This is a genomic window from Shewanella oncorhynchi, assembly GCF_012584455.1.
In the GTDB taxonomy this organism is placed as follows: Bacteria; Pseudomonadota; Gammaproteobacteria; order Enterobacterales; family Shewanellaceae; genus Shewanella; species Shewanella oncorhynchi.
Genome location: NZ_JABAEB010000002.1, coordinates 57,672 through 519,044, shown reverse-complemented (window position 1 = coordinate 519,044; position 461,373 = coordinate 57,672). Strand labels below are relative to the sequence as shown.

366 protein-coding genes, 1 tRNA gene, 1 other RNA gene and 1 other annotated feature (1 of these 369 cut by a window edge) are annotated in these 461,373 nt (G+C 45.4%); of the genes, 223 read left to right on the top strand and 145 right to left on the bottom strand.

Annotated elements, in window-relative coordinates; genetic code table 11:
- Nucleotides 1–436: 436 nt before the first annotated feature.
- Genes HGO26_RS04485 through HGO26_RS04475 form a run of 3 tightly spaced genes read left to right on the top strand, consistent with a single transcriptional unit; the run spans nt 437 to nt 3,680 of the window.
- Complete coding sequence (locus HGO26_RS04485; protein ID WP_168823576.1) at nt 437–703, top strand: OadG family transporter subunit; 267 nt, start codon at nt 437–439, stop codon at nt 701–703.
- Between the two features lie 11 nt (nt 704–714).
- The gene (oadA, locus tag HGO26_RS04480; RefSeq protein ID WP_168823574.1) at nt 715–2,541 is read left to right on the top strand and encodes a sodium-extruding oxaloacetate decarboxylase subunit alpha; all 1,827 of its coding nucleotides are present in this window, start codon (nt 715–717) and stop codon (nt 2,539–2,541) included.
- A gap of 8 nt (nt 2,542–2,549) precedes the next feature.
- Complete coding sequence (locus tag HGO26_RS04475) at nt 2,550–3,680, top strand: sodium ion-translocating decarboxylase subunit beta (RefSeq protein ID WP_168823572.1); 1,131 nt, start codon at nt 2,550–2,552, stop codon at nt 3,678–3,680.
- 166 nt (nt 3,681–3,846) lie between these two features.
- Here HGO26_RS04475 and HGO26_RS04470 read toward each other — a convergent pair whose 3' ends face one another.
- On the bottom strand, nt 3,847–4,014 hold the full coding sequence (locus HGO26_RS04470; RefSeq protein ID WP_168823570.1) for a hypothetical protein: 168 nt from the start codon (nt 4,012–4,014) through the stop codon (nt 3,847–3,849).
- A gap of 231 nt (nt 4,015–4,245) precedes the next feature.
- On the bottom strand, nt 4,246–5,499 hold the full coding sequence (locus HGO26_RS04465; RefSeq protein ID WP_168823567.1) for a dicarboxylate/amino acid:cation symporter: 1,254 nt from the start codon (nt 5,497–5,499) through the stop codon (nt 4,246–4,248).
- A gap of 291 nt (nt 5,500–5,790) precedes the next feature.
- Here HGO26_RS04465 and HGO26_RS04460 point away from each other — a divergent pair, with 291 nt between their 5' ends.
- From HGO26_RS04460 to HGO26_RS04440, 5 genes are all read left to right on the top strand, one after another.
- Entirely contained in the window at nt 5,791–6,216 is a 426-nt protein-coding gene (locus HGO26_RS04460; protein ID WP_168823565.1) for a YqaA family protein, read from the top strand.
- Between the two features lie 181 nt (nt 6,217–6,397).
- Nucleotides 6,398–9,250, top strand: a complete 2,853-nt coding sequence (locus HGO26_RS04455; RefSeq protein ID WP_168823563.1) for a M16 family metallopeptidase — start codon at nt 6,398–6,400, stop codon at nt 9,248–9,250.
- A 185-nt stretch (nt 9,251–9,435) separates the two neighbouring features.
- Nucleotides 9,436–11,085, top strand: coding sequence for a glutamate--cysteine ligase (gene gshA / locus HGO26_RS04450; protein WP_168823561.1), 1,650 nt, complete (start codon nt 9,436–9,438; stop codon nt 11,083–11,085).
- Complete coding sequence (locus HGO26_RS04445) at nt 11,082–11,546, top strand: hypothetical protein (protein ID WP_168823560.1); 465 nt, start codon at nt 11,082–11,084, stop codon at nt 11,544–11,546. The genes gshA and HGO26_RS04445 overlap by 4 nt, the downstream gene beginning before the upstream one ends.
- Nucleotides 11,547–11,712: 166 nt before the next feature.
- A complete protein-coding gene (locus tag HGO26_RS04440) occupies nt 11,713–12,330 on the top strand; it encodes a transglycosylase SLT domain-containing protein (RefSeq protein ID WP_168823558.1) in 618 nt (205 codons plus the stop codon).
- A gap of 193 nt (nt 12,331–12,523) precedes the next feature.
- On the opposite strand, the gene HGO26_RS04435 is transcribed toward HGO26_RS04440, so the two are convergent.
- The 4 genes from HGO26_RS04435 to dauA form a co-directional block, all read right to left on the bottom strand.
- Nucleotides 12,524–13,777, bottom strand: coding sequence for a GGDEF domain-containing protein (locus HGO26_RS04435; RefSeq protein WP_106649726.1), 1,254 nt, complete (start codon nt 13,775–13,777; stop codon nt 12,524–12,526).
- Between the two features lie 163 nt (nt 13,778–13,940).
- Nucleotides 13,941–15,044 carry a 5-(carboxyamino)imidazole ribonucleotide synthase gene (gene purK, locus HGO26_RS04430; protein ID WP_168823556.1) on the bottom strand — a complete coding sequence of 368 codons (1,104 nt, stop codon included), beginning with the start codon at nt 15,042–15,044 and terminating at the stop codon, nt 13,941–13,943.
- Nucleotides 15,044–15,535, bottom strand: coding sequence for a 5-(carboxyamino)imidazole ribonucleotide mutase (purE, locus tag HGO26_RS04425; RefSeq protein WP_168823554.1), 492 nt, complete (start codon nt 15,533–15,535; stop codon nt 15,044–15,046). The genes purK and purE overlap by 1 nt, the downstream gene beginning before the upstream one ends.
- A gap of 268 nt (nt 15,536–15,803) precedes the next feature.
- Nucleotides 15,804–17,567 (bottom strand): C4-dicarboxylic acid transporter DauA, encoded by a 1,764-nt coding sequence (dauA, locus tag HGO26_RS04420; protein ID WP_168823552.1) that lies wholly within the window; start codon nt 17,565–17,567, stop codon nt 15,804–15,806.
- A gap of 232 nt (nt 17,568–17,799) precedes the next feature.
- Here dauA and HGO26_RS04415 point away from each other — a divergent pair, with 232 nt between their 5' ends.
- The 4 genes from HGO26_RS04415 (at nt 17,800) to HGO26_RS04400 (ending at nt 21,822) form a co-directional block, all read left to right on the top strand.
- A complete protein-coding gene (locus tag HGO26_RS04415; protein ID WP_168823549.1) occupies nt 17,800–19,671 on the top strand; it encodes a vWA domain-containing protein in 1,872 nt (623 codons plus the stop codon).
- A gap of 45 nt (nt 19,672–19,716) precedes the next feature.
- Entirely contained in the window at nt 19,717–20,322 is a 606-nt protein-coding gene (locus tag HGO26_RS04410; protein ID WP_168823547.1) for a sigma-70 family RNA polymerase sigma factor, read from the top strand.
- On the top strand, nt 20,315–21,049 hold the full coding sequence (locus HGO26_RS04405) for a hypothetical protein (protein ID WP_168823545.1): 735 nt from the start codon (nt 20,315–20,317) through the stop codon (nt 21,047–21,049). The genes HGO26_RS04410 and HGO26_RS04405 overlap by 8 nt, the downstream gene beginning before the upstream one ends.
- A gap of 236 nt (nt 21,050–21,285) precedes the next feature.
- Nucleotides 21,286–21,822 carry a hemerythrin domain-containing protein gene (locus HGO26_RS04400; protein ID WP_105249947.1) on the top strand — a complete coding sequence of 179 codons (537 nt, stop codon included), beginning with the start codon at nt 21,286–21,288 and terminating at the stop codon, nt 21,820–21,822.
- Between the two features lie 311 nt (nt 21,823–22,133).
- On the opposite strand, the gene HGO26_RS04395 is transcribed toward HGO26_RS04400, so the two are convergent.
- From HGO26_RS04395 to HGO26_RS04375, 5 genes are all read right to left on the bottom strand, one after another.
- Entirely contained in the window at nt 22,134–22,319 is a 186-nt protein-coding gene (locus tag HGO26_RS04395) for a DUF3545 family protein (protein WP_006080618.1), read from the bottom strand.
- Nucleotides 22,320–22,535: 216 nt separating this feature from the next.
- The gene (gene pgi / locus HGO26_RS04390; RefSeq protein ID WP_168823543.1) at nt 22,536–24,173 is read right to left on the bottom strand and encodes a glucose-6-phosphate isomerase; all 1,638 of its coding nucleotides are present in this window, start codon (nt 24,171–24,173) and stop codon (nt 22,536–22,538) included.
- A 19-nt stretch (nt 24,174–24,192) separates the two neighbouring features.
- Nucleotides 24,193–25,149, bottom strand: coding sequence for a transaldolase (gene tal, locus HGO26_RS04385; protein WP_028760931.1), 957 nt, complete (start codon nt 25,147–25,149; stop codon nt 24,193–24,195).
- Nucleotides 25,150–25,399: 250 nt separating this feature from the next.
- Nucleotides 25,400–26,524: an OmpA family protein gene (locus tag HGO26_RS04380; protein ID WP_168823541.1), complete on the bottom strand. Its 1,125-nt coding sequence runs from the start codon at nt 26,522–26,524 to the stop codon at nt 25,400–25,402.
- Between the two features lie 238 nt (nt 26,525–26,762).
- The gene (locus HGO26_RS04375) at nt 26,763–29,129 is read right to left on the bottom strand and encodes a phosphoketolase family protein (protein WP_105249944.1); all 2,367 of its coding nucleotides are present in this window, start codon (nt 29,127–29,129) and stop codon (nt 26,763–26,765) included.
- A gap of 428 nt (nt 29,130–29,557) precedes the next feature.
- Between HGO26_RS04375 and HGO26_RS04370 the strand changes: the two genes are divergently transcribed.
- Together HGO26_RS04370 and yaaA are read left to right on the top strand one after the other, a co-directional pair.
- Complete coding sequence (locus HGO26_RS04370) at nt 29,558–31,000, top strand: alanine/glycine:cation symporter family protein (protein WP_113941318.1); 1,443 nt, start codon at nt 29,558–29,560, stop codon at nt 30,998–31,000.
- Nucleotides 31,001–31,129: 129 nt separating this feature from the next.
- On the top strand, nt 31,130–31,903 hold the full coding sequence (yaaA, locus tag HGO26_RS04365) for a peroxide stress protein YaaA (protein WP_168823539.1): 774 nt from the start codon (nt 31,130–31,132) through the stop codon (nt 31,901–31,903).
- A gap of 65 nt (nt 31,904–31,968) precedes the next feature.
- Here the strand turns inward: yaaA and HGO26_RS04360 are convergent, their stop codons facing one another.
- Nucleotides 31,969–33,372: a M28 family metallopeptidase gene (locus HGO26_RS04360; RefSeq protein WP_168823537.1), complete on the bottom strand. Its 1,404-nt coding sequence runs from the start codon at nt 33,370–33,372 to the stop codon at nt 31,969–31,971.
- Nucleotides 33,373–33,508: 136 nt separating this feature from the next.
- Here HGO26_RS04360 and HGO26_RS04355 point away from each other — a divergent pair, with 136 nt between their 5' ends.
- Nucleotides 33,509–33,805: an ArsR/SmtB family transcription factor gene (locus HGO26_RS04355; protein WP_006084975.1), complete on the top strand. Its 297-nt coding sequence runs from the start codon at nt 33,509–33,511 to the stop codon at nt 33,803–33,805.
- A 63-nt stretch (nt 33,806–33,868) separates the two neighbouring features.
- Here the strand turns inward: HGO26_RS04355 and rpsT are convergent, their stop codons facing one another.
- Nucleotides 33,869–34,135, bottom strand: coding sequence for a 30S ribosomal protein S20 (gene rpsT / locus HGO26_RS04350; RefSeq protein ID WP_011790375.1), 267 nt, complete (start codon nt 34,133–34,135; stop codon nt 33,869–33,871).
- Nucleotides 34,136–34,387: 252 nt separating this feature from the next.
- Between rpsT and murJ the strand changes: the two genes are divergently transcribed.
- From murJ to HGO26_RS04290, 12 genes are all read left to right on the top strand, one after another.
- On the top strand, nt 34,388–35,947 hold the full coding sequence (murJ, locus tag HGO26_RS04345) for a murein biosynthesis integral membrane protein MurJ (RefSeq protein ID WP_113941315.1): 1,560 nt from the start codon (nt 34,388–34,390) through the stop codon (nt 35,945–35,947).
- A gap of 65 nt (nt 35,948–36,012) precedes the next feature.
- Nucleotides 36,013–36,948, top strand: coding sequence for a bifunctional riboflavin kinase/FAD synthetase (gene ribF / locus HGO26_RS04340; protein WP_105249940.1), 936 nt, complete (start codon nt 36,013–36,015; stop codon nt 36,946–36,948).
- Nucleotides 36,949–36,980: 32 nt separating this feature from the next.
- On the top strand, nt 36,981–39,803 hold the full coding sequence (gene ileS / locus HGO26_RS04335; protein WP_131525272.1) for an isoleucine--tRNA ligase: 2,823 nt from the start codon (nt 36,981–36,983) through the stop codon (nt 39,801–39,803).
- A gap of 9 nt (nt 39,804–39,812) precedes the next feature.
- Complete coding sequence (lspA, locus tag HGO26_RS04330) at nt 39,813–40,328, top strand: signal peptidase II (RefSeq protein WP_028760922.1); 516 nt, start codon at nt 39,813–39,815, stop codon at nt 40,326–40,328.
- Nucleotides 40,325–40,747 (top strand): FKBP-type peptidyl-prolyl cis-trans isomerase, encoded by a 423-nt coding sequence (gene fkpB, locus HGO26_RS04325; protein WP_028760921.1) that lies wholly within the window; start codon nt 40,325–40,327, stop codon nt 40,745–40,747. The genes lspA and fkpB overlap by 4 nt, the downstream gene beginning before the upstream one ends.
- A 1-nt stretch (nt 40,748) precedes the next feature.
- Nucleotides 40,749–41,705 carry a 4-hydroxy-3-methylbut-2-enyl diphosphate reductase gene (ispH, locus tag HGO26_RS04320; protein WP_168823535.1) on the top strand — a complete coding sequence of 319 codons (957 nt, stop codon included), beginning with the start codon at nt 40,749–40,751 and terminating at the stop codon, nt 41,703–41,705.
- A gap of 183 nt (nt 41,706–41,888) precedes the next feature.
- Entirely contained in the window at nt 41,889–42,476 is a 588-nt protein-coding gene (pilV, locus tag HGO26_RS04315) for a type IV pilus modification protein PilV (RefSeq protein ID WP_168823590.1), read from the top strand.
- A gap of 11 nt (nt 42,477–42,487) precedes the next feature.
- A complete protein-coding gene (locus HGO26_RS04310) occupies nt 42,488–43,456 on the top strand; it encodes a PilW family protein (RefSeq protein ID WP_028760918.1) in 969 nt (322 codons plus the stop codon).
- Nucleotides 43,457–43,468: 12 nt separating this feature from the next.
- Nucleotides 43,469–43,930: a PilX N-terminal domain-containing pilus assembly protein gene (locus tag HGO26_RS04305; RefSeq protein ID WP_105249936.1), complete on the top strand. Its 462-nt coding sequence runs from the start codon at nt 43,469–43,471 to the stop codon at nt 43,928–43,930.
- Nucleotides 43,931–43,932: 2 nt separating this feature from the next.
- A complete protein-coding gene (locus HGO26_RS04300) occupies nt 43,933–47,439 on the top strand; it encodes a pilus assembly protein (protein ID WP_168823533.1) in 3,507 nt (1,168 codons plus the stop codon).
- 11 nt (nt 47,440–47,450) lie between these two features.
- Nucleotides 47,451–47,843, top strand: a complete 393-nt coding sequence (locus tag HGO26_RS04295; protein ID WP_028760915.1) for a type IV pilin protein — start codon at nt 47,451–47,453, stop codon at nt 47,841–47,843.
- A complete protein-coding gene (locus HGO26_RS04290; protein ID WP_113941310.1) occupies nt 47,840–48,145 on the top strand; it encodes a TapY2 family type IVa secretion system protein in 306 nt (101 codons plus the stop codon). The genes HGO26_RS04295 and HGO26_RS04290 overlap by 4 nt, the downstream gene beginning before the upstream one ends.
- Nucleotides 48,146–48,236: 91 nt before the next feature.
- Here HGO26_RS04290 and HGO26_RS04285 read toward each other — a convergent pair whose 3' ends face one another.
- Both HGO26_RS04285 and HGO26_RS04280 read right to left on the bottom strand, forming a co-directional pair.
- Nucleotides 48,237–48,731, bottom strand: a complete 495-nt coding sequence (locus HGO26_RS04285) for a GspH/FimT family pseudopilin (protein ID WP_028760913.1) — start codon at nt 48,729–48,731, stop codon at nt 48,237–48,239.
- Between the two features lie 143 nt (nt 48,732–48,874).
- Nucleotides 48,875–49,387 carry a GspH/FimT family pseudopilin gene (locus tag HGO26_RS04280; protein WP_168823531.1) on the bottom strand — a complete coding sequence of 171 codons (513 nt, stop codon included), beginning with the start codon at nt 49,385–49,387 and terminating at the stop codon, nt 48,875–48,877.
- Between the two features lie 241 nt (nt 49,388–49,628).
- Here HGO26_RS04280 and glnB point away from each other — a divergent pair, with 241 nt between their 5' ends.
- A complete protein-coding gene (gene glnB, locus HGO26_RS04275; protein ID WP_028760911.1) occupies nt 49,629–49,967 on the top strand; it encodes a nitrogen regulatory protein P-II in 339 nt (112 codons plus the stop codon).
- 196 nt (nt 49,968–50,163) lie between these two features.
- Nucleotides 50,164–51,453 carry an NAD(P)/FAD-dependent oxidoreductase gene (locus HGO26_RS04270; RefSeq protein WP_028760910.1) on the top strand — a complete coding sequence of 430 codons (1,290 nt, stop codon included), beginning with the start codon at nt 50,164–50,166 and terminating at the stop codon, nt 51,451–51,453.
- A 48-nt stretch (nt 51,454–51,501) separates the two neighbouring features.
- Here HGO26_RS04270 and HGO26_RS04265 read toward each other — a convergent pair whose 3' ends face one another.
- Entirely contained in the window at nt 51,502–52,518 is a 1,017-nt protein-coding gene (locus tag HGO26_RS04265; RefSeq protein ID WP_131525952.1) for a LacI family DNA-binding transcriptional regulator, read from the bottom strand.
- A 388-nt stretch (nt 52,519–52,906) separates the two neighbouring features.
- On the opposite strand from HGO26_RS04265, the gene HGO26_RS04260 reads away from it, so the two are divergent.
- The 3 genes from HGO26_RS04260 to HGO26_RS04250 all read left to right on the top strand — a co-directional run bounded on the left by HGO26_RS04260 (nt 52,907) and on the right by HGO26_RS04250 (nt 57,948).
- The gene (locus HGO26_RS04260; protein WP_168823529.1) at nt 52,907–55,585 is read left to right on the top strand and encodes a TonB-dependent receptor; all 2,679 of its coding nucleotides are present in this window, start codon (nt 52,907–52,909) and stop codon (nt 55,583–55,585) included.
- A 96-nt stretch (nt 55,586–55,681) separates the two neighbouring features.
- Nucleotides 55,682–56,386 (top strand): SapC family protein, encoded by a 705-nt coding sequence (locus tag HGO26_RS04255; RefSeq protein ID WP_168823526.1) that lies wholly within the window; start codon nt 55,682–55,684, stop codon nt 56,384–56,386.
- 20 nt (nt 56,387–56,406) lie between these two features.
- The gene (locus HGO26_RS04250; RefSeq protein ID WP_168823524.1) at nt 56,407–57,948 is read left to right on the top strand and encodes a tryptophan halogenase family protein; all 1,542 of its coding nucleotides are present in this window, start codon (nt 56,407–56,409) and stop codon (nt 57,946–57,948) included.
- 54 nt (nt 57,949–58,002) lie between these two features.
- Here HGO26_RS04250 and HGO26_RS04245 read toward each other — a convergent pair whose 3' ends face one another.
- Both HGO26_RS04245 and HGO26_RS04240 read right to left on the bottom strand, forming a co-directional pair.
- A complete protein-coding gene (locus tag HGO26_RS04245; RefSeq protein WP_168823522.1) occupies nt 58,003–59,529 on the bottom strand; it encodes a tryptophan halogenase family protein in 1,527 nt (508 codons plus the stop codon).
- A 14-nt stretch (nt 59,530–59,543) separates the two neighbouring features.
- Entirely contained in the window at nt 59,544–60,461 is a 918-nt protein-coding gene (locus HGO26_RS04240; protein WP_168823520.1) for a sulfite exporter TauE/SafE family protein, read from the bottom strand.
- 495 nt (nt 60,462–60,956) lie between these two features.
- Between HGO26_RS04240 and HGO26_RS04235 the strand changes: the two genes are divergently transcribed.
- From HGO26_RS04235 to nagP, 8 genes are all read left to right on the top strand, one after another.
- Nucleotides 60,957–61,970 carry a substrate-binding periplasmic protein gene (locus tag HGO26_RS04235; RefSeq protein WP_131525463.1) on the top strand — a complete coding sequence of 338 codons (1,014 nt, stop codon included), beginning with the start codon at nt 60,957–60,959 and terminating at the stop codon, nt 61,968–61,970.
- Nucleotides 61,970–63,457 (top strand): methyl-accepting chemotaxis protein, encoded by a 1,488-nt coding sequence (locus HGO26_RS04230; RefSeq protein ID WP_168823518.1) that lies wholly within the window; start codon nt 61,970–61,972, stop codon nt 63,455–63,457. The genes HGO26_RS04235 and HGO26_RS04230 overlap by 1 nt, the downstream gene beginning before the upstream one ends.
- A 28-nt stretch (nt 63,458–63,485) precedes the next feature.
- Nucleotides 63,486–66,284: a family 20 glycosylhydrolase gene (locus tag HGO26_RS04225; protein WP_168823517.1), complete on the top strand. Its 2,799-nt coding sequence runs from the start codon at nt 63,486–63,488 to the stop codon at nt 66,282–66,284.
- Nucleotides 66,285–66,506: 222 nt separating this feature from the next.
- Entirely contained in the window at nt 66,507–67,442 is a 936-nt protein-coding gene (nagK, locus tag HGO26_RS04220; protein ID WP_168823515.1) for an N-acetylglucosamine kinase, read from the top strand.
- Nucleotides 67,443–67,459: 17 nt separating this feature from the next.
- The gene (gene nagB-II, locus HGO26_RS04215) at nt 67,460–68,458 is read left to right on the top strand and encodes a glucosamine-6-phosphate deaminase NagB-II (protein ID WP_028760900.1); all 999 of its coding nucleotides are present in this window, start codon (nt 67,460–67,462) and stop codon (nt 68,456–68,458) included.
- A gap of 117 nt (nt 68,459–68,575) precedes the next feature.
- Nucleotides 68,576–69,730 (top strand): N-acetylglucosamine-6-phosphate deacetylase, encoded by a 1,155-nt coding sequence (nagA, locus tag HGO26_RS04210; RefSeq protein ID WP_168823513.1) that lies wholly within the window; start codon nt 68,576–68,578, stop codon nt 69,728–69,730.
- A 157-nt stretch (nt 69,731–69,887) separates the two neighbouring features.
- On the top strand, nt 69,888–71,042 hold the full coding sequence (gene nagX, locus HGO26_RS04205; protein WP_168823511.1) for a transmembrane glucosamine N-acetyltransferase NagX: 1,155 nt from the start codon (nt 69,888–69,890) through the stop codon (nt 71,040–71,042).
- Between the two features lie 328 nt (nt 71,043–71,370).
- A complete protein-coding gene (gene nagP, locus HGO26_RS04200; protein ID WP_168823588.1) occupies nt 71,371–72,669 on the top strand; it encodes an N-acetylglucosamine MFS transporter NagP in 1,299 nt (432 codons plus the stop codon).
- An 82-nt stretch (nt 72,670–72,751) separates the two neighbouring features.
- Here the strand turns inward: nagP and HGO26_RS04195 are convergent, their stop codons facing one another.
- The 4 genes from HGO26_RS04195 to aptA form a co-directional block, all read right to left on the bottom strand.
- Nucleotides 72,752–73,474 (bottom strand): TorF family putative porin, encoded by a 723-nt coding sequence (locus HGO26_RS04195; protein ID WP_168823509.1) that lies wholly within the window; start codon nt 73,472–73,474, stop codon nt 72,752–72,754.
- Between the two features lie 183 nt (nt 73,475–73,657).
- Complete coding sequence (locus tag HGO26_RS04190; RefSeq protein ID WP_168823507.1) at nt 73,658–74,023, bottom strand: cupin domain-containing protein; 366 nt, start codon at nt 74,021–74,023, stop codon at nt 73,658–73,660.
- Between the two features lie 30 nt (nt 74,024–74,053).
- Nucleotides 74,054–75,544 (bottom strand): CoA-acylating methylmalonate-semialdehyde dehydrogenase, encoded by a 1,491-nt coding sequence (locus HGO26_RS04185; RefSeq protein WP_168823505.1) that lies wholly within the window; start codon nt 75,542–75,544, stop codon nt 74,054–74,056.
- A gap of 69 nt (nt 75,545–75,613) precedes the next feature.
- Nucleotides 75,614–76,951, bottom strand: coding sequence for an omega-aminotransferase AptA (aptA, locus tag HGO26_RS04180; RefSeq protein WP_168823503.1), 1,338 nt, complete (start codon nt 76,949–76,951; stop codon nt 75,614–75,616).
- Nucleotides 76,952–77,231: 280 nt separating this feature from the next.
- Here aptA and HGO26_RS04175 point away from each other — a divergent pair, with 280 nt between their 5' ends.
- The 6 genes from HGO26_RS04175 to HGO26_RS04150 all read left to right on the top strand — a co-directional run bounded on the left by HGO26_RS04175 (nt 77,232) and on the right by HGO26_RS04150 (nt 82,503).
- Entirely contained in the window at nt 77,232–78,728 is a 1,497-nt protein-coding gene (locus HGO26_RS04175; protein ID WP_168823501.1) for an aldehyde dehydrogenase, read from the top strand.
- 412 nt (nt 78,729–79,140) lie between these two features.
- Nucleotides 79,141–79,548 (top strand): hypothetical protein, encoded by a 408-nt coding sequence (locus HGO26_RS04170; protein WP_168823499.1) that lies wholly within the window; start codon nt 79,141–79,143, stop codon nt 79,546–79,548.
- 106 nt (nt 79,549–79,654) lie between these two features.
- Nucleotides 79,655–80,050 carry a hypothetical protein gene (locus HGO26_RS04165; protein WP_105249914.1) on the top strand — a complete coding sequence of 132 codons (396 nt, stop codon included), beginning with the start codon at nt 79,655–79,657 and terminating at the stop codon, nt 80,048–80,050.
- A gap of 261 nt (nt 80,051–80,311) precedes the next feature.
- Nucleotides 80,312–80,725, top strand: a complete 414-nt coding sequence (locus HGO26_RS04160; protein ID WP_105249913.1) for a septal ring lytic transglycosylase RlpA family protein — start codon at nt 80,312–80,314, stop codon at nt 80,723–80,725.
- Nucleotides 80,726–81,030: 305 nt separating this feature from the next.
- The gene (locus tag HGO26_RS04155) at nt 81,031–81,888 is read left to right on the top strand and encodes a sulfurtransferase (protein WP_168823497.1); all 858 of its coding nucleotides are present in this window, start codon (nt 81,031–81,033) and stop codon (nt 81,886–81,888) included.
- A 108-nt stretch (nt 81,889–81,996) separates the two neighbouring features.
- Nucleotides 81,997–82,503, top strand: coding sequence for a DUF2937 family protein (locus HGO26_RS04150; RefSeq protein WP_168823495.1), 507 nt, complete (start codon nt 81,997–81,999; stop codon nt 82,501–82,503).
- Here HGO26_RS04150 and HGO26_RS04145 read toward each other — a convergent pair.
- On the bottom strand, nt 82,487–83,794 hold the full coding sequence (locus HGO26_RS04145) for an NAD(P)/FAD-dependent oxidoreductase (RefSeq protein WP_168823493.1): 1,308 nt from the start codon (nt 83,792–83,794) through the stop codon (nt 82,487–82,489). The genes HGO26_RS04150 and HGO26_RS04145 overlap by 17 nt on opposite strands.
- 236 nt (nt 83,795–84,030) lie before the next feature.
- On the opposite strand from HGO26_RS04145, the gene HGO26_RS04140 reads away from it, so the two are divergent.
- The 10 genes from HGO26_RS04140 to gabT all read left to right on the top strand — a co-directional run bounded on the left by HGO26_RS04140 (nt 84,031) and on the right by gabT (nt 96,485).
- On the top strand, nt 84,031–84,579 hold the full coding sequence (locus tag HGO26_RS04140) for a cupin domain-containing protein (protein ID WP_028760885.1): 549 nt from the start codon (nt 84,031–84,033) through the stop codon (nt 84,577–84,579).
- A 700-nt stretch (nt 84,580–85,279) separates the two neighbouring features.
- The gene (locus HGO26_RS04135) at nt 85,280–86,041 is read left to right on the top strand and encodes a gamma-glutamyl-gamma-aminobutyrate hydrolase family protein (protein WP_168823491.1); all 762 of its coding nucleotides are present in this window, start codon (nt 85,280–85,282) and stop codon (nt 86,039–86,041) included.
- A gap of 2 nt (nt 86,042–86,043) precedes the next feature.
- A complete protein-coding gene (locus HGO26_RS04130; RefSeq protein WP_168823489.1) occupies nt 86,044–87,399 on the top strand; it encodes a glutamine synthetase family protein in 1,356 nt (451 codons plus the stop codon).
- A 599-nt stretch (nt 87,400–87,998) separates the two neighbouring features.
- The gene (locus HGO26_RS04125; protein ID WP_028760882.1) at nt 87,999–89,099 is read left to right on the top strand and encodes a polyamine ABC transporter substrate-binding protein; all 1,101 of its coding nucleotides are present in this window, start codon (nt 87,999–88,001) and stop codon (nt 89,097–89,099) included.
- Between the two features lie 177 nt (nt 89,100–89,276).
- A complete protein-coding gene (potA, locus tag HGO26_RS04120; RefSeq protein WP_028760881.1) occupies nt 89,277–90,413 on the top strand; it encodes a polyamine ABC transporter ATP-binding protein in 1,137 nt (378 codons plus the stop codon).
- Complete coding sequence (locus tag HGO26_RS04115; protein WP_028760880.1) at nt 90,410–91,315, top strand: ABC transporter permease subunit; 906 nt, start codon at nt 90,410–90,412, stop codon at nt 91,313–91,315. The genes potA and HGO26_RS04115 overlap by 4 nt, the downstream gene beginning before the upstream one ends.
- A complete protein-coding gene (locus HGO26_RS04110; RefSeq protein ID WP_168823487.1) occupies nt 91,312–92,127 on the top strand; it encodes an ABC transporter permease subunit in 816 nt (271 codons plus the stop codon). The genes HGO26_RS04115 and HGO26_RS04110 overlap by 4 nt, the downstream gene beginning before the upstream one ends.
- Before the next feature lie 262 nt (nt 92,128–92,389).
- Nucleotides 92,390–93,676 carry an NAD(P)/FAD-dependent oxidoreductase gene (locus HGO26_RS04105; protein WP_168823485.1) on the top strand — a complete coding sequence of 429 codons (1,287 nt, stop codon included), beginning with the start codon at nt 92,390–92,392 and terminating at the stop codon, nt 93,674–93,676.
- Between the two features lie 50 nt (nt 93,677–93,726).
- A complete protein-coding gene (gabD, locus tag HGO26_RS04100) occupies nt 93,727–95,175 on the top strand; it encodes an NADP-dependent succinate-semialdehyde dehydrogenase (protein WP_168823483.1) in 1,449 nt (482 codons plus the stop codon).
- A 32-nt stretch (nt 95,176–95,207) separates the two neighbouring features.
- The gene (gene gabT / locus HGO26_RS04095) at nt 95,208–96,485 is read left to right on the top strand and encodes a 4-aminobutyrate--2-oxoglutarate transaminase (protein WP_028760876.1); all 1,278 of its coding nucleotides are present in this window, start codon (nt 95,208–95,210) and stop codon (nt 96,483–96,485) included.
- A gap of 142 nt (nt 96,486–96,627) precedes the next feature.
- Here gabT and HGO26_RS04090 read toward each other — a convergent pair whose 3' ends face one another.
- Both HGO26_RS04090 and HGO26_RS04085 read right to left on the bottom strand, forming a co-directional pair.
- Nucleotides 96,628–97,638, bottom strand: coding sequence for an LLM class flavin-dependent oxidoreductase (locus tag HGO26_RS04090; RefSeq protein ID WP_168823481.1), 1,011 nt, complete (start codon nt 97,636–97,638; stop codon nt 96,628–96,630).
- Nucleotides 97,639–98,150: 512 nt separating this feature from the next.
- Nucleotides 98,151–99,716, bottom strand: coding sequence for a peptide MFS transporter (locus tag HGO26_RS04085; protein ID WP_105249902.1), 1,566 nt, complete (start codon nt 99,714–99,716; stop codon nt 98,151–98,153).
- 419 nt (nt 99,717–100,135) lie between these two features.
- Between HGO26_RS04085 and mak (HGO26_RS04080) the strand changes: the two genes are divergently transcribed.
- Both mak (HGO26_RS04080) and HGO26_RS04075 read left to right on the top strand, forming a co-directional pair.
- Nucleotides 100,136–101,032: a fructokinase gene (mak, locus tag HGO26_RS04080; protein ID WP_028760873.1), complete on the top strand. Its 897-nt coding sequence runs from the start codon at nt 100,136–100,138 to the stop codon at nt 101,030–101,032.
- Between the two features lie 231 nt (nt 101,033–101,263).
- Entirely contained in the window at nt 101,264–103,384 is a 2,121-nt protein-coding gene (locus HGO26_RS04075) for a methyl-accepting chemotaxis protein (protein ID WP_168823480.1), read from the top strand.
- A gap of 243 nt (nt 103,385–103,627) precedes the next feature.
- Here HGO26_RS04075 and HGO26_RS04070 read toward each other — a convergent pair.
- The 5 genes from HGO26_RS04070 to rpsU all read right to left on the bottom strand — a co-directional run bounded on the left by HGO26_RS04070 (nt 103,628) and on the right by rpsU (nt 108,407).
- A tRNA-Ile gene (locus HGO26_RS04070) sits at nt 103,628–103,704 on the bottom strand.
- Between the two features lie 255 nt (nt 103,705–103,959).
- Nucleotides 103,960–105,798, bottom strand: coding sequence for an RNA polymerase sigma factor RpoD (gene rpoD / locus HGO26_RS04065; RefSeq protein WP_105249892.1), 1,839 nt, complete (start codon nt 105,796–105,798; stop codon nt 103,960–103,962).
- Between the two features lie 135 nt (nt 105,799–105,933).
- On the bottom strand, nt 105,934–107,658 hold the full coding sequence (gene dnaG / locus HGO26_RS04060) for a DNA primase (RefSeq protein WP_168823478.1): 1,725 nt from the start codon (nt 107,656–107,658) through the stop codon (nt 105,934–105,936).
- Nucleotides 107,659–107,741: 83 nt separating this feature from the next.
- Nucleotides 107,742–108,185, bottom strand: coding sequence for a GatB/YqeY domain-containing protein (locus tag HGO26_RS04055; RefSeq protein ID WP_028760869.1), 444 nt, complete (start codon nt 108,183–108,185; stop codon nt 107,742–107,744).
- A 6-nt stretch (nt 108,186–108,191) separates the two neighbouring features.
- On the bottom strand, nt 108,192–108,407 hold the full coding sequence (rpsU, locus tag HGO26_RS04050; RefSeq protein ID WP_006080725.1) for a 30S ribosomal protein S21: 216 nt from the start codon (nt 108,405–108,407) through the stop codon (nt 108,192–108,194).
- A 215-nt stretch (nt 108,408–108,622) separates the two neighbouring features.
- On the opposite strand from rpsU, the gene tsaD reads away from it, so the two are divergent.
- Nucleotides 108,623–109,639, top strand: coding sequence for a tRNA (adenosine(37)-N6)-threonylcarbamoyltransferase complex transferase subunit TsaD (gene tsaD / locus HGO26_RS04045; protein WP_131523062.1), 1,017 nt, complete (start codon nt 108,623–108,625; stop codon nt 109,637–109,639).
- An 83-nt stretch (nt 109,640–109,722) separates the two neighbouring features.
- On the opposite strand, the gene plsY is transcribed toward tsaD, so the two are convergent.
- Nucleotides 109,723–110,334 (bottom strand): glycerol-3-phosphate 1-O-acyltransferase PlsY, encoded by a 612-nt coding sequence (gene plsY / locus HGO26_RS04040; RefSeq protein ID WP_028760867.1) that lies wholly within the window; start codon nt 110,332–110,334, stop codon nt 109,723–109,725.
- Between the two features lie 268 nt (nt 110,335–110,602).
- On the opposite strand from plsY, the gene folB reads away from it, so the two are divergent.
- The 4 genes from folB to HGO26_RS04020 all read left to right on the top strand — a co-directional run bounded on the left by folB (nt 110,603) and on the right by HGO26_RS04020 (nt 113,305).
- Nucleotides 110,603–110,953: a dihydroneopterin aldolase gene (folB, locus tag HGO26_RS04035; RefSeq protein ID WP_105249889.1), complete on the top strand. Its 351-nt coding sequence runs from the start codon at nt 110,603–110,605 to the stop codon at nt 110,951–110,953.
- A 68-nt stretch (nt 110,954–111,021) separates the two neighbouring features.
- Complete coding sequence (gene folK / locus HGO26_RS04030) at nt 111,022–111,525, top strand: 2-amino-4-hydroxy-6-hydroxymethyldihydropteridine diphosphokinase (protein ID WP_168823476.1); 504 nt, start codon at nt 111,022–111,024, stop codon at nt 111,523–111,525.
- An 18-nt stretch (nt 111,526–111,543) separates the two neighbouring features.
- Nucleotides 111,544–112,344, top strand: coding sequence for an undecaprenyl-diphosphate phosphatase (locus HGO26_RS04025; RefSeq protein ID WP_168823474.1), 801 nt, complete (start codon nt 111,544–111,546; stop codon nt 112,342–112,344).
- Between the two features lie 118 nt (nt 112,345–112,462).
- A complete protein-coding gene (locus HGO26_RS04020; RefSeq protein WP_168823472.1) occupies nt 112,463–113,305 on the top strand; it encodes a putative RNA methyltransferase in 843 nt (280 codons plus the stop codon).
- Nucleotides 113,306–113,926: 621 nt separating this feature from the next.
- On the opposite strand, the gene HGO26_RS04015 is transcribed toward HGO26_RS04020, so the two are convergent.
- Together HGO26_RS04015 and HGO26_RS04010 are read right to left on the bottom strand one after the other, a co-directional pair.
- A complete protein-coding gene (locus HGO26_RS04015) occupies nt 113,927–114,193 on the bottom strand; it encodes an Lpp/OprI family alanine-zipper lipoprotein (RefSeq protein ID WP_006080732.1) in 267 nt (88 codons plus the stop codon).
- A gap of 233 nt (nt 114,194–114,426) precedes the next feature.
- Nucleotides 114,427–115,677: a multifunctional CCA addition/repair protein gene (locus tag HGO26_RS04010; protein WP_168823470.1), complete on the bottom strand. Its 1,251-nt coding sequence runs from the start codon at nt 115,675–115,677 to the stop codon at nt 114,427–114,429.
- A gap of 178 nt (nt 115,678–115,855) precedes the next feature.
- On the opposite strand from HGO26_RS04010, the gene HGO26_RS04005 reads away from it, so the two are divergent.
- Nucleotides 115,856–117,529, top strand: coding sequence for an ExeA family protein (locus HGO26_RS04005; protein ID WP_168823468.1), 1,674 nt, complete (start codon nt 115,856–115,858; stop codon nt 117,527–117,529).
- Nucleotides 117,529–118,611: a general secretion pathway protein GspB gene (locus HGO26_RS04000; RefSeq protein ID WP_168823466.1), complete on the top strand. Its 1,083-nt coding sequence runs from the start codon at nt 117,529–117,531 to the stop codon at nt 118,609–118,611. Before HGO26_RS04005 ends, HGO26_RS04000 begins: the two co-directional genes overlap by 1 nt.
- A gap of 107 nt (nt 118,612–118,718) precedes the next feature.
- On the opposite strand, the gene nhaD is transcribed toward HGO26_RS04000, so the two are convergent.
- The 4 genes from nhaD to HGO26_RS03975 form a co-directional block, all read right to left on the bottom strand.
- Nucleotides 118,719–119,966: a sodium:proton antiporter NhaD gene (nhaD, locus tag HGO26_RS03995; protein ID WP_168823464.1), complete on the bottom strand. Its 1,248-nt coding sequence runs from the start codon at nt 119,964–119,966 to the stop codon at nt 118,719–118,721.
- A 797-nt stretch (nt 119,967–120,763) separates the two neighbouring features.
- Complete coding sequence (hemL, locus tag HGO26_RS03985; RefSeq protein WP_168823462.1) at nt 120,764–122,056, bottom strand: glutamate-1-semialdehyde 2,1-aminomutase; 1,293 nt, start codon at nt 122,054–122,056, stop codon at nt 120,764–120,766.
- A 26-nt stretch (nt 122,057–122,082) separates the two neighbouring features.
- Nucleotides 122,083–123,102: an aspartate carbamoyltransferase gene (locus HGO26_RS03980; RefSeq protein WP_105249881.1), complete on the bottom strand. Its 1,020-nt coding sequence runs from the start codon at nt 123,100–123,102 to the stop codon at nt 122,083–122,085.
- Nucleotides 123,103–123,298: 196 nt separating this feature from the next.
- Nucleotides 123,299–125,023 (bottom strand): chloride channel protein, encoded by a 1,725-nt coding sequence (locus HGO26_RS03975; RefSeq protein ID WP_168823460.1) that lies wholly within the window; start codon nt 125,021–125,023, stop codon nt 123,299–123,301.
- A gap of 74 nt (nt 125,024–125,097) precedes the next feature.
- Here HGO26_RS03975 and HGO26_RS03970 point away from each other — a divergent pair, with 74 nt between their 5' ends.
- Entirely contained in the window at nt 125,098–125,901 is an 804-nt protein-coding gene (locus tag HGO26_RS03970) for a DUF6776 family protein (protein ID WP_168823458.1), read from the top strand.
- Entirely contained in the window at nt 125,894–126,244 is a 351-nt protein-coding gene (gene erpA, locus HGO26_RS03965) for an iron-sulfur cluster insertion protein ErpA (protein ID WP_006080742.1), read from the top strand. Before HGO26_RS03970 ends, erpA begins: the two co-directional genes overlap by 8 nt.
- A 115-nt stretch (nt 126,245–126,359) precedes the next feature.
- Here erpA and HGO26_RS03960 read toward each other — a convergent pair whose 3' ends face one another.
- The 5 genes from HGO26_RS03960 to HGO26_RS03940 all read right to left on the bottom strand — a co-directional run bounded on the left by HGO26_RS03960 (nt 126,360) and on the right by HGO26_RS03940 (nt 131,052).
- Nucleotides 126,360–126,809: a hypothetical protein gene (locus tag HGO26_RS03960; RefSeq protein ID WP_168823456.1), complete on the bottom strand. Its 450-nt coding sequence runs from the start codon at nt 126,807–126,809 to the stop codon at nt 126,360–126,362.
- Between the two features lie 31 nt (nt 126,810–126,840).
- A complete protein-coding gene (locus HGO26_RS03955; protein WP_028760853.1) occupies nt 126,841–127,221 on the bottom strand; it encodes a DUF2750 domain-containing protein in 381 nt (126 codons plus the stop codon).
- A gap of 164 nt (nt 127,222–127,385) precedes the next feature.
- On the bottom strand, nt 127,386–128,081 hold the full coding sequence (aqpZ, locus tag HGO26_RS03950) for an aquaporin Z (RefSeq protein WP_168823454.1): 696 nt from the start codon (nt 128,079–128,081) through the stop codon (nt 127,386–127,388).
- A 434-nt stretch (nt 128,082–128,515) separates the two neighbouring features.
- Nucleotides 128,516–129,625: an anhydro-N-acetylmuramic acid kinase gene (locus HGO26_RS03945; protein WP_168823452.1), complete on the bottom strand. Its 1,110-nt coding sequence runs from the start codon at nt 129,623–129,625 to the stop codon at nt 128,516–128,518.
- A 20-nt stretch (nt 129,626–129,645) separates the two neighbouring features.
- Nucleotides 129,646–131,052: a peptidoglycan DD-metalloendopeptidase family protein gene (locus tag HGO26_RS03940; protein ID WP_168823450.1), complete on the bottom strand. Its 1,407-nt coding sequence runs from the start codon at nt 131,050–131,052 to the stop codon at nt 129,646–129,648.
- A 126-nt stretch (nt 131,053–131,178) separates the two neighbouring features.
- On the opposite strand from HGO26_RS03940, the gene tyrS reads away from it, so the two are divergent.
- A complete protein-coding gene (gene tyrS / locus HGO26_RS03935) occupies nt 131,179–132,372 on the top strand; it encodes a tyrosine--tRNA ligase (RefSeq protein WP_168823448.1) in 1,194 nt (397 codons plus the stop codon).
- A 99-nt stretch (nt 132,373–132,471) separates the two neighbouring features.
- Here tyrS and HGO26_RS03930 read toward each other — a convergent pair whose 3' ends face one another.
- The 8 genes from HGO26_RS03930 to gltB form a co-directional block, all read right to left on the bottom strand.
- Nucleotides 132,472–132,900, bottom strand: a complete 429-nt coding sequence (locus HGO26_RS03930; RefSeq protein WP_028760848.1) for a hypothetical protein — start codon at nt 132,898–132,900, stop codon at nt 132,472–132,474.
- Between the two features lie 126 nt (nt 132,901–133,026).
- Nucleotides 133,027–133,518 carry a nuclear transport factor 2 family protein gene (locus HGO26_RS03925; RefSeq protein WP_028760847.1) on the bottom strand — a complete coding sequence of 164 codons (492 nt, stop codon included), beginning with the start codon at nt 133,516–133,518 and terminating at the stop codon, nt 133,027–133,029.
- Between the two features lies 1 nt (nt 133,519).
- On the bottom strand, nt 133,520–134,146 hold the full coding sequence (locus HGO26_RS03920; RefSeq protein ID WP_105249873.1) for a trimeric intracellular cation channel family protein: 627 nt from the start codon (nt 134,144–134,146) through the stop codon (nt 133,520–133,522).
- The gene (locus tag HGO26_RS03915) at nt 134,143–134,520 is read right to left on the bottom strand and encodes a DUF2721 domain-containing protein (RefSeq protein ID WP_012088590.1); all 378 of its coding nucleotides are present in this window, start codon (nt 134,518–134,520) and stop codon (nt 134,143–134,145) included. Before HGO26_RS03915 ends, HGO26_RS03920 begins: the two co-directional genes overlap by 4 nt.
- A gap of 56 nt (nt 134,521–134,576) precedes the next feature.
- The gene (locus HGO26_RS03910) at nt 134,577–135,566 is read right to left on the bottom strand and encodes a cobalamin biosynthesis protein CobD/CbiB (RefSeq protein WP_168823446.1); all 990 of its coding nucleotides are present in this window, start codon (nt 135,564–135,566) and stop codon (nt 134,577–134,579) included.
- A gap of 22 nt (nt 135,567–135,588) precedes the next feature.
- Nucleotides 135,589–136,299, bottom strand: coding sequence for a 5'-methylthioadenosine/adenosylhomocysteine nucleosidase (locus HGO26_RS03905; protein WP_028760844.1), 711 nt, complete (start codon nt 136,297–136,299; stop codon nt 135,589–135,591).
- Between the two features lie 323 nt (nt 136,300–136,622).
- On the bottom strand, nt 136,623–138,029 hold the full coding sequence (locus tag HGO26_RS03900) for an FAD-dependent oxidoreductase (RefSeq protein ID WP_168823443.1): 1,407 nt from the start codon (nt 138,027–138,029) through the stop codon (nt 136,623–136,625).
- A 6-nt stretch (nt 138,030–138,035) separates the two neighbouring features.
- Nucleotides 138,036–142,484: a glutamate synthase large subunit gene (gene gltB / locus HGO26_RS03895; RefSeq protein WP_168823441.1), complete on the bottom strand. Its 4,449-nt coding sequence runs from the start codon at nt 142,482–142,484 to the stop codon at nt 138,036–138,038.
- Nucleotides 142,485–143,072: 588 nt separating this feature from the next.
- On the opposite strand from gltB, the gene mnmL reads away from it, so the two are divergent.
- The 3 genes from mnmL to oxyR all read left to right on the top strand — a co-directional run bounded on the left by mnmL (nt 143,073) and on the right by oxyR (nt 145,766).
- Complete coding sequence (gene mnmL, locus HGO26_RS03890) at nt 143,073–144,002, top strand: tRNA modification radical SAM protein MnmL/YtqA (RefSeq protein ID WP_168823439.1); 930 nt, start codon at nt 143,073–143,075, stop codon at nt 144,000–144,002.
- A gap of 204 nt (nt 144,003–144,206) precedes the next feature.
- Nucleotides 144,207–144,572: an Hpt domain-containing protein gene (locus tag HGO26_RS03885; protein ID WP_028760840.1), complete on the top strand. Its 366-nt coding sequence runs from the start codon at nt 144,207–144,209 to the stop codon at nt 144,570–144,572.
- A 282-nt stretch (nt 144,573–144,854) separates the two neighbouring features.
- On the top strand, nt 144,855–145,766 hold the full coding sequence (gene oxyR, locus HGO26_RS03880) for a hydrogen peroxide-inducible genes transcriptional activator OxyR (RefSeq protein ID WP_105249867.1): 912 nt from the start codon (nt 144,855–144,857) through the stop codon (nt 145,764–145,766).
- A 54-nt stretch (nt 145,767–145,820) separates the two neighbouring features.
- On the opposite strand, the gene HGO26_RS03875 is transcribed toward oxyR, so the two are convergent.
- Nucleotides 145,821–146,888 (bottom strand): adenylate/guanylate cyclase domain-containing protein, encoded by a 1,068-nt coding sequence (locus tag HGO26_RS03875; RefSeq protein WP_105249866.1) that lies wholly within the window; start codon nt 146,886–146,888, stop codon nt 145,821–145,823.
- A 122-nt stretch (nt 146,889–147,010) separates the two neighbouring features.
- Nucleotides 147,011–147,682, bottom strand: coding sequence for a DNA mismatch repair endonuclease MutH (mutH, locus tag HGO26_RS03870; protein ID WP_168823435.1), 672 nt, complete (start codon nt 147,680–147,682; stop codon nt 147,011–147,013).
- Between the two features lie 690 nt (nt 147,683–148,372).
- Between mutH and rppH the strand changes: the two genes are divergently transcribed.
- The 10 genes from rppH to HGO26_RS03820 all read left to right on the top strand — a co-directional run bounded on the left by rppH (nt 148,373) and on the right by HGO26_RS03820 (nt 157,112).
- The gene (gene rppH / locus HGO26_RS03865) at nt 148,373–148,897 is read left to right on the top strand and encodes an RNA pyrophosphohydrolase (protein ID WP_006080762.1); all 525 of its coding nucleotides are present in this window, start codon (nt 148,373–148,375) and stop codon (nt 148,895–148,897) included.
- Between the two features lie 23 nt (nt 148,898–148,920).
- Nucleotides 148,921–151,155, top strand: coding sequence for a phosphoenolpyruvate--protein phosphotransferase (ptsP, locus tag HGO26_RS03860; RefSeq protein ID WP_105249864.1), 2,235 nt, complete (start codon nt 148,921–148,923; stop codon nt 151,153–151,155).
- A gap of 59 nt (nt 151,156–151,214) precedes the next feature.
- Complete coding sequence (locus HGO26_RS03855; protein ID WP_028760835.1) at nt 151,215–152,015, top strand: sulfite exporter TauE/SafE family protein; 801 nt, start codon at nt 151,215–151,217, stop codon at nt 152,013–152,015.
- Nucleotides 152,016–152,057: 42 nt separating this feature from the next.
- Nucleotides 152,058–152,867, top strand: a complete 810-nt coding sequence (lgt, locus tag HGO26_RS03850) for a prolipoprotein diacylglyceryl transferase (protein ID WP_168823433.1) — start codon at nt 152,058–152,060, stop codon at nt 152,865–152,867.
- A complete protein-coding gene (gene thyA / locus HGO26_RS03845; protein ID WP_105249861.1) occupies nt 152,864–153,658 on the top strand; it encodes a thymidylate synthase in 795 nt (264 codons plus the stop codon). Before lgt ends, thyA begins: the two co-directional genes overlap by 4 nt.
- A gap of 117 nt (nt 153,659–153,775) precedes the next feature.
- Complete coding sequence (nhaA, locus tag HGO26_RS03840) at nt 153,776–154,945, top strand: Na+/H+ antiporter NhaA (protein ID WP_168823431.1); 1,170 nt, start codon at nt 153,776–153,778, stop codon at nt 154,943–154,945.
- A gap of 2 nt (nt 154,946–154,947) precedes the next feature.
- Nucleotides 154,948–155,334 (top strand): hypothetical protein, encoded by a 387-nt coding sequence (locus HGO26_RS03835; RefSeq protein WP_105249860.1) that lies wholly within the window; start codon nt 154,948–154,950, stop codon nt 155,332–155,334.
- Nucleotides 155,335–155,448: 114 nt separating this feature from the next.
- A complete protein-coding gene (gene nhaR / locus HGO26_RS03830; RefSeq protein ID WP_028760830.1) occupies nt 155,449–156,357 on the top strand; it encodes a transcriptional activator NhaR in 909 nt (302 codons plus the stop codon).
- 85 nt (nt 156,358–156,442) lie between these two features.
- Nucleotides 156,443–156,691, top strand: coding sequence for an FAD assembly factor SdhE (locus HGO26_RS03825; protein ID WP_211085810.1), 249 nt, complete (start codon nt 156,443–156,445; stop codon nt 156,689–156,691).
- A complete protein-coding gene (locus HGO26_RS03820) occupies nt 156,672–157,112 on the top strand; it encodes a protein YgfX (protein WP_168823428.1) in 441 nt (146 codons plus the stop codon). Before HGO26_RS03825 ends, HGO26_RS03820 begins: the two co-directional genes overlap by 20 nt.
- A 34-nt stretch (nt 157,113–157,146) precedes the next feature.
- Here the strand turns inward: HGO26_RS03820 and nadB are convergent, their stop codons facing one another.
- Nucleotides 157,147–158,760: an L-aspartate oxidase gene (gene nadB / locus HGO26_RS03815; RefSeq protein ID WP_168823426.1), complete on the bottom strand. Its 1,614-nt coding sequence runs from the start codon at nt 158,758–158,760 to the stop codon at nt 157,147–157,149.
- A gap of 190 nt (nt 158,761–158,950) precedes the next feature.
- Between nadB and rpoE the strand changes: the two genes are divergently transcribed.
- From rpoE to HGO26_RS03755, 12 genes are all read left to right on the top strand, one after another.
- The gene (rpoE, locus tag HGO26_RS03810; RefSeq protein WP_028760826.1) at nt 158,951–159,529 is read left to right on the top strand and encodes an RNA polymerase sigma factor RpoE; all 579 of its coding nucleotides are present in this window, start codon (nt 158,951–158,953) and stop codon (nt 159,527–159,529) included.
- Nucleotides 159,530–159,570: 41 nt separating this feature from the next.
- Entirely contained in the window at nt 159,571–160,197 is a 627-nt protein-coding gene (locus HGO26_RS03805; RefSeq protein ID WP_168823424.1) for a sigma-E factor negative regulatory protein, read from the top strand.
- 12 nt (nt 160,198–160,209) lie between these two features.
- A complete protein-coding gene (locus HGO26_RS03800) occupies nt 160,210–161,142 on the top strand; it encodes a MucB/RseB C-terminal domain-containing protein (protein WP_028760824.1) in 933 nt (310 codons plus the stop codon).
- A 10-nt stretch (nt 161,143–161,152) separates the two neighbouring features.
- Nucleotides 161,153–161,626, top strand: a complete 474-nt coding sequence (locus tag HGO26_RS03795) for a SoxR reducing system RseC family protein (protein ID WP_105249858.1) — start codon at nt 161,153–161,155, stop codon at nt 161,624–161,626.
- A 166-nt stretch (nt 161,627–161,792) separates the two neighbouring features.
- A complete protein-coding gene (gene lepA / locus HGO26_RS03790) occupies nt 161,793–163,583 on the top strand; it encodes a translation elongation factor 4 (protein ID WP_028760822.1) in 1,791 nt (596 codons plus the stop codon).
- 183 nt (nt 163,584–163,766) lie between these two features.
- A complete protein-coding gene (gene lepB / locus HGO26_RS03785; protein WP_168823422.1) occupies nt 163,767–164,684 on the top strand; it encodes a signal peptidase I in 918 nt (305 codons plus the stop codon).
- Between the two features lies 1 nt (nt 164,685).
- The gene (gene rnc / locus HGO26_RS03780; RefSeq protein WP_012088603.1) at nt 164,686–165,366 is read left to right on the top strand and encodes a ribonuclease III; all 681 of its coding nucleotides are present in this window, start codon (nt 164,686–164,688) and stop codon (nt 165,364–165,366) included.
- Nucleotides 165,363–166,379, top strand: coding sequence for a GTPase Era (gene era, locus HGO26_RS03775; protein WP_028760819.1), 1,017 nt, complete (start codon nt 165,363–165,365; stop codon nt 166,377–166,379). Before rnc ends, era begins: the two co-directional genes overlap by 4 nt.
- Before the next feature lie 28 nt (nt 166,380–166,407).
- On the top strand, nt 166,408–167,118 hold the full coding sequence (gene recO, locus HGO26_RS03770) for a DNA repair protein RecO (RefSeq protein WP_168823420.1): 711 nt from the start codon (nt 166,408–166,410) through the stop codon (nt 167,116–167,118).
- Between the two features lie 70 nt (nt 167,119–167,188).
- A complete protein-coding gene (gene pdxJ, locus HGO26_RS03765) occupies nt 167,189–167,926 on the top strand; it encodes a pyridoxine 5'-phosphate synthase (RefSeq protein ID WP_006080782.1) in 738 nt (245 codons plus the stop codon).
- Nucleotides 167,926–168,309: a holo-ACP synthase gene (acpS, locus tag HGO26_RS03760; protein ID WP_028760816.1), complete on the top strand. Its 384-nt coding sequence runs from the start codon at nt 167,926–167,928 to the stop codon at nt 168,307–168,309. The genes pdxJ and acpS overlap by 1 nt, the downstream gene beginning before the upstream one ends.
- 209 nt (nt 168,310–168,518) lie before the next feature.
- Nucleotides 168,519–169,043, top strand: coding sequence for an Mpo1 family 2-hydroxy fatty acid dioxygenase (locus HGO26_RS03755; RefSeq protein ID WP_168823418.1), 525 nt, complete (start codon nt 168,519–168,521; stop codon nt 169,041–169,043).
- A 140-nt stretch (nt 169,044–169,183) separates the two neighbouring features.
- Here HGO26_RS03755 and HGO26_RS03750 read toward each other — a convergent pair whose 3' ends face one another.
- Nucleotides 169,184–170,458 (bottom strand): HlyC/CorC family transporter, encoded by a 1,275-nt coding sequence (locus HGO26_RS03750; protein WP_113940661.1) that lies wholly within the window; start codon nt 170,456–170,458, stop codon nt 169,184–169,186.
- 99 nt (nt 170,459–170,557) lie between these two features.
- Nucleotides 170,558–171,346 carry a cytochrome C assembly family protein gene (locus HGO26_RS03745; RefSeq protein ID WP_028760813.1) on the bottom strand — a complete coding sequence of 263 codons (789 nt, stop codon included), beginning with the start codon at nt 171,344–171,346 and terminating at the stop codon, nt 170,558–170,560.
- A gap of 289 nt (nt 171,347–171,635) precedes the next feature.
- Here HGO26_RS03745 and ffh point away from each other — a divergent pair, with 289 nt between their 5' ends.
- From ffh to HGO26_RS03690, 11 genes are all read left to right on the top strand, one after another.
- Nucleotides 171,636–173,009 (top strand): signal recognition particle protein, encoded by a 1,374-nt coding sequence (ffh, locus tag HGO26_RS03740; RefSeq protein WP_006080787.1) that lies wholly within the window; start codon nt 171,636–171,638, stop codon nt 173,007–173,009.
- 217 nt (nt 173,010–173,226) lie between these two features.
- Nucleotides 173,227–173,478 (top strand): 30S ribosomal protein S16, encoded by a 252-nt coding sequence (gene rpsP / locus HGO26_RS03735; protein WP_006080788.1) that lies wholly within the window; start codon nt 173,227–173,229, stop codon nt 173,476–173,478.
- 20 nt (nt 173,479–173,498) lie between these two features.
- Nucleotides 173,499–174,029, top strand: a complete 531-nt coding sequence (gene rimM, locus HGO26_RS03730; RefSeq protein ID WP_006080789.1) for a ribosome maturation factor RimM — start codon at nt 173,499–173,501, stop codon at nt 174,027–174,029.
- Between the two features lie 15 nt (nt 174,030–174,044).
- Nucleotides 174,045–174,791, top strand: coding sequence for a tRNA (guanosine(37)-N1)-methyltransferase TrmD (trmD, locus tag HGO26_RS03725; protein WP_028760810.1), 747 nt, complete (start codon nt 174,045–174,047; stop codon nt 174,789–174,791).
- A 34-nt stretch (nt 174,792–174,825) separates the two neighbouring features.
- A complete protein-coding gene (gene rplS / locus HGO26_RS03720) occupies nt 174,826–175,179 on the top strand; it encodes a 50S ribosomal protein L19 (protein WP_006080791.1) in 354 nt (117 codons plus the stop codon).
- 260 nt (nt 175,180–175,439) lie between these two features.
- Nucleotides 175,440–176,531, top strand: a complete 1,092-nt coding sequence (locus tag HGO26_RS03715) for a 3-deoxy-7-phosphoheptulonate synthase (protein ID WP_168823416.1) — start codon at nt 175,440–175,442, stop codon at nt 176,529–176,531.
- Between the two features lie 27 nt (nt 176,532–176,558).
- Nucleotides 176,559–177,698, top strand: a complete 1,140-nt coding sequence (tyrA, locus tag HGO26_RS03710) for a bifunctional chorismate mutase/prephenate dehydrogenase (RefSeq protein WP_113940659.1) — start codon at nt 176,559–176,561, stop codon at nt 177,696–177,698.
- A 216-nt stretch (nt 177,699–177,914) separates the two neighbouring features.
- Nucleotides 177,915–179,579 carry a hydroxylamine reductase gene (gene hcp / locus HGO26_RS03705; protein WP_168823414.1) on the top strand — a complete coding sequence of 555 codons (1,665 nt, stop codon included), beginning with the start codon at nt 177,915–177,917 and terminating at the stop codon, nt 179,577–179,579.
- 74 nt (nt 179,580–179,653) lie between these two features.
- Entirely contained in the window at nt 179,654–180,829 is a 1,176-nt protein-coding gene (locus HGO26_RS03700) for an FAD-binding oxidoreductase (RefSeq protein ID WP_168823412.1), read from the top strand.
- A 156-nt stretch (nt 180,830–180,985) separates the two neighbouring features.
- Nucleotides 180,986–181,321, top strand: a complete 336-nt coding sequence (locus HGO26_RS03695; protein WP_105249849.1) for a hypothetical protein — start codon at nt 180,986–180,988, stop codon at nt 181,319–181,321.
- Between the two features lie 43 nt (nt 181,322–181,364).
- Nucleotides 181,365–182,660 (top strand): cation:proton antiporter, encoded by a 1,296-nt coding sequence (locus tag HGO26_RS03690; RefSeq protein WP_168823410.1) that lies wholly within the window; start codon nt 181,365–181,367, stop codon nt 182,658–182,660.
- Nucleotides 182,661–182,834: 174 nt separating this feature from the next.
- Here HGO26_RS03690 and HGO26_RS03685 read toward each other — a convergent pair whose 3' ends face one another.
- Both HGO26_RS03685 and hpf (HGO26_RS03680) read right to left on the bottom strand, forming a co-directional pair.
- Nucleotides 182,835–184,829 carry a chorismate mutase gene (locus HGO26_RS03685; protein WP_168823408.1) on the bottom strand — a complete coding sequence of 665 codons (1,995 nt, stop codon included), beginning with the start codon at nt 184,827–184,829 and terminating at the stop codon, nt 182,835–182,837.
- A 41-nt stretch (nt 184,830–184,870) separates the two neighbouring features.
- Nucleotides 184,871–184,987 (bottom strand) — a sequence feature (Phe leader region).
- A gap of 1,599 nt (nt 184,988–186,586) precedes the next feature.
- Complete coding sequence (hpf, locus tag HGO26_RS03680) at nt 186,587–186,943, bottom strand: ribosome hibernation-promoting factor, HPF/YfiA family (RefSeq protein ID WP_105249847.1); 357 nt, start codon at nt 186,941–186,943, stop codon at nt 186,587–186,589.
- A gap of 299 nt (nt 186,944–187,242) precedes the next feature.
- Between hpf (HGO26_RS03680) and HGO26_RS03675 the strand changes: the two genes are divergently transcribed.
- Nucleotides 187,243–187,935 (top strand): cytochrome b/b6 domain-containing protein, encoded by a 693-nt coding sequence (locus HGO26_RS03675; RefSeq protein ID WP_168823405.1) that lies wholly within the window; start codon nt 187,243–187,245, stop codon nt 187,933–187,935.
- A gap of 73 nt (nt 187,936–188,008) precedes the next feature.
- Here HGO26_RS03675 and HGO26_RS03670 read toward each other — a convergent pair whose 3' ends face one another.
- Complete coding sequence (locus HGO26_RS03670; RefSeq protein WP_028760800.1) at nt 188,009–188,458, bottom strand: c-type cytochrome; 450 nt, start codon at nt 188,456–188,458, stop codon at nt 188,009–188,011.
- A 190-nt stretch (nt 188,459–188,648) separates the two neighbouring features.
- Here HGO26_RS03670 and trpR point away from each other — a divergent pair, with 190 nt between their 5' ends.
- Entirely contained in the window at nt 188,649–188,924 is a 276-nt protein-coding gene (trpR, locus tag HGO26_RS03665; RefSeq protein WP_028760799.1) for a trp operon repressor, read from the top strand.
- 56 nt (nt 188,925–188,980) lie between these two features.
- On the opposite strand, the gene HGO26_RS03660 is transcribed toward trpR, so the two are convergent.
- Both HGO26_RS03660 and slyD read right to left on the bottom strand, forming a co-directional pair.
- Complete coding sequence (locus HGO26_RS03660; RefSeq protein ID WP_168823403.1) at nt 188,981–189,352, bottom strand: hypothetical protein; 372 nt, start codon at nt 189,350–189,352, stop codon at nt 188,981–188,983.
- Between the two features lie 237 nt (nt 189,353–189,589).
- The gene (gene slyD, locus HGO26_RS03655; RefSeq protein ID WP_028760797.1) at nt 189,590–190,246 is read right to left on the bottom strand and encodes a peptidylprolyl isomerase; all 657 of its coding nucleotides are present in this window, start codon (nt 190,244–190,246) and stop codon (nt 189,590–189,592) included.
- Nucleotides 190,247–190,886: 640 nt separating this feature from the next.
- Between slyD and thrA the strand changes: the two genes are divergently transcribed.
- The 5 genes from thrA (at nt 190,887) to HGO26_RS03630 (ending at nt 200,399) form a co-directional block, all read left to right on the top strand.
- Nucleotides 190,887–193,355 carry a bifunctional aspartate kinase/homoserine dehydrogenase I gene (thrA, locus tag HGO26_RS03650; RefSeq protein WP_168823401.1) on the top strand — a complete coding sequence of 823 codons (2,469 nt, stop codon included), beginning with the start codon at nt 190,887–190,889 and terminating at the stop codon, nt 193,353–193,355.
- Nucleotides 193,352–194,314 (top strand): homoserine kinase, encoded by a 963-nt coding sequence (gene thrB, locus HGO26_RS03645; protein ID WP_168823398.1) that lies wholly within the window; start codon nt 193,352–193,354, stop codon nt 194,312–194,314. Before thrA ends, thrB begins: the two co-directional genes overlap by 4 nt.
- A gap of 71 nt (nt 194,315–194,385) precedes the next feature.
- Entirely contained in the window at nt 194,386–195,669 is a 1,284-nt protein-coding gene (gene thrC / locus HGO26_RS03640; protein ID WP_168823396.1) for a threonine synthase, read from the top strand.
- A 240-nt stretch (nt 195,670–195,909) separates the two neighbouring features.
- Nucleotides 195,910–196,767 (top strand): substrate-binding periplasmic protein, encoded by an 858-nt coding sequence (locus HGO26_RS03635; protein WP_168823394.1) that lies wholly within the window; start codon nt 195,910–195,912, stop codon nt 196,765–196,767.
- 347 nt (nt 196,768–197,114) lie between these two features.
- A complete protein-coding gene (locus tag HGO26_RS03630) occupies nt 197,115–200,399 on the top strand; it encodes a S41 family peptidase (protein ID WP_168823392.1) in 3,285 nt (1,094 codons plus the stop codon).
- Nucleotides 200,400–200,505: 106 nt separating this feature from the next.
- Here HGO26_RS03630 and HGO26_RS03625 read toward each other — a convergent pair whose 3' ends face one another.
- The 5 genes from HGO26_RS03625 to HGO26_RS03605 form a co-directional block, all read right to left on the bottom strand.
- Nucleotides 200,506–200,946, bottom strand: a complete 441-nt coding sequence (locus tag HGO26_RS03625; RefSeq protein WP_168823390.1) for a flagellar biosynthesis anti-sigma factor FlgM — start codon at nt 200,944–200,946, stop codon at nt 200,506–200,508.
- Between the two features lie 224 nt (nt 200,947–201,170).
- Nucleotides 201,171–201,608 carry an OsmC family protein gene (locus HGO26_RS03620; RefSeq protein ID WP_028760789.1) on the bottom strand — a complete coding sequence of 146 codons (438 nt, stop codon included), beginning with the start codon at nt 201,606–201,608 and terminating at the stop codon, nt 201,171–201,173.
- An 87-nt stretch (nt 201,609–201,695) separates the two neighbouring features.
- Complete coding sequence (locus HGO26_RS03615) at nt 201,696–202,046, bottom strand: DUF3325 domain-containing protein (protein ID WP_113940646.1); 351 nt, start codon at nt 202,044–202,046, stop codon at nt 201,696–201,698.
- Entirely contained in the window at nt 202,043–203,716 is a 1,674-nt protein-coding gene (locus HGO26_RS03610) for a PepSY-associated TM helix domain-containing protein (protein WP_168823389.1), read from the bottom strand. The genes HGO26_RS03615 and HGO26_RS03610 overlap by 4 nt, the downstream gene beginning before the upstream one ends.
- Before the next feature lies 1 nt (nt 203,717).
- On the bottom strand, nt 203,718–204,092 hold the full coding sequence (locus tag HGO26_RS03605; RefSeq protein WP_168823387.1) for a DUF3649 domain-containing protein: 375 nt from the start codon (nt 204,090–204,092) through the stop codon (nt 203,718–203,720).
- 428 nt (nt 204,093–204,520) lie between these two features.
- Here HGO26_RS03605 and HGO26_RS03600 point away from each other — a divergent pair, with 428 nt between their 5' ends.
- Nucleotides 204,521–206,089 carry a methyl-accepting chemotaxis protein gene (locus tag HGO26_RS03600; protein ID WP_105249832.1) on the top strand — a complete coding sequence of 523 codons (1,569 nt, stop codon included), beginning with the start codon at nt 204,521–204,523 and terminating at the stop codon, nt 206,087–206,089.
- A gap of 248 nt (nt 206,090–206,337) precedes the next feature.
- On the top strand, nt 206,338–206,694 hold the full coding sequence (gene hpf, locus HGO26_RS03595) for a ribosome hibernation-promoting factor, HPF/YfiA family (protein ID WP_028760784.1): 357 nt from the start codon (nt 206,338–206,340) through the stop codon (nt 206,692–206,694).
- A 93-nt stretch (nt 206,695–206,787) separates the two neighbouring features.
- Here the strand turns inward: hpf (HGO26_RS03595) and HGO26_RS03590 are convergent, their stop codons facing one another.
- Together HGO26_RS03590 and HGO26_RS03585 are read right to left on the bottom strand one after the other, a co-directional pair.
- Nucleotides 206,788–207,438 carry a response regulator transcription factor gene (locus tag HGO26_RS03590; protein ID WP_168823385.1) on the bottom strand — a complete coding sequence of 217 codons (651 nt, stop codon included), beginning with the start codon at nt 207,436–207,438 and terminating at the stop codon, nt 206,788–206,790.
- 29 nt (nt 207,439–207,467) lie between these two features.
- Complete coding sequence (locus HGO26_RS03585) at nt 207,468–208,646, bottom strand: histidine kinase (protein WP_168823383.1); 1,179 nt, start codon at nt 208,644–208,646, stop codon at nt 207,468–207,470.
- A gap of 183 nt (nt 208,647–208,829) precedes the next feature.
- Between HGO26_RS03585 and HGO26_RS03580 the strand changes: the two genes are divergently transcribed.
- Nucleotides 208,830–209,321: a DUF2141 domain-containing protein gene (locus HGO26_RS03580; RefSeq protein WP_168823381.1), complete on the top strand. Its 492-nt coding sequence runs from the start codon at nt 208,830–208,832 to the stop codon at nt 209,319–209,321.
- Nucleotides 209,322–209,335: 14 nt separating this feature from the next.
- Nucleotides 209,336–211,000: a carotenoid oxygenase family protein gene (locus tag HGO26_RS03575; RefSeq protein ID WP_168823378.1), complete on the top strand. Its 1,665-nt coding sequence runs from the start codon at nt 209,336–209,338 to the stop codon at nt 210,998–211,000.
- A gap of 62 nt (nt 211,001–211,062) precedes the next feature.
- On the opposite strand, the gene HGO26_RS03570 is transcribed toward HGO26_RS03575, so the two are convergent.
- Nucleotides 211,063–211,785 (bottom strand): YebC/PmpR family DNA-binding transcriptional regulator, encoded by a 723-nt coding sequence (locus HGO26_RS03570; protein WP_028760779.1) that lies wholly within the window; start codon nt 211,783–211,785, stop codon nt 211,063–211,065.
- A gap of 435 nt (nt 211,786–212,220) precedes the next feature.
- Between HGO26_RS03570 and HGO26_RS03565 the strand changes: the two genes are divergently transcribed.
- Nucleotides 212,221–213,789 carry a methyl-accepting chemotaxis protein gene (locus tag HGO26_RS03565; RefSeq protein ID WP_168823376.1) on the top strand — a complete coding sequence of 523 codons (1,569 nt, stop codon included), beginning with the start codon at nt 212,221–212,223 and terminating at the stop codon, nt 213,787–213,789.
- 332 nt (nt 213,790–214,121) lie between these two features.
- Nucleotides 214,122–214,346, top strand: coding sequence for a TIGR02922 family protein (locus tag HGO26_RS03560; protein ID WP_028760777.1), 225 nt, complete (start codon nt 214,122–214,124; stop codon nt 214,344–214,346).
- A 182-nt stretch (nt 214,347–214,528) separates the two neighbouring features.
- On the opposite strand, the gene HGO26_RS03555 is transcribed toward HGO26_RS03560, so the two are convergent.
- On the bottom strand, nt 214,529–215,110 hold the full coding sequence (locus HGO26_RS03555; RefSeq protein ID WP_168823374.1) for a TetR/AcrR family transcriptional regulator: 582 nt from the start codon (nt 215,108–215,110) through the stop codon (nt 214,529–214,531).
- Between the two features lie 133 nt (nt 215,111–215,243).
- Between HGO26_RS03555 and HGO26_RS03550 the strand changes: the two genes are divergently transcribed.
- Nucleotides 215,244–216,311 carry an alkene reductase gene (locus HGO26_RS03550; RefSeq protein ID WP_028760775.1) on the top strand — a complete coding sequence of 356 codons (1,068 nt, stop codon included), beginning with the start codon at nt 215,244–215,246 and terminating at the stop codon, nt 216,309–216,311.
- A 71-nt stretch (nt 216,312–216,382) separates the two neighbouring features.
- Here HGO26_RS03550 and HGO26_RS03545 read toward each other — a convergent pair whose 3' ends face one another.
- Nucleotides 216,383–218,800: a Lon protease family protein gene (locus HGO26_RS03545; protein WP_168823372.1), complete on the bottom strand. Its 2,418-nt coding sequence runs from the start codon at nt 218,798–218,800 to the stop codon at nt 216,383–216,385.
- 519 nt (nt 218,801–219,319) lie between these two features.
- Between HGO26_RS03545 and HGO26_RS03540 the strand changes: the two genes are divergently transcribed.
- Nucleotides 219,320–222,040, top strand: a complete 2,721-nt coding sequence (locus HGO26_RS03540; RefSeq protein ID WP_168823370.1) for a putative bifunctional diguanylate cyclase/phosphodiesterase — start codon at nt 219,320–219,322, stop codon at nt 222,038–222,040.
- A gap of 98 nt (nt 222,041–222,138) precedes the next feature.
- Nucleotides 222,139–223,377, top strand: coding sequence for a DEAD/DEAH box helicase (locus tag HGO26_RS03535; protein ID WP_168823368.1), 1,239 nt, complete (start codon nt 222,139–222,141; stop codon nt 223,375–223,377).
- Between the two features lie 185 nt (nt 223,378–223,562).
- Here the strand turns inward: HGO26_RS03535 and ssrA are convergent.
- Together ssrA and smpB are read right to left on the bottom strand one after the other, a co-directional pair.
- Nucleotides 223,563–223,918, bottom strand: a transfer-messenger RNA (tmRNA) gene (gene ssrA, locus HGO26_RS03530).
- 71 nt (nt 223,919–223,989) lie between these two features.
- Nucleotides 223,990–224,481, bottom strand: a complete 492-nt coding sequence (smpB, locus tag HGO26_RS03525) for an SsrA-binding protein SmpB (RefSeq protein ID WP_006080832.1) — start codon at nt 224,479–224,481, stop codon at nt 223,990–223,992.
- A 278-nt stretch (nt 224,482–224,759) separates the two neighbouring features.
- On the opposite strand from smpB, the gene HGO26_RS03520 reads away from it, so the two are divergent.
- A complete protein-coding gene (locus tag HGO26_RS03520; protein ID WP_028760728.1) occupies nt 224,760–225,197 on the top strand; it encodes a type II toxin-antitoxin system RatA family toxin in 438 nt (145 codons plus the stop codon).
- Complete coding sequence (locus HGO26_RS03515) at nt 225,187–225,519, top strand: RnfH family protein (protein ID WP_106651167.1); 333 nt, start codon at nt 225,187–225,189, stop codon at nt 225,517–225,519. The genes HGO26_RS03520 and HGO26_RS03515 overlap by 11 nt, the downstream gene beginning before the upstream one ends.
- Nucleotides 225,520–225,616: 97 nt before the next feature.
- Here HGO26_RS03515 and HGO26_RS03510 read toward each other — a convergent pair whose 3' ends face one another.
- Nucleotides 225,617–226,108 (bottom strand): outer membrane protein assembly factor BamE, encoded by a 492-nt coding sequence (locus HGO26_RS03510; RefSeq protein WP_247651454.1) that lies wholly within the window; start codon nt 226,106–226,108, stop codon nt 225,617–225,619.
- Between the two features lie 428 nt (nt 226,109–226,536).
- Here HGO26_RS03510 and HGO26_RS03505 point away from each other — a divergent pair, with 428 nt between their 5' ends.
- The 4 genes from HGO26_RS03505 (at nt 226,537) to HGO26_RS03490 (ending at nt 231,497) form a co-directional block, all read left to right on the top strand.
- Nucleotides 226,537–227,328 (top strand): SAM-dependent methyltransferase, encoded by a 792-nt coding sequence (locus HGO26_RS03505; RefSeq protein WP_168823363.1) that lies wholly within the window; start codon nt 226,537–226,539, stop codon nt 227,326–227,328.
- A gap of 58 nt (nt 227,329–227,386) precedes the next feature.
- On the top strand, nt 227,387–227,599 hold the full coding sequence (locus HGO26_RS03500; protein WP_168823362.1) for a hypothetical protein: 213 nt from the start codon (nt 227,387–227,389) through the stop codon (nt 227,597–227,599).
- A 63-nt stretch (nt 227,600–227,662) separates the two neighbouring features.
- Nucleotides 227,663–229,396: a GGDEF domain-containing protein gene (locus tag HGO26_RS03495; RefSeq protein WP_168823584.1), complete on the top strand. Its 1,734-nt coding sequence runs from the start codon at nt 227,663–227,665 to the stop codon at nt 229,394–229,396.
- A gap of 331 nt (nt 229,397–229,727) precedes the next feature.
- Nucleotides 229,728–231,497, top strand: coding sequence for a monovalent cation:proton antiporter-2 (CPA2) family protein (locus tag HGO26_RS03490; protein WP_168823360.1), 1,770 nt, complete (start codon nt 229,728–229,730; stop codon nt 231,495–231,497).
- A gap of 92 nt (nt 231,498–231,589) precedes the next feature.
- On the opposite strand, the gene HGO26_RS03485 is transcribed toward HGO26_RS03490, so the two are convergent.
- On the bottom strand, nt 231,590–234,034 hold the full coding sequence (locus HGO26_RS03485; RefSeq protein WP_168823358.1) for a TonB-dependent receptor: 2,445 nt from the start codon (nt 234,032–234,034) through the stop codon (nt 231,590–231,592).
- Nucleotides 234,035–234,892: 858 nt separating this feature from the next.
- Between HGO26_RS03485 and aceB the strand changes: the two genes are divergently transcribed.
- The 3 genes from aceB to HGO26_RS03470 all read left to right on the top strand — a co-directional run bounded on the left by aceB (nt 234,893) and on the right by HGO26_RS03470 (nt 238,911).
- Nucleotides 234,893–236,542 carry a malate synthase A gene (aceB, locus tag HGO26_RS03480; protein WP_105249792.1) on the top strand — a complete coding sequence of 550 codons (1,650 nt, stop codon included), beginning with the start codon at nt 234,893–234,895 and terminating at the stop codon, nt 236,540–236,542.
- A 140-nt stretch (nt 236,543–236,682) separates the two neighbouring features.
- Nucleotides 236,683–238,008 carry an isocitrate lyase gene (aceA, locus tag HGO26_RS03475; RefSeq protein WP_028760720.1) on the top strand — a complete coding sequence of 442 codons (1,326 nt, stop codon included), beginning with the start codon at nt 236,683–236,685 and terminating at the stop codon, nt 238,006–238,008.
- Nucleotides 238,009–238,542: 534 nt separating this feature from the next.
- Nucleotides 238,543–238,911, top strand: coding sequence for an acyl-CoA thioesterase (locus tag HGO26_RS03470; RefSeq protein ID WP_006080843.1), 369 nt, complete (start codon nt 238,543–238,545; stop codon nt 238,909–238,911).
- A gap of 80 nt (nt 238,912–238,991) precedes the next feature.
- Here the strand turns inward: HGO26_RS03470 and HGO26_RS03465 are convergent, their stop codons facing one another.
- The 3 genes from HGO26_RS03465 to yiaY all read right to left on the bottom strand — a co-directional run bounded on the left by HGO26_RS03465 (nt 238,992) and on the right by yiaY (nt 241,851).
- Nucleotides 238,992–239,198: a hypothetical protein gene (locus HGO26_RS03465; RefSeq protein WP_028760719.1), complete on the bottom strand. Its 207-nt coding sequence runs from the start codon at nt 239,196–239,198 to the stop codon at nt 238,992–238,994.
- Between the two features lie 288 nt (nt 239,199–239,486).
- Nucleotides 239,487–239,852, bottom strand: coding sequence for a hypothetical protein (locus HGO26_RS03460; protein WP_028760718.1), 366 nt, complete (start codon nt 239,850–239,852; stop codon nt 239,487–239,489).
- An 850-nt stretch (nt 239,853–240,702) separates the two neighbouring features.
- Nucleotides 240,703–241,851, bottom strand: coding sequence for an L-threonine dehydrogenase (gene yiaY / locus HGO26_RS03455; protein WP_028760717.1), 1,149 nt, complete (start codon nt 241,849–241,851; stop codon nt 240,703–240,705).
- Nucleotides 241,852–242,452: 601 nt separating this feature from the next.
- Between yiaY and betI the strand changes: the two genes are divergently transcribed.
- The 6 genes from betI (at nt 242,453) to HGO26_RS03425 (ending at nt 249,074) form a co-directional block, all read left to right on the top strand.
- Nucleotides 242,453–243,058 carry a transcriptional regulator BetI gene (gene betI / locus HGO26_RS03450; RefSeq protein ID WP_168823356.1) on the top strand — a complete coding sequence of 202 codons (606 nt, stop codon included), beginning with the start codon at nt 242,453–242,455 and terminating at the stop codon, nt 243,056–243,058.
- Nucleotides 243,049–244,512, top strand: a complete 1,464-nt coding sequence (gene betB, locus HGO26_RS03445) for a betaine-aldehyde dehydrogenase (RefSeq protein WP_168823354.1) — start codon at nt 243,049–243,051, stop codon at nt 244,510–244,512. The genes betI and betB overlap by 10 nt, the downstream gene beginning before the upstream one ends.
- 9 nt (nt 244,513–244,521) lie before the next feature.
- Complete coding sequence (gene betA, locus HGO26_RS03440; protein ID WP_168823352.1) at nt 244,522–246,207, top strand: choline dehydrogenase; 1,686 nt, start codon at nt 244,522–244,524, stop codon at nt 246,205–246,207.
- A 351-nt stretch (nt 246,208–246,558) separates the two neighbouring features.
- Complete coding sequence (locus tag HGO26_RS03435) at nt 246,559–247,776, top strand: BCCT family transporter (protein ID WP_168823343.1); 1,218 nt, start codon at nt 246,559–246,561, stop codon at nt 247,774–247,776.
- Nucleotides 247,777–247,790: 14 nt separating this feature from the next.
- The gene (locus HGO26_RS03430; RefSeq protein ID WP_168823341.1) at nt 247,791–248,495 is read left to right on the top strand and encodes a TorF family putative porin; all 705 of its coding nucleotides are present in this window, start codon (nt 247,791–247,793) and stop codon (nt 248,493–248,495) included.
- Nucleotides 248,496–248,597: 102 nt separating this feature from the next.
- Nucleotides 248,598–249,074: a MarR family winged helix-turn-helix transcriptional regulator gene (locus HGO26_RS03425; protein WP_006080852.1), complete on the top strand. Its 477-nt coding sequence runs from the start codon at nt 248,598–248,600 to the stop codon at nt 249,072–249,074.
- 128 nt (nt 249,075–249,202) lie between these two features.
- Here the strand turns inward: HGO26_RS03425 and HGO26_RS03420 are convergent, their stop codons facing one another.
- On the bottom strand, nt 249,203–249,832 hold the full coding sequence (locus HGO26_RS03420; RefSeq protein WP_168823339.1) for a peptidylprolyl isomerase: 630 nt from the start codon (nt 249,830–249,832) through the stop codon (nt 249,203–249,205).
- Between the two features lie 566 nt (nt 249,833–250,398).
- Here HGO26_RS03420 and malQ point away from each other — a divergent pair.
- The 9 genes from malQ to HGO26_RS03375 all read left to right on the top strand — a co-directional run bounded on the left by malQ (nt 250,399) and on the right by HGO26_RS03375 (nt 269,172).
- Nucleotides 250,399–252,825: a 4-alpha-glucanotransferase gene (gene malQ, locus HGO26_RS03415; RefSeq protein ID WP_168823336.1), complete on the top strand. Its 2,427-nt coding sequence runs from the start codon at nt 250,399–250,401 to the stop codon at nt 252,823–252,825.
- A 127-nt stretch (nt 252,826–252,952) separates the two neighbouring features.
- Nucleotides 252,953–255,187 carry a 1,4-alpha-glucan branching protein GlgB gene (gene glgB / locus HGO26_RS03410; protein WP_168823334.1) on the top strand — a complete coding sequence of 745 codons (2,235 nt, stop codon included), beginning with the start codon at nt 252,953–252,955 and terminating at the stop codon, nt 255,185–255,187.
- A 1-nt stretch (nt 255,188) separates the two neighbouring features.
- Complete coding sequence (gene glgX / locus HGO26_RS03405; RefSeq protein ID WP_168823332.1) at nt 255,189–257,405, top strand: glycogen debranching protein GlgX; 2,217 nt, start codon at nt 255,189–255,191, stop codon at nt 257,403–257,405.
- Nucleotides 257,398–259,932, top strand: coding sequence for a glycogen/starch/alpha-glucan phosphorylase (locus tag HGO26_RS03400; protein WP_131522996.1), 2,535 nt, complete (start codon nt 257,398–257,400; stop codon nt 259,930–259,932). The genes glgX and HGO26_RS03400 overlap by 8 nt, the downstream gene beginning before the upstream one ends.
- A 183-nt stretch (nt 259,933–260,115) precedes the next feature.
- Nucleotides 260,116–261,378, top strand: coding sequence for a glucose-1-phosphate adenylyltransferase (glgC, locus tag HGO26_RS03395; protein ID WP_006085131.1), 1,263 nt, complete (start codon nt 260,116–260,118; stop codon nt 261,376–261,378).
- 103 nt (nt 261,379–261,481) lie between these two features.
- Complete coding sequence (locus HGO26_RS03390) at nt 261,482–263,101, top strand: glycogen synthase (protein ID WP_168823330.1); 1,620 nt, start codon at nt 261,482–261,484, stop codon at nt 263,099–263,101.
- Between the two features lie 128 nt (nt 263,102–263,229).
- Nucleotides 263,230–266,277, top strand: coding sequence for an EAL domain-containing protein (locus tag HGO26_RS03385; RefSeq protein ID WP_168823328.1), 3,048 nt, complete (start codon nt 263,230–263,232; stop codon nt 266,275–266,277).
- Between the two features lie 129 nt (nt 266,278–266,406).
- Nucleotides 266,407–267,825, top strand: a complete 1,419-nt coding sequence (locus HGO26_RS03380) for a DEAD/DEAH box helicase (RefSeq protein ID WP_168823325.1) — start codon at nt 266,407–266,409, stop codon at nt 267,823–267,825.
- 240 nt (nt 267,826–268,065) lie between these two features.
- Nucleotides 268,066–269,172: a CobW family GTP-binding protein gene (locus tag HGO26_RS03375; protein ID WP_168823323.1), complete on the top strand. Its 1,107-nt coding sequence runs from the start codon at nt 268,066–268,068 to the stop codon at nt 269,170–269,172.
- 78 nt (nt 269,173–269,250) lie between these two features.
- On the opposite strand, the gene HGO26_RS03370 is transcribed toward HGO26_RS03375, so the two are convergent.
- Entirely contained in the window at nt 269,251–270,012 is a 762-nt protein-coding gene (locus tag HGO26_RS03370) for a substrate-binding periplasmic protein (RefSeq protein ID WP_168823321.1), read from the bottom strand.
- A gap of 391 nt (nt 270,013–270,403) precedes the next feature.
- Here HGO26_RS03370 and HGO26_RS03365 point away from each other — a divergent pair, with 391 nt between their 5' ends.
- A complete protein-coding gene (locus tag HGO26_RS03365) occupies nt 270,404–270,928 on the top strand; it encodes a DUF3087 family protein (protein WP_168823319.1) in 525 nt (174 codons plus the stop codon).
- A 100-nt stretch (nt 270,929–271,028) separates the two neighbouring features.
- Here HGO26_RS03365 and HGO26_RS03360 read toward each other — a convergent pair whose 3' ends face one another.
- Complete coding sequence (locus tag HGO26_RS03360; protein ID WP_028760700.1) at nt 271,029–272,570, bottom strand: MFS transporter; 1,542 nt, start codon at nt 272,568–272,570, stop codon at nt 271,029–271,031.
- 400 nt (nt 272,571–272,970) lie between these two features.
- On the opposite strand from HGO26_RS03360, the gene HGO26_RS03355 reads away from it, so the two are divergent.
- The 4 genes from HGO26_RS03355 to HGO26_RS03340 all read left to right on the top strand — a co-directional run bounded on the left by HGO26_RS03355 (nt 272,971) and on the right by HGO26_RS03340 (nt 277,278).
- Complete coding sequence (locus HGO26_RS03355; protein WP_028760699.1) at nt 272,971–274,326, top strand: MATE family efflux transporter; 1,356 nt, start codon at nt 272,971–272,973, stop codon at nt 274,324–274,326.
- Nucleotides 274,327–274,714: 388 nt separating this feature from the next.
- Nucleotides 274,715–276,226, top strand: coding sequence for a BAR domain-like protein A BdpA (bdpA, locus tag HGO26_RS03350; protein ID WP_113941018.1), 1,512 nt, complete (start codon nt 274,715–274,717; stop codon nt 276,224–276,226).
- A gap of 121 nt (nt 276,227–276,347) precedes the next feature.
- The gene (locus HGO26_RS03345) at nt 276,348–276,815 is read left to right on the top strand and encodes a DUF6386 family protein (protein ID WP_247651453.1); all 468 of its coding nucleotides are present in this window, start codon (nt 276,348–276,350) and stop codon (nt 276,813–276,815) included.
- A 109-nt stretch (nt 276,816–276,924) separates the two neighbouring features.
- On the top strand, nt 276,925–277,278 hold the full coding sequence (locus tag HGO26_RS03340) for a hypothetical protein (RefSeq protein ID WP_247651452.1): 354 nt from the start codon (nt 276,925–276,927) through the stop codon (nt 277,276–277,278).
- 11 nt (nt 277,279–277,289) lie between these two features.
- Here the strand turns inward: HGO26_RS03340 and HGO26_RS03335 are convergent, their stop codons facing one another.
- From HGO26_RS03335 to nadK, 7 genes are all read right to left on the bottom strand, one after another.
- On the bottom strand, nt 277,290–278,468 hold the full coding sequence (locus HGO26_RS03335; protein ID WP_168823313.1) for an AAA family ATPase: 1,179 nt from the start codon (nt 278,466–278,468) through the stop codon (nt 277,290–277,292).
- 634 nt (nt 278,469–279,102) lie between these two features.
- The gene (locus HGO26_RS03330) at nt 279,103–279,672 is read right to left on the bottom strand and encodes a LutC/YkgG family protein (protein WP_168823311.1); all 570 of its coding nucleotides are present in this window, start codon (nt 279,670–279,672) and stop codon (nt 279,103–279,105) included.
- A gap of 1 nt (nt 279,673) precedes the next feature.
- Nucleotides 279,674–281,068: a lactate utilization protein B gene (locus HGO26_RS03325; RefSeq protein ID WP_168823309.1), complete on the bottom strand. Its 1,395-nt coding sequence runs from the start codon at nt 281,066–281,068 to the stop codon at nt 279,674–279,676.
- Nucleotides 281,069–281,078: 10 nt separating this feature from the next.
- Nucleotides 281,079–281,822, bottom strand: coding sequence for a (Fe-S)-binding protein (locus HGO26_RS03320; RefSeq protein ID WP_006085148.1), 744 nt, complete (start codon nt 281,820–281,822; stop codon nt 281,079–281,081).
- A 310-nt stretch (nt 281,823–282,132) separates the two neighbouring features.
- Complete coding sequence (locus HGO26_RS03315; protein WP_168823307.1) at nt 282,133–284,937, bottom strand: FAD-binding and (Fe-S)-binding domain-containing protein; 2,805 nt, start codon at nt 284,935–284,937, stop codon at nt 282,133–282,135.
- A 77-nt stretch (nt 284,938–285,014) separates the two neighbouring features.
- Nucleotides 285,015–286,658 (bottom strand): L-lactate permease, encoded by a 1,644-nt coding sequence (locus HGO26_RS03310; protein ID WP_049821741.1) that lies wholly within the window; start codon nt 286,656–286,658, stop codon nt 285,015–285,017.
- Between the two features lie 1,016 nt (nt 286,659–287,674).
- A complete protein-coding gene (gene nadK / locus HGO26_RS03305) occupies nt 287,675–288,553 on the bottom strand; it encodes an NAD(+) kinase (protein ID WP_081729057.1) in 879 nt (292 codons plus the stop codon).
- 100 nt (nt 288,554–288,653) lie between these two features.
- Between nadK and grpE the strand changes: the two genes are divergently transcribed.
- Nucleotides 288,654–289,274 carry a nucleotide exchange factor GrpE gene (gene grpE, locus HGO26_RS03300; RefSeq protein WP_168823305.1) on the top strand — a complete coding sequence of 207 codons (621 nt, stop codon included), beginning with the start codon at nt 288,654–288,656 and terminating at the stop codon, nt 289,272–289,274.
- 127 nt (nt 289,275–289,401) lie between these two features.
- On the opposite strand, the gene dxs is transcribed toward grpE, so the two are convergent.
- The 3 genes from dxs to xseB are packed head-to-tail and all read right to left on the bottom strand — an operon-like array spanning nt 289,402 to nt 292,415.
- Nucleotides 289,402–291,270 carry a 1-deoxy-D-xylulose-5-phosphate synthase gene (gene dxs / locus HGO26_RS03295; protein ID WP_168823303.1) on the bottom strand — a complete coding sequence of 623 codons (1,869 nt, stop codon included), beginning with the start codon at nt 291,268–291,270 and terminating at the stop codon, nt 289,402–289,404.
- A 21-nt stretch (nt 291,271–291,291) separates the two neighbouring features.
- The gene (gene ispA / locus HGO26_RS03290) at nt 291,292–292,173 is read right to left on the bottom strand and encodes a (2E,6E)-farnesyl diphosphate synthase (RefSeq protein ID WP_168823302.1); all 882 of its coding nucleotides are present in this window, start codon (nt 292,171–292,173) and stop codon (nt 291,292–291,294) included.
- 2 nt (nt 292,174–292,175) lie between these two features.
- Nucleotides 292,176–292,415: an exodeoxyribonuclease VII small subunit gene (gene xseB / locus HGO26_RS03285; protein ID WP_006080884.1), complete on the bottom strand. Its 240-nt coding sequence runs from the start codon at nt 292,413–292,415 to the stop codon at nt 292,176–292,178.
- Between the two features lie 313 nt (nt 292,416–292,728).
- Between xseB and pomA the strand changes: the two genes are divergently transcribed.
- The 3 genes from pomA (at nt 292,729) to thiI (ending at nt 296,338) form a co-directional block, all read left to right on the top strand.
- The gene (gene pomA / locus HGO26_RS03280; RefSeq protein ID WP_028760689.1) at nt 292,729–293,496 is read left to right on the top strand and encodes a flagellar motor protein PomA; all 768 of its coding nucleotides are present in this window, start codon (nt 292,729–292,731) and stop codon (nt 293,494–293,496) included.
- A gap of 3 nt (nt 293,497–293,499) precedes the next feature.
- A complete protein-coding gene (locus HGO26_RS03275) occupies nt 293,500–294,432 on the top strand; it encodes a flagellar motor protein MotB (protein ID WP_028760688.1) in 933 nt (310 codons plus the stop codon).
- 451 nt (nt 294,433–294,883) lie between these two features.
- Nucleotides 294,884–296,338, top strand: a complete 1,455-nt coding sequence (thiI, locus tag HGO26_RS03270; protein ID WP_028760687.1) for a tRNA uracil 4-sulfurtransferase ThiI — start codon at nt 294,884–294,886, stop codon at nt 296,336–296,338.
- Nucleotides 296,339–296,473: 135 nt separating this feature from the next.
- Here the strand turns inward: thiI and HGO26_RS03265 are convergent, their stop codons facing one another.
- Complete coding sequence (locus HGO26_RS03265; protein ID WP_028760686.1) at nt 296,474–296,710, bottom strand: hypothetical protein; 237 nt, start codon at nt 296,708–296,710, stop codon at nt 296,474–296,476.
- Nucleotides 296,711–296,937: 227 nt separating this feature from the next.
- Here HGO26_RS03265 and HGO26_RS03260 point away from each other — a divergent pair, with 227 nt between their 5' ends.
- The 4 genes from HGO26_RS03260 to rlmM all read left to right on the top strand — a co-directional run bounded on the left by HGO26_RS03260 (nt 296,938) and on the right by rlmM (nt 300,179).
- Complete coding sequence (locus tag HGO26_RS03260; protein ID WP_105249769.1) at nt 296,938–297,849, top strand: transcriptional regulator GcvA; 912 nt, start codon at nt 296,938–296,940, stop codon at nt 297,847–297,849.
- On the top strand, nt 297,830–298,504 hold the full coding sequence (locus HGO26_RS03255) for an alpha/beta family hydrolase (RefSeq protein ID WP_168823300.1): 675 nt from the start codon (nt 297,830–297,832) through the stop codon (nt 298,502–298,504). Before HGO26_RS03260 ends, HGO26_RS03255 begins: the two co-directional genes overlap by 20 nt.
- A 28-nt stretch (nt 298,505–298,532) precedes the next feature.
- Nucleotides 298,533–298,925, top strand: a complete 393-nt coding sequence (locus HGO26_RS03250) for a DUF423 domain-containing protein (RefSeq protein ID WP_011918954.1) — start codon at nt 298,533–298,535, stop codon at nt 298,923–298,925.
- Nucleotides 298,926–299,093: 168 nt separating this feature from the next.
- On the top strand, nt 299,094–300,179 hold the full coding sequence (gene rlmM, locus HGO26_RS03245) for a 23S rRNA (cytidine(2498)-2'-O)-methyltransferase RlmM (protein WP_011846285.1): 1,086 nt from the start codon (nt 299,094–299,096) through the stop codon (nt 300,177–300,179).
- A gap of 220 nt (nt 300,180–300,399) precedes the next feature.
- On the opposite strand, the gene HGO26_RS03240 is transcribed toward rlmM, so the two are convergent.
- Nucleotides 300,400–301,407, bottom strand: a complete 1,008-nt coding sequence (locus tag HGO26_RS03240) for an isocitrate dehydrogenase (protein WP_113941031.1) — start codon at nt 301,405–301,407, stop codon at nt 300,400–300,402.
- A gap of 254 nt (nt 301,408–301,661) precedes the next feature.
- On the opposite strand from HGO26_RS03240, the gene HGO26_RS03235 reads away from it, so the two are divergent.
- Nucleotides 301,662–304,496 (top strand): S9 family peptidase, encoded by a 2,835-nt coding sequence (locus HGO26_RS03235; RefSeq protein ID WP_168823298.1) that lies wholly within the window; start codon nt 301,662–301,664, stop codon nt 304,494–304,496.
- Nucleotides 304,497–304,595: 99 nt separating this feature from the next.
- Here HGO26_RS03235 and HGO26_RS03230 read toward each other — a convergent pair whose 3' ends face one another.
- The 5 genes from HGO26_RS03230 to HGO26_RS03210 form a co-directional block, all read right to left on the bottom strand.
- On the bottom strand, nt 304,596–305,018 hold the full coding sequence (locus HGO26_RS03230; protein ID WP_028760680.1) for a DUF3192 domain-containing protein: 423 nt from the start codon (nt 305,016–305,018) through the stop codon (nt 304,596–304,598).
- A gap of 110 nt (nt 305,019–305,128) precedes the next feature.
- Entirely contained in the window at nt 305,129–305,935 is an 807-nt protein-coding gene (gene xni, locus HGO26_RS03225; protein WP_168823296.1) for a flap endonuclease Xni, read from the bottom strand.
- A 20-nt stretch (nt 305,936–305,955) separates the two neighbouring features.
- Complete coding sequence (gene ppnN, locus HGO26_RS03220) at nt 305,956–307,311, bottom strand: nucleotide 5'-monophosphate nucleosidase PpnN (RefSeq protein ID WP_028760679.1); 1,356 nt, start codon at nt 307,309–307,311, stop codon at nt 305,956–305,958.
- A gap of 56 nt (nt 307,312–307,367) precedes the next feature.
- On the bottom strand, nt 307,368–308,924 hold the full coding sequence (locus HGO26_RS03215; protein ID WP_105249767.1) for a GGDEF domain-containing protein: 1,557 nt from the start codon (nt 308,922–308,924) through the stop codon (nt 307,368–307,370).
- A gap of 151 nt (nt 308,925–309,075) precedes the next feature.
- A complete protein-coding gene (locus HGO26_RS03210) occupies nt 309,076–311,238 on the bottom strand; it encodes a tetratricopeptide repeat protein (RefSeq protein WP_168823294.1) in 2,163 nt (720 codons plus the stop codon).
- 134 nt (nt 311,239–311,372) lie between these two features.
- Between HGO26_RS03210 and HGO26_RS03205 the strand changes: the two genes are divergently transcribed.
- Nucleotides 311,373–313,184, top strand: a complete 1,812-nt coding sequence (locus HGO26_RS03205; protein ID WP_168823292.1) for a M61 family metallopeptidase — start codon at nt 311,373–311,375, stop codon at nt 313,182–313,184.
- Nucleotides 313,185–313,354: 170 nt separating this feature from the next.
- Here HGO26_RS03205 and rdgC read toward each other — a convergent pair whose 3' ends face one another.
- The gene (rdgC, locus tag HGO26_RS03200; protein ID WP_113941038.1) at nt 313,355–314,269 is read right to left on the bottom strand and encodes a recombination-associated protein RdgC; all 915 of its coding nucleotides are present in this window, start codon (nt 314,267–314,269) and stop codon (nt 313,355–313,357) included.
- Nucleotides 314,270–314,560: 291 nt separating this feature from the next.
- Here rdgC and HGO26_RS03195 point away from each other — a divergent pair, with 291 nt between their 5' ends.
- From HGO26_RS03195 to HGO26_RS03175, 5 genes are all read left to right on the top strand, one after another.
- Nucleotides 314,561–315,529 (top strand): porin, encoded by a 969-nt coding sequence (locus HGO26_RS03195; protein WP_168823290.1) that lies wholly within the window; start codon nt 314,561–314,563, stop codon nt 315,527–315,529.
- A gap of 186 nt (nt 315,530–315,715) precedes the next feature.
- Nucleotides 315,716–316,405 (top strand): phosphate regulon transcriptional regulator PhoB, encoded by a 690-nt coding sequence (gene phoB, locus HGO26_RS03190; RefSeq protein ID WP_006085167.1) that lies wholly within the window; start codon nt 315,716–315,718, stop codon nt 316,403–316,405.
- Between the two features lie 80 nt (nt 316,406–316,485).
- Nucleotides 316,486–317,784 carry a phosphate regulon sensor histidine kinase PhoR gene (phoR, locus tag HGO26_RS03185; protein WP_105249762.1) on the top strand — a complete coding sequence of 433 codons (1,299 nt, stop codon included), beginning with the start codon at nt 316,486–316,488 and terminating at the stop codon, nt 317,782–317,784.
- Between the two features lie 228 nt (nt 317,785–318,012).
- Nucleotides 318,013–318,984, top strand: a complete 972-nt coding sequence (locus tag HGO26_RS03180; protein WP_113941039.1) for a PstS family phosphate ABC transporter substrate-binding protein — start codon at nt 318,013–318,015, stop codon at nt 318,982–318,984.
- A 613-nt stretch (nt 318,985–319,597) separates the two neighbouring features.
- A complete protein-coding gene (locus tag HGO26_RS03175; RefSeq protein ID WP_168823288.1) occupies nt 319,598–321,451 on the top strand; it encodes a leukotriene A4 hydrolase C-terminal domain-containing protein in 1,854 nt (617 codons plus the stop codon).
- Nucleotides 321,452–322,467: 1,016 nt separating this feature from the next.
- Here the strand turns inward: HGO26_RS03175 and HGO26_RS03170 are convergent.
- Complete coding sequence (locus HGO26_RS03170) at nt 322,468–322,953, bottom strand: glutathione peroxidase (RefSeq protein WP_106651117.1); 486 nt, start codon at nt 322,951–322,953, stop codon at nt 322,468–322,470.
- Nucleotides 322,954–323,104: 151 nt separating this feature from the next.
- On the opposite strand from HGO26_RS03170, the gene HGO26_RS03165 reads away from it, so the two are divergent.
- From HGO26_RS03165 to HGO26_RS03155, 3 genes are all read left to right on the top strand, one after another.
- Nucleotides 323,105–324,475, top strand: a complete 1,371-nt coding sequence (locus tag HGO26_RS03165) for a magnesium transporter (RefSeq protein ID WP_168823286.1) — start codon at nt 323,105–323,107, stop codon at nt 324,473–324,475.
- A 91-nt stretch (nt 324,476–324,566) separates the two neighbouring features.
- The gene (locus HGO26_RS03160) at nt 324,567–325,085 is read left to right on the top strand and encodes a GNAT family N-acetyltransferase (protein ID WP_168823284.1); all 519 of its coding nucleotides are present in this window, start codon (nt 324,567–324,569) and stop codon (nt 325,083–325,085) included.
- Between the two features lie 166 nt (nt 325,086–325,251).
- Entirely contained in the window at nt 325,252–325,791 is a 540-nt protein-coding gene (locus tag HGO26_RS03155; RefSeq protein WP_168823283.1) for a YfaZ family outer membrane protein, read from the top strand.
- A gap of 62 nt (nt 325,792–325,853) precedes the next feature.
- Here HGO26_RS03155 and HGO26_RS03150 read toward each other — a convergent pair whose 3' ends face one another.
- A complete protein-coding gene (locus tag HGO26_RS03150) occupies nt 325,854–326,705 on the bottom strand; it encodes a DMT family transporter (RefSeq protein WP_168823280.1) in 852 nt (283 codons plus the stop codon).
- A 245-nt stretch (nt 326,706–326,950) separates the two neighbouring features.
- Between HGO26_RS03150 and HGO26_RS03145 the strand changes: the two genes are divergently transcribed.
- On the top strand, nt 326,951–328,624 hold the full coding sequence (locus HGO26_RS03145; RefSeq protein ID WP_168823278.1) for a diguanylate cyclase: 1,674 nt from the start codon (nt 326,951–326,953) through the stop codon (nt 328,622–328,624).
- Nucleotides 328,625–328,787: 163 nt separating this feature from the next.
- Here the strand turns inward: HGO26_RS03145 and HGO26_RS03140 are convergent, their stop codons facing one another.
- From HGO26_RS03140 to HGO26_RS03120, 5 genes are all read right to left on the bottom strand, one after another.
- Complete coding sequence (locus tag HGO26_RS03140; protein WP_168823276.1) at nt 328,788–331,910, bottom strand: NAD(P)-binding protein; 3,123 nt, start codon at nt 331,908–331,910, stop codon at nt 328,788–328,790.
- A 237-nt stretch (nt 331,911–332,147) separates the two neighbouring features.
- Nucleotides 332,148–332,309 carry a hypothetical protein gene (locus HGO26_RS03135; RefSeq protein WP_006080915.1) on the bottom strand — a complete coding sequence of 54 codons (162 nt, stop codon included), beginning with the start codon at nt 332,307–332,309 and terminating at the stop codon, nt 332,148–332,150.
- Nucleotides 332,310–332,597: 288 nt separating this feature from the next.
- Nucleotides 332,598–333,989 carry an RsmB/NOP family class I SAM-dependent RNA methyltransferase gene (locus HGO26_RS03130; protein ID WP_168823274.1) on the bottom strand — a complete coding sequence of 464 codons (1,392 nt, stop codon included), beginning with the start codon at nt 333,987–333,989 and terminating at the stop codon, nt 332,598–332,600.
- A gap of 235 nt (nt 333,990–334,224) precedes the next feature.
- A complete protein-coding gene (locus tag HGO26_RS03125; protein ID WP_168823272.1) occupies nt 334,225–334,893 on the bottom strand; it encodes a glutathione S-transferase family protein in 669 nt (222 codons plus the stop codon).
- A 66-nt stretch (nt 334,894–334,959) separates the two neighbouring features.
- Nucleotides 334,960–335,586, bottom strand: coding sequence for a glutathione S-transferase (locus HGO26_RS03120; RefSeq protein WP_168823270.1), 627 nt, complete (start codon nt 335,584–335,586; stop codon nt 334,960–334,962).
- A 196-nt stretch (nt 335,587–335,782) separates the two neighbouring features.
- On the opposite strand from HGO26_RS03120, the gene HGO26_RS03115 reads away from it, so the two are divergent.
- Nucleotides 335,783–336,379, top strand: a complete 597-nt coding sequence (locus tag HGO26_RS03115; RefSeq protein WP_168823268.1) for a TetR/AcrR family transcriptional regulator — start codon at nt 335,783–335,785, stop codon at nt 336,377–336,379.
- A 94-nt stretch (nt 336,380–336,473) separates the two neighbouring features.
- On the opposite strand, the gene HGO26_RS03110 is transcribed toward HGO26_RS03115, so the two are convergent.
- Complete coding sequence (locus HGO26_RS03110) at nt 336,474–337,187, bottom strand: DUF2461 domain-containing protein (RefSeq protein ID WP_168823266.1); 714 nt, start codon at nt 337,185–337,187, stop codon at nt 336,474–336,476.
- A 350-nt stretch (nt 337,188–337,537) separates the two neighbouring features.
- Between HGO26_RS03110 and HGO26_RS03105 the strand changes: the two genes are divergently transcribed.
- Nucleotides 337,538–339,757 carry a TonB-dependent receptor domain-containing protein gene (locus tag HGO26_RS03105; protein WP_168823264.1) on the top strand — a complete coding sequence of 740 codons (2,220 nt, stop codon included), beginning with the start codon at nt 337,538–337,540 and terminating at the stop codon, nt 339,755–339,757.
- A 134-nt stretch (nt 339,758–339,891) separates the two neighbouring features.
- Complete coding sequence (locus tag HGO26_RS03100) at nt 339,892–340,455, top strand: PhnA domain-containing protein (RefSeq protein ID WP_011790067.1); 564 nt, start codon at nt 339,892–339,894, stop codon at nt 340,453–340,455.
- 98 nt (nt 340,456–340,553) lie between these two features.
- On the opposite strand, the gene HGO26_RS03095 is transcribed toward HGO26_RS03100, so the two are convergent.
- Complete coding sequence (locus HGO26_RS03095; RefSeq protein ID WP_168823262.1) at nt 340,554–341,759, bottom strand: MFS transporter; 1,206 nt, start codon at nt 341,757–341,759, stop codon at nt 340,554–340,556.
- Nucleotides 341,760–341,989: 230 nt separating this feature from the next.
- Between HGO26_RS03095 and HGO26_RS03090 the strand changes: the two genes are divergently transcribed.
- Nucleotides 341,990–342,568 carry a MarR family winged helix-turn-helix transcriptional regulator gene (locus HGO26_RS03090; protein WP_168823260.1) on the top strand — a complete coding sequence of 193 codons (579 nt, stop codon included), beginning with the start codon at nt 341,990–341,992 and terminating at the stop codon, nt 342,566–342,568.
- Between the two features lie 124 nt (nt 342,569–342,692).
- Nucleotides 342,693–343,706 carry a succinylglutamate desuccinylase/aspartoacylase family protein gene (locus tag HGO26_RS03085; RefSeq protein ID WP_028760658.1) on the top strand — a complete coding sequence of 338 codons (1,014 nt, stop codon included), beginning with the start codon at nt 342,693–342,695 and terminating at the stop codon, nt 343,704–343,706.
- 19 nt (nt 343,707–343,725) lie between these two features.
- Here HGO26_RS03085 and HGO26_RS03080 read toward each other — a convergent pair whose 3' ends face one another.
- A complete protein-coding gene (locus tag HGO26_RS03080) occupies nt 343,726–345,753 on the bottom strand; it encodes a methyl-accepting chemotaxis protein (protein ID WP_168823258.1) in 2,028 nt (675 codons plus the stop codon).
- A 207-nt stretch (nt 345,754–345,960) separates the two neighbouring features.
- On the opposite strand from HGO26_RS03080, the gene HGO26_RS03075 reads away from it, so the two are divergent.
- The 3 genes from HGO26_RS03075 to HGO26_RS03065 all read left to right on the top strand — a co-directional run bounded on the left by HGO26_RS03075 (nt 345,961) and on the right by HGO26_RS03065 (nt 347,878).
- On the top strand, nt 345,961–346,587 hold the full coding sequence (locus tag HGO26_RS03075) for a fumarylacetoacetate hydrolase family protein (protein WP_168823256.1): 627 nt from the start codon (nt 345,961–345,963) through the stop codon (nt 346,585–346,587).
- Between the two features lie 30 nt (nt 346,588–346,617).
- A complete protein-coding gene (locus tag HGO26_RS03070; RefSeq protein ID WP_168823254.1) occupies nt 346,618–347,229 on the top strand; it encodes a Crp/Fnr family transcriptional regulator in 612 nt (203 codons plus the stop codon).
- A gap of 139 nt (nt 347,230–347,368) precedes the next feature.
- Nucleotides 347,369–347,878, top strand: coding sequence for a YgjV family protein (locus tag HGO26_RS03065; RefSeq protein WP_028760654.1), 510 nt, complete (start codon nt 347,369–347,371; stop codon nt 347,876–347,878).
- A 129-nt stretch (nt 347,879–348,007) separates the two neighbouring features.
- Here HGO26_RS03065 and HGO26_RS03060 read toward each other — a convergent pair whose 3' ends face one another.
- The 4 genes from HGO26_RS03060 to HGO26_RS03045 all read right to left on the bottom strand — a co-directional run bounded on the left by HGO26_RS03060 (nt 348,008) and on the right by HGO26_RS03045 (nt 353,314).
- Nucleotides 348,008–348,250 carry a hypothetical protein gene (locus tag HGO26_RS03060; protein ID WP_168823252.1) on the bottom strand — a complete coding sequence of 81 codons (243 nt, stop codon included), beginning with the start codon at nt 348,248–348,250 and terminating at the stop codon, nt 348,008–348,010.
- 194 nt (nt 348,251–348,444) lie between these two features.
- Entirely contained in the window at nt 348,445–351,186 is a 2,742-nt protein-coding gene (locus tag HGO26_RS03055) for a family 20 glycosylhydrolase (protein WP_168823250.1), read from the bottom strand.
- A complete protein-coding gene (locus tag HGO26_RS03050; RefSeq protein WP_168823248.1) occupies nt 351,183–352,025 on the bottom strand; it encodes an ROK family protein in 843 nt (280 codons plus the stop codon). Before HGO26_RS03050 ends, HGO26_RS03055 begins: the two co-directional genes overlap by 4 nt.
- Nucleotides 352,022–353,314 carry an MFS transporter gene (locus HGO26_RS03045; protein WP_168823246.1) on the bottom strand — a complete coding sequence of 431 codons (1,293 nt, stop codon included), beginning with the start codon at nt 353,312–353,314 and terminating at the stop codon, nt 352,022–352,024. The genes HGO26_RS03050 and HGO26_RS03045 overlap by 4 nt, the downstream gene beginning before the upstream one ends.
- A gap of 517 nt (nt 353,315–353,831) precedes the next feature.
- Between HGO26_RS03045 and HGO26_RS03040 the strand changes: the two genes are divergently transcribed.
- The gene (locus HGO26_RS03040; protein ID WP_168823244.1) at nt 353,832–354,806 is read left to right on the top strand and encodes an AraC family transcriptional regulator; all 975 of its coding nucleotides are present in this window, start codon (nt 353,832–353,834) and stop codon (nt 354,804–354,806) included.
- A 9-nt stretch (nt 354,807–354,815) separates the two neighbouring features.
- On the opposite strand, the gene HGO26_RS03035 is transcribed toward HGO26_RS03040, so the two are convergent.
- Entirely contained in the window at nt 354,816–356,366 is a 1,551-nt protein-coding gene (locus tag HGO26_RS03035) for a tryptophan halogenase family protein (protein ID WP_168823242.1), read from the bottom strand.
- A gap of 66 nt (nt 356,367–356,432) precedes the next feature.
- Nucleotides 356,433–359,069: a TonB-dependent receptor gene (locus tag HGO26_RS03030; RefSeq protein WP_168823240.1), complete on the bottom strand. Its 2,637-nt coding sequence runs from the start codon at nt 359,067–359,069 to the stop codon at nt 356,433–356,435.
- 342 nt (nt 359,070–359,411) lie between these two features.
- Between HGO26_RS03030 and HGO26_RS03025 the strand changes: the two genes are divergently transcribed.
- The 3 genes from HGO26_RS03025 to HGO26_RS03015 all read left to right on the top strand — a co-directional run bounded on the left by HGO26_RS03025 (nt 359,412) and on the right by HGO26_RS03015 (nt 362,075).
- Nucleotides 359,412–360,551: a polysaccharide deacetylase family protein gene (locus tag HGO26_RS03025; RefSeq protein ID WP_168823238.1), complete on the top strand. Its 1,140-nt coding sequence runs from the start codon at nt 359,412–359,414 to the stop codon at nt 360,549–360,551.
- A gap of 213 nt (nt 360,552–360,764) precedes the next feature.
- A complete protein-coding gene (locus HGO26_RS03020; protein WP_105249748.1) occupies nt 360,765–361,541 on the top strand; it encodes a hypothetical protein in 777 nt (258 codons plus the stop codon).
- Between the two features lie 129 nt (nt 361,542–361,670).
- Entirely contained in the window at nt 361,671–362,075 is a 405-nt protein-coding gene (locus HGO26_RS03015) for a DUF3224 domain-containing protein (RefSeq protein ID WP_168823236.1), read from the top strand.
- Nucleotides 362,076–362,343: 268 nt separating this feature from the next.
- Here HGO26_RS03015 and HGO26_RS03010 read toward each other — a convergent pair whose 3' ends face one another.
- Both HGO26_RS03010 and HGO26_RS03005 read right to left on the bottom strand, forming a co-directional pair.
- Nucleotides 362,344–362,898 carry a BON domain-containing protein gene (locus HGO26_RS03010; protein ID WP_168823234.1) on the bottom strand — a complete coding sequence of 185 codons (555 nt, stop codon included), beginning with the start codon at nt 362,896–362,898 and terminating at the stop codon, nt 362,344–362,346.
- A 274-nt stretch (nt 362,899–363,172) separates the two neighbouring features.
- Nucleotides 363,173–363,628: a glutamyl-tRNA reductase gene (locus HGO26_RS03005; protein WP_168823232.1), complete on the bottom strand. Its 456-nt coding sequence runs from the start codon at nt 363,626–363,628 to the stop codon at nt 363,173–363,175.
- Between the two features lie 246 nt (nt 363,629–363,874).
- Between HGO26_RS03005 and HGO26_RS03000 the strand changes: the two genes are divergently transcribed.
- From HGO26_RS03000 to HGO26_RS02990, 3 genes are all read left to right on the top strand, one after another.
- Entirely contained in the window at nt 363,875–365,245 is a 1,371-nt protein-coding gene (locus HGO26_RS03000; protein ID WP_168823230.1) for a sigma-54 interaction domain-containing protein, read from the top strand.
- Nucleotides 365,246–365,354: 109 nt separating this feature from the next.
- Nucleotides 365,355–366,431, top strand: coding sequence for an L-dopachrome tautomerase-related protein (locus tag HGO26_RS02995; RefSeq protein WP_168823228.1), 1,077 nt, complete (start codon nt 365,355–365,357; stop codon nt 366,429–366,431).
- Between the two features lie 220 nt (nt 366,432–366,651).
- The gene (locus HGO26_RS02990; RefSeq protein WP_168823226.1) at nt 366,652–367,311 is read left to right on the top strand and encodes a hypothetical protein; all 660 of its coding nucleotides are present in this window, start codon (nt 366,652–366,654) and stop codon (nt 367,309–367,311) included.
- A gap of 50 nt (nt 367,312–367,361) precedes the next feature.
- On the opposite strand, the gene HGO26_RS02985 is transcribed toward HGO26_RS02990, so the two are convergent.
- The 10 genes from HGO26_RS02985 to HGO26_RS02940 form a co-directional block, all read right to left on the bottom strand.
- Nucleotides 367,362–369,041 carry a diacylglycerol kinase family protein gene (locus HGO26_RS02985; protein WP_168823224.1) on the bottom strand — a complete coding sequence of 560 codons (1,680 nt, stop codon included), beginning with the start codon at nt 369,039–369,041 and terminating at the stop codon, nt 367,362–367,364.
- A gap of 144 nt (nt 369,042–369,185) precedes the next feature.
- Nucleotides 369,186–369,380 carry a hypothetical protein gene (locus HGO26_RS02980; RefSeq protein WP_028760637.1) on the bottom strand — a complete coding sequence of 65 codons (195 nt, stop codon included), beginning with the start codon at nt 369,378–369,380 and terminating at the stop codon, nt 369,186–369,188.
- A gap of 23 nt (nt 369,381–369,403) precedes the next feature.
- Nucleotides 369,404–369,580, bottom strand: coding sequence for a DUF1328 family protein (locus HGO26_RS02975; RefSeq protein WP_028760636.1), 177 nt, complete (start codon nt 369,578–369,580; stop codon nt 369,404–369,406).
- 528 nt (nt 369,581–370,108) lie between these two features.
- Nucleotides 370,109–372,880 (bottom strand): leucine-rich repeat domain-containing protein, encoded by a 2,772-nt coding sequence (locus HGO26_RS02970; RefSeq protein ID WP_168823221.1) that lies wholly within the window; start codon nt 372,878–372,880, stop codon nt 370,109–370,111.
- A gap of 1 nt (nt 372,881) precedes the next feature.
- The gene (locus tag HGO26_RS02965) at nt 372,882–374,282 is read right to left on the bottom strand and encodes a KAP family P-loop NTPase fold protein (RefSeq protein WP_168823219.1); all 1,401 of its coding nucleotides are present in this window, start codon (nt 374,280–374,282) and stop codon (nt 372,882–372,884) included.
- Nucleotides 374,283–374,660: 378 nt separating this feature from the next.
- The gene (gene pfaD, locus HGO26_RS02960) at nt 374,661–376,307 is read right to left on the bottom strand and encodes an eicosapentaenoate synthase subunit PfaD (protein WP_168823217.1); all 1,647 of its coding nucleotides are present in this window, start codon (nt 376,305–376,307) and stop codon (nt 374,661–374,663) included.
- A gap of 119 nt (nt 376,308–376,426) precedes the next feature.
- Nucleotides 376,427–382,432 (bottom strand): beta-ketoacyl synthase N-terminal-like domain-containing protein, encoded by a 6,006-nt coding sequence (locus HGO26_RS02955; RefSeq protein WP_168823215.1) that lies wholly within the window; start codon nt 382,430–382,432, stop codon nt 376,427–376,429.
- Entirely contained in the window at nt 382,429–384,684 is a 2,256-nt protein-coding gene (locus HGO26_RS02950; RefSeq protein ID WP_168823213.1) for a PfaB family protein, read from the bottom strand. Before HGO26_RS02950 ends, HGO26_RS02955 begins: the two co-directional genes overlap by 4 nt.
- Nucleotides 384,681–392,816, bottom strand: a complete 8,136-nt coding sequence (locus HGO26_RS02945) for a type I polyketide synthase (RefSeq protein WP_168823211.1) — start codon at nt 392,814–392,816, stop codon at nt 384,681–384,683. Before HGO26_RS02945 ends, HGO26_RS02950 begins: the two co-directional genes overlap by 4 nt.
- The gene (locus HGO26_RS02940) at nt 392,813–393,682 is read right to left on the bottom strand and encodes a helix-turn-helix domain-containing protein (protein ID WP_168823209.1); all 870 of its coding nucleotides are present in this window, start codon (nt 393,680–393,682) and stop codon (nt 392,813–392,815) included. The genes HGO26_RS02945 and HGO26_RS02940 overlap by 4 nt, the downstream gene beginning before the upstream one ends.
- A gap of 679 nt (nt 393,683–394,361) precedes the next feature.
- On the opposite strand from HGO26_RS02940, the gene HGO26_RS02935 reads away from it, so the two are divergent.
- Both HGO26_RS02935 and HGO26_RS02930 read left to right on the top strand, forming a co-directional pair.
- Nucleotides 394,362–395,231: a 4'-phosphopantetheinyl transferase family protein gene (locus HGO26_RS02935; RefSeq protein WP_168823207.1), complete on the top strand. Its 870-nt coding sequence runs from the start codon at nt 394,362–394,364 to the stop codon at nt 395,229–395,231.
- A gap of 88 nt (nt 395,232–395,319) precedes the next feature.
- Nucleotides 395,320–395,865, top strand: a complete 546-nt coding sequence (locus HGO26_RS02930; protein ID WP_105249737.1) for a hypothetical protein — start codon at nt 395,320–395,322, stop codon at nt 395,863–395,865.
- A gap of 171 nt (nt 395,866–396,036) precedes the next feature.
- On the opposite strand, the gene HGO26_RS02925 is transcribed toward HGO26_RS02930, so the two are convergent.
- Nucleotides 396,037–398,025 (bottom strand): alkyl/aryl-sulfatase, encoded by a 1,989-nt coding sequence (locus HGO26_RS02925; protein WP_168823205.1) that lies wholly within the window; start codon nt 398,023–398,025, stop codon nt 396,037–396,039.
- 123 nt (nt 398,026–398,148) lie between these two features.
- Between HGO26_RS02925 and HGO26_RS02920 the strand changes: the two genes are divergently transcribed.
- Nucleotides 398,149–399,090: a LysR family transcriptional regulator gene (locus HGO26_RS02920; protein ID WP_168823202.1), complete on the top strand. Its 942-nt coding sequence runs from the start codon at nt 398,149–398,151 to the stop codon at nt 399,088–399,090.
- 82 nt (nt 399,091–399,172) lie between these two features.
- On the opposite strand, the gene queF is transcribed toward HGO26_RS02920, so the two are convergent.
- Nucleotides 399,173–400,030 (bottom strand): NADPH-dependent 7-cyano-7-deazaguanine reductase QueF, encoded by an 858-nt coding sequence (gene queF, locus HGO26_RS02915; RefSeq protein WP_105249734.1) that lies wholly within the window; start codon nt 400,028–400,030, stop codon nt 399,173–399,175.
- 59 nt (nt 400,031–400,089) lie between these two features.
- On the opposite strand from queF, the gene syd reads away from it, so the two are divergent.
- Nucleotides 400,090–400,740 (top strand): SecY-interacting protein, encoded by a 651-nt coding sequence (gene syd / locus HGO26_RS02910; RefSeq protein WP_028760624.1) that lies wholly within the window; start codon nt 400,090–400,092, stop codon nt 400,738–400,740.
- 95 nt (nt 400,741–400,835) lie between these two features.
- Here the strand turns inward: syd and HGO26_RS02905 are convergent, their stop codons facing one another.
- Together HGO26_RS02905 and HGO26_RS02900 are read right to left on the bottom strand one after the other, a co-directional pair.
- On the bottom strand, nt 400,836–401,609 hold the full coding sequence (locus tag HGO26_RS02905; protein ID WP_105249732.1) for a Zn-ribbon-containing protein: 774 nt from the start codon (nt 401,607–401,609) through the stop codon (nt 400,836–400,838).
- Nucleotides 401,609–401,992, bottom strand: coding sequence for a hypothetical protein (locus HGO26_RS02900; protein WP_168823200.1), 384 nt, complete (start codon nt 401,990–401,992; stop codon nt 401,609–401,611). Before HGO26_RS02900 ends, HGO26_RS02905 begins: the two co-directional genes overlap by 1 nt.
- Before the next feature lie 164 nt (nt 401,993–402,156).
- On the opposite strand from HGO26_RS02900, the gene HGO26_RS02895 reads away from it, so the two are divergent.
- Complete coding sequence (locus tag HGO26_RS02895) at nt 402,157–402,564, top strand: DUF3192 domain-containing protein (RefSeq protein ID WP_028760621.1); 408 nt, start codon at nt 402,157–402,159, stop codon at nt 402,562–402,564.
- Nucleotides 402,565–402,575: 11 nt separating this feature from the next.
- Here the strand turns inward: HGO26_RS02895 and HGO26_RS02890 are convergent, their stop codons facing one another.
- Nucleotides 402,576–402,809 carry a DUF2789 domain-containing protein gene (locus HGO26_RS02890; RefSeq protein ID WP_028760620.1) on the bottom strand — a complete coding sequence of 78 codons (234 nt, stop codon included), beginning with the start codon at nt 402,807–402,809 and terminating at the stop codon, nt 402,576–402,578.
- A 149-nt stretch (nt 402,810–402,958) separates the two neighbouring features.
- On the opposite strand from HGO26_RS02890, the gene HGO26_RS02885 reads away from it, so the two are divergent.
- Together HGO26_RS02885 and HGO26_RS02880 are read left to right on the top strand one after the other, a co-directional pair.
- The gene (locus tag HGO26_RS02885; protein ID WP_131523813.1) at nt 402,959–403,597 is read left to right on the top strand and encodes a GNAT family N-acetyltransferase; all 639 of its coding nucleotides are present in this window, start codon (nt 402,959–402,961) and stop codon (nt 403,595–403,597) included.
- Nucleotides 403,590–403,895 (top strand): Mpo1-like protein, encoded by a 306-nt coding sequence (locus HGO26_RS02880; protein ID WP_168823197.1) that lies wholly within the window; start codon nt 403,590–403,592, stop codon nt 403,893–403,895. The genes HGO26_RS02885 and HGO26_RS02880 overlap by 8 nt, the downstream gene beginning before the upstream one ends.
- Before the next feature lie 1,781 nt (nt 403,896–405,676).
- Here HGO26_RS02880 and HGO26_RS02875 read toward each other — a convergent pair.
- Together HGO26_RS02875 and HGO26_RS02870 are read right to left on the bottom strand one after the other, a co-directional pair.
- Nucleotides 405,677–406,063, bottom strand: a complete 387-nt coding sequence (locus HGO26_RS02875) for a DUF3301 domain-containing protein (protein ID WP_028760616.1) — start codon at nt 406,061–406,063, stop codon at nt 405,677–405,679.
- Nucleotides 406,060–407,073, bottom strand: a complete 1,014-nt coding sequence (locus HGO26_RS02870) for a DUF3549 family protein (RefSeq protein WP_168823196.1) — start codon at nt 407,071–407,073, stop codon at nt 406,060–406,062. Before HGO26_RS02870 ends, HGO26_RS02875 begins: the two co-directional genes overlap by 4 nt.
- Before the next feature lie 163 nt (nt 407,074–407,236).
- On the opposite strand from HGO26_RS02870, the gene HGO26_RS02865 reads away from it, so the two are divergent.
- Nucleotides 407,237–407,557, top strand: a complete 321-nt coding sequence (locus HGO26_RS02865) for a YqcC family protein (RefSeq protein WP_028760615.1) — start codon at nt 407,237–407,239, stop codon at nt 407,555–407,557.
- Nucleotides 407,544–408,389, top strand: coding sequence for a tRNA pseudouridine(65) synthase TruC (gene truC, locus HGO26_RS02860; protein WP_168823193.1), 846 nt, complete (start codon nt 407,544–407,546; stop codon nt 408,387–408,389). Before HGO26_RS02865 ends, truC begins: the two co-directional genes overlap by 14 nt.
- 121 nt (nt 408,390–408,510) lie before the next feature.
- Here the strand turns inward: truC and HGO26_RS02855 are convergent, their stop codons facing one another.
- The gene (locus tag HGO26_RS02855) at nt 408,511–408,705 is read right to left on the bottom strand and encodes a hypothetical protein (RefSeq protein ID WP_105249725.1); all 195 of its coding nucleotides are present in this window, start codon (nt 408,703–408,705) and stop codon (nt 408,511–408,513) included.
- A 121-nt stretch (nt 408,706–408,826) separates the two neighbouring features.
- On the opposite strand from HGO26_RS02855, the gene HGO26_RS02850 reads away from it, so the two are divergent.
- The 4 genes from HGO26_RS02850 (at nt 408,827) to HGO26_RS02835 (ending at nt 413,860) form a co-directional block, all read left to right on the top strand.
- A complete protein-coding gene (locus HGO26_RS02850; RefSeq protein ID WP_168823192.1) occupies nt 408,827–409,291 on the top strand; it encodes a flavodoxin in 465 nt (154 codons plus the stop codon).
- On the top strand, nt 409,243–410,724 hold the full coding sequence (locus HGO26_RS02845; RefSeq protein WP_168823190.1) for a PTS transporter subunit EIIC: 1,482 nt from the start codon (nt 409,243–409,245) through the stop codon (nt 410,722–410,724). The genes HGO26_RS02850 and HGO26_RS02845 overlap by 49 nt, the downstream gene beginning before the upstream one ends.
- 165 nt (nt 410,725–410,889) lie before the next feature.
- Nucleotides 410,890–411,756 (top strand): formyltetrahydrofolate deformylase, encoded by an 867-nt coding sequence (gene purU, locus HGO26_RS02840; protein WP_168823582.1) that lies wholly within the window; start codon nt 410,890–410,892, stop codon nt 411,754–411,756.
- 172 nt (nt 411,757–411,928) lie between these two features.
- On the top strand, nt 411,929–413,860 hold the full coding sequence (locus HGO26_RS02835) for an HD domain-containing phosphohydrolase (protein ID WP_168823188.1): 1,932 nt from the start codon (nt 411,929–411,931) through the stop codon (nt 413,858–413,860).
- A gap of 135 nt (nt 413,861–413,995) precedes the next feature.
- Here the strand turns inward: HGO26_RS02835 and dapD are convergent, their stop codons facing one another.
- Genes dapD through map form a run of 3 tightly spaced genes read right to left on the bottom strand, consistent with a single transcriptional unit; the run spans nt 413,996 to nt 418,291 of the window.
- Nucleotides 413,996–414,820 carry a 2,3,4,5-tetrahydropyridine-2,6-dicarboxylate N-succinyltransferase gene (dapD, locus tag HGO26_RS02830; RefSeq protein WP_028760609.1) on the bottom strand — a complete coding sequence of 275 codons (825 nt, stop codon included), beginning with the start codon at nt 414,818–414,820 and terminating at the stop codon, nt 413,996–413,998.
- A 21-nt stretch (nt 414,821–414,841) separates the two neighbouring features.
- Nucleotides 414,842–417,427, bottom strand: a complete 2,586-nt coding sequence (gene glnD / locus HGO26_RS02825; RefSeq protein WP_168823186.1) for a bifunctional uridylyltransferase/uridylyl-removing protein GlnD — start codon at nt 417,425–417,427, stop codon at nt 414,842–414,844.
- 33 nt (nt 417,428–417,460) lie between these two features.
- Nucleotides 417,461–418,291 (bottom strand): type I methionyl aminopeptidase, encoded by an 831-nt coding sequence (gene map / locus HGO26_RS02820; protein ID WP_226058787.1) that lies wholly within the window; start codon nt 418,289–418,291, stop codon nt 417,461–417,463.
- A 283-nt stretch (nt 418,292–418,574) separates the two neighbouring features.
- Between map and rpsB the strand changes: the two genes are divergently transcribed.
- The 17 genes from rpsB (at nt 418,575) to tilS (ending at nt 438,578) form a co-directional block, all read left to right on the top strand.
- Nucleotides 418,575–419,303 (top strand): 30S ribosomal protein S2, encoded by a 729-nt coding sequence (gene rpsB, locus HGO26_RS02815; RefSeq protein ID WP_028760607.1) that lies wholly within the window; start codon nt 418,575–418,577, stop codon nt 419,301–419,303.
- A gap of 120 nt (nt 419,304–419,423) precedes the next feature.
- Nucleotides 419,424–420,275, top strand: coding sequence for a translation elongation factor Ts (tsf, locus tag HGO26_RS02810; RefSeq protein WP_028760606.1), 852 nt, complete (start codon nt 419,424–419,426; stop codon nt 420,273–420,275).
- Between the two features lie 68 nt (nt 420,276–420,343).
- Entirely contained in the window at nt 420,344–421,081 is a 738-nt protein-coding gene (gene pyrH / locus HGO26_RS02805; protein WP_006080981.1) for a UMP kinase, read from the top strand.
- Nucleotides 421,082–421,102: 21 nt separating this feature from the next.
- Entirely contained in the window at nt 421,103–421,660 is a 558-nt protein-coding gene (gene frr, locus HGO26_RS02800; RefSeq protein WP_012088724.1) for a ribosome recycling factor, read from the top strand.
- An 81-nt stretch (nt 421,661–421,741) separates the two neighbouring features.
- Entirely contained in the window at nt 421,742–422,569 is an 828-nt protein-coding gene (gene uppS, locus HGO26_RS02795; protein WP_028760605.1) for an undecaprenyl pyrophosphate synthase, read from the top strand.
- Between the two features lie 20 nt (nt 422,570–422,589).
- Nucleotides 422,590–423,447, top strand: a complete 858-nt coding sequence (locus HGO26_RS02790) for a phosphatidate cytidylyltransferase (RefSeq protein WP_131523803.1) — start codon at nt 422,590–422,592, stop codon at nt 423,445–423,447.
- A gap of 4 nt (nt 423,448–423,451) precedes the next feature.
- Nucleotides 423,452–424,642 (top strand): 1-deoxy-D-xylulose-5-phosphate reductoisomerase, encoded by a 1,191-nt coding sequence (gene ispC / locus HGO26_RS02785; protein ID WP_168823184.1) that lies wholly within the window; start codon nt 423,452–423,454, stop codon nt 424,640–424,642.
- A gap of 39 nt (nt 424,643–424,681) precedes the next feature.
- Nucleotides 424,682–426,052 (top strand): sigma E protease regulator RseP, encoded by a 1,371-nt coding sequence (gene rseP, locus HGO26_RS02780; protein WP_168823182.1) that lies wholly within the window; start codon nt 424,682–424,684, stop codon nt 426,050–426,052.
- A 31-nt stretch (nt 426,053–426,083) separates the two neighbouring features.
- The gene (gene bamA / locus HGO26_RS02775) at nt 426,084–428,567 is read left to right on the top strand and encodes an outer membrane protein assembly factor BamA (RefSeq protein WP_168823180.1); all 2,484 of its coding nucleotides are present in this window, start codon (nt 426,084–426,086) and stop codon (nt 428,565–428,567) included.
- Between the two features lie 64 nt (nt 428,568–428,631).
- The gene (locus HGO26_RS02770; protein ID WP_028760600.1) at nt 428,632–429,129 is read left to right on the top strand and encodes an OmpH/Skp family outer membrane protein; all 498 of its coding nucleotides are present in this window, start codon (nt 428,632–428,634) and stop codon (nt 429,127–429,129) included.
- A gap of 3 nt (nt 429,130–429,132) precedes the next feature.
- On the top strand, nt 429,133–430,158 hold the full coding sequence (gene lpxD, locus HGO26_RS02765; protein WP_105249717.1) for a UDP-3-O-(3-hydroxymyristoyl)glucosamine N-acyltransferase: 1,026 nt from the start codon (nt 429,133–429,135) through the stop codon (nt 430,156–430,158).
- Nucleotides 430,159–430,189: 31 nt separating this feature from the next.
- Complete coding sequence (gene fabZ, locus HGO26_RS02760; protein WP_006080990.1) at nt 430,190–430,654, top strand: 3-hydroxyacyl-ACP dehydratase FabZ; 465 nt, start codon at nt 430,190–430,192, stop codon at nt 430,652–430,654.
- Nucleotides 430,651–431,421: an acyl-ACP--UDP-N-acetylglucosamine O-acyltransferase gene (lpxA, locus tag HGO26_RS02755; protein ID WP_028760598.1), complete on the top strand. Its 771-nt coding sequence runs from the start codon at nt 430,651–430,653 to the stop codon at nt 431,419–431,421. The genes fabZ and lpxA overlap by 4 nt, the downstream gene beginning before the upstream one ends.
- Nucleotides 431,422–431,662: 241 nt before the next feature.
- Nucleotides 431,663–432,841 carry a lipid-A-disaccharide synthase gene (lpxB, locus tag HGO26_RS02750; protein WP_168823178.1) on the top strand — a complete coding sequence of 393 codons (1,179 nt, stop codon included), beginning with the start codon at nt 431,663–431,665 and terminating at the stop codon, nt 432,839–432,841.
- Nucleotides 432,841–433,473: a ribonuclease HII gene (rnhB, locus tag HGO26_RS02745; protein ID WP_168823176.1), complete on the top strand. Its 633-nt coding sequence runs from the start codon at nt 432,841–432,843 to the stop codon at nt 433,471–433,473. The genes lpxB and rnhB overlap by 1 nt, the downstream gene beginning before the upstream one ends.
- Nucleotides 433,474–433,623: 150 nt before the next feature.
- Entirely contained in the window at nt 433,624–437,097 is a 3,474-nt protein-coding gene (gene dnaE, locus HGO26_RS02740) for a DNA polymerase III subunit alpha (RefSeq protein WP_168823174.1), read from the top strand.
- 41 nt (nt 437,098–437,138) lie between these two features.
- Complete coding sequence (gene tilS / locus HGO26_RS02735; RefSeq protein ID WP_168823172.1) at nt 437,139–438,578, top strand: tRNA lysidine(34) synthetase TilS; 1,440 nt, start codon at nt 437,139–437,141, stop codon at nt 438,576–438,578.
- Between the two features lie 140 nt (nt 438,579–438,718).
- On the opposite strand, the gene dgcS is transcribed toward tilS, so the two are convergent.
- Nucleotides 438,719–439,609 carry a diguanylate cyclase DgcS gene (gene dgcS, locus HGO26_RS02730; protein ID WP_105249714.1) on the bottom strand — a complete coding sequence of 297 codons (891 nt, stop codon included), beginning with the start codon at nt 439,607–439,609 and terminating at the stop codon, nt 438,719–438,721.
- 170 nt (nt 439,610–439,779) lie between these two features.
- On the opposite strand from dgcS, the gene HGO26_RS02725 reads away from it, so the two are divergent.
- Nucleotides 439,780–441,726: a monovalent cation:proton antiporter family protein gene (locus tag HGO26_RS02725; protein WP_168823170.1), complete on the top strand. Its 1,947-nt coding sequence runs from the start codon at nt 439,780–439,782 to the stop codon at nt 441,724–441,726.
- 110 nt (nt 441,727–441,836) lie between these two features.
- Here HGO26_RS02725 and cspE read toward each other — a convergent pair whose 3' ends face one another.
- Nucleotides 441,837–442,046, bottom strand: a complete 210-nt coding sequence (cspE, locus tag HGO26_RS02720; RefSeq protein ID WP_006080998.1) for a transcription antiterminator/RNA stability regulator CspE — start codon at nt 442,044–442,046, stop codon at nt 441,837–441,839.
- 565 nt (nt 442,047–442,611) lie between these two features.
- On the opposite strand from cspE, the gene HGO26_RS02715 reads away from it, so the two are divergent.
- The 8 genes from HGO26_RS02715 to HGO26_RS02680 all read left to right on the top strand — a co-directional run bounded on the left by HGO26_RS02715 (nt 442,612) and on the right by HGO26_RS02680 (nt 453,782).
- The gene (locus HGO26_RS02715) at nt 442,612–444,486 is read left to right on the top strand and encodes a DUF885 domain-containing protein (protein WP_168823168.1); all 1,875 of its coding nucleotides are present in this window, start codon (nt 442,612–442,614) and stop codon (nt 444,484–444,486) included.
- Between the two features lie 262 nt (nt 444,487–444,748).
- The gene (locus HGO26_RS02710) at nt 444,749–447,970 is read left to right on the top strand and encodes a DEAD/DEAH box helicase (protein ID WP_168823166.1); all 3,222 of its coding nucleotides are present in this window, start codon (nt 444,749–444,751) and stop codon (nt 447,968–447,970) included.
- Nucleotides 447,971–448,020: 50 nt separating this feature from the next.
- On the top strand, nt 448,021–448,785 hold the full coding sequence (locus HGO26_RS02705) for a phosphatase (protein ID WP_028760589.1): 765 nt from the start codon (nt 448,021–448,023) through the stop codon (nt 448,783–448,785).
- Between the two features lie 6 nt (nt 448,786–448,791).
- Nucleotides 448,792–449,964 carry an SDR family oxidoreductase gene (locus HGO26_RS02700; RefSeq protein ID WP_168823164.1) on the top strand — a complete coding sequence of 391 codons (1,173 nt, stop codon included), beginning with the start codon at nt 448,792–448,794 and terminating at the stop codon, nt 449,962–449,964.
- A 359-nt stretch (nt 449,965–450,323) separates the two neighbouring features.
- Nucleotides 450,324–451,130 carry a 3'(2'),5'-bisphosphate nucleotidase CysQ gene (cysQ, locus tag HGO26_RS02695; protein WP_168823162.1) on the top strand — a complete coding sequence of 269 codons (807 nt, stop codon included), beginning with the start codon at nt 450,324–450,326 and terminating at the stop codon, nt 451,128–451,130.
- A 61-nt stretch (nt 451,131–451,191) separates the two neighbouring features.
- Nucleotides 451,192–452,121 (top strand): fructokinase, encoded by a 930-nt coding sequence (mak, locus tag HGO26_RS02690; RefSeq protein WP_168823159.1) that lies wholly within the window; start codon nt 451,192–451,194, stop codon nt 452,119–452,121.
- A gap of 218 nt (nt 452,122–452,339) precedes the next feature.
- The gene (locus HGO26_RS02685) at nt 452,340–453,041 is read left to right on the top strand and encodes a YdcF family protein (RefSeq protein WP_168823580.1); all 702 of its coding nucleotides are present in this window, start codon (nt 452,340–452,342) and stop codon (nt 453,039–453,041) included.
- Nucleotides 453,042–453,098: 57 nt separating this feature from the next.
- On the top strand, nt 453,099–453,782 hold the full coding sequence (locus tag HGO26_RS02680) for a DUF2982 domain-containing protein (protein WP_168823158.1): 684 nt from the start codon (nt 453,099–453,101) through the stop codon (nt 453,780–453,782).
- Between the two features lie 106 nt (nt 453,783–453,888).
- Here HGO26_RS02680 and HGO26_RS02675 read toward each other — a convergent pair whose 3' ends face one another.
- From HGO26_RS02675 to galU, 6 genes are all read right to left on the bottom strand, one after another.
- Nucleotides 453,889–456,186 (bottom strand): OmcA/MtrC family decaheme c-type cytochrome, encoded by a 2,298-nt coding sequence (locus HGO26_RS02675; protein WP_168823156.1) that lies wholly within the window; start codon nt 456,184–456,186, stop codon nt 453,889–453,891.
- A gap of 477 nt (nt 456,187–456,663) precedes the next feature.
- Complete coding sequence (locus tag HGO26_RS02670; protein ID WP_113938944.1) at nt 456,664–457,638, bottom strand: LysR family transcriptional regulator; 975 nt, start codon at nt 457,636–457,638, stop codon at nt 456,664–456,666.
- Between the two features lie 318 nt (nt 457,639–457,956).
- Nucleotides 457,957–458,406, bottom strand: coding sequence for a bactofilin family protein (locus HGO26_RS02665; RefSeq protein WP_113938943.1), 450 nt, complete (start codon nt 458,404–458,406; stop codon nt 457,957–457,959).
- A gap of 111 nt (nt 458,407–458,517) precedes the next feature.
- Entirely contained in the window at nt 458,518–459,000 is a 483-nt protein-coding gene (gene napF, locus HGO26_RS02660; RefSeq protein ID WP_168823154.1) for a ferredoxin-type protein NapF, read from the bottom strand.
- Between the two features lie 91 nt (nt 459,001–459,091).
- Nucleotides 459,092–460,105, bottom strand: a complete 1,014-nt coding sequence (gene galE, locus HGO26_RS02655) for a UDP-glucose 4-epimerase GalE (protein ID WP_028760579.1) — start codon at nt 460,103–460,105, stop codon at nt 459,092–459,094.
- The gene (gene galU, locus HGO26_RS02650; protein WP_168823151.1) at nt 460,105–461,013 is read right to left on the bottom strand and encodes a UTP--glucose-1-phosphate uridylyltransferase GalU; all 909 of its coding nucleotides are present in this window, start codon (nt 461,011–461,013) and stop codon (nt 460,105–460,107) included. Before galU ends, galE begins: the two co-directional genes overlap by 1 nt.
- Before the next feature lie 321 nt (nt 461,014–461,334).
- Between galU and phhA the strand changes: the two genes are divergently transcribed.
- On the top strand, nt 461,335–461,373 hold the start of the coding sequence (gene phhA / locus HGO26_RS02645) for a phenylalanine 4-monooxygenase (protein ID WP_168823149.1). 762 nt of this gene lie beyond the right edge of the window; only the first 39 of its 801 coding nucleotides appear in the window; it begins with the start codon at nt 461,335–461,337; its stop codon lies off the right edge, out of view.

Below are 461,373 nucleotides of genomic sequence, written 5' to 3'. Positions count from 1 at the left end.
TCCTATGCTCGTTGTTTTCAATTTAGGAATCATTTTTTAGCCTAAGATATCACTTCAGCTTAAATCCAATATTATGCTTGTTTTACTATGGAATATTGAATTAATCGCTCGATTTATGAGGATTAATAACTTGCTGTCTGTGGATTTACTTAATATTGGTAAGACCAATTTACACTGATATGGTTTTTTTGTTATCAATTGGTTATGTTCGTAGCAGGTTGAGTTCAGCTGGTTTTCTTGTTGTGTGATTAGTTAGCTTTGAAATGTGATTTTTTATTCGATTTTTCTGGTTGGTGGTCGCTATGTGTCTGTTTACGGAAGAACCATCGTTTGTGAGCAGTTCATTTGATGAATTTTGAACTTGTAATGCGATAGCGATGATTTTGGGGCAATCGCGCTGTTGATAGGGATCTAGAGAGGAAGGGGTAGGGGAGCTATGGAGGATGTAACACAATCTTTATTGGATGCCGTTGGCATTATGTTTTTGGGGATGGGCTTAGTTTATTTATTTTTAAGTGTACTAATCCTTGGGATTCATTTGGTTGCGCGTTGGTGTGCAGTCGATGCTGCATCTGCACGTTTTGCTAAAAATCATGCTAAGAGTCAGCAGAGGGTAGCGGAATCTGATGCTAAACCTTTAGATCCAAGCTTGGTCGCTGCGATTTCACTAGCGGTAAAGCAGTATCGTTCACAGATTAAGTAATGGGGAGCAGTATGACTTTTGTATCTAATTCTACGACAGCAGTGGCTAAGCCATTATTTTTAACTGATGTCGTATTGCGGGACGCACATCAATCCATTTTAGCGACGCGCTTACGCATTGATGACATGTTACCGATAGCGCCACTACTCGATAAGATCGGCTTCTGGTCACTGGAATCTTGGGGCGGGGCGACTTTTGATGCCTGTATTCGTTATCTTGGTGAAGATCCCTGGGACAGAATTCGTGAGTTGAAAAAGGCAATGCCTGATACGCCGCAGCAAATGCTGCTGCGTGGCCAAAACTTATTAGGTTATCGCCATTATGCCGATGATTTAGTCATGCGTTTTGTTGAGCGTGCCCATACCAATGGCGTCGATGTATTTCGTATTTTTGACGCAATGAATGATGTTCGTAATCTCGAAACTGCGGTGAAAGCGGTGCGCCAAGTTGGTGGCCATGCGCAGGGGACGATCTCATACACCACAAGTCCAGTGCATACCATAGAGACTTGGGTTGATATGGCAAAACGTCTCGAAGATATGGGATGTGATTCTTTGTGTATCAAAGATATGGCGGGGTTGCTTAAGCCGATGGAAGCGTTTGAGCTTATCAGTCGACTCAAATCCCAAACGCAACTCGTGTTATCTATGCATTGCCATGCGACGACAGGATTAAGTACCGCCACTTATCAGAAAGCCATTGAAGCGGGTATCGATGTGCTCGATACGGCAATTTCGTCGATGAGTCAAACCTATGGACATACTGCAACTGAAACCGTTATCGCTATGGTGGAAGATACTGAGCGTGCAACGGGTTACGATATGGTGTTGCTTGAGGAGATTGCCGCTTATTTCCGTGAGGTGCGCAAGAAGTACGCTAAGTTTGAAGGCGCGCTGAAAGGCATCGATTCGCGGATCTTACGTGCACAAGTGCCTGGTGGCATGCTGACCAATATGGAGAGCCAACTAAAGGAACAAGGCGCGGCCGATAAGATGGACTTGGTCTTGGAAGAAATTCCCCGCGTGCGTGCTGACTTAGGTTTTTTGCCCTTAGTGACACCTACATCGCAGATTGTCGGCTCGCAGGCGGTCATTAATGTGTTGATGGGTGAGCGTTATAAGTCACTGACTAAAGAGACTGAAGGCGTGCTTAAGGGCGAATATGGCACGACACCTGCGCCAGTCAATGCCGCATTGCAAGCGAGAGTCTTACAAGGAGCCGAAGCCATTACATGTCGCCCTGCTGATTTATTAACGCCAGAGCTGGCTAAATTACGGCTTGAGTTAGCTGATAAAGCACAGGAACAAGGCATTCGCCTATCTTCAGAGCATGACGATGATGTGCTGACATATGCACTCTTCCCACAAATAGGATTGCAGTTCTTAAAGAATCGTGATGATCCGAGCGCCTTTGAGCCTAAACCTGAATTGACTTCGGTACTTGCTGCTTCTAATGCTGCGGATCGTGGTCCTGAAACCTACACGGTAACTGTCGAAGGGCAAGAGTACGTAGTTGAAGTCGCCACAGGCGGTGAGATCTCGCAAATTCAGCCACAGGGCCAAAGTGTTCATGCTGTGCAAGTTGTGACTGAGAGTACAACACCTGCAACAAGCCATGGTGAAATCAGGCTTGAAATGAGCGCGCCTTTGTCGGGCAACATCTTCAAAGTGCATGTTTCTCCAGGCGATAGAGTGTGTGAAGGCGATGTCGTGATCATCCTTGAGGCGATGAAGATGGAAACTGAAATTCGTGCACAGGGCGATGGCATTATCGCTAAGATTTGGGTGAAAGAAGGTGACTCAGTGTCTGTGGGTTCTCAATTACTGGCCTTGGCGTAGGAGTCATAATGGAAGGTTTAATAGCTTTTTGGGCCGAGACAGGTATCGCTCACTTTACTGGCGGGCAAGTGTTAATGATGGCCGTGGGCGCTTTGCTCTTGTATCTCGCCATCGTGCGTGGATTTGAGCCTTTGCTATTGTTGCCCATTGGTTTTGGTGCAGTGCTGGCGAACATTCCCCATGCGGGATTTACCGAAGAAGGTGGCATGCTGTATTACGCCTATCATGTGGGGATTGAGACTGGGGTGTTCCCACTGTTGATCTTTATGGGCGTCGGCGCGCTGACCGACTTTAGTGCCTTAATTGCCAATCCTAAAACTCTGTTGTTAGGGGCGGCTGCGCAGTTTGGGATTTTTGCGACACTGATTGGCGCAATCGCGCTGAACTTAGTGCCGGGATTTGAGTTTACCATGAAGGATGCGGCGGCCATTGCGATTATTGGCGGTGCCGATGGACCAACGGCGATTTTCCTTGCCTCAAAACTGGCGCCTGAGTTATTGGGTGCGATTGCGGTAGCGGCCTATTCCTACATGGCGTTAGTCCCTATTATTCAACCGCCGATCATGCGGTTACTGACAACTCAAGCCGAGCGCGAAATTAAAATGGAGCAGTTGCGCGAAGTCAGTAAGAAGGAAAAGATCATTTTCCCTTTGATGGTACTGGGATTAACGATTCTCTTCCTACCTGCAGCCACGCCGTTAGTGGGTATGTTTTGTCTTGGTAACTTGATGCGCGAATCGGGCGTGGTGGATAGATTATCGAAAACGGCGCAGAACGAGCTTATCAATATCGTTACGATTTTCTTAGGGTTAGCTGTCGGTTCTAAGTTATCTGCCGATCAATTCCTGCGGCTTGAAACCTTAGGAATTTTGGTATTGGGAGCTTTAGCATTTGGCATTGGTACTGCTGCAGGTGTATTGATGGCAAAACTGATGTGTAAGTTGTCGGGTGGTAAGATTAATCCGTTGATTGGTGCCGCAGGGGTGTCGGCTGTACCTATGGCAGCACGAGTCGTGAACAAGGTTGGATTAGAGGCCAACCAACACAACTTCTTGTTAATGCACGCCATGGGTCCCAATGTGGCGGGAGTGCTAGGTTCTGCTGTGGCTGCGGGGATTTTACTTGCCGTGCTGGGTTGATGACAGAGTGGGTTAACTGATTGGGCTTGACTGAGTGGGTAAATTTAGCGGGTTTATCTTCGAATTTATTCTAGTCGTTAACGCTGTTTTATCACTAAGGCCAACTCAGTATTGAGTTGGCTTTTTGTTAAGTCACTAATTTAGAAAATGAATCCTTGGTATTAACCTAAGCCGTTAACCAGAGTAATGCCATAAGGATTAAAATCAGCCCGCCACCTATACCGATAATGTAGATAAAACCTCGTCGGCCTTGTTTTAGTGTGAGTTTGTTGGCTTTTAAAAATAACGCCCAAAACAAACATAGGATCAGCGGGATAAGGAAGAGTCTCGTCATTGTCTGTTCTGCTAAAGTGTGAGTTAGAGTGGTTTTAGAGTCTAACAGCTTGATCTTATTTGAGTAACTTATTTTGCAGGAGATGAGGACTGTTAGGGTTGATTGGGGCTTTAAAGCCGACGGATTAAAGGCCGTTTGCAGGATAATAAAAAAGACCGCCGAAGCGGTCTCTTACTGTGGTCAATGGTACTGATGATTTAGCTTAATACTTTTTATACAGTATTGTTATTGCTACGAACTTACTGGTGTAACGTCTTGATTGTCGTTCGAATAGAACTGTACTTCATCGAGTTCATTTTCGGATTTACCAATCACAACAGCAGTCATCATATCGCCCGTCACGTTAGTTGCTGTGCGGATCATATCGATAATACGGTCAATCGCGGCGATAAAGGCAATGCCTTCTAGTGGCAGACCAATCACACCTAAGGTGACGGTTAACATCACCATCGCACTTCCTGGTACGCCAGCGGTACCAACAGAAGCCACTGTCGCAGTCACGGCGATCATCACATAGTCCAGTGTGTCGAGCGGAATATTGTAAATTTGAGCGATGAAGATAGCGGCTATCGCAGGGTAAATACCCCCACAGCCGTCCATATTCATGGTCGCACCTAATGGCATCACAAAGGCACTATAACGCTTTGATACGCCCATGGTTTCGACTGCGCGAGTACTCGCAGGTAAAGTACCAAAACTTGAGGAAGTACTAAAGGCGACTAACTGTGCTGGCATAGCTTTACGGAAAAATTGCAGTGGGCTTAAACCACCAACAAACTTCACTAACCCGCCATAAACGAAGATGATGTGGATAAAGGCGGCAATGTAGATAGCCCCGATAAACTTACCTAAAGGTAGTAGAGTCGATAAACCGTATTCACCGACAACCCAAGCCATTAAACCAAACACACCGATAGGGGTTAGTTTTAAGACCATGCGAGTCAGTTGGAACATGACTTCAGCACCTGCTTCAATGGTGCGTTTTAATGGCTCTGCTTTCTCGCCGACTTTATTGATAGCTATACCTACCAAAGCTGCAAACACGATAATTTGCAGTACATTGCCTTCAGCGAGTGAAGCAAAAGGATTGACAGGGATCATGTCGAGCAACACTTGTGCGAAACCGGGAATATTACGCTCGCGTACTTCAGTCGTTGTGAGTTGCATGGTGCCACCCATGTCGATCATTGAGCCCACAGCTAAGCCGATCAGAGAGGCGATTGTGCCTGTCAGCATGAACATACCCAAAGTTTTCAAGCTCAGGCGTTTCAGACTGGTTTGCGAGTTGAGCGATGTGATACTCACGACAATGGCACAAAATACCAAAGGCGCGACCAACATCTTAATGGCCCCAATGAACAGATCACCTAATGGTTTTAGCACTGTGGCGTTTTCACCTAAAATAACGCCAACGAGCGCACCTAAAATAAAGCCTGCTAAGACTTTTTGCCAAAACGGAATGCGGCTAATGGTTTGAAGGATCATGCATATTCCAGAAAAATAAATTAAGAGTGAGCCAATAGGCCTGCGATGATAGGATTCGTATTTAACGAGTTGAGCGTGATGTTAACGCGCGCTCAGTCATGCGCATGGTTATTGCCTGCCATAGTTAACTATTGTATCGACAGAGCTAGGGTTATAACAAACCGTTTTTCTTATAACTTATTGTGATAAGTGAGTTTGTTGTAAAAAGATTAAGTTAAACATTCAATTAACCCATGGCAAACCTCATCACATTGAATACAAAAAGAGAGATTTATCATTGAGTAAGCCATTATGACTGAGTTAGGCATTATGTTCTCCGGCGCTTTTTTAGCGGCGACTTTGTTACCGGGGGGATCTGAAGTCTTACTCGTGGCGCTATTAAACAAAACTCCAGAGGCTTGGGTTGCGCTGGTCGTGGTGGCCAGTATTGGTAACACGTTGGGCGCGATGACTAGTTTCTATTTAGGCCGCTTAGGTCGCCTCGCAAAATCACCAGAAGCGTTAGCGACAGGTAAACACGCAAAGGGGCTCACCTTGATTGAACGCTACGGCGTGTGGGCGTTGTTACTCTCATGGGCACCGGTTGTCGGCGATATTCTCTGTTTATTGGCGGGTTGGTTGAGGCTACCGCTAATACCTTCTTTGGTGATGATTTTAATCGGTAAAACAATTCGTTACTTAATTGTTGCCGCTGCCGTGCTGCAATGGATGGCATGATGGCGCTAGGATGCATTTAATGGTCAAGGGCGGGGAGTGTTTTTCCGTTTAGACTGAATTTACTGTATAGATAGGAACTTAGTGTCAATTTTGCGAGTCATAAATCCCAATGCTTAATCATTTAAGCGCACTATGACTAAACGCAGCACTATGATTATGAAGCTGTATTTTTGGCCCATTGATGTATGAGGGGAATGTTTTGAAGAAATGGATATTAGCGGTCGCAATTTCTGCCGCACTTGCGGGTTGTGCATCTGAAACGACTACGGCGAACTTGCCCGCAGGCGTTAAACTTATCGAAAATGTGCAATTGGCCGATTCGCAAGTAGGGATCCCCTACAAAAAGTACCAATTAGCCAATGGGTTAACGGTTATTTTACATCAAGATGATTCCGATCCCTTAGTGCATGTTGACGTCACTTATCATGTGGGCTCTGCTCGCGAATTAGCTGGGCGTTCGGGATTTGCGCATTTATTTGAACACATGATGTTCCAAGGCTCGCAGCATGTTGCCGATGAACAGCATTTTGAAGTGGTTACCGAAGCCGGTGGTACCCTAAATGGCACGACCAATACCGACAGAACCAATTACTTTGAGACAGTACCCAACAATCAATTAGAAAAAATGTTGTGGCTCGAGTCGGACCGTATGGGCTTTTTGTTGCCCGCACTCACTAGTGAAAAATTCGAAGTGCAGCGCGAAACCGTCAAAAACGAGCGCGCACAACGTATCGATAATCAACCCTATGGCCGCATGAGTGAGCGTTTTAGCCAAGCTATGTATCCTGTCGGTCATCCTTATTCTTGGCCTGTAATTGGTTGGCCGGACGATCTTAATCGCGCCACGGTTGACGATGTTAAACACTTTTTCCAACGTTGGTATGGTCCTAACAATGCGACCTTGACCATAGGTGGCGATTTCGATGAAATGCAAACCTTAGCTTGGGTCAATAAATATTTTGGTGAAATCCCCCGCGGTCCAGAAGTCTCGTTAGAGCAAAAGGCGCTGGTTAACTTAGACAAGACGCGTTACCTCTCCATGGAAGATCAAGTGCACTTGCCTTTGATCCGTATTGGTTTTCCAACTGTATACGCTAGACATTCAGATGAGGCCGCGCTCGATCTGTTAGCCAATATTTTAGGTGGTGGTAAAACATCCTTATTATATAAAAACTTGGTGAAGGACGGTTATGCGGTGCAGGCTAATGTGAGTCATCCTTGTCAAGAGCTTGCGTGTCAGATGTCGATTTATGCTTTAGCCAATCCTGAAAAGGGCGGCAAACTGGCGGATCTGGAGCAACGTATTCTCGACTCGATTAAGGAGTTTGAGCAACGTGGCGTTACCGATGACGATCTGCAAAAAGTCAAAGTGCAGTTTGAGGCTGATACTATTTATAGCCTGCAGAGTGTTTCTGGCAAAGTGTCGACTTTAGCGATGAACCAAACGCTGTCGGGCAATCCGAACATGATTGCCTCAGATCTGAATCGTTATGCCAATGTGACCAAAGACGATGTGATGCGCGTGTTTAAGCAATACATTAAAGATAAACCTATGGTGGTTATGAGTGTGGTGCCGCAGGGAATGACGTCACTTATTGCCCATGCGGATAACTTCACGCCTGCAACGTTGCCGATTGCACACTCTGCGGTAGAGGGGGATTTGCCCAAGCCTGAACTTGTTTCAAGTTTTGATCGGACTAAGATGCCTGCATCTGGCGTTGCACCTATGCTAAAAGTACCTAAAATTTGGACAAAAACCTTAGCCAATGGCATCGAAGTCATGGGCACTCAAAGTACTGAAACACCAACAGTTGAGTTAATTGTTTATCTCAATGGTGGCCACAGACTCATACCCGTCGAAAAAGCAGGCTTAGCAACGCTGACTGCGGAAATGCTTAATGAATCGAGCCAGAAGCGCAGCAGTGAAGCACTATCACAAGCCTTAGAAATGCTAGGTAGTAGTGTCGACTTTAGTGCGTCTGAATATCAAAGTTCGATCAAAGTATCGGCTCTGACAGCACATTTAGATGAGACGCTGGCGATTATGGAAGAAAAGCTGTTTCAGCCAGCATTCAGCGAAGCTGACTTTGCGCGAGTGAAACAGCAGCAATTACAACAGATCCAGCATATGCAGTCCGATCCTAGCTATCTGGCTGATACGGCGTTGTCGTCCTTGTTATACGGTAAAGACAATGCGTTAGGTGTGAATGATCTTGGCACGCTCGATTCTGTCGCGGCGCTTACGTTAGCCGATGTAAAAGCGTTTTATGCCCAGCAGTATCAAGGCGGCAACGCTAAAATTGTCACTGTTGCTAATTTATCTGAATCTGCATTGCTGCCTAAATTAGCGGGATTAAACCAGTGGAAAGGAGAAGCAGCTGTGGTACCGCCACTTAAGCCACTCCCTGCATTAAAAGGCGGCACAATTTATGTGATTGATAAACCTGGTGCGGCGCAATCGGTAATCAATATTGCCAAGCGCGCATTACCTTACGATGCCACAGGCGATTATTTTAAATCCTATCTGATGAATTATCCGTTAGGCGGCGCATTCAATAGCCGTATCAACCTAAATTTACGTGAGGATAAAGGTTATACCTATGGTGCTCGCACTCGTTTTACAGGCGGTGCTGAAGTGGGCGATTTTGTCGCATCAAGTAACGTTCGCAGTGACGTGACGGCGAAAGCACTCATTGAGTTTGTAAAAGAAATCAGTGCTTATCAGCAGCAGGGTATGACAGATGCTGAACTTGCCTTTATGCGTAATTCAGTCTCTCAAGGGCAAGCCCTTGATTATGAAACACCGTATCAAAAAGCGGGCTTTATGCGGATGATCCAACGTTACCAATTGAGTCAAGATTTTACGACTCAACAGGACAAGATCATTAATACTGTAACAAAAGATGAACTCAATGCCCTCGCGGCTTCCGAGCTAGATATCAATAAAATGGTGATTCTGGTGGTGGGAGATAAAGCGACAATTGAAGCGGATTTAGCTGTATTGGGCTATCCAATTGAAACTTTAGTATTGTAAATTAGTATTTCGCCCTTATATAGGTAGATAGACGGGGGCATTAGTTAACGACTATTTGCCCTATATTTACCGGATTTACATCGAAAGACGGTGACAGCATTAGCTGTCACCGTCTGCTTTTAATCATACAAGGTGTGAATTTGGCTTGCCCCACAGACAGGTTTAGATTTATTTTGAGGCATATTTTGCAAGATAAGCCTCAAAATAAAGGTCTGACTGTTAACCTTGTCGCGATAGCGAATCACCAATTAGAGAAGCGCAAATTGAAGTCATTCAATGAATTAGTACAACATCTCTCGGACGCCAATGGGCGCACCGCACTCTTGGGTATGTTACGTGGCATAGAACGTGAGGCGTTGCGGATTGATGAGTTTGGTTATCTCGCTACAGACTCGCATCCCGAAGCCTTAGGCTCGGCGTTAATGCATTCACGTATTACGACGGATTACAGTGAAGCCTTGCTCGAGTTTATTACGCCAGTAAATCACAATGTTGAGCAACTTCTCACTGGGTTAACTGAGACTCATGCCTTCAGCGTGCGCCACTTAAATGGTCAGCGTTTGTGGCCCGTGAGCATGCCTTGCTATGTGAAAGATGAGCAACAGATCCCCGTTGCCCGCTATGGCTCATCGAATACTGGCATGATGAAAACCTTGTATCGTAAGGGGTTAACCTATCGTTATGGTGCCCTGATGCAGATCATCTCTGGGGTGCACTTTAACTTTTCGGTATCGCAAGAATTATGGCAAAGCCTGTATGAGTTAAGTGATAAAGAGTTAACTTACGATGATTTTATTTCCGAATCCTATTTCGGCTTGATCCGTAACTATCGCCGTTTAGTGTGGGTACTACCTTATTTATTTGGTGCCTCGCCAGCGTTATGTAGCTCCTTCATTAAAGATCAAAAAACCGACCTCAAGTTTGAAAAAACGGGCCATGGAACTCTGTATCTGCCCTATGCTACTTCGTTGCGTATGAGTGATTTAGGCTACACCAACAAAGAGCAAGAAGATCTAAATATCAGCTATAACTCTTTGCCTGAGTATCTGGCTGGCGTGAATGCTGCCACTAAAATGCCTTCAGCAAACTTTGCGAATATCGGCGTTAAAGTCGATGGTGAGTATCGTCAACTTAATGCCAATGTATTGCAGATTGAAAACGAGTTCTACTCGCCAATCCGTGCGAAACGGGTCACACGTAGTGGCGAGAAACCGTCTGAAGCTTTGGCCCGTGCTGGGGTGGAATACATTGAAGTGAGAGCGCTGGATGTTAATCCATTTAGCCCAGTTGGCATTGAGGCGACACAAGTGCGTTTCCTCGATTTATTCTTACTCTATTGTTTATTAACGCAGTCGCCTAAGTCTGAGGCGAGCGAAGAGGCGAGATTAAGCGCAAATCTTAAAGCTGTGGTGCTTGAAGGCCGTAAACCAGGGCTTGAGTTATTAACTGCAGACGGTTCACGTTCGCTTAAATCTTGGTTAGAAGAGTTGTTTGATGCCTTGCAACCTTTGGCTGTATTGCTCGATGGTGAGGGGACGGATTATCAAGTGGCTTTGGCCCATTGGCGTAAAGCGGCTGAAGATCCGAATTTAACCCTGTCGGGACAAGTACTTCAAAACGTGATCAACAAGGGCCAAGATCATGGTCAGTGGGTAATGACGTTAGCGCAGCAATACTACCAATACTTTATCGATTATCCCTTGTCGAGCGAGACCATAGCGCAGTATCAAGCTGAAGCATCCAGTTCGCTTAACAAGCAAGCTGAACTAGAGGCGGCGCAGAGTGCAGTTTCATTCGATGATTATCTGGAAGATTACTTTGGAGTGAAGCCGTGAAAGAGGGGTTATTCTCTTTCACTGGCCTACGTGCCCGCGCAGCTTTGATTGTGTTCAGTGCCTTGTTATCTGGCTGCGCCGCGTCACCTGAAGACCCACTGGGCTGTGGTACTGTGTCGGGTTATTTGCAGCCCGATGCCAGTACTCACTGGTATCGAGTTGTGGTGACCCATTTAAACGGGCAGGCAGTCGTTTCTAAGCCTAATTATCAGTTAGCGCCTGGCGAATATGAATTTACCGTTGCGGAGCTGATTGATGATCCAAGTTTGTCAGTCACGCTTGCCGCGCGGACACCCAAAGTATTCAAGCTCAATGTCGAAAGTCATCAGCGTTATCATATCGGTGCGTTATTTCACACCGATAAGCGCTATATGGGTAAAGACACTGCGTATTGGGAACCCGGCGTGTGGCAGCAAGAAGATCATGAGTGTCAGTTTGAGCTGAGTCCCGAAACGAAATAGCCAAAGTGTTAAGTTCAAGTGGTAAGCCAGCAACATACGATTTAAGTCATATTGATTTAGCCCCTAGCGTTGAGATCTTCTAAGCGCAAAAAGGCTTTTTATGCTTGCCTCAGCCTGAGTCTATGACATCATGGCGCGAGCTAACTCTCCAAAGAACATGATATTAATGAATAAATCCTCCGTTATCTTACTCTGCGCAAGTCTCGGCATCTTGTCAGGTTGCGCGACATCTCCGCCTAAGTCTCCCGAAAATTTGTGTGAGATATTTCAAGAACACCGAGATTGGTACGATGCCGCTAAAGATGTCCGTGATAAATGGGGTGTGCCAGTGCATGTGCCGTTAGCTATGATGTATCAAGAGAGCTCATTCAAGCACAATGCCGCGCCACCGATGGAATACTTTTTAGGTTTTATCCCTATTGGCCGTGCCAGTGATGCTTATGGTTATGCGCAGGCTAAGACCATGACGTGGGATGATTATGTGCGTGAGACGGGAAACAGTTGGTCGAGCCGCAGTGATTTCGATGATGCCTTGGATTTTATGGGCTGGTTTATTAGTAAAACCCATAAGATAAATGGCGTATCTAAATGGGATGCGCGGGCGCAGTATCTTAATTATCACGAGGGCTGGGGCGGTTATCGCCGTGGCAGTTATAAATCTAAGGCGTGGTTAGTGAAAGTGGCGAACAAGGTGGATGCGAGGTCGAAACGCTACGCGGCTCAATATAAAACCTGCCAAGAAGATTTAGATTCATCTTGGCTGTGGCGTTTATTTTTGGGTTAAGATTACGTTTTTATATCATTGTCAGCCACTTAAGTGATAATGGCTGACTGTCGGTGTTCAATTTAGATATTTAATCGAGATAGCTAATCGAGATAGTAAACTCAAATCTTAAACTCAGATATTCAACTCCGACGCTTACTGATTGTTGATATTAGCCTTTTGACATCGGCTGCAGCAACTGACTTCAATTGATTTATTGCGCTTTCACTGCGAAGGTTTCTAATGCCTGAATGGCTTTTTTCTTCGCACGCTTTTGCTCATACATAGCATGATCTGCAGTCTTAAAGGATTGATACCAATCGGCTTCGAAGGGGGCAATACCAAAACTAAAACCTAGGCTAAGCTCTGAACCTTGATTCAAGGTTTTGCGCATATCATCTAAGTCCTGTTCAATTTGAGCTAACGGCCCATGGCATAAAGCGACAAACTCATCGCCACCAAAACGGGAAATAATGCCTTTATTTTGCCAATAGGTGAGCATGGCGGTGGCTGTTCGCTTGATGGCAACATCACCCATCTGGTGCCCATAGGCATCATTAATGGACTTGAGATTGTCCATATCGATAATAATTAAAAAACTGCCTAAGTGAGGTTTGTGCTGCCAGTGGTGCAGTTCATCTTCAAAATTCTTTCGATTATAAAGTCCTGTTAATGGATCAAAATTGGCGAGTTTAGTGATCTGCAGTGACTTCTGATAGAGCGCAATGGCATTGCTAGCTTCGTGAGTTAGGATAGAGACAAGATTGCGGTCGTAATCGCTAAAGGCGCCAAGGCTACTGCTATCGAGATTGAGCATGGCATACAGTTTGCCATCAATACGAATAGGGCTAGACAGGGTTGAGCGTATCGGCTGCTTCGACACTGAGAGTAACACTTTTTGATCATCTTCCGTTAAGGTGCTAGCCGCATTGATATTCTTCATATCATTGATGACCACCACTTGATCGCATCTCCCTTCAGTGAGTCGATATTCAAAAGTTTGCTCTAAGGTAAAATCCAGTTGTCTGAGCTTTGCTAAATCGAGCCCCACGACAGATTCAAAATACAGTTTATTATTCACCTCGTTGATTTTAATGATGCTGCCCATTTCGGCACCATTAATCACGTACACGGCTTTATTGAGTAAGGCGTCCAGAAAGGCATGCTCATTTTTATAATGGCTCGAGAGATGGGCGAGTTCATAGATGGCATCGTTGATGGTGACGACTTGCTCTAAATGCTGCCATAGTCGAGTTAAACGACCCTGATGCAAATAGTAAATTAGGCTGTAGGCAAAAATATAAATGATGCAAACAAACAGTAAGGGCAGGATAGTCCAATTTTCTGTGGGTGCATTAAAGATAAACAGCAGGATGAATAGACATATCGGCACTATAAGCAGTAGCAGATGATAGCGATAATCTAAGCGATCTATGGTCTTACGTTTGAAATTATCCCTTAATTTCACTCGACTATTCCTTTATCTGTGTCATTGCTAGTAATCATTGAATGCTATACATCACTAACGTATTCACACTGAGTTCAGTTAAGTATATAACGAAAATTGAAATATAAACTGATATGAAACTGTGAACAATTTCATATCAGTGATTTTGGTACTAAATACTGAATTAACGCGAATTTTCTGCGTATTCGGCCAATATCCAAGCTAATGGTGCTTGGTATTGGATTGGCATCCAAGTTTGCAGTGCGGCTATGCTCTGGTTGAGCACAGTTTGATTTGGCACTGATAGGTTTAAATGTCCGACTTTACGACCCGGGCGAACTTCTTTGTTGTACCAGTACAACTCAGCATTGGGCAAACTTAACCAGCGAGGGTCATTATCGATACCGATAAGGTTGACCATAACACACTGAAAATTCACTTGTGGCTGTGGGATCGCAATTCCGCAAAGTGCTCTAAGATGCAGCTGGAATTGATCCATATGGGTTCCGGCTTGAGTCCAATGGCCAGAGTTGTGCACTCGCGGCGCCAGCTCATTCACCAATAACTCATCACCAACACGGAAGCATTCCATCGCCATCACGCCAACGTATTCAAGCTCGTGCATAATGGCGCTGAGCATAGCTTCGGCTTGGGCTTGTAAGGGGCTTAAGCGTGCCAGTGGCGAAATCGACGCCATTAAAATGCCGTCCTGATGCAAGTTCAGCGTCAGCGGATAAAACACACATTCGCCTTTGCGAGTACGCACGCCAACCAATGATACTTCTTCATCAAAATTAATCGCTTGCTCAGCAATCGCAAGGTTACGCCAATCGTTTGGAATATCACCCGCTTCGGCTTCTTTTAGCCAATGTTGACCTTTACCGTCATAACCCCCAGTACGGCGTTTCATCAAGACTCTAGGACCATAGTGCTGATACAGGGTATCGACTTGGGTGTTATCGTCAACTAAGGTCCAAGGCGCTGTGGGAACACTGAGCTGGTCGAGTAGACTTTTTTGGCTAAAACGGTCGGCTAAACGGCTAAATACCGGACCATTAACAAAATGGGGGTGTGAGCTGAGTTGTAAACTCAGGGCGGACTCTGGCCACTGTTCGCGCTCGGCGGTAATAATGTCGTGGGGCGCGAGTGGTAGAATGTCATCCGTAGGCGTCATGATATCGACGGCGTTAACTTCAATCGCTAATGGCTCACCAGCGTGGGTCAACATGGCGCCCAGCTGACCATTACCTAATACCCAAACCTTAGGTTTAGTGTTTGTCTGGGTCATTAGACTTCCCTCGGGTCTGGATTGTCCAGTACCGCACGGGTCTGTTCTTCTCTGAAAGCGTCAACACGAGCCGCTAATTCTGTATCGTTATTCGCAAGGATTTGGCAGGCCAATAATCCCGCATTGAATGCGCCCGCTGTACCTATGGCTAAGGTGCCGACGGCGATGCCTTTTGGCATTTGAACGATAGACAATAAGCTATCCATACCTGACAGGGCTTTACTTTGGACTGGTACACCTAATACGGGTAAGCGAGTTTTAGAGGCGATCATACCGGGTAAGTGCGCTGCACCACCGGCGCCACCAATGATGATTTTAAAACCACGTTCGGCGGCAGAGGCTGCAAACTCCATGAGTTTATCTGGCGTTCTATGGGCGGAAACCACTTCAACATGATAAGGCACTTGCAGTTTATCCATTATCTCAGCGGCGGCTTCCATCGTGGGCCAATCACTTTTAGAACCCATAACAACAGCAACAAGGGCTTGCATGATAACTCCTTAACTCACTAATTTTAATTATATTTTGACCTTGTTTCAGGTCTAGGTACAGTTGATGCTTGTCTAGCCGTCATCGGTAGCTAGCATCATGGCGCTGAATAATACCATGATCCTAGCGATTTCTGCCCGTTTTTGCGTGTGAAAAAACGTCTTTCGCGGCGATGAATAGGTGAGGTGATGGAGCAATAAAAAAGACCAACACTGAGGTTGGCCTTTGAGATAAGTCAGCAACATTAAGCCCTGAGATCGTGCTACTGGTTTACTGTGTCTGCTTCTCCGCAGTGATTTCAGTTTGCTGAGTGATAACTGGCGCTTCTGTCATTGCCTCACGTAGGGTCGAGTAAAACTTCAATACACCTTCAATTGGCTGGATCTTCGCTCTCGCCAGTGTTCGGATGGGCTGGAACTGCAGATCGGCGATAATGAGCTTAGTCTTATTCGCTTTGCATTTTTCAATCAGCTTCGTCAGTGCGGCTAATCCTCCCGCATCCAGAATAGATACTCCATCGAGATAAAGCACTATCACTTGTTTATCTTCGGTGAGACTCGCGATTTCGGAGAAAATGCGGTCAGCAGCAGCGAAGAATAGCGGCCCGTTAATTTTAAGGACAGCCCAATCGGCAGGTAGCTCTTGATCCACATAACGCTTGTTGGTGCTGATATCGTAAAGCTTTGTCATCTCGGCAATTTCTTTCATAAACAGTAAGGCAGCAAGGATAATTCCCACACTGATGGCTATCACCATGTCGAAAATAACCGTTAATGAAAAACAACTGACAAAAACCATGATATCGCTGGTGGGCGCAGTTTTAATTAAATGTAGTGCCTTGTGGGCTTCACTCATGTTCCAAGCCACAACAAGTAGCAGGGCTGCCATGGCTGACATGGGCAAATAAGCTAATACGCCCGCTAAGGCGACTAAACCAATTAAGACTACTATGGCGTGGATCATGGCCGCTATCGGGCTCTGAGCTCCCGCTTTGACGTTTGCCGCGCTACGGGCAATTGCTGCCGTTGCCGGAATACCACCAAAAAACGGCGTGATGATATTACCTATACCTTGCCCTAGTAATTCACTGTTGGCACTGTGACGTTTACCTGTCATGCCATCGAGCACCACTGCACAAAGTAGCGATTCAATTGCACCTAACATGGCAATGGCAAAGGCGGCTGGTAATAAGGCTTGAAAGGTCGCGAGATTAAACTGAAAGGCTTGGCCATTCGCGCCAGCTTGCAGCCAAGGCCATTCGAAACTGGGTAATACGGCAGGAATTCCCATGCCTGTGGTGCCATCACTCAGTTGATAGTGAAAACGGGTTCCTATGGTTTCTATATCTGCACCCATGGCATTGAGAACCAAGGCGAACATAGTGCCGAGTATAATAGCTGGAAGGTGCGCTGGCACGGGTGTTTTGAGTTTTGGCCAAAGTAGCATAGTCGCTAAGGTCGCGGATGCTACCAGTAGGCTAGGTAAATGCACCGAGGGTAGGGCTTGAGCTAATGTCATCAACTTAGCCAGATATTGCTCTGGCATCTGGGCTATATCGAGTCCGAAAAAATCTTTGAGCTGCAAGGTAGCGATGACGACACCTATCCCCGCGGTAAAGCCTAAGGTAACGGATTCAGGGATATACAAAATTAATCGGCCAAGTCGCAGCATTGCCATGCCGACGAGTATCATTCCGGACATCACAGTCGCGATTAATAATCCTGCTAAACCAAACTGTTGGGCTATCGGATAGAGCAATACTACGAATGCCGCTGTCGGGCCTGACACGCTATAACGTGAGCCGCCAGATATGGCGATAATAAAACCGCCGACAATCGCAGTGTATAAACCGTATTGAGGTGCAACTCCACTGGCAATGGCTAATGCCATTGCTAACGGTATGGCAATAATGCCGACAGTGAGACCTGCAAGAAGATCTTGCCCAAAACGTTTAAACGAATACTTATCCTTCACGCAAGCTTCTGTGAGTGCGTGGGCGATTCTTAGGGAAAACAAATGAGCTGAGTGTGACACGAGTGGGTCCCATAGCGAGGCGAGTAACAAGCTTCTATTTTAGTGACCTGATACAAGACGCAGTGTGAGCTTGATTGCAAAAACGATTGAAAATACTTTGTTTTGTATAAATAGTGTGCTTGGAGGCTGTTTGATTCTCATTTAAGAGTGGTTTGTAAAATATTTTGATACTTTAACCCTTTTAGTCATTTGCGCCGTTTACAGCCTTAGGTCAACATCAAAGGCATTCAACATGAAAACAATATACTCCCAGAAAACCATTGCACATTCCTTATTACCTTGGGGAAACGCCAGCATATCGGCGAGCAATAGCGCAGCTTTATTCTTAGTCATGCTGAGTTTAACGGCCTGTGGCGGTAAAGGCTCTGAGGCTCAACAACGACAAGCGGAGCTGCAAGCCGAACAGAGTCATAAAGAAGTGTCACTGCGCCGTGCTGAAATGCGTGATGCTACTCAGATTGAGATGGCCAGAGTCGCGGCGCCGATGCAAATGTCTACCCATGGTGCAGTGATGGGAATGAACATAGCCCCAATGCCGTCAGACTATGCCGCGATTCCGTTAGCACAAAATAAATTCGAGCCGCTGGTGCAAAATGGCATCATGGTGGCAGGAGAAATCCCAGTATCGACTTTTTCCATCGATGTCGATACTGGCAGTTATGCCACCTTAAGGCGGATGCTGAGGGAAGGGCGCTTGCCTGAGAAAGGCACTGTCAGAGTTGAGGAAATGCTCAATTATTTTTCCTACGATTATCCCTTACCTGCTAAAAATGCCGCGCCGTTTAGCGTTACGACAGAGCTTGCTCCATCCCCTTATAACGATGACATGATGCTGTTACGGATTGGTCTTAAAGGATATGACTTACCTAAATCTCAATTAGGCGCGAGTAACTTAGTCTTTTTGCTCGATGTGTCAGGTTCTATGGCATCTGCCGATAAATTGCCTTTACTGCAAACTGCACTCAAGTTGCTGACGGCGCAATTAAGCGCGCAGGATAAAGTCTCTATTGTGGTTTATGCAGGGGCTGCTGGTGTAGTGCTCGATGGCGCGTCGGGGAATGACACTCAAACTTTAACCTATGCGTTAGAGCAATTGAGCGCAGGTGGTTCAACCAATGGTGGGCAAGGAATCACACAAGCCTATCAATTGGCGAAAAAGCATTTTATCCCCCATGGTATTAATCGAGTCATCCTCGCGACGGATGGTGATTTCAACGTTGGTATGACAGATTTTGATGATTTGATTGCCTTGATTGAGAAGGAAAAAGATCATGGTATTGGCCTGACAACCTTAGGGTTCGGTTTGGGAAATTACAACGATCAACTCATGGAGCAATTAGCGAATAAGGGCAATGGCAACTATGCCTATATCGATACCCTGAATGAAGCTCGAAAAGTGCTGGTGGACGAGTTAAGTTCAAGCTTGTTCACTATTGCTAAAGACGTCAAAGTGCAAGTGGAGTTTAATCCGGCCTTAGTGTCTGAGTATCGTCTAATCGGTTATGAGAATCGTGCTTTAGCACGGGAGGATTTCAACAACGATAAGGTGGATGCGGGCGAAATTGGCGCGGGTCATACAGTGACTGCCTTATATGAATTAAGATATGTTGAAGCAGGGCAGATGGCGAATGATAAACTCAGATATGGCGTTGATGCTCAAACGGGGCAAGAAAAATACAGCCGTGAAGAAATCGCTTTCCTTAAACTGAGATACAAGCTGCCAGAGCAAACACAGAGCCAGTTACTGAGTTATCCTATCAGGTTAGACCAAAATGTTAAGCTGTTAGAACAAGCGAGTGATGATTTTAGATTTGCAGCAGCGGTTGCAGGATTAGGGCAATTACTGAATGGCAGCCATTATCTACATCAATTTGATTATACTAAGTTAAGCCAGTTAGCACGTTCGGCATTAGGGGACGATCCTTTTGGATATCGCCATGAGTTTGTGCAATTAATGGAAACCGCCGCGGCCATAGAGCAATCTAATCATGTGCCGATTAAGAAGGTATTCGATGGTACGGATAAACCTTTTCCTCCCCAAGATAAGCTTCATGGCGAGCCAGTGAGAGACAAGAGCAATACGCGCAATGAGAGATTACAATAGTAAAAGTAAATTCGTGGGGCTAACCCCAATGATGAGGAATTTCCCGTGGCATTAGCAATAGCGCAATTATCAAACCATGAGCACTCAGATGAGCAATTGATGTTGTGCTATGCCAAGGGCGATTCAAAAGCATTTGAACAGTTATACCTGAAGCACAAAGGTGCACTCTATCGCTATTTTGTACGCCAGTTAGGTGATAAGCAGTTAGCTGAAGATTTGTATCAAGAAACCTGGGGGCGGGTGATCCGCGCTGCGGCTAACTACGAAGCCAGTGCTAAGTTTACTACCTGGTTGTATCGTATCGCTCATAACTTATTGATTGATCATGTGCGGGCGGTTAAGCCCGTGGATTTAGTCGCTACTGATGAAGATGATGTAGGACTCGATACTTTTGTGGCGGGTGAGCAAGATAAACCCGATGTGCAGTGGCAAGAAGCGCAAAAGAGCTTATTGCTAAAGACCTGTATCGCACTGTTACCCCAAGTTCAGAAAGAGGCATTTATCCTGAATATTGAAATGGGTTTTACGGCTGCCATCATTAGCGACATTGCGGGCGTGACCTTAGAAGCGACTAAAAGCCGTATTCGTTATGCTTACCAAAGCCTAAAAGATTGTGTCAGCGCGAAATGGCAGGAGGCGGGTCATGAGTAATTCTTCTTCAAGTGCTGATGAGCGCGCATTACAACAGGAAGTGCTGGCTTGGTATCGCCAGCAGGCCTTAGAGGTTCCACCGCGGCAACTCGATCAAGATATCTTACAGCTGGCGCAAACTCACTTAGCTGAAATGCATCAAAGCAAAATAACCGCCGTTGAAGCGCCAAGTTCCGTCTGGCGACGCCATCCTTGGGCGTTATCGAGCGCGGCATCGTTAGTGCTTGTTGTTGGTCTGCTGGTGCTGAATCGACCTCAAGTCGAAGATGCACTTGCTCCAAGTCCTATGGTGATGAGTGCCCCTGCGCCACAAACGATGGCAAGAATGGCTGATACTGAAGCGATGCAATCTTTAAACATGCAAACAGAAGCCGTGGCTGAACATAAAAGACAGACGGAAATGCAGCAAGCTAAAGCCGCATTGGGAGCAACTGAGCAGCAGGATGCAATTAGCCCCGCTATCGCTGCAAGGTCTATGAATGCACCAAAATTATCTGAGTCTGCTGAAATCAATCAAGTGTCATTGACTGAGTATTTACATCGGTTACAAGTCCTTATCGAAGCGAAGGAGACTGAGCAAGCATTCGTGCTGGAACAAAAACTGCTCAAGGATTACCCGTATCTTGCAGTTAAGGATGTCGATGAAGCGCAGCTAATCGAATCGCAGCAAGTATTAAGACTTGAGTTTAAAAAGCTACAACAGCAATTACATCAGCTTGCCAAATGACTATGTGGTTGTGGTATTTACGAATAAAAAAGTGATTAGAAATCGCAAAGTGGTGAGATAAACAGCTAAATTTCCCTGAAATATGCCGAGACGTGCTAATGTTTGTGGTCTGTTTACTGTTTGGTATGTGATTTACTTGATCAACATCATAAAGTGAACAGGTTTTAGCCTGTTATATTGGTGTTAGTTCACGACTTGGCTAGTATCAATAGTCAGACCCATATTCAGGAGGCATTATGCTTAAAAGACTCATGCATGATCATAAACATATAGCTGTATTGCTAAATGTTTTAAAAAACAAGCAGATGAAACTATCCGAAGGTGAGTCAATCAACTTCAGCGTCGTGCGCGATATTGTTGAATATATGCAAGGATATGCTGAACGTTGCCATCATCCCATTGAAGACATTATTTATGCCTACTACCTAGCCCATAAAACGAACGATACTATCGATAAATTGAGTGCCGAACATGAGTCGGTGATCCAATCCTCGGCCACCTTGATGGCGACTTTAAACTTGATCCTCAGTGATATTGTGGTTGCACGCGAGAAACTGATTGTTGATTTTGCAGAGTATGTCGCATTGCAAGAGCGACATATGCAGATGGAGGAACGGGAAATATTTCCTTTGTTAGCCAAAAGTTTAACTGAGCAAGATTGGCAAGTTATTGAGTTAGAGTGTCAGAAATCGCTGATCGATGATCCTTTGTTTCTTGATCGAGAGCAGAAAGAATTTGAAGATTTACGGGTTTATCTCACAGCGTCTGACTAATACTCTTTAGTTTATTGGGCCCATGTTGTCGGCTTAAGCTGGTGTTTTTATACAGCTAAGGAGCACATCTTTTATTCAGACAGCTATGTCTCGTGAGCCAAAGTTGGTTGGGATTTGTAAAGTATTATCGGTGTCGATGACGTTCGGTGCCATCGTAAGCTACTGTTGTTGATTTATTTTTTAAAATTCCTGCTCGTAAGACCATACCCCGCTTATATTCTGTTTGCTCCAATAGTTGTAAATAAAAAAAGCGCCGAAGGGCGCTTTTCTATTCATGTTTGAAATGATAACTAGCTCATATAAACATGTAATTACAACTGGATAGCATCAATGTCGTAGTTAAAGTTATTATCGATTTCTTGGAGTTCTTTGAGCAAACGATGCTTATCTTTTAACGCTTCGATCTCACGCCATTTACGTTTTTTATTGGAGCCTCGCGAACGATCGGGTCTTTCAACGACTTCATCTAGCGCACAACCATAATCTAAACGATCCATGGCAACCTCCTGTTGTTGTATGTTTTGTCAGCGATTAAATAACATATTTTTAAAACAGGGTGCAAGAATTATGTTTCATTTGTGTTAAGTTGAAATGAACTTTGAGTGATATGTCATTGATGTTATATGCAGAAGTAGAGCGGAGTTAAGCAGGAAAATTTAATAAAAAGAACAGGGTAGAATTAAAAAGCCAGCAATTGCTGGCTTTTTGTTCGATTAGATTTTGCCTTGTCGATAAAGGTTAATCAATGCGTTGCTTGAGGCATCTAAAGCATCGGAATCTTGCTCTGCGCCAATGCGTGCTAACACATCGTTACCGAGATTCTTACCGAGTTCTACACCCCATTGATCGAAGGAGTTGATATCCCAAATAGCACCTTGAACGAAGGTTCTATGTTCATACAAAGCAATTAAAGCGCCTAGGGTACTTGGAGTGAGCTTATCCATAAGTAAGGTATTGCTCGGCTTGTTACCAGGCATGACTTTATGTTGAGCGATCAGTTGCTTCTCTGTGGCGGATAATGCGCTATTAGCAAGTTCGGCTAAAGCTTCATCAAAAGTACGACCTTGCATTAAGGCCTGGGTTTGACCGAAGCAGTTTGACGCTAATTGGTCATGGTGCTCACCGATAGGATTATGGCTTTGCAGCGGCATAATGAAATCGGCAGGGATCAGTGCGGTACCTTGATGTAATAGCTGGTGGTAGGCATGTTGGCCATTTGTGCCTTCGCCCCCCCAAATGACGGGACCTGTGCTGTAGTCAACATCAGTACCATTTAAGGTGACTGACTTACCGTTACTTTCCATATCGAGCTGCTGGAAGTAAGCGGGTAGGCCTCGCAGATAATGATCGTAGGTTAATACGACATGGGACTGAGCATTAAAGAAGTTTCCGTACCATAGGGAGAGTAATCCCATGATAACCGGCATATTCTCAGTCAGTGGCGCTGTGGCGAAGTGCTCATCCATCTGATGCGCACCCGTGAGTAGAGCCCTGAAGTTATCCATACCGATCAAAAGTGCAATCGGCAAGCCAATCGCTGACCAGAGAGAGTAACGGCCACCAACCCAATCCCACATAGGGAAAATATTGTTTGCATCGATACCAAAATCTGTCGCTTTTGCCACGTTTGAAGTGACTGCGACAAAGTGTTTTGCCACATCAGACTGCAAACCGCCTTTCGCCAGGAACCAGTCTCTTGCGGTGAGGGTATTAGTTAAGGTTTCCTGTGTCCCGAAAGATTTGGATGACATGATGAACAAGGTCGTTTCAGGATCCAGTAACTTCAGCTTCTCACTAATAGAAGTCCCGTCGACGTTTGCCACAAAGTGACAATTTAATTCGGGGTTCCAATAAGGGCGCAACGCTTGAGAGACGATTTTGGGGCCTAGGAAAGAGCCGCCAATACCAATACTTACAATATCGGTTATCGCTTTACCTGTGTAACCTTTCCATTGACCTGACGTCACTGAGCTCACAAACCCTTGCATCTTATCTAGAGTTTGTTGAACTTCAGGAACTATGTCTTGACCCTCGGCAATAATCGATTGTTCTGCAGTACTACGAAGCGCTGTGTGCAGTACGGCGCGCTTCTCTGTGGTGTTAATGATTTCACCTGCAAACATCGCTTTGATTTTTGCTTCAAGTTGGCTATTGCTTGCCAACGCAAATAACAGATCCAGCGTTTCCGCTGTTGCTCTGTTTTTAGAGTAATCTAGTAATAAACCACAGGCTGATAGCGACATTTTATTGAAACGTGCCGCGTCAGTTGCAAACAATTCCCGCATATGCGGAACATTTTTACTGTGTGCTGATAAAGCTTGCCATGTTGAGCTTTGGGTCAAGAGTGTCATTTCACCGTCTCCAGAGTACTTAGTTCGCGAGCTTAGCCGTGAGCATGACTTCGAGCTTACCTTGGTCTATCGCAAAGTTTCGAATGCCTTCGGCAAGCTTATCAACCGCCATTGGATCTTGGTTAAAGTCCCAACGGAATTGTGCTTCAGTCAATGGGGGTTCTGCAGCGACAGTGGTCGTTGCTGCAACCAGTTTAGGTGTGATGTCAACTTGCGAATTAGCCAGTTCTTCTAATAGAGAAGGGCCAATGGTCAGACGATCGCAACCTGCTAGCTCAATAATTTCACCGATATTACGGAAACTTGCACCCATAACAACAGTGTCAAAACCGTGTTGTTTGTAGTAGTTATAAATTTCAGTCACTGAAATGACACCAGGGTCATTTACGGCATTGTAATCTTTACCCGTATCTTTTTTGTACCAATCAAGTATGCGGCCTACAAAAGGAGAAATGAGATAAGCACCCGCTTCGGCACACGCACGCGCTTGAGCAAAGCTAAATAGTAGGGTTAAGTTGCAGTTGATGCCTTCTTGCTCTAGTTCTTTAGCGGCACAAATGCCTTCCCAAGTCGAAGCGAGTTTGATCAGAATGCGTGATTTATCTACACCCGCTTCTTTATATAGGCGAACCAATTTATGGGCTTTAGCGATTGATTTTTCTTTATCGAATGATAAACGGGCATCAACTTCAGTTGAAATACGGCCTGGAACGAGTTTCAGTATTTCTACGCCGATATTGACCGCTAGTTTGTCGCTGGCATCATCAAGTTGCTGCACGAGATCGGTACTTTGTGATTTTGCCCAGTCGATAGCGTTATCTATAAGGGATTCATATTCAGGAATTTGAGCCGCTTTCAAGATGAGTGATGGATTAGTGGTCGCATCTTCAGGTTGGTAGCGTTTAATCGCTTCGATGTCGCCTGTGTCAGCGACGATAGTGGTATATAACTTGAGTTGCTCTAATGTATTGGCCATGAAAAACATCCTTCTCAGGTAGCAGTTTTAACTCGGAATTCACTGATGACTATTAGAAGCGATTTTGCCAACTTTTCCAACCTTGAATGTAAAAAAATTACAAAAATGACAATTTTATGTCTATTAAGGTATGGCTCGAGCTACGGGCTATCATCTTGGCTGCAGTAGAGGGCGTCGCTTGTCCTAGTGTATACCCCACAAAAACAAAAAGTCGCTGCAAGCAGCGACTTTTTTACTTCAGTAAGTACTATTACTTCAGAACAGGTTGTTTTGTTGTGGTAGTCACGATAGCTTCGATGCGACGGTTCGCAGCGTGAGCTTCTTTTGAATCACCAGCAACCAATGGCTGAGTAACACCGTAACCGTTAGAAGTTACGCGGCTTCCGCTGATACCATATTTCTCTATAAGAATCTTGGCAACGGCGTCAGCACGTTTGTCAGACAATTCCATGTTGTATTCTGGTTTACCTACATTTGAGGCATGACCTGCGATTTCAACAGTGAAAGCTGGGTTTTTGTTCAAATAGTTAGCTAATCTTTCGATGTCTTTGTAGTAAACATTTTTAACTACAGCAGAATCGTTAGCAAACTGGATTGAACCTACGTCTTCTTTGTTCTTCACGTTTTCATAGATAGTACAGCCAACAGAGTCAACTTTGTGAGTTGCTGGTGTTGCTGGACATTGATCTTTGTCATCGTAAACGCCATCGTTGTCCGAATCAACCGGTGCTGCTGCAACGACTGCTGCGGCAACTGGAGCTACAACAGCAGCAGAACCGAAGCGGTAGCTTAATTCTAAGCCCCAATAGTTGCTATCTGCATTGACTGGAACTACGGCACTGGCACCAGCATTGTCATCTAAGCCTTCATAACGGCGATATTTAGCTTGCAACTTCAAGTTGTCAGTGAAGTTGTAGCCAACACCTGCACCTAAGTAAGGTGCAAAGTCAGAATCACTGTAAGAAGTGGAATTGCCATTGAAGTTTTGGCTGTTTTCAAGGCTATAGTACATCACACCGGCTTCAGCTGATAAGCTCCAACGGTTAGCCAAAGGCCAAATACCCACTAAGCCTAATGTTGAACCTTTAACGCTGACATCATTACTGATACCTGCTTCAGTCCAATCTGCATTACCTAAATCACGGAAGCCGATTTCAGCACCGAAGTAATCGTTGAACATGTAGCCTGCGAAAACATCCCAAGCGTATGGACTGTCTTCACCGTTCTGAGTGGCAACGTGCTCATAGTTATTAACGCCTAAACCGGCACCAACATACCAAGGTGTAAGTTCCTGAGATGCGCTGGCTGCGAGTGGAAGCAGAGATGTCAGTAATACTACTTTTAATGTGTTCTTCATCATTTTATTTACGTCCATTGATTATGATTCTCCACCAATATGCTTTGCTGGTTTTGTGCAAAACATTGCTAGCACTTAGTGTGGGGATCCTTTGATATTTTAGCCAGCGGTTAATTATCACTTGGTTTGTTAACTTTTTCCAGTATTAAGATCAACCTTTTAAAGGTTGTCATTCTGTAACTGGTATTTTTAATGCAAAAAAGGCACTCCGAAGAATGCCTTTAAATTACAATCTAATGTTAATTAGATGTTTCTATTAGCGTGTCCATACCCAATTTTCGATTTCTACTGGGTCTACACCATTCGCTTTAATATAGTTGCGGTGGTCAACTAATCTTTGCAGCATATCAGTGGTAATAGAGACGTGCATAGTTTCATCAATAACACCCTGTTGGAACAGCTTGTAAGCCATATCAATTACAAGGTGATAGCGTGATGTACCGTTACGAACACCCATATCAAATGGCGTTGTTGTTGAACCTTCTTCTTCGTAGCCTTTAATTCTGAAGCGACGGCTGCCTTTGTAATCAAAAATTAACTTTTTGATTGTATTTGGGTAACCATGGTAGTTGAATACCACGCCTTTATCTTGAGTAAATATTTCGTCCATTAACCAAGGTTTTTCTTTAAATTTACGGCTACCTAAGCCATCACTGCTTAATTCAGTGACACTAACGAAGCGGATTTTCACTCTTGGAAGGAGTTCTCTGATTAATACTAGAGAAGCCATACATTCTTGAGTGACATAATCACCACAACCTGCCAGCACAATATCGGGATTCTCATCTGAGGCAAAATCCCACACCATTACGCCGTCTTTTGTTTGTTTACGCGCTTCTTCCAAGCTTAGCCATTGTGGTAACTCTTTTTTACCTGCAACCAGAATATTGAGTTTGTCACGGTCTGCGAAGGCTCGCTCTGTATAAACCAATGTGCTGTTGGCATCTGCGGGTAAGTAAGCCGAGATTATTTTTGGATGTTTCTCCAGCATAGCCCCAAGGAAAGATGGGTTTTGATGTGAATAGCCATTATGATCTTGGCGCTCAAGTAATGAAGATAATACGACATTACAGGCTGGCAGTGGCTTACGGAAATGTACGCCTTGGCTGGCGTAGACATATTTACAGTACTGATCGGCCATCGATGAGATAACTTGTGAGAATGCTTCGTAGGTGGGCAGCATGCCGTGGCGGCCTGTTACTGTGTAACCATGTAGCATGCCAAAAAGTAAGTTTTCAGAAAGCAGTTCAATGACTCGACCTTCACGGGACATATCTTCATCCCAACTCTCAATTGGCCACTGCCATGCACGATCGGTTTCTTCAAATACAGCTTGTAGTTGATTTGAATAGGTTTCGTCAGGGCTAAAGATACGTAGATTACGTTGGTCGCGGTTTAACTTGAATGCATCACGCATCCATTCGCCCATTTTTAACATTGAATAGCCACGTTGACCACGCGGTACTTCTGGGCCATAGCTGAGTTTTTCAAGATCTGGATTGGTTAATGCTCTAACAACTTCTCCGCCATAGGTTAAATGTTGACGGCCACAGGCAAGTTGTTTGGGTGGGATTAATGAACAAATGTCGGCATCAAAAATCAGTTCGCCTTTTTCATTCATTTGATAGAGTTCTTGGAAATCGTAACTGGCAAGCCAATTATCCAGTGCATCTAAATGGCCCTTATCAGTAGCACATTTATTGACGATTACTTGATGCGATTCGCAGTTACCTTCTAATTTCTTACCTTTATATTCACTGACACCAGTCCAACCTTTGGCTGTGCGCATTAAAATGACTGGCCATTTTGGTTTAACTACGTCTTCGCCACTGCGTGCTCGACGTTGAATGTCATTGATCATGGTATAAGCGGTATCCATGGCATTTGTCATCTGCACATAGATATCTTCTTCTAATTCGTTATCAACTATGATGGGGAAATAGCCAAGACCACGGAATTCAAGATCCAGTTCTTCATGGCTCATACGTCCCATGCGGGTAGGACCGGAAATCTTATAGCCGTTAATATGCACAATTGGCAATACTGCACCGCTGGTCGCTGGTGAAACTAAGCGGTTTGCATACCAAGATGCGGCTAATGGTCCCGTTTCTGCTTCGCCGTCACCAATTAAGACGGTTGCGATCAGATCTGGATTATCTAATACTGCTCCCCAGCCTACTGAGAGTGAGTAGCCTAATTCGCCACCTTCAAGAATTTGTCCAGGTGCTTCAGGGTTTGCATGTGAAGGATAACCATAAGCGGCAGAAAACTTCTTACAAATATCTTCGATGCCAGTTTCATTGTAGGGAATAGTTTCTGGGTAGAAATGACTTAAAGAGCCTTCAATGAATAAGTTTGCTTGTACAGCGGGAAAACCATGGCCTGGACCGACTAAATAGATAAAAGAGCGGTTATGTTTCACTATCAAGCGGTTAATGTTGGCATAGACAAAGTTAATACCTGGGCAGGTACCCCAATGGCCAAGTAAACGTGGCTTGATATCAGTATGGGCAAGTGGACGTTTATGTAAGACGTTTTGTTTGAGGTAAATTTGCGAGGTCGCAAGAAAGTTTGTCGCTCTGACATACTTTTTCAGAGCATTGATTTCATGTATTTGTGTCATGTTAAGCCTCACTAAAACAAACAAGAGATGATTGAAGTTTCTATGGGGTTACTATATTTGTAGTTTTATTACAAAAATGTGCCCTACATCCAAATTTTAAAAGTTGTTTTTGCTGTTAAAAATAATAGCGTAACTTCGCTCTTTTGTTAATCTAGCTTTAACAGTAGCTTAGCTAGTGTTGTAAGACGTGATATCAATGACGTTTAACTGTGCAAACGCGAGCTTGATCACATGAGCAATTTCGAATACTGTGCTATTTTGCTGCGTTGAATTCGGTAGCCGTGATGTTGTAAATTCACGGAAGGATAATTTGAAAAAATAAATCTACCGAAATTCTTACCTTTAACTTGGAAGGATTCATTCACCACAGATGTTGTACCTTTAATTGCAATTAGAGGAGCATTTGCTACGGGAAGAAGTAAAATAATATGTTAGAAACCATAGTTAATTTTTTGAATGCGCTACTTTGGGGTAAGTTGTTAGTATATGGACTAGTAGGAGCTGGTCTCTATTTCACCATTAGACTTGCCTTTATTCAGTTAACCCACTTTAAACATTCCATCAAAGTTATGACCATGAGTCGGCAAGGTTGCGATAGCGGTCTTTCTTCATTTCAAGTCTTTTGTACAAGTATGGCTGCACGCGTCGGTGCTGGTAATATGGCCGGTGTTGCTGTTGCTATTGGTGCTGCGGGTCCAGGTGCAGTATTTTGGATGTGGCTTATCGCTATTTTAGGTATGGCGACTGCTATGGTTGAATCAACCTTAGCGCAGGTTTATAAAGTCCGAGATCATAATGGCCAGTTCCGCGGTGGTCCTTCCTACTACATGGAAAAAGGATTGGGTCAGAAATGGATGGGCATTTTATTTGCTGTCTTTTTGATCATTGCTTTTGGTTTAGTATTCAATGCAGTACAAGCTAACACTATTACCGGTGCCATGGAGCGAGTATTTGGTTTTAATCCAACCTATGTAGGGATTGGGCTAGTTATTGCCAGTGGATTTGTGATTGTCGGTGGTCTACGTAAAGTCGCGCGAGTATCTGAATTTCTTGTCCCCATTATGGCCTTAGCCTACATTCTTGTAGCCTTCATTATCGTTATTTTCAACCTAGAACAATTACCTGCGATTATTAGCTTAATTGTGAAAAGTGCTTTTGGTTGGCAAGAAGCTGCCGCTGGCGGCGTGGCTTATACTGTCGCGCAGGCAATGCAAGCGGGTATTGCTCGTGGACTTTTCTCGAACGAAGCGGGTATGGGCAGTGCGGCGAATGTCGCGGCAAGTGCATCGCCTAACCCTAATCATCCAGCATCCCAAGGTTTTGTGCAGATGATGGGTGTGTTTGCGGATACTATCGTTATCTGTACTGCAACGGCTGCGATAATCCTGCTATCAGGGGATATTGGCTCGAGTGATGATGGGATTCGATTAACCATTAATGCCATGTCTGCACACGTTGGCGACTGGGGGGGCGCATTTATTGCGGTGGCTATTTTCTTATTCTGCTTTACATCCATCATAGCCAATTACTCATACGCTGAAACAAATGTGATGTACTTAATGGGAAATAGTACCAAAGCACTGCCTTTATTCCGTTTGTGTGTGCTTGGCATGGTCATGTTTGGTGCCGTCGCTAAGATAAGTTTAGTGTGGAACTTGGCTGACGTTTCGATGGGGTTGATGGCGACGGTAAACATTGTTGCTCTATTACTATTATCGGGTCTGGCAATTCGCGTTATCAATGATTATCGCGAACAGATCAACGCGGGTAAGACTCCAGAATTCGATCGTAGTAAATTTCCTGAGTTGATGGATCAGCTTGATGATGATATTTGGCAAGATACCAGTCTTGTGCCGGCTAAAAAGCTTTAATTAGCCTAGCGTATCGACAATAGGCATTACTGATTGTTGTAATCGAAAAGACCACGCTGTTAAAGCGTGGTTTTTTTATGCTCGTTCAGTATCATAGGCATATATTTTTGTTTCTGTTGGGAGTTTTTGATGTTGATATTGGTTTCGCCGGCGAAGACCTTAGATTTTGAACAGCCGCCACTGACGCAGGTGTATTCACAACCTGATTTTTTAACTTATAGTCAGGAGTTGATCCAAGTGTGTCGGCAATTGACCCCTACAGACATCGCCACTTTAATGAAAGTGAGCGATAAAATTGCGGGTTTAAATGCGGCACGTTTTGGGGAGTGGCGGCTAGATTTTAGTTTAGATAATGCAAAACAGGCCATTTTTGCTTTTAGAGGCGATGTGTATACTGGCTTTGATGCTGATACATTGTCTGAAGATGAAATTGCTCGAACTCAGTCACAACTACGTATTTTATCTGGACTTTACGGTTTGCTCAGACCGCTGGATTTAATTATGCCTTATCGTTTAGAAATGGGCACGGCACTTTCTAATCCTAAAGGTAAAAACCTATATGAGTTTTGGGGAGAGACGTTAACTCAAGCGGTAAATGAAACGCTTGCTGAAACGAGTAGTGATATTATTGTCAATCTTGCATCTAATGAATATTTCAAAGCAATAAAGCCTAAAAAACTTCAAGGGCAATTAATTTCACCCATATTTAAAGATTGTAAAAATGGTCAATATAAAGTGATCAGTTTTTTTGCTAAGCGTGCTAGAGGCATGATGGCGAGATATCTCATTACGCATCAAATTAACACTTTAGATGAATTAAAAGCATTTAATGTTGCTGGTTATTATTATAGTGAAGAGCAGAGTTCCCCAACAAATCCAACATTTTTACGTGAAGAGCAATAGCGAAATATCGATAAGATGTTAATTGATAGAGAACAGCTAATGCTGTTCTCTATATCATTGATGGCCTATTTTTCAGATTGGGTGGCTAAAGGCGTTAATGTCACCGTTGAATTTGCCATGATATAAGCAAATTGTGCGTAGGCGGCGACGTTTTGAGCCAATGCGGCAGGGTCGATTTTATCTAAGGTATCATTCGGTGTGTGATGATAATCGAAATAATCGTGGCCATCTTGCCTCAAGGATGCAACTGGAACACCTAAGGCAGGGAGCATAGATACGTCTGGCCCACCAGAAGCTTGGTTATTGCCCAGTGCAACGCCATTGAATGACATAGGGCTGAGCGCTTGCTGTACTTCTGTGAATATGTTCTCATTCACTTTAGTATCGATTTGATAAATTCTACCGGCCCCAAAATCAGACTCTGCAGCTATGTAGTGCAGCGGTAATTCAGCTTTATGAGCCTCTGCATACGCTTTACCGCCAACGAGCCCAACTTCTTCAGCGGCATATAGCACGACTCTAACAGTGCGAGCGGGTTTTATGGGGAGATCTTGAATATGCTTGGCTGCAGCCGTCACAATGGCGACACCAGCGCCATCATCAATCGCGCCAGTACCCTCATCCCAGGAATCTAAATGAGCACCAATGAGCACTATTTCATTGGGCTTACTACTGCCCGTTACTTCGGCAATGACATTGTAGGAAGTATTAAAACCTAAGTTTTTTGGCGACATATGCAATTCGAGCAGGGCATTAGGATCGCGTTTTAGCAATGCACCAACCAAATCTGCATCGGGATTTGACATGGCAGCCGCGGGGATCTTAGGCACGCCATCTTGGTAGCGCATGATGCCAGTATGGGCCATGCGGTCATGATCTGTGCCAATAGAGCGGATCACGATAGCAACTGCGCCTTTTTGTGCTGCAGCGATTGCCCCTTTCGAGCGGCCACCAACGCTTTTACCATAACCTTCACCAGTGATATGGCGCTCTGTTTTTTGGTCAATAAAAACAATCTTACCTTGCACCTCTTCAGGCTTGGCTTGTTGTAATGCCTCTAGGCTATCAAAGCGCGCGATTTTAGCTTGTATACCTCCAGCAGGAGTCGCAATACTGCCACCAAGCGCAGTAATGACCAACGGCTGTTCTACAGGGACGGTGATTTTGGCTTTGGCTTCACCGCGCTCCCAAATTGGCACTTGTACGGCTTCTTTATAAACACGGTCAAAACCAAGGCTGGTCAGTTTATTTATCGCCCAGTTAACGGCGAGGATATCTTTTGGGCTTCCAGCAAGTCTTGGACCCACTTCAACCGTGAGTGACTCGACTAAGTCATAGCTTAATTGCGAAGATAATGCTGCCTGTTGTAATTGAATGACTTCATTAGGGGCAGTTTCTACTTGAGTTTGGCACGCACTTAACCCCCCGATTAAAAGACTCGAGAGAAGTGTAGTTTGATAGGGCTTCATTAGATTTCCTTTATTTTTATTAAGCATGTCCCATTTTTAAAAACAATCTAGCAAAAAGTGTGCTTTATGTCCCGACTATATCCGTAAGGCGACGCTATATTAGCGCAGGGGTTAGTTTTAGGAGAGAAAGTGCGTAATGAATATTGAATTAATGCAGGAGCGAGCCGATCATGCCGTAGTGCTATTAAAGGCACTCGCGAACGAACGCCGTTTATTTATTCTTTGTTATTTATTGAATGAAGGAGAAATGTGCGTTGGCGAAATGAATAAAAAATTAGGCTTAAGTCAATCGGCACTATCACAACATCTTGCTTGGTTACGCAAAGATAATTTAGTAACCACACGCAAAGAAGCGCAAACGGTATTTTATTCACTCAAGAGTGATGAAGTACGGGAGATGATTCACTTATTGAACAACATTTATTGTCATTAATAGTGTTTTTCAGATATAAAAAAACCGGCAATTGCCGGTTTTTTTCATTTGCTATGTTATAGATTAAGCAGCGATTGCTTTGATCTTAGCGTTCAAACGTGCCTTTTGACGAGCGGCTTTATTCTTGTGAATAAGACCTTTAGTCGCCATACGGTCAACGATTGGTTGTGCAACAGCAAAAGCTTCTGTTGCTGTTTTGTGATCGCCTGCTTTAATTGCAGCGATTACTTTTTTAACGTATGTACGTAACATTGAGCGACGGCTGGCGTTATGCTGACGACGCTTTTCAGATTGAAGCGCGCGCTTCTTTGCAGACTTGCTATTAGCCAAGGTGCAACTCCTAAAAACTGGATTTGATACTTTTAAAGGCCGAGGAATATGCCTGCATTTAGTCACTTTGTCAATGACTATGATTGAATATTCATCATAAAGATAAATTAATCCAACCTGCCTTGGCTATCTTCGACCCAACTCGTGTAATATGTGGCGCAATTCTAGCAGCTATTACCGCAGTGTGACAGAGCCTGAATCGATTTTTTGAGATGTATCACCTAATCAATTCGATATGGGTCTGGGGGACGTTTGAGTAGAAAATTATTAAAATCTGGCCTGATTGTTAGTGCTATGACATTGATATCCCGAGTTTTAGGTCTAGTTAGGGATGTGGTTGTTGCTAATTTGATGGGCGCAGGGACAAGTGCTGATGTGTTTTTCTTTGCAAATAAAATTCCTAATTTTTTACGCCGTTTGTTTGCTGAAGGGGCTTTTGCACAGGCGTTTGTACCTGTTTTAACTGAGTACCAAGAGAAACATACCGCAGAAGAGACTCGTGATTTATTGAGTAAAGTTGCGGGCACATTAGGTTTGTTAGTGACAATAGTGACCCTTTTGGGGGTGGTTGCATCACCTGTGTTGTCAGCTTTATTCGGTGGTGGTTGGTTTATCGCTTGGCTTAACAACGAGCCAGATGGTGCTAAATTTGAACTTGCTACCGTTGTGCTTAAAATTACTTTTCCTTATCTGTGGTTTATCACATTTACGGCATTAGCGGGCTCAATTTTAAATACCCGAGGCCGTTTTGCGGTATCGGCTTTTACACCCGTTTTTCTCAATGTGGCAATTATTGCGGCGGCTATTTTCTATGCGCCTACATCGACCCAGCCTGAGGTTACCTTGGCTTGGGGCGTTTTTTGTGGTGGTTTGATTCAGTTCCTATTTCAAATTCCCTTTTTGTTGCGTGAAAATGCGCTCGTCAAGCCTTCTTGGGGCTGGCATCACCCGGGTGTGGTGAAAATCAGAACTTTGATGATCCCTGCATTGTTTGGCGTGTCTGTCTCACAGATTAACCTGCTATTTGATACATTTATCGCCAGTTTTTTGATGACGGGTTCAATAAGTTGGCTCTATTATGCCGACCGTTTACTCGAATTTCCCTTAGGATTGTTTGGGATCGCGATTGCTACTGTGATTTTACCTGCGCTGTCACGAAACCATGTGAATGACGAAGGTGCGGGCTTTGGCAAGACGATGGATTGGGGGATTAAAGCGATTCTACTGCTAGGTCTACCGGCTATGATGGGATTGATCGTGCTCGCAAAGCCCATGTTGATGGTATTATTTATGCGCGGTGCTTTTTCATTGCATGATGTTGAAATGGCTTCCTATAGTTTGATGGCTTATGGCAGTGGTTTGCTTAGCTTTATGCTGATTAAGGTGCTTGCTCCTGGCTATTACTCTCGTCAAGATACCAAAACACCTGTGCGTTATGGCATTATTGCCATGATCACAAACATGGGCTTTAACTTACTGTTTGCTATTCCTTTTGGGTATGTTGGACTGGCGATTGCGACTTCGATGTCAGCATTACTTAACGCCACATTACTATACCGAGGCTTGCATTTAGCTGGCGTTTATCGTGTTTCTAGGCCGACTATGGTGTTTTTTGCTAAAGCCGTGGTCTCTACAGCCTTGATGGTGGTAGTCTTGTATTACTTTTTGCCTTCACAACAAATTTGGTTAGATTGGCATTTGTTCGATCGTGCGAAAGCCTTGATAGGCTTAATTTTAGTTGGGGCCGTCAGTTACTTATTGTGCCTGCTTTTGCTCGGAATTCGTCCTTGGTCAATTAAACGAGGAGCTTGATTGCTGATTCTCATCGCTAGCTGTTATATAATCAGCCGATTTGCGCTTGGCAGTTGTCTAACGTTATGGAATTAATCCGCGGTATACATAACATTTTGTCATCCCACCACGGGTGTGTATTGACTATAGGTAATTTTGACGGCGTCCATCGTGGTCATGCACAAGTGATTGCGAACTTAGTGCAGAAGGCGAAGCAGTTATCGCTGCCATCGACATTAATGACGTTTGAGCCTCAGCCGCAAGAATTGTTTAGCGGCGACAACGCGCCGGCTCGTTTAAGTTTATTACGTGATAAAGTCATTTTACTCGATGAACTCGGGGTTGAGCGGTTAGTGTGTGTTAACTTTAATCGCACTTTTGCTAATCAACCTGCAGAGCATTTTATTGAAGAATTGTTGGTCCGCAAACTGGGTGTCAAATACCTCGTCGTCGGTGATGATTTTTGTTTTGGTCAAGGCCGTAAAGGCAATTTTGAAATGCTAGTGCAGGCGGGTATCCAATATGGCTTTACCGTGGTCAGCACTCAAAGTTTTATGCTGGGCTCGCAAAGAGTGAGCTCGACTGCTGTGCGTGAACAATTGGCGAAGGGCAATCTTGAACAGGCGAGACGCCTATTAGGACATCCTTTTACCTTGAGTGGCCGTGTAGCGCATGGGCAAAAAATTGGCCGCACAATTGGTTTTCCCACCGCGAATATCGCCTTAAAGCGCAATGTTGTGCCGGTACGCGGTGTGTTTGCGGTTAAATGTTATTGGGATAACAGCGATATTTATGAGGGCGTCGCCAATATTGGGTTTCGCCCGACAGTGAACGGTCAAGTGTGTCAGCTTGAGGTGCATCTTTTTGATTTTGAAGGTGACATTTACGGCAAACATGTTGAAGTCGAGTTGGTGGCTAAACTCCGAGATGAGCAACCTTTTGACTCATTGGATGCGCTAAAAAAACAGATTTTAAATGATGCAAATGAAGCCAGAGCTTTATTTGGTAATGATGCAGGCTGAAATTTATCAGTTTAATTAACGGTATAGGATCAATGAGCGACTATAAATTTACTTTGAATTTGCCGGAAACAGAGTTTCCGATGCGTGGTAATTTGGCAAATCGCGAGCCAGAGATGTTAGAGCGCTGGACAAAAGACGGTTTGTATCAACAGATCCGTGATAGCCGAATTGGCCGTACTCCCTTCATTTTGCATGACGGCCCACCGTATGCGAATGGCAGTATTCATATTGGTCACTCAGTTAATAAAATCCTCAAGGACATTATTGTTAAGTCAAAAACTATGTCTGGTTTTGACGCACCTTATGTACCAGGTTGGGATTGCCATGGTTTACCTATTGAGCTGAAAGTTGAGCAAAAAGTGGGTAAGCCAGGTCAAAAAATCTCTGCGGCAGAATTCCGTGAGGAATGCCGTAAATATGCTGCAGAGCAAGTTAACGGTCAACGTGAAGACTTTATCCGTTTAGGTGTGCTGGGTGATTGGCAAAATCCGTACTTAACGATGGATTTTTCAACGGAAGCTAATATCGTTCGTTCTTTATCGAAAGTGATTGAGAGTGGTCACTTACATAAAGGCGTTAAGCCAGTGCATTGGTGTACTGATTGCGGTTCTGCCTTAGCTGAAGCTGAAGTGGAATACGAAGACAAAACATCACCCGCTATCGATGTGGCGTTTGTGGCTGCCGATAGCAAAGCTGTTGCGGCTAAGTTTGGGGTAAGCGATTACTCACATCCTGTCTCTATGGTGATTTGGACTACCACGCCATGGACTCTGCCTGCGAACCGTGCCTTGTCTTTAAGCCCTGAGTTAGATTACAGCTTAGTTGAATTCGAAAAAGACGGTGTTACGCAAGCGCTTATTTTAGCTGAAGTATTAGTCGAGTCTTGCCTGACTCGCTATAACGTAGAAAGCCATACCGTGCTTGGCTCTGCCAAAGGCGCTGCGCTTGAGCTTGTCCGCTTTAATCACCCGTTCTTGGATTTTGATGTGCCTGCAATTTTAGGCGATCATGTCACTACTGATGCGGGTACCGGTATCGTTCATACTGCACCGGGTCATGGTCAAGACGACTTTGTTGTCGGTCAAAAGTACGGTTTAGAAGTGGCAAACCCTGTTGGCGACAACGGCGTGTATAAGCCTGACACTGAGTTTTTTGCTGGCCAACATGTCTTTAAAGCCAACGATAACGTCGTAGCTTTGCTGAGAGAAAAAGGCGCCTTGCTGAATCACGTGGCTTATCGTCACAGCTACCCACATTGCTGGCGCCACAAAACACCGATCATCTTCCGTGCGACACCGCAGTGGTTCATTTCTATGGATAACCATGGCCTGCGTACGCAAGCATTGAAAGAAATCGAGCAGACTCAATGGATCCCTGATTGGGGCCAAAGTCGTATCGAAAAAATGGTTGAAAACCGCCCTGACTGGTGTATCTCACGCCAACGTACTTGGGGTGTGCCTATCACGCTGTTTGTGAACCGAGAAACCGAAGAGTTACACCCTGATAGCGTGTCGCTGATGGAACGCGTGGCGAATCGTATCGAACAGCAGGGTATCCAAGCTTGGTGGGATCTTGATACCGCAGAATTGCTGGGTGATGAAGCGGAACAATACCGTAAAGTCACTGATACTTTGGACGTTTGGTATGACTCTGGCTCAACCTTCTCATCAGTGGTAGCCGCACGTCCTGAATTCCACGGACACGGGGTTGACTTGTATCTTGAAGGTAGCGATCAACATCGCGGTTGGTTTATGTCATCTTTGATGATTTCAACCGCAATGAATGGCAAAGCACCGTATAAGCAAGTGCTTACCCACGGTTTTACCGTCGATGGTAAAGGCCGTAAGATGTCAAAATCTATTGGTAACGTGATTGCACCACAAACGGTAACCAACAAATTAGGCGCCGACATTCTGCGTTTATGGGTTGCGGCAACAGATTACAGCGGTGAGATGACGGTTTCAGACGAAATCTTAAATCGCAGTGCCGATGCCTATCGTCGTATTCGCAACACTGCGCGTTTCTTATTAGCCAACTTAAACGGTTTCGAGCCCGCTAAGGATTTAGTGGCCGTTGAAGATATGGTGGCGTTAGATCGTTGGGTTGTTCGCCGTGCCGCTGCGCTGCAACAGGAAATCATCGAAGCCTATGATCAATATAACTTCCATATAGTGACTCAAAAACTGATGCAGTTTTGCTCGGTTGAGTTAGGCAGTTTCTATTTGGATATCATTAAAGACCGCCAATATACGGCTAAGCAAGAAGGCCATGCGCGCCGTAGTTGTCAATCGGCGCTGTATCTGATCTCTGAGGCCATGGTGCGTTGGATTGCGCCAATTTTAAGCTTCACTGCTGACGAAGTATGGCAATTACTGCCTGGCAAGCGTGATGCTTATGTCTTTACCCAAGAATGGTATCAAGGTTTGAAATCAGTCACCTTAGCGACTGATTTGAGCGATGACTATTGGCAGCAGTTACTAACCGTGCGTAATGAAGTCAACAAAGTGATTGAACAAGCGCGTCGTGACAAACGTATCGGTGGCTCATTAGAAGCTGAAGTGACCTTGTTTGCTGATGCTACCTTGACTGAGCAATTAACTCATATCGGCGATGAGTTGAGATTTGTGTTGTTGACCTCTGAAGCCAAAGTATTGCCTTTAGCCGATGCGACATTGGAAGCGGTTGAGACTGAGTTGGCATCACTGAAATTAGTGGTCGCATCAAGCACTGCTGAGAAATGTGAGCGTTGTTGGCACCACAGAGAAGAGGTTGGCACTATTGAGGCTCACCCAACACTTTGTACTCGCTGCGTAACCAATATTGAAGGTGACGGCGAAGTTCGTCAGTTTGCGTAAAGGATCTGTATGCCATTAACTTGGAAAGACAGTGGCTTACGTTGGTATTGGGTAGCTGTATTGGTGTTTTTAGCCGATCAGCTATCTAAGCAATGGGTCTTAGCCAATTTTGATTTGTATGAATCAGTGAAATTATTGCCCTTCTTTAATTTCACTTATGTACGTAACTATGGTGCAGCTTTTAGTTTTTTAAGTGAAGCCGGAGGTTGGCAGCGCTGGCTTTTTACGATTGTTGCGATTGGATTCAGTACGTTATTGACTGTGTGGTTGCGTAAGCAATCGTCTTCTTTGTGGAAACTGAATCTAGCTTACACCTTAGTGATTGGTGGTGCTTTAGGTAATTTAGTCGATCGATTGATGCATGGTTTCGTGGTTGATTTTATCGATTTTTTCTGGAATAAGAGCCATTATCCAGCATTCAATATTGCCGACGCTGCTATTTGTGTCGGTGCAGTGCTGATTATTTGGGATGCATTTGTAAGCGATAAGTCTGAAGCTGATAGCGCTGAAGGGGTTAAAAAGTGACTGTGACACGTTCATTATTATGCCACATGAACATTGTGCTTGCTGATGGCTCAACTGCCGATAGCACTAAAGCCTCGGGTAAACCGGCTCGATTAAATGTGGGTGATGGTACTTTAAGTCCTGCATTTGAGGCGCAGCTGGTGACGCTTGCTGAAGGTGATAAGCACAGTTTCACGCTTGAAGCGATTGATGCCTTTGGCGAGTCCAATCCTGATGCTATCCATTATCTAGATCGAAGCCGTTTTCCGGCTGACATGAGTTTAGAGGCTGGCGTGATTGTGAGTTTTGCTGGCCCAGGTGGTAGTGAGATCCCAGGTATTGTCCGTGATGTTGCGGGTGATTCCATCACAGTCGATCTTAATCATCCTCTGGCAGGACACAAGATCACTTTTGAACTGGACGTAGTAAAGGTATTTTAAGATGAAACTCGATCCTACTAGCCCAAGTTTAAATATTATGCTCGCTAACCCGCGCGGTTTTTGTGCGGGTGTTGATCGTGCTATCAGTATTGTTGAACGGGCGTTGGAATTATTTTCGCCTCCTATCTATGTTCGCCATGAAGTCGTGCATAACCGCTATGTCGTGCAGAATCTGAAGGATCGCGGTGCGGTTTTTGTCGAAGAGTTAGATCAAGTGCCGGATAACAACATTGTTATCTTCAGTGCCCATGGTGTATCTCAAGCGGTGAGAGAAGAGGCTAAGGCGAGAGGGCTGAGAGTCTTTGATGCGACGTGTCCCTTAGTGACTAAAGTACATCTTCAGGTGACGCGTGCCAGCCGCAAAGGTATTGAGTGCATCCTGATTGGCCATGAAGGGCACCCTGAAGTCGAGGGTACTATGGGACAATACGATAATCCTAATGGTGGAGTTTATCTGATTGAATCGCCTGCGGATGTTGAAGCTTTGGAAGTGCGCGATCCCAATAATCTCTGCTTCGTGACACAAACTACTTTGTCTGTAGATGATACTTTGGACATTATTGTTGCGTTACAGAAAAGGTTTCCCTCTATAGAAGGTCCGCGAAAAGACGATATTTGTTATGCAACGCAGAATCGTCAAGATGCGGTACGCAATTTATCTGCGGACGTTGATTTATTGATTGTTGTTGGCTCAAAGAACAGCTCTAACTCTAATCGTTTACGCGAGCTAGCATTGAAAACAGGAACTCAGTCTTATCTAGTGGATACTGCAGATGATGTTGAGTCTAGTTGGTTTGATAATGTTACACGTGTAGCCGTCACCGCAGGAGCTTCAGCCCCCGAGGTTTTAGTCCAACAAGTGGTTCAAGCAATCGCTAAACTTGCTCCTAGTGTTGTGACTGAAGTTGAAGGGCGTAAAGAAGACACTGTTTTTGCTGTGCCAGCCGAATTACGTTAAATCTGCGTACTGTTTAATCGACAATAACAAAGAGGCTATAAGCCTCTTTTTTATTGTCTTAAATTCATTCAAAGCATAATGATGTCAATGCTTATGTGCTAATGTTACTGGCTACTTACATTTTACTCATCTATTATTAACTGTTGGTAATTTTTATCGTAATACTAAGATTTTAAAAGGTAAATAGCTGAAAAGCTTGTCAAAAATATGTCTAAAATCGAAAGGTTGACACAAAGGGAATTTCAACGGGGCTTCTCATTAATTGAAGTGCTTGTTGCGTTAGTGATCTTAGTCATTGGCTTAATTGGTATTTTTAATCTGCATATTGTTGCAAAGCGTGGCAGCTTTGAATCCTTTCAGCAAACTCAAGCCTCCTATTATGCAAACGACATAATTAATCGAATGAAGCTGAATAGAGCGCAGCTGGGTAATTACGCTGGTGAGTATACTGGCTCTCTTAATAAACCAGGCAATGTTTGTGACGTTGCTGTTGGCGCAGTGAGTATATGTACTCCAGAAGAGACTGAAGCTTGGGATCTTTACCAGTGGGAACAGAGTTTTATGGGGGCTGCTGAAGTTATGGATAGCCAGAATGTTGGTGGGTTAGACTCTCCAACAGCATGCATTAATGTAGATGGTTCAACTGTAACGGTCGCAATTGCGTGGAGAGGGATCCGAGAGGGCGCGGGTACAAGTTATTCTGGGAGTGAATGTGGAGAAGATATTGGTACGCGTAGGCGGCTTTTTATTCTTTCGACAATGATTATTTAGGTTAACTATGTATGGATAATTTAAAAAACTGTGAGAAAGGGATGTCGCTGGTTGAGCTAATGGTCTCTATGGTCATTGGCTTATTTCTCACTCTTGGGCTTTTTGGCATGTTTAGTATGTCTTCTTCCAATGTGATCACAACGAGCCAGTTTAACCAATTGCAAGAAAATGGACGAATTGCTTTGTCACTAATGGAAAGAGACATTAGTCAGTTAGGTTTTATGGGGGACATAACGGGAACTGATTTTGTACTTGGAACCAATATGACCTTGAGGGATGGTGTTGCAAATGATTGTATTGGTGCAGGCGTAAATAACGGTACTTTACCTAATGCTGAACCTGCACACTTTAGGCGTCTATGGGGATATGAAGAGGGCGAGAGTGGGGATACATTAAGTTGCTTATCAGGTGTGAATCAGAATACGGATGTCATTCAAATTAAAAGATTAGTTGGCCCACCAGTGACTAATCCCAATGGCGAGCGTTTTTATATGGCTGCAACTTCGAGTGAAGCTGTGATGTTTAAAGGCGGTAATCCTCCCAATCCAGTACTCGAAAATGCTCGTTTTTGGGAATATCAGCATCATATTTATTTTATTAAAAATGATGGTTCTGTACCTGTTCTACGCCGAAAAACATTAACCAAGAATAATGGCATGAATAACGAAGAGCAGTTAGTTGAAGGCATTGAGAATATGCGTATTCTTTATGGTTTTGATAGTAATGGAGACGATACCGCCGATAGTTTTATGCCAGCAGAAAATGTAACCACATTAATGTGGGACAACGAATTATTTCAAAGACTTGTTGCCTTAAGGGTTTTCTTGTTGGTTCGCGCTATTGATGAAGATAAAAGTTACACCAATGAAACTACTTACACTCTGGGCGATAAGGAAATTAAAAATTTGAATGATCATTATCGACGCAAGATAGTTTCGACGACTATGGTGCTTGCAAATCCAGTGTTAATTAGAAATTAGAAGGTTGGTAAGATGAAAAAGCAAAAAGGAATTGTATTATTTTTTGCACTTATCATATTGTTGCTTATGACTATTATTGGTGTCGCTTTGGCTGTTAATTCGACCCAATCTATGCGTATGTCTGGAGCAGGATCAGAACGTATAGAGGCTAAGTCTGTTGCTGATGGTGGCTTAGAGGCGGCAATCGAAGCCAATAAAGGTGCTAGCTTAGCCAAACTATCTGAGATTTCATCTGTGGTTGAATTTGGTTCTAACCAAACGTTAACGCCAATTCCTTATGAAGTTGATGCTGCAGGTAATGTTGTCATTAGTGCAAAAGATGTTGGATGCCAGCGGAGTACAAGGCCAAATAGTGGTAATTTAATCAGCTGTCGGCGTGTTGAGATTAGTAGTACAGCAGAATTTGGTAGAGATAAACTGGGCCAACTCACTGTTGTCGCAGGTGTGGAGCAAGAAGTTTTAACTGGGAGTTAGATATGATTATTAAAAAGCTGGCTTGTTCTATACTACTTGCGCTGACTTTTGTGTCGGCTTTCTCCTTTAGTGACGATACTGAGTTATATGTAAAAGAATCAACAACTCGAACGGGCGCAAGACCTAAAGTGCTCGTTATATTTGATAACTCAGGAAGTATGTCGACTGAAGAAATTACTCAGGTTGTAGATTATGACCCTAACTATGACTACCCAGCCGTAAGTGGTTCTGGGTATAGTGATACTCTTATTTATTATGCTGTTGGCGGTGGAGGATTACCCACCCCTGATACTAGCTCTGATAAGCGTAATTTTAAAGCTAGTTTAAATGGATGTAGTCAAAGCAAAGCTGCATTAGCAGAGTTTGGTCGTTTTACTGGGTATATAAGAGAGTTCACATCAAGTGGTACTACTGGTGTTTGGAAAGAACTACCTGAAACAAACGGTACAGCAATAAAAGTAATTGATTGTTGGGAAGATATTTCTCAAATAAATCCGAGTAATTCATCATCATATCCTAATGGATTTCCTGCTAACGGGGTAACAACGGGGTCAGGTAGTAAAAAGAAAGCGTATCCATATTTTACTTCCTCACTACCAGGAACAACTTGGAGCAATGCTTTAGCCGCAGCCAATAATACTGACTTTGGTGTTGGACAACCTATTACTTTGTACACTGATAATTACCTAAGATGGTACGGATTATCTAAAGCGGGAAAATTACCAACGGTAAAAGTTTCAAGACTAGAAATTGCGAAGAAAGCGATTTCTAATATTATTAGTTCAACTCCAACAGTGGATTTTGGACTTGCTGTATTTAATTATAATTATCCAAATGAAGGTAATCGAGACGGTGGTCGAATTGTATCTGGCATTACTCAGATGACGGATAGTACGCGTGCGAGTTTATTAACTACTATTGATAATTTGCTGGCAAAAACAAATACACCACTATGTGAGACTATGTATGAAGCTTACCGTTATTTTGCCGGTAAGGGCGTTAAATATGGTCATAGTGATACAGATTATGGCTCTTATGTTGGAAATAAACCACCGTATGACAGCTTAGTGGAGAAGAGTGGTAACTACGCAAGTCCATTTAAAGTATGTACGGATATTGCTTATGTTATCTATGTCACTGATGGCTCTCCAACAGTTGATAAAAATGCGAATAATGACGTTATTAGTTTAACTGCCACAGGAAGTAAAGAAGGAGATTACTCTTCATTTTCTAAAAATCTAGATACAGCAAGCTATTTGCCCGCATTAGCTAGTTATATGTTTAATAACGACTTAATTAACAAGTTGGACAGTTCAAATACTGAACAAATGCAGAATGTTCGTACTTATACTATTGGTTTTAGTAAAGGTGCAGAAGATGCCGCACCTTTACTTGCTGAGACGGCTAAAAGAGGTGGTGGTTTATATTTTGCTGCTCAAAACAGTCTTGAACTACAGAATGCACTTAATGATGCGTTATCAAATATTTTGAATATTGATTCAAGTTTTACATCTCCAAGTATTGCTAGTAATAATTTTGATAGGACTCAGACATTTGATGCCGCTTATTACGCTATGTTTCTCCCAGGCAAAGGACCTCGTTGGAGCGGTAATTTAAAAAAATTAAAAGTAACCGCAGATGGAACATTGGTTGATAGTAAAGGGAATGCAGCTATAGCAGATAACGGCAATATTAAAGATGGTGCCTGTACTATATGGTCGGATTGTGTTGCGCAAAAGGATGGAAATAAAGTTGAAGTCGGCGGAGTCGCGGCACAAATCAGAAAGCAAGAAGTTAGGAATATTGTAAGTAACTTAAATGGGTCCTCCAGTTTAACGCCTTTAACACTTGCTAATGCACAAACTGCAGCAGGCGGTGATGCTGCGCTAGCTAGCTATATGAGAACTAGCGTAGATGAGCTTGCTAATACGTTAAATTGGCTTAATGGGATAGATGTCGACGACGATAATAAAGATGGTAGTACGACAGATAAACGTAATGATGTTATGGGTGATCCTCTTCATTCTAAGCCACTTGCACTCAATTTCGGCACAAAAAGCGCGACTGATATTCGTATCATGCTTGGCACTAATCAAGGTGTTGTGCATATGTTTAAAGATGCGGGCGAATCTGTATCAGAGACTTGGGGCTTTATTCCCTATGAGTTATTGCCTAATTTAACAGAACTGAGAAGTAATGATCCTTCAGGTGTACACACAGTATACGGAATGGATTCATCTCCAGTTGCTTACACAGAAACTGATGCTGAGGGTAAAGTGATTAAAGCATGGGTCTATATGGGGATGCGTCGAGGTGGCTCGTCTTATTATGCCCTCAATGTGACAAACCCTGATAGCCCTTCTCTAATGTGGACTATTAATCCATCAACGGATGGTTTTTCTGATCTTGGACAAACATGGTCTGAGCCTATAGTGACGAAAATCGTTGGTTATGAAAAGCCTGTACTCATTTTTGGTGGTGGCTACGATGTTAGTTTTGATGCAACTCCTTCATCTTCTCCGGTAGGTCGTGCGGTTTATATTGTCGATGCAGAGAAGGGAACTTTGATTCATTCATTTGGTGGCTCTGCATCGGGTGCAACAGCACTTTCGGGAATTCAGGATAGCATTCCAAACTCAGTCGCCGTACTTGATAGTAATAATGATGGGTATACAGATAGGATTTATGCCTCCGATGTCGGTGCAAATGTCTGGCGTATTGATCTTCCAAGTGCAAGTAAGTCGAGTTGGAGTGCATTTAAATTTGCTTCTTTAGGTGGTACTGATAGTAATAATCGCCGTTTTTATGCAGAACCTGTTGTAGCACAAACGATGTTTACTAATTTATCCGAAGTTAAGGTGACAACAGAGAGTGGTACTACTACGACTAAAACTTATCAAAATGTTCCCTATGATGCGGTGGTGATTGGAAGTGGAACGCGACCCCACCCATCATCTACTGATATCAATGATATGTTTTTTACATTGCAAGATCGTAATGTGGTGACTAAGAGTTTTACTGGCGGTGATGTTCCCGAGGCGATCACAATCAATGATCTCTATGATGTGACTTCTACTGCACCTGCGTCTGAAGCCGACAACATAAGTTTCGGTAAAAAACTCGGCTGGTTCTATGATTTTAGTGGTCTAGGTGAAAAGAGTTTAACAGCTGCCTTGATTGTCCAAGGCAAAGTTTATTTCACTTCTTATTCTCCCCCTGCTGACTCGGTTGCCGATAACGTGTGTTTAGTGTCTGGTTCTGGCAAGTTATATCCGTTCGATTTGCACAAAGGAACGAGATCCTTTTCTCAATTATATTATGAACTGGGTGAACGTGTACCGGATACACCGCAGATTGTTATTCCTGCACCTGAATCCGGTAAAGATCCCTATATCTATATTATTGGAGTTGGTAAAGGTGAGAAAAATGAAAATGGGGATTATACAGGTACAATCAACGTTGCTTCTGGGTTAGGTGTTAATAAAATTTATTATCATATAAATGAATGAGTTATTAATTTATGAAGGTTCAACTTAAAGGTTTTACCCTGATAGAGGTGATGATCGCCGTCGTGATCATTGGTATTTTGGCATCGATTGCATACCCTTCTTATACGCAATACATTGCTCAGAGTGCAAGATCAGAAGGGTTAGCTGCTTTGATGCGTATAGCAAACTTGCAGGAACAGTATTATCTCGATAATAAAAAATATGCTACTGATTTAACAAAACTTGTAGGGGCAAACCCTTATATCACTGAGCATAAACATTACTCTGTATCATCAAGTGGTGAATCAAGCTTTACGATTAAGGCAGTTGCTCAAGGGGTTCAGGCTAGCCGTGATGCCTCGTGCTCTTCTTTAACAATATCAGATACTGGGGCAAAAGGTCCGAGTGCGGAGTGTTGGAAATGAAATTAATAAACCTCTTTATAACGGTGGCTTTCTTACCAAGCTTAGTTTGGGCTGACTCTGGAGCAACAGTCAGCGAACAAGACTTCAAATGCTACATTACATCAAAGAAAAGTGCTGAGATTGCCTTCTATCATTGGAAGAGTAGTGAAATGAATGTGAGAATGGCTAGCCTTGTTGGTACTACTCGCCAATCAAATGATGGATCGAAATATTACATCTATAGTGTTGAGGAGTGTGTCGCATTAAACGCTGAATTTACTAATACTAAGGCACAAGTTTTGGATAAGTTAACACCTAGATAAACATCAGCATGTATTTTTAAATGTTAACAACGAACGATTTAAGGATAATATTATTTTAGGGTAGTGAACGGTAGATTTAGTCTCCCATAGTTTATGTGCAGCTTTTCCCATCTGCGCCCTCTTTTATTAAACCTGAAGTGCTAATGTTGATGCTTTTAGAATTGTCACTTTGCCCATTTGAACAATAGATAATTGATGTTTCAACTGAGACTAAACCATCGGGTGTAAAATCAATTTTTTTATCGGCGGGCCCTGATAGGGAAATTACATCGTGTGTATTGAAACTATCGATCACTTTCAATACATTCTTGGCACCTCCATTGTCAATATATACACTGAACCCCTTATTCCAGTCTGTGCCGCATGGTGATGCCGCGTATGGGCAGACTGTTACTGTTGCGCCATAGTTGACAGCTTGGTTTCTTGCAAAAGCAAACACATCACTAATTTTTCGTATTTCATTAGCGCTGCGTGTCCCTTCGTATAGCGACGTAAGTGATGGAACCCCTATGGCTAGTAGGATTGCTGCTACGGCAATTGTGACCATCAGTTCGACTAAGGTAAATCCTCTTGAAATAATTAACATGTAGCTATCCTCGTTAAAACTTAGCTAAGTATATGCGAGGAGACTCTAATGGTCAGTATCTATTCTATATTTTCAATATACCCAATAAATTGATTTTCTTGCTTTTATATAATTAAATTTAAATAGGGAGTATATATTTAAATTTAATCGCAATTGATATTTTTTGCGGTAGAAAGGCGAACTCTACCCGCCTGATTAACAACGATTGCACGGGAGTTTTTACTATCAGTTGTTCGTGGGCAATACTTGAAAGTACCATTACTTCCAGAAGCTAACCCATCAGGTTGAAATTTTATCGAACTTTTATTGTATGTTAAAAAATCTTTCGAATCGAATTCATCAATGACCTTAATAATTTTATCGTTAGCATCGAAGCTTTCGACTACACCTGTATCAATGAAAATTGTTAATCCCTTTTGCCAATCTTGAGTGCATTTTCCATTTACGAGTGGGCATGCTGTGACCCTATAACCATAACTAACAGCTGTATTTCGCGCAAATTGAAGTGTCTGCTGGATAGTTTTAATATTGGTATCAGCTCTTATCTGATCGCTGAGCTCGGTCAAGGAAGGAGCTCCAACTGTTAACAAGATTGTTGAAATCGATATCGTAGTGATAAGTTCTATCAGGCTAAAGCCTTTTCGATGGAAGTTCATAACAGATCCTTGTTATTTTACGCTTGCATCCCGCGAGCGAGTTAGTGCTGGTTAGAATGTAAGTATAAAATCTGAGGCAATATTCATAGTACTTTTTTTAGACTTTTATGTGCTAAAAGCGATTTTATAGAAACTGTGTTTTATGAGTAAAGCACTACATTCACTTCAATATTGACGTAACCCCGTGTAAGCTAGTGTTATTCTGTTTGTTTATGTTATTGCAAGGGATGAGGAATTTTTAATGAAAAAAGTTGAAGCCATTATTAAGCCATTTAAGTTAGATGATGTGCGCGAATCACTTGCAGAAATTGGTATCACTGGGATGACGGTACTGGAGGTTAAGGGTTTTGGTCGTCAGAAAGGGCATACAGAGCTGTATCGTGGTGCCGAATATATGGTGGATTTTTTGCCAAAAGTAAAAATAGAGTTAGTGATCCAAGACGATCTGCTCGACCAAGCAATTGATGTCATTGTTGAAACGGCCCGTACTGGCAAAATTGGTGATGGCAAAATTTTTGTCACAGATGTTGAACGTGTTATCCGTATTCGAACGGGTGAAGAAAACGAAGAAGCGGTATAAACTGCTTACGAACGATTCTAAAGGGCCTAGTTGCCCTTTTTTGTTGCCTAAGCATATGGAAAAACTAAATAGTACTGCTGGGTTTCTGAAATATCTTTAATGGAAAATCGCCTGTTTTACTCAACTAATGTAGTTATCTCTTATCTGTAACATGGTATAACTTAGCCTCGCAAATGAGTTTTATGAGGTTGTCATTTTGGCTACAAAAAGAATAGTGATCGTGGGTGGTGGTGCTGCTGGTTTAGCGCTTGCATCGAAGTTGGGCCGTAAATGGGGCGGTAGTGATGTCGTCGATGTGTGCTTAATTGATAAAAGTCCTATTCATATATGGAAGCCTAAATTACACGAAGTCGCTGTTGGTGTGATAGATCAATCTATTGAAGGTTTACTCTATCGCGATCATGGACTTAAAAACGGTTATCGCTATATTCGTGGTGAGATAGAGCAGTGTGAGCCGGATGCTAAATCGATTCAGTTAGCCGCAGTCTATAATGATGAAGGCGAGTTGCTCTTAGAGCAGCGACAAATCGATTATGATTTTTTAGTGCTTGCATTGGGTGGAGTTTCTAATAGTTTCAATACATTAGGTGCTGATGAGCATTGTATTTTCTTAGACAGTCTTGAAAATGCCAATTTATTTCATCATAAATTACTCGACGCTTTACTCCAATTAAATGAAACGCAAGAAAGAGTCAGCATTGGTATTGTCGGTGCGGGTGCGACAGGTGTTGAATTGGCAGCAGAGCTTCATCATGTCATTGAGTCTGTTAAAGAGTACGGTTATCTGAACATCGCGAAGCATCATCTTGATGTGCATTTGATTGAAGCGTCACCCAAAATCCTTCCTCAATTACCAGAGCGTGTAAGCGCTAGGGCTCAAGCTGTTCTTGATCAGATTGGTATACGTTTACATATCGGTGTTCAAGTTAAAGAAGTGACTCGTGATGGTTTCATTACCCAAGATGGCGATGTTATTAAAGCAGGCTTAAAAGTATGGGCTGCCGGTGTCAAAGGGCCAAAAGCATTTCAGCATTTTGCAAAACTGCCCATTACTCCGCGAAATCAGGTAGAAGTTGATGATTGTATGCGAGTGAAAGGTCATCAAGATATCTACGCCCTTGGCGATTGCGCTCTATTGATCCAAAGTTCTGGCCAGCCTGTTCCACCAAGGGCGCAAGCAGCAGCTCAGATGGCTGATACCTTGTTTGATAATATCGTTAATCGATTACAAGGTAAGCCTGAAAAGGCCTTTATTTATAAAGATTATGGCTCATTAGTGTCTTTAAGCCGCTTCTCTGCGGTAGGCAATTTAATGGGGAACCTACGCTCTGGCACTTTCTTTGTTGAAGGCCATATAGCAAGATTGATGTATATCTCTTTGTATCAGAGGCATTTAGCCAGCCTTTATGGTTGGTTTTCGGCAATTGTGTATCGAGTGGCACAAAAGTTATTGAAGTGGCAGCGTCCAAAGCTCAAATTACATTGATTTCTATGTGATTTAGGAGATAGAAAGAGAGCAAATATGCTCTCTTTTTTATTGTTTAGGAATTGCCGACGAGTCACGAATGATAGGTTCAGGAGTAAAGGTTCTAGAATATATGGCATCTTGCTCGCGACGTTTTGCTATTAATAATTCAGTAGCAACCTGAGCTATTTCTGCGTTTGGCTGATGTACTGTGGTAAGTTTAGGCCAGGTTTGACGTGAGAATGGGCTATCTTCGAAACCGACAATTGATAAATCAACGGGTATGTCTAAACCCGCTAAACGAGCCGCAAAAAGTGCACCAGCGGCAATTTCATCGTTACAAGCAACAATCGCCGTAGGGCGATTTTTTAGTTTGATGAGCTTGTTAGCACCATCAACACCGGACTCAAATGAGTACTTCCCTTCAATTATGTAGTTTTCATTCAGCTTTAGGTTGTTTATTGTTAATGCCTGTTTAAAACCAAGTAATCGCTCTTTGGTGGATTCATGGTGTAAATCTCCGCTTAAAAAAGCGATATGCTTGTGACCTAAATCAATCAGATGCTGGGTGATTTGTACTGCACCGAATTTATCGTTGACTAAAATAGTCAACCCATTCTGATCGTTGTCCTTTTCTCCCGCAATAATGCGCACATAGTTAGCATCAATTTCAGTGAGTGCTTTGAGTACTTTAGGATCTTCTGACAAGGGCGGTGTCAGTACTAATCCAGCGAGCCTAGAATATTTGACTAGTGCTGTAAGCTCATCACATATGGTCTCTGATTTGGCATTGCAAGGGTGGATGACAAGTTCATAGCCCTTGTCTTTACAGGCTGACAAAATCCCATTTTGCATATCAATAATATAGTAAGCGTTTGGATTATCGTAAATAAAACCAATAGCATAGGATTTAGTTCCTGCTAGATTTCTTGCTGCTAAATTAGGTTGGTAGTTAAGTGCTTTTATCGCCTCGTTCACTTTGTCAACGGTGGCCTGCTTCACTGAAGGTTCGTTATTGGTTACACGGGATACTGTCTTGATAGACACTCCAGCATATTTAGCTACGTCGTTGATAGTGACTTTCATTGATGTAAAAACTCTTTGTCTAAGGTCGCGAGGGGTTTAACTGTTCTATGAACGTAAATTCTTTACCAGCAATTTACAAGCTTACATTTTTTATCAGTTTTTTCTGACTTATACATCTTATAGTGCGAGCTTTTGATGTGCTTAGCAATCCTGAATTGTTACAAATTGGCGTTAATTTATCATTGTTACAATTATGCTTGGAGTTGTAAATTTACGTCATAATATTAAAGCTCATGTTTTATAATGATTTTTAATAAAAATACTGATTCAACATTCTGCTTTATGACATTTTTTTGCTTCCATCGTTATTTTGTTGTGGCAAGGCTGTTAATTATTGTGTAATGTTTGCACCAGACATGACAGCGTTGTCATTCCTCGGGGAATGGTTATGAATACTAAAACGATAATAAAGTTATGGAAGGGAAACGAGATGCGACCATCAACCTTTAAGAAAACTGTACTAGCTACAAATATTGCTATCCTACTTGGCAGTGCTGTATCCATCAGCGCTGTTGCTGCAGACGCCGTGGCAACCACCGCAGCACCTGATAATATTGAAAAAATTGAAGTTCGCGGTATTCGCGCTTCCCAGCAAGCTAACTTAAATGCTAAACGCTTCTCAGACAGTACTGTGGATGCGATTACTGCTGAAGACATTGGTAAATTTCCGGATAAAAACGTTGCAGAATCTCTGCAACGTATTCCTGGTGTCACGATCCAGCGTCAATTTGGTGAAGGCGCGGGTGTTTCAATTCGTGGTGCGGGTCAAGATCTGACTTTGACGACTCTGAATGGACAAAACGTAGCTTCAACAGGTTGGTTTGTTCTTGAGCCAGCAAAACGTTCATTTAACTATGAATTATTACCATCTGAATTAGTTGGTAACTTAGAGGTCTATAAATCATCTCAAGCGGACTTAGCTGAAGGTGGTGTGGGTGGTACTGTTGTAGTTAATACCCGTAAGCCATTGGATATGGATTCAATGACTTTCTTTGCTTCTGCTGAAGCTCAATATCAAAGCGATTCGGGTGAAACAGATCCACAATTTTCAGGCTTAGGTAGCTGGAAGAATGATGATGAAACTTTTGGTGTATTAGTTTCTGGCGTTATGCAAAATCGTAGCTTGCAGCGTCAAGGCGATGAAGCTTTTTGGGAATGGGGTGCTGGCCCTGTCGCATTTGAACAAGAGCGCGAACGTTCAGCTATTGCTGCAACATTTCAGTATGCCCCGTCTGATTCATTAAACTTTGTGTTTAACGCGATGGACATGCAAATGGCCGCGGACAACACCAACTACGCATTATGGTTTACGCAAGCTGACACTTCATGGTCAGGTGCTCCTGGTTCTGGTGCTTGGGATAACACGGAATGGATTGGTGGCTGCGGTTTATGTGGTGGTGATAAGCCAGATGCATCACAGTCAGGTTCTCAAGTTGCAGGCCCTGTTAACTTAGCATATTGGCAAGCTCGTCCTCGTGAAGCGACAATGAAGTCTCAAGTTTTCGACTTGAAGATGGAATATAGCGGTGATGGATATCAGTTTACGACTCAAATCGGTGATACAAGTTCTACTGGTGGTACCGATTTTGAAATGGTTGTTGAAGATGGTCTGGGTGGTACAGCATTAAATGGTGCGACTTACGACTTTACCAATGGTCATCAAACTTGGGATTTAAATGGTTTTGATACAGCTACTTATGATCCTGGTTCGCTTGCAATGGGTACTGGCAGTAACTTTAATAAAACACCAAAAACAGATGATGAAACTTATATTCAAGCAGATATTAAGTTTGATGTAGATCTAGGTGTGGTTAATGCCATTAAAACGGGTCTGAAATATGCGAAGCATAATACAACTAGTCGACGTTTTGACTTTGTACAAGCCGATGACTTTAATCCTGTCATATCAACAGCAGGCTTAAATACTGGTACTTTTGCTGTAGGTACGAGTGAATACGATATTATTCGTTTTGATCCAGATGCACTAAAAGATTGGGCTAAATCGAGCATCATCGGTGAGACTGAAGATTTTGGTTCATACCGTGAAATTGATGAAGATAACTATGCTGCTTATGTGATGGCTAACTTTGCATCAGAAGGTGTACGCGGTAACTTTGGTGTGCGTTATGCGGGTACTGAAGCGACCTCAACGTACTATGTTGATGGTAAGAAAGCCGATGCTTCAGCTAATTATGGGGAATGGTTACCAAGCTTAAACGTAGCATTCGACTTAGCACCTGATCTCATATTGCGCGCATCAGCGGCTCGAGTTATGGCTCGTCCACAGTATGATGACATGTATGTTAACCCTAACGTTTTAGGTGCAAATGATGATGTGCCTAATAACCAAAAATGGGTTGTTGGTAATATCGGGTTAAAACCATTTATTGCTAATCAAATAGACTTAGGCATTGAATGGTATTTCAATGAAGAGTCATTACTTTCTGCGGCTTTGTTTATGAAGGATGTTAAAAACTTCGTAACCTTTAGTGAGTACCATGCAGATAGCGCCGATATCCCATTTACTGGCACGTTAAAACCTGATGAAGTTGCTGGTGGTTGGACTGTGCAAGAGAAAGCCAATGGCGAATCGGCGACAATCCAAGGTTTAGAGCTGCAATATCAACAAGACTTTGGGAACGGCTTCGGCTCAATTGTTAACTACACTTATACTGATAGTGAAACTAGCCCAAATACATATACAGATCGCAACCCGTTCTTAAGCGATAGTTCAAAGCACTCATATAACTTAACTGGTTATTTTGAAAACGATTTGTTCCAAGTTCGTTTAGCATATAACTGGCGTAGTGAATATATGATCCGTGAAACTGGTTCATACGGTAATCGTTTACACGATGCATTTGGTAGCTTGGACTTGAGTGCAATTTGGCATGTTACTGATTATATGGATATTAAACTTGATGGTAATAACCTGTTAGAAGAAGGTTCACGTCAGTTTGGTAACAATCAGTTCCAATCTAATCTAAGTGGTTTTACAGATGGCTTCCCTGTATTTGAATACAACATGGCCCGCCGAATTACATTAGGCGCTAGCGTACGATTTTAATCTCGATTTAACTCATGTATAAATGAAAAAGGGAGCTTGCTCCCTTTTTTTATATCTCAATAATATTCAATCAGAAGAAGCCCTCAAGGAGCTCATATGACTAATTCAATCACCCCACTTGACTCAGCAAAACATGCGCACCTGAAAGTGACTCCTACCACTTATGAACATGTTGCTGCGCAACACTTACTACCCATTTCAATTTATGAGTTTGCTTTTGCTGCTGTAGATGCTCCTGTTGTTTTTGTTAAAAATAGTGAAACAGGAGAATATCAGTCCGTAATTATGCTTGGATTAAAACCTGGACAGAATTTGAAGCAAAAAGATGGTAAATGGTTAGGGCTGTATATTCCAAATATACTTAAAAACTATCCGTTTGGTTTAATGTTGAGTGCTGAACAGCAGGATAAAGTATGGGTGGGGATACGAGAAGAAAGCGCTCATGTGAGCACTGATAAGGGAAATGCATTGTTTGAAGGTGGAGAGGAAACTGCGTTTTTAAGATTGCGTAAAGACAGTATTATAAAAAACTTCGAACAAGAGCAAATGAGTAAGGCAATTATTGCATTTTTTGCTCAAAAAGAATTATTTTCTCCCCAAAGTCTTACCGTTGACATCAAAGGCGAAAAACGCAGCATAAATGGTATCTATTTCATCGACGAAGCTAAGTTAAATCAACTCAGCTCAGATGAGTTCTTAGATATCAAGCAACGAGGCCTTTTAGCTCCAATTTACAGCCATTTGAACTCATTACATCAAATTAATCGCCTAGCGAAAGAAGAAATCGAGTTGAGCGTTTAAGTAATCAGCAGGCATAGGTCATGACTTCAATAAAAGAAATAAAGAGTGTCGTCATTGTTGGTGGCGGAACTGCAGGTTGGATTTCTGCCTGCCATTTAGCTAAAAAGTTGAATGCTAGAACACCTAAAATACAAGTTATGTTAGTTGAGTCCCCGAACATTCCTACTATAGGCGTTGGTGAAGGGACAGTGCCTATGTTACGCGAAACATTAAAGTATTTGGGTATTCGAGAAGATGAGTTTATTCGTTGCTGTGATGTAACATTTAAGCAGAGTGTTAAATTCATTGATTGGAATAAACCCAATTCAGGGGAGTACTATCACCATTTATTTGATTATCCCTACTTTAAAGATTTCACTTCAACTTGGCTCAATAAATCTCTTTCAGATAGAGGCCGCTACGCTGATCTTGTGTCAGTTCAAGGTCATTTGATTGATGCGGGATTTGGTCCTAAAGCGATGACACTGCCTCAATATCGAGGGGCTATGCATTACGCGTATCATCTCGATGCAGCAAAGTTTACCAAGATGTTGACCAAATTTGGTGTTGAACAGTTAGGCGTTAAACATCTACTTGCAGAAGTTATTGATACAAAAATAGACGCTCAGGGAAATATCTTAGAGTTACATACTGATAACGCTGGTATATTGACTGCGGACTTGTATGTTGATTGTACTGGATTTAGTGCTCAACTCATTGGCAGCGCATGTAACGTTCCCTTCGTTGATAAGAGTGACATTTTGTTTGTCGACTCAGCATTAGTTGTGCAGCTTCCTTATGAAGATAAATATACGCCTATCCCTTGTTTCACTAAATCAACAGCACAAGAGGCTGGCTGGATATGGGATATCGGTTTGTCTGAACGTCGTGGTGTTGGTTATGTGTATTCCAGTCAATATTCATCAATAGAGCAAGCTGAGAGTGTATTGCGGGAATATCTTGGTAAAGCAACAGAACACGTCTCGTTTCGATACATACCGATGAAGGTGGGGTATAGAGAGAAATCGTGGCAAGGTAACTGTGTGGCGATTGGTTTGTCGAGTGGTTTTGTTGAACCTCTAGAAGCGACTGGTCTGCTTATGTTTGATGCGACAGCCAGAATGTTAGCCGAATGTTTTCCTGCTAATACTGACGTTATGCCACTTGTGGCTAATCGTTATAATCAGCGCGTATCGAATGCTTGGAATCGGGTGATTGATTTTATCAAACTTCATTATGTCATAGCTAAACGAATGGATACGCCATTTTGGGTTGATAATAAAAATGAAATAAGTATTCCAGACACATTAAAAGAACATTTAGAATTGTGGCGCTATCACATACCGACTGCCTATGACTTTACTTCTACGCTAGAATTTTTCAATTTAGAAAATTATTTATATGTACTCTATGGCTCAGACTTTGAGTCAAAATTAGAGAGGAAATTAAATGATGAAGAGAAAAGGCTTTTCACGGTAATGACCGAGAAATTAGGCAAGCAGGTTACATTACTCAAATCGCAATTATTACCCCATAGAGAGTTAATTGAACGTATTAAGTTGTATGGCATCCAACTTAATTAATGGTTGAATTAAATGGTAAGTAGAGCAAGATTTTTAATCTTGCTCTTTATGATTTTAAATATTTTTAATTTTCGCTAAGAATTCTTGATGTGATAAAGATTGCTCTTTTGCTCTAAACTGTTGTGTTTTTAAGTTGTCGAGTATTCTTGATATTTCATTTTTTGGACAAGGTATATGGATTTCAGGAATATGCTGCATACCATAAAGTACGTAGCGATAATTCTCATCTGTAAAAACTGAACTATATCCATTAGCAAGATCGACATACTCACAAACTTTGTCTTTCCATAGTGTCATTTTTTGTTCTAGAGCAGGGATGAATACTGAGCTTTGTGCTGCTTTTTGCCAGAATTCATTATCATCTCTATCAGTTAAACAGTAATGAAGTACGATAAATTGTCTAAGATCGGTATACAATCCGTTCATTGCGATATTATATGACGTCCTTATCGCTTGGGAGGGATTAGATGAAGTTAAATGCGTCGCTAGCAATCTTGCTCCTAAGTTTATAAGATGCAAGCCTGTCGATTCTAAGGGTTCAATAAATCCACCTGCGAGCCCCATTGCAATACAATTTCCAACCCAAAATTCACGTCTACAACCTATCTTCATATCTAAGTGAACAGTTCTTATGATCTCTTGTTCATCGCCAAGATAAGCTTTTAATTCAGCCTCAGCTTGCTCCCTCGTTAGACTACGTCCATCGTAGACATAACCCGTTCCTTGACGATTCGTTAGGTCAATTTCCCAAGCCCAACCATGACTAAGCGCTGTTGCTGTCGTATAGGCTCTAGGTAGCTGGTGAGGCAGATATTCCCGCTGCATTGCAACGGCTTTATTGCAAGGTAATTCGGTTTCGAATGATTGCCAGTTATCATTCTTTAGGCTTTGAATTAAAAGCCCTTTAAAGCCTGTACAGTCTATAAATATGTCACTCTTGAATGAGCCTTGATCAGTTACAACCTCTATGATGTTGCCATCATTAACCAGAACGTCCGTTACATTTGCTTCAACATGATCTACCCCTGCTTGGGTGGCTTTGCGCTTTAAAAAGGCCGCCATAAGTGTCGCGTCTAAGTGGTAACCATAGGGGACAATACCTTGATATTGATTCAAGTATTGCGTTTTAGGACTTAAGTTATTTTGCATTAAGCTAAATGAAAGACTTGTTGCTTCAGCAAAGGGAGTGATGTTTGATTCATTAATCTGATTATTTAAAATCCAAGCACTTGCATTATCAATTTTCCCAGATGGTTTTTGTTGCTCAAATGGATGGAAATATTCATGCATTTTACCATCGACTGGTTTCATCCAGTTACGAAATAATATGCCAGTCTTTAATGTTGCGTTTGTTTCTCTAAGTAGTTCATTTTCATCTAATCCCATAGCTGCAAAGAAGAATCGTAGACTATGAACGGTAGCTTCACCAACGCCAATAATACCAATTTCTTTACTTTCGATAAGTCTAATATCAATGATATTAGACGAATGGTTATATAACTTACTCAAGTAGAGAGCCGTCATCCAGCCTGTGCTACCGCCACCGACAATCGTGATACTTTTTAGCGGAGAATTATTCATCTTAATGTTTCCTATTAACTCGCCAACATGACGCTACCCGTCAAAATGATCCAAATGGAGAAAAAGAGTTTTAATACTTTTACTGGGAGAAAGAGCGCTAATTTACGAGCGAGTAATCCTCCGATAATGGCGCCAGGGCCTGCGAATAACACTAGCTCAAAGAGGGCATGGCTATTTGTTGAAAAAATATGGATAGGGCTTGCTGACCAGACTGTAATCGCAGAAACAACAACGCCAGTGGCGACCGCCATTTTGGCGCATAGTCCCCTTAGCATGAGATAAATGACGACTAATTCACCGACGCCTACCGATAACCAAGCTGTGATAATACCGCCGAAATAGCCAATGAGAGCGAGCCAAAGAAAATCGACCGGCATTATAGAGCGAGTGATTTGTGTGCTACTTTTGCTACTGATAATGATGGCGATACCAAGCACTATCGAGAAAATGCTAAAGCTGGTGTGTAGCGAAGAGGGCGAATTGAGTTGTAGTAATTGGCTACTCCAGAAACCTAAGACAGAAAAGAAGGCGGTAAGTAATGATGCTTTTACAAAACCAGACCATGCATCATCTTCTCGGTGGTGCTTTTTATAATGCAGTGACCATGAAATTGCGCCTGCTGTCATGCCAAAGCATTGGATCATAAATGAAGTCGCAACACTTTGAGACTCACTAAAGTTGAGGCTCGAAAATACCGGAATAAAGATGACTCCACCGCCAGCTCCTGTCGAGTTTGCAAATATCGCTCCTGTGATTCCTAGAAAAACGAAGCGTCCATATTCTTGGATAAGATCAAATAGCGAATGAAAATGGCTCGCCCAAAATAACCAAGCTCCACAGAGTAGTAATATCAAACTGAGATTTAGGTAATATCGATTTAAGCGCGGAGCAGGCTGGGTATTATTGGGCACAAGTGTGTTAATGGGATTCATCAATAGCTACCGTGATCTTTGTCATGTTATCGCTATGTTATCAATGAAAGACAGCGTTGTCACATAAGCTTGAATAAATAAAATAAACATTTTAAGTATTTGAATAATTTGCATTAATTATGTCTATTCATAAAAAATAACAATAATTGTCAAAAAAATGTAGAAATCCTGTTCTTTCTTGTGTACTTTAATAATGACAGCGCTGTCATCTGCTTGTGTGACGCGTTGTTTGTAAGGTCTGCATGAGAGGATGAGGTCTCCTTATCATGTGTTTGGCAGGAGTATTGCTGTCGGGCGGCGATACGTTTGTCTTTGATATTTTGATAGTCTCTCCCCAGAAACTAGCGTGGGCTGGGTACTGTAAGCAGTGCCCAGCCATTTTTTTAGGATGTTTTTACGGTATTACTCAACTGCCTACCTCAGCACTTGAACGTTAGCGGCATAGATAAATAAAACTCACTGGTATAAACCAGATAATAAAAGAGGCTGCAATTTATGGCGATTCATTTAACGGCTGCGATGCGTGTCATTGCAATTGGCATGTCGAGTGTCATTGGCCATGTCGCACTCATCATGACAAGAAGAACGGTTTGCATCCCCCTGTTTATAATAGCATTAGCGTTTTTTTCGGCATTTTCCTCTTTTGCTGTATTTGCTGCCGACACAGCCACAAATAATTTAGCTTCAAATTCTGATGTGTCTAAATCGTCTGCACAGGTTTCAAAAACAATCACCACCGCGATACAGCAGGAATGGTTGCTAAAGTTACTTGATGAAGCACTGCGGCGCTCGGATTCGGGTTATCAAGCGCAAGAAATGTCGACTCAAATGAATCAAAAGCGCAAGGTTGAAGAAGCACTCGCTGGGACTGTCGACGTGTTTTGGAGCATGACCTCAAAAGAATTGGAAGAAACAGTGCTTCCCGTGCGCATTCCATTGTTTAAAGGGTTACTCGGTAATCGGCTGCTGATTATCCGTAAATCGGATGAGGCACGATTTGCTAATGTGAAAACCATGGCGGATTTTAGGCAGTTAAAGGCGGGGCAAAATCGTTATTGGCCCGATGCCACGATTTTAGAAGCCAATGGATTACCCGTCGTCACTAGCTATCAGTACACCAATTTATACCCCATGTTAGAAGGCGGGCGTTTCGATTATCTTGCCCTCGGCGCCCAGGAAATTGGCGAAGAACTCGCAAATCACCCCGATCCCGCACTTAAGGTCGATAGCCATATCCTGCTGCAATATCGCTCGCCAGCTTATTTCTTTGTTTCCCCTAAGCGCCCCGAACTTGCTGCGGCCATTTTAGCCGGGCTTGAAAGTATGGTAAGCGACGGCTCTTTTGATGAGATGTTTAATCGCGAGCTTAAAATTGAGCAGCTGTACCGTGAGGCTAAGTTTGAACAAAGGGTGATTATCCGTCTTGATACACCTGATTTAAGTCCATTAACACCAATAGAACGCACAGAATTATGGTTAGATCTTTTTAGTATGCAAGGTGCAAAATAATGAAAACATTAGCCTTAAAAGTACAGATTGGATTAGCGGCAGCGATTTTTATGATTGTTAGCGTTCTGTTCGGTGCATCTTACTGGTTGGCGAGCGATAAATTGGCCGCCAGTGAAACTGAGTTCGAAGAAAATACCGTCGCCAATTTGCAAGTCACTATGGCGCAGCCCATCTTCACCTACGACTATGAGCAGATCCGTGCAGTGCTATCTGTGATGCTTAAATCTGCGCAAATTTATCATATTGTCGTGAGTGACCATCGCGGTAAAGTGTTAGCCGAGAGTCAACAGGCTCAAACAGTGGCCGATGAGTATCTAGTGAAACGTGAAATTCAATTTGCTGATCAAGGTAACCCAACGGGCCAATTGGCTATTCAGTTTTCTATGTTGCCTATTCGCGCTCAGTTGTCAGATTTACTCTTAGGTTATTTCTTGCAGGCGTTGTTAATTCTCGGTGGCAGTTTATTTGTTATCTTCATTATTCTTAAACGTTTAGTGATTAATCCACTTGGGAATGTGGTCCGTGCTATGGAAGAAATTGCCAGCGGTGACGGCGATTTATGCCACAGATTACCCGTTGAGAGTCAGGATGAGATTGGTCAGCTTGCCAAGGCATTTAATGGTTTTGTTGAGCAAATTCACGGCACGATTTCCAGAGTGCACGAAACCTCAGGGCAATTACTGGGTGATGCCAAAGCGCTGGGGTCACTGTCGCAAACCAATAATGATCGCGTGCAAACCCAATTAAAAGAAACCGAGGCGGCAGTGACGGCTGTAACTCAGCTGAGCGCCAGTGCCAATGAAGTCGCCATTAATGCGAAACGCACCGCGGACGCGGCGAGTCAGGCCGATAAAGCGGTCGATGACAGTCAGCGTCAGTTCGATTCGGGATTAGACATTACTCGTAAACTGGCATCTGAATTAGCTCGCTCGGCATTGTTCGTTTCACAGTTACAGCAAGAAACGCAAAAGATTGATGAAGTCGTTGTAGTCATCAACAGTATTGCTGAACAGACCAACTTACTGGCGCTTAATGCTGCGATTGAAGCGGCGAGGGCGGGTGAACAAGGGCGCGGTTTTGCTGTGGTTGCCGACGAAGTGCGTACGCTGGCGAGCCGAACCCAACAGGCAACTGGTGAGATCCAGAAGATGATCCAGCAGGTCCAGAGCCGAGTGGCCGAAACAGTCACTGTGATGAAAGCGAGCCAAGCCCTCTCAACTCAGGGCGTTAACCGCTCGGAAGAAATTAAGTTAGTACTCACTAAAGTGACTGATTTAGTCTCAAATATCAGTAATATGAACATCGAAGTTTCCCATGCGGCACAGGAGCAAACCTGCGTCACCGAAGCGATTTCTCGTACGTTAAATGATCTTGCCAATGTCTCAGGTTCAGCCTCACTCGATAGCGAGCACTTAGCGCACTCGAGCGAGCGACTGTTTCACCAAGGGGAAAGACTGCGGACGTTAGTAACTTCCTTCAGATTGTAGCCATTTCTGGAGCTAGATAAGGATAATCATGAATAAAACACTTTCAGCAAGCGCCATTTTACTGGCTTTAGGATTAGCGGCTTGTTCCGAGGCGCCTGTGACGCCTTCCGCAGCGTCAGCCGATAAGGCTGTAGCTCAAACACAGCAAGCTCAGGACGCATTAACTCAAGCGCAGTTACAACAACTCGGGGATTCGTTAGTCGTAACTTATCGTGTTGTGACCAATGTGCCAGACGATAAGTGCTTAAAAGATAAAGCCGATGGTCGCTGTTTTGTCGCTCAAATTGATTTCGTGCCCGGTATGGATTTAGCCAGCCAAGATTGGGAAATTTATTTAAGCCAAATGCGCCCAGTGCAATCGGTTGAAAGCGGTGAATTGACGATAACGCACGTTAAAGGCGATTTACATCGTATTACGCCAACGGCTGCTTTTAAGGGATTTGTTAAAGGCGAGAAAAAGCAACTGACGTTCCGTGGTGAGCCGTGGCAATTGGCTGAAACCGACGCTATGCCAAACTATTACCTCGCAGCAAAAGGATTAGAACCCGTCATTATCGCCAGCACTCAAGTGGGTAAAGATGCCGAAACGGGTTTAGAGACGCGTCCGTATGTTGAAGGGTTTACGAATTTTAAAACCCAATATCAACGCACTGAAACGGATAAACTCGCGCCAGCCGATGCCGCGCAATTATTTAAAGCCAATCAAAGCGTGAGTGAAGATGCCGCCTTGGCTGTGGATACCATTATCCCAACGCCACAAAAGGTGAAGATCCATTCAACTGATACACCAGTATCCCTTGCTGGTGGTATTAAGCTCGAATATCAGCAAGATAACCCAGAGCAAAAGAGTCAAGTTGCGGCAGCGGTGGCACGTTTAGCTCGCCTGGGTGTGGCTGAATCTGCGAGTGGCATTATCGTGAAATTTGCCAGCCAAAAAGGGGATGAGGGTCGTTATCGCTTAGATATTCAGCCAACTGAAATTGTGATCGCTGCCAATGATTCGGCGGGCTTCTCTTACGGTTTGTCATCATTAGCAAGCCTTGTGGATGTGAATTCGCTGAAAGTGAATGCCATGACCATTGAAGACAGCCCACGTTATCCGTTCCGTGGTATGCATATTGATGTGGCACGTAATTTCCACAGCAAACAATTGTTGCTGGATTTGCTCGACCAAATGGCGGCTTATAAGCTCAATAAACTGCATTTACACATGGCTGACGATGAAGGTTGGCGTTTAGAAATCGATGGTCTGCCTGAATTAACCGACATTGGCAGTAAACGTTGCCATGATTTAGATGAAAATTCCTGCTTATTACCGCAGTTAGGCAGTGGACCGTTTGGCGATACTAGTGTCAATGGCTATTACACTAAACAAGATTATATCGACATAGTGAAATATGCTGAGGCGCGTCAAATTCAAGTGATCCCATCAATGGATATGCCGGGTCATAGCCGCGCCGCGATTAAAGCGATGGATGCGCGTTTTCGTCGATTACAGGCTGAAGACGTAGAGCTTCAAAACACGGGCAAAGTGCAGGTTGTCCCTGTGCAGGAAACGGCAAATCAAGCCAGCACAGCGGTAAAAGCGTTAGATGCGGGCGATCGTCAATTGCAAGCTGAAGGGCAAACCACTGCAGCTGAGCAATATTTGTTATCCGATGCAAACGACAAAACGGTTTATTCTTCAGTGCAATATTACGACGACAATACGCTTAACGTGTGCATGGAATCGACCTATCAGTTTGTCGATAAAGTGATTGATGAAATAGCCAAGTTACACCAAGCCGCGGGTCAACCATTGACGCGTTACCACATTGGTGCCGATGAAACGGCGGGAGCTTGGAAACAATCACCCCAATGTTTAGGATTTGTCGCCAATAACGATAAAGGTGTTAAGTCGATAGATGACTTAGGCGCTTATTTTATTGAACGAATTTCGACTATGTTAGCGGCAAAAGGCATTGAAGCAGCAGGATGGAGCGATGGTATGAGCCATGTTCGCCCTGATAAAATGCCCGCTAAGGTGCAGTCTAATATTTGGGATGTGATTGCCCACAAAGGTCATTCGCGCGCCAATCAGCAGGCGAATCTCGGCTGGGAAACCGTACTTTCTAATCCTGAGGTATTGTACTTTGACTTCCCCTATGAGGCCGATCCTAAAGAGCATGGCTATTACTGGGCGAGCCGCGCGACCAATAGCCATAAAGTCTTTAGCTTTATGCCTGATAATTTAGCCGCTAACGCCGAGCAATGGACCGATATTGAAAATCAGCCATTCGAAGCGGATGACAGAATAAAACTTGATGAGGCGGGTAACAAAGTCTCGGGTCCAAGGGAGAAAGGCAAACCCTTTACTGGCTTGCAAGGGCAGGTTTGGAGTGAGTCGATTCGCAGTGACGATACGATTGAATACATGGTGTTTCCGCGTTTGTTGATGCTGGCTGAGCGTGCTTGGCATCAAGCTGCGTGGGAAGTGCCTTATCAGTATCAAGGCGCTGTGTATAACCAAAGCTCTGGGGCTTTTACCTTAGCCATGCGTGATGCACAGGCAAAGGAGTGGCAACAACTTTCGAATACCTTGGGCCATAAAGAGTTTATCAAGCTAGATAAAGCGGGGATTGATTATCGCGTACCGACGGTTGGCGCCGAGATCCGTGACGGTAAACTGTTTGCTAATATCGCCTATCCCGGCCTTAAACTCGAATACCGTAGCCTCAATGGCCAATGGCAAGCTTATCAAGCGGGATTGGCGGTCACTGCACCGATTGAGATCCGTGCCATTGCGGCCGATGGTATTCGTAAAGGCCGAAGTTTAATCGTTAACTAAATCGTTTTTATATCTGGCTGTATTTTAAAGATAAAATACAGCCTTTTTGTTTTTCTGTGTCAGTGATTGCCTAAATTTGATTTTAGATCATAAATCACTTAAAAAAGTAAATGACAACGCTGTCATTTTTACTGTAACATTGAGTTAACTAAAGTTGAGCGCTGTATTAACGGCAAATAATAAGCAACGGTAGCGCTGCATTGATAGGTGAAGAGGGGTGTCATGGGGTTAGTCCAGACAAAAGATCAACCACTGTTTATAGGTGTAGATGGAGGCGGTAGTAAATGCCGAGCCACCATCTACTGCGCAGACGGTACCGTTTTAGGGACAGGTGTTGCAGGACGTGCAAATCCACTGCATGGTCTCACACAAACATTTGAATCCATTGAAGCATCGACTCGCCTGGCGTTGCTAGATGCGGGCATGAACGAGAGCGAAAGTCACTTGCTGGTGGCGGGTCTTGGTCTTGCTGGCGTAAATGTACCTAGGTTATATCAAGATGTTATCAACTGGCAGCATCCTTTTGCAGCCATGTATGTCACTACCGATTTGCATACCGCTTGTATTGGTGCCCACCGCGGTGCCGATGGCGCTGTGATCATCACGGGTACTGGCTCTTGCGGTTATGCCCATGTTGGTGATACCAGCTTGAGTATTGGTGGTTATGGTTTTGCCTTGGGCGATAAGGGCAGCGGTGCTTGGCTTGGATTAAAAGCCGCCGAACACGTGTTGTTAGCACTCGATGGCTTTGCCGTACCAACCCGATTAACTGATATGCTGTTGAATGAGTTTGGTGTCACCGATGCGCTAGGCATTGTCGAAAATCTAGCGGGTAAATCATCAAGTTGCTACGCCGCATTAGCCAGAAGCGTACTCGATTGTGCCAATGAAGGTGACGCAGTCGCGACTGCCATAGTGCAAGAAGGTGCTGATTATATTAGCGAAATGGCGCGTAAGTTATTTAGCTTAAATCCGGTGCGTTTTTCGATGATCGGTGGTCTTGCTGAGCCTTTACAAGCTTGGCTCGGTGCCGATGTGGTCGCTAAGATTTCAGAAACCTTAGCACCACCCGAACTCGGTGCTATGTATTTCGCCCAGCAAGAATTTAATAAGTCGTTGTCAGTGCACATAGGCACTGAAGCCAAATCCTGTATTTGAACGTGAAGGTAAAAGACATGACAAACACTATTATGGAACAAGAAGCACGCACTGCACCGCAAAAAATTGCGGGTCAATTAGAAGCTAACGCTGACATCATGCAGCAGTTAGGTGAGAAACTGCGCGCCTTCGCCCCTCGTTTTGTGATGATAGTAGGTCGCGGCTCATCGGATCATGCGGGAGTGTTCGCTAAATACTTATTTGAGATTGAAGCGGGTGTACCGACCTTCGCCGCCGCACCTTCAGTGGCGAGTGTGTATGGTAAAACCTTGAAACTCGAAGGCGCGTTAGTCATTGTGATTTCACAATCTGGCCGGAGCCCTGACATTTTGGCGCAGGCGCGTATGGCAAAAAATGCCGGTGCTTTCTGTGTTGCCTTAGTGAATGATGAAAGTGCACCGATTAAAGATATCGTCGATGTCGTTGTGCCTTTACGTGCCGGCGAAGAAAAAGCCGTTGCCGCGACTAAGAGTTACCTCGCGACGTTGTCGGCGATTTTACAACTTGCCGCCGCTTGGACTCAAAGCGAATCGCTTGCTAGCGCCGTCGCTTCTTTACCCCAAGCGCTGCAAACGGCGGTGGACGCTGAGCCACAACTCACGCCAGAATCCGTTGCCGACGTGAAGAACTTAGTCGTACTCGGCCGTGGTTTAGGTTATGCGGTATCCAAGGAAATCGCGCTTAAGCTAAAAGAAGTGTGTTCAATCCATGCCGAAGCGTTCAGTAGTGCCGAGTTCCTCCACGGTCCTGTGACTTTAGTTGAGAAAAAACTCACTATTGTTGATGTGTGCATTGGCGATGAATCTTACGCTAGCCATATCGAACAGATTGAAAACGTGAGCCAACGCGGCGCCGATTTAGTGCATCTGAATCAAACCTCGACGGACATTCACCCTCGTGTTGCTCCGTTAGCGTTATTACAACGATTCTATATCGATGTGGCTGCGGTTGCGATTGCCCGCGGTATCGATCCCGATCAACCTGCTGGCCTTAAAAAAGTGACCCAAACGCTTTAAGCGGCAAAGTTTAAGAGGTCTAGGTAGGCTGCACGATTAAACATCTGCAGCTAAGCCACGCGGTTAAACTAATTTAAGCCTTAAGCTAACCGCGTTATTTATTGAAAGAGGTTTGCGATGAAAATCACCTTGATCGCTGAGCGTATTTTTGATGGTGAATATTTCCATCAAGATGTGCCTGTGACTGTTGAAGACGGGCACATTCTGGCGTTTGATACGGTTGTTGGCGCGAAGGAAATCCGCCAAGCCGGAACGCTGGTGCCTGGTTTTATCGATGTACAAGTGAACGGCGGCGGTGGGGCGTTATTCAATGCCAATCCGAGTGTTGATTGTATTGAGACTATCGGCCGTGCCCATGCGCGTTTTGGCACGACAGGATTTTTACCCACACTTATCACCGATGATGTCAGCGTGATGGCCAATGCGGCCGATGCCGTGGCTGAGGCTTTAGTCAAAGGTAGCGCTGGCGTTTTAGGGGTGCATTTTGAAGGGCCACATTTATCTGTACCTAAAAAAGGTGTGCATCCACAGGGCTTTATTCGCGAAATCACAGAGGCTGAACTCGCCGTATTTTGTCGTCAAGATCTGGGGATTAAAGTGGTCACGCTTGCGCCTGAGAATGTGTCACCAGAGGTGATCCGCACGCTTGTCGCCTCGGGCGTTAAGGTGTGTTTGGGTCATTCTAATGCCGACTACGATACTGTGGTTGCGGCATTAGCGGCAGGCGCGACGGGCTTTACCCACCTTTATAATGCTATGTCTCCTCTGGGCTCCCGTGAGCCAGGCATGGTTGGCGCGGCGATTGAGAGTGAAACCGCTTGGTGTGGTTTGATTGTCGATGGTCACCATGTGCATCCCGCTGCGGCAAAGGTTGCACTAAGGGCAAAACCGAGAGGCAAAATGATGTTAGTCACCGATGCTATGCCGCCTGTCGGTATGGACGATGAGACTAGCTTTGAGCTTTTTGGTACTCGAGTGTTAAGAGTCGGCGATAGATTAAATGCCGTGACCGGTGAGCTGGCGGGTTGTGTGCTCGATATGGCGACTGCGGTCAATAATACGGTGAACTTGTTAGGTTTACCTTTGGCAGAAGCCTTGAGAATGGCGGCGTTATATCCCGCACAGTTCCTCGGGATTGACCATAAGGCTGGCCGTTTAGCACTGGGACATAGGGCTGACTTTGTCTTGCTCGATGCGCATAACAAAGTGCAGGCAAACTATATTGCGGGACGGGCCGTCTATTCAGGACAGACGATAGGGGCACACCCTTAAATCGCTTTCGCAGTTTAGGTGATGTGTAACAATTGGCCCTTGTCGTATTTTGATGACAGGGGCTAAGTTTTTTTATTGTACAGCACTCATTTTAAACAGTATTAGTTTTGCTCAACTTTTATAAAAGCTTTTAATAACAATAATAAAGGATGATGGCATGGGGACTACACAGACAAACGCAATTGTGCCAGTAAAGGTGAATAAACCTAGGTTGATGTCTCTGGATGCACTGCGCGGCTTCGATATGTTTTGGATTTTGGGCGGTGAGGCCCTGTTTGGTGGCTTGCTTATTTTAACGGGCTGGGCAGGTTGGCAATGGGGCGATGAACAAATGCACCATAGCCAATGGCATGGTTTTCACTTCTACGATTTGATTTTTCCGTTGTTTATTTTCCTCTCTGGTGTGGCCTTAGGTTTATCTCCCAAACGTTTAGATAAATTACCGATGAAGGATCGATTACCTGTGTATCGGCATGGGATTAAACGACTCTTTTTATTGCTGCTACTGGGCATTTTATATAATCACGGTTGGGGTACGGGCGCGTCTGCCGATCCTGAAAAAATTCGCTATGCCAGTGTGTTAGGCCGAATCGCCTTTGCATGGTTCTTTGCCGCATTACTGGTGTGGCATACGAGTCTACGAACCCAAGTTATTGTCGCCTTGGGCATTTTGCTCGGTTATGGCGCAATGCAACTTTGGTTGCCTTTCCCCGGTGGACAGGCGGGCGTGCTCTCGCCAACGGAATCCATCAATGCCTATGTCGATTCTATGTTATTACCCGGCATAAGCTATCAGGGGCGCACGCCTGATCCTGAAGGTTTACTGTCGACCATCCCCGCCATAGTCAATGCGTTAGCAGGTGTGTTTGTCGGCCACTTTATTGTTAAATCCCATCCTAAAGGTGAGTGGGTCAAAGTGGGATTACTCGCCGTAGCAGGTGGTGCTTGCTTAGCCTTAGGTTGGCTGTTGGATCTTATTATTCCGGTCAATAAAGATCTGTGGACCAGTTCATTTGTGCTGGTGACGTCGGGCTGGAGCATGCTCCTGCTGGCGGTATTCTATGCCTTAGTCGATGTGCTTAAGTGGCAAAAAGCCGCCTTTTTCTTTGTGGTGATAGGCACCAACGCCATCATTATCTATTTAGCGTCGAGTTTAGTGGATTGGAAATATATCGCCCAAAGCGTGTTTGGAGGCTTAGTCGCTGGCTTGCCTGAAAGTGCTCAAGCATTAGCTGCGGTTATCAGCTTACTTGTGGTGCAGTGGCTGGTGTTATATTGGATGTATCGCCGCAATATTTTTGTCAGAATTTAGTCAGTTTGCTTAATCGCTTGAGATAAGCCGCACGCACTCAGTGTCTGCGGCTTTTTTTACATTATTTTCTGGATGTGAGTCATCACTTACTTATAACTTAGCTGTCGGCCAATTAATGATTACGAGGGAATATTCGCGAGAATTTATTAAATGACAGCGTTGTCTTTTTGTGTTATTTGTTTTAACATCACTGAAACAATGGTGCGTTTGGATGATAACATTAGCCATTGCGGACGAGTCGCGATACGGATATTCGGGAACTTAGGCATTAATTTAAACCCCGTTATCACCTAAATAATTAATTACTATAAGAAGCAGGTTTATGGAAATGACACTCGATAAAAGCCAGCAGAAAAGCAGCTTTCTCCCCATGGCCATAGTGGCCGCTCTCTTTTTCATCCTCGGATTCGCCACTTGGTTGAATGGTTCTTTGATGCCTTATTTGAAACAAATATTGCAACTCAATCCCTTTCAAGCGTCGTTGATCCTGTTTTCTTTCTACATTGCAGTGACCTTTACTGCCTTGCCATCCGCTTGGCTTATTCGCAAAGTCGGCTATAAGAATGGTATGGCGATAGGCATGGGCGTGATGATGTTGGCGGGCTTACTGTTTATCCCTGCTGCGGAAACACAAATATTTGCCCTATTCCTTTTCGCCCAATTAGTGATGGGCGCAGGCCAAACCCTATTACAAACTGCGGTTAACCCTTATGTGGTGCGTTTGGGGCCTGAAGAATCTGCGGCCGCCCGTGTCAGTGTGATGGGTATTTTGAATAAAGGTGCGGGTGTGATTGCGCCTTTGGTGTTTTCGGCGTTGATTTTAGACAGCTTTAAAGACCGTATTGGTACTGAGCTAACTCAAGTACAAATTGAAGAAATGGCTGACGGTTTAGTATTCCCCTATTTAGGCATGGCCATTTTTATCGGTATCTTAGCGCTCGCGGTAAAAAAATCACCTTTGCCAGAGTTGTTGAATGAAGATGAAGCTGCTGAAAATACTGATAAAGGGCAACTTAAAGCGGCATTATCTCACCCTAACTTAGCCTTTGGCGTGTTAGCGCTGTTTGTTTATGTTGCTGTAGAGGTTATTGCTGGCGATACCATTGGTACATTTGCTTTGTCTTTAGGCATAGAGTCATACGGTGTTATGACTTCCTATACTATGGTGTGTATGGTGTTGGGTTATTCTTTAGGTATCCTGTTAATTCCTCGTTTTATTTCACAACCTAAGGCTTTGATGGTGTCGGCCATTCTGGGTTTGTTACTGACATGCGGTGTTTTGTTTGGTGATAATAATTCCTACGCTATTGCTAATGTTTTGTTAGTGCCTTTTGGTGGTGTGGCGCTGCCCGATACTTTGTTGATGATTGCTTTTCTTGGGTTAGCTAATGCGATTGTTTGGCCTGCGGTGTGGCCGCTAGCTTTGTCTGGTATGGGGAAATTGACCAGTACAGGTTCTGCGCTTCTCATCATGGGGATTGCAGGTGGCGCCTTTGGTCCAGTGTCTTGGGGCTTAATGAGTTCGGCGACAGATATGGGCATGCAGGGCGGTTATATTGTGATGTTGCCATGCTACTTGTTCATTCTGTTCTACGCGGTGAAAGGCCATAAGATGCGCAGTTGGTAGTCAAGTCTGTTTGAACAGCTAAAAAGAAGCCCTCGATGATGAGGGCTTTTTTGTGTTTTAGTTGGACCAAGCTAAGGCGAAATTAGAACGCGTAGCTTACGCTCGCAAGCACGGTATCTGAGTTTTTAAATGCACCGTCAGAGACTTTTTGGTCACCGCTGAGATCTGTGCCTAACCAAGCGAGAGAAAGCCCAAAGCCTGCCAATTCGGTCGATACGCCAACAGAGTAATCTGAGTAGCTATCAAAACCTTCACCATCATCTAAGGCATCACCCACGTTATAGCCGTAGTGCAGATCGATACTCCAGTTTTCAACAAATTCGTAGGAGTAGTTTAGTTCTCCATAGTGATAATCTAAGTCAGTACCACCGTAATCATTGGTAAACCAATAGGCTAGGCGAAAGCCCTTAAATTCCATACCCGTAATCACTTCGAAATAACCTATATCACTCTCGCCTGAGTAGTTATAACGGTTAAGGGTGATGTCGTAGGTCAGATCTTCGTTGATCTCACCACCATAGGCGACATAGAAATCGTATTCGATTGCTGGGCCGTTATAACCTGGCTCATCAAAATCCACGTTACTTGCCCAAGCGCCGACAGAGAAACCCGAATCGAAGCTCCAATCGATACCACCTTGCAGGGCAGGATCGCCAGCGGTTTGTGATACGCCGCGAAAACGATAGTCGTTAGTAAGACTAATTTCCCCAGTCACTTCGGCGGTGGCAATGCCGGAGAATAGGGTCGTGGTTAGCGCGAGTCCGACAAGCTGTACCAGCCGTTTTTTTTTCAGATTATTATGCACGGTATTTCTCCCATTTTCTTTGTTGACTCGGACGTGTTACTGGCGACCATGGTTATTCAATCGCGCCAGTGCATCCGTTGGTTTGCCAAACAACAGCCTAGGAAAACCCGTTGCTGTGACCTCATGGCGAGTTATTGCTAAGATAACTTAGCTTTTTTGAGGCTAACATCAGCCTCGTCGATCTCACTTTTGTTCGAAAATGACGTAAACCTTGCGGCAGGGCTCCACGACTTCCCAAGTGCCTTGAAAACCCGCGGGTATGATAAACCTGTCACCCACAGTGAACGTCTGCGATTGACCTTGAAGATCGGTGACAACACTCATCCCTTCGAGGATTTCGCAGTACTCGTATTCAGTGTAGTTTATTTTCCAAGCGCCTGATTCACTTTGCCAAATTCCACTGTGAAATTGATCACAAGGGCTAGAATAATGATTCTCTAATCCTTGAGTTGGGTTGCCTGCTAACAACTTTTCCGCCGGTAACTGATAGGTTTCGACGGGTGTTTGCGCCGTAGCAAAGCGAATAATGGCGTTGATACTTACAGTCATTTGCGATTTCCTTGTTGAGCTGACATTCGGCTATTTCATCGTTGGCATCACAAACTCAGCTTGAGTCTGTTTACCTACGGGCCAGCGGGCAGTAATTGCCTTACGCTTGGTATAAAAACGCACGCCATCGGGGCCATGCATATGCAGCGGCCCAAACAGTGATCGCTTCCAACCGCCAAAACTGTGGAACGCCATCGGCACCGGGATCGGCACGTTCACTCCAACCATACCGACTTGTACGTGGTGGCAGAAATGCCGCGCCGCTTCACCACTTTGGGTGAAAATAGCCGTGCCATTACCAAATTCGTGTCGGTTAATCAGCTCAAGCGCCGTTGGGTAATCTTTCACGCGCACAATCGCCAGCACTGGGCCAAAGATTTCTTCGCGGTAGATGCTCATTTCAGGCGTGACGTGGTCGAACAAACAGGCGCCGAGGAAATAACCCTGTGGATTTTCTTCAACACTCAGTTTACGGCCATCGACCAGCAGCGCTGCGCCTTCTTGAACACCGGCTTCAACATATTGGGTGACCTTAGCAAGGTGCTGCTTTGAGATCAGCGGGCCCATTTCCATCTCTGGCACCAGGCCGTTGCCGATTTTTAAGGTTTGAATTTGCGGTAGCAGTTTTTCCACTAACGCGTCGCCCACATCGCCTACCGCCAGCACGACTGAAATTGCCATACAACGCTCACCAGCACTGCCATAAGCGGCGCCCATTAAGGCGCTCACGGCTTGATCTAAATCCGCATCTGGCATGAGTAACATATGGTTTTTCGCGCCGCCTAAGGCTTGCACGCGTTTGCCATGTTTAGAGGCTGTGCTGTAGATGTATTCGGCAATCGGCGTTGAGCCCACAAAGCTCACCGCTTGCACATCTTTATGGGTGAGTAAGGTATCGACGGCTTCTTTGTCGCCGTTAATCACGTTAAACACGCCATCGGGAAGACCCGCTTCTTTAAGCAGCTCGGCAATACGTATCACCGAACTTGGGTCTTTTTCCGAGGGTTTCATAATAAAGGTGTTACCGCAGGCAATCGCGATTGGGAACATCCACATGGGAACCATCACGGGGAAGTTAAAGGGCGCTATGCCTGCGACAACACCTAAAGCTTGATTAACTGACCAAGAATCGACACCGCCACCGACTTGCTGGGTGTGTTCACCTTTAAGCAAGTGCGGAATACCACAGGCAAATTCGACCACTTCGAGACCACGGATCAACTCGCCCTTAGCATCGTCTATCACTTTGCCGTGCTCGCGGGTGATAAGCTGCGCCATTTCATCTAGGTTCTGCTCAACTAAGGCTTTGAATTTAAAAAGCACTCGAGCACGGTTGAGCGGCGTGACTTGCGACCAGGTTTCAAAGGCATTTTTTGCGATTGCGATGGCTTCGCCGACTTCGGTTTCGCTTGCCAGTGAGACTTGGCCACGTAGCTCACCCGTAGCGGGTTCAAAAATATCTTGGGTTCTTATACTGGCAGGGGTGTGCTGACCATTAACAAAATGAGTGATCTTGAGCATAGTTAACCTTTGAAGTTCCCCGCCGCAGCGGGGTGTTAAATGTGAGAGTGGAACGAACCGCTGGTGCTATTATCCAACAGCGTTAATGGCATCGATTAGGCTATTAACCATTTGGTCAATCTCGCGTTTATCGACAATCAGTGGCGGTGACATGGCAATGATGTCGCCCGTGGCTCGCACTAAAGTGCCGTGGCGGAAGCAGTGTTCAAACACGCCGTAACCCCGTTTACCCGCGCCTTGAGCGTTAGGGGAGAATTGAATCCCCGCCACTAAGCCTGTGTTGCGGATATCAATCACATTCGGCAACCCTTTGAGGCTGTGCACGGCGTCTTCAAAGTAGCGCTCAAGCTCAAAACTACGTTCGAATAATTGCTCATTCTCATAAATTGATAGGGTGGCAAGTGCCGCTGCCGCGGCCACGGGATGACCTGAATAGGTGTAGCCGTGGAAGAACTCAATCAGTTCATTGGGGCCTTGCATGCAAGTGTCGTGGATAAAATCTTGCACGAATACTGCGCCCATTGGAATCGCGCCGTTATTGATGGCTTTAGCAGTGGTGATAATGTCTGGAATAACGCCCCAACGCTGACTCGCAAAGGCGGCGCCAACGCGGCCAAAAGCTGTGATGACTTCGTCAAAAATCAATAGGATGCCATGCTTTTTAGTGATTTCTCGCAGGCGTTTTAAGTAACCTTGTGGCGGCAATATTACCCCTGCAGAACCCGACATAGGTTCAACGATTACGGCGGCAATATTCTCGGCGCCATGCAGGGTCACTAGTTGTTCTAATACTTCGGCTTTTTCAGCGCCAAAGTGTGAGAGTCCGCGGGTAAATGCCGCATTTTGGATATCTAAGGTATGAGGTAAGTGATCGACGCCTTGCAGTAATTGGCCGCTAAATGCCTTGCGGTTATTGCTTAATCCACCCACAGAGATGCCGCCAAAGCCGACACCGTGGTAACCCATTTCGCGCCCGATAAAGCGGGTGCGTGAGGCTTGACCATTGGCTCTGTGATAGCAAAGTGCCATCTTAAGCGCAGTATCGACGGACTCAGAACCTGAGTTAGTAAAGAAGACTTTGTTCAATCCCTCAGGACTGAGCTCGACTAACCGCTCGGCAAGTTCAAAGGCAATAGGATGACCCATTTGGAAGGAGGGCGCGTAGTCCATCTCTTTAATTTGTTTGCTGACCGCTTCGCTGATTTCCTTGCGACCATGGCCTGCGTTACAACACCATAAACCGGCGGTGGCATCTAATACCTTATTACCATCAATATCCGTGTAATACATGCCTTCCGCTTTGGTGAGTAACCGCGGGTTGGTTTTGAATTGGCGGTTGGCGGTAAAAGGCATCCAGAAATGTTCAAGTGAGGGTGCGCTTGAGGAATTGAGCGGCAAATCGGCCATAGTGTCTACCTTGTCCTGTATTTTCAGGTCTTGTTTTAGGGTGGCTAATATTTGCTATGCTATGTTAGAAATAATGAACATGGAAGAGCCGTGTGCAGTTATTTGTGGCAAAAAAGCTATTTTTGTAAAAAATATTGAATTTTATTGCTTAAACAGCGTAACCTGAAACTCGGATTATGACTGTGATGATGTTTAGCATTTGCGTTAAAGTCGTCACAGACCACTATTTTCTTGTCGATGAACGATAAACCACACCTATACGAATGATTAAGAGGTCATCATGAGCACACCGAAGAAACGCAGCGAATGGGAAAGTCTGGCTGCCAGCCTGTCTATTAATGGTAAGGCGTTTATCAATGGCGAATACCAAGATGCCGTTTCGGGTAGCACCTTTGATTGTATTAGTCCTATTGATGGTCGCTTGTTGGTAAAAGTGGCGAGTTGCGATCTTGCAGATGCTAATCTTGCGGTTGCTAATGGCCGCAGCGTATTTGAGTCTGGTGTTTGGTCGCAGCAATCTCCGGTAAAGCGCAAACAAGTGATGATACGTTTCGCCGAGTTACTGGAAGAAAATGCCAATGAACTCGCGCTGTTAGAAACCCTCGACATGGGTAAACCAATTCGTTTCTCCAAAGCGGTGGATGTGGCGGGGGCTGCCCGTGCGATTCGCTGGTCTGGCGAAGCGATTGATAAAATTTACGATGAACTTGCGCCAACGGCTCACAATGAAATTGGCATGATCACCCGTGAGCCTGTGGGGGTTGTGGCCGCGATTGTTCCGTGGAACTTTCCAATGCTGATGGCGTGTTGGAAGCTCGGGCCCGCGCTGGCCACGGGTAATAGTGTGGTGTTAAAACCCTCTGAAAAGTCACCCTTAACGGCTATCCGTATGGCGCAATTGGCTATTGAAGCTGGGATCCCACAAGGCGTACTCAACGTGTTGCCAGGATTTGGTCATACCGTGGGTAAAGCCTTAGCGTTGCATATGGATGTGGATACGCTGGTTTTCACAGGTTCCACCAAAATTGCCAAGCAATTAATGATTTACGCTGGTGAGTCGAACATGAAACGCGTGTGGCTAGAGGCGGGAGGCAAGAGCCCTAATATCGTCTTTAATGACGCGCCAGATCTCAAAGCCGCTGCTGTTGCTGCTGCCGAAGCCATTGCTTTTAACCAAGGTGAAGTTTGCACCGCAGGTTCGCGTTTGCTGGTGGAGTCCGGGGTGAAAGATGAGCTTATCGCGCTTATCGCAGAGGAGCTAGCTTCATGGCATCCAGGGCATCCACTCGACCCCGCCACTGTGAGCGGCGCCGTTGTTGATAAACAACAGTTAGACACAGTGCTCAGTTACATTAAAGCGGGTAAAGATGAAGGTGCAACCTTAGTCCACGGTGGCTGCCAAGTTATGGCCGACACTGGCGGTGTGTATGTGCAGCCAACGGTATTTTCTAACGTAAACAATCAGATGAAAATTGCCAGTGAAGAAATCTTTGGCCCAGTGTTATCTGTTATTGAATTTAATGGCATGGAAGAAGCGATATCAATCGCCAACGATACCATCTACGGTTTAGCCGCTGGCGTGTGGACATCGGATATCAGCAAGGCCCATAAAACCGCTAAAGCCCTGCGTTCTGGTATGGTATGGATCAACCATTACGATGGCGGCGACATGACAGCGCCATTCGGTGGCTATAAACAGTCTGGTAATGGCCGAGATAAATCTTTGCACTCCTTCGACAAATACACAGAACTGAAAGCGACCTGGATCGTGTTATAACCGCTCAGTTTTGTCTATATAAGAGAAGGAGCCGCTTTCGCTCAATACTAAAACCTCTTTTCATATTACATGGAAAGAGGTTTTTTATTTTTTGGAGCTCAAGCCGTACCCATTCTTTTTTTAAGCCATATTTTACTTGTAAAATCTGTATCTGCTGCTGTGGATAAGATGTTACAGTTTTGATTCGTAATATTGTTTATCACTCATACCCGATAGAATATTGACTTTAAACACTCCCATTAATATCTCAATTTACTTCCATTCTTATCTGCTTCATAAATATTGTAAGTTATCACTTATAAATTTGTGGCTTTCAAACATTACCATTAATGCATTTAGTTATAGTGTGAAAAGTGTTGTAAGTTATTTGTGATATTATAGGGTGCTTAGAGCATTGAATAAGAAGGCAAGTATGCACAATGTAGAAGAGTTTGGGGCAATCGTCAGTAAAGCTCTCGATAGTTACAAATCCGATTTTATGGAACTTGTTAGGGAATATGCGATTTCTTGTAAAAATCAAGGTGAGGCATATTGCGATTTTTTTGTCGATATAGCCTCTATGATGAATGGCGCATGGCTTTTAACCGCAGTATGTGAGTTTGAGGATGTTTCTGAATTTAAAGCTTTTAATTGGTATCAATTATTGAATGTTGATATAGACAATATGCCAGAAGATGATTTGTTCTCCCTACAAAATAAGCTATATGAAATCGGTTATATTTGGTTGGTGGAGCAATTAATTTCCTCTAAAAAAGAAATAAAATGTATCGAAATTAGGTTGTTTCATAATGGCAGCAATGAATACCAATCTTTGGCATAATTAGCTTCTAACAGAGCTAAACGACATCAGTCACTGGGCTCATTGGATAGAATTTTTTGTGTGTGGTTATGTCATACCGTTGGTAGTATTTACCTCTAGGGCAAGTATGAAGAACTTTATTAGCAAAGATCTAGATATTGAAGAGTTCAAAAAAAGATTCGATAACACCAGAGAAAGTTTTATAAATTCTCTAAAAACAGCAAGTAAAGGTTATCGAAATGTAAGGTTCTTCGCTTGTGATGAAAGTGGAGTCCCTATTAAATGGGTATGGGATGATGAAACGTTCACACATAACTGGGAAGAGGGCACTCTTGAAGACGCTATTCAGTTTGCCCGTCACATGATAAATAGTGGAATGTATTTTGCGTTTATGGGTTGTTTGTCTGGTTCCAGTGATCTTGATATTTGGCTGACCACCTTTGAAAACCCCATAAAGAAACCTACATGGCCAAGTGGTAAAGAACCCAAATTTGAGATTATCCATGAAGTGTTAACTCGTTAGGGCTTTGTTTACCGATCTAAATTAGGAAACAAAGCCTCGTTATGACTGCATATTTTATCTCAATGTAAGAGCATTCACCTGTAAATACGTGATTTTAGCGTGCAACTGCTGTAGCCTCGTGGAAATTTATTGTTTCTTATTTTGATCTTTTAGGATGCAGGTCTTGAGCTTTGCCATCTAAGGTTGTTCGTTATTTCCCTGTGATTTTTGCTGAGCCAATCGCTCGTCAGCAAAGCGTTCACTCATTAGAGAGGGTGTCATGTGAATGCACTTCAAAACCCAATTAGGCAGTTCAATGTCGTCAAACTATTTGCACTGGCATTGCTAAGCTTTTTGGCCGGCTGTTCTTCAATGCAGACGGGTGAGAATGGAAACTGGGTGGGATTCACGGAAGCTGGTCAGGCTTCATTTTATGGGGATAAACATCAGAATAAGCAGACGGCCAGCGGTGAACTTTACAAACATAAATTAAAGACAGCAGCGCATAAAAAGTTACCCTTTGGCTCGAGTGTTAAGGTCACCAATGTCGATAATGGCAAAAGTGTGATTGTGAAAATCAATGATAGAGGGCCTTTCGTGCGTGGCCGCATTATTGATTTGTCTAAATCGGCGTTCAGTAGTATAGGCAATACTTCTTCTGGCTTGATTGACGTGAAAATAGAAGTCATTAAATAGCGGCTATTTTGAAAACAGTTGTCTCGAAACGGACTTTTGCGAAAGGGCTATCTCGAACACGGCCATATCGACAGGATCGTTTTGAAAGCGGCATCATTAAAAATGAGCAGTTTGAAAGCACTCTCTTCAAAACACGGCTTCGCCGCAATCTAATGATTGAATGCACTAATAATTGAGCGCATAAAACCGAGTAGGCGCTTTTAAATAAAATCCCAAAGCAGACAATTTGTTAAGCTGATATTTGGGCTTTATGGCATTTGGTGAGAGACTATCGGCAGATTTGGATAACAGTAAAAGGACCCGCTATGGAATACCCACTTGTTAGTACGCAGTGGCTCGAAGCACACCTCACCGATCCCCATTTAGTCTTACTCGATGCCAGTATGGAAACCGTTATTGGTAAAGAACCCCTAGTTTACGATGAGCCTATTTGCATTCCGCGCTCACGTCGATTCGACTTGGAAAATGTGTTTTGCGATAAGACTTCAACCCAAATTCATGCCTTGCCGACGTTTGAGCAGTTCATCCAAGGGATAGCTCAACTTGGGATTGAGGTCGACAGTGTTATTGTTATCTATGATAACCAAGGCATTTATTCATCTCCACGGGCGTGGTGGACCTTTAAAGTCATGGGCTTTAATCGAGTCTATGTGCTTGATGGTGGCTTGCCTCAATGGATTGAAGAAGACCGCATTACCTCATCGCGTTATCAAGCCGAAGGCGTCGATTATGGCCCGACGGATATCGATACTTTGGCGGATGTGTTGCAATACCACCCTGAGCTTGTGATGGATGCCGAGGCAGTGTTATCACGAATTGAAGATGCCGGAACGGCGATTGTCGATGCGCGTGGTGCGCCACGCTTTTTAGGGCAAGTGAGTGAGCCGCGTCCCGGTGTGCGCTCTGGGCATATTCCTTGCTCGGTTAATTTACCCTTCGCTCAAGTGCTCGATGGTAATAAAATCAAAACGGTTAGTGAGCTACAGTCTATTTATCAAGGGCTAGCAGCGGATAAATCCGCAAGGATATTCAGCTGTGGTTCTGGGATTACGGCGTGTATTTTGATCTTAGCTTCGGTCGCCGCTGGGCATAAAAATCCCATCCTCTATGACGGTTCATGGGCGGATTGGGGCAGCCGTAACGATCTGCCGATAGAGTGTTAATTGAGTATCACCATTGAAATTAGTGCTGTAGATTAATTAAGTTAGCGTGGTTTTTGTTGAACATCATGTGACTTCTACGTCGTTTGGCGAAATGCCAAGGAGAAACCTTTGATAGCGAGATTGATCGATAAGTTGGTATTTGGATTGATTTTAGTGATTGCCTTACAGTTACCACAACTGGCTGATCATTATCAGCAATTTTTATCAGGCCTTTATGAATCGACTCGATGGCAGGTAGAAGGTTACGAGGCAACGGCTAAGGAATATCATTACGCCGATGTTGATGCCATGATTGCCCGCCACCAGCAAAATGAGGAGCCAAGTGTGCGTGCCGACGCTGAGCAAAAGCTACAGACACTGGCGCTTTATAAAGCGTTAACACAGGGCGTGGCGATTTTTAATACGGGCAATTTGTTTGAGAAAACTGCCTATATGTTTAACCCTGTTCGCTTTGATTATCTTGAGAAAACTATCAGTAACTTTAAGCCAGGGATACCTTTAACTTCTAGCGGTATTGGCTTTGGCGTCTTGGTGGCTTTAGTCGTGCATTATCTTGGGTCTATCCCTTTTATCCTGTGGGCAAGGCGTAACAAGCGACTTAAAACAAGTCCTTAAATCTGTGATACAGCATGCCTGCAGCGAGCATAGGTGAGCGGAACGTCGGGCCGCCGGGGAAGGTGATGTGTTTGATTTTAGCAAACACATCGAAATGTCCCGCCTGTTGGCAAATAGCCTCGGCAAGCAGTTTTGCCGCCATGTGAGTGGCATTCACGCCGTGTCCCGCATAGGCTTGGGCGTAAAAAATATTATTTGCATCGGGAAGGCGACCAATTTGTGGCATACGGTTAGCACCGATACCTATCATGCCGCCCCATTCATAATCGATACGTACCCCTTTTAATTGCGGGAAAACCTTCTCAAGATTCGGTCTCAGTGCCGCTTCAATGTCTTTCGGATCTTTACCCGAATAGGTACAAAGGCCGCCAAATAGCAAACGACGATCTGCCGATAAGTGAAAGTAATCTAGGGCAATTCGCATATCCGCAAAGGCCATGTTTTGCGGGATAATACTCGCGCATTGGGCCTCAGTTAAGGGCTCTGTCGCCAATAAATAACTGCCTGCAGGTAATACTTTCCCCCCTACAAAGCTATTAAGTTTGTGGCCGATATAAGCATTGCCCGCCAGCACTACGTATTGGCATGTGACTTCGCCCTTAGCGGTAATGACCTTAGGTTTGGCGCCTTGAATGATTTTTTCAGCAGCACTGTACTCAAACAACCTAGCGCCGAGATTGCGGGCGACGCGAGCTTCACCGAGGGCAAGATTAAGTGGGTGTAGATGACCGCTACCCATATCAACTAGCGCACCTTGATAAAAATCTGAGCCTATGACTTCACCTAATTGTGGCTTAGTTAACAGCTTGATTTCTTGCTGATAACCCATGGCCTTGAGTGCGTTAAATTCTTCTTCAAGCTCATCCATGTGACGAGGTTTTACCGCTAAGTCGCAATAACCCATTTGCAGATCACAGTCGATACTGTGTTCTTGTATGCGATTTCGCACAATTTCGACGGCTTCAAAGCCCATCTGTTGAATTGCTTGAACACCTTCAGTGCCGATTTCACTTTGAAATTGCGAAGGGTCATGGCCTATGCCGCGAATGAGTTCGCCGCCATTACGCCCCGATGCGCCCCAGCCAATTCGCCTCGCTTCTAACAGCACAACACTCATACCGCGCAGTGCGAGTTCTATGGCGGTATTGATACCGCTAAAGCCGCCGCCCACGATACAGACATCGGCATTGATATTGCCTTCGAGTTGTGGGTGCGCATAAATTTCTTTAGCAGTATCAACATAATAAGAGTGTGGATACTGTTCGCTGTGCACTGGAGGTTTGCTTGCCATTATGGCTCCCAAAAATTGTTTTTATTGTAAATTGGACTTGTCTCAGTATACTCATCACACTTTTAACATGACGCAAAAAAGTGTTCGTTTTATTTAACACGCTTTTTATGTAGAATACAATGAAAGCAGTAAAACACGCGCTTTTTGGGCGAAAATGCGTTCTGGATGGTGTTTATCCTGAACAACCTGTTCGTCATCTATCGGGATTGACCCGAGCCTTTAGGGGGATGTGAAATTTGGATATTGGAGCCAGCCTCAAAACTGTTCGAAAAATGAAAGGCTTATCTCAACGAGAATTAGCCAAACGTGCTGGTGTGACTAACAGTACGATTTCAATGATCGAGAAAAACAGTGTTAGCCCGTCAGTCAGCTCTTTAAAAAAAGTGCTGTCGGGTATCCCGATGTCTTTAGTGGACTTTTTCTCCATTGAAGCCTCAACGGATAGTGAGCAAAAGGTCGTCTATCGATCCAATGAATTACTGAATATCGGTACTGGACCACTTGAATTTAAACTGATCGGTCGTGATTACCCGAACCGCGCAATGTCAGTGATGAATGAGATTTATCCACCCGGTTCAGATACGGGTGAAGAGATGCTAAAGCACGAAGGTGAAGAGGCCGCTATGGTGATAGAAGGTAAATTCGAACTCACTGTTGGGGATGAAGTGTATATTTTGGAAGCGGGTGACAGTTATTATTTTAACAGTGAATTGCCCCATAGATTCCGCAATCCCTTCGATGAACCTTGTCGCCTAGTGAGTGCGACTACGCCTGCAAACTTCTAATTAAGTCATTAACTTACCCTATTATTCAACATATTAGGCCACTTATTCGCTAAAAGTGAGTGGCCTAATACTGTTATTCAACATTACTGCGTATTTATACCAATCACATTAAATATCTAATCAGTTCAGAGCCTCACAGGCATTTCAATCCAAGGCGCATTGACGCAGAAATGGTCATTCCCTTTTAAGTCAATGCAACACGGGAGTGGGATGCCTGTGAGGCTCCCGAAGGGCGGGTTTCAACGCACTTTATACTGCGTTTAAGGCTTTCGACAGAGCACCACCTATGCCTTCAAGCCTTCGCCTTGTCTAAAGCGCGTTGAACTCCCGCTGAATGAACAGATATTTAATACGATTGGTATTAGCTGCTTTCTAATCCTGTCATATTGGTTATATATCCTCTTCTTTGTGTAAATAATATTGGTTCAAATTTGCTTCGAATACGGTTTAATTTACCCTGTAAAAAGTGAGCTTTATGCTGGTGTAACCGCTGGTTTATATACATGAATTAGCGAGAAATAAGGTAAATATACATTTAACTACATGTTATTTATGCTTATTAAGAATAAGTGGATTAAATAACCTTTAACAAGTGTTTAACCTCTTGCCTAGTGCTAAATTTCGGTGTACTGTGTGAAAAAATGAACATTTAAAGGCAAAGTGTTCGTTATGCTAGTAAAATCAATTCTAAAGGTGAGATATGTCAGCCGATTTACCCCTCATAGGTGTTATTGCATGCAATCAACAATTGGGATCACACCCCTTTAATATTGTTGGTGAAAAATACCTTTTAGGTGTAGTTAATGGCGCGAAAGGCTGGCCGTTAGTGATCCCATCTTTAGGTAGTGATTTACCGATAGACGCTATTTTAGAGCGTCTTGACGGTATTTTGTTTACTGGCTCTCCTTCTAATGTAGAACCCCATCTTTATGCAGGCCAGCCGAGTGAGCTTGGTACACACCATGATCCTAAACGTGACGCGACAACTTTGCCGCTGATCCACGCTGCTATTGCTGCTGGGGTACCTGTATTAGGTATTTGTCGCGGTTTTCAAGAAATGAATGTGGCTTTTGGTGGCAGTTTGCATCAGAAGCTCCATGAGGTGGGTGGCTTTATTGAACATCGAGAAGATAAAACCACATCCTTAGATGTGCAGTATGGGGCCTCTCACAGTATTACTGTTGAGCCCGGGGGGCTTATTTACGAGGCCTGGGGCCGTAACTCTGCAGAGATTAACTCTGTACATACTCAAGGCGTGGAGCGTCTGGGTGTTGGGTTGCGGCCAGAAGCTTATGCTCCAGATGGGTTAGTGGAGGCTTTCTCCGTAATTGGTACTAAAGAATTTGCCCTCGGTGTGCAATGGCATCCAGAGTGGAAGGTGAGCGAGAATCCGTTTTACCTCTCCATTTTCAATGCCTTCGGTGATGCATGCCGACGTAGGGCTACAACTCGAGTGAAATAATAATGAATAAGCTAATCGCTTTTTTAAAAGAACGAAAAATCACAGAAGTCGAATGTGTTATCAGTGACATGACTGGCATCGCCCGCGGCAAGATTGCTCCAGTCGATAAGTTTCTCGATGAAAAAGGCATGCGTTTGCCCGAAAGTGTGTTGTTGCAAACTGTGACCGGTGATTTTGTCGACGAAGAGATTTACTACAGTTTGCTCGATGCAGCCGACATCGATTTTGTTTGTGTACCCGATGAAAATGCCGTCTTTATGTTGCCTTGGACCATCGAAGCCACGGCACAGGTTATCCACGATTGCTACGACAGAATGGGTAATCCGATTGAGCTGTCACCACGTAACGTATTGAAAAAAGTCTTGTCTCTCTATGACGAACAGGGCTGGGAACCTGTTATCGCTCCCGAAATGGAGTTCTATTTGACTCGTCGTAGTGACGACCACGATTTACCCTTAAAGCCTCCAATTGGTCGTTCAGGTCGTCCCGAAGCGGGTCGCCAGTCATTCTCTATTGATGCTGCCAACGAATACGATCCTATGTTTGAAGACATGTACGATTGGTGTGAGCTTCAAGGTTTAGATATCGATACTTTAATCCATGAAGATGGTCCCGCACAGATGGAGATTAACTTCAGCCATGGCAACGCATTATCTTTAGCTGATCAAGTGTTTATCTTTAAACGCACTTTACGTGAAGCCGCGCTGAAGCACGATGTTTGCGCCACTTTTATGGCAAAACCCGTGACGGATGAACCTGGCAGTGCGATGCATATTCATCAAAGCGTGATCAATAAAGAGACGGGCAAGAATATTTTCACCAATGAAGATGGTACTAAGAGCAAGCTATTCTTGGGATATATTGCAGGCCTACAAAAATTCATTCCTGAGTTGCTGCCACTGATGGCGCCAAATGCGAACTCGTTTCGTCGTTTCCTCCCCGGCACTTCGGCACCTGTAAACTTAGAATGGGGCGATGAAAACCGTACCTGTGGTTTACGCATTCCAGAATCTTCACCACAAAACCGTCGCATTGAAAACCGCATTCCCGGCGCCGATGCTAACTGTTATTTGGCGATTGCCGCGAGCTTGTTGTGTGGCTATATCGGCATGATTGAGTCGCTAAAACCTTCGACTCCTGTGCAAGGTAAAGCCAATGAAAGTCGTAGCAATAATACCCATTGTTTACCACTGACATTAGAGGAAGCATTAGCGGCGATGGAAGAAAGTGATGCCTGTAAGCAATATTTAGGCGAATCCTTCACCACTGGATTTGTGGCGGTAAAACAGGCTGAACTTGAAAACTTCCGCCGTGTTGTCAGCTCATGGGAACGTGAATTCCTATTACTCACTGTGTAATATTTTGGATTGATTGCACTGACCGTGTTGCCGCGTTAACCCAAGGAATAAGGGGTTAACGTTGGCCATAACGATACTGATGCGTGCACTGTTTTAGTGAGGTTGCACTTAACTGGTGCAACTCGCTTGTTAAATAATATGATGGTTTTTAATGGCTTGTCCGTTAAAGTGAATATTCAATTCCATCGCTTGTCTGCTAGGGAAGTAAAATAGGTTTAACAATTTTAAGTTGTTCGCTTACTAGCGTTACTAACTAATTGTTAGTCATATTTAAAATGTGTTTATCTAAGTGTTTTTTTGCGATTGCTTAGGGACTTGAGGCATTTGCCTTAATGTTGCAAAATGTACAAGCAGTGTCATATCTAGTCTATTTTTTTGAGTGTTAATGCAATACCGATGCCTCGAAAATTTGGCACGAAACCTGATACTTAACAAATTGCAGCAAGATATAAAGTAGGCATGGTTATCATGCCGTAGAGACTGCCGATGCGGTTTTTAAGGTGTAGCATTGGTCGAAAATAACAACAATATCCGGGCAGCCCGGTGACACAATGTCAGAATTTGCTTAAGCAGTTCTGCTACCCGAGAAAGGAGAAAGCATGAAGCTATTTAATAAGATGACCACATTAGCGCTGGTGACTGCGAGCGTATTTGCGAGCGCAGTGGCCCAAGCGGAAGAAGTGGTTCGCGTGTATAACTGGTCAGATTATATCGCGGAAGATACCTTAGAAAACTTCAAGAAAGAAACGAGCATTAGGGTAATTTACGATGTATTTGATAGTAATGAAGTGCTTGAGGCTAAATTACTGTCTGGTCGTAGTGGCTACGATATCGTTGTACCTTCTAACCACTTTCTCGCTAAGCAAATCAAAGCGGGTGCTTTCAAACCTTTAGACCGCGCTAAGTTACCTAATTTTAAAAATTTAAATCCAGCCCTGATGAAGTTGCTTGAAAAAGCCGATCCGGGTAACCAATATGCCGTGCCTTACTTATGGGGAACTAATGGCATTGGTTACAACATAGATAAAGTGAAAGCCGCCGTGGGGGAAGATGCGCCATTTAACTCAATGGAACTGATCTTCAATCCTAAATACGCTGAAAAAATTTCTAAGTGTGGCTTTGCTATGTTGGACTCTGCCGACGACATGGTGCCACAGGCGATGATTTATTTAGGCTTAGATCCTAACAGCACTAAGGCTGAAGATTATGAAAAAGCGGGTGAGTTACTGGAAAAAATTCGTCCTTATGTGACGTATTTCCATTCTTCACGTTATATTTCTGACTTAGCGAACGGTGACATCTGTGTCGCTTACGGTTTCTCCGGTGACGTATTCCAGGCGAAAGCCCGTGCTGAAGAAGCAAAAAATGGCAATAAGATCGGCTACTCCATTCCAAAAGAAGGTGCCAATCTGTGGTTCGATATGTTAGCTATCCCTGCTGATTCAACGAACGTCGATAATGCACTCACGCTGATTAACTATTTTCTGCGTCCAGAAGTCATAGCGCCTATCTCTAACTATGTGGCCTATGCTAACCCGAACGATCCCGCTCAACCTCTGGTTGATGAGGCTATCCGTACCGATCCTGCGATCTATCCGCCACAAGAAGTGTTAGACAAACTTTATATTGGTGAAATTCGTCCTTTGAAAATTCAGCGCGTATTAACCCGTGTTTGGACCAAAGTGAAGTCAGGACAATAGTCGATAGGGGGCAAGCCTAGCTTGCCCCCAGCTTGGCAAACTTCTATGTCCAATCCTATGCATAGTTAATCCACGTATAGGATTTGACACAGTTTGTTTAACCACTTTTCATTCATTAATCGTGTTGAACCTAGAGTTTGAGCGTATCTACGCCTCATTTTCGGGTGGAGAAGTACTATGGCAATCACCTCGAGCGTCACCAATAAACCGACAACAAAGACGCAAGAAAAAGTACTGCTCAAGATTGAGCGGGTAAGCAAATTATTCGATGACGTGCGGGCTGTCGACGATGTGTCATTAACTATCAATAAAGGCGAAATTTTTGCCTTACTTGGCGGGTCAGGTTCGGGTAAGTCAACACTACTGCGCATGTTGGCGGGTTTTGAAAAGCCCACCTCTGGCCGTATTTTCCTTGATGGGGAAGATATCACCGATTTACCGCCATACGAACGTCCCATCAATATGATGTTTCAATCCTATGCTTTGTTTCCCCACATGACAGTGGCACAAAACATTGCATTTGGTTTGAAGCAAGACAAGCTGCCTAAAGCCGAAATTGAACAGCGTGTGCAAGATATGCTGAAACTCGTGCATATGGAGCAATATGGTAAGCGTAAACCGCATCAGTTATCTGGTGGTCAGCGCCAGCGTGTTGCACTGGCCCGTTCACTGGCGAAACGGCCTAAATTATTACTGCTCGATGAGCCTATGGGCGCATTGGATAAAAAACTGCGTACCCAAATGCAGCTAGAAGTGGTTGAAATCCTTGAGCGTGTCGGCGTGACCTGCGTGATGGTGACCCACGATCAGGAAGAAGCCATGACAATGGCTGGTCGAATTTCGATCATGAGTGATGGCTGGATTGCTCAAACTGGCTCGCCAATGGATATTTACGAAAGCCCGAACAGCCGCATGATTGCTGAGTTTATCGGTACTGTGAATTTGTTTGGTGGCGCGATTGAAGTGGATGAAGTCGACCATCTGATCATTAAGTCTAATGATTTGGCCCAACCTTTTTATGTCGGTTATGGCGTCACGACTAACGTTGAAGATAAGAATGTTTGGCTAGCAGTGCGTCCCGAAAAGACCATTATTAGCCGTGAACAGCCTGAAGGTCAGTACAACTGGGCAAAAGGAATCGTGCATGATATCGCTTATTTAGGCGGTATTTCAGTCTATTACATTCGTTTAGAGAATGGTCAAATCGTACAGTGCAGTATGACTAACCGTGAACGCCGCGCCGATCATGCCACATGGGATGACGAAGTGTTCATTAGTTGGGAGGACACCAGTGGCGTGGTGTTGAGATCATGAAGAAACCCATTAAATTAAAGTGGCTTAAGGGCCGCTTCTGGACCATAGGTATTCCCTACGCTTGGCTGCTGCTGTTTTTTGCCTTACCGTTTGCGATTGTCCTTAAACTGAGTTTTTCGACGGCGGCGATTGCTATCCCGCCCTATGAAGCAACATTCCAATATGCTGACGATGTATTAAATATCTTCCTGCATTTGGGTAACTATTTGATGTTGCTCGATGATTCGCTATATTACATGGCTTATCTCAGCTCATTGAAAATGGCGTTAATTTCGACCTTGGGCTGCTTGATTATTGGCTACCCAATGGCCTATGCCATTGCCCGTGCCCCTGCGCGGTTGCAAACCGTGCTGCTGCTGTTAGTTATGTTGCCTTCTTGGACCTCATTTTTAATCCGTGTTTACGCTTGGATGGGGATCTTAAGTAACACAGGTATCATCAATAATTCACTGATGTGGTTGGGGATTATTTCTGAGCCGTTACAGATCCTCAATACCAATATTGCCGTGTATATCGGCATTATCTATGCGTATTTACCCTTTATGATTCTGCCCTTGTACGCCACCTTAGTGAAACTTGATATGAGTTTGATTGAAGCTGCGTCTGACTTGGGTTCAAGCCGTTTGAATACCTTCTGGAAAATCACTTTCCCGCTGTCAAAAAGTGGTGTGATTGCTGGTTCTATGTTGGTGTTTATTCCTGCCGTGGGTGAGTTTGTGATCCCAGAGCTACTCGGTGGTCCCGATTCCTTAATGATAGGTCGAGTGTTATGGCAAGAGTTTTTCAATAACCGCGACTGGCCTGTGGCTTCGTCACTGGCGATTGTGATGTTGGGTCTATTGATTATTCCGATCACTTTATTCCATCGCTATCAGGCGCGTAGTTTGGAGAAAGACCTATGAAAAAATTAAGCTTTTCTTCAGTGATGCTTTGGTTTGGCTTGTTTTTCTTGTATGCACCTATGTTAGTGCTGGTGATTTATTCCTTTAACGACTCTAAATTAGTGACGGTATGGGGCGGATTTTCACCTAAATGGTATGGCGAGTTATTTCAAGACCAACAGATTTTAGATGCAGTATGGACCAGCCTGCGGATAGCATTTTATAGCTCAACTATGGCGGTTATTATCGGTACTATGGCAGCCTTTGTGATGACACGCTTTAAGCGTTCATGGGCAAAACTGACCCTGTCGAACATGATTACTGCACCGCTGGTAATGCCTGAAGTGATTACTGGTCTGTCTTTGCTTTTACTGTTTGTGCACATGGCAGATTTGTTGGGCTGGCCCAGAGAGCGTGGCATGATGACAGTGTGGATTGCACACTCAACATTTTGTGCTGCCTATGTGGCTGTGGTGGTGTCTTCAAGATTGCGCGAGCTTGATATGTCAATCGAAGAGGCGGCAATGGACTTAGGGGCAACACCGCTCAAGACTTTCTTCTTGATCACTGTGCCTATGATTTCGCCGGCGCTGGTGGCGGGTTGGTTGTTGTCATTCAGTTTGTCCTTAGACGATTTAGTGATCGCAAGCTTTGCCTCAGGCCCTGGTGCAACGACCTTGCCTATGGTGGTGTTCTCTTCGGTACGTTTAGGAGTTTCTCCTAAGATCAATGCCTTAGCGACGCTGATCATACTGTGTGTTTCACTCATCGCTTTCCTTTCTTGGTATATGGCAAGACGGGCAGAGAAACGCGATCGTACACCAGTGAACTAGTTAGCTTAATTTTGGGATGGCTTTGGTATTGCCAAAGCCATCCTTGATATTTGTCACCGCTCCCATCACCCGCTTTGCTTTGCAGGCTAGTCCTGTTACTCAAGCTCACCAGAATCGAATCACTGAGCTAAAAATAATCGCGTGTTTGATATATCAAACAAAATGTAAATTATTGCGCTTTTCTGGCTAGTGTTTCGTTTTATGAAGGTGTAGGATGTGATGGCTGTTTAAAATAATGAACATTAGAATTCAAGGGAACAACATGTCTGCCATAGCTCACGCTGGATCATATTATGCGGCATCGGCCAACGATAAGGTTGAACGTCCGCGTCTACAGGAATCGATTGAAGCCGATGTTTGTGTGATTGGCGCAGGTTATACAGGTCTTTCTGCCGCGCTGCATTTATTAGAATCTGGCATGAGTGTGGTGGTGTTAGAAGCCGCTCGCATTGGCTGGGGCGCCTCGGGCCGTAATGGCGGACAAATCGTTAATAGTTATAGCCGTGACATTGATACTATAGAAAAAACAGTCGGTAAAGAACAAGGTAAACTCTTTGGCCAAATGGCCTTTGAGGGCGGGAAAATCATCCGCGATCGTATTGCTAAGTATAATATTCAATGCGATCTAAAAGATGGCGGTGTGTTTGCCGCGATGAACGAAAAACAAATGGGTCATCTGCGCCATCAAAAGCAACTGTGGGAAAGCCACGGTCATGTTAATCAGCTCGAACTTCTCGATGCTAAAGGTATTCGCGGTGTGGTAAATACTGAGCGTTATGTCGGTGGTCTACTCGATAAAAGCGGTGGCCATATTCACCCGCTTAATTTAGCCCTAGGCGAAGCGCGCGCGGTTGAATCCCTCGGCGGTAAAATTTTTGAAGACTCAGCGGTGTTAAGTGTCGATGAGGGCGATAGCCCTGTTGTGCATACGGCGCAGGGCAGTGTCAAAGCCAAGTTTGTGGTCGTGGCAGGTAACGCTTATTTAGGTAAGTTAATGCCTGAGTTGCAGGCGAAATCTATGCCCTGCGGCACGCAAGTGATTACCACAGAGCCTTTGAGTGTCGATCTGGCTGCGAGCTTATTACCGCAGGATTACTGCGTCGAAGATTGTAACTATCTGCTTGATTATTTCCGTCTGTCTGGTGATAAGCGGATGATTTACGGTGGCGGCGTAGTGTATGGCGCCCGCGATCCGGCGGATATCAAATCGATCATTATTCCGAACATGCTCAAAACCTTCCCACAATTAAAGGATGTGAAGATCGATTATGCGTGGACGGGTAACTTCCTACTGACGCTATCGCGCCTGCCACAGGTCGGTCGTATCGGTAAGAACATCTATTATTCACAGGGTTGCAGTGGCCACGGTGTCACTTATACCCATCTGGCGGGCAAGTTACTGGCCGAGATGCTCAACGGCCAAGCCACGCGCTTCGATGCCTTTGCTGCATTGCCACATTATCCTTTTCCCGGCGGTCACGCACTTCGCGTCCCTTTTAGTGCTATCGGAGCTTGGTATTACACGTTAAGAGACAAACTAGGTCTTTAACATCATCACTTTTAAGAAGCTAAGTAGCTTCATAATACGAGGAAATCCTTGTGCAATTAAATGATCCGAGTTTGCTACGTCAACAGTCTTTTATTAATGGTCAATGGTGTGATGCCGTTTCTGGTGACACGCTAAAGGTGGTTAATCCCGCAACCAATGCCGTGATTGGCTACGTTCCTAATATGGGACAAGTTGAAACTGAAATGGCGATTAAGGCGGCAGAAGCGGCTTTACCTGCATGGCGAGCGCTGACAGCCAAAGAGCGCGGCGCTAAGTTAAGGCGTTGGTTTGAATTACTCAATGAAAATAGTGATGACTTAGCATTGCTCATGACGACTGAGCAGGGTAAACCGCTGGCAGAAGCGAAAGGTGAAGTAACCTATGCCGCTTCGTTTATCGAGTGGTTTGCCGAAGAAGCGAAACGTATTTATGGCGATACCATTCCTGGGCATCAAGTAGATAAGCGCTTGATGGTAATTAAGCAGCCTGTCGGTGTAACCGCTGCGATAACTCCGTGGAACTTTCCTGCTGCTATGATCACCCGCAAAGCCGCTCCAGCGTTAGCTGCGGGTTGCACTATGGTGGTAAAACCTGCGCACCAAACACCCTTTACCGCATTAGCGATGGCTGAACTTGCTAAGCGTGCCGGTATTCCTGCTGGCGTATTTAGTGTGTTAACGGGTGATGCGGTGCAGATTGGTAATGAAATGTGCAGCAACCCGATAGTGCGTAAGCTGTCTTTCACTGGCTCAACCAATATTGGTATTAAATTAATGGCGCAATGTGCGCCTACCTTAAAAAAACTGTCGCTAGAGCTTGGCGGCAATGCACCATTTATCGTATTTAACGATGCCAATATCGATGCCGCTGTCGAAGGCGCCATGATAGCTAAATATCGTAATGCCGGCCAAACCTGCGTCTGCGCTAACCGCATTTATGTGCAAGACGGTGTATATGACGAGTTTGCCTTAAAACTCAGCACTGCAGTGGGCAAGCTTAAGGTCGGAGAGGGCATTAACGAGGGCGTCACTACGGGTCCGTTGATCAATGCTGCCGCAGTCGAGAAAGTACAAAGTCACCTTATCGATGCTATCGCTAAAGGCGCCTCTGTGATCGCGGGCGGCAAAGTTCATGATCTTGGCGGTAATTTCTTCGAGCCAACCGTGCTCACCAATGTCGATAAAAGCATGCTTGTTGCCCGCGAAGAAACCTTTGGTCCACTCGCGCCGCTGTTTAAATTCAGCGATGTCGACGATGTGATCAAACAAGCTAATGATACTGAATTTGGCCTCGCCGCCTATTTCTATGGCCGCGATATTTCATTGGTGTGGAAAGTCGCCGAAGCCTTGGAATATGGCATGGTTGGGGTCAACACGGGTTTGATTTCGACGGAAGTCGCGCCCTTTGGTGGGATGAAATCCTCTGGACTGGGCCGTGAAGGCTCTAAGTTCGGTATCGAAGAATATCTAGAAATCAAATACATCTGCATGTCCGTTTAATACGGCCCGATTTGGCGTGTGAGGAAGACTAAATGACAACAACCAATGATTCATTGATGGCACGTCGCCAAGCCGCAGTTGCGGGTGGTGTCGGGCAAATTCACCCTATTTTTACCGCCCGCGCTGAAAATGCGACTGTGTGGGATGTTGAAGGTCGCGAGTTTATCGATTTTGCGGGCGGCATTGCCGTGCTCAATACGGGTCACCTTCACCCTAAAGTGAAGGCGGCGGTTGCAGCTCAGCTGGATAATTTCTCCCATACCTGTTTTATGGTGCTCGGCTACGAGAGCTATATCCAAGTATGTGAAAAGCTCAATCAACTGGTTCCTGGGGATTTTGCCAAGAAGACGGCACTATTCACTAGTGGTTCAGAAGCGGTTGAAAACGCAGTTAAAGTGGCGCGTGCCTATACCAAACGTGCTGGCGTGATTGCGTTTACCTCGGGCTACCATGGTCGCACTATTGCGGCTTTGGCATTGACCGGAAAAGTTGCGCCTTACAGTAAAGGTATGGGGCTGATGTCGGCGAATGTGTTCCGCGCCGAGTTCCCGTGCGAAATGCATGGCGTGTCCGATGATGATGCTATGGCCTCGATTGAACGTATCTTTAAAAATGATGCTGAGCCGAGTGATATCGCCGCCATTATTTTAGAGCCAGTGCAGGGCGAGGGTGGTTTCTACGCCGCATCGCCCGCCTTTATGCAACGTTTACGCGCACTATGCGACCGTGAAGGCATTATGCTGATCGCCGATGAAGTGCAAACAGGCGCGGGCCGTACTGGCACTTTCTTCGCTATGGAGCAAATGGGTGTTGCTGCAGATATCACGACCTTTGCTAAATCTATCGCGGGTGGTTTTCCACTCTCAGGTATTACCGGCCGCGCCCAAGTCATGGACGCAGTGGGTCCCGGTGGTCTTGGCGGTACTTATGGTGGTAATCCGTTAGCGTGCGCTGCTGCGCTTGCTGTCATTGAAGTGTTTGAAGAAGAAAAGTTGCTAGAAAGGGCTAATGCCATTGGTGAGCGCATTAAGTCTGCCCTGAATGTAATGCAGGTCGAACATGCGCAAATCGCCGATGTGCGTGGTTTAGGCGCTATGATCGCCATCGAACTGATGGAAGAAGGTAAACCTGCACCGCACTATTGCGCGCAAGTGTTGAGCGATGCCCGTGACCGTGGATTGATTTTATTATCCTGCGGTACTTACGGTAATGTGCTGCGCATTTTGGTGCCATTAACGGCGCCGGATGCACAAATTGATGCAGGCCTTGGTATTCTTAACGCCAGCTTCAATGCCGTACTGAAAAGCTAATATCACTTTGATATAAAAACGGTTTTAGATGACAGTTTTGCATAATAAAAATCCCGCTTCGGCGGGATTTTTATTGGGGCGATTGTTTTGGAGTTGGTTGTTTTTACTGCCAGTGACTTTCAGCACTCATTAGTTAAATGAATCACCACTTTTTAATATCCATTAGGATCTGTAATGCTTTTTTGCGTTTATCAAGATCATACAAGTCATTGGTGAAGATAAACTCATTCACGCCGAGTTCTTTTACGATCATTTCCAAACGATGCTTAATCGTCGCTGGGCCACCAGTAACTGATAAACCTAAGAAATTATCGACATAGGTTTCTTCTTGCGCACTCCATAAGCCATCCATAGTGTCAACCGGTGGCTTTAGCCATAACTCGTGACCACGGATAAGTGCCAGCACGCGCTGTTTTGAGGTCGTGCCCAAATATTGGGCCTCTTCATCTGTATCGGCGGCAACTAACGGTAAGCCAAGCATCACATAGGGTTTATCAAGCACTTGAGAAGGTTTAAAGTCGCGGCGATAGATTTCAATCGCATCGTAGAGAAAACGTGGTGCAAAGTGGCCCGCAAACACATAGGGCAAACCACGCTGCGCCGCTAACTGTGCGCTAAAAAAACTCGAGCCCAATAACCAAATTGGCACATTAGTACCTTCTCCGGGAATCGCTCGCACCGCATGACGACCATTGTAAGGGCCAAGTAGAGTTTGTAATTCACTGACTTCTTCAGGGAATTGTTCGGCGCGACTGGTATCACGGTTCAGTGCTCGGCTGGTAATTTGATCGCTGCCAGGTGCGCGTCCCAGTCCTAAATCGATACGACCTGGATATAAGCTTTCAAGGGTGCCAAACTGTTCGGCGACCACTAAAGGCGCATGGTTTGGCAGCATAATGCCACCCGCGCCGACGCGAATACGCTGCGTATTGCCAGCAATATAACCAATTAATACCGAGGTCGCCGCGCTGGCGATACCGGGCATATTGTGGTGTTCGGCAAACCAAAAACGATTAAAGCCGAGTCTGTCGGCTTCCTTGGCATACTGCAAACTGTTTTGAAGCGTTTCGCCTACGGTTGAGCCTTGGCGCATGGGCGCGAGTTCCAATAGCGAGAAGGGAATATCGGCCAATATTGATGTCTGCTGTGACATAGTGTCTCCAAGTGACTGCCGTTTTTGCTAGCGATAACAAGAGGTGCTAACTGTGTTAGCGTATTGTTTGTTGCATTGCTAGGCTCATTGCTAAGAAAAAGCGTTAACGGCTCAGTCTTGATGAATAAAGGTATTCAGTGATATTGATATGGGGTTAACGACACGGCTTATCAAGCTTTAATGGATAACACTTTCCCCTTCATTATTTCAATGTGAGTCTGCACTTGAGCATCGCTATGCAACTGAGTGTGTACTCGCTTTGTAACAAATTGAGGGGCTGAAGTCATTCGCGTGTGAGGGCCGATAATGTGGAACTGAAGTTCTTATTCTCAGCAACTCAGCGCTAAGCCAGTCACAGTAGGATTGCATGACTTTCGCTAAAGCTCATTTGGTTATGAGTAGCAATATAAGGGTATAAACGATGTTGAATGAAGTGATAAAAAAACTACCGATAGCAGGGCTATCGGCAGTTAATGTTATGCAATAGAAAAATCGCTATTGTCAGTCGAGCATTACTGCTCGGCTTTCACATCCCGTAGCGATGCCGCAGCACTTTCACTAATATCATCATCAGCAGCATTGTTGTGTGAATGGTGAGTCTCAGTCAGGCGACGCATCAGAGGTAATACTGCAAGGGCGATAAAGGTACAGACTACAGCCGCGATACCTAACTTATTAAACAGACTTGTGTATACGGGCAAGGTTTGCAGTGGGTCGACTAAATCTTTTGGCACACTGGCGAAGTTAGCGACCACACCGCCCAGATACTGTGAAATACCTGAGGCGACGAAATAGGCGCCCATCATAAAGCCGCCCATACGCGCAGGTACGTAGCGAGCAATCATGGCAAGTCCAAGACCACTCACCAGCAATTCCCCTAAAGAGTAAGAGGCATAGCCCCAGATCATGATCCATGAAGAGGTTTTACCATTGACTGCAAATTGGCCCGCAAAGCCATAGATAAAGAAGCCGATCGCCACAACGGCAAAACCGAGGGCAAACTTCGCCGCGATAGAAAAGTCTTTATCATTGCGTCCAGCCCATGAATAGCTCCATGCGAGTACTGGACTTAATACCATAATCCATAATGGATTTAATGCTTGGAACTGGGCAGGTGACCAAGTCCACAAGTGGGTACCAAAAACTTGAAAATCCCAATCCACGTTACGCAGGGCAAACAGCGCGAGTGACGTTGACATTTGTTGATAGAAAATAAAGAAGAACACGGTTTGCACCGTAAGGATCAGTGCTGCAATCAGTCCAGCTCTTTCACTGGTTTCGCTGGTGCGGATCAAGTGGAAGAAGATTGCCAATACGGCTACGCCTGCTGCATAAACGAAGACGCGCGCAACAGCTTCGTATTCAAGAATAATGGCTGAAGCGACAACCGACAATGCGGATAGACCCAATACAATCGCGAGGTTTTTCTTGTTCACTGGGCGAGTGTCTGGCTCAGAACCGTAATGGACTAGACTCTTACGCATAAGTGCATAGTTGCCTAAACCCACCAATATGCCGACACAACACACGGCAAAAGCGGCATGCCAGCCAAATTCGTTGCCATATTGGGCGTTAACGTAATCTTTAATCCAAGGCGTGAGCAACATAGAGAAGGTCGAACCCACGTTTACCGCCATGTAATAGATGGTAAACGCACTGTCGATTTTAGAATCGTCACCTTCGTAAATCTTGCGGACTAAGTTACCCGCATTCGGCTTGAATAGGCCGTTACCGACCACAATCACGCCGAGCGCTGAAAACATAAACCACGTATTTTCAGTGGGTACGGCCATTAGCGCATAACCCAGAGAGAGGATCCCCGCACCGAGCAGCATAGTGCGTTTGGTGCCGAGAATTTTATCCCCAACCCAGCCACCAATCGCCGGTGATACATAAATAAGTGCCGCACAGGCACTCCATACTAAGTTTGCACGTGAGTCATCAAAGCCAAGACGCTGCACCATAAAGTACACAATCAGCGCTTGCATGCCGTAATAACCAAAGCGTTCCCATAATTCGATAAGAGACACAGTCATAAATGAATGTGTTTTACTTACCGGAGCAGTCCCAATAGTCATATCGCTTGCTTCCAACATTGTTGTTTTAATATTTGAGCTCAAAAGTATAAGGCGATAACCAATTCAAACCAATGGCAGACATAGGCAAAAACAGACTTTGTTACAAATGACCTTATCAATTTTAAGGTGGATTTAAGCGGGTACAGTTCTATCTAAGTTTTTCTGCTGCGGATAAATCAAGGAACATTCGCAGTACTATCGGATAAGCAGATAATGGCATGTGCGGGTATGCGCTATGGTGTATTTAAATACATTGAGGTTGATTGCTGTTTGTCCAACAGGCATAGTGCGCTTGGAAATTCTAATGTAGATAACTTTAAAACGAAAAGTTCTACTTAGCAGCGTCTCTACAGTTGCAGATATGCATCAGGTTGTTAATGCACCGCTTTGCGTTAAATATATTTAAACGGAGTATATGAATGTTACGAATTGGTATCGATCTTGGTGGCACAAAAATCGAGGTAGTCGCATTAGATAGCGATGGTAACGAAGTCTTTCGTAAACGCATCCCGACACCGAGAGAATATGTTGCGACAGTCAATGCTTTGGTTGCATTGGTAACTGAAGTCGAAGACAGCCTGCAGCAAACCGCCACTATCGGAATAGGTATTCCTGGGGTTGTTTCTCCTTTTACTGGTCTAGTAAAAAATGCTAATTCAACTTGGATCAATGGTCATCCACTCGATGTGGATCTGGGGACTCGATTAAATCGTAAAGTAAAAATTGCTAATGATGCGAACTGTTTTGCCGTATCAGAAGCGGTAGATGGCGCTGCCGCAGGAAAGTCAGTTGTATTTGGTGCCATTATTGGAACGGGATGTGGTGCTGGTATCGCAATTAAAGGCCAAGTACATGACGGTGGCAATGGTATTGGTGGTGAGTGGGGCCATAATCCTTTACCGTGGATGAAAGCAGATGAATTTAATACCACGACGTGTTTTTGTGGTAATAGAGACTGTATCGAAACGTTTATATCTGGAACGGGTTTTGTTCGCGACTTTCGCGCTGCGGGCGGTGTTGCTGACAGCGGTATTGAAATTGCCCAAATGATGCAAGCGGGAGATCCGCTGGCAACTCAAGCATTTAACCGCTTTATTGATCGTTTAGCCCGTTCATTGGCCCATGTGATCAATATGATGGATCCTGATGTTATCGTCCTTGGCGGCGGCGTGTCTAACATCGATGCTATTTATACCGAATTACCGAAAATTTTGCCGCTCTATGTGGTTGGCCGAGAGTGCCACACACCCGTTGTTAAAAATTATTATGGTGCTTCATCTGGGGTGCGTGGCGCCGCTTGGTTGTGGGGACGCTAATACCTAGACTCAATCAAGAATAGTGTTTGATATTAAAGGCTGAATTCATTTATTTGAATTTGGCCTTTTTTTGATTTAGTCATTCAAAAGTTTTACATTTCATTGACAACTCTTTATCTTAAGTACTGGTAATTCTTACCCTAAGTGCTATTTTTAATGCTGTATAGAAAGTATAAAAATAAAGTAGATCAAAATAATTACGCTATTGTCGTTCTCTTGGGAGTTTACTAGATGAAGCATTTGTCCATCAGTACTAAGTTGTTGTGGATTACATCAGCATTATTTTTATCGATAGTGGCTATTTTATCTATCAGTTTATGGTGGACACTGTCGGCTCAAAACGCGCAATTATCGGATCAAGTTCAAAATACCCTACAAACTGAAACGCGGGATAAACTCGAAGCCCGCGCCGGTGAATATGGCGAAATGGTCGCTGGATTTATTAACGAAGCCTATCGTATTCCTTACTCTTTTGCCGGTATGGTGGAGAGTACGGCAGAAGAACTTCCCTTAAAGCGTGATCGTTTAGAACTCACTGTGGCGGCTGTGCTTAAGAAAAATGCACAAGTTTCCTCCATGTATGCCCAGTTTGAACCTAATGGTTATGATGGGCTCGATACTGAGTTTCTGAATATTAATTCCAGCCACAGTGTAACGACATCAGGTGCCCTAGAGGTTTACTATACCCGTGATGACAATGGCACTGTTGCACATCAACAGGTTGAAGATTCGTCAGAAAAATACCTTACTAGCCTAAATGAATTTGGGATCCGTGATGCAGAATGGTATTTATGCGGTAAAGAAACCTTAAAGCCCTGTCTAATGGAGCCGTATTTATACGAAATAACTCCCGGTAACAAAGCATTAATGACCTCGCTAACTGTTCCTGTGCTTAAGCGTAAACAGTTTATCGGTGTGGTCGGTGTTGATTTAAACTTACCCGTCTTTCAAACCCTTATCGATAAGTTATCTAAGAGCCTCTACGATGGGCAAGCGAAAGTAACTTTATTGAGTACCCGCGGTTTAGTGGTTGCAGCAAGTCATTACAGTAAAAAGGCTCGCCCTTTAGCTGAGTCAATAAATCCAGCTATTGCCTCACAAATCATCTCGTTACACAAGAACTCGGGTTACATGGTTAACGATGATGAAATTATTGTTGCCTACCCAATTAAGATCCCTTTAGCGAATGCCGAGTGGTCCTTAGTGATCCAAGTGCCGACTGCGCAGGCGTACAAGAGTTCGATTGTGTTGAATAATGATATGGATGAAATGGCAACTTCCTTGGGGAGTTTGTTGCTCATGGTCGGTGTTGTCGTGTCGATTGCTGCTGTGATTACGATTAGCCTAGTGATCCGTAGCATTATTTCACCCTTAAAGATGATCCAAGGCCGTGTAGAACACCTAGCAAGCGCTGATGGCGATTTAACGCAATCGATAGAAGTGGACTCCCATGCAGAGTTGATTGCGTTAGCAAAAGGTTTCAACTCCTTTATTTATAAACTGAAAAACTTGATTGCCGAGCTTAAAACCCTCGCGAGTCGTTCTCAGGAAGAAAGCCAAGCTTCAGCGAAAATTGCCCAGCTCACGCGTGATAGTGTCAATCGTCAATATGGTGAAATTGAGAGTGTGGTAACGGCCGTAAACCAAATGAGTGCCACCGCACTTGAGGTTGCTAAGGCGTCTGAGCAAACCGCTGCAGAAACAGAAGCTATGTCACGCAACATTCGTCACAGTGAAGAAAGTCTGACTAAGGCGATGGGCTTTGTGGCGACTATGTCTAAAGAGTCAATGGAAGCTAAGCTGGCCGTGAGTAAAGTCGCTGACAGCAGTATGAATATTAGTCGTATTCTTGAGGTGATCAGCTCCATTGCCGCACAAACAAACCTGCTGGCACTAAATGCGGCGATTGAGGCGGCGAGGGCGGGTGAACAAGGACGGGGTTTTGCTGTGGTGGCTGACGAAGTCCGTGCGCTGGCATCTAAGACTCAAAGCTCGACGAATGATATTAGTACTCTTATCGATGCACTGCAAAAAGAAGTTCAAAGTGCTTCTGGCATCATAGATAAAGGTGCTGAACGGGCACAAATGGCCGTATCTCAAACTGAGCAAGCGCTGAACTCATTGAACTCAATGGTGAGTCAGATTGAAGAAATTTCGGGCCAAGTTACCCATATCGCGGCAGCGGCAGAAGAGCAGAGCGCGGTGACTGAAGAGGTTAATCGCAATATTACAGGCATTTCTGATTCGGCTTCTGAACTTGCGCGTCTTGCGGGTGAAGCACAGCAAAGCAGTGTAGTTTTAGCAAGCTTAGTGAAGCAGCAACATGAGCAGTTAGGCAAGTTAAAAACCTAGCACTCAGATATTTGTGGAATTAGCTCATTGATTTTAAATAGACTCTTTGATTGTGTTGCTGCTTAACACTTATCAAAGAGCCTATTTTTATGGATATTTAAATAACATCGAATAGGCTAAAAATTTAAAACAGTTCAGCGAGGGGAATGTGTAAATACACGGATATTGTGTGATAACTAGCGGAGATCAGTTTTTAGATACAAAAAAGCCCATTGAATCAATGGGCTTTTTTGTTGAATCGGGTGGTGGCCCCTCACGGACTTGAACCGTGGACCTAACGATTATGAGTCGTGTGCTCTAACCAACTGAGCTAAGGGGCCGACTTAAGGTAATCGTCATTACCTGAAGCGGGAGGAAGTATACTAAGCTTACTTACGCTTGTCACCCGTGTTTTGGCTGGAAATTCACGCAACTGATTCAATTGGTTATCTGTTAATCAACTTAAATGCTATCGTCGCCTAAATTTAAGGCTTCGATGCTGTGCTGATGTCAATATTAGCGTGGGAAAGACAATAAAAAGCCCTGCATGGGCAGGGCTTCAGATCTTACTTAGATGACTTTAGGTTTATAACGGCCTATTCATCTAGGAATGATTTTAAGATTTCTGAGCGTGAAGGGTGACGCAGTTTGCGCAGTGCCTTAGCTTCAATCTGACGAATACGTTCACGGGTCACGTCGAACTGCTTACCCACTTCTTCAAGTGTATGGTCAGTATTCATATCGATACCAAAACGCATACGCAGCACTTTCGCTTCACGGGCGGTTAGACCTGCTAACACTTCGTGGGTGGCGTTTTTCAAGCTTTCGCTGGTCGCTGAATCCAGTGGTAATTCGAGGGTAGTATCCTCGATAAAATCACCTAAATGCGAATCTTCATCGTCACCGATTGGGGTTTCCATGGAGATAGGTTCTTTAGCTATTTTCAATACCTTACGGATCTTATCTTCCGGCATCATCATACGCTCAGCCAGTTCTTCAGGTGAAGGCTCGCGGCCCATTTCCTGTAGCATTTGGCGAGAGATACGGTTCAGCTTGTTGATCGTTTCGATCATGTGTACTGGAATTCGAATAGTACGCGCTTGGTCGGCGATAGAGCGGGTAATCGCCTGACGGATCCACCAAGTTGCATAGGTCGAAAATTTGTAACCACGACGGTATTCGAATTTATCCACGGCTTTCATTAAGCCAATGTTACCTTCTTGGATTAAGTCCAAGAATTGCAGACCACGGTTGGTGTATTTCTTCGCGATAGAAATTACCAGACGTAAGTTGGCTTCAACCATTTCTTTCTTCGCACGGCGCGCTTTGGCTTCACCGATTGACATACGGCGGTTGATGTCTTTAATGGCAGAAATCGCTAAGCCAGTTTCTTCTTCTACTGCTGCAAGCTTGGTACGACAACGAATGACGTCATCTTCAACCATTCTTAGGCCTTCGGCATAAGGTTTCGTTGAGGCTTTCTCAGTGTTGAACCAATCAAGGTTGGTTTCGTTGCCAGTGAAGAATTTGACGAAGTTTTTCTTCGGCATTTTGGCTTGTTCAACGCACAGTTTTAACACTAAACGTTCTTGAACACGCACGCGGTCCATCATAGTGCGCATGCTTTTGACTAAACGGTCAAACTGCTTAGGTACTAAGCGGAATTCTTTGAAAATTTCGCCGATTTCGAAGAGGGCTTTTACCGATTCAGGGTGTTCACGGCCCTTAGCTTCGATAATTTTCAGTGCGCTTTCGTAAGCGGCTCTGAGTTGACCGAATCTTTCACGAGCTTCTTCAGGATCAGGCCCTTTGTTGCCTTCTTCTTCATCTTCGCTGTCATCGTCATCCTCTTCGTCATCTTCATCGTCCAGCTCTTCTTCAGATAATTCTGAGCCGATGTGAGTGGCGGTCGGGGCGACGTCATCTTCGTCCGGGTTTACAAATCCAGAGATAATATCAGATAAGCGCAGTTCGTCGGCTTCAAATTGGTCGAATTGCTCAAGGATCATAGCGATCGCTTGTGGGTATTCGGCGACTGAACTTTGAACTGTGTTGATGCCTTCTTCGATGCGTTTGGCGATAACAATTTCGCCTTCGCGGGTCAGAAGCTCAACGGTACCCATTTCACGCATATACATGCGTACGGGATCGGTTGTGCGGCCAAGTTCGCTTTCTACTGTTGCCAGTGCTGCGGCGGCTTCTTCTGCTGCATCTTCGTCTGTGTTGTCTTCCGACATCATCATGTCATCGGCATCGGGGGCTTCTTCGAACACCCGGATACCCATGTCATTTATCATCTGGATAATATCTTCGATCTGGTCAGAATCGACCATGTCTGCAGGTAAGTGATCGTTCACTTCTGCATAGGTTAAGTAACCTTGCTCTTTACCTTTGGCAAGCAACAGCTTAAGTTGCGACTGCGGAGTATGATCCATAGATATCATCCAAGTTGGGAAACTGTTACAACGACGGACACTTAGCATAAGCCAAGTGCCGCGCAAATCGTCAATTATAGCCGTGTGCACATATCTGTGCTAGTCACTGGGGCAGCGAATGAGGACATTTTTGCCTCAGTTTAACCCTTTCATGACTGAGATCAGCTTCGAGAGCTGCATCTTCTCTTCTTTTGTATGAGTCTGTTTTAGACTCAATTCCTGATATCGTTGTTCAATATATTGATTGTTCAACCAAACCAGGGTTTGTTTAAACTTTTCGAGCAAGTTTTCATCCGCCACTTGATGGTCCCATTGGGCCAATTTATGGAGAGTGCCGCTGTAAGGGTGCTCTCGGAATTGTTCAAGTAGTTGTGCGCTGTTTAACGTTTGCTCTCGAGTCATCTCCAATAACAGTGGCAGCAATTCTATGCCTGGCATCTGCAAGTGGGCGAGTGCGGGTTGTGGGGGTAAACCCATACCCAGTTTAGGATGTTGTACTAGCAGTGCGATGGCGAGTCGCAATGGTGTACCGCGTCCTTTTAATCCTTTACTTGCCATTGGTTTAGCTTGTTTCACGCTAAAGCCTAGCTTCTTTTTCATATCTTCTGAGCTGTTCATTCCTAACTTGTGAGCTAAGTTCTCAAGTAGTAAATTTTGCAGCACAGTGTCTTGAATTTTTTCAATTAAGATAAAAGCTTGTTTCGCTAAGTTGCCTTTATCTGTACCGTATTTTGTCGCTAACGTGTCAAATAGAAACTCGGGTAGTGCAATGGCAGAGTCCATTAAGGTTTCAAATGCATCTTTACCAATTTTACGAACCATAGAATCAGGATCTTCGGCCTGAGGCAGGAACATAAATCGTACTTGATCGCCCGGCTTTAATAATGGCAATGCCGTTTCTAAGGCGCGCCATGCCGCTTCAGTACCCGCTCTGTCACCGTCGTAACAGCAAATCACTTCTTTAGCGCTGCGCAGCAAAAGCTGAAATTGCTCTGCTGTGGTTGAGGTGCCTAATGATGCGACAGCATAATCGACGCCAAATTGCGCCAATGCCACCACATCCATATAGCCTTCAACGATCAGTACTTTGTCTGGATCGCGATAGCGTTGCTTTAGTTCATAGAGACCATAAAGCTCATTGCCCTTATGAAATATGGGCGTTTCTGGAGAATTCAAGTATTTGGGTGTGCCATCACCTAAAACTCTGCCACCAAAACCAATGACTCGTCCGCGCCTGTCGCGGATAGGAAACATGAGGCGGTCACGAAATCTGTCGTAACGTTTCCCACTGTCGTTGCTAATTAACATACCCGCAGTCAGTAACTTATCCTGCGCATCTTGATTCTGACGATAGCGGCCCAATAAGCCATCCCAACCGTCTGGCGCAAAGCCAATACCAAAATGTTCTACTACATCATCGGATAAACCGCGATAGGCAAGATAATCGATAACTTTTTGTTTATCTTGGTGTTGTCTAAGTTGGTTTTGAAAGTAAAGGCTTGCTTCTTCCATGAGTTGATATAAGTCATGGCTTAAACCATCATCATGTCGCTTGCCTGTGCCTTGTTCTCTGGGAACCTCTAATCCAAGCTGGCCCGCCAAATCTTCAATGGCATCAATAAAATCGAGTCGGTCATACTCCATCACAAAATCGATGGCGTTGCCGTGAGCACCGCAGCCAAAGCAATGATAGAACTGTTTATCACGGCTGACGGTAAACGAAGGTGATTTTTCGCTATGAAAAGGACAACAGGCCGAGTAGTTCTTACCCGCCTTTTTCAAGGGCACCTTACGATCGATAAGTTCGACTATGTCAGTGCGAGCGATTAGCTCATTGATAAAATCACGAGGTATTGCCATTGAGTGCTTAAAATCCCGCCTTGCGCGAATTTAAACAAACAAGCCGCGCATAGGCACGGCTTGTTCATACAGTGAAACGCTAATTATTGCAATTTAGCACGGATCATAGCGCCGATAGCGCCCATGTCTGCACGTCCTTGCACTTTAGATTTCAATGCTCCCATTACTTTGCCCATATCCGCCATGGCGGATGCACCTACTTCTACAATAGTTGCATCGATGAGCGCCGCGATTTCCGCCTCTGTAAGAGGGGTAGGCAGGAAAGCTTCAATAACTTGAATCTCTGCTGCTTCCACGTCGGCCAACTCGTTACGACCCGCTGCTTCAAATTGAGCAATCGAGTCACGACGTTGTTTCACCATTTTGGTTAAGACCGCTATAACCTGTTCATCAGTCAGAGATTCGCGGGTATCCACTTCAATCTGTTTGATGGCGGCTAATGCCATACGAATAGTGCTCAAGCGCGCCTTCTCTTTGGCGATCATGGCCTGTTTCATATGGTCTTTTAGCTGATCAATTAGGCTCATATGAGATTAATATAAACGTACGCGACGTGCGTTTTCGCGAGAAAGCTTCTTAGCTAAACGTTTAACTGCAGCTGCTTTTGCGCGCTTACGTGCAGTAGTTGGCTTCTCGTAGAATTCACGAGCACGCACGTCGGCTAAAATACCAGCTTTTTCACAAGAGCGCTTGAAACGACGCAGAGCTACGTCGAATGGTTCGTTTTCACGTACTTTAATAATTGGCATACGCCATCACCCCTTAGGTGTAGGTTGTTCTGGTTCAATTGCTCGAACCAAGTCTATTTAAAATGGTGCGGAATTTTATACCGAGACACCTAGGCTTGTAAAGCCCTAAAACTGAGCTCAGTCCTATAGTGGGCTCAATATGGTCTGCGCGACTGGAGTAATTGAGCGCTTGCAGGTAGAATTGGCGCCCTTTAGTTAGCAATTGATGAGACACCATGCGGGTTTTAGGTATTGAAACATCCTGTGACGAGACAGGTATCGCCGTCTATGACGATGAACTGGGCTTATTATCTCATACTTTATACAGTCAGGTTAAGCTGCATGCTGACTATGGTGGTGTGGTGCCTGAGTTGGCGTCACGTGACCATGTGCGCAAAATTGTGCCGCTTATTCGTCAAGCGCTGAAAGATGCGAATACTGAAATTGCTGATCTCGATGGGATTGCCTATACCAAGGGCCCAGGTTTGATTGGTGCTTTGCTTGTTGGCGCCTGTGTGGGGCGGTCACTGGCGTTTGCTTGGGACAAGCCTGCTATTGGTGTGCATCATATGGAAGGGCACCTGCTGGCGCCTATGCTTGAAGATGACGCGCCCGAGTTCCCATTTGTGGCCTTATTGGTCTCTGGTGGCCATTCTATGTTGGTTAAAGTCGATGGAATTGGCCGCTATGAAGTATTAGGCGAGTCTGTTGATGATGCTGCGGGTGAAGCGTTTGATAAAACAGCTAAGTTAATGGGGCTGGATTATCCCGGCGGTCCGCGTTTAGCAAAGCTTGCTGCTAAAGGTTTACCTGCAGGGTATAAGTTTCCGCGGCCTATGACCGATAGACCTGGACTCGATTTTAGCTTTTCGGGTCTAAAAACTTTTACCGCTAATACCATTGCTGCCGAACCTGACGATGAACAGACTCGAGCCAATATTGCGCGTGCTTTTGAAGAAGCTGTGGTTGATACGCTAGCGATTAAATGTCGCCGTGCACTGAAGCAAACAGGCTATAACCGCTTAGTGATCGCCGGTGGCGTGAGTGCGAATACGCGCTTAAGAGAAACCTTGGCTGAAATGATGAGCTCGCTTGGTGGACAAGTATTTTATCCCCGTGGTGAGTTTTGTACCGATAACGGCGCCATGATTGCCTTTGCAGGATTGCAGCGTTTAAAGGCGGGGCAGCACGAAGATTTGGCGGTAAAAGGTCAGCCAAGATGGCCGTTAGATACCTTGCCACCTGTGGCATAAAACGCCTTTGATGTTGATAGGTTATGTTGAGACAAAAAAACTGCGCTTATAGCGCAGTTTTTTATTGGGATAATGTTGTCACATTAAGATTTTTTAGGCGTTTTTTTACGTGAAACTTTGGACTCTTCACCTTTAAGTAACCGTTGGATATTGTCTTTATGACGAATAATGATAAGCGTCGATAGCATGGCAACGGGAATGGTAAATCTGTCGTCTAACCACCAAGTATAAAGTGGCGCAAGCAAGGCCGTCAGAATGGCTGCAAGGGACGAGTAGCGGCTAATTAAGAGGAGGACAATCCAAGATGCCATTAAGCAAATGGCTAAATCATCGCCAATGGGAGCCATAGCACCAAAAGCCGTTGCGACACCTTTACCCCCCTTAAATCCAAAAAATACGGGATAAATATGCCCAAGGCAGGCGGCGATAGCGATAAGTCCGAGTGAGACTGCATCTATGCCCATCAGATAGGCTAAATAAGATGGCAGGGCGCCTTTGAGCATGTCGAAAAACAACACCATGGCAGCCGAACTCGCGCCGCCAATTCGTAGTACATTGGTAGCTCCCGGATTACCTGAACCCTGTAATCTTGGATCGGGTAAACCCCTCATTCTACAAACCAGCACAGCACTCGAGATTGAACCAGCCAAATAGGCGGCCAAAATCATCAAAAGTGTCAGTGTTAATGGACTCACATTGGTTTCCTTACGCGTCTTAAGGTATTATCGCGCAACAATTTAAAAAGCTGACTCAGTTGTCAATCCCGCTATAGGTTTGTGGAATAACTCGCCCATTTGAGGTTGAGATATTTTCTGAATGAGCAAATCCTTTTAGGGCGTTATCCTACTGTGGATTGGCTCGAGTAGAAAGCAAATTAGTTATCTGTCAGAAGATTGCGGATTATACAGCTAGGATCGCTTTTAGCTTATCAGACCTCATAGTAGTAAGTTAGTTGGAGAAAGCATGGATAAAGTACTTATACGGCAATTACGCGTTGATACTGTGATTGGTGTCTATGAGTGGGAAAAGACAATCCATCAGAGCCTGTTGCTAGATTTAGATATGGCGTGGGATAACAAACCAGCCGCCGCGACAGACGATTATCAATATGCGCTTTGCTATGAGACAGTTTCCAATCGATTAACAGAACTTATTACTGAACATCCAATCGAGTTAATCGAAACGGTTGCCGAGCGCGTAGCGGATTGCTTACTTCAAGAATTTAACGTGACTTGGGTGAAAGTTGTCGTGATGAAGCCGGGGGCAGTCGCCACTGCCGCATCGGTTGGCGTTGAGATAGAGCGTTCACGTTAGATAAGAGTTTGATCAACTCGACTGTTGATTAAGAAATCATGTTTATCTTCAGATAAATCGGACATTGCATGGCACGTATTTATATTAGTCTTGGTAGCAATATCGAGCCTGAACAGCATCTGCAAGCGGGATTAATATCGCTGCGAGCGTGTTTTGGGCCGCTGCGCCTCTCTTCTATGTATGAAAGTGAAGCGGTAGGTTTTAGTGGCACTAACTTTCTGAATATGGTTGCTAGTGCTGAAACTGACCTTAATATTGCTGCGGTAGTTGCGCAGTTTAAGCAAATCGAGCAGAATCACGGCCGGCTTGTCGGGGCGAAGAAATTTAGCCCAAGAACTTTAGATTTAGACCTGCTGCTTTATGAGCATGTGGTATGTGAAACGCCCGTTACGCTTCCCCGTGCAGAGATAGTTAATAATGCCTTTGTGCTATGGCCATTAGCCGAGTTAGCGCCGGAATTGATTCATCCCGTGGTTGATAAAAGCTATGCCAGTTTGTGGCAAGAGTATGATAAAGAGTCACAGCGACTTTGGCCTGTGATGTTTGAATGGCCCCAAGGGCTGACGTTTTAATTTATTGATAGGATTGTCATGGATACGTTTCAGGTCATTATTTTAGCGCTTATTCAAGGGCTAACTGAGTTTTTACCTATTTCTAGTTCTGCACACTTAATTCTGCCTGCTCAGCTTTTAGGCTGGGAAGATCAAGGTTTGTCATTCGACGTGGCGGTGAATACGGGGTCGTTATTTGCTGTGGTGATTTATTTTAGACACGAGTTATGGACTATGTTTAATGCTTGGGTTGCAAGCATCTTTAAAGGTCAGCAATCCGAAGACAGCAAGTTGGCATGGTGGATTATTCTGGCGACGTTACCCGCTGTATTTTTTGGTTTTATGGCTAAGGATTTTATTGCAACTCACCTGCGTAATACAGAGGTTATCGCGGTTACGACAGTCGTTTTTGGTTTATTGCTGTGGTGGGCAGATAAGATGTCGCGCCGCGATTTAACAATCTATCAGACTGGATGGCGCAAAGCCTTGTTAATTGGTTTCGCCCAGGCGCTTGCTTTAATCCCTGGAACTTCACGTTCTGGTGCCACTATGACCGCGGCGCTAATGCTAGGTTTGAGTCGAGATGCTGCGGCTCGCTTTTCATTCTTAATGTCAGTGCCTGTGAGCTTAGGCGCGGCAATTTTAGTGGGTAAAGATTTGGCGGAAAGCGAGCTGCCAATTGATTATCAAGCATTGATCTTAGGCACTTTGATTTCCTTTGTTGCAGCTTATGCATGTATTCATTATTTCTTGAAAATCATCAGCCGCATGGGAATGACCCCGTTTGTTATTTACCGTTTAGCACTGGGTGCTGTGCTGTGTGGATTTATTTTTTTGTAGTCATTCCAGTTTAGTCATCATAGTGAAATTATGAATAATAGAATCGGGTCAAGTACCCGATTTTTGTTTTTGGAGCTTCCTCATTTTTCTGAAGCTTAACTTATTTTTGGAGCTTTATATGGGTCTCGAATATCAGTGTCCAACCTGCGGACTTGCATTAAAACAACACAAAGCCTCCCAAGGTTTTTATTGTGCAAATAAGCATCATTTTGATCGAAATGAGCAAGGTTATTGGGTTTTTACTAAACCACAACGCCAAAAGCCGACTGGGGATTCGCGCGAGCAAGTTAGGGCTAAGCGTTTTCTTCTCGAATCAGGCATCTTTTCGCCTTTAATCGATAAATTGGCTGAGATAATCACCGGCTCTATCAAGCCTGACGCTTGTTTATTGGATTATGAATGCGCTGAGGGCTTCTATTTGCGTGCTTTAGCTTCCAAGTTGGCAGAGGTCGAAAATCCGCGAAACGTCCAGTACGTGGGTGTAGCGGACGCAGAAAATGCTATTTTTGCTGCAGCAAAAGCGCAGACTCCTGGGATCTTGTGTTTAAGCTCTTCTAAAAAATTACCCTTTGCCGATAATTGTGTGGATTTTATTACTGTTATTGATAGGCCGTTAAAGGGAAAAGAGTCTGTCAGGGTATTGAAAGACGATGGGACCATGTTACTGGTTATGCCTGGGCCACGACATCTATGGCAACTCAGAGAATATATTTATTCCGACTTGGCTGAAAAACCTTTCCAAGTGAATTTACCCTCAGCATTATTGGTAAAAGAAACTCAGTCACTGCGCTTTACTTTATCAGTTACAGGTGAACAGGCATTAACGTTATTAGATATGGCACCCTATGCGTGGCGTGCAACTGACAAGATGAAACACGATATTCAAGCTAATCATTTTGAGTCGCTAGAAATTGACTATGTATTAGTCTTGGCACATAAACGCGTGAGTGAATCGCTATAGGTTAAAACTTGCAGTCGATGCGGTTAATTTTAATACAATTCATGGGCTTAGTTAGATGGTTTTTTGATGCTTTAAAAGGCTATATTACTCAAGTCTATGATTCTGTTTGACGTTTTTATGTTATTTTTATGTTGGATAGGCTGAAGTTGTTATTATTTTTAACTTTAGGCCTATTTGTTCAGTGACAAAGACAACCTTCTTATTGCCTTTGTTTCCCATATAGCCTCGATTTTTTATCTATAGCTGTGCTTTAAATTAATAGCTTTCATTTCCCATAAATACATTTTTTATGATAAATGAGGCTGATTGTTAGGGATGCTTAAAAACGCAAACGAGAAGTTTAGATTAATAACGCGACTTTATTTAAAAGAGGAATAGCACTCGTTTATACAGAAGTATGCCAAGGCTAACTTTTAGGGGGGAGGTAGGCGAATCGCCTTTAACATGCCTTTGGAAGTTTAAAATCAATTTAGCGATTTTGTATTGCCGCATTCGCTATTCTTTGCATGGCAATCTTGAATTGCAGGTATAAAAAAAGGCTTAGATTGATGTGCTTATCGCTTTCATCTTTCTTAAGCCTTTTGTCTTAACTTACTAAATAGTAAGTTAAATTACCTTTCATTACTTCTTGTAACGAGAAGCAACGTTGTCTAAACGGTCGTTTGCGCGTTTAGCTTCTGCTTGTGCGTCCATAGATGCTGCTTTTGCATCTTTAACGTCTGCAGACAGTTTGCTTTGCTCTGATTTCAGAGAACCAACATCAGCTGACAATTGATCAACTTTGTTGCCCAGAGTTGCAACGCTTTCTTCCAGAGCAGTAGTGTTCGCGCAACCACCTAGTAGGGCAGTCATTGCTAAACCAGCAATCATCAGTACTTTTTTGTTCATTGTAAAAAATCCCTTAAAATAGGTTGGATTTGAATGTTTCGTTACTTTGTAAGCGAAACTGCCTAATTATGACATAGCTATTTTAATTTGCTACGAATATTAATGTGTTTAACCACTATAGGCATATAAATTTTTTTTAAAAGCTTTTTTTCTATGTGATATCGACATTTCTAATCGTAAAAAGGGGCATTATTCACCATGCAGTGATGCACGACTTACAAATCCTTTACAAATTACTGGTTATCCATCGGCAGTTTTGTTTGCATTTTTTGTTTAAACTGACTGACGGCCTCAACTCGATGTAAATTTAAGGCTTGTTTTATCTCTGCGCCTTGGAAACCAGTGGCAATGATGGCGGCAATATCGACATTATTGGCGACAGTGAAGCACTGAGTTAAATACTCTCCCTGAGGATATGGGATGTTTTCAAATCCTGTGCGGCCACGCATATCTGCGGTGCAAGCTAATATAAGTTGCGTTAAGCGCTCTGGTTTACGCCAAAAGTCAGCTTTATCGAATATTTTAACGATAGTTTCGGCTCTGAGCTCGAATGCCTGATGGACGTTCTGATGTTGGTCGCTGACGAGCAACGCCAGATCGCGTGCCTCATTCGGTACTCGTAAACGTGTACAGAGTGCTTTTATGAGTGGCAAGCCTTTCTGGCCGTGGCCGTGATGCTTTGGTAAATGCTCTTTTGGGCTCAGTGCTTTGCCCAAATCATGTACTAGGGCGGCAAACCGAACGCTTTTATCTCCAGTGAGCAGTGCGGCTTGAGCGAGCACCATTAAGGTATGCACGCCAGTATCTATTTCAGGATGCCATTTTTCAGGTTGAGGTATGCCAAATAAGGCGTGAATTTCAGGGAATAGGACTTCGAGTGCGCCACATTGGTGAAGTACCTCAAAAAAGACCTCTGGGTGAGGTCCGCCTAAACTTTTATCAACTTCTTGCCAAACTCGCTCCGCCGTTAAAGCGCTAAGCTCATCGCTTGCGCTAATTTGACGCATCAGTGCCAGGGTTTCTGCGGCAATTTGAAATCCTAAGGCATGAAACCTTGCGGCAAAGCGGGCGACGCGTAACACTCGCAGTGGATCTTCAACGAAAGCATCCGACACATGGCGTAACAGGCGCGCGTTAATATCCTCAATACCATTAAAAGGATCATATAAGTTGCCCTTTTCATCTTGGGCGATCGCATTGATGGTTAGATCTCGGCGCAACAAATCTTGTTCTAAAGTCACATCAGGGCTGGCGTGGCAGCTAAAACCACCATAACCCAGACCAATTTTTCGTTCGGTTCGGGCTAAAGCATATTCTTGTTGATTTTTGGGATGTAGAAATACGGGGAAATCTTTACCCACTTGGCGGTAACCCTGTTGCAGCATTTGTTCTGGTGTTGCTCCAACGACGAGGTAATCTTTATCTTTAATGGGAAGATTGAGCAGGCTGTCACGTACAGCACCGCCGACGAGATATATTTTCACAGGCAAGATTCGGCTAATGTGTCATGAACATAGCTTATCACGCTCATTAAGATGATGGATAAAGTCGTCGCGAGATATTTGCGCACTTATCTGTCACATTGATGTTGCAGATATTTTGACAATAACATTGGGACGCTTTAACGTGGGGCGTTATTTTTAAATTAGGATGATTGGTGGTATGTACAAGGCCTTTTACGGACTCAGCGATAACCCTTTTTCAATTGCACCCAATCCCCATTATTTGTTTCTGAGTGATAGGCACAGAGAGGCGTTAGCCCATTTAACCTATGGGTTAGGGGAAACGGGCGGCTTTGTGTTGTTAACAGGGGAAGTCGGCACGGGTAAAACAACAGTATCTCGCTGTTTACTTGGGCAATTGCCCGACAATACCGATACTGCTTTTATCCTTAATCCGTCGTTAACTGAGCTTGAATTACTCGCAACGCTTTGTGATGAGCTTAAGATTTCCTACGGCGACAATCCTACACTCAAGCAATTGACTGATCACTTGAGCCGTTTTTTATTGGCGAATCACAGCAAAGGTCGTAATACCGTGCTCATTATCGATGAAGCACAGCATTTACGTCCTGAGGTGCTGGAGCAATTGCGTCTTCTGACCAATTTGGAGACGGACACTAAGAAGTTACTGCAGGTGATTTTAATCGGTCAGCCGGAATTACAGCTGTTATTGAAGCGCCAAGAATTGCGTCAGTTAGCTCAGCGGATCACGGCTCGTTATCATTTATTGCCGCTCAATGAAGATGAAATTGCCCTCTATGTGCTGCATCGTTTGCAAGTGGCAGGGCGGTTTGAGCCTTTATTCACCCGCAAAGCCGTTAACGTTTTGCAGAAATACAGTGGCGGCATTCCTCGATTAATTAACCTTTTATGTGAACGTTCACTGATGGCAGGCTATGCACAATCGCGGGTGCCCATAGATCATCATATGGTGCGGCAAGCCGCGGCTGAAGTATTAGGTGAAGAAGAACCGACTCAAAATAGGTATTTGTGGCCGACAGCAACCGCTGTGGCTTTATGTGTTGCGTTTGGTGTGTCTTATTGGTTATTTACTGATAAGTCAGTCAATACGGCGCCAGCGTCCAATTTGGTTACTGAGTCTGTGCCAACAAATGTGGCGTCATTAAATGCTCAAACCTTGGGTGGTGAAGGCGTCGCTGATAAGTCAGTAAAACCGACTAATCAACCAAGCGGTCAGACTTCCATTCCCGATCCTAATCAACGTCTGTTAAACGAGGCGATTAATCAGAGTCGCAATATCGATACTGCTTTTGCAGGTTTATTTAGCGTGTGGGGCAAAGTGCCCTATAAAGGCTTGACGGCTTGCCAATCGGCGGTTGAGCAAGGATTAGCTTGCTATCAACAGCAGGGTAACTGGATGTCACTGACTCGGCTTAATTATCCGGCTGTCGTGTATTTGGTTGATGACAAGCAACAAGATTTTTATGGTGCAGTGCTTGCGGTAGAGGGGGAACAATTACTGATGCAACTGGGTGAGCAACAACTTTGGGTTGATAGAGCTTGGTTTAATCAACATTTCAGTGGCACCTTCGAAATATTATGGCAAGCACCTAATTTGCCTATGATGGATATCAGTCAAAAATCGAGTCCTGGTCAATTACAGTGGTTAGAGAATGCGTTAGCCCATGTGAATGGACGTAGCCCCCGTCGGGTTAATCAATTTGATGTGCAATTGGAAAATGATCTTAAAACCTTCCAAAGTCAGCATGGATTAAAAGCCGATGGTATTGCAGGGAATCAAACATTAGTGAGATTAAATTTGTATTTAAGTCAGCAAGGCCCAAGGTTAACTGATGATGGGGCGCGCAGCTGATGTCCATTTTACTCGATGCCGTAACCCGCAACAAACAACAGCAACAATCACCGTTACCTGATGCTGTGATGACGCCAAGGGCGAATTATCCACAGCCTCGTAAATCGGGTGTGCCGATAGGAAAACTGTCTATATTAGTCGTTGCAGTTGCCGCAGGAATTGGTGTGGCTTGGGGATTAAGCGTTTGGGATAAAACTCGACTTCCCCAAAGTGATACTGTGGAAGTGGCTAACGTACTGCCATCAACTTCATCATTGCCACCCTCGACTGCGATTAAAAATGAGCTTCAGTCTACGGTAGGAGCTGCCTCTGAGCTCCAAGTTGAGCCCAGTGCTGCTTCAGGTGTTCGGCTTGCTGGGAAAGTGGCGCTTCCTCGGACGCAGACTTTACCCGAGCTAACGGTATCGCCGCAATTTCAGGCTGAGACTGTAGTATCAAATGCGCCTCAAATGAATGCTAGCGCGAATATAACGACCAATTCTGTTGGCATGCCGGCTCAAAGTGATAGCAATTCGGGTTTTAGTGATTCAAGCTACGCAGATTATATGTCGACGTCAGCCCAAGTTGATGCGGCAAGTCAGGAAGCGGTTGTGCCAGCAGAGACGCAAGCACAGCAGCCTATGATATTAGGTGCTAATGCCAATGAGTCGGGTCTAGCGAGTCTTGAAGCCCTGCGTCAGCAAGTCAGTGCCGCGGCGGAAGATGTCGGTTTAGAGACCAATAAAAGTCGCGATGAAGATAAGTTAGTGGCTTCCTTTCAAAATGCATTAAAGGATGTGGAATATGTTAATGCTGCAGAGACGAATGTCACTGAGGCTAAATTAGATCCTATCCCCGAAACTGCTGTGGATGAAATTCCGAAATACGGCCAATTACCTGCAGGTCTGCAATTACAAGTGCCTGAATTTAATATCGTTGCTCATGTTTATTCCAGCGACCCCGCCCAGAGATGGCTGAATGTAGACGGTGCAGAGTTACAAGAAGGGGATATGATTGCTGGTAAGCTGAAAATCATCTCTATTCGTCCAAGGGACATAGTGTTAGATATTCAAGGAACCCAGTTTAAGGTGCCCGCAATCTAATCAGGTATTACGATAAGTCATGCTAGCGGTTATTTGTGGTAACAATAAATAAGTAGTTGATAAAAAAGGCGCACTAGGCGCCTTTTTTGATCTTAGTGAATCTCAACTTAATCAAACAGTCTGTTGGCTAAGAACAGTGTCAGTGCGTAACCGACGCTATAGCAGAGAAAAAGTGCTGGAACATACTTCAAATAACTCACGAAGGTTAGCTCCTTTACTTTACTCATCGCCACAATACCCGCAGCCGAACCAATCACCAGCAGCGAACCACCCACGCCGACACTGTAGGTTAAACCAAGCCATTCAGGTGTATTTAATACCGGGCTTGCTTTTAACAAGGCAGCAGTCAATGGGACGTTATCAATTAAGGCTGAACCCATACCTGTGACGAAGTTTGAGATGTTTGGATTATACAAAGTATAAGCTTGGGTCAGCATATCTAAGGTGCCGATTTCTTTAAGCATACCAACAAGCAGTAAAATACCTAAGAAGAACAATAGGGTGTCATATTCTACTTGGCGGATATATTCAAGGATCTTGATTTCTTCTTGATCACTACGTGTGGTATGACCAATCAGGAACATAATGGATAGGCCTGTTAAGAAGGTCAACACCGGCGGGATACCAAACAATATGTTGAGTAGCATGGTCATTAAAATGGTGCAGAAGAAGACGAGGGCAATCAATACATCAACGGTTTGATAAGTATGTTTGATTGGCGTCGTACTCACAATACCTTCAGCTTTGAGTGAGAATAGGGTTGCCAGCAGAATCACGCTGATTGTTGATGGAATAAACAGCATCAATAGTTCAGACATCTGCACGTGGCCCGCTAAGAATATCATTAGTGTCGTTACATCACCGGTGATCAACGCGACACCGCCTGAGTTAACCGCGAAAATAATTAACACGGCCATTCTACGGCGCATTTGTTTGTCGAGTTTAAAGGTGGTTAATAAACCTAAAGACACTAAGGTTGCGGTGACGTTATCACAAAATGCCGAAAGCACTAGCGAAAACAAACCGACTTGAACCATTAGCATGCGTACTGAAACCTGCTGTGGAAATAGCTTTTGCACCATGATTTGGATCATGCCTTTAGCATTCAAATATGCTACGAAGGTCATGGTCGACATCAGAAAGAGCCAAAGAGTGGCGATTTCGAGTAAATTCTCATTGAGTTGTTCGGCAACGATTTTCTCATGGGAAGGATCCCCAGCAGCCATAAACAGCGCTACCCAAGAGATACAACCAAAGAATAAGGTTGTTTTTGCTTTATTAAGGTGGGTCACTTCTTCGAAAATAATACTGAGCAATGCGAGCACGGCCAGTAAGATGAGAAAGGTATTTAACATAACTGCAATTCCAACTGCTGTTTTGATGTCGTAGGGCGACTTGAGTCAACCTAAAGATTGGGCATATCAAGGCTAAATTAAGCTAGCCGTGTTAGCGCGTGCGGATCAGAACATAATGGGCTAGAGAACGCAACTGTTAGCTGTAACTCAATTTAATGCTTCTTTGTGATGTCCATCTCATGCTTTTTGGTTGCTAATTAGTTTTATATGTTGGTTATTGTGATTATTGCAGCGTTATTAACTGTATTGTTTGATTTGATTACCGCGTTAAAAGTGAGATCTACGATTAAAGTCTAAGCAGTTAGTTTGCATATTCTTCAATTAATTTTTATTCAGGTCGATATTCCTGAATTGTCATGCCTATGTAGGCAGGCATTTTTAATGCTTGTCTTTTGAATGAGTGCCACTCGGAAGTAGAGTGCTCTTAGCACTCAGTCCTGCAGAATTCTGCGTCTTGAGCTTGTTTGGGTATCAATACTGGATATTGTGTTTTGGAGTAGAGGAAAATGACATTTGTTATCTGGAGTCTTTTGCTTTTAGGCTCACTCGTTTGGTTAACGTATTGTGGTAAGCAACTTATTGCGCTTGGCGTGATGGGTTGGCCTTAGCACGTTATTGAGCATATCCACTTGACCTTACAATTCATGGTGGCTGGGATAATATTTAAATCGGCTTTAGGTTCTAAAAAGTCTGATCGTTATTAAAGTGACACAAAGTTAACTAAATCTAATAAAAGCAAAGGGACGCATTGGCGTCCCTTTGTTATGTTTAAACGGCTTAAATACTAAAGTTTAGGCTTAGCTTGCCGCTTTCATGCTAGCCAATACGCGATCTGCCGCTTCTAAGGTTAAGCGCATCTCTTCTTCGCCATGTGCCATTGACAGGAAGCCAGCTTCATAGGCACTTGGCGCTAAGTAAACACCTTCATCTAGCATGCAGTGGTAGAAAATACGGAACTGTTCGATATTGCATTGGGTCACTTGGTCGAAATGAGTGATCTTGGGTTGTTCCGTGAAGAAGAAACCGAACATACCACCAACATAGTTGATCGCCATTGGAATACCGTGCTTATCCGCAGCCGCTTTAAAGCCTTCTGCAATACGTTTGGTTTTCGCGCTCAGTGCTTCGTACAGACCTTCTTCACACAGGGCTTCCATTTGTGCCAGACCCGCTGACATCGCAATGGGGTTACCCGATAACGTACCCGCTTGGTAAACCGGACCCGTAGGGGCGATAAATTGCATCACATCTTTACGGCCACCGAAAGCCCCCACTGGCATACCGCCACCAATCACTTTACCGAGTGTGGTTAAGTCTGGTGTGACGCCGTAGTAACCTTGAGCGCCACTTAGTGATACGCGAAAACCTGTCATCACTTCATCGATAATCAACAGCGCGCCAAACTCATCACACATATCACGCAGGCCTTGAAGGAAACCTGGGACAGGTGGAATACAGTTCATGTTGCCAGCAACGGGCTCGATGATGATGCAAGAAATCTCAGTTGGATACTGCTCGAACAGGGTTCTAACTGAATCTAAATCGTTATACACAGCCGTTAAGGTGTGTTTGGCGAAATCTTCTGGAATACCTGGTGAGCTAGGTTGACCTAACGTTAACGCGCCAGAACCGGCTTTCACTAACAGGCAATCTGCGTGGCCGTGGTAGCAGCCTTCAAATTTTAAGATCTTGTCACGATTAGTAAAACCGCGTGCTAAACGGATAGCACTCATAGTAGCTTCTGTGCCTGAACTCACCATGCGTACTTGCTCGATAGAAGGCACCATAGAGATGACTTTTTCGGCCATTTGCACTTCAAGCTCAGTTGGCGCACCAAAAGATAAGCCATTTTCCACCGCTGCTAATACAGCTGCACGGATTTTAGGATGGTTGTGGCCGAGGATCATCGGGCCCCAAGAACCGACATAGTCGATATAAGCTTTACCATCGGCATCGTAAATATAAGCGCCGTTAGCTTTTTCAATAAACAGGGGCGAACCGCCTACACCATTAAATGCACGAACCGGAGAGTTAACGCCGCCGGGGATGGTTTTTTTAGCCTGTTCAAATAGCGCTTCGGAACGGGTCATGTTTAGTCCTTAAAGTCTGTAGCCAATTAGCGATCGGCTTTACGTGAATACCAATTAACCGGACACTCATATTTTTCGAGTTGATTATCAACGCCGAGTGTCAATGCAAACAAAGCCATGCGAATTAACAGCCCATTATCCGCCTGTCTGAAGATAGCAAGATTGGGATGGCTATTTAAATCATTATCTAACTCGTTGGCTTGCGCCCGTGAATCCCTTGGAAGCGGGTGCATAATGACTGTGTTAGATTTGCAATGCTGAGTGTAAATACTGCGATTTAAGCGGAACTTGCCGCGATACTTATTTGCTTCTTCCTGCGAAGGGAAGCGTTCTTCTTGAATGCGAGTGAGATACAAAATATCTGCTTGATCTAAATGGCCTTCAAGTTGGTCGGTTATTTTGATGCTATGGCCAGCATTTTCAATGTCGGAGATCACATAATCAGGCATAGCTAATTCAGCAGGTGAAATCAGTGTGAAACTGATGTTCTTATACATGCAGAGTAAGCGTGATAGTGAATGCACAGTGCGGCCAAATTTTAAGTCGCCGACCATAGCGATGTGCATGCCATCGATACCGCGGCCAGCACACTTGAGTTCTTTTTGGATAGTGTATAAGTCGAGCAAGGCTTGGGTCGGATGCTCGTTCGAACCATCGCCGCCGTTGATCACTGGGACGCGGCTGCCTTCTGCAAACTCTTTGACCGAGTAAGAGTCTGGATGGCGCATGGCAATGACATCAGAATAGGTGGATAACACCCGCGCCGTATCGTACAGGGATTCACCTTTAGATAAAGACGATGAAGCCATGCCTGTGGTTTCACGTACATGGCCGCCGAGCAAGTTAAAGGCACAGCCAAAACTCACGCGGGTACGGGTACTCGGTTCGAAAAACAGGTTACCTAAAATGGCGCCATCGAGCACATTATTGCGCTTCTCTCGAAGTGCATAGGGCATCATGCGGCTAGCGACATTAAAAATAGTTTGGATTGAGTCAAGATCTAACTGGTTTACGGAGAGGATATGGGATCCTTCGAACTGATTCATCAGCCTGTTTTCCAATTTGCTAGGGGGCATTTTAAGCAGCATTATCGCGCTTATCTGCCCTGATGTTATGTAGGGTGGCTGAGGCGCGATTGTAGCAGAAGCACTGGGGCAACGAAATAGCCACATTGCCACTGTGTTAGATTTTTGCGATGAAGCCCAAAGCTTTTAATCTGCCGTCTCAGGTTTTGAAGCGATATTAGGCTTGGCCTGAACGAATCTCCTGTTGTAGGTTCGACCAACTGATCACCCCAACCACATTGTCTGGTGTATCTTGATAGATAAACACCTCACCGCAGCGTTTGGGCGACAATAGTGAATAGACTTCATTGAGGGTGGTGCTGTCGCTTAGCCCTTGCATGGGATGGCGTGATAGCGTGGTACTGTCATCATAGGATTGCATTTCAAGACTAAGCATTTCGATAATGCCATCGGCATTGCGGACTAGCACAGGGCGACCTTCGGCGCGTTTTAGCACTTCGAGTAACAATTCATCGTTGTTATTGACGATAACAAAGCGTTTATCCATTAAGGCTCGCACGCCTTTTTTCTGCAGTGCTAAATTCACGGGGGCGACCTTATAACCTAGTCCCATAATTTCTAATTGCTTAAAGAAAATGGAGTCGGTCTTAAAACCCTGATAAGCAATTAAAAAAGCCGGAATTGTTACAAACATTGCCGGTAAAATAATGCTGGCGTCATTAGTCATTTCTAACAGGGCGACTAAGGCGGCCAGCGGCGCGCTTAAACACACGCCCATCATGGCTGTCATGCCTATTACAGTGTAAAGCCCTACATAAGGGGCGATCGACGGGAATAAGATAGCACTGATGAGCGCCAAAATCGCCCCGAGCAGCGCGCCGATACCATAAAGTGGACCAATCAAACCACCGGGAATACCTAAGCCAATCGCCGCAATAGTGGCGATGGTTTTGGCAAATAACAGGGCGATTAACAGCAACAGGCTTGGATGTTGGCTAATGGCTTCGCTAATGGCGAGATCGCCAGTGCCAAGGGCTTGCGGCAACACGAGACCGATTAGTGTGGTGACACTGCCCGCCAGTAATAGTCGGTAAATCAGTGGCCAGTTTTGCCCCGTCGCGGTAACTTTTAAGAGTGAGTAATTAAACAGCGCCGCAGCGCAGCCTAATACTACGCCGCCGATGGCGAGAATAGGGTAGTGATCTAAGGGAATGTGGATCACTTGAATACGGTCAAATTCGTGCACATTACCAAACACTAATTGGCTTGAAACCGCGCCACAAATTGCGGAGAGCATAATCGGGAAAAAGTAATGGATTTTATATTCACGTACTATCACTTCGAGTACAAAAATCACCGCCGCCAAGGGCGCGTTAAAAGTGGCGGCAATCCCTGCTGCAATGCCACTGGCACACATGATGCGTACGCTATTATCGGGAAGATTGAATTTTTCAGCGAGAAAACTGGCGCTGACAGCACCCAGATGAATGGCAGGACCTTCACGGCCGACTGAGAAATTTGTGCCTAGGGCAAAGAGTGCTTGAAAAAATTGCCCAGCGGCGGATTGTAGGGGGATTTTACCATAATGTAGTTTAACTCTATGTAACACATAGGCTATTCCCATACGTTTGTAGCGTTTGGAGCCCAACTTCGCCACTATCCAAATTAATATTGCGCCTAAAAGGGGTAACAGGGCTCGCCAGTCGGCGACGTTCCCCGTAAAATCCAGCGCCTGTATTTGGGTGTAATGATTAGCCCAAACGAGCAAGAGTCGAAACAGTAAGATCACACAGGATGCAAAAATAGCAAATAACAGTGCCAGTATGCACAGCTGTGCACTGATGCGGGCTTGAGATAAATGGTCACGTAGCTCATTGGTTAAATACTTTTTGGCTGTGACTATGGCATGTTGGATAGCGACTTTATTTATCGTTAATTGCACTACATTGGCCTGAGTTGTATTGTATCGAACTCGTTCTTGAGTTGATTGTATTTTATATAAGGGGCTGTTACCTAATGCCAAATTATCATCGTTGGCTAGATCGGCTGCAAGTGATGGATCTCAAGTATCGTCCATCTTCAGTTTATTTATCGCTTTTAGTGTTAGTTTCTATTCTTTTTGGGGCTTGGATAAGTTTTCTGCTATTAAGTAGCGATGAGCCTGTTGTTAAGCATATCAGCAGCAAGACTCAACGCTTGACCGCTGAGTTAGAGGCACAGACCCAACTACTTGCAACCCGAAATTTAGAGCTGTCCGTCGAGCGCGAGGCTAATACCCAAATGCAAGAAATGTTTGGCCAGCAAATGAAAAAGCAAAAAGAATTGGAACATGAGCTGGCGTTTTACCGCAGCATTATGACACCGGATGATAATGCTGAAGGTGTTGCTATTCACGGACTTGAAATGACGCGGGGCGCTTTGGCCGATGAATATCATCTCAAGTTGGTGTTGACTCAGTTGCAAAAGCGTAAGCAAGCTATTCAAGGTCGAACTGAATTGACGCTCATTGGTGTGCAAGATGGCAAATCTGTTAGCTTGAGTGTGAACAAACTCACGGGTTCTAAGTTGGAATTTGATTTTCGCTATTTTCAAGTCATAGATACCAAGGTCACTGTTCCTGCTGGCTTTAATTTACAACAAGTGAAAGTCAAAGTGCTGGTGCCTTCGAGCCGCTGGACTAAGAATTCGCAGACCGAACATGTCTATAGTGCCCCTGAGTTATTACAGGGTGAAAAAGAACCACGGGTAATACTTGAACAAAACAGTCAGGTAAAGGATAATTTGCCCCAGAAAACTGATGTAAGAGGTAGTAATGACTGATCAAGCTGATACAGCAATGCCAATCCAATTTACCGATGCGGCAGCCGCTAAGGTGAAAGGTTTGCTGGAAGAAGAGCAAAATCCTGCACTTAAGCTACGAGTCTATGTGACTGGTGGTGGTTGTTCTGGATTTCAGTACGGCTTTACCTTTGATGAAAAGGTTAATGACGGCGATTTTACGATAGAAAAACAAGGCGTTCTCTTGGTTGTCGACCCTATGAGCCTACAATATTTAGTCGGTGGTGAAGTGGATTACACTTCAGGACTGGAAGGTTCTCGCTTCTTCGTGAAAAACCCTAACGCAACCACAACTTGTGGCTGTGGTGCCAGTTTCTCTGTGTAAAAATTTTTTCTGTTTAATGATGACTAACTTTGCATCTTTTTAGGTGTGGAGTGAGATCAAAAAAGCCGTCACAATGACGGCTTTTTGTTGGGCTAAATTTATTTTCTACAAGAGCTTAGCTCATGATATTCAGGTTAAGCTTAGGCTTAAACCATGCCTTTACCTTTTTATCAAATGCTATCCAAACTTGCAGTAATGACAAGACGATCAAAGCGATAAAAATCACATAGTCAGGCAGTTTTCCCTGCCATTCACCTAAGTACACTGTCGTTGGACCTACCACTAAGTTGCCCGGATCGTACATGATCACTGGCAGCATGCTAATCAATCCAAGCTGCACGACTGTGTAGCCGCGCAGCATGATAAGCCCTGCTTTTTGCCGACCGATAATGGCAATCACCATCAGGAGGGTTAGCAGACAAAATAACACCCCTTGTTTAGCGATTAAGCCACTCACTGACGCAACAACATACACTAGCAATAGGGCAATGAGTCGTTTCGGAAAGTGCTGACTCAGGGCTGTACTTGCCTCTGGTGTCGGTATCGCCGATTTTTGCTCGCTCATAGGCATTCTCGTTTAGCGATAGCGATAGTGATTAGTGGCTTTGCTTAGGCGCTAATCTTTGATCTAACTCATAAGGCGGGATTACCACACCTAAATCATCTAATACTGGGAATACGGCGACAAATAGGTCGTCATCTTCCATGCCTGGCACCCATCTTTCGTGAAATTCGTCGAGTGGAATCGCTAATGTTTGGCAATCACTCCATTCATCCACAGCCCAAGAATCAGCGGCTTCTTCGGTTGGCCACATTGGGATGCAATCTTCTTCTTCAGTGGTTAACATCACGCAACCGTCTTGATCTTGTAATGTCCAAAGTATTTTGTGTTCTTTAACTTGTTCAACGAGGTAATCGTAACGGGCTTCTGGCGTCATTGCTGCTGTCTCAGCGAGGTTTTTAACAGTCTTGCTCATGAAAAATATCTCTTTTGCTTGGATAGGGCGAAGCCTGTTGTGTCTCTAATGTAAAAACCTAGGGCACAGCAAAATTCGCCAGTTGGCTAAATGGTAACATTAGAGCGGGATTAGAAAAAGAACAACAGCGCCAAGAGAGCGCTGTTGTGTTAGATCTTCGGCTTTTATTCTACCGAGCGGAAGTAGCGATAGATAAAGCCTGCCAAAATGGCGCCGACAATCGGTGCTACCCAGAACAACCAGAGTTGTGATACCGCCCAGTCACCGACAAACAGTGCAGGGCCTGTGCTACGCGCTGGGTTCACCGAAGTATTGGACACAGGAATACTAATAAGGTGAATTAAGGTTAAACCTAACCCTATGGCAATTGGGGCAAATCCCTTAGGCGCTCGCTCATCGGTGGCACCTAAAATAATAATCAAGAAGAACAGTGTCATAACTATTTCACAAATCATCACCGACAGCATGCTATAGCCACCCGGTGAGTGCTCACCAAAACCGTTAGAGGCAAATCCGCCCGCGAGTGAAAATCCCTCTTGTCCTGAAGCGATGAGATACAAGATGCCAGCGCCAACAATTCCACCCGCGACTTGGGCTACGATATAGGGCAATAATTCTGCCGCTGGAAAACGTCCGCCAGCCCAAAGGCCGAATGACACTGCAGGATTGAGATGACAACCTGAAATATGGCCAATCGCAAAGGCCATGGTTAATACGGTTAATCCAAAAGCTAAAGCGACACCGAGTAAGCCTATGCCCACCTCGGGAAATGCGGCGGCAAGTACCGCGCTGCCGCAGCCTCCAAGGACTAACCACAAGGTGCCGAGAAATTCTGCCGCCATTTTTTGTGACATGTTCATTGTTTGATTTCCTATTCTTTTAAAGACGCTTGTTTGTTAATCAGTGCGTCTTTATTCCTAATTTACCTGCCTATTAACGGATCTTGTCTGAGTGAGCAAAATCGCGCTGTAGACACGAGTTCCCTTAAAACCAGTTTCTTATTGGACGCCTATGAGGCTATTCCTAAGTGTTTGAGCTGTTTAGAGCAATATCCTGTATCCGTTTTTACTATAGTGAGACTTGATTAAGCTTCAGTGACGAAACTTTTTTTCTAATGCTTCTGTCACTAAATGCTTCAGTAATTAAGAATAGATGGCTTTAAAATAGCTGCTGATTTTCTTGATAAATTTAGGCAGGAAGAGGGGGAAAAGATTAGTTTGTCTTTTAAAGACAACAAGAGCTTCATGTAGAAGCTCTTGTTTAGGTTATCGCTTTAGTATTTTGCGAAGGCCAATTACTTAGCGCTAAATCGTCCGCCGAGTACTGCTTCGCGGGAGGCGCCTGTTACTGCAGGGAGATTAGCGGGTAAACCTAAGTGATTGCGCATGGCGAGCCAGGCAAAGGCGATGCCTTCTGCCCACTTAGGATCGACGCCAAGGGCCGAGGTAGTATCCAGCTTATAACCTGATAATAAGGCTGCAAGACGCTGCATCAGTTGACCATTAAATGCACCGCCGCCACAGACGAATAATTCCCCTTCATTGGATAGTTTAATAATGTCTTGGGCTATGCTGTGGCAGGTTAAATCCAATAAAGTTGATTGAATATCTTCTTCATCTAAATGATTAAAGGGCGATAATTGCTGCTCTAACCAAGCTTGGTTAAACAGTTCGCGACCAGTGCTTTTAGGGTAAGCAAGGGAAAAATACGGATGCGAAAGCAACTGAGTTAATAAGCTTTGATCAGTTTTTCCGGATGCAGCCCATTCGCCATTTTTATCGAAGGGTTCACTTTTAACCTGTTGCATCCAGGCATCAATTAAGGTGTTGCCTGGCCCTGTATCAAAGCCTAAGACTTCTTCACTATTGCCCGGCAGATAGGTGATATTGGCAATACCACCAATATTGAGGATGACACGTTTTTTACCGATTTGGGCAAAGGTTTGCTGGTGGAATGCGGGTACTAAGGGCGCGCCTTGGCCACCAAGGGCAATATCTTTGCGACGAAAATCGGCAATGACATCTATGCCTGTTTCGGTCGCAATAGTATTAGGATCGCCTATTTGTAAGGTAAAACCCACTTCGAGGTTTGGCATATGGCGCACAGTTTGACCATGGCTACCAATGGCGATGACATCTTCTTTCGCAATAGCACATTTAGCCATCAGATTATTGACGGCTAAGGCAAACAGCTGACCCACATTACGATCTAAACGGCCGAGGCGGTTAATTTCATCTGAGCTGGGTAAGCACAGGCGCTGTAGACCTTTGAGCAAATGGCTCGGAATAGCTTCGGTATGGCTGGCGATAAGCTGCGGCTGTGCGCCTGAAAAGTCGACCAATACTGCATCGACACCGTCCATGCTGGTGCCTGACATAAGTCCAATATAATAAGCGTTTTTCATTGGGAGGAATCCATCCGTCGTTATTGCATTGCCAATTGCGTTTGCTTGTTTTGCGAAAGTGTAGTCATCAATTGTTTGCTAAGTGCATCGAATTGATTTTTTTCTTTTCTCGCAATTGATTCGGATTTCGGTAGCGTAATCGTTCTCGGGTTGCGGTGTACGCCATTGACGATAAATTCGTAATGTAAATGAGCCCCTGTGACACGGCCTGTTTTACCTAAAGTACCAATAATTTGTCCTTGCTTAACGTTGGCGCCTTTGCTGACATTACGTTTTGTGAGGTGTAGATATTTGGTGGTATAGGTATCGTTATGTTTGATAAACACATAGTTACCGTTGAATTGATTATAACCAGACTCAATAACGCGTCCACTACCCGCAGCTTTAATGGGCGTGCCAATGGCTGCGACATAGTCTACACCCCGATGGGCTTTGACTTGGCCCGTCACTGGGTGCAAACGTCTTGGGTTAAAGTTGGAGCTGACATACTTAAAATCGACCGGTGAGCGCAGGAAGGCTTTACGCATGCTAGTGCCATTTTCGGAATAATAGTTACCGTCGGTATAGCGAATGGCAGTATAGCGCTCATCTTGGTTAACAAATTCTGCAGCTAAGATATTGCCATTACGCAAAAATTCACCATCGGCATATTCTTGCTCGTAAATAATGGCGAAGCTGTCGCCTTCGCGTAAGTCTAAGGCGAAGTCGATATCCCAGCCGAATACGGTCGATAATTGTAATATCTGGTTGGCAGACATGCCTGCATCGACGGCGGCATTCCAGAAATTGCTCTTAATTTTGGCACTGGTGAAATGGCTGCGAATTTCCACATCCTTTTCTGAGATTTTTTCGTTGTATTGCTCTTGGCTTTTAGTGATGACTAGGGTGGAAATAGCATCGACTCGATAACGCACTTCAGTCAAATTACCGTTTGCATCCTTTGAAATCACAATTTCTTCGCCCGGCATTATCTTAAGCAAGTTTTGCTTGGCTAAAGGCAACTGGGTGATTTCATAAACATCTTTGCTGGTTAAGCCAGCGCGATCAAATACCGCGGCTAAAGTATCACCATTTTTGACGTTAAAATGTTCGACATCTCTGTGAAGAGCGCTTTCGTGGGATCCTGCGGCTTGATTATTAGCTCCAGCTGTAGCGAGCGCATCGGGTGAGGATAACGGTTCTGCCGTTGTCGGAGCATTATCTGTTTGACCTTCTGGTAACTCAGGGCGTTCAGGCGAGCGAAAAGCTAAGGGCACATCATAACGGGTGTTGATTTGAGCTTGGTCATCAATGCTAGTGGTTTGTCTTGAAGCTTGTGCTTCTTCAGAAGGTAGAAGCATGGTTATCATTGTGATAACTGAAAGAATGCTAAGGAGAATTTGATGCTTTTTAGGCAACAATTTAAATAACGTTATAACCTTTCCCATTGACGCCGATACCAATAACCAGAGACTTAAATAATCCCGTTAGTGTACACACTTTCAATTGTGGTGGCTAACAAGTAACATAAGTCTCTTCATTTTATGATCATGGCCTTAGGAGTCCCTGCCGAGATGGCTGATTTAGACCAAGTATTAGCAGAAATTAGACGTGGTACCGATGAGATTTTACTCGAAGCGGATCTGCTGGAAAAACTCAAAGAAGGACGTCCACTCCGTATTAAGTTAGGCGCTGACCCTACCGCTCCGGATATCCATCTTGGACATACAGTAATCTTAAATAAATTAAGATTATTCCAAGAGTTAGGTCATGAAGTCATTTTTTTGATTGGTGACTTTACTGGTATGGTGGGGGACCCAAGTGGTAAAAATAGCACACGTCCGCCGCTCACCCGTGAACAAGTTTTAGCGAACGCAGAAACCTATAAAGAACAGGTTTACAAGATCCTCGATCCTGCTAAGACTCGTATCGAATTCAACTCTAGCTGGTTAGAGCCATTGGGCGCCGCTGGTATGATCCGTCTCGCGTCTAAGCAAACTGTGGCTCGTATGATGGAGCGTGATGATTTTAAGAAGCGTTATGCCTCGGGTCAGTCGATTGCGATTCATGAGTTTATGTATCCTTTACTTCAGGGCTATGACTCAGTTGCGCTGCAGGCCGATGTTGAGCTGGGTGGTACAGATCAAAAGTTCAACCTGTTAATGGGCCGTGAGCTGCAAAAAGCCGAAGGCCAAAAGCCACAAGCTGTGATCATGATGCCGCTGCTTGAAGGTTTAGATGGCGTGAAGAAAATGTCTAAATCGGCGCATAACTATATTGGCGTGAGCGAACCTGCCAATGAAATGTTTGGCAAGCTGATGTCAATTTCGGATGACTTGATGTGGCGCTACTTTGAACTACTGTCATTCCGCCCACTGGCTGAAATTGAACAGTTTAAGCAAGATGTGGCGAATGGGTCTAACCCGCGTGACACTAAAATCGCCTTAGCTAAGGAAATTATCACACGTTTCCATGATGCAGCGTCTGCCGAAAGTGCGCATCAAGCCTTTGTCGATCGTTCTAAGGGCATGATCCCCGATGATATCGAAGAAATTGAGTTAGCTGCCGGTGAAGGTATTGCGATTGCCAATCTGTTGAAAGACGCAGACTTAGTGTCGTCGACTTCAGAGGCGATGCGGATGATCAAGCAAGGCGCGGTGAAGATGGACGGCGAAAAGCTAGAAGATAGCCGTATGACTTTGTTCACGGGTACTGTTGCTGTATTCCAAGTCGGTAAACGTAAGTTTGCCAAAGTGACTTTGGTATAGTGACGTTGGTTTAGTTAGATTTACGCTACAGTAAGTTTAAACGAACAAAAAGAGCGCCTTAGGGCGCTCTTTGTTTTTGAATCTTTTCACAAAACAAGATTAAGGCGCTGTGTTGGCCTCATGCTCGGCGATATTACATCTGTCGGTGCCAAAGTGTTGCCCGCCACTGCATTTCCATGCCAATTGGGCCGAACTTACCTGCCAAAGTTTAGCGTTTTGTTTCAGTGAGATAATCAACAGCATCTGTGGATGCTGCTTGGAAAGCTCGCTCACTTGATAGGTTAAAATGCCATCTTTATTGGTTTGAGTTCGCACTAAAGTAAATTTGTTGCCTGCATATTGGCTGCTGATTTTATTGGGATCTTCCGACCAAGGCTGATGTTGCGCCTGAGCGGTACGTAGTTGTTGATTAAAATGGCTTACTGGCTGAACGGCGTAGGAAACGATAATGGGCTGTAAAGCCTGTGCTTTGGGGGCCAGTATTAAGCCATTAAGGGCGAGTAGGGCAATCAATCCAAAAAACTTCATACAAACCTCATTGAAACGAAACGGCTCAGTCAATTTTTCAAAGGTAAAATACGCAGTGGTATTGACTCATTGTTAGTTTCGACTCGTTTTTAGGGATCAAGTTTCAAAGACGGGTAAATTTTGTGACTACTGCATCGCTAATTGGTCTGACATGGTCTGGTAATCGATTAGGTCGACATGTTCCGTTACTCTGCGATTGAGCATGTCGATCTTAAGGCTTGTCACACCAGGTATCGCAACATCGATAATTTTCCCCGGTTTGCCAAATTGTTCACCTGGACCCTTGAAATGATAGTTACCTATCATCACTACTAAAGAGCCTGCGTTATACATATGTTCTATGTTGAAGTTGTACTCGAGCACGCCCTCGTGGGCGCGCTCAAGGAAGTCGATGATGAAGCGGCCGCCAGTGTATTTACGGTTGGCGGTTTTGTCGAAGAAGACGCTTTCGCGGTTATAGAATTTTCGCAGTGTCTTATAGTCATGTTCAGTTAGCGCATTCATATATTTTACGGCTAACTGCTGTTCTTGTGGCATTTCACCTGAGTTGGCTTGCGCCGCTGCAGGATTGAGGGCTGGAACAAAAATGAGGCACAAAATAAAACACAATATTCGCAAACTATTCCCTCTTGGTCTTGAGATCAAAGGCCGGTAATGAAAGATGCCACTTGATGGCACTTAAGCGGATTAACAGGGCACTGGCCATCGCCAGAAATAGCGCCATTTTTTCGCCCATACCGTAGGCTAAGCTCACGGTATAGCCGATACCACCTATGATCGAAGCTGTGGCATAGACTTCTGTGCGTAAGACCATAGGAACTTGTCTACACAGTAAGTCTCGAATAATGCCTCCTCCCACGCCTGTGATCAAGCCCATTACAACGGCAATCATCCCACTCAAGCCCATATTGAGGGCCTTTTCAGCACCTATCACGGTAAAGAGGGCCAATCCAAAGGCATCTGCAACGGGTAAAATATACTCGGGTACCTTACGAGGGCGACGGACTAATAGCAAACAGACGAGCACGGTCGCGAGGATCACTATGATGTAATTCGGGTCGCGGATCCAGAACACTGGCGTTGCACCAATTAAGGCATCACGAATACTGCCACCACCGACAGCGGTAACCGAGGCGAGCACGATTACGCCAAAGGGGTCCATTCTATGGCGTCCAGCGGCAAGTGCGCCGGATAATGCAAATACAGCGGTACCCCATAAATCAAAAAAGTAGATCCACTGGCTCATTTACTCATCTCTTTGATATGGATATTTAATGCGTCCACAGAGATGCGGATTTCAATCACAGATAAAATCAGTGAATAGAGCAAGAGCAGTAGGCTAGCGCCAAAAATCACTGAGCCGGTTTTATTAAAGCCGATATAGATAAAAATCATACACAGTACGCATAGGGCAAAGCTTGACACGCCTGCTTCCTGCATTCGACGAATGATGGTAATACGCTGGCTCAGGTTCTTAATTTGATCTTTATGTACGGGTTTTTCACCATTGCTTAAATTTCGGATTAATGCGGCTAAGGCAAAAAAACGATTGGTATAAGCTAATAGTAACAATGAGATAGCAGGAAATAACAACGCAGGTGTTGTTAATGAAACATGCATGTTTTCGAGCAAGATGGTCAGCCTTTAACTTCACGTTGAGATAATGCGGCATCATATCACAGGCTTTGTAACCAACGTAAACTTGCCCATAACAAGGGCAGTATAATGATAAAGCTAAACCAGATAGCACAGGCACGTGAGGTCAGCTTGATTGCAGGCGTGATGTCATCACTGGTTGGCTGCGGACCGTAGCATAATTTATCCACATTGATACGCACGCCAGCAAACTTCTGTGGTCCACCGAGCTCGATTCTCAAAATACTGGCCACGAGATTCACACTGAGAACATAACCTCGAATAGCGTGATGATTTTTAGGGGCTCTAAAAAGTTTTGCAAACGCCTTAGGCCCGCCTTGAATGGCGAGCGACAGGCTCCACAACCAAGCCGGAATCGCCAGCAAGATAATCGATACACCATTCACAGTACTGCAGAAATGTTGATACTTTGGTTGAATGGGCGGCCAGCTCAATTCGAGTTGTTTGAGCATGCGCACTGCTAGCACTAGCGGTGCTCCAGCAATAGCGAAAAAGAAAATGGTCGATGCTGTGCCGTAAATAGGCGCTGTGGCGAGTTTTTCTATGGTGGCTTTGGCTAGGCCGATTTCCGACAAACTATCGGTATCGCGCACCACCCAAGGCTGTAAAAGCTTTTTTGCGCTGGCATTGTCTCCACGTTTTAAGGCTTTAGCGATTTCATCGGCGACTTGGCTAAACCCTGCATCGGTTAAACACAGATAAAGCACCAAAAATTCGAAAAACCATGGAAAGGCAGCCAGTTCGAGCAAAAAGGTGATAATGGCCCAAAATGGAAACAGCAATAGCAACATAGCTAAAAAGCCTGCTGTGGCTTGTTGGCTTGGAGAGCGTTCAGGGCGATTCACTTTGGCAGCGAGTTGCTTGGCTAAATGGCTAAACCAAATAAGCGGCTGCATTTCCCGTGGCAATGGCGCTAACCGCGCCAATAACAAAGCAAAAAAAAGTACCAAAAAGCCTTCAAACAAAGCGCCATCTATCTCGACAAGTTGTTGATAAAAAGAGGTGTGCATTCGGTACTTTCCACTTAAGTGATTATTTTACTGCGCTAGGATTCAGTTGCTCAAGCAGCAACATCACCATCAGAGCCGAGTGATAACCCGCTTTGACAATATAAGAGTCGAAATCCACTGGCGAGTCATTGTTGGCGTTATCCGATAAAGAGCGGATCACCACAAATGGCACTCCAAACTGATGACAAACTTGAGCGATTGCCGCGCCTTCCATCTCACAGGCAGCCATAGTCGGGAAGTTTTTGAGCATGGCTTGGGTGCGAACAGGATCGCAAATAAAGCTGTCGCCAGTACAAATCAAACCTTCAATCGCTTTGACTTCACCCAGTTGAGCAATCGCTTTGTTGGCTGCTTCAACTAAATGTGCGGCAGGAATAAACGCAGCAGGTTGCTGCGCCATTTGGCCAATTTCATAACCAAAGGCGGTGACATCCACATCATGGTGACGCACTTCAGAAGAAATCACGATATCGCCAATGGCCAGCGAATCCACAAAACCACCGGCAGAACCAGTATTGATCACCGCATCCGGCGCATATTTTTCGATGAGTAGCGTGGTCGCAATACTTGCGGCGACTTTACCTATGCCTGAGCGAGTCACTACTACGTCTTTACCCGCGAGAGTACCAGCAATAAATTCAATACCAGCAATGGTTTGCGATGTCGCATTTGTCATGGCGGCGATCAGGTGAGCGACTTCTGGCTCCATTGCGCCAATAATTCCAATTTTCATGGGAGACCTTTTTGATTCAACACTTAAAGAGTGGGACACGGGAATGCTGGCTAATATACCACACAGTTTTATGCAGTCGTTATGGCGAGATTGGGATTGCTTGATAATCGCGGGGTAAAACGCGGGAGGGTTAACGAAAAAAGTGCGCTCCTAAGATGCACGCTTTCATCTATCTATTTTATCCATCAACCGATTGCGATAAGTCACTAGCCAATGGCTGAACTCGTTTGCACGAGTCCAGCCATTGGAGTGCTTGTTAAAATGACAAGGGTAAAATGTTTTTTACCTGTAAAACAAACACGTTGGCGCTTAATCTATAGCGCTTAGTCTAAGTAATTAAGAATACCTTGGGCGGCATCGCGACCTTCGGCAATGGCTGTCACGACTAAGTCAGAACCACGCACCATATCACCACCGGCAAACACTTTCGGGTTTGTGGTTTGGAATGGGTTTTCGTCTAACTTGCTCGCTTTGACTCGGCCCCATTGATCGAGCTCGATACCGTGTTCGGCAAACCAAGGGGCAGGGCTAGGCTGGAAACCAAAGGCGATAATAATCGCATCGGCTTCGAGCAACTGTTCGCTACCGGCAATCGCTTCGGCGCGTTGACGACCACTTGCATCGGCCTTGCCCATGGCGGTTTCAACGCATTCAATGCCGATCACTTTGCCATCTTGGGTTTTAATCGCCACAGGTTGACGGTTAAACAGGAAGTTAACGCCTTCCTCCCGCGCATTTTGCACTTCGCGACGTGAGCCCGGCATGTTGGCCTCGTCCCGGCGGTAAGCACAGACTACGCTGCTGGCACCTTGTCTGACGGCTGTGCGCACACAATCCATCGCAGTATCACCACCGCCTAATACCACCACACGTTTACCTTCAAGGTTCAGGTAGGGCGTTTCAGCATTCTGAGTGCCCATTAAATGATGGGTGTTACCAATCAAATAGGGCAGGGCTTGGTATACGCCTTGGGCATCTTCACCGTCAAGGCCTGCTTTCATCGCGGTATAGGTGCCCATACCGAGGAAGACGGCATCGTATTCTTCGAGCAGTTTAGTAAATGGGATGTCCTTACCGACAGTGACACCGAGTTTGAACTCAATGCCCATGCCTTCTAATACACTGCGACGGGTCGCCATAACGGCTTTGTCGAGTTTAAAAGACGGAATACCGTAGGTGAGTAGACCACCAATTTGTGGATATTTATCAAAGACTACAGCTTTAACACCGTTGCGAGACAGAATATCCGCGCAGCCTAAGCCCGCAGGACCAGCACCGACAATCGCCACTCGTTCAGGGCGAGGCGTGACCTTGCTCATATCGGGGCGCCAGCCTTGGGCGATCGCTGTGTCGGTAATGTATTTTTCGACATTACCGATAGTAACAGCGCCAAAGTCGTCGTTCAGAGTACAAGCACCTTCACAGAGTCTGTCCTGTGGGCAAACACGGCCGCAGATTTCGGGCAGAGTGTTGGTCTCATGCACTAAATCTGCCGCTTCCATAATGCGGCCTTGTTCCGCTAGCTTGAGCCAGTTAGGAATATAATTGTGTAGCGGGCACTTCCACTCACAATAAGGATTGCCGCAATCTAAACAGCGGTCCGCTTGCTCAGCCATTTGAGGCTGAGCAAAAGGCTGATAGATCTCAATAAACTGAGTCGCACGTTTAGCCGCAGGGTGTTTAGCGGGGTCTTTACGACCCACTTCAATAAATTGAAAATCGTTACTCATGCGCCATTACCCCGCTTTTACAACTAATTCTGGGCTCGATTTCTCTAATTTGAGCAGATCGGCCACGGCAATATTTTTAGGTTTTACTAATACGAAGCAATCTAACCAGTTACCAAAATCACTTAAGATCATCTTGGCATGTTCACTGCCTGTTTCGGCCACGTGGGCTTCAATCAGACCTTTTAAATGTTGTTGATGGATCGGTGATTCGAGTTTTTGAGTATCGACAAGCTCAGTGTTCACACGGCGATTGAAGCGGCCGAATTGATCGAATACATAGGCAAAACCACCTGTCATCCCAGCGCCGAAGTTCACCCCTGTTTTACCAAGAACAACCACAATGCCGCTGGTCATGTATTCACAGCCGTTATCACCGAGTCCTTCGACCACAGCAATCGCCCCTGAGTTACGTACTGCAAAACGCTCGCCCGCTTGACCCGCGGCGAAGAACTTGCCGCCCGTCGCGCCGTAAAGACACGTGTTACCGACAATGGCACTGCGCTCACTTTGGAACGGGCTGCCAATTGGCGGGTATATGACGATCTGGCCGCCAGACATGCCTTTACCCACATAGTCGTTGGCATCGCCGCAGAGTTTTAACTCAAGGCCTGGGCTGTTCCACACGCCAAAGCTTTGGCCGGCACTGCCGTTAAAGCTCAGTTTGACCGGTGCTTTGGTGCCTTTGACGCCGAGTGTGCTCGCGATATAGCCTGACAACGTCGCGCCAACGGAACGGTCGGTGTTGTTGATGCTGTAAGCAGCATCGAAACTCTCGCCCTTATCGACGGCGCTTTGGCACTCGTTTAATAAATGTTGGTTCAGCAGTCCTAAATCCGCTGGTGGATTGGTTTCTTGCCAAGTGCGTGACGAGGTTGCTGGCACCTTGGGTTGATACAAAATCGGTGACAGATCTAAGCCTTGTTGCTTCGCGGTTTGGCCTTCGAGGGCATATAACCATTCGCTGCGACCGACTAAGTCTTCAAACTTGCTCACCCCTAAGGTTGCCATCCATTCACGAACTTCCTGTGCAACAAACTCAAAGTAAGTCATCACTCGCTCTGGCAGACCATGGTAATGGTTGTCGCGCAGGTTTTTATCTTGCGTTGCTACGCCAGTCGCACAGTTGTTCAAGTGGCAAATACGCAGGTATTTACAACCTAGGGCGATCATAGGCACAGTACCAAAACCAAAGCTTTCGGCGCCCAATAACGCGGCTTTAATCACATCGGTACCGGTTTTTAAGCCGCCATCGACTTGCAGGCGAATTTTATGGCGTAGACCATTTTCTACTAGCGATTGATGCACCTCGGCTAACCCTAGCTCCCATGGACTGCCCGCATATTTCACTGAGGTAATTGGGCTAGCACCTGTGCCGCCGTCATACCCTGAAATCGTGATCATGTCCGCATAGGCTTTGGCCACGCCGGTGGCGATCGTGCCCACACCGGGTTCTGACACAAGTTTCACTGAAATCAGCGCTTTAGTATTGATTTGCTTCAAGTCGAAAATCAGCTGGGCTAAATCTTCGATAGAGTAAATATCGTGGTGCGGCGGCGGTGAAATCAAGGTCACACCAGGACGTGCATGACGCAGTCCGGCGATTTCAACGCTAACTTTATGGCCGGGTAACTGACCACCTTCACCGGGTTTTGCCCCTTGGGCGACTTTAATCTGCAACACATCGGCATTAACTAAATAATGCGCCGTGACGCCAAAGCGTGCCGAGGCAATCTGTTTAATTGCAGAGTTGCGTTCAGTATTAAAGCGGCGTGCATCCTCACCACCTTCACCTGAGTTCGAGCGGCCACCTAAGCGGTTCATCGCAATAGCAAGAGCTTCATGGGCTTCAGGGCTCAAGGCGCCGATGCTCATGGCGGCACTGTCAAAACGTGAATATAGATTTGATGCCGCTTCTACATCGGCGACATTAATTGATGTTTGCGCGCCCTTAATACCGATTAAGTCACGCAGTGTGGCCACGGGACGATTGTCGACGAGTTCGGCGAATTTTTTATAGCTCGCGAAGTCTTTGTCAATCAATGACGCTTGCAAGGTGTTGACCACATCAGGGTTGAAGCAGTGATACTCACCCCCTTCAACGTATTTCAGCAGGCCACCTTGCGGTAATGGCACATGGGCACGGTAGGCCGCTTTGTGCAGAATCGCTTGGTCTTGGGCGATCTCTGCAAAGCCTGCGCCCTCGATGCGGCTAATTACGCCTTTAAAACACAGTTCGATCACTTCGCTGGCAATGCCTATGGCTTCAAATTGTTGGCTGCAACGATAGGAGCCGACAGTGCTGATGCCCATTTTGGACATGATCTTACGCAAGCCTTTTTCGATGCCGTAGCGGAAGTTCAACATCAATGCCGTGGTATCGGTTAAGTCATGGCGTTTTGCAAGTTCGGAAATTGACTCATACACTAAATATGGATAAATCGCCGTGGCACCAAAGCCAAGCAATACGGCAAAGTGATGCGGATCTCGCGCCGATGCGGTTTCAACTATGATGTTGGTGTCGCAGCGCAGGCTCTTGTTCACCAGCATTTGCTGCACAGAACCGACCGCCATGGCCGCGGGGATCACTTGCGCCGTTTTACCTATGGCTCTATCCGAAAGGATCAACAAAGTTGTGCCGCTGCGAGCCAAACGCTCGGCTTCGGCTGTGATACGGCGAATGGCACTTTCTAAGCCTTCCTGTGGTTCGTAATTTAAATCGACAATATTGGCGCGATAGTAAGTGCTATCTAATCCCAGTAACTGGTTAAAATCACTGAATAATAAAATAGGTGAATTGAACATTACCCGGTAAGCATGCCCAGTCGTTTCATTGAAGAGGTTCTGTTCACGGCCAATACAAGTGGTCAACGACATGACGTGCTTTTCACGTAAGGGGTCGATAGGTGGATTCGTTACTTGAGCAAATTTCTGCCTAAAATAGTCATACAGTGAACGTGACTTTTTCGACAATACCGCCATAGGTGTGTCGTCGCCCATGGAGCCTGTGGCTTCTTCACCTTGCTTCGCCAATACCCAAATGACTTGTTCTAATTCCTCACGGGTATAGCCAAATTGTTTTTGGTATTGCAGCAATAGCTCAGGGCTTAACTCGCTGGCACCGTGCTGCTCAGAGGCTAAATCTTCCGCTGGCGTTAAAGTACGGCTGTTTTTCGCCATCCACTCTTTGTAAGGGTGGCGGCGTTTAAGATCGTTATCAATTTCAAAAGATTGGTACAGGCGGCCGTTCAAGGTATCTAATACCAGCAATTCACCAGGCCCAACACGGCCTTTTTCAATCACTTCATCGGCGGCGTAATCCCAAATTCCGACTTCGGAAGCTAAGGTCAAAATACGATCTTTTGTGATCACATAACGTGATGGACGCAGACCATTACGGTCAACAGCGCAGGCGGCATGGCGACCGTTGGTCATCACAATACCTGCCGGACCATCCCAAGGCTCCATGTGCATAGAGTTAAAGTCGTAGAAGGCTTTTAATTCGTCATCCATTTCCGGATTACTTTGCCAAGCAGGCGGGATCAATAGACGCATGGCACGGTATAAGTCCATGCCACCAGATAACAGCATTTCCAGCATGTTATCTAAAGATGAAGAGTCTGAGCCTGTTTCATTCACAAAGGGAGCGGCCTGCTGCAAATCTGGCAGTAGCGGTGAATTAAACTTATAGGCACGGGCGCGGGCCCATTGACGGTTACCCGTAATCGTATTGATTTCGCCGTTATGGGCTAAATATCTAAACGGCTGAGCTAATGGCCATTTAGGAGAAGTATTCGTTGAGAAACGTTGATGGAATAGGCATATAGAGCTTTTTAAGCGAATGTCCGCGAGATCGGGATAAAACGCGGGCAAGTCCACAGGCATCATCAGACCTTTATAGACGATAACTTGGCCTGACAAACTCGCGACATAGAAGTCTTTGTCGTCGGTGATCTGCTGCTCTAGGCGGCGACGCGCCATATAAAGGCGACGTTCCAAGTCTTTTTCACGCCAGCCAATGGGGGCGTTGATCAGCACTTGATAGATTTGTGGCAGGCTAGCCTTGCCAATTTCACCTAACACATCGGGATTGACAGGCACCTTGCGCCAGCCTGCAATACTTAAGGTTTCACGCTCGAGTTCGCGCTCAAGAATAAACTTGGCTTGGTCAGCCAGTTCATCGTCTTGACTTAAAAACAGCATACCTACGGCAAATTTTCGGCTCAAATGCCAATCATTTTCCGCGGCAATCGCTTCAAAAAATTGCACGGGTAATTGCATTAATAAACCACAGCCGTCGCCAGTGCGGCCGTCGGAGGCAATGCCCCCGCGGTGCTTCATGCGATCTAGACCATGGATTGCCGTGCGCACTATACGGTGGCTGGCTTCGCCATCCATCTGTGCTATCAACCCAAAACCACAATTGTCCCGCTCAAAACTGGGATGATATAAGCTCATACAAAAACCTCCCTAGACCTCAACTGATTACTACTCGGGGAGAAAATGTAAAGACTTTCTATAGATATGCACCCGAACCACCCAAATTAGCCTGAGATTCAATAAAGGTCAAACCAAAAATTTGCATAAAACATGGGTATAAATTCATGTTTCATACACAAATCACAATTACCTTACGTTAACGTCAACAGTAAAATGTGTTGTATAACATTATGAATAAAAAGAATTTTAAAAACTATCAAACTCAAAATTTACCAAGGTGTAACATGCTGGTGGGATTGTTTTTGATTTAGAAATAGTGATTTTTATTGCAAACACAGTAAATAGATAAAAAATTAAAATTGTTGAATTGTTATTCATTTTTGATGTGAGCAAGATCTCAGCGGTAAGCTGGCTAATTTGAGGATGCGCACATTTATGATAATAACGGTATGAGTCAGGCGGGAATTTGATGTAGCGCCAAGAAACCTCTCGCTACCTTGCTTACACTAAGCTTTTTCTTCTATTTGTTCACGTATTTTCTTTTCTATTTGTGATTTTATCTTGGTTATTATCAATGAAGCGATATGAAATTTGGTTGGTGCTCTGATGGGGCTTGATGCATATGTGAACACCTTTGGTGCTGTTTGTAAGGCGCGATATGGCACCCGACTGCGAAAACTCACTATAGATGCCAAGTTTACTTGCCCTAACCGTGACGGCACTTTGGGGCGTGGAGGTTGTACTTTCTGTAATGTGGCGTCATTTAGCCATCAAACTGCCGATGTATTGAGTATTACTGAGCAACTCGAACAGGGTAAGAGCCGCTATCGTGAGGCGAAGCCTCAGGCACAAGCCGATAAATTTATTGCTTATTTTCAAGCTTACACTAGCACTTACGATGAATATCAAGTGTTAATGGCTAAGTACGATGAAGCGGTTAAAGATGGCGAGATAGTCGGTTTATGTGTAGGAACTCGCCCCGATTGTGTACCGAATAATGTACTGGATTTACTGGCGCGCTATCAGGAAAATGGTGTCGATGTGTGGTTAGAGCTCGGGTTGCAAACAGCCAAAGATGAAACACTGCGTAGAATTAACCGTGGCCATGATTTCGCCTGTTATTGTGACACTGTGTCTAGGGCGAGAGCTCGCGGTCTTAAGGTGTGCACTCATCTCATTCTTGGCTTACCCGATGAAACTCATAGCGATTATATGGCGACTTTAGCTGCTGTATTGCAGCAGGGTGTTGACGGTTTGAAGCTACATCCTTTGCATATCGTCGAAGGTAGTACTATGGCTAAGTCGTGGCGAAGTGGGCGCTTACCTTTATTGAGTATTGAGGATTATGCCCACAGTGTCGGTGAGATGATCCGCCATACCCCCGCGGAAGTGATTTTTCACCGTGTCACCGCTTATGCGAAAAAGCCTATGCTATTAGCACCCGATTGGTGTGCCTATCGTTGGGATGGATTGGTGGCGATTGTGGATAATTTGCAGCTTTATGGTGGACAAGGGCACGCATTAGCGCAACGATAGAGGCAAGTTAGTGGGATAAATTTACTCCCTAAATGTTATGTCGTCGCTATTATGTCGTAAGCGTTTATTTACGACTATTAGTTTGTTTTTTGTTAATTTTAATCTGAATTAGACCATGAATATCGCTATAAGTTGCACTGACAATTTTAGTGGGTATCATGTGATAAATTCGTTTTAAGCATTGAACCACTTAAGGGAGGCCTTATGGCCACAGTTGAATTAGAAGCAATCCTAGATCTCAATACTCTCGAACAGTACTGCAGCGCCATTGGTGCCGGTACCTTACTCAAGAGTGTGGTGTTATTTGAGCAGTTAATGCCTGAATATGTTGGAAATCTAGTGAAGGCTAACGACGCAGCAGACAAAGATACCTTATGTTCAGAAGCACATAAATTTAAAGGTGCTGCAGGTTCCGTGGGGTTAAAACGTATTCAGCAAATCGCCCAATTATTACAGCATGGCGAAGAAGCAAGATGGGATGCAGAACATGGCTCTTGGGTTGCTGACATCGTTGAACACGCGAGTGCAGATTTACAACAGTTAAAGTTATTCCTCCAAGCCAAAGCATAAAATATTACTTGCTAAGGTAAGTTAAGGCGCAGCAATAATGTCTATTGTTGCGCTCAATTGAGTGAATCTTGCATTGGTTTTACGATTAAGTTTGTTGTTTTCGACATTTTCTTGTTAGCGCTTTTCCCATCTTATTTTGTTACTCCCACTTAAGTTTTACGGCGAACCGATTGAATATCGATTCGGGTCACAATCCTGATATCTTATGCCGCGTTATTGCTCATCACTTATGCTAAAGTAGATTTAATTTCTTAATTCATAACCTTAATGGCAATCGAGAAAATGAAAAGTTTACCTAGCTTAAAAAACTTATTCTATTTGGTGAATCTCCATCAAGAGCAGAATTTTAACCGCGCCGCTAAGGTGTGTTTTGTCAGTCAATCAACGCTTTCAAGTGGGATCCAAAATCTAGAAGAGCAGTTAGGACATCAGTTGATTGAGCGAGACCATAAGTCATTTATGTTTACCGCCATTGGTGAAGAAGTGGTGCAGCGCGCTCGTAAAATTCTCACTGATGTGGATGATTTGGTGGAATTAGTGAAAAATCAAGGTGAGCCGATGACGGGGGATATTCGCTTAGGCTGTATTCCAACCATAGCGCCTTTCCTATTGAGTCGTGTGATCCGCCAGTGTCAGCAATCTTATCCGGCGATGAGTTTATTATTGAAGGAAGATACCACTGAGCGTTTGCTAGATGCTTTGGGTAAAGGAGAGCTGGACTTATTGATCCTAGCGCTACCCGTTGATACTAGCGGTTACCACAGCATGAAAGTGGGCATAGATCCTTTCAAAATGGTGGCTCACAAAGATTTAGCGGGTGGCATACATCAACCTATTGATTATCAAACTCTGCCGGACGAGAGCATTTTTCTTCTGCAAAGTGAGCATTGCATCACAGGCCATGCTATTACTGCATGTCAGCTAGGTGATAGTGCGAAAGTCAATCCGTTTGCCGCCACCAGTTTGCATACTTTAGTGCAGATGGTGAACAGTAAACTGGGCACCACGTTTCTTCCGCAAATGGCCATTGACGCGGGTATTTTGAATGACACAGATTTAGTGGTGATGACGCCACCGGGTGAAGCTCCTTACCGTGATATCGGCCTTGTTTGGCGTCAAACCACCAGTCGCATCTTAACTTTCCGCACTTTAGGTTTAATGATCCAAAAATTATTAACTAAGGACGAGGAATAAACTGACTGTAACTGCAAGCATTAATTCAAGCTAAAGCTTAAAGTCGATTACAAATCAGAGCGGGGAAACGCCAAACACTTCAATCGAGTGTTGTTTCCCTTTGAGTTTGACTGGGCCTAGATTTGATAGGTGATACTGAGTGTTGGGGTTATCTAAACGTCCCGCGAGTGCGCCCGAAATCAACATGCGCTGTCCTAGTGGATTACATTGATCTTGCAGTCTTGCTAAGGTATTGAGCACGTCACTAAAGAAACTAATTTCTTGTTTCTGTACACCAACAACCGCAGCGACGACTTGTCCACAATGGGCCGCCGCTTTAAATTTCGGCACAAAGCCATAATGCTCTTCAAAGTAGCGGCGTTGCCAGTTCAGTTGTTGGCTAAATTCAAAATAGATATTCATGCAGCGGTCGTGAACTATCCCTTCTTCTAATGGCCAGTGAAGCAGCACTGCATCTCCCATATAGCGGTAGATTTCAGCTTCGTTATTGGACACAGTATCTGAAAGTAAACTAAAGCTGTCTTGGATCAATCGACTAAAGCGGTAATCGCCAAGTGATTCGGCATGTGTGGTTGAGGCGACCATATCTAAATAGAGGAATAAACGCTGCTCATATCTTGGCTTATGGTATTTACCAAGGCCTATGTTGAGTAAAATACGCGGCCCGACTAATAATGCCATTTGCTCGACAAAAGCTAAGCTGACTCGTACGACGACCAAATATACGATCAATGCTTGGAATGAAGGACTATAGAGAATGTGCGCCGTCAGCATTTGTCTGAGGGTCGACATGTGATTTTCGATGGCCCACATATTTAAAAACTGAGTCATGTAAGCTAACGTCGTAGCACCCAGTAATAAAAACAAGCCCTTAAAGATGACTGAAAACACATAGGGGAGGCGATTGATTGCACTGAAATCGGCAATGACGTTCGACATCCAATGTAAGCTGCCGAAAATAATCCCCATGTAGATAGCAAGTGTTGCGAGATCAGCCGAACTTACCGCCCATTGGGGCAGCTCTGGTGATTGGGCATATCGAAAAAACACGAATGCAGCCATGGCAATCGCCCAAGCTAAAATCGCAAAAAGGAGTTTTTTCGCTTGTCTACGTGCTCTCACTGCTTGATTGGTATCCGAATACGGCTGTGATTTCAGGATGCCGTAGTTTATAGAAAAGAGTCACCTTAGTGCCAGTGAAATTTGTGATCTGGATCAATCCAAGTCCATATCGTTACTAAAAATTAACCAAATACCTTATTAAGTATCATAGCAGTGAAACTGGTCTTTAAATAAAAGCCCCTAGGGTTGGTCATTTTGAGGCGACCATCTTCGGCAATGCTTTGTGTTAACGCCTTACTATTCGCGGCCTTAGGGCGCAATTGCAGTACTTCGCCGTGGCGCGCTGTAAGCCTCTCTACTTTTCCGAGGGCGATAAGCTCCATGATCTCTTCCCAATCCTGTTGCAGTAATTGCAACTCGTGCGGATCCGGTTCCCACAATATTGGTGTACCTATACGGCGCTCACCCACAGGAATATGCCTCTCTCCTTCAACGGGTACCCAAAGTACTCGCTGTAACTTATGGCAGACTAAGCTGTTTTGCCAGGTTAATCCTTGGATATTCGATAGCGGCGCCACGCAGACATAAGTGGTCTCCAGCGGTCGCCCCTGTGTATCAATGGGGATAGTTTTTAGCTCGACCCCTAAATGTAGAAAATCTTGCTCAGGTTTAGAACCCGCCGTTGCGCCTAATTCCATTTCGATTAATTGACCGACCCAACCTTTATCGCGTTTAAGATCCTTGGGGACACGAATGCTTCTTTGGCTGGCTATCTGCGCCAAACTCACGCCCGCCATCATGTTGGCACGTTCGAGTAGTTCAGATAGATTTTCGGGGGGGATAATTCGATTCATGGCTGGATTTTACTTAAAAATAACCGCTTAGCAATGGCGGTTAAAAAACGAGCTCTACAGGGTGGGTTAACTTGTACCGAATGTTTTTATTCTAAGTGACTGATTTTCAATTTTATATCCGTGTTACCCCCCGTTTTGCAAAAAAGTGTTCAAAGTTACTCTCTGCTTTCCCTTGCGTTCCCCACATACTTATCCACAGATATTATGGATAACTCAGTAAAGTGAGCCTCTTAACCTAATAAAAATCCTAAGTCAATGCGAATAAAGTGCATTTATTCTGGCTTTTGTGGACAGTTGTGGACACTATTTGTGTATAAAGTTGAGTAATATCGCGAGAATGATAGAAATACTTCTTGCTGGTCAAATAATGAGCTTTATTGGTTTTTTAGTCTAAGATAAATCATGATTAATGTGTAAGTTTATGAATTTGTTTGCTATTAAGTTTTAACGCTAAATTTTAAAAACGATGGTAAATAGATGTTTTTTGAACGTTATAACAAGTTCACCTGAGTTTCAAACAGAGATATCCACAGAAAATGTGGATATCCCCGGATTCCATCCCCTAGCATTGTTGATAAATGTCTTTTAAGTCAGATGTTATCCAAAGCTTAGGATAAAATAGAGGTTTGCTGAGAGACTAGCTTTATGAAACAATCAGTTTATTAAAATTTAATGTGATTTGGAGTCCATGTGATTGATAGCGACGGCTTTCGCGCAAATGTGGGCATTATAATTTGTAACAGATATGGCCAAGTAATGTGGGCTAGACGTTTCGGTCAACACTCATGGCAATTTCCTCAAGGTGGCGTCGATGATGGCGAGACAGCAGAAGAGGCTATGTACCGTGAGTTGTATGAAGAAGTGGGCCTAAGACCTGAACACGTGCATATATTAACCTCGACCCGTTCTTGGTTGCGCTATCGTTTGCCAAAGCGTTTAGTGAGGCAAGACAGTAAACCTGTGTGTATCGGGCAAAAACAAAAGTGGTTTCTGTTACAACTGAAAAGCCAAGATAGTGCGATTAATTTGAGTTCTTCTGGGCATCCTGAATTTGACGATTGGCGCTGGGTAAGTTATTGGTATCCTGTGCGGCAAGTTGTGTCATTTAAGCGTGATGTTTATCGTAAGGTGATGAAAGAGTTTGCGGTAACGGCATTGTCATTCCAAACCCTAGAAATACCTAGGAAACGGGGAAGACAAAAAACAACGGGCTGATTTTCAAAAGAGGATTGAAAACAGTGTTAAATACGCTTAGGGATATTACTCAGGCTGTGGCATCTGCCCACAGTTTGGAAACCGCATTAGAAATCTTAGTTTCATCGACTAAAGCGGCGATGGAAACCCAATGTTGCTCCATCTATATCCTAGAAGAGCAAGAACTCGTGTTATCTGCAACCGATGGTCTTGAAAAAAGCGCCGTTGGTCGAGTACGTATGCCGCTGACTGAAGGTTTAGTTGGACTCGCTGCCCAGCGAGAAGAGGCCGTTAATTTAGCGGATGCTCGGCTTCATCCAAGGTTTAAGCTTTTTCCTGAAGTCGCCGAAGAAGAATACCGCGCTTTTTTAGCTGTACCTATTATCTACCAGAAGGCTGTGGTTGGGGTGATAGTGGTACAGCAGGCGAGTGCTCGTCAATTCAGTGAGGGCGAAGAAGCCTTCCTAATGACCCTCGCCGCCCAATTAGCGATGGCAGTGCGTGGGTTAAAACAAAAAGCACAAGTCAGCTCCCATCATCAACAAATTCTGTTTCAAGGTACTTCAGCATCAAACGGTATCGCCATTGCGTATGCCTTCGTACTTGGTGGGGAAATCCCCCTTGAACAGCCTGAGGTGCGTTCTGACGATATTGCCTATGAATCGAGTCGCTTAACCACGGCTATGGTGCGTTGTAAAGAAGCGATAGGTGCCTTATCTCAACGGTTTGATCGCGAGCAAGATGACGAAGTTGTCTCCATTTTCAATGCATTACAGTTACTGCTTGATGATGCTAGTTTAGGCGGCGAATATACCCGTGAAGTGCAATTAGGCTGGGCTGCTGAGTCGGCGGTGAGCCGAGTGTCTCTACGTTATATTCAACAGTTTTTAGCAATGGAAGACCCTTACCTTAAGGAGCGGGCTAGCGATATTCGCGATTTAGGTCAAAAAGTATTGCGCCAACTTATTGAGCCAGAACGTCTAGAGCTTGAGCCCGATAAACCTGTAATCCTCATTACCCGTGAAGCCGATGCGACTATGTTGGCTGAGTTCCCAAGGCAAAAGCTTGCGGGTATTGTCACGGAGCTTGGTGGCGTAAACTCCCATGCCGCCATTTTAGCCCGTGCCTTAGGTGTGCCTGCTATTACAGGTGTAGAGCAACTGTTATCCGCCAATATTGACCAAAAACTTTTAGTCGTAAACGCAAGCCGTGGTCAGTTATTGGTGTCGCCATCACCTGCGATTGTCGGTGAGTATCGTAGCCTGATTTCGGCACAAAAAGCCTTGCAACGCCAGTATGCCCAAGAATTAGCGCTGCCTTCTGTAACCTTAGATGGTTCACGTATTCGCTTGTATCTCAATGCGGGATTACTCAGTGGTGTGGCCTCTGAAATTGCAGAGGGCGCCGACGGTATTGGGCTTTATCGCACTGAAATTCCTTTTATGTTACAACAGCGCTTCCCGAGTGAATCTGAGCAAGTCAAAGTCTATCAACAGGTCTTATCGGCCGCGTCCGGTCGACCTGTGGTGATGCGTACTTTAGATGTGGGAGGCGATAAACCTTTACCGTATTTCCCGATTAAAGAAGACAATCCTTTCCTTGGATGGCGCGGTATTCGCTTGTCTCTGGATCATCCTGAGCTTTTTTTGGTGCAGTTACGGGCCATGCTACAGGCTGGGGGAGACGGTAAACAGTTAAGTATTTTGCTGCCTATGGTCAGCAACTTAGATGAAATCGATCAATCCTTAGAATATTTGCAACAAGCCTATGTCGAATTAAAAAACGATGTTAACAGCGACATAGTGATGCCACGAATAGGCATTATGCTTGAAGTGCCCGCCATGCTATATCAGTTGGATGATGTGGCAAAACGAGTGGATTTTGTCTCTGTTGGTAGTAATGATTTAACCCAATATTTGCTGGCTGTTGACCGTAATAACCCGCGGGTGAGCTCGTTATTTGACAGTTATCATCCTGGAATATTGCGGGCTTTGCATCAGGCGCACCTCGATTGTCGATACCATAAACTCGATATTAGTATCTGTGGAGAGTTAGCGGGCGAACCTATGGGGGCCATTTTGCTGGTGGCTATGGGATACGATCAGTTGAGTATGAATCAGGGCAGTTTAGCGCGGATCAATTATCTATTGCGTCGTGTTGCGCGGGCTGATTTAGATCAATTACTTGCTAAAGCGCTGAGCCTATCAAACGGCTTCCAAGTGCGTGAGCTGGTTAAAGAATATTTGACCCAGCAGGGTCTCGCAACAATTCTTAATTAACTAATGCTGTGTTTTGCTTTAAGCTAAGGCCCTCAATTTATCACGCTGTAGGTACTCGTGTGGATAGTTTGTTGTTGGTGTTCTTTATTTGCTTGGCTTTAGGCGCATTTGTCGGCTTTATGGCAGGATTATTAGGTATCGGTGGCGGCTTGATTGTAGTGCCGGCACTGCTTTATATTTTGCCATCGGTCGGTATTAGCTCTACTCAGCTCCCCCATATTGCAATTGCCACTTCGCTAGCAGCCATTATTCTCACCTCTATTTCGTCGGCACGTGCCCACCATAAGCGTGGCAATGTGCCTTGGGATTTATTCAAATCAATGTTACCGGGCCTGATTATAGGCGCGCTGGCTTCAGGTTTTATTGCTGAGCGTATTCCCGCTGATAAGTTACAACAAGGTTTTGCCATCTTTGTGATTTTAATGACAATTCAAATGGCTTATCCCGTTAAGGCCGAATCAAATCGTCAATTACCTAATTCAGTAGTGCTTTTTGTTGTATCGGCTTTTGTTGCGGTTTTGGCAGGTTTGACCGGGATAGGTGGCGGTATACTGATAGTGCCATTTTTGACTTTTTATGGTTTACAGATGCGTCAAGCCGTGGGCTTTTCTGCGGCGATGGGCTTCTTAATCTCTCTTTCTGGCAGTTTCGGCTATATTATTGCAGGAATGAATGCCCCTGAGTTGCCCTATGGTACCTTAGGCTATATCTATTTACCTGCATTGTTTGGTTTAGTGATCACTTCTGTCTTGATGGCGCCTGTGGGGGTAAAAGCGGCGAGCACTTGGCCAACACCTGTACTTAAAAAGATATTTGCACTGTTACTTCTATGTGTCGGCCTTAAGTTAATTCTGACCTAGTTTTTATGTTTATCTCAGTTTGAGGCTGCTAATGGATGTGTTATGGCGTTGAGTTTCCCCAATATCGATCCCGTGATCGTTTCATTTGGACCGTTTAATCTTTTTGGACAAACCTTTGAACCGGCACTGCGTTGGTATGGTTTTACCTATTTAGTCGGATTTGTTGCGGCCATGTGGTTGTTGAACCGCCAAGCCGACCGTTCAAAGGGGATATGGACGCGGGAGCAAGTTTCAGATTTACTCTTTTATGGTTTTCTTGGGGTGATTTTAGGTGGCCGTATCGGTTACGTGCTTTTTTATCATTTCGATTATTTCCTCGCCAGTCCCCTCTATTTATTTAAAATCTCCGAAGGTGGCATGTCCTTCCACGGCGGTTTGATGGGCGTGATTACGGCGATGCTCTATATCGCGTGGAAACAAAAACGTACTTTTTTTGCTGTCGCCGATATGGTGGCACCTGTTGTGCCTATTGGTTTAGGCGCTGGTCGTATTGGTAACTTTATCAACGGCGAGCTTTGGGGACGAACCACTGATCTGCCTTGGGCTATGGTGTTTCCAACTGGTGGGCCTGACCCACGTCATCCATCCCAGTTGTATCAGTTCGCCCTTGAAGGCGTAGCATTATTCCTATTACTTTACTGGTTTAGCAAACGTACCGATAAAGTCGGTGCAGTCTCTGGTATGTTCTTAGTCGGTTACGGTATGTTCCGTATTATGGTTGAAACTGTGAGGCAACCCGACACACAGTTGGGACTCTACTGGGGATTTATAACTATGGGGCAGATACTCTCTGTGCCTATGGTGTTAATCGGTTTGTACTTGATTTTTCGTAAGCAAGGTAAGCAGCAATGAAACAGTATTTAGACTTAATGAAGCACATATTAGCCGAAGGCGTGGATAAATCGGATCGCACAGGTACTGGGACTCGCTCGGTATTTGGCTATCAAATGCGCTTCGATTTGAGCAAAGGTTTTCCTTTGGTGAGCACCAAAAAATGCCATATGCGCTCTATCATCCATGAATTGCTGTGGTTTCTGAAGGGTGAAACTAACGTTGCCTATTTACGCGAAAATAAGGTCAGCATTTGGGATGAATGGGCCGATGATAATGGCGATTTGGGCCCAGTTTATGGTGCCCAGTGGCGCAGCTGGCCAACCCAGAGTGGTGATGCTATCGATCAGATTTCGCAAGTTATCGCCCAGATAAAATCTCAGCCAGATTCTCGCCGTCTTATCGTTTCTGCGTGGAACGTGGGCGAACTGGATAAAATGGCTTTGGCACCGTGCCACGCGTTTTTTCAGTTCTATGTAGCCGATGGTAAATTATCTTGTCAGCTGTATCAGCGTAGTTGTGATGTGTTTCTTGGTTTGCCATTTAATATTGCCAGTTATGCTTTGTTAACTATGATGGTCGCCCAGCAATGTGACTTGGCCTTAGGTGATTTTGTGTGGACGGGTGGCGATACCCATTTATATTCTAATCATATGGAACAGACGGCACTGCAGTTAAGTCGTGATCCAAAACCGTTGCCGACCATGACTATTGTACGCAGACCTGAGTCGATTTTTGACTATCAATTCGATGATTTTGAATTAACAAACTACGCTCCACACCCTCATATCAAAGCCCCTGTTGCTGTGTGATGTATGTTTTTTAGTCTAACACTTCGGGATAGCCGAGGTGTTAGGGAGAAACTTACGATTATATTTGTTATTACAATTCGTCTACACTCAATTCATTATGATTTTTAGGAGTGCAAGATGGAAAAAGCAATTAGAAATTTTCTAAGCCAAGAGTCGGCTGGCGGTATCCTGTTATTGGTTGCTGTTGCCTTAGCCATGCTGATGGCCAATTCCCCCTTATCTGGACTTTATCAAGGCTTTTTAGGCACTGACGTTCAAGTCAAAATTGGCGAGCTCAATATACACAAGCCACTCATCCTGTGGATAAACGATGGCTTGATGGCCATATTCTTTTTGCTGATTGGTTTAGAAGTGAAACGTGAGCTACTTGAAGGCGCCTTATCGAGTGTCGCTCAAGCTTCCCTGCCTACCTTTGCAGCCATTGGCGGCATGTTAGTCCCTGCTGGTGTGTACTTACTGTTTAACTACGGTGATCCTGTCACACAAGCGGGCTGGGCGATTCCTGCCGCGACCGATATTGCCTTTGCCTTAGGTATTATGGCGCTGCTCGGAAGCCGCGTTCCTGTTTCACTGAAAGTCTTCTTACTTGCTTTAGCTATCATCGATGACTTAGGCGTCATAGTGATTATCGCGCTGTTTTACAGTACTGACTTATCAACCATCAGTTTAGTGATTGCCAGTTTAGCGATTGCGGGCTTGGTTGGGTTAAACCGCAAAGGGGTTACCTCACTTTTACCCTATGGCATCTTAGGGTTAATCCTTTGGGTTGCCGTACTTAAGTCTGGAGTGCATGCGACTCTGGCTGGCGTCATCATTGCTTTTTGTATTCCATTGCGGGCAAAGGATGGCAGTTCACCCTCAGAAGGCTTAGAGCATAGTTTGCATCCTTGGAGTACTTTCCTCATTTTGCCAGTGTTTGCTTTTGCCAATGCGGGCGTTTATGTCGGCAATATGAATTTGGAGACGTTAATTTCTCCTGTTCCTGTTGGTATTGCATTGGGCCTGATGTTAGGTAAGCCAATCGGTGTAATGTTATTTAGCTTTATTGCGGTGAAACTAAAATTAGCTCAATTGCCCGATGGCGTAGGTTGGAAGCAAATTGCCCCCGTCGCGGCCATGTGCGGTATTGGTTTTACTATGTCTATGTTTATTGCGTCGTTAGCCTTTGAACATGCAGACCCTATGTACGGTGACTTAGCACGCCTAGGGACCTTAATCGGTTCGATTATGGCAGCGTTAGTCGGGTATTTCTGGTTATCAAAAGTGTTACCTAAGAAAGGAGTATAACTATGATAAAGTTGAAATTAATGGGAATAGCAACGCTCTTATGTTTATCGACAACCGCGACGGCATCGCAAATTTCGGCCTGTAATCAGGATGCAAACTCGCAGACTTGCCAAAGCTATCTTGAAGGAATAGTGGATGGCGCTTTGATGTTTAAATCTGATTCCTTAGGGGCGAGATTAGAAACTAATGGTTATGAATCGAGGGCACTTAAGTATCGCGGTGGTAAACGTTTCCAAGAAGCGAATCGAACCTATTGCGCCGAACGTATTCCTGAACGTAACGTTTTAGTTTCAGGAGTCACTGAAGCGGTAAGTCTGGGGAATGCTGCCGATTTGGAGCAGTTACAAGGCATAGTTACTAACTTACTCGACTGCCAGCGTTTAAAGTAACTTGACTGGGAATCATCAGGTTTTTAATCATCTGATTTTAAACTATCGAGTTTAAAATAACACAGTCCCCCCTCAGCGCCTTGGCGTTTGAGGGAGCATTAACAGCGGGTTAGCATGCTGCACTTGAATTATAACCACTTGTATTATTTTTGGATGATTAAGAAAAAGGGCTCAGTCGCGAAGGCGGCCGAAGCCCTATGTTTAACGCCGCAAACGATAACGGGGCAAATTCGTGCCTTAGAAGATAGGTTAAACGGCAGTCTGTTCAAGCGAGTCGGGCGGACATTGGAGGCGACAGAGTTAGGTGAATTGGTGTTTCGCTACGCCGATAAGATGTTTAGCCTTAGCTATGAAATGCTCGATTTACTTAATTATCAAAAAGCGGATGCCATGTTATTCGAGGTGGGTATTGCCGATGCCTTATCTAAAGCTTTAGTCAGCCGAGTTTTATTATCCGTAGTGCCTAATGACAATTCTATGCACTTAGCCTGCTATGAGGCGACTCACGAGAGCCTAATGGCGCGTTTACGTGAGCATAAACTGGATATGATCCTTTCGGATTGTGCAGGTGAGTCACTGAAATACCCTGAAATTTTATCTAAAAAATTGGGCGAATGTGGCGTGAGTTTTTTCTCCGCGGAGACTTATAGCGCTGATTTTCCTGCTTGTTTAGAGCAAGGCCAGCTATTAATCCCCGGCCGTAGAACCTCACTTGGACAACAGCTATATCGCTGGTTTGACGAGCAAAATCTTAAAGTCAGTATTTTGGGCGAGTTCGATGATGCGGCCATGATGAAAGCCTTTGGTTACCTTAAACGAGGTATTTTTGTCACACCGTCGATTTATCGCCAAGAAGTGATTTCCCATGGTATGAATTTGCTCGGTGAAACCACCGATGTGAAAGAGGAATACCATGTGATGTTTGCCGAACGTATGATCCAACATCCTGCGGTAAAGCGATTATTGGATACAGATTTTAGCGATCTCTTTGAGGGACTCGATACGCAAGTACAACAATGCTAATTTTGTGAGTCAATATGAAGGGTTAATCGACACTTTAGTCAGTGAACTGATAGACTAATGCCAAATCTGTGTTGGGAGAAATACCTTGGAATTAATGAACATCGCAAGGGTTCGCTGGGCATGTCGTCGTGGGATGCTGGAATTAGACGTCTTGCTTCAACCTTTTGTTGAAAACTTCTATCAAGAAATGTCCGATGAAGATAAAGCCGTGTTTATCCGTTTGTTGGAATGTGAAGATCCAGAATTGTTTGCTTGGTTTATGGGCCATGAAGTGTGCCCTGATACTGAACTGGCTCGTATGATAGTAAAAGTCCGTGGAAGACCGGCACCATAGTTTCAGTGTAAAAGCCTCTTTCGACCAACGACTCTCGTTGGTCGTTTTTATTTGTGTTTGTTCTAGCTCATTTCTGCTTTGGCCCCAAAGCGACATTATCGCCTTATCTCTGCTTAAATATTTGTTTATCGTACTTGTCAGTATTTTTTTGCTGTCGCAGTTGTGGCGACTGCAGCATTGGCGTTTAGATTTTGTGCTGAGTGATAAAGGCGAGGGACGTTTGTCAACGGGGGAGCACTTTCAGGTACTAAAACGCACTTGGGTCACGCCCTTTGTTTGCTTGATTTATATCGAAGTGGATACTCAGCTGCGGCTCTTGCTGGTTTGGGCTGATATGTTAAATGATACTGACTATCGACATTTATGTCGGCTGTTGCTGCGGGCTAAAATGCAACAGACTAAACCTCATTCTGAGATTTAGTCTGTTTATGATGAAGTCACCTATGCGTATGCGGTTACTTTTCTGGTAGTAAAATAGTCGGGCGAGGCGCGTCTAATTTCTCTGGATGATCGATATTAAAATGCAGCCCACGGCTTTCTTTACGCTCCATGGCACAGCGAATAATTAATTCGGCCACTTGCACTAAGTTACGTAATTCGAGCAAGTTATTGCTAACCCTGAAGTTACTGTAATATTCCTGAATTTCTTGCTGTAACATCAGGCAGCGGCGCAGTGCTCGCTCCAGACGTTTATCAGAGCGTACAATTCCAACGTAGTCCCACATGAATAACCGCAGCTCGTGCCAGTTATGGGCGATGACCACTTCCTCATCCGAGTTCGATACTTTACTTTCATCCCATGCTGGAATTTGTCCCGGGATTTGAATTTTATGCAGTTGGCTTTCTATGTCCTGTGACGCCGCACGGGCAAACACTAAACATTCGAGTAACGAGTTACTCGCCAGACGATTGGCGCCATGTAAGCCCGTATAGGCGACTTCACCAATAGCATAGAGACCATTGAGATCCGTCTGACCGTGCATATCTGTCATTACACCACCGCAGGTATAGTGTGCGGCGGGTACCACAGGAATCGCATCTTTAGTGATATCGATTCCCAGCTCTAAGCAACGGCTATAGATGGTCGGGAAATGCTTCATCACAAAGTCAGCATCTTTATGGCTGATATCTAGATAGACGCAATCGGCACCCAGACGTTTCATCTCATAATCGATGGCGCGGGCAACGATGTCACGGGGAGCTAACTCAGCGCGTTCATCAAAGTCCGGCATAAAGCGGCTGCCATCTGGACGACGCAGATAAGCCCCTTCACCACGCAGGGCTTCGGTGAGTAAGAAGTTGCGCGCATCTGCGTGGTACAAACACGTCGGATGGAATTGGTTGAACTCCATATTCGCCACGCGGCAACCTGCACGCCATGCCATGGCAATACCATCACCGCTAGCGACATCAGGGTTTGAGGTATATTGATAAACCTTTGAGCTACCACCAGTCGCTAACGCGACAAACTTAGCCTTAACGGTTTCGACGTGTTCTTCATTGCGATTCCAGACATAAGCGCCTAACACACGATTACCTGGGCGATTTAATTTACGGGTGGTGATGAGGTCGATGGCGTTATAGCGTTCTAAAACTTGAATATTGGGGTGGGCGAGTGCGCGTTCTTGCAGTGTGGTTTGCACTTCTTTGCCTGTGGCATCGGCAGCGTGCAGAATACGTCTGTGGCTATGGCCGCCTTCACGGGTTAAATGGTAAGGTGCATCTTTTGCGTTGCCGTCTGTGGTTTCTTCTTTATCGAAGGCGACGCCACATTCGATAAGCCATTGCATCGCACTCTTGGCATTTTCAGCTGTGAAAGTGACAACGTCTTTGTCACATAAACCCGCCCCTGCGATTAAGGTGTCTGCAACATGGGATTCGATAGTGTCACTTTCGTCGAAGACGGAGGCGATACCGCCTTGGGCGTAGTAAGTCGACCCTTCCGAGAGTGGGCCTTTTGAAAGCAGAATTACTTTTGCTTTTTCAGCAAGATGCAAAGCTAGTGTCAGACCTGCGGCACCGCTACCTATGACTAATATGTCAGATTGGTGTTCAACTACTTGTTTCATCGGGTATCATGATGTGACTGAAGAGTGCCAACTATGGTAAACCAACTCACCGATTATGGGTACTTTCCTTTTTACCTTACTTTTTTTGTTTAATTTTTAGAACTTTTTCAAAGCCCGCGAGTCTACATAAGTGAATATGATTCGAGCGACTGAGAAATCAGCATTTTAGATTTAGGAGAAGTCGGCTCGGATGAGTGGACAATTAAGTGATCAACAATTAGTTGAGCGCGTACAACAAGGTGATAAAAACGCTTTTAACCTGTTAGTGCTTAAATATCAAAGTAAAGTCATTAGCTTGATATCCCGTTATGTACGGAACCAAGCGGACGTTGCTGATGTCGCACAGGAAGCGTTTATCAAAGCTTACAGAGCTTTGCCAAACTTTCGCGGTGAAAGTGCATTTTATACTTGGTTGTACCGCATCGCAGTAAACACTGCGAAGAATTATCTCGTATCACAGGGGCGTAGAACGCCTGCGAATGATGTTGATGCAGAAGATGCCGAATATTACGAAGGTAGTGACGCGCTGAAGGAGTTTGCCTCCCCAGAACGGCTAATGTTATCGGATGAAATCAAAAAAGTGATTTTCGATACATTAGAGACCTTGCCTGAAGAATTACGAATGGCCATCTCATTGCGTGAACTCGATGGTATGAGTTACGAAGATATTGCCATAGTCATGGATTGTCCTGTCGGGACCGTAAGATCACGTATCTTCCGAGCACGAGAAGCAATCGATAAAAAGCTCCAGCCTTTGCTGGAAGCCTAAATTCTTATTTTAAGAAACCCTTATATTTAGACAGGTGAAAAATGGATAAATTAGGTCAAGAATGGGTATCTGCCGCAGTCGATGGAGAGACTGATGAGCAGACCATGGCAGAGTTATCTGCTGATACACATTCACATGATAAATGGCATAACTATCATATGATAGGCGATGCCATGCGTGGCGAATTGCCGCAGACTATTGTGTTAGATCTCTCTGCTAGCATTGCTGCCGCCATTGAACTTGAGCCAGCGATAGTTGCGCCTAAGCATCATGTGTCTAAAGTCACTGCACCTGTAACGCCACAAATTGCCGCCAATTCGGAGCAAAGCCGCGTCATACCTTTATTTAAGCAATTTGGTCAATATGCCATTGCTGCGACGGTTGCTATGTTTGCGATTGTGGGTGTGCAGAATTACAATCAAACCGCCGATGATGCCGCGTCACCATCGCCCGTGTTAATTACAAGGCCGCTGATTGGTAGCGCATCACCTGTGAGCCTACAAACCGGTCCTGTACAACAGAATCAAGGCTATACCAATGATCAGGTGAATGAACAACGTCGCCGAATTAATACTTATATCCAAGATCATATGTTGCAACAACGATTGAATACTGGTGCGGTTGTAGAGGACAATACCGAGGTCGTACCCGTTCCGGTCAATCAATAACGAGGAGTTAGCTTGCGTCTAATCCTGTTGGCTTTATTAGCCTTGGTCTTTCCTGCAACCGCGCAGGAAGATATGCCTGCCAAAGCTTGGCTCGAGAAAATGAGTCAGGCTTTACGAGAGAAAGAGTTTAAAGCATCGATTATTCAACTTCAGGCCGATCATATTCGGCCTTTGGTTTACCTGCACGGTAAGGTGAATAATCAAGAAGTTGCCTTTCTAGAATACCTTAACGGTCCACCCAAAAATGCAGTGCGTGTCGGTAATCGTGTCACCTTTATTGAGCACGATGAGCCTGCGTATAGTATCGTTTCTAATCATATTCAAGGTGTTTGGCCCGCTGCTTTCTCTGCCAATATGGCGGACTTAGAAGTGGGTTATCAGTTTGTGCTCGGTGGCCGTACCCGTATCGCTGGGCGTCCGGGGCAAATGATCCGCCTGTTGCCTAATGATGAATTCCGTTATGGCTTTCAAATTTGGCTTGATATGGAAACCTATCTGCCGCTGAGATACGACATGCTGACTCAAGATAAGCAATTACTTGAGCAGATCATGGTGATTGAACTTATTGAATTCAGTGAGCCGCCAGCCATTTTGCAAGAGGCTTATAAGCAAGAGTGGCCGGCAGTTATCGATCAAGCCGAGCGCCAAGACGGTCAAAACTGGCAATTTGCTTGGTTACCCGCAGGTTTTACTGTGGTAGTGCGCGACCACCATAGATTAATTGGCAGTCACGAAGCGGTGGAATACATAGCACTGACCGATGGACTGGCAAATATTTCTGTTTATGTGGCGCGTGCGGGCACGAGTCCATTGCCTGAAGAATTAATTACCCGTAATGGCTTGTCGTTAGTCTCAGAAAAAGTCGGTAATGCCGAAGTGGTTGCTGTGGGTAAAGTGCCGACAGAAACCTTAACGCGCATTGCTAAAAGTCTGACGCTAGAATAGGACGCCGATTATGATGGAAGAAATTGCCAGAGTCGTCTCCAGTGATAGTCAAGGCTGGTTGACGGTTGAAGTGGAACTTAAGAGTACCTGCAAGAGCTGCAGTAACAGTGAGTCTTGCGGGACCTCTGCTGTCGCTCAGGCTTTTTCCTCGAAAACCCAGCAATTTTCTATTCAGAGTGACCGCCGCTGTGAGGCTGGTGAATTACTCAAATTAGGCCTTCCCGAGAGCGTGATCCTCAAAGCAGCAGCATTAATCTATTTAATGCCGCTGTTTGGCCTGTTTGTCGGCGCGGCGTTAGGACAATTTTTAGGCCAGTTGCTTGAGTTTAATCCTAACCTAGGTGCCATGGGCTTTGCGGCCGTTGGTGCCTTGATTGCGTGGTCTTTTGGTAAGCAACAGGCCAAACGTTTAGAAGTTGATGCTCAGCCTGTGATTTTGGCCTATTTAGGTAGGAGCATCAATTTAAACGAATTAGCTCAATAATTTCAATGTGTTATTTTTTATCAAATAACAGCTAACTGCGGTTTTTGACGTTGTTTTATCGGCCTGTCTTAAGTAGGAGTGAATGTGATTGGTATTGAAACCGCAATCAGGTACAATTTCGCTCCTTTGAACCGTATCCATTTTCAGTATTAGTCATTGCAGCATAATGAAACAAATTAGAAACTTCTCAATTATTGCCCATATCGACCATGGTAAATCGACGCTATCAGATCGTCTTATTCAGGTTTGTGGCGGTTTAACCGACCGTGAAATGGATTCTCAAGTTTTAGATTCTATGGATCTAGAACGTGAGCGTGGTATTACGATTAAGGCACAAAGTGTCACTTTGGATTATAAAGCCAAAGATGGCCTTGTCTATCAACTCAACTTTATTGATACCCCAGGTCACGTTGACTTCTCCTACGAGGTCTCGCGCTCATTAGCTGCCTGTGAAGGTGCTTTGCTGGTGGTTGATGCGGGTCAGGGCGTTGAAGCTCAGACACTGGCAAACTGTTATACCGCGCTGGATATGAATCTAGATGTGGTACCCATTTTAAACAAGATTGACTTACCACAAGCCGATCCAGAACGTGTTGCTGCCGAGATTGAAGATATCGTCGGTATTGATGCGATGGATGCTGTGCGTTGTTCGGCTAAAACCGGTGTCGGTGTCGACGAGGTTTTAGAAGTCATTGTTGCCAAAATTCCACCGCCAGAAGGCGATCCTGACGCACCACTGCAAGCCTTGATCATCGATTCTTGGTTTGATAACTACCTAGGCGTAGTGTCGTTAGTGCGAATTAAACACGGTAGCCTGAAAAAAGGTGACAAGTTTAAGGTCATGTCTACAGGACAAAACCACACTGCGGATCGCGTCGGTATTTTCACCCCAAAACAAACTGATAAAACCGAACTTAAAACCGGTGAAGTCGGCTTTGTGATTGCGGGTCTGAAGGAAATTCACGGTGCGCCTGTAGGTGATACGTTAACTTTAGCCAAAAATGGTGCTGAAAAGCCGTTACCTGGTTTTAAGAAAGTGAAGCCACAGGTATACGCTGGCGTATTCCCCATTTCGACCGACGAATATGAAAACTTCCGTGATGCGCTGAACAAACTCAGCCTGAACGATGCGTCATTATTCTTTGAACCTGAAAGTTCTTCGGCACTCGGTTTTGGTTTCCGCATTGGCTATTTAGGCCTGCTCCACATGGAAATCGTACAAGAGCGTTTAGAGCGTGAATACAACCTAGAGTTGATCACCACTGCGCCAACCGTAGTGTACGAAGTCGTCATGACCAGCGGTGAAACGATTTACGTTGATAACCCGTCTGATCTGCCTGCGATTAACAACATTGAAGAAATGCGTGAGCCGATTGTTGAGGCCAACATTTTAGTGCCAAAAGAATACTTAGGTAACGTGATTACCCTGTGTATTGAAAAACGTGGCACTCAAGTGAACATGGTTTACCACGGTAACCAAGTGGCTGTAACTTACCATCTGCCAATGGCGGAAGTGGTCATGGATTTCTTCGACCGTTTGAAATCCACTAGCCGTGGCTATGCATCACTCGAATATAACTTTATTCGTTTCGATCCAGCAGACATGGTGCGTTTAGATATTCTCATCAACGGCGACCGAGTCGACGCCTTGGCTATGGTTATCCATAGATCAAACATTCGTCACCGTGGTTTAGCTTTAGTGGATAAGATGAAAGAACTTATTCCACGTCAGATGTTTGATATTGCGATTCAAGCGGCGGTGGGCAGTCAAATTATTGCACGTTCAACCGTGAAAGCCCTGCGTAAAGACGTAACGGCTAAGTGTTATGGCGGCGACGTTTCTCGTAAGAAAAAACTCTTAAATAAACAAAAAGAGGGTAAGAAACGGATGAAGCAAGTAGGTAACGTTGAGGTGCCACAAGAAGCATTCTTAGCGGTACTTAAGCTAAACGAGTAATCGTTAGCATAAGAAGTGACAATTTAGTTGACTATTGCGCCGCTGTTTGCGGCGCTTTAGTTAGGTTATCGCATTGGTTTATCACTTTGGTTTACCAAGGTCGAATACGGTAAGTTAACTAAAGTATGATATTCGCTGAGTTAGGCACCTTTAATTATTTTTAAGGCAGGAGTTCAATAAGCAATGGCAGCGTATTTTTCCATTATTCTAGTGCTAATCACCCTGATCTCAGGACTTATTTGGTTAGTCGATGTGCTCGTTTTCGCCCCAAAGCGTCGTGAGAGTTTAGCGTTAGCAAAGGCATCACAAGCGAATTTAACTGAAGAAGCTGAGTACCAAATCATTCGTGAGTCGACCATAGTCGAAACCGCGCATTCTATCTTCCCTGTGATTGCCTTTGTGTTGATCCTACGTTCATTCATTTATGAGCCATTTCAAATCCCATCGGGTTCTATGATGCCAACCCTCTTAGTGGGCGACTTCATTCTGGTGGAAAAATTTAGTTATGGGCTTAAAGATCCCGTATGGCGCACTAAACTGGTTGAAACTGGTGAGCCCAAACGCGGTGATGTGGTGGTATTTAAATATCCTGAAAATCCGCAAATTGACTACATCAAACGTGTTGTCGGTTTACCGGGTGATAGAATTATTTACCGTAACAAGCAGTTGATGATCCAGAAGGCCTGTGGCGTTGAGCAAACAGCTTGCCCAGAACCGCAAGTTATCGCCCGCACTGAGATCAGTCGTGGTGATTACAGCCAAGATGGTGTGCCGTTGCTGCGTTATAAAGAGGAATTGGGTGATGTCGCCCACGATATCTTGATCAACCCAAGTCGACCTGACATGCTGGGGTATTTTAAGCGCGAAGGTAATTTACCCGCGGGTGAATTTTTAGTGCCAGAAGGCCATTACTTTGCCATGGGTGATAACCGCGATAACAGTACCGACAGTCGTTTCTGGGGCTTTGTGCCAGAAGAGAACCTTGTTGGTAAAGCGGTAGCGATTTGGATTAGTTTTGAATTTGACCGTTCAAAAGCCGACTTCCTCCCAACTTGGGTGCCTAGCGGTGTGCGTTTTGAGCGTGTAGGTGGAATTAAATAGCATGGAACCGATTAAAAATTTGCCACGTTTGTGTCGTACCTTAGGTTATGAGTTCAAGAATATTGAGCTTTTGACTCAAGCGCTGACCCACAGAAGTGCGGCAAATAAGCATAATGAGCGCTTAGAGTTTTTAGGTGATTCAATTTTATCTATCGTGATTTCTGATGCTTTGTATCATCAGTTTCCGAAGGCAACCGAAGGCGATTTAAGCCGGATGCGTGCCACCTTAGTTCGCGGTGATACCTTAACTATCATCGCCCAAGAGTTTAAGCTCGGCGATTATTTATATCTCGGTCCTGGCGAGTTGAAAAGTGGCGGATTTAGACGCGAGTCGATTCTTGCCGATGCAGTTGAAGCCATTATTGGCGCCGTTTACCTTGATTCCGATCTCGAAGTTTGCCGTGCATTACTGTTGAAATGGTATGCCGAGCGTTTGGCCGAAATCCAACCTGGGATCAGTCAGAAAGACGCTAAGACATTACTGCAAGAACATTTACAAGGGTTTAAAAAGCCGCTGCCTGATTACCAAGTAATCAACATAGAAGGCGATGCCCACGATCAGACATTTACCGTTGAATGTCGTATTGAAGACTTGAGCCAAAGCGTCATTGGTGTGGCGAGTTCACGCCGCAAAGCCGAGCAAATCGCGGCCGCTCAAGTATTGGAGTTACTAAAGAAATGACCAAAAAAACAGACTTGTCAGGTATCGATGCTGCAAAAGCGGCAACTGAGCCGAGTTTAGATGAATTACTGGCAAGGATGAATGCGGCCGCGCCAACGCCGTCGGCCCAATACGATGTCACTTATTGCGGCATGGTGGCGATCATTGGTCGCCCTAACGTCGGTAAATCAACGTTAATCAACCGTTTGCTTGGTCAGAAGGTAAGTATTACTTCTAAAAAGCCACAAACAACGCGCCACCGTATCATGGGTATTCATACCGATGGTCCGAAGCAAATTGTGTTCATCGATACACCAGGTTTACACATAGAAGAGCAGCGGGCGATTAACCGCCTGATGAACCGCGCAGCTGCCAGTTCGCTTGCCGATGTGGCTATGGTGATTTTCGTGGTTGATGGCATGACGTGGACCGCCGATGATGAGATGGTGTTGAGTAAATTACGCCGTGGCGGTGAAGAGCGTCAGACAATTCTGGCGATCAACAAAGTCGACAATATCAAAGACAAAGAATCGCTATTCCCGTATTTGGAAGAAGTCGCCAAAAAATATCCTTTCGATGAAATTTTGCCGATTTCAGCCAGTAAAGGTACCAACGTTAAGCGCATTTTAGAGCTGGCGGCGGCGTCTATTCCTGAAGGACCTTTCTTCTTCCCTGAAGACTATGTTACCGACCGTTCGCAACGTTTTATGGCGTCGGAAATTGTGCGTGAAAAACTGATGCGCTTCTTAGGTGATGAATTACCCTATGATGCGACAGTTGAGATTGAACAGTTCAAGATGATGGAAAATGGCGTTTATCAAATCAATGCCCTGATCCTTGTTGAGCGTGAAGGTCAAAAACGTATGGTGATTGGTAGCAAGGGCGAACGTATTCGTACTATCGCAACTCAAGCTCGCTTAGACATGGAGACCTTGTTTGATAATAAAGTTTTCCTCGAAGTGTGGGTGAAAGTGAAATCCGGTTGGGCCGATGATGAACGCGCCTTGCGTAGCTTAGGTTACGGCGACGATTAAGCATTAATTTCAGCGAGCGCGCTTACCGATGAAACGTGGTTACGTTTTACATCATCGCCCATATCGAGAGTCCAGTGTCTTAGTTAACCTGTTAGTTGACGGCATTGGACGGGTTGATGTGGTTGCCCGAACCGGCAGCGGTAAGCGCTCTATCAAGAGTATTCTCCAGCCCTTTCAACCGCTGATCTTCGAATTTAGCGGTAAGTCTGAATTAAAAACCTTAACTCAAGTCGAAGCCGCTGCGCCTGCTGTGCCTCTTTCTGGTCAAAGCTTGTTTGCTGGCATGTATATCAATGAGTTATTGGTTCGCACTTTGTCTGTACAGCACAATGCCGAAGAGTTGTTCCTCATTTATCATCAAGCCTTAGTCGGCCTTGCCGCGAAGTTTTGCCAATCCCAACTGCGTTATATTGAGCTTGCCTTGCTGCGGGAATTAGGTTTTATGCCTTCTCTTAGCCGCGATACTCAAGGTGAAACACTCGTGCCTGACTATTATTACCAGCTCGTGCCTGAGTTAGGTTTTCAATTTGTACTCAACTCCCGTGCTCGCAATGCCTATCAAGGCGCCATGTTGACGGCGCTTAACGATAACCAGCTCACCGAAGCACATTTTTTGAGCGCTAAGTTGTTGATGCGCTCCCTGTTAACGCCATTACTCGGGACTAAACCTTTGTTGAGTCGACAATTGTTCGTCAGCACTGCCGTGCCAACTAAGATTGATGGGAATAATTCGCCCTAGCTCCTGTTTTTTAGCGTGAGCCTAAGTACAATAGGCCGCAATATCAGCGTTAAACATTAAGGAGTTCCCGATGAGCCGTATCTTATTGGGCGTGAATATCGACCATATTGCTACTCTGCGCCAAGCCCGTGGCACCAGTTATCCTGATCCTGTGCATGCTGCTGCCGTTGCTGAACATGCTGGCGCCGATGGCATCACTATCCATTTGCGTGAAGACAGACGCCATATCATAGACCGCGATGTATATCTGTTGGCAAAAACCTTGAAAACCCGCATGAATTTTGAATGCGCTGTGACCGAAGAAATGCTTAACATCGCCTGTGAAATTAAGCCGACCTATGTCTGTTTAGTGCCAGAAAAACGTCAAGAAGTCACCACTGAAGGCGGTTTAGATGTAGCGGGGCAGTTAGATAAAATCACTGCTGCAGTGACTCGTTTAGCTGCTGAGGGTATTCAAGTCTCCTTATTTATCGATGCCGATAAAACTCAAATTGATGCCGCTGTTGCCTCTGGCGCACCGCTTATTGAAATTCATACGGGCTGTTATGCCGATGCTAAAACGGAAGCAGAAGAAGCCACTGAGTTAGCGCGTATTAGCGAAATGGCAAAATACGCCCATGGCAAAGGTTTAGTGGTTAACGCGGGTCATGGTTTGCATTATCACAACGTGAAACCCATCGCGGCGATTCCTGAGTTATATGAACTTAATATCGGCCATGCGATTGTCGCACGTGCCGCTATTGATGGTTTAGCGACAGCAGTGAAAGACATGAAAGTGTTAATGCTTGAAGGTCGTCGAGGCGAATAATGGCGATTGTCGGCCTAGGCACAGATATCGTCGAGATTGAGCGTATTCAGGTGCATGTGGCGCGCGCAGGTGACAAGCTCGCTAAACGAGTGCTGACCGAGTCTGAGTTGGCCATTTATACTGCCCATAGTCAGCCAAGTCGTTATCTTGCCAAGCGTTTTGCGGCAAAAGAGGCCGCAGCCAAAGCTCTCGGTACGGGTATTGGCCGCGGTGTGTCGTTTCAGCATATTCACATTGGCAACAATGAGGATGGTGCACCGACGATTCACTTTACCGAGGGGGCGCTGACGCGTTTACAGCAGCTTAAAGCGACGGTTGGGCATATCTCTATTGCCGATGAAAAATCCTATGCGATTGCGACGGTAATCATAGAGTCTCAATAAACCCGAGTTTGCGTCTGTTGGTGGTAAAAAAGGAACCTTAGGGTTCCTTTTTTCATTTCTGGATGGGTATCCAAATCAGTGCCAAATCAGTGAGTGCAACAATTTATTTACTTTTACTGTTCAGCTTAATTGTTTTACGTTAGTTTATGGCTTGCGCGTCGCTCAATTTGGCGCACGTAAAAGCAGGGGCAAATGAAGAGGAACCCGACATGAAATCCGCCGCAGAGCAGTTATCGACCTACAAAAGTGTGCATTTAAATCAGCGTAATATTCAGACCCATTTTATTGGCATCCCACTGATTATTTGGTCTGCTTTCCTGTTGTTGGCCACAGTGCGTATTCCGCTGGGCAGTATGGGAGAGACAAGTTTAGCTGTGATAGTCGGTATATTCGTATTGGCCTATTATGTCCGTTTACACTTAAGGCTTTCAATGGGGCTCATATTATTTATGGTTCCTGTGCTGTTCACGACTGAATGGGCGGCGCATATCGCCGGTGCCACTTGGCTTGCCCTTGGAGTATTTGTGGTGGGCTGGGTGTTCCAGCTAATTGGCCATCAATATGAAAAAGCCAAGCCTGCCTTTGTGGATGACTTAAATCAGTTATTAATTGGGCCATTTTTCTTAATGGCGGAAGTGTATTTTATGTTGGGCTTAGAAAAGGCGCTGAATGCCCAGATAACGCCAATGGCGCTTGAGAAGCGTCGTATACTTGAGGCGAAAAAGTCTGCTTAGCTTGGCTAGATAGTGAATTAGAGTAGATAGATTAGCACTAAAGGTATAGTTCGGGGGGCATCATCGCTTGGAGGAAATCGTCGGCCGGACCACATCTTAACTTGTGTGGTTCGGCCAATTTTTATGCTCAAAATTGAGGATTAAACTCTGGGGGGATGATAATACAGCGGGATAATTCTCACTGTATTAATCATATTTTCTGACACATCAATTATCTCTAGTGGATAACCTGCTAAACGTAAACTAGTATTCGCAGAAGGAATTTCCTCCAGATACTCCAGAATCAGACCATTGAGGGTTTTAGGGCCATCGGTGGGAAAGTTCCACTTCATTTCTTTATTCAAATCGCGGATCGTAATGCCCGCATCAACTAAGTAGCTGCCATCTTGCTGGACCTTAATGTCTTCACTCGGGGTGGTCAACATAGAAGTGGTAAAGTCGCCGACAATCTCTTCGAGAATATCTTCGAGTGTTACTAGACCTTGAATATCACCATATTCATCAACGACTAAGCCGATGCGCTCTTTATTTTGTTGGAAGTTAGCTAGCTGCACATTGAGTGGCGTACCTTCTGGCACAAAGTAGAGTTCTTTCACTGCACGTAGCAAAGATGACTTGCTAAATTGCTCTTTAGATTGGAGGCGCAGGGCATCGCGTAGATGAATAAAGCCCACTGCATCGTCTATGGTGTCGCGATACACTAACACTCGGGTATGTGGACTTTGGATCACCTGACGATTGATAACCTTAAATTCATCATTGACGTTAATTCCGTAGATATCTGAGCGTGGCACCATAATATCTTCAACGGTGACTTTCTCTAAATCCAAGATAGATAACAGCATTTCTTGGTGGCGTCGGGGGATGAGTGCCCCTGCCTCATGTACCACAGTGCGCAACTCTTCTTGGCTTAGTGCATCGCTACTATTAACGGTTTTTATCCCCATCAAACGTAAGATACCTGTGGTTATTAAATTAACGCTTGAGACAACATAGGCAAAGGTAGAGGAAAGTATAAGTAGCAATATGCTAGAGGGAAAAGCAATACGCTCAGGATTTAGCGCGGCGATGGTTTTTGGCGTGACTTCAGCAAAAACGAGCACGACTAACGTAAGCACGCCAGTTGCAACAGCGACCCCTAAGTCGCCCCAAAGACGCATACCAATGATAGTCGCAATAGCCGATGCGGAAATATTGACTAAGTTATTGCCAATTAAGATCAATCCAATCAAACGGTCAGGACGCTCAAGTAACTTCAAGGCTCTAATCGCCCCTTTATGGCCATTGTTGGCTAAGTGGCGTAGACGGTAACGGTTTAGAGTCATCATTGCGGTTTCTGAGCCTGAAAAATAGGCAGAGAATAGGATAAGCACTAGTAAAACTATCAGGAGTGCGCTTGTCGATATAGCGTCCAAAAAAGGCTCCAATGTGGCCAGTAAACTTAAGTAAATACCGACATTTAAAAAAAGTGTCAAGTCGGCCGCAGCAATAACTGCCCCAGCCGACTTAAATGTTTAGTTGAGGATTAACTCTTTGACAATGCGCGCGCCAAAATATGCGAGCGAAAGTAAGGATGCGCCAGTCAGAGTGTAAATGACTGCGGTACGAATTTTACAACCGACCCAATACTGTTGCCACAGCATAGTAATGTATACAAACCAAGCCATTATCGACAGAATTGCCTTATGACCTTTACCATCGGCGAACATATCTTCAAGGAAGATAAAACCAGTCGCGAGCGACAAACTGAGCAAGATAACGCCGATAATCACCAGGTGATAAAGTTGTTTTTCAACTGTCATCAGCGGCGGAATGCCAGGGCTCAGCATAAATTGTTTTTTCTTCAGTTTATTTTGGATCATCGCCAGTTGTATTGCATATAGGGCGGCAATCATCAGGGCGCTGTAGGCCATGAGTGACAATACGACGTGGGCTAATACTTCAGGATAAAGCTCAAAATGCGTGATGAATTTAGGCGGCAATAACCAGAGTAGGGCAACCGAAAGCACTGAGCAGGCATAAACCACTGGCACGACGACGATGACCTTCAGCCTGAACATCAATATCGTAAAAGTAAAAGCGATAATCCAGTTCACTAAGGAAATCACATTCGTCAGGCTAAAGTTTTGGCCATCTGTGGTGAAAATCACTTGTGATAATGCTGCGGCATGTAAAATAACCGCAATAGCGGCAAAACCTGCGACAGCACGGCGATTCGGACCGTCTGGGTGAAACAATCTACTCGTCACTAGTACCAATGCAATGCAATAAAAAAACATGGCTGAGGCAGAAAAGATGACCATGGGTAATTAACCTATTTGTGTAGTTAAAGGTGCCTTAAAAACGGGGCATACAGATCAATATTTTCCCTAGAATAACATGAGCTGTCGGCAAATGGGCAGTGACATGAGTTGCAAAATTTAGCAGATTCTTATTGTTAGGGTTAAATAGTGTGTCGACGACAATAAAACATGACTCAGCGCAAGTAAAACACTTAACCACAATCAAGATGGGTGCAGCAGTAGCATAATGCGCATGCATCGTTATAATACAGCCCATCAATCGAGATTCTTAAAGGTATAGAACAGGACGATGTTTGAGAACCTAACCGACAGACTGTCACGCACACTGAAAAATATCAGTGGCCGTGGTCGCTTAACTGAAGAAAACGTTAAGGAAACCCTGCGCGAAGTGCGTATGGCACTGCTGGAGGCCGATGTTGCCCTGCCTGTGGTGCGCGAATTTGTTAATAACGTAAAAGAACGTGCCGTAGGCCAAGAAGTCTCTAAAAGCTTAAGCCCTGGCCAAGCCTTTATTAAGATAGTTCAAAGTGAACTTGAAAAATCCATGGGCGAGGCGAATGAAGCCCTAGATTTAGCCACTCAGCCGCCAGCTGTGATTATGATGGCGGGTCTGCAAGGTGCGGGTAAAACCACCAGTGTGGCCAAACTGGGTAAATTTTTACGCGAACGCCATAAAAAATCGGTATTAGTCGTCAGTGCTGACGTTTATCGCCCCGCGGCGATTAAACAGCTTGAGACGTTAGCGCAAGAAGTGGCGGTGGAGTTTTTCCCATCGGACGTTAGCCAAAAGCCAATCGACATTGCGAAAGCGGCGATTGCCCACGCTAAATTAAAGTTTATCGATGTGGTGATCCTCGATACCGCGGGTCGTCTGCATGTCGACGAAGCCATGATGGACGAGATCAAAGGCTTACACGCAGCGGTTAAGCCTATCGAAACCTTGTTCGTTGTTGATGCTATGACAGGTCAAGATGCGGCAAACACCGCTAAGGCCTTTAATGAAGCTTTGCCACTGACAGGGGTTATCTTAACTAAAGTCGATGGTGATGCGCGCGGTGGTGCGGCGTTATCGATTCGCCACATTACGGGCAAGCCGATTAAATTCCTTGGTGTGGGTGAAAAGACCGACGCGTTAGAGCCATTCCATCCAGACCGTATTGCCTCACGCATTTTGGGCATGGGCGATGTGTTATCGCTTATCGAAGAAGTTGAGCGCGGCGTCGATAAAGAAAAGGCCATGAAGCTGGCTTCGAAAGTGAAGCAAGGTGGCAGTTTCGATTTAGAAGATTTCCGTGAGCAGTTACAGCAAATGAAAAACATGGGCGGCATGATGAATATGCTGGAAAAACTGCCCGGTGTCGGTCAATTGCCCCCTGAAGCCTTAGCGCAAATCCAAGACGGCAAGATGACAGGCCAAATGGAAGCCATCATTAATTCGATGACTTCCAAGGAGCGTAAGAACCCTGATTTAATCAAGGGCTCACGCAAACGTCGCATCGCAGCTGGTTCTGGCACGCAAATTCAAGATGTAAACCGTTTGTTGAAACAGTTTACTCAAATGCAAAAGATGATGAAAAAAATGTCTGCTAAGGGCGGCATGCAAAAAATGATGCGCGGAATGCGCGGTATGATGCCGCCAGGAATGAAATTTCCGGGACGTTAATCGGGCATTTTTAGTTAAACTTAGCACTTTATCAGTCGGTTGACTCTGGCAACAATGAACCGCTTACTGAGGGCGCAGGCGTAATAATCGCCATCTTTGGTTGCATTCGTTGGAAAGTCAGGTAAAATCTTCCGGCTTTCTATCTGGGACTCTTCGCGAACACGGGGTTCCAGTTTTTATTTTTGCTTCAAGCAAATCATTAGAGGATTGAAAACGCATGGTTACCATTCGTTTAGCTCGTGGCGGCGCAAAAAAGCGTCCATTTTACAACATCGTTGTTGCTGATAGCCGTAACGCTCGTGACGGTCGTTTCATCGAGCGTGTTGGTTTCTTCAACCCATTGGCCCGTGGCCAAGAAGAAACTTTACGTTTAGACCTAGCTCGCGTTGAGCACTGGGTTTCTAACGGTGCAGCTGCTACAGAACGTGTAGCAAAACTGATCAAAGACGCTCGTAAAGCAACAGCTTAATAGCGTTAAGGTATAGATTGATGAGCAGTAACCAACAGCCAGTCGTACTGGGGAAATTAGGCTCCTGTCATGGCATTAAAGGTTGGCTGAAAATCACCGCCTATACCGATTCTGTTGAAGGTATCTTTGACTATTCACCTTGGCTTATTAAAGAAAATGGTGAATGGCGCGAAATAAAGGTCACCCAGTGGCGTTATCAAGGCAAGGCCGTTGTTGCCTTACTTGATGGCGTAGAAACACGGGAGCAAGCGCAAATGCTCACAAATTGTGAGATTGCGATTTTGCCGGAACAGATGAACGATTTGCCAGCAGATGAATTCTACTGGCGTGATCTCATCGGTTGCGAAGTGGTCAATACAACAGGCTATAACATGGGGATTGTCGATCAGATCGTGGAAACAGGATCGAACGACGTATTACTCGTTAAAGCCAACGCTAAAGATAGTTTCGGCAAAGTGGAACGTATGATCCCCTTTGTCCCTGAGCAGTTCATCAAAACGGTGGACCTGCAAGGTAAACAGATTTTAGTGGATTGGGATCCTGACTTCTAAGTCGAGGTACAACAGATGTGGTTAGGGGTAATAACCCTGTTCCCAGAGATGTTCCGTGCCGTGACAGACTTTGGTGTTACGGGTCGAGCCGTGAAAAACGGCCTGCTCGAGTTGCATACGTGGAATCCCCGTGATTTCACCCATGATAGACACAATACGGTAGATGACAGGCCTTACGGCGGTGGTCCCGGAATGTTGATGATGGTGCAACCCTTACGCGATGCCATCCATGCAGCGAAAGCTGCAGCGGGTGAAGGTGCGAAGGTGATTTACTTGTCACCTCAAGGACGCAAGCTGGATCAGCAAGGCGTCACTGAGTTGGCTCAATCATCACGTTTGATTTTGGTCTGTGGTCGATACGAAGGTATTGATGAACGCATCATTCAAACGGAAGTGGATGAAGAGTGGTCGATAGGGGATTACGTGCTTTCGGGCGGCGAATTACCGGCGATGACTCTGATAGATTCAGTATCGAGATTGGTTCCTGGCGTGCTAGGAAAACAAGCTTCGGCGGAGCAAGATTCTTTCTCCGACGGTTTACTGGATTGTCCACATTACACTCGCCCTGAAAGCCTTGATGGTCTTGACGTACCGGCAGTGCTGCTAAGTGGCAACCACGAACAAATTAGACTCTGGCGTTTACAGCAAAGCCTTGGTAGGACTTTACTTAGACGGCCAGAATTATTGCAAAATCTAGCTCTGACTGACGAACAAACGACTCTATTAGCGCAGTTCGTTGAAGCAATGAACAAGCATGCTTAGTCGTAGCTCAGTTAATTCTAGAACGGAGTAAGTTATGAACAACATCATTAAAATGCTCAACGATGAGCAAATGAAACAAGACGTACCTGCGTTTGGTGCTGGTGATACAGTAGTCGTTCAGGTTCGTGTTAAAGAAGGCGATAAAGAGCGTTTACAGGCTTTTGAAGGCGTTGTAATTGCTAAGCGTAACCGTGGTCTGCACTCTGCATTCACAGTACGTAAAATCTCTAATGGCGAAGGTGTTGAGCGTGCTTTCCAAACGCACAGCCCACTGATCGCTAGCATTGAAGTTAAGCGTCGTGGTCGCGTTCGTCGCGCCAAACTGTACTATCTGCGTGATCGTTCAGGTAAATCTGCACGTATCCGTGAGAAGCTGGCAACTAAGTAATAGTTACCGCTACAGAAAACAAGACGTAGTGTTCGCACAGAAAACCGCCCTAGTGGCGGTTTTTTGTTGCTGTTTTTTGAGTATTTATACTTGATCTAAAGAGAATGAACAGGCATAGTGGTCGCCTGATTGTAATGGTGTAGCATTACAGAGGTACGTTGCGATGGATTTACGCTATTTTATATCCGAAATGAATACCCAAGCTGACTTGAAGTCCTGCTTCGACAACTGGGTTAAACACTAAGTCTTAGGTGGTAAGCATGCAACAAGATACGATTAACAACGTACACATCAGTTCAGAGAAAGTCTTAATCACGCCGCAAGAGCTTAAAAATGCCTTGCCACTCTCTGAGCATGCTTATCGTTATATCCTCAATGCCCGCAAAACCGTGGCTGATATTGTTCATAAGCGTGACAATCGAGTATTGATCGTCACCGGGCCTTGCTCCATCCATGATATCGCCGCTGCTAAGGAATACGCTTTAAGGCTTAAAACCCTGCACGATGAACTCAGTGATGAGTTTTACATCTTAATGCGAGTGTACTTTGAAAAGCCGCGTACCACGGTAGGTTGGAAGGGCATGATCAACGACCCCGATATGGATGAATCCTTCGATGTCGAAAAAGGCCTGAAAATGGCCCGTGAGCTGATGATTTGGTTGGCCGAGTTAGGACTGCCTGTTGCCACCGAAGCGCTTGATCCTATCAGTCCTCAGTACATTTCTGAGCTAGTGACTTGGTCTGCCATTGGCGCTCGCACCACTGAATCGCAAACCCATAGGGAAATGGCATCGGGTCTTTCTATGCCGGTGGGCTTTAAAAATGGCACCGATGGTAAGCTCGATGTGGCGATTAATGCGCTAAAATCGGCGGCCAGTAGCCACAGATTTATGGGCATAAACCAGCAGGGCCAAGTCGCATTATTGCAAACTGCGGGCAATCCCGATGGTCATGTGATTTTACGTGGCGGTGCAACGCCCAATTATGATGCGGCGAGTGTGGCAGAGTGTGAAACGCAGCTCCATAAAGCCAAACTCAATGCACGTTTGATCATCGATTGCAGCCATGGCAATTCATCCAAAGACTACAGCCGCCAAAAGCCTGTCTGTGAAGATGTGTTCGAGCAGATTTTTAACGGCAATAAGTCGATTATTGGCGTCATGCTAGAAAGTCATTTAAATGAAGGCAATCAAAGTTGTGATAAGCCATTAAGCGAGCTTGCTTACGGTGTTTCTGTAACAGATTCTTGTATTAATTGGGAAAAAACAGAAACCATTTTACGGGAAGGCGCAGCGAAGTTATCTTCAATACTTCCAACGCGTTTCGATATGCTTAAAGTAGCTAACGCTTAAATTGGCTACAGCTTAATGGACTCAGGTATGAATGAAAAAACAACGGCCGAATTAGAACACCTTCGCGGCCTGATTGATGGTGTTGATCAGCAATTACTGCACTTACTGCGTAAGCGCTTGGATCTCGTTGCGCAAGTGGGCACGGTGAAACACGGCGCCGGTTTACCTATTTATGCTCCTCAGCGTGAAGCCGCCATGCTGGCTAAACGTCGTGAAGAAGCAAAAACTATGGGGATCGAGCCGCAGTTGATCGAAGATATTTTGCGTCGCTTGATGCGTGAGTCTTACCTCAATGAAAAAGATGTTGGTTTTAAGCAAGTTAAAAAAGATCTTGGCTCAGTGGTGATTGTCGGCGGTAAAGGGCAACTCGGTGGACTGTTCTCACAAATGCTGACCTTATCTGGCTACCAAGTGAATCTGCTCGATAAAGATGATTGGCAGCAAGCGGATAACCTATTTGCCGATGCGGGGATGGTGTTAGTGACTGTGCCGATTGCGATTACTTGCGAGCTTATTCGTGAAAAGCTGACCCAATTACCAGCCGACTGCATTCTGGCAGATTTGACCTCCATCAAGACTGAGCCAGTTAAAGCCATGCTTGAGGCGCATTCTGGTCCCGTCGTTGGTTTTCATCCTATGTTTGGTCCTGATGTGGGCAGTCTGGCGAAGCAAGTCGTGGTGGTGTGCCATGGTCGCTCGCCGGAAAAATACCAGTGGCTACTTGAGCAGATCGCCATTTGGGGGGCGCGGATTGTCGAAGCGGAACCAGAGCGTCACGACAATGCGATGCAGCTAGTGCAGGCAATGCGTCACTTCTCGACCTTTGTGTATGGTTTGAATCTGTGTAAGGAAGAGGCAGATATCGATACTTTACTGCAATTTAGCTCGCCGATTTACCGATTAGAATTGGCTATGGTAGGGCGCTTATTCGCCCAAAGCCCAGAGCTTTACGCCGATATTATTTTTGCCCAGCAAGATAGCCAGCATGCTATTGGTGATTATTTAGATAACTACCGTGAAGCGTTAGAACTGCTAAAACGGGGTGACAGGAACGAGTTTATTAAGCAGTTCCAAAGTGTCGCCAAATGGTTTGGGGATTTTGCACCTCAATTCCAGCGTGAAAGCCGTATTATGCTGCAATCGGTTAATGATATGAAAACCAATTAATAAATAAACAGTTACTTTTTAAAACGCCCATCATTGATGGGCGTTTTTTTATGGATTTTTAACAGTTCACATTGTATTAATTAGCAATTGCTTAAGGTGATCTTTCTCTAACATTTAGCATCTCACTTTAGAAATGACTGTCGCTTATGGCACGTTTAGGTAGACTAGTTTTAAACATGCAAAAATAAAGCATGAATTTAAATTAGGAGTCTATCCATGTTCTGTATTCAGTGTGAGCAAACCATTCGTACACCCGCTGGCAATGGTTGTAGTTATTCCCAAGGTATGTGTGGCAAGTTGGCGGCAACGTCCGATCTGCAAGACTTGCTGATTTACATGCTACAAGGCGTGTCTGTATATGCGGTTAAAGCTCGCGAGCTGGGCATTATCGATGCTGAAATTGATAGTTTTGTGCCTAAAGCCTTTTTCGCGACCCTCACCAACGTCAACTTCGATGATGAGCGTATTATGGCCTATACCCAGCAGGCGGCTAAGTATCGTGCTCAGTTAAAAGCTTCTTACGAAGCGGCTTGTGAACAAGCCGGTATTGCTGCTGAGCAAGTGCCGCAAGTCGCTCAGTTAGTGCTGGGGACCAGTAAGGTTGAAATGCTAGCGCAGGCACCGATTGCACTGTTGAATAAAGATAAGCATGAAGTTCATGAAGACATCATGGGATTGAGGTTATTGTGTTTATATGGCCTTAAGGGGGCGGCTGCTTATATGGAGCATGCTCGCGTGTTGGGTCAGACTGATGCTGATGTGGCAGGGCGCTTCCATGAAATCATGTCTTTCTTAGGTGAGCCTAGTGTAGATGGCGATAAGCTGTTTACTACGGCTATGGACATAGGTCAGTTGAACTACCGCATAATGGCAATGTTGGATGCGGGGGAAACTCAAGCCTTTGGTCATCCTGAGCCAACTGTGGTCAACACTAAGTCAGTTAAGGGCAAAGCCATACTAGTCTCTGGCCATGACATGAAGGATTTAGAGCTTATTCTCGAGCAGACTGTAGGCAAGGGTATCAATGTGTTTACCCACGGTGAAATGCTTCCTGCACTAGCGTATCCAGCCTTTAAAAAATATGCACATCTTGTCGGAAATTACGGCAGTGCTTGGCAGAATCAACAGCAAGAATTTGCCAATTTCCCTGGCGCTGTAGTGATGACATCTAACTGTATTATCGATCCAAATGTGGGTAGTTATAGTGATCGTATCTTTACTCGCAGCATAGTGGGCTGGCCTGGTGTGGTGCATATCGAAGGAGATGATTTCTCGGCTGTCATTGATAAAGCGTTAGCCTTAGAAGGCTTTATCTATGATGAAATCCCACACACTATCACTATTGGTTTTGCCCGCAATGCCTTGATGGCCGCAGCGCCCGCCGTGGTTGAAAATGTGAAAAGTGGTGCGATTAAGCATTTCTTCCTTGTTGGCGGTTGCGATGGCGACAAAGCCGACAGAAGCTACTTCACTGAACTTGCTAAATCCACACCTAAGGATTCAATAATCCTGACGCTAGGCTGTGGTAAGTACAAATTCAATAAGCTCGAATTTGGTGACATTAACGGTATTCCACGTTTGCTCGATGTGGGCCAATGTAACGATGCCTATTCAGCGATTCAGTTAGCGATTGCATTAGCTGAAGTGTTTGAATGTGATATCAATGAATTACCTCTGAGCTTAGTGCTTTCTTGGTTTGAGCAAAAAGCCATTGTAGTACTGCTGACGCTGTTGTCACTTGGCGTTAAAAATATTCGAACAGGCCCGACGCCACCTGCGTTCCTGACGGCCAATTTAGCCAAAATTTTAGAAGATAAGTTTGGCTTGCGTAATACCACGACAGTCGAAGCCGATTTAAAAAATATGTTAAACGTGGCTTAAATCAACCAAGAATTGTTGCTGAACTGCGGTTTTGGCTTGTTTACTGAGGCCGCAGTGTTTTGTGGGTAAATGCTATGAACATGAGTGTGATAGCGGGAGCGCGGGCATTATCGGTTTCGCCCCATAAACCCGGAAGTGTTAATCAATTAGTGTGCGTCGAACGCTGGAATGAAACCTCGGATGTCGTGAGTTTTCGTTTTCAAGCGGGCGAGCCGATGAAGTTTGACTATAAGCCCGGTCAGTTTATGACCTTTGTGCTTGAGATTAATGGCGAGCAAGTGTGCCGCAGTTATACCTTGTCATCATCGCCATCTAGGCCCTATTCCTTGATGGTGACGATTAAGCGTGTTGCGGGTGGACTCGTATCTAATTATCTTATCGACAATCTATTACTCGGCCAGAGTGTGCGAGTGCTGCCGCCCGCGGGGCAATTTAATCTGTTTGATATTGCTCGGCTAAGCCATAAACAGCCAGAGACTGAAAAGTTAGATGCTAATCTGTTAGCTATAACGGCGCAGAAATACCTTTTTTTGAGTGCTGGTTGCGGTATTACCCCCATGTACTCTATGTTGCGTTATCTGACTGATACGCAAATTGATGCCGATATTGCCTTTGTGCACAGTGCGCGATCAGAGAATGATATTATTTTTAAGTCATCATTGGCGACTATGGCCAACCGTTTTAATGCATTTAAGCTCAGATACGTACTTGAGACTGTCACTGAAACACTGGGGTGTTCACCAAAGATAGCATTCGATTTCGGGCGGTTAAGTGCACAGATGCTAAAAACCTTAGTACCTGATTTTGCAGAGCGTACTATCTACCTTTGTGGGCCAGAACCCTATATGCAAGCGGTAAAAATCTTATTGGTCGAACTCAATTTTGATATGAGTCGGTTATACCATGAGAGTTTTGCCACGGCCGAGAAAGTTGCCCGCAGTCAGCTTATGCAAGCAAACTCGTCAGATGGAACGAGTGAAAACCTACCTGAAGGGGCTTTTACCTTGTCTATTGGCGATCGAAGCACGACGCTAAATCAAGGACAAAGTCTGCTGGAGGGAATTGAGGCCGAAGGGTTGCCGATTATTGCAGCCTGTCGTTCGGGCGTTTGCGGCGCGTGTAAGTGTCAAGTCTTGGAGGGAGAAACGGTATCGACAAGCGTGATGACACTGACTGCTGCAGAAATTGAGGCCGGTTTTGTACTCGCTTGCTCCACAACATTAGCATCCGACGTGACGCTTAAACTTTAACGCGCTGCTAATTAGCGTCATTTACTTGTGACTTATTTTTAAATGGATGGAAATATTTCTAATCCTTAGTTGCGCTTATCTCAGTGAGAACGTAAGGTTAATGACAAGGGCGTATGATGTTTGCGCCCAGTCTATTAGTCTGGCTGGAGTCTCTCAATGACAATGACAACCACTTATGCCGCAAAAATTGAAGACCGTACTCTGGGACATTTGTTGTACGCCTTGATGTCGGGTTTTCCCTTATTATTACTTCCTGTGCTGCTAAGTTTGTTCATTAATGTTTCCCAACGCCAATTCCATGGTAATCCATTATTGGCGTCGCATTTACGTTGGCAACGGCATTCTAATCTCGCCTTTCTTGGCTTGCTAGTGCTCGGCTATTGCGTTCCACTGACTTGGCTCAGTCTTTCGATTTATCTCTTTGGGATCATTTGGTTTTGCCACAGGATCATTAAAGGGTGGTTAAGTCTATTGGATGGTTTAGAAATCTAAACTTGTGCTAGAGTCTCTAAATTGATGATTTTTAGAGGCTCTTATGTCCAGCTACCAAATTCTGTGTGTCCTCTGCGCGTTGGCGCTAGTGACTTCGGTTATCTCCTCTCGCGTCCATAAACTGCAGGAAACTGTGGCCATTACTGCTATTGCCCTAGGAATGAGTTTGTTGCTCCTCCTTGGGGGAAAGGCCTTAGGTGGGGACGTTTATGTTTATTTTGTCTCTGGCTTAGAGAAACTCGATTTTCAAGCTTTACTGCTCAATGGCATGCTCGGTTTTTTACTCTTTGCTGGCGCATTACAAATCCGCTTAAAAATACTGAGGCATCAAAAGTGGGAGATCCTAATCCTTGCTTTTATAAGCACCTTATTGTCGACATTTATTATAGGTGGGCTGTTATTTTGGTTCGCGCCTATGCTGGGTCTCCCGCTACAATTCAGCCACTGCTTACTGTTCGGCGCCTTGATTTCGCCCACCGATCCTATCGCTGTTTTGGCTATTTTAAAGAAAATGGGTGCGCCGGAAGATATTGCGATTCAAGTAGAAGGAGAATCTTTATTTAACGATGGCATAGGGTTAGTGATTTTTGTGGCAATATCGCAATTGGCTTTCTCCACCGAGCCACTGACGTTTATCCATATCTCTGAGTTATTTATTCGTGAGGCAGTAGGTGGGGTTATTTACGGTGGCGTGCTTGGTTTTCTGCTGCATCATTTTTTCCGCTACTGCGAGGAAGAAACGCAATTAATGCTGGTTACCCTGCTGATCCCAACCGCGGGATATGTCATGGCGGATGTGCTTGGTGTTTCTGGTCCTTTAGCTATGGTGAGTGCGGGGATCATCATAGGAAATTTCAGCGTGCCTAAGTTTTTTGCTCGTAATGAGCGAGTGAAACTATTTACTTTTTGGTCGCTGATTGAATCCTTCTTTAATGCCTTACTCTTCCTATTGCTTGGTTTATTACTTTTGTTAGTCACTTTTAAAGCGCCATTATGGTGGTTTATGTTTGTGGCTATACCAATAGTGTTGTTGGCGCGTGCAATGAGTGTGTTATTACCTTATTTGGGCTTTCGATTGTTTAAGTCATACAACCCCTATGCTGAGACGATTTTGATTTGGGGTGGTTTAAGGGGAGGATTAGCCCTCGCTATGGCGATGAGTTTGCCTGAGGGTATCGTCATAGATGCTATTGGTGGTGTAGAGCTGCGGGAGTTGTTGTTAGTGATGACCTATGCCGTCGTCGTATTTTCGATTTTAGTGCAGGGCTCTACTATGACAGGGCTTATCCGTAGGAGTAATGCCGTTACTAAACCATCGAGTGCTGTTGGCTCTTCTTAAAATGCATAAAGGATCACTGCGCTGCAATACTAAACAATATTAAGCCTGCTAGTCATCACACTGGCTAGCAAGCTTGTCTGAGTCAATTAGGGATAAAAGATGTCTTATTTTTCCCTTAACACACTTCGAACTAACCACATTTCACTTTAAATTAAATCAATCAAGATCAAAGCTTTAGTTCGCCCGATATAATTCCCGTACCACAGCGCTTATTAAGTTAAGCGACTCATGGTCATCACTGCTAGCTAGTGGACAATTGAGTATCAATCCATCCACTTTAAGCTGTTTAATACCTTGTGTTTGAACCAATAGGGCATCATCTGATACGGCATAACTTGGGTTGATCAAAATCGGCAAATGGCTCGTGGCTTTAATCTGGATCAGACTCGCTAAATCGAGTGTAGGTAGATTGGCGTTATTTAAGGTTCTAATGCCTGAGTCACACAGAACCAGTTGCTGATTGCCTTGGCTTAAAATGACTTCTGTTGCCGTGAGTAATTCTTCAAAACTTGCCATATCGTTACGCTCAAGTATTAAAGGTATCGGTAGGGTTCCTGCTTGAGTCAGTAAAGTTTGGTTAAACATCTGCTTGCCTGCGAGGAATAACATATCGGCGTGCTGGACTGCTAATGGCATATCAGCTTCTTGCGCTATGGCAATAATGCACACTAGGCCATATTGATGCAGGATTTGGCGTAGTTTAGCGAGAGTAACTTCTGCCATAGTCAGTTGATTAACAGCGCTGAGCAAAACGGCTTGGAATCCCGCTTCTTTAAGCTGCTTCACTTGCTGCTCGAAAGCCGATAATGCTAAATGTGAAATGTCATTATTCAGTGTGATTTGGGCTATGGCACCGACATGCCCTGCACCGATTGTCATTGCGCCACAGTTGATTTCACTGGCTTGCTCTTTATAGGCTTTGCTATATCGAACTGGACTGGCATTAGCACCATTTTCGCTGATGACTTGATCCTTAGAGGTGCTGGGCTCAATCAGTAGCTGGCTGTTGCTCAGCTGTGTGGGCTTGACTGTTTCACAAGGATAACAGCCTAATACTTTGATAAAACGGGTGATCCGCTCGAGTTGCTTTAAACCCGCCTGCATAGATTCACTGGAGATATTCGCGTCGATATCCAAATAGAACATCTCTTCCCAAGGAGTCCCTGGAATCGGGCGTGACTCTAATTTGCTCATGTTTAACTGATGCGCTTTTAGAACCAGTAAGGCTTCCACTAAAGCACCGGCTTTTTGGCCTGTTGCCATGATCAATGTAGTCTTAGCGGGTAACTGCTCTGGTACGGCAACGGCTTTGCGAGCAACAACGATAAAGCGACTTTGGTTGATCTTCTGATTAGCTAAACCTGCTTCTATGGACTCAAGTTGATAGAGTGCACCACCTTCGGCGCTGCCAATCGCTGCTGCACTGTTATCTGGACTTTGGTTTACCTTTTCCATTGCTTCTGCGCTGCTTGAGCAGTATTCCAGTCTCAAGTCTTTGTGTTGAGTTAAATATCTGCTGCATTGGCTAATAGGCTGAGGGTGGGCATAGACAGTTTTGATCTCAGCTAATTTACTGCCAGCTTTTCCTAGTAGGCAATGGCTGACTTCAATCGTCGTTTCGCCAACAATCGACAGACTGGTGTGCTGTAGCACGTCGTAGACTTCGTTGATTGAACCTGAAGATGTGTTCTCAATCGGCAGGAAACCATAATCAGCATGTCCAGACTCAACGGCTTGCACTATTTCATCGAAACTTTGGCAACCTAAGTCCAGCATTTCAACTTGGCGACGTTGGCAATAGCGTGTAGCTGCGAGATAAGAGTATGAACCTCTAGCACCGAGGTAAGCGATACAATACTGTTGTTTTTGTGTCTCTGGATTGGCGCGGCCGTGAAGGTAAGCTTGTTGATTCAATACTGAATCTTCAATGATGCTCTGGTAAAGGGAGATAACATAGTGGGCATCTAATCCTTTCTCTCTGCCTTCTTTCACGAGTCGAGCGAGCAGTTCTTTTTCCCTTTGAGTATCTCTGATGGGTCTAACATCCACTTCTTTGCTACGGGCTACTTCTAAACTTAAGCGACGGCGCTCTGCGAGTAATGCCAGCAGTTCATTATCCAGATGGGTGATCTGCTCTCGGGTTTGATTTAAAGGCTGTGGTGTATGCATTCTGACCTCAATTGCCGCCATGTATTTTATCAATCGTTTAAGACAAAAAAGCCTCCCAGTTGGGAGGCTTTGGATTTTTACTTTCGTTTTTACACAGTAAATCCGCCTCCTAGAGTGGGGGTGTAAAAAAGAAAGTAAAAAAAGCTGCTGTTATCATTTTCATAGTCTTAAAACTAAAGGGCTAGGGCTTAGCTGTCAATCAAAACTTTCTTAAAGGTAATCTAAAAAAAGCGCACCCGAGGGTGCGCTGGTTTGGTTCAAGTATGTATATGGTCAAGCGAGTTTATCCTCCTTATGGTCAGTGTGGGACAAGGTAACACATTCGTTTATCTTACATTTACGTGTAACAGTAAAACGTTGACAACTCACTCGATAACGACTTGCATTTACAATGAACATTAACAAGTACTTTATGCGGCATAGCGTATAACCTTGAAACTATGCAGTTTGCAGTACCAGCGAACTTACGTTGACATGTCTTGCACTTATATTTTAACAATTAACACTTGCATGGAGCTATAACATTAAAAACTAACACTAACAAAACGAACACTTAAAAATAAACGATTTACGGCTCATTGGTTGTACTAGGTACATTTTGCTGTAAGAACAGCTTAGCCTTGTCACGCGTTTAGGTCTTGCTACTTACATTATTACTTTTTACTTTAAAACCTAACATGTTAATACATGGAGCGTATAAAAACTTTCATTTACTGTTATTACAATTTTCGTCAAGTCTAGATTTCCTCCTTTTTAGTTGATAATTAAACATTATTTAAGGTGTCTATAAATATCAAAACTCAACTAATGGTAAACGTTAACACATTACATAAATAAACATTTATACGTTTTACAGTTTTTACTATACAAATAACACTAAGTAAACTAATTACTTTTAATCAAATCAACGTATTGCACTTATATTAAATCACACGCTAAAAACGCTAACTAACATATCAGTGTAAATATGACTCTCTTCATATAACTAATCTACATCTAACTAAACGTGACAGTTGTTACCTCATTTATCTCAGTGTTTAGCACGTATTGGTGCTGACCCGTTTTACAATAAACGCTTTTATTCATGTAGCTTTTGTTAATGTGACTTTTTTTTATGTTTACCTAGGCCTCCATTGTGGATATAAAAAATTTGATAGTTAAAGGTTTTGCTAATGTACTCGTTGTACTGTACTCGGCTCCTTATGTTAACTCTGGTATTCAGCAATGCCGCCTGTTTCTGGTGGTCATCCTGATATTGGGTCAAAATTGAGTACTGCTTTTAGTGAATGCCAACATACTTGATTGTTTCTAAAATCAAATTGTTCGCTCTTGTGTTGCCTCCTTTCCAAACTTGCTATTGAAAGTGGAACCTAGTTGAAAATAAAAATTGAACTTTTAAACGTAGAAATTATAAGTAAAATTAATCATTAACAGTAAACCTTAGTACTTAAAACTATATAGCTTAGATTAGTAGTGCTCCTTAGTTATATCCAGTAACGTTACTTAGAACTTAAGATCTGTTAATCAATATTTGTAAATCAAAATTTAAAGTAAATCAACATTTGAAACGATTTAAATCCGCACCACTTCGATTCTTGCTGTCACTTTGTAAAGTGTAGTAGGTATTTAGTCAAAAGAACTGTTTTTTTCATCATTAAAATGATTGCACTAAGCTTTTGTAAAAACTGTGATCTGATTAAATATTTCTACTTTATTGCTCTCAAAGTGATGCGTTTCTCGTACTCACCAGATTTAAATTATGCCGCATCTTCCTCCTCGTACTCGTCGTCAATTTCAACAACATTATTAGTCGGTGTTAGTGATGTGGAGCGTTGAGCTTCAGGTTTGTGTGTTATGCGATTGAGCTGCTTCTCTAATTTTTGGCCCATAGCGTTAATCGCAGTATATAAATTTTCATGTTTTGCTTGAGCGAAGAGTTCTCCATTTGGGATGCCAACCGATGCTTCAATTTTGAAACCAGGTTTCTCCTCCGTAATGATTACATGGGGATTTATCATTTGCACATCATGCCTTGAAAGTTTTTCAAAACGGCTTTCAATGCGTTCGCGAATAGGAGATGTGACTTCAAGTTGCTTGCTAGTAATCTTTAGCATATTTCGAACCTTCTGTTGTTTCCTTGGATTTCAGATTACCAAGGTTCGCACTATAAAACGAGATGTAGATCACGTTTTTGTGCCCATTAGATACTGTTCGTTGGATATTTGATCACTTAGACAAATATCAATAATTCTTGGCCCACAAGCCTTGTATTGCCAGCTAAATGGGGTCATATTCGATGGGATAACTCCGCAGTCTTTGCCCTTATTTACTTATATTTACTTTAAGTTTCATCCCGAATCCCGATAAAATACCTCTACTTATTCCATTCGGTCACTTTGAGTTTGCCCATTTTATGAATACTGAACACGTTAAAATTAAGGTCTGGGATTTACCCACGCGAATTTTCCATTGGGGCATGGTGTGTCTGTTGGCACTTTTATGGTGGAGTGCCGATGCGGGCGAAATGCAGTGGCATCAAATTTTTGCTTATAGTTTGCTGATCCTTATTGGATTTAGGATCCTCTGGGGGCTCATTGGTAGCGATACGGCAAGGTTTAGCCACTTTGTTCATCACCCCAAAGTTGTACTCGATTACTTGAGATCGATTCGAACTGAAGGGATGTCTGTGGTACTTGGACACAATCCTATCGGTGGCTATATGGTCATCGCGTTGATTGGGATCATTAGCCTTCAATTAGTTACAGGCCTTTTTGCGACCGATGATATTTTTACCGAAGGTCCGCTATATAGCTATGTCAGTTCAGATACCAGTGGATTTTTGACTTGGTTACACAAAACGAACTTTAACCTTATTCTCTTGCTGAGTGCCATTCATGTACTGGCTGTGATTATTCATGCCATGAAAGGGGATAAGTTAGTTGGTGCTATGATCAGTGGTTACAAGAAAGTCTCGAAGGTTGCTTTTTCATCAAGTGCGAAGAGCGAGCTTCGATTCAAGTCTGAGTGGCTTGCTTTAGTGCTGTTCACAGTATGCGCGGCAGTGGTATTTGGCTATTTAATGTGGCCAATAGTGCAAGTTCTGTAGATTTATACTTAGTTTTGGAACATCTAAAAGCCTGCTATTTAGCAGGCTTTTTGATGGGGAAAACAACGTCAAATTAATCTTTCTTATAAATGTCGTGACAACTTTTACAGCTTTTTCCTGTGTCCATAAAGGCTTGTTTGATTTCAGCTTGATTACCTTTTTGAGCTACAGTAGCCAGAATGGCAGCATTCTCTTGGAAGGTTTTCATTTTTGCATCAAAATCAGCTCTGTCTTGCCAAACTTTGGCTAGGGCTTCGGTATCACCTTTGTCTGAGCCATCAATAAAACCTTCGAAAGGAATTTTGGATAATGCAGCAACATTCGTTGCGCGCATTGCGAAGGTTTCTGCTTCGAAAGGTTTTTTACCTTTCATCATGGCAGCCATATCGCCGAAGTTATAAGCAATAAGACCAAATGCAGATTGGCGGTATTCAATTGCATCTTTAGAGTCTTCGAAATTGTGTGCTTGAGCAGTTGAAGCCAATAAGGTACTGGCAACGAGAGTAAGTAGTAATTTTTTCATCGTATTCTCACAAATTAGCGTCGAAGTGTGACATTGCACTCCTATTGTACACAAATTAACTTGATGTACTAGAAGCAATTTTGTCAGTTTTTGTCTGGATAAGACGGCTAAACGTAACAATTTATTTGTAAGTAGGCCAAATCTGTTAGACTGCTAATGTAATGCTTGAACAGTACTTATGAGGGTGATTATGCGAGCTAACTGGGATCTAGTATTAGAAAAAATTTTGAGCCACAGCAATTATGAAGATCTTTCTGTGTTGTTTCATTTACTGTTAACCGAAGAAGAACGTAGTGCCGTTGCCGGACGTTTGAAGGTCTTTCAATTGCTGCTAGACGGGGAAATGAGTCAAAGGCATATCGCTGCGGAATATGAAGTCAGTATTGCAACGATTACACGTTGTTCTAATTATTTGAAGAATATGTCTTCTGAGCATAGGGCGAAAGTTCAAAAATTAATTGGTTAGTGTTCACCTGGATACAACTCTTGTGATGCTCTTATTGTGGTGAATAGAACTAAGTCTTAAGGCGTGATGGGAAGCTTATGACGACGATAGAGGGAACGACGAACCAGAATGTATAAGCCGTAGCTGAGTAAACAGATAGCCAGAATTGGGTAAAGATCCTTGGGAAGGAATTTAAAGATAGCCAGCGCCGCTAAGAGATAGATAAAAGGTAGAAAGTTATAAATTATCTCGGGAAGATAACCCGATTTACGCCGCTTAGCCGAGTCTGTTCGACGGTTTTGAGAACGCATAACGTAGATCCTCGCACCTAATACAAATACCACAGTTGCCGCTATCAAGGCATAGCTGATGTTGAGTGCAATAAAACTCGAACTACCGAGCGCCATGTAGCCAAAAGGCAAAATTTCGTAAAGTGGTTTGGTTAACATAAGCACTCCGTCGCTTAACTTAGGTTGATATCAATATCTAATTGAAAATATTCATATAAAATTTGAATACTTCAATTTACCAGTCAGTTATTTATCTATTACGAATATTATAAACGCTTGTGTATAAAAAATGCACGACCTTAAATTAAGGGCGTGCATCTTAAAAGGTTAAACCATGGCAGTTTAATCACTTACGGATAAACAACTTCTCGTTTAACTTCTGGTATCAGGCTTTGTTTAGCCGCGGCAACCACAGCCGCCATTACCGTCACAACCTGTTTTAGGTGTGTCACAGGCTTCGTGCTCTTCATGGTGGTGTCCATGATCGTGGTCTGAACCACCACAACATCCGCCCGCTTCTTGTTTGCCTGAACCGCCACAGCATCCACCGCCGTGGTCGTGATCATGTCCATGGCTTCCACAACCACCTTGGGCATGAATGTGGCCATGAGCGATTTCTTCGGCTGAGGCTTCACGAACGTCAACGATTTCGACGCTGAAATTGAGCGATTGGCCCGCTAAAGGATGGTTGCCATCGACGATAACCACATCGTCTTTCACTTCCATGACTTGAACTGGGCGCTGACCCATTTCAGTTTCAGCGATGAAGCGCATACCTGGGACGATATCTTCGATATCACCAAAGGCTTCTAATGGCACTGCTTGACGTAGGCCATCGTGATAAGGGCCATAGGCTTCTTCGGCACTAATAGTGACATCGAGTTTTTCGCCTTTGCTTTTACCATCTAATGCGGCTTCTAAACCTGGGATCAGGTTTTCAGTGCCGTGTAGATATAGCATAGGTTCAGAGTCGAAAGAGTCTTCTAATAGTCTGCCTTCTTGATCTGATAAACGGTAATGAATGGTTACCGCGCTGTGTTGAGTGATCTTCATATCGCCTCCAATTCGTAATGTGCGCGCATAATAACGTGCTTTTTTAGTGCTGGCGATAATTTGAAGTGGCTTATGTTAGATATCGCACAGGTTTTTTTAGGCAAATTTGTCGGTGCTTTACGGTAGAAAGGATGAGTAATGTGATTTTTGCTCGTTAGCCTGTCAATTTAGCCTGAGTGATGAGGTAGAACAAATAACGCATTATTTGAAAGTGTATTATAAATAATTAGATTAAAAACAAGTGATTATCTAATGGTTTTCGTGCCATGTTACGTTGACGTTAACAGTTATCCATTGCGTAAATCGCATTTTTACCCCTAGAAAACTTCATATTAACGAATCTTGATGCAGTATTTTATCGAGCGTTAATATTTGCCTATAAATAATCCATTTTAGGGGTTGACAAGCGCGGGTAAAAAAAGCAATTCTGTTTATCAAGAAATTAACATGGATTAGCCCAAACACATGCATAGCCTAGGTTTCGTAGTAACTACCATTATTACAACCACCACTACAACAACAGTGGGGGCGGGCTGATACACCCTAAAGAATTTTAACGATGAGCCCGCTTCCCACAAAGAAGCGGGCTTTTTTGTTTCTAGCTCTTATTTCTAAGTCGGGCGCGGTACAGGAGAACAAGATGAAAGTAATGAAATTTGGTGGTACCTCGCTTGCAAATTGGCAGCGATTCTCGATGGCGGCGGATATCGTTGCTAAGTCATCTAAGCTTGAACCCATAGCCACTGTGCTATCGGCCCCGGCGACTGTGACAAATGCGTTACTAGAAATGGTTGATGTAGCCGTTAAAGGTGAAGATTATTCGTCTGTGCTGCAGCATGTTGAGCGAGTATTTACCTCGCTATACCAAGATGCAGTTACTTCAATGTTGTCGAGTGAGCAGAGTGAACAGCTCTTTTCTGGACTTAATGCACAGCTGGTGATTTGGCAGGATAGATTACGTGGCATTAGCTTACTGCAAGAGTGTCCCGATGGCATACGTGCTGAAATCGTGGTGGCAGGTGAGCGTTTATCTGCAGCCTTGATGGAACAAGTGATGCTATCTAAGGGGATCACGTCTGCTCAACTCGATCCGCGCGCCTTGTTTCTAGGTCGTGGTCGGCCGTTAGAATCCGTGGTCGATATCGCTGTGAGTAAGCCAAGGTTTCGTGCGTTGGCATTAGGTGAAAAGCGCGTATGGGTAATGCCGGGATTCACCGCCGCCGACGAACAGGGCAAAGTGGTGACATTAGGCCGTAATGGTTCTGACTATTCTGCTGCCGTGCTCGCCGCCTGTTTAGATGCGTCAAGTTGTGAAATCTGGACTGATGTTGACGGTGTTTATAATACCGATCCCCGTGTGGTTGCCGATGCTAAGCTGTTATCACAACTTAGCTATCAAGAGGCGATGGAACTCTCCTATTTTGGCGCTAAGGTGCTGCATCCTAAGACGATTGCGCCTATCGCCCAGTTCCATATTCCCTGTTATATCAAAAACAGTTTTAACCCCGATGCGCCCGGCACTCTGGTATCAAACCAAGCCGATGAAACCGGCTTGCAGGTTAAAGCTATCTCCAATTTAGATAACCAGACCATGTTCGATATATCAGGCCCAGGCATGAAAGGCATGGTTGGCATGGCGAGCCGTACCCTTGCTGCGATTTCCCGCAGCGGCGTGTCTGTGTCTTTAATCACCCAAAGTTCCTCTGAATACAGTATTAGCTTCTGTGTGGCGACGTCTGACTCGGCCAAAGTGAAATGGGCCTTAGAGCAAGAGTTTGAATTAGAAATAAAAAGTGACTTGCTTGAACCTATTGCTATGCGTCATGAGCTCGCAATTGTGTCCTTGATTGGTGATGGCATGCGCACTCATAAAGGGGTGGCGGCGCGTTTCTTCCAAGCGTTAGCACAGGCGAGCGTGAACATTATCGCCATCGCCCAAGGTTCGTCCGAACGGTCTATTTCGACTGTGATCGAGCAGCGTAAGACTAAGCATGCGGTGGCGGCTTGTCATCAAGGCTTTTTCGATGTGCAGCAGTATTTAGATGTGTTTTTAGTGGGTTGCGGCAATGTGGGGGCAGGCCTGCTCGAGCAGATAAAACAACAGTCTGCCATGCTCAAAGAGCAGCACATCAGTATCCGTGTTTGCGGCATAGTGAATTCGAACAAGATGTTACTCGACAGCGCAGGCATCGATTTAAGCAACTGGTCTAGCTTGCTTGCCGATAGTCAGCAAACCTGCGATATCCCAGCGTTACTCGCATGGGCAAAAGAGCAACAATTGCTTAATCCAGTGCTGGTGGATTGCACTTCGAGCGAGCAAGTATCGGATCTGTATTTGGATGTGATGAACTCAGGTTTACATGTGGTCACGCCGAACAAAAAGTCGAACACTCGCGATTATGCTTATTATCAAGCACTGCGCCAAACGGCATTAAAACAGCGTCGCCAATTTTTATACGAAACCACAGTCGGTGCGGGGTTACCTGTGATCGATAACCTGAAAAAACTGTTATTTGCGGGTGATAAACTGCATAAGTTTAACGGTATTTTATCGGGCTCTTTATCCTTTATCTTCGGCATGCTCGATGAAGGCATGACACTTTCTGAAGCGACAGGTCTTGCGCGGGAAAAGTGTTTTACTGAGCCCGATCCCCGTGATGATTTGAGTGGTATGGATGTGGCGCGTAAAGTGCTCATTCTTGCCCGTGAAGTGGGACTAAAGTTAGAGCTCAGTGACGTGCAGGTTGAATCTGTATTGCCAGCCGAGTTTGATGATTCAGGTGATGTTGAAAGCTTTATGGCACGATTACCGCAAGTTGATGCCGCAATTGCCGCAAAAGTGGCGCAGGCCAAAGCCCAAGGTAAAGTGCTGCGTTATGTTGGGCAAATTGAGGATGGTGTGTGCCGTGTGCGTATCGCCGAAGTGGATGCACTGGATCCGCTTTATAGCGTTAAAGGCGGTGAAAATGCCTTGGCGTTCTATAGCCGCTATTATCAGCCCATTCCCTTTGTGCTACGCGGCTATGGCGCAGGGACTGAAGTGACCGCTGCTGGTGCCTTTGCCGATGTATTAAGAACCTTGAATTGGACTCGTGAGGTGAGTGTATGAGTTTGACCGTTTACGCTCCAGCCTCTATGGGTAACGTAGGAGTCGGATTTGATTTACTCGGTGCAGCATTAGCGCCGATTGATGGTAGTTTACTGGGCGATAGAGTGACTATCGCCGCAGCAGCGTCGGGTGTGAGTCTTATGCAAACCGGCGCTTGGGCCCATAAACTGCCTGATAATCAGCAAGACAATATTGTGTACCAATGTGCCGAATTCTTCTTAACAGCCATGAGTAAGGAGTTTTTAACTGCGCAGGGTAAAGCAGATGAAGGTGTGGCACTCACACTGGAAAAGAACCTGCCCGTCGGCAGTGGTTTAGGGTCGAGTGCAAGCTCAGTCGTGGCGGCGTTATATGCCTTGAATGAACATTTTGACAGACCCTATAACGAGCAAGCACTGCTGGAACTGATGGGCGAGTTTGAAGGGAAGATCAGCGGTAGTGTGCACTATGACAACGTTGCCCCCTGTTATTTGGGCGGCATGCAATTGATGCTCAATGTGCCGGGCACAGTTTGCGAAGCAATACCCAGCTTTAAAGAATGGTATTGGGTTGTGGCCTATCCAGGGATTTCACTCTCAACGGCAATGATGCGCAAACTCATGCCTGATCAATATGATAAAAGTGTCACTATCGATTTTGGCCGTTATTTAAGCGCCTTTGTGCATGCGTCTTACCAGCAGAATGCCAAGCTTGCGATCAGCGTATTAAAGGATGTGTTAGCCGAGCCCTATCGCGCCGCCGCGATCCCGGGTTACGACAAGGCCAGAGCCGCTTTAGCCGATTTAGGCATGTTGACTACGGGGATTTCGGGCAGCGGCCCAACGCTGTTTTCGATTACCGATGATTTAGCCACGGCAAATACCGCTAAAGCTTGGTTAGAAGCGCATTATCTCACCGAGGTGGGTGGCTTTGCCCACGTGTGTCGCCTCGATGAGCAAGGCACGCGTAGAGTCGATTAATAGTTAATTTAGCTAAGACTAAGTACCCCAAATTAGCATTTAAGGTTTAGCATCAAAAGGTTGAGTTGAGCATGGAACTATATAATTTAAAACACCCTTCGCAGAAAGTGAGCTTTAAAGAAGCGGTACAACTGGGGTTAGGTAAAGACAGAGGTTTGTTTTTTCCTAGTCAAATACCCGTACTAGACGATATTGAAGGGCTGCTGGCGTTGCCATTCGTTGAGCGCAGTAAAAAAGTACTCGGCGCATGGCTTGCCTCTGAGTTAGGCCAAGATGCGGTCGATGAATTAGTTGAGCGTGCCTTTAACTTTGATTTACCTTTGGTTGCCGTCGATGAGCAGCGCGCTTGCCTCGAATTATTCCACGGTCCAACACTGGCGTTTAAAGATTTTGGGGCGCGTTTTATGGCGCAATGCGTCAATGCCTTTGTGGGCGACACGCGCTTAACCATCCTGACTGCGACCTCGGGCGACACTGGCGCCGCGGTTGCCGATGCTTTTTATGGGCTTGAGAAAGTCAATGTGGTGGTGCTCTATCCTAAGGGCAAGATCAGTGAACTACAGGAAAAGATGTTCACGACTTTGGGCAAAAATATCCATACAGTTGCCGTCTCGTCCGATTTTGATGCCTGCCAAGATCTGGTTAAGCGCGCCTTTGATGATCCCGAAGTCCGCGATGGGTTGAGCTTAAACTCGGCAAATTCTATCAACATCAGCCGCTTACTCGCGCAAATTTGCTATTACTTTGAAGCGGTTGCCCAGTCTAAACAACGCCATGAAGCCGATCCTGTGATTTCAGTGCCAAGTGGTAACTTTGGCAACCTCACCGCAGGTTTATTCGCTAAAGCGATGGGATTACCAGTTAAACGCTTTATTGCCGCGACCAATGCCAACGATACAGTGCCGCGTTATTTAGACAATGGTCAATGGCAGCCCAATCCGACTCAAGCGACTATGTCCAATGCCATGGATGTGAGTGAACCCAGTAACTGGCCGCGTGTGGAAGCCATTTGTGAGAAATTAGGCTGGCCACTGAGTAGCTTAGTGGGTATTCGCTTATCGGAGGAACAAACGTCACAGGCATTAGCTGAGTTGCATGCACAGGGTTATGTGTCTGAACCCCACGCGGCGATTGCAGCTAAGGCCTTATCTTTAACCTTAGTGCCCGATGAAGTGGGCATATTTTTGGGGACTGCCCATCCCGCTAAATTTAAGGATGTTGTGGATAGAGAGTTAACGCTTAACTTACCCTTGCCGCCTGAGCTTGAAGCTGTTGCGAGTAAGCCCATCTTATCCGCGGAATTAGCGGCAGATTTTGCTGCATTAAAAGTGCATTTATTCAAAATATTAGCTTAAGGGCTTTAGCCCTACTGATGTCTGCCTAGCAGTGGAATAACATGGCGTAAAAGCAGGAAGGGAGCTTGGCTCCCTTTTTTAGGCTAATTACTGTGATCTCGCTGGTGTTTATGGCGCGCTATCTAAGTGACAACTACGCTTACTGAGGTAGAACCCCCTCGCGGAAGTCTGACGCTGAATTGTTATACTTCATCTTAATCAAGAGAGGATCGTCAACTTAAGAGGCAAGTAACTTAGCCTATGCCATGGTTTAAATACGTTCCTGTCTTATTTATGCTTTTTTTAGTCTTGCCCGCTGTAAGTGCGTCGCAGGTCAATAGCCCTTTACCTTGTAAGAACACGATTAAAGTCGGTTACAACGATTGGCCTCCCTATGCTTGGCAAGATCCTCAAGGAGAAGCCCAAGGCTTAGATGTGGATCTGATGCGGGCATTTACAGTGTACCTTGGTTGTGAAGTTCATTTTATTAATGTGCCCGCTAAGCGCTCGCATCAGATGTTGCGAGCAGGACAGTTAGATGTGTTGATGGGAGCGACTATGACGGATGAACGTCAAAACTATGCTCTTTTTTCAACCTATTACCGAGATGAAGAGCTGCGCTTATTTGTACTTTATGAGCAAAAAGATCAGATTAATATCGATAAATGGGAGGACATTTTTACCCAAAAATTGCGTCTACTTGTCCCTTCTAGCGGTTGGTATGGTGCAGATTATCAAGAATCTCAATATCGATTAGAGCAGGAGCACTTGTTAGTATTAAGTCCCGACTCAAATAAGTCTGTGCAAATGCTTATCTACGGTAGGGGAGATATGATCGTCGGAGATACCTTAGCTATGCCCTATATCGCCAGCCAGCATCAACGCATCAAGCTAGTACCACTTAAGTTAGTGTTAGATCAAAACCATATTCATTTAATGTTCAGTAAAGCGAGTATCAAGACAAGCCAGTTAGAGCAGTTTAATCATGCGATTAAGGCATTGATGGATAACGGTGAAATTGCACGAGTGATCAATAAATGGCAACAAATGACACTGGCGAAACAGTCTAATATGAGCCGCCTAAACAGTCCGCTAACGACGCTGTATGTCAGCCCTTAACATTAGCCCTTCGCATTAGCCACTCATGTCCGACTCTGGTATATTTTTATCCTAGTGCAATATGGTAACGCTATGATCTTTGATGTTTTCCTCTAATGAATCCTGTCTTTTATTCAGTTGTTCCTCCACGATTTAAGATGTGACACATTTGCTAAAACTTCTCTGACTCGAAGTTACTGAACTCTCTATCAAATTCTGCTAGCTTGTTGGGCTCAATTGTCATGCTTTGGACTTGATTGTGGTTTTTTTACAAAAGCCCATGGCAAGAATTTCTTCGCTAAATCTGCTAGCAAAATCTCGTAGTAAAGGGTCTATTGCTAAAAATAACAATAGGATAGAGGTCATACATGAAACTTCGCCATTCTGTCGCCTGCTGTATGCTTGCCCTAGGCACATTAACAGCGTTCCAAACCATCGCTGCCGATGCGGTGAGCAATCATGGGTATTACCGTGCGCCCGCGTTGCACGATCAAACCTTAGTCTTTACTGCAGAAGGGGATTTATGGACTCAGACCTTAGGTCAAAAAGCGGCTACTCGCTTAACGAGTTTACCTGCGGAAGAGCTAGGGGCGACTATTTCGGCCGACGGTAAGTGGGTTGCTTATGTTGCCAACTATGAAGGCGCGAGCGAAGTGTATGTGATCCCCATTACGGGCGGTGTTGCTAAACGGGTGACTTTTGAGAATAGCCGTGTACGAGTTCAGGGCTGGACTGCCATAGGCGAGATTTTATATTCCACCGACACGGGCTTTGGTCCTGCTAATAATTGGATGCTGCGCAGCGTCGATCCTCAAACCCTCACCACCACAGATTTACCCTTAGCCGATGCAGTTGAAGGTGTGATTGATGATCGCAACGAATACGTGTACTTCACCCGCTTTGGTCTGCAAGTGACTGGCGATAATGCCAAAGTGTACCGTGGCGGCGCAAAAGGTGAATTATGGCGCTTTAAACTCGGCAGCAAAACCGAAGCACAGTTGCTCAGCGGCCAACACGACGGCTCAGTGCGCCAACCTATGCCATGGCAGGACAGACTCTATTTTATTAGCGACAGCGATGGCAACGACAACCTCTGGTCGAGTGCGCTCGATGGTTCAGATGCAAAACAGTTGACTCAATTTAAAGATTGGCAAGTCCGCGGTGCGCGGATGGACCAAGGCAAAGTGGTATTCCAGTTAGGTGCGGATATCCATGTGTTTGATATTGCGGCCGCTAAAGACTCGTTACTCAATATTGAACTCACTTCCGATTTTGCCGAGCGCCGTGAGCATTGGGTAAAAGATCCTATGGATTACGCTTCTTCGACTAATTTGGCCCCCGCTGGCGATAAAGTGGTGATTACCGCCCGCAGCCACGTGGCGATCGCGGGTATTGATGGCTCGCGTTTAGTTCAAGTTGCACTGCCGGGGACTTATCGCGTAAGGGAAGCGGTGTTGAGCCAAGATGGCAAGTCGGTTTATGCGATTAGCGACATGACAGGTCAGCAGGAAATTTGGCAATTCCCTACTGATGGCAGCAGTGGCGCTAAACAGTTAACCAAAGACGGTCATACTTTAAGAATGAGTCTTAATTTGTCCAGTGACGGTCGATTTATCGCCCATGACGATAACGATGGTAATGTTTGGCTGTTCGACTTAAAGAAAAATACTAATCAAAAAATCATCACTAACGGCGAGGGACTTGGGCCTTACGCCGATATCCGCTGGTCCAGTGACAGCCGTTTTATTGCATTAACTAAGTCGGAAATCGGTAAACAACGTCCGCAAATCGTCCTGTATTCTGTGGATGAAAATAAGGCCGAGACGCTCACAAGCGACAAATACGAGTCCTATTCGCCAACCTTTAGCAGTGACGGCCAGTGGCTATATTTCCTGTCAAACCGCCAATTCAGCGCAACACCAAGTTCACCTTGGGGCGATAGAAACATGGGCCCTGTGTTTGATAAACGCAGCCAAATTTTTGCCATCGCACTGGTCAAAAATGCCAAATTCCCCTTTAGTAAACCCAATGAACTCGAATCGAATCAAGTTGAAAAAACCGATGCTAAGGATAAACCGAGTCCAGTAAAAATCGATTGGGCAGGGATCTCTCAGCGTTTATGGCAAGTGCCTGTCGATTCAGGCAATTACAGTAAGCTGCGCGTCGTCGATGATAGACTTTATTTGTTAGATCAAGCTATTGGCGACGATGTCGCACCTAATTTAATGACCATCAAATTTGACCGATTAAGCCCCAAAGCCGAGGTTTTTGCCGAGGACATTGGCCAATATGAGGTTTCTGCCGATGGTAAAAAGCTGATGCTACGTAAGCACAGTAATGAGAAATCACTCCTGATTGTTGATGGCGGCGATAAATTAGGCGATACGGATAATGCCAAAGTGCAAACGGAACAATGGCAGCTAGCGATTTCTCCGCAGCTTGAATGGCAGCAAATGTTTGAAGATGCGTGGTTGATGCACCGAGAATCTTTCTTCGACAAAAAAATGCGCGGCCTCGATTGGCAAGCGACCAAAGCTAAGTATCAACCTTTGCTCGACCGCCTGACCGATCGTAACGAACTGAATGACATCTTCATGCAAATGATGGGCGAGTTAGATTCTTTGCACTCACAGGTGCGCGGTGGTGACATACCTCAAGATCCCGATGCGGCTAAAGCGGCAAGTCTTGGCGCCCGTCTACAACAAACTGCTGATGGTGTTAAAATTGCGCACATTTACAGTAACGATCCTGAGTTACCGGCTAATGCATCACCGTTAAATCGTATCGAAGTCGATGCTAAAGAAGGCGATATGCTGTTGGCTATTAATGGCACGCCAGTGGTGAATGTGGCCGACGTCACGCGTCTTTTACGTAATCAGCAGGACAAGCAAGTCTTGCTGCAGCTTAAGCGTGGTAGCCAAACCCATAAAACCATCGTCATGCCCGTTAGCGCTGTGGTGGACAGTCAATTACGTTACTTAGATTGGGTGAGCCATAACGCGGCTGTGGTCGAGGATGCAAGTCAGGGCAAGATGGGTTATTTGCACTTATATGCCATGGGCGGTGGTGATATTGAAAGTTTCGCCCGTGAGTTTTATGCCAACTACGATAAAGAGGGTTTGATTATCGATGTTCGCCGTAACCGCGGTGGCAATATTGACAGTTGGATTATCGAGAAGTTACTACGCCGCGCTTGGGCGTTTTGGCAACCGACCCACGGCACGCCAAACACCAATATGCAACAAACCTTCCGCGGTCATTTAGTGGTGTTAACCGATGAACTGACCTATTCCGACGGCGAAACCTTCTCCGCAGGGATTAAAGCACTCGGTATTGCGCCCTTAATTGGTAAGCAAACGGCAGGGGCGGGCGTGTGGTTATCTGGGCGAAATGCGTTGACCGATAAAGGGATGGCGCGGGTGGCCGAGTATCCACAGTATGCAATGGATGGCCGCTGGGTGCTTGAAGGCCATGGCGTAACGCCGGATATTGAAGTTGATAACTTACCTTTTGCTACCTTTAATGGCAAAGATGCGCAGCTTGAAACTGCAATAAGTTATTTAAAGGATGAGTTGGTTAAACAGCCAATCCCAGCCTTAAAAGTGCAACCTTTGCCTGTAAAAGGTATGGCACAGGATATTAAAGCTAAGTAATTGATATTTAAATTCAGTATTTAACCGAAATTTAAGGTATCTCGGCTAGCATGTCCGTGTACAAAGTTAGGGTGTTGTCTCTTGGTTCCCGAGACAACACCCATTTTTATGCCCATTCATTAATACTTCTATTCCCATTTTTACTTGTTTCCGCATAGGTTTGCATAGTGTTCACTTGCTGTTGTTGGGCAAGGTGATTAACTGTCATTGCTCTCGCGTCTTCGTTATGACTTAGATAATAGGCCGTTGGCGCTGAAATCCCTTGGCTCGTTCCTGTCGCTAAATTGGTCATGTCGGCGATCACTTGATACTTCATCTTCGCGTGTTTCAATTCGACTAAGGTTTCTATGTTATCCCTCAGTGCTGGCATTTCTGCTGGTTTTTGCGCATTCGCCGCCAATTGTTTTGCATCGCTAGAAAGCGTTACTGTATCAGTTGACGCGGGTGCGCTGGTTTGAACGGCATTGTTAACTTGTGCAAATTCAGCAGTGGAGACATTTTTTTGTGGGCTGACAGACGGGGAATTTCGCAGTGGTTGAATGTGCATCTTTTAACTCCAACAGATGATACCAAGCTAAGATTGGCTTCTATCGTACTGTTTAAAAGCTGGACCTGAGCTGAATAATGGTGAAAAGTTAAACTATGTGGATGGTTAGGTGGCGCGGATAATTCGATGATAGCAATGATTCAGACAGCTATTAAGTTACGGTGCGGCAATAAAAAAGCCCGCTTAAGAAAACCATCAGCGGGCCATAAAGATCTGCTCAAATCCTAAAACTTGATTTGAATATCTGTTGCTAAACTATTAGCGATAAAGCAATTTGCATGTGCTTTCTCGTGAATTTTCTCAAGGGTTTCTTGGCTGACTTCGACCCCTTCAGCGAAAATGACCTTAGGATTGAGCACCATCTTTGTCACTGCCAACTTGCCCGCCTCGTTTTTACCCAGCTCTGCAGTGGCATTATCCACATAGGAGGTTACAGGTAAGCGCTTAAGATGCGCAATTGCTAGAAAGGTCAACATATGGCATGAGGATAATGCAGCCAACAGGCTTTCCTCTGGATTGACATTTTGCCCATTGCCTTTGTATTCCGGTGCCGACGAGGCTTGAATCGTCTGGCCGCTGCCAAAGGTAATACTGTGGTCTCGACAAAATTCGCCTTCTTCGGCGGGCGAGGTTTGCCAGTTAACCGTTAAGTTAAAGCCCATTATTTTCTCCTATCTGAAGGACATCAGGGCACTATAGCCTAGCGGTGCTCACTTAGCCATGATCGCCATGCCAGTGTTAGCTTGACATTAGATCCCAGCACTCAGTAATAGAGTGCCAGTGAGCACGCTGCCAGTGACGATTCCTATCGGTAAATGGCGCGGGCTGTAGCTTAACGTTAGGATGACCAGCATTGCCGCGAGGGAAATTATTCCCATAAACAAAATGCTCCCGTAGGCCCAGCCCTGATCGCTCGCGCAGGCACTTAAGCTAAATGCTAGTAGTAACCAAGCAAACAAGGTTAGCAAACGACTTTGCCATTGTGCTGGTGGACGATTGAACACATCCTTGAAGTGACCAAATTTAGCTAAGGCAAACAGGGCGAGGGAAAGATAACTCAAACCTAAGATCCCAAGTAGGGGAATAAATTCTGGCATCATGATTTGGCTTCCTCCAATGAAGATGACGAGCTAAGGTCGCTGGCAAGGGATGTTTGGGATTCGCTTCTACGTGCATTTTTTGCTTTTTCTGGGCGTTGTTTAGAGGGGGCCTTAGCGATCAAAGTCACTCTTTTACTGGCAAATAGCATAGCGCCACCAAGTAGCACTGCGAGCACGTCAAATCCGACTAAAGCCCATTGATGGGATTGGATATTGTCGATGATATTGCTTGGTGATGTGAAGGCATTGAGCACGGGCAGCGCACAGCACAAAGTCCCTGTGAGTCGTAATGCGGTTTGCCACTGGCGACGTGAACGACCCAAGAAAGCCCAAACTCCCATTGCTGCTAACGCGATAAAGAAACTGTGAACTTCCCATTCAGAGCGGCTTGCAAAACTTGTCGATAAGAGACGATTGGCGTAAAAGAAGGCTACAGTGCCTAAGGGGAGTCCTAAGATAAACATGAAGTTTAACCCTTCAACTAAACGTAATCCAAAGCTTGGTTTCTCGCCTTTATCGATCAATTTTTGCTGTTTTTGACGTAGACGAATGGCCCACATCAAAGTGCCTGTCGCGATCATAGCGCAGCCTAATAAACCGCAGAAAAAGAATAAAAATCTTAGCAGCGGGGCGGCAAAACGTGCCGTGTGCAGCGACATCATAGTATCGTAAGTCGCGGATGCTCCTGAGGCCTCGTGCGGGCTGGCATATTTAAGCTCACCATTTACCCCGTTGAATATCAAAATATTGGCTTCATCAGTCACATCTTTACCTGTGTTTTGGTAAAAGGTCACTTGGCTATTTTGATCTTTAGGGTATGACACTATCACTTGCTTAATTGGCGCATCGCCCCATGCGGCTTTCACTTGAGGTAGTAATTGGCTCAGTTGCACCTGTGGCGCACTAATCCCCGCGGCTTTCTCGGTTTGTCTGGCGGGATTAAGTTCTTTTAAAAAAGTTTGGTTATCACCCGAATAGGCGGTATTAACCGTCCATGGGATATAGATAAGCATTAGGGTAATAAGCCCTGTATAAGTGATCATCAAATGGTAGGGCAGGGCGATGACAGAGCTCACATTGTGCGCGTCTAGCCAAGAGCGAGCGCCTTTATCCCGTCTAAAACTGAACAAATCTTTGAAGATCCGTTTGTGGATCACTATGCCACTGATAAGGGCGATCAGCATAAACATAGTGCAAACGCCGACGATATAGCGGGCTGTAATAGCAGACATATAGTGCAAGTCAAAGTGCAGACGATAGAAGAAATCACCGCCGCGACTCTCACGCACTTCTGAGATCATGCCGCTGCCATCTGCTAAGGCTACATGTTCTTCAGTCTTGCCACGACGCTGACCTTTTTCTGGTGGCAGTTGCCAGCTAACGCTTTGAAAGGGGGTTCGTTCAGTTGGAAAACCTATCATCCAGCGCTGCGCTGTTGCCGGCGAATGCGCTTCTATGTAACTTTGACCTTTATCTAATTGGTTTTCGAGGGTATCGGCTCGGTAGTCTTGATAAACCCCTTTGTGTAATTCGGGTTCATTCCAAAGGCTGATCTCATGGCGAAAATAGCTCAAGCTACCCGCAAAAAAGATCAACAATAATACCCAACATACGAGCAAGCCTGCCCAGGTATGTAGCCAAGATAAAGTTCTAAAAAATGTCTCTTTCATCTTATTGCCCACATACCTTGATTAATCCAAAACATAACAAACTCACTAAGCCTAAATCTCGCCACGCATGCCAGGTTTTACGCACACAAAAGGCATAAATAATAGCAATGGCATAAAACAGGAAAGCTAACATATTGGCCGTTATCGTGCTTTCAAAGCGCGGCATAGGTAGCACTAATGTCAGCAGGCAAGCCAAGGTTGCTGCCGCAACATAACCCGCCAGTAGAGCGGCACTCGCACGGGCAAAGACTTTGAAGGCAAACTGCGATTGCTCTTGCTTAAACCATTGCACAATTCTCCGCGAAATCAGCGAGAACGAGCGCATTTGGGTTGTAGAAGATTGCGTTGAGGTTTCAAACGCGGGTGTATTAGACATAAGTGCCACTTCTCATTTCGAGCCAATATGGGTCTGTTATGGCTATCCGTTACTGTTGATTCTGCAAAGTGTGCTTGAGCTTTTTGGCTTAACGACGAATGCATTTCTATAGCAGTAGATAGCTAACCGCGAGAAGTATAACTTAGTTAATTCAAATGATAAACGATATCATTTAGATTCGAATGTGAATCTGTGATCTTAAGCTGATCTGCTTTAGCGAGTGTAGGGTGACGAGTTTAACGTATGTAGCGTAACGAGCGCTCTGTCACAATTGTTTGTTTTTATTTGTTGATATGTGTTTAGTGGTTACTGCTTGTTTAGCATTAGGTTAATTTTTATGCTGCCAATGTGAGCTTTATCAATTTTGATAGACGACGGTTTTGGCAGAATGCGTTATCTTTTTTACCGAGACCTAGCCTGATAACCCTATGCATAAAAATTCTACAAATGGTGAAACACACCTGTCAGATAATGCGATTTTACTATCAACGACGGATCTAAAGGGAAACATTAAATATGTGAATCAGACCTTTTCGCAGATCAGTGGGTTTAGTGTTGCTGAGTTGCAAGGGAATCCACATAACATAGTGCGCCATCAAGATATGCCTGCGGCTGCATTTAAGATCCTCTGGGAGCGAATTAAGCAGGGCAAGCCTTGGATGGGGATAGTTAAAAATCGCACCAAAACGGGCGGCTATTATTGGGTAAATGCCTACGTCGCGCCAGTGTATGAAGATGGTAAAGTTCATGAGTATCAATCTGTTCGTCGCCAAGCCACCCCTGAGCAGATTAAAGCCGCTGAGAGTATTTACAGTGATATTAATCAGGGCAAGCAACCTAAAGTATTGCGTAAAGATAGGTTAGGTTTCAGTGGTAAAATATTGCTGGCCATGTTGGTTTCGATTACGGCTACGGCGATGATTGCCAGTTATTCCCCCATAGTTGCCGCGATGGTGGGAATGAGTCTCGCGTGCCTAGCATGGTATTACCTGATGCAGCCGCTGCAAAAGCTTGTGTCTATGGCAACCAACATTATTGACGATCCCGTCGCTACGGGCGTGTACACCGGCCGCCAAGATGAGATCGGTAAATTAGACCTCGCCCTACGTTTTTTGATCACTGAAATTGGTGGCGTTGTTGGCCGTATGGCTGATTCTGCCAGTGAGATCCAAGCACAAAGTGTCAGCCTTAAACAAACCATTACAAACACTTGGGAGCACGCCGATAGTCAGAGTGAACAAACCACGCAAGCTGCGACTGCGATGGAGCAGATGAGTGCCAGTTTTGCTGAAGTGACGGGAAACATTCATCGCACAGCCTCGGAAATGGTGTCGAGCCATGAGGCGGCTCAACGCGGGCATTCTCGTTTAGAAACGGTTATTGATGCGATACATCAGTTAAGTGTACAAGTGAGCCACTTTTCCGATGTTGTACAAGCTATTGAACAAGATAGCAGTGCGATTCACCAAGTGCTCGAAGTCATACGTGCCATTGCCGACCAAACTAACTTATTAGCCTTAAATGCGGCAATTGAAGCGGCACGGGCAGGAGAGAGTGGTCGTGGTTTTGCCGTGGTGGCCGATGAGGTCAGACAATTATCGAGCCGTACTAGCCAATCCACCTCGCAAATTGAGTTAATTGTTAGCCGTTTTAGGGAAAGCACTCAAAGGGCGACCTCGACTATGATGGCGGGGCAGGAACAGGTAAAACGTTCGGTAAGCTTAGCGCAAGATGCGAGTGTGGCTTTTGGCGAGTTGCTTTCATCTATTTCGCGAATTAATTCTTTGAGTGATGATAATGCGGCGGCGATGACGCAGCAGACTTCGGTGGCCGCAGAAATTAGCCGAGCCATCCATGTGATCAGTGACTTGGCTCAGCAGAGTTTAGAGCAGACGCTCGATGCGGCGGCGCGGGGTGATCAAGTGTCGCGTTTATCGACCAAGACGCATCATTTGTCCCAACAGTTTTGGCAGCAGAGTGTGCAACGTAAATATTAAACGTATTTACCTTATGTCGTATTGCATTTTGTGATTGATTTATTATTAATGCCTGTTTATAAATCAATCACTTAATCATGTTTTTCTCGCTGTTTTATTTTTGACTTCTTGATGGAGGTCACATTTAGGAGATGCTAATACCTGAGTTTACCGAAATATTTGCCAATAACCCTTGTGTTTTATCCTGCATGCCCCAAGCTCTATTAGTGAAGCAAAAATAAAAGTAATGACACTAAAAGGGACAACCTATGAAAATAAATATTTCTGGTCACCACGTCGATGTTACTGATTCTATTAGAGAAGATGTTAACGAAAAATTTGCAAAAATCGCCACCCATTTCCCCTCTCTGATCGCACTGGACATTATTATTGCGAAAGAGCATGGCGAGTATCAGGTTGAGCTTCGTACGAATTATGAAGGAAGCCGTATTTCTGCTTCAGGTACCGATGAGGTTATGTACCCAGCAATCAAAGCCGCATCGAAAAAATTAGATGCAGCACTTAAGCACCGTAAAGGTCAGTTAAAAGCGGATTTGCATGAAACCCCGAGCTGTACAACGCCAGCTATTGCCCATGAAATTATCCAAGAGATGGATCTTCGTTAGGTTTTAGCCATAACTCATCGCTTTAGATGAGCACAAAAAGGGCCTTAAATGGCCCTTTTTGTTGGCAATTGGCTTTTGCAGAATGCTATTAGGTTAGATCAATGCCAGTTGTAATCCCTTGAGCACAGCTTGGGTACGGTCTCGGCAATCGAGTTTAGTGAGTATGTTAGAGACATGATTCTTCACTGTGCCCTCGGCTAAAAATACCGCATTGGCGATTTCCTTGTTGGAGAAGCCGCCCGCCATAAAACTGAGAATTTCCCGCTCCCGTTCCGACAATAATTCATTTCTAGTTACCCCAACGCTAGGTGCAGGTTTAGGCTCACTCATCTGTTTGAGTACCGAAGGCTCTATCAAGTAGCCGCCTTTGGCGACGGTTTCGATGGCGTGCAGTAACTTGTCGAGTGACACGTCCTTGAGCAAAAAGCCGTTGGCTCCCGCCTGTAAACTATTGAGGAATAACTCACTGTCATCGAAGGTGGTTAACATGATGACAGGTAAGCGATTGGCACTCTGGCGTATCTGTTTGAGCATGGCGATACCATCAAGATTTGGCATACGGATATCACTGAGCAGCACATCGACGGGATTGCTGGCAAGCTTTTTGAGTGCATCTTGACCGTCTTCGGCTTGCCATAACACGCGAATGTTGTCGGAAATAGCGAGCAGGCTGGCGATACCTTGGCGAACCAATTGCTGATCTTCCACTAAACCGACACTGATAATGTTGTTTTGCGTATCCATAGTGATCCCAAAGCGTTTTTAATAAAAAGTTAAGCGAGTGCAGGGAGTGTGAGGGTGAGTTGGCAGCCGGGCGCCGAGTCATTTGCCCTTAACTCCAAGGTGCCATTAAAGGGTTGTAGCCTTTCCTGCATGCCGCCGAGCCCTGTACCGAGCTGTCCTGTACCGTTTAGCCCTGTGCCGCTTTTAACTGATGCGTTTCGCGCGGCTCCCCGTGTTAGCCCCACGCCGTTGTCGCTTAGTTGCAATACCAGCGCGCTTTGGGAGTCTTGCATGCTCAATTGCAGTTGATTCGCCTTGCCGTGACGTACGGCGTTGCTGATGCCTTCCTGCAGCACTAACAGTAGTGCCTGAGTCAGTTCGGCTGATTGCAGTGGCTTCATCCCTTTGCAGTTAAGAGTCACGTTGGGTAAGCGGGTCATCAGTGCCTCTAAAGGTGGGACTAAATTCAATCCGACTTGCACTCTTTGCGCCCTGACGACGGCGCGAATACTTTCAAGTAGCTGTTTAGCTAAGGATTTACTTTGGTTTACTTGAGGTTTGAGCTCCTCGGGCGCTGTATGGCTTAGTACTTCCAATTGCAGGGAAAGCGCTGTGAGTTGGTGGCCGAGAATGTCGTGCAAATCGCGTGATATCCTTAATCTTTCTTGCTGTTCGCTGGCTTGGCTCAGTAGGGCGCGAGTGGCAATAAGCTGTTGGTTTAGCTGTTCTTGTATCAAACGTGATTTACGTTCAGAAAGCCTTGCTTGGCTACTGCTGTAGGCAAAGAGTTGAAAGCCAAGATAAATCAAAATATTGAACACATTGCTTTGTTCATGCAATTGCCATTTCAGCAGCGCGTAATAAACAAGGTTGGCTAGCAGCAGCTGTGAAATAGCTTGGCGGCGATTGAAAAACTCAGGCAACAGTGACGCCCAAATAACGAAGAGGATAGGCAGTAATGCGTTGTTTGCTGTGAGCATTAAGCTCAACACGATCAACGGCATCGCTAGCGTGGTTATGCAGCGAAGTCGAATATTATTATGCGCAACTTTATCGGTAGCTATCAGTATAAATTGCACTACAAACAGCCCATACAGTACGGCATTTAGCATGCCTTGCCATGTATGCAATGCGGCTTGATTTATCCCAACCCAAGCGACTAATGCCCAAGTGAGCACTCCAGCGGCAATCAACATGTTTTCTTCTTTCGCTAATCGATTTTCTAGCACGAATGTCTATTCCTTAATCCAATTCTGCCGACCATTCTAAGGTATCACCGCCAGATGTCACTATGCCAAAAGTCATGTTGTTATCATTTTGTTTCATGACTTTTGGCACCTGTTTTTAGTCCTGTGATTTTTTAAGCTAACTCCATCGCAGTTACTTATGAGCGCAAATAACAGGAGTAAGACATGAAACACATGAACTCGGCTATGACAACACTGGCTCGCCAAGCTAATAAGACGAAAAGGACGTTATCAGCGATTCGGGGTGCAGGCTTAGCTTGCTTGCTCTTGTCTGCAGCGAGCATTTCCACAGGGATTCAGGCACATACCCTGACTGTGGATATCGATAATATTCAAGTACAAACCGGCGCCTTGATGGTTGAGCTTTATGCCAATGCCGAGGATTACGCTGCAGGCCATAATCCTAGCGCTTCTATGATAAAACCCGTCACTAAGACAGAGCATAGGCTGGTATTTAGCGATCTCGCCGATGGCCAATACGCGGTAAAGGTCTTTCATGATGAAAACAACAATCACAGTTTAGATACCAATATGTTAGGTGTGCCGAGTGAAGGTTATGGCTTTAGCAATAACGCCGGCAGTTTTGGACCAGCGAGCTTTAAAGACGCCAGTTTTAGTCTGCAGGCTGATGCGCAAATCACCATACATATTCGCTAAGGGAGAGCTGCGCCATGGATAGACGTCAATTTTTAGCAGGCTCAGCCGCCCTCATGACGAGTGCAGTTTGGGCAAGTTCAGTGGATAAATTATTGGCGCTGGATAGCGCACAAACGGTCGCACGTGAGCCATGGGCGATTGGATTTAGTGGTGCTGAAGGCGACTATCAGCTACTCACTATGCAGGTTTCGGGCGAGTGGCCAGCGCAGTTGAATGGCAATCTATATCGTAATGGGCCAGCGAAAATGTCTCGGGCAGGTAAGGCATATCAACATTGGTTTGATGGTGATGGCATGGTGCAACAGTTTAGTGTGAGCAATGGGCAAATTCAGCATCAGGCTAAGTTTATCCAAACAAAGAAGTTTAAAGTCGAAGAGGCCGCTGGCGCGTTTAAGTACACGACCGCAGGCACAGTGATCCCCAATGCTTTACCTATTCGAAATAACGATGATTTGAATGTGGCTAATACTAGTTTATTGCCGCGCCACGGCGAGTTGCTCGCTTTATGGGAGGCGGGTTCACCCTATCGACTTGATGCCCAGACCTTAACCACGCTTGGCGTGAAAAGCTTTGGTGACAAATTTAAGGGCTTGCCCTTTTCTGCTCACCCGCTCGATGACGGACAAGGTGGACTATGGAATTTTGGCGTCTGGTATGTCGGCGGTGAGAAGCAATTACTTGTGTATCAAGTGGCGTCCGATGACAGCATAGCCAGAATGGAAGTGATTGAATTACCACAGGCGAGTTACTTACATGCCTTCGCGCAGAGTGAGAATAAGCTGGTGTTTTACATTTCATCCTGCGTTTATGAAGAGGGCGAAACTTATATTGATGCTTTTAAATGGCGCCCCGAATTGCCATCGCAATTACTGGTTATCGACAAAGCCGACTTTAAAGCGCGCCAGTTACACCCGCTGCCTGCGGGATTTGTGTTTCACTTTGGTCAAGCCATTGAGAAGAATGACGAACTTTCTGTGCAGCTTTGCCTCTACCCCAATTCAGCTATTTTAACCCAAGGGATGAAGGGGTTACTGACGGGGGAGCGTAAAACTAAGACACCCCATGCAGAGTTAGTGACTATCACAGTACCGCTCACAGTACCGCTCACAGTAGCTAGCAAAGCGCAGTTTGCGGAGACCTTGTCTTCCTCTGCCCGTATTAACCGTAGCGGCGTGATGATGGAGTTTCCCCAGTTTTCGCAGCACATTATGAGTAAAAAACAAACTAGCGGTGAAAAAGCGTTTGCAGAGAAAACAGGTGGGGCTTCGGCGTTTGTTCCGTTATTTGGCGTTGGAGCAAGATCAGATTCAGCTGTTAACTCTGGCTCCAGCTCTAACTTTAAATATGAAGCAGAATCTGACTCTGAATCAGGGCTAAGTAACACTCTGTATTGTATTCATAATGCAAAAGACAGCAGCAAACACAGTGCGGATACACTTGGCTACGCGAGCTATAGCGAGTTTTATCTTGGCAAAGGTAAGATTGCCGAAGAGCCGCTCTATATCCCCGCCATTGAGCAGCACGAAGCTTATTTACTGATGACTTGGCTCGATTACCATAATGCACAGTCTGGTTTGTCTTTGTTTCGTGCCAGTGATATCAGTGCGGGCCCCATCGCTTCGGCTCAAATGAACAGAGTATTGCCACTAGGATTTCATGGTTGCTTTATTGAAGCTTAATATTTTGACCTATAAAAAAACGCAGCCAAGGGCTGCGTTTTTGTTTCAGGCGAAAGAAACGTCTAGTCATCAATTTCCGCATTGTGATAGACGTTTTGTACGTCGTCACAATCTTCAAGTGCGGCAATAAACTTTTCAAACATAACGACATCTTCACCTTCAACTTTAGTCATGTCCTGCGGTACGAAGGTGATATTGTCAAATTCAAAGTTAACCTCTGGCATCGCTTCGGTCAGTGCAGTTTTGACTTTAAAGTATTCAGTGTGTGGCGCGTATACTGTGATTAAGCCATCTTCAAGCTCAACATCGCTTACATCAACGTCAGCCATCATCAGCAGTTCTAAAATCGCATCTTCGTCATCACCCGCAAACACGAACACGGCTTGATGATCAAACATGTGGCCAACTGTACCTGGGCCGCCGAGTTTGGCATCGTTTTTCACGAAGGCTTGACGCACTTCGGTGAAGGTACGTTTTACGTTATCGGTTAAGCAGTCAACAATGACCATGCAGTTGCCAGGACCAAAACCTTCGTAACGGGCGGTATCGTAATCTTCACCACCGCCGCCTTTGGCTTTTTCAATTGCGCGTTCAATAACATGCGCAGGCACTTGGTCTTTCTTAGCGCGTTCAATTAAGCGACGCAGTGATAAGTTTCCATCGGGCTCAACGCCGCCTTGCTTAGCGACAACGTAAATCTCTTTACCGTAGCGTGAATAAATGCGGGTTTTTTGACCGGCTGTTTTCGCCATGGATTCTTTCTTGTTTTGATATGCTCTGCCCATCTTGATCTCGTTAGCTCAAAAAAATTGCGCCGATATTAGCAGTTTTCTTGGCATAAGTGCAGTCGTCCCTATGTGATTTATTACCTAGAAGGCGACGGGGCACGCATTTCAGGGCAAAGTTGGTTTTCTCAAGGAAGATCCGCTTTTAGATAGGCTAGGACTATATCGCGATAGATTAATACTAATGTCTAATGCCATACGCTCGTGAGACTGTTGATGATAGCTAACTTCTACTTTGTTTATTTAGCGAGATAAATTATCTAGCTTATTCAGAGAAATAGACTAAAACTATAAATCTTGAGCGCTATCATAGTTAGCCCTCCCTCGTCAGTTGTAAGCAATAGCCGCTGTAATTGATAGCAGCTGAATGAAGGCTAATGATTCGACTCTTAGCATTTCCCTTTCATTTTTACCTTGCGTAGTTACGGGAAGTATATGGAAATACAACAAAAAATTTTAATTTTCATCAGTTTTACGCTGGTCACTCTGGGGAGTTTATTACTTGAGGGGCTGCATCTTCCGAGCATTGTGCAGGCGGTGATCTTGGGCGCACTTGCCTGTGGCTTAGTGGTGTGGGTGTGTTTGCGCGCATCTAAGGCTAAGCTCGACACCGATGAGGCAAACATTAATGCATTACAAGAGCAAAGCATCCCCGCCCACGACATTAGTGTGCAAACCAGCAAAATTGCTATCGGTTCGGCTGAGGTGTCGCATTTTATTGATTTATTGAATAAATCAATTGAATCAAATGGCGAGCATGCCAGTGCCATTGCGGTTGCCGCGGGGCAATTGAGTCACACTACGGCCCAACTTGGCGATAATGCCGCCGATATTTTAGGCCAAGCTCAAGAGGCTGAGCGCGTTAGCGTGCAGGGACGAAGTCAAGCTCAGAAAGGTGTTGCGGCTATTCGTTCACTGAGTACGGATATTGATACCGCCGCTGAGCAAGTGCAGGCGCTTAAATCAAGAGCCGAAGAAATCCAAAAAATTACCGAAGTGATTAACTCCGTTGCCGAGCAAACTAATCTGTTGGCGTTAAATGCGGCTATCGAGGCGGCCCGTGCGGGAGAGCAGGGTCGAGGTTTTGCGGTAGTGGCAGACGAAGTACGCAGCCTTGCGGGGAAAACGGCGGGTGCAACCCAAGATATTGGCAAAATGCTATTAGAAATCCGCAGTGAAACGGATAAAACTTCTGGGCTGATGGAAAGGGTCGTGACGCAAACCGCCGATGTGGTCGCGGCTATGGGCGAGTTAGACGCGCACTTCACTGAGATTTCGGCTTCTGTGACTCAATCGGCCCATGCCTTAGGTGATATGGAAGATTCACTCAAACAATATAACAACACTACTAACGACATTAGCCGCTCGGTGACTCAAATTCGTGACTCGTTAAATTCGACGGGTAAACAGAGTCATAGCGTATCCGAGCAGGCCTTTACTTTATCCTTGACCACTGAGGGTATTTTTAAAGCGCTGTCTAAATGGGATACACAAACCTTCGATCAGCAGGTTCTGCAATTGGCGAATGTTGCCGCTAAAGCGTGCGGTGACAAGTTAGCACAAGGTTTAGCCAGTGGCAGTTTTAGCGAGGCTGATTTGTTTAATCCTAAATACCAACCTATTACCAATACTCAGCCGCAGAAATACAGCACGGCTTTCGATCGTTATACCGATCAGCATTTTCCAACAATTCAAGAGCCCATTCTGGCAAAAAACAGCGAAATTATTTATGCGGGAGCCGTTGATAGGAAAGGTTATTTTCCGACCCATAATAAACGCTTTAGCCAAGCACTGACAGGCAAAGTTGAGGTTGATATGGTGCACAATCGAACCAAACGCTTGTTTAATGATCCGACAGGAATCCGTTGCGGCGCCCATACTGAACCTGTGCTATTGCAAACTTATAAACGCGATACGGGCGAAGTGATGCACGACTTGTCGGTACCCATTTTTGTAAACGGTAAACATTGGGGCGGATTTCGAGTGGGATTTAAAGCTAAGTAGATTACTGATAACTCAAATTTAGGTTATTTACTCTAAAAAATGCATAAAAACGCATCTTTATTTGTGTATTATATGTGATCGATAGTGGTTAATTGATTAACATAATAGAAATAGATTGGCATCTTTTTGCCGAAGTGCTTAAATAGCCCAAGGTGTACAGTATAAGACAGTATTGTATCCAATAAAAAATCATAAAATTTGAATAAGACCTTAAGTAATTGATTTAAAATGTTTAAAATATCTTTCTGGATATTTTAAAATGTTGAGGACAGGGAGCTCTCTTGCGACGTAAATATAACGCAGTAGATGCTGCTTAATGTGAGTTAAATGTGATGCAAGCAAATCAAGCGACTGTAACTGTTTTATATTATGATGCGCCCGTAGGGTTAATTATGCACAACGCCGTATTAGGTAATTTGCCAGTGAGTGAAGCTGGGCGTGTGATGATACCTGCAAGTTTCCGCAAGGGAAAATCTATCATTGCTGTACTTGAAGGTGAGTGTAAGATATTGAATTCATTAGGCGAGCGAGTGTTTGCTCAAGCTAATATAGGTTAACATTTTAAACTAATCGTCATTCTTGGGACGAATAATTCGCTTTGCTAAATTATCGTCCCGACATCTTCTGCAAAAATTCTATTCAATTCATCTATTTCTATTTCTATTAATGTTAGCGCTTGTTCGCCTAATCATATTCGGTTAGTCATTCAGATATTTACTGTCCCACAAATTAACGCACTTTAATGGCAGACTTCTGCCATTAATTGGTCTGCAAGGTACTGTAAGGTTTCGGCATTAGGATGGGTGTGGGCGAAGGTTCTTAAACCATAAATTCCCATCATTAAATATTGGGCTCTTTGCTCGCTGCTGCGATTGCCTTGGAGGAGTCCTTGTAACGTTGCAGTGGCAAATTGTAGCGTGAGTGTTTGCTGCCAAGATTGTAGATACTGATTGATGATGTCTCGGATCTCAACATCTTGCTCTGCAATTTCATTTAACGCTTTTGTCAGTAAGCAAGCTTGGGCGCTATCGCAACTCAGACATTCAATAACGAGATGATCTAAGTAGGTTTTCAAATTAGTCAGCACATTCTCGCCATTGCCGAATAGATTGTTGAATTGTTCGTTTCTGTCGAGTTGATATTGCTCAATGGCCGCGATTAATAACCCGCGTTTATTGGTGAAGGCACAGTAAATCGACCCCGGATGTAATCCCGTGGCTTGAGTAAGATCTTGCATGCTCGTTTTGGTGTAACCCTTGTGCATGAAGGCGGCCATAGCGCCGCGAAGTACCTGTTCTCGGTCGAACTCTGCATTACGCATCGAATTTCATTCACTTGTATAGAAACGCTTAGGCCAGATTCTACCTAAATTTGAACAAACATTCAAAAATGAACTTGAATGATCGTTCAAATAATAATATCTTGAATGCATATTCAAGAATGGAACTGAGAAAATGACCACACAAACCACGCCAAATTCATTGGTAAATCTGTTCGATACCTACTCACTTAATGACACTATTACCTTAAATAATCGTATTTTAATGGCACCTTTAACCCGTTGTATGGCGGATGCCGATTTAGTGCCGACCGATGATATGGTCGCCTATTATGCACGCCGCGCCGAAGCGGGTTTGATCATCACAGAGGCGACGATTATTCGTCCCGATGCTCAAGGTTATCCAAATACCCCTGGTATTTTTACTCAAGCGCAAATTGCTGGCTGGCGTAAAGTGACCGATGCGGTACATGCCAATGGCGGTAAGATTTTTGTGCAGTTATGGCATACGGGCCGCGTCGCTCATCCACACTTTTTCGGTGGTGGTGATGTGCTTGCTGCATCAGCGCAGAAGATTGAAGGCAGCGTGCCAAGAATGCGCGAACTGACTTATGTCACGCCAAAACCTGCCACACTTGAGGATATTCAAGGCCTAGTGCGTGATTACGCCAAAGCGGCGGAAAATGCCATTGAAGCGGGGTTCGATGGCGTCGAAATCCACGGTGCAAATGGTTATTTAATTGATACCTTCTTACACCATGACAGCAATCGCCGCACCGATGAATACGGTGGAACACCTGCCAATATGTCCCGTTTTGCGCTTGAGGTTGTCGATGCTGTTGTGGCTCGTATCGGCAAAGACAGAACCGGTTTACGGATTTCTCCAGGGGCTTATTTCAATATGGCGGCAGATAGTCGTGACCGCGAAGTGTTCGATTACTTCTTGCCTGAGCTGGAATCCCGCGATATCGCTTTTGTGCATATTGGGATTTTCGATGACAGCATGGAATTCGATTATCTTGGTGGCAGAGCTTCAAGCTATGTGCGCGCACACTATGGCAAAACCTTAGTGGGAGTTGGAAGCTACAGCGCTGAAACTGCCAGTGAAGCGATTGCGGCGAATAAGTTTGATTTGATTGCTATTGGTCGTCCATTCATTGCTAACCCTGACTATGTTGCTCGCGTGCGTGATGGCGTTGAACTTGTTCCTTACAGCGATGAAATGCTTACAAGCTTAGTGTAATTTCGCTTAATAGCTTTATAAAGAAAGGGTTAGCATGTGCTAACCCTTTTCGTTTGTCTCGTGCCTTTTATTTAATCCGTTTTAACTAAGGATCTGAGTGCGGTGAGCTTTTGCTGAGCGATGCCAAAAATACTCTCGGGAGAATATTGCCCTTGGCTAGGTGCGGCCGTTTGCGACAAACTGCCCGCGGTTTTACCGAGCAGTAATTCCATTGCTTGAGTCACATGGGTAATAGCCCAAATATGGAATTCCCCCTGTGCCACTGCATTGACAATGTCTTTGCGCAGCATAAGGTTTGCCATGTTCGAGGCAGGAATAATCACCCCTTGTTCCGGTGTACGGCCTTTTATTTTGCAGACATCGAAGAAGCCTTCAATTTTTTCATTCACACCGCCAATGGGTTGAGTCTCACCAAATTGGTTCATCGAACCTGTGATGGCAATATCTTGCCTAATTGCTTGCTCGCTAATAGCCGAGATAATGGCGCAGCATTCGGCCATTGAGGCGCTGTCACCGTCTACACCGCTGTATGATTGCTCAAAGGTGAGGTAAGTGGTGAGCGGGATTTGCGCCGTCTTACCTAAAACTGAGGCTAAATAAGCGGTTAAGATCAACACGCCCTTAGAATGGATCCGGCCTCCAAGTTTGACTCTGTGCTCGATATCCATCACTTCACCCTTACCAAACGCTGTGGTTGCTGTGATGCGATTGGGCATACCAAACTGATGATCTGAGGTCGAGATTACGGATAAGGCATTGATTTGCCCAACCACTTTGCCATGAGTGCTAATCAAGGTCGTGCCGTTGGTAAAGCTTTGCATTATGTTGTCGTGCAGACGCGAGACTCTTTGCTCTTGATTTCGCAGTGCTTGCTCAACGTGCGGCACTAAAATTTGCTGACTGCCTGCCGATTTAGCGCAGTAGTTTGATTCCCGCAGTAGGTTGGCAATATTGGCTGAGTGTAGCGACAGTTTTTGTTGATCTTCGGCTTCCCGCGAGCTGTATTCGATGATGCGTGCTATAGCCGCACGGTCGCAATGTAGCATGTTGTTGTCGTGAACTATGCTCGAAATAAAGCGGGCATAGTGCGCCTCAGAAGTTGAGGTTCTGTCCATCACATCTTCAAAATCGGCGGTAACGCGGAATAACTCACTGAAGTCAGGATCATAGTGCTGTAATAGCTGATAAGTTTCGTGATCGCCAAACAGAATAATTTTCACATCTAAGGGGATAGGCTCAGGCGCCAATGAAATCGTGCCCGACAGTGACACTTCACGCTCGAGTGAACTTAAATCGAGTTTGCGTGAACGCAGGGCGCGTTTTAACCCGTCCCACACGTAAGGGCGTTCTAACACTTTTACCGCATCCATCAATAACACGCCGCCGTTAGCTTTGTGCAGACTGCCAGAGCGGATAAGTGAGAAGTCGGTGAACACTGTCCCCCTGAAGGTAGCGTTTTCCACATAACCAAATAGGCTGTGATAACTTGGGCTTTCTTCTACGACAATAGGGAATTTTTGAGTCCCTTGAGCGACCAAAACGTTAACTTGGTAGCGGCGGGGCATTTTCTTTTCAAGGGAAGCGTAGGCTAGGCCCAGTTGTTCTTCACTTTCTTCTAAAAAGATATCTAAATTGTCTAAGATATCCGCCTGCATACCGGTTAAGAAAGTCCGTGCTTCGGGCTGGTGCTTGAACTTATCTTTGAGTGGCTTAATAAAATGGATTAATACTTCTTTGGCGACTTGTTCGTCATGCTCTTGCTGCTTGTCGCTGAATTCTTCTTCCCATTCAGTGATTTGGCGAATAATACCCCGTAGTTTAACCTCTAGCCCATTGATATTACTTTCAAATTGACTACGTTCAGTCTCTGTCAATGCTTCGAATGAAGCTTCGTCATGGGGTTCTTCACCATTGAGCGCTACCATTTGATAGTCGCCCTGCATGGTTAAACTGAGGCTGATGCCTTTCTGTTTCGCTTCTTCGGTTAATTCTGTGAGTGCGACTTCTTGCTTCTGTGATAATTGGCTTTTGAGCTTTTCAGTCCGGGCATAATACATTTCATTATCAAAGGCTAAAGGCATAGCTTTGACAAGTTTAAGCATCAACTTTTCGACGGCTTTTTTAAATTCAAGCCCAGTCCCTGCGCTCAGTTTCAGCACTTTAGGGCAACGGGTATCGTCGAAATTAACCACATAGCACCAATCGTACAGGGTATGGTCGTTTGGCTCGTGACGGCTTAGGTAACGCAGCATCATGGTCCGTTTGCCGAGGCCGTTCTGACCTATGGCGTAGATGTTGTAACCCTTTTCTTTAATTCCCATTGCAAACTCTACCGCTTGCTGGGCGCGTTCTTGGCCGACAATATCATTGAGAGGTGTGAGTTCTGCTGTCGATTGGCAATCTGTGCTTAATTGGTCGAGTTCGCAAATGCGATATAATTGTTTACTGTTGAGCAGGGTAGCTTGGCTTGATACGACGTCAGTGGGCATAAATATCCTTGGTTTTTCAGCCTTATTATTTCCATTGTAGACAATAAGATAGCATTTTTGTCAATCAAAACTCTGTTATTGCTGATATATGTCTTTAGGGATGGTTTTCTCTCGCTAAGAAAGTGCTGAATTATCGGGGGAAGACTTAATTGATTAAGTCTAACTAATTGTTAGTCAATAAACTTATTGCGATACTGACACTAAAATTTTGTGCTAAAGTAGCAAATGCAATGTTAGTTGGATTTACCCGTGCAAGCAGTCTGCTGAGTGTGAGTAAGTTAGTGTGAATTTTGATGGTTTGACCTCTACCACCCTAAAAGGTGGATATGATGGAGTAAGTTTTAGATCCAACCTTAGTGCCAATTGAGATGTATTGATTTGATGTTAAACGTAAAATTTTATGAGATTTTACTGCTTGGTTAACGTTTTCCCTCTGTAGCAATATTGGGCATGTGTTTAAGGTCTTACGGTATTCTCGCTGTAGGCCGATTGAGCAGTAACGAGATCTGAGTTGGCAAGATGATGATAGATGTACCTATTACGCAGCAACAGCTGGATAACTGGTTGAGTGACTTAAATTTAGTCGCTGAGATATCAAGCAGTAAAGTAATGTTATTAGCATGGAATGCTGCGGGTGAACTTAGCAGCATGTTAAGTTCAGACTCTGCGGCTGAAAGTGAAATACAGGCAATACTCAGCCACTTAAGTGGCAATCATTTGGCTACCCCCCAGCCTGCTATAAGCCAGTCCGTTGTGATGCCCTCAATGCTCACACCATCAGAAATCGTTCCCAATCCCTTTGATTTTATTGATAAACCTACTATTTCCCCTCTAAGCAATGCTAAGTTGTCCAGCCTGAGTGAGCCGATTTCAGCATTGCCGCGATTAGGCAGTCATCAAATCACGGCTGCATTATCTGTATCACAGCTAACTGAGCAGGTACGTGAGCCTCTGTTAATTATGGATACTCGGCAGCACTCAGATTGGCACACTTGTAGCGCAATCGGCAGCGTGATTTGTTTGTCTCTCGCTTGGCCATCTGGGGCACATTTTGGCTTTTTATGCTTCTATCACAACGAGGCTCACGGCGTAGATTCAAAAACGCTACAATTTGCCAAGCTTATCAGCGATAGTATTCAACACCAGTTAGGCGAGATATTGAGCCAACATAATGCGGCTGAAACATTAAGCCGAGGTTCACCGAGTCGTGTCGATACGGTCGATTTACAAACTTTTATCGATAGTTTTGACGAACATATTTGGATGAAAAATGCCGCTGGCATTTACACTCTTTGCAATCGTAGTGTTGAGAATGCGTGGGAAATGCCCCGCAGTGAGATTGTTGGTAAATCCGATGTTGAACTCTTTGGTGCTGATATTGCAGAGATTTTTCTAGAGGGTGATATGCTCGCTATCGAGTCAGGTACGCCTATCATTGTCGCTGAGTGTTTAGATGGCAGTGAAGCTAAAAATCATCTTTGGCTAGAAACGCTAAAACTCCCAACACTCAATGCCCAGGGTGAGCTCGTGGGCGTTATCGGTATGACTCGCAACATTTCCAAGCATAAAGCAGTTGAAGAACAACTGACACTGGCGACCAATGTGTTTAAAAACTCGGTTGAAGGTGTCGTTGTGACCGACCGGCATGGCAATATTACCGACGTTAACGGTGCATTTTTTGAGATCACAGGTTATGTGAGGGAAGAGTTACTCGGCCAGAATCCTCGGATTTTTAGTTCGGGTCGGCATGATAAAGATTTTTTCGATAAACTCTGGAATGCCTTGCTTACTCAAGGTAAATGGAATGGCGAAATTTGGAATCGGCGTAAAAATGGCACGATTTTTCCGCAAAATATCACCATAAGCACTATTTATGATGACGTTGGAGATGTGCGTTATTTTGTCGCTGTATTTGCCGATATTTCAGCCCAGAAAGAGAATGAAGCACAACTCACGCACTTAGCGTATTTTGACCCGCTAACGCATTTGCCCAATCGCATGAAGTTCATGATGCAGCTTAAGCAAGAAGTGCGACAAGCTAAGCGGCTGAATTTGCAATTAGCGACTGTGATGATTGATGTCGATCTGTTCAAGCATATCAACGACAGTTTTGGCCACAGTATAGGCGATGAGATGTTGGTTGAGCTTGCCAAGCGTTTACGCAGCCAAGTAGGCGATCAGGATGTGTTATCACGGATTGGTGGCGATGAGTTTGTGGCATTGATCTCAGGGATCGACAATAGTGCAGATGCCGCAGTTGCTATAAATCAATTGCGCCAAGTGTTTGAGCAACCTTTTATTGTGAGCACGGGCGACCACTTACGTTTAACGGCGAGTATGGGCGTTTCTTTGTATCCAAATGATGGAACCGATGCGGACACTTTACTGCGTAACGCGGATGCGGCCATGTATCGCGCCAAAAATGATGGCCGCAATAATTATGCTTTTTATACAGAGTCCTTAACTCAACAGTCTTTTGAACATCTTAAGCTGCAAAGTGCCCTCTATGGCGCGATTGAGCAAAATGCCTTGTACTTAATGTACCAGCCAAAACTTGATTTAGTGACTCGACAAACCGTGGGATTTGAAGCATTACTGCGTTGGCACGATCCTCAACTGGGTTTGATTTCGCCCGCGGTATTTATTCCTGTGGCAGAAAAAATAGGTCTTATCCATGAGATAGGTTTATGGGTGTTAGAAACCGCCTGTCGTCAGGGCATGCGTTGGCTTAGTGAAGGTAAACACTTTGGCCGCATTGCGGTGAACGTGGCCGGACAACAGTTACAGCGCAGTTCCTTTGTGGATGATGTGAAACGTGTCTTAGCTGAAACGGGTTTGCCAGCCAAGCATTTAGAGCTTGAAGTGACCGAAAGTGTGATGATGCAGAATCCTGATCTTGCTATCCGTGACTTAAAGCGACTTGGCGATCTGGGTATCGAATTATCGGTTGATGATTTTGGTACTGGCTATTCATCGCTCAACTATTTGAAAAAACTGCCTATTCATAAATTGAAAATTGATCAATCTTTTGTGCGGGACATTCCCTTCGATACCAACAATACCGCTATCGCTAAGGCTGTGATTGCGCTTGGACATGCGTTGAAGCTGGAAATTATCGCCGAAGGGGTTGAAACTAAAGAGCAAGCTGATTTTCTGCAACAAAACCAGTGCGATCAAGCCCAAGGTTATCTCTTTAGTCGTCCGCAGCTAGCTGAAGATCTCGACGCATTTCTATCGTAAAACAAGTTTGCATATAACAATAGGCTAGCGCTATGCCGCTAGTCGCTTAGGGTTGTGTCTGCTAAAATTCTAGCCATTATTTTCAGTGGTTAACCGCAATGTCTTTTAGTGCCTTATCCTTAAACTCCACGTTAGTTAATACCTTAGCGGTTCTTGGCTATGAATCGCCAACGCCAATCCAGTTAGAAGCGATCCCTGCCATCTTAGCTAAACGGGATGTGATGGCTGGCGCACAAACGGGTACAGGCAAAACCGCTGCGTTCGCCTTGCCTATCTTGCATCATTTGATGACACTCAGCCCTCCGCAAGAGTTAACGGCCGTGAGATCCATACGCGCATTAGTCTTAGTGCCGACACGTGAACTGGCGGTGCAGGTACAGCAGAGTTTTGTTAAGTACGCTAAAGGGACTGATATTCGTATCGGCATCGCCTACGGCGGCGTGAGTATCGATGCGCAGGTCGCCGTGTTTAATGCAGGGATTGATGTGTTAATCGCAACACCGGGCCGCTTACTTGACCACCTTAGGCAAGGTGCATTAAATCTTAAGCAATTGAGTGTGCTTGTTTTCGATGAAGCCGACCGTATGCTCGACATGGGGTTTATGGATGAAATTCAAGCCGTGCTCAAGCAAGTACCGAGTGATAGGCAAACCCTGTTATTTTCTGCCACTTTAGATGCCGCTATTTTCAGCTTAAGTAAAACCTTACTGCGCGATCCCAAGTTGATTGAAGTTGCCAAGCGCAATACGACCGCTGCCGAAATTGAACAAGTGGTTTATGCCGTCGACGCCGACCGTAAAACCGAACTTGTTAGCCATCTGGTACGCAGTAAAAACTGGCATCAAGTGTTGATTTTTAGCCGCACCAAGCAAGGCGTCGACAAACTGGTTCAGCAACTGAATAAAGCCGATATTAGCACTCAGGCGTTTCACGGTGACTTGTCCCAAGGCGCGCGCGAGAAAGTCTTGCAGGAATTTAAACAAGGTAAGATCCAAGTGCTAGTGGCAACGGATGTCGCCGCCAGAGGCCTAGATATCGTCGAGCTTAAATATGTGATCAACTTTGAGCTACCCTTTATCGCCGAAGATTATATTCATCGTATTGGTCGCACAGGTCGAGCGGGTAGTGCAGGGCTTGCCATCACCCTCTTTAGTCAAGAGGACGCCCTATTATTGGAAGAAGTCGAAGTCGTATTGGACAAGCGTTTACCACAACAATGGTTACCCGGCTTTGAACCCGACTTTAATAAAATGGACACCGAACCTAGACGTAACGGTAAAGCGGCTCAGAAGCAAAGAGCGAAGAAACGGGCTTTGGGTGGAAAGGGGAAAAGGTAGGTTTTTAGGTGCGGCGTCTGAATGGCTGAATCTAATAGAGATTAGATCAAGTGGTGACATGATTCATTTATCGACGCCAGTTCAGTTCCCGCCGCTGCATTTTAATCAATAGCTCGAAATGGGTAATAGCCTGAAGGTTCAAACAAAAAGGGCTTAACCTTGCGGTTAAGCCCTTCTGGTAAAATTGGTGGAGGCGGCGGGACTTGAACCCGCGTCCAGAACACCTACATCCAAGGCACTACATGCTTAGTCTCTCTTTTAATTAACCCGAATAAACTCCGAAAGACAGGATTTCATCGGGCGAGTCCGGTACTATTTCGCGGTTCACCCCCGGACGGAGTTCCCTCGCTATCAAATGTAAGATGACCATCTGTATACACCGCCCATTTGAGAGACCTGTGTCAGATGGCTAGCTAGCCTAAGCTGCTAGAGCGTAGTTATCGTCGTTTGCAACTATAACTGTGCGGCTTTTTACGAGGCCAACCGCCCCTCGGCATGCTCCCAGGGTTTCGTGAATCCTGTCGAATCCAGAATCGCCCCCAAGAATTTGATTGTAACCCGTAGCACTATGATCACCTAGCATCATTTGCTTCAAGTTCAATCGTTTGTTCATTATCCGTGCGTTTTTTCTTTTTTCATCACGCGGGCTTTTTCAACTTCCCATTCACGCGCTTTAGTATCTTCGCGCTTATCGTGATCTTTCTTACCTTTACCTAGGCCAATTTCCACTTTTACCCATGCACCTTTACGCCAGTACATTGATATAGGAATAATAGAGTAGCCTTGGCGCTCAACTAAGCCCGCTAGTTTATCTAGCTCTTTACGGCTGAGTAGCAGTTTTTTCAAACGTAGGGGATCGCAGACAACGTGTGTCGATGCTGTATTCAAAGGAATAATGGTGCAGCCATGCATAAAGGCTTCGCCATTTTTCAGGAATACGTAACAGTCGGACAAGTTGACCTTACCCATACGGATAGATTTCACTTCCCATCCCATAAGGGATAGGCCGGCTTCCATTTTCTCTTCGAAACGGTATTCGAAGGTTGCGCGCTTATTACGTGCGATAGTCGCAGGCGCGGCTTTGCTTGAATTTTTCTTTACCATAGTGGCGCCATTATACGCACGGTGAATCAATTTGGTATTGATATAAGGGTTTATTTAGTTAATTTCAAGCCTCTATCGTGTTGTTGCTGTTTTTTTGAACGTGATTAGGGTGTTAAGTATCAGCCTAAGTGCACAAGGGGTGCGTTTTTTACGTATCGTGATAAAATCCGTGCAAATTTTGATTGCTGGCCTAAGTTGTTTATTGCACGTGCGTTATTTTCGTGCGTTTGAGTTTGCTTAGGTCGCTGTGAATACGTTAGTGAAGAGTACTAAGTCCTATGCCGCAAATTTCTCGAAGTGTGTTAGTCCGTTTTAGTGCGATGCAAATGTATGACTTAGTGAATGATGTCGAGTCGTATAAGGAGTTTTTACCCGGTTGTGTGGGTGGCAAAGTCTTAGAATTTGATGGCAAGACTATGCTGGCATCTGTTGATGTGAGTAAAGCGGGGATCCGTAAGACATTTACGACTCGCAACCAAGTGGTTCCTGGTAAGAGTATTGATTTAACATTGGAAAATGGGCCCTTTAAGCATTTATTGGGGCAGTGGCGTTTTACTGAGCTGACTGAAGAGGCCTGCAAGGTAGAATTCGAGCTGAGTTTTGAGTTTTCAAGTTCGTTAGCCGATATGGCCTTTGGTAAAGTGTTTAATGATCTTATGGTATCAATGGTGACGGCATTTACGAGTCGCGCTAAGGTGATTTACAGTGACAAATGAGACAGATAAGTTTGTAGTTGATGTGGTTTACGCCTTGCCTACACAGCAAAAAGTGATTTCGGTGAATGTGAATCCCGGCACGTCAGCGATTGAGGTGGTGCGTTTAAGTAACATAGTGAGTTTTTTTCCTGAGATCGATTTAGAGACGGTTAAGCTCGGTGTGTTTAGTAATGTGGTTAAGCATGACCAAGTGATTTTACCGGGGCAAAGGGTTGAGATTTATCGTCCTTTGATTGCTGATCCTAAGGATGTGCGTCGTCGCCGAGCAGATAAAGCTAAAGATGAAGGCCGCGCGAATAAAGTGACGGGCGGACGAGCTTAAATCTTAAATACTGACATCATTGCTCAATAAAAAAGCGCCCTTGGGCGCTTTTTTTATATTTGATTAACTGAGAAGGGCATAAGCAAAGTTTAGGATATTACTTAATTGGTTTTTGAATTTGCGCTTCAGCTTGATTTTCTTTAACTAATGGCTTTTCATCGGCGCGCTGTGCTGGAATTTGTGGCACTAGCTCAGTTTTATTACCCGTAGGTAAACTGCTTTGCTCTAGCGGCGTACTAAATTCTTTGCTCAGTTCATAATCGCCTTTCACTGAGGTAAGTTTATCGCCCGTAAAGTGCAGTATGAGTTCTTTATGCGTGATGCTGGCATCACGTCCACTCTTGTAGTGATAAACATAGTACCAAGTATCGTCGGCAAAACTATCTCGTAATACCGGACGGCCGAGAATGTATTCGGCTTGTTCTTTGGTCATGTCAATGCGCAACTGTTCAACTTGTTGCGGTTCCATGTAGTTGCCCTGTGGAATGTCGGGCTTATAAATCAACCAATCGAACACGCTACAGGCACTGAGCGAAACAGAGAGCGCCACAGCGCCCAGTAGGGTAAGACTTTGCTTTTTATTGATCATTGTATGCGCTACTTCTGAAAATCTGGCGGCCATAATACCCAAGCATTCCCCCTCATGACAAGGGCAATCGGGCTTTGCAACCGTCATAGATCGAATTGTGTGACTTTTCGACCCAGTATGTTGGCTTTAGTTCTCAATCTTTAAGGATATTTATTAGCTGAAGTCATATGGGACTATGAGTATGATTTTCTGCGTCAGAGCCGTACAGATTTACTGTTGGCTGGATTGGGAAAAGAGTAAATGTGAGCGATTTCTTCTTTAAAGCCAAGCAATTAGTTAGTAAGTCAATAGACAGTATGTGTGGCGATAAACATAGTAATCTCGTTAAAATCAGATTAAAGTTACCGATATGTTTTTATTGTGTTCTTGTACTGTGGCTTTTTGTCGTGAGTTTGCAGTCTTCGAAATAAAATAGTGGGATAGATGCATTGGGTTCTTTAGTTTGTGTAGGTACGGGTTTACAACTGGCCGGACAGATCAGTGTGATGAGTCGTAGTTATATTGAGCACGCTGATGTCGTGTTTTCACTCTTGCCCGATGGTTTTTCGCAGCGTTGGATCCAGAACATTAATCCCAATGTCATCAATTTACAGCCGTTTTATGCACAAAATGGTGAAGTTAAAAATCGCCGAGAAACCTACGAACAAATGGTTAATTCTATATTGGAGGCCGTGAAGGCTGGAAAAAAAACCGTTTGTGCGCTCTATGGTCATCCTGGAGTCTTTGCCTGTGTTTCCCATATGGCGATTACGCGGGCGAGGGCTGAAGGGTTTTCAGCGAAGATGGAGCCGGGGATTTCTGCCGAGGCGTGTTTATGGGCTGATCTGGGTATTGACCCCGGCAGCTCTGGGCATCAAAGCTTTGAAGCTAGCCAGTTTATGTTTTTTAATCATGTGCCCGATCCGACAACCCATTTATTGTTATGGCAAATTGCGATTGCTGGTGAACATACCTTAACTCAGTTCCATACTACGAGTGACAGGCTGCAGATTTTGGTTGAACAACTGAATCAATGGTATCCGCGAGACCATCAAGTGGTGATCTACGAAGCTGCTAATCTGCCAGTTCAAGCCCCTAGAATTGAGCATTTGCCGTTGAGTAAGCTGCCCGAGGCAAACTTGTCTCCGATCAGTACCTTACTGATCCCGCCAGCAAAAAAACTCGAATACAACTATGCTATTTTAACTAAATTAGGCATTAGACCTGAAGATTTAGGCTAATTGTGAGTGCTGTACTTCTGAGCTGAATTCGGGAGTCACCATATAAATAAGGAAAGGTATGTCTGCATTATCCGATTTTTTTACCCAGTTAGGCCAAGATGCACTGCTGATGGAAGCGTATCAACAGGACCCTGAGGCGGTAATGCGCGCCCATGGGTTAACAGATGAAGAAATTAGCGCTGTAATGACAGGGGATATGACAAAACTAAAAGTTTTGAGTGGCGACCAAAATTATCAAACATTTATTTTAGTCAATCATGGTAATAATTAACTAATCTTGAAACGGTTACGTTGTGCCCTATTAGCCATTTTCGCCTTGTGTTCGACAGCTTTGATGGCTAACTCTCTCGATTTTGATCAGGCACTTAATGAGCTTGATGTATTACTGCAATCTGATCTTAGTGCTGCGCAGAAAAAGCTTGCCGAATATGAGAAAGAATTCAGTCGTTTAACTACAATACAACAAGGACGACTGAGGATAGATAGAGCTATAGGTTATTTTTTCATCGGTGAATATACTAAAGCGTTAGATGATCTTCACCAAGCCGAAACCTTAGTGACAAATACTGATTTATTAGCGTCAGTTTATAGTTACAAAGCCACTGTATATATAGGGATACGTGACTATGACAAAGCCTTGGCTGCAGTCGCTCAAGCATTAGCCCTAGTGGTGAATATTGATGATGTCACGATTAAACGGCACTCATATTTAAGAATTGCCAATATTTATTCCGAAATGGATGCTTATAGCGATATGGGCCTTTATGCCAATAAAGTGCTACAACTCGCAAAGGAAACCGATGTCCGCGATATTTGTCATGCTAAATTGTTGCGCGCTATTTATTTACTCGGCGTGAAAAATCCCGACGCCTTCGATGCCTTCGAAGATAGCCGTCAATACTGTGATGCGAAGCAATTCCCCCTTTTGGCGACTATGTCGATGAAAGGCAAAGCTATGGTTTTGCAGGAGCGGGGCGACTTTTTAGGCGCGAGAGCGATTCTGCTATTAGCTTTAAAAGGGTATGAAGCTTTTCAATTTCAGTTAGAAATTAGCCATGTACATGCACTACTTGCCGAGAATTACTTTGCCATGGGTGAGCAGGTTCAAGCGAAAAGTCACGCAGTTAAAGTGCTTTCATTTCCCGATGATAATAGCTACATCGAACATAAGCATATTGCATATAAGGTATTTGCCGAACTGATGGCGGCGGATAAACAATTTGAGCAAGCCTATGAATACACAAGAAAAGAACAATATTATAATCAATTGATTTTTGACCAATCTAGAATGAAAACTCTCGCTTATCAGGCGGCTAAGTTTAATGCCGATGAACAGGCGCGTGAAATCAACTTACTCAATAAAGAGCGTGAACTTTACATCGCTCAGCAAATGGTAAAAGAGCGGGAATACACCAATATGCTGATGTTTATCACTATTCTAGTGGGTGGGCTGTTCTTCCTTGGGATTTTGTTAGCCGTAGGTCAGATGCAGAAACGTAAGTTTATGCGTATGGCGAGAATGGATGCCTTAACAGGCATATTGAATCGTGGTGCAGGGCAAGAGTTGGGAGAAAACCTTTTTGTGCAAGCCACGGCTCGTAGCGGGGATTTCTGTGTCATTTTGTTCGATTTAGATTTCTTCAAACGCATCAACGATTCTTTTGGTCATGGAACTGGCGATTGGGCGCTTAAAAAGGTGGTTGACTCCCTTAAATCCCATATCCGAAATGGTGATGTTTTTGCTCGTATCGGCGGTGAGGAGTTTGCAATTTTATTACCCTATGCCGATGAAGAGAAAGGCATGGAAGTGGCGGAGCAGTGCCGAGCCCGTATCGAGGCCATTGATACCCAACATTCAGGGCATAAGTTCGTCATAACGGCGAGTTTTGGCGTGAGCGGTTTAATGGCTGATGATCTGAGTTTGGATCCATTATTTCACCGAGCCGACATGGCGCTCTATGCCGCTAAGGCCAATGGCCGCAACACCGTAGTACGCTATTCTGACATATTAAAATGTGACAAGCAGGCAACTGATTTACGGCGTCATATCGCATCGCCCTCTGTGTAATGTAAGTCGAGTGAGCATTTAGTCTCATCCAGAGTTGGCAAGCCCTTACTGGTTTTATCCTTCCTTAGTTTATTGCTCGTTTTTTATTTTGCAGCCACTCACTAAAATGCAATAACAGTCTAAGGTGTCTTTAAGCGCTCTTTTACTCTGCTTTGTTGCTCCAGTTGATTTCCCCCACGCTTAAGTGTTTTCCGTATCAAAAATTTCTTATTTTTAATGAATAGCCTTGACCTTGTTAATAAATAAATGGGATATCATAGCTGATAATTGCCTAGCTATTGCTGGGTCCTTACATAGAACAATGCGCATTCCTTTTTCCGTTGGAGCCTTCATGGAACAGTCGAGTTTACTCACGTCGGTGCTGCTATTTTTATTGGCGGCGGTTATTTTTGTTCCTTTGGGTAAACGTTTTGGCGCGGGCCCTATTCTTTCCTATTTGGCCGCAGGGATTATTTTAGGCCCAGGTGGTATGGCGTTGGTTTCTGATCCTGCAGCCGTGTTGCATTTTGCCGAGTTAGGTGTGGTTCTTATGCTGTTTGTACTTGGACTCGAATTGAATCCAAGTAAATTATGGGAACTTCGCAGTGCAATCTTTGGTTTAGGCAGTGGTCAGCTGTTGTTGTCATGGGCTGCGATTGGAGGTTTGGCTTGGGGCTTTGGCTTGTCTATTGAGGCGGCTTTAGTGGTTGGCGCCGCGCTATCTTTATCATCGACAGCCTTTGCCGTGCAGTTAATGAGTGAGCATAGGTTGCTTACAACCCCACTTGGACGTGATGCTTTTGGGGTCTTGTTAATGCAAGATCTTGCGGTTATCCCTATGTTGCTGCTGACAGCATATTTGGCGCCCAATTCTGCTCAGATTGAACATCATGCGGTGCCTTGGTACTGGACGTGTCTTGCGCTCGTTGGTTTTGTGTTAGTGGGGAAATATTTACTGCCTAAATTCCTTAAACTAGTGGCAAGCAGTGGGGTGCGTGAAGTGCTCACCGCTTTTGCATTATTGCTGGTCATGGGTAGCGCTGAGTTAATGGAGTGGTTGGGACTTTCTGCGGGCATGGGGGCATTTTTGGCGGGTATTATGCTCGCTAACTCAAGTTATCGGCACCAGCTCGAAACTGACATAGAACCTTTTAAAGGCTTATTGCTTGGGCTGTTTTTCATGGCTGTCGGTATGAGTATGGATTTGAAATTATTGATATCTGATCCGTTACTTATTCTGGGTATTTTAATGGCTATGTTGCTGATTAAAACCTTTGTGCTGATGGTGCTGGGGCGCATTCGGCATCACAAATGGCGACCGAGTATTGCATTGGGGTTGATCCTTGCAGAAGGCGGTGAATTTGCCTTTGTGCTGTTATCCCAGGCGCAGTTATCTGGCATTGTCGGCGATAAAATTGCGCAAGTGCTAGTGCTTGCTATTGGTTTGTCTATGGCAATAACGCCTCTATTGTTTACTTTGTTCCGAGCAACTAAAGCCAAAGTGGTGGATACTCGTCTGCCAGATACGATTAATGTCACCGAATCTGAAGTGGTGATTGCTGGATTTGGTCGAGTAGGCCAGATCACGGGGCGTATTTTGGCCTCATCAGGTATCCCTTTTGTCGCCTTGGATAAGGATGCGAGTCATGTGGATGTGATTCGCAAATATGGCGGTGAGGTCTATTTTGGTGATGCCAGACGCTTAGACATGTTGATGTCGGCGGGGATTGCTCGGTCTAGATTACTATTGCTTGCCGTGGATAGTGTTGAGGATTCCATTGAAATTGCTCAGCAAGTGAAAACGCATTTTCCCCATATCAACATAATCGCGCGGGCGAGGGACCGTAACCATGCTTATCGTTTGATGAGCCTTGGGGTGACGGATGTGTTTCGTGAGACCTTTGGTTCGGCGCTATCGGCCAGTGAGAAGATTCTCCAAGGTCTAGGTTTATCGCAGGTACAAGCCAACGAGCGGGTAAAAATATTTGCTGAACATGATAAGAAACTCGTGATTGCTAGCGCAGCCCATCAAAATGATTTAGCGACGTTAATCAATCTATCGAATAAGGGTAAGGCAGAGTTGGAATCCCTTATGCGTGGTGATAGGGAGAATGTGAGCTAATGTTGTCACTCTGATTTGGATATAAAAAGAGAGCATAAATGCTCTCTTTTTTATTGGTTTACAACATCAAATTTAACGCTGATGTTTAGGTGTTAAAAGCTATAGCTGTATTGCAGTTTGACGTTGCGTTCTTCACCCGGCATACCTCCGAGGAACATGGCTTTACTGTAATAGTCTTTATTGAAAAGGTTATTGATGTTCAGCTGGATTTTCCAAGAATCCGCGTTGTAGCTTACTGCCGAGTCAACGACGGTATAGCTAGGCACGTAACCGTCTGGAATACCAAATGAGCTTGAGTGCGTACTGCGATCATCGACAAATTTTGCACCAAGGCTCAGCTCGATTGGGCTTGATAATCTAAACCAATCCGCGCCATAGGTAACCCAAGCACTGGCGGTGACATAAGGCACACCTTTTTGACGGCTGTCGTAATTTGCGACGTCATTCGGGTTTTGCTTATCCCTTGCATCTTGGTACATGCCATTAAGGTTAACGCGCCATTGATCATTCAGGTGGGCATTGAGATCGAGTTCGACCCCCTGAGTATCTTCGCTGCCATCGTAAAAATACACGGGAATATTAGGGGTTAATATGCCATTGGTATAATCAGGGTTGTTATAGGCGACATTAGTACGCGAGCTTTTAAAGAATACCAGTGAGCCAAGTAATTGATCCTCAAATGCTTTAAAGCGCATGCCTAAATCATTACTAATCGATTCTGAATCATCTCGGTCGGTAGCATTATCTTTTACTGCATCAAGTACACTGTAAGCGGTTCGCCCTTTAGAATGGTTGATGAAAAATGATAAATCCTCAATCGGCATGTAGGTTAATCCTAGGTTATAGGTCATACCGTTATCTGTGGTATCAGCTTCTGGTGTCGCTTGGGATTGGCTAGTGCTATAGCGTGGATCAACACCAAAGTGCTCATAGGCTTGTTTAATTTCATTAAAGGCAACACCAATACGTGTGGTAAAGCCGTATGGCAGATAACTGACATGTTGTAAGCCTACGCCCCAAGCGCTGACTTTTTTGTCATAGTTAGCGGTTTTGAGTGGGTCATAGTCCTCGAATTTACCTGTGCCCCAATTAGGATTGCGGATGTCGTATATATAAGGCAGAGATCCTTGGTAAATGATTTTGCCATCTTTGTTTTTAAAGATTTGATCCGCATCGTAGATAGAATATTGTTGGAAACGAATATTACGATCTTCATAGTTGGCATTGAGTAGCAATTCATTGTCGACAGCGCCGAGCTGGAAATCATAACGTAGATCGGCAAAGTACTGCCACGAAGTCTCGTCGGCATCCACTTTACGGTATTCCTGACGTCTTGCAGCAAAAGGATAAAGTTCGCCGTTTTCAACTAATGGCGCGCGGGGATCAGTGTTGATCGGGTTTTTGCCTTGTTTCCAGTAGACGTAGTTATAAGCACCTGTTTGGCGGGCGAAGCCTGAAGTGTAGTCGCGATACTGTAATTGCTGATTAAGAAACAGATTATCGTTGAAGTAAATATTATGGGTTAGTTTAAATCTTAACTCTTCGCCTTCATTGTCCTTCGCCATGGGCGAAATCAGCCCTGCATCACCAAACGAATAGGGCCTTAAGCCATCAGCGCCTGACAACGAGGCCGCTAACTGCTGACGCTGTGCATCGGTCAGTTGTAGACCCTTACCACTTGGATCGTTGATCAAATCCTGCCAAGTGACCTCTCCCGCGCTCTTACCGCCGACTGAATCAGCATTGTAAATCCGAATCGGGTGGCCAATAGAGTCAACGGCGATAGCATCTTTGATGTAAGCACCTGAAAGCATTACATCTTGGCTATCACTTAACACCCATTTTAAGGCACCATAGATTTCGTCTCTGTCTGTACCTATATCGCGATAGCCATCACTGCGGCCGGATTTGGCCACTAAACGGTAGGCGACATCATCACTCAGGCCGCCCGTGCTATCCAGAGCAAGAGAGTAGGTATCCCATTGCCCAACTTCGGCGGTAAATTTGTTTTTTGACTCGAATTGCGGTTTTTTCTCAATTAAATTGATGACGCCGCCAGCACTCCCCATGCCATAGAGTCCAGTCGCTGGGCCTTTTAATACTTCTACGGATTCAACGTTGGTTAAAGAGCGCGTGGGGTTGAAGGTATTTCCTAGGCCAGCACCGCCATACATACCGTCATAGGTGTAATTTGCGCCTAAACCACGGATGACTATGTTGTCACCGATGCCATAGTTATTACCCGCTTGAGTCACACCACTGATGTTACGGATCAAGTCTTGCAGATTATCTGTACCTTGGGTTTCGATCAGTTCTTGGTCAACAATTACAACTGCAGCGGGTGTTTCCATGAGAGACATGTCGGATTTAGTCGCTAGCCCTGAATTTTTCACCACTGAGTTTTGTCTGCCATAAACCGTGATGCGCTCAACGTTGGCTTCAGTATTTGCTGATACCGAGTTAGCTTCGGCGGATGCAGTTTGCGATAAAACGGAAAGGCAGGCGAGTGCAGTTAGTGACAAACGAAATAATTTCATTAATGGTTCCCCCAAATAAATAGGTCGCGAATAGTAATGATTTGCATTTAAGTTGGCAACATATGTTTCAGATGTCGTGGTTGAAATGTGCAGTGCTGCGAATAAGTGTTACGAAAAGGCATGTATTTGAGGAAGTAAGATATGGGTTCTCGCAGGAGAAAAGCTTCATAAAAAGTCGCGTCTAAGTTCCATCCCGCTGTAATGTCAAATTTGTTTCATTTTTTTTATAAAAAAGTGATTTATTTTTGAGTTAACCATCACATCCCACCTTGTTGATCGGGAAACGCAACCTGGTACTTAGTTTGAATCGCACATGACACTTATTTCGTTTACGTAAACGTCAAAATGAAACGGTTGTTTTAATTTGTGGCAATGGCAACAGTCTTTATCATTATGATTTATATGAATTTATCTGACTTACCTCTAGGTTAGTTCAAAACATTGAGCATTTTCTACTTAGGTCTAATAGATTAAAAATGATGTAATAATAAGTTTACTGTTAGTTATTTAATTACGTAATTAATTACTTTGCGTATTGATTGGTAAAGTTGTCTGACAAGTTTCATTTAACTGCAATTGTCATATGTGATTAAAATGTTTAATTGCATGTTTATCAGTTATTTGTTGTTTATTTTTTGTTTGGTCAGACCAATTTTAGCATGGTTTTTACTTAGGTTAATGCATGTTTTTGTCAATCTTGGACTGTTGCAAATACAAACGTTTGTCGGTAAGTTTTAGTTCGAAACAAACATTTGATGGTTTTTTGGTGAGTTTATAAGCAGCGGTGATTGTGGATGCTACTGCTTTATATGTCAGCGCTAAGCCTGTGATAGTGGAGCCTCTTGGGAGGGCATCAAGATGACGGAACACACTTTGAGTGAACAGCAATTGAATTCGACACTGGGTAAAGCTACAGCAAACGCCACGCTTAATATTGTGGGTCGTGACATTCCAGGCCAAGAAGTCATATTTACCGAAGGGGCTGTCGCCTTACTCGAATCCCTTTGTCGTGAATTTGCCGACGAAGTACCTGCCTTACTCGCTAAACGTAAAGATAAACAAGCACGTATTGATAAAGGATCATTACCTGACTTTCTGCCTGAAACCCGAGCTATTCGTGATGGTGCATGGCAAATTCGCGGTATTCCCGATGACTTGCTTGACCGCCGCGTAGAAATCACAGGTCCCGTTGAACGTAAGATGGTGATTAACGCACTCAACGCCAATGCCAAAGTGTTTATGGCCGATTTCGAAGATTCTTTAGCACCAAGCTGGGAAAAAGTCGTCGAAGGCCAGATCAATCTACGTGATGCCGTGCGTGGTGATATTGAGTACACAGCACCGGACACGGGTAAGCACTATAAATTAGGACCAAATCCTGCAGTGCTTATTTGCCGCGTTCGTGGTCTGCACCTTAAAGAAAAACACGTGCAGTTTAATGGCAAAGCGATTCCTGGCTCACTGTTTGATTTCGCACTGTATTTCTACCACAACTATCGCCAACTTTTGGCCAAGGGCAGTGGTCCATATTTTTATATTCCTAAGTTAGAAAGTCATATTGAAGCGCGCTGGTGGGCAAAAGTGTTTGCTGTTGTTGAGGAAAGGTTTTGTCTGCAAGCGGGCACGATTAAATGTACTTGTTTGATTGAGACTTTGCCTGCCGTGTTTGAAATGGACGAAATTCTCTATGAACTACGTTCCAATATCGTCGCACTGAACTGTGGTCGTTGGGATTACATCTTCAGCTATATCAAAACATTAAAACGTCATAGCGACCGAGTCTTACCGGATCGCCAAGCCGTCACTATGGATACGCCTTTCTTAAGCGCTTATTCAAGACTCTTGATTAAGACCTGCCACAAACGCGGTGCCTTAGCGATGGGCGGCATGGCAGCCTTTATTCCTGCTAAAGATCCTGCTCAGAACGAAGCGGTATTGCAGCGGGTGCGTAAGGATAAAGAGCTTGAGGCGCGTAACGGTCACGATGGCACTTGGGTCGCGCACCCTGGCCTTGCCGACACCGCTATGGGGATTTTCAACGAATACATAGGCCAAGATCACTGTAATCAATTACATATTACCCGTGATGTAGACGCGCCAATTCTGGCTAGTGAGTTACTTAAAACCTGCGATGGTGAGCGCACTGAACAAGGGATGCGTCTGAACATTCGTATCGCCCTGCAGTATTTAGAGGCGTGGATCAGCGGCAACGGTTGTGTACCTATTTACGGCTTAATGGAAGATGCGGCTACGGCTGAGATTTCTAGAGCCTCAATTTGGCAATGGATCCAACACGGTAAGTCGCTGTCAAACGGCAAATTAGTGACCAAACAACTCTTTAAAGACATGTTGGTTGAAGAGCTGTCGAACGTGAAAAAAGAAGTGGGTAGCGACAGATTCACCCATGGCAAATTCACCCAAGCAGCGGTGTTGCTTGAAGACATTACCACCTCCGACGAGCTGGTCGATTTCTTAACCTTACCCGGTTACGAAATGCTGACAGCTTAGAATGAACTCATTTGCTTGAACCGTTTTAGGTAAACCAGATTTAGCTGTGGCGGGGCTACCGCCAACCAAACCATTTAGCAGAGTGAAACTGGGGGGCAGTTTCATGATAGCTACAACATCAAAGAGAAAGGAGCGACACTATGACTAAGGCAACGACTCAGACTTCACGTCAAGAACAGATTGATGCAATCAAGCGAGATTGGGCTGAAAACCCACGTTGGAAACACGTGCGTCGTCCTTATACCGCAGAAGAAGTGGTTGCACTTCGCGGTTCAATCGTGCCTGAGAATACTATCGCTAAGCGCGGTGCTGCTAAGTTATGGGAATTGGTTAACGGTGGCGCTAAAAAAGGCTATGTGAATTCACTGGGTGCGTTAACGGGTGGTCAAGCGGTACAACAGGCGAAAGCGGGTATCGAAGCGATTTACCTTTCAGGTTGGCAAGTGGCAGCCGATGCTAACTTAGCCGGCACTATGTACCCAGATCAATCTTTATATCCAGCTAACTCAGTGCCAGCTGTGGTGTCACGCATCAATAACTCATTCCGTCGCGCTGACCAAATTCAGTGGGGCAATGGCGTTAATCCAGAAGATGAAAAATTTGTTGATTACTTTCTGCCAATTATTGCTGACGCAGAAGCGGGCTTTGGCGGCGTATTAAATGCCTTCGAACTGATGAAGTCGATGATCGACGCGGGCGCTGCCGGTGTTCACTTTGAAGATCAGTTAGCTTCAGTGAAAAAATGTGGCCATATGGGTGGCAAAGTATTAGTGCCAACCCAAGAAGCGGTACAAAAGCTGGTTGCTGCACGTTTAGCAGCGGACGTGAGCGGTGTCGATACGCTGGTTATCGCCCGTACCGATGCTAACGCGGCCGATTTGTTAACTTCAGATTGCGACCCATACGATCGTGATTTTGTGACTGGCGAGCGTACCAATGAAGGTTTCTACCGTGTTAAAGCCGGTCTTGACCAAGCGATTTCTCGTGGTCTTGCTTATGCCCCTTATGCGGATTTGATTTGGTGTGAAACCGCTAAACCGGATCTTGAAGAAGCGCGTGTTTTTGCTGAAGCGATTCATGCTCAGTACCCAGATCAACTGCTTGCTTATAACTGTTCGCCTTCGTTCAACTGGAAGAAAAATCTGGATGACGCTACTATCGCGCGCTTCCAACAAGCATTGTCAGACATGGGCTACAAGTACCAGTTCATCACTTTAGCCGGCATCCACAACATGTGGTACAACATGTTCGACCTCGCTTACGACTATGCTCGTGGCGAAGGTATGAAGCATTATGTTGAAAAAGTTCAAGAAGTTGAGTTTGCAGCAGCGAAGAAAGGTTACACCTTCGTGGCGCATCAACAGGAAGTGGGCACAGGTTATTTCGACCAAGTGACTACGGTTATTCAAGGTGGCCATTCTTCAGTGACTGCACTGACTGGGTCTACCGAAGAAGAACAGTTTTAAGCAGTAGAAGCGCTTAGGATGATCCATTGTGATTGTGGATTAATCCTTAGCACGCCTTATGCTGATGTATCTGGTGAGGCGTGGTTAAAAACTCGAAATAGAGGTCAAGAGCGGACTGTGATGAGTTACCGAGCTTGCAGCTTAAATCTCGAGTTGAGTATGAAAGAGTGTTACCCGTAAGCCTGTGTTTAGCTGCTTTGCAGCTGTTGTCCCCGTACAGTTCGCCTACATGTGCTGCGCGGGTTTTTAAGTCAAACCTTGTGACTTAACTTCCTACCCTGTAAGTTTTTGCTTGCCTTAGCTTGGCGACTCTATGAGTCGCTATTTTTTTGCTTATTGGTTCACTATTGCGCTGATTAATATGGTGCAACTCTGATACGACTTGGTGCAATAATCGGATTATTTTACAGCAACTTATTGCTATCTCATTGTTATTTAATAGCTATCAAATGTGGCCTGAATAATGCTCTGAATATTACGGGAAGTTACAGTGCATTAAAGCTGATTATTGGCATTCACATTGAGGTCACCGCCATGAAATATTACAGTCGCCGTTTAGTTAAACCTGAACATTTAAATCCAGCAAATACCCTGTTTGGCGGTCAGTTGCTCAGTTGGATAGATGAGGAGGCCGCTATTTTTGCTGCCTGCCAGATGAAGAGCACCAGTCATGTGACTAAGCTGATTTCTGAAATCAACTTTATGACGCCAGCGCATCAAGGAGATGTGATTGAGTTTGGTCTGGAGCTCGTTAGTCTCGGCCACAGTTCGATTACCGTGAGCTGTCAAGTACGCAATAAGATGACGCAGGCGCCAGTGGTGAGTATAGATAAGATGGTGTTTGTGCATGTGAATGCCCAAGGATTGCCCGTGCCCCATGGTATTCGGGCGAATGCGGCTTAAGGGGCGTAGCGCTTAAAATGCGTGATGCTTAAATGTATAAGATGCTTAAAATGAGCAGTGACGCCTAGGCGTCACTGTCATTAGTCTTTGGTTAAATCTTCTTTTACCGATTTGACCGCATCGCGTGAAGCATGACCTATGGCTTTTGTCGTGTCTCGAGTCGCGTGGCCTATCTCAGTGGTGACTTCTTTAGTCGTTGTGCCGATGGCACGGCCTGCGTCCTTTAAATCCGCACAGGCGGATGTAGCGAGTAATAAAGGAATAATAATGAGCGTCGCTTTATTCATTGTGATGCTAATCCTCAATTTAAGTTCGTAACTCAATTTACTGGGCCTTGCCATTTTTACTGTGCTAAATGACATTCGGGACAATATAACAGATCTTGAGCTGAATCACGCTATGGCGACATTATCTGCTGAGTCGCCGTTGCAATGTTTCTGTTCGAGTATCAACCGAGTGAGCGAAACTAAGAGCATTAAATGACGTCGTGGGTTGAGTTATCGAACTCGACAAATAAAAACGCCAGTGGCGTTTTGCGCACTGGCGTCTAAGGTCGCTAAATAATACTGCAAAGATTATTCGAGTTTGGCTAAGCGTTGTTGATAGTCTTCAATCAGGTGCTGCATGATTTCTTCTGGCGCCGCATCGTCACAGCAATCGTCTAAAAAGATTTTAAAGGTGACTAAGGCATGGCCGTCATTTTTGAGTCTGTCACTCTGCATTGAGAAGTAAGCATCTTCATTTTCGGCTTTACGAACCACAAACTTATTCGTTTCGAAGGTTTTTTCCCCAGAAAGCTCGTGCCATTTAGTGATGCGATTTAACGCGATCTCACAGGACTGGTTCATTTCAATATGATTTAACCAAGTAACGGGATGTTCAGGATCTTTGTAATGTGGACATCTAACTGTGTAGTTATATACATGGGTGATTGCAGTCATAGCGTACCTACCTGTTCGAGGATATTGTTGCCATCATAGGCATCGTTTTTGAATTCGGTCAATCATTAATTAAGTCTATATAGCCTTGATGTTTTTTGACGGAGAAGGATAGTTACTGCATGAAAATTAACCATTTACTTAATCTGTCATGTCTCTATTTAGCATGAGTTTTATGCCAATAACTTTGTGCTAGATCTCAGTTTTGGGTGAAGTTTCGCTTTTGCTGAATTACTGATTAATAAAGCAACAACTTGGTCGTCAGTAAGTCTTATTGATAAAAAGAGCGAACAGCGGAGTAAATAGGTTAATTAAACTTTGATGGGAGCTATATGAGTAAGTGGCAGCATAAGTTGTCGCAGAGGAAATGCAGAAGGTAGAATGGACAGAGGCCCATTCGTTAGAACGGGCCTCTCAGCTGGCTTCATCTTTTGCAGGGAAAAAGCGAACTGGGGCCATCTTATCGGATCTGTAACAGTCTGTAACCCACAGAGATCACGTTTTTTATATCATTTTGCTATGAATATTTTAGGTTCAGATCCTTTCTTCTTGAATATGCTGATTTGTGAGTGTTTTGTCAGTGCAAAGGTGCATAGACACTGAGTTTTATGTTGGTTTTTGTTACTCAATTTTTAAGATAGTAACTTACCTCACCATCTTGTTGATACAGGTGTAAAAAAGGCCCCAATAGTGCAGCAATAATCTGTGCACTATTGGAGCCTAAAACGAATTCATTGGAGGATGAAGTCGTGTTTACGCACTAGCAGGACAATAAGTCGTTATCCAGCAAGTTAGCGCACGATTACAGTGCGATAACTTGCGATTGGTAAGGTATGGCGATTACTGCGCACAATTACAGCGCATTAGTGAAGATCTGACAGATCTCCGCATGGGTCGCTTGTTTTGGATTGGTGAATCCACAGGCATCTTTTAACGCGTTATCCGCAAGTGTTGGAATATCTTCCGCTTTCACGCCTAACAAGGTCAGGTTTTCTGGGATCTTAACCGCAACAGACAGTTTTTTGATTGCCGCTATCGCCGCACTAGCACCTTGCTCATCTGTCATCGCAGACACATCGACACCCATAGCCTTGGCAATGTCTTTTAAGCGAGCAGGGACGACCTGGGCGTTGTATTCCTGCACATGTGGCAGCAGCAGAGCGTTACACACGCCGTGGGGCAGATCGTAGAAACCGCCTAATTGGTGCGCCATCGCATGCACATAACCTAAGCTGGCATTGTTAAACGCCATACCTGCTAAGAACTGGGCGTAGGCCATTTGTTCACGGGCGTTGATGTCTTGACCGTTTTCAACTGCGTTGACTAAGTTAGCTTGAATCAATTCCATAGCCTTGATCGCACAGGCGTCGGTGATTGGGTTCGCTGCAATAGACACATAGGCTTCAACCGCGTGAGTCAGTGCATCCATACCTGTTGCGGCAGTTAGGCTCGCAGGCTTTTTCAGCATTAACTCAGGGTCGTTGACCGACAGCAAAGGCGTGGTGTGTTTATCGACAATCGCCATTTTAATGTGGCGGGCTTCGTCGGTAATGATACAGAAGCGCGTCATTTCACTGGCAGTACCTGCCGTCGTATTAATGGCCACTAACGGCAACTGTGGTTTCGCGGATTGATCTAACCCTTCGTAGTCTTTGATGCTGCCACCGTTGGTGGCAACAAGGGCGATACCTTTGGCGCAATCATGGGGTGAGCCGCCGCCGAGTGAAATCACAAAGTCACACTTGTTGGCTTTTAACAGGGCTAAACCCGCTTCGACGTTCGTCACGGTTGGGTTAGGTTGTACACCATCATAGATGGTGGAGGTAATACCATTTTGACCGAGTTTTTCGGCCACTTCACCCACTAAGCCAATCTTGACTAAGGGTTTATCTGTCACTATGAGTGCGTGTTTAAAGCCTAAGGTTTTGATGTCACCGATAGCATCATCCACTGCGCCTTGGCCTAATACGTTGACAGAAGGAATAAAAAATTTAGCAGCCATAAAATCCACCTATTTGCTTGTAAAGATTAAGTTGTGTTCTTTTCTGGTGATCAAGCTACCAATTCGGAGGTAGTGAAAGTGTGAGCTTGATCGAGTTCGGCGCTTATCTGAGGGTAATTTCCCACTAAAGTTGGAACTGGGTAACTAAATTTCGGACTTTTATGACGGGTATTAGTGTTGGCGTACGATATGGTTTTTTTAGCGTTGTTAGCGCCCCTGGTGATGCATCATTTCTGTGCATTTTTCGTTTACTTTTTATCCCACTTTCTTATCCAGAGTTTGACGGCTCAATTGTTAAATCTAACAGAGGTTAAACCTCATTAATACTCTCATTTGTAGCATCAACTCCAATTAATTAGTTTGATATCTAATATTAATTTATGCGTGCTGCTGTGGTTGTGGTAGGGCCGTAAGTCAAAGAAATCTATACATTTAACTTGTTTTTACACATTAATTCTTTTTTACATAACTAACTTGTGAGCTTTGTCACTGTGCTATTTTAGGTTGATAGTTACATCACTAATCATTATCATGATTGTTAATTGAACGTTCAATTAACGTCGTTCAGAGTATTGAGAGAGTGGTTATTCCTTGAGTATTTATGCCTAAAGCCGCAATGAAATTGATACGCAGACAGCAGCTTATCGATGCGACATTAGCATCGGTTGCCTTGCATGGATTGCAGCACACGACCATCAACAGCATTAGTCAGTTGGCGGGGATGTCGTCGGGGATCATCAGTCATTATTTCAGTGGTAAGCAGGGCTTAATCCAAGCGACGCTGCGCCACTTGCTTGAGCAGTTAAAGCAAGCGTTGCTCAATCGAATCCAAGGACAAGTGTTGGCGCCAATAGAGCGCTTAATGATGATAGTTGAAGCGAATTTTACCGAGTTACAGCGCTCGCGAAATGTCACTCACACTTGGTTGAGTTTTTGGGCACAGGCCGTCCACGATCCCCAGTTAGCCCGTTTGCAGAATATCAATAGTCGCCGCTTATACAGCAACTTACATTTTTCCTTTCGGCACGTGTTGCCCAAAGAGTTTGCCCTGATGGCTGCTAAGCAAACGGCGGCGATGATCGATGGATTCTGGTTACGCAGCGCCTTAAGTGAAACCCCTGAGCAGGATTTTGTTCAGGCCGAAAAATTATGCAAAACCTTTATCCACAATGTGATAAAGCAGCATGGAGTCAAAACATGTCAGTAGAAGTACAGTACAACTTTATTGCGGGTCAGCTGCTCGCTAACGACAGCGGCGAAACCTTCGACGTCGTCAATCCTGCTACTGGGCAATTGGCGTATCGAGTGCAAGTGGCCGATGAAAAAATTCAGCAAGCGGCCATCGAGAGCGCCAAAAAAGGCTTTGCGATTTGGTCTGCCATGAGCGCCACTGAACGCAGTCGCATTCTGTTAAAGGCGGTCGCATTATTGCGTGCTCGTAATGATGAACTCGCGGCAATCGAAGTGCGCGACACAGGTAAACCTTGGCAAGAAGCCTCAGTGGTTGATGTGGTCACAGGCGCAGATGCTATCGAGTTTTTCGCCCATATTGCCCCTGGGCTTGAAGGCGCGCAGCAGCAAGTCGGTGGGGATTTTTATTACACCCGCCGTGAGCCTTTAGGCATTTGTGCTGGCATTGGCGCGTGGAATTACCCATTACAAATCGCCTGTTGGAAGGCCGCACCTGCCTTAGCTAGCGGCAATGTGATGATTTTTAAACCTTCGGAAGAAACGCCGCTTGGCGCACTGAAATTAGCGCAACTCTTAAGTGAGGCGGGTCTGCCCGATGGCGTATTTAATGTCGTCATGGGTGACGGCAAGGTCGGCGCTTGGTTAACGGGACATCCGGATATTGCCAAAGTGTCCTTCACGGGTGAAGTCGGTACCGGTAAAAAAGTCATGGCCGCGGCGGCAAGTTCATTAAAAGACGTCACTATGGAACTCGGTGGTAAATCACCGCTTATCGTGTTTGATGATGCTGATATCGACAATGCGGTTTCAGGTGCCATGCTCGGTAACTTCTATACCCAAGGTGAAGTCTGTACCAATGGGACGCGGGTGTTTGTCCATGAGTCGGTTTATCCACGCTTTATCGAAAAACTGCTTATGCGTACTCAAACCAATATTGTGGTGGGCGATCCTATGGCGCCAGAGACTAACTTTGGCGCTTTGATCTCCAAAGATCACCAGCAAAAAGTACTCGATTATATTCAGCAAGGTATCGATGACGGCGCAACTCTGCTCACCGGTGGCACAGCATTAACACCTGAAAATGCTCCCAATGGTTACTTTGTTGCCCCGACGATTTTCACCCATTGCACCGACGAGATGCGCATCTGTAAAGAGGAAATATTTGGCCCTGTAATGTCCGTGCTTACCTTTAAAGATGAAGCCGAAGTGATTGCTCGGGCAAACAATACCGCCATGGGCCTAGCCGCTGGGGTGTTTACCCAAGATATCAGCCGTGCCCATAGGGTCATTCATCAGTTACAGGCGGGTATTTGCTGGATCAATGCTTATGGCGCCTCGCCAGCCGAAATGCCTGTGGGTGGCTATAAGTTGTCGGGTATTGGCCGTGAAAACGGTAGCGAGACACTCAAGCATTACACCCAAGTTAAAGCCGTTTATGTGGGTCTGCAGCCCTTAGAAAGCCCATTTTAAGGAGGCATTTTGACTCAGTCATTAGAGCAAAAATATTATAACTACATCATAGTTGGTGCAGGATCTGCGGGTTGTGTGCTCGCCAATCGCTTGTCAAAGGATTCTAAAAACGAAGTGCTGTTATTAGAAACCGGAGGCAGTGATAAGAGTATCTTTATTCAAATGCCGACGGCGTTATCCATTCCGATGAACAGCCCTAAATATGCTTGGCAGTTTGAGACGCAGCCTGAGCCGTATTTAGATAATCGCAAGATGCATTGTCCTCGGGGCAAGGTGCTTGGCGGTTCATCGTCGATCAATGGCATGGTGTATGTCCGTGGTCATGCCAGGGACTTTGATGAGTGGCAGGCGCAAGGGGCGACCGATTGGGATTATAGCCACTGCTTACCGTACTTTAAGAAGGCGGAAACCTGGGCCTTTGGTGGTGATGAGTATCGCGGTGAGTCTGGGCCGTTAGGCGTGAATAACGGCAATCAAATGCAAAACCCCTTGTACCAAGCCTTTATGGATGCGGGCATTGCGGCGGGGTATTTATCGACCGCCGATTATAATGCGGCGCAGCAAGAAGGTTTTGGCCCTATGCATATGACGGTCAAAAAAGGCGTACGCTGGTCAACCGCCAATGCCTATTTACGCCCAGCGATGGCTAGACGTAACCTCACGGTTGTGACCCATGCCTTAGTGCATAAAGTGTTATTGGAAGGCCAAATGGCCGTTGGCGTTCGCATTGAACATAAAGGTAAAGTTGAAGATATTCGTTGTAACAAAGACGTGATTTTAGCTGCAGGTTCAATAGGTTCGCCGCATTTGTTGCAATTGTCGGGCATTGGCGATCCCCAAATATTGGCTGATGCTGGGGTCGAGTTACAACATGAGTTACCCGGTGTTGGTCAGAATTTACAGGATCATTTAGAGTTTTATTTCCAATTCAAATGCCTTAAACCGATTTCACTCAATGGCAAGCTAGATCCTTTCAGCAAGTTCTTAATCGGTGCCCGTTGGATCTTAGATAAGTCTGGCCTAGGGGCCACGAATCACTTTGAATCCTGTGGTTTTATTCGCTCAAAAGCGGGTCTGGAGTGGCCAGATTTGCAGTACCACTTTTTACCTGCGGCTATGCGTTACGATGGCAAAGAAGCCTTTGCGGGTCATGGGTTTCAGGTGCATGTGGGCCATAACAAGCCTAAAAGTCGTGGTGCCGTGACCTTAGTGTCGGCAGATCCAAAAGTGCCGCCCAGAATTCAGTTCAATTACCTACAGCATCCCGATGATATTGAAGGCTTTCGGGCCTGCGTGCGCTTAACTCGTGAGATCATCAATCAAGCGCCATTCGATGAGTATCGCGGTGAGGAAATTCAACCCGGCATACAAGTGCAAACCGATGCGCAAATCGATGCCTTTGTGCGTCAATCGGTTGAGAGTGCTTACCATCCTTCTTGTTCGTGCAAGATGGGCATGGATGCGATGGCGGTGGTGGATCCCGAAACCCGCGTGCATGGATTGCAGAATTTACGGGTGGTGGATTCTTCTATTTTCCCGACTATCCCGAACGGCAATTTGAACGCGCCGACCATAATGTTGGCTGAGCGCGCCGCGGATCTGATCTTAGACGCTGAGATGTTAGCGCCAGCAGATTCCGCCGTTGTGGTTGCCGACGCTTGGCAAACCACACAAAGAAGTACTGCGACAAGTTAACGCCATAAGTTAACAACACGCCTGCTCAGTCCGTCTTATCGACGGACTGGCGGCTTCTCTCTTCAGAGTGACTCATTAATTGATGACTCAAAAGGGTCATGATTCATTTTATCTAAAGGGTCGGTCAGCCCGCAGTGAGTGTGCAAATGACCGCTTTCACGACTGATCATCTATCAGGGTTTAACTATCGCGGAGTGTTTTTAAGTAGCGATATTTAAGGCTTGAGGGCAGAACGTTGCCTTTAAAAATGGTTCAGTTTTTATTATTAAATAAAAACATGGAGTTACATTTTATGGGTTTATATCCAGATGCCGACTTACACCCTGTATCGACTGGGACTGAGTGCTCATTATGACTTGGTTATTATCCGCAGGGATACTGTTCACTTTTACCGCGATTGCGTTTGTGATTTATCGCTGGGGCAATATTCGCTGTATCGGCGTGACGCCTGTGCGTACTTTTACCTTTATCGCGATTCTGTTTACCTCAGGACTTGATGTCGGCTTGATCATGTTTCCGCTCATCGAGTTTGCGGGTTACGCCAATGTGGCGGCGAGTCCTGAATACGGCTTTAGTAATCCGCTGGCGATTGAGTTTGGCTTCTGGGCCTTCTTGATTTGGAGCTTCTACTTTTTAACCTGTTTTTATTTTTGTGTCATTGAGCCTAGGGTGAGATTCTTCGATATTCCTTGGGTCAAGTTCATCAATAATGTGGTGATTATTGGCACCTGTGCCTTTACCGCCTATTTGTTATTAAGCAATTTGCCTTGGTATTTACCCGAATTAGGCGATGGCGAAACCATAGTCAGTAGCTTTTATCTCATCGTATTTATGGTGATCGCCGCGGCAGTGTATTCCAGCACTAGCATACGTTATGTGCGTATCTTGAGTCTGGCGAGCACTTGGTTGTTTTTATGCCTGATTGCCATGATGTGGGCCAGTGCATTTTTATCGGCTGACTCGAGTGTGGGCGAGTTCTTTACGACCTTTGCCATGCTGGGTGACTACTTCGGCAATATTCAACATTTTGTGTTACCCATTAATGACTACCATGAGTTTTATCTGTTCTGGTGGTTTGCATGGAGCATTATGATAGGCCAATTTACCTCGCGCTTTGTCGGTGGCATGAAAACCTATCAAGTGCTGTTGGCCATGATGGTGTTTCCGTCTATCCCCATCGCGATTTGGTTCACTGTACTTTATTACTACAGCGCCAATGGCTTAGATACCTCGGGCTTCTATAATCTGGCGATGGTGATTGTGGGAATTACCTTTGTAATCAATTCACTCGACTCACTGGTGCGCCTGTATACCGACAATCTTAATCTGACCATTGAACGCTTAGGCAAGCTTAAATATGTCAGTTTTAACTTAGTCTTACTCTGCAGTCTGACATTACTGTTTCAATTAGACTTTCTTCAAATTCAATGGGTTGGTGCAATCGCACTGGGCCTGATCTTTAGCTGTTTTGGTTACATCATGATGACGCAATTGCAAACTGTTCGTGCCATTGAGCGCTCGCCAAAAGAGAACAAAATCGACTTTACTAAAATTGAGCTAGCTAACTAATGGAAAAATTAATAATGAAATCAAAATGTTTTTATCTTGTCGCCGGCGGATTGTTATTGATGTCGACTGTGGCGAATGCCGGATTATCGGCCACTGTGACGGCGACGTCGGATTACACTTTTAACGGTGTCAGCCAAACGGACAACGGCCCAGCGCTGCAAGGCAATTTGGATTACGGTTTTGATTCGGGATGGTACGTGGGCGGCTTTACCTCGAACGTCGACTTTGGGGGCAGCGATGACACTTGGTTGGAGCTCGATGCCTATGCGGGTAAGTTTTATCAGCTCAATGAGCAACTGAGTTTCGATGTCGGACTGGCTTATTATACTTACCACGGCGAGTCGTTTTCCGATGAGTACAACTATCCTGAGCTGTATAGCAAGTTAGGATATGATAGTTCACTGGGTCACTCTGAGGCTAAGTTGACCTATACATGGGATTACTTTGGTTTGGGTGGTGAGCATTACACTATGTTGCTTGGCCATACTGTCAGTGTCGCTGAAGGACATGATATTCGCTTTAGTGTCGATCGCTCGACATCACTTGATGAGGATAAATGGTCATGGGATGGTGGCAAATCTTTTAATCATTTCCGTATCGCCTATCTGACCAGTTGGAGTGGCTTTGATTTCAGTCTTGCCGCTGAAGATACTAGCATGAACTTAGATACCAGCGACGAGCGTCTAGTGTTGTCGGTATCGCGTCAATTCATGTTGTAATCTAAGGGACTTTTACCATAAAAGTGCCTCCTCTTGGTGAGTTCAGTCGCGCTTTCTGGTAAGGTGCACTCGTTGCTTAGAATGGGGAGAATGAAAAGAACGATGGAAAAGTACGAACAACTGCTCATTTCGCTGCGCCGAGTGATACGCGCTATCGACATTCATTCTCGCCAGCTGAACAAACACTCAGGTTTAACTGGGCCGCAATTGATGGTGATGCAGAAAATCGCCCAATTGGATGCGCCATTGGCTAAAACCGTGGCGGAAGAAATTACGCTGAGCCCTGCGACGGTGACGACCATTATCGATCGACTCGAGGGCCGTGGTTTAGTGATCCGTCTGCGCAGTGAGACTGACAAACGTAAGGTGCATTTATACCTTAGTGATGCGGGCCGAGCGCTGTTACAGGACTCACCTAAACCGCTACAGGATCATTTTATTAAGCGTTATCAGAATCTTGAAGAATGGGAGCAGAGCCAATTGCTCTCAGCCGTTGAGCGTATTGCGACTATGATGGACGCCGATAAAATTGATGCGGCGCCTATGCTCTTGGTGGGGAAGATCCAAGGGGATGAGTAATCGTTTAGCTCATGCTTTAAATTGATTAGACGTTAAAATCGATTAGATTTTAAAATGAAAAAGCACTGAATCTTCAGTGCTTTTTTGCTTTTAGTTAGATGTCGTTTAGCTGTGCGTCTTTTAGATGCTTAAGCAGCAGGGCAGCTTGTTTTAGCAACAGAGTTAATCAGGATTTCTTGCACTGGCGTATTAGCAAAACCACCGCTGTTTTTTGTCGGTACTATGCTGATTTGATCCGCCACATCCATGCCGTCGACCACTTTGCCAAACACGGCATAACCATAATTACTCGCAGACGCATCCAAATGTGGATTATCTAACACATTGATAAAGAACTGTGATGTTGCAGAGTTAGGATCATCCGTGCGAGCCATGGAGATAGTGCCACGTTTGTTGCTAATACCGACTGCGGCTTCATTCTTGATGGGGGCATCGCCTGGTTTGCTTTTGAGCCCAGTGGTAAAACCGCCGCCTTGGATCATAAAGTTATGAACGGTTCTATGGAATAAGGTGCCGTTATAGAATGACTTATCAACATACTGCTTAAAGTTTTTACCTGTGATTGGCATGTTAGTTAAGTCAATGGCAAGTGTGATATCGCCTTTCGTGGTTTTCATTAAATAACACACATCCGCAGCTAAGGCTGGCGGAGTGGGATCGGGCGTCGGTGGCGTCGGCGTTAAATCACCATCTGTACTTCCTTCACAACCCGTCAAGGCAATGCAGCCGACAAATAGTAATCCTGATAACTTCTTCATTTCATATCCTTATTCTCAATCATCATTGGGGTGTTTTTGCTTTAGCATTCCATGGGAGCGAGCCACTGGCGTATATGCGAGGGCATATCAGGTTCCATGAATTTAATGTTGTTATTATGTTTCTATGCTGTAGCGAAACGAGATGTTGACAGAGGAGAGATAGGCTGTTCAAGTTATAAAACACAATTGATACAAAGTGTTGCACTGATATCTGTGGTTAATATGTCACCTGATGTATTTGTTAGTATTAGTCTGAATGCAATGACATAAAAATGACTTACGTTTGTCATGTTATTTCTATCCCTTTGTTCTTCACTTATTGCATGCTTTAGGAGCCATGCTTGCCCTCTTGCTGAACGCATGCCCCAATTTAGTGCATTCCACTCTTTATATCCTGATGGCCACTGAGTGCCAACTTAACTGAGTGCTTCTAGTAAGTTACTGATTTTTTGAAAAAGTTTTTTGTTATTTCTCTGAAATATTTATGTCATCTTCTTGTTACTTTTCGTTGGCATGGTTACTGTATATCTAAAGCTATGGATGAGCGGTCGCGGGGGCGACAAAATATGGGGCTGGAAAAGTTGCTGTATTTGCGGGGAGTTGGAGCAGAATTTACTGATTGTTTTGGCCAAAATATCCATATTTCCGAGGTAGACAGGCAAGGTATCTTGACCTGTATGTTACAGGAAAAAAACAGCGTGGCAGGGACTGCCATTGATGCTCCTGCTACAGAAGCGTTATCGAGTGATGCTGGGCTGACCTGTGTCGATGCGGTATTGACCGAAGCATTGATCGCGTCGCAAATTGACTTGCTGGATGCCCGTCCTTGGACTCAGGTTCTACCTGAATTCCATTGGTGTTTTGTGGATGAACCTTGGATAAGCCTTTGTTTACCGGAAACCTACACCTCAGATCTGAGTGTGGCGATTGAATGCGAACAGGGTGAGTCCATCGTATTTGATGTGCCTTTCTCGGCGCTTAAGTCCATTGGCGATTACCGCATTGAACAAACGCTTTATCTACACTATCGCCTTGATCTTACGCAACTGGGATTCGCACGCCTCGATTTAGCTGAGGCCAAGACCCAAGCTTACCCTGACAACTTAATGCCCGCCGAGACTGAAGCGGTGAATTTAGCGTCCTATTTCCTGAGCAGCCAAGAGTTCACTAACAACCCTGCATTCACAAAAAACCAAGACTCATTTGCGCAAGTAGCAGACAAAAATGCGAGTGATTTCTCTGTTTTAGGTTTGGGCTTTCATCGCATAGCCTTAAGCTTAAAACATGCCCTATCGACAAGTGCACAAGCGGCAAGCTCTGCGCTAGAGGGCTGTGTGACGGCAGAGGCTGATACTCGTACTTTGTTCTCTGGCACCTTAATGGTGGCGCCGCGGGCCGCTTATCAAGGCGTACTCACGGCTGTTGCCCAAGGTAAACGCCATAAACCTTGGGGGATCAGCGTCCAACTCTACAGTTTGCGCAGCGAGAGCCAATGGGGCATTGGCGACTTTGGTGATTTAGAACAACTGATCGGGCTGGTGGCGGCGCAGGGCGCGGATTTTATTCAACTCAATCCCTTGCACGCCCTCGATATCGCGGCGCCAGAGCATCCGAGTCCCTATAGTCCGTGCGATCGCCGCAGACTTAATCCTCTATATATTCAATTACAAAGCGTTCCTGAATACCAAACTCTTGCCACTGAATTTTCAAGCGCTACTTGGGTAGAGGCTATCGCCTTACTGAATCGTGATAATTGGCTCGATTATCCTAAAGTGAGCGAGCTGAAATACCGTGCCTTTGAGCAGTTATATCGCGTTTTTTGTGACACGCATCTGGCGAACGACACGCCCAGAGCGCAAAGATTCCATGAGTTTGTGCGTGAGCAGGGCAGTGCGCTACAAGAGTTTGCTCAAGCGGAATATTTGCGTAGTCCTAAAGCGTTTGTGCAAGAGGAAGGTTTCTATCTTTACCTGCAATTTGTGGCTGAAAAGCAGTTACACCTCTGTCAGCTAAAAGCTAAAGAGGTGGGTATGGGGCTGGGATTGATCCGTGATTTGGCCGTCGGTGCAGCGCTGCAGGGCAGTGAAGTACAGGCTAATGCCGAGCAGTTTTGTTTGAATGCTAGCATAGGTGCACCGCCCGATCCCTTTGCACCCCAAGGACAAAATTGGGGCTTAACGCCACTCGATCCGGTGAAGTTAAAACAACATCATTTCAGTCATTTTATCGCCTTGGTCCGCGCCAATATGGAAAGCTGTGGTGCCTTGCGTATCGATCATGTGATGGGCTTACTGCGACTCTGGTGGTGGCCGCTGGATAAGCAACTCGGTCACGGTGCCTATGTGTATTATCCCGTCGAAACCTTGCTTGCCATCGTTTGTCTTGAGAGTCAACGCGCCCGCTGTGTGGTGATTGGTGAAGACTTAGGGCTAGTGCCACCGGACATTATTCATCGTCTCTACTCTTCTGGCATTTATTCCAACGAGTTGTTCTATTTCTGTAAAGACCATCAAGGCTTTAAGTCACCGGATCAATATAAGTCCCAGAGCCTGATGATGCTGGCGAACCACGATGTGCCGACTTTAGTCGCTTGGTGGTGTGGCAGTGATTTACACCTGCGTCGACAGTTATCCCTGTTTGAAACTGACGAGCAGCTAGGCGAGGCGCTTGCTGGGCGTGAACATGAAAAGCAGCAACTGATTTCACTGTTAGTCGCTCAAGGTCTGTTAGCCGATGTGACGATAGCCGAACTCGATATTCAAACCTTGCTCACGGCTTGGATGACCTTAGGAGCTCGCGGTAATAGTGCGCTATACAGCGTGCAACTGTGCGATTTATTAGCCGATCGCCATGCGGTGAACATTCCTGGTACTTGGCTCGAATATCCAAATTGGCAGCGTCGCCTGCCGCTGAATTTAACGCAAGTGTCGACTTCGCCAGAGATACTGCAGCGATTACAAAATATCGCTGTGGCGAGACAGCTACCGAGCTAAATCTAGCACCAGCGAAAGGCTGCCTAAGTCGCACCACATTATGCCATCCCTAAAGATGAGATTATTAGGGGGATGTGGGTAAAGAGTGCCAATTTGCAAGTTTAATTGACTGATAAACGGAAGAAAAATGATGACTCAAGCCAATGCCTATTTCTACGATGGTGCCGACGTCGCCCTACTTAATGGTCAATACACTGATGTTTTTTCGCTCTTGGGTATGCACAGTGCCAACGAGGGTAAGGCATTAATTGTTCGTTGTTTTTTACGCAATGCCCTCAGTGTGGATGTGATCAGTATTAAAGATGGCCGCAAAGTGGCGAGTCTGGACAAGGTCAACGAGCAGGGACTGTTCGCTGGCACTCTGGGACGACGCGTCAAGCCGTTTCTCTACTTGCTACGGGTGGAATATCCCCTGTGTCAGTTAGATATAGTCGACCCTTATCAGTTTGATTCACTGCTCAATAGTGACGATATTTACCTGTTTGGTGAAGGCAGCGCCGAGCGTGCCTATGAATTTTTAGGTGCCAACTGGCGTCAAACCCAAGGCGTCGAAGGCGTGCATTTTTGTGTGTGGGCACCCAATGCTAAGCGGGTGTCTGTGGTGGGAGATTTTAACCATTGGGATGATACTCGCCATGTGATGCGCCAACATATTGCCAATGGTTTATGGGAGCTATTTTTACCCAATGTGGCTGAAGGTGCACACTATAAGTTTGATTTGGTTTATCAAAATGGTGAGCGCCATACTAAATCCGATCCTATGGCAACCCAAATGGAATGCGCGCCCCACAATGCTTCTATCGTGCCCCCAAAAGCCCACCATAGCTGGAATGATACCGCTTGGATGAGTAAGCGAGCGGCGACTGCTTGGCATAAAGCGCCCATGTCGGCCTACGAAGTGCACTTAGGTTCGTGGCGTCGTAAGGGAGAGCAAGGCGAGCAATATCTTGATTATCAAGACTTGATTGAACAGCTTATTCCCTATGTGAAGGAGCAAGGCTTTACCCATATCGAACTGATGCCGATCAGCGAGTTTCCCTTTGATGGTTCGTGGGGATATCAGCCTGTGGGTCTCTATGCGCCGACCCACAGATTTGGCGATGCCAATGGGTTAAAGGCCTTTGTGGATACCTGCCATCAGGCGGGGATTGGTATTATCCTCGATTGGGTGTCGGCGCATTTCCCTAAGGATCCTCACGGCTTAGTGCGTTTCGATGGCACTTGTTTGTATGAGCATGAAGATCCTCGCAAGGGTACACATCCCGATTGGGATACCCTAATTTATAACTATGATCGCGGTGAAGTGCGCAGCTTCTTGTTGAGTAATGCCTGTTACTGGCTGCGGGAGTTCCACTTTGATGGCCTGCGTCTCGATGCCGTGTCTTCTATGTTGTATCTCGATTACAGCCGCGAGCCGGGCCAATGGCTGCCTAATGCCTATGGTGGACGGGAGAATCTCGAGGCCATCAGTTTCTTACAAATTTTGAATCAACGCTTGTACCAAGCTTTCCCCGGCATTTGCATGATTGCCGAAGAGTCCACCGCTTTTGCTGGGGTGACTAAGCCGACGGATCAGCAAGGTCTCGGCTTTGGTTTTAAGTGGAATATGGGATGGATGAACGACAGCTTAAGCTACTTAGGCCGTGACCCGCTTTACCGCCAGTTCCACCATCATCAATTGACCTTCAGTTTAATGTACGCCTATACCGAGCAGTTTATGTTGTCCGTGAGTCACGATGAAGTGGTCCACGGCAAGGGTTCGTTGCTGCATAAAATTCCCGGTGATGATTGGCAGAAATTTGCCACCCTGCGTGCTTATTACGGTTTTATGTGGGGGCATCCCGGGAAGAAATTACTCTTTATGGGCTGCGAGTTTGGTCAGCGAAATGAGTGGAACCATAACCAGAGTTTAGATTGGCATTTATTGGCCTACGAGCCGCACCAAGGTGTGCAACGTTGGCTTAAAGATCTCAATCACTTATATCAAGCCATGCCTGCTTTATCAGTTCAGGATTACGAGGGGGCAGGATTCAGTTGGCTAGATTGTGAAAATAGCCGCGACAGCATCTTTACCTTTGTGCGTTACGGCTTAGCGGGTGATGCGCCGTTAGTGTTTGTCATCAATATGACGCCCCAATTGCACACTGGGTTCCGTATTGGTTTGCCTTTGGCGGGGGATTACCGCGAATATCTTAATAGCGATAGCCAGATTTATGGTGGCAGTAACCAAGGTAATGCGGGCACTGTGGTTGCTGAGTCGCTACCGTGGCAGGGAATGGCGCAGAGCGCGCTGATCACTGTGCCGCCCTTGGGCTGTCTAGTCATAGGGCCTGCGTTAACCGGATTGGCTGAGGCGAACTAGCATGCAAAAGCCCACGGCTGATGATATTAAGCTCAACCCTGACGCTAAAAACCACCCATTTCAAAGCGAAAAATGGGCGTTAGGGGTAGGTGAGCCTTTTCCGCTCGGTGCTAATGTTGAGGGCGATGGCGTCAACTTTGCGTTATTTTCAGCTAACGCAACAGCGGTTGAGTTATGTTTATTTGATGACAATGGCGAGCAAGAAGTCGCGCGTATTGTGTTAACTGAACAAACCCAGCAAATCTGGCATGTGTTTGTGCAAGGGCTTAAGGCGGGGCAACTCTACGGTTATCGCGTTTATGGCTCCTATGAGCCTCAGCTTGGTCACAGATTTAACCCCAATAAATTATTGCTCGACCCCTATGCGCGCCAGCTCGTCGGTGAATATCGCGACCATGAGTCTAACTATGGTTACGAGCTGAACCACATGGATGAAGACTTATCTTTCAGTAAGTTAGATAACGCTGCCCATGTGCCAAAATGCAAGGTCGTGGACATTCGTCCATTAATCGAGATAGCTGCCAAGCAGTCGATTCAGCCCCTTGCGTCGAGGTTTCAGCCCAAACCCCTAGAGCGCAGCATCATTTATGAGATGCATGTTAAAGGCTTTACAGCGGCGCATCCTGAGATTGAACCCCATAAACGTGCCACCTTTGCGGGTTTAGCGACTCAGCCGGCTATCGATTATTTGGCCGAACTTGGGGTGACGTGTGTCGAGTTACTTCCTGTACAGGCCTTTTTCACTGAGCCATTTTTGCTCGAGAAAAAGCTCACTAACTATTGGGGCTACAACAGTATCGGCTTTTTTGCCCCTGAGCCGAGTTATCTGTCATCCGACGATATTGGTGAGTTTCGGGCCATGGTGAATGCACTTCACGGCGCAGGTATCGAAGTGATCCTCGATGTGGTCTATAACCACAGCGCCGAGGGGAGTCGACTTGGGCCGACCTTTAGTTTTCGTGGCATAGATAATCTCAGTTATTACCGCCTGCATCCTAACGATAAGCGTTTTTATATTAATGATACGGGTTGTGGAAACACCTTAAATATCAATCATCCACGCATGTTACAGCTCGTGCTGGATTCGCTGCGTTATTGGGTAGAAATCATGGGTGTCGATGGGTTTCGCTTCGACTTGGCGGCTTGCTTAGGTCGCGAAGCCTATGGTTTTGATCCCGGCTCAGGTTTCTTCGATGCGCTGTTGCAAGACCCTGTTTTGTGCCGAGTGAAATTGATTGCTGAGCCTTGGGATATCGGCCCTGGTGGTTATCAATTGGGCAATTTCCCCGTGGCTTTTAGCGAATGGAACGACAGATATAGAGACACTATGCGCCGCTTTTGGCGCGGCGATCACAGCATGCTGCCCGAATTTGCTCGGCGTTTTCACGGCTCGGGGGATTTTTTTGAGCACAGTGGCCGTCCACCTGCGACCAGTCTTAATTTTTTAACCAGTCACGACGGTTTTACCCTTAAAGACTTGGTGAGTTATACCCAGCGCCATAACTTGGCAAATGGGGAGGATAATCGCGACGGTCACCAAGAAAACTTCAGCCATCATTATGGGATTGAAGGGGAAACCGAAGATAGCTCAATTCTGGAACTTCGCAGTCGTCAACAACGTAACTTATTGACTACGCTATTTTTATCTCAAGGTGTGCCTATGTTGTTGAGCGGTGATGAGACAGGCCGCACTCAGCAAGGCAACAATAATGCCTATTGCCAAGACAATGAATTGAACTGGTTTGATTGGTCGGCAAAGGGCATGGACACTGAGCTGTTGGCCTTTACTCAACAGCTTATTGCATTGCGGAAACGTTTCCCGCTGTTATGTGCTAAGCGCTTCATTCACGAACAGTTATTGGCTGAATCCTTAGCCGATATTGGTACTCGATTAGATTGGTTTAGTCGCCAAGGTGAACAAATGACCAAGAGCTTGTGGACCGAATCTATGTGCCGCAGTTTGTCTGTGGTGCTTTCCGGTGATTTAGAAGATCAAGGCAAGCAGCAAGCTTTGCTGTTGATGGTTAATGCCGACGACAATCCTCTCGCTTTTACCCTGCCGACTTTCGAGCACTTGAGTCCGTGGCAATGCCTTATTCATACCCAAACTGAGCCGCTGGATGTTCAGATCTCTGCGACGCGATACTTACTGCAAGATCGTAGTCTCATGCTTTTTCATGCTGATTTTATAGGAAATGAAGGAATTAACTATGAGTGACAAAAGCGAGCTGAGCCCCAATACCAGCGAAAAACCAGTAACACTAGCTCAGTCAAAAGCCGCGAGCAAGAAGGCTCCCGCTAAGCGTCAGACTAAGTCCAAAGCCGCTGAGCCCTGTGAACCCTGCGATGCTTTGCCCGCTTCCTTTGAGCGCCATTTACGTTATGGACTCAGCCGTGGCGAAGGCGTGAGCTGCGAATTATTTCAAGCGTTAGCTTACAGCGTGAAAGAACAGATGCTAGATAATTGGCGTCAGACTCGAGTGGATGACAGCCATTTTAAGCGCAAGCAAGTGGCGTATTTATCCCTCGAATTTTTGATGGGCCGAGCACTAGGTAATGCACTACTGAGTTTAGATTTGCAACAAGATAGCCGTGATGCCTTGAGCAACTATGCCGTATCGCTAGAAGAGTTAGAAGAGGCCGAACATGATGCCGGTTTAGGCAACGGCGGCCTAGGTCGATTAGCAGCGTGTTTTCTCGATAGCTGCGCCAGCATGGACTTATCAGTGACAGGCTATGGCATACGTTACGAATATGGCATGTTCGCCCAGAAGATAGTCGACGGTTACCAAGTTGAACGCCCTGACCGTTGGTTGCGCGAAGGCAATCCGTGGGAAGTGCGTGTCCCTACCCACAACGTGATTGTGCCATTTTTTGGTCATACCGAATCCTATGTCGATAAACAAGGCCGTAGGCACATTATTTGGGTTGAAACCCAAGATGTGCTCGCCGTCGCCTATGACATGCCAGTTCCTGGTTATCGCAATGGGCGGGTAAATACCTTGAGATTGTGGAAGGCTGAAGCGACCGATGATTTTGATTTAGCTGAGTTTAATCAAGGCGACTACACAGAAGCCGTGGCCCGTAAAAACTTGGCCGAGCAGATCACTATGGTACTCTATCCAAATGATGCGAGCGAGAACGGCAAAGAGCTGCGATTACGTCAGCAATACTTTTTATCCTCCGCTAGCTTGCAGGATTTACTCAAACGTTGGGTGAGTCGTCATGGTCATGATTTTACGCAGTTTGCCGCTAAAAATGTCATGCAGTTGAATGACACTCACCCTAGCATTGCCGTGCCTGAGTTGATGCGGTTATTGATCGACGAATACGGTTTGGAATGGGACAGTGCGTGGGCGATTACCAGTCAGACCATGGCTTACACTAACCATACCCTGTTGCCTGAAGCACTAGAGCGTTGGCCCGTGCGTATGATGGCGCAAATGCTGCCACGCATCTTAGAAATCATTTATGAAATCAACGCCCGTTACTTAGATATAGTCGCCCACCATTGGCCTGGAAATAGTGAGAAATTGGCGAGTATGTCAATTATTCAAGATGGTCCACATCCCCATGTGCGCATGGCGTATTTGGCGATTGTGGCGAGTTTCTCGGTCAACGGTGTCGCGGGTTTACACACGCAACTACTCAAATCTGGGTTGTTTAAGGATTTCTATGAGTTGTGGCCGCATAAGTTTAATAACCGTACCAATGGTGTGACGCCAAGGCGTTGGCTTGCCCATTGTAACCCTGCCTTAGCTAAGTTACTGACTGCCCATTTAGGTCAAGAATGGGTGACAGACTTAAGCCAGTTAACGGCGCTCAATGCCCTCACACAGGACAATGCGTTTATCCAAAAATGGCGTGATGTGAAGCAAGCCAACAAGGCTTTGCTGGCTAAGATGATTGTTAAGGAATGTGGAGTTGAGTTCGATCCGGCTATGCTGTTTGACGTGCAAGTGAAGCGTATTCACGAATATAAACGTCAGTTACTCAATATCTTGCATGTGATCCATCTCTATCATCAGATCCAGCAAGGCCACACCGAAAACATGGTGCCACGTTGTGTATTGATCGGCGGTAAAGCGGCGCCCGGTTACTTTATGGCTAAGTTGATCATCAAACTCGCCAGCAATGTTGCTCATATGGTCAATTCCGATCCTTTGGTGACGCCTTATCTACGCTTTGCTTTCTTACCAAACTACAACGTCAGCGCCATGGAAAAAATCTGCCCAGGGACTGACTTATCCGAGCAAATTTCAACCGCGGGCAAAGAGGCATCGGGCACGGGCAATATGAAGTTCATGATGAACGGCGCCCTAACCATCGGCACTATGGATGGCGCCAATATCGAGATGTTAGAGGAAGTGGGCTCAGAGAACTTCTTCCTGTTCGGACTCAATGCGGAGCAGGTCTCGCAGGTACGTAACCACTATCATCCGCGCAGCATTATTGACGATTCACCGGCGTTATCTGAGGTGATGAAGTTACTCAAAAGTGGTCACTTCAATCTGCTGGAACCGGGGATTTTCGATCCTATTATTACCGCCATCGAAAGTAGCGACGATCAATGGATGACGGCCGCCGACTTTGACAGTTACCGAGTCGTGCAAGAAGCCGTGGCGCGGGCCTATAAAGATCCGCAGGTTTGGACGCAGATGAGTATTCGCAATACCGCCGCCAGTGGACGTTTTTCGAGTGATGTGACGATCGCAGGTTATCGCGATGAAATTTGGAAACTGTAGCGATTGGGCTCTGGGTTATAAGTCTTGTTATAGCGGATGAGTATAAGTATTTGAAAGGAATGCAGTAATCAATGGAAGGAATGGGGAATGCAAGTGAGAAATACTCAGGGGAGTACGGCAGTGTCTGCCGTATCGATAAGCCATTTATGGGCAATCAGTTTGCCGATTTCGGAGTAAGAGCCTATGTCTAATGTTCGTTATATCAGTAATTTAACTCGTGAAACCTATGCGTTGATTTTAGCTGGTGGGCGCGGGTCTCGCTTGCATGAACTCACGGATTGGCGTGCTAAACCTGCACTGTATTTCGGTGGTAAGTTTCGTATTATCGATTTCCCGCTCTCAAATTGTATCAACTCGGGTATTCGTCGTGTCGGGGTTGTGACTCAGTACAAGTCGCATTCTTTGATCCGCCATGTGATGCGCGGTTGGGGCCATTTTAAGAAGGAGCTGGGCGAGTCGGTGGAGATTTTACCCGCTTCACAACGCTATTCGGAAAACTGGTACCAAGGCACGGCCGATGCGGTATTTCAAAATATCGATATCATTCGCCACGAGCTACCTAAATATGTGATGGTGTTGTCTGGCGATCACGTGTATCGCATGGATTATGCTGGGTTATTAGCCGCCCATGCCGAGTCGGGTGCAGATATGACAGTCTCTTGCCTTGAAGTGCCGATTGCCGAAGCTGCGGGTTCGTTTGGGGTGATGGAAGTCGATGAAGAGATGCGCATTTTAGGCTTTGAAGAAAAGCCGCTGCAACCTAAGCATTCTCCGGGTAATCCTGAAATGTGTTTAGCATCTATGGGCAACTATGTGTTTAACACAGAGTTTTTGTTTGACCAGCTCAAGAAAGATGCCTTAAATGAAAGCTCAGATCGCGATTTTGGTAAGGATATTATTCCTGCGATCATCGAAAAACATAATGTGTTTGCCTATCCCTTTAAGAGCGCTTTCCCGAACGAGCAAGCCTATTGGCGCGATGTGGGTACGCTAGATTCTTTCTGGCAAGCGAATATGGAACTGTTATCGCCCACGCCAGCACTGAATTTGTACGATGCGAAATGGCCAATTTGGACTTTCCAAGAACAATTACCACCCGCTAAATTTGTGTTTGATGACGATGACAGACGCGGTATGGCGTTGGACTCGATTGTTTCGGGCGGTTGTATTATTTCGGGGGCGACAGTGCGCCGTAGTGTATTGTTTAACGAAGTGCGCGTTTGTTCTTATTCGTTAGTTGAAGATTCAGTAGTGCTACCCGATGTAGTCGTGCTGCGCCATTGCAAAATCAAGAATGCGATACTTGACCGTGGCTGCATTATTCCCGAAGGCATGGTGATAGGTTATAACCATGATCACGACAGAGCTAAAGGCTTTAGGGTGTCCGAAAAAGGTGTGACTTTAGTGACCCGTGACATGCTAGGTTTGCCTGTAGGCTATGAATAGTGCTTTGATCATTAAAGTAAATTGATCATTAAAGTAAAAATGGCTTAGGTATAGGCAGCTTAATAAAAGCTGCACAGTTGAAGTAGCGGGAGTATCCAATTAATTGAAACAACGCATTTTGATGGTCGCGGCTGAAAACGGTGCCCTTGCGGGCGCCAAGGTTGGCGGTATGGCGGATGTCATCCGTGATTTACCCGCCGCTTTGGCGGGTGTTGATTTGTGCGTCGATGTGATCATGCCAAGCTATGGCTTTTTGACTGCGGTAGCGAATCAACCCCAAGATCTGGGTGAGTTAACTGTGGCCTTTGGTGGTCGATTGGAGCGAGTGCATTTGTTTTCCATGCCCCATCCCCATGTGCCAGAGGCGATGATTTATTTGCTCGAACATGCATTATGGCAATCCGTACCTGGGCAGATTTATAGCCAAGGCAGTGCCGAGCGTCCTTTCGCCGACGATGCGACTAAGTTTGCTTTCCTTTGCGCGAGCGTCGCGACAGCATTAGTTACTGGCCGAGTGCCTATGCCGACTGTGCTGCATTTACATGACTGGCATGCGGGCTGCTTAGCCATGTTAAGAGCATTCGTGCCTGAGTTCAGTGTTCTCAAAGACATTGAGTGTGTGTTCTCTATCCACAATCTTGCACTGCAGGGGATACGTCCCTTAAGCCAAGACTCATCCTCCTTTGCGGCTTGGTTTCCCGAGCTGTTTGCCACTTTGACGCAGGGGCAAAAACAGTTAATTACTGATCCCCGTTATCCTTACTGTGTTAACCCTATGCGCATGGGCATAGTGCTGAGCGATAAAGTGCATTTAGTCTCACCCAGTTATGCCAAAGAAGTGTTGCAGCCCTCCAGACCCGAAGCGGGATTCTTTGGTGGTGAAGGGTTAGAGCAAGACTTACAGGCCAAGGCCAATGACGGCAAAGTGGTGGGGATTTTAAATGGCTGTGTGTATTCGTCAGTATCGGATTTACCCGCTAAGCCACCTGCGCGTATTCAAGTACCCGAGTTCAAGCAATTGCTCAGTGCGATTGAAACTGCGTTAGTGCAATGGCAGGGGCATCAAACGCAAGTGAGTGGCGTGGACATGATCGCCTTTGCCCGCACCCAAGCCCATTGGCGTCAAGCGATGGCGGAGCAAGTACCGAGTCTGTTATTGACTTCGGTGGGCCGTTTGACCGATCAAAAAGTCTTACTGCTGCGCCATCAATTGCCCTCGGGTTTATCTGTGCTTGAAACCTTACTTAAAGCATTGAAGCAAACAAAACCGACGGCGCTGCTGATTTTACTCGGCAGTGGCGATGCATCGATTGCTAAGTCTTTCCAAGCGTTAGGGGCTAAATACGATAACCTATTATTTTTGCAGGGATACAACGAGGCGTTATCCGAAGCGCTGTATCAGCATGGCGATCTATTTTTGATGCCAAGTTCCTTTGAGCCCTGTGGCATCAGTCAAATGTTGGCCATGCGCGCGGGACAGCCATGTTTAGTGCATAGTGTAGGCGGTTTAAAGGATACCGTTGAGGATGGCGTTAATGGTTTTGCTTTTAACGGCAATAGCTTAAATGAGCAAGCCGAAGCGTTTTTGCAAAGGTTGACGCAAGCCATTGCTTGTTTCGAGGGGGAAACATGGTCACAAGTGCGTGCTGCGGCCATGGCACAGCGTTTTGACTGGCATTCTATTGCAGAGCAATATCGTCAACAACTCTATTGCAAAATGTAATGTGGTAAGTCCAAAGTGTGATGCGGCAAAGGGAATTAACGCATGATTTCTAAGTGATTCTGCTACACTTGTGGGGGAATGTTAAAATGGTATCAAGCCCCCTCATTTTTGGAGTCGCTCTCTGAGTTATGGATAAAGGTATTCTCTTTCCGTTGGTACAAAATGCGGCTTTATTGCTGGCGTTGGTCTTTTTGTACGACGTGATCCCTAAAAAGCATCAGCGGCAGTATTTTTTACTGTGGCGCATCATTATTGGGATGCTCATCGGTGGTATTGGTATCACTATTATGAGTACGCCTTGGGTATATTTGCCTGGCGTTTTCTTTGATACCCGTTCGGTTATTCTCTGTATTTCTGGTCTATTTTTCGGTGGTTTACCGACCTTGGTTGCTGTCGTGATGACGGCGCTGTATCGCATCAGTATCGGTGGCGCTGGTATATGGATTGGCGTCGGCGTGATAGTGTCATCCGGTTTAATCGGGGTGATCTGGCGTCAATATCGTAAGTCTCTGTTAGCCAATATTTCAGGTGGAGAAATTTTTCTCTTTGCCTATACCGTTCATATCGTGATGTTGTTGTGGTTCTTATTTCTACCCGATGGCATAGCAATGCCATTGCTCGCCAAAGTGACCCTCCCAGTATTGACCATTTTCCCAATTGCGACTTGGCTACTGAGCCGCTTGTTATCGCGACGTTTTGAATTAGAGCGTGATGAACAAATTCGTCTGCAGGATGATTTTCTTTTTAGGAGCCAATTCAACGCGGGCAATATTGGTATTGCAATAACGGGGATAGATCAAAAGTGGATAAAGGTGAATCCACGGTTATGTCAAATGCTCAAGTATTCAGAAGCTGAATTGCTACGGATGACGTGGGCACAAATTACTCATCCCGATGATTTAGAAGCGGATGCCCTGAAATTTGAGCTTATGCTGCGGGGGGATATCGATAATTACGAGATGGATAAACGTTTTATCGTTAAAGACGGCAGCGTGGTTTACACCCATATGACAGTCGCCTGTAAGCGTGGTGGTAATAATGCCGTGTTGCTTGTTATTGCTGGATATTTAGATATCACCTCACAGGCCATTGCCGACCAAGAGGTGCTCGCTAGCCGTGAACAACTCGAACTGGTGTTAAGCAGTAGCGATCTTGGGGTGTGGGATTGGGATATTCGTAATGATCGTATCGAACGTAACGCCCGCAGCGCCGATATTCTTGGCTGCGATGTTGATATGCTCAACGCTAATAGTCGCCAATGGATGGATGCGATAGTCGCCGAAGACAGGCCTAAAGTGCTGCATTCGATTGAGGCCCATATTCGTGGCGAAACGGCGCAACATAAGATGGAGTACCGCTTAAATACCGTAAACCGTAAGGTGCGGTGGATCCTTGATACAGGTAAAGTCGTGAGCAGAGATGCAAACAACAATGCTCTGCGTATGTGTGGAACCTATACCGATATTACCGACGCAAAACTTATCGAAGAATCCTTAAAGTTGTCGGCACTGGTTTACGATAACAGCTCAGAAGCCATGAGTGTCCTCGATGAAAAGGGCGTGATTATTACCGTCAACGCCGCCTTTAGTGTGATGACGGGTTATCGCGAATTTGAAGTGCGGGACCAACATATTCGGCTACTTTATTGTGACCTTAATGGCCGTGATTTTTACAACAAAATGAATAATGATATCCGCGAGAAAGGCCAATGGCAGGGGGAAATGTGGCAGCGGCGCAAAAATGGCGAGGAATATGTCATCTGGTTAACCATCAATACCATTAATGATAAAGAAGGCCATCCCTATCGACGTGTTGCCCTGTTCTCAGACATTACCGATAAGAAGCAAAATGAGCATCTGATTTGGAAACAAGCTAACTACGATACGCTGACGGGGTTGCCTAATCGGCGCATGTTGTTGGAGTATTTAAGCAGTGAAGTGAAAAATGCAGACCGCAATCGCAACCACTTTGCCTTATTGTTCTTGGACTTAGATTTCTTTAAAGAAGTGAATGACACCTTAGGCCATGCCATGGGCGATTTACTGTTGATAGAAACCGCGAGTCGATTGAAATCCTGTGTGCGTGATGCCGACGTCGTGGCGCGTCTTGGCGGCGATGAATTTACTGTGGTGTTAAGTTCGATGGAAGACCATAAGGGGATTGAGCGCGTCGCCGAGAATATTTTGCGACGAATTGCCGAACCCTATGTGTTAGGGGAAGAAACCGCTTATATCAGTGTCAGTATTGGGATTACTTTATATCCCGATGATTCGACCAGTATTGAAGGGCTTCTCAAGCATGCGGATCAGGCTATGTATGCGGCGAAAGATCAAGGGCGTAATCGCTTCAACTATTTCACCCCATCGATGCAGGAATACGCCAAATACCGCATGCGCTTGATCCAAGACTTACGTCAAGCGGTCGTGAATAAAGAATTTGAACTGCATTATCAGCCGATTGTTGCCTTAGCAACGGGTGAAGTGACCAAGGCTGAAGCCTTGATCCGCTGGCATCATGCAGAGCGTGGTGCTGTGTCGCCTGCAGAGTTTATTCCTGTGGCGGAGGATACTGGCTTGATTGTTGAAATCGGCAATTGGGTGTTCGAGCAAGCCGCTCGCCAGAGTGCGGCGTGGCGTCATGAATTAGGGGTTGAAATCCAAATCAGCGTCAATAAATCCCCAATTCAATTTCGTGATGAAGGCACGCTGCTCAATGATTGGTTGAAGTTATTGCAAGATCTTAATATTACAGGCGCGGGCGTGTGCGTTGAAATTACCGAAGGCTTGTTATTGGATGCCAGTATGGGTGTAACCGAAAAACTACTGGCCTACCGCGATGCGGGTGTGCAAGTGTCGCTGGACGATTTTGGTACTGGCTATTCGTCACTCGCCTATTTGAAAAAGTTTGACATTGATTATCTTAAAATTGATCAATCTTTTACCCGCCATATCGATACCGATTCAAACGATCAAATTCTCTGCGAGGCGATTATCGTGATGGCCCACAAGTTGGGAATGAAGGTGATTGCCGAAGGTGTCGAAACCGAGGCGCAGTGCCAAGTGTTGTTGGCTGCAGGTTGTGACTACGGCCAAGGTTACTTGTTCTCAAGACCTGTGCCTGCGGGTGAATTTAGCCAAAAATACTTACAGGATCCGCTTTTAGTCTCCCATGTCTGAGGAGATATTAACTTAGTGGCGATAATTGCCTATAAAAACGCCGCGGATTTTGCTAGACTCCGCGGCCCCGCGTTGGGGCATTGAGTATCACCTCGCATCAAAGTTTTACTACTTAGCTAAAGAGTCCCTATGAAATTTGAAACACTCGGTTTATCTTCTCCTATTTTGAATGCGATAACTGAGTGTGGCTATCAGCAACTCACTCAAGTGCAGGAGAAAGTGATCCCGCTTGCCTTTGAAGGCAAAGACATTATGGCCTGCGCCCAAACGGGTACAGGTAAGACGGCTTCCTTTGCTCTGCCTGTACTTGAAAAGTTGGCGGCCGAGTCTTTAACAAGCGACAGCAATGATAAACCGATTTTACGCGCGTTGGTGATGACTCCAACCCGCGAACTTGCGATTCAAGTCTGCGAAAATATCCAAAAATACAGCCAGTTCCTACCACTGAAAACCTTAGCTGTTTACGGTGGCGCCAACATGAATCCCCAGCGTAAAGGGGTAGAGCAGGGCGTTGATATTTTGGTGGCAACTCCTGGTCGTTTATTCGACATTATTGGCCAATTCCAGTTAGATTTGTCGAGCGTTACCACATTAGTGATCGACGAAGCCGACCGTATGCTAGACATGGGTTTTGTGCGCGACATTGAAAAAGTGAAACGCTTAATTGCGCCGCAGCATCAAACCATGTTGTTTTCAGCGACCTATAGCGATGCCGTCAAACAACTCGCCGAGAAAATGCTGAATGAACCTCAGTGGGTGAATGTTGCTGACACGACTACCGCATCCACAGTTGTGCAGGAAGTCTATCGAGTTGATAAACGTCGCAAAGCCGAGCTGTTGTCAGAACTCGTTGGCCGCAACAATTGGCGCCAAGTACTGGTGTTTGCCAGCACGAAAGAAAGCGCCGAGCATTTATTACAAGAATTAAAGCTTGATGGCATAGCCGCAGGTGTATTCCACGGCGATAAAACACAAGGCGCCCGTAATCGGGTGTTGGAAGAGTTTAAAGCCGGTAAATTGCGGGTGCTGGTGGCGACCGATGTGGCCGCTCGTGGTTTAGACATTCATGCCTTGCCTATGGTGATCAACCTTGAATTACCTTTCCTTGCCGAAGATTATATCCATCGTATTGGTCGTACTGGCCGAGCAGGATTAACGGGTCGCGCGATTTCGTTTGTTTCACCTTCTGACGATGAAATGCTCGCTGAAATTGAAGCCTTGATTGAGCAGAAACTGCCCGTGTCGGTACAACCGGGTTATGAAGAAGGCACACCTTTGCCTGCCCGTTACCGTGATGCGCCCGCGGCACCGATTAAGCCGATTGGAAAGTGGAGCCATAAGGCGCCGCAGGATCGTACTATTGGTCAGTCTCGTCAGGGCAAGTACGCTAAAGGTAAAGCGCAGGATAGCAAAACCAGTGGCGATAAATCCTCTAGCCGTGCCAAACCTGCTTCTGGCTCAGGTAAGCCGTTTAATGCGACTAAACCTAAGTCGAATTTGGTGAGCAATAAGTCAGGTTTTGGCTCTCGCACCAATAAGTCAAAATAAGTTAAGTCAAAATAAGCTAAGCACAACAATCAAGGCTAATAAGTGCAAAGTACCTATTAGCTTAGCCGTTTAACGGTTGCCTAGTTTGTTGATTTGACTGTTGAATAGTCAGTTGCATATTTTGCTACATAGCCTGTCGCCATTCTAAAAGCGCATCCTCACCGATGCGCTTTTTGTTGAGCTTCAAAGCCAATACTTCTACACTCGAGCGCTAAGCTTTCTATTCGAGCGAGTTTCCTTATGATTATCAAAGCGATTCCCACCAATATCATTACAGGTTTTTTAGGTGTAGGTAAAACCTCTCTGATTAAGCAATTGCTGGCGACTAAACCCGCGGATGAAATTTGGGCAGTACTGGTCAATGAATTTGGTGAGGTCGGCATTGATGCGGGGTTACTGAATTCCTCCGATAACGGCATACAAATTCGTGAGGTTGCGGGTGGCTGTATGTGCTGCGCCGCGGGCGTACCGACACAAGTGGCCATCAATCAGTTGATTGCGAAAGCGAAACCTGACCGCTTATTGATTGAACCGACTGGGCTTGGGCATCCTAATGAAATCATTAAAGTACTGAGTGCGCCCCATTATCAGAATGTGATTTCACTGCGTAGCACCCTATGTTTGGTGGACGCGCGTAAGATCCACGATCCTCGCTATCGCGAACATGCAAATTTTATTCAACAGTTGCAAGTGGCCGATGTGATCATCGCAACTAAGTCTGACTTGTATGATGCTGAAAATACTAAGTTACTCTATGAATTACAGACTTATTTAAGCCATATTGAACGTACTGATATTCCTGTAGTGAGCCACTCAAATCAACAGCCTTTACCTAGCGCTTTGCTGGACTATCTTAACCAACCAAGGCGCGTGTCACTCAATATAAATGGGCATGCTAGCGCGGGCCTAAAGCTGGGCAGCCTACCGACGACTGCCCCAAGCTTGTTTCGTGCTGGTGGTTCGCGCTTGAGTGAGTTGAGCCTCTTTGCCGAAGGTGCAATCGAAGCCGCACTTGATTTTGATGATCGCGGTATAGTGCGAAAGCAGAATCAAGGTGAAGGTTGTTTTAGCTGCGGTTGGGTGTTTGAACCGAGCCAAGAATTTGATTTTGATAAATTAATGGATTTTATTCAGCGGCAAGCTCAGTCATCCGACGTTGGGCAAGTGTTGCTTAGATTAAAGGCTGTGATGATCACTACTGATGGAATTGCGGGATTTAACTGGATTGACCATGAGTTTACTGTAGTTGAACTCGATGACTCCTTAGATTCCAGACTAGAAATGATTACCATGGACGACGTCAATTGGGACGAGATTGAGCAGCAGTTGATTGCTTGTCTAAGCTAACAGAGTTCTCCATTACTCTTTATTACAGGTGTGAGCAAAGATAAGAGGGGCGGATTTGGTGGGAACAGTAAGGTTGGATCAGTAAGGCAAGGTCACGCGGTATTTTTGGCCGAGTGTCGTGAGTGTGCCATTTTGGATCATCTCCTCGAAGAAGCTGTCAAAACGAGTTCTTAGCGGATCAAATTTAGCTTGTTTCGGAAAAGCCATAAAGCCATCTCGGACATCGATTATCGGCATGATTGGCGTAATTGCTTTAGGGATTTTGATTTGGGCGAGCACTGCATTTGTATTGCGACTATTGGTGGCGAGTAAATCTAAATCACCCCGCGAAAGCCGTTCTATGCCACTTTTAATATCGACAAATTCATTGATATTTAATGATTTAGTTTGTTCAGTAAACCGTGTGCCATAACTCCAGCCCTGCATTTTTCCAATCCGTTGCGTTTTAATACTGGCATAGTCGCCATTCCACACTATTTCATTGTCTGCCCGAGCATAAAACACCATATCATCGCGGTAAAATGCCTTCGCCGCAAAAACCAAGTTGGCATTACGTTCTGGGGTATCGTAGGGACCAATAAGAATATCCGCTTGGCCACGTTCAACCATAGAGATAGCGCGGCGCCATGGGGTAATTTGATAGTGAATGTTCACACTTTGCTGCTGGGCGAAGCGATTCAAAATATCGACACCTAAGCCTGTATATTCTCCATTGGCTTGTAGTTCAAAAATTTGACTGAAACTCGAACCCACTGCGAGCAGGTCTTTGGCCTGTGCAGTCAAGCAAAGGCTGCTGAGCGCCAAAAGGACGACTTGTGCAAAGCCTTTGCTGAGTATCATGGCATTCCTTGTGTGGTTTGAATGCGGGAGCTTAAGGCTAGGTATCTCGCAAAAGGTGGCGATACCATGATGAAATTCACTGAGATTAAGGTTAGCAAATTTTACCTTGATTGGGGCGCACGTTAACATTTTTATGTTTTGAGATAAACGTGAGATTAGTGAGAATCGTAAGGGTATTAAGCCGTTGATCTTCAATTGATACATCATCCTATTCTTCAGACCGTTTAATGATACCTAAAGGTGTCAATTTGTATCGCTTGCGGGTGAGGATGAGAAATGTATTTTAGTTATGCGTTTAAATCAGTTAAGGCCGAATAAAGGGGATTGGGGTATGCTCTGCCACTAATTGATTGATACGCCAACGCTAGGCGGCCTATTTGAGCGGGATGTTATGAAGCTGCAGGAAATAGATAAAACCTTGTATCGTAAAAAAATGAATTTATTCATCGTAATTTTAGTTGTTAGCTTAGTCGTGCTGTCATTGCTTTTGGGTGCTGGGCTGATTGCGCTGTTTGGGGCAACGCCTGTGCCGGGCGAGCCTACAGGTAATTTCCATTTGAATCTCTTAGGGGTGATTTTCAGTCTGGGTCTGTGTAGCGCAGTGATTTATAACTTGAAGGACAAACCCTTCTTCAGCGAAATTTATTATGTGTGGCAATTAAAGCAGCTCCATAATCGTATCTATCGCAAGTTGATAAAGATTAAAGCCGCTGCGGCGCAAAATGATGTGAATGCTTTGATTATACTGCTGTTTTATTACACGAGTTTAAGGCAAGTGTATGAGCTCGATGACAATACCCTGACCTTGCCAGCGCTGACTCAAGATCTCAATCGTTTGAATGCACAAATCGAGAGCTTAGATTTATTGCTGTCGCCTGAACAATTTACGCCTGAGCTGCTGACGCGTCCTTTTTGATACTGATAAGGCAAGATGAAGATCGCTCCTCACCTTGCCTTTATTTAGCCCTTATCTTGTCTTTATCGCCCTTACCTCGAATGAGGTTAGCGAGTCCCGCTTAGGCGGCTTGCTGGGCTCTTTGTAGTGTGAGTAACCACTTACCATAGATGTAAATCCCTACCGCTGAGATAGTCCCTATGGCGGCGATGATGTACCACGCCATGCCAATGTTATGGCTGTGGTATAGCAGTTGGGTGAGATCGTGTGCGTTTTCACCTGTGTAACTCACCAAAGTGGTAAAGGCTTCACCTTGGGGAATGGCGCTGACCTCAGTGCTGTTCATGCCGCGCTCTAGCAATAAATCCCGCGAAAACAATTCCTTTGATGCATAAATCTCGTAGAGTTTAGGGCCAAAGTAGCCTTCTAATCCCCAGCCGATCCCTTGGGGCAACATCACAAATCCCAAGTACATGGCTTTTTTGCCTTCGGGAGCAATATTACCCATAAACTCGTTTTTCTTCGGGCTAATCATCATTTCGCCAATGGAGAACATGGCAATCGCGAATACGATAAACCATGCCGCATGGAAAGCACCGATAAACACAAAAGCTAAAATACTCAGCAAACAACCAATAAACATAGCGGTAGTAATACGGTATTTAGCCGTCAGCGCCGCGACGATAAAACAGCAGGTCATAATCAGGCCCGCATTGAGGTTTAACATGCCTTCGGGCATCACCTTAGTGCCTTCGTTATTGAGGCCAAGCCAAAATTGCAGAATACCGTTGCTGGTGCCTTCGCTGCCAAAGAGGGAGGTGACAATTACGCTGGTATCGACCCATTCGGAAATATGGATAGGCAGCACATCGAATAGGGCATTGAACAAGAACCAAAATCCTGAAAAAACGAGCATATAGTAGATTACAATCGGCTTTTTCAACTCGCGCCAAGCATCACGCCACAGGGATTCTTGTTCGACTTCACCCGATTTTATTTGCTTATTGCGTTCCAGTCGCTCGGCTTTACCTGGCTCGGTATAGGTGAGTAAGAATAAGAAGTTGAGTGAGATAATCGCGGCGCAGGCGAAAAATACATTGTCCCACGACAATTGGCGCATATGCACAGCAACTAAAGGCCCTAGGAAACCGCCAATGTTTACAACTTGGTAAAAAATGCCCCAAGCCATTGAAGTGTTGTTGCGATTAGTGGACAGCACTAAGGTGCCTTGAATGCCCGGTTTAAATATCCCTGTGCCTATGGCAAGGAGTAATGCACCGACAAGGAAGCCCCAAAAGCTGGGGAAGAATGCCATGACGAGATAGCCAAAGATTTTAATGATGGTGGAGCCGAAGATGGTTTCTTTGTAGCCCACTCGGTCAGACATGCCACCGGTGAACACGGGCACAAAGGTTTGCATGATCGCCCAGAGGGAAATAATAATGCCGTAGTCACTTAGGCTGATCCCAAGGCCGCCCGCAGACTCTGGCGCTTTAGCGTACAGTCCTGCACTGGCTTTAACACCGTAGTAGGCGATACGCTCGACTAACTCCATACCACCAACTAACCAAAACACATAACCTAAGCTAGTAATGGAGGCCCACATGCCGAGCTGTTTGACTTCTCGCAGATCGTTGCCTGCATTTGGACTATTCTGACTCATGTCCTTCCCTTATTATTGTTATTGAATTTATTTCTGTTTAACCCATTAATTATCAAAAGCTTAAATTTATAAAGTTAATGATTTCATCTTGCTTAAATACGTTAATGGGCTTGCTTGAACGGATACTTTACCTAATTCGGCCTTAAACACCAAAAAAGTAGCAGAAAATGATGAATTAACCCACATCTGTTATTGAACTGTACTGAGTTTGTCATTTGGCTGAAATTGGACTGTTTCTTCTTAAGTCATTGTGATGATTAATCTTTATTGTTAATTATTCACAATGAACATGCTTTGAGTTCTCGCTATTTTTAGGTACAATCCATTGTCGCATTTTTGTTCACCCGATCATTTTTCTAGATAGATACGACTCTAGCCCCCCTTTTTGTGAGAAACGCTAATGACAGCAACAACATCTAATCATGCTCCTGCGGATATGAGCTTGCTCGAGGAGCCGATTGCGAAGCTTTTTTGGCGCTATACCATACCCACCATAGCCTCTATGTTGGTGACGGGCGTATATGTGACAATTGATGGCATCTTTGTTGGCCACTATTTAGGTGAAACAGGGCTGGCGGGGATGATGCTAGCTTACCCTGTGGGCGCGATTTTATACGCTATTGGCGCCATGATAGGTATGGGTAGCGCGGCATTAGTGTCAATCAATCTTGGCCAAGGTAATGTAGTCAAGGCCCGTAAACTACTGGGTAATGCCTTTACGTTATGTCTATTAACGGGATGCTTTTTTGCCCTTGTTGGCGGGATATTCTCGCGAGATATTTTGGTTGCCCTTGGGGCGCAAGGTGAGATGCTCGAAAATGCTAACGAATACTTATTCTGGTATTTTGCACTGTGTCATTTCCCCATAATTTCAATGACCTTCACCACACTGCTGCGTAATGATGGCAGGCCATCCATGGTGACTTGGGTGCTGATTTTGGGTGGTGTATTAAACACTTTCTTAGACTGGCTGTTTATTGTGGTTTTCCCCTTTGGTTTAGCGGGCGCAGCGATTGCGACTATGTTGTCGCAGGCGGTAACGGGGCTTTTGTGTTTACAGCATTTTTTCAGTCCGCGCACTCAGCTTAAAATCACTTTTGAGCAGATGAAGCTCAAGCTCGATAATTGCCTTAATATAGCCCGCGTTGGTTTCCCCAGCTTTTTGATGAATCTCTATTTGTCGATAGTGTTAACCCTGCATAATACGGCTTTTTTGTGGGTTGGCGGTCCATTACATGTGGCCGCCTATGGTGTGGTGAGTTACACAGAAGCGTTTTTCTATCTGATTTTTGAGGGCATTGCGCTTGGTACTCAACCCATTTATAGCTTTAACGCGGGAGCTGGGCGTTTTGACAGGGTTAAACAAGCGCGCAATATTGCTTTTGGTATGACGTTACTCACCGCAGCTTTAGGTTTAGCGCTGATTTATTCTCGCCCTGAATGGTTAGTGTATTTGTTTGCCGGTGATAATCCGAATTTAACACCAGTGGCGATTGAAGGTATGCGCTGGTATTTTTGGGGTTTGCCTATGGAAGGCTTAATCTTAGTCGGTGCGAGTTTCTTCCAAGCGATTAACTGTTCGAAACAAGCTTCTATGCTGACGGGCGCTAAGCTTATTCTTATCGCTGCGATCATCTACTGCTTTGCATGGGCGTTCGGCGTGATTGGTGTGTGGGTGTCGCTCGCGACCTGTAGCACTATCTTGACGATATGGATGTTTTACGCCATGAAGCGAGTCGAGGCACGTTTGCATTAATCCTTGCTTTGGGTTGTATTGGTTTCGCCTGATTTATTGACAAGACAAGGGGCGAGACAAGTAACCTTTAGCTTGGGCATAAGTGTTTAGTTTTACGTAAATTTTACAATTGGGGCGATTAGTGGCCCCGATTGTAATTGCCCACATATCTTTCGTCGTTAAACATGACTTAGGGCTAGCGTGGGATGATGGCCTCTGGTACATTTCGCTGGTTTAATCTGCAATCAAAAATGACTTATCCAAGCGTGCTCTTAAGTCGAGGCTATAGTCCTCAATTAATAGACTGAGTTCGCTTAGGCTTTTGGGTCGATTGATCGTTGATATGACTGGGTATTGAGCCGAATGACTCGCTCGTTGATTTTAGTAATTTATGTTTTATGAGGCCCTTATGCGCACCACTGCAGTCATTTCTATGCTGTTGCTTGGCGTGTTAACGACAGTTAATGCCAGTGCCAAAGAGAATGAGTTAGTGTTTGCCAGCGACTTCGAAGGCAATCGTTTATCTCAACCTTGGTCGTGGATCATGGGTTGTCAATTTGAAGGCGCTGAACCTCACACAGGTGAAAGTGCGCTGCTTTGCGTCGAAGGCAATAGCAGTATCGTCAGTAAGTACCCTATTTCTGAAGCGGGTCTATTAGAGTTTTGGGTCAAAACCCAGAATACTCAAACCCAATATCGAATCAATGTATTGACCTCTCCGGTATTAAAGCTCGATGCCCAGTGGCAGCATGTTGCTTTAATCGATATCACCCCTGGGGCTAACGAATATTTAGCACACCGAGTGTCTATTGATGATCCGAGTCGCCAATATATCCGTCTTGATATTGAGGCCATTAATGGCCCTATCAGTTTGGACGATTTGAGCTTAGGTAAAATTCGCCTTGATATGGCCCTGCAAAAAAATGAGCAGAAAATTATCGGCGGGATTTTAGATAAGCTGAAAGCTGATAAGAATTACGAAGTGCAGTCTGAGTCATTTCGTACTTTAGGTAAAAATTATGCCGCCCAGCTCGAGAGCCAAAGACAATACCTCGAGTACTCGAATGCTATTTATTCAAGTATCACCTTTGTGTTGGCGACGTCTGAGCGTAATAAAATGTCTAACCCTATGGGATATAACACCTTTAGGTCGGTTTTAACTGACGCTAAACGTGTGGCATCACCTCTCCAACAGGCGCGTTTAGGCTCTATGGTGAAACCCTTTGGTGACTTAGCTACTGCCACCTTAAACGTGGTTAGTGCCGGTGCGTATTCCGCCTTTGCCGAACCCTTTAAGTCATTCTTAGCTGCGACTTTTGATCGCTCTAATTATGACAACAGTGACTTAAGTCGTAGTGATAAAAAGTTTGCTGAAGAAAATGGCCTGAAAATTTATCAGCAGGCCGAACGGTTTATGTCTGAAATCGAAAAAGAACTGCAACAAGTCACTGCACTCGACAATGATTTAGTCAGTATGCAGAAGAACTTAGATAATTTCCGTAAGGATCTCGACAAACATTTGCGCAGTTACTTACAGCATGCCAGTATCGCCCGCACACCTGAAAATTACAGCCGAGTGATGAGTAAAGACGAGCAGGCACGCGCGCTGGTGATTGCCGAGGCGAGTGCCAATATCAGTGCTAAAGCTGAGGCGCTATTGGCTTCGAACAGCAATGCAGAGTTAGTGCAGTACATGATTAAAACCACTGAGAAGATTGATGAATTTCAAGAGTTCAAGGAACGTTTTAATCAGATCACTTCGGCCATGCTGACCTTCTACGACAAATTTGAGCGCTCAATTGCCGCCGAGCAAAACCCCTTTACCGATCCTAGCGACCGCGCCGTGTGGGAGCAGCACGCCAAAAGCGCCCGTAACTACATTCGCCAGTCGAAGGAAGCGTTCACTAAAGCCTTTATGTAAAGGATTGTTGTAAGTAAGTGGTAGTAACGGCCTAAAATTATGGCGATTTTTCTATTTTAGGTTTGGAGTTATCAAGGATAAAACAGGTAGTCAGAATCATTTCTGTTAGTGGGCAAGGATGATGAGTAAACCCTATACAACAACTCGGTTTGACACAGATACCGCCACAATGGCGATATTTGATCCCGCGGCATTAACTCATCGCTGTGAAGATACGGCTGATTGGTGGTCTGTGCCGAGTGACGAAATTTTGGAAATCAATCAAGGTCATGTGCTATTCATAGGACTTGGCGCCGATGGCTGTTATGAGGTTGAAATTTTCCGTAAGCTAGGTGAGGCTGGGCTCAATTCGAATTATCTCTCTGCAAACTTAACAGTATTGTCAGGGTGCCTGTATATTGGCGCCGCCGAGCAAGTTCCAGCAGGAGATCTTGGGCCTGAAACAACCTATGGCGGCGCTTTAATTTATGCTGTGCGAGGGAATATTGAGGTGAGAGTGTATCGGCTTACACCCCATAAACTGGTGGTTGAATATGAGTCAACCTCAGAAGATGTACTAAACGAGTTTACGTCTAGCCCATTACTTTAAGCGGCTTACTTTATTCGCTACCATTTTTAATCCCTATACGGGCTGTTAAACACCAAAGGTAACTTGTTAATCATCAGGGGTAAAAAAGCAATTTAACATTATGAGTTCTATGATGAATAATACTAAATGGCGCGAATGTATGACGCTGTTAGCTTCTCGTCCTGTGTATTTGCAACTACAGTTGGTCGGTGAAGAGGACTTTCCTCTCGATTATGAAGCCTCAAATCAAGTGTTATCCGAGATCATGGCTACTGATTGTCTTTTTGTGCAAAGGTGTATTCGCTATAAATCCATTAACGCGATTAGAATTGCGAAAACCGTTTTTCCCGCCGGTTTTGCGGATGACAATGTATTTCTGCTTGCTGAATTAAAAATCAGATTACAGCAACTCGGCCAGTTACCACTAATTGAAGACGATCAGTTTATTGTTATTCATGGCTATCATGACCTCATGGTTTGTTGAATCCAGAGCATCTACACTGGCTTACAACACACTCCATATCTTAAGTTCGCTCTGCGATGGAGTTCATAGACTTCACAACCTAACAATGGCTCAGTTCTATTAAGAACTGCGCCAAAACGTTCAAAGTAGTCTTCATTAACTTGTTTTGCACTGATAAGTGGTACTTCAATATTGACATCTACACGACCTTTACGTATCAACGCGGGGTCAAGATTATCAAGATGATTTGTGGTCATTATGACAAGGCAATCATCAAGAGGAACGATTCCGTCTAACGCGTTTAGAACGCCACCTAAAGTGAGTGGTGGGTTATCTACATTGCTTTCAGCAGCACGTGATACCGTAGCCTTTACACAGTCACAGTCCTCTATTAACAACATAGCTCCGGGCGGTACTTTTCTAATAGCCTTATGAATAGTGGCATCATTTACAGTCGATAGATTCAATATGTATAGATCGCGATGATACTCAACAGCTAAGGCTCTCGCTATACCCGTCTTACCAGTACCCGTTTTTCCATGTAACAGTATGGTTAGCTTACTTACAACCGATTTCCCTCTACTTGCGAAGTTATCAACTTCTCCCATCAACTTCTGCTTAAACCCTTCATCTAGCACTAATTCACTAAAACCCGATGATTTCAATGTGCCATAGCGACACCATTCGGTTTCTTCGAAAATATTCACTTTTGGCTCTGTAGAGATGTCTCCACGAGTATCTTCTAAAAAACGATATAGTTTATCTTTTGCCCACCATGGTGCACTTACAGTAATAGTATCGTATGCCATCGTACTATCGACCTTAGAGCGGGTAGCCAACATGAAACAACCAGCGTATTTAAACAGGTGCATACCGTAGCCGATAGACTTAACACTGACTCGCCCGTCGTAACTCACACTATAGTCATAGTACACAGCCTCAGAGATAGAGCGTGAAAAAAACGGAATGGTAGTATTACTGATCAAAAAGGACAGTTTATTGAATACCTCTGTGCGCGCCTGATGGCTATCGTCTATAGTGAGCCGCACAAACAGCAGACTACTGAGCCAACTTAACAGCTTCGCGGGGACATCTTTTAGCATGTAGCCTACGAGTCCAATTAACGTAAATGTTAATACTCCAACAATGACAGCCGTCAACAAAGGATCACCATTGGTGAGCGCCTTTATTTGTAGTAATACCTCGTTCATTTACTCACCTTTACTATAAATGCCTCATGGACATAATCGAGAATACTATCAACCGAGTCGAGGATACTACCAAGGTATCCTCAGTATGTGCGCTATCGCACGTGGTTAAAGCGACTTGATAAAGATCCCCTGCTTATCACTAACGATTGTCTTAGAACGTAGTTATATCACAATGTAAATCAACATCTTAATGTTGGGTTTGTATTTAAGCGTCACTAACGTACGCAGATAAATGTTAGGGACGGCGCCGTTCATCAAAGAGCAGGATGGAGCGGCCCTGCATCCACGGATTGACTTGAACAACATCCGTGTTTAACTGCCAGTTCGCCATCTGATAGGCAGGACGCCTGAATGTCGTGCAATGCAGGGATGCATGAGAACGGCCATGGCTCTCGTTCATAAGCTTAGAGGCCCTAGGTTTCTATTCACCGAGTCGGCGAGTGAATGCCATGGCAAGCCTGTAAACTGCTCGTCAATAAACGTTAATTGGTAAGCTGTGTTAGTGGTTTATCAGCCTACAACTCAAATATCATTCAGCGAAGTCTCAATAAGAAAGCCGCTAATGAAGGCGGCTTTTGTGTTTCGATGATTCCATAACCCTTGAATTTTCTTGGTTACATTAAATCTCGAGGCATTAGAGCAAATACACGTTCAAGCTGCAGGCGCCGTGGGCGCCGACGACGAGGGCTTGTTCGATATCGGCGGTTTTTGATGGACCCGCGATAAACACCCCGAACTCACCTGAGGCTAACGTGATTTCTTTAGCTGCCTGATGTAGGGTCGGCACAATCTTATTCGTTGGCAGGGCTAAGATCAGGTTTTCACAGATAAAAGGTGTCACTCTGTGGCCTAGATTCTTATTGTTAACCCAAATGGCACCGTTTTCGGCAACGCCAATGTCACCTGGGATCACTGCATAATCTATGTTTTTGAGCTCGTGGGCTGTGGGTGGCATTTCACGGTTTGCCGTGACCCCCTCTACAAGGGAGATGACCTGTAACCCTTGGGCGATAAGTTCATCGACTTTGGCTTGCAGGGCTTTGATGCCACCTTCTTTATGCAGCGTACCCGCGACAGTATTGAGGTTGGTCTCGAACTGGCCGACGAGATTTTCGAGCCTTGGCGCCACTTCTATGCTTGGCATAGGATGATTTGTTAAGGCCGACAGTTTGAGCGCATTGAGAATTTCAAGTTTACTAGACATCTTATAGGCTCCTGTGTTTCTTAAACCAAGCTTCGAAGCTGGAGTTCGGGGCAACGGGCAGTTCACGGTATTTACCCCATGCACCGCTAAAGGGTTTTAACAGACTACCAGGTAGAATGCGCAGCGCAGTTCTCGCCACACTCATAGAGCAGTTCAGCATGGTTTCGCTTGCCATAAATTTACCCACTAATGGCATGTAACTGTTTTTGCCATAGGGGAGTTTTCCGGCTTCAGCCTTAAGGCGTCTGTGGTGGAAAATAATCTTATCGAGCGGCACCTTAGTTGGGCAGATATAGGTACAGCTGCCACACAAGGTACAGGCCCAGGCAATCGAGTTAGTGTCATCAATCTTAGCGCCCACTGCGATACCAATTGGGCCAGGGATGGTGTAGTTGTAGCTGTAACCGCCGGAGCGACGATACACAGGACAGGTATTGAGGCAACCACCACAACGAATACACTTCAATGATTCTGCGAGGATTTTATCCTTGAGCATCTCAGTGCGGCCATTGTCGACGATAATAATGTGCATCTCACCTTCGGGCTGTGGGCCACGGTAAAAGGCGCTATAAGTCGTGACAGGTTGGCCTGTGGCGTTGCGTGCCAGTGTGCGTAGCAAGACGGCTGCGCTATCGATATCGGGCACCACTTTGTCGATCCCCATTGAATGCAACTGCAACTTAGGCAGGTTAGCACCCATGTCGGCGTTGCCTTCGTTCGTGCAGACCACCACGGCGCCTTTATCGGCAATCGCCATGTTCACGCCTGTCATCGCGGCATCGGCGCTAAGGAACTGTTCACGCAGGTGGGCACGGGCGGCGCGGGTTAAATACAAGGGATCGGATCCCCCCGCTTTAGTGCCGAGTTTTTCATGGAAGAGTTCGCCGACTTCTTCCTTTTTCATATGGATAGCAGGCACGACTATGTGTGATGGTGGCATTTTGGCGAGCTGAATAATCCGCTCACCTAAGTCGGTGTCTATGACCTCAATGCCACGTTGTTCTAAGTACGGATTGAGGTGACATTCCTCGGTCAGCATAGACTTAGACTTCACCAACTTTTTGACTTTATGGCGGGATAAAATGTCATGCACGATACGATTGTGCTCTGCGCCATCTTTCGCCCAATGGACTTGTATGCCGTTGGCGATACAGTTTTGTTCAAAGGTTTCAAGATATTGAGCAAGATGGGTTAGCGTGTGGAGCTTAATTTCTGAGCCAAGCTGGCGCAGTTGTTCCCATTCTGGGATGCTACCCGCGGCGCGGTCGCGTTTTTCTCTGAGCATCCATAGCGCTTTTGAATGCCAGTCGACACGGGTTTCGTCGCGGCAAAAAATATCGGCTTTATGGGCATGGACTTGGGAGCCATTAGCCCCGTGATTATGATTGTAAGCCATGGTGAGTCTCCTAGAGCGCGGCGTTTAGCACTTGCGCTATGTGGCGAATTTCAATCGGCAATTGCTGTCTGCGGATCATGCCATCGAGGTGCAACAGGCATGAGGGATCAAAACCCACCACATACTCAGCACCCGTTGCAGCGTGGGCTTGGGCCTTGTCTTTGCCCATTTTGGCCGACACTGCGCCTTCATCGACGGCGAAGGTGCCACCAAAGCCGCAGCATTCGTCGCGGCGGTCTGGATACACTATGTCTATGCCTGCAATATTGGCCAATACAGCTTCGACTTTGTTGAATCTTGGCCCCATTTGCTCACTTGGGGTGGCAAGGCTTAACATGCGAATGCCATGGCAACTCAGTTGCAGGCTTACCTTGTGCGCGAAGGGCTTGGTAAAGGCTGGGATCGGCGCGATATCGTGTAAAAACTCTGTGAGTTCATAGAGTTTGTTGATCACAGCTTGTGCTTCTGGGCTGCTATCAAACTCGTGGAAGTTTTCTTTAGCGGCCACTAAACAAGAGGCAGCAGGGCAAACAATAGCGTCGCATTCCACTCCTTTAAAGGCGTTGAGCAATTTAAGGGTGGTACTGCGTGCTGCATCGAAGCAACCCGAGTTTGTCATCGGCTGGCCACAGCATGTTTGACCCGCGGGTAGAATCACTTGGTGCCCGAGTTTCTCTAATAATTCCAAGGTGGCAATCGCGACCTCTGGCATCATTTGATTGACTAGACACGGGATGAAAAGGGCGATTTTCATTGTGTTTTCTCTTTCTTGTTAGTGAACGACATTGCCTTGCAGTGTGACCCAATATCCACACTAATGCTAAGGTAGTTGATCAAATATAGGCCTATCTTAGCGGAATAAGTAGCCCTAATTTAGTAAATGAGCTTGTAGATTTTTTCAAAAATGAGAATATTTTAACTCAATGATTACATTGATTTTAAAATGTATTTATTCAGGTTTTAAATTCTCAAAAAGTACTTAATGACAAATAAATGAGAATAGTTCGCTTATATAAACAAACGGGGCAAAAAATAGCCCCGTTGTTTACTACTGTCATACCAGATTAGCGGCTGCACTCTTCGAGCAGATAAGCTAAGTGGCGGTAGGAAATGCCGCTGTGTTGGGTCAAACCGACTTCGCACATACGGTTGGCGTAATAGCCTTCCTTAATCTCGACAGGAATGAGCTTTTTGATATTACGCAGTGCGCTGGCGTTGATTTCAGGCTTATACAAGCCTTTTTCACCCGCATAACCGCAGCAGTCAATTCCTGCAGGTTTGAGCACTTGTGCAGAGCAGGCATCGGCGATTGCTTGCATCTTAGGCTCGAGTTTCATCTTGCGTGCGCTACAACCTAAGTGCAGTGCCACATTGACTTTTTTGCTGATGTTGAGCTTAGTCAGTAGCTTGTCGTGCATAAACTCAACTAAGTCGATAATTTGTACTTTTGGATTACCTGACAAAGTGCGGTAGGTGCAAGACAAGGCATCGACGATCACTGGCAGCTTGCCACCATTGGTCATCTTGCTCACTGCATCGATAAGTTCTTGGCGTTTGGCATCGGCGTTTTTAAAGTCGCCCTTAGATTCCCACATCTGGCCGCAACATAAATCGCGGGTTTTTTCTGGCGTGATGACGTTATAGCCTGCACGTTCCAGCAGCGTGACGACCACCTCAGGCAAAGTGCGGTTATCGGGATCTTTGGGTGTCGGACCAAAGGTTCTGCCGCCACAGGCTGGGAAGTAAACCACTGTTTCTTGGCCAACTTTAGCGGGGGATGGTTTTGGCAATTTGCCGCCTTTCGGGAAATCGGGGTTCCAATAAGGCACTTCTTTTGAAATCAAACGGCCGGTTTTCATTAGGGCACTGGTAATGTTGTCGCCAGTGATCTTGTGGATCACGCCAAGCATGTCAAAACCTGAACTGATGACTTGGTTAACTGCACCAAAGTGTTTGGCTTGGAAATCTAAGACTTTTTGTTCAGTAGTGCTGATGTACGGCGTGCGCAGTTTACGCACCAGTTGCCCCATGCTGTTATCCACTGGGCAAGCAATAGTACAAAGCTGGCAGGCGGCACAGGTATCAACTACATCGTATTTAGCGGCGGCGCGCATTTCTGCTGCTGCGGCTTTATCACCGGATTGTTCTAAACGTTCAATTTCACGCAGAGTTGCAATACGCTGACGAGGTGAGAAGTTGAGTGCCGATGTTGGGCAGGTTTTTTCACAGAAACCACATTCGATACATTTATCAACAAAATCATCGACCACAGGGCAGGGCTTGATGTTTTTAACGTGGACATTGCTATCGTCGTTAAGAATCACGCCTGGGTTTAGAATACCCTGTGGATCAAATACTTGTTTGATGCTCTTCATTAAAGTGTAAGCATCTTGTCCCCATTCTTTTTCGACGAACGGCGCGACAGCACGGCCAGTACCATGCTCGGCTTTCATTGAACCGTCGTACTTGTTAATCACCATGTCGGCAATATCATCCATAAAGGCATGGAAACGATCGATATCGGCTTGAGTCGAGAAGGTGGGGGTAATGATAAAGTGGAAGTTCCCCGCAAGAGCATGGCCATAAATACAGCCTTCAGGGTAACCATGTTTATGGAAAAGCTCAGTGATATCGTGCGCCGCAGCAGCAAGGTGCTCTAGTTCAAAGGCCACGTCTTCGATGATAACTGAGGTTCCCTTTGGACGCTCACCACCTACAATCGGGAACAAGCCTTTGCGCATTGCCCAGTATTTGTCATAAACCGCTGGATTAGTACTAAATTCCATTGGGCGGATAAAGTCAAAGCCGGCGAGTTTCGCGGTGACATCTTGAGTATAATTTTCTAAGGTTTTGTCGTCATCAGCACGGGATTCTATCAGTAGAATAGCGGATAGGGCCGGTAATTCTGATAACCAATCTGGCATGCCTGGCTTGCCCGTTACTGCTTTGATTGATGGCCAATCAAGGAGTTCAGCCGCAGAAACGCTTTCACCGTTTATCAGTGGTATGGCTCGTGCGGCATCTTCCATATTATGGAATACGGCCATAGCTGAGGCTTTAAATTTAGCTTCATTCACTGTGTGATAAGTGACTTCATTAATAAAAGCTAAGGTGCCTTCCATCCCCACCATTAAGTGGTTGATGATGTCAAATGGGTCGGTAAAATCGAGTAACGAATTGATGCCGTAGCCGGTGGTATTTTTAATGGAATACTTTTTACGAATTCTGTCCGCTAACACTGTGTTATGGCGAGTCATGTGCGACAGTTCTGTCAGCGCATCCAGTATTTTTCCATGGGATTTAACAAAGGCAGCTTTTGATTTTTCACAGCCTGTATCGAGTTCAGTACCATCTGCAAAAAGAAGTTTCGCGGAAGCGATAGTTTGGTAACTGTTTTGCGCAGTACCACAGCACATTCCCGAAGCATTGTTTGCCACAATACCACCAATTTTGGCGGAGCCTATGGTGGCGGGATCGGGACCAATTTTGCGGTTAAGCGGCGCGAGTACGGCGTTAGCATCGGAACCAATGACTGCAGCACCTAAGGTGATCTGTTTGGCATCGCTACTGACTTCAATCTTTCTAAAACCATCATGGCCAAGGATCAACAAAATACCTTCACCGATAGCTTGGCCAGATAAACTGGTTCCAGCGGCCCTAAACGTGACTGGTGCATCATGCTTACAGGCAACGGCTAATGTGAGCTTTACCTGTTCTAGGGTTTCTGCATGGACAACCACTTCTGGGACTATCCTGAAGTAGCTTGCATCGGTGGACCAGGCAAAACGGCGAACGGGATCATCAGTCACGGGATGATCACCTAATTGCGTTCTTAGATCATCGATGACCAGTTTATAGTTAATCGACATAGCATCACTCTCTTTATTAATAGATTAAAGCCGAAGTCACTGGGAGTGACTTCGGGCATTCAATAAAATAAAACGGCTTAGAATCCACCCCACAGGGTAGCTATTGTGCCCGCCAGTAAGGCATAACCAATGGCAACAGGCATTGTTTTACGGATAATTTCTGACTCTCTACCTGCCATACCCACTACCGTTGCAGCGGCAACCACGTTCATTACGCACATCATGTTACCGGCGTTTGCACCGATACCTTGTAGTGCCAATACCAGTGTGTGGTTCATGCCAATATTGTCGGCCACGCTGTATTGAAGGCTGGAGAACATCATGTTTGAGAAGGTGGCTGAACCCGATAAGAAGGCACCAAAAATCCCCACGATAGGCGCCATCCAAGCCCACACTGCGCCCATGGAACCTGCCAACATATCCGCTAAAGCGACAGGCATTGAGGCAAGACCTGCACCATTAGCGCCTGAGTTTAAGAAGATTTTCACCATAGGCACTGATGCGCCTAATGAAATAATTGTTGGCAACATGGACTTACATGAAACACCGACCGTTTGCTGAATCGCAGGGCTTTTCATTTTGAACAGGAAGAAACCTAGAATACACACGGCAACAAAGAAGGCACCTGGTGCATATAAGGTTGCGAAGCTGGCTTTAAGCTCAGTGCCCATTAGGCCTGTCCAGCTGATGTTAAAGCTTGATAACCATGCTTTTAACGGTGCCACTGTACGCGACAGTACCAAAAGCGCAGCCATGATGATGTAAGGTGTCCAAGCGGCAATTTGAGAAAACTTAGCCGTTGTTTCGACTTTTCCGCTTTCTTGACTGTCATTCTCTGCGAAATCATTCCATGGCGTTTTAGGCAGTAAGTAGCCTTTACGCGCAACCGGGATCACTAAGGCCATACCGATCAATGAACCGATAACCGAAGGGAATTCTGGGCCTGCAAGGTAGTTGATGATCCATGCGGGGACGGTAAAGGCAAGACCTGAGAAAATCGCAAATTTCCAAATTGCTAAGCCTTCCTTAAAGGATTTATTGCGACCAAAGAATCCAGTTAGCATGGTCACCATTACGAGAGGAATTAATGAACCTGTGATTAAGTCGATAGTGATCATATGCATGACGATATATCGAGCATAACCAGCATAGTTACCCCCATGGGCAGCAAATTGCTCCGCCGCCATGCTCACGCCACCTTGGATCAGACCCTGTTCCATCCCAAAAAGTACGGGTAGACCAATCGCACCGAAGGATACACAGGCCGAGTCAGCAATTAAAGCCACGACAGCTGCGGCAACGGGTGGTACACCAAGCAATACCAGTAGTGGTGCGCCAATGGCTGCGGGAGTCCCAAAACCAGCACTACCTTCAATAAAGGCACCGAATAACCAACAGATGATGATGACTTGTACACGGGCATCGGCACTGATGTTAGTAAACCCAGCACGGATAGTGTCCATGGCACCTGAGTATTTCAGGGTATTGAGTAGGAATACGGCGCCAAAAATGATGGTTAACGGTGTGATGGCTGAGAGCAGTCCTTCGAGGACCGATGCCGCCAGTAATGTGGTATCCATTTGCCAAATAAACACGGCGGCGAGCGCTGTGATTATCATGGAGATAGGCATAGCCTTAGATGCAGGCATTCTGAGTAACACTAGAAATAGCATTACACTGAGCACTGGCGTCAAGCTAGCGAGGAGTTGAAGTATTGTCATGCTTGCCTCTTCATAAAGTGGTCTGTCTTATTATTGATATTAGGATTTTTCATCTGCCTTCATGTCGACTTCCCAGACCAATAAATCAGCAGTTAATACTGCAAGTACTTACGGTCTCGACATTCTGTGTTGTGTACTAGACGCTATTGTGAGCTTGACTAATATGATCTAGATCATCTTGGCTGTTATATGAAATGCTAATTTACAGTGCTGCGGGGTGCTTCTCTCGGGGGATTTTCTTATATGTGACAATGATCACTTAGACTGCTGGGTGTATATCTACTTTGGTTATATTAAATTAAATTTGTTGTTTTTCTGGTTATTAAAAGTAGAGCTATCACTCATATTCATCGTCATTATTGCAATTAACTGATCCATTTATTTCATTAATAGTCTGTTATTGGTTTTTTCAGTCATTTTTAAGGTGTGATTAAGGTCGCATAGATTGTTGTGGCTGGATTAACTCATTTACTTCTATTTTCATCAAGCTATTGTAATGCTTGCCTAATATTTCCATTTTGGAATGGTTTTTTATAGTGATCTAGAGCACCTTTTAAAATGGTGGGATTTTATTGTGATGGATATCACTTAATGAATTTTACTTTAATATGAAATTTAATAACCATTATTTAATTTAATTTCAATTTATTTGAGCGAACAGCCAGCCAAAATATTCAAGTATATTGAGAGAACAACATAAAAGTTGAAATAAAAAGTGACCGCTTCTAATGGGTTAAGAGGGGAAATTGAGAGAACAGGGTGAAATTGAAGCAGAAATTTTAAGTAACAAAACTAAAAAATACTGTTTGAACTTTTATCAAACTGGTTAGTGTCATTAATGCTTAAACGTCATTAATGTGAATACCAGCCGTTTGTGAGAGGTGCTAAAAAGTTCACCAAAGACTGTGCAGGGGAAAAGATAAGGCTTTAATGGCAACCTTTTAGGTTAAATTTACAAAATAAAAAAGAGACGTGATATGTCTCTTTTATTGGTGATTTAGCCCAAAGATATAGACTTAAAACAATTTGCTGCCCCAGCCTAATTTGGTCCGCAGCACGTGGAAATAGTTGTGTCCTTTAGGATGAATAAGCCGTAAACGTTCAGAGCTGCGGCGCACTATGATTTCATCGCCGGGTAACACGGCTAAATGCACGTGGCCATCACAGCTGACTTCGAGGTTTTCGCCATTTTCAGGTGATACAACCATTTTTATGGTGCTGCACGCATCGACAACAATTGGGCGGCACGACAAAGTGTGCGGGAACATAGGTACTAAGATCAGGGCCTGTAAATTAGGCGTCAGGATAGCGCCACCAGCGGAGAGGGCATAGGCCGTTGAACCGGTAGGCGTTGACACTATCATGCCGTCGGCACGTTGGCTGTACATGAACTGATCGTCAATATAGACCTCAAACTCAATCATGTGTGCAATTTTACCCGGATGGAGTACGGCTTCGTTGACGGCGGTGTTGCTCGCCTTGAGCATACCGTGGCGATAGACTTCGGCTTCGAGTAAGAATCTATGCTCGGTATCGAACTCTCCATCGAGTACCTTGGCGAGTGCCTCTTCGAAGGCATCGGGCGGCAGATCGGTTAAAAAGCCTAAATTGCCGCGGTTAACCCCAATCACGCCTAAATCGAAGCGGGCTAATACCCTTGCCGCGCCGAGCATGTTACCGTCACCACCGACGACTATGGCTAAGTCGCAACGCGCGCCAATTTCTAGTAAATCGACCGCTATGATATTGGGTCCTAATTCGGTAGCAACACGCTCTTCCACTAAGACTTCAAAGCCCTGCATTGTCAGCCAATAATGCAGACGCTTTAAGGTTTGGTTGGTCCCTTGGTGGTGAGGTTTGCCGATAAGGCCGATAGTATGAAACTTTGTGGTCATATTTATGCTAGATCTGGCCTTAGGCCTTGAAACGTCAAAATTGATCCCCATAATATGCCCAGAGTATTTCAGAAACAAAGCATTTTTAGCTGGAGTGAAAATGAGCAACGAATCGATTAAAGCAGAACAGGATCTGATCCAAGAGGGTGTAGAGTCTGAAGTATCTACCGCAGAAGCAAGTCTGATCGATGAGCTTACCCAGGCCAATTTCCGTATTGAAGAGCTGGAACAGTTACTCGCTGAAGCTTTGGCGAAAGTTGAAGAGCAGAAGGATTCAGTCATCCGCGCCGCAGCTGAGGTCGATAACATTCGTCGTCGTGCCGCAATGGATGTGGAAAAGGCGAACAAGTTTGCCTTGGAAAAGTTCGCCAATGAGCTTTTGCCTGTGCTTGATAACATGGAGCGCGCGCTAATGGGTACAAACTCAGAAGATGAAGCGACGAAAGCGATTTATCAAGGTGTTGAGTTAACTCAAAAAAGTTTACTCACCGCGGTGGCAAAATTTGGTGTTAAGCAAATTGATCCACAAGGTCAGTCATTTAACCCTGATCAACATCAAGCGATTGGTATGCAGCCAAGCGCCGAGTTCCCTGCGAACACTGTGATGTTGGTGATGCAAAAGGGTTATGAGCTGAACAGTCGCTTGCTGCGCCCTGCGATGGTGATGGTGTCACAGGGTGGCCCAAACCAAGAAAGCGCAACGATAGATATCGAAGCTTAAGCTTTATTGGATCAGCCGCTGTTATAAAAGACAGCAACAAAAAAGGACTGCAATTGCAGTCCTTTTTTTATGGGCGGAATTTTTTATTGATAACATTTAGCGTCTTAACGAGATAAGCAAGTTCAGCCTATTGCGCTAGATAAGCATTGATTTGCGCCAGTATGCCTTCGGCATCCAGTTGCAAGTCGTGGATGACTTCCTCTGGCGAGCCATGTTTAATGAACTCGTCTGGCAAACCAATTTGGAGTACGGCTTTAGGCATTTTTAGCTTTTGAAGCTGTTCAAGCACTCCGGCACCCGCACCGCCTATAATGGCATTTTCCTCCACAGTGACTAACACTTCATGGGTTAGTGCCATTTCTTTTATCAGATCAACATCAAGTGGTTTCACAAAGCGCATATCGACAACCGTCGCATCTAAGCTTTCGGCAGCGGTTAATGCCGATGCGAGTAAGGTACCAAAGTTAAGTATGGCAATACGCTTACCGATGCGCTTAATGACACCTTTACCAATTGGCAACGCAGTCATGGACTCGACTTGCATCGCTCCCGTGGCACTACCCCTTGGGTAACGCACCGCACTTGGGCCCGCATCATAGCAATAGCCAGTGTAGAGCATTTGACGACATTCGTTTTCATCGGACGGCGCCATGATCACCATATTAGGGATACAACGCATAAAACTTAAATCGAATGCACCTTGGTGGGTTGGACCATCTGCACCGACGATACCGCCACGGTCAATGGCAAATAACACGGGCAATTGTTGTAGTGCGACATCGTGAATAAGCTGATCATAGGCGCGTTGCAGGAAAGTCGAGTAAATCGCGACTACAGGCTTGAAACCTTCGCAGGCAAAACCCGCCGCTAAGGTGACGGCATGCTGCTCGGCAATCGCTGCATCGAAATATTGTTTCGGGAAGCGCTGGGAAAACTCCACCATGCCAGAACCCTCACGCATCGCAGGAGTAATCGCTAACACTTTCTCATCTTGTTCGGCAATGTCGCACAACCATTTACCGAAGACTTGAGAAAAGGTCGGTAAACCGGGTTTGGTGGCCGGTTTTTTAAATAGCGATGGGTCAAACTTAGGCACAGCATGCCAACCGATAGGATCTTTTTCAGCAGGTTCATAACCACGACCTTTTTTGGTCATGATGTGCAGCACCTGTGGACCTTTCAGATTACGCATATTGCGCATGGTCTCGACCAGAGCGTCTACATCATGGCCATCGATAGGACCTATGTAGTTGAAACCTAACTCTTCAAATAGAGTGCCAGGAACGACCATACCTTTGAGGTGTTCCTCAGTGCGCTTGGCCATTTCTTTGATGACTGGCATACCTTTTAACACTTTTTTGCCGCCTTCGCGCAGTGTGGTGTAGAAACGGCCTGACATCAGTTGTGCTAAATGATTGTTGAGGGCGCCGACATTTTCTGAAATCGACATTTCGTTGTCGTTCAGTACCACTAGCATATCATTGTGCAAGTCGCCCGCGTGGTTCATTGCTTCAAACACCATGCCGCCGGTCATAGCGCCATCGCCGATGACAGCGACCACTTTACGACCTGCTTGCTCTTTTTCTGCAGCTATCGCCATCGCCAGCGCGGCGCTAATCGACGTGCCAGAATGGCCAACGCTGAAAGTGTCGTATTCACTTTCTTCACGCCATGGGAAAGGATGTAAGCCATCTTTTTGCCGAATGGTGTGCATCTTGTCACGTCGACCCGTGAGAATTTTATGGGGATAGGCTTGATGGCCTACGTCCCAGATCAGTCGATCAAAGGGGGTATTGTAGACATAGTGCAGTGCCACAGTGAGTTCTACTGTGCCGAGCCCAGAGGCAAAATGTCCGCTGGACATGCCAACAGACTTAAGAAGGAACTCGCGCAGTTCATCGGCTACTTGTGGTAAAAGTGCCTGAGGAAGCTGGCGGAGCTCATTGGGGGTGTTGGCCTGCGCCAACACGGGAAACTGAGAAATGTCCAAACTCATAGCGAGATACTTCGACTCTTATTATATTCTTCGCTCAATGATATAGCGGGCGAAGTCTGCAATTAACTGGCTATTGTATGGCAATTTAGCCAGCGCTGATAGTGCCTCTTGGATCAGTTGTTTGGCGGTGTCTTGTGCACCTTGTAGTCCAAGTAGTTGTGGAAACGTACTCTTATTCGATTCAGTATCAGAGCCTTGCGGTTTACCTAGCTCTTCGGTGGTGGCTACGATGTCAAGGATATCGTCTTGTACTTGGAAGGCGAGTCCGACCGCACGAGCAAAATCCATCATAGCAGCATACTGATCTTTTGGCGCGTTTGCGGCGATCAAAGCTAACTCAACGGCGCAGCTGATAAGGGCGCCAGTTTTCATATTATGTAGCTGAGTTAACGCGTTAAGATCAATATGTTTATCGGTCGAGGCTAAGTCTATCGCTTGGCCTCCACACATACCACGATAACCTGAGGCTTTGGCCAATACTCTTACCATAGCAATATGTTGTTCGCTGCTGATCCCTGGTACGGCTTCGGTGACAATTTCAAAGGCTAAGGTTTGCAGAGCATCCCCCGCTAAAATGGCCGTCGCCTCATCAAAGGCGATATGCACTGTCGGCTGGCCACGGCGGAGCTCGTCATCGTCCATGGCGGGTAAATCGTCGTGGATTAATGAATAAGCATGGATACATTCAATGGCTGCGGCGCAAGCATCTAACTTTTCGAGTTCGACCCCAAACATGCGTCCTACACTGTATACGAGGAACGGTCGAATGCGCTTCCCTCCCAATAAGGCACCGTAAGTCATAGCGGCTTTTAATTGGGGAGCGGTATCTTCAAGCGTACTAAAACGCTGTTTTAATTGATCATCAACTCGTTGTTGATATTCTTGAATGGTACTGACTAACACGCTTATTCGCCCTCAACGGCATAGGGGGATAGGGGCGCATTTTCGTCTTGTTTCAGTAAAATGGCCACTTTTTGTTGGGCTTGTTCGAGTTTTGCTTGGCTATTTCGAACGAGATTGATGCCACGTTCAAATTGTTTTAACGCGTCATCGAGGGAGATATCGCCTTGTTCTAGATCGGCAACGATGCGTTCAAGTTCGCCAAGGGATTCTTCAAAACTAAGATTTTCGGGTTTCTTCGCCACGTTCAGGTTTCCTTTGATTTAGCGGACACAAGGTATATCAGGGCGGCGTAAGGGTCAAATTCAGACTAAAGATATTTGCTCAATAGCACGCTTTGTTACTGAAATTTTCCAGAAAATATAAATTGTCGCTAAACTTGCTTAGTGTGTGTCCGATAACTGACAATAGTATCATCATTTGTATGGTAATTTTTATCTGGATGAACAAGGCTCGTATGTGTGTCGGTGGGATTATCTTATTCGGTAGAATAACTGAGTGTTCTTGCTTACCCAGAGTAAGTATTATGTCGTTTATTACGAAAATTGAGGAGCCGTTGTGGATTTAGCAACAATAATCGGATTAGTCGGGAGCTTTGGTTTTATCATTTGGTCGATGGTGATCAGTGGTGGCGTAATGATGTTCTACGACTTAGCCTCGGTTGTGATTGTATTCGGCGGGTCTTTCTTCGTCGTAATGATGAAATTCAATCTAAAACAGTTTTTAAATGCGGCTAAAATAGCAGCAAAAGCTTTTGTGTTCAAAATTGATAAACCTGAAGACTTGATTGAACAGTCAGTGACTATGGCGGATGCTGCCCGTAAAGGGGGTTTTTTGGCATTAGAAGAAGCGCAAATTAGCAATACTTTTATGCAAAAAGCTGTTGATATGTTGGTCGATGGTCATGATGGCGAAGTGGTCCGTAACGCCTTAGAGAAGGATATTACGCTGACAGAGGAACGTCATCGCACCGGGATAGCAATTTTTAGAGCTTTTGCTGACGTGGGACCAGCTATGGGGATGATAGGTACACTCGTTGGTCTCGTGGCCATGTTAGCGAATATGTCGGATCCTAAATCTATTGGTCCCTCAATGGCCGTTGCACTTTTAACAACCCTTTATGGGGCGGTGCTGGCTAACATGGTTTGTATTCCTATCGCGGATAAGTTAACGATTAGGATGGGAGAGGAAATGCTTAACCGTAACCTTATTATGGATGCGGTATTGGCGATTCAAGACGGACAAAACCCACGGGTGATTGAAGGCTTTTTGAAAAATTATCTGGCTGAGAAAAATCGTAAAATCGATACAACGGACGGAGAGTAGCCGATGGCTAAGGCTAAGTGCAATTGTCCGCCGCCCGGAGCACCGATGTGGTTGGCAACATTTGCCGACTTGATGTCGCTGTTGATGTGTTTTTTTGTATTATTATTGTCATTTTCTGAAATGGATGTGATGAAGTATAAACAGATTGCGGGCTCAATGAAGTATGCCTTTGGTGTGCAAAATAAGGTGGAAGTTAAAGATATCCCGAAGGGGACTTCTGTCATTGCCTTAGAGTTTAGACCTGGTCGCCCTGAGCCGACTCCGATTGAAATCATTAACCAGCAAACGAATGAAATGACTGAACCTGTATTGGATTTCCAAGCGGGTGAAGACGATAGTGCGGGCGGCGTGCAGCAGCAAAATGGTTCTCAGCGGGGGGGCGAAGCGAGTGCTACGGCTCAAGAAGTTGCCGATGCCGTTAAAGCGGAAGCGGCAGCGGCGCAAGAAAAGATCAATCAGCAAGTGAAGAAGATGGCGCAGGAGCTGAATAAAGAGATCACCGATGGATCGATTGAAATTGAGTCATTAGGTCAGCAGATTATTATTCGTATACGTGAGAAGGGGGCATTTGCTTCTGGCTCAGGTTTCCTGCAGCCTCGATTTAAACCTGTGGTACGCTCAGTCGGCGAATTGTTAAAAGATGTGCCAGGTGTCATCACAGTGTCAGGTTACACGGATGATATGCAAATAAGCGATGAGCTCTATAGTTCTAATTGGGATTTATCCAGCAAACGTGCCGTGGCAGTGGCCCATGAGTTAGTACAGGTCAGCGGCTTTGATTCTAATCGAATGAAAGTGGTTGGTATGGCGTCTAACAATCCGATTGTGCCTAACGATTCTCCGGAAAATCGTGCCCGTAACCGCAGGGTTGAAATTGCTATTGAGCAAGGTAAAGCGAAGGAGTCTGAAGAAATTCAGATCGGTAATTCGCCTTAAGTGTTTAGATACTCTCCCAATCTAAAGCCGCAATAATCTTGCGGCTTTTTTATTGAGCTAATGTGGGCTTTTCCCTTTTTAGTTAACGTGTTATGCATCAAATCGCTGTGGTTGATTTAAATCCATTTGGGCTTTACGTTAATCACATTGAGTGTGTAATCCCTAAGTTTCCTTAACTATCCCTCAACGACTTATTGTTAATGATTCATCTCAAATCACTTATTTTAAGCAGGGCAATTCAAACTTCTCGAATAGGTTTTAGTGACATTATTTCAGCCTAATTAGCTGCCGTGATTTAGTCATTAATACGCGATGAATACGCCACAAATGTGGCCTGTGTCGCTGTTGGCTATGTGCGCTGAAACTCGCCTTTTTAGGTTGCTTGGGTATATAATCCCCCGATTATTCTTTTAACCAATTTTGCTGTTTTAAAATTGCCCGCGGAAATCCCATGAAGTTTATTGTAAAGCTGTATCCAGAAATCATGATGAAGAGCAAGCCTGTACGCATGCGCTTCACCAAAATGCTCGAAACTAACATCCGTAATGTGCTTAAAAAAGTTGACGAAGATGCAAAAGTGCAGCGTCAATGGGACCGCATTATGGTGATGGTACCAAAGGATAAGCCTGAATTGGCCCAAGCTTTCGGTGAGCGTCTGGCGTGTATTCCTGGCATTGCACACGTAGTGCAAGTGGATGAGTACAGCTTTGAATCTGTTGATGATATTTATCAGCAAGTCTTGCCTGTTTACCGTGACCAACTCGCGGGTAAAACCTTCTGCGTGCGAGTAAAGCGTACTGGCGATCATGATTTTAATTCTATTGAAGTTGAACGTTATGTCGGTGGTGGCTTAAACCAGTTTACTGATGCGCTGGGCGTGCGTTTAAAGAATCCGGACATTACCGTTAATTTAGAGATTGAGCGCGATAATCTTTATATGGTGACTAAGCGTATTGAAGGTCTAGGCGGTTTTCCGATGGCAACACAGGAAGATGTATTGTCCTTGATTTCGGGTGGTTTTGACTCAGGCGTCTCTAGCTATCAATTTATCAAAAAAGGCGCTCGTACCCACTACTGCTTCTTCAATCTGGGCGGCGCACAGCATGAAATTGGTGTTAAACAAGTGGCTTACCATTTGTGGAAAACCTACGGTGAATCCCACAAAGTGAAGTTTATCTCCGTGCCTTTTGAGCCTGTGGTTGCTGAGATTTTAGAGCGTATCGATAACGGTCAAATGGGCGTTGTATTGAAACGCATGATGATGCGTACCGCGGCGCGTATCGCCGAGCGTATGGGCATTCAAGCCTTAGTTACCGGTGAAAGTTTAGGCCAAGTGTCTAGCCAGACCCTGACCAACTTAAACGTCATCGACCGTTGTACTGAGTTATTGATTCTACGTCCCTTAATCGCCATGGATAAGCAAGACATTATCAACGAGAGCCGTAAAATCGGCACCGAAGATTTTGCTAAATCAATGCCTGAATATTGCGGCGTAATTTCGCAAAAGCCGACGGTAAAAGCGGTATTAGCTAAGGTTGAAGCGGAAGAGAAAAAGTTCTCTGAGGATTTGATTGATCAGATCATCGCCCAATCTGTCACTATCGATATCAGGGAGATCGCAGAACAAATGGATACTCGGATTACTGAGACAGAAACAGTTGCCAGTATCGATACCAACCAAGTGGTCATTGATATTCGTGCCCCTGAAGAAGAGGAAAGCAAACCGCTGCAAATTGAAGGTATTGAGATAAAGCGCATCCCATTCTTCAAGTTAGCGACTCAGTTTGCCGATCTCGATAAGCAAAAGACTTATTTGCTCTATTGTGAGCGTGGGGTGATGAGTAAATTGCAGGCATTGTATTTAATCGAGCAAGGTTACACGAACGTGAAAGTGTATCGTCCATAAGTCGGGCGAAAACCTGCCCATTGCCGTATATCGTCAGTGGGATTGATTTGCTATTTAAGTACAAAAAAGCCGCATATTAATGCGGCTTTTTCTTTGCTCTTACTGAGCGCGGCCTGAGTTTCAGTGTCGTTTAGGTTATTCGGCTTTAACGACTTGCTGATGAGATGCGACATCGTCTGTGGCAATCAACAGAGTGGCTTCTTGTAGCACTTCTTGGTGCATTTTATTCATTGCAGCGGTTAAATCTGCAGTGATATTGGCTTGCAAGTCGCTTGTGTCGATGACGATTTCGTCAACGAGTACATTTGCACTGGCATTAAAGCTGAGTGCTGAGACTAATATTAACGCAAACGCCGATTTTAAATTGAACATAGTCGCCTCCGGGCTGACAAATTAACGCTGTCAGACATTCCCATCATCAACTTTGAGATTGTCTAACTTAGGTATTTCATAGCTATGGATGTTTCATCGCTATTGGTGTTTCGTTGATAAGCTGTTTCATTGGCGCAAAATTTAACCAAAAACGCTGGCCTTTACAAACGATTAAATGTAACAATACGGATTAGAAAAACTAATTAAAAAACGAGACTGAGATCACTATGTCGAGACGATTACCACCGCTTAATGCGGTTAAAGCATTTGAAGCCGCCGCACGGCATTTGAGCTTTACGCGGGCAGCGGAAGAATTGTTTGTTACACAGGCTGCGGTGAGCCATCAAATAAAGGCATTAGAAGATTTCCTCGGATTAAAATTATTTCGTCGAAAGAACCGTTCTTTGCTATTAACCGAAGAAGGGCAAAGCTATTTTCTCGACATCAAAGATATTTTTATTCAGCTTGCCGATGCCACCGACAGATTACTCGCCCGCAGTGCGATTGGTTCGCTGACGGTCAGTATGTCACCCAGTTTTGCGATTCAATGGCTAGTGCCACGTTTGGCTAAATTCAGTGAGAAAAATCCCGATATCGATGTGCGAATTAAGGCCGTTGATACCGAAGCGAGTTCATTAACCGATGATGTGGATGTGGCTATTTATTATGGCTTAGGTAATTGGCCCGGGCTACGTGCGGATAAGCTCAGAAACGAAGTGCTTATTCCCGTGTGTTCGCCCATGTTGCTCAACGGTCCTAAACCACTCTCAAAACCGAGCGATTTAAAGTATCACACGCTATTACATGATATGAATCGTCACGATTGGCAGGCGTGGTTTAGGCAATGTGGCATTACCGATATTAATGTGAATCAAGGACCTATTTTCAGTCATTCGTCTTTGGTATTGCAGGCGGCGGCCCACGGTCAAGGGGTTGCTCTGGGTTACAGCGTGCTGGCACGCCCCGATATCAAAGCTGGGCGGCTTGTATGCCCATTCCAAGAAGTCTTGGTAAGTAAAGATGCTTATTACTTAGTTTGCCAGCAAAACCATGCTGAGCTAGGTAAAGTGGTGGCGTTTCGTGAATGGATGTTAGACATGTTTGCCGAGGAGTCTCGCAGTGAGTTGTTGCCTGGATAAGCCGAGTTATGTATTAGAAGGGGAGACTGCGAGTACTTTGATTTTATTGGCCCACGGTGCGGGTGCTAACATGGATTCTGATTTTATGCAGGCCATGTCGGCGGGATTCGTTGCTCAGGGCTTCCGAGTGATGCGCTTTAATTTTCCTTATATGCAGGCGAATGCTGTAGATGGTAAACGGCGTCCACCGGACCGTGCGCCTAAATTGCTCGCGTGTTTTACACAGATGCTCGATATCGCCCACTCACAAGCACAAGTTGAACGTGTGGTGTTAATGGGGAAATCCATGGGCGGTCGTATGGCGGCCCTATTAGCCTGCGATCCTACGTTAGCGGTGCACATCGATAGGGTGATTTGTTTAGGTTATCCTTTTGTGCCACTCAAAGGCGGCGAGCCTAGATTGGAACCTTTGAATGAATGCCAAGTCCCAGTATTAGTCGTACAGGGTGAGCGGGATAAGTTTGGTGGCAAAGCGCAGATCCCAAGCTGGCCCTTGAAAGCTGAGATAGGATTGGTTTGGATAACCGACGGCGATCATAGTTTTGTCCCAAGAAAGTCGTCAGGCACCAGTGAAGCCGCTAACCTTGCACGTGCTATTGATTTATCAAGTGATTTTATTCGTGAGCTTGATGTTGAGCGAATAAATGTTGAATGAGTTAATCCCATTCCAGCAGGAGCGTTAAATGCGTAAAGGTTTATTGTTACTCGCCGCCGTGAGCGGATTCTTAGCCGTCGCCTTAGGGGCTTTTGGTGCCCATGGTTTAAAAGCGGTCGCGCCACCAAACTTAATTGAAGTCTTTAACTTAGGTGTGCAATATCATTTCTACCATACCTTTGCCCTCATCATGGTTGCCTTCTCGGGCCAATGGTTAACCTCGCGTTTACTGGACTGGTCGGCATATCTCTTTGTCGCAGGCATAGTACTATTTTCGGGCTCACTATATGGACTCGCCTTGTTTGGGACTAAGTGGTTGGGTCCTATTACGCCTATGGGTGGTGGTTGTTTCTTATTGGGGTGGTTATTATTTGCCGCCGCTGTATGGCGTCACAAAGTTATCGACGGTCATGAGTCTTAATCGCTGATGATTATGTGAGTTAACAGGCTTAGGGCGCACCTAAGCCTTTTTTATTTCTCTAATCGCAACGCAAGTAGGCAAATAGGGCATTTGTGGATTGAAATTGGTATACTGGCACCCAAATCGATAGTCAGCCAATGCTTTGGCTTGGATTTCTCAGGGATCCCCATGAAAAACCTATTTTTATTTTGCCGCGCAGGCTTTGAAAAAGAATGCGCTGCAGAAATCCAACAGCGAGCCGGTGAGCTCAATGTGGGTGGCTTTGTTAAGGCCAACAATAACGACGCTTATGTTGTATACCAATGTTTTGAAGACGACGCTGCTGATACGTTAGTCAAACAATTACCTTTAGATTCGCTCATTTTCGCCCGCCAGATGTTTGCTGCTAGCGACTTGTTAGTTGACTTGCCTGAAAATGACAGAATAAGCCCAATCGTTGCGGCGCTCAGTGACGTCAGCAAAGCGGGTGAAGTGCGGGTTGAAACACCTGACACTAACGAAGCGAAAGAGCTCTCGGCTTTTTGCCGTAAGTTCACTGTACCTTTACGCCAGCATTTGAAAAAATCGGGCAGTTTGCTCGCGCAGGAAAATCCCAAACGTCCGATTATCCACGTGTGTTTTATTGGCCCCGGCCGTGCCTATGTGGGTTATTCCTACAGTAATAACAGTTCGCCACATTTTATGGGCATTCCACGCCTTAAAATGGCGGCGGATGCACCGAGTCGTTCTAGTCTGAAACTCGACGAAGCCTTTGGCCAATTCGTGCCTAAGGAAGAGCAAGAAGAGCGTATTCGCAGTGGCATGAACTCAGTGGATTTGGGCGCTTGCCCTGGTGGCTGGACTTATCAACTGGTGCGTCGCGGCATGTTTGTGTCGGCAGTTGATAATGGCCCAATGGATGAAAAACTGATGGAAACGGGCCAAGTGAAACATTACCGTGAAGACGGTTTCCGTTTCGAACCGCAACGTAAAAATATCTATTGGCTGGTGTGCGACATGGTTGAGAAACCTGCGCGTGTTGCCGAACTGATTGAAGCTTGGGCGATTAACGGTTGGTTTAAGGAAGCGATTTTTAACCTTAAATTACCGATGAAGAGCCGCTATAAAGAAGTGACTGCTATCCTTGAGACCATGCAGACGATTCTTAAAGAGAATGGTGTGACTGATTTTAAAGTGCAGTGTAAGCATCTTTATCACGACCGTGATGAAGTGACAGTGCATTTATGGCTACGCCCTAATACCGCGTGGAATTAATTCCAGTGTTAACCCTGCGGTGATCTTGTTGTCGCTAGAATGGTAATTGTCACGCGGGTTTAAAGCCACGCAGGTTTAAAAGCTAGATAACAAAAAGCCCCAAAGGAAACTTTGGGGCTTTTTCGTGTTTACTCATTTGAGTTTCAAGCGCTTGCTTCTTTTAAGCTTTTGCTTGAATAAGCGCGTTATAGACACGTCTTAAACGCGCTTAGCATTGAGATCACAGACGCTCAAGCACCGCTTGCGTGAAGTCAGTCGTGCCGTGAGTGCCGCCTAAATCGCGAGTCGTACGGTCGCCTTCTTCAATGACTGCAGATACCGCTTTACGGATTTGCTCAGCTTTGTCAGCCATACCTAAATATTCCAGCATCTGAATAGACGCTAAAATCACTGAGGTTGGGTTTGCAAGGTTTTTACCAGCGATATCCGGTGCACTACCGTGAACGGCTTCGAAAATCGCGGCATCACGGCCAATGTTTGCGCCTGGCGCCATACCTAAACCACCCACTAAACCGGCACACAGGTCCGATAAAATGTCACCGAACAGGTTGGTCGTCACGATCACATCGAAGTTTTCTGGGTTCATCACTAACTTCATGCACGTTGCATCGACGATCATTTCTTCTGTCTTGATGTCTGGGTAACGTAGGCTCACTTCACGGGCCACTTTCAGGAACAGGCCTGACGTTGACTTCATGATGTTGGCTTTGTGTACAATAGTGACTTTCTTACGGTTTTCTTTGCGAGCTAGTTCGTAGGCGAAAGTGGCGATTTGCTCGGCACCTTGGCGAGTGACGATACTGGTTGCTTCGGCTGTTAAACCATCTTCAGACACTTTTTGACCATGGCCAGAATACATGCCTTCGGTGTTTTCACGTACTGTGATGATATCGATATTTTCGTAACGGGCTTGGGTACCTTTGAAAGACAGTACTGGGCGTACGTTAGCATACAGACCGAATTTCTTACGCAAGGTTACGTTGATAGAAGTAAAGCCTTCACCAACGGGAGTCGTCAGCGGCCCTTTCAGCGTGATACGGTTTTTTTCAATGAGTTCTAAAGTGCGTGCTGGCAGTAACTCGCCTTGCTTTTCAAGTGCAGTCAGGCCGGCATCGGCAAATTCATATTCAAAATCACAGCCCGCTTTATCAAGAATTTTTAAGGCTGAATCAATAATACTTGGGCCAATTCCATCACCTGGAATTACGGTTATCGTTCTTTTTGACATGGAGAAGTCCTTCCACGGTTCGTCGTTACTGCAATTGTCTGCCCCAGTGCTAACTGGATAGCAGGACTATGAATTTGGTATTTTTTCTGCCTATTATTTTAACCATCTTTGGTCAAACTTCACAGGAAATAGTGAGCAATATCACGATTTTTTATGTGGTATAACTTGTAAAAATACTGGGTTCTCACCATGATGGAGAGCCAATGGTTAAAAAAGTCTACTTTAGTCTAACAAATATATAAAAGAGGAAGACATTGAAGTTAATCCCTATCACATCCCTGGTTTTGTTATCCCTTGGAATATTGCCAGCAGTGCAGGCTGAAACCAGCACTAAACCGCTCACCCTAACAGACATTATGCATTTTGAATCCCTTGAAAAGCCGGTTATCTCTGATAAGGGGCAAGTCATCGCGGTCGAGTCTGCGCCCGATCGCGGGGATAGTCACGTCATTGTGAAAAATGTCCTGTCGCAGCAAAGCTATCAAATCGCGGGGGGGTCAGATCCCTTGGTGAACCACGATGGTCGTTATGTAGCTGTGGTGGTTAAACCGAGTTTGCTCATGCGTGAAACGAGTGATGCCAAGGCGAAGAAAAAACTCAAATCCGACATGGTGTTGCTCGATACTCAAACTGGCACGCAAACTCGCTTCGAGCGTGTGAAGGAATTTGTGTTCAGTGATGACGGTAAGCATCTGGCGATTTGGTTTGAGGCTGATGAAGAGTCCAAAAAAGATGCTGAGCCTAAAACTACCGAAAAACTCGCTGAAGCAGGCACACAAAGCCATGCGAATATTGATAAGCCAAAGGTCGATAAGTTTGATCAAGGTCGACGTTTTACGTTGCTCAGTTTAGAAGACCAAACAAAGCGAATTGATGTCGAGCAGGTTACTGGCTATGTTTTTGATAAGGCAAGCCGTAGACTCGCGCTGGCAGTGAACGATATCACCAATAAGCAACATCAATTGCAGTTAGTCGATTTAAACACTCACAAAAAAACCGTTGCCTTTGATTCGCCTAGCCAACAGATTGGTGCGTTAGCGCTGGCTAAAAATGGTCGTTGGCTTGCATTTACGCAGGGCAAAGACAGCGAGTTACCTTATGGCCGCAGCTATCAGTTATCGCTGGTCGATTTGCTGTCGAGCAAAATCAGTACCCCCCCAGAATCACCCGAGTGGAAACTGAATCGCTACACAAGTTTAAGCTTCTCATTGGACAGCGAACGGTTGTTTTTTGGCCGCGTACCTGAGGTGAGTCAGCTGCTCAGTTTGCAGAAGATCACCGAAGAAAAAGACCTGTTCGATACAAATATTGTCACCGGACAGCGTGGACTTAAGGTATGGCATGGGGATGATCCTCGTATTAAGCCTAATGAAATCAAGCAATATGAGGATGAGCAAAAACGCACTTACCTTGCGGTATTGCATTTAGGCTCAAATAACGTGGTGCAGCTTGGCGATAAAACTGTTCCAGATGTGACGATTTCACAACATAAACGTTTTATGTTGGCCAGTTCAGATTTGCCCTATCGCAAGATGGCGACGTGGGCAGGGTTCTACCAAGATTATTATTTGGTCGATATTAATACTGGCAGTAAAGTGCCATTTTTGACACAACAGCCGAGTGATGCCGAGCCTACGCTGTCGGGAAATGGCAAGTATGTGGCTTATTATCAGCAAGGTAATGTGTATCTCTATGATATTGCACAGGACCGTCGCACTAATCTCACAAAATCCCTAAAGGTCAGTTTTGCCGATGAAGACCACGATTATCCATCCAGTGCTCCAGGATATGGTTTTGGTCCTTGGCTTAAAAATGATGCGGGTTTCTTGGTTTACGACAAATACGATGTTTGGCAGTTTAATACCGAATCTAAGGCGGGTTTTGCCTTAACCGCAGGTAAAGGGCGCACCCAGAAAATTCAATATCGGCTTGAGGGCTTAGTCGATAATCCCGATGAGCCGACAGAGCTTGCCTATAACGCTACGGTTTTACTCCACGGTTATAGTGATAAAACCAAGGCCGATGGTTTTTATCAAGCCACCTTGGGCGAAGCGGGCGTGAAGACGTTGATGCAAGGTGAGTATAAGCTGACAGTATTGGGACGCAGTAAAGACGCTGACACTATCGTGTTTTCTAAGGAGCGTTTTGACTTATTCCCTGACTTGTATACGGCTAACTATAGCGCACCGCAAAATGCAGTTAAGCAAACCGATTTAGATAAGCAGCGTCAAGCCTTTAACTGGAGCCAATCCGAGTTAGTTCACTGGACAAATGGCGATGGTAAACCGTTAGATGGCGTGCTGATCAAGCCGACCAATTATCAAGAGGGTAAGCGCTATCCTGTACTGGTTTATTACTATCGCTTTATGACGGATAGACTGCATGCCTTCCCGCAGATGAACATTAACCACAGACCTAACTTTGCTTGGTACATCAATAATGGCTATGCGGTGTTTCTACCGGACATTCGCTTTGAAATTGGTTACCCAGGGGCGAGCTCAGTACAAGCGCTCACGTCTGGCGTGCAAAAGCTGATTGAGATAGGCATTGCCGATCCCGATGCTATTGGTTTGCAAGGTCATTCTTGGAGTGGCTATCAAACGGCGTTTGCCATTACTCAAACTAAGATGTTTAAGGCGGCGGTTGCAGGTGCTCCAGTATCGAACATGACCAGTGCCTATAGCGGTATTCGCCACGGCACAGGCATTGCGCGTCAGTTCCAATATGAAACCGGACAGAGTCGTATTGGCGCAAGTTTGTTTGCCGCGCCGCAAAAGTACATTGAAAATTCGCCAGTATTTTATGCTGACCGTATTCAAACGCCTTTGATGATCATGTTTGGTGATAAGGACGATGCAGTGCCTTGGGAACAAGGTGTTGAAATGTACTTAGCTATGCGCCGTGCAGGTAAAGAGGTGGTGTTCTTGCAATACGAGGATGAGCCGCATCACTTGAAAAAGTACCCGAACAAGCTCGATTACAGCATTCGCATGATGCAATATTTCGACCATTATCTGAAGGGAAAACCCGCGCCAGAATGGCTCAGTAAAGGTGAAGCCTATGTCGAGTATAAGGCCGATGATGAATAGGCAATTGGCTTAGTTGTTTTGCAACTGAGTCTATTAGTTGATTGTAAAAGTAAAAACGCCACCGATTCGGTGGCGTTTTTATTTAACTGTCAGTCGTATTTATTTACTGGTTAATGTCTCTTGGGCAGAGCTGAGGGCTGTGTCAGTATCTGCATCGAGATATTGCTTATAGGTATCTTGGCCCCAGGCAATCAATTGATCATTTTCAAAAATCAGTGGGGTACATTCCTCTTTCGTGGTCACACCGTCTGATTTTTCATGGTGAGTGCGATAAAAGAGCACCTGTAGCTTGGTTTCTTTTACGGCTTTGGCCTCTGAAAAGTCAGCTTTACCTAGTAACTGTTTTACTGAAACGATATTTTGCCCTAGCGCTAATTCGTTCATTTTTTGGCTGTTATAGGATTGTCTGTCCTCCCAACTCATGTCATCTGGCGTAGGTTCATAAACGAGTACCACCACAGCGACAAAGGCGACGTAGGCGGCGAAAATGCTACCGATGATTACCGAAACTTTTGATTTCATTTACAGTTATTCCTTTACCTCATTAAATGAGTCACGTTATTACGTCCATAAAATACGCTTTTGTTGTTCTAAGGTAAATGCGTTAATTGCAACTTTATATTAACAGATGTTTAGGCTGGATTGATTGGGCTTTCAGGCAGGCAGTTATTATCCGGCAAGGAGTTCATCACGCGAAAATCTTTTAAATTAATATAGAGTGGTAGGTCTGTTTGTAACTGTGCGAGCTTATAGCTGAGTCTTGCCATCTCCTTACCTTCGGCAAGTTTTTTGGCTTGTTTAGCGCCTAAGTTAGATAGCGATGAAAACAAGGTTGGTAAGCTTCTAAAGGTTTTCAATAATTCGGCGGCTGATTTAGGGCCTATGCCCGCAATACCAGGAATTTTATTACCGCTGTCGCCCGCTAATGCCATCAAGTCGAGAAATTGACTGCGTTCGACACCGAGTTTTTGTTCCAATGCAGCGATATCTAAGTACTGCTGATTAAAGTGATCCCACTGGCTGATTTGGCGATGATTAAGCTGACTAAAACCTTTGTCGGTGGACACAATTATGGCTTCACCCTGCGCTTTGGCGGTTTTTATCGCTAGAGTGGCAATCACATCATCGGCTTCAGCCGCCGCATAAATAGATCCAATGTTCATCATGGTTAAGTGATCTTGCAGCGCAGCAAGGCCTTTTGCCAGCGGCTCCGGCATAGGTTTACGGCCTTTCTTATAATCGGGGTAAAGCTGTTTACGCCATGAGACTTCATCACCGTCCCACACGATAGCTACATGGGTTGGGCGATGCACACGCAGCAGTTTAGTGCACGCCAAACTGACGCGCTCTGTGAGGCTTTGCATATCGGATTCATCGGGGATCGCCGCATAGATGCGGCGAACCAAGTTGAGACCATCGATGATTAAAAACTTGTTCATGGGTGTTGTTGCTTCGCTCTCTATTTCACTATTTGATAGCAAGGAATATAGGCGCTTCCTGGAAGCTTCATTCTTTGTTGCTGTACAAATGCACTTAAGAGTTTATCCATCATATCCATGAGCTTAGGATCGCCTTTTAATTGGAAGGGTCCATCACGCTCTATGTGCTTGATTGTTTCCGACTTGACGTTACCCGCCACTATACCTGAAAACGCTTTACGAAGGTTGGCGGCAAGTTCGGCTTTATTGGTTTGGAAGTGTAGATCTAAGTTTGCCATCACTTCGTGGCTTGGGATAAAAGGTAACTGAAACTCAGACTCAATCTTCAGTGCCCACTGATATTGGTAAGCATCACCCGTTGAGCGGCGATAGGCTTTTACTTGCTCCATTCCTTGCTTCATGATGCGTGCCACTTCAGTGGGATTATCAATGATAATTTGGTACTTTTTCTGAGCTTCGGGTCCTAAGGTTGAGGCAATAAACTCATCAATCTTAATGAAGTAATCTGCGCTCTCCGTTGGGCCTGTGAGTATCAGGGGGAAAGGCGTTTGTTGGTTTTCTTCGTTAAGTAAAATACCCAATATATAGAGCAATTCTTCAGCCGTGCCAGCACCGCCAGGGAAGATAATAATGCCGTGGCCTAAGCGCACGAAAGCTTCGAGGCGCTTTTCAATATCGGGTAAGATCACCAGTTCATTGACAATTTGATTCGGTGGCTCGGCGGCAATAATACTTGGTTCAGTTAAACCAATATATCGTGCATTTTTAATCCGTTGTTTGGCATGGCCTATGGCCGCACCTTTCATCGGACCTTCCATCGCGCCAGGACCACAGCCTGTACAAATATCTAATTCCCTCAGGCCTAGTTGATAACCTACCTCGCGTGTGTACTGGTATTCGATGGCATTAATACTGTGTCCGCCCCAACAGACGACCACATTAGGGTCTTTCATCGGTGCTATCGCCCGCGCATTACGCAGAATATCAAACACCACATTGGTGATATGGTGGGCATTGGTCAGATTAATGTGTTTTAGTGAGTCATATCTATCACTGATATAAAGGATATCGCGTAAGACAGAGAACAGGTGCTCTTGAATTCCCGTGATAATTTGACCATCGACAAAGGCTTGTTCGGGGGGATTGATCAGTTCTAATTTTACACCGCGCTCCCGTTGTAGAACGTTGATGTCGAAATCATGGTATTGCTCGAATAGGGCTTTAGAGTTGTCGGTTTTTAAACCCGCGGCAAGCACTGCTAAGGAGCAGTTGCGGTACAGTTGGTATAGGGCACTTTTGGCACTATTTTTGAGTCGATCAACTTCAAGTTGCGAAAGCTGATCCATGCTGCCTTTTGGGCTGACTTTTACTATCATTTACCACTCCTTCGTCATGACAGGAGTGATTAGAGGAGGCGTATAGTGGGGCTTAATTATACGTCAATCACAACCCTGTCTCTGCTTTCGTGTTTCGCTTTGTAGAGTGCTGCATCGGCGCGTTCAAAGGTCTCATGTATGAGTTCACTTCCCATAACTTGCGCAGCCCCTATAGATACTGTAACTGTAATTCTCTGATTTTTAAATTTAAATGGAATATTTTTTACTTTCTCGCGCACTCTGTTTAAAAGTTGAGCGATATCAGCAGGGGCCACATCAGGTAATAGCAGTACAAATTCTTCGCCGCCATAGCGGGCTACAAATTCTGTATCTCGCAGGGAGTTTTTCAATGCCATTGCTATAACTTGCAAGGTTTTATCACCTGTGCTGTGGCCAAAACTGTCGTTGATGGTTTTGAAGTGATCGATATCGGCAACGGCAACCCATAACGGGGACTTATGTCGTTGATAGTTACGGTATTCTAGCTCCATGCGCTCTTCTAATGCTGCACGGTTAGGCAATTGAGTTAAGCTGTCGAGTAAGTTGAGTTTTTGTTGTTCAAACAAACGCTCTTTGTAGGTGTTAGCCTCACTACTTAACTCATTAAGCTCTTTGCGCATTGTCTCCATCGACTTGCGCAGCAGGGCTTGTTCTCTTTGCTCTAAGGCTTCTTTACGGGCCAATGCCGAACGAATGGAGTTAAGTTGCTCAGTCAATTGGGCTTTAAGATCGACGACATCTTCCACATCGATAATGATTTCACCGGCGTTATCGACGCGGGTGTTGATCTCACGATTCAACTGGGTCTTGAGTTGGAAGCTGCGTTGATTGTGGTTGTAAGATTCACTGACCACTTCACGCACTGCGGCTAAGGCATCATTTAGAGCAAACAAAAACTCTTGGGATGCCGATTTCTCGCGGGCGATGTTATCAAGCAATAACGCTAAAATGGTTTGGTAGGCTTCGAGCAAGCTATCAACTTCAATTTCAGAAGAGAGTACTTCTTTGATCACTAATACTTGGTCACGTTGATCTTTACGAAACTCGATTTCCGAAATCATCTGCGCCAGCTCATGGGCTAGTTGCCTGTGTTTTGGTAAGACATCAAGTTTTTCAGATTCGCTAAATTGTAGCTGTAATATGGTTTCGTAGAAGCCAATGATTTGCTTAACTTTAGGTATATATTCCCACACGGTATGAAAAGGTTTAGCCAGATCTTGCTTGAAGTAATTGACTTCTTTTTTGAGTTTTTCAGGTGCTGAGTTAACGCGTTGGATCTGACGGATCACCTGTGACAAACCCGTACGACTCTCTTCGAGTTGTACCATCACATGGTGATATTGGCCTTTTAGCAGGCGCTCGACATCAACTAATTCTGGCAATGCCTCATCGACTCGCTCAAACGTATTTAAGTTATGGCGAAGTTTGGCGAGTTTATTATCCAGCTCAAGATTTTGCCCTTTACAGGCGAGGCTTAAGTGACCAATAAATTGGAGTAATGTCTGTAACTTTGCATTTCTATCTTCATTAACTTCATCAAGGGCAAGTTTGGCCGAATGGAGTTTCTGTTGCAGCAAGGCAAGTTGTGAAACTGTAGCGCTTGAATCCTTCATCCTGAGTATTGTCCTAACTCTGCAAGGCTAAAAAACATGACAATCCTATGTCCAGATTAGCTGTTAACTCATATGATACTAATGTTATAACACTGGGCGTAGAGTGCAAATGCGATTTACCAGTGACTCTGTGATTAATTACCGATATTGATCAAATATTTTCCAGTAATTGCCTATCTTGGTTATTTTCCCAGCAAGGCCAGCGAATATCCTCTTTATTGCCGTTGGTCTCTAATCTGATTAATCCACGCTCAATGCCTTTTTCAAGGTGCAAAAATAACGGGTTTGCAAATAAGCTCAAAGGAACAAAGTCGAGGGCTCTGAGAGCGACATAATAGTCGTTATTACCACCTAAACTACGGGCACAGGCAAGCGCCATCTGCACTGTTTCAAATTTTAATTTCGCGGCCATTTTAATTTCTGATTTCGCTAAAAGTGGCAAATGCGCAAAGCCAAGACGGAAATGATGTGTGATTTGCTGTTGATCGAGTTTCAGGCGTACTTGGCTGAGTATTTGTGTCGGCTCAATAGGTTGCGTGAACCGAACTGCAAATACCCCTTGGCGTACCACATAAACAGATGCTGCGAGTGCATCCGTTAGATGATTGGCAATTTGCGCTGTTACTGCATCACTAAAATATTGGCCATAGTCCAGATCCGCCGTAAGTTGGGTGGGGAAGGCGATAATCGCGAGTGCCGTTGTGGATTCCTGACTTTGATTATGGCTTAAGTGCGCTAATAATGCGGCATACCCTAAATTGTGAGTGAAGGGTTCCTGTAGCGTTAATTGAGTTAATGCCGCGTTTTTAGCCGTTATTTTGCGGCGATTTTGTAGCATGAAAATAATCACGAGCAGCAAGAGTCCGGCAATAAGGCTGCAAATGAGCAGTAGCGTGTGAGTGTTGTTGCTTTCTTTCACTGTCTCAACGAGTTTTCCCTGTAGCATGTTGAGCTCAAGTTTTAGCTGTTGCTCTGCAAGGGCAGAGGCCGACACAGGTGAGTCTTTATCTGTCTCCGCTGGCTTTTTGCTTAGCTCAATGATACGGGCTTGGGCATCGATGGTTTTTGATAATTCACCTAATTTTTGCGCCGCCGAGGCGATAAGGGTGAGTGCGGATTTTTGTTCATCGACCAGTTTTAAATCGACCGCGAGTGCTAATGCGATATCGGCATGGGCCATCATCAGCGGCCAATCTTGGTTGGTTTGGGCGATTTCACCAATTAAGAGTTCGTTATAAACTTGATAGTGATGGCTTTGTTTTTCTTTGAATATTTGATTGGCCATCAGTAAATATTTTAGGGCGTTAACATTGTCTTTAATATTTGAGTAGGCTTGTCCTAAATTATGGAAATTAAGCCCCTGTGCGATGTAGTTACCGCGTTTTGCATCTAATTGCTGGGCATTTAGGTAGTAATCAATCGCTTTATGCCAATCCCCTTGTTCGCCATAGACCATAGCGATCACTGTCATACAACTTGAAAGATAAGTGTCATTGCCCATTTTTTTAAAGCCAGCCGCGGCTTCATGAGCATTTTTAAGCGCTTCATCCCACTGCTTTAAGTCACGGTATACCTTAGAAAGTTGCAATTGCAGATTGGTTTTCATTGAAGGGTAATTAGAACGATTGGAGATCCGAATCGCTTCACTATAATGCTGTAGTGATTTTGTAAGCTGCTGATTAAAATTGTAATAAAAGCCAAGCCTCGCTTCAGCCGCCGCGATTAAGTAATCGTTTCTGAGTTTATAGGCAATGTCGCGGTATGTGTGGAAGTGCATCAGTGCGGGCACTTCTTGGCGGATCAATAAATGTAAGCCACCTAGATGTTCATGAATATTGTGTTTAAGAATTAATGTTTCGATGTCATAGCTGTCGTTGATGCGGGTGAGCGCTTCATTATAAAGACCAATCGCTTCTTGATATTTCTGTTCAGTACGGCCAAGGTAACGGCCATTTAACATGGCGACCATGGCAAGTTCGTAGGGCGATTGCGCCGCAGTCGATAGGAGTTCAATCAAGCTTTTTGCGTTTTGAAAATCGACCTTGGTTTTAACGTTTGGCTCCATATTGAGGCGGGCCAGTAAATACAAAATCTGTTCAAATTCGAGTGGATTGTAGCCTTGCTCTTGGGCTGCGCGCTCAAATTGGTCACGGTTTTGAAAAGCGAGGGGAAAGGAAATTGTTTTGTTGAGCGCATCATACATTTGCTGCGGTGATTCTCTTAACTCAACCTCATCCGCTTCGAGATCTCGGCTTTGGACTGTAAAAGGCAGTGACAGCAACAGAGTAAATAAAATAACCGTGAGTTTTTGCATTTGAACTGTGATTCCTCATTCCTTTAGTCAAGGAACTTATTTTGTTAGCTTTTGTTAGCGCCTAATGAGGATGCTACATCGACTTGTTATACTTGGAAAAATCATAAGAAGCATAATAACAGAAGGAAGCAAGAGTGAAACCCAACAGACTATCAATCTTGATATTGAGCGCATTATTTTCGGGTCAAGTATTGGCCGATGTGAAATACCAAATCGACCTTATTAAACCCGAACACCATATTGCCCAAGTGAGTGTCACTTTTCCTGAAGTGAAGACGAACGATTTTACGGTGAATCTCCCTGTGTGGCGGACGGGCAAATATCAAGTATTACCTTTGGCCGATGGTGTGCGCTTATTTAGTGCTAAAGATAGTCAAGGTCATGAACTGCAATGGAAACGCACCGCGAGCGGTGAATGGCAAGTGGCGCTCACGCAGCCAACCCGTGTTACTGTCAGTTATCAATTGTACGCTAATGAATTAGGCCAAAGGGTGCGCCATATTGACGCGAGCCATGCCTATTTGGATGCTAGCGGTGTGTTCATGTACAGTCCGCAATTTCGCTCTGAACCAATATCCGTAGAATTAAAAGTGCCTAAAAATTGGCAAAGTTACTCTGGGATGTCATCGGGTAAGGCCGCTCATTCCTTTATTGCCCCTAATTATGATGTGTTGATCGACTCCCCGATTGAAACTGGTGTGAGTACTCATAAACAATTTAGTGCTAATGGTAAAAACTATGAATTGGTGTTTTGGGGGGAAGGTAACTATGACACGGATAAAATAGTAAAAGATCTTAAAGCCTTAAGCGGTCAAGCTAAGGTGATTTGGGATGATTATCCTTTTGATCGTTACGTGTATATGGTGCATGCAACGAGTGGTGCCAGTGGCGCGACAGAACATTTAAACTCTACTGTCATTCAACTGCCGCGCTTTAGTTTCCGTGAACGCAAGGACTACGTGCGCTTTATTAGCACTGCATCCCATGAGTTTATCCATACCTGGAACGTGAAGGCTTATCGCCCCGAGGGATTAGTTCCCTATGATTATCAACATGAAAATATGACGGAATTACTGTGGATGGCTGAAGGTTCTACCAGTTATTTTCAAGATCAGTTGCTGTTGCGGGCTGGAGTCATAACAGTTAAAGAGTTCCTTGAAGATTTAGCCAAGCGCGTCGAGAAAAACCAACTCAATCCGGGTCGTGAAACTCAATCTGTGGCAGAGGCGAGTGCAGGGGAGTGGAGCAGTATCGGTGGCGATTATGCTATTAACCACAGTGTAAATATTTACTCAGAGGGTTACTTAACCTCTTTAGCCTTAGATTTTTCATTACTGCAAGACTCCGAACTTAAGTATTCATATCGCGATGTGCACCGTCGTTTATATCAAGAACATCGCGTACCAAAAGGCTATGGTGTTAGTGATGTTCAGTACATTCTTAAAGACTTATCCGGCAAAGATTATGCACCTTGGTGGCAGGCAAACGTGAATAGTCCCATGAGTTTAGATTTCCCAGAATTATTATCACAGGCTGGGTTAAATCTGTCCTATGGTAAAGATTCAAAAGCTGAGGCATTTGCGGGAATGACCTTGAGCAGCACCCATGGCTCTTTAGTGTTAGACCAAGTGTTGCGTAATGGTCCTGCTTGGCAAGCGGGCATAGTTGCGGGGGATGAAGTATTAGCGATTAATGGTCTCAAGGTGACTGCTGCGGGTTTCTATAAGCGCATCAAAGACTTTAAGGTTGGCGATAGTGTAGAGGTGATATTATTTAGCAACGATAAAATCAAGCAAGTACAGCTCATCCTTGGCGAGCAGCAAAGCGGTAAGCTAGTGCTCAAGGGGGATGCAAAAGCGACTAAACAGCAAAAAGCTTTCTTCAAGACTTGGTTAGGCATTGATTGGCCGTTTGACAATAAAGGCGAGTTAGCAACTAAAGCTTAATGTGGTTAGGGCTTCATCTTTAGCATCTAAATGCCTTTGTCTTAAAACCACCTTAAGTAAAATCGTCATAAAAAAGGCGCAACCATTATTTTGATGGGGCGCCTTTTCTTATCTTGTACGGCTCAGTCTAACAAGCGAGTCGTAGCTCTCGTCTGCTTAACGAGTTTTGCTTAAACTTGTGCGTCTTCGAGTCCACCAAGGGCGGCCACGAGTGCATGCATCAAGGCGACTAACTCGCTGCCCATTAGGGCAAAGTCTGCATCTAAACGAGCCATAGGATCGTCAGTGCCGACTTCATCGTTCCCAGCTCTAAATTCTTCAGAGAATTTAAGGCGCTTCACGCTAGCATCTGATTGCAATAATAGTGCAATCGATTGGCCGAAATGCAGCGCTAACTTGTGTACTTGCTTACCTGTAGCTAAGTGAGCTAACACTTCGTCTTCTTTCAAATCCTGCTGCTTAAAGCGCACAATTCCGCCTTCATCAGCTTCAGATTTTAGCTCGGCTTCGTCTTGCATTTCAAAGGGTAATGGTGCGCTGCCAAGTTTTAACCATTCAGTTAAATTGGATTCGACTGGCGCTTTAAAGCTCAGTGGGATCACAGGTAAACTGCCGAGAGCTTTACGTAATAACGCTAATAATTCTTCGGCCTTAGTGGCACTTGAACTATCAACGAGGATCATTTCTAGCTCAGGCAAAATCAAGGCGTGGGTTTGGCTTCGACGCGAAAAAGCGCGTGGCAGTAGGCTAGTGATGATTTCATCTTTTAGCGCATCTTTTTCTTTTTTCGCCAGTTTACGATTTTCTTCATCTTCAATGAGAGCCACTTTTTCTTCTAAGGCTTCTTTGATGACTTGGCCTGGCAGAATTTTCTCTTCTTTAGTCACGCAGATCAGATGGCGATTGTCAGCGCTATGGACCAAAGAACTGCCTTTTTTGCCTAACGCATTTGAGAAACCAAATTTACTGACATCTTGGCTTGAGCAGGGGGAGAAAGTGAAATCGGCCAACGCAGTTTCTAGCGCTTCGGTTTCGACGGCAAAAGGTTTATTGAAACGATAAAGAGTAAGATTTTTAAACCACATAAGAGGCGCCCATTGAAAATTAAAGTGGCAGTTTACGGCATAGTTTGGACGGGGTAAACCTGTGTTCAATAGCTGATTTTTAACGGAAGATCAGAATTCATTAAACTGTAACATAATAATTAGCTTAGCTGCAGCCTGCATTTTTACTGGGTTTTGTGCCTGGCTTCACGTCAGCTTTTTTGCTCGCCAACGTTAATGGTCACAATTGAAATAAAATTGAAACACATTCATTGCAAACTTTCGGTCGTTCCAAACCAATAACCAAGACGAACATAACGTCGAAAGGATTAAATGATGAACGTTTTTTGTAAAACTCTACTTGCTTCTGCGCTAGCTTCTGCAACTCTGGCTTCAGCTAATGCCGCTGAGCCACTGACTGTTTATGGTAAGTTGAATGTCACTGCTCAATCAAATGATGAGAAAGGTGATGCTACAACAACTATTCAAAGTAATGCTTCTCGTTTTGGTGTGAAGGGTGATTTTGCGCTGTCTAGCTCGCTGGAAGCTTTCTACACAGTGGAATATCAAGTTGATACAGGTGCAGCATCAAGCGATAACTTTACTGCACGTAACCAATTTGTTGGTTTGAAAGGCGCATTTGGTTCGTTCTCTGTGGGTCGTAATGATACCTTGTTGAAAATTTCTCAAGGTGATGTTGATCAGTTTAACGACCTTTCAGGTGACTTAGGTAAGCTGTTCAAGGGTGAAGTTCGTGCTGCTCAAACGGCGACTTACCTTACGCCTTCCTTTGGTGATTTTGTATTTGGTGTTACCTATGTTGCCGAAGGAAATGATGTAAAAGGTCAATTTGCTCAAGATGGTTTTAGCTTAGCGGCCATGTATGGTGATGCGAAACTGAAGAAAACACCCGTTTATGCATCTCTTGCTTATGACTCTGATGTGTCTGGATATGAGATTGTTCGTGCCAGCTTACAAGCTAAGTTAGCCGGTATTAAACTGGGTGGTATGTACCAGCAACAAGAGCAAACCTATAAATTTGATTCTGCAACGTCGATGCCAGTTGAAGTCACTGCAGAAAGTGCTAACGGCTATCTATTAAGCGCTGCCTATGATATCGATGCTGTTACTTTAAAAGCTCAGTTCCAAGATATGGAAGAACTTGGTGATTCATGGTCGGTAGGTGCAGACTACAGTTTAGGTAAGCCAACTAAACTATTCGCTTTCTACACGAACCGCTCGTTAGAAGCGTCTACAGATGATGACAAATACATTGGTGTTGGCTTAGAACACAAATTCTAAATCCAGCATTAAAACTCAATTAAGGAGGCATATAGCCTCCTTTTTTATTGCTATAAACAAACAGTTATATAAACTTATTATGACAAATATTACTACTATATAGCTCAAGCGGCGTGCTTATTCATAAATCTGTAATAAAAATGACTAATAATAGCCGTGTTGACATTCACTGACAGAAAATCACTTATGACTGCAAGGATATTGATAGTAGAAGACGAGTTGGCCATCCGCGAGATGCTGACTTTTGTAATGGAACAGCATGGGTTTACAACCTCTGCGGCGGAAGATTTTGATTCGGCCATTGCGCTGCTAAAGGAGCCTTACCCCGATCTGATTTTATTGGATTGGATGTTTCCTGGCGGAAGTGGTATTCAATTGGCGAAACGCTTAAAGCAAGATGAGTTTACGCGCCAAATTCCGATCATTATGTTAACCGCCCGCGGTGAAGAGGAAGATAAAGTCAAAGGCCTCGAAGTTGGCGCCGATGATTACATCACTAAACCTTTTTCCCCTAAAGAGCTGGTCGCACGTATTAAAGCCGTATTGCGTCGCAGTGCACCGACTCGTTTAGAAGAAACCATTGATGTACAGGGCTTAATGCTCGACCCTGTGAGTCACAGGGTGAGTGTGGGTGAAACTGTATTAGATATGGGCCCAACCGAATTTCGTTTATTACACTTTTTCATGACCCATCCTGAGCGTGTTTACAGCCGTGAACAGCTGCTCGATAATGTGTGGGGCACCAATGTGTATGTTGAAGACAGAACCGTTGACGTGCATATCAGACGCCTTCGTAAAGCCGTTGAAGAGTCTGGTCATGATCGCTTGATCCAAACGGTTCGTGGCGCTGGTTATCGTTTCTCTACACGCATTTAGTGCTGAATAACTGTTAGGCACAAGTTAGCTTTTACGCTATCTTGTGCTCCTCTTATTTAGCCTGATGTTTGGGTTTATTTATGTCTGACTCTTATTCAGGGTATCGGTTGTTTACGCGCTTAGGTTTATATCTACTGCTTTGCGCGCTAATAGGTTTATTGGTAGGGAAACTTCTCTGGATACTCTTTATCGGCACGCTAGGGTTAGTTTGCTGGCATTACCGACAATTATCACGGCTTAACTTTTGGTTATGGCGGGATAGGAAACTCACGCCGCCGCAGGGCAGTGGGAGCTGGGAAGGTGTATTTAACGGTATTTATCGCCTTCAAGGGAAGAATCGTCGACGTGTCGGTCAACTGGCCGCACTGCTGGCACGATTTCGTCAAGGTGCTGAGGCGTTACCCGATGCCGCTGTCGTGCTTGATTCAGAACATAATATTTTATGGTGCAACAAGTTAGCGCAACTCATTCTCGGTTTTGTGTGGCCACAGGATAATGGTCAACGAATCGATAATTTAATCCGTCATCCTGATTTTTCTGCTTACATTAAATCCGCACAATACAAAGAGCCGCTGGAGTTACCTTCGCCGGTATCGGATAGGCGTTTGCTTGAAATCCGTATCATGGCTTACGGTGACAGGCAGCTACTGTTAATTGCGCGGGATATCACTCGTATACGTCAGCTTGAGGGAATGCGGAAAGAGTTTGTCGCCAATGTGTCGCATGAATTAAAAACGCCGCTCACTGTGCTACAGGGTTACCTCGAAATGATGCAAAGCATGGCTGAGCCTGATTCGATGAACGTCAAGCCGTTAGCATTGATGCAGCAGCAGACACGACGAATGCAATCTATGGTCGAACAGCTATTGATGTTATCGCGAATTGAAGATGCGGCGGATATTAACCTCGAAAACACTGTGAATATGACGCAGTTGATGGAGGTGCTCAAGGAGGAAGCTAAGGCGCTGGCACAAGATAAGTATGAATTGAGTTTCTATTGTGAGCCTGGACTTGATTCTCACGGCAATGAATTGCAGCTGAGAAGTGCCTGTTCTAACTTGATTTCTAATGCGATTCGTTACACAGAACCTGGCGGGAAAATTACAGTGCAGTGGTGCAGTGTGGCTACGGGTGCCATCTTTAGCGTAACGGATACGGGTGAAGGTATTGCGGCTCAGCATATTGGTCGATTAACGGAACGTTTTTATCGGGTAGACAGTGCGCGCTCAAGGCAAACTGGTGGTAGTGGTTTAGGTTTAGCGATAGTAAAACATGCGCTTAACCACCATCACAGTAAGCTTAAAATCAGCAGTGAAGTCGGTAAAGGCAGTACTTTTAGCTTTATTATCCCTTTGCATCTTATCGAACGTAAGAAATAGTATGTGTGAGTGAAATATTTACAATGAATAATAAAAACAGGCCATTAGGGCCTGTTTTTATTTCTAGGTTTATTGAGTCTTTAATAAATGACAGAAAAAAGCGATAAATAGTGCATTGTCATTTAAGTGTCATATCACGGACATAGAATTGTCATTGTAGCGATTGATACTGGCTGCGTCTGAAGAAACTTAAGTTACAAATTAGTTAGCTTACTACTGGAGCACATAATGAAACTGAAAAAGCTTGTCGGCGCGATTACTCTAACAGCCGCTGGTGTATTCTCTGCCACTGCGATGGCATCGATTGATCCATCTTTGCCTACTTATGAAAAAGCGAGCGGTGTATCTGGCAACTTATCATCTGTAGGATCAGATACCTTAGCCAACATGATGACACTTTGGGCAGAAGAATTTAAACAAATGTACCCTAACGTCAACATTCAGATCCAAGCGGCGGGTTCTTCTACTGCGCCACCAGCGTTGACTGAAGGCACTTCACAGTTCGGTCCTATGAGCCGTAAGATGAAGCCTAATGAAGTTGAAGCGTTCGAAAAGCATTTTGGTTATAAGCCAACTGCGATTCGTGTAGCTATCGATGCTTTAGCCGTATTCGTGCACAAAGATAACCCAATCAAAGGCTTAAGCGTTGAGCAAGTTGATGGCATTTTTTCTTCAACTCACAAATGTGGTAGCAGTGACATCCAACGTTGGGGCGATTTAGGCTTAGACGGTAACTGGTCTGCCAAAGACGTTCAACTTTACGGTCGCAACTCAGTATCGGGCACTTACGGTTACTTTAAAGAGCACGCGCTTTGTAAAGGTGACTTTAAAGCTAACGTAAACGAGCAACCTGGTTCAGCTTCTGTTGTGCAATCTGTTTCTCAATCTCTGAATGCGATTGGCTACTCAGGTATCGGTTACAAAACTGCAGGTGTTAAAGCTGTTGCCATCGCTAAGAAAGGCAATGAGTTTATCGAAGCTACAGCTGAAAACGCGGCTAATGGTACTTACCCACTATCACGTTACTTATACGTTTACGTGAACAAGCAACCAAACAAAGACTTAGCACCAATGGAAAAAGAATTCCTGCGTTATGTGTTGTCTAAGCAAGGTCAGCAAGTGGTAGAAAAAGACGGTTATGTACCTGTGCCTAATAGCGTAGTTGCTAAAGATTTAGAGCAAGTAGGTATTCGCTTGTAAGCCAAACGGCTTGTTAATCAAGGACCTCTTAGGAGGTCCTTTTTGTTTTTGTGGTTTTAAATGTGTGATGATGTCAGGTTTAGACCAAATTAAAGACATAAAAAAAGCAACCTAAGTAGGTTGCTGTAAATTCCAATTCGGAATCTTGGGACGGTCGCGCTAGAAACCATCTAAAGGAGAATGATGATGAACGAAGAAACTCATTACAAAGATTCGGTTCATAATATCTGACTCAGCATCATCAAATTAGTTCAGGGAAAGTGCGAAATATTTTAAATAATTTTGCATTTTGTTTTTATAAAAAGAGGCTGACTCGATTTTTGCCAAGTTTGCACGTCTCAATTTTAGCTGCTTCTACTGTGACTACCGATAAATCCAGCAAGCTAGAGATAGCTTATTGCAAACTCGGTACCTACACCCAAAGATGAACTGTTACAAAAAACTTGTTCCTAAGGAGCTCTAGAGCTCAGTTACGATTTGCCTCTGAGTAAATTTGCAGTCGATAATACCTCCCAATGATTAGTGATAAGTTATCAAGCCCGTCACCACAGCAAGGTAACTCATAACTCACTATTTAGAACATACCGCTCAAAACTTGAATATCGAGGCGACAGTGTTGCAACCAACTAAGAGTACATTAGCTGATGTAGCCCCTTGGGATTTAACCCGAGATTACCATTCTTTTGCGAATACCGAACAAGTGCAAGTGACCCATGTCTCTTTGGATGTCATGGTGGATTTTGACGCGCAGCGTCTTTTCGCTAAAGCGACGCTGTCCTTGGATTTTCTTGAGTGTGATGTAACAGAGCTTTGGCTTGATAGTCGAGATCTAACCATACTCGCTGTGACTTGTTTTAATGCTACAGAGGGGGTGAATGCATTAACAGAAATGGATGAAGAACCGCTCGACTTTGTGCTTAATGAAGCTGACCCCATACTCGGGCAAAAATTGTGTATCACGTTACCAGAATCTCCATGCAAGCAGGTTTGTATTCACTATCAAACCTCGCCGTCCGCCCAAGGATTACAGTGGCTAGCGCCTGAGCAAACCGCGGGTAAACAGTTACCTTACCTCTTTAGTCAATCGCAACCGATCAATGCCCGTAGTTGGATCCCATTACAAGATACGCCTAAGGCGCGGATCACTTTTGATGCTAAGGTGCAAGTGCCCAAAGGCATGCGCGCCGTTATGAGCGCGATGAATCATCCCGATACGCCACTTAATGGTGCGTTTCACTTTGAGATGGAACAGCCTATTCCGACCCATTTAATGGCGTTGGCTGTGGGTGATATTGCCTTTCAAGCGATAGGTCCAAGATGCGGCGTGTATACCGAGCCGAGCATGCTAGCGGCCGCCGCAAAAGAGTTTGAAGATACTGAACACATGCTCGACGTTGCCGAGTCATTGTTAGGTCCTTACGTATGGGGCCGCTATGACATGATTATCTTGCCGCCGAGTTTCCCATTCGGTGGAATGGAAAATCCGCGTTTAGCCTTTTTAACGCCCACACTCATTGCTGGTGATAAAAGCTTAGTGTCAACCGTTGCCCATGAGTTAGCGCATTCATGGACGGGCAATTTGGTCAGTAATGCAACTTGGCGTGATCTCTGGTTAAACGAAGGTTTCACGACCTATTTTACTAACCGTATTGTCGAGGCTGTCTATGGAAAAGAACAGGCAGAATTAGAATGGGTAATAGAGTTTGGTCGCTTAAAAGAAGAAATCGCGTCTTTGCCTACGGGTAAGCAAACTTTACCCGCTAATGTGCAGCAGGACGATCCTAATCTTGCCTTTAATCGTTTTACTTATGATAAGGCTTCGATGTTTGTCCATGATTTAGAGCGCAGGCTAGGGCGAGTAGAATTTGATAAATTTTTACTCACTTATGTGAATCATTTTGCGTTTAAAGCCATTACCACCGAAGTGTTTGTCGAGTACGCAAAACAAACTTTACTGCAATTACACGCAGATAAAATCACTGAAGCTGAACTATTAACGTGGATTTATGGTGAAGGCTTACCTAAGGGCTATTGCGGACCAACATCTATGAGTTTAGATAAAGTCGATGATGCGCTGGCGTGTTTTCTACAGGGAACTGCAGCGGGCCGGTTAAGCGTTAAAGATTGGCGAGTGCATCATTGGCAATATTTTCTGACCCAATTACCTGAAGTTGTTAGTCAAGTACAATTGATGGATCTGGATGAAACCTTCCAATTAACCCAATCGACTAATGCAGAAATTGCCTGTGATTGGTTTCGAGTCGCGATTCGTAATCATTATGATCCTGTGTTGCCAGCATTAAGTGCCTATTTAGTGCGTATTGGACGCGGTAAATTTGTGCGGCCACTCTATGCTGAGTTACAAATTGCGGGATATCACTCTGAATTAAAAGACATCTATACAAAGGCTCGTGCAGGCTATCATCCTTCGATTCAAGTTCAATTGGACAAATCACTCAGCTTATAGAAATTTAGGTAAAAAAAATGGCAACCTATTGGTTGCCACAAAGAAATCAGTGTGGGATACAAATAGAATTCAATGCGCTAGCGTGTTTTCTATTGTGTCCCAAAAGGGAGATGATGATGAACGACCAACCAATTCGACTCAATGCGATAAAACAGAAACTGTGTCATTTGAGGGTATGAAACTGCGACTTCACATATTTCATTCTCAAGGTGCATTTAATCTTATCTGTTAATCCTTACCTATACTCAGAGTCACCATTTTTAATTAAGTTCACTGATATCAGAAAAAAATCCCAAAAAGTTTAAAAAAGATTTTATGGGACATTTTTCTGGGGAATACTGAGTACTCACACTTAAGTGTTACATTTTTTCTACATTAAAATCATGGGGATAAAAAATTAAACGCGTGTCAGTTTATTAATCTATAAGCTAGCGTTAGCGCTTGTTGAAATTTGAGTAAAAAAAATGGCAACCTAAGGTTGCCACAAGGAAATCAGTGCGGGATACAAATAGAATTCAGTGCGCTAGCGTGTTTTCTATTGCGTCCCAAAAGGGAGATGATGATGAACGACCAACCAATTCGACTCAATGCGATAAAACAGAAACTGTGTCATTTGAGTGCATGAAACTGCGACTTCACATATTTCATTCTCAAGGTGCATTTAATCTTATCCGTTAATCCTTACCTATACTCAGAGTCGCCATTTTTAATTAAGTTCACCGATATCAGAAAAAAGACAAAAAAAGTTTTTGAGAGATATTGAGTGCCCACACTTAGTTGTTACATTTATATTACATATAAAATAAAGGGATAAAAAAAGGCAACCTAATGGTTGCCTAATGACCTATTCCTAGGTCAAGGGGACTGCGCTAGAAGCCCCAGGGAGATGATGAACATGAAAAAGACATTCACTGTTCAATACATTTGAGGGGCCTTGTACGGTTAAAGTTCCATAAAAAATTAAAATAAATCTAAATTTTTATAAATTGCAAGATTTCAAATAGATAGTGATTAAATTATTTTAGCAAAGCAGCAATTTTACTTTCTAATGCTTCGGGTTTGGTCGTTGATGCAAATCTTTCGATTGCTTCGCCTTGGCGATTAACTAAAAATTTAGTGAAATTCCATTTAATACCTTGAGTGCCTAATACGCCGGGAGCGGCTTTCTTAAGGTATTGATAAAGTGGATGCGTATGTTCGCCATTCACTTCTATTTTAGAAAATAGCGGAAACGTCACGCCAAAATTCAATTCACAAAAGGCTTGAATGCCTTGTTCATCGGCTTTTTCTTGGGCGCCAAATTGATTGCAAGGAAAGCCTAAAATCACTAATCCTTGATCTTTGTATTTTTGATATAGCGCTTCTAATCCTTTGTATTGCGGTGTAAATCCACATTCACTGGCGGTGTTGACGATTAAGAGTACTTTGCCCCGATACTGCTCTAAGCTTACCGCGTTGCCTTGAATGTCTGTTGCTGATTGGCTGTATATATTCGTAGTCATGTTCACCTCCGTAGGATCTTAGCCAAACAGCATAAACCTCAAAATAGTTTTCAGCAATATAATTGCGTGCAATTTATTTTGTGGGTTTGCTAATTTACTTAATTATCAATATAGTTACAGCAATTTTGTGGCTAAAGAAAAGGGCATCTGTGTGATAGAAAATGACGCAGAATACGAAACAAACATGCAAGCGGATGTGGGGCAAGTAGTTCAACAACTCACTGAAGTTGAAGGAGAAGAACAGGCTGAAGTGTTTAGTGAAATTCTGAATGACTCAGAACCTGGAACCATAGCCTTAGCGCTTGAGTCCTTGCCCTTGGATGAGCGTTATGAGCGTTGGCAGCAAGTTGAATTTGCTGACAGAGTGACTGTGTTGAGCCTAATGCGTGCCGATCCACGTATGGGGATCCTGAAGCGGATGCCTGACAATGAAGTGGATCTGTTATTTTCGCAATTAAGTCCTGAAGATTTAATTGAGTGGAGTGATTATCTTCCTGAAAGTTTTACCGATCGTGCCTTGGCTCAGATGGGGGAGCGTCAGCGACAACGATTCGAACTTTATGATCAATATTCTGAGAATGAAATCGGTCGTTATACCGATCATCAAATGTTGGTGCTCAGTGATAAGGCGACAGTTGCTCAAGCGCAGCGCTTCTTTCGTCGTATAGAGCTCGATTGTAACGACAATTTGTTTATCGTGGATGATCTGGATAAGTATCAAGGTACTGTTCGTCGTTATGATATTTTTAAACATAATCCCTATGAGTTATTGATTTCACTTTTGTCTGAGGACTGCCGTGCGTTATCCGCCGATACGAGTCTTTTAGAAGCGGCCGAAGCGATAGAGCACAGCCGCGAAATTGAATTGCCTGTGATTGATGAGTCCGGAGAGTTAATCGGCCGCGTGACGCTACGAACCGCAACGGCATTAGTGCGTGAGCATTATGAGGCGCAGTTGATGGCAACAGCGGGTATGGATGAATCCGACGACTTGTTCGCCCCGATTATGAAAGGTGCTCAACGCCGTGCTGTATGGCTTGGGATCAATTTACTGACGGCTTTCCTTGCCTCAGCGACTATTGGTTTATTTGAAAATGTCCTATCGCAAGTGGTTGCATTAGCTGTGTTGATGCCGATTGTCGCTTCTATGGGCGGTATCGCGGGGAGCCAATCTCTAACGCTAATGATCCGCGGTATGGCCATGGGACAGATTTCGGCGGGTAACTTGTTTTCGCTAATGAAGAACGAACTCGGCATTGGCATAGTTAACGGATTTTTGTGGGCGATAGTGATCGGTTTAGTCTCTGGCTGGTGGTTCGGTGAAGCGACTATAGGTATAGTGATCGGCTGTGCGATATTGATTAATATGGCCGTTGCCGCCATAGCTGGGGTGATAGTGCCTATGGTGTTACAGAAGTTTAATCAAGATGCGGCGTTATCGGGTTCAGTGATCTTAACGACTGTGACCGATGTGGTGGGTTTCTTTACTTTCTTAGGTATGGCGACGTTGTTATATCTGTAGCGTGGGCTCTTGGGTGAGTTTGGAAGATGAATGCACGGCAATTTTGTGTGTATTCACCGTATGTTGGGAACATTAACGGTTTAATCTGGATATGAATAACATTCAGTTTGTTATAGGTGAAAAGCCACAAGAATTAGCGCTGGCGGCACAATTAATTGATGGGCGTGATGATAATGCTCATCCGTTGGATCATCAGGTCTTTTTCCATTCTCGTGCGGTGATCTTAGCGAAAACTATCGAGGGTGAGATTGTCGGTTGCGCCGCGATAAAAGCTGGTAAAGGCACTGTTGGTAAAGGCACTGTCGGTGAACTGGGTTATCTGGTGGTGTCGCCCCATTATCGGCGTCAAGGCATAGCACAAGGTTTAACGCAAAAACGTATCGAAGTGGCTAAGGCTTTGGGGATCTTGATTTTATACGCCACTATTCGCGCCGAGAACACGTCGAGTCAAGCTAATTTATTGAAGGCAGGTTTTCAGTTTTGGCGTAATTATTTGAGTATCCGTGGCACAGGAAATACTGTGGGTTGGTATTACTTAGCTTTAAGCGTTAATGTCGATGCTGAAGCGATAATGCAGTCTTTAGTTGGCGATCGTACCCCGGCGGTCTAATTGTGTTGTAAGTGAAAAGACTTAGATCTTAATGTGTTTTCATCTTGTTTTACATTTGTATATTCCTCGCAAATAATCCCTCTTTATACGCAAATAGGCTGATTTTCTTTATTTATTCGGTATGATCCGCGGCTATTACCCACAGTCATTATTGAGGTGTTTTTTTATGGCTAAGTTCAGAGTAGCAAGTGTCTTATTATTGAGTGCAGCAGCGCTGCAAGTGAATGCGTCAGAATTTAATCTTGGGTTGAACAACGATGTGGTTTCAACTGAGTTAGAACTGCAATTGAACAAAGATACTAACGCGGTTTTGGGTTATATCTATGCGGATGAAGGCGGCCATATCGCTCAAGGTGCAATGCATATGACCCATGATGCGGGTGTGCATCACTTTGAGGTCGGTGCTCAGTTAAGCCAGCTTTGGTCTGACTATTCACCCAATGGCAGTGCCATTTCTGTTGGTGGTCGTTATGCACTATCAATGGGACCCAATATTTCACTGCACGCCGCGGCTTACTATGCGCCGTCTGTATTGTCATTTGGCAATGTTGATGGTCATTATGAACTAGACTCAAAAGTGCAATACCGTATAACGCCAAACATGGCACTTTATGTTGGTTACCGCAAGATTGCCTTCGAATACGATGATGCCCGCAATTTTACTTTCGAAGATGGTGTGTATATTGGCGGTAAATTCCGTTTCTAAGCACAAAGCATATTGATTTAGCTGTATTGCGATCGAGATGTCGAATTAAAGAGCCGGCGAGGTTAACTTCGCCGGCTTTTCCATTTCGCCTTTAGCTCACTGTAGCTTGGTAATATGGATGAGAAAATGACCAATCCAATCCCGATTAAAATCACTAGGCTGAGTTCTTCATCGAGTATCCACCAGCCTAACAAGGCTGCAAAAATCAATCCTGTATATTCTACTGGTGCCATTTGGCTCGCATCGGCACGTCGATAGGCATGGATGATGAGATAAGTCATGGCAATGTAAAATAGTCCCAAAGTCAGTCCCACTTGCGCCACTGGTAAACTAAATTCGGCGCCTTCGTATAAGGTCGCAGGTATCAGAAATATCATCGCAAAGGCATTAGACCAAAAGAGCATGGAAAAAGGATGTTCATGGGTCGAATAGGCCTTTAAAATCAAACTATTCAACGCTGATGTCATGGCACCGAAAAAGGCTAAACCTATGTACAGGTTAAATTCTGTTGGTTGGCTGATAAGCAAAATGCCGCTAAAGCCGATAAGACCTGCGACCGTGCGTCGATAACCAATGCGTTCATTTAAAAAAATGGCCGATAGTACTAGCAGTAACAAGGGTGAGGTATAAATCACGGCTGTTACTGTCGCGAGCGGAAGATGCAGAATAGCAAGCATAAAAATGGCATTGCCCAGTCCAATCAATAGTGCGCGGGCGAGATGCACTTTGTAAAAAGGACTCAGTTTAAGATTACCCTGTAAGTGCCACACAAAAGGCAGTACCAGCAGAGTGGCAAATAATTGCCTGTAGAGCACCAGTTGAAAAACAGGCACATTGGTTTCAAGCAACTTAACCAATAGGTTACCGCTGGCAATCAGTAGTTGTGCGGCTAAAATCATCAATAGAGGCTGCATAGGATCCCAGCAAAAAGAAGTCAGTATTAAGGTGTATCTTGAATTTCATGCCGCTGTTTGGACTTTGAGACTAAAATAGCATCATAAGGCATGGTATATCCGACTAATTTAGCCTAACTGATTGTAAAAAACTAAATGTAGCCATAAAGTTAACCTACAAATCCAACTATCGACTAAGATTGACAGCATTAGCATTTTCTTCATAGCTGTAAAAATGATCTATGGCCCTTTAACTAAATAAGCCGATGAACAAACTTAAACAAACTCTATTTGGGTGTTTTTTACTTTTTTTGTGGACATTAAGTCCCTCTGTATTAAGCGCTGAAATTGCGTTGGACTCCCCGTATTTGTTCCATGCTAAAGCGGATCAACAGCCTCCTGCTCGGTTTGAAACCGTGCCCCATTGGATGGGACAACTCGACGAAGCTAGTTCGGTCAGCTTAACCGGTGGCGATTATTGGATGATCACGCCTGTGATGGTCAATCAACGTCAATCAAACTGGGTAGTGGATGCAAGTAATTCGATTATTGAATCCGTAGATTATTGGATACTCGGCAGTGATGGCAGCGTACAACATGCCCACAGTGGCTACAGTGCTCCATACCAGTTTTTATTTGATTATGGCCGTAAGGTCACCTTGAATATGGGCACGGATTATTGGCTGGTGGTGAAGCTGAGCAGCCGTTATTACTCCTCTCCCCCTGAGATAGCATTGCAAAGTGTGGCGGATCATCAGTTGATGTCTGACCGTCTCGCAATGGCAGTGCTGCTGTGTTTAGGCGGATTATTGTTTATCGCCTTATATAATATTTTGATTTATATCTCTATTCTTGATAAAGCCTTTCTCTACTATGGCCTTTATGTATTTGCTTATTTTGGTGGCTGGGCACTGACTTTCCATTTGCCCGCACACTTATTTAATTTCCATTACCTTGAGTTGCATCATCTGTTTTTCATCAGTTTGCCCATTTTTAATATCATGTTTTACAAGCACTTCCTGCAGTTGCCTAGTTACTCACCGCGGCTGTGGCGTCTTAGTCAGTATTTAATGTTTGCCTGTATTGTGGCTCTGCCGACCAGTATTTGGCTGTTGTCCTATACGGCAATTATTGCCTCTGTACTGATCATGCTATGGATTGCTTTAGCAATTACCTGCGGTAATGTGTGCTTGATGAAAGGCTTTGCTCCTGCACGTTATTTTATTCTTGCTTTTACCTGCTTGCTGTTGCCTGCGGTGATTATTTTACCCGGAAATATGGGGCTCACTCCTGATTTCATTGAACATGCAGAGCTTGCGACTCTGATGGGCGGTACGGCTGATGCGTTGCTGCTGTCCTTAGCGTTAGCGAATAAGCTGAAATTACTTGCTGAGGAACGTAAGGCGCATATTGAAGAGTTAGCGATTGCATGGGAAAAGGCACGTTTAGATGGATTAACGCGAGTCGGTAATCGTTATGCCTTTGACGAATATATGAACTCACAATTAGGATTTGCCGATAAAGTCGTGCAACCGATGGCGTTAGCACTATTGAATATCGATAGTCTGAAAAGTGTCAATGAAACACTCGGCCATCAAGAAGGCGATAGATTATTGCTGTTGATAGTGCAGTTATTGCAAGCAACAGACTTAGCGCACATGAAGGTTTATCGTATTAGTGGTGACGAGTTTGTGATTGTGACGCCTTCTGCTGGTATCCCGTTATTACAGAGTGCTTTGAGTGGCTTAGGTGAAGAATTAGCAAGCCATGGTTTTAAAGATTGCCAGTGTAGTTTTGGGATGTCGTTAAACACTGAGGTCGCAGATCCCCATGAGTGGTTGCGTTCTGCTGACACTCACTTATATCAATCGCGTATGGATAAGCGTCGTCAAGAGTATGCAGATACTCGCGGTGTCGATGTGAGGCTACATTTAAGCTAGTTATTGAAAAACTTAAAGTAATGGTTTAAGTAGAGCATTAGAAAACATAAATGGCGCAGAATTTATCTGCGCCGTTTATGTTTTTATCTTAGATTTATTAGCTTCATCTTGCTTGGACTGAGCAGTGTCCAAGTTTGCGACTTAGTTAGATTTAAGAACGAGCTTAGAAGTCTTTTTCGCCCTTAATCACCGCAGGATGACCCGATATCGCTTTTGAAGTGTGCATTCCCGCCATCGTCGCCGCTTCGACGCAGCCCGCATTAAGGCCTGTCTTTATCCAATCGCCCGTCATATACAGGTTATCTATCCCTGTGCCATCTGTCGTGATGCGATACTGCGAGCTGTCTTTAACCGATAAGACATAACGCTCGGATGGGTCTACATTTGCGCGCCAATATTGGCTATCGAAGCGGGCAACACCTTGGCGGTCTTGTTCATCGTGTAACCATTCCCAAGGGAAGCTATCACCGACATTTTGCCAAAGTTTATGGATTTCGGTATTGAGTTGATGGATAGCGCCCGCTTTTGCTTCTAAGGTTTTCCGTTGTTGGAAATCTACATCCGAGCTTGGTGGATAGGCCTCGACAGGCAATGCCGAGCAAAAGTAACTGGCATTTTTAGGTTCTAAGCCGCGCCAATCTTCTTTGTCTAGTAGTTGGTTCATCGATGCCCAAGTATCGAAGGGTTCGGTGAAGCCCGATAATACGGGTTCCTCGCCATCTTCAGAGTAATTAGGCCAGCCTATCCCATTCAGATCTTGGTTCATCCACAGTTGATAGGCTTGAGTGGCGACAGTTTGCACCTTATCAACGCAAAGCTTGAGGGCTGGGCTTTGTGCCATCACTTCACTCGCCACATGGGGCACAGAACCTATGGATAGACCGAAGATCACTTTGTCGAAATCTACGCCTTTGACTAAACGCTTTTTCGGCAGGGCTTTGCCAAAGTGAGTTTCATACACGCTGTCCCAATCGCTCCAGAAGTGTTCAAGATTGATATTATGGGCTTTAAGCAGTGCCGATTGCTCAGGCTCAAGCTGCTCATAATTGGGCGTACTCGGCCAGCAAGCGAGACCTTTCACATCGACTAAAGGATCGTAGTTTGTGACAGTCGGCGCCAGAGCTACTTGCTCAGTGATCTCAATCGCTTGAATACTTTGATTGTGACATTCGAGATTATCAACTCGATTGAAGTAGTGGAAATTGACTCCGCGGCGTTTGAGCACTTCGTAAAAAGGTGTAAACACAACATCACCCATTCCCGCCTGCATTTTCCACATCACGCCACCTTGATAGCACAGGGCAATACGCAGCATAGCGCGGATAATTGTGCCCGCTTCGACATTGGGTTTGTCGAAGTTCCCTTTTTCATAGGCAAACACTAAGTCGTAAAAACCGCGCACTGGCGCACTGTCGACTGTGTACTTAAGGCTGGCGCCGTGTTTGGTTAACCATTCGCGATAATCATAGCCATTGATGGCATCAAAGCCTTTTTCAAATACATCGTCGGCAAACATGCCCTTGAGGATCGTGAGCCCCAGATCGGCGGCTATATATAAGTGGCGCAGTTCGTCATTATTATCTAAATGTCCGCTAAAACGTTTCACGAGTCTTTGATGCAGGGCATCGACAGCTGATTCTACAAAACCATCGTCACTTTCACTGTGTACATGCTCATCGCACTCGCGGCCAATCATTTGATTAAAATGGCATTCAAGCTTATCACCGAGCGCGTCGAGTGATTCTTTGGCATCTTCGACCGAATCCTCTAACTTATCTTTTAAGCGTTCAAACCAGCTGCTATCGAGCCAGTTTTTAGGTGTTCCCATGACTTTTTGATCTGCATCGAGCAGGTCATCCATGTCTTTGAGCCATTCTTTGATCCACGCAAAGGCGACTTTAACGACTTTCCAGAAGGTGAGGGTTTCGGTGCCATCACCTGGGATGCCTGGTAGCATTGGGAAAGTGATTGGCCAACTTACAGAACGGCCATCAACTTCTTCCTGTAAGACGATGAAGTTATGGGGTTTAAAGGCATCAAAAAAAGTCGCAAGCGGCGCGTTTGCTGGCCTATCCAATTCCTCATACGCTTTGCGCATTAAGGCAAACGCGTTTTGATAGAAACCAAACCAGATGTGTAAACCATGTTCTTCGATGCGTTGTCCCATAGCGGCATTGCGGCCACTAGCCCCTTTACCACCGATACGCCAGCCGAGTTGATAGACATCAATCTCATATTGATTCTGCCAGCCGGGTTTATCGGTTAGATAACAGGCTGCTGTCATTGCCGCGACACCGCCACCGAGAATGGCTATTTTCTGTTTTTTGATTTCGGAGTTATCGACTAATACCTCGCCGGGCGGCACTTCAAAATCGAAGTTCACATGGTAAGGGAGTAAAACGTGCTGCTCACCAATCTCGACCCCGAGCGTATCCTTTAACGGGAAGCTGGCATTATTAAAAATGGTCGCGACAAAATCATTTTTTAGCAGGGCAACACTGTGCACTTTATTCACTTGGGCAGGCGCGGCGACGATGGCTTGATAAATGGCTTTTTGCCCTGACGAGTCGGGGAACTGTTTTAGAAATACTTGATCGATAGCGGGTTTAAATAACAGATGAAATAGCTGCTCTTCGCCAAGCTGGTCAAGTTCTGGAATAAAATCGGTTTGTTCTTTAAAGAGTTGCCAAGTTTGGGTTATCGCTTCAAGGGTTGAAAGCTGTGCCTCGGGTTTGGCATCGCAATTCACTTCAATTAATGGATGCAGGGCAAGTTCGGTTTCGGGTGAGAAATGTAAAAAACTTTTGGTCTCAAGGGATAATCGCGTCAGAGGCTCGCTAACCGCTGGCATAGTGTATTCACATAAATACTTAGGATAACCAAAGAGTTCTCTGCCATTAATTAAGGCCATGGCATCGTTCACCCAAATGTGTAGTGGCTGAAAATACACTTGGCTGATTTGTTTACTGTCGCTGCTATCTTGGCGCCCGACCATGACCCAAGTGATGATGTCCGTTTCTTGGATCCAGCCCTTAGCTCTGTCCTCTGGATAAGCGGAGTAGGCTTTTTCAATTTGAGTGAAGGTTGTCAGTACGTAGGGAGACAGCACCTTAAAATACATTGCGCTACCGGCAACTTGATTCAGGGTTTTATCGATAGAGCGTTGCAGGTTTTCCTGTTTCCCCTTAAGAAAAAAACCGTACATATCGGCTTTATTTAGCACTAAGGGCGAGTGCATCAACATACTGCCTTGGGGATAAATAAAGTCGGGGCGCTGTTTTTCCATGGCGTTCATCCTTAAATTTCAGTGTAAGTCCAATGATTTGGGAGTTATAGCCCAAAAAGCATAGGGCAAATAAGCAATTAAGCCCATTGATTTTACACTGGAATGATTAAGTATTTGAGGGGGGATAACGGGGTTGAGTAGCAAGTTGGATATTATCCAACTTGCTCAGATTTGGCAGGTTTAGCACAGAACGAATTTGTAAAACAAACCCGTGAGAGCAAGGGTACTTAGATCTAGTTACTTCGATTTATTTTGGTAGAAATCCACCTCTGTATTATCGTCCGAGTAACGTCGCTTAGTATCTCTGCGGCGCTGTTTCACGCGTTTATTCTTTTGCTTACCTTTGACGTTATCGCCCCATGGCGCATCATCGTCGTCAAATTCATAGGAGTGTGACATGGTCAAAATTCCAAAAATACCTGTGCCATTCGCAGCACCCGATCTTTTTACCCAAAGGAGAGATGAAGCTAAAGCGAAATATTTCATCACTGATGGTGAAAAGTTTTGTCCAAAGGCTATATCTTGCCACTGAAATGGCCGCATCTGAGATTTTAATGGGGAATGTGTGGATTATCCTTATGATAATTAAAGGGTAAGTGTAATTATCATCGGAAATTATATTATATGATTGAAACTGGCGCCCAGAATGAAAGGCGCCAAGTTTTGATACAAAATAATGAGTTAGTGTTACTTGCTGCGCAGCATACGCGCGACAAACATACCATCACTATTCGCTTCAAAGGGCCAAACGGTCAACATTTCTGTTTGTTCACCCGTAAAAGGATGGCGTATCGGCGTGAGCGTGAACTCTGGATGTTGCTGTAAAAACGCCGTCACCACGTCTTGGTTCTCGAGCGGCGACAAGGAACATGTGGCGTAAACGAGGATGCCGCCCGCTTTAACTGCGCGGCTACTGCGGCTTAAAATATCGAGCTGTAACGCGGCTTTATCGGCCACGGCTTCAACACCATCCAACCAACGCATATCAGGATTACGTCGCCAAGTGCCAGTACAACTGCACGGGGCATCGACTAACACACCGTCGAAATGATCCGCTGGCACGGGGAGGGCATCGCTCTTCCAACGGGCAACGCTAATACCGTTAAAGTGGGCTCTTTGGGCACGTTTAGTCAGTTCTTCTAGGGCATTGGAGCGAATATCTGACGATATAATGCTGCCCGTAGAGGGTGTTTTATTATCAGCAGCCTTGGTCAACATCAAAGACCGCAGCTGCAGGGTTTTGCCGCCTGCACCACTGCAGGCATCCCACCAATGGGCATCGGGTTCTGGCGCGCAAATTTGCCCTATAACCTGTGAAGCCAAATCTTGGATCTCAATGTTGCCGTCTTTATACAGGGCTATTTCATTAAGATTCATACTCTTGCTGCCAAGGTTAATGGCATCGTTAAAGTAATGACCATAACTAGCATCGATACCTATCGCTTGCAGCTGCGCCGCCGCATCTTGACTCGTGATCCCTTGCGCGCGGCCCCAAATCGGCGGGCGACTAGACATAGCAGCAATTAATTGGGTTTGCTGCGCCGTATCTACAGGGCACACTTGCCAGAACCACTCGGGTAATAAGTCCTGTGGTTTAAACTCAGTCGCGGGAAATAAATACTGTATCAGTGCCAATTTGTCGTCGAGACTTTCAACGGTAAGCGCTTGAGCTTGCTGATAATCGATGGGCGAATGTGATAACTCATGCCAAGCGCTAGCAATATCTTGCCATGCGTGAGCTTCCAATAGGGCACTGGCGCTTAGGCTGGCAAAATAAGTCGCTGATTCTTGTTGATCGCCTACTCGCTGAAACCACCCCCACCAGCGAAATAGACTAAATAAGGATTCACGAATGACTTTACGGTCCTTCGAGCCGTGTTTTTTATGTTCTCTAAAGTAGTTGGCCAGAATACGGTCGGCGGGCATTTTACTGCTTTGAATTTCATCGAATAATTGCTTAATTGTACTGGCGTAACTGAGTGCACGTTTTTGCGCTGGAGTGCTCGCCTCTGCATCTAACGCTGACGATGTGTTTGAGTTGGATGCTTTACCGGAAGAGAAGCTGCTTGGATTACCCATAAATTTAGCCTAGATCATGCTTCTGTGACTGCGCCTTATGTAAGAGGTGTAGCGAACAGAGGGGAAAAATAAGTGGCGCAGAGTGTAGCAGTTTTGCCCGATAACAGGCAGAAAAAAAGCCCCAAAGTAGTATCAACTTGCAGGGCTTTTTGTGGTTGGGTCACTGAGACTCATGGTGCATTCAGTACCAAAGGGTTATTTGCAGGCTATCGCTCAATTACCGCTTGGAAGGTGATTATTTCGTCACCATCTTTTGGATTTGCTTAGCCCGTTCTTCATCACTCATTTCCACCGGTGGTGGCGTAACTATGCCTTTTTGGCACGCGGGTCTGAGTGCTAATTCATCTAACCAACGTTGCAAATGTGTCAGACCTTCCATATTGATGCCGCTCCACTCGTGGATCCGCACCCAAGGCCAAGTTGCGATGTCGGCAATCGTGTATTCGTCACCAGCAAGGTATTGATTTGTAGCTAGTTGAGCATTCATAACCTCGAATAAACGTCGACCTTCTTTTTGATAACGTTCTATTGCTGCAGGGATTTTTTCAGGGAAGTACCTAAAGAATACGTTGGCTTGTCCCATCATGGGGCCGACGCCGCTCATTTGGAACATTAACCACTGGATCACCTGTGAGCGCTTTTTCGGATCGGCTGGCAGGAATTTACCTGTTTTTTCGGCGAGATACAGCAGAATAGCACCCGATTCGAATACCACAAAATCTTCGTTATCGCGGTCGATAATGGCGGGAATGCGACCATTGGGATTGATGGCGATAAACTCGGGCTGTTTTTGCTCACTGGTGCTGAAATCTAATTTATGGACGCGATATTCAAGTCCCATTTCTTCCAGTGCGATGGAAATTTTAAAACCGTTAGGGGTCGCGGCTGTGTATAAATCTATCATGATGATTCCTTTAGGTTATAACGCTTATAGCTACTCACTTTAGGGCCTATTAAGGCATTCGTGCCGCTATTTTGTAGGGGTTAGCGATACTATGGCAGGACGCTGCGCCATAGTGATGAACCAAGCCTTGAGATGCGGCAAGCTGTCAGTGACTTCAATATCTAAATTCTTAATAAAGCTGATAAAAACGTAAGCCGAAATATCGGCAATGCTGAATGCATCGCCTGCCACAAAGGCTGATGTGTTCAATTGTTGGTCTAAGGTTGGTAGGAAGTCAATGACCCTTTGGCGTGATTCTGCGCCCCAAGACTCGACACAATTTTCCCTGTCTTTATAGACACCGCTTAAATTACGAAAGGCTTGAAACCCAACCATTAATCCTTGTAACTCTATGATACGTTGCCACATTTCTACTTTAGCGCGCTCAAGTGGAGTATTGCCAAACAGCGAGTGAACACTTGGGTGGATTTCTTCTAAATAGCGGCAAATGGCAACGGATTCACACAGGTAGCTGCCATCATCGAGTTCGAGCAGTGGAATGCGGCCATTTACACTTTTGGCTTTAAACTCGGCGCTTAAATTTTCCCCTCCACGGATATCGACGTTCACTCTTGGTACTTCTATGCCTTTTTCCGCAAGAAAAATACTGACGCGGCGTGCGCTGGGAGTCGGAGCTAATTCGTAGAGTTTCATCTAAAGTCCTGTAGTTTTTATCAGTGCTTTATGCTCGATTCGGGCATATAAGGCTTTAACGGAACGATCGGTTAGGTTAGAATTTACGCTATATCTAAACGAACAGTCAAGAATGATTTACCCCTCAACTTTCTGTAGTAAAGAGGAATGGTGAAGCTGATCGTGAACGCGTATTCAAGAGATTAGGTCGCAGGCTATGGCACGGAGTTGTAATTTTGATCGGCAAGAAAAACTCATATTGGCGATGGAGCTTTTTTGGCAAAAGGGCTTTGCCAAAACCTCGATTTCCGATCTCGTCGGCCATTTAGGCATTAATCGATTTAGTCTCTATAACAGTTTCGGCGACAAGCAGAATCTTTACCGCGAGTGCCTCCGTTTTTACCTTGATCATTACTCTTTTGGCGCTTCAGATACTTTGCTGCATGAAAAAGCGGGCTTGGCTGAAATAGAAGCTTATTTAGCGCGCTTTGTTGCTTTGCAGCGGGAGCAAAAGTACGGCTGTTTTATGCAAAATGCCGTGCTCGAAAAGAGCCTTAACGATGAAAGTGTGCTGCAGGAATGTCAGCGATTATTTTGTCGATTACAGACCTCATTCACCCAAGTGTTACAAGTTTGCCAAGCGCGTGGAGAGCTATTAGCCCATGTGCAACCACATCAAGTTGCTGCTTTTTTAGTGCTGCAATTACAAGGGATTAGAGTGTTAGGCAAGGCGGGCGAATATGAGTTGTTAGACAATGCGTTTGTTGTATTGCAAGACTATTTACGTAGTTTGAGTGCTAATCAGACGGCATAACTGCAAATGACATAGTTTGATTGGCCTAGGTTTTTGCCTAGGCCATGTTTTTTAGAAATCTATTTTTTAAAAGTTTATTTTTAAAAGTCTATTTCTAAAAGTCCAAGTCCAGCGCAAAACACAGATAGGCCATCAGTTGAGTGCAGTGTGCAAACTGCTCGGCACAAAAACTGGCTGCATCTGGGCGGCAGAGTTCCTCAAAGGCGATATTTTTAACTGCGATAAAATCTTTTCGTTTTAGCTCTATCAGCATAGGGTGGTTTTTATCAAATCCCTTTGGTGGTCGAGTTAAGCTATCGCCATCCATATTAAATCCATGACTTTGTAAGGTTTGTAGCGCCTTTTTATAGCCGTTGGGATTCTCATCGATGCAAGTGCGAATGGCATTTAAGGCTTTCGATTCTGGGTGCCAAATCCCTGCGGCAATAAAACAGCCATCTTCGGCAATGTGTAAATATAGTCCCGGCGCATGTACGTCTTTGCCCTGAAAATGGCGAAATTGAATGCCAACATTGGTTTTATAGGGCGTTTTATCTTTGCTAAAACGGCTGTCTCGCTGGGGACGCATCAAGCTGCCGCCGACTTTTTTTGGTACGGCAGTGAGCCTAGGCGAGAGGGCGAGAATACTGGGCTGCATTTGTTCGATAAACTGCAGCGCAGGCGTTCGCACTGTTTCTTCGTATTCCGCCTGATGGGCTTTAAACCAGTCGCGGGAGTTGTTTTGTGCCAGTTGATTTAAAAATTGCAGGCTCGCAGCGCTGAACGTTGCACCAGTCGCAATAGGGATTTTAGTTGTTAGAGTGGCCATTATCAGGGAACCTTATTAATGCAGATAAACCGAGCATAAGCAGTATTAATGCCGATTGAGGAGCAAGGTGAGTTGCTGACATACCCTCCCGTATCGCCCGCTCGTTCTTACTCACGATAGTTAAGACACTATAGTTAAAACACGATAGTTAAGACTGCCAAGTTGGGTGCCAATACTGCCATCCTTCGGCAAGATCTTCACTTAAATTTTTGCATTGTGCCGCTTCTACCTTGTTTTCAATAAGTCGGTTATTTACACGTAAAGCTAAGTGAGAACTATTCTTATCTTGTTCGTTAGTGCCTATAATGCCGCCCTATTTTTAGATTGGTTTGTTAATAGGATGACGTTGAATGGGTTGCCTGCCTAAGTGTGATAAGTGGAAAGCGAATAGAAATCTGTCGCTCATGGGATTATGTATATTGCCCTCAATGCCGTTGTACGCCGCTGAGGTATTGGGCGAGCCTAAGGTTGAGCCGATTGAGATCCTGCAGGTTCATGGGCAGCAATATCGCAGGGTATTTACCGTCGCTAAACCCGGTGAAGCGATTATTTCCATGGATCAAATCGAGGAGATGCAGGCGACAACTTTCGCCGAAGTGATCGATGATATGGCGGGGGCGCATGTCGATGGTGGTACCCGCAGCGGCGGTGAGCGGATTAATATCTGGGGCTTTGGCGAGACTGAAGATTTTAACGTTTATGTGGATAATGCTCCGGTGGGATTTGAGCAGTATCGCTACGGCTCATTTTTCCTCGATCCTGACCTCATCAAACGAGTGGAAGTGATCAAAGGCGCCCATGATGTGCGCTCGGGCAATGGCGGTTTTGGTGGTGCCATGTATGTGGTCACTAAATCGGCTGATGATTTTCTTAAATATGATCAATCCCTTGGCGCGCGAGTCAAAACCAGCTACGCCAGCAATAATGACGCTATGGGTTATACGGGGACAGTTTATGGCCGCGTGAATTCACATCTATCTGGCTTGCTGCATCTTACGCGTCGCGATGCGGGGGATGTGACTTTAGCCAATGGTGAAGAGTTTGAATATTCAGGTTATGAGCAAAATAACTACCTAGGTAAGATGGATTACGCGCAGGGCGATCACCAATTAGCCTTGAGCGTGACCCATTATCTTGATGAGGGCCGCAAACCTTGGGCTAATCGCCGTGGCCCTATGCCTGCCATCTCAGACTACAACATCAAAAAGTACGGTTCCTACGAGCAGGCTCTGTATGCCACAACCGCCTACAACACCTATGAAGATAACACTTGGTCGGCTAATTATCGCTATTCGCCGAGTAATCCCCTGATCGATACTCAAGTGGTGATTTCCCATTCGGCGAATGCACGCCACTGGGTAAGACCCGATATCGCGTGGGAGAAAATGACGGTTTCCGTAGGCAACTTCGGCCACGAATCTTGGCTAGATTATAAACGTGACTACATTGATATCAACAACTTGAGCTTGATTGGCGACCATGAGATCACCACAGGATTACAGTACCGTAGTCTTGACCGCACTTCGTTAGTGTTTAACAAAAGTTATGAAACAAATCCCGAGAAAAACTTTGGCTGGTACACACCTTATTATCAACCTGAAGGCCGTCAAGATACCTATGCTGCCTATATTCGCGATGCAATTCATCTTACTAATGACTTAACTGTGACTCCCTCACTGCGATATGACTTTATCTACAGCATAGGTCGACCAAATATAGCACCAGATTACAATGATATTGCTGCGGGCCATGATTATAGCTCAACCCATCATTCGGGATTCTCACCAAGATTAGGCATAGATTATCAACTGACAAATCACGCTCGGTTAAACTTTGATTACGCTTATAGCTTGCAAGCCCCTGTGGTGGATGAGATTTATGCCGTGCAATACGCTAAAGCCAGCATTACCGGCACGAGCCGCGACATTGATGTCGAACGCTTACATGCCTTCAAATTAGGCCTAATGACGCAGCATCAGCATGTACTTGCCAATGAGGATGCCTTGTCGACGCAAATCACCCTGTTTGCCAATTTAGGTCGTGATGATATTGCCCAGCGCCGCGGAGCTAAGTCTGATAAAACCCAGCTAATTCAAAGTGGTTACACAAATCTTGATGGTTACCATATTTACGGTGCCGATTTTGAAGCCCAATATCGCTATCAAGATGTGTTCAGTGATCTTGCGGTTTCATGGCTGCAAGGACAGCACAATGGGTCACTCAGAGACAGCCAAGATGACGATGAATATTTAGCTAACATAGCCCCGCTCGATATTCGTCTGCGTTTAGGCATGTATATCACAGATGACATTTCTATCGCTTGGCAGGGCGCTTGGTATGATGCGCAAACCAATGTTCCCCACGGTGATATCTTTAATGCCGAGTCTCCAAGCGAGAATTATTTCCTACAGAATGTGTATCTCGCCTATGAACCTCAAGCCATCTTAAAGGGATTAAGTGTGCGTTTGATGGTAAAAAATCTTACGGATCTGCAAGTGGTGCCGTTTCTCTCCGATGGGATCCCCGCAGCTGGGCGTGATGTTCGTTTGAGTTTAGCCTATGAATTTTAAAGACTAATCACTAAGGCTGTGTGGACTAGGCATATATAGCTCATAAAAAATAGGGTTATATTGCCTCAGCCCCCTGCCGAAAAATGCCAGTTTATGGCATAATCCGCGTTTTACTAGGCATATAGAACAGAAAAATGACTGAAAATGAATTGCTAAGTCGCTGTGGCGGCAAGTGTGAACTGTGTGGCAGCGAGCTTGAACTCTCTATTTATGATCTGCCAGCCTCCGATGGCCGTGACAATGAGATCATGATTTGTGAAACCTGCAGTGGCCAAATTGCGGCACCGGATACCATGGACATGAACCACTGGCGTTGTCTGAATGACAGCATGTGGAGTCCTGTACCGGCAGTTCAAGTGATGTCATATCGTATGCTTAAGCGCTTAAATGGCGAAAGCTGGGCGCAAGATTTGCTGGATATGCTTTATCTTGAAGACGATTTAAAAGCGTGGGGTGATGCCGAAGTTGCCGCAGCAGGTGACGATGCTACGCCAACGTTAGACAGTAATGGTGCAGTGCTCAATGCTGGCGATACTGTGGTCATCATCAAAGACTTAAACGTGAAAGGCACTAGCTTTGTGGCTAAGCGTGGCACAGCTGTGCGTAACATTGCTTTGACCAACAACCCAGAGCATATCGAAGGCCGTGTTAACGGTACTCGTATTGTGATTCTGACGTGCTTCGTTAAAAAGTCTTAAGTTTCGCTTAGTGTGAGCGCGATTTATTTAGCTCAACACAATAAAAACCGCCATGATCGTTAGCCGACATGGCGGTTTTTTTATGTTGAGTTAGGTAGTTAAGATACGCAGCGGGTGATTTGATATTGGCGTGCATAGCCCTGCGGATTAAATTGCCAAGATAATATCCATGCGATCACACTTAAGCCTCCGAGTAATAACCAAGCACTGTTAAAGCTGTTGAAGTTATCGCGAATTAATCCGGCAATCCAAGGCGAGATGGCCGCTATGGTATATCCCACACCTTGTACAAAGGCGGTTAATTTACCTGCTAACATAGGATTTTGTTGATGATCCATAGTGACAATCAGCCCGAGTGGAAAAATCCCGCCAATACCTAATCCTGCAAGTCCCGCCCATAAAAATAGCGATACTTGAGGGGCGAGTGCGAGTCCCATAAAGCCAATGAGTTGTAGCAAGCAGAGTAGGGCTATGATGGTGCGTCTGTCCGTCGACTTGCTGGCAAGCCAAGGAAATACTAAGCCCGCGATCACTTCCATGCTGGTTAAGAAACCTAACACTAATCCCGATTGAGTTTGGCTATAACCTAGCTCGACCGCGTAGGGGGCTAACCATGCAAGTACGCAGACATAACAACTTGTGCCTAATGCAAAAAATATCGCCAATAGCCAACTGCGACGAAAACGCCAAAAGTTAAGTTGCAAAGTTTGCTCTTTTGCTTGGCTCGGTAATGTGGCTTTATGTTTAATCAGGAGCCACAGCACGAGTGCGAATATGCCTAGCCAAGTCCAATGACCTAGACCCGCGCGCCAACCTAAGTTCATCCCGATAAAAGGCGCACTGCTCGCCGCTAATGCGGCGCCGCCCATAATTGCAGTGACGTAAAGCCCCATCATTAAGGGCACCCGTTCACCGAAATTAAGCTTAATCATGGCGGGCATTATGGTTTGAATGAGGGCGATTGCGACCCCTGCCAGTAATGCCGAGCAGATAAGCCAATTGGCATCTATCGCCCAGAAGCGCATTGCAGTAGCGGCGATAAGCAGTAGCAATGATCCTGTCATTACGGTATTGAATCCTAAGCGTTTGGCGATACTAAAGCCTGCAAAACAACCCAGTCCCATGGCGAGCACGGGCAGCAATGTCAGCATAGACGCTAAGGTAAAACTTAAACTGATATCCTTTTGTATGCTGGGCAGTAAAGGCCCAACGGAGGCGAGAATGGGCCGTAGATTTAGACCAATAAGGATGAACGCGAGTCCGAGCAGCAATAAATTCGCTTTCTCTGTCAGGGGGGATCGCATGGATTGTCTCCAAAAATAAGCTGAGTTTGATTTGCTGAAAAAGTGATTTGTAGCAGCATTTAGCATACTCATGATGATTTCCTTTCAACAACAGTAGGTTGAAACCACATCACTACAATTCAAAAAGAATCTCTTTCAGATGTATCTTGATATAAAGATATTTTAATTCTGCGAGAAAATGACTAAGATGTAAAGAATGATGTAAAGAATCTTTATATTGAGATAAACCTATGACAGCTAAAATGACGCTAACTAATGCCAGTCCTGCGGATACTAACGCGAGTTCTACGGATAAAAAGAAAGCGGCTTCGAATACTAAAGAAGATGGCCTCGATAGAATTGTTGAACAGTGGCAACAGCAAGGGGTGAGTGAGGATTTGATCCCTATGGCTGTGCTCGGGCGAATCGCTCGTTTAACGAAATATATCGAAGTGGTACTGCTGCAATGCCACGCCGAATTTGGCTTAGGTCAGGGGGAGTTCGATGTGCTCGCGACGTTAAGGCGCTCGGGAGAGCCGTTCATACTCTCGCCTTCGCAACTTTATCAGAGCATGATGCTAAGTTCTGGCGCTATGACCAGTCGTTTAGACAGACTCGAAAATAAGGGGCTGATTGAGCGGGAGCACAGTAAGGAAGATCGCCGCGCCGTCCATGTCTCGTTAACTGCTGAGGGTAAGTCGCTCATTGATAAGGCATTACCTCAGCATATTCAATGTCAAAGTGCGTTGTTCGCGGGCGTGAGTGCTGAAGATAGGCCTGTGTTACTGCAGATTTTAAAATCTTGGCTGAACCAATTTGAGCCGCAATAATTCGTTTAAAATCCCACTTTAGTCTTTAAAGTCGGCTGATATGTAATAGCGGATCACTTTGGCAAAATGCGGTAAACATGAGCCAACCGCGCGGGATAACATTTGATAGAACAAGGGAGTTGCCATGGTAAAAAGACGTGAAGCATTTGAATTAGCGGGAAAACGAGTCACAGCTGGGACGCAATTAGGGATCAAGCTGCCTGCCGCTAAGTTGTATACCGATACGCAACTCGATATTCATGTGGAAGTGTTTCACGGAGCCAAACCTGGCCCGACTTTACTGGTTTGTGCCGCCATTCATGGGGATGAACTCAATGGTATCGAAATTTGTCGGCGTTTATTAGCCAGAGTGAATCCCAAGAATCTGACGGGCACGTTAATTGTGGTGCCAATAGTGAATGTGTTTGGTTTTATTCAGCAATCCCGTTATTTACCCGATCGTCGTGATTTAAATCGTTGCTTTCCTGGTTCTAGCAAAGGGGCGCTCGCAAGCCGTTTAGCTAATCTGTTTGCCACTCAGTTATTAGTTCATGCAACCCATGTGATTGATTTACATACTGGGGCCGTCCATAGGGATAATTTGCCGCAAATTCGCTGTGATACTAATGATGAGACTATGCTCGCCATGGCGAATGCCTTTGGTGCGCCGCTTATTATGCATTCTAAAGCGCGCAGTGTTTCTATGCGAGGTTATGCTAATCAACAGGGCATTCCTTGCATTTTATATGAGGCTGGAGAGGCGTTACGTTTTAGCGAGTTGTCGATAAAATCTGGCCTCAAAGGTGTGCTCAATGTGATGCGCAGTTTAGATATGCTTAAAGGGCGAGTGAGTAACAAAGGCGCGAGTGTCAGTGCTATTCGCAGTTATTGGGTTCGCAGTGAATCCGATGGTTTAGTGAATATGAAGCTTAAACTTGGCCAGCGGGTGACTAAGGGTTATATCATTGCCCATATCGTCAGCCCCCACGGCGGTGACAGTGTGGCCATTCGCGCGCCAACCGACGGTATTATCATAGGAATAAGTAATATCCCTGTGACTAACGAAGGTGAGGGTATGTTTCATATCGCCCAGTTCGAAGGTGACGAGATTGAAATTGCCAACGAACAACTCGATGAATTCCTGATGGAATATGCCTAGATTCTAGGTCCCATCACCTCTACAATTTAAACCGCTCTACTGAGCTGGTGAGTGAATGGGCAAGCAGAGTGACTTTGTTACTGCGTTTGGCCATGTCCATGGCTTCATTGGCATTTTGGTCTGCAGATTGTGCCGCTTCACTCATGCTCGACTCAATCCGCTGGCTGTAATTTAACTGCTCGTGGGCGGCGTGGGTGATCTCTAGACTCATTTTATTGAGGGTATGTAAGGTGCTTTCTATGTGAGCGATAGCATCCTGCAGGGTTTGGCTTTGTCCGACACACTCATTTGCTTGATTTTGCCCCGTAGTAATTGCATCGGCTGCCGTGGACGTTTCTTTTTGCAGGGCCGTGATCATGGTTTGAATTTCGGCGGTGGCGGCTTGGGTGCGTGAGGCAAGTGATCGCACTTCATCGGCCACGACAGCAAAACCACGACCATGTTCCCCCGCTCTGGCGGCTTCAATGGCGGCGTTCAGTGCCAGCAAATTGGTTTGTTCGGCAATGCTGCTAATGGTGGTTAAAATGCTGCCAATATTATCGCTTTGAATGCTCAAGCGAGACATGACTTCAACTGAGCTACTTAAACGGGCGCTCAGTTCGGCAATTTTATTGCGATTATCATCGGCAATTTGCTTCACTTGATTACCGTATTTCGAGGCTTGACTGATTTGTCTCGCCGACTCACTGGCCTGTTCTGTCACTAGATTTGAGCTAGTAAACATCTGTTCTGCTAAGGCTTTCGTTTCATCGACTCGACTGATTTGCGCCGTTGCGGCATTGGCGATGCGCTGGCCTTGCTCATTGGTTTGGGTGGCAGAGCTGTCCAATGAATGGGCATTTTGGCTGATATTGGTTAACAGCTTGGCAAGATCGTCACTCAAGGTATTCATGTTATCGATTAGGGTACCAAATTCATCATTATGGCGTTTATGAATGCGTTTAGATAAATCCCCTCGGGCGATACTGGCGAGTGCGCCGTTCACTAAGGCCAAGGGATTGAGCATGGCCTTGGAGGTGAAGAAAGAGATAAAGCTCACCATGATGATAAATACCAGTGCTAGTACAATCGCTAAGGTTTGACCCTGTTGAATATCATTACTGGCGATGGTTTGCAGGCTGGTAAATCGGCGGTCGGCTAAGTTGATTAACTTATCTAAGGCGAGATTATTCGCATTAAACTCTTTATCGGCATCGAGGTAATGTTGCTCTGCTTGTCGTTGTGCCTCAACTACGGCTTCCTGCACTTTATAAAGTTCGGCAGGCGCTGCGAGTAAAGTATTGATAATCGCATATTCTTGCTCGAATATTTGCAGTAATCCTAAGGTATCAAGCCCATCAGTTTGTTGTTTTAAAAAGGTAAAGTTAGTGGTGAGATTTCCCAGTAAAATACCGACATCCTGTTGGTGCGATTGAATAACATCCAAACTTTGAGTGTGGATCAGTTCCCCCATAGTGTTGGCTAGTGTATAGAGCATGTCGTCAATGCGAGTACCTGTGCCGACAATTTCTTCGAGTAAAGTCGGATTATCGGGGATGGAAAGAGTTTCGAGATCAATCATCGCATTACTGGCGTTGGTCTTGGCATGGTTAAAGCGCTCAAAGAGTTGCAGGTACTGCCGTTTTGCTTGTTCATTGGCGAGTTTAGCGCTAAACATGGCTTGGCTTTGCTGCAAATAGGCTTGATATCTTGCCTGCGCTTCGTTTAGGGATGTTTGCATCTTAGGTTGATCTGCAACTCTCTCAATTAACTCATTTTCGATACTTTGATATTTCTTCTGCAGCGCGGTAAATGCTTGCTGACTTTTGGTTAAGGCGGCAGTGTCTTGCTGACTATGGGCCAAGGTGGCAAGGCGTGACATTTTTAATAGCACTAGTTGTAAGCTATTACTCTGCTTTTGCACGGGTACGGCTAAGGTTTCAATATTTTGATAGGCGGTTTGTACTTGGGAGAGTGAATAGTAGAAAAAGTTACTACCAGCGATGAGCAGCGCGCCAATTGCACTAAAACTAAAGATGATTTTTTGTTTTATGGTAAGCGTTAACATAGTGCGAAAACCTCTTCTATGACTGTCCCTGTAAAATGGGTTTATTAATGGTTAGATCGCTGTTTTCGTTGAAATATTGATTTAAGTGTAGCAGAGTTCGTCATAAGTACAGTGATTAGTTCAATTGAACGTTTAGATTTAATTTAGGTTAACTAGTTGGTTTTATTATTTAAAATAATTTCAACCCTATCTTGAAAAGGATTAAAGATGAAATCAGTCGTGTTAGGTGAAAACCATATCGTACCGACAAAAATTCTCTGCATTGGGCGTAACTATGTTGAGCATATCCATGAATTAGGTAACGAAATCCCCGAGGATATGGTGGTATTTTTAAAGCCCAACTCGGCCATTTCGACTGTGCTTCATTCTGAGCATCAAGGGGAAACCTTGCATTATGAAACCGAGCTGTGTTTTATGTTTCAAAATGGCCGTTTCAGTAGCGTCGCCGTCGGTTTAGATCTCACAAAACGTGATTTGCAAACTAAGTTAAAAGCTAAGGGATTGCCTTGGGAGCGAGCAAAAGCCTTTGATGGTGCAGCGTTATTCAGTCCGTTTGTGGCGATTGATGATGCAGAGGCACAGCTGCATTTCACCTTGAGTATCAACGATAACTTGGTCCAAGAGGGGCATATCGATTTAATGATTTACAAACCTCAGAGCATATTGTCCGAGCTACAGGCATTTATCAGTCTCGATGAGGGCGATATTGTAATGACAGGCACGCCTAAGGGCGTGGGAAGTATTCCCGCTAAAAGTGTATTCAACGTGACGCTGAGCCGGGGTTTGCAAGCGAGTGCTGAGCCCTTACTCGAATGGCAATGGTTAAGTGTTTAGTGTTTAGTGATAAATCGCTGAGTAGCTCGCATGATTGAACCTGATGACGTAAAAAAGACTGCTGTATTGCAGGTGTCAATTTGCCAGCCTCTGCAACAATTTTTGCTTGCGTTAGGGGCGAGTCAAGCTGCTGTTGAACGTTACTTACCACAGTTTAAAGCGTTGAACGTGCCGGCGGAAGAGGTGCTTCTTAGCCAAGGTGAGGCGCAGTCACAGGCATATTTTGTTGTGGATGGTATAGTGCGCGCTTGCCATTATACTCAGGAGGGCACAGAGCGCTGTAAGGAGTTTTATTTCGAGGGTGAATTGTGTTTTTTGTATGTCAGTTGGCTTAAGCAAATTCCCGCTCGTTACCAATTAGAAGCCTTAAGCGCCTGTAAACTTATCCAAATGCCACTATCCCTATTGGATGATACTTCGCTGCAGTCAGTGCAACTTGGGTTACTTAAACAGCAATTATTGTATAAAGAACAAAAGGAAGCCTTTTTACTGCTGCACACACCTGAGCAACGTTATCTGTATTTACGCGAACATTCACCACTTTGGCTTGAGCGGTTAAGCCAAGGTCAGCTAGCTAATTATATTGGCATTACGGCAATCAGTTTGTCGCGTATGCGTAGACGACTTCAAGACTCTCTTTAACGGTTTTTGCTCCCAGTTAACTTAAGTTAATGCGCTAAAGCGCGATTCCCATGATGCTGCGCCTTAAGTTGCGCTCTCAAGTCTACAAAGCTTTCAATCAGAGTGCGCATTATTACTTAAAGCGAAGGAGCTTAATAAGTTGACTGCGTTTACTTTGTCTCAAATTTTGGTGGCGATAGCCATTATCTTCGATCTGATTTCGTTTCAATTTAAGGCGCGGGAGCGGATAGTCGCCTGCCTTTTTGTGTCTGGCATCTTGATTTCAATTCATTTTTGTTTGCTGGAGCAATGGACTGCCGCAGGCTTAATGGGCATAGCCACAGTGCGTTATCTCACCAGTATTTTTACCACCTCAAAAGTAGCCCTATGGTGTTTCTCTATTGCTGCACTTGTGATGAGCATTGTGACCTTTAATGGGGTAACGACTGTGATCAGTTGTATAGGCACCTTGTTTCAAACCCGCGCCGCATTCTGTCAAAGGGATAAAGATCTCAGACTGCTTATGATAGTCGGAACCAGTTTTTGGCTCGTTCACAATGCCTTAGTGGGATCGCCTGTGGCAGTGTTAATGGAGGTACTCTTTATTGGCAGTAATTTGGTGGGCTATTATCGACACTATTTTCGTGGGCAGCTTAAGCAATTACCGTGATCAGTTTAAATAATCTCATTGATAATTAGAGATATTTATTTTTATAACGGCTAATCACAGGGGACTGTTGTAATCGTCGCTTGGCCGTCAATGTGAGGCTAATTCCAGTGTGGGTTGGCTCTGGAATGATTAGAGTCCCGCGACGGCTTCCATATCGAGTTCGATATCAGTGCAGCCTTTAGCACAGTAAATTCCTGCGGCTTGTTCTGCCTTTGCCTGCTCAGGCAATATGACTTTAAGTGTCTGTTTACAGCTAGGACATTGCACTGGCTTACCTTTAAATACCCGTTTAATCAGATTTTTCTGCTCATTGAACGAGGTCGCTGTGCTTTGGTTTAACACGGCAAAGGGGCTAGTAGAAGCAGTTGTCATCGGTTGGCGGATCCTTAGGCTTGATAAAGTATTATCACGAGACTGTCATCGCGAATAGCGAGATTATAGCCTGAGTTGCGCTGTTATTGAAAAGCCTCAATGTAAGCTCATGCTTAACCCATCGATCAGTGGTATTAATAGTCAATTAACGTATCGACCATCACATGTGATGGCCGACATTGTGCGAGAAACGACTAGAGGGTGTTTTGCCAAGTCGATGGGCGAGAGTAACGTGCGCCATCTTTGACTCTAGCGCGGATGTGTTTGACATCATTAAGCTTGAACGCTTGGCGGTAGCTTAGCCAAGGTCCTGAGTCGAGTTGGTATTCCAACTCGGCATTGGGATATAAGCTATTGAGCACTAACTGCTGATGTTCAACACGTATTCCAGGCGGTGCTATGCGGTAGAAAACTCCTGCTTTTGCTAACTTAGGTTGCACTTTATTGGCGTAAACCGCAGCGAAAACTTGCCAATCCTGTTTGAGGACTTGCTCGGCTTGGCCATTGAATTGGCGGGCAAAATGTTGAGTTTGCTGACTATAGATTTTACCTTGATAATCATAGGCTAATTCCCATGGTGCCTTATGCCATGCCCGTTCGGCGAGGGCGACCATGCGCGGGAATAACATGTATTCTGCTTGCTCGTCCGATTGCACCATTTCGCTCCAAAGGTGCCCCTGTAAGCCGTAAAACCTGTGTCCCGGTTTGAGCTGGCTGTGGCTATCGTCCGACACAAATGGCTGATTTAAGCTATTGCGCCAGCGCTCGGCATGTACAGGCAGATTATCGGGCATAAAGCTAAACACCTTAAAACTGTCTATTGCCCTCGAGGCCCAATGATTGCCGCGCTCATCTGGATGGCTAGCGTAGGGGAAATCGAAATAGGTGACTTCTGGCGTTGAGATAACGACCTTCCAGCCAAGATTTGCTTGCTTATGGGCGATTTGATGGCCGTTGTCTGAAATCTGCGACCAAGCGTTAGATTGCACTTGGGCGGGCATGTTTTCGGGACGCACTTCACCCATACCATCATTCCAACCAGCGGCAATAATCCCTTTCTCTGCCAGCATGTTAGCAACGCGCTCGATAAAGTAACCATTGAGCGAATGCAGTCCGGCTAACTCATCGACTTTTTGTTTTTTCATTGCGATACACGCAGGGGATTCTACCCAAGCGCCTGCGGTTTCATCGGCGCCTATGTGGTAATGCACTAAAGGAATGCCTACGGCTTGGTGCATCTTTTTAACTTCATCAATCACAGTATCGATAAAGTGATAAGTGCTCGGCAGACACACATTGAGTGTGTTGTCGTGGTAATACTGAATTGACGAATATTGGGTTTTATCTGTAAATTCAGTCAGTAAAAACTCCTCCGCCTTAGCTTTGTCTCCCTTGGCGAGGTAATGGTGATAACGCGCCTCCATGGATTTTATCGCTGCGCGGGAATGCCCCGGCATGTCCAGTGAAGGGATCACTTCGATATGGTGAGCATCAGCCAGTTGTAATATTTCTTGGTATTGCGCCACGGTTAAGTAGCCATCGACGGGGTTAACGTCCGCTATGCCACTGCCCAGTTGTGGCAATAAACAGGTTTGCTCGGTTAAATCGAAACAGCGTTTTGCACCCACATCGGTCAGTTCGGGTAAGCCGGGGATGGCTAAACGCCAGCCTTCATCGTCGGCTAAGTGCAAGTGCAGCTTATTGATTTTATAGGCGGCGAGCTGTGGGATAATGCGTTTAATAAAATCGAGCGAGTGAAAGTTACGGGCTAAATCGATATGTAGGCCGCGAAAGGCGTAGCGAGGCTGGTCTTGGATCTCGATGGCGACCAGTTGATCGTCACTTAAACTGATCAACCCTGCAAGGCTTTGTAGACCGTAGAAGAGTCCCGCCTCACTGCCCGCTCGAATACTGATTTGCTCAGCCGTTATGGTTAACCGATAGGCTTCGCTGCTTTTAATTTCACTATCATGGGCTTCAGTGCTGGCGACTTTAGGAGCTTGAGTATCGAGCTGTAATAACAGCGGTGTGCCTTTATCCTTGGCCGCAAAGCCTAAACTGGCGAGGTAATCAAACGCCGCCTGCCGTCCCTTAAAATCGACAGTTGCAGCCGTGAGTCGATAACCTTTAGCAAGGGATAAAGGCGCTGAGTTTAGGCTTTGGCTATGAAGTGGCGTGGGGATGAGTTTGCCGCTAATGTCAGGTGCTTTGTCTGCGGCTAAGGCTTGATATTGCTCTGCTAAATATTGGCCATCGGCAAAGGGGGTTGCATCGTTTTTTGCCAGTAAGAATTGTTTCTCGGCATTAAAAGGCGCGAGGTAGTCTTGCTCGGCTAAACCCGTTTCTGGATCGCGCCTTGTTTGAGTGCTCTTTATGACCTGCGCCTTATCGCCCATAGCGACAAAGAAGTTTGGCATAAACTCGGAACGGGTGATTTGGCTGCCTTTGCTATAAAACTCAATACGATAAACTTGATTGGCGACGAATCCCTTAAAGCTGGCTTTAGGAGTGATTTTATGTAAATCGCCATTGATATGCTCAATGCTAAAGTCACCCGCATCGACGAAATAAACGGGCGATAATTGGCTGAAATAAATTTTCCAGTCGCCGTGATTTAACTCTTCGCTGGATAACTTGTCGTTCGATAGCTGAGTGGGCAAGGTCAGCTCAATGGCAGAGCGATAGCATTGGGCTTCTTTAGCGGGACAGGTTTCAAGATAACTAGCGGTTAGCTGATAATTTAATTGGAGCTTATCGGCCAATTGATTCAGCGCGACATGATTTGCCTCCTGCACAGCATTGGCGGCCAGTACTGATGGCATCGCAAGTATTGAAAGCACCGACGCCACGGGAAGCACTGCCATCACGCCGCTGACTAAGGCTGTCTTAATCCTCTGCCACTTTATCATCCCTTTCTGTGTTATTTGTCCTTTCACTTAGCTGAGTCCTTTTGTTGTAAAAACCACTGCGCGGCACCTATGAGGGCTGCATTGTGATGTTGGCTGGCTGAAATCGTCAAGTCTGTCAGTTGCGGGCCATAGACTAAACTTTGCAATTTCTGTTTAAGCGCTTCAATAAAAAAGGGAAAGCTTTGGCTGACTGAGCCGCCAAGGATGATATCTTTAGGATCGTATACCAGTAAGGTTTGGGCGATCATGTGCGCCAAGTGTTCGCCAAAATGGGCGAAGGCTTGTAGCGCTTGGCTGTTACCTTCACAGGCTTTTTGGTACAAATGCTCGCCACTCATGTGATGATGAACGGTGAAGTATTGCCCAGAGCAGTAGTGCTCAATAATGCCATCACGATAACTCAAACTGCCGATTTCACCTGCGGCGCAATGTTTACCCGAATACAGCTGACCATTAAAAATCACCCCTGCGCCTACGCCAGTGCCTAAGGTAATCCCGAGCATGTCTTGATTGCTGTTGAGCACAGCTTCGCCAAGGGCAAATAGGTTAGCGTCGTTATTCACAACAACATCCATTTCAAAGGTATTTTGCAGTTGCTGGGCTAACTGCGTTGCCGTTAATGCAGGGATGTTGAGCACTTCGAGTAAGGTGCCGCTCTGCATATCCACCATGCCGGGTATCCCGATGGAAATACCATAGGTTTCAGGTGTGAGGTGGCTGTGGATACAGGTCACGAGGAAATCGAATAACTGTTCGAAATTGCCATCGGCGGGAACGGGATACCGCCAAGTGTCGAGTAAGGTTTTACCTTCCACCTGTGCCAACATCAGTTTAGTTCCCCCAAGATCTAAACATAGGACGCTCATAATAGCTTGTTGCCTCTCGTGTTGTTTGTTGCCATCGGCTCGTCATTCTTTGAGGCCGCTTTTGTTGAAAATAGGGTGGTGTTTTTAATCAAGGGACGAGCCGTTAGGGCCACATAACCTATGTAAGCCATAGGGATTAACAGCACTAACATCCCGAGCCGTAACTCGCCGGATAGCTCACTGATAACACCAATGATCGGCGAGATAAACGCGCCGCCGATAATGCCGGTACAGAGAATGCCGGCGAATGATCCATGATCTTGAGTGCGCGAATTGAGCGCCAACGAGAAGATCACCGACCACATGATAGAAATGAAAAAGCCAACCAATGGGAAACAAATTAATGCTAGTTGGCTCGGTCCCCAAATCGCCACCAGAAAACAAACCAGTGAACTAAGGGAAAAACTGAGCAGCAAGATCTGACTGTCGATGAGTTTAAGTAGCAGTAAACCGAGTAGGCAGCCGAGCGTCATGTAAAACCAAAAATTGCTAACCACATTGGCGCCGACACTTAAGGTGTCAAGGCCATGATATTGCAGCAAAAAGACTGAGATGCTGTTAGCGAGCCCTTGCTCAAGCGCAACGTAGGCGGCGATAGCGAAGAAGAATTTCAAAACGGTTTTATCTTTGAAAAGGCGTAAATGGGTCTCGAGGGCACCTGCCGACTCATCTGTCAGTTTATTCACTTTGGGCATCTTCACTAAGCTGGCAAAGAGCACCATGGCGAGCGCGACCACGGCGAATAACCAGTACATGGCGAGCCAACTCATGTTCTCGGGCAATAGCTGTTGCACATAGTTGGCGGATGCAACACTGGCTTGATCTAAGGCGACAAAATGCTGATACACCAGCGGCGCTAAGGTCGCGGCGCCGCCAAAGGCGAGTTGGGCTAGAACAGAGAAAAAGGCAAAATGCTCTGGCCCCGCGGCTTGGCGCAGTAAGGGATTCACTGCTACCTGCAATAAACTCATGCCAGTGCCAATACAAAACAGGCTAAACATGGCGATGCTAAAGGTGGGCAGACACACAAAAGTCACGGCGCCGATAAACGCGAGGCTAAAGGCTAAGATGATCACCCGTTTTTCACCGTACTTGTCCACCAAAATTCCCGCAGGAATCGATGTCACTCCGTAGGCGATAAAAAACGCAAAGGGAAATAACCCCGCCAACGTCAGGCCGATAGCATAACTGTCAATTAACGCAGGGAAAATCGGCCCCATACTGTTGGTCATCAAGGAAATCACAAAGAAAGTACAGAGGACAAACAGAATGATGAGTTTGTGTTTCATGTGCTTAGCCAATTGAATGAAGTGAAATTCATTGTGGACTGACACTCGCTATGGCGGTGATACGAATGGTGCCTCTGTCGATACTTTTCTCACATATGCAAATCCTGTTCGCGCAGATTTGGCTGATTTACATCAGGTGCAGTTAATACGAGCTGTAGATACTGGCGATAGATACGAGTTGCAGATAGCTGCTGCGGATAGGCATAGATAAAGCTGTGTTTTAGTATCTGCTGATAAAGTGTTTACTTGTAAAATAGTTACCTTTAATTAACATTGGATAGAATAGTATTAGAGTAACGGAGTTGAGTATCACAGTAGGGCTGACTTGCTATAGACAATAGTGCGCGAGGCACAGCGATTTCGCCGAGCTGATAGGTCAAGGCTGGCATTTAAAAATAAGGTCTAAGTGATTGAATAATTTAACAGGATGGAATAACGGCTAGCTTGAGTGAGTGGCGTTGATGTGTAAGGGCTGATTGAAGCTAAGGTAAAGGAATGAGTAACTGGAGTTTAATGGATGAAACCTCTGTGTGAAAAAGTGATCCCCGATGAAAACAGCTCTTGGCGTTACTTTCGTTATGAATGGGACCACATGGATCTCAACTGGCATTATCACCCCGAGTACGAAATCTGCTTAACCCTCAACAGTTATGGCATGCGTTATGTGGGCGATCATATTGCCCGCTATGGCGATTATGATTTAGTGATCATCGGTCCAGACATGCCCCACGGCTGGCAATCCGAGGCTAACCTTGATGTTTTAACTAACGAGGTTTCAAAGAACGATTGTTTGAAAGGCGGCGCTTCAACTGCGGTCGGTTTGAAAGAGCCCGTTTTGATGGGCTTCGCTTCGAAAAGTCGAGTGAAGGAAGTCGTGTATGTGGCGCAAATTCCCGCAGCCTGGCTACACCAAATTGTGAATGAGCAGCGCGAGTTAGCATCCTTGCATTCGCTGTTGACCCATGCCAAACGGGGCGTGTTGTTTAGTGAGGAAACGGCGCGCAAGGCCCATAGCGTGTTTATCGCGATGGAGACGGCTAATCCCTTTAAACGCTATATATTGTTATTGGAATTATTAGCATTATTACAACAGGATAGTCAGCAAGAACTCTTGTCTAGTACCTTGTTCACTCACGGCAGTAAGCTCGACTTTACTGTGAAAAAGCTCGATAAAGTGATTGAGCATATTTATGACAATTACACTCAGGCCTTGTCGGCACAGGATTTGGCAAAGTTAGCGCACATGAGCACCAATCACTTCCATCGCTTCTTTAAAAAACGCACCGAGAAAACCTTAACTGAGTTTATCAATCAACTCCGGATCGCTAAGGCGTGCAAGTTATTACTCTCGAACCAGAGCCCGATTTCAACCATCAGCGATCAGTGTGGTTTCAATAATTTATCTAATTTCAATCGACGCTTTATTCAATTTAAAGGCGTTACGCCGAGTCGCTTTCGTCAGCGCTTTAGCAGTAAACAAAGGGCGATTTAACCCTTACTATCACGAATGCTTAGGCTGAAAATACTGCTCCACTAAGGTTTGGCAGTATCTTATTGCCTGGGCGGTGATGTCCGCTGAAATCGGCTCAAATGGGCGCTTCAGTTCGGGGTCGTGGTAATCCATTCCAGCTAACAGCGCATACCAAGAGGGGCGAAAGTAGGCGAGTTGCTGATCGTATTGGTAAAGCAGTAAATCAAAGTCTTCCCCTTGATACCAAGCTTGCAATAGTTGCGTCAGCCTTTGGGAAATGGCGACTTTTCTCGCTGCCACCCAATAAGGTTCGCTGCGCTGACTGGTGACATAATGGGCCTGAATGTAATCCTTTATGCCGAGCACTAACTGCATTACTGCTTGATTTAATGTTTGTCGACTTAAGGTCTCTGCCTGCTTATTCAATTGATAGCGCTCGAATAACGACATAAATTTTTCAAGGGTGAATTGGGTCATCATGATCGACGTGGCTTCGAGCGGTTCGATAAAACTTTGCGCAAGTCCTATCGCCAGCACATTGTTGTGCCAAGCCTTGTCACTGACACCGACCCGCATTTTGAGAAACCGTACTTGGGTTGATTCAGGCAGATTAACACTGTGCAATAATTCCTTGGCTGCGGCATTGGCACTGAGGTGGCGACTGCTATAAACATAGCCATTGCCAAGCCTGTGGGTTAGGGGGATTTGCCATAGCCAGCCTGCACTGAGCGCCGTGGCGCGGGTATGGAACTTGGCTTGCTGTGCTTGGGTTTGCAATGCATTGTTTTGTAGATCATGGGTTTGCTGTGTTTGAGTGGAGTCCATTAATGCAGGAACAGGAACAGTGACGGCGCTGTCGTTGAGCAGTTCATTGGCGAAGGATTGAAAGGGTACGCCTAGGGTTTTATGAATTAACTTAGCGCTAAAGCCGCTGGCATCGATAAAAAAGTCGGCGTTAAGTCGTTCGCCATTCGCCAGCATTAAGGCGTCTATATGTTGGTTTTGGGTTGTTGAAACTTCAATGACATCGCCGATGAGGTGTTTTACGCCGCGTTGGCAAGCGTATTCTTTTAAGTAGTTGGCAAGTTCAGTGGCATCGAAGTGATAGCCGTATTCGTTAGCGTAGGGCAATGCTTTATTCGGCCTTGGGCTGAGATTGCGTTTCGCCAATACACCACTCGAGAAAAACGCATCGGGTTTAACGGCACTGCCATGACCGCGGCGTCTTGCATTGGCGTTGATAAAGAAAACTTCAGCGGGTTTCACATCCATTTGACAATAGAAGGGGTGAAAATATTGCTGCCCGTCCCCATTCCAGTTGATGAAATCGATGCCAGTTTTATAGCTGGCGTGGCATTGTTCCATCCAATCTTTTTCGCTAATGCCTAAGTTGTCCATAAAGCGTTTCAAGTGTGGCGTTGAACCTTCACCAACGCCTATGGTGCATATGTTGTCCGATTCCACTAAACAGAGCTCAATGGCGGCAAATACGGGGTTATTCGCTAGGGCAGCCGCTGCCATCCAACCTGCGGTGCCGCCACCTAAGATAATGATTTTTCTGATTGCTTGCTTCACTTTCATGGTTTATACCTCTGCATTATCAACGCAAAAAGCCGACCCTAAGGTCGGCTATGCTGTGACTCAAGTTTAAAATTTGTAGCTAGCACCGACGAAATAGCGTGAACCAAATTCGATGGTGTTTTGGGTTAATCCGTATTTAACATCATAGGATTGCACCACTTCATTGGTTAAGTTAACCCCTTCGAGTGAAACATCTAAGTTCTCCATCGCATGCCAAATAATCGAGGCATCCACTTGTTGATAGCTGTCGTTTAACACGTTTTGAATATTACCCACGCCTAAGTATTCTGAACGCCAGTTATAGGCGATACGGGCGCTGAACAGATCATCTTCGTAGAAGAGTGAGCCGTTGAAGGAGTTTTCTGACACACCTTCAATCATCTGCTCTGTGCCATCGGGGCGCGTGCTCTTACTGTCCACATAGGTGTAGTTGGTTAAGAAGCCAAAACCGCTTTCAAAGTTATGTTGTAGCTGGATTTCAAGCCCAGTAACAGAGCCGCTACCGCCATTGGCTGGGGCTGTGACACGGCATTTATCCCACTCGGATTCTGATGCACCGCAACCTTCAATGTATTGAGTCGACTCAGTGACAAACACTACGTTATCAATATCTTTGTAGAACAAGGCTGCCGACAGCATAGAAGATTCAGTGAAGTACCATTCGATGCCAAGGTCAGCTTGATTCGCCTTATAGGGTTTTAAATTTGGATTACCGCCGGTCGCAGTACCAAAGTTTTTCGCTATGGCTAAACCTGGTTTGAGGTCGCTGTAGTTGTTACGCGCCATCACGGCAGAGGCCGAGGCACGTAGGATTAGATCTTCTTGTAGATCGAAGGCGACGTTGATACTCGGTAACCAATTATCGTAATTAACGGATTCATTGTAGGGTTTGCCATCGGCAAAACCGGTTGAGGTTTGGTCTGTGTTAACGTAACGCAAACCAAAGTTACCACGATAGAATTCGCCGCTGAAATCCGCTTGGGCGTACAGGGCCAACATATCCTCTTCGACAGTGAAGGTGTTACCGAGATCGGCGACTTCCACTAACTCGCCATTGGCGTATTTCTCGCTGATAAACGCCCACCATTTGTCTTCATCTAACTTGGCATAGGAGTCGAGCACATTGCCGCCGCTCTGGGAATGCAGGCCAGACAGTACGCCATCGCTCCAGTTGGCTAGGTTGCCATTGGGCACAAAACCTAAGATTTCTGCGGGGTTACGGTTGAAGGCATTACGCTCGAAATCACTGGTGTTGTACTTAATCCCGACCGCAATTTTATTAATAAAATCATGATCGAGTTGATATTCGAAGTCAGACTGTGCGTAGGTGACTTTATGATCTTGCACTGTGGTTTCGTAGTTGGCTTCTTGCGCATGCTTGAACTGGCTAGCATCGTTGGCATCTAGGCTCGTCAGCACCACTTGATAGGGACCTGTGGCATCGTAACTAAAGCCACCATCGACACTGCCTTGACCATTAGGGAAGGCGGGATCGCCAATTTTGCCGCCTTGGTCCGTCGCAGGGATCCACCAAGAAGATGAGCCGCCTTGGGTGCCGCCATCTGAGGTCGATTGGCCAATGACGCCACTTACCGTAAAACTGTCTCCGACGTATTTTCCGGTTAAGTTGAGTACGTCAGATTTCATATTGACCGCGTGGCGTACCACAGGGTTATAAATAATCGACGCATACGCTGGCAGAATCGTTGCCGATGCTGTGCCGCCTTGGGTGTTGTTCACTACGTTGGTGGAGCCTGAACCGCGCGCGCCAACGGTTAAGAAGTTATGGTTTACGTGGGGGATATCGAGTTCAAAATTAAAGTAATCTAAGGTGAACTCTGTTTTTTCAGTCGGTGCAAATTGCAGTGTGACTTGGGCACTGGTCCGTTCGCGTTCGGCCCTAAATGCCTGTGAGCCAATCCCCCACGCCCCGACAGTTGATTCTTGGTCTTGTGCAGGATCGGCAGCGAAGTATTCATAATAACCGCTGAGCGATTCTAATACATGCCGACCACTGGTGAGTTTTTCTACTGAGTAAGCGCCTAAAATACCAAATTTTTCATCGTCATTTTTCCAGCTTCCGACGAAAGATCCACTTGGATCTGTTTCATCGTACAGGCTGCTTTGGCTCAACTCACCCGCCACTTGATATGTGTGAGCATCGAGATCTAAGGGCTTACGGGTTTTGAGATCGACAGTGCCGCCCAGCGCACCTTCTTCAAGGCTAGCGGTTGGCGTTTTGTGGACTTCAACCGCACTGACTTGCTCGGCTGACAATAATTCCATGTTGAAGGTACGAGTGGCAGGACCAAGATCATACCAAGAGGTGCTCGCAACGGTTTGACCGTTCAGCAAAATACGACTCTGTTCTGGCGCTGTACCACGAATGGTGACCCCACTCACTTCACCGTATTGCCTATCGACCGTCACCCCTGAAATTCGCTGCAGCGCATCACCGATGTTTTTATCGGGAAACTTACCTATGTCTTCCGAGGTGATGGCATCGACCGTGGAATCGGCGAAGCGTTTGGTATTCATCGAGGCTTCAATCGAGCGACGTATGCCGCGTACTTGGATCACCTCAATATTTTCTGCGGTTGCCTCTTGTTGCTCCGCCGCGATTGCGGTTGAGCTCATCCCGAACAAGGCGTTAGCGATACATAATGCGAGCAAAGAGCTCTTAAATAGTTGACCTTCTGACATGTTATTGCATCCCTGTAGTGCTTTTGTGTTGTTTTTTTCTCCAGTTAACTTACCTGTTATCGAATTGTTGATGCGGTACTTTTCACACTAGGATTGGTATTTTTCTATTGTCTTTGAAGCCTTGGGTAAGGGGATGGTTAACTGGGTGCAAAGGCAGGATTTATCGACTTAGCGTAGAAAAGTATGGCTTGTTGCTAGGATGGTATAACTAATGCCGGCGGGATTACTCACTATAGATAAGCTAAACGGATGAGTGAACTCGCTGTCTACAGGTTATGAATTAACCAGTGCGTAAAGAGAACTAACTTATTCATCTTTAAACATTATTTATAGGATGAAATCATGAAACTGAAATCGATAGCCGTTGCAGTTGGGCTTTGTGTTGCGAGCTTGAGTACTGGCTTAAGTGCGGCCTACGCCAGCGATAAAACCATTTACCTTACCTTTGATGATGGTCCAATTGACGCGACCTTAGGGCTGTTAGATACGTTAAAGGATGCCAATATTAAGGCGACGTTCTTTATTAATGCGTTTCATATGTATGGCGAAGGGGATGAAAACGAGGCGTTAGCGGCTGTCGCCCTACAACGCTTGCTAGACGATGGTCATATTCTGGCAAACCACAGTTACGATCATATGCTGCATAACTGCACTGATGGCGTGCAATCTGGGGCGGCATATTGTAATCAAGTTGGACTCTGGCCTGTAAAATCCTATCAAGATGCGGCCACCGATTTCACCTATTTTGTGACGAACACGGCCAAAGTGGTTGAACTTATTCCTAATGCCGCCAGTTATCCCAATAACAAGATGACTAAGTTGGCACGTTTGCCTTACACCAATGGTTGGCGAGTGACCAGTAAACTCAAAGGCGACGGCTTGTGTGCGACATCCGATACTGTGCCGCCTTGGGATCCTGCTTTTGCTTGTACCGCAGAAACCTCGACCAACAGTTCGCAAGTTGCGGTGCAAATTCAAAACATGCTCGCCGAGAGTGACTATAAAATATTTGGCTGGGATCTAGACTGGGGACCAGAGGATTGGGGGGTTGCCTTTCCTGCTGAATCCATGGCTGATGGGGTTGAGCTGGTGGCAAAAGTCAATCAAGTGATCAACACCTGCGCTGGAACGACGATGAATCCGCTTAACAGTCGTACGCAGAACTTAGATTGTAGTGATGGTTTACATAACGGGAAAGTGGTTATCTTGACCCACGACTTCCTGTTTGAGAATGCTCACCGCGGACAAGGTGCAACCATCAACTTGCCTAAAATTAAGCGTTTTGTTGAAGAAGCTCAACGTCAAGGGTATCGTTTTGATACGCTAGATAATTATGCCCCTGCTTGGCAGGAACAGCATAATTATCAACTACCTGAGTTTGTGTCCTATCAAGATAAAATCTATTCTTTAGTGCAAGCGCATTTCTCCCAAAGCAATTGGCAACCAAGCCAAACCCCAGCCTTGTGGAAAAACGAAAAGTAGTGATGTATTGGGCTGAGTATTTACTCGGCCCATCATATTGGTCGAGTAAAAGGCATGTTGCTGAACTTAGCCTGACAAAATTCAAAATAGCGGCATTTTTTACACTTTACCCACTTCGCTTTAACTCAGTATCTGTAATACTGCTCCGACATTGATTTGAAGTTTATCGGTGTTAGAAAAGTAGCGCATAACGAGCGCGATTGGGGAGAGAAGATGAGTACGTTTGTAAAATTAACCATAGCGGCAACCTTAGTGGTATTAGCCTTACTTGCTGCGGGTATTTACCGTTTCAACATGACCAATGATGATATTTATATGGTGATGGAAGATGGACAGGTGATGCAATACGATGAAGCCATGGCGCATGAAAAAACTCAGGCTCAGGCGAATGAGATCGAAACTGTGACACCTTTTGAGGTAAAGCCTGTGGCGAATGCATCGGAAGTGATGCTCAAACTCTTTAGCTTAAATACCGCCAATCCTGTTGAAATAACGCTGCCTGAGGGCGGCAAGTCCGTTGCACTGACACATTTTATTAAGATCAAGCAAACAGAGTTTGCTATGGGCGACTACCAAGATGGTGAGGTAAAAGGTCGAGCATTACTCGATTACTTGCGCATTACACCGTTAAATTTCGATCCAGCTCTAGAGCCGGACACCCAAAGTGACGCACCGATTCAAGATGATCCTAAAATGCAAACTATGCCCTTTGTGGCGCCCTTTATTGTGACGACTCAAGGTTCAGGCGTATTTTGGTATCTTGGATTGTTTAATCTGGATTTTAAACACAATAGCTTGAAACACTTAGGCAGTGTCATGCTTGGCGATCGAATCGAAGTGGATAGTATTGAACCTGTTTATCCTTTTGAAGCCCCATTCAAAATTGCTGTGACTTATCGCGATAGAGCGTCTGACCAACCTATGTCTGAAAGCCCTGAAATAGTCAAAACCATAGAGATGGTAGTGAGTGAGACCAGCATACATAAGTAGCGTGTAAATGCCATTATGGATCTACGCAGGCTTATGCTAAGTTGTTTTTCGGTCTGTGGGTGATGTTTGCTTCAATAGCAAGCGTTAGCAGGTAATAGGTCAGCATAAGATTTCGACAAGGAGAGTGTCATGCAAGTTAGCAAAATCACTGGGAAATTTGATGTTAAGCTCACTCCTGATAGCCCCTATGCTACTGGTATTGGTGGTGTGACGTTAGGACGTATGGGCTTAGATAAAACCTTTTATGGTGAGCTTGAGGGTCGCAGCAAAGGGGAAATGCTCAGTGCTATGACGTCAGTCAAGGGCTCTGCTGGCTATGTGGCCATTGAACAAGTGGTTGGTAATTTGTGCGGTAAGCAGGGCAGTTTTGTATTACAACATTTTGGCATTATGACCGATGGACAAAATCGTCTGATCTTAGAAGTGATACCCCATTCTGGGGCGGGGGAGTTGCTGGGGTTAACTGGCACTATGACCATCAATATTGAGAATGGCCAACATTTTTATGTATTCCAGTTTGGCTTTGAAGCTTAGTTTGGCTTTGAAGCTTGAGTAACGCCTGCGTTTTAGCTCAGTTTTCTGTAACTCTTCTCCTTTATGATCATTCGAGTCATCTTAATTCACTCCTCTTAATTTAAGTGAGTAAGTCTTTTCGATTGAGTCTGAAAATGGACATAAAAAAACCAGCTGAGGCTGGTTTTTTTTGATTCTTTTTTCATAAAGCACTATCGAACCTTGAGTCTAGATCGGCGTGCTGTTACTTAAAATACGTTTAATTTAAAAAATGCCGTTGTCGCGAGAGTTAAGACACTTTTTTAACAACTTTAATTTTATCAACGACCTTTTTCACATCGTCGGTATTTTCGGCAATTTTCAGTGCTAGTTGACGTTCTGCATCGCTGGCAACTTCACCTTTCAATGTGACTATGCCATTGGCAACATCCACATTAATTTGGGTGCCGGATACGTCAGTTGAAAACAGTAAACGCGTTTTGATGACTGTGGCAACTTTAGAGTCAGTTAAGGTGGCAATAACTTCACTGGTGCCTTCTTTTTCATTCATCACAGTGAGTTGGTTATCTACATCTTTCACCCCATCTAAGCTCTTGATGAGCTCTGTGGCGAGGGCTTTATCCACACTGCTTTCCACTTTACCTGTTAACGTCACTTTACCATCTTTGACATCTGTAATGATGTCGAAGGAATTGAGATTCGTGTTGAGCAGTAAAGTGGTTTCTGCTTTACCATCGATCCATGCATCCTTGGTTCCGCCTTTCCAATCTTGGGCGGCGGCCACATTTAAACTGATTGAACCGACAAGTAAAGCCACTAGTACTGATGCTGTTGTAGTTTTCATAATCATATCCTCCGTTGTTTTCTCGAAGCTAGATAATGCGCCAATCGTGCCAATGTTTTTAAGTTTATGATTTTTAATGTTTTAATTGTTTTATCTGGCGTTTTTATACCTTAGCACTTTCCTTTTGGTCGGTCTTTTTTACCGACAAAATGTAATTTTTTCTGGCATGCTGAGCCATCATTCGAACATAAAAAACCGCACTCATCAGTGCGGTATTATGTCTGTAGTAAAAGTGGGGGAGTCGGTTAAATATGGCTCACTTAGCGACAGAGAATTAATGGTGATTGAGCGATCCCGTACCGTCGTAACTCATTTGCAGCCAAGCGGCACCCTCTGCAAGTTGGTTTGCAAGTTGTGGCTGATGCGCTTGCCTTACTGCTTGTTTTATTTGGATTAGCACTTGCTGCTCTATGTCGACAAGGGCGGTCATAGCCTGCGAAATTTGGCACTGTTGCAGCAATTCTGTTGCTTGAGCATAAGTGACGTGCACGGTGTGACTTAGGCCATTAATTGGCTCGTCAGCCAAACGTCTCAGCTGTTCAAACCGAGTTAACATTCGTTGGTGGATGTTAGCTTTGGCGGAAAAAACACGTTTAAGATTATAGTCTTCGACATACCTCCTCGCTTGGTTGTAAAATGTGAGTCCTTCTTGATTCAGCTCGATGATTTCATCGATCAACATGATATCGGCGCGGATATCAGTCTGATGTTGCACAACATTAGACTTCATTATGGGCCTCCTAATGCCAGTGTTCGACATAGATTGTTTAACTGCTTGGGTAAACTGATTTTGTTTCGTTCAGCTACCATGCATATTCTGTTCTCGTTTTTAATGATATTTTAACAGGCTGATTTTTAGACTGATATTCTCAGTTCATCGAGATATCATCTTAGAACATCGGCAACTATTACCGTTGCTGTTGTTAAAATTTCATGGCTGACATACAGTAGTTTTTCATACAGGGAGTAGATACGCATGGCTCGACTGACACTTTTTTATCACTTGCAGGATGTTGGCGCCGAGCAAGCAATCATCGAACTTGCTGGCGCTGCTGACTTTAATAAGCTACGCAGTGTCGATGACTTGCCTTGGATAGAGCAGCTAGAGGCAAATCACGTCGATGTTGCCATTATTGAGTTATCCAGTCTTAGTCGTGAAGATTACCTTGTGCTGCTGGATAATGCGGCCATGTCAAATATTGAGTTTATTTTTCTCTCCGATGGTCAGCCAAACCCTAATCTTGATCAGTTAATGTCTCATTTTGCTGGTTACCACTTTCGCAAACCTTACGATATGCCGCTAATCAGCGAAATTTTTGCTGATTTTGCACAGTATTTAGCGTCATCGCCTAATCGACTGCATCCTTTTGCTAGTGAGCTAGACCAATACGGTTTGCTTGTTGGTTCATCAGCTCCTATGCACAAGCTATATCGCACAATTCGTCGCGTCTCTGCGACAGGCAGTAATGTGCTGATTATTGGGGAAAGTGGGGTCGGGAAAGAACTGGTTGCTAATACCATACATCTTGCCAGCCCTAGGGTGAACGAGCCTTTTATTGCGATTAACTGTGGTGCATTAAGCCCAGAATTGGTCGACAGTGAGCTGTTTGGTCATGTCAAAGGCGCATTTACGGGGGCGAATCGCGATCACAAAGGCGTATTTGAACAGGCTGAAGGCGGGACCTTGTTTCTCGATGAAGTCACCGAAATGCCGATTGATCATCAAGTGAAGTTACTCAGAGTGTTGGAAAATAGCGAGTATCGTCCTGTGGGTGGCGACAAAGTGCAACGTGCAAACGTACGTATTGTGGCAGCGACTAACCGTGATCCCATAGTGGCGATAGAGGCAGGGCTATTTCGAGAAGATTTGTACTTTCGTTTGGCTCAGTTTCCCATTCGCGTTCCGCCCTTACGGGAACGTGGCGAGGATATTATTGGGCTTGCGCAGCATTTTCTTGCCTATCGTAACGTGGCCGAAAAGCAGAATAAGAGCTTAGCTGAAGACTGTATTCAGATGATTGCTAAGTACCCTTGGTCTGGTAATGTGCGCGAATTAAAACATGCAATTGAGCGAGCCTATATTCTGGCCGATCAGGATATTTTACCCAGCCATTTACAGCTACCTCAGACGAATGAAGTGGGTTTATGTGGTGGTGAACAAGTTGTTATCCCCCAAGGCATGCGCTTAGATGATTTAGAGAGAATCGCTATTTATCAAGCACTAGAAACCACTCAAGGTAATAAAACGGATACCGCCGAACAACTGGGGATCAGCGTTAAAACCCTCTACAACAAGCTCAGCAAGTACGAGCAGCAAGTCGAGACCGGTGAAACGACTGCTGAATAAATATTAATTATCAAATTAATATTGAAACAGAGCTAAGTTTTATACTCTTTTTTTTGTAAATAATAACTCCTATTCTACAGCCCTTAAACAGAAAAAGCGGAGATAGAATATGAAACACTTATTAACAACAGCATTATGGCTTTCTTTGACAGCCAGTAGTTTTGTAAACGCCACCCCAGTAGTAGGAAGTCTTGAAACAGTCGCTGAATTGCCAATACGACCTGGCAATGTCAGCGTCACTGCACAAGGTCGGATTTTTGCCACAGTACATCCATTTGATACACCATCAGGTTTGCAATTGATTGAAGTTAATCGTGAGACCAACGCTTATAAAGCTTGGCCTTCAATGGATTTGCAAAAAACATCGACAGCCAATACTGCTCAATTTGATACCTTATTAGGTATTGCTCAGGACAAGGCTGGACACCTCTGGACCGCAGATATGGGGTTAGAATTAGGCCAGACAAGGATTTGGGGATTCAACATTAAGGACGGCAGTCTATATAAACAAATCGTCCTACCACAAGCTCTCGCGCCTAAAGGCAGCTTTATGCAGGATCTGGTTGTCGACTCTCAAAAAGGCTGGATTTATTTAGCCGATATCGCCAACCCTGGCCTCTTAGCGGTGCGTATCGACGATGGCCATACAATACGTTTTTCAGGTCATAGCTCGCTGCAGGCCGAAACGGATGCAGTAATGAACATAGATAACAAAACAACATTGTTTAATGGCAAAGTCGCCAGTGTAGCGGTCAATCCAATCAGTTTATCTGCCGATGGAAGTACACTCTATTATGGTGCAATGAATGGTACTCACTGGTATCAGTTATCGACTGCAGCTTTACAAACAGGCAATAATGATAAAATTATCGCCACGGTAAAATTAGTCGGAGCCAAGCCTGTATCAGATGGCGCTGCAACGTCCAAACAAGGTAATCATTACTTTACCAATTTGAACCACAATGCCATTTCCATGCTAGATAACAAAGGCACACTAACAACAGCGGTCAGTTCTCCACTACTGGATTTTCCTGATAGTGTGCAATTTGGTGAAACAGGCTGGTTATATATTTCAGTGAACCAATTGCATAAAGCAAAAGCCTTTAATGGAAAAGCCGAAACAGCCAAACCGCCTTATCGTATCATGCGACTCTGGACCGGTGAGGATACTGCTGCGGGTCAATAACACCTTAGCTGCAACTGCAAAGTTGCAGCTTATATTTGCAGTATGAGTTATATCGCAACTGTTTATTTACGTTGATGTGAGTCTTTGGTTTAACTCGAAAGCGTCTAGAAATGAGTTAGGTGTTGATTGTGCAAACTATCAATGCCTCTTATTGTGACTGGCACAGGTCAATATTGAATGGTGAGATAATTTTTGGAACAAGGAACAAGGAACAAGTTCAGTGAAACTCAATCAACCTTCTAAAAATGCATTTTATATTCAAACTCTGAGTACTCAGTACCGACCTCTATTATGGCTGTTTGCTGCTGGGTTATTACTGCTTGGTTTACTCTGCGCCAGAGCAACCTATTTACAACCCGATCCGATACTACAGCTCGTTCTCGGCTGGGTAACATTGTTTCTATTGTTACCCGTGTTACCGACTGCGTTTGTTCAGCAACAGTGTTGGTTAGATGCTGAGCAACAGCAATTGTGGCTCGGTAAAGGTTTATTCAATGGGAGGTATATGGGATTGTGGCGGTGGCGTTCCTATGCCTTTTCGGACATCAAAGCAGTGCAACTTTATCAGCTGCAAATCACCCGTTGGCATCAGATCAGCCGCAATCGCCAAGCGGAAGATACTGTCCAACATTATCTGGCTTATTTAGAATTGTACCAGCCCAACGGTGCTCAATTGATATTAGGTGACAGTACTGATAGAAAGGAATTACAACAAGTTCTACAGCAATGTGCGCAGGCGATAGATTGTAAATTTCAGGATTTTAGTAACATCACTCAAAAATCACTTCCCAAAGGTAGTGAATTTAATTTCATGCGGGTATTGGTTCTGCTGGTTATATTTATTTTGTTGAATATTTTATATTTTTTGTTCGTTCTATAAATTCTCAGACATCCAGCCTAAAAAGTTAGGCTGGATGTCCTCCACAACGATCACTCATCTTGCTCAGTGGTTTCCTGATAAGGAACAAACACTTTAAGAGATGCTGGCTGGACTTCAATAGTGAGATCCGCTGGCTCAAATACTTCACCATCAATCACATATTTACACTTAGGCTGGCTGCTGATGGTGACCTTTTTAGCATGTGCATGATGGACTTTACTTGCACTCGCTTGTTGATCTCGCACATTTTTATTGCCTTCTTTCACCCATCCTGCAATCGCTAATTCAGCGAGGCTAAGCAACTGCTCTTTGGGTTCATCGCCAGCATCCAACCAAGTAATGTCGAGCAACCCGTCGGTCATGTTTGGTTCGCCATCGCCCTGCGCCAACACGCTGGTAAACGGTGCGGCATTGGCAACGATTAGGCTATGGGTCGTCAATGTTGTGGGTTTTGCATCATCTAAGCTGAGCTGGATGGTTAAAGTGATATCGGCATTCACTGCGCGCCATAAGCCATCGAGGTAGGCAAACTGGCCGAGGGCATTTTTACGCTCACGGTTCGCGGATTCAATCATTTGTTGCTCAAACCCTATACCTACGAGCAACAACACTAACGCCTCATTACAACGCGCGGTATCAATGGCTTGGCAATGCCCTTGAATAATATTATCCAGCGCCTGAGAGATAGGAATAAGCTTACTGCCTAAACCAAAGAGGGCATGGCTGAGGGCATTAGTTGTGCCAAGAGGAATGATGCCTAAGACGATATCCGTATCAACGATTTGAGAGGCCACTTCAGTCACAGTACCATCGCCACCACAGGCGATAATGATATCAGCGCCTGCATTACGGGCTTGCTCGGCGAAGACATTTGCGGTTTCGTCTGCTGTTGTGAGTTTTAAAGTCAGGTCAAAATAGGCTTTGAGTTCATCTTGGATTTGCTCGCTGTATTCTTGCCATTTCCCGCCACCAGAGACTGGGTTGGCGATAATCCACGCCACTTTGTGGATGTTAATTTTCCCTTGACTGAGCATGCGATCGAGCGCGCGTAATTGCCATTTGTTTAAGCTAGCGGTTTTGCGAATTTGCTTTATCTGCTGCAGTACTTCGGCGAAGTGCTGTTGTTTATCTTTACAAACCAAATAAGCGGCGAGTACCAGCACTGAGCGGCCACGACCCATAGCACAGTGGATGAGTACCTGTTTATTGGCGCGCACTTGGCGGTGCAGCCAGTTAACGGCTTGATTGAGTTGGGCGCTGGTCGGTACGCTATGGTCGAGGATGGGAATATTTAAATACTCGATATGATCTTCAAATTGCGACCAATCTAAGCCATCAAATTCAGCGGTGACATCCAGAATGGCAGTGATCTTATTGGCTTTAATCGTTTCCAGATCTGCGGAAAAGAGTCTACAGCCGAGATACAGATGTTCATCAATCCTTTGCATGGGCGGTACTGAATCGTATTTTCTGGCCCAGTGGTTATAGAGTCGACTGCCTAATAAAAAGGGAATAAAACCCCAACGAATATACCAAGGAATAGTGCCATCTTGGCGTTTTCTAAAAATACTGGCGAGATTAAACCAATAGGCTGAACCGACTAAAAACAGTGACAGACTTGTCCATGCACAAATGAAAGTGAGCAGGGGAGAAGTGTCTGTTACTGCAAAATAGGCTAACAATACTGCACCTGCAGTGTACAAATATTTGATGTGGATCTTCGTTAGCATGCAAGTCCTCCAATGCCATTGTTCTTGGTTAAAATCGTTGCACTTGAATGGATAGATGTCGAGATGAGAGATGCAGAAATGAGCGAGTCTAAACCAAAAGGGTGGCAGTAGACGAGTCTATTGCCACCCTAAAGTGAGATTTGTTTAGCACTTAGTATCTTTAGCTTTAACACCTTCTTTGACTTCTTCACAGGCATCTTCGATGGCGTTACCTGTATCAGTCATTACTTCATCGATTTTTTCGCCCGCGTCTTCGGCTTTGTTATCACTACAGGCCGTTAAACCTAGGGCGAGTAATAATGCGAATGCTGCACTTGTCATCAGGGTAAATGGTTTCATATCTATCTCCTTTTCTAAAAAAATTATAGTCGCGGTGATTTACCCTTAAGGGCATTGATCAGCAGAGAAATCACTAATAACACAATAAATATGAAGAAAATGATTTTCGCTATTCCCGCCGCTGCGCCAGCAATCCCAGCAAATCCTAACAACCCGGCAATCACGGCAACAACTAGAAATACTAATGTCCAACCTAGCATAATAACCTCCTGCCCTTGTATTAATCCTTCTCATGACCGTTTGTGTCACTTGTAAGGTAACGGCTAATGGCTCTTACTTGATTGCGATCTTAATGCCAACTTTAAAAATTTTAAGTAGTTAATTGATTTTAAATATAATTTAAATCATTTTATTTAAAATAGTGTGAGTGAATTAAAAGAGGGGTAGGCAATTTTTACCTAAGCTTCGGTAAGAGTTTCAGCCTAATACGTTGAATCAAAGACTGTGAGCTGATGTCGTTCATAAGTAAAGACAAATAAAAGCCGACACTGTTAATTCGTGAATCAATTCATTAATTAATCAGTGTCGGCTTGTTCTCTATGGGCTTTTTAACGCCAAGCAATTACTGTGGTTAAAAACGCGCGGCGCTCAATGATTGCTGTCATCAAAACTTCCCTGTTTTGATGAGCCGTCATGCGAACGTGCTGGATGCTAGCGAGTGCAGCAGTGCAAATCAGATGGAGTCATTACTTGCCAATATGTTGAAATTAATCAGCAAGTTATCTCCGTCAATCAAGATGTACTTTGATGTACTTTGGTAAGCTTTTTAGGCTTGCCGAATCAAGCTGGTCACATCCGCTAGCATATACCTCTCCTAAGCTTGGCAGTTTGGCCAGAGGCGTGAGATTGGACACTTGGGTGTGGGATATATCAAGGTCTTTTAGCCCTATTAATTTTTTTAATGGCGTTAGGTCTGTGATAGAAGTGTTGGCTACCTCTAAATTCCATAATTTAGGCATGTTGGCCAAAGGGGTCAAGTCAGATATCTGAGTATTATTTAGCCTGAGCAGTCTAAGCTGAGTTAATTTCGCTAGCGACGCCAAGTCTGTGACATCAGTATTGCTGCAAATCAGATAACGTATATTAGTCAAATTGGCCATTGGTGATAAATTGGTCACTTTAGTGCCGTGGAGCACAAGAGTATTTAGTTGTCGCAGTCCCGCCAATGGCGTCAGTTCGGAGACTTGAGTGTATCCCATATAAAGAGCATAAAGCTTTGATAGCCCTAATAGGGACGTTAAATCTGCCACGGTAGTGCCCGAAAAAGAAAGCCATTCAAGTTCGGTTAGCTGGGCTAAGGGTGATAAGTCTGAGACTTGTGTGTCATTAAATTTGAGAGTGTTCAGTTGGTTTAAATTTTCTAATTGATGCAAGTTGTTCACTTGTGTACGGCTTAAATCCAAGTTTTTCAAGTAGGTCCAAAGTTTAAGCGGCCGTAGATCGGCCGATTGTAAGCCGCTTAAATTGAGACTCGCTGCATTCTCATGTCCACAACGTGCGAAAGCGACCGCTATCGCCTTGCGGCTCAAACTCTCTTCGTTATCATAATCGCGGCAAAGCTCGGGCCACAGGCTATAGATGGATGCTGAACCATCAAACTGTCCTTCGGTGAAATTATGTATCCACAGCTCAGTGACTTGCTGCTGGCGGTAGTTGGGGGAGAGCTTAACCGCAGGGTTGAGGATGATTTTACTCAGCAGATGCAGCGCATGATCCACCTTATCTCCGAATATGTCATCTCTATCGGGGAATTTTTCAGTAAGCTGCTCAACTGTACCAAACAGCTTGTCGATAAATTGGCTGTGTTGCTGACGGCTATTGCCGTTTTGGGAATAGTCTTCAAACACCAACTGCCAGCATTCGAACCAGCTTTGGCTATTACAACTTAAGGTCAGGGAGTCGACCAACGTTGAATTACAGCTCAACTGTGACCATTGCCCACTAATAAAGTGGGCGGCAAAATATTCCTGAAAAGACAAGTGACTGAAGGCAAATACTGCCTCGTGCCCTTGCTTGGCATCCTGACCCCTGTCGATCAAAAAGCCAGTACGGCGCTTGATATAATCGATCAAGCTTTTGGCGGTTTGTTGGCATTTGTCTTTATCTTCATAGACTTCTTCTAGCTCTTTAGCGAAGAATCTTGTCAGTTCACTTTCTGTAAGGTTGGTGACGCGGCCAACCTCATTATCAAAATAGAGCTTTTCAATTTGAACACTGTTGTTGCCAGTTTTACCTAATAATTCACTCAGCTTGCCTAACTGCATCGCATAGGCCAGTTTCGCCAGCCAGTTGCGTATGTCGGTATAGTCGAAATCTTCACTGTCGATAAAGTTATTTTTTATGCCTCTGGCCCTGTCCATGCTAACCAAATAGGTCTCGATGATTTTCTGGTAGAGTTCTGCCCGACCATTAGGCAGGCGACCACGGCGTTGTTGAATAAAGCTGATCATATTCAGCAGTACAGGGGTGCGCGATAAGTTATTGAGCGCATCGTTACCGTCAAAAGCGGCCTGTAGATCGTCGATAAACTGCGCTTGTGCATCGCTAGTGTTTACATAAATGTGGCACCATTTCTGGCTGAACTGGAGTCGCTGCTCATTATTGAGTGGCTGGATATAATAGAGCCCAAAGTCATGCAGTTGGGATGCATCAATCTTACGCTTAAGTCTGTTTGGATTGGCTAGCTTAGGGTTAAGCCCATCTTTAGCCTGAATATCAAGTTCATCCACCTCATTCAATTCGTGTAAATCTAGTGGCTGATTTTTATCAATATTGGCAAAGGGCCAAAGCAAGGATGCATCGAAACCAACAACCCGCGCGGTCATAATGCATCGGCATGATGGATATTGGCTAAACAGAGTTGCTAGAGTTTGCCCCAGATTCAGCATTTCCTGCTTGCCGATTTCATCCAACCCGTCGACCAACAGTAAGACCTGACCATTGGCCATGACCTCAGTGAGCTTATCTAGATCCAACAGTTCACCAAGGGAGCCTAAATAACTCTTAAGATTGGCGATAAACTGCTCTGCGTTGACGGACGTCGTGAGAAAGGCACGAAAATCCCTCACCCTTAAAAGGATTGGCAGTAAGGGCCCCATAGCCTGTTGCACATAGTTACTTCTATGATGGGCTAGACTTATTGCCAGCCAATGCAGAAAAGTCGTTTTGCCTATCCCTGGATCACCTAATATAAATTGGCGCGGTTTTGCTGCTAACAGCTTGGCTAGACTGATGTTGTCTTTGGCCTGCAGCGTTTGCTGCGCAGTATCGAAGTTTTTGGCGCTGGTGGCACTGGTGCCAAAGCTTGGTAGCACGAAGAGATCATCGATAAAGGCACTGTCTTGATCTGTATCGGCATCATCATCCAATAGAGCTAGGCCTTGATTATTCAGGCAACCATAATAGTCTGCTAATTGGCGGCAATAGCGGTCAAATCCTTCACGGTAAAGGTCAATAAATTTGCTTTTATCCGAGGGCTCAAATTCGGGGAAATACTTCATACTATTCGACCTCTGGGACTGCGCCTGCGGGAGTGGATGTATTATAGGATTGGATGAGTTTATGCAGGTAATCTCCCCAAGCAGGCAAGTTACCATTTGCCTCTATTTCTGTTAGCAAACTGGCGAAGCGAAATTCAGTGATTTTATTGGGATGTATAAATGCGCCGCGCGCCTCGGTATTCGAACTTGTGAGATATTTAAAGGCGGGTATTTTAGACTGAACTCGTGATGAACAAAATTCAGCTACATCATTAATTGACTTAGCGCTGACGCTGAGCATCTCGTAAATCTCTCTGTAACTCACATAAGCACTGGCGAGAAACAGTAGGGATTGAGCATGGTATTGATTTTGGTTTTCGCCGTTGGTTTTGCTGATAAAGGCAGCCAAACGATTACAGATCATTTTCAGGCGCCGCGGATTGGCTGGCAGGTAGTTTTGTCGTTCGAGCTCAGCTTTAATTGCCGCAATAATGTCGCTGTATTTGTCGTGTTCATGTGTAAATATTTTGTTTAAATTGTTCGCTACAAAGTCGGCAATATTCTGTTGACTGGCAATGGGCAACCTGTGGGCGTCTTGGCAAAGTTTTTCTAGATATTCAGTTGCATCGTGATTCGATAGGTCTTCTATATTGCCCGTATTTCGTAGTTGAGCGTGTTCGAGCTTAAAGCTGGCTTCCAACTGTGCAGGGTCGATAGCAATGATGAAAATACAGTTTTCTAAGTTGAGGTGAACCTTGATGCCCTCTAGCAGTTTTTTGGCTGTTGCCGCATCACAGCGATCAAGATCATCGATAAAAATAATACATTTTCTATCTGTCTCACCTATCTTAACTTTGTTTGTCAGTAAGTGATCTATGGCGGTGCTGAGGGCATTGTTTATCTGATCGGTTGAGAGTTGGCTGAGTAAATTGTCTCTTTCGTACTTTTCGCCGATGGATGGGAACTTATCCAGGCCAGAAACCATGCCCCCACTTAACATTTTGATCGAGCCATCAAGCACACTAAGCCCCGCCACTGCACTGACATTGAGTATTTTTCCCGTTTGGTCAAAAAGCTTTCTCTTCTGACTGAAGGACTGACGCATAGTATGCATAAGGGCGATAATGGGCTGAGGCTCATGTTGATAGCGCCATGCTTCGAACCATACGCCATGGTAATGCGGGGTAGCATCGTTAGAGGTAGGAACCGCTTCACCCTTTATCGAAGGTGGGTTCTCACCGAATAACTGTGCGTATAACTGCGCTAAAACGCTGGTCTTGCCGCTGCCCCAATAACCTGTAATAGCGATGGTTTTAGGTGCCTGACTCTGACGTATCTCTTCAGCGATACCTTCTACAAAAGTAGTGTAAAGGCCGAAGTCGTCGGTTAAGACGGGCAAGTCGTTTAAGCTTTGATGAGCCATGCGGTATCCATATCCTAGCAGTACATACAATTCGATTAACGAGTCGGTATCTTACGGTGTTTTCCCTTTAGATTCTATTGGCTTGTTAGTCAGGCTTGACCGTATGTGGATCGTCACAGTTAATGCCGTAAGTTGCAGGCGGGCACTGTCGCGGCAGTGGCCATCGGGAAAAGGGACTTTTCCGTTGAGCCCCCAGGGATGGGTTCACGGCGTGCCACTAGAGCGACAGTGCTTAGCTGCATTGGCACAAACAAAGCCTATAACTCAAGAGATTAGATTGGCAATAACGTAGGCGCTTCGATTTAACGAGGTAGTGAAGAAGACTGCATCAAGCAGGGAGTTGAGTCCCTACTTGATGTCTCTATTGTCCCGTAGTGCTTAAAAACGATTTAGCGGTTTCCAGCGCTGCAGGCTAACTGGAATGCTCGCGCCTTGGGATAACAGCAGGTTAATGCGGGATTGATATGCTGCGCCCACCATTAAATGTTTGGCTAAATCCACCGCATTACGGGCCTTATAGTCATCTAAATAACTGCCTTTTGCCCAAGCGTTAAATGCGCCGAGCGCTGGGCCAGCCCAGATTTGGTAATCCATTTCGCGGCCGATTTCACCTGTGTTTGACCAGCGGCTAGACAGACCCAAATACCAGCGGAAAATCAGCGCCATCTTACGTTTGGGGTTATCCAGTGCACGCTCGATTTGTTTAGGATCGCGCTCGTTAAAGTGGGCGACAGTGCCCGCCCAAATATCATCGAGTGATGAGCGGAACACTTGCTCTTCGAGCTTTTTACGCTCGTCCACAGGGATGGCATCAATCGAATCGTAACGGGTGTAGATCTCATAAAGCTTATTGGCGCGCATCGGGAACAAAGTACCGCGCTTAACCACTTGTAATTTCACGCCCATTTCGAACATATCGGCGGCAGGCGCCATAGTCACATCGGCCATTTCTGTGGTGGCGAGTAACTTACGGGTGTGTTCGCTGGCGCCCGCTTCGACGCAAGCTTGGTTGATAGAACCTGTGACGATGAATGCCGCACCCATGTTGAAGGTGGCTAATGCTGCATCGGGTGTGCCGACGCCGCCGCCTGCGCCCACACGGATGGGCGTTTTATATTGATACTTAGCTTGGATTTCATCTTTGAGCGCCAAAATCGTCGGTAATAGCGTGACTAACGGGCGATTGTCGGTATGACCACCAGAGTCAGCTTCGGCCGTGATGTCGTCCGCCATCGGCACGAGTTGCGCCATCGCCATTTGGTCTTGGCTGATAAGGCCGTCACTCACTAGTTGCTGGAGGATTTTGGCCGGTGCCGGCTCCATAAATTTAGTCGCGACTTCGGTGCGGCTGATTTTGGCGATGACTTTGTTGCCAATGACTATCTCGCCATGTTCGTCGCGGCTCAAACCCGCCGCGCGGTAATAGACGATTTGCGGCGTTAAACCTAAAAATGCCGAGGCTTCGACCGTGCGCACTTTATGTTTTAAAAACAGCTCAACACTGCCGCGCTCTAATGCGGGCTCGCTTGGGCTGTGAATTAAGTTAAAAGCATAAGGACCATTAGGCAGCGCCGCCTGAATGCGAGTAATGGCCGCTTCAACGCGGGATGGAATTAACCCCGCCGCGCCAAACGAGCACAAAATGCCCGCTTGACCTAGCGCGATAACCAGTTCTTCCGAGGCAATACCGTTGGCCATAGCGCCAGCGTAGTAAGCGTATTTAACCCCGTGTACGCGGCGAAAATTACTGTCGCCTAAACTTTGGGTGCCAAGGGCGGGCGCAAAGGCGCTGACGGGGTGTGAGCCTAGTGGCGCTTGGCTGTCGCTTGTTGTTACTTCGGCCGTTTGCGCTATGCCTAAGCCTTTTTCACTGTGATTCACTAAGTAACAGGCTTGGCTTAAATCTTTGAGTTTTTTGCCTAATGCGTCGATATCAAAGCTCAGCGCGGCATCGTTGACTTGCCACGGCCAAGGGCTGAGTTTTTCGTTATTACTATTGAATTGATCTAGAGTATGGCTAGTCATCTTGGGTCTCGTTTTTATTGCTGCTGCGTTGCTTTTACCTGGGTAAAAAGTTCGGGTGTAAAAAGCCAACGCAGCGGCAGGATTATTTTTAAGTGATTCAATAAATAGAATTTACCGCATTAAGCTTCTTCAATACAGATGACGATATCTTTGACTTCATAAATCCGCAGGCCATCTTTACTCAAGTTAGCATCGCCCATAATGATGCGTTTGCCATTATCGTCAGTCACGCTGGTAATGTGCACATCCAGCGACATCTGCTTGTTTAATGGGTTAATTTGGCCGCGATACTTCCATTTGATATCCGATAATATCTGGCCGAATTTTGGACTCTTAAAGCCAGCGCCAAGGTCTTGGTCAATCGCATAGGTTTGCATTAGCTCGATAATGGCTTCAACCCCTAATGAGCCTGGCATTACCGGATCTTGATGGAAGTGGAATTGGAAGAACCAATCACTCGGGTCAATGGTGCGCTCGGCGTATAAATAGCCAAGGCCCGCTTTACCGCCGGCTGTTACGATTTCAGCCTTGTCGATAAAGTTAAGTTGACCGCCCGCTAAACGGTAATGCGGCTGACCTTCTGGCGCGTTAAAGCTGCGATGCTGTTTATCTAACAGATTGATTTGGCTATCGGCGACTATGCCATTTTGCACATGCCAAGGTTGAGTTGTCTTGCCGTTGTCTATGCCAAGTTGGTTTTTCAGCGCATCGCCCTTGAAGTAACCAAATACCGCTTTACCTTGGTAGAAAGGCTCGCCATCGCAGCTTAACTCGAAGCTGAAATTCTGAATAATGTTGCTGCCAGCAATCACAGTCGATAACAGACGTGAGTCGTTCACTATGGTTTTGCCGCGTAAATCCACGTGGCGCAGCAACTTACCGCTACCGTCTAAGTTACGGAAGAACAGCTCTTGGCCGGGGAAGCCCAAGGTTGTGCCCATATAGCCCGAGATAAAGCCGTTTGGCTGCAGTGATATTTCCATTAGCACTGAATAGGGCATCACGGCGTGATGACTGTTTTTATTGTAATACCAAGCATTTGCAGGCACTTCGTATTCGGCGATACACGAAGAAGGCTTTTTCAGCTCGCCGCGTTTGCCGTCAATCGCAATGACGCGGGTGGTGAGCTGTAAATCACCGCAAGGCGTGCGCGGTGGAATAAGGCCGCGATAGATGCTGAAATCAGGGCCGAAGCAGTTTTCGATATCACCCGTGGCAAATTCGAACATGTGATACGGCGTGAACGGCAGGGTATCGGGCACGCGGTTGGCGTACTTTGAATCCGCTGGCGCAATCGGCGCAGGCACATGCTTAAGCGGCACTACGCCTTTATTGGTTGGCGCAGTTAAATCAGGCAACTGTGCCATCAGTGGCGCCGCTAACGATACTGATGTTGTTGAAACCAACGGCGCAGCCGAAACAGCATTTTTAGCTACATTTCTAGTCGTATTGTTAGCTGTGCTGTTGGCATTATCCGCGAGGTAGCGGGTGCATTCGGCTTCTTCTTTGATCATCACCCCAAGGTTTTGGAAATCCACTACCACTTTGCCATTGAGCAAAATATCGATATTCGCTTTAGCATACGGGCGCGGGCTCATACCGATTTCGGTGATTTCCATGCGATAGGTGAGCAGGCCAGATTGCGGCAAAACTTGACCGCGACAGCGCACTTTTTGTGACGCATTTTCGAGCGGTTGGAAACGACCATCTTTAACGCCGAGGTGCATACCAATATGCAGCATAAAGAATTGCAGTAATTGACCACAACCTTCGGCCATTAATGACCCCGCCATCACTTGGTCGCCCTTGAAATGACACGGGAAATACCAATGATCAGCTTCGAGCTGCTTATGGCCTTGAACTGAGCCTAAGCCCCACGCGCCGCCATGCACCTCAAGATTGCTGACTTGTTCAATCATCAGGAATTTTTCGGATGCAAAACATAAAGAGGGCTGCAAACCATATTGGGCTTGATGCGCCGCATGGGCGCCGCCAAAACAGCCACCGATATCGGCGCCGAGCAATTTATGGATTTGACTGTAATCAAATTGGTTTTGCGCGCAATCAAGCAGCGGATTAAAGCGCGGTTTATTCGGATTATTCAAGGCGAAGTTGCGCGCTTTGATTTCAGCTTCGGTGTGAATAACACCTTTGCCGTCGGCCAGCTCTTTATCGGTGAAGAAGCCGGCACAGCCGCCATCCATTTTCAGGATTAGCTTGTCGCCCACGAAACATTCGTAGGAGAAGAAGAACAACAAGGTATCGCCATTGCGGGCAAAGTGATTGATGGAAATATCGTAGCGCAGGGTGTCGCCACCGCGCGGTAAGTCGCCAAGGAAGGTCAGGGTGCAATCGAGCAGACGATAAACGCGCTCGCCTTTATTTTCAAAATCGATACCTAAGTAGCTGATCAGCATCAAGTCGCATTGACCCGATTCAACCGCCACGGCCCAAGGGATTTGGCCATCGACCAAATACGGCGCGTCCACAGGAATATCGTATTCCGTGGTCATAGTGCAAGGCTGATATTGGTTCATCTGGGCGTTTAATTTCGTTACCCGAGATACCAGTAAATAGTCTGTGGTTGGCAGGCGTACACGGCGCGAATAGCTGTCGATAATGGCGTAATCTGGGCCAAATACTTTAGCAATATCACCTTCGGCGTACTCGACTAAATCCGCATAATCCCAAATGCAAGGCTTGCTTATCGGTGTTGGCGGCGTGTACAGAGGCACTTTTGCATGATTGGGATAAAGCACTGGATGTGGAAGAACCGCTGTCGCAGATGCTAGAACTATGGCTTGCTGTTGTACTGGCGCAGCTTGGCCAATTGATGTCAGTTCGCCCTTAAGCTGGGCTTTCATCAAGGCATCGGCCAGTTTCAGTCCTTCAGCGCGACTTTGCAAAAAGGCTAAATGCGCCTCACGGGCGAGTTGCTGATTGCTTAAAAATGCCGCGTCTTTTAGCTCTGCTTGAGTGGCGTTGTTATTGGGCGTGCTTAGGGCATTCATTGGCATGCTGCTTAATGTCTCTTTTTGTTGAGCCGTGGTTGGGCTGCTTATTGCAAAGCGACTCGTGTCTTTGCTCGCTATTTGGGCAAAATGTTTGCGTTGGCTGCGCGCTGGCAGTGCTGTCATGGCTTGGGCTTTTTGTTGTATAGCATCAAGGCCTGCGAGCGGCGTATCAAGGATATGCTGATAGATATCGCGGCCACCGAGCGTTACTTGTTTTATTAAGTGTTTTTGCTCAGAAAGCGTTAAGTCTTGTTCAAGCCTTTGCTGCAAACTGTGCGCTTGCGTGGCACTTTGGCTGAGCAGTAACTGCGAGCATTTACCTTGGCTAAAAGTAGCAACGAGTGCGTGCTGCACTTGATTAGCTTGTTGCTGTACTTGGTTTTTTAATTGCCCATGATTTTTAAATTGTCCGTGATTTTTAAGCTGCTCATGATTTTTAAGCTGAAGCAGGGCGCTCAAAATACTCGCCATTCCCGCAGCAGCAAAGTTGTGGCCTAGGGTATCAGCGGCTTGGCTGCGCTGGTTCACACTCGGCAGCAGCGTATTGAGTACCAGCTCTGAATCGGCAAGTTGCTCAACCGCAATACTGGTTTCAATCAAGCTAATCTGGCTGCTATTCACCTTGGCTTGGGTTAGCAAGTCATCGCAAATACGCGCAGCGTTGCTGTGACCTTGTGGGTCACACATAGGGCCAAACACTTGGCCGCTGATGTGACCATAACTGTCGCCATAGCTGTTGCTATTACTTTGGGCATTGGCATCGTTATTGCGAACTTCAATGCTTGATTGCGCTGTCGTGAGCACTAATGCGCCTGCACCTTCACCGACTTTCCAGCCTGCGTCAGTGGCAGTAAATGCCACTGGTGATACGGCGTTTTTGAGGATCACTTGCTCTAAACTGCCACTTAAATCGACGGCGGCGATCACCACTGCATCTAAGGACTCTTGGGACAAGAGGTTCTCGGCCACATCGATACAGCGAGCGACCGAAAGCTCGGCCGCCGAAATGGTAAAGGCGGGGCCGTTAAAGTCCCAAAGGGATGCGATGCGTGACGCCATGATGTTGCCAATAAAACTGGTGTATTGGTTCAGTTTGGCGGCATCGAGCACACTGTCCATGGCGATTTTTTCAAGGGCGAGATACTCAGCTTGTGTGAGTGTTATTCCTTGTTTTTTAAGGCTGTCGGCCAGTTGTGTGTGTAGATTTACGCGGCCACGGAACTGGTGTAATTCCAGTTCGGTTTCCATCGCCACTAATACTGCAACCTTGCCACCGGGCTTTAAGTTCGCATCACGAATCGCTTCATCGGCCACTTTGATCAACAGCAGTTGCTGGGAGATCAGGCGATCATCCTCATTGGGCGGCACTTTAAAGCGCAGGAAGTCAAAATCGAACTGGTCGATATAGGCGCCTTGCGGGACAGAGGGCAAACCAAAGTTAGCTAAAATCTCAGGATGTTTATCTAAGCCTTTCCAGCGTTTAGCGGGCAGCGGGATAAAGGCATCTTGCCGAGCATGAATCGTGTTATCCAGTGCATTAATGGAGGTTAAAGGCCCAAAGTGCGATGCTAAACCAATGATATTTAATGGCGTGTGCTGGTAACTTACAACGGCAGCCGGTTGTTCACTCTTTTTGTTTGTATTGGCAGCATAAGATTCCAGCAATAAATGCGCGTTACAGCCGCCAAAACCAAACACGGAAACACCTGCGTGGCGGCGGTCATTGCCAGCTTTATCGGGCCAAGCATGCAGTTCTGTCGGTAGATTTTTAGCGCTAAACAAACCCTTAGGCGAAGATATCGGCGCTGATAAGTTAATACTTGGCGGCAGTCGACCCGAGCGCATGGCAAAAATCATCTTCATGATCCCCGGCATGCCCGCGGCTGTGAGTAAATGGCCTAAGTTGGATTTTGCCGAACCGATCAGCGGTACCGCAGAGCCCGCGAGTTTGTCCTCAAAAAAGCGTTCCATCGAAGCGAGTTCGACCTTATCCCCAAGCGGCGTGCCCGTGGCATGGCATTCAATCACTTCGATATTGGCAGGCAGTGTGTTTGCGGCACTATAGGCGCGCTCGAAGGCTTGCACTTGGCCCTTGCTGTTGGGGCTTAATACAAACTGGCCTTTACCGTCGTTCGACAAACCAATGCCGCTAACGACGGCATAGATGTTATCGCCATCGCGCTCGGCATCTTCTAAGCGTTTTAAGACTAAAACCCCAGCGCCTTCTCCGGCGAATAAGCCCTTGCTGTTGCTATCAAAGGGCGCCGAGATACCGTGATCTGGGTAGGCGTGGAAAATTGAGAATCCCATGTTGATAAAGAAGGGATCTGCACCCGATACCGCGCCCGCAAGCATCATATCGGCCTTGCCTGTGGTCAGGTAATCGCAGGCGAGTTTGAGCGCATAAACCGAACTGGCGCAGGCGGCGTCCAGACTCAACTGAGTGCCTCCTAAACCGAGCGCATCGCTGACCAGCTTTGAGGCTGTGTGAGCAACGGCGCCATTGGCGACGTTTAATGCTTGGCTATTGGCATTGAGATCGTTAACTGAGTTGCCAAAATCAGCCAGCTGAAATGCGCTTTGGTTAAGTTTGTTTTGCAGCGCCTTTTCAACGGTTTGATGATACAGAGGCAAAAATAATTCGTTGGAGCGGGCCGTGGGGAACGACAAGGTTCCCATTACGATACCTGTGCGCGCCAGTACGGCATCGCTTGGTGCAATCCCTGCGTCTTGAAGGGCTTTACGACTGCAATCTAGTGCCCATAAAAAGCTTTCATCTAAACCGTCAAAGGCAGACTCAGGCAGTTGATAACCTTTGGTATCAAACTCAAAGTGCTGGATGTAGCCGCCCTTATCACAGTAAAAACGGTCAGACTGACCCTGCACACCTTGGTAATCGGCGGGATTGGCATTGAGCTTCTCGCAGCTGATTTGGGTGCGAGAGTCTTTTTTATCCAACAGATTTTGCCAGAAGGTTTGTGGATTATCGGCGTCAGGATACTGAGTCGCAAGACCGACAATCGCAATTTTTGACGCACTTTTTGATGCGCGGTTTGACGCAATGGTAGGCACGGTAGTTTTATCAATAGTAGGGGAATGCTGAGAACTCACTGGGGTTCTCCTTGTGGTGATACTGCTGATGATAAAGGGGCTGCGTTAGCACTTAATGGCTTAATGAGCGGCGCGAGCGACAGCGGCACTCTGTGGCTTATCAGCTGAGCGAAGCACTTGAGTAAGCTGGTAATCGCATCGGCACCCTTGGCATTGCAAGCAATGGCGACTGTTGCCTCGTGCACCGTGCTTTGGCCTGCATGGGCATGGCTGATTTTATCGATAAGTGTGCTGGTTTGCCTATCGGCGCCCACTTCGACAAACAGTCTTGCACCCTGCTCAGTGGCATTTTGAATGAGCGCACTAAAGTCGAGTGGCGAACAAAAGGTATCGGCAATCGCGCGGCCAATGCTGTGGCTATCCACGGTTACTGGCGCAGTTTGTGCTGCGCTAATAAAGCGAATAGGCAGATCTTGCGCCGCCGCTTCCAGCGCCTTAGGTTTCAGTGCCTCAGGTTTTAGTGCTTGAGTATAAAAATCTTGTACTTGCCCATGGACTAACATGGCTGGCGCGGTATGCATTGCCGTGACGCGATTGGCGGCAATCCCGCGTTTGCCTAACGTGGCAAGCAGGGCTTTGCAGCTTGTTTCGCAGCCTGCAATGACGCAAGTATCACCTTGGGTGATGGCTAAGTAAGCGCGAGGGAACTCTGGCAATAATGCTTTGATTTCATTGCTGTCGGCGCGCACCACAAAGCTGTTCCACACTATGGATTCATTATCCTTAAGCTGCCATGCTCGGCGGACTGCAGTTAGCTCGCCAGAAATGGCATGGTTGAAAATATCGCTATTTTCGGTGGCGTTGATCATAGCATGGGGTGTTTGCCACACATCTAGGCTGGCCCACATGGCTGCTTCGCCCATTGAGTAACCTAGCGCCATTTTGGGCTTAATATTAAAGACTTGGGTCAACAGTTTAGTGAATAGGTAGCTGGCGCCCACGCCACTAATCGCTTGCTGGCTTAAGCTCATGCCAGCTGCGTTTTTTACATCTGCCGCATAAATCTGCGGTGATTGCAGCATGGCGCTTAAATCGCCTTCACGTTCTAGCTGGTGATACAGCGCGGGGAAATACTCATGCAAGTTATTGAACATATTGGCGTAAACAGTGCCAACACCGGGATATACAAAGGTCAGCCCCGCATCCCCTAGCGGCTTAGCGGTAAAACAGCTACCCGCTGGCGTTTTAAAGTGCTGACCATGATGACGCACAGCATCATTTTCAAGCGCCGAAAGCATAGCTTTGGCTTCAAGTTTGAGGTCATCAATCGATGCTGCCATCAAGACTAATGCCAGTGGTGCGTTGGCATCATAGCGTTCAAACCAAGGTTTGAGTTGCTCAGCGCGAAAGTCAGCGTGCAAGCCGGCGCCATTTTCCAGTGTGTTAACTAGTTGCAATACTTGCGCGATGAGTGAATCAATATTGTCAGCACTTATCGGCACAAACAGCCGGTTTTCATCAACAAGAGCTTTGGGCGCAATAACTTGTGTGCCTTGGGTCAGCACAATACTTTGGTTTAGATGTCGAGATTCATCCGCGTGACTTGACGTTTTAGCGACAAGATTTAGGCACAACACCCGTGCTTGATGTTGATCGCTAAACCAATAGCCCGCTTGATGATTTGTGCCATTTGCCTCTTTAATATCAGTTGCGCCACGAAGCGGCGCTTGTGTTCGCGCAGCGAGGGCGGTTACGCCTTGGCGCAGCGCAACAAAGGCCTCGTTGAGTGTGTTGGCGACAAGCTGATGCTGAACGGTTTGTGCTGGATTGCGCTTTGTCGCCCCTAATGCCTTATTAGCAACAGCTGCCGCATTAGCAACACCTGTAGTCTCATTGCCAGCGGCAAAGCCAGCAATAAACGCGTGGGCGTGGAGGCGCAGTTTGGCGGCGCGTAAACCATCGAGTAAATACAGAGACTGGGGCAGATTGCCATCATTGAATTTAAGTTCAACGAGCTTGCCTTGCTCAATGGCTGTTGTTGCTTGGCCTAACAACGCAGTGAGCGACCTTTGCTCATGCACTGACGGTTCATGTACTGTTGATTGGTTGGCATCTAAAGCGCAAATTTGAACTCTTTCACGTTCCGCAAACGTCCCTAATACTTGGGCTGAGTGAGAGTCAAGATTGACCGCGTCGCCAAGCAACACTGCAATACGCAGTGGCTTGGCAAGCTTTTCAGTCATAGCAGTGTCTGCTATCGACGTTTCAGTTTGGCTGCTATGTAGAGTTGCTAAAGTGTGGGCTAAATTCACTCGACTTTTGCCTCCACGCTTTCAATGGCTTTATTCGCAGCGGTTTGATTAGCAGCAACTTTATTGGCTAAGAATGCACCGTTAAGGTTTTTGCTGATGGTGACTTTGGCGTTGTTCATCTCGCAGCTTAAGCGGCCATCTTGATGATACAGCGTGATATTGGCTTCAAGGGCACGGCCTGAGTGTTTCACCACCTCGAGCACTAGATACCCTTTATCGCCAAAGGCAAACGGCGCATGGGAAATAAACTCCCCAATGCTTGATGGTAAACTCGCCGCGCCATATTTGAGTCTCGCCCACACCAGCATCGCCTGCAGCAACAAATCTTCCGCAAAGGCTTGTGAGCCTTTAGGGGCCAGATTGGGCACAAAACTCCCGCAGTCCGCTAACGCAATATGGGGTAGGCTCACCTTGGCGATTAAGCTCGCATCGTCAAATTTCAATACAGACTCAATACCTTGCAGTCTTGGACCGTGGAAAAGCGTGCCGTCGCTGTAAAGGCTGCTCGCGGTTGTGATGACAGAAAGTCCTGCCAAACTGTGCGCGTCAAAAGCAGTTGCTTTGCTGTTAGTGGCTAAGTAATCAATAGCCGTGTCATCAACCATTAAAATAGCTTGATATTGCGGACGACCTTCAAAGCTGATTAAGGCATTGAATTGTCCACTCAAGCACTCGTCAGAATCTTTCGCGGCTTTATCCGTTAACGCAATCGGTGCAAGTTCAAGTTCCAGCGTGATGGGGGCTGCACTTTCTAACACTCCATTTTGTAACACGGCAGTGTCGAAAATAATGCCCTTCAATAGCTTGTAGCTTTGCACTTTGACAGGCTGCTTGAGCACATCAAAGGCGGCTTCACGCATCCACTGAATCGCGCACACAGTCGGTAATACGGGATTACCATTAATGCAGTGATCTTCAATAAAGATCATTGCCTTAGGGTCCAGTGTGCGCTGCAGTGTTAGCGGTCGCGTGAAAGCGATTGCAGCAAGTGTTGATGCCAAAGCATGCGGATCCGACGCGTCAGTGGTCAGATCCGCTTCAGGCTTTTTTAGATTGCTACCTTGAGTTGCTTGCTCGTCACTTGGAACTGTGCCTTGCATATCAGTACCGACCAGCAATTGTGCGCCTGTGTTGCTCAGTAATTGGCTAGCAAATAACTCAGCGCCTGCCTTTAGCGGGATCACATAAACACCGCGATCGATAAACATCTTTTTCAGCGCAGGATTCACCATGCCGCCGTCCCACGGACCCCAATCGAAGCTCATCACTTTGGCATTTGGCAGTTGCTGCGCCAGTTGCAGTGCGGCTTTGTTGAGTATGTCGTTGGACATGGCGTAATCGCTTTGGCCAGTATTGCCGTAAAAACCCGCCGCCGAAGAGAATAGGGCAATCAGTTTTAATTTATCTAAATCCAGTGCGGCAAGTAGATTGCTTATACCAGTGACCTTAGTGCCATACACCCGTGCTAACTCATCTAAGGTTTTGTCTTGGATGTGTTTATCGGCGAGTACGCCCGCACCATGGATGATGCCAGTAATAGGCGACAACTCGGTGATCGGCACTATCGTGCTGGCGATCGCATCTGGATTGTTAACATCGAGACTTAAGTACTCGGCGCTCGCGCCCACAGCGGTAAAGGCTTGCAGTGCTGCTGCAATTTCTAGGCTGCTTTGAACTGGCCATACTAAGGCATCCACTTGTTTTGGCGTGGGTTTCTCGCCCAAGCTTTGAATGTGGGCAATAGCTGCGGCTTTAAGTTCACTGTTATTCTTACCCTGTGCCCAAGCGGGAATGGCTTGTTGGCTGCTTCTGCCAGCAAGGATAAAGTGCGCCTTGCTGCGTTTGGCTAAACTTAGCGCACATTCAAAGGTCACACCTTTTGCGCCGCCGGTCACCAGTATTTTATCTGCACTCGTCAAGTTTGCCGCGCTGTGGCTGGTATCAGCCTTGCCAGCAACTAAGGTTACGCGCTCAAGTGCTTGGGCTGCGCCTTGGCTAACACCGACTTCCAATACGTTATCGGTTGCAAATAGCTCAGCGATCACTGCATTGGCCAGTTGCTTGGCATCAAGTGCTGGCGCGATATCTAAGGCGCGGCAATGCACGCTTGGCCACTCGTGACTCAAGGTTTTAGTCAGACCTGCCAATGCCGCTTGGTTTAACTCGCTGCGGGCAATTTGGCTGTGGTTAAGATAGCCAAAACCACCGTCGATACGACTGACGCTGATAAAGCTACTGCCAGTATTGGCGGTTGCTGCTGCTGTTGTTAAAAGCGGTTGTAAGTGCTTGGCGAACAAGAAGGCTTGTTCGACCGACGCTTTGGCGGCACTGGACAACACTAAACCTTTAGTATCTGCTGAGGTTTTATGTTGTGGTTGCAGATGAATAAAGCCTGCAACCGTACCTAAGCTTTTGATCTCATTAATTACTGCACCAATGCTGGCATCGTCAATCGCCGCCAATGTGAAGCTGGCAATGTGGCTATTGAGCGGTGATGCACTGGCTACAAGGCTTTCTGGCGAGCGTACAACCGCAACAGTTAGACCTTGAGCATGCAATTTTTCGGCAAGTACGCCAGCATTGTGACCATCATCGCTAATGATAATGCAGGCATCTTTAGCAAAAACGCGTGGCAGACCTTGTTGCGCTGATTGCTTTGACGATTGCTGTGGCGATAGTTGCGCTAGCTCAGCCGCCGCTGGCAACTTTTTTAGCACCACCTCACTGTGTGGCGGTAAATCGATAGTAGGTTCAGGCTGAACGACAGCGCTAACTGGCGCGGCATTCTGGCTTACCGCGTTTTGGCCTAGCTTGCCTTGCATATAGCTAACGATTTCACCTAAGGTACGACACTCGGCCAGATCTTCAGGATTGAGTTCAGGCAAACCCGGTAGCTCGTCTTGCACTGTGCCTAAAATTTCAACGCGCTTGATGGAATCTATACCTAAATCGGCCTCCATATCCATGCTGAGTTCTAGCATTTCAGTGGGGTAGCCAGTCTTGTCGGCCACTACTGACATCATGGTTTGTTGGACAAGTGCAGCACTTAAGCCGTTATTTGTTGTAGCGGTAACAGTGACTTGCGCTGCTGTTGTAGTTGAAGTCGAGCCAACCGCAGGTAGTTTGCTGTTCATGTAGTCAACGATTTCACCTAAGGTGCGACACTCGGCCAGATCTTCTGGACTGAGCTCTGGTAAGCCCGGCAGTTCGTCTTGCACTGTGCCTAAGATTTCAACGCGCTTGATAGAATCGATACCTAGATCAGCTTCCATATCCATGCTCAGTTCCAGCATTTCAGTGGGATAGCCTGTTTTGTCGGCCACCACAGCCATCATGGTTTGTTGCACTAACGCAGCGCTTAAACTGCTGGCGGCAGGCGCGGCAGTTGTCACATGAGTTGCTACGATAACTGCGCCCGCTGCAGGCAGCTTGTCATTTTGTGTAAGCTTACTTTGCATGTAGTTAACGATTTCACCCAAGGTGCGACACTCGGCCAAATCTTCTGGGCTGAGCTCAGGTAAACCTGGCAGTTCGTCTTGCACTGTGCCTAGGATTTCAACGCGCTTAATTGAATCGATACCGAGATCGGCTTCCATATCCATGCTGAGCTCCAGCATTTCAGTGGGGTAGCCTGTCTTGTCGGCCACCACAGCCATCATGGTTTGTTGAACAAGTGCAGCGCTTAAACCGCTGGCTGCAGGAGTTGTTGGCGCTGTTGTAGAAACGACAACTTGGTCAGACGCTGGCAATTTGCTGTTCATGTAGTTAACGATTTCACCTAAGGTACGGCACTCAGCCAAATCTTCTGGGCTGAGCTCAGGTAAACTCGGCAGCTCGTCTTGCACTGTGCCTAAGATTTCAACGCGCTTAATCGAATCGATACCGAGATCGGCTTCCATATCCATGCTGAGCTCCAGCATTTCAGTGGGGTAGCCTGTCTTGTCAGCCACCACAACCATCATGGTTTGTTGTACTAACGCAGCGCTTAAACCGTTAACGGCAGGTGCGGCTGTTGCCACTTGAGTTGCAACATTTGCAGCAGTAATAGGCGCTACGATAATTGAACCCACTGCTGGAAGCTTGTCATTTTGTGTAAGCTTACTTTGCATATAGTCAACGATTTCACCTAAGGTACGACACTCGGCCAGATCTTCTGGGCTGAGTTCAGGTAAGCCCGGCAGTTCGTCTTGTACTGTGCCTAAAATTTCAACGCGCTTGATGGAGTCGATACCTAAATCGGCTTCCATATCCATGCCAAGCTCTAGCATTTCAGTGGGGTAGCCTGTTTTATCTGCAACCACAGCTATCATGGTTTGTTGAACAAGTGCAGCACTTAAGCCGCTCGTTGCTGGTGCCGCAGGTGTCACTTCTGGCATCACTACAGCAGGCATGACTAATGCTGGAGCAGCAGGAGTTGCTGGCGCAACTTGTACAGTCACAGCTGGTGCATAAGCAACGGGAGCCGTTTGCACAATAGGCGCAACAGATGTGCTAACTGCTGGTCTCGTTGCAACAGCTTGAGTCACTGGTGCGGCATTGTGTGCCACTGTCGTTGCCGCAACAGGCGCTGGAACTGGCGCAGTTGCTCGTGGCTGACTTGCAACTGCTGGAGTAAAGTTAATCGGTGCATTGTTTAACATCGCCAAGGCCGCTTGGCTGCTACTGCTTTGTAGCTGCATAAATTCGGTGTGGCTTTGCAGGGTTTGCGCTTGATGCTGGTGGAACATTTCCATCGAGCGTTGCAGGCTTTCAGGGATTGCAATGCCAAGGCTTGCCATCTTGGCTTGTTCAGTCATCAGTGTCGTGAAGGTATCGCCGTATTGCTGCGGGATAGCTAAAAACTGTTGATGTAACTGCGCCGCTTGAGATTGTGCGCTGAAAAATGCCGTTAACGCATCGCTGCTGACGTTTGATGTGCTTGGGCTCAACGGCGCAGTTGCTTGTTGCTGGTGATTGTTTAAGCCTTGCGTCACGCTTGAGGATTTTTGTTTCATTTCAACAGTTGCCACTTGATTCGCTTCCTCTTCTATTATTTTTTCAACAACTTTTTCGACGATGACTTCTTTCTCAACGATTTTTTCGACTTCTCTTTCGACAACCGTTTCAACAATGCGATCCACATATTGCACTTGGCTAGTCACGCTGCCTGTGGCGAGGGATTTGGCCATCTTAGCTTTGGTCGCAGCACTAATATGGTTAGTGGCGGTGAGTTTGATGTTCATCGCTGATGGCGCTTCACGCTCGGCAATCTCTTGTGACGTGACGGCTTGATAGGGGTCAACCTCAGTTAACGCCACACCGGCTACCGCGAGTTGCACTGCGGCTAAGCGTAATTGACTGTCACTGTCGCCCTTAGGATTCGGGTTCATGCTGACAAGGCAAAGCTCATTTAAGTGTTCACCTAAGGTATTTTCAACTAACTTTTGCAGTATGTTTTTAGGGCCAAACTCAACAAACACACGGGCGCCAGCGTCATACATGGCCTGCAGTTGTTCGCTAAAGCGAACCGATTGCAGCATGTGTTGCTTAAATTCTGCTTTAATCGCTTTGCCATCACTTGAGTGTAGTTGACCTGTGCCGTTGGCATAAAGCGCGATTGAAGGTGCGCTAAATTTTGCTTTATCAATGGCTTTGGCAAAGCGTTTTTGTGCGTGTCCAACCAATGGGGTATGGAACGCGCCTGAGACAGGCAGGGCAATCGCTTTAAAGCCCAGTTCGCTAATGGCTTTAGCGGCCAGCTGAGTTTGTTCTGTGCCACCTGCGATGACTAATTGTGTCGGTGCGTTGTAGTTGGCAATTTTAACGCCATCAAACTGGGCTAAACAGCTATTGATCGCATCGATATCATTCTTTTGCTTAAGAATAATCGCGAACATGGTTCCTAAATCAACTTGAGTCCCAGTATCGCTCGGCACTTGCGCCATGGCATGTCCGCGGGCGAAAGCCAGTTCGATGTAATCCTCATTGGAAATCACGCCTGCCGCACAAAGGGCTGACAATTCACCAAAGCTATGACCCGCCACCATATCGGGGGCAAAACCCGCTTGCGTTAATAGCGAATATTGCGCCATTGAAATCGCGCCTATGGCGCTTTGGGCGAACAGGGTATTGGTCAGCGCCGCTTCTTGGGCTTTAACCGCATCGGCATCGAATGCCGGAATAGGGTAAAGGATGTTTGATAACGGCGTTTGGCCGTGGTGAGCAAATATCTTATCGCTGGCCGTCACTTGTTGGCGCATTTCCGGGAAATGGCAGGCGAGTTCGCGGCCCATGTTCAGGTATTGTGAACCTTGGCCGGCAAACAGGGCGGCTACTTTCTTTGATTCATTCTTGGCCACTAAGGCATGAGAGCGGTAGCTGATACCAGAAGGTAATTGCCACACTTCAATTGCATTGGTTTCTAAATGCGCAATCGATTGATTTAGCTGAGCTTGCAGCTGAGCGATATCCTTAGCCACAAAACCTAAACGGGCATCTGTGTCTGCCAGCACGCGCAGCGGATATTGCTGAGCGATAGCGTTTAGGCTCGCAGCGCTGCTCTTATTCGCGTTTGCGCTTGTGTTCACGTTTTGGCTCAGCGCAGCTTTTAACTCGCTAAGCAGCGCGGCTTTATTGGCTGCGGCAAACAATAGCGTTTGCGGCACACTGCGCTGACGATATTGCTCGTCACGGCTGTGCTCAGGTTTGTATTCTTCTAATACAAGATGGAAGTTCGTACCGCCAAAACCAAAGGAGCTTACACCTGCACGGCGCGGCGTTGCATCGGCGCGCTGGAACCATGGGCGAGTTTCGGTATTTAAATAGAATGGTGAGCTTTCGATATTCAGTTTTGGATTAGGCTTGCTAACGTTAATGGTCGCAGGCAATACCTTGTGGTGCAGCGCTAGCGCGGCTTTGATCACCCCAGCAGTGCCTGCTGTGGATTTAGTGTGGCCCACTTGGGATTTTACTGAACCTAACGCGATATGTTGATTTGTGTCGTTGCCTTGGGCAAATACTGATTTTAAGCCATTAAATTCAGCCACATCACCTGCGGCAGTACCCGTGCCATGGGCTTCAACTAAGCCAATGCTGTGCGGGGCAAAACCCGCATCGTCGTAAGCGCGTTCGAGAGCTTTAGCTTGGCCCTCAGGGCGCGGCGCATAAATACTCTTAAACTTACCGTCAGATGAGGCGCCAACGCCTTTGATGACGGCATAAATTCGGTCGCCATCGCGCTCGGCATCTTCAAGGCGTTTAAGCGCGACCATGCCGATCCCTTCGCCGATCATCATGCCTTTTGAATCGATATCAAAGGGTTGAATGGTTTCGTTAGTGGTGAAGGCTGGCGTTTTTGAGAAGCTCATGTACATGGACGGCGAGTTGTCAGTACAGACACCGCCGGTTAACATCATGTCGCTGCGACCTTCGGTCAGTTCAGTCAGCGCCATACGCATAGCGGCAAGCGAGCCCGCACAGGCTGCATCGACCACACAGTTCATGCCGCCAAAATCAAACCGGTTGGCGATACGGCCTGCAATCACGTTACCGAGTGAACCTGGGAAAGAGTTTTCTTCCCAGTGGATATATTGGTCTTGGAACTTTTTGATCAGCATTTCGCTGTCTTCATCGCTCAGGCCGCTGCTTTTGAATACTTTTTTCAATACTGGATATTGCAGGCGCGAGTTCAAGCTCTGACTGATTTTTTGACCACCGCCCACGCCTAGCGTGATGCCGATACGATCGCGATCATAATCGGTGGGCAGATTTGCATCGGCGAGCACTTCTTTGGCGACAATCAGCGACAGCAGTTGCGAGGTATCTGTTAGCTCAAGAATATTGGGTGGCAGACCAAATTCCATTGGATTGAAGTCGACTTCTGGTAAAAAACCACCGCGTTTACAGTAGCTTTTATCGGCTTTGCTTTTGTCGGCATCGTAGTAATCTTCGGCGCGCCAATGGGTGTCTGGGATGTCAGTAATGGCATCGATTTTTTCGCTGATCAAATCCCAAAATTTATTTAAATAACGCGAGTTAGCGAAGATGCTGGCCATGCCGACGATGGCAACGGGCATATCTTTTAAACGTTTGTTGAGTCGTTTATCTTTTTTTGACTCAGTCGCAGAATTAGGTACAGAAGGGGTATGGCTCATAAAGAGTCTCCACGGGTCGACCTGGATACGGTGACCTTGTTTTGGGATTTAGCCGCGCTTGTCTTTGGCGTGCCATGGGCACCGGGAAAACGGGCTAAGAAGGTGTGATAGTTGCGAACGAGCAACTTTCGTAAATGAAACGGCCCATGTTTGAGGACATAGGCGATATATCTATTGGTCGCTTGGGTATTGCTGTCTTGATAAATATCGAGGTAAATCCAATCACTTGCTGTGTCTACGCCTAATAGTACTGAGCTTGGAGCTTGCTCAGTGAGCTGCGGCGGTATGGTGAGTGACACCACTTGCACCACAGTATTGCCGTCGGTACTCGGCAATGCGAGCGCCTTAGCCAAGGTTTCTGGATTGACCGTATAGGTTTGGATATCGCTGCCTTGCGTCACAGGCAATTGATTAAAATAGCGTTCGGGGACTTGCGGTGCTTCAAATTCATCGAGCCGCGATATGCCGTAGCGCTTTAAGCAACGGGCAAGGCCGGAGCGCGACACATTGGGATTAATAAAGGTTTGGGTAACCTGAAGTAATCTATCTAAGGTGAGTTTGAGTTGATAGCGTAATCCCACCACCACATATTCTTCCATCGGCGTGAGCGTGGTATTGAGGTGATGGGGCGTGTTCGAACTGTTACTAATGGACTCACGCTTCCGCCATTTACGGACTGTTGCCTCAGTAATATTTAAAATTTTTGCCAACTGGCTGACGCTCAGATCCGATTGCTGGATAAAGAGTCGCATTTCAGGCGTGGTGGTGGCGTTGCGATGCCGAGGTGCGCTGTCTTTTTTCGCCGCTTGAGTCGTGCTCTTGGGGGCGTAAGACGGCGCTTTAGATTGAGAGTCGCGAGCTGCCATTAATAATAATTATCATCCGACATAATCTATTGGGACTGAGAAGCCATTTTGGCTGAGTCAGCTGTGGCACTCTTGAAGAACATAGTGACACTCATCGTAAAACCTGTGCTTATCATCTGTGTCACTTAATGGGGATGCAGATTACCTGAGGTTTCGGGTCGATACAATCATCTGGGACTGGAATTTATTGGCTTTCGTTGAGTAATGGTATTTTCTGTGCGTTATGTTGGGTTTTTACTGACAGCTTGGGCTTTTTAATACTTTGATAGTGGAAGAATTAAATTTTTAGGGGCGATAAAGACCGCTTTTTTGAGTTCGCGGGGTAAAATAGCCCAATATTGGCTTACTGCCCTTTCCTCATGAATGAGACTGTGCGGCTAAACCTGTTAATTTGGGCGCAAAACCTTGGCGCAATTGCAGCAAAAATTTACGCTTAGGATGGCGTTCAGGGTCGTTCTAAGAATTGCTCTAATTAGAGAGTTGCTAAGAATTGCTCTTATTAGAGTGTGGCTAAGAATTGAAATAGGGCTTAGTTGAAACTATTTAAGATGCATAATGAACTCAGAGAATGATGAACCTAGACAATAATGAACCCAGATAAGAATGTTGCTAAGTGCTCTCCAAAAAGCCAGACAATGATAACCATCAGCCGCAAGGCTTTGTCCTGCAAGGCCCTCAAATGACCGACTCCAGAACATCTAGCAAAAACGGCGTGAATGTGGATCTATTTTTTATTCCACTGAGTGATATTTCATTGCCGCAAACATCACTCGCTCAGTCTTGGTTAAGTGATGATGAACTCGCTAAGGTCGCGCGTTATCGCGATCCCAAGGCGCAAATGAAGGGATTACAGGTCAGGGCAGCGTTGCGGGCCGTGTTATCTCGCTATGCGGATTTATCGCCACACGAGTGGTGTTTTGAATATGGCGCTAAGGGCAAGCCGAGTTTAACGGCAAAATTGCAACAGCAAACGGGGCTTGAGTTTAACTTAAGCCATAGCGGCGATTGGTTATTGATTGGTGTGACTCAGTTTCATGGTGTTGAGACTGGTTTATTTGGGGTCGATATTGAAAGATCGCGGCCGAAGACGGATATCTATCCAATCCTAAATCATTATTTTTCTCCCCAAGAAACGTCAGCCTTGCTCGCTCTCGCCGATGAAGCGAGTCAGCGGCAGCGCTTTTTCGATTTATGGGCGTTAAAGGAATCCTATATTAAGGCGACTGGCCTAGGTTTAGCGCAGTCGCTTAAATCCTTCGGCTTTGATCTAAAGCCATTCGAGCAATTGGTGGCCGGATCGGTTGAGCTTAGATGCCAAGATGCAGCGTTGATGCCGTTCTATGGTGTGGCGCCTTTGCTGAGTGTCTATCCTAATATCCCGCTGCAAACCATTGATGCAAGTTCATTGTATTGGCAAACCTATTTTGGGCGTTTGACCGAGGAATACCGTTTTGCCGTGAGCTTAGGGCATGCTGGTAACACCGAGATTTCCATAATGCTAACGGCGCAACTGAGCAACATAGAAGCCTTACTTACCGATTATGGTTAACTTGTCTTATTCATCTTCGGTTAAACATTGCTGGGTATAGTCACGCCCATAATATTTTGAATTTGAATGAAATAAATGAGGTTTAACAATGAAACGGATTAAGTGCCTAATACCTGCCACTATGATGGTGTTGCTATCTGGTTGTGGTTATTTTGGTGGCGATGAAAAGCAGCAATTAGAGCAGGCTTGGTTAGCCCAAGATCCACAGTTGCAGCAAGTGGTTGAGCAAATTCGTGCCAATGGCTTAGATGTTGTGGCTCAAAGCGCGGCAGCAGGCACAGTTTCGGCCTGTGTGGCTGAAAAACTCAGCCAAGATCCGCTGGGTAAGTTAGTCAATGTTGAAGGCTCGCTGGTGGAGTCCGCTAAGGTGGCAGAGTTGCTGGGTGACTTACAGAAAGTAATGGAGCAAGACATCAGTTTTGATCAGGTCGCGAGCTTGCTACAAAAGGGCGCCGATGCGGCGGCTTATGCTAAAAGTCTTATCGAGCAACAAGGTTTAGATCAAGCCTTACAAAGCCTTAAGCAAATGGTGACCGCGAGCGAGCAATTTGCCCAGCAAGACTTAGGCGCGCATTTTCAGCAGTTATTGCTTGAGTGCAAAACTTCAGTCCCAACGCCAGAGTCTGCGAATTAATTCTCTTACTTTAATCTAGCCTTTAAAGATTGCACGAGAGAACATGCCGTGCAAATGACTATCCGTACTTCACTCTTTTGCTTACAGAACACGACTCGCCAAGTGTCAGAATGGTTAGTGCTAGTGTAATTTTTCCATAAAACGCCCTGAAGATTCAGGGCGTTGATTTGGTTATTTCGCGCTTGGTAGTGGGACGATTTCAAAGCTTTCATCGAACTTTACTAAGGTCGACGCTATCTTACCGAAGGCATCTTTATCACCCTCTAACTTGGCAGTACCCTTAGCCAGTAACTCTTTAAGTGTGACTTTTCCGAGTAAAATCCCCGTAATATAGCGTTTATCAATATAAAGATTGGCATCGGCCTCCATCGGTTTATCAACCTTAATATTGCTTAAATTACCGTTACTTAGTTCAACATAGAGCGTTTCTTGGGTGTCGGGGTTAATCACATTAAGCCTGATTAGCCCAAGTTCAGCAGCTTTGAGGCTATCGACTTTTACGGCGAGGAAGTCAAATAGGGTCGATATGTCCATTTCTCCTAAAATATCTGCAGAGGCCGATTTAGGCGCGCCGGGTTGAATGCCTACGCGTAACTCTTGGGCGCCAGTGAGGTAAATGTTGCGCCAGCCAGCCCCTTCGGCTTGATAACCCAGTTGTTCATAGGTATCGGCAAGTAATTGTCTTGCCTCTTTATTATTAGGTTCTGCCATCACGACTTTATTGAGTGCGGTGGCCACAAAACGGTATTCGCCTTGGGCATAGTCGGCTTTGGCGTGTTTCACTACGGCTTTAGCTCCGCCCATATACTCCACAAATTTTGTCGCTTCATCCTTCGTCGGTAGTGGGTTTAAGTTGGCGGGATTCATATCGAAATAGCCAAGGTACATGTTGTACACGGCTTTGGCATTATGGCTGTATGTGCCATGGTAACCATTGGTGTACCAAGTATTGCGCACAGCCTTAGGTATAGTGGTTTGAATAGCATCGCCAATATCTTGAATACCTACGCCATTATTGGCTAAACGCAGGGTTTGATTATGCACTAGGCCATAGTTATCCCTTTGCATTCTTAAGTATTGGTTTATATCAGTATTGCCAAATACGGGGGCTGAGTGGGCAGTGAATATAACCTGTGCATCATTACCAAAATGGGTCAGTAATTCGTTGATATCCTTAGACCATTTTATCGCATCTCGGACTTTTGCCCCGCGTAAGGTATAAATGTTGTGCATGCCGTGGTAGGTGAGCTCTGCGGTCCACAATGCTTTCATTGAGGGAATATAGGTGGCCATTTCCGAGGCGGCTTCTGTGCCTGAGGCATCCATAAACACCATATCGATGCCATCAATGGTGAGTGTTTCCCACTTATCTTTGGCATTTAAGGTGACATCGGGTTTAACGTAGGTCACTTCGCCTTTGGATAATCCCTTAGCAAGTGCGGCATCGACAATGCCTTGATCGTTTCGCTCTAATGTTGCGCCGTATTGATAGGCGGCGCGGCGGCTCATGGCATTACCGGCAAGCACGTTTTCGTCGACAATTTCTTTGGTGATGTTATTGGAACCATAGACTTTGACGTTTGGGAACATGTCTTTGATGGCGCGGGAACCGCCAAAATGATCTCCATGACTGTGGGAATAAATCATCGCGACTACGGGTAAGTTATTGCCCTCGGGCAAGTGTTTGAGCGCAAACTCGAGGGATAATTTTGCCGCTTCTTTGGTCAGCAGCACGTCATAAAGGATCCAACCCGTTTTACCGCGGATAAGGGTTAAGTTCGATAAGTCTGTGCCACGCACTTGATAAATGCCATCTGTGACCTTGTATAAGCCGTTAGACACCATATTCAATTGAGCTTGGCGATAAAGTGAAGGGTTTACTGTGTCTGGAGTTTTGTCGCCAATAAAGCTGAAATCGGCACGTAAAATGGCTACTGTTGGTTCATCGAGTTCAGCAATAAGATTTTTAGAAAACTCTTCAAAGGCTTTTTTGTCAGCAAAATTAAGGCTTGCTGCTGAGGTTTTATTTACCGCAATGGTTTGCTCGGTGGCAGGCTTTCCCTGATAGTGCAGGCTGATATGTTCATGCTCGTGTTCAGCGGCCACGGCGCTTAAAGAGAAGCTTGCGATAATACTCATTGTCATCAAAGATTTTTGCATTATTTTACCTACCGAAAAGTGGGATAGTGTCGTTGATGGTTTGAGTATAGCCAGCTTGTGTATTTAGATAACTCGAGTTAGCTTGGGTTGTAATATTCATATAGTGAATGAGTACACTCCCTTATGCCGACACGAAAGCCATTAGATTTAAATTTATTACGCGTGTTTATGGTGGTTTACCGTACTCGTTCATTCACCCAAGCGGCGCAGGAGTTAGATTTAACTCAGTCATCTGTGAGTAATGCGATAAGCCGGTTTAGGGCTTGGGTCGGGGAGTCGCTGTTTAATCGGGTTGGACGGGGAATTGAGCCGACATCTGTGGCGCGGGAGATGTACCGTAAGTTTGAACAACCCATGGCGGATATTGAAACCGTATTGCTGGGGTTTGAGCATTTTGATCCCACCTCGAGCCAGCGGCGCTTTTATGTATATGCTAATGAGTCAGTTATTGAAGCGCTGCAATCAGGCGTGCAGGCTTTGTTACAGAATGCGGAGATTGAAGTGATTTTCCGCGAGTCACCGCCGCAGGAGGATGAGCTATATCGCGATATTTTGCTTGAGCGGGTCGCCGTTGCCATAGATATTAAGCCCGCGCAGCAAAGTTTGCTCTCGAGCAAATTACTCTTCACCGAAACCCTCGTTTGTATCGTCAGTTTGCAGCATCCTCGTATTCAAGGTGCTATCACCCATGGGCAGTATTTTGAGGAGAAACACGTCTTTTTAAATATGCGGCGCTTTAATCTTACCGCAGGGGATTTGTTTACCGAAGGCGTGTTACCAAGGCGCAAAATGTACAGTGAGCAATCATCACTATTGAGTATGTTTGCAACCGTAGGTAAAAGTGAGGCGATAGGCATAGCGCCTTTGCGGTACGCCAGTCAGTACGCTGAGATGTTCGGCTTACAGATTTTACCTATGCCCCTGAAAACAAGGCCAATTGATTTGTATATGGTGTGGAGCAGTAAATATACCCAAAACCCGAGCCATCAATGGTTACGGCGTTTATTGCTCAATGCGAGTGCAAACACTGTGAATAAAAAAGCTCTGAATCTAGCGAGCAGGTAGGGCTAGCGATTCAGAGCTTTGTTGCAGTTTTTAAATTTTATATTCTATTTCAGATTGTTAATCTAATAGCCTAAGAAGGTCATTACTGTCTTGCGAGTCTGTGGCTTTCGCCAGGTTGCTCGAAGTCACTGCGATAAGGGTTGATATCTAAACCACCGCGACGCGTGTAGCGGGCGTAAACCGTCAATTTAGTGCAATGACAGAAACGTTTTAAATCGACGAAAATTCGCTCGACACATTGCTCGTGGAATTCGTTATGTTGGCGGAAAGAAATCAAATAGCGCAGCAGTTTCTCGCGATCGATTTTAGGGCCTTGATAACGGATCATCACGCTGCCCCAATCGGGTTGCGAAGTGATCAAACAGTTGGATTTCAGCAGGTTTGAATTAAGTGTTTCCGCGACCGTTTGCTTATCGTCTGTACTGTTAACTAAGTAATCAGGATTAAAACTATAATCGCTGACTTCAATATCGAGATCGTCAATACAAGTGCCAGGTAACTCAATAATACGCTGAATACCAAAGCTTTTTGGCTCGATAATCTTAACGCTAACATCACCTTGAGCACACTGACTTAAGTCTTGCACTAAGGTTTTTTGCAGTGAATCTAGGCTATCAAACTTGGTTTGATTAAAGCTATTGAGATACAGTTTGAACGATTTCGACTCAATCAGATTCAGGCTTTCATAGCTTAAATGAAATTCAGCTATGGCCACCATAGGCTTACCTTTGGCATTTAACCAAGACAGCTCATAACCCGTCCAGATATCGGCACCATGAAACGGTAACGTCCCAGTGAGTGCAATAGCATTACGGTTTAGTGAGCGTGGAACCCCTTGCAGCAGCGACGCATCATACTCGGCTTGGTAGTCGGTGGCTTTACCTAAAGTCAGGCCAACAAGCGCTTGCGCATCACTATAGGGATCGTGATTCTGTGTCATCAATACTGTTTCCATGTCAAAATAGGCGCACATTATACCTGAAATTGGATTGTGCTTAAGTGTCTTGTCTGCCCGCACTCGATAAATTTTTGCAAAACTATCATCAAGCTTACTTAACGAGTTTAGGTGAACTACCGCGTTATTACCCACAGGGTGAGCCTTCTGTGTGTATTCAAGGCGAATTTCAACCGGATCTTGAACAGGCCGTTTCTTGGCAGCCAGTGAAACGCAAAGTTGAAGGCAGTTTCGCCAATGTAGAGCATGCACTGGAGTTAACTTTATGGCCAGAGATCAATGATTTTTACGGTCATTATTTCTCCGCCCCAGTATTATTTGACTCTAAGTGGGGCACTGGGGAGTTACTGCAAGTCTGGAATGATGACGATTTTAACTGCCTGCAACAAAACTTGATTGGTCATCTGATGATGAAGAAAAAACTGAAGCAGTCACCGACTTGGTTTATCGGTCTGTTAGATGAGGGAGATAAAATGCTCACCATCAATAACAGTGATGGTAGCGTATGGATTGAAATCCCTGGTGAAGTGCAATCTGAGCAATTGTCCTCGAGTTTGACTGCGTTTATCGAAGCATTATCGCCACGGATAGCACCACCCGTTAAACATGAAGAATTACCTATGCCAGCATTAGAACATCCTGGTATTTTCGCCAGTTTTAAACGTATGTGGCAAAACCTTTTCGGTAAACGTTAACTTCTGTGAGCGAAATTTTTATTATCAACCTAAGTATTAACTCAACCTAAGCGTGGCTTATCTTAGGTTGAGTTCTGCAAGGGGATAAACAGATGTTATTGATGATCCCAAGACAGATTCGACACTATGCGGCAAGGCTCGCAGCGAAAATGGAACATATCCAATAAAGGTTCATCGAGTTTCCAATCATGACTGCCACAACGTGGGCAAGGTCGCGTTTTTTCTGTGGCTAAATCTTGGCCGCCAACGCGATATAAGTAGTAATAGGTCGGGATCTGAGTGAGATATTCGATACGACCGCGCAAATCCCAACCTCTGCGAAATAAATCACTGTCAGGACTCGATAATTCCTCTAGCGCGGCAAATTCTGCCTTAGTGGCCGCCGCCATTTGCAGCTCGTCGCAGGCTTGCCATTCGCTCTGCCAACGGATAATACGTTTATGATCGCCATTAAAGGTTGCGGGTATACGGTACAGGGGAATGGGCAATAAATTGTCGCCGCTGCGTAGGGGCGAGCACATATGCACAAAACTGGTGTATAGCAGTTGCCAGCTGGGTGTTTCGGTATTACTTACTTCAGAATTGATATCCTGACCAATAAACTTTTCCCGCGGCGCGAGTAGTTTAGCGTCGGTTAATTCTACTAAGGCTTTTTTGACCCAAGGGCTGTGATATTTGTGCGCTAAACTGCTTTTCTCTGGCATCAATAAACGCACTCTAAACTCACCGTCATTAAAGGCGACCGCAAATTCTCGCCCTAAGATTTGGCCATTAGCTCGATAGGCTTCAAGGAGCTGATTAATGGCCTTCTCGGCGGCAGATATCGTGGTGTCGGCGAAGCATTCGAAGCGCAGTTCAGTGACAAACATTAAGCTGTTTTTCCTTGGATTTCTAATAAGTTGATGCGTTGTTTAAGTTCAAGCAGTTCGTTTTTTAATTGCATTATTTCTGTTTTTTGCTGCTCAGCATGACGTTCAAAATACGCCTGTTGCATCTGCAGGCGCTCGGCGAGCACTGCAAGGGTTAAGGTATCGTTAGTTGCGGGAACGTCAGTTGTAGGGCTGATAGTTTGCAACTCAGTTAAACGCTCGCGATCTGCCTTAGGCATAGATTTAAATTGCTGTAAGCCTTGGATCAATATAGGTAAAGGTAGGCTACTACCTAAACGGGTTTTAATTAAGGCAAGGCTCGGTACTTTACCGCAGGCTTCGAGCGAACGTGCGGCCGCTAATACTTGGTCAAGGGGACTCATAATTAGCAAAATTCCTTAATTTGTTGAATTATTTAAACCAATTTTAAAATGATAATTAATTTTTTCATTTAAAAACAGTGTGTTGTCTTGTGGCATTTATTTTGCTTATTGTCCAGCCGAAATACCATTTTTTAAGCTTCAATAATAATTACACAGGATGTCACATGATGAACCATAAATTGAATAACAAACTTATCGCCATCACTTTTTTAGGGCTCGCAAGCTTAGGTCTTAGCGGCTGCGTGGTCAATGTCGGTGATGGAGAATCGGGCTGGGATAGCAGCGAATCTTGGGAGAAAGTGCAGGATAAAAATCGCACTAACTTAACCAAACTGAGCTTAGGTATGCCTAAAGACCAAGTGATGATCTTAATGGGCACCGCTGATTTTAGTGAAGCCTATATTCAACAAAGTGCTCAACAAGGTGAAGCCAATAAAGAAGTCTTAGTGTTGTTTTATCGTACCCAGCGTAATAATGGCGATGGAAAAACCACTAAGGATGAATGCACGCCTATCGTGCTGAGCAACAATGCCTTAGTGGGTTGGGGTGAAACGGCTTACGGTAAAATCTGAACCAACGAGTCTTATCGTTTACGTAGCTGAGTGTCTAATTGCTCAATGGGCTCAGTCCAGAGGGCATCGGCTTCTAAACCTTCAATGATAAAGCTCTTTTGGGCAGGGGTCCAAAAGGGCGCTTGGCTTAAATGGATGTGATGGTCGATATCATGGGTTGCAATAAACTGCGCTATGGCCTCGTCGCTACTGTCTAAACCGAGTTGCTCAAACAAGTGGCTTAAGTCTACTGGAGTTGTATCCATCATTATTTCCTTTTCAGTATAGTGCCTTCGTTTAGAGTAAGCGCCTGATTGAAAAATGCAATCTATGATTAAAATTTGCACTTTTTAGTTTCCTTGGTAGATTAACAGTTACGCATAAAAAGTGTGAGCTAAGTCAAGGAATGCTAACGATGGACAATGAAATTCTGGAGGACTGCCGCGCAGTCTATTTGACCGCGGAAGACTTACGCATTGCCGCTTCTATTCTCTATAACGCTTACCATGATGATCCTTTTTTTGTCGATTCACTCTTTACCTCAGACAAAGCCGCTTATGAGCAAAAATTGCGCGCCGCAATCAGGGAAGAACTCAATACGTTATGGCAACAAAAACAAGCCCTCATTGGTTTATTCGACCATGAAAGACTCTTTGGGTTAGCCTGTGTAGTTACTCAAGAAGTGCCTTTAGGGGAAGGGCGTTATTGGCATTGGCGCTTAAAGATGTTGTTAGGTACAGGTTGGCAATCGACTCAAGCACTAATGAACAAAGAGTCCAGTATTATTGAACTTTTACCCAGTAAGCACTGCGGTATTTTGCAGTTTATTGCTCTTGCACCAAATGAACAGCACAAAGGACTTGGACATAAGTTAGTGCAAGCTGTGGTGAGTTGGTGTGATGAGCAGCCTGATTTGGATGGCATTGGTGTGTTTATCGCTCAGGAGAACCACTTGCAACTGTTTACTCAGCATGACTTTGTATCCATAGGCGAGCTGAGTATTGGCAGTATTCATGGCCAACTTTTATTCTATTCGGTTCAACAAGATGACTAACTCTTATAAACGTTTCGCCGATTTTTATCCTTTCTATTTATCCCAACACCAGCACCCGATTTGTCGGCAATTACACTTTGTTGGCAGTTGTTTAGTTCTGCTGCTGATTGGCATTGCCTTGGTTTCACAAGCCTGGTGGCTATGTTGGTTCATTCCTATTGTTGGTTATGGTTTTGCGTGGGTGGGACACTTCGTATTTGAGAAGAATCGACCCGCGACATTTCAGTATCCTTTTTACAGTTTGATGGCAGATTGGGTGATGTTTGCGCAGATGATCCGCCGCTTTTTTAAACGTTAAAAAAATTGCCAGAGTGAGATGCCCATGCCCGTGTGAGAGATCGCTTACAAACGTTGTAGGACATAATGTTTTCTTTTTGATTGTTTTTTGTTCTGCAACATTTAATTTTAAATAGAATCATTGGGTTGTATTTATTTTCCTTTGGTTGGTCCGTAATTAATTTTGTAGTCCGTTCTTTGAGCCGAACAAAAACGTTAGGGTTAACGTAGAATTCACTCATGGCCAAAGCAAATGGATAGCAAGGAAAGCGAAACAGGCCAAAGGGACGCAAGAAGCAACGAATTAAGATTTCAAGGTTGAAATCGCTGACGGTAGGAAAACTGTCATTCGCCTAGGATAGGCTAAGGAAAAGCAGGATTGCTTTTCAAGGATGATTAGGGACAGTGAGTTTTATCGTCAGGATGATGAATTTCAGGAAGAATACAGGACACGCTTAAGGATTAAGCATGAACTCGAAACAGGATGTGTCGAGATAAGGATAAAGTATAAGGGTGAACAGCTTGTACTAATCTATGGAAAATAAATTTTGCAGGATGCAATAGGAATACGTCATAGGAAGTGACAGGCTCTGTAAAAAGGATTTACAGGTCAAGGGACTGAGTGTTATCTCACGTAAGTTTGATACACAGGGACAAAAAGGAATTACAGGGACGATGCAGGACGCAAGCAGACGCATGGATGGTGCAGGGAGCACAAATCGAGCAGGACGGCTTACAAAGGATAAATGGGGCGCACTTTAGTTGCGCCCTTTTCTTTGGTTCATTTTCAGCATTAATCTGGCTTTGCCAAGCTATAACGCTATTCACACAGACTTTATCTTAACTCTGCTTAAAGACTTCTCACCGTAAAGCATGTTCACCAGTCCTACTTCTCTTATTGCCCAATGATTTACTCTCTGTGTTGTCTGTGTTGTCTGTGTTGTCTGTGTTGTCTGTGTTGTCTGTGTTGTCTGTGTTCTGGTCATGCGCCGAATGCTTGTCGAATTTTGAGCGATAGCGGTTTATGCATAAGTCCTCAGGGGAGACATCTAGCGTTTTGCTTACTTTTGATTCGAATTGCCATCCTCCGTGTAAGAGATCTCCTACAAGTATGTAAGTAATTTGTAGGTTAAAAGGATGGTTATGTCTTGGGGGTTGTTATTATTTATATTAATATCAGTAGGTTAACCTGTTTGTTATCAGTTGAGCTCACCATTTTTGTTAACATTTTAAATAATCCACAATGAGTACTTTCGTTGGTTGGCGTAGAATTCATCTTGTAGAAGGAATTGCGGGCAACAGGATGTTGGCGATCAGGATGATCGAACAGTGACTAAGGAATGTTACTTAAGGAAAGATAGGGATATATGCCTTTCAGGATGAAAGAGAGCCAATGCCAAGGAAGGGAGACTATCAAGGATTGATAGACTCATTGCATAGGATGGCAATGGCACAGGGAGTGCAATTGAAATTGAATGGATGCAATACCCGTTTCATGGATGATGATGGAACCGCTCAGGAAAGAGCAAGCTTGGGACTGGATGACCAAGAGATAGGGAAGTACATGAGTACAAGGACCTCAAGGATTGAGCAGGGATGAAGCAGGACGCAGATTGACGCATGGATGGTGCAGGGAGCACAAAAATAGCGGGATAGCTTAACAGAGAATAGGAGGGCGTGGCTTTAGGGCCGCGCCCTTTCTTTTTTAACTTTTACAGTGAGTTATTTTGTAGCACCAGAGAATGACTGATTATTCTCAATGTTGGCTCACATTTTATTTGAGCCAACATTGTCGATAAAAGCTTAATGGCATTTGCCTGAGTTACAACCACTTTGCGTACCACACCCGCCAAACTTACCCTGTGACGTCGGCGCTTCTTGCCATTCGGGCTCAGGGAAGATAGGCCATTCAATCTTTTGAATTTTCTTGCCTTGCATCCAAATATGGCCACGGTATTGGTTAATGCCGTCGGTGCTGAATTCAAATAAATATTTCGCCTTCCAGCAGATCCCCGTCGTGCCGCCAATGCTAGGGCGGGCAGTTTCCATGGCAATGGCTAACAGTTGAACTTTTTGTCGCCAACATTCTTTTTCGGCAAAAATACGGCTCAACTCTGCCATTTGGCGTAGTTGCCAAAAGAATGCGGCAATCACGACGAGGCCAATAATTAACAGTAAATCTGACATCATTTGCTAGCTGCCTTAAACAAACCACCTATGGCTTGTGATAGTTGAACACTTCGATTGGGATTTCTTAATTCGCCTAGTAGTTGATTGCGCAAACTAGGAATAGCCACAATATCAGCAAAGACCTGATTAAAAAAGGCTTGGGGCTGCAGTGCCAGAGCTTCTAAGTAAAGACTGCGACTTGAATCTTGTTTTAATACCGACCAGTTACGTCCGGCAATGCTGATGAGGGCATTGGTATCTAAAGAGGATTGGCCGTGTAGATGCGCAAACGCTTTTTGGCTGTGTTTGGCGCTAGAAGCCAAAGCGCGAAGGAAATAGGCTTGGTGTTCTGGCGCTGCGTCTTGAAGTTTCGCGAGAATCTTATCGGCGAGTGTGTCGCTAATCAGTAAGTGTTCAAGGCATTGGCATAGGGCGATTTGCACTTCGATGGCGGCTGTATCAAAACTCGATACCAAGTGCTGCTCATGATCAAATTCTTTTGTGCGTACACACACATCGGCTATGCCTTGCATTCCAATATGTTGCCATTGTGATGGGGCAATTTGGCCTGACAGATATTGCACGGCAAACTCGTATTGTGATGAAGCGCGCTGGCCAAGTTGTTTACGAACGAGTGCGTTAAATACGGCAAGTTTTTCCTGGCTTGGCTTGAAATTAAACGGATTATTCGCGAGTCGTTCTTGCTGCTCATCACTGAGTGGCTGAGTGGGATCTTGCCCTAATGCCGCTAATATCATTTCGATAAATTGTGAGCGCGGTGCAGGCGACAGTAATCCTTGCTCATCTAACGCCAGTTTTAGAAACCAAATAAAGTGTTGCTGGCTCGCATCCCAAAAGACAATAGCAAATTGTGCATGCCCTTGAATGGGATAAGGATAAGGGGCTGACAGAGATTCGATTTGGTGAAACGCGAGCATATCAATATGTTGCACCCTACGGCCAAGATCATACACTTGGAACTGGGTTTTGGCTGTGGTTAAAAACTGGCTTAAAGTAGTAATTTCAGTCATTTGGCTGCCATATCAATCAAAGAGGCTCAATAAATTGGCGCCATTATAGGGGGAAGTGCGTCTGGATGGTATGATTGCGGCACTTTAATCGACCTATTCGGCCAGTGAATTGTGGGGAGTTCTTGAATCACACAGGGCTAACATGAGAATGGATCTGAAAGCTATGTTATACAGTCAAACCCAAGCTAAATTGGCTCAGATTACCCACGCGCTGCAAGCGGCCGAGTTGTGGTCTGAGCAAGCGCCTTCTGCCGCTGCAATGGCAAGCACAGCACCTTTTGCCTGTGATCTTATGCCCCTTGAGCAGTGGCTGCAGTTTATTTTGCTGCCTAGAATGCAGACTTTAATCGAAACGGGGGCGCCATTGCCGACTCAAATTGCGATTGCCCCTATGGCTGAACATGTTTGGCTGGATATGCCCCCGCGCCAAACTTTAATTAGCCTATTGAATGAATTGGATATGTTGTTAAATGAATCAAGATGATATCTGGCTTGAAACGCCTGAAAATGCAGTGAATGTATCCCAAGAGGATGATTCAGAAGAGCAGGCGCCTGAGATTGAAATTCTTTATGAAGATGAGCATTTAGTGGCAATTCATAAACCCGCAGGCTTATTGGTCCACCGCAGTTATTTAGCGCGTCGGGAGCGATTTTTTGCCATGCAGCTGACCCGTGACTTAGTGGGCTGTCATGTGTTTCCTGTACATCGTCTCGACAGGCCGACATCCGGCGTGCTCTTGTTTGCCAAGAGTAGTGAAGTGGCCAATGCTCTGTGTGAGCAATTTGCCTCCCATACGGTTGAAAAACAATATCTGGCTTTAGTGCGCGGTAATATGCATGAGAGCGGTATTTTAGACTATGCGCTTAAGGTTGAGTTGGATGAATTAGGCGATAAGAATGCCGATCCTAATAAAGCGGCGCAGGAGGCTGTGACGGCGTATGAGCCGTTACTCAATACTGAAATTCCGTATCCGTCAGGTCGATATCCCACTAGCCGATTCGCACTGGTACGCTTGAGTCCTAAAACGGGGCGTAAGCATCAGCTCAGAAGGCATATGGCACATTTACGTCACCCCATCGTCGGTGATACCACCCATGGCGACGGTAAGCAAAATGCATTTTTTCGTGAGCATTTCAGTATTAATCGCCTGTGGCTTATCGCAAAAAAACTCACCTTTACACATCCAATAACTCAAACTCGGCTCAGCATAGAAACCGAGCTCGAGTCCGAGTGGGAAACCGTGTTTGCCGAGCTAGGTTGGGACGAGGCGACCTTGAGTCAGCAAGCTGAGTTATTCATCGCCCAAGAGGCGTGAACAGCAAGCGGCCAATGCTTGATATGGTGATATCAACTTAGCCGCGTGAATAAAATTAAGTGCATTCACTTTGCTTTGTTATTGAAACTAAAGTCATCGAATTTAAAACGAGGTGGATTGCTTAATCGAGGAGTTGTGGCGTTTGTGCTGTTTGTGGCCGCAGCTCTTGCATCATGACGGCTAAGGTTGAGAATCCAGACGTGAGTGCAAGTGGCGATATGAGATTTTGCTGGGCGGAGTGGAAGTAGTTTTTACGTCGAATATGGGTTGTTTTGTGGTGCTGCTTGAGGTGTTTTTGGCGGGTGGACTGTCGCATTAGATATTTTCTCACGCTCAATGGCTTGATTTATAAAAAATTTGCGCCTTAGCTTGCTCATACGCTGAACAATAAAGTAAGGTCAGCCTAATAAGGTTTGCAACGCGATGTGGAGTGTATCATGAAAAAGGTGAATCTGGTGTTTGGCACTGTATATGGTAGTGCGCAATTTGCCGCTGAAACCCTAGAGAAAGAAATGCAAGTTTTAGGTTATGATGTCACATTGTGGCAACCTAATGAGGTAGCAAGCTTTATTCCTCCTCAGGATGAATTGTTAGTGGTGGTGACTTCGACGACCGGACAAGGGGACTTACCCGAAGATATTCAGCCTTGGTATCATAATCTTAAAAATCTTGCGCCCTATTTGCCTGAGCTTAACTACAGTGTGATCGCACTGGGTGATTCAAGTTATGAAACCTTCTGCGGCGCTGGTAGGGCTGTAGATGTGCTCTTGAGTGAGCTTGGCGCTAAACCACTTGTAGAATTATTAGAAATCGATGCCTGTGAAACCATGGAACCTGAGGTTGAAGCGATAAAATGGCTAGAACGCTGGAATCAAGTCGTCAAAACCGAGCTCGTCGCTTAGGCAGTTTAGTTACTCAGCAGTGGTTTAAATTTGCCCAGCGCTTAAGCCAAGCGCTGCTTATTCCTATTGCCATTTTGCCCGCCGCAGGGGTCATGCTTGGCCTCACCGTTAGTCCTATTCCTTTTATGCCCGAAGAGCTGACAGTGTTGATGTTGGCGGTGGGCAAACTCATTTTTGCCATCATGCCGATGTTATTTGCCGTGGCTGTCGCTATTGGTTTTTGTCGCGATCAAGGCATTGCCGCCTTTTCGGCAGTGTTTGGTTATGGGGTGATGACGGCTACGTTAGCCGCACTGGCCGATTTGTATCGACTTCCAACCCAACCTTTATTAGGAATGGATACCTTAGATACTGGGATTGCAGGTGGCATGATGCTTGGTGGTATTACTTGCCTCGCAGTCCGTTGGAGTCAATATATTCGCTTGCCTGCGATTTTCTCTTTCTTCGAGGGACGTCGCAGTGCATCTTTACTTATTATTCCCCTAGCGATGAGCCTAGGTTATGTACTCGCCCATGTGTGGCCACCCTTAGCTTTATTGATTGAGCGCGTATCCGACTGGGCGGTTTATCAAAAACCGGCCATCGCCTTTGGCGTTTATGGCGCATTAGAGCGGTTACTTATTCCCCTTGGCTTACATCATATTTGGAATGCGCCTTTTTACTTAGAGGTGGGCCAATATCAGTTATTGGGGCATGAAGTCGTTCGTGGTGAGGTGGCGCGCTATTTAGCGGGCGATCCGCAGGCGGGAAACCTTGCCGGTGGTTATCTGATTAAAATGTGGGGATTACCGGCGGCTGCACTGGCAATGTGGCGCTGTGCAGATCCCTCAGAGCGGAATCGCGTGGCGGGTATTATGCTCTCGGCGGGGGCGGCCAGTTGGTTAACTGGGGTGACAGAACCTATCGAATTTGCTTTTATGTTTGTGGCGCCGATTCTATTTATTATTCACGCCTTACTCACTGGGCTCGCTTATTTTGTCTGTATTATGCTGGATATTCACCACAGCATAGTATTCTCCCAAGGGCTGGTGGACTTTACGCTGCTATTTCCATTGTCCCGTAATGCCAGCTGGTTTATTTTCCTTGGGCCTTTAACCGCCATAATATATTACCTGTTGTTTAGACTGAGTATTTTAGCCTTTAATTTGAAAACTCCCGGTAGGCTTGAGCATAACGACAGTAAAGGACCCAAAGAAAGTTTACGGGCGATTATTGCGGCGCTCGGCGGGCGTGAAAATATCGTTGAACTTAATGCTTGTTTGACACGGTTACGCTTGAGCGTACACAAGCCCGAGTTAGTCAATAAGGTGCGTTTGAGTCAGTTGGGCGCTAAGGGCGTGATCGTTATGGGCAAAGGTGTGCAGGTGGTTTACGGCACTAAGGCCGAAACCTTGCGTAAAGTATTGCAGCGTTACTTAGATACTCGGCGCTAGGATTGTGTTTTTACAAAATTAACTGCTTAATTTTTACATTTTATTGATTCAAGCCTCTGAAATATCATTTTTATTTTCGCATTATAGGGTTTTCATACTGTTCAGCATGATTTGCTATGGCAAACTCGATGTAGGGACAATATAGGAGAGCCAACTTTGCAACAAATGACTGAAACTCGCGGTAATACTTCGCCATCCATAGAACGTAAAATCTTACTGACGGATTGCGCTGATGCCCAAGGCCTCATCGCTAAAATCACCAGTGTTTGTTTTACTCATAAACTGAATATCATCAAAAACAGTGAGTTTGTGGATAATGCCCAAGGGCGTTTCTTTATGCGAACTGAATTAGAGGGCATTTTTAACAGCGAACTGTTATTGCAGGATCTGCGTGACGTACTGCCTACGCAAAATCATATGACGTTAGTTAGCGCGGGTAAAAAACGCATTGTGGTGTTAGTCACAAAGGAAGCGCACTGTTTAGGCGATTTGTTAATGAAAGCCTATTACGATGGTTTAAGTGTCGAGATTGCCGCTGTGGTGGGCAACTATGATGCACTACGTGAATTGGCAGAGAAGTTTAACATCCCCTTTCATCTGGTGAGCCACGAAGGCTTGGACCGAATTCAACACGAGCAAGTACTGTTGGCTGCGGTATCTCAATACGAACCCGATTATTTAGTCTTGGCTAAGTATATGCGGGTATTAACGCCTGATTTTGTGGCGCAATATCCTAATCGTATCATCAACATCCATCATTCTTTTTTACCTGCTTTTATCGGCGCAGCACCCTATCGCCAAGCCTGGGAGCGCGGGGTGAAAATTATCGGTGCGACGGCGCATTTTGTGAATAATTGCCTCGATGAAGGGCCGATCATCAAGCAAGACGTGATTCCCGTCGACCACAGTTATAGTGCCTTAGAAATGGCACGTGCTGGGCGCGATGTTGAAAAGAGTGTATTGAGTAAAGCGCTGCAATTAGTGCTCAACGAACAAGTGGTCGTGTACGGCAATAAAACGATCGTTTTCTAAGATGTAGGTGAGTCGTGGCAATGGCATGACATTCAGCGGCGTTTATTTTAACCCGCGTCTGTCATGAAATCAGTTATCATTATGTTTATTGGGGATTTTATAATGCTCACATTGGGGTGAACATAGCGGTATAGTGTATTGCCCATGCTCGAATTACAGGTCGGAGTGCTGGATGTCAACTCGTCAAAGCCTTATCGTTGGAATGAAAGACTTGCCCGATAGTTTGAATTTATCTTGGGCACAGCTAGATGAGCAGTTTTGTGTGCTACGGATGAGCCAAGCCTTTTATAGCCGTTGCAAACGCTCTGCGGCGCAAATCATTAATCAACCGATTAGCCAATTGTTTAGTGCTTTTAATGCTGAACTATGCGCCGATATCGTGAGGCGACGCGGCCAAGAAATAGGTTTTCAATTACAAGATCATCGCGGCATACGTGTGCATCTCGCGCTGCATTCTTTGCCTGAAATGGGATGGTACTTGATTCTATCCGACATCAATTTTGAAGATCCGCAGATGAAGGAGTTGCACTCGGATTATCGTCGAGCGATTCAAGCCAGCGATGCTTGGCTGCAACACATTGAAGATGTGATTAAATCCTCCCAAGAAGAAGTATTTAAAGTCGCAGTTTCTAAGGCGATGTCACTCACTGGCAGTCGATATGGCTTTATTCTGTTGCATAACGAAAAGTTAAAAACACTCACACTCGCCGCGCGTTCTGAGTATCCCCACGCAGAGGCGAATCAAGCCGATTTTGTTGAAGATAATACCCAAGTGTCAGAACTTGAAAGCCGCGTATGGCTCGAATGTGTGCGAGATTATAAGCCGATCATCCAAAATCAAACCGATTCCCAAAGGCGCTTAGGGGATTTGCCCTTAGATAAACTGCTACTTGGAGGGCGTTACTTGGCGGTACCGATTTTATTTCGCAGTCGCTTAGTGGGCATGCTGTGTGTGGTTGACCGTAACGAGCCTTATAGTCGTAATGATGCGAGATCATTACTGACTTTTGCCAGCATTTTATGGCACAGCATTGAACTACCACGCACATTGCGCGCGGTATCCAGGCAGTCCAAAATCATTAAAGCGCAAAAAGAGCAATTATCTCAATCGTTAACCCAGCTTATTAGTGCTATTTCTGAGGCATTAGAACTGAAAGATGCCTATACCGCAGGGCATCAAAAGTCGGTGGCGCAATTAAGTTATTTGATTGGTGAGAAATTAGGTTTAGACCCGCTGCGTTTAGAAGGGCTGAAGATTGGTGCCTTAGTTCATGATATTGGTAAGTTAGCGATTCCATCACAGATTTTGACAAAACCGTCAAAACTTTCAAAAGAAGAATACGCATTAATACAGACCCATCCGCTCCATGGCGCTGAAATTATTGAGGATGTGGAGTTTCCTTGGCCCATTAAAGAGATGATTTTACAGCATCATGAGCGGCTCGATGGCTCAGGTTATCCCGCGGGCTTAAAGGATAAGGCGATTTTATATGAGGCAAAAATTATTGCCGTCGCCGATGTTGCCGATTCGATATTGTCCCACAGGCCTTATCGCCCATCGTTAGGGCTGGAGAAAATGACTGAAGTATTGCGTGCGGGCAAAGGGACTCTTTTTGATCCTGAGATAGTCGAAACCTGTTTAGCGATTTTGATTAATCGAGAGTTGAGTATTAGCGATCATATCGGCGCTGCGCCGCTTGAACCTTTAGTCACGATTTCACTCGACCATGAGTTAGTTGATATTAAGCGTTTACTTACGACTGCCCATGCTAAGGTGGCCGTGGTATTGGATGAGCAACATAAGATACTTGGGGTGATCACGAGTCGCTTACTGGAACATTGGTTTAGCCCATTACTTGGCACTGCGGCTGAGCGTGAACTGGATAGGGCATCTTTACATAAAAAAGCCCATCAGATCATGGAGCATTCAGTGCCTATTATCAGTGAGGTGGCCACATCGGAAGATGCATTACTGCAGTTGAATTTACTAGACTCAGAATATCTTGTGGTGGTGAACAAAGCGCAGCAGCCATTGGGGATTATCGGCTGGCGGGCCATTGCAATGACGAGAAATGCATTCCGTGAAGTAGAGCGTTTGATTTAAGTGTCTTATTAAACACTTTATTTTTAAGCCTGATAATGACAGCGCAACCGTAGGCTAAATTTTACCGACAATAAAAAAGATGCCCTTAGGCATCTTTTTTATGGAACTCATGTTATCGAACAAATGCTGTGACTGTTAATCAACAATACGCAGTAATTCGTTGATACCCACTTTACTGCGGGTTTTTGCATCGACTTTCTTAACGATAATAGCGGCATAGAGGCTGTACTTGCCACAGGCTGATGGTAAGTTGCCAGAAACAACCACAGAGCCTGCTGGCACACGACCGTAATGCACTTCGCCGGTTTCGCGATCATAAATTCGAGTACTTTGGCCGATATACACGCCCATAGAAATCACTGAGCCTTCTTCAACCACAACGCCTTCAACAATCTCAGAACGCGCACCGATAAAGCAGTTATCTTCGATGATAGTTGGGCCCGCTTGCAATGGCTCAAGTACGCCACCAATGCCCACTCCGCCAGATAAATGCACGTTTTTACCGATTTGTGCACATGAGCCAACCGTTGCCCAAGTGTCAACCATAGTGCCTTCATCAACATAGGCGCCTAAGTTCACATAGGATGGCATCAACACGGTATTTTTACCGATAAATGAGCCTTTACGTACTGTTGCCGAAGGCACTACACGAATGGCTTCCGCCTTAAAGCGGGCTTCATCATATTCGGCAAATTTTAACGGCACTTTGTCGAAGTATTTGGTTTCGGCGCCATCGATAACCACGTTATCGAAAATACGGAAGGACAGTAATACCGCCTTTTTCAGCCATTGGTGCACATGCCATTGTCCGTCGATTTTCTCGGCGACACGGACTTCACCTTTATCGAGCATATTGATGACATTTTGCACATCGCTGCGCACACCTGCGTCAACTGTGCTTGGTGTGATGTCGGCGCGCGCTTCAAAAGCCGCCTCAATACGTTGGCGTAAAGCCTCCATTTACTTCTCCCACTGGTCTCGTTAATTAACTGATTCGATATTCTTTGCACTCAGGGCACTGATTAAAGCGTCCCTGAGGGTATTCTCTTGGGTTTCGTTAAGTTGCAATCCGTCATTGGTCTGCAGCATAAAAAAGTCTTCGGCTCGTTCACCAATGGTGGTGATTTTGGCCGCAAGTAATGTTGTGTTGCAACGGTAAAAGATATCCCCAACTTTTGCCAGTAATCCTGGCGAATCTAAGGCGATAAGCTCCATCATACTTGTACCATGACGACTGCTTTCGAGGAAACTCACTTGTGTCGGCACATTAAAAGGTTTCATCTTGCGCGATAGTTTTCTAAAGCGCGGCAGTTTTGGACTGTCGCTCGACAGGGCTTTCTCAAGCGCTTTACGGATACTTTGGATGCGTGAAAGCTGGCTAACGGGCTCACCATCCTGCTCTAAGATCACAAAGGTATCGAGGGCATAATTATCTTTTGACGTCATGATGTTGGCATCATGGACGTTGATATTTTTATTGTCGAGTACCGCCATCACAGTTGCGAACAATTTAGGTCTGTCTTGGCAATAGACAAATAGCTCAGTACCACCACGGGTGGTGTGTTTTGACACTAAGACTAAAGGCTCATCCTGTTGTTTGTGCTTTAAAATTGCTTCGGCGTGCCACGCGACTTGATTGGGCTGGTGGCGTAAAAAGTAATCTGCCTTAAAACGTTGCCACAGGGCATCGAGATCTTTCTCTTTCAATCCGCGGCGCAGCAGCTCTTTTTTCGCCTTAGCTTGGTATTCACGTACTCTGGCACGAATATCGACGGGTTTTTCTTTACCGCGGGCGAGCACTCTTTGGGTCGAAAAGTACAAGTCGCGTAGCAGTGAGCCTTTCCAGTTGTTCCAGGTTTTTTCGTTGGTGGCGCAGATATCGGCGACGGTTAAGCAGTACAGATAGCTTAAATGCACGGCATCGCGGACTTTATTGGCAAAGTCGGCCACCACATCGGGATCGGAAATATCACGGCGCTGGGCGGTGACAGACATCACCAGATGATTTTCAACCAGCCAAGCGACTAGACGGCCATCGTGATCGTTTAACCCGTGCAGCTTACAAAAGGCGAGGGCATCGCTTGAGCCCAGTTTACTGTGATCGCCACCGCGGCCTTTGGCGATATCGTGGAAGATAGCGCCTAATACCAGTAAACCTTTTTTAGGCAGTTGGTTGATCAGAATCGAGCCTAAGGGAAATTCTTCCTTTTGTTCTGCTTGGGAAAAACGCTCGATATTGAGCAGTAATCTGTGGGTGTGTTCATCGACCGTATAGGCGTGGAACAGGTCAAACTGCATCTGGCCTTCAATATTTCGCCATGCGGGTAAATAGGCCGATAACACACCGTGTTTATGCATTAAAGACAAAGCAACAATGCCGCGAGGGTGGCGCAGAATTTCCATAAAGGCTTGGCGACAAAGCGGGTTTTCTTGCAAGGCTTGCGGCTGGGCGCGTCTTGCACGGCGCAGTGAACGCAGTGTTGGCGCGTAAATGCCTTTGATGTTGGAGTTTTTAGCGACCAACAAAAATAGCCGCACAATTTCTTCGCCGCTATCGAACAGATCATCACTGAGCGCTTCGATAAAAGTGCCGCGGCGCTGGTAGTGTTTATCAATCGATTGAATTTCTAAGGCTTTTGTGTGGCCCAGTGTTGCGCGCTTAAAGAGCTGCAACAGCATTTCGTTCAGCTCCATCACTCGGCGCACCGTGCGATAGTAGCGTTTCATCATCTGCTCAACGGCAAGCTGGGTGGCGTCTTCATAACCCATAAGCTCGGCAACTTGGCGCTGCACATCAAACAGTAAGCGGTTTTCATCGCGACCGACCACCATGTGCAGGGCAAAGCGTAGCTTCCACAAAAAGTGCTGACATTCGAGCAGCTCTTCTAGTTCACCAGGCTCTAAAAAGTCGTATTGGACTAATTCTTCGAGGCGAGCGGCACCAAAGTGACGCATGGCTACCCAAGCAATGGTTTGAATATCCCTAAGACCACCGGGACAACTCTTGATATTGGGTTCTAAATCGAAGGCACTGGCTCTGGCATGGCGAGCATTTTGCTCATCCCGTTTTGCGATAAAAAAATCGCTTGAAGTCCAAAAGTCACTCTGACGAATCGCATCATAAAGTTGATCGAATAAAAATTCGGGCCCTTCGAGCAATCGTGCCTCTAACAGATTGGTGGCTATGGTGATGTCTTCACGGCCGAGGATAATCGTGTCGTTTAACGTACGGACACTGTGGCCGATTTCCAGATTGGCATCCCACAGAAAGGCAATAAACTGACTGAGTGCCGCTTCGGCGGCGGGTGACAAAATATCATTAAACAGGAACAGTAAATCGACATCTGAGTGGGGATGCAGCTCCCCACGGCCATAGCCGCCCACGGCAATCAGGGCAATATCATATTCCCTTAGACCGTGCTGTTCCCAAGCTTGCTTAACAAGGGCATCGACAAATTGACAGCGCTGCGTGACGAGCTCTTCAATCGGGGTTTTAGCCTTAAAACTGGCCAAAAGAATCTGATTCTGTTCGATTAATGATTGTTTAGCGAGCAGAGCTATATTCATCGAGTCCCTTGTTTTTATGCTTGTTAGTGTGGCCTATCGCTCGTGATTGATTATTCGTGGGAAATCCTCATCCTCACGCAGGGTAAGTACTTCAACCCCTTTTTCAGTCACCAGTAAGGTATGTTCCCACTGGGCTGAATTTTTACCATCGGAGGTCGTTACCGTCCACTTATCATCGCGATCGAGTATGGTCGTGTGGCGACCAGCATTGATCATAGGTTCAATGGTGAAACACATGCCTGGGCGTAATACTGTGTTATCGCCGTTACGGTAGTGCATGACCTGAGGCTCTTCATGGAAACCCGATCCAATACCGTGGCCACAATAATCTTGCACGATGGAATATTTCTCAAGGCCTGTTTTACTTGCTTTGATGAATTTTTCGATAGTATTGCCAATTTCACCCAGTTTTAAACCTGGACGAACCTTACGAATAGCTAAATACAGGCTTTCTTGCGCGATGCGGCACAGACGTTTGTCCTTCGCGCTCACCTCACCGATTAAAAACATCATCGAGGTATCGCCGTGATAACCGTCTTTAATCACTGTGATGTCGATATTGAGGATATCGCCTTCTTTCAATGGTGGGTTGTCGTTTGGAATGCCGTGGCAAATCACATGGTTTACAGAAGTACAAATGGATTTGGGAAAACCATGGTAGTTAAGCGGCGCCGAAATCGCACCTTGCTCTTCGGTATATTTGGCGCAGAGGTCATTGAGCTCATTGGTGGTCACGCCAGGTTTAACATGCGGCGCGATCATTTCTAATACCTGTGCGGCTAGTTTGCCCGCAGCACGCATTTTTTCAATTTCTTCAGCGGTCTTGATGACTATACTCATTGCGTTTTCTCTTGTGTCTTTAATGTCTGTTGGCCACGCAACCTAATGCAAAAATTTGTGCTTTAGGGCTATTTATGGTATAAAGCGCGCCGTTATGTTTAAGTCTTGATGAATTGTCTAAGCCAGCTTTTACGCTGCTTTGATACTTGCAAGACTAAAGATGGCGGCCATTATACATGGCTATTTGTCTAAATACTAAATCACACACGTGTCGACACATTCTTCGGGGTGCCCTCAGTTGTTATATAAGGGGTCGAAGGCATGGGATACGTGGAGGTCTAACCCCCTAAATTTTAAGGTAATAGAAATGACTACAGTTTCAATGCGCGATATGCTTCAGGCCGGTGTCCACTTCGGTCACCAAACCCGTTACTGGAACCCAAAAATGAAGCCATTCATTTTCGGTGCTCGCAACGGTGTTCACATCATCAACCTTGAGCATACTGTGCCAATGTTCAATGAAGCGCTAGCTTTCATCAGCAACGTAGCTTCAAAGAAAGGTAAAGTATTATTCGTTGGTACTAAACGTGCTGCTGGCGAAGCGATCAAAGAAGCTGCTCTATCTTGTGACCAGTACTATGTTGATCACCGCTGGTTAGGCGGTATGCTGACTAACTGGAAAACCGTTCGTCAGTCAATCAAACGTCTGAAAGAACTGGAAAGCCAATCAGTAGACGGTACTTTCGACAAGCTGACCAAGAAAGAAGCGCTGATGCGTACTCGTGAGCTTGAAAAGCTGGAAAAATCTTTAGGTGGTATTAAAAACATGGGCGGCCTGCCAGACGTATTATTCGTCATTGGTGCTGACCATGAGCATATCGCTATTAAAGAAGCTAACAACCTGGGTATCCCTGTTGTTGCAGTTGTTGATACTAACTCTGCGCCAGATGGTGTTAACTACATCGTTCCTGGTAACGACGACGCTATGCGTGCTATCCGCCTGTACACTTCTTCTGTTGCTGCTGCTGCAAAAGCTGGCCGTGGTCAAGATTTGGCTGTTCAAGCTGAGCAAGACGGTTTCGTAGAAGCCGAATAATAATAAGGCGGGATGATTATCATCACCCTTATTAACCAAGATTTTTGATTGGTTAACAGGGGCCATTCGGCCCCTGTTTTATATCTGCAAATTAGTCGATTTTTTATAGAGGATTTAACAATGGCAATTACTGCTGCCCAAGTTAAAGAACTGCGCGACCGTACTGGCGCAGGCATGATGGATTGTAAAAACGCTCTGACAGAAGCTAACGGCGACATGGAGTTAGCAATTGACAACATGCGTAAGTCTGGCGCTGCTAAAGCGGCTAAAAAAGCGGGTAACATCGCTGCTGACGGTACAATTCTGATCAAGAATGGCGAAGGTTTCGCTGCGCTATTAGAAGTTAACTGTCAAACTGACTTCGTTGCTAAAGATTCAAACTTCTTAGCATTCGCGAACGCAGTATTAGATGCCGCTGCTGCATCTAAAGTGACTCTTGAAGATTTAAAAGCACAGTTCGAAGATGCACGCGTTGCATTGGTAACTAAAATCGGTGAAAACATCAACATTCGTCGTGTTGAGTACATCGATGGTGCAAACCTATCTTCATACCGTCACGGTGAGCGCATTGGCGTTGTTGTTGCCGGTGAAGCTGACGAAGAAACCTTAAAGCACATCGCAATGCACGTTGCTGCTTCTAAGCCTGAATACGTGAACCCAGAAGATGTTCCTGCAGAAATCGTTGCAAGAGAACAAGCTCTGCAAATCGAAATGTCAATGAACGAAGGCAAATCGGCAGAGATCGCTGAGAAGATGGTTCTAGGTCGTATGAAGAAGTTTACCGGTGAGATTTCTCTGACTGGTCAAGCTTACATCATGGAACCAAAGAAAACTGTTGGCGAAATTCTGAAAGAGAAAGGCGCTAAAGTCACTAACTTCATTCGTTTAGAAGTGGGTGAAGGTATTGAGAAGAAAGAAGAAGATTTCGCGGCTGAAGTTGCTGCTCAAATCGCTGCTTCTAAAAAGGCTTAATCGCCAACGCTAAATACCCCCAAGACCGCGGCAATAGCTGCGGTCTTGTTATGACCAGGATAAAAATTATGAGCACCAATCCAAAACCCGCATTTAGACGCATTCTTCTTAAATTAAGTGGCGAAGCACTGATGGGCGACGAAGGCTTCGGCATCGATCCCAAAGTATTAGATCGCATGGCTCAGGAAGTGAAAGAGCTGGTTGAGCTGGGTATTCAGGTGGGTGTGGTTATTGGTGGTGGTAATCTGTTTCGCGGTGAAGGCCTAGCAAAAGCCGGCATGAACCGTGTGGTGGGCGATCACATGGGTATGCTGGCAACGGTTATGAACGGCTTGGCAATGCGAGACGCCCTGCACCGTGCCTATGTTAATGCTCGTCTGATGTCAGCTATCCCGTTAAAGGGTGTGTGTGATGATTACAATTGGGCTGAAGCGATCAGCTTGCTAAAATCTGGCCGAGTGGTTATTTTTGCTGCCGGTACAGGTAATCCTTTCTGCACGACCGATTCTGCGGCCTGTTTACGCGGCATTGAAATCGAAGCTGAAGTCGTATTGAAAGGCACTAAAGTCGACGGTGTATACTCCGAAGATCCAATGAAGAACCCAGACGCCGTTAAGTATGATGAAGTGACTTATGCGGAAATTCTGGAAAAAGAATTAAAAGTAATGGACTTAGCCGCCTTTACTATGGCGCGTGATCACGACATGCCTATTTTAGTCTTCAACATGAACAAGCCTGGCGCTCTACGCCGCGTTATCATGGGTGAAGAAGAAGGCACACTGATCAGAGCGAAAAAAGTTATTTAATGACCAAGAAGGACATTTAACGTGATTGAGAACATTAAGAAAGATGCGCAAGAGCGTATGGGTAAATGCGTTGACGCGACTAAAAACCAAATGGCAAAAGTGCGTACCGGTCGTGCCCACCCAAGCCTGCTGGATTCCATTCAAGTCTCTTACTACGGCACTATGACGCCACTAAACCAAGTGGCTAACGTGGGCGTTGAAGATTCACGCACTCTGTCTGTGACTGTGTTTGACCGTAGTGCTATCCAAGCCGTTGAAAAGGCTATTATGAGCTCTGATTTAGGTCTGAACCCTATGTCAGCTGGCGCGACATTACGTATTCCATTACCCGCGCTGACTGAAGAACGTCGTAAAGACTTCATCAAAGTGGTGCGTAACGAAGCTGAAAACGGTCGTATTGCTATCCGTAACGTGCGTCGTGATGCGATTTCTGAAGTGAAAAAGCTTGAAAAAGCTAAAGCTTGTACTGAAGATGATGTGCGTCGCAGTGAAGAAGAAGTGCAAAAGTTCACCGATGCTCACATTAAAAAGGTCGATGAGATTTTAGCGGCCAAAGAAATTGAGTTGATGGAAGTCTAATCTCAGTTCGATAAGCTAGAGTTGATGCGCCGTGTAGGGGTATACTACACGGCGTTTGTCTATTTTAAAGGGCTGTATTAGATGTCATCCACAGTGGAACTTGATCCGCACCCTAGGACGAGTGAGAGTGATTTATACACTCAAACGACCTTGCCGGGACAATTACCCGAACTCGTGAAACAGTCGTTACCTAAGCATGTTGCTATTATCATGGATGGCAATGGGCGTTGGGCACAAACCCAAGGTAAACCACGAGTGATGGGACATAAGGCTGGTGTTAAGGCCGTTAGAAGAGCCGTAAGCACGGCAAGCCAATTAGGCATTGAATCGCTAACCTTATTCGCATTTTCTAGCGAGAATTGGCGTAGACCCGATAAAGAAGTCAGCTTGCTGATGGAGTTGTTTTTTACCGTATTACAGCGCGAAATTAAATTGCTGGATAAGAATCAGGTTAAGCTCAACATTATTGGCGATATCAGCCGCTTTTCGGCGCGATTACAGAAGCAAATTGCTGCTGCCCAAGAGAAGACATCTCGCAATACTGGCTTGGTTCTGAATGTTGCGGCTAACTATGGTGGCCGTTGGGACATACTTCAAGCAGCACAAAAATTAGCGGAAAAGGTCGAAACTGGCGAAATGACCAGCAGTCAGTTCACCGAAGAAGCCTTAAGTGCACATTTGTGCATGCAAAATCAGAGTGAAGTTGATTTAATGATCCGCACGGGCGGGGACTGTCGCATCAGCAATTTTGTGCTGTGGCAGGCGGCCTATGCAGAATTGGTGTTTACCGACACCCTTTGGCCTGATTTCGATGAACAGGCTTTTCATGAAGCGATAGCCATTTTTGCAAGTCGCCAGCGCCGTTTTGGTCTGACTGGAAGTCAGATTGATGAGATGCGTGCATTGTAAAACCTCATGAGGGATTTTTTTTGCTAAAACAACGAATAATAACAGCAACTTGGTTAGTTCCATTAGTTTTAGGGGCGATATTTTTGCTCCCTGCCAGCTACTTCGCCTGGGCCTTAGTTGCCGTCTTCCTTATTGCAGCAAAGGAATGGGGAAGAATTATCGATAATCAGTGTGATGTCACTCAGTGGAGCTTTACCTTCACAGTCGGCATCCTATTGGTGGCAATTAATCTTATTGTGCCAATCGATGCAGTTTGGTTAAGCCATCAGTTACATCCTATCTATTTGGCCATTCTCTATATTGGTGCATTCTGGTGGTTAGCATCACTATTATTAGTGGTAACTTATCCTAAAAGCGCTAAGTTCTGGCAAAAGAATCCTATGTTTAAGTCCATGTTTGGACAGTTAACCTTAGTGCCTTGCTTTGTTGCTCTTATCGCACTCAAATCCATTAGCTCACAAACTTCACCCTATTACGGCCCAGTATTAGTACTGTTAGTGATGTTGATTGTGTGGGCCGCTGATTCTGGGGCTTACTTCGTCGGTAAAGCGATAGGTAAAACGAAACTGATGCCTGCAGTGAGCCCTGCTAAAACCTTGGAAGGCCTACTTGGTGGTTTAGTGACGACTATGCTCGTGGTTGCAGGTGTTATGTATTATTCACCAGAGCAAGAACTGGGTTTAGTTGTGGCAGTGACCTTATTTGTTGCTTTAGTGTCAGCGCTGGGCGATTTATCTGAGAGTATGTTTAAGCGTGCGGCCTGTATTAAAGATTCTGGCACTATTTTGCCCGGTCACGGCGGCGTGCTCGACCGCATCGACAGCCTGACTGCAGCCTTGCCGGTGTTTACCCTGATCTACATTGCATTCTGGATGTAACGCTATGCAAAATATGGTGATTTTGGGTGCTACCGGTTCAATTGGTGCTAGTACCTTAAGCGTGATTTCGGCTAATCCATTGGCTTATAGCATCTATGGATTGGTGGCCAATGCGAGCGTTGATAAGATGCTGGCTTTGTGTGTAGCCCATAAACCGAAAGTCGCACATATGGTGGATGAAGAGGCTGCGAAACAGTTACGCGCCGTTTTACCCGCTGCGCTCAATATCCAAGTCACTACTGGCATAAACGATTTACTCGGTTTAGTGACGGCTGCCGAAGTGGATACTGTAATGGCAGCGATTGTCGGCGCGGCAGGGCTAGTACCAACCCTTGAAGCCGTGAAGGCGGGAAAGCGAGTATTACTGGCCAATAAAGAAGCTTTAGTCATGTCGGGTGAGTTGTTTATTGAGGCGACTAAGCGCTCTGGTGCTGTGCTCTTGCCCGTGGACAGTGAGCATAATGCTATCTTTCAATGTTTACCCCTAGAAGTACAGGCTAACCTCGGCCGTTGCGATTTAGCTGCGTCGGGTATATCCCATATTTTGTTAACCGGTTCTGGCGGACCTTTTCTGCGGTCGGATCTTGCGACACTTGCGGCCATGACGCCTGCCCAAGCCTGTAAACACCCTAATTGGTCCATGGGACCTAAAATCTCTGTTGACTCCGCCACTATGATGAATAAGGGTTTAGAGTTCATTGAGGCGCGGTGGTTGTTTAATACTCAGGCTGAGCAACTTAAAGTGGTTATTCATCCGCAAAGCGTGATCCACTCTATGGTGCAGTACCGTGATGGTTCGGTTATCGCCCAAATGGGTAACCCAGATATGCGCACACCGATTGCCCATTGCATGGCTTATCCGCAAAGAATTCATTCGGGCGTTGAACCTTTAGATTTTTTCAAAGTCGGACAGTTAAGCTTTTATGAACCTGATTTTGAACGTTTCCCCTGTTTGGCTTTGGCTATGGAAGCGTGTGCCCAAGGCCAAGAGGCAACAACCGTACTAAATGCTGCCAATGAGGTAGCTGTTGAAGCATTCTTGCAGGGGCAAATTGGTTTTACGCAAATTGCAAAAGTGAATGAGGCTTGTTTAGTCACTGTGCCTAAACGTCCTATGGGCTGCATAGAAGATATTTTAGCCTTAGATGCGCAAACCCGCGTCTATGCGCGTGAGACATTAGCAAGCATCGCTTAGCAATAGCTGAGTGATTAAATTTATAACGTAAGGAGTGGGATGTTAGATTTTTTATGGAACTTAGGTTCTTTCATCGTTGCACTGGGTCTGTTAATTACTGCCCACGAATACGGCCATTTCTATATCGCGCGACGTTGTGGCGTGAAAGTCGAACGTTTCTCCATTGGTTTTGGTAAGGCTATTTGGCGCCGTGTTGGTAAAGACGGCACTGAATATGTGTTAGCCATGATCCCCCTTGGCGGCTATGTCAAAATGCTCGATGAGCGTGTTGAAGACGTTCCCGATGAATTAAAAGATCAAGCGTTCAATCGTAAAACCGTATGGCAACGTATTGCGATTGTGGCCGCAGGTCCAATTGCTAACTTTATTTTTGCCATCGTTGCCCTGTATTTTATGTATCTGATTGGTGTGCCATCACTTAAGCCTGTGATCACCTCGACGACACCCGGGACTGCTGCTGCGCAAATTCAAATCACAGAGCCAATGCAAATAACGGCCATTTCCGGTCAGGCTGTGCGTAACTGGGAAGAAGTGAATTTAGCTTTAGTCGGCCACATAGGTGATGAAAGTCTGAGTGTATCGCTGATGCCATTGAATGGTTTGCAAGGTTTGGATTCTAGTGCGCGGTCTTACACCTTAGATACGCGTAATTGGCGTTTTGATCCTGAAAAAGAATCCCCGATTACGGCATTAGGGTTAGGGATTTATCGTCCAGAAATCGTCCCCACCATTGCTGCGATTAGTCCTGACAGTGCCGCTGCGAATAGTGAGCTAAAAGTCGGTGACACCTTAGTCGCAATAAATGGTAAAAATTATACCGATTGGCAGGCTTTTGTTGACATTATTCAACATTCTGCCAATGTGCCTGTGAGTTTAACTGTGCGTCGCAATGGCGAACAGTTTAATGTGGCAGTGACACCCTTAAGCAGTAAAAATGCCGATGGCCAAGAGATAGGTATGCTCGGGGTGAGCCCAACCCAAGCACAATGGCCAGACAATATGCGTTTACAACTTGAATATGGACCAATCGATTCTTTCGGCATCGCAGCGGATAAAACATGGCAACTTGTTGCTGTGAGCTTTAAGATGATTGGCAAATTATTTACCGGCGATGTGTCGGTGAAAAACCTGAGTGGACCCATTTCGATCGCACAGGGTGCGGGCAGTAGTGCAAACTATGGCTTGGTCTATTTTCTCGGGTTCCTCGCGCTCATCAGCGTCAATTTAGGCATCATTAACTTGCTGCCTTTACCTGTGCTCGATGGGGGACACCTGCTGTATTACTTTATTGAAGTAATAACTGGTAAACCTGTACCTGAAAAGGTGCAGGAAATAGGATTCAGATTTGGGGCAGCAATACTGCTGATGTTGATGAGCGTTGCGCTTTTCAATGATTTTGCCCGACTCTGAGCAAGGACAGACTAATAATTAGAAGTGCTCTATGAGATTGAATAAACTTTTTGCCTCGATGTTATTCGTCGGTGCGTCGTTTTCAGGGACTGTGTTGGCAGATACTTTCCAACCGTTTGAAGTGACCGACATCCAAGTTGAAGGTTTGCAACGAGTTGCACTCGGTGCTGCCTTGTTAAGCTTACCAGTAAAAGTAGGTGACACTGTTGACCAGTTAAGAATCCAGCAAGCGATTAAAAGCTTGTATGCATCGACTAACTTTGAAAATGTCTCCGTGAGCCGAGATGGCGGCGTATTAGTGGTGAAAGTCACTGAACGTCCCACCATCAGTGCCGTGACATTCGATGGCAACAAAGACATTAAAGACGAACAGTTACAGGAAAGTCTGGACGGTTCTGGCGTTAAAGTCGGTGAGTCGCTCGATCGCACTATGTTGACCGGTATTGAAAAGGGTCTGCAGGATTTCTACTACGGCGTGGGTAAATACGGCGCGAAAGTGGAAGCCCAAGTGATTAACTTACCCCGTAATCGGGTTGAGCTGAAATTTAAGTTTACCGAAGGTTTAGCGGCCGAAATCCGCCAAATTAACGTGGTCGGTAATCATGAGTTCACCGATGCTGAGTTGATTGGCATGCTGGAACTTAAAGATTATGTGGCTTGGTGGGATCTGTTCGGCGAACGCCGTTATCAGAAGCAAAAGCTGCAGGCCGATCTCGAGACCATCAAAACCTATTATCACAATAAAGGTTATATCCGCTTCGAAGTCACCTCGACTCAAGTGGCCATGACGCCTGACCGTAAAGGTTTATATATCACCATCAACGTAGATGAAGGTGAGAAGTATAAAGTTAAAGAAGTAAACCTGACGGGTGATTTGATGGGCCGTGAAGAGTTGATGAAATCAATTCTGCCAATCAAAGCGGGTGATATGTACAACGGCGGTGATGTGACTTTCACCGAAGAAATGTACAGCAAGTATTTAGGCCGCTTCGGTTATGCTTACCCTGAAGTGAAAACCTACCCTGAAATTGATGATAAGACTAAAGAAGTCACCTTAAACATCAATGTTAAACCGGGTAAACGTGTTTACGTACGGGCGATTAACTTCACTGGTAACACAGTGACTAAAGATGAAGTGATGCGCCGTGAGCTGCGTCAGATGGAAGGGGCTTGGTTAAACTCAGCGCAAGTGGAGCAATCTAAAGCGCGTCTTAACCGTTTGGGCTTCTTCGAAACCGTTGACACTGAAACTATTCAAGTGCCAGGTACCGATGATTTAGTCGATGTTGCGGTTAAAGTGAAAGAGCAGCCGTCGGGCTCATTCAACGCGGGTGTCGGTTATGGTACTGAATCAGGCCTGAGCTTGCAGTTTGGTGTGCAGCAAAATAACTTCTTAGGTACAGGTAATCAAGCAGGTATTAGCTTGAGCACCAACAAGTACTCTAAAAACGTTAACTTATCCTATACCGATCCGTACTGGACAAAAGACGGTGTGAGTTTAGGCGGGAGCGTTTATTGGAGTGAGTTTGACGCCAATGAAGCTAACTTAGAACGTTATAAAAACAGTTCTTACGGTGTGGCGCTTAACTCGGGTTTCCCGATTAACGAATACAACCGTATCAATGGTGGTATTGGCTATCGTCACAACACGATTTCTGAAATTTCTGCCTATGAGCAGGCACGTCGTTTCTATAACATCTATCGTGATGATGATCCGAATGCCGACTTAAGTTTTGATAACTTCGAACTCAGCCTAGGCTGGTATCGTAGTACCTTGAACCGTGGCACTTTCCCAACAGATGGCTCGTCCCAGCGTCTGAACGGCAAAATGACTTCGCCAGGGTCTGATTTACAGTATTTTAAGACAGACTTTGATACTAACTACTATTTCCCTGTTAACCGCAGTCAGAGCGTTGTGCTCTTGGCCCGTGGTCGATTAGGTTATGGTAACGGTTATGGTCAATTTAATGATAATGACCAAATTTTGCCTTTCTGGGAAAACTATTACTCAGGTGGTAGTAGCTCGCTACGTGGCTTTAAGTCAAACTCGGTCGGTCCTCGCTCCTTCTATATGTATAGTGGTAGCGAACCTTGCTTCGACCCATCGGGTGATGGTTGTAACTTCCCTCAACCGGATCCAGATAGCATTCAAGTCAGTTCTGGCCGCTCTATCGGTGGTAATGCCCTTGCAACGGCAAGTATGGAGTTGATTGTACCAACCCCATTCTTGGATGAGGCTTACACTAACTCAGTTCGTACTAGCTTCTTCGTCGATGCGGGTAACGTCTGGGATACTGAGTTTGATTATGATTTTTATCGAAATAGTTTGCCTGCGGAAGAGTTTGCTAAGTTACAAGACTATAGTGATCCAGCTCGCCTGCGCGCCTCTTGGGGCTTGAGTGTGCAATGGTTATCACCTATGGGACCTATGGTGTTCAGCTTGGCGTGGCCGCTTAAAGAATATGAAGGTGACCAAACGGAGATCTTCTCTTTCAATATTGGCAAAACTTTTTAAAAGGCATACACTCGGCAAGTTTTGCTGACAATAACAAGGTAACAAGGAGTTTATTTTGAACAAGATGGTAAATTGCGCGCTGATGACGTTAGTTTTGTTAGGCGCGCCGTTAGTGGCACATGCTGAGAAAATTGCCGTAGTGGATATGGGCGCTGTGTTTGAACAGCTCCCACAACGTGAACAGATCTCCCAATCTCTGAAGAAAGAGTTTGGTGATCGCGTAGCTGATGTCCAAAAAATGCAAGAAGAAATGCGTTCTCTGATGGAGAAGCAGCAACGTGATGGTGCATTAATGAACGATGCACAAAAAACTGAGCTGGTTCGTAAAATGGAATCGCTAAAATCTGAATATCAGTTAAAAGGCAAAGCATTGGATGAAGACCTACGTCGTCGCCAAGGTGAAGAGCAAAATAAACTGTTAGTTAAAGTGCAAAAAGCCATCAACACTATCGCTGAAAAAGACCAATATGATTTGGTATTACAACGTGGTGCTGTCATTTATGTTAAGCCTAACGCTGACATCAGTGGCAAAGTGGTTGAAGCCTTAAGCAAAGGCAAGTAATAGATGAATAGTGTGACTTTAAAAGAGCTATGCCTGTTATTAGACGGTGATATCCAAGGCGACGAAACGCTAATTATTAATAGTGTGGCGACCTTAGAAAATGCCAAGGCGGGTCAGATCTCTTTTTTAGCCAACAGTAAATACCGCTCTCAGCTTGAGGCAACTCAAGCGAGTGCGGTGTTATTGTCAGCTAAAGATGCGCAGGATTATCAAGGTACTGCGTTAATTGTAAAAGATCCATATGTCGGTTTTGCTCGTGTTGCTCAGTATTTGGACACTACACCCAAAGCGGCGGTGGGTATCCATCCTTCGGCACAAATTGATCCTTCAGCCCATTTAGGGGAAGGTGTCGCTATTGGCGCGAATGCTGTGATTGGTGCGAACGTCATTTTAGGTGAAAATGTGCAGATTGGTGCCGGTGTTGTGCTGGGACAAGATGTGGTTATTGGCTCAAAAACACGTTTGTGGGCTAATGTCACCGTCTATCACGATGTGCATTTAGGACAGGATTGTATTATCCATTCGGGTGCCGTATTAGGCTCAGATGGTTTTGGTTATGCTAACGAACGTGGTCAGTGGATTAAAATTCCGCAGACAGGTGGCGTGCGTATTGGTGATCGGGTTGAGATTGGTGCTAATTCAACGGTAGATCGTGGGGCATTAGGCCATACAGAGATCCACGACGGTGTGATTATTGATAACCAAGTGCAAATTGCCCATAACGATATTATCGGCGAAAATACTGCTATTGCAGGCAGCACTACTGTCGCAGGCAGTGTCACTATTGGTAAATATTGTATTATTGGCGGTAGTTGTGCCATCGCAGGTCATTTGAGCATTGCCGATGGTGTGCATGTGTCTGGTGCTACCAATATCACCACTAATATGCGTGAGCCCGGTTTATACTCTTCTGCCACCGTGGCAATGGACAATAAACTTTGGCGTAAAAATACAGTTCGTTTCCGTCAGTTAGATGAACTGTTCCAGCGTGTTAAAACGTTGGAAAAAAATTTAAAAACACCAGATTAATTGCCCCAAGGCAATTTGAGGAACTCGGTTCGTGTCTAATCAAATGAACACTATGGATATTAAAGAAATACTTAAATATCTACCCCATAGATATCCATTCCTATTGATCGATCGTGTGCTTGATTACACTCCTGGTGTTAGTCTGCAGGCGATCAAAAACGTTTCAATAAATGAGCCATTTTTTCAGGGACATTTCCCGATACAACCTGTGATGCCAGGTGTGCTTATTTTAGAAGCGATGGCACAGGCAACTGGCCTGTTAGCCTTTAAAACGATGAGTAGTGATGTACCACCACCAGGTGTGTTGTATTACTTTGCTGGTATCGATAATGCGCGTTTTAGACGTGTGGTTGAGCCAGGAGATCAAATTCATTTTGATGTCAAAATGATTAAAGAGCGCCGCGGGATTGGCGTTTTCTACGGTGAGGCCAAAGTGGATGGTGAAGTGGTTTGTTCCGCTGAAATCATGTGTGCCCGCAGAGAGATTAGTCAGTGATAGATACATTAGCGTTTGTGCATCCCGATGCAAAAATTGGCAATAACGTCACTATTGGCCCTTGGACCTATATCGGTGCGGGCGTCGAAATTGGTGATGATTGTTGGTTGAGTTCCCATGTGGTGGTCAAAGGCCCAACGATTATCGGCAAAGGGAATCGTATTTTTCAATTCGCCTCCGTTGGTGAAGAATGCCAAGACAAAAAGTACGCTGGCGAGCCGACACGACTGATCATTGGTGACAATAATGTGATCCGTGAAAATGTGACCATTCACCGTGGTACAGTTCAAGATAACAGTGAAACCCGTATTGGGTCGAATAACCTGTTTATGAACTATGTGCATATCGCCCATGACTGTGTGGTCGGCGACAATGTCATCATGGCGAATAACGCATCTATTGCAGGTCACGTGCACGTCGGTGACTGGGCGATTTTAGGCGGTATGACAGGTGTGCATCAGTTTGTGCATATTGGTGCCCATGCATTTACTGCTGGTTGTTCTTTAGTACTGCAGGATGTGCCTCCCTTTGTGATGGCAGCGGGTCAACCGACAGTGCCTCGCGGCTTAAATAGCGAGGGTATGAAGCGTCGCGGTTTTTCTAAAGAAAGCCAGTTAGCCGTGCGTCGTGCTTATAAAACCTTATACCGTAGCAGTTTAACGGTAGAAGAAGCGATTGAAGCATTAGCTGAAGATGCGCAGAACGATGAGCAAGTCAAATTACTGCTTGAGTTTGTAAAGTCATCGAGTCGCGGCATTATTCGCTAACTTGATGACCACATGACAACAAAAGGGCATTTATATGCCCTTTTGTATTATTGGTTTAAGCCTTTTTTGTGGTAGACGTAGCCGTTAAAAATGCGTTTATTCATCAATGCATTCGACCATAAATGAGCTTAGTCATTAATTGAATCATTAACTTAACATAAGTGTAGGCTTGGAACGATGCATTTTAGGTGCGGTTTACCTCTTCATCCAATGCCATTAATTCATGAGACGTGATTGGTTTATGAGCAATAAAACTCCATTAGTGTTTGCCATGGTTGCCGGAGAACTCTCGGGCGATATTTTAGGTGCAGGTTTAATGGCTGCGCTGCAAAAGACCCATCCCGATGCGCGCTTTGTCGGTATCGGTGGACCCCGCATGGAAGCCCTAGGCTTCAAATCCCTATTTGCGATGGAAGAACTCGCAGTGATGGGAATCGTTGAAGTGTTATCCCGTCTACCTCGCTTATTAAAAGTGCGGTCATCCTTGATTAGAGAGATCACCGCGCTTAAGCCCGATTGTTTTATTGGCATAGATGCACCGGATTTTAATATAGGCCTCGAGCTTAAACTCAAAGCGCGCGGTATTAAAACCGTCCATTATGTGAGCCCATCCGTGTGGGCATGGCGCCCAAAACGTATATTCAAAATCGCGAAGGCGACCCATATGGTGTTGTCGCTATTGCCATTTGAGAAAGCTTTTTATGACAAGCATCAAGTACCTTGTACCTTTGTAGGTCATACCTTAGCGGATGATATTCCGTTGCGAAGCGATAAAGCGGCGGCGCGCCAGTTACTTGAACTCGATGCCGATGCAGAATATTTAGCGATTCTACCGGGATCTCGTGGTGGCGAGTTAAAGCAATTGGCCGAGCCTTTCGTGAAGGCGGCTTTACTGATTAAACAGAACTTCCCTGATATACGTTTTGTGACGCCGCTGGTCAATCAAAAACGCCGTGAGCAATTTGAGCAAGCGCTGAAGGATTTTGCACCGGATCTCGAAATTCATATGGTCGAAGGTCAGTCGCGCGAAGTCATGGCGGCTGCCGATGGCATTTTATTAGCATCAGGCACCGCGACGTTAGAAGCCATGTTGGTTAAGCGTCCAATGGTGGTGGCTTATCGTGTTAGCCCTATGACCTATTGGATTGCTAAGCGCATGATGCAGGTCGAGCGTTTCTCGTTACCGAATCTACTGGCTGGAAAAGATCTCGTCCCTGAGCTCATTCAAGAAGATTGCACGCCAGAGAAAATAGCTGCGGCGGTCACAGTCGAGTTAAATCGAGATTTTACGCCGCTCAAAGCTGAGTTTGATGCCCTGCACCAAGTGTTACGCCGTGATGCGAGCTTAAAAGCCGCTGAAGCGGTAATGGCACTGGTTGAGCCTAAACCAAGTCATGCTAAATCACTGGAGGCTAACTAGTGGCAACTTTTAAAAGTTTAACCGACGCCGATTTGCTGGCCTTTTCGACGGGATTAATTGCTGGTGTGGATGAAGTCGGCCGTGGGCCATTAGTCGGTGATGTAGTGACTGCGGCTGTGATTTTAGATCCAAACAAGCCCATCAGTGGTCTGAATGATTCCAAGAAACTCAGTGAGAAGCGCCGCGAAGCTTTGTTTGATGAGATTTGTGAAAAAGCCCTGTGTTATCACGTGGGCCGCGCAAGTCCTGCTGAAATCGATACGCTTAATATCTTGCATGCCACTATGTTGGCAATGCAGCGCGCGGTTGCAGGGCTTAAGATTGCACCTGCGTTGGTGTTAGTCGATGGCAATCGCAGTCCGGCATTTGTTGCCCATAATGGCGTCTCGCTTACCAGTCACAGCATCATTAAAGGTGATGGTTTAATTGCCAGTATTAGTGCCGCATCGATTATCGCCAAAGTGACGCGGGATCGTGAGATGGATGTGCTCGATGCTGCTTATCCGCAATACGGTTTTGCTAAGCATAAGGGCTATCCGACTAAGGCGCATTTTGAGGCCATCGCCGAACATGGGGTATTTGACCAATATCGTAAAAGTTTTAAACCCGTCAAGGCATTACTGGGACTGTAAGTTGTGCTCCCAAGCCACCTGAAGATACGAGTTTCAGGTTGTTTGGGTATAAGTTCCCGTTATCCAGCAAAGTCACTGGCTCTGGCTGCGTGACTTTGTTAGTCTGCTTTCTAGTTATTGTTAACCTGCTATTCAAAGATAATCCTAATTATGTCCGATCCTCGTTTTGTGCATCTTCGTGTCCACAGTGACTTCTCTATGACCGATGGCGTGGCCAAGGTCAAGCCTATTTTGGCGCAGGTGGAAGCGCAGGGAATGGCCGCGGTCGCCTTGACTGACCAAAATAACTTTTGTGGTTTGGTGAAGTTTTACAGTGGTTGCCATGGTGCGGGGATCAAGCCGATTATTGGTGCCGATTTTTGGATGCAAGTGCCTGGATTTGAAGGTGAATTGTGCGCCTTAACCATCATTGCGATGAACAATGTCGGTTATCAGAATCTGACCCAAATCATCAGTCAAGCCTATTTGCGTGGCCAAGTGGCCGGCCGTGTAGTGATAGACCAAGAGTGGTTACTCACTTATAACGAAGGCATTTTGCTGTTATCGGGCGCCAAAGAAGGCGATCTGGGTAAGGCACTGCTCAAGGGCAATGGCACACAAGTCGAATCTTTATGCGACTTTTATCAGACCCATTTCACTGACCGTTATTTCCTCGAACTTATCCGCACAGGTCGCCCCGATGAAGAGCGTTATCTGCATATGGCTGTGGCCTTAGCGCAGGAGAAGGGCATCCCTGTTGTGGCCACTAATCAGGTGGTGTTTCTTAAACCCGAAGATTTTGATGCCCATGAAATTCGGGTGGCAATTCACGATGGCTTTACCCTTGCCGATCCTCGTCGACCTAAAAAATACAGTGAACAGCAGTATTTGCGTAGCGAAGAGGAAATGTGTGAACTATTCGCCGACATTCCTGCGGCGTTGTTGAACAGTGTCGAAATCGCTAAACGCTGTAATGTAACGATCCGTTTGTACGAATATTTCCTGCCCAACTTCCCGACGGGCGATATGTCCATCGAAGACTTTCTGGTTGATTGTTCGAAGAAGGGCCTTGAAGAGCGGCTCGAGTTTTTGTTCCCTGATCCTGAGGTGCGCGCCGAGAAACGCGGCGAATACGATGAGCGCCTCGACATTGAACTTAAAGTGATCAACCAGATGGGGTTCCCAGGTTACTTCTTGATCGTAATGGAGTTCATCCAATGGGGTAAAGATAACGGTATTCCAGTAGGGCCTGGTCGGGGCTCGGGCGCGGGTTCACTCGTGGCCTATGCGCTTAAGATTACCGACTTAGACCCATTAGAATTTGACTTACTGTTCGAGCGATTCCTCAACCCAGAGCGGGTTTCTATGCCCGACTTTGACGTCGACTTTTGCATGGATAGACGTGATGAAGTGATCGACCATGTGGCCGAATTGTACGGCCGCGAAGCGGTATCGCAAATCATCACCTTCGGAACTATGGCGGCAAAAGCGGTTATTCGCGACGTGGGTCGCGTGCTGGGTCATCCCTATGGCTTCGTTGACCGAATTTCTAAACTCATTCCACCAGAACCAGGCATGACGCTGGCGAAGGCTTTTGAGGTCGAGCCAGCCCTGCAAGAATCCTATGATGCCGATGAAGACGTAAAAGATCTGATCGACATGTGTCGCAAGCTCGAAGGTGTGACGCGTAACGCGGGTAAACACGCGGGTGGTGTGGTGATTGCACCAACTAAAATTACCGATTTTGCGCCGCTCTATTGCGACGCTGAAGGTAAAAACCCAGTAACACAATTCGATAAAAACGACGTCGAAACCGCAGGTTTAGTTAAATTCGACTTTTTGGGTTTACGTACTTTGACAATCATCGACTGGGCACTGGAGATGGTGAACAAGGTCGAGGTCAAAAACGGTCGCCCACCTGTGCGTATCGAAGCGATTCCGTTAACGGATGCTGCATCTTTCCGCTTGTTGCAAAAATATGAAACCACAGCGGTATTCCAGTTGGAATCCCGCGGTATGAAGGATTTGATTAAACGTCTGCAACCCGACTGTTTCGAAGACATGATCGCACTGGTGGCATTGTTCCGCCCTGGGCCTTTGCAATCGGGCATGGTAGATAACTTCATCGAGCGTAAGCATGGGCGCGAGGAAGTCTCGTACCCCGATTCTCAGTACCAGCATGAATCCCTAAAAGAACTGCTATCGCCGACCTACGGCATTATTCTGTATCAAGAGCAAGTGATGCAGATTGCACAGGTGTTGTCGGGTTACACCCTTGGCGGCGCCGACATGTTGCGCCGTGCTATGGGTAAGAAAAAGCCCGAAGAGATGGCCAAGCAGCGCAGTATCTTTAAAGAGGGCGCAATCAATAACGGCGTCGACGGCGACTTGTCGATGAAGATCTTCGACTTAGTGGAAAAGTTCGCCGGCTACGGTTTTAACAAATCCCACTCCGCCGCCTATGCGCTTGTGTCTTATCAGACCTTATGGCTGAAAACCCATTATCCTTCGCAGTTTATGGCGGCGGTAATGTCGGCTGATATGGACAACACAGATAAAATTGTGACTTTGGTCGATGAATGCGAGCGTATGGGGCTACCGCTCATTCCTCCGGATGTGAACAAAGGCTTGTTCAAATTCACCGTTGATGATGATTTGCGCATTGTTTATGGCATTGGTGCCATTAAAGGTGTGGGGGAAGGTCCAGTTGAATCAATTTTAGAGGCGCGTAAAGATGGCCCCTTCGTGGATTTATTCGATTTCTGTGCCCGCATCGATTTGAAAAAACTCAACAAGCGCGTGATTGAAAAGCTGATCTGCGCGGGTGCACTCGATACTCTTGGGCCGCATCGTGCGTCTATGATGGCAACCTTGCCCGAAGCGATTCGCGCTGCTGATCAACATGCAAAAGCAGAGGCGATTGGCCAACACGATATGTTTGGTTTGCTCAACAGTGAACCCGAAGACAGTAAGCAGCAGTTTGTCGAATGTACCCCATGGCCAGATAAAATTTGGCTCGAAGGCGAGCGCGAAACCTTAGGCTTGTATTTGACCGGTCATCCGATCAATCAATATTTAAAAGAGCTGAAGCATTACACGTCCGGTCGTTTGAAAGATGTGCATCCTACCGAACGCGGTAAAACCGCTAAGGCTGCTGGGTTAGTGGTGGCAACGCGAGTGATGCTGACCAAGCGCGGCTCGAAAATGGGCCTGTTGACGCTCGACGATAAGAGTGCACGTCTCGAAATCATGTTGTTTACCGAAGCCTTTGAAAAATTTAATCATCTGCTGGAGAAAGACCGCATCCTCATTTGTGAAGGTGAGGTGAGTTACGATGATTTTGCCGGCGGTAACCGCATGACGGCGCGTAACATCATAGATATCAGTGAGGCGCGCAGCCACTTTGCCAAGGCGCTGGAAATTGATATGGATGGCAGCGAGTTAACGCCATCGGCGTTAGACACTTTCGAGCAAGCCCTAAGCCCGTGGCGTAACGGCGCCGTGCCTGTGGTGATCAATTACACTCAAGCTCAAGCCAAAGGTCAGTTTAGGTTAGCCGATGCTTGGCGAGTGAATCCGACCGATGACTTGATGCTCTCGCTCGAATCGCTGCTCGGGCCAAACAAGGTGCGAATTTTATTCTAATGTTGGTGAATGTCTTAGGTGTAAACAGATGAAGTTAACTTATGTCGGCTAAGTTTGACGAAGCATTGACTGCTGGCGATCTCAGCGCGCATATCTGTGATTTTCTGGCTGCGCAATCCTTAGCGCCTGACAGCAAGTTAGTACTGGCTTACAGTGGTGGGGTTGATTCCGAAGTCTTGGCCTTTGGTTTAAGCCAGTTTGCACGGCAACATCCGGAGTTTAATTATCAGCTAGTGTATGTACACCATGGCCTAAGCGATAACGCTGAGGCTTGGGCACAGCATTGCCTTGAGCGGGGCCAGTATTACGACCTACCCGTGACGGTTGAGCGAGTCACGGTTAATCGTGGGCCAAGATTGAGCCTTGAAGCTGAAGCGCGAAAAGTGCGTTATCAGGCGATTGAGCGGCATTTAAGTGCCAATGATGTGTTGCTGACGGCTCACCATGAAGACGATCAGCTTGAGACTATCTTACTGGCGCTGAAACGTGGACAAGGACCAAAAGGATTGGCGGCCATGGGACAAGTACAAGCATTCGCACAAGGCAAACAACTGCGGCCGTTATTGGATATCAGCCGTGAGAAAATTGAAGCCTACGCAAAACAGCAGGGCTTAGTGCATATCGAAGATGAAAGTAATCAAGACGATAAGTACGATCGAAATTTTTTACGCTTAGAAATCATTCCCCGCTTAAAAGCGCGTTGGCCGAGTATTGCGACAACTGCGCGTCGCAGTGCGGCATTGTGCGCCGAACAACAGGCGACGCTGGATTTACAGGTGAGTGAACGTTTACCTTTATGGTTAACCCAAGCGCCTTACCATACTCAAAGTGTATTCAAGCTCGATGGTTTTGCCGAGCAGTCAGTCGACTGGCAAGCGTTACTCTTACGTGGCTTTATTGAATCTCAAGGTTTTGCTTTGCCCTCAAAGGTGCAGCTTAAGCAAATCATCACTCAGCTTCTTAACGCGAAAGACGATGCTAAAGTGCATATTCGAGTGGGTGAGTGTGAAATCCGCCGCTTTGCTAATCAAGTCTATTTATTCAAGTATCAAACTCACAAACGTCACACTCAGCCTGTGAGTTGGACCTTACCACAGCATGACTTTATTTCTTTATTACAGGGAGATAGTACCGAATTAGTCGTGTCGCCTGCGGGCTTAGCGAATGGTGAGCAGATTAGGCTGATAGTGACAAAGCAAGGTCCCAGAGTCCGTTTACCTTGGCCTGATGAAGTCGTTAGTGTGCGTTATCAACTTGCGGGACAATTTCGCTGCCACCCGCATTCTCGGGGTAAGGGGCGAGAATTAAAGAAACTGTGGCAAGAGTTTGCCATTCCGCCTTGGGTACGCGAAAAGGTGGGGTTTGTGTTTTATGGTGAGCAACTGGTGATGGCAATTGGACTGTGGGTTGAAAAGGGCTTTATTGTTGAGTCGAATGGACTTGGTTTACAGGTGTTTGTTGAGGAAGCAAAGGAATTCTAGTCGAGAGTTAATCTTGGAATATTGGTGTGTTCTAGGAAAGCGAGAGGAGAGTGGAACGCAGCGCGTCAGTTTGATTTAGACCTTTATGGGGTACGCGCTGCGAGTGAGTTATCGCATTTCATTTGGCATCCCTGCGCGTGTTAAACTAATTGATTTTGGCTGAGTTTATAGCAGTTACGTCCGGCGGCTTTGGCTTGATAAAGCGCCTTATCGGCAAGTTCATAAAGTTGTTCGGCTTCAATGGTATCGTGTGATTCTGCCGCCCCTAAACTACAGCTCACCCCAAATTGATTGAAACTACTGTGCTGATTGATTACCGAGACAATCCGTTCACATAACAAGCCAGCCGCATGAATATTGCCTTGGACAATAATGACGAATTCATCACCACCAATCCGGAAGGCTTGATCTGTGTTGCGTATGGTTGCACGAATGATGTCACCAAATTCCTTCAGAATATAGTCACCACATTTATGGCCGAATTTATCATTAAGTTGTTTAAAGTTATCAAGATCGAGCACTATGAGAGCGACTGCTCCTTGTTTTCGATGGGCTCTGGCGGTCGCATTACTGAGACTCTGACTGTAATAATGGCGATTGCCTAAGCCAGTGAGCGAGTCAAACATAGCTTGCATCGACATTTCTTGATATTGCAACGCATTTAATAAAGGTTGCAATAACAGCGGTTCAATATCCTGTAAGTTTGAGGTTTGTGATGGCGTAAATGGCGTCACCAGTTGGTACTGAATCGTTAATGGCATTCCTGCACACATGAGCTGTCGTTTGACGCTGATACCATAACGTTTGCCCCAGCTGAATTTGTGCTCGCCATAGGTTAAGCGCACGCCTTGGATCGGCAAGTGTTGTCCCAGCACTTTGCCATAGCAGGCAAAGACTGTCCTAGGATCTAAACTGGCGTGCAGTTGTTGGATCACTTGTATCAAGTCCAATGGATTATCATTGGGACTATAATGTTCTGTTTGATAGCGATATTCGTCGGGATACAGCTCGGTCGCTAGGCCAAAGTCCATAATCATCACTCCAGCAAATGTTAGTGCGATACATCTCTAACCTAGTCTAAGCAAATACCGTGCCGCAATATTTGTTAATAAAATTTGTCTTTGTTAGTCATTCAGTTAAGCTTAAAACTCAGCGTTAGATTTTTTGACACGTCAGCATTTTGACAGGAGTCATAGCCCCAATGGAACATAGCTTTTTAATCCAAGTATTACTTATGCTCGTGATTGCCATTGTGGCCATTGCTGTGCTGCGCCGTTTGGGCCTACCCGCAATTCTGGCTTATTTACTCACAGGGGTTGTGAGTGGCCCAAGTGGTTTTCACTGGTTTACCCAGCATCAAATGCAATCTGTTGCCGAGCTTGGCGTTGTGCTGCTAATGTTTACCTTAGGCTTAGAGTTCTCTGTGCCGCGGCTGTGGGCCATGCGCCGGACTGTATTTGGCTTAGGCAGTGCGCAGATGGTGATCACGACCCTGTTGACTATGGGCGTGGCCCTATTGTGCGGCCTGAATTGGGTTGAAGCCTTGGTTATCGGTGCTGCCATCGCGTTGTCATCTACTGCTATTGTCCTCAAATTACTCAATGAACAGGGATGGCTGAGGCGCCGTCACGGCGAACTCTCCGTCAGCGTGCTTTTGTTCCAAGATTTAGCGGTTGTGCCGTTGTTGATCCTATTGCCATTACTGGCCAATGGCGGCGAACCTTTGATGGTCGCGGATATCGCTTTTGCCTTGCTCAAAGGCATATTGGCCTTTTTCCTCTTAATGGCGTTTGGTAAGTGGGCGTTGCCGCGGATATTTGATGAGGTTGCGCGTTCTCGCTCCAATGAGCTGTTTGTATTATCGACCTTAGTCGTTGCGCTTGTCACAGGGGCTTTTACTCAGTGGCTAGGATTATCTATGGCGCTGGGGGCATTTATGGCGGGTATGCTGCTGGGAGAAAGCCAGTATCGCCGCCAACTTGAGGCGGATATACGGCCGTTTCGCGATCTATTGATGGGGCTGTTTTTCATCTCCATTGGCATGATGCTGGACTTTACCTTAGTGATGCGTTTTTGGTGGCAGATACTGCTGATCTTAGTGGCGGTTGTTCTAGGTAAGGCGCTGATCATTCATGGCATTTTAAGATTAGTAGGTGAGCCTTTTCGAATTGCGATGAGTACGGCTATGAGCTTAGCTCAAGTGGGGGAGTTCAGTTTTGTGGTATTGGCTTTAGCGGTCAACTATCAACTTTTAAATAATGAGATCAGTACCATATTAGTCATGGTCGCCGTGCTTTCCATGGCAATAGCTCCTTGGTTAGTTCGTCATAGTGTGGATATTGCTAAGTGGGCGCTGGGGATCCGTCAGGCAAAGCATGTGGATGAAGCTGTGCCATTGATGATGGATGATCATGAGCTGGTGATGATTTTTGGTTACGGCCGAGTAGGACAAACCATTGCCCGTTTTTTAAAAACTGAAGCTGTACCTTATCTGGTATTGGATCTCGATCCAACGCGCGTCACTGAAGCGCGTCGTGCGGGCGAACCTATTTATTTCGGTGATGTGTGTAAACGGGCAATTTTAAAACAAATGGGCGTTAAACAGGCCAAGATGATCGTTATCACTTTTTGTGAGTCACGTAGTTTAGAAGAAGTCTTACCTTTATGTAAGTTATTGGCACCAGAGTCTAAAATTTTAGTTAGAACCAAAGACGACAGCGATCTAGACTTGCTTAAAAAGGCGGGAGCTAATCAAGTGATCCCTGAGTCTTTAGAGGGGAGCTTGATGTTAGTATCGCAGGTATTACACCAATGTGGTGTGCCATTGGCACGGATCCTAAAACGGCTAGAATCTGAGCGGCGCAATCATTATCAATTTTTACACGGCTTCTTTTCCGGCACAGAAACTGATTTTACTTTAGAGTCATTGCATGCGGTGGCATTACCGCGTGGGGCTGATGCGATTGGTAAAACCGTTGCCGATATCCTGTGGGAAACACTGAAAGTAGAGCTAAGGGCGATTCGTCGCAATGGCGCTGAAGTGGAACATCCTGAGCAGGACTGGGTTTTTCGTGCAGGGGATATCTTACTGATAGTGGGTAAACCACGACGACTTGAGAAAGCTGAGGCTAAGCTCTTACATGGCTAAAGGCCTGAGGTTCACTCTTTTGAGATGGATGAAAATGCAGATATAAAAATGCCGACATAGTGTCGGCATTTTTGTCTGGAACTTGTTAACTTAAATTAGACAAAGTCTAATTACAGAATAACTACGTTCGCAGCTTGAGGACCTTTTTGGCCTTGTTCGATGTCAAAAGAAACCTTTTGACCTTCAGCAAGAGTTTTAAAGCCTTCTGAAACGATTGCGCGGAAATGAACGAATGCGTCAGCGCCACCATTGTCAGGAGAAATAAAACCAAAACCTTTATCTTCGTTAAACCATTTAACTACACCAGTAGTTTTAGACATGAATGTCTCCAAAATTTTCAAACAAATAATTCGCAATTATGCGGTATGTTAGCCAGAAATAGAATTATTTACATTGATGATAAGTTATGAGTGGAAAGCTTCATGACAGCAAAAAAAATATTACAGGCGTAGCGAAGGTTTTCAAATACATAATATTGCTTATAAATAGGTCTGAATCACAGGCCGGAGTGCAGATTAACATACTCTAGGGGTTTGTATAGTTTTATTTTTAAATACCTCTCATCTCGAAACTACTTTTTTGCGATTTATTGAGTGCGAACTTAGATGTAGCTCTTAATATTCAATTGGTTATATTTTATTTTTGATTATTATCTAGTGTGGATTTTTTTTATGTTTGCCACGACTGACTTGCGATTAACCTTTCAATCCGTTCCATTAGGTTTAAATGCGGCTTGTATGCTTAAGTAAGAATTCTGTCACGATCTGTTACGTTATTGAATTGTTGCTTATTTGTGGTTGATGGTATTCTCGTCATTCAATAAAAACGTGCTTGAGCTATGGATTCAGGGCGATAACTTTAGATTGAATATAATAAGAATGGAGAATGACGTTGAAAACAGTACTAAAACGGATTGGACTCGGCAGCTTAGTCTTAGTGCTGTTATTAGTGGCGCTGGCCGCCCATGAATGGTTTGCGAAAAAGCCGTTTTTCTTTCGCGCGTTTTTAGATCGAAGTGTGGTCAAGATGGCTTTCGAAAGCCCAGAGACCTTGACTTCATTGGGATTCTTGGAATCGGTAGGGATTACAGGCCATAACGCAGAGTTGGATGACGATAGTCCTGAGGCGATGGATAAGACTTTCGCGCAAGTGCGAGATCTGCGTGAAACCCTATTGAGCTATTCCGATGCGGATTTAGATGAAAATCAACGTATCTCCAAGGATATCGCCCTATATCTTGCAGATTTTGCGCTGATCTCTGAGCCGTATCGTTACCATAACTATCCGCTGAATCAGTTGTTTGGCGTGCAAAACGGTTATCCCAGCTTTATGCAGGCGCAGCACCAAGTGCATTCTGTGGGCGATGCTGAAAACTATCTGTCGCGTTTACAAAAGGTGAAACTTAAGTTTGCTCAAACTCTCGAAGGCTTAAAAATTCGTGAGGCTAAGGGGATTATCCCGCCAAAGTTTGTGATTGAGCGTGTTCTGACCGAGATGAATGAGTTTGTCGCAACGCCGATTCAAGACAATATCCTATACAGTTCATTTAAAACCAAATTGGCTGACACGGATATCAGTGCCGATGAGCAAGCACGGTTATTGGCAGCGGCGGAAGCGGACATTAAAGGTTACGTGCATCCAGCGTATCAATTATTTATCGACTACCTTACCCAGCTACAAGCCAAAGCTGGGACGGATGATGGTTATTGGGCGCTGCCAAATGGCAACCTTGCCTATGAGCAATTGCTGAAGTTCTTTACGACCACTAATTACACTGCGGACGAAATCCATGCCAAAGGGGTCGCTGAGGTAGATCGCATTCAAAATGAAATCATGACTATTTTAGCCGCTGAAGGTTACGATGTGAGCCAAGGTTTCTCGGTCGCGATTGAAGCATTAGCCGCCGATCCTAAGTTTTACTACGAGGATAGCGATGCGGGTAGGGCGCAAATTTTGGTTGATTATCAACATATTCTTGATGAAGTGAATGCGGGACTCGGTGATGCCTTTCGTATTCGACCCGAAGCGGGCATGGAAGTGGTGCGTATTCCTGAGTTTAAAGAGAAAACAGCGCCAGGTGCCTATTATCAGCAGCCCGCGATTGACGGTAGTCGTCCAGGGCGTTTCTATGCCAATTTATATGACATCAAGGCCACGCCTAAATACGGTATGCGCACTTTAGCCTACCACGAGGGGATCCCTGGGCATCATTTCCAAATTGCAGTGGCGATGGAGTTAGAAGGTATGCCACTTATTCGTAAGATGGCGCCTTTTACGGCGTACATTGAAGGTTGGGCTTTATATAGCGAACGTTTGGCGTGGGAGCTCGGTTTTCAAAAGGATCCCTTTGATAATATCGGTCGTCTGCAGGCTGAGTTGTTCCGCGCTGTGCGTCTAGTGGTGGACACGGGTATTCATCATAGTCGTTGGACTCGCGAGCAAGCGATTGACTATATGAAGAAAAATACTGGCATGTCCGATCGTGATGTCACGGCTGAGATTGAGCGTTATATCGTTATGCCAGGTCAAGCGACGGCTTATAAAGTCGGCATGATGAAAATTCTCGAACTGCGCGAAAAAGCCAAGTTGGCCTTAGGTGATAAGTTCGATCTCAGGGATTTCCACGATGTAGTTCTGAAGAATGGTGCAGTTCCTTTGGATATCTTAGAAACATTAGTCGATCGCTACATTGCTGATAAAAAAAGTGCTGATACAAAAAATGCTGAGGCCAAAGCCACAGACGCTAAAGCGAAAGTTTAGCATTTGGTTGTAACAGTTAATGCTCAGTAATTGATAATAAAGTATTACTTATCAATGACTTTTCTCTGGATGAGACCCATACCCTGTCTGCGAATAAGTGTGTTCTCTTATCTTGCAGGCAGGGTGGGTTTATCGATAGAGGCTATCATTCTGGCTTTCGGCCAAGGCTTTCAATACAATCCCACACAACTTATTGATAAATGTCGCGCGGCAATGGCTTGCTATTGCTCGGAGTTGATATTTTTAGTTTCAAGGTTTTTACATGAATCGCTTTTCCCCCCAAGATCCTATCCAATTGACTCGAACCACGATTGAGTCATTATTCACGCCGCCAACCTTAATGCGCGCCCGTGATTATGTGATGAAGGGACGGGTGTTGAGCGCCAAAGCGAACGCCGATTTTCGTCATATTGAAGGTCGTGTCATGGGGACAGAATCCCAGCCCTATCGGCAGGATATTCGCCTTGTCAGCATGAACCATAAGTTGATCATGAATGGCTTCTGTTCATGTCCCGCCACTGGGCATTGCAAACATATTGCTGCCGTACTTTACAGTTTACTGAGTGATAGAACCGTTGAAGATCAACGTATTGCCCAGTGGTTACATCTGCTAGACGAAAGTGATGATCTCACGGTTTCAAATGTTGATTTACTCTACGACGATCGCGTGCTGTACGTGTTATCTAAAGATGATAACTGTGTCTTTCTTGAGCTAAGAAAAGGCAAGTTGGCGAAGAATGGTGGCTATAACAAAGGCTCGAAAATCGCTTTATCCGACGTGCAATATTACATGCCCGCTTGGATTGGCGCTGAAGACGTGCTCATCATCAATCTCATCATGTCAACTCGTCGCCATGGTGCCTCTCGCCTGTATCTTAAAGCTCAGTTAGGTGCCATGGCACTGGAAAAAATGCTCGTCACTGGGCGGTGTTTTTGGGAGGAGAGTCGTTTACCGCTCACCCGAGGTGAAGCGAGCAAGCCTGAATTCATTTGGCTAGATAAGGATGCCGAGCATAAACAAATGCAGTTAAGGCTGCCCAATAAAGACAATTGGGAGCTGATCCCCTGTGAGCCACCGACTTATATCGATTTAGATTATTTTAAAGTTGGCGCATTGGACACAGAGATCAGTGTTGAAAAGCTGTTATTACTCAGTCAGATGCCGCCAGTGCCTAGCTCACAGATTGAACTGGTGAGCCACAAACTGATTAAGCATTTTTCGGCGAAAACTGTACCTACGCCTGCTTTGATTGATTTTGTCGAGCTGCAAGTGCCGCTTCAAGTTAGGTTGACCTTAACATCGCAGGATTTACCTGAGTTTGCTATGGCGCAGCCATTAGTGCTGCTGGAATTTGTCTATCAAGACGTGGTGCTCGGCGGCCAATATCCCGACGAGCCCTTGTCCTTAGTCACTCATCAAGGCAAAACCTATCAAGTCGCGCGTCAACTCGATGCGGAAATGGATGCGATTAATCGTTTGATGGCATTGGAACTGGTGGAGCTTGCGCCTTCTTTTATCCCAAACAGTGGCAGCTATGTCAGCATTTGGGGGTTAGGTTCATTGCCTGAAACGATTGATGCTTGGTTGCACTTTATTCAACAGGAAATCCCGGCGCTAGAGGCTTTAGGTTACCAAGTGCATTTTGCCGACAATTTCAGCTTAAATGTCATTGATACTCCGCTGGCGATTGAGCTGGATGATACGCAAGAGGGGTGGTTTTCTCTGTCACTGAATGCTGACATCGATGGTCAAATAGTGCCTATGCTGCCCTTAATTGCCACTTGGCTTAAGCAGTACGGTGAGCCCGCCGATGATGCAGAACTGCTGTTACCCAGCCCAAATGGTGATTGGTTAAAAGTCAAAGCCAGCGTGATTAAGCCGCTGATCAGCATTATTTTAGAACTGTTCGATAGCCACAAAGGCAACAGCGTGTCTTTGCCTAAATACCGTGCCCACTTATTAAATGATTTTGCCGACAGTGATATTCGTTTGCTTAATGGTGAACGAGTGCGCAGTTTAGCGACTAAGCTCGAAAATTTTAACGGCGTGTTAGAGGTCGCAGTCCCAGACAACTTAAATGCTGAGTTACGCCAGTATCAACAGCAAGGGTTGAATTGGCTCTGTTTCTTAAAGGAATATCAGCTTGGCGGTATTTTAGCCGATGATATGGGGCTGGGGAAAACCATTCAAACCTTGGCTTTTTTACTTAAGCAGCAAGAACTAAAATCCACGGTGGCAAGTTGTTCACCGAGTTTAATTATTTGCCCAACGAGCTTGGTGGGCAATTGGGCGAAAGAAGCCGCGAAATTTGCGCCATCGTTAAAGCTTGTCGTCATTCATGGCGCCTTGCGTAAGCCTTTGCTCGAACGCTTAAATGAGTTTGATATTGTGGTTACGACCTATCCGCTGATCGTGCGCGACAGTGACTATTATCAACGGCAGGTGTTTGAACATATCGTGCTGGATGAAGCGCAGCAGATTAAAAATGCGCAGGCGAAAGTGACTCAAGTGATTAAAGATCTTAAAGCGCCATTTAGATTGTGCCTGTCGGGTACGCCACTTGAAAATCATTTGGGCGAACTTAAGTCTTTGATGGATTTTTGTTTGCCCGGACTACTCGGCACGAATGCCTTCTTTAACAAATCCTTTAGGCACAAAATTGAACGTTATGGCGATATGGAGCAAGCGCAAATCTTGAGTCAACGGATTGCGCCTTTTGTGTTGCGCCGAACCAAAGATGAAGTGGTCGGTGAATTACCCCCTAAAACCGAAATCTCCCAGAGCTTAGAGTTAGAAAAAGATCAGCGTAATCTCTACGAGAGTATTCGACTAGTGATGGAGAAAAAACTGCGGGATTTATTTGCCACTCAAGGCGTTGGTAGCAGTCATATCGAGTTTCTCGATGCCTTACTTAAGTTACGCCAAGCCTGCTGTGATCCGCGCTTGGTGAAGTTAGAGCAAGCGCAGAAAGTGAAGAATAATGCTAAGTTAGACTGGCTGAAGCAGAACTTACCAGAAATGGTGCAAGAGGGGCGTAAGATATTGATCTTCAGCCAGTTCACTAGCATGCTCAGCTTGATTGAAGCTGAGCTGGTGGACTTGGGGCTCGATTACAGTAAGCTCACAGGACAAACTCGCCTGCGCCAAGCGCAGATAGATAAGTTCCAAGAGGGCGATACGCCTGTGTTCTTAATCAGCTTAAAAGCGGGCGGCACTGGGCTCAATCTCACCGCGGCGGATACTGTGATCCACTATGATCCCTGGTGGAATCCTGCGGCGGAAAAACAGGCTACGGATAGAGCCCATCGTATCGGCCAAGATAAGCCCGTTTTTGTCTATAAGCTGATTGCAGAAGGTACAGTAGAAGAAAAAATCCAAGAAATGCAGCAGCATAAGCAAAGTCTGGCGGACAGTATTCTCGAAGGTAAAGGCAAGGGCACATGGCAAGGAAGTGCCGATGAACTGTTATCGCTTTTTAGCTAAATTGTGGCCAGTTTTCCTAAATTGATTGAATCATTTGACTGAGGTGAACCATGCAGTACCAAGTCGACACTCATACCCATACTGTGGCTTCGAGCCATGCTTATAGCACGATTCATGACTACTTAGCGGTGGCAAAGCAGAAGGGGATTCGCCTATTTGCCACCACAGATCATGGGCCTGCGATGGCCGATGCGCCGCATTTTTGGCACTTTGTGAATTTAAGAGTTTTGCCACGTATGGTTGATGGCGTCGGGATTTTGCGGGGTATCGAAGCTAATATCAAAAATATCGACGGCGAGATTGATTTCTTTGGTGATTATTTAAAGCAGCTCGATATTGTGCTCGCAGGATTTCATGAGCCCGTCTATCCTCCGTCAGATAAAGCGACTCACACAGAGGCCATGATTAATGCGATTAAGAGCGGCAAGGTTGATATCATTACTCATCCAGGTAATCCAGCCTATCCGATTGATATTGAAGCTGTTGCCCGCGCCGCTGCCGAATACGGTGTGGCGCTCGAAATTAACAATTCCTCCTTTGAAGTGTCCCGTAAGGGCAGCGAAGCCAATTGCACTGCGATTGCCAAAGCGGCCAAGGAATTTGGCACGATTTTAGTTATGGGCTCTGATTCCCATGTGGCTTTTAGCTTAGGCGGTTTTGCGCGGGCGCAAGCGATTATCGATGAAGTGGCTTATCCGCCATCACGATTACTCAATCGTAGTCCTTCAGCACTCTTAGCCTTTTTAGCCGCCCGTGGCCATGAAACCGTTGCTGATTTGATCCCCTTATTCAGTGACGATGAGCCATGCTGTTGATTAGTGATGAAAATAGTGGCGACTAAAGTGACGCCACTTCAATGCGGGGCGGCGAGTGCCACAGACGCTAACACTCCTCAAGTGGTGTTAATCACTGGTGCGAAGAGTCAGCTCGCTCAGGCCTTGCTGAGAGTCGCTGCCGATATTGGTGAGCTAGCCCCAAATACCAGCACAAGTACAAACTCAGTCGCGCCAATTAAGCTTTATGTGCTAAGTCGCAGTCAGTTAGACATTACCGATGCCGCCAATATTGCCGCAGTGTTTACTCAATATCGACCAAGCTGGGTGATCAATTGTGCGGCCTATAATGCGGTCGACGCTGCTGAGCATGATGCAATCGAAGCCAATCGCGTGAATGCACTCGGCCCTGAGTTATTGGCGCAGCAATGTTGGCTGTCGGGGGCGCGCCTACTGCATGTGTCGAGCGATTATGTGTTTGGTGGTCATGCTGTTTGCGAGATTGCTCATGCAGCTGAACGTGCAGTGGGTGATGCTAGAGAAAGTGGCGTTAAACAGCATCAAAACCCTGACTCAGCTTCAAATTCAAACCCAAACCCAAATCCAAACCAAGTTCATGTACCAAGGCCATTTGTTGAACTTGATGCTCCCGAGCCGTTGTCTGCTTACGGTACGAGTAAGTTGCTCGGCGAGCAGAAGGTATTGGCGATTCTGGGCGAGGATGCAACGATTGTGCGTACCTCATGGCTCTACGGTCAAGATGGGCATAATTTTGTCCAAACCATGCTGAACTTGATGCGCACTCAACCAAGATTGCAGGTGATAGTCGATCAAATCGGCTGTCCGACGTGGAGTGATGCACTCGCTAAGGTGATTTGGCAATTAGTCATGCAACAGTGCTCGGGCGTATTTCATTACAGCGCCCAAGGCCAATGCAGTTGGTATGAATTTGCCTGTGAAATCCAGCGACAAGCCCTAGCGCTCAATCTGTTAAGTCTGCCAGTAGTTATCCAGCCGATTACCAGCGCTCACTATGCTAAACAAGCATTAAATCGCGGCGTGAGTTTGGCAAAAAGACCGAGTTATAGCGTGTTGAATAGTGCCAAAGTGCAGTCCGCTTTGGCTGTCAATACCGCACTGTTTATGCCTGATAACGTCGTATGGCAAGATTGGCGTCAGCAACTGAATTGCATGTTGCGACGCTATTATGACGACAATTAACGTGACTCACATTTGGGTTTTTAGGCCGTTTTAATCAGGCGTTAAGCGTTTACGTCATCGCAGTGATTAACGCTTTCGAAAACAATAAGCCCGCCAATAATCAGATTTAAGCGACAAATGTAGACTATCAATATGAAAACATAGGCTGTGAATACGAATGCAGCTGGACTTAAGCCTCTTCTCAGCGCCAATGGCTTGCCTTAGTATCGTAATCACTTTGTGTATCTGTGGTTTTGTGCACCGCGGTTTAAGCCGTGAGTCTTAGTCTATTTTGCTTGATGTATGATGAATTTGTTCTAAATTTCCCTTGGATGACAATGGCATAATGCCAAGATATTTAATGCATTAAGGAAGTTTCAGTGACAGACAAGACGACAATAGCGCAGACATTGACCAAACAAGATCTACAGCAAGTGGTCGCGATTGCCAAAGCGGCAGGCGATGCCATTATGACGGTTTATGGTCAAGATGACTTTTTGGTGAGCCATAAGGGGGACGATAGCCCTGTGACGGCCGCCGATTTAGCCGCGCACCACGTGATAGTGGCGGCATTGGCAAAGCAGTTTGTCGGTATTCCTATTATGTCTGAGGAAGCGGCGGATATCGCGTGGGACGTGCGTCGTCAATGGCAAACCTATTGGTTGATTGATCCTTTAGATGGCACTAAGGAATTTATTAAGCGCAATGGCGAGTTTACCGTCAATATTGCACTTATCCATCAAGGAGTTGCTATCGCAGGTGTGGTATATGCGCCTGTGCTCGATACGTATTATTACGGCGCTAAACATTTAGGTGCGTGGCGCCAACAAGCGGGTCAAGAGAGCCCCTTATTGGGCGCCAACACGCCACGCGAAATGCCGATGATTGTCGGCAGTCGCTCGCACTTGAGCCCTGGCTTAGCGCAATATTTACAACAGTTTGGTGAGCATGACATCTTAAGCGTAGGGAGTTCGCTTAAGTTTTGTATGTTGGCAGAAGGCAGTGCCGATCTGTACCCCAGACTGGGTCCTACCAGTGAGTGGGATACCGCAGCGGCGCAAGCTGTGCTCGAAAGTGCAGGCGGCACAGTTGTCTGTTATGACTCAGGTGAACCATTAACTTATAATCAAAAACCTGACATTTTAAACCCTTACTTTATTGCCACAGCTCCTAGCTGGGTAAAATAACGATTGCCTAGAATCAATCTCACTTGATGAAAGGGCAAGCTAAACACTGGAGTAGTAATTCATGATGCGCATGGGCGTCGATTTAGGCGGAACAAAAATAGAATTAGTCGCACTGAGTGATGAGGGCAATGAGCTATTTCGCAAACGTGTGACGACGCCACGTGACTATCAGGGCACGCTTGCTGCGGTGGTTGATTTAGTTAAGGAAGCGGAAGCGACTCTTGGCGAGAAAGGCACTGTCGGCGTGGGTATTCCAGGTGTGGTATCGCCCTATTCAGGTTTAGTCAAAAATGCTAATTCGACGTGGATCAATGGTCAGCCCCTCGATGTACATTTAGGGGAATTATTGCAGCGTGAAGTGCGGGTTGCCAATGATGCAAACTGTTTTGCGGTATCAGAGGCGGTCGATGGGGCAGCCGCTGGCGCAGCCGCTGGCGCTTCTGTGGTGTTTGGCGTGATTATTGGTACTGGCTGCGGCGCGGGTGTGGCAATTAACGGCAAAGTTCACGGTGGTGGTAATGGTATCGGCGGTGAATGGGGTCATAATCCTTTGCCTTGGATGACCAAGGAAGAGTTCAATACCACCCGATGTTTCTGTGGCAATCCCGATTGTATCGAGACCTTTATTTCAGGTACTGGCTTTGTGCGTGATTATAATGCGGCTTTGACGGCAGCGGGTACAGTGCGTGCTCCTGCCAAATCAGGTGCCGATATTATGTTGTTAGTCGATAAAGGTGACGCCATTGCGGTTGCTGCATTTGATCGTTATATGGATAGACTCGCTCGTTCACTCGCCCATGTGATCAATATGCTCGATCCCGATGCCATAGTGTTGGGCGGTGGAATGTCGAATGTTGCGGCGATTTACCCAAGATTACCGGCATTGCTGGCCCATTATGTGGTGGGACGTGAGTGTCATACGCCTGTGGTGCAGAATCTATACGGTTGTTCATCGGGAGTGCGCGGTGCCGCTTGGTTGTGGGAAAAGTGATCCATTATTGAGGATATAAACTCCACCAGTGAACTCATTACGCTATGAAATCAACGTCTAGTGATATCAGAGTCTTGTAAACAATAGCCCAGTAAAACGCTGGGCTAGCTTTATGTGCGATGTATTCCCCCCGTATTTTGATGCTATGATTGCGCTCCTTTGGATTGCTTGGCATGGACATCATGTTTTGGGTTAAGAAAGTTGTTTCACAGGGGATGATGCCGATTCCCTTTATCCTATTGTTATTACTGATTTCTTTTCTAGTATGGCGCCGTCGCAGTATGGCGAAATACTTAGTATCCTGCGCTTTTTTTCTCTTACTGTTTTTAAGCAGTCAACTGAGTGTAAATACCTTAGTGCGGCCGTTAGAATCAGCTTACCCGATTAATTCCACGCCCATCACAGGCGCTTGTTTTGTGATGGTATTAGGTTCAGGGCATGCTGATATAGCGGGAGCGACTGCGGTGCAATCCTTATCGGACGTCGCCCTTACAAGGTTAACTGAAGGAATTCGGCAACTTAAGTTGGGTCAAGAGTGTATGTTGATCGTCAGCGGCTGGGGCGGTGAACTCACTCAATTTTCCCATGCTGAAATGATGGCTAAAGCCGCGATAGAGCTAGGTGTTGATAAAAGCCGAATTATTCAATTTCCACTGGCGCGCGATACGATAGAAGAAGCGCAATACTTAAAGTGGGAGTTAGGGGAGGAGCCCTTTCGCTTAGTCACATCGGCCACTCATATGCCAAGGGCGATGGCTATTTTCGCCACTAAAGGCTTACACCCCGATGCTGCCCCAACGGATTTTATTGGCCGAGATGATTTTTGGTGGCGATTAACTGCCGATAATTTAGTGGCTTCTCAACGGGCGATTCACGAATACATTGGCCGTTTGAGGTTATGGATAAAGGCCGTAAGTTAAAGGTGTGGTTTGCCAAGTTCAGTCTAAAGATAGTGAGTTTTAACAGGAAGATGAACAATGACAATTGAGTCAGAAATAGTATCTGTGCGTCCTTTATCGAAACGAAATGGGTTAACCTTAACTTGGCTGGGAGGCTTAAGTCTGGTGCTGGGTTTGGGACTGTTTCTGACGTGGCCGGCCTTGTTTGCTGTTGGTTTGATGTTTTTTAGTTTGGGCGCGATTTCATTAATTCTCGGTTTAGCCAAGGTGTATGAGCCGGAAACGACTCTAGCACTAGATGACAAGGGGCTGACCTATTTTCATCGCCGCGGCAAAGTGGCTATCGATTGGGATAATATTCAGCGGGTCGATATTCCGCGGGTGACTAATGGTTTAGATACTATAGAGTTATCTTATTTAGGCATTAAACTGAAACATTTAAATCCCATTCTCGATAATATTTCCCTGCGTCTAGCAACAGGATTATTAACTGAACAGCGACCTTTGCTGGTGACGGCTGCCTCTCAAGATGCAGACTTAGCGACTTTAGAAACTTATCTCGGCGCTGAGTTTGGCCCTTTAGTGATAGAAGGGGATCGTTATCGTGGCGTATTGGCTATGTTTGGGCATCGCTGCGTGATGTTAGATACGCGTTTAGGGTATCACTTGTATATTCCCCATGACAGTTTAGATAGGGAACCTAAGGACTTTATTAAGTTACTTAGACAACGTATTGCACAATGTAGCCGCTCAGCTGATTAAATCTACAATCTCAATTGAAGATCATCAGCAATAAAAAAGGGGACCCTAGGGTCCCCAATGAGTTGCAGAGATAAAGTTTGGGTTGTGCAGGGGCAACCCAAAGGTACTAGTGTGCTACCTCTGCGTGTACCTTATCTACACCGTAGGTTTTACCTTCAGCATGACAAGTTGCGCAAGATTCTACTGGTAAGTTAGGATCTGTCATTGCGTCAGCTTCAACCACAGCACCGTTGCTTCTAAAGTGAGCGACAGCCGCTGCATCAGAGTGAGCGTGACAGCTACGGCATGATTCAGCTACTGGGCTAATGTAGTTGCTACCCACTTTGATTGAACGTTTCTCAGAGGCTAAACCACCGTCAGTCGCAAACAGTTTTGCATCATCTTTGTGACATGCAGAACATGCAGTTTCTGGTGATGGATAACCGACTAATTCACCATTTGCATCGCGGAAGATCCCTGCGATAACATCAAAGTTACCACTGTGGAAACGGTGAGCGACGGTGAATAAGTCTTTGTTATTGAAAGTGACTTCTGGATTAATGACTTTGCTACCGTCTTCACCTTTAGAAACCACTGTTTTATGGCCTGATGCACCTGTTGTATCGTTGTGACAGTTCATACATTGATCAAAAGTGTAAGTTCCGTGTCTGGTGCCCTTGATATAATCTAAGGTGCCGTGACAGGCGTTACATTTTGCTTCTTCTACGGTAATTCGAGCAGGATCTGTCATTCGAGCTTTAACTACTGCAGAAGCATCTAAGCTATAGAATTTAACAGGAGCAGTGTTACCAATTGGATTTGTTGGGCCAAATTCAAGTCCTGTGGCATTACAGCTACTCACTTTACCTGCTTTGATACAGACGTTGGCTTCTGAACTGACGTAGATAGTACCTACAGCTTGGGCATCGGGAATATCTTTTACGAAGGTTAATACACCATCGGCCAGCGTACCATTTTCAAGCTTAAGAGCGATTGCTGTTGGTTTGACATCTCTCCAAGCATAAACAGTACCATCAGTGGTTACGTTACCCAGTAATAAGCCGTTAGCCACAAACATACCAGTAGGGTTAGTTGTCGCGTTATACACTTTTAAATCGGTTCCGTTAGGAATTGCAGCGCCATTCATGGTCACATTGGCTTTTAATGTCAATGTTTTCATTCCAGGTGCTGCTGAAGTCACTACTGCAGCACTGGTAAAGTCAACTTTGAATAGGCTTGCATACTCAGCGCGTTTACCGACACTGTGTACAGCTTCAGGTGTTAAGCTACCGCTGCCATGGCAAGATTTACATTGAGTATCATCAGCTTGGGCTAAACCAAATTCTGAATGGTTTTCGCCAGTGGTGAAGTTCACATTGATATGACAACCCACACAAGCTTGTGCATAAATATTGGTGTTATAACTTGGTGCACCATCATGACAAGATTTACATTCTTTCAAATCAGATGGGAAACCAACTTCACCGAAATATTCTTTTGCTTCGCCACTTAAGCTGTCACTGATGTGATGACCTGCGTGGATCCTATGGATCATGGGAGCAAAATCAAATACCCAACCTTCGGCCAGTTGTGCGTCACTTGGAACGAGATCAGGGTTATGGCAAGTTACACAGTTTTTAACATCTTGGTAGTTATGGTGGGCTTCAATCTTCGCGATATGGCCGTCTACTTCACCGTGACAGTTTTTACATGCCGCACTAGATACTGTGTCTTTACCCGATACACCTAATTCATCTGTTGCAGGGATAAAATCAACGGGTACAGACAAAATCTTGTCAGATAGGACAACACCAGTACTATCGGCGATGTTGTAAGCACGTAAAAAGACTCTGTGTACTGCGTTTGGATTATCATTTGGATTAATGATTGGCGCTGCGCCACCATAAGTCCAAGTTGCTGTGTAAGTGCCTGGCGTCGCTGTATCTTCGGTTAAAGTACAAGCGTTTTTAGTTCCGTTCAGGCCGTTTAGAGTACAAGTTAACGAAGTGCCAGCGGCATTTGCCGTGGCATTATTTTGCCACTCAATCGGCGCGCCAGTACCTGAGGTGTTTTCATTTGCTGTTAAAGAATAAATTGCAATTTTATCCAGTCCTTTGAATGGGACTACTTTGCCTGCATTTTTACCCGTAACAGTAAATTTAACACTGAAGCCTTCACTGCTGGTCACTTTAATGTCAGCAGGACTTAACGTGAATGCCAGATCTGTAATGGATTGAGCTGTCGTTGCGAAGGAACCCGCAGGGGCTCCGGGTGTACCTGGTGTTCCGGGAGTGCCTGGTGTTCCGGGTGTACCTGGTGTGCCAGGTGCCCCATCTTGACCATCGCTTCCGTCCCCGCAGGCGGTAAGACTTAAGGTACTGACGAGAGCCAGTGCCAGTAGAGATTTATTGTAGTTTTTCATCATCGCGTCCCTTTTTCTATCTATAAGACTGCGTGTGCAGTGCCTCTAATATAGGAGGATTCATCTACTTATAAAGTGGTATTTGCAAATTTGTATCTGATATGTGAACGATGATTTAACACCCGTGAATGGTAATTCTAAACTTTGCATTTTGATATTTTAAATAGCGAAATTAAGCTGCTAGCCTATGATGTGTATCACAATTTCAATCTTTAAACTTAGGTCGAAATGATGAATTCATTTTCGGTTAAGCAAAATGAACGATGTTAAGAGAGCCTGAATCTTAAGTCGTTATCTTAAGGTTTTGAGCACAAAAGCAATGGGATAAGAGAGCGAGGATAGGGGGACGATATGGAATTTTAAAGTGATTGAATTGTGCCTTGGATAAATAGAAGCCATAGCCCAGTAAACCCACTTAACCCACTTAACATCCATGACGTAAGCTAGGTTGATGAACTTAGTGTGTAATCTATTTTTGTATTAGTGTGCTGGTTCGAGTGCGGCAAGTAAGGAGCGCACGACGAGATCACACTGGCTTTGGCTGTAACGCCGATGAACTGCAGGTTTCTCAATCAGATAATAATGTGGCGCCATCATCGTTTCGTGGAGTCTATTAAGCTCTGTGTCGCTAAGGCGCTCGAGATGTAATCCGGGCATATGTTTAACTGTGTGCATATCAATGCTAGAACAAAAAGCCACACTCTTCATGGTTAATAGATGGGCATACCATTCCTCCCTGTCTATCACTTTCTCTACGGTAGGCAGTAAGATACCTTGGCGCTGGCAAAATAATTCTAAGGGATCGATTTTACTGTTAAAGCCCTTGAGTTCTTGAAATAGAAACGGATGGCGACAAATTTGCTCTAAGGTAATATTTGTCTCAACGTCCCAAAGCGGATGTTGCTTGGCTGCAACGATATAAATGCCATTGATTGAGCCAAGTTTGGTGTAACTTAATTCTTTATTTTCAGCACTTTCAAACGTAATCCCAAAATCAAGCGCACCTGCGTGGATCAACTCAGCGCTATTTTCCTGCCATTTATGTAAGCGTATTTGTCCTAGCTTTTGGGCAAGTTCAGGAGTACTTAACTGAGGCGCTAAAAAGCTTAGCAGGCCATTACAAGCAGCGATATGCAGCGGTAAGTCGGTATTGATGGCCGCATTTTGTATCTGGATTGCAGATTGTTCGAGGTGATAAACCGATTCAGTAAACTGGCAAATAGCAACATAGAGACTTTCTGCTAAAGGCGTCGGTTTAAGCCCCTGTTGACGACGATAAAATAGTTCATCGTTAAAGGTTAGGCGTAATGCATTGAGGCAGCGGCTTATTTTGGGGGCAGAAACATCTAGCGCTTTGGCCGCGCTATTTGCGTGTCCAGTGTCGAAAATACTTTTAAATACAAGCAAGGTAAAAACATCGAGTTCACAGATCTGTTTTAGTAATAAGTTGCTCATTTTGTATTTTGCCCTGTATGAGTCTTAAATGTTTTTGCGGTGCTATTAGGGGAGTTCTGTGTCCTTGCGATTACCCGAACCACCGCGATCAAATATCATGGGTACTAACTACTAAGATTAACATTCAGCATGCGGATTAACTGTGATCCCTCTCGGCAAAATAACAATTATTTAACCATTGTAAAGAGGAGAGTTGGGGGGAGTTAGGTGAGTAGGCGCTATGTTTAACATCGAGCGATAAGGAATGATTGAGCTAAAAGAGTGAGTCAAAGTCTGCTCACCTAAGGCGGCGAGCAAACGATAGTGATGCATTTTGGATTAACGAGATTCTATGACGTCGTTTTGCACGGACGGTAAGTTGAGTGGATCTGCTGTTGGGGTATGGCCTATTGCATGGGAATAAATGGTTGGTGCATCTTCTTTAATCCGCATCCCGATAAATTGGCCACCCTCAAGGATTTGCATTGAGGTACTTGCCACTTCGCCGTCGACAACACCATTACGTTGGATCACTAAACGCTCACAAATAAGTCTGCCTTTGAAGTGCCCATCGACGATAAATTCATGGCACTTTACTTCACCTTGAATTATACCGCCTTGTTCTATGGTGATATTGGCCTCAGAAAGCAGCTGACCTTGGATATCACCGCCAACAAGCACGTCGCCTGTTAATTCGATATTTCCCGTGAGTTTAGTGCCTCGAGCAATAAAGCTAAAAGAGGTACTTTTTTTAGGCGGGAAAAACAGTTTTTTTACAAACATCATCATAAATTAACTTAATTCGAGAAGGGATTAACTGAGTTCAACAGAGGCGCGATACTAGCTTAAAATCCATGAGAAGCACAGCTCTGCATGTGTTAATGCAATTACAGTGTTCTATCAAGTTGGTCGTTTTATCTCAATGGCTTTGCTAGGGCAAGGAGCTACGCAGGCACCGCATCCAGTACAAAGATCAAGGTCTATTTTGGGGCTCGGAGCCTGACCAATACTGAGCACAAAACTGATGGCTCTTGGTTCGCAGGCATCCTTACAACTTTGGCACCAGATCCCTTGAAAGGTTAAGCAGCTTTCTTGAATATGGGCTTGGTATTGCCAAGGTGCTTGAGTCAAATCGAAAATATTTTCAGGGCAAGCTTTAGCACACAGAGTACAAAATGTGCACTCATTGTCCTTAAAGGAGACTTCAGGAAATCCGCCATCACCTTTGATGATAATGTGAGTTTCACAAACCTCAAGACAGGCGGAACAACGAGTACACACATCGGTAAACTCGATATCATCACGTACCCAAGGCGGCCTTATCGCATTATCTTTACGCCGGCGAAAGAGGCTGCGACGGCTGTGATTAATACTTTGAGTCATGTTGCTCCTCGGGTGGTTAATGCTGTAAAGCGATGGTATTTAGAGGGTAAAGAAAAATGGCTTGGGAGATTTCCACAAGCCATTCAAGTTATTAGCCGTTATAACCATTCGGATTGGTTGATTGCCAATGCCAGCTACTGTTGGCCATATCTTCTAGGGTATGAGTCGCTTGCCAGCCAAGATCTTCCCTTGCGTGGGTTGGATCGGCGTAGCAGGCGGCAATATCCCCTGGGCGACGTGGCGCAATTTGGTAGGCAATAGTGTTACCACAGGCTTTTTCAAAGGCCTTAACCATGTCTAATACACTATATCCTTGGCCTGTGCCTAAGTTATAGGTCACTAGACCAGGTTTAGTGGCCAATTTTGCAAGCGCTTTTAAATGACCATTGGCTAAATCCACGACATGGATATAGTCACGCACGCCGGTACCGTCGTGAGTTGGATAATCATTACCAAACACGCTTAAGGCGGTGCGTTTACCCACGGCAACCTGCGCAATAAAGGGCATCAAGTTGTTAGGGATATCGTTAGGATCTTCGCCGATTAAGCCACTGGCATGGGCGCCAACTGGATTAAAATAGCGCAGACGGGCGATATTCCAGCTAGGATCGGCATTGTGTACATCTGCCAGTATATGTTCAACCATCAACTTAGACTGACCATAAGGGTTTGTTGCCCCAGTGGGGAAGTCTTCGGTGATCGGTAAACTTGCGGGATCGCCATACACAGTTGCCGATGAGCTGAATACGAGATTTTTTACCTTAAACTCTGCCATGACTTGGCAAAGGATAAGCGTACCCGTAACGTTATTCTCATAATACTTCAGGGGTTTTGCGACGGATTCTCCCACCGCTTTTAATCCTGCAAAGTGGATAACTGAATCAATAGCATGATCGTTAAACACTTTCTGCAATAACGCTTTATTGAGAATATCGCCTTGATAGAAAGTAACCGATTTACCAGTGATCCGCTCGACTCGGTTTAAGGCTTCTATGCTTGAATTAGACAAGTTGTCCAATACAATCACATCATTACCAGCATTGAGCAGTTCTACTACTGTGTGGGTGCCAATATAGCCAGCACCACCGGTCACTAAAATCGTCATTACTTAATTCCTTTTACAACGGTTTTTAAATAGTGCGCAAAATCTTCACCGATTTCGCTGTGGCGCAGGGCATATTCAACGTTAGCACGCATATAACCTTGCTTGTTACCACAGTCGTGGCTCTTACCTTCCATATAGTAAGCATTTACGGTTTCTTGCTTCATTAACATCGCAATCGCATCAGTTAATTGAATTTCATCGCCTGCGCCCGCAGGGGTTTTAGCCAGTAGTGGCCAAATGCTGGCTGGTAAAACATAACGGCCTACAACGGCTAAATTAGAAGGAGCTTCATCTACAGAGGGTTTTTCAACTAGTTCGACTAATGGCTCAGATTCACCCGGTTGTAAATCATGACCATTCACATCGGCAATACCGTATTGGTTGACGACGTTATGTGGCACGCCTTCCACCATGATTTGACCGACTTGGGTTTCATCAAACAGGGCAACCATAGCGGCTAAGTTATCGCTACGAAGGTCACAGCTGGCTTCATCTATGATCACATCAGGTAGCAATACGGCAAATGGTGCATCGCCGACGACAGATTTAGCACACAAAATCGCATGACCTAAGCCTTTAGCTTGAGATTGGCGCACGCTGATCACTGTTACATCTTTAGGACAAATAGATTGTACGGCTTCAAGTAACTGACGTTTAACGCGGCGTTCTAATTGGGCTTCTAATTCGAAACTGGTATCGAAATGGTTTTCGATAGAGTTTTTACTGGCGTGGGTCACGAGTACAATTTCTTTGATCCCAGCCGCGATAGCTTCACTGACTACATATTGAATCAATGGCTTATCGACAACAGGTAACATTTCCTTTGGAATTGCTTTGGTCGCGGGAAGCATACGAGTGCCTAGGCCTGCGACAGGAATAACGGCTTTACGAATTTGATGTTGTTTCATTGCGAACCTTTTAGGTCAAGGAGATGCGGTTAATGGCCAATATTGTAAATGACCTGCACAGAAAAGCTATTTAGAAACGCTGAAAACTTAGGATATTTAAGTATTTTTACAGCGAAGTCGACGTAAGTTTTAGCAAAGGTAGCACAGTGCATCTAATCCAGCATGGGTGATGTGCACTTGCATGGCGTTTTTAATACCCTTGTAATATTTGCTTTACGTTTACGTCACAGTAGTGGTGCAAGAATAAAGTGTGAGGGAGTTAACAAATTTAAAGGCTTAGATCACTATGGTTCCATGAGCGCTAGCCATTAAGTGAAGACTATGACGAAAGGAACAGAGTACATCGCTCACAGAGCTGAT

What these genes read in the sequence shown, in the direction of transcription:
- HGO26_RS04485 (WP_168823576.1), top strand. Translation starts at nt 437, where the DNA reads ATGGAGGATGTAACACAATCTTTATTGGATGCCGTTGGCATTATGTTT.
- oadA (WP_168823574.1), top strand. Translation starts at nt 715, where the DNA reads ATGACTTTTGTATCTAATTCTACGACAGCAGTGGCTAAGCCATTATTT.
- HGO26_RS04475 (WP_168823572.1), top strand. Translation starts at nt 2,550, where the DNA reads ATGGAAGGTTTAATAGCTTTTTGGGCCGAGACAGGTATCGCTCACTTT.
- HGO26_RS04470 (WP_168823570.1), bottom strand. Translation starts at nt 4,014, where the DNA reads ATGACGAGACTCTTCCTTATCCCGCTGATCCTATGTTTGTTTTGGGCG.
- HGO26_RS04465 (WP_168823567.1), bottom strand. Translation starts at nt 5,499, where the DNA reads ATGATCCTTCAAACCATTAGCCGCATTCCGTTTTGGCAAAAAGTCTTA.
- HGO26_RS04460 (WP_168823565.1), top strand. Translation starts at nt 5,791, where the DNA reads ATGACTGAGTTAGGCATTATGTTCTCCGGCGCTTTTTTAGCGGCGACT.
- HGO26_RS04455 (WP_168823563.1), top strand. Translation starts at nt 6,398, where the DNA reads ATGTATGAGGGGAATGTTTTGAAGAAATGGATATTAGCGGTCGCAATT.
- HGO26_RS04440 (WP_168823558.1), top strand. Translation starts at nt 11,713, where the DNA reads ATGAATAAATCCTCCGTTATCTTACTCTGCGCAAGTCTCGGCATCTTG.
- purK (WP_168823556.1), bottom strand. Translation starts at nt 15,044, where the DNA reads ATGACCCAGACAAACACTAAACCTAAGGTTTGGGTATTAGGTAATGGT.
- purE (WP_168823554.1), bottom strand. Translation starts at nt 15,535, where the DNA reads ATGCAAGCCCTTGTTGCTGTTGTTATGGGTTCTAAAAGTGATTGGCCC.
- HGO26_RS04415 (WP_168823549.1), top strand. Translation starts at nt 17,800, where the DNA reads ATGAAAACAATATACTCCCAGAAAACCATTGCACATTCCTTATTACCT.
- HGO26_RS04405 (WP_168823545.1), top strand. Translation starts at nt 20,315, where the DNA reads ATGAGTAATTCTTCTTCAAGTGCTGATGAGCGCGCATTACAACAGGAA.
- HGO26_RS04400 (WP_105249947.1), top strand. Translation starts at nt 21,286, where the DNA reads ATGCTTAAAAGACTCATGCATGATCATAAACATATAGCTGTATTGCTA.
- HGO26_RS04395 (WP_006080618.1), bottom strand. Translation starts at nt 22,319, where the DNA reads ATGGATCGTTTAGATTATGGTTGTGCGCTAGATGAAGTCGTTGAAAGA.
- pgi (WP_168823543.1), bottom strand. Translation starts at nt 24,173, where the DNA reads ATGACACTCTTGACCCAAAGCTCAACATGGCAAGCTTTATCAGCACAC.
- tal (WP_028760931.1), bottom strand. Translation starts at nt 25,149, where the DNA reads ATGGCCAATACATTAGAGCAACTCAAGTTATATACCACTATCGTCGCT.
- HGO26_RS04380 (WP_168823541.1), bottom strand. Translation starts at nt 26,524, where the DNA reads ATGGACGTAAATAAAATGATGAAGAACACATTAAAAGTAGTATTACTG.
- HGO26_RS04375 (WP_105249944.1), bottom strand. Translation starts at nt 29,129, where the DNA reads ATGACACAAATACATGAAATCAATGCTCTGAAAAAGTATGTCAGAGCG.
- HGO26_RS04370 (WP_113941318.1), top strand. Translation starts at nt 29,558, where the DNA reads ATGTTAGAAACCATAGTTAATTTTTTGAATGCGCTACTTTGGGGTAAG.
- yaaA (WP_168823539.1), top strand. Translation starts at nt 31,130, where the DNA reads ATGTTGATATTGGTTTCGCCGGCGAAGACCTTAGATTTTGAACAGCCG.
- HGO26_RS04360 (WP_168823537.1), bottom strand. Translation starts at nt 33,372, where the DNA reads ATGAAGCCCTATCAAACTACACTTCTCTCGAGTCTTTTAATCGGGGGG.
- HGO26_RS04355 (WP_006084975.1), top strand. Translation starts at nt 33,509, where the DNA reads ATGAATATTGAATTAATGCAGGAGCGAGCCGATCATGCCGTAGTGCTA.
- ribF (WP_105249940.1), top strand. Translation starts at nt 36,013, where the DNA reads ATGGAATTAATCCGCGGTATACATAACATTTTGTCATCCCACCACGGG.
- ileS (WP_131525272.1), top strand. Translation starts at nt 36,981, where the DNA reads ATGAGCGACTATAAATTTACTTTGAATTTGCCGGAAACAGAGTTTCCG.
- lspA (WP_028760922.1), top strand. Translation starts at nt 39,813, where the DNA reads ATGCCATTAACTTGGAAAGACAGTGGCTTACGTTGGTATTGGGTAGCT.
- ispH (WP_168823535.1), top strand. Translation starts at nt 40,749, where the DNA reads ATGAAACTCGATCCTACTAGCCCAAGTTTAAATATTATGCTCGCTAAC.
- HGO26_RS04310 (WP_028760918.1), top strand. Translation starts at nt 42,488, where the DNA reads ATGGATAATTTAAAAAACTGTGAGAAAGGGATGTCGCTGGTTGAGCTA.
- HGO26_RS04305 (WP_105249936.1), top strand. Translation starts at nt 43,469, where the DNA reads ATGAAAAAGCAAAAAGGAATTGTATTATTTTTTGCACTTATCATATTG.
- HGO26_RS04300 (WP_168823533.1), top strand. Translation starts at nt 43,933, where the DNA reads ATGATTATTAAAAAGCTGGCTTGTTCTATACTACTTGCGCTGACTTTT.
- HGO26_RS04295 (WP_028760915.1), top strand. Translation starts at nt 47,451, where the DNA reads ATGAAGGTTCAACTTAAAGGTTTTACCCTGATAGAGGTGATGATCGCC.
- HGO26_RS04290 (WP_113941310.1), top strand. Translation starts at nt 47,840, where the DNA reads ATGAAATTAATAAACCTCTTTATAACGGTGGCTTTCTTACCAAGCTTA.
- HGO26_RS04285 (WP_028760913.1), bottom strand. Translation starts at nt 48,731, where the DNA reads ATGTTAATTATTTCAAGAGGATTTACCTTAGTCGAACTGATGGTCACA.
- HGO26_RS04280 (WP_168823531.1), bottom strand. Translation starts at nt 49,387, where the DNA reads ATGAACTTCCATCGAAAAGGCTTTAGCCTGATAGAACTTATCACTACG.
- glnB (WP_028760911.1), top strand. Translation starts at nt 49,629, where the DNA reads ATGAAAAAAGTTGAAGCCATTATTAAGCCATTTAAGTTAGATGATGTG.
- HGO26_RS04265 (WP_131525952.1), bottom strand. Translation starts at nt 52,518, where the DNA reads ATGAAAGTCACTATCAACGACGTAGCTAAATATGCTGGAGTGTCTATC.
- HGO26_RS04260 (WP_168823529.1), top strand. Translation starts at nt 52,907, where the DNA reads ATGAATACTAAAACGATAATAAAGTTATGGAAGGGAAACGAGATGCGA.
- HGO26_RS04255 (WP_168823526.1), top strand. Translation starts at nt 55,682, where the DNA reads ATGACTAATTCAATCACCCCACTTGACTCAGCAAAACATGCGCACCTG.
- HGO26_RS04250 (WP_168823524.1), top strand. Translation starts at nt 56,407, where the DNA reads ATGACTTCAATAAAAGAAATAAAGAGTGTCGTCATTGTTGGTGGCGGA.
- HGO26_RS04245 (WP_168823522.1), bottom strand. Translation starts at nt 59,529, where the DNA reads ATGAATAATTCTCCGCTAAAAAGTATCACGATTGTCGGTGGCGGTAGC.
- HGO26_RS04240 (WP_168823520.1), bottom strand. Translation starts at nt 60,461, where the DNA reads ATGAATCCCATTAACACACTTGTGCCCAATAATACCCAGCCTGCTCCG.
- HGO26_RS04235 (WP_131525463.1), top strand. Translation starts at nt 60,957, where the DNA reads ATGGCGATTCATTTAACGGCTGCGATGCGTGTCATTGCAATTGGCATG.
- HGO26_RS04230 (WP_168823518.1), top strand. Translation starts at nt 61,970, where the DNA reads ATGAAAACATTAGCCTTAAAAGTACAGATTGGATTAGCGGCAGCGATT.
- HGO26_RS04225 (WP_168823517.1), top strand. Translation starts at nt 63,486, where the DNA reads ATGAATAAAACACTTTCAGCAAGCGCCATTTTACTGGCTTTAGGATTA.
- nagK (WP_168823515.1), top strand. Translation starts at nt 66,507, where the DNA reads ATGGGGTTAGTCCAGACAAAAGATCAACCACTGTTTATAGGTGTAGAT.
- nagB-II (WP_028760900.1), top strand. Translation starts at nt 67,460, where the DNA reads ATGACAAACACTATTATGGAACAAGAAGCACGCACTGCACCGCAAAAA.
- nagA (WP_168823513.1), top strand. Translation starts at nt 68,576, where the DNA reads ATGAAAATCACCTTGATCGCTGAGCGTATTTTTGATGGTGAATATTTC.
- nagX (WP_168823511.1), top strand. Translation starts at nt 69,888, where the DNA reads ATGGGGACTACACAGACAAACGCAATTGTGCCAGTAAAGGTGAATAAA.
- nagP (WP_168823588.1), top strand. Translation starts at nt 71,371, where the DNA reads ATGACACTCGATAAAAGCCAGCAGAAAAGCAGCTTTCTCCCCATGGCC.
- HGO26_RS04190 (WP_168823507.1), bottom strand. Translation starts at nt 74,023, where the DNA reads ATGACTGTAAGTATCAACGCCATTATTCGCTTTGCTACGGCGCAAACA.
- HGO26_RS04185 (WP_168823505.1), bottom strand. Translation starts at nt 75,544, where the DNA reads ATGCTCAAGATCACTCATTTTGTTAATGGTCAGCACACCCCTGCCAGT.
- aptA (WP_168823503.1), bottom strand. Translation starts at nt 76,951, where the DNA reads ATGGCCGATTTGCCGCTCAATTCCTCAAGCGCACCCTCACTTGAACAT.
- HGO26_RS04175 (WP_168823501.1), top strand. Translation starts at nt 77,232, where the DNA reads ATGAGCACACCGAAGAAACGCAGCGAATGGGAAAGTCTGGCTGCCAGC.
- HGO26_RS04170 (WP_168823499.1), top strand. Translation starts at nt 79,141, where the DNA reads ATGCACAATGTAGAAGAGTTTGGGGCAATCGTCAGTAAAGCTCTCGAT.
- HGO26_RS04165 (WP_105249914.1), top strand. Translation starts at nt 79,655, where the DNA reads ATGAAGAACTTTATTAGCAAAGATCTAGATATTGAAGAGTTCAAAAAA.
- HGO26_RS04155 (WP_168823497.1), top strand. Translation starts at nt 81,031, where the DNA reads ATGGAATACCCACTTGTTAGTACGCAGTGGCTCGAAGCACACCTCACC.
- HGO26_RS04145 (WP_168823493.1), bottom strand. Translation starts at nt 83,794, where the DNA reads ATGGCAAGCAAACCTCCAGTGCACAGCGAACAGTATCCACACTCTTAT.
- HGO26_RS04135 (WP_168823491.1), top strand. Translation starts at nt 85,280, where the DNA reads ATGTCAGCCGATTTACCCCTCATAGGTGTTATTGCATGCAATCAACAA.
- HGO26_RS04130 (WP_168823489.1), top strand. Translation starts at nt 86,044, where the DNA reads ATGAATAAGCTAATCGCTTTTTTAAAAGAACGAAAAATCACAGAAGTC.
- HGO26_RS04125 (WP_028760882.1), top strand. Translation starts at nt 87,999, where the DNA reads ATGAAGCTATTTAATAAGATGACCACATTAGCGCTGGTGACTGCGAGC.
- potA (WP_028760881.1), top strand. Translation starts at nt 89,277, where the DNA reads ATGGCAATCACCTCGAGCGTCACCAATAAACCGACAACAAAGACGCAA.
- HGO26_RS04115 (WP_028760880.1), top strand. Translation starts at nt 90,410, where the DNA reads ATGAAGAAACCCATTAAATTAAAGTGGCTTAAGGGCCGCTTCTGGACC.
- HGO26_RS04110 (WP_168823487.1), top strand. Translation starts at nt 91,312, where the DNA reads ATGAAAAAATTAAGCTTTTCTTCAGTGATGCTTTGGTTTGGCTTGTTT.
- HGO26_RS04105 (WP_168823485.1), top strand. Translation starts at nt 92,390, where the DNA reads ATGTCTGCCATAGCTCACGCTGGATCATATTATGCGGCATCGGCCAAC.
- gabT (WP_028760876.1), top strand. Translation starts at nt 95,208, where the DNA reads ATGACAACAACCAATGATTCATTGATGGCACGTCGCCAAGCCGCAGTT.
- HGO26_RS04090 (WP_168823481.1), bottom strand. Translation starts at nt 97,638, where the DNA reads ATGTCACAGCAGACATCAATATTGGCCGATATTCCCTTCTCGCTATTG.
- HGO26_RS04085 (WP_105249902.1), bottom strand. Translation starts at nt 99,716, where the DNA reads ATGACTATTGGGACTGCTCCGGTAAGTAAAACACATTCATTTATGACT.
- mak (WP_028760873.1), top strand. Translation starts at nt 100,136, where the DNA reads ATGTTACGAATTGGTATCGATCTTGGTGGCACAAAAATCGAGGTAGTC.
- HGO26_RS04075 (WP_168823480.1), top strand. Translation starts at nt 101,264, where the DNA reads ATGAAGCATTTGTCCATCAGTACTAAGTTGTTGTGGATTACATCAGCA.
- rpoD (WP_105249892.1), bottom strand. Translation starts at nt 105,798, where the DNA reads ATGGATCATACTCCGCAGTCGCAACTTAAGCTGTTGCTTGCCAAAGGT.
- dnaG (WP_168823478.1), bottom strand. Translation starts at nt 107,658, where the DNA reads ATGGCAATACCTCGTGATTTTATCAATGAGCTAATCGCTCGCACTGAC.
- HGO26_RS04055 (WP_028760869.1), bottom strand. Translation starts at nt 108,185, where the DNA reads ATGAGCCTAATTGATCAGCTAAAAGACCATATGAAACAGGCCATGATC.
- rpsU (WP_006080725.1), bottom strand. Translation starts at nt 108,407, where the DNA reads ATGCCAATTATTAAAGTACGTGAAAACGAACCATTCGACGTAGCTCTG.
- tsaD (WP_131523062.1), top strand. Translation starts at nt 108,623, where the DNA reads ATGCGGGTTTTAGGTATTGAAACATCCTGTGACGAGACAGGTATCGCC.
- folB (WP_105249889.1), top strand. Translation starts at nt 110,603, where the DNA reads ATGGATAAAGTACTTATACGGCAATTACGCGTTGATACTGTGATTGGT.
- folK (WP_168823476.1), top strand. Translation starts at nt 111,022, where the DNA reads ATGGCACGTATTTATATTAGTCTTGGTAGCAATATCGAGCCTGAACAG.
- HGO26_RS04025 (WP_168823474.1), top strand. Translation starts at nt 111,544, where the DNA reads ATGGATACGTTTCAGGTCATTATTTTAGCGCTTATTCAAGGGCTAACT.
- HGO26_RS04020 (WP_168823472.1), top strand. Translation starts at nt 112,463, where the DNA reads ATGGGTCTCGAATATCAGTGTCCAACCTGCGGACTTGCATTAAAACAA.
- HGO26_RS04015 (WP_006080732.1), bottom strand. Translation starts at nt 114,193, where the DNA reads ATGAACAAAAAAGTACTGATGATTGCTGGTTTAGCAATGACTGCCCTA.
- HGO26_RS04005 (WP_168823468.1), top strand. Translation starts at nt 115,856, where the DNA reads ATGTACAAGGCCTTTTACGGACTCAGCGATAACCCTTTTTCAATTGCA.
- HGO26_RS04000 (WP_168823466.1), top strand. Translation starts at nt 117,529, where the DNA reads ATGTCCATTTTACTCGATGCCGTAACCCGCAACAAACAACAGCAACAA.
- nhaD (WP_168823464.1), bottom strand. Translation starts at nt 119,966, where the DNA reads ATGTTAAATACCTTTCTCATCTTACTGGCCGTGCTCGCATTGCTCAGT.
- hemL (WP_168823462.1), bottom strand. Translation starts at nt 122,056, where the DNA reads ATGACCCGTTCCGAAGCGCTATTTGAACAGGCTAAAAAAACCATCCCC.
- HGO26_RS03980 (WP_105249881.1), bottom strand. Translation starts at nt 123,102, where the DNA reads ATGAATCAGTTCGAAGGATCCCATATCCTCTCCGTAAACCAGTTAGAT.
- HGO26_RS03970 (WP_168823458.1), top strand. Translation starts at nt 125,098, where the DNA reads ATGCCAAATTATCATCGTTGGCTAGATCGGCTGCAAGTGATGGATCTC.
- erpA (WP_006080742.1), top strand. Translation starts at nt 125,894, where the DNA reads ATGACTGATCAAGCTGATACAGCAATGCCAATCCAATTTACCGATGCG.
- HGO26_RS03960 (WP_168823456.1), bottom strand. Translation starts at nt 126,809, where the DNA reads ATGAGCGAGCAAAAATCGGCGATACCGACACCAGAGGCAAGTACAGCC.
- HGO26_RS03955 (WP_028760853.1), bottom strand. Translation starts at nt 127,221, where the DNA reads ATGAGCAAGACTGTTAAAAACCTCGCTGAGACAGCAGCAATGACGCCA.
- aqpZ (WP_168823454.1), bottom strand. Translation starts at nt 128,081, where the DNA reads ATGAACATGTCACAAAAAATGGCGGCAGAATTTCTCGGCACCTTGTGG.
- HGO26_RS03945 (WP_168823452.1), bottom strand. Translation starts at nt 129,625, where the DNA reads ATGAAAAACGCTTATTATATTGGACTTATGTCAGGCACCAGCATGGAC.
- HGO26_RS03940 (WP_168823450.1), bottom strand. Translation starts at nt 131,052, where the DNA reads ATGGGAAAGGTTATAACGTTATTTAAATTGTTGCCTAAAAAGCATCAA.
- tyrS (WP_168823448.1), top strand. Translation starts at nt 131,179, where the DNA reads ATGGCTGATTTAGACCAAGTATTAGCAGAAATTAGACGTGGTACCGAT.
- HGO26_RS03930 (WP_028760848.1), bottom strand. Translation starts at nt 132,900, where the DNA reads ATGAAGTTTTTTGGATTGATTGCCCTACTCGCCCTTAATGGCTTAATA.
- HGO26_RS03920 (WP_105249873.1), bottom strand. Translation starts at nt 134,146, where the DNA reads ATGAGCCAGTGGATCTACTTTTTTGATTTATGGGGTACCGCTGTATTT.
- HGO26_RS03915 (WP_012088590.1), bottom strand. Translation starts at nt 134,520, where the DNA reads ATGCATGTTTCATTAACAACACCTGCGTTGTTATTTCCTGCTATCTCA.
- HGO26_RS03910 (WP_168823446.1), bottom strand. Translation starts at nt 135,566, where the DNA reads ATGCACACCTCTTTTTATCAACAACTTGTCGAGATAGATGGCGCTTTG.
- HGO26_RS03905 (WP_028760844.1), bottom strand. Translation starts at nt 136,299, where the DNA reads ATGAAAATTGGAATTATTGGCGCAATGGAGCCAGAAGTCGCTCACCTG.
- HGO26_RS03900 (WP_168823443.1), bottom strand. Translation starts at nt 138,029, where the DNA reads ATGAGTAACGATTTTCAATTTATTGAAGTGGGTCGTAAAGACCCCGCT.
- gltB (WP_168823441.1), bottom strand. Translation starts at nt 142,484, where the DNA reads ATGAGCTTATATCATCCCAGTTTTGAGCGGGACAATTGTGGTTTTGGG.
- mnmL (WP_168823439.1), top strand. Translation starts at nt 143,073, where the DNA reads ATGGGGCTTGATGCATATGTGAACACCTTTGGTGCTGTTTGTAAGGCG.
- HGO26_RS03885 (WP_028760840.1), top strand. Translation starts at nt 144,207, where the DNA reads ATGGCCACAGTTGAATTAGAAGCAATCCTAGATCTCAATACTCTCGAA.
- oxyR (WP_105249867.1), top strand. Translation starts at nt 144,855, where the DNA reads ATGAAAAGTTTACCTAGCTTAAAAAACTTATTCTATTTGGTGAATCTC.
- mutH (WP_168823435.1), bottom strand. Translation starts at nt 147,682, where the DNA reads ATGAATCGAATTATCCCCCCCGAAAATCTATCTGAACTACTCGAACGT.
- lgt (WP_168823433.1), top strand. Translation starts at nt 152,058, where the DNA reads ATGGCGTTGAGTTTCCCCAATATCGATCCCGTGATCGTTTCATTTGGA.
- thyA (WP_105249861.1), top strand. Translation starts at nt 152,864, where the DNA reads ATGAAACAGTATTTAGACTTAATGAAGCACATATTAGCCGAAGGCGTG.
- nhaA (WP_168823431.1), top strand. Translation starts at nt 153,776, where the DNA reads ATGGAAAAAGCAATTAGAAATTTTCTAAGCCAAGAGTCGGCTGGCGGT.
- HGO26_RS03835 (WP_105249860.1), top strand. Translation starts at nt 154,948, where the DNA reads ATGATAAAGTTGAAATTAATGGGAATAGCAACGCTCTTATGTTTATCG.
- nhaR (WP_028760830.1), top strand. Translation starts at nt 155,449, where the DNA reads ATGCTGCACTTGAATTATAACCACTTGTATTATTTTTGGATGATTAAG.
- nadB (WP_168823426.1), bottom strand. Translation starts at nt 158,760, where the DNA reads ATGAAACAAGTAGTTGAACACCAATCTGACATATTAGTCATAGGTAGC.
- rpoE (WP_028760826.1), top strand. Translation starts at nt 158,951, where the DNA reads ATGAGTGGACAATTAAGTGATCAACAATTAGTTGAGCGCGTACAACAA.
- HGO26_RS03805 (WP_168823424.1), top strand. Translation starts at nt 159,571, where the DNA reads ATGGATAAATTAGGTCAAGAATGGGTATCTGCCGCAGTCGATGGAGAG.
- HGO26_RS03795 (WP_105249858.1), top strand. Translation starts at nt 161,153, where the DNA reads ATGATGGAAGAAATTGCCAGAGTCGTCTCCAGTGATAGTCAAGGCTGG.
- lepA (WP_028760822.1), top strand. Translation starts at nt 161,793, where the DNA reads ATGAAACAAATTAGAAACTTCTCAATTATTGCCCATATCGACCATGGT.
- lepB (WP_168823422.1), top strand. Translation starts at nt 163,767, where the DNA reads ATGGCAGCGTATTTTTCCATTATTCTAGTGCTAATCACCCTGATCTCA.
- rnc (WP_012088603.1), top strand. Translation starts at nt 164,686, where the DNA reads ATGGAACCGATTAAAAATTTGCCACGTTTGTGTCGTACCTTAGGTTAT.
- era (WP_028760819.1), top strand. Translation starts at nt 165,363, where the DNA reads ATGACCAAAAAAACAGACTTGTCAGGTATCGATGCTGCAAAAGCGGCA.
- recO (WP_168823420.1), top strand. Translation starts at nt 166,408, where the DNA reads ATGAAACGTGGTTACGTTTTACATCATCGCCCATATCGAGAGTCCAGT.
- pdxJ (WP_006080782.1), top strand. Translation starts at nt 167,189, where the DNA reads ATGAGCCGTATCTTATTGGGCGTGAATATCGACCATATTGCTACTCTG.
- acpS (WP_028760816.1), top strand. Translation starts at nt 167,926, where the DNA reads ATGGCGATTGTCGGCCTAGGCACAGATATCGTCGAGATTGAGCGTATT.
- HGO26_RS03755 (WP_168823418.1), top strand. Translation starts at nt 168,519, where the DNA reads ATGAAATCCGCCGCAGAGCAGTTATCGACCTACAAAAGTGTGCATTTA.
- HGO26_RS03745 (WP_028760813.1), bottom strand. Translation starts at nt 171,346, where the DNA reads ATGGTCATCTTTTCTGCCTCAGCCATGTTTTTTTATTGCATTGCATTG.
- ffh (WP_006080787.1), top strand. Translation starts at nt 171,636, where the DNA reads ATGTTTGAGAACCTAACCGACAGACTGTCACGCACACTGAAAAATATC.
- rpsP (WP_006080788.1), top strand. Translation starts at nt 173,227, where the DNA reads ATGGTTACCATTCGTTTAGCTCGTGGCGGCGCAAAAAAGCGTCCATTT.
- rimM (WP_006080789.1), top strand. Translation starts at nt 173,499, where the DNA reads ATGAGCAGTAACCAACAGCCAGTCGTACTGGGGAAATTAGGCTCCTGT.
- trmD (WP_028760810.1), top strand. Translation starts at nt 174,045, where the DNA reads ATGTGGTTAGGGGTAATAACCCTGTTCCCAGAGATGTTCCGTGCCGTG.
- rplS (WP_006080791.1), top strand. Translation starts at nt 174,826, where the DNA reads ATGAACAACATCATTAAAATGCTCAACGATGAGCAAATGAAACAAGAC.
- HGO26_RS03715 (WP_168823416.1), top strand. Translation starts at nt 175,440, where the DNA reads ATGCAACAAGATACGATTAACAACGTACACATCAGTTCAGAGAAAGTC.
- tyrA (WP_113940659.1), top strand. Translation starts at nt 176,559, where the DNA reads ATGAATGAAAAAACAACGGCCGAATTAGAACACCTTCGCGGCCTGATT.
- hcp (WP_168823414.1), top strand. Translation starts at nt 177,915, where the DNA reads ATGTTCTGTATTCAGTGTGAGCAAACCATTCGTACACCCGCTGGCAAT.
- HGO26_RS03700 (WP_168823412.1), top strand. Translation starts at nt 179,654, where the DNA reads ATGAACATGAGTGTGATAGCGGGAGCGCGGGCATTATCGGTTTCGCCC.
- HGO26_RS03695 (WP_105249849.1), top strand. Translation starts at nt 180,986, where the DNA reads ATGACAATGACAACCACTTATGCCGCAAAAATTGAAGACCGTACTCTG.
- HGO26_RS03690 (WP_168823410.1), top strand. Translation starts at nt 181,365, where the DNA reads ATGTCCAGCTACCAAATTCTGTGTGTCCTCTGCGCGTTGGCGCTAGTG.
- HGO26_RS03685 (WP_168823408.1), bottom strand. Translation starts at nt 184,829, where the DNA reads ATGCATACACCACAGCCTTTAAATCAAACCCGAGAGCAGATCACCCAT.
- hpf (WP_105249847.1), bottom strand. Translation starts at nt 186,943, where the DNA reads ATGCTAAAGATTACTAGCAAGCAACTTGAAGTCACATCTCCTATTCGC.
- HGO26_RS03675 (WP_168823405.1), top strand. Translation starts at nt 187,243, where the DNA reads ATGAATACTGAACACGTTAAAATTAAGGTCTGGGATTTACCCACGCGA.
- HGO26_RS03670 (WP_028760800.1), bottom strand. Translation starts at nt 188,458, where the DNA reads ATGAAAAAATTACTACTTACTCTCGTTGCCAGTACCTTATTGGCTTCA.
- trpR (WP_028760799.1), top strand. Translation starts at nt 188,649, where the DNA reads ATGCGAGCTAACTGGGATCTAGTATTAGAAAAAATTTTGAGCCACAGC.
- HGO26_RS03660 (WP_168823403.1), bottom strand. Translation starts at nt 189,352, where the DNA reads ATGTTAACCAAACCACTTTACGAAATTTTGCCTTTTGGCTACATGGCG.
- slyD (WP_028760797.1), bottom strand. Translation starts at nt 190,246, where the DNA reads ATGAAGATCACTCAACACAGCGCGGTAACCATTCATTACCGTTTATCA.
- thrA (WP_168823401.1), top strand. Translation starts at nt 190,887, where the DNA reads ATGAAAGTAATGAAATTTGGTGGTACCTCGCTTGCAAATTGGCAGCGA.
- thrB (WP_168823398.1), top strand. Translation starts at nt 193,352, where the DNA reads ATGAGTTTGACCGTTTACGCTCCAGCCTCTATGGGTAACGTAGGAGTC.
- thrC (WP_168823396.1), top strand. Translation starts at nt 194,386, where the DNA reads ATGGAACTATATAATTTAAAACACCCTTCGCAGAAAGTGAGCTTTAAA.
- HGO26_RS03635 (WP_168823394.1), top strand. Translation starts at nt 195,910, where the DNA reads ATGCCATGGTTTAAATACGTTCCTGTCTTATTTATGCTTTTTTTAGTC.
- HGO26_RS03630 (WP_168823392.1), top strand. Translation starts at nt 197,115, where the DNA reads ATGAAACTTCGCCATTCTGTCGCCTGCTGTATGCTTGCCCTAGGCACA.
- HGO26_RS03625 (WP_168823390.1), bottom strand. Translation starts at nt 200,946, where the DNA reads ATGCACATTCAACCACTGCGAAATTCCCCGTCTGTCAGCCCACAAAAA.
- HGO26_RS03620 (WP_028760789.1), bottom strand. Translation starts at nt 201,608, where the DNA reads ATGGGCTTTAACTTAACGGTTAACTGGCAAACCTCGCCCGCCGAAGAA.
- HGO26_RS03615 (WP_113940646.1), bottom strand. Translation starts at nt 202,046, where the DNA reads ATGATGCCAGAATTTATTCCCCTACTTGGGATCTTAGGTTTGAGTTAT.
- HGO26_RS03610 (WP_168823389.1), bottom strand. Translation starts at nt 203,716, where the DNA reads ATGAAAGAGACATTTTTTAGAACTTTATCTTGGCTACATACCTGGGCA.
- HGO26_RS03605 (WP_168823387.1), bottom strand. Translation starts at nt 204,092, where the DNA reads ATGTCTAATACACCCGCGTTTGAAACCTCAACGCAATCTTCTACAACC.
- HGO26_RS03600 (WP_105249832.1), top strand. Translation starts at nt 204,521, where the DNA reads ATGCATAAAAATTCTACAAATGGTGAAACACACCTGTCAGATAATGCG.
- hpf (WP_028760784.1), top strand. Translation starts at nt 206,338, where the DNA reads ATGAAAATAAATATTTCTGGTCACCACGTCGATGTTACTGATTCTATT.
- HGO26_RS03590 (WP_168823385.1), bottom strand. Translation starts at nt 207,438, where the DNA reads ATGGATACGCAAAACAACATTATCAGTGTCGGTTTAGTGGAAGATCAG.
- HGO26_RS03580 (WP_168823381.1), top strand. Translation starts at nt 208,830, where the DNA reads ATGAAACACATGAACTCGGCTATGACAACACTGGCTCGCCAAGCTAAT.
- HGO26_RS03575 (WP_168823378.1), top strand. Translation starts at nt 209,336, where the DNA reads ATGGATAGACGTCAATTTTTAGCAGGCTCAGCCGCCCTCATGACGAGT.
- HGO26_RS03570 (WP_028760779.1), bottom strand. Translation starts at nt 211,785, where the DNA reads ATGGGCAGAGCATATCAAAACAAGAAAGAATCCATGGCGAAAACAGCC.
- HGO26_RS03565 (WP_168823376.1), top strand. Translation starts at nt 212,221, where the DNA reads ATGGAAATACAACAAAAAATTTTAATTTTCATCAGTTTTACGCTGGTC.
- HGO26_RS03560 (WP_028760777.1), top strand. Translation starts at nt 214,122, where the DNA reads ATGCAAGCAAATCAAGCGACTGTAACTGTTTTATATTATGATGCGCCC.
- HGO26_RS03555 (WP_168823374.1), bottom strand. Translation starts at nt 215,110, where the DNA reads ATGCGTAATGCAGAGTTCGACCGAGAACAGGTACTTCGCGGCGCTATG.
- HGO26_RS03550 (WP_028760775.1), top strand. Translation starts at nt 215,244, where the DNA reads ATGACCACACAAACCACGCCAAATTCATTGGTAAATCTGTTCGATACC.
- HGO26_RS03545 (WP_168823372.1), bottom strand. Translation starts at nt 218,800, where the DNA reads ATGCCCACTGACGTCGTATCAAGCCAAGCTACCCTGCTCAACAGTAAA.
- HGO26_RS03540 (WP_168823370.1), top strand. Translation starts at nt 219,320, where the DNA reads ATGATGATAGATGTACCTATTACGCAGCAACAGCTGGATAACTGGTTG.
- HGO26_RS03535 (WP_168823368.1), top strand. Translation starts at nt 222,139, where the DNA reads ATGTCTTTTAGTGCCTTATCCTTAAACTCCACGTTAGTTAATACCTTA.
- smpB (WP_006080832.1), bottom strand. Translation starts at nt 224,481, where the DNA reads ATGGTAAAGAAAAATTCAAGCAAAGCCGCGCCTGCGACTATCGCACGT.
- HGO26_RS03520 (WP_028760728.1), top strand. Translation starts at nt 224,760, where the DNA reads ATGCCGCAAATTTCTCGAAGTGTGTTAGTCCGTTTTAGTGCGATGCAA.
- HGO26_RS03510 (WP_247651454.1), bottom strand. Translation starts at nt 226,108, where the DNA reads ATGATCAATAAAAAGCAAAGTCTTACCCTACTGGGCGCTGTGGCGCTC.
- HGO26_RS03500 (WP_168823362.1), top strand. Translation starts at nt 227,387, where the DNA reads ATGTCTGCATTATCCGATTTTTTTACCCAGTTAGGCCAAGATGCACTG.
- HGO26_RS03495 (WP_168823584.1), top strand. Translation starts at nt 227,663, where the DNA reads ATGGCTAACTCTCTCGATTTTGATCAGGCACTTAATGAGCTTGATGTA.
- HGO26_RS03490 (WP_168823360.1), top strand. Translation starts at nt 229,728, where the DNA reads ATGGAACAGTCGAGTTTACTCACGTCGGTGCTGCTATTTTTATTGGCG.
- HGO26_RS03485 (WP_168823358.1), bottom strand. Translation starts at nt 234,034, where the DNA reads ATGAAATTATTTCGTTTGTCACTAACTGCACTCGCCTGCCTTTCCGTT.
- aceB (WP_105249792.1), top strand. Translation starts at nt 234,893, where the DNA reads ATGACGGAACACACTTTGAGTGAACAGCAATTGAATTCGACACTGGGT.
- aceA (WP_028760720.1), top strand. Translation starts at nt 236,683, where the DNA reads ATGACTAAGGCAACGACTCAGACTTCACGTCAAGAACAGATTGATGCA.
- HGO26_RS03470 (WP_006080843.1), top strand. Translation starts at nt 238,543, where the DNA reads ATGAAATATTACAGTCGCCGTTTAGTTAAACCTGAACATTTAAATCCA.
- HGO26_RS03465 (WP_028760719.1), bottom strand. Translation starts at nt 239,198, where the DNA reads ATGAATAAAGCGACGCTCATTATTATTCCTTTATTACTCGCTACATCC.
- HGO26_RS03460 (WP_028760718.1), bottom strand. Translation starts at nt 239,852, where the DNA reads ATGACTGCAATCACCCATGTATATAACTACACAGTTAGATGTCCACAT.
- yiaY (WP_028760717.1), bottom strand. Translation starts at nt 241,851, where the DNA reads ATGGCTGCTAAATTTTTTATTCCTTCTGTCAACGTATTAGGCCAAGGC.
- betI (WP_168823356.1), top strand. Translation starts at nt 242,453, where the DNA reads ATGCCTAAAGCCGCAATGAAATTGATACGCAGACAGCAGCTTATCGAT.
- betB (WP_168823354.1), top strand. Translation starts at nt 243,049, where the DNA reads ATGTCAGTAGAAGTACAGTACAACTTTATTGCGGGTCAGCTGCTCGCT.
- HGO26_RS03435 (WP_168823343.1), top strand. Translation starts at nt 246,559, where the DNA reads ATGACTTGGTTATTATCCGCAGGGATACTGTTCACTTTTACCGCGATT.
- HGO26_RS03430 (WP_168823341.1), top strand. Translation starts at nt 247,791, where the DNA reads ATGAAATCAAAATGTTTTTATCTTGTCGCCGGCGGATTGTTATTGATG.
- HGO26_RS03425 (WP_006080852.1), top strand. Translation starts at nt 248,598, where the DNA reads ATGGAAAAGTACGAACAACTGCTCATTTCGCTGCGCCGAGTGATACGC.
- HGO26_RS03420 (WP_168823339.1), bottom strand. Translation starts at nt 249,832, where the DNA reads ATGAAGAAGTTATCAGGATTACTATTTGTCGGCTGCATTGCCTTGACG.
- malQ (WP_168823336.1), top strand. Translation starts at nt 250,399, where the DNA reads ATGGGGCTGGAAAAGTTGCTGTATTTGCGGGGAGTTGGAGCAGAATTT.
- glgB (WP_168823334.1), top strand. Translation starts at nt 252,953, where the DNA reads ATGATGACTCAAGCCAATGCCTATTTCTACGATGGTGCCGACGTCGCC.
- glgX (WP_168823332.1), top strand. Translation starts at nt 255,189, where the DNA reads ATGCAAAAGCCCACGGCTGATGATATTAAGCTCAACCCTGACGCTAAA.
- HGO26_RS03400 (WP_131522996.1), top strand. Translation starts at nt 257,398, where the DNA reads ATGAGTGACAAAAGCGAGCTGAGCCCCAATACCAGCGAAAAACCAGTA.
- glgC (WP_006085131.1), top strand. Translation starts at nt 260,116, where the DNA reads ATGTCTAATGTTCGTTATATCAGTAATTTAACTCGTGAAACCTATGCG.
- HGO26_RS03385 (WP_168823328.1), top strand. Translation starts at nt 263,230, where the DNA reads ATGGATAAAGGTATTCTCTTTCCGTTGGTACAAAATGCGGCTTTATTG.
- HGO26_RS03380 (WP_168823325.1), top strand. Translation starts at nt 266,407, where the DNA reads ATGAAATTTGAAACACTCGGTTTATCTTCTCCTATTTTGAATGCGATA.
- HGO26_RS03375 (WP_168823323.1), top strand. Translation starts at nt 268,066, where the DNA reads ATGATTATCAAAGCGATTCCCACCAATATCATTACAGGTTTTTTAGGT.
- HGO26_RS03370 (WP_168823321.1), bottom strand. Translation starts at nt 270,012, where the DNA reads ATGATACTCAGCAAAGGCTTTGCACAAGTCGTCCTTTTGGCGCTCAGC.
- HGO26_RS03365 (WP_168823319.1), top strand. Translation starts at nt 270,404, where the DNA reads ATGAAGCTGCAGGAAATAGATAAAACCTTGTATCGTAAAAAAATGAAT.
- HGO26_RS03360 (WP_028760700.1), bottom strand. Translation starts at nt 272,570, where the DNA reads ATGAGTCAGAATAGTCCAAATGCAGGCAACGATCTGCGAGAAGTCAAA.
- HGO26_RS03355 (WP_028760699.1), top strand. Translation starts at nt 272,971, where the DNA reads ATGACAGCAACAACATCTAATCATGCTCCTGCGGATATGAGCTTGCTC.
- bdpA (WP_113941018.1), top strand. Translation starts at nt 274,715, where the DNA reads ATGCGCACCACTGCAGTCATTTCTATGCTGTTGCTTGGCGTGTTAACG.
- HGO26_RS03345 (WP_247651453.1), top strand. Translation starts at nt 276,348, where the DNA reads ATGAGTAAACCCTATACAACAACTCGGTTTGACACAGATACCGCCACA.
- HGO26_RS03340 (WP_247651452.1), top strand. Translation starts at nt 276,925, where the DNA reads ATGATGAATAATACTAAATGGCGCGAATGTATGACGCTGTTAGCTTCT.
- HGO26_RS03335 (WP_168823313.1), bottom strand. Translation starts at nt 278,468, where the DNA reads ATGAACGAGGTATTACTACAAATAAAGGCGCTCACCAATGGTGATCCT.
- HGO26_RS03330 (WP_168823311.1), bottom strand. Translation starts at nt 279,672, where the DNA reads ATGTCTAGTAAACTTGAAATTCTCAATGCGCTCAAACTGTCGGCCTTA.
- HGO26_RS03325 (WP_168823309.1), bottom strand. Translation starts at nt 281,068, where the DNA reads ATGGCTTACAATCATAATCACGGGGCTAATGGCTCCCAAGTCCATGCC.
- HGO26_RS03320 (WP_006085148.1), bottom strand. Translation starts at nt 281,822, where the DNA reads ATGAAAATCGCCCTTTTCATCCCGTGTCTAGTCAATCAAATGATGCCA.
- HGO26_RS03315 (WP_168823307.1), bottom strand. Translation starts at nt 284,937, where the DNA reads ATGTCGATTAACTATAAACTGGTCATCGATGATCTAAGAACGCAATTA.
- HGO26_RS03310 (WP_049821741.1), bottom strand. Translation starts at nt 286,658, where the DNA reads ATGACAATACTTCAACTCCTCGCTAGCTTGACGCCAGTGCTCAGTGTA.
- nadK (WP_081729057.1), bottom strand. Translation starts at nt 288,553, where the DNA reads ATGACCACAAAGTTTCATACTATCGGCCTTATCGGCAAACCTCACCAC.
- grpE (WP_168823305.1), top strand. Translation starts at nt 288,654, where the DNA reads ATGAGCAACGAATCGATTAAAGCAGAACAGGATCTGATCCAAGAGGGT.
- dxs (WP_168823303.1), bottom strand. Translation starts at nt 291,270, where the DNA reads ATGAGTTTGGACATTTCTCAGTTTCCCGTGTTGGCGCAGGCCAACACC.
- HGO26_RS03275 (WP_028760688.1), top strand. Translation starts at nt 293,500, where the DNA reads ATGGCTAAGGCTAAGTGCAATTGTCCGCCGCCCGGAGCACCGATGTGG.
- thiI (WP_028760687.1), top strand. Translation starts at nt 294,884, where the DNA reads ATGAAGTTTATTGTAAAGCTGTATCCAGAAATCATGATGAAGAGCAAG.
- HGO26_RS03265 (WP_028760686.1), bottom strand. Translation starts at nt 296,710, where the DNA reads ATGTTCAATTTAAAATCGGCGTTTGCGTTAATATTAGTCTCAGCACTC.
- HGO26_RS03260 (WP_105249769.1), top strand. Translation starts at nt 296,938, where the DNA reads ATGTCGAGACGATTACCACCGCTTAATGCGGTTAAAGCATTTGAAGCC.
- HGO26_RS03250 (WP_011918954.1), top strand. Translation starts at nt 298,533, where the DNA reads ATGCGTAAAGGTTTATTGTTACTCGCCGCCGTGAGCGGATTCTTAGCC.
- rlmM (WP_011846285.1), top strand. Translation starts at nt 299,094, where the DNA reads ATGAAAAACCTATTTTTATTTTGCCGCGCAGGCTTTGAAAAAGAATGC.
- HGO26_RS03240 (WP_113941031.1), bottom strand. Translation starts at nt 301,407, where the DNA reads ATGTCAAAAAGAACGATAACCGTAATTCCAGGTGATGGAATTGGCCCA.
- HGO26_RS03230 (WP_028760680.1), bottom strand. Translation starts at nt 305,018, where the DNA reads ATGAAATCAAAAGTTTCGGTAATCATCGGTAGCATTTTCGCCGCCTAC.
- xni (WP_168823296.1), bottom strand. Translation starts at nt 305,935, where the DNA reads ATGAACAAGTTTTTAATCATCGATGGTCTCAACTTGGTTCGCCGCATC.
- ppnN (WP_028760679.1), bottom strand. Translation starts at nt 307,311, where the DNA reads ATGATAGTAAAAGTCAGCCCAAAAGGCAGCATGGATCAGCTTTCGCAA.
- HGO26_RS03215 (WP_105249767.1), bottom strand. Translation starts at nt 308,924, where the DNA reads ATGAAGGATTCAAGCGCTACAGTTTCACAACTTGCCTTGCTGCAACAG.
- HGO26_RS03210 (WP_168823294.1), bottom strand. Translation starts at nt 311,238, where the DNA reads ATGCAAAAACTCACGGTTATTTTATTTACTCTGTTGCTGTCACTGCCT.
- rdgC (WP_113941038.1), bottom strand. Translation starts at nt 314,269, where the DNA reads ATGTGGTTTAAAAATCTTACTCTTTATCGTTTCAATAAACCTTTTGCC.
- HGO26_RS03195 (WP_168823290.1), top strand. Translation starts at nt 314,561, where the DNA reads ATGATGAACGTTTTTTGTAAAACTCTACTTGCTTCTGCGCTAGCTTCT.
- phoB (WP_006085167.1), top strand. Translation starts at nt 315,716, where the DNA reads ATGACTGCAAGGATATTGATAGTAGAAGACGAGTTGGCCATCCGCGAG.
- phoR (WP_105249762.1), top strand. Translation starts at nt 316,486, where the DNA reads ATGTCTGACTCTTATTCAGGGTATCGGTTGTTTACGCGCTTAGGTTTA.
- HGO26_RS03180 (WP_113941039.1), top strand. Translation starts at nt 318,013, where the DNA reads ATGAAACTGAAAAAGCTTGTCGGCGCGATTACTCTAACAGCCGCTGGT.
- HGO26_RS03170 (WP_106651117.1), bottom strand. Translation starts at nt 322,953, where the DNA reads ATGACTACGAATATATACAGCCAATCAGCAACAGACATTCAAGGCAAC.
- HGO26_RS03160 (WP_168823284.1), top strand. Translation starts at nt 324,567, where the DNA reads ATGAATAACATTCAGTTTGTTATAGGTGAAAAGCCACAAGAATTAGCG.
- HGO26_RS03155 (WP_168823283.1), top strand. Translation starts at nt 325,252, where the DNA reads ATGGCTAAGTTCAGAGTAGCAAGTGTCTTATTATTGAGTGCAGCAGCG.
- HGO26_RS03150 (WP_168823280.1), bottom strand. Translation starts at nt 326,705, where the DNA reads ATGCAGCCTCTATTGATGATTTTAGCCGCACAACTACTGATTGCCAGC.
- HGO26_RS03145 (WP_168823278.1), top strand. Translation starts at nt 326,951, where the DNA reads ATGAACAAACTTAAACAAACTCTATTTGGGTGTTTTTTACTTTTTTTG.
- HGO26_RS03140 (WP_168823276.1), bottom strand. Translation starts at nt 331,910, where the DNA reads ATGGAAAAACAGCGCCCCGACTTTATTTATCCCCAAGGCAGTATGTTG.
- HGO26_RS03135 (WP_006080915.1), bottom strand. Translation starts at nt 332,309, where the DNA reads ATGTCACACTCCTATGAATTTGACGACGATGATGCGCCATGGGGCGAT.
- HGO26_RS03130 (WP_168823274.1), bottom strand. Translation starts at nt 333,989, where the DNA reads ATGGGTAATCCAAGCAGCTTCTCTTCCGGTAAAGCATCCAACTCAAAC.
- HGO26_RS03125 (WP_168823272.1), bottom strand. Translation starts at nt 334,893, where the DNA reads ATGATAGATTTATACACAGCCGCGACCCCTAACGGTTTTAAAATTTCC.
- HGO26_RS03120 (WP_168823270.1), bottom strand. Translation starts at nt 335,586, where the DNA reads ATGAAACTCTACGAATTAGCTCCGACTCCCAGCGCACGCCGCGTCAGT.
- HGO26_RS03115 (WP_168823268.1), top strand. Translation starts at nt 335,783, where the DNA reads ATGGCACGGAGTTGTAATTTTGATCGGCAAGAAAAACTCATATTGGCG.
- HGO26_RS03110 (WP_168823266.1), bottom strand. Translation starts at nt 337,187, where the DNA reads ATGGCCACTCTAACAACTAAAATCCCTATTGCGACTGGTGCAACGTTC.
- HGO26_RS03105 (WP_168823264.1), top strand. Translation starts at nt 337,538, where the DNA reads ATGGGTTGCCTGCCTAAGTGTGATAAGTGGAAAGCGAATAGAAATCTG.
- HGO26_RS03100 (WP_011790067.1), top strand. Translation starts at nt 339,892, where the DNA reads ATGACTGAAAATGAATTGCTAAGTCGCTGTGGCGGCAAGTGTGAACTG.
- HGO26_RS03095 (WP_168823262.1), bottom strand. Translation starts at nt 341,759, where the DNA reads ATGCGATCCCCCCTGACAGAGAAAGCGAATTTATTGCTGCTCGGACTC.
- HGO26_RS03090 (WP_168823260.1), top strand. Translation starts at nt 341,990, where the DNA reads ATGACAGCTAAAATGACGCTAACTAATGCCAGTCCTGCGGATACTAAC.
- HGO26_RS03085 (WP_028760658.1), top strand. Translation starts at nt 342,693, where the DNA reads ATGGTAAAAAGACGTGAAGCATTTGAATTAGCGGGAAAACGAGTCACA.
- HGO26_RS03080 (WP_168823258.1), bottom strand. Translation starts at nt 345,753, where the DNA reads ATGTTAACGCTTACCATAAAACAAAAAATCATCTTTAGTTTTAGTGCA.
- HGO26_RS03075 (WP_168823256.1), top strand. Translation starts at nt 345,961, where the DNA reads ATGAAATCAGTCGTGTTAGGTGAAAACCATATCGTACCGACAAAAATT.
- HGO26_RS03070 (WP_168823254.1), top strand. Translation starts at nt 346,618, where the DNA reads ATGATTGAACCTGATGACGTAAAAAAGACTGCTGTATTGCAGGTGTCA.
- HGO26_RS03060 (WP_168823252.1), bottom strand. Translation starts at nt 348,250, where the DNA reads ATGACAACTGCTTCTACTAGCCCCTTTGCCGTGTTAAACCAAAGCACA.
- HGO26_RS03050 (WP_168823248.1), bottom strand. Translation starts at nt 352,025, where the DNA reads ATGAGCGTCCTATGTTTAGATCTTGGGGGAACTAAACTGATGTTGGCA.
- HGO26_RS03045 (WP_168823246.1), bottom strand. Translation starts at nt 353,314, where the DNA reads ATGAAACACAAACTCATCATTCTGTTTGTCCTCTGTACTTTCTTTGTG.
- HGO26_RS03040 (WP_168823244.1), top strand. Translation starts at nt 353,832, where the DNA reads ATGAAACCTCTGTGTGAAAAAGTGATCCCCGATGAAAACAGCTCTTGG.
- HGO26_RS03035 (WP_168823242.1), bottom strand. Translation starts at nt 356,366, where the DNA reads ATGAAAGTGAAGCAAGCAATCAGAAAAATCATTATCTTAGGTGGCGGC.
- HGO26_RS03030 (WP_168823240.1), bottom strand. Translation starts at nt 359,069, where the DNA reads ATGTCAGAAGGTCAACTATTTAAGAGCTCTTTGCTCGCATTATGTATC.
- HGO26_RS03025 (WP_168823238.1), top strand. Translation starts at nt 359,412, where the DNA reads ATGAAACTGAAATCGATAGCCGTTGCAGTTGGGCTTTGTGTTGCGAGC.
- HGO26_RS03020 (WP_105249748.1), top strand. Translation starts at nt 360,765, where the DNA reads ATGAGTACGTTTGTAAAATTAACCATAGCGGCAACCTTAGTGGTATTA.
- HGO26_RS03015 (WP_168823236.1), top strand. Translation starts at nt 361,671, where the DNA reads ATGCAAGTTAGCAAAATCACTGGGAAATTTGATGTTAAGCTCACTCCT.
- HGO26_RS03010 (WP_168823234.1), bottom strand. Translation starts at nt 362,898, where the DNA reads ATGAAAACTACAACAGCATCAGTACTAGTGGCTTTACTTGTCGGTTCA.
- HGO26_RS03005 (WP_168823232.1), bottom strand. Translation starts at nt 363,628, where the DNA reads ATGAAGTCTAATGTTGTGCAACATCAGACTGATATCCGCGCCGATATC.
- HGO26_RS03000 (WP_168823230.1), top strand. Translation starts at nt 363,875, where the DNA reads ATGGCTCGACTGACACTTTTTTATCACTTGCAGGATGTTGGCGCCGAG.
- HGO26_RS02995 (WP_168823228.1), top strand. Translation starts at nt 365,355, where the DNA reads ATGAAACACTTATTAACAACAGCATTATGGCTTTCTTTGACAGCCAGT.
- HGO26_RS02985 (WP_168823224.1), bottom strand. Translation starts at nt 369,041, where the DNA reads ATGCTAACGAAGATCCACATCAAATATTTGTACACTGCAGGTGCAGTA.
- HGO26_RS02980 (WP_028760637.1), bottom strand. Translation starts at nt 369,380, where the DNA reads ATGAAACCATTTACCCTGATGACAAGTGCAGCATTCGCATTATTACTC.
- HGO26_RS02975 (WP_028760636.1), bottom strand. Translation starts at nt 369,580, where the DNA reads ATGCTAGGTTGGACATTAGTATTTCTAGTTGTTGCCGTGATTGCCGGG.
- HGO26_RS02970 (WP_168823221.1), bottom strand. Translation starts at nt 372,880, where the DNA reads ATGAAGTATTTCCCCGAATTTGAGCCCTCGGATAAAAGCAAATTTATT.
- HGO26_RS02965 (WP_168823219.1), bottom strand. Translation starts at nt 374,282, where the DNA reads ATGGCTCATCAAAGCTTAAACGACTTGCCCGTCTTAACCGACGACTTC.
- pfaD (WP_168823217.1), bottom strand. Translation starts at nt 376,307, where the DNA reads ATGACTAGCCATACTCTAGATCAATTCAATAGTAATAACGAAAAACTC.
- HGO26_RS02945 (WP_168823211.1), bottom strand. Translation starts at nt 392,816, where the DNA reads ATGAGCCATACCCCTTCTGTACCTAATTCTGCGACTGAGTCAAAAAAA.
- HGO26_RS02940 (WP_168823209.1), bottom strand. Translation starts at nt 393,682, where the DNA reads ATGGCAGCTCGCGACTCTCAATCTAAAGCGCCGTCTTACGCCCCCAAG.
- HGO26_RS02935 (WP_168823207.1), top strand. Translation starts at nt 394,362, where the DNA reads ATGACCGACTCCAGAACATCTAGCAAAAACGGCGTGAATGTGGATCTA.
- HGO26_RS02930 (WP_105249737.1), top strand. Translation starts at nt 395,320, where the DNA reads ATGAAACGGATTAAGTGCCTAATACCTGCCACTATGATGGTGTTGCTA.
- HGO26_RS02925 (WP_168823205.1), bottom strand. Translation starts at nt 398,025, where the DNA reads ATGCAAAAATCTTTGATGACAATGAGTATTATCGCAAGCTTCTCTTTA.
- HGO26_RS02920 (WP_168823202.1), top strand. Translation starts at nt 398,149, where the DNA reads ATGCCGACACGAAAGCCATTAGATTTAAATTTATTACGCGTGTTTATG.
- queF (WP_105249734.1), bottom strand. Translation starts at nt 400,030, where the DNA reads ATGACACAGAATCACGATCCCTATAGTGATGCGCAAGCGCTTGTTGGC.
- HGO26_RS02905 (WP_105249732.1), bottom strand. Translation starts at nt 401,609, where the DNA reads ATGTTTGTCACTGAACTGCGCTTCGAATGCTTCGCCGACACCACGATA.
- HGO26_RS02900 (WP_168823200.1), bottom strand. Translation starts at nt 401,992, where the DNA reads ATGAGTCCCCTTGACCAAGTATTAGCGGCCGCACGTTCGCTCGAAGCC.
- HGO26_RS02895 (WP_028760621.1), top strand. Translation starts at nt 402,157, where the DNA reads ATGATGAACCATAAATTGAATAACAAACTTATCGCCATCACTTTTTTA.
- HGO26_RS02890 (WP_028760620.1), bottom strand. Translation starts at nt 402,809, where the DNA reads ATGGATACAACTCCAGTAGACTTAAGCCACTTGTTTGAGCAACTCGGT.
- HGO26_RS02885 (WP_131523813.1), top strand. Translation starts at nt 402,959, where the DNA reads ATGGACAATGAAATTCTGGAGGACTGCCGCGCAGTCTATTTGACCGCG.
- HGO26_RS02880 (WP_168823197.1), top strand. Translation starts at nt 403,590, where the DNA reads ATGACTAACTCTTATAAACGTTTCGCCGATTTTTATCCTTTCTATTTA.
- HGO26_RS02875 (WP_028760616.1), bottom strand. Translation starts at nt 406,063, where the DNA reads ATGATGTCAGATTTACTGTTAATTATTGGCCTCGTCGTGATTGCCGCA.
- HGO26_RS02870 (WP_168823196.1), bottom strand. Translation starts at nt 407,073, where the DNA reads ATGACTGAAATTACTACTTTAAGCCAGTTTTTAACCACAGCCAAAACC.
- HGO26_RS02865 (WP_028760615.1), top strand. Translation starts at nt 407,237, where the DNA reads ATGTTATACAGTCAAACCCAAGCTAAATTGGCTCAGATTACCCACGCG.
- truC (WP_168823193.1), top strand. Translation starts at nt 407,544, where the DNA reads ATGAATCAAGATGATATCTGGCTTGAAACGCCTGAAAATGCAGTGAAT.
- HGO26_RS02855 (WP_105249725.1), bottom strand. Translation starts at nt 408,705, where the DNA reads ATGCGACAGTCCACCCGCCAAAAACACCTCAAGCAGCACCACAAAACA.
- HGO26_RS02850 (WP_168823192.1), top strand. Translation starts at nt 408,827, where the DNA reads ATGAAAAAGGTGAATCTGGTGTTTGGCACTGTATATGGTAGTGCGCAA.
- HGO26_RS02845 (WP_168823190.1), top strand. Translation starts at nt 409,243, where the DNA reads ATGGCTAGAACGCTGGAATCAAGTCGTCAAAACCGAGCTCGTCGCTTA.
- purU (WP_168823582.1), top strand. Translation starts at nt 410,890, where the DNA reads ATGACTGAAACTCGCGGTAATACTTCGCCATCCATAGAACGTAAAATC.
- HGO26_RS02835 (WP_168823188.1), top strand. Translation starts at nt 411,929, where the DNA reads ATGTCAACTCGTCAAAGCCTTATCGTTGGAATGAAAGACTTGCCCGAT.
- dapD (WP_028760609.1), bottom strand. Translation starts at nt 414,820, where the DNA reads ATGGAGGCTTTACGCCAACGTATTGAGGCGGCTTTTGAAGCGCGCGCC.
- glnD (WP_168823186.1), bottom strand. Translation starts at nt 417,427, where the DNA reads ATGAATATAGCTCTGCTCGCTAAACAATCATTAATCGAACAGAATCAG.
- rpsB (WP_028760607.1), top strand. Translation starts at nt 418,575, where the DNA reads ATGACTACAGTTTCAATGCGCGATATGCTTCAGGCCGGTGTCCACTTC.
- tsf (WP_028760606.1), top strand. Translation starts at nt 419,424, where the DNA reads ATGGCAATTACTGCTGCCCAAGTTAAAGAACTGCGCGACCGTACTGGC.
- pyrH (WP_006080981.1), top strand. Translation starts at nt 420,344, where the DNA reads ATGAGCACCAATCCAAAACCCGCATTTAGACGCATTCTTCTTAAATTA.
- uppS (WP_028760605.1), top strand. Translation starts at nt 421,742, where the DNA reads ATGTCATCCACAGTGGAACTTGATCCGCACCCTAGGACGAGTGAGAGT.
- ispC (WP_168823184.1), top strand. Translation starts at nt 423,452, where the DNA reads ATGCAAAATATGGTGATTTTGGGTGCTACCGGTTCAATTGGTGCTAGT.
- rseP (WP_168823182.1), top strand. Translation starts at nt 424,682, where the DNA reads ATGTTAGATTTTTTATGGAACTTAGGTTCTTTCATCGTTGCACTGGGT.
- bamA (WP_168823180.1), top strand. Translation starts at nt 426,084, where the DNA reads ATGAGATTGAATAAACTTTTTGCCTCGATGTTATTCGTCGGTGCGTCG.
- HGO26_RS02770 (WP_028760600.1), top strand. Translation starts at nt 428,632, where the DNA reads ATGGTAAATTGCGCGCTGATGACGTTAGTTTTGTTAGGCGCGCCGTTA.
- lpxD (WP_105249717.1), top strand. Translation starts at nt 429,133, where the DNA reads ATGAATAGTGTGACTTTAAAAGAGCTATGCCTGTTATTAGACGGTGAT.
- lpxB (WP_168823178.1), top strand. Translation starts at nt 431,663, where the DNA reads ATGAGCAATAAAACTCCATTAGTGTTTGCCATGGTTGCCGGAGAACTC.
- dnaE (WP_168823174.1), top strand. Translation starts at nt 433,624, where the DNA reads ATGTCCGATCCTCGTTTTGTGCATCTTCGTGTCCACAGTGACTTCTCT.
- tilS (WP_168823172.1), top strand. Translation starts at nt 437,139, where the DNA reads ATGTCGGCTAAGTTTGACGAAGCATTGACTGCTGGCGATCTCAGCGCG.
- dgcS (WP_105249714.1), bottom strand. Translation starts at nt 439,609, where the DNA reads ATGGACTTTGGCCTAGCGACCGAGCTGTATCCCGACGAATATCGCTAT.
- HGO26_RS02725 (WP_168823170.1), top strand. Translation starts at nt 439,780, where the DNA reads ATGGAACATAGCTTTTTAATCCAAGTATTACTTATGCTCGTGATTGCC.
- cspE (WP_006080998.1), bottom strand. Translation starts at nt 442,046, where the DNA reads ATGTCTAAAACTACTGGTGTAGTTAAATGGTTTAACGAAGATAAAGGT.
- HGO26_RS02715 (WP_168823168.1), top strand. Translation starts at nt 442,612, where the DNA reads ATGACGTTGAAAACAGTACTAAAACGGATTGGACTCGGCAGCTTAGTC.
- HGO26_RS02710 (WP_168823166.1), top strand. Translation starts at nt 444,749, where the DNA reads ATGAATCGCTTTTCCCCCCAAGATCCTATCCAATTGACTCGAACCACG.
- HGO26_RS02705 (WP_028760589.1), top strand. Translation starts at nt 448,021, where the DNA reads ATGCAGTACCAAGTCGACACTCATACCCATACTGTGGCTTCGAGCCAT.
- HGO26_RS02700 (WP_168823164.1), top strand. Translation starts at nt 448,792, where the DNA reads ATGAAAATAGTGGCGACTAAAGTGACGCCACTTCAATGCGGGGCGGCG.
- mak (WP_168823159.1), top strand. Translation starts at nt 451,192, where the DNA reads ATGATGCGCATGGGCGTCGATTTAGGCGGAACAAAAATAGAATTAGTC.
- HGO26_RS02685 (WP_168823580.1), top strand. Translation starts at nt 452,340, where the DNA reads ATGCCGATTCCCTTTATCCTATTGTTATTACTGATTTCTTTTCTAGTA.
- HGO26_RS02680 (WP_168823158.1), top strand. Translation starts at nt 453,099, where the DNA reads ATGACAATTGAGTCAGAAATAGTATCTGTGCGTCCTTTATCGAAACGA.
- HGO26_RS02675 (WP_168823156.1), bottom strand. Translation starts at nt 456,186, where the DNA reads ATGATGAAAAACTACAATAAATCTCTACTGGCACTGGCTCTCGTCAGT.
- HGO26_RS02670 (WP_113938944.1), bottom strand. Translation starts at nt 457,638, where the DNA reads ATGAGCAACTTATTACTAAAACAGATCTGTGAACTCGATGTTTTTACC.
- HGO26_RS02665 (WP_113938943.1), bottom strand. Translation starts at nt 458,406, where the DNA reads ATGATGATGTTTGTAAAAAAACTGTTTTTCCCGCCTAAAAAAAGTACC.
- napF (WP_168823154.1), bottom strand. Translation starts at nt 459,000, where the DNA reads ATGACTCAAAGTATTAATCACAGCCGTCGCAGCCTCTTTCGCCGGCGT.
- galE (WP_028760579.1), bottom strand. Translation starts at nt 460,105, where the DNA reads ATGACGATTTTAGTGACCGGTGGTGCTGGCTATATTGGCACCCACACA.
- galU (WP_168823151.1), bottom strand. Translation starts at nt 461,013, where the DNA reads ATGAAACAACATCAAATTCGTAAAGCCGTTATTCCTGTCGCAGGCCTA.